Consider the following 352292-nt stretch of genomic DNA (forward strand, 5'->3'; position numbering starts at 1 on the left):
AGTAGGAGACGATGCAAAACCAAGGCAACCAGACGTTACGTCGCAGTGCGCTGCGAACAGGCGTCGCAGGCGCAATCACCCTCGCGATCGGATTGGGCGCGAGCCCGGCCTTCGCGAAGGAGCTTCCCGCAGGCTTCGTGATCAACAAGGAAAACTACGACAGCATCAAGAACGACACCTTCGAGAACAAGACCATCGCCAGCATGGTCCCGGAGAAGCTCGAGTGGATGATCAAGAACTACAACACGACCATCAAGCTCGCGAACTCGAAGAAGATCGAGATGGATCCGAAGTACGTTGAATGGTCGAAGAAGAACATCAACAACGTCAAGTTCAACCCGGCTGACCGTACGGTGTCGGGATGGGAAGCCGGCATGCTGTTCCCGCCGGAAACCATCAAGATGGACGACCCGCATGCCGGCGACAAGGTGATCTGGAACCTGCGTGCCGCCACCTACGGCGCCACGATGGACCTGCGCGACATCGCCTGGGCCTTCCTGGATGCGAAGAAGGGTTACGAGCGGGTGCAGGCCTTCCAGTCGCGTCGTTACTACATGGAAGGGCGTCTTGACGGCGGCCCGGTCACCGTGGGCAAGGGCGACATTTCGCAGAAGACCTACTTCGTGGCGACCTACCCGCAGGACATCCGCGGTCTGGGCCTGTTCTCGGTTCGCTACAACCAGGCTGACTCGAAGGTGCCGGATGACTCCTACGCCTACCTGAAGTCGGTGCGTCGCGTGCGTCGCCTGTCGGGCGGCGCGTGGATGGACCCGATCGGTGGTACCGACCAGCTGTATGACGACTGGGACATCTGGGATGCCGCCCCGACCAAGTATGTGTCGAACAAGCTGATCGAGAAGCGCTGGGTGCTGGCCATCGCACACAGCCCGGAAATCAGCGTGGACGTGAAGCAGCCCTACACCGAGCCGGCCAAGCGCTTCCCGCGCATCGGCATCGACATTCCGCCGCACTTCAACCCGGCGCCGGACATCGGCTGGGAGCCGCGTGAAGTCTATGTCGTTGAAGGCATCCCGCCCCCGGAACACCCCTACAGCAAGAAGGTGGTGTACATGGAAGTCGATTTCCCGCGCCCGTATCTGGGCTACGCGGAAGACCGCAAGGGCGAGTTCTGGAAGATGTTCATCTTCCAGAACCGGCCTGACATCGGCGATGACGGCTACAAGGCGGTCATGCCCGTGATCGGACACATCATCGACGTCAAGCGTGGTCATGCCACCAACTGGTCGTCGAACATGAAGTCCAATCCGGCCGGCGTCAAGGAAACCGACGTGTCGCTCAACGTGCTGGAAGAAGTCGCAACCGGCAAGTAAGTTCTTTTGCAAGTATTGCTGGTACCTCCTCCCGGCATGTTCGCCCGCCCCCGCATTCAGCGGGGTCGGGCTTTTTTCTCATGTCCGGCGGAGATCAAGACGTGAGCAGGAACCCACGTTTGCGTGATTTCACGGTCACAAGGTTCAACAATGAAGGTATTCACGCCCTCTGATTACGAATGGAAGGGTACCCGGCTTGCCCTGTTCATCGAACGTCATGGATATGGAACGCTGGATCAATTGCAGGAAGATGCAGAACGCGATCCCGCCACGTTCTGGGATCGGGTGTTGCAGGACATCGGGCTGGAATGGCTGGTCCCGTATCGGCAGACGCTCGATCTGTCGGGTGGAATCATGTGGCCGGACTGGTTCGTCGGCGGCCGACTGGATCTGGTCGACAATCTCGTCGGCAAGCATGCGAGGCGACGCAGCGAAAAGATCGCGATCCGTTGGGAAGGTGATGCGGGAGAATGCCGCAGCCTGAGTTACGGTGATCTTGCCGATGAAGTGGCCCGTGTTGCGTCCGGACTGCTTGCCATCGGCATGCGCGCGGGCGACCGCCTTGCAATCTACCTTCCTATGATTCCGGAAGCTGCAGTGGTCATGCTTGCTGCAGCCAGCATAGGGGTCGTGTCGGTCCCGCTTTTTTCAGGCCTTTCGTCCGATGCCGTAGCCAGATGTCTGGTGGATGCGGGGGCTACGGCGCTGATCTGTGCGAACAGCCATGACCGGCGCGGCCAGCCGGTACGCATGCTCTCCGATGCGTTGAGCGCTGCGTCTCAATGCACGTCGATCCGCCATGTCATCGTGGTGGAACGGAAGTCGTCGCCCGCCGCACTTCGATGCGACCAGGAGGCCCTCGACTTTGACGTACTTGGCTACGAAACACTGAAGTCGCTCCCGCCCCACGCTGCGGGTGCGCAGAGCTTTCCACCTGATCAGACCCTGCTGCTGATCTACACCTCGGGCACGGCAGGACAACCGCGGGCTGTCATTCATACCCACGCCGGATTTCCGGTCAAGGCAGCGCAGGATCTCGCGATGGCGTTTGATCTGAAGGCCGACGACACCCTGATGTGGGTGACCGACATGGGCTGGCTGATGGGGCCGTGGATGGTGTTCGGCGGCCTGATGCTGGGCAGCACCATCGTGTTGTGCGAAGCGCCCCCTGACCATCCCGATCCCGGTCGGCTTTGGCGCGTCGTCAAGGCTCACGGTGTGACGCACCTTGGTTTTTCGCCCAGTCTCGTGCGCAGTCTCATGGGCAGTCACGACGCGGTACCTCCGCCCGGCATGCTCGATACGCTGAAGGTATTCGGTTCGACCGGCGAGGCATGGAATGAAACGCCCTGGCTGTGGTTGTTCGAAACCGTCGGTAAGCGCAGGCGGCCCATCATCAACTATTCAGGCGGGACGGAAGTCGGCGGCGGAATACTGACCTGCTTCCCGGGCTTGCCCCAGGTGGCATGCGGGTTCAATGGCCCGGTGCCCGGCATGGCGGCAGACATTGTCGATGCCGCGGGGCGGCCGGTCCGCGGGAGTGTCGGCGAACTGATTGTTCGACAGCCATGGCCCGGCATGGCGCGCGGTTTCTGGAAGGACTGTGCGCGCTACGAGGAAACCTATTGGTCGCGCCTCCCGGATGCCTGGCTGCATGGCGATTGGGCCAGCATGGACAGCGATGGCTACTGGTTCGTGCATGGTCGCAGCGATGACACGATCCGCGTGGCCGGCAAGCGACTCGGCCCGATCGAGTTCGAATCGGCGCTCGTGTCGCACCCGCTGGTCGCCGAAGCGGTTGCGGTGGGCGTTCCCGACGCCGTGAAGGGGGAAGCCGTTGTGTGCTTCGTCCGCCTGCATGACGCGCGTACCGATTCCGATACGGGCTGGAGTGTATGGGAGTCCGAACTGTCCGATCACGTGGCACGTTTGCTGGGAAAACCTTTTCGTCCGGCACGTATACATGTCCTCGGACAGATTCCGAAAATGCGCAACGGCAAGGTGCTGCGCAGGGTGCTTCGCAGTGCCTACATCGGGCGACCCATCGGCGACCTTTCCTGCATGGAAGATCCACGGTCCATTGACGAAGTGCTCAGCCTGCGCAACGTGTGGGCTTGACTGTCCGAATTTGGTGCGTCCTAATATCGAACACATGGAAGCATCGTGCGACACCGTCGTCGATGCGCGGGAAATCCACTTTGTGACCTCGATTTTCGATGCGGGGCCTCGAACGTGCGCCGGGATGTTGCGGAAAGCAGCACCGAGCGGCGCATTTCCCGTGACATGGTTTGGCGCAACCCTTTCAGGAGCGTGAATTGAAGTCAGCCCAGGATCCTATTGTCATCGTTGCGGCTCGCCGCACCCCACTGGGCGGCTTCCTGGGTGAATTGTCGTCCCTCACCGCCCCGCAACTGGGTTCGATCGCGCTTGCTGCTGCGGTGCAGCAGGCGGGCATCGATGCGGCAGACATCGACGAGGCCTACATGGGCTGCGTACTGCCAGCGGGTCTGGGACAGGCGCCGGCCCGGCAGGCGGCCTTGGGTGCCGGTCTCCCGTATTCGTGCGCTTGCACGACGGTCAGCAAGGTGTGCGGATCAGGCATGAAGGCGGTGATGCTCGCACATGATTCGATCGTCGCCGGCTCCGCAGGCATCGTTGCTGCGGGCGGCATGGAATCGATGAGCAATGCGCCCTACCTGCTCGCGCGTGCGCGCGGCGGCTACAGGCTCGGTCATGATCGGGTCATCGACCACATGTTCTTCGACGGGCTTGAGGACGCATACAACGACCGTGGTTCGTTGATGGGTGTCTTCGCCGAACAATGTGCCGAAGAATACGGTTTCTCCCGAGCGGACCAGGATGCGTGGGCGCTGCGCTCGCTGACGCGTTCGCGCGACGCTACCGCAACCGGCGCCTTCGACTGGGAAATCGCGCCGGTCTCGGTTGCCGGCAAAGGGCGCGGCGCTTCGCCGACCGTCATCTCGCGCGATGAGCAGCCGCAGTCGGCCAAGCCGGAAAAGATTCCTGCACTCAAGCCTGCGTTCAAAGCGGATGGAACTGTCACGGCCGCGAATTCGAGTTCGATCTCGGATGGTGCTGCCGTCGTGCTGATGATGCGCGCCTCGCGTGCGGCGGCCCTCGGTCTGACACCGCTTGCCCGTATCGTCGCCCACGCGTCCTACGCGGGTGAACCGCGCCGTTTCCCGATGGCTCCCGCGTTTTCGATCCGGAGTGCGGTCGAACGCAGTGGCTGGAAGATGGCGGATGTCGATCTTTTTGAAATCAACGAAGCATTTGCAGTGGTGACCCTCGCCGCGATCCGTGACCTCGGTCTGGATGCGGATCAGGTGAACCCCCACGGTGGTGCCTGCGCGATGGGGCACCCGATCGGCGCAACCGGAGCGCGCCTGATCGTGACCCTGCTTGGTGCACTGCGCCGTGCAGGCGGCCGTCGCGGTGTGGCAAGCTTGTGCATCGGTGGCGGTGAAGCCACGGCAGTGGCGCTTGAGTTGTGGCAGGAGTAAGCTTCACGTAAGTTTCGGATACACCAGCGATTTATCGCCCGCCACGGCGCGCGTATGGATCGCTTCAGTACTTCCGGCGAAATCGCTTTCGTCGGCGCAGCACGTTTAAATTCAGCCCGCGAGACGGTGTACCTCGAAGTACATCGCTACGCGGGTCCTGGAGGAGTCGGACCCGGTGCTTCGCAACGCAATGTTGTGGCGTACAGGGCATCCGTCTGCCTCCGTGCAAAAAAGGAGGTGGCCATGGATGTAAGGGACGACGATCAAAGCCAGATGTTTTCCCGCCCCGAGCGTGACCGGGACGTCATGAAACACTGGGAGCGTGTGCTCAACGGCGAGGAGTGCAGCTCCGATGCGCTGCGCCGGCTGATCGACGATTCCTGGCGCCGTTGTCTGAATGCGCATGTTGATCCCAGCAAGTACCAGGCGCCGCCCCCCCTGAGCGAAAATTCGCTCTATTCCCTGCAGCAGAAGCACGGTGATCTGCTCAGCGCCAGCACGCCTGTCATGGCGATGGCGCGTGATTTTCTGGCCGAAACAGGCACCATCATGGTGCTTACGGACCACAGCGGTACCATTCTCAGCCTCGAAGGCGACCATGCGACGCGTGAAGAAGGCGAAAGCATGAACATGACGCCCGGCGCAAGCTGGAGCGAAACAGCCTGTGGCACCAACGCAATCGGCACGGCAATCGCCGTGCGTCATCCGGTTCAGATCCACTCAGCCGAGCATTACTGCGCTGGCATCAAGCGCTGGACCTGCTCGTCGACCGTCATTCTTGATCCTTACGACAGTTCAGTGCTTGGCGCGATCGACGTGTCCGGACTGCACCAGACCTACAACCGTCACAGCCTCGCGCTGGTGGTGGCGACAGCCAGCAAGATCGAGGGACGTCTGGCCAAGCATGAAATGGGTATCCGTTTCCGTCTGCTTGAGCGCTGCATGCACCGACTGACGCATTCCAGTGGCGACGGTGTGGTGGTTTTCGATCGCCGCGGCAATCCGGTCAAGACCAACGAACGGGCCGAAGAAGCACTCAATCAACTCGCAGTGGGTCGTATCGGCTCGCGCAGGCTGGATATCGCTTCGATCTCGCTCGGCCATGCCACCGATGACGGCCTGCCTGCCGGACTGCAAGGGTGGATCGCCCCGGAATGGCTGGAACCCGTCTTCGACAACGGCCAGCGCATCGGTACCTTGCTGACCATTCCGATCTTCCGACCTCGAGCAGCGCACAGCAGCGCAGCGACGCTGGTGGCGGAAAGCGCGGCACAGGAACCGAGCAAACTTGACTGTGTTGTGGGCAAGGATCCGGCGCTGGTCGAATCGGTGGAGCGCGCACGTCAGCTGTCCAAATCAAATGTGCCGGTGCTGCTGCTCGGCGAAACCTGGGTCGGCAAGGAAGTCTTTGCCAAAGGTATTCACGATTGCGGCAGCGCGAAGTCGGCGCCGTTCGTCGTCGTCAATTGCGGTGGCCTGTCGCGCGAGTTGCTGGCGACTGAGCTGTTCGGCTATGCGGAAGGGTCTTTCACCGGTGCACGACGCGGCGGCATGATGGGCAAGATCGAAGCGGCAAACGGCGGCACGCTGTTTCTGGACGAATTGGGTGAAATGCCGCTCGACATGCAGCCGCACCTGCTGCGCGTGCTCGAAGAGGGCGAAATCTACCGGCTCGGCGAGAATGCGCCGCGCAAGGTCAAGTTCCGGCTCATCACCGCGACCAACCGCGACCTGCGCAAGGAAGTGACGGATGGGCGATTCCGCATGGATCTTTATTACCGCGTCGCCGTGACCAGCATCCGCATCCCGCCGCTGCGCGACCGTCTGAGCGACATCCCGGTGCTGTCGCGTGCGCTGCTCGAAAAGCTCGCGCTGCATCATGGTGTGCCGGCACCGCAACTCAGTGCGGCAGACCTCGGTGACCTGTCGTCCTACTCGTGGCCTGGCAATGTGCGTGAATTGCGCAATGTGCTGGAGTCCATGCTGCTGACCGGCGAACGCCCGCGCGCGATCATCCACACCGATGAACCGCAGGCTCGCGGCATTCGCCCGTTCGACATGCCGATGCACGGCGGAGATCAGCAGATGTTCGGCATCGGCGAAGTGCGTGATAGCCGGCGTCTTGAAGAGGCCGAGCGCGAAGCCATTTTGAGCGCGATCGACGGCAGTCATGGAAACATGGCGCTGGCCGCGCGCTCGCTCGGCATTGCCAAGAGCACGCTTTATCTGAAACTGAAGAAGTTCGGGCTGGATGCGCTGGTTGAACGTGCCCGCGAGGTTCACGCCAAAGGCCATTGATTCAACGAATTAAAAAAGGAGGCCGGCGTCCGTCGGCCTCCTTTTTTTTGCCCCGAAGTTTTTACATCACCTTGACTGCGCGGCCGATGTAAAGGATCGGACCGGTCGGACGATCGATCGGCGAGCCCTTTTCCGGCTCCAGCGTGATTTCGAACAGCTGGTTGTTTTCCAGTGGTGGCAGCTTGTCCAGTCTCACATCCAGCGTGCGGCCCGGCTGAACCAGCCCGAGCGAAACCGGGCCCGTCCACTTGTCTGCCTTGGTCCAGAACTGGAAAGCCTTGGCTGGAGGCACTTCGCCGCTGCCCAGCGGGATGAGTTTGAGCGACTGTTCGGTGCTTGCCTGGATCACCCAGCCCGGTGCCTTGTCGTCGGGCGCCACCAGCACGACCATGTAGCGCGGCGTGTCATCGCGTGGCGCACCGGCCAGGCCAGCAACCGCCAGTATCGTTGCGGCGGCAAATCCCGTTGCCGCAAGGGAGCGCCAGAAGGCCAGGTTGTCCCACAGACGGCTCCACGCCGAAGCCTCGACGGCAGGCTTCGTGCGCGCCACCGGTGCGATGCTGCGTTCGATGCGCGACCACAGCGCCGGGGGCAGTGCCTCCGGTTCGACCATGGCAGCCAGCGGAAGCAGGCGTTCCTCCCAATAGGCCACCGCGCGGGCGAGGGCGGGGTCGGTCGTCATCTGCCGGCTCACCTGCGCACGTTCATCATCATCCAGCACGCCGAGTACATAGAGGCCGGCGAGTTCATTGTTGTCCATGGGCTCATTCATGCCAGACACTCCTTCAGTGCCTGCAGACCGCGGCGTATCCAGGCCTTGACCGTACCCAGCGGCGTCTTCATCCGACTTGCGATTTCCGTATGCGTGCAACCGTCCAGATAAGCGAGCAGGATGCTTGAACGCTTTGCGTCATCAAGTTTTCCGAGACAGTCGTACAGCTGCCCGGATTCGGACGACAGCAACACCTGTTCGTATGGATCCGCGGCACTTGAGCCCGATTCATCTGCAAATACGGCCTCCTGCGTGGCCTCTACCGACACTTCTCGTGCATGGTTCCGGATGTGATTCAACGCGCCGTGGCGAACGATGCTGTAGATCCAGCCACGCGCTGAACCGCGGCTGGCGTCGAAGCTCGCGGCCTTTTCCCAGATCCGAACGAAGGCGTCGTGCAGGACATCCTCGGCAACGTCGCGCCGTCGCACGATGCGCAGTGCGACACCGAGCAGCCGGCCACCCTCCAGCTGGTATATGCGATGCAAGGCGCCGCGCTCGCCCTTTACGCATGCAGCGAGGGCGGCTTCGAAATCAAAGTCGTCCGTCAGTGAGCTCATCAAGTCATCCGGAGGAAGGGGCGAACCCGCCGAAGTATGTCAGCAAGCTCGCCGATCGTGCCAGGGTCCGTGCTTATTTGATTCGTGCGTCACCTTGCCCTTGGGCAACCCGCGGGACGGGCAGCCCGCGCACCACATGGCCGCGTTGTACCGCCTCGCCTGACGGCCAGTCAGGCGGCGTCGGTGCGCCTTGCCCTGCGACGCGCCGGCTGCACGCGTGATGTACGAGTCAAATGAGAACGCACCCTGGCGTCTGGTTTGTCTGTCTGTTACCCGAATCCGGGCAGGATGGATGCAGCACGATGGGTGTTCGCGCTGACATGTGTCACGTGAAATGTTGCAATGCGAAAAAGCACTTGCAAACATACGCGAGCGTCTGTAAAGTCCGCCCTCAGTGCAGAGCGGCCGATTTCCGATCGGCTTCCGGGTGATTCCGGTGCGTGCACAGCAAGTTATCGTCCCTGGCCTGTCTTTTTCTCCCGCCTGTTTGGTCATGCGTGGTTGATCGGTTAGTGCCGATAGATCGTCGGGATTTCGCCCGACCAACCCGCTCCCTCCGTTCTGCCCCGTGCAGCGCGGACGGTGGCCATCGTGTGGAAAAAAACTCATGGAATTCTCAGAACTCGGTCTCAACGAAAACCTTCTTGGCGCAATCGTCGAGGCCGGCTACCCCAATCCCACGGACGTTCAGCAGAAGGCAGTGCCTGCTGCGCTGGCCGGCCGTGACCTGATGGTGTCGTCGCAAACCGGCTCGGGCAAGACCGCCGCATTCATGTGGCCGGCGCTGAACCGCCTGATGCAGGAGTCTTCGGTCAAGGCGCGCGGTCCCCGCGTGCTGGTGCTGACCCCGACCCGCGAACTGGCGATCCAGGTGACCGAAGCCTGCCGCAAGTACGGCAAGGGCATGCGCTACGCCAAGGCAGTCAGCGTGGTAGGCGGTACATCCTATGTCATGCAGAACAAGCTGCTGGCCCAGCCGTACGAGGTGCTGGTCGCCACGCCCGGCCGCCTGATCGACCAGATGGACAGCGGCCGCATTGATTTCGGCCGCCTCGAAATGCTGGTGCTCGACGAAGCCGACCGCATGCTCGACATGGGTTTCATCGAAGATATCGAAGCGATCGTCGAGCGCCTGCCGCAGAATCGCCAGACGCTGCTGTTCTCGGCCACCTTCGAACCGCGTGTCTGCCGTCTGGCCGAGCGCCTGACGCGCGATGCACAGCGTATCGAAATCGTCGCCACCGCAGCACAGCACGAAAAGATCGAACAGCGCCTGCTGTTCGCCGACGGCATGGGCCACAAGCAGCGTCTGCTCGACCACCTGCTGCGCGGTGAAGACGTCGAACAGGCCATCGTGTTTACCGCGACCAAGCGCGATGCAGACCAGATCGCCGAAACGCTGGGCGAAAACGGTTTCCTCGCTGCTGCGCTGCATGGCGACATGCATCAGGGCGAACGCAACCGCACACTGGGTCATCTTCGTCGCGGTGCGCTGCGCGTACTGGTGGCGACCGATGTCGCTGCGCGCGGCATCGACGTGGCCGGTATCAGCCACGTGATCAATTTCGACCTGCCGAAGTCGGCGGAAGACTATGTGCACCGTATCGGCCGCACGGGTCGTGCCGGCCGCAGCGGCATCGCGGTCAGCCTGGCGTCCGGCGACGACGTGCGCCGCGTCAAGACGATCGAACGCTTCATCCGCCACGTGATCCCGGTGCACACCATTCCGGGCCTGGAGCCGCGCGTACAACCGCGCAGCACCGCACCGCGCAGTGCTCGTCCGGGCAGCTCGGCACGTCCGGGCGGCTGGGGTGCAAAGCCGGGTGGCGCACCGCGCCGCGAAGGCGGTTACCGTGGTGGCGCAGGTGGTGGCCGCACAGACCGGGCACGCCGCCCGGACTGATCGCTGAAGCAGCCTGGCGCGGGCGAAGGGGCATCGGGGAACCGGTGCCCCTTCGCTTTTTCATTTATTGCCGCGCAGGTGTAAAGTTCGCACCTTTTTCCGGGCGGCATGGGCTGCCGGAGGACCTTGACAATGAGTGCTTCTGAAGCGGCGCGAGCGCCCCAGGTTGGCGTGGTGATGGGGTCGAATTCCGACTGGGACACACTGCGTGCCGCAACGGCGTTGCTCGAGCAGTTCGGCGTGCCGTTCGAGGCGCGTGTCGTGTCGGCGCACCGCACGCCGGACCTGCTGTTCACCTATGCCGAGCAGGCGCGCGCGCGCGGCCTGCGCGCCATCATCGCCGGGGCCGGCGGCGCCGCGCATCTGCCGGGCATGCTGGCGGCGAAGACCACTGTGCCTGTACTGGGGGTGCCGGTGCAATCGAAGGCACTCAACGGCATGGATTCGCTGCTGTCGATCGTACAGATGCCGAAAGGCGTTCCGGTCGCCACCTTCGCCATCGGCGAAGCGGGCGCGGCCAATGCGGCGCTGTTTGCGATTGCCTTGCTGGCGGGCGAAGATGCAGCGCTTGCCCGGGCACTCGATGCATTCCGCGCGCGGCAGACCCAGACCGTGCTCGACATGAAGCTTGACGGCTGAGCACGCGTTTCGGTGCTGCAGGCAGGCATCGGCAACCTGTCTTGCGGACGTCGTATGGGTTCTCGTTGTGCAGGTTCTTGTATTCGTTGAATTTCATTCCACTTCGGGCAATGCACCGCCAGGTATGGGCGATGCCGGTACGAAGCGCTTTCATCGGAGTCGCAACACATGATTCTTCCTCCCGCGACACTGGGCATGCTGGGAGGCGGTCAGCTTGGCCGCTTCTTCGTACTGGCCGCTCATGAGATGGGTTATCGGGTGATCGTGCTCGATCCGGACCGGAACAGTCCAGCCGGGCGGGCGGCCGATGAACACCTGTGTGCCGCCTACGACGACGCGGATGCGCTGGAGCGACTGGCGCAAGGCTGTGCGGCGGTGACCACCGAATTCGAGAACGTGCCGGCAGACACGCTGGACCATCTCGCCAAATTCATCCCGACCCGTCCTAACGCCGAGTGCGTGGCTGTGGCGCAGAATCGCATCGCCGAAAAAACTTTCCTGTCGGATCGCGGTTTCGCGGTCGGGCCGTTCGCCGCGGTCACCAGCGCTGTGCAGATCGAGTCGGTCGATCCGGCGCTGTTCCCGGCGGTGCTGAAGGTGGCGCGCTTCGGTTACGACGGCAAGGGGCAGGCGCGGGTGGCCAACGTGGCGGAAGCCAAGGCTGCGTTCGAAAGTTTCCGCGGCGAAGCCTGCGTGCTGGAAAAGATGCTGACGCTCGACATGGAAGTGTCCTGCGTGCTGGCCCGCGATTCGGCCGGCCGAGTCGAACCTTTTCCGATCGCCGAGAACAGCCATCGCAACGGCATCCTGGACGTGAGCATCGCGCCGGCGCGCATCAGCGGCGCGCTGGCCGCCGAAGCGACTGAAATGGCGATCGGCATTGCCGCCGAACTGGGTTACGTCGGGGTACTCGGCGTCGAATTCTTCATTTCGGAAGGCCGGCTGCTGGTCAACGAAATGGCACCGCGACCGCACAACAGCGGTCACTACACGATCGATGCGTGCGTCACCAGCCAGTTCGAGCAGCAGGTGCGCATCCTGTGCGGCCTGCCGCTGGGCGACGCGCGACAGCATTCGCGTGCGGTGATGGTCAATCTCCTGGGTGACCTGTGGTACGAGCGTGATCCGCACCATGCGCACGAGCCTGGATGGTCGCGCCTGCTGCGCGTCCCCGGATTGAAGCTGCATCTGTATCGCAAGCACCACGCGCGCCATGGTCGCAAGATGGGGCACTTCACGGTGCTCGGCGAGTCCGGCGAGCCCGTCATCGATCTGGCGATGAACGCACGTTCAGCGCTCGGCATCGAGGATTGAGCCGCGTGGTGGCGGGCAATGCGGATATCGACGCGGCGGCCCGATCGCTGCGGGCCGGCGAGCTCGTCGCGTTTCCGACCGAAACCGTATATGGCCTGGGCGCCGATGCACTGAACCCCGATGCCGTGCGCCGGATCTTCTCCGCGAAGGGCCGGCCGGCGGATCATCCGCTGATCGTCCACCTGCCGGAGACTGCCCTGATGGTCGCCTGGGCGCGCGACATCCCGCGCGAAGCGATCGCGCTGGCAAACGCGTTCTGGCCCGGGCCGCTGACGCTGATCCTGAAACGCGACGCCGATGTACCGGAAGAAGTCACCGGCGGGCAGGACACGGTCGGTCTGAGGGTTCCGGCGCATCCCGTCGCGCTGCAGTTGTTGCGCGCCTTCGGAAGCGGCGTGGCTGCGCCGTCGGCGAATCGCTACGGCCGCATCAGTCCGACCACCGCCGCGCATGTCCGCGATGAATTCGGCGACGCGATCACCGTGCTGGACGGTGGCGCCTGCGAAATCGGCATCGAATCGACCATTCTCGATCTGTCGGGTGAGGTGCCGCGCATCCTGCGTCCGGGGGCGATATCGGCGGCACAGATCGAAGCAGTGATCGGTCGCCCGCTTGCGGACACGGCCGGGCAGGGCGCACCGCGCGCATCAGGCACGCTGGCCGCGCATTACGCTCCGCGCACGCCAATGAAGAAAGTCGCCGGCGAACGCCTGCGCGATTTCCTGAACGCCTTTCGCCACAGCGGGCGCCGCTGTGCAGTGATTGCCCATTCCCAGCCGCCGATGGCAGATTGTCCGCACCACTGGAGCATGCTGCCGGTTGACCCGGCGGGCTACGCGCGCGGCCTGTACGCCGCCCTGCGTGAAGCCGATGCCAGCGGTGGTGCGATGATCGTGATCGAGGCGACGCCGGAGGCCGGCCCCTGGTCGGCGGTGAACGATCGGCTCAAGCGCGCGCTGGCCGGGGCGGGCATCACGCCACTCTGAACGACGTCAGTTCCCAGACGATCCAGTCTTCGCGAAAGTAGGGCATGCGGGCGCGCATCTTCTGCAGGTACTGCCCGCGCCATTCGCGCTTCACCCAGCGTTTCACCTCCGGCGCGTACCACAGGTTTTCGACCCGCTCGGAGTGGCTGCGGAAGAAATCCGGGTGCTCGAACTTGATCAGTCGACGCACGTTCAGCGCCTCGAACGTGCCTGCCGGCACCGTGACCGACTCGGTGCGCAGGGCGTCGATCTGCACATGCCAGCGCCTGGCGCGCGACTTCGGGTCATGCACCACCATCGACTGCCAGCTTTCGCGTGCGCCCGGCTCGAGCAGCGCGGGCAGCAGCGGCAGCGGCGGGTTGTACAGGTTGTCGTAGTCGTACACCGAATCGCGCGTAACGACCCACGGCGCGTCGTATTCCTCGCGCTGGTCGTGGCGCAGGCCGCTCAGCGGCTTGCCCTCGACTTCAAGCCGCAGCACCGGCGAAGCCCCGGCCTCTGCAATGTAGCGAATCTGCGCCTGGCGCTCGCGGTTGTAACCGTTGAGCTCGTCGTAAGCCCATTCATCACCCGTCGCGATCGCCGATGCATCGTGATCGCCAACCCTCGAATACAGCCCGGCCGTCGCGCAGCCTGACAGCAAGGCCGGTACCGACCCCGCCGCCAGCAGTGCGATGCCGTTGCGCATGAAAAGCCTGCGTTCCTGCCCGCGTGTTTCGTCCGATTCCATCGTTTGCTCCGTCACTTGATTCCATGCAGCAGTGCGACCGATTTCTGCGTCGCACGTTCCTTCACAAGCCGCCTGAGGCGCACTATACTGCGCGCTCGTTGGGGGGGTAGCTCAGCTGGGAGAGCGTCGCGTTCGCAATGCGAAGGTCGGGAGTTCGATCCTCCTCCTCTCCACCAATATAAAAAAAGCCAAACACCTGTTTGGCTTTTTTAGTTTGCGCACCTGGCAATCGCTGTCACATGGCCAGTCCGGCTGGTTGCCTACTTTCTTCGGTCGGCGTTTTTTTGAGGCCTGCCCGGGGAAAATCAATCCCGAGTAATCTGTCAACCCTGCCGCGCATGCTCATGTCAATGTATCCTTCAGCCCGTTTCGTTGTCGCGTGACACGGAATCGACAACGTTCTTAGGCTGTTTTCACATGATCCGAACTGATGCGACATTTCCCGGACGCCATCCTCGATAGAAAGATCCGTTTTGCGCTGTTGGGTTGCGGCCGCATTGCACAGAACCATTTTTCGGCGATTGCGCAGCATGCAGACGACGCCGAACTGGTTGGTGTGTGCGACGTCGACGCAAGGGCGCTTGATGCGGCAGCGGCGCTTACAGGCGCCAAACCCTACGCGAGCCTGCGCGATATGCTCGCCGATGCGTCCGCCGACGTCTTCGTCCTGACCACCCCGAGTGGCTTGCATGCACAAGAGACGATAGAGATCGCGGCTGCGTCACGTCATGTGATGACCGAAAAGCCCATGGCCACTCGCTGGCAGGACGGTTTGCGTATGGTGAAGGCGTGCGATGACGCGAACGTGCGGTTGTTCGTGGTCAAGCAGAACCGTCGAAACGCCACGATTCAGTTGTTGAAGCGGGCAATCGATCAAGGCAGGTTCGGGCGCATCTACATGGTCAATCTGAACGTTTTCTGGACGCGTCCCCAAGCCTATTACGACAGCGCCGCGTGGAGGGGAACGTGGGAGTTCGACGGCGGCGCCTTCATGAATCAGGCGAGCCACTACGTCGATCTGCTCGACTGGTTGATCGGCCCGATCGAAAGCGTCCAGGCCTACACGGCCACATTGGCCCGGAACATCGAGGTCGAAGATACCGGTGTGATCAGCGTCCGCTGGCGCTCGGGCGCCCTTGGATCGATGAATGTGACGATGTTGACCTATCCCAAGAATCTCGAAGGCAGCATCACCATCATCGGCGAAAAGGGTACCGTTCGACTGGGTGGCGTCGCGGTGAATGAAATCCAGCACTGGGCGTTTTCCGAGCCGCATGAGGATGACCTCAAGGTCGAGCAGGCCAGCTACGAGACGACGTCGGTATACGGCTTCGGTCACCCGCTCTACTACGAGAATGTTATCAAGGTGTTGCGTGGCGAAGCGGCACCGGAAACGGATGGCCGGGAAGGTCTGAAGTCACTGGAGACATTGATTGCGGCCTATATGTCCGCGCGCGACGGCAAGCGCGTGGCACTTCCGCTCGATTGCTGACATGACACTGACTGTTCACCCGACCGCCATTGTCGACGACGGGGCACAGATCGGCAGTGGCAGCCGGATTTGGCATTGGGCCCACGTCTGCGCCGGCGCACGGATCGGAACCGGCTGTTCGCTCGGTCAGAATGTGTTCGTCGGTAACGACGTCATCATCGGAAACAACGTCAAGATCCAGAACAACGTATCCGTCTACGACGCGGTGCGCCTGGAAGATGACGTGTTCTGCGGCCCGAGCATGGTGTTCACCAACGTATACAACCCACGCTCCGCGATCACGCGCAAGGACCAGTACCGGCCGACTCTGGTTCGCCGTGGTGCCACGCTCGGTGCCAACTGCACGATAGTCTGCGGAAGCACGATCGGTGAGCATGCCTTCATCGGCGCCGGTGCCGTCGTGAAGTCCGATGTGCCACCGTACGCAATGATGGTCGGCGTACCGGCCAGACGTCGCGGCTGGATGTGCCGATGTGGCATTCAGTTGCGCGGAAAGGGCGCCATCGCGTGTGCGTGCGGGGCTCGCTACATGATTGACGATACGACTTGCACTCCTCAATGACGACGAAAATAGAGTTCATCGATCTCAAGGCGCAGTACGCGGACCTCAAGCAGGCCATCGACCAGAGGATCCAGCGGGTACTCGATCACGGGCAGTACATCATGGGCCCCGAGGTACGCGAACTCGAGGAACGTCTCGAGGCTTTCACGTCGGCCCGCCATTGCATCACCGTTTCATCAGGTACCGAAGCGCTGTTGATCGCCTTGATGGCGCTCGGCGTCGGTCCCGGGGACGAAGTCATCACGACCCCGTTTACCTTCGTGTCGACCGCCGAGGTGATCGCCCTGGTCGGCGCCACACCGGTGTTCGTCGATGTCGAGCCCGATACCTGCAACATCGACGCCGACCGGCTGGAGTCAGCCATCACGTCGCGCACGCGAGCCATCATCCCGGTATCGCTGTACGGGCAGGTTGCAGACATGGACGACATCAACGAGGTTGCGTCGCGCCATGGCGGTATCCCCGTCATTGAAGATGCAGCGCAATCCTTCGGTGCAACCTACAGGAATCGCTCGACTTGCAACCTGTCGACCATAGGCTGCACGAGTTTTTTCCCGAGCAAGCCGCTGGGTTGCTACGGAGACGGCGGTGCGATCTTCACCGACGATGATGCCCTCGCCAGAGCAATGCGCGAGATACGGGTTCATGGGCAGGAGCGGCGCTATTACCACACACGTGTCGGTGTCGGCGGACGGATGGATACGTTGCAGTGCGCAGTGGTGCTGGCAAAACTCGATAACTTCAGCCACGAAATCGAACAACGCATCCTGGCCGGTCGGCGCTATGCCGATCTGCTCTCCCCGCTGGCTGCCGTCACGCAGCTTGCAGTGCGCCCGGACAGGACCTGTGTGTGGGGTCAGTACACGGTTCAGGTCGAGAACCGCGAATCGGTGCTGGAAAAGCTGAAGGCGTCAGGCGTACCGACGGCCGTCCACTACCCTGTGCCGCTGCATCGGCAGCCGGCCTATGCTGCGAGCTGTCGTATCGCGGGTGACCTGTCGAATGCAGAAGCGGTTGCCCGGCGCGTGCTCAGCCTGCCGATGCATCCCTATATCGAGGTGGCAACGCAGAAGACCATCGTCAATGCGCTCGCCGAGGCAGTTGAATGAAGATCGTCACGGTCGTGGGCGCGCGGCCGCAGTTCATCAAGGCTGCCGCCGTGTCAAGGGTGATTCGCAACCAGTACGCATCGGCAGTCGAGGAAGTGCTTGTCCATACCGGGCAGCACTTCGATCACAACATGTCGCGCGTCTTCTTCGACGAACTGGACATCCCTCCACCGGCGTACAACCTCGGCATCGCGGGCGGCTCGCATGGTTTGATGACCGGACGCATGCTTGAAGCGATCGAGCAGGTGCTCGAACGGGAGAAGCCTGACTGGCTTCTCGTCTATGGCGATACGAATTCGACGCTGGCCGGTGCCCTGGCTGCCGCCAAGATGCACATCCCCGTTGCCCCGTTGAAGCGGGTCTGCGCTCCTTCAACATGCGCATGCCGGAGGAGGTCAACCGCATCCTCACCGACCGGGTGTCCGCACTGCTGTTCTGTCCGACCCGCGCTGCCGTGCATAACCTGGTGGCCGAAGGCATCACGTATGGCATCCACAAGGTCGGTGACGTCATGTACGACGTGGCGCTGCATTTTGCGGATCGTGCGAAACGTCAGGGCACGATGCTGGAGAGGCTCGGACTGAAGGCAGGCGCCTATGCGCTGGCGACCTGTCATCGCGCGGAAAACACGGACGATCCGGCGTGTCTCGCGGAGATACTGTCTGCACTCAGCGAGATTGCCGCGGACCTTCCGGTCGTGCTGCCGCTTCATCCGCGCACCCGCAGACTCATCGCCGATCACGGCCTGTCGCGGCACCTCGAGGCTCTGATCGTGACCGAGCCACTTGCTTTCCTCGACATGGTTGTACTCGAAAAAGATGCCCGCCTGATTCTTACCGACTCCGGCGGAGTCCAGAAGGAAGCGTTCTTCTATGGTGTGCCGTGCCTGACCATGCGGAACGAAACCGAATGGGTCGAAACGGTGGATTCCGGCTGGAACACGCTCGTGGGTGCCGATCATGCCCGTATCGTTGCAGCCTACCGCGCGCCTGTCACGGCGAAAGTGCGATCCGCGCCTTACGGCGATGGCCGGGCGAGCGAGGCCATCCTCAGCGTGATGCTGGAGCACCCCGTTGTTTGAAGCCTCGCGCTTCTCGTCGATAATCCAGCCCGGGCGCCAGAGTGGGTCACGCTGTCGCTGTTGAGCGAACATCGGTCCGGGTCAGACGAAGCGTACTCGACAACCCCGGCCCTCTGCCGCAGCGCATGGCACCCGTGCCGCTTGATTCCGCACCGACTCATCAGCTTTAAGGAAATGCAATGAAAGTCTTCGTAACCGGCGGTCTGGGTCAGATCGGCTCACACGTGATCGAAATGCTGCTCGAACGCGGTGATCGCGTGGTGGCCATCGATAATCTTGCGACGGGTCGTCGCGAACATCTGGCCGATCATCCGAATCTGACCGTCATCATTGACTCCATTGCCAACAAACCGCTGGTCGATGAGCTGATTTCGGATCTGAAGCCCGATGCCATCGTTCACACCGCAGCGTCCTACAAGGATCCTGACGACTGGTACAACGACACGCTGACCAACTGCGTGGGCGGCGCCAATATGGTCGATGCGGCGCGCAAGTTCGATGTGAAGCGCTTTGTCTATTTCCAGACTGCGCTGTGCTACGGACTGAAGCCGCTTCAGCAACCGATCCGGCTTGACCACCCACGCCTGCCCGGTAGCAGCAGCTACTCGATCACGAAAACGACCAACGAGTTCTATCTCGAGCTGTCCGGCGTCGATTACGTGACCTTCCGACTCGCCAACGTGGTGGGGCCGCGTAACGTTGCCGGACCGCTGCCGATCTTCTATCAGCGCCTGAAGGACGGCAAACAGTGTTTCGTCACCGAAGCGCGCCGAGACTTCGTGTTCGTGAAGGATCTGGCGCGTGTCGTACTGAAGGCGTGCGATGGCGTCGGCCATGGCGCTTACCACTTCTCGTCAGGCAGCGACATCGCGATTCAGGAACTGTACGACGCCGTGGTCAAGGCGATGGATGTGCCAGGCAAGCCGAAGGCTGAGGTCAAGGCATTGGGGCCGGACGATGTTTTCTCCATCCTGCTCGACCCGTCACGCACGTTCGAAGATTTCGGTGACCTCGAATTCACACCGCTGCAGGACACTGTCTCGGCTGCCATCGACTATTACAGGCAGCACGGCACGCTGGGTGAATACACCCATCTCCGCCTGCAGGACCGCAAGTGAGGGCCGCCGCGTGCGCATCCTGATCACGGGCGGTGCGGGCTGCCTCGGCTCGAACCTGATCGAACACTGGCTGCCCCGGGGGCACGAGATTTTCGTGATCGACAACTTCGCGACCGGCAAGCGAGAAGTCGTTCCCGAAGTTGCGGGGCTCACCGTACGGGAAGGTTCGATCACCGATCGTGAGCTGGTCAGCGAGTGTTTCGCTGCCTTCAGGCCCGAGGTCGTCATTCACGCTGCAGCGGCCTACAAGGACCCGGACGACTGGGTGGAGGACGCGAACACCAACGTGACGGGCAGTGCCATCGTGGCGCAGATGGCCAGGGCGCATGGGGTGACGCGCCTGATCAACTTTCAGACCGCGCTTTGTTACGGCAGGCCGCTGACGTTGCCGATACCGGCGTCGCACCCGACGGCGCCCTTCACCAGTTACGGCATCACCAAGACGGCGGGCGAGCAGTTCATGCTGCTGTCGGGCGTTCCGACGCTGTCGCTGCGCATCGCGAACGTGACCGGTCCGCGACTGGCCATCGGCCCGATCCCGACCTTCTACAAGCGCCTGAAAGCGGGTCAGAAGTGCTTCTGCTCCGATACGTCACGCGATTTTCTGGACATGGCCGACTTTCTGGCCTTCTGCGACAGGGCCATCGAGACGGACGCGCCGACAGGCGTGTTCAACGTTTCCAGCGGCGAGGCGCATTCCATCAAGGAGATCTTCGATCTGGTATCCGCCTACCTGGGCCTTGGCACGATGGAAGTACCGGTCGTGCCGCCGGCAGCGGACGATGTCCCGGTGGTCGCGCTCGATGCGTCCGAAACGTTGGCGGCCTTCGGATGGCAGGCGCAGACCGGATTCGAGAATACGATCCGGCGACAACTCGAGTGGTATGACAAGCACGGCGTAACAGATGTCTTCTCGCATCTGAAGGCGCCGCCGGTGCGTTGATCCAGGTACGGAAGAATGACTGAACAGAGTTTTTCGGGCACTACGGTGCTGGTTGTCGGTGGGGCCGGCTTTGTCGGCAGCAATCTGGTGCACCAGATACTCAAGCAGGATCCGCGTGAAATCATCGTGGTGGACAATCTTCTGTCATCCGATGTGGCGAACATTCCGGCCGATGACAGGGTGCGCTTCGTTTTCGGTTCGATTACCGATGACCGGATACTTTCCGCCATTCCGGAACAGCTCGACTACGCGTTCCACCTCGCGTGCTATCACGGCAATCAGTCATCAATCGCCGATCCGCTTGCGGATCACGACAACAACACGCTGACGTCGCTGAAGCTGTTCGAACGGCTGAAGGCACTCGGGCAGCTGAAGAAGGTCGTGTACGCCGCTGCGGCCTGTGCAGTGGCCGAGAAAACCTACGATACGCCGACTGCCACGACCGAGGACCAGCCGGTCACGCTGTATCACGACAGCCCTTACTCGATATCCAAGATCATTGGCGAGCTGTATGGCAACTACTACTTTCAGCAGCATCGCCTGCCGTTCGTGAAGGCGCGATTTTCGAACGTGTACGGGCCGCGCGAGATTCTGGGTGCCGGGCAGTGGAGAGGTACCGTACACACGGTGTGGCGCAACGTGACGCCGACCTTCGTCTGGCGTGCGCTCCACGGCGAAGCGCTGCCGCTGGACAACGGCGGCAATGCCAGTCGCGATTTCATATTCGTGGAGGACATGGCGCGCGGCCTGATGGCCTGTGCGCTGAACGGTACTGCAGGCGAGGTATACAACCTGGCGACCGGTCGTGAAACGACCATCCTCGAACTGGCAACGCTGATCAACGAATACACGGGCAACGCGACCCCACTCGACCTGCGGCCCGCGCGCGATTGGGACCGCTCCGGCAAGCGCTTTGCGTCCACGGAGAAAGCGGAGCGCGTGCTGGGCTTCCGCGCCCAGGTGGATATCAGTGAAGGGCTCCGGCGCACCGTTGATTGGACCCGCGCCAATACGGAGCTGATCCGGCGCAACATCGCGAAGCACGAAAAGTTGATGTCGCAGGCGGGCAAATAGGGATGCAGATAGCAGGGCACCGTTTTCTCGTCGTCGGTGGCGCCGGTTTCATCGGCTCTCATGTCGTGGATGGACTGCTTGCGGCTGGCGCGGCGCATGTCCGCATTTACGACAACTTCTCGCGGGGCACGCGCGACAACTTGTCGCAGGCATTGGGAGACGCCCGCTGCGAAATCTTCGCGGCGGGCGGCGATATCCTGCACCGGGACACGCTCGGCAAGGCGATGGAGGGCATGGACGGCGCCTTCCATCTCGCAGCACTCTGGCTGCTGCAGTGCCACGACTATCCGCGCTCCGCATTCGAGGTGAACGTCGCCGGCACGATGAACGTCATCGAGACGGCTATCGCCAGCGGCATTAGGCGGCTGGTGTTTTCCTCGTCCGCGTCGGTGTACGGGGATGCAGTCGCCGAACCGATGGAGGAGGATCACCCCTTCAACTGCCAGGATCTTTACGGTGCGAGCAAGGCGTGCGGCGAAATGCTGCTGCGCGCGCTGTACAACCGCGAGCATCAGAACGGCGGCGATTTCGAGTATGTCGGTCTGCGCTACATGAATGTGTACGGTGCGCGTCAGGATGCCCGGGGAGACTATGTCGGTGTAGTGACGCGCATGCTCAACGCCCTCGATGCAGGTACGCAGCCCGTCATTCACGGCGATGGCACCCAGGCGTACGACTTCGTCGATGTGAGTGATTGCGCGCGCGCCAACATACTTGCCATGCAGGCATCGTCAGCGAACAGGCACTACAACGTCGGTACCGGCATCAAGACGACCGTGGCCGAACTGGCGGAGCGGCTCCGACTGCTGCATCCCAGCGGGACAGCGGCACGCTTCGAGCCCAGCAGCCGTCCGTTCGTGCGCAACCGGGTGGGGGCGACGAGCCTGGCAGCGGCCGACCTGGGCTTCCATGCCACCGTGCCCCTGGATTCCGGGCTGCGTGATTTCATCCACTGGCGTGCAGCGCAGTCGAAGGGCGGGCATCCATGAACGCCCATCTCGGCGTTTTCCGTTCGTTGCGCGTGCTGAGCGGCTACCGGCATCGCGTACTCGAAGGCGTCATGCACGACATCCGCCAACGCTACATCGGATCGGTGTTCGGATCGCTCTGGGCCGTGCTGTTCCCATTGCTTCAGTTGAGCATCTATGCCGGTCTATACACCTTCATCTTCAAGGTGCGCCCGTCAGGCCTGACCGAGTTGGGCTATGTCGTCCTCGTGTTTTCCGGCCTGGTTCCGCTGATGGCGTTCAACGAAGCGCTGACCGCTGCAACGTCCTCACTGTCGGCGAACAAGAATCTGCTTCTCAACACGGTCTTTCCTGCCGAGCTCATCCCCCTCCGGGCCGCCATCGCAGCGCAGGCCACCAGTCTGATCGGCCTGCTGATCACGCTGGTCGCCGGCTTTGTTCTGGGTCGCACGAGCTGGCAAGCCATCCTGCTCGTACCCGTTTTCTGGGTCTTGCTGCTGATGTTCGCGATGGGCATTGGCTGGATGTTCTCGTTGCTGTCCCTCGTCGCCCGGGACGTTCAGCATGGGCTCGGGCTCGTCGTCATGCTGCTGTTCGTGTTGAGTCCCTTCGCCTACACGCCCGAAATGGTGCCAGCAGCGCTGAAGCCAGTCATTTACATGAACCCGCTCTCTTACTTCGTACTGAGCTTCCAGCAACTCATCTGCTACGGCACGTGGCCTGACCCGTTGGTCGCCGCGGGCGCCGTCTTCCTGTCGCTCGGCAGTTTCTTCACCGGTTTCATGGTCTTCCAGCGGGCCAAACACGTGTTTTTCGACTATGCCTAACCCGCTTGCCATCCGGTTCCACAGCGTATCGAAGATCTACCGGCTGCACGGCAGCCAGAGCGACCAATTGATCGATGTGCTCGGCCTCAAGCGCTTCGGATTCCGGACGCGAACCCCTGCGCGCGAGTTCGCTGCACTCAGCGATATCTCCCTTGAAGTCCCGCGTGGTCACCGGATCGGCATCGTCGGGCGCAATGGCGCCGGAAAGACGACGCTGCTCAAGCTCATCTGCGGCAATTTCGCTGCCACCCAGGGTGAGGTCGAGGTGAACGGCACCGTGCAGGCACTGATGAATATCGGGCTCGGCTTTCACCCCGAATACACCGGCCGGGAGAATGTCCAGGCTTCGTTGCAGTACAACGGACTGGAGCGGGAAGAATATCGTGAGGCCATGAATGGCATCATCGAGTTCTGCGAACTCGGGGATTTTCTCGATCAGCCCTTCAAGACCTATTCTCTGGGCATGCAGGCGCGCCTGATGTTTGCCGCGGCAACAGCCATTCGGCCGGATATCCTGATCGTTGATGAAGTGCTGGGCGCAGGCGATGCCTATTTCGTTGCGAAGTCGAAATCGCGCGTCGAGAAACTGGTGAATTCCGGCTGCACGATGCTGCTTGTGTCCCACTCGATGCAGCAGGTGCTCGAACTGTGCGACGAAGCACTGTGGCTGGATCAAGGGCGAATACGCCTTCAAGGTCCGGCCTTTGAGGTTGTGAAGGCCTATGAGGCTTATCTGCACGGTCCCATCGGAAAGCTCACAACGGCGTCGACCGAGGCGGCGGCCGCATCCGCGTCCCACGCTCCCGGGACGCGGAAGGGGGATCTATCGGAAAAGGGAATTTCAGGAAGTCCGCCGACCGGTGCCGCAGTCACGGCGCCGTCCCGCGCGAGCCTCATTGACCGATCAGCCACATTCACATTGCAGGAACCGGTCTTCCTCCCGCATGCAACGGTGCCCTCGCTGCCGGCACCCGCGGACGATGCAGGTTTCAATTTCGTTGCGCCGGGCGGAATTTCGCGCTGGGCAGGTTCACTGCCCGACGAACTCGAGTTTTCCGGATTCACGATCGTCGACGCGTCGGGTGAAACCAATGTGCTGCGGTCACTGCAGCCGGCGAAACTGCTCATCAGCGTGAAGGCGATCCGTACCGGGAAGTATTCCTGTCGCTACAGCGTGAATATCAGCAATCACATGGGGCAGACCGTCACGAGCGTGAAAAGTCCGAAAGATGATTTCGAACTCGAGGCGGGTGCCATCCGGCGCATCGAGATTCTTTTCAATCCTTTGCAGATCGGCCCGGGGGAATACACTGTCGGAATGGTTGTTCTGCAATACGACGCGATCGAATTGCTGAATAATGCAGGTCGATATGACCTTTTGAGTCGGAGTTTTCAGTTCAGGGTTGAAAATCCGTCCTCCTGGGCTACCTTGCAAGGTGAATTTTTCCATTCTGCAGAGTGGCGTTTCGATTCGGGTTTATTTGAATGATTATCTGTCCAAACTGCTCGAGTAGCCGGCTTGATTTGGATAGCGGCCGCTGCGGGGACTGTGGCTGGCAGCGTCTCGTCGAAGGCGGGCTGAGCAATTACCTGACCGATCAGGATCGAAGCAGCGACCTTTCGGAGAAATACGTCGGGAACTACGAGCGGCTGGCGATAAAGAATCTTGAAGCCAGCAATATTGATAGACGATTCCTGAAGAATCAGGCGAAGAACGTCGCGTCGTATGTTGGCGATGTTACAGGTGCGGTTGTCTGTGATCTTGGCATCGGGCAAGGATTTCTGTGCGACGAATTGCTTCGGAAAAATCCTGAAAGAGTAGTTGCTGTCGATGTTTCCAGATCCTATCTGTCCCGATTTGTAGGGCATAGTCGCGTTGATCCATTTCTCGCGAATGCCGAATTTCTTCCGTTCAGGAACGAATTCGATGTTCTGGTGAGCACTGATGTCATGGAGCACGTGATCAATGTGGGATCATTTCTTTTCTGCGTGAATCGTGCCTTGAAGGCGGACGGAATTGCAGCGATCCGCGTTCCCTATCGCGAAGCGCTGCTGAATTACTCCCCGCATGCGGGATACGGGCATCTGTTCGGTCATCTCCGAAGTTTCAACGAGGATATCCTGAAGACCTATCTCGAGCAGGCCGGTTTTCGCATCAAGTCCATGCATCTCGACGGCTACAGCCCGGGTACGCCTCAGCCCTATCTCTACAGTACAGACAGGCGAAAGGCGATTTACCATCGATTGTTCAAGGTGATGAACAGGTATCTGGAGCATCCGGCCGACGCCACATTGTGGAATTCGCGCCTGGCGCGGCTCGTGATGCGTCCCGCGGAAATCGTTGTAGTGGCTAGAAAGATTACTGATCTTGTCGAGCGTTGATTTGATGAACGAATGCCGGGAAAACCGATTGGAGCAAGCCCTTCTGGAGTTGGGTGAGGGCTGCCCGGTGCCCAGACCGATCTTCATTCTTGCAGCGCCGCGAACCGGAAGTACGTTTTTCTACCAGACGCTGGTTCGCGTTTTCGCTTTGCCGTACATCAGCAATCTGACCAACGAATTTTATGCGCACACGCCCATTCTGGGGCTTTCGATGCAACACGGGGTCAAGATCCGGATAGACGAACACAGCCACTACGGAAAAACGAACGGGCTGTTCCAGCCCTCGGAGGGGTCCGGACCGATGACCTTCTGGTTCGGAGGCGAACAGCCATCGCAGTCGAAGTCGTCGCGGATTGTCGGTGGGCGCGAGGCGCATTTCATCCGGACCCTCGCGGCGTGCGAGACTTTGTACGACGGCGCACCACTGGTTATCAAGAACGCCTGGAATTGTTTCAGGGTGGCCTATCTCGCGACGGCGCTTCCCGGTGCCCGCTTCATATGGATCCGGCGCGATATCCGTGAAGCTGCGGGTTCAGACCTTGAGGCCAGGTACCTCACGAAGGGCGATCCAAAGGCATGGAATTCGGCGACACCCGCCAACGTGGAAGCCCTCAGGAGGTTGCCGCCGGCCCATCAGGTTGTCGAAAATCAATATGAATTCAACAGGGCAGTCGAGACAGACTTGGCGTCCCATGCGGCCGGTCGATACCTCGATGTGTGGTACGAAGACTTTGTCTGCGATCCGCAGCGCGAACTTGAGCGATTGGCACTCTTCATCCAGCGCGAGTCGTTGGACCACGTACCGGAGCGGAGAGACGCGACCCGTCGCGCTCGCGCGTTGAGTACCGAAGAGTCCGGCACGATATCGAATTATGTATCCATGAATTACGGAAGATTCGGGACCGATTGCCACGAGCAGGGGGATCCATGCAGCTCGTGACCAAAGAAGCGGTCGAAGAGTATCTGGCCACGGATATCACGCTACATCGAATGGCTCGCTTTTCGATGGCGACCGATGAGGGCCTTACCTGCCAGCGGTGGCTCAGGGACAGCGCAGCAAAGCGCTTTGTCTTCGAACAGCTCTATGGCGAATTCTTCGAAGGTCCTGATTGCTGCGACATCCTCGACGTCGGCGGCGGCCTGACGGCGTTCACCCGTATTCTGGCCGCGCGTCATCGCTACCATCTGGTGGATGTCCTCGCGCATGATCAGATCGAAACTGCACGTCTCATCGAAACTGCCGTCGGTCGCAGTTTCATTCATGCCGGGGACTGGCATGATTTAAATGCGGAAGTCTATGAGAAGATCGTTGCCAACGACATATTTCCTAATGTCGATCAACGGCTGGATGTTTTTCTTGAAAAGTTTCTTCCCCGCTGTACGAGCTTGAAGCTTTCGCTTACCTGGTACCGCAACCCTCGATACTACAAGACCAAGCGGGTCGATGGCGATGAGGTCTTTTACATGCTGGCATGGAATCACGAGCAACTTGCCGGGTTGCTTGAAAAATATGCCTCGAAAATAGTCGGCTACGAGCCGGGGATTCTTTTTACGACTCAGAAATCGTTGTACGAAAATGGGCGCAACGTCTGCATTGTCGAATTCGTCGGGGAGCGAACCGATGCGCGGTGAAGCACCAGGAAGTCCGGTTCGAATCACGTTTTTCGGTGATTCTATATTTGTCGGGCAGGGGGTCTCCATCTACCGGGGCTGGGTCACGAGGATCGCCCAGCATCTCGATGATTTCGGGCGTGAAAAGAACATAAGCTTTCTGGTTACCAATGCATCCGTGAATGGACGTACCACCCGTCAGGCGCTTGAGGACATGCCATATGGCGTTCAGTCAAGCGGGGTAGATATCCTCATCGTTCAGTTCGGTCTGAATGACTGCAATTATTGGTTGAGTGATCGGGGGCTTCCACGCGTCAGTCTGGGGGCCTACAAGGAAAATCTGAGGGAAATCGTAAGCCGAGGACAAAGATTCGGTGCATTCAGAATTCTCCTGAACAACAACCACCCGACATCACGTGACATCGAGTTGCTGCCGAATGTAGGGATGACTTACGAGGACAGCAATCGACGCTATTGCAAGGCAGTCGCGGAACTTGCCGAAGAACTTGGTGAGCAGGTGTCTTTCCAGGACGTGAACAGGCACTTCCTGCAGAGAATTTCGGAATCGGGTGACTCGCTGGATCGCTATCTTCTTCCGGACCGACTTCATCTCAGTGTGGACGGACATGAGGCTTACTACCAGTTCATGCTGCCAGCGGTCATGAAGGCGGTGCAGGATTTTCTTGCCGCTCCATCGCGTTGACAGACTGATGGTTTCTGAAATTTTCCGGCAGGCGCCGAAGTTACCCGCCGAGCGCTTCCACAATCTCTCCGACGTGGCAGGAGAGGGGGCGGTCCTTCGTCGGCAGCTCAAGATATTGTTTCTCGCTGATGACCGGCATGTTGCAAACGTCGTCATCGACCATATTCAGGGATTCATCGAATTTTCGCATCATCGATATACCGTCATGAATCCCATACACGATCCAGCGCCGGCTGCAGACTGGCTGGATCGCTTCGATGTCGTCTTGATTCATTATTCTATTTATATCCTCGGGGATTATTTTCTGCCTGAAGCGTGGCGCGCACTGATCGAAAAATATGATGGGCTAAAAGCGCAGATAATTCAGGATGAGCATCGATCCATCAATGCCATGAGTACCCGTATGGCTGCATTCGGTGTATCCGTGGTTTTTTCGTCGCTTGAGCCTGACACGGCAAGGTCTGTCTACAAAAGTCCATTGCTGATTGGAACTTCGTTCTTCAGTTGCCTCCCTGGTTATGTCGCAAAAAACTTTTTCGAGTTTTCGCCACCCCCTATTGCTAATCGCCCACTGCACATTGTTTACCGTGGCCGTACCCTACCCGCTTTTCTGGGGCGGTTCGCACAGGAAAAGTTTCGGATCGGAGAGCAAATGAAGCGGGTGGCCGAGAAACACGACCTGGAGGTCGATATCTCTTCCGAGGAGGAAGTTCGGATATACGGAGAGGCATGGCCACTATTTCTGATGAGCGGACGCGCAACGCTCGGAGTGGAGGGCGGCGCATCGATATTTGATTTCGACGGTTCGATAACACAATCGGTCGAACGTTATGTACGCGAGTTCCCGGATGCCGATTTCGAACAGGTATGGCACGCTCTGCTCCAACGGCATGAAGGTAACGTAGTGCACCGGACGCTGACGCCGAAGCTGTTCGAGGCAATTGCCGCCAAAACAGCGCTTATCCTGTATCCCGGCAGATATCGCGATATTTTGGAGCCGGGAAGACATTACATCGAGCTTGCGCGCGACGGATCGAACACTCAGGAGGTGGTTCGGATGCTTCACGATTCCCCGCTTCTTCAGTCGCTGGTGAATCGCGCGCATGAGGAAGTGTTGAATCGAAAAGACCTGGCAAAGAAATTCTACGTCGAACGGATCGATCTGGTTCTTGCTGGACGCGCAGTTTCGCGGCTTCGTCGCCGGTTGTCTAGAATATTTGCCAAAACTGGGCTTGTATCATGATTGATTCTGAAATCTCAAAGAGCAACAGCGAGTTCTGGAACGAGCTGTGTGGGTCGCACCTTGCCAAGGTTCTGGGTATTGTCGATTCGAGTATCCAGTCGTTGAAGAAGTTCGATGATTGGTATTTTGATTTCTATCCGTATCTGTTTGATTACATCCCGTTCGAGGACTTGCGGGGCATGGATGTTCTCGAGGTCGGTCTCGGATATGGCACGGTTGCGCAACGTCTTGCTGAATCGGGCTGCAGATACACCGGCCTTGATATCGCAGCGGGCCCTGTGCATATGGTGAATCATCGACTGCTTCAGAATTCTCTGCCCGGCAAGGCGGTTCAGGGAAGCATTCTGGACCCGGTATTCGAAGAGCAGTCTTTTGACGCCATCGTTGCAATAGGGTGTCTGCACCACACGGGCGATCTCACACTTGCGATCCAGCGTTGCTTCAAGATGCTGAGGCCGAAAGGCCGTTTGATTTTCATGGTCTATTCGGCCTACTCCTATCGTCGGTGGCGATTGACGCCGAAGGGAACAGTCAGCTACTTCGGCCGTGAGCTTTTCGGGTATCGAGGTGTGGTAGGTCACAGCAGGGACAAAGACAGAGCGGCCTATGACGCAAGCGCGGGAGGCGCAGGGGCGCCGCATACCGACTGGATTTCAAAAAAATCTTTGCGTTCGCTGTGTTCCGAATTTTCCGGTTTCAGCGCCAATTACGAGAATATTGACCAGGAGCCGCCGTTTACGGCCTCGCCGCGGGTTGCGCTGTTGAAGACACGATGGCCCAGGTTGATGGGCCTTGATCTCTATGCAGTTGCTGTCAAATAGTCATAGCCTGGGCAATGGTTGACGTGCTTAATGTTCTTTACCTGTACAACTCGAGCCAGACGTACACCAATACGGTGTATGAGCACATCGCCAGCTTCGGAAAGTATTCACGACACCGGTCATTTTATTGTCATCAGGATACCCATACGGACTTTGAAGTTGACCTTTCGAGGTTTGATGCGGTCGGAATCCACTTTTCGATAAGGTTGCCGTACGATCAGTTCTCTCCGTCTACCATTCGTGCACTGCAGAATTTTCGTGGCCTTAAATTCCTGTTCATACAGGATGAATATGATCACACGAAACGGGCTTGGTACTGGATCAATGGGTTAGGGATTCAACTTGTCTTCACGGTCGTTCCAGACGAGGGTATCGAGAAGGTCTATCCATCCAGTGAATTCCGGGCAACCCGATTCATCAATACGCTCACCGGTTACGTTCCGGATGAACTGAAGTTTTCCGATCTTGTTTCGGCGCCCTCCTGCCGCAGTCTGATGGTCGGCTATCGTGGTCGTCCGCTCCCCATCCGCTATGGTCGTCTCGGGGTTGAAAAAGTGGAGATTGGAATGATTGTCAAATCATTCTGCGACGCGACAGGTGTTCGCAATGACATCGCCTGGACGGAAGAGTCGAGAATTTACGGCTCAGGATGGTACGAATTCATGGTTTCGTGCCGTGCCATGCTGGGTTCCGAAAGCGGGAGCAACGTATTTGACTGGGATGGATCGCTGGTCAAGCGTATTGCCGATTACCGGAGAGAGCATCCGGAGGTCCCAGATTCAACGGTCTATTCCAATTTCATCGAACCGGAGGAGATCGAAGGCATAATGAATCAGATCTCGCCACGTGTATTTGAAGCGATTGCAGCGAGAACCGTGCTTGTGCTGTTTGAAGGCCGTTATTCGGATGTTGTCATGCCCGGCATTCATTTCATACCGCTCAAGAAGGATGGCAGCAATCTGTCCGAGGTCATCGAGTCTCTCAAGGACGGAGATTATGTTGATTCAATGGCCGACAGGGCGTACAAGGATGTCATCGAGTCGGGAAAGTATTCCTACGCATCGTTTGTCGGTCGCGTCGATGCTGAAATTTCCGAGTCCTTTCGACTGGTTGATGCTGCATCGCCTGTTTTTCCGGACGCCGGGTGGCTGGTAACGGGACTCGGTGCGGTCACGACTTCACCGATCCGCGCCGCGCCGCCGCGACCGTCGCCGGACACGATCATTCGCACTGTTGCGGGTTCTACGGGGCCAACCGATCTGTTGAGGCGTTTTTCAGTGTACACGTGGTGGAAGCTGCCGGAACCTGCACGGGGGGTCTTGCGGCCCGCAGTGAAGTGGCTTCGTGGACGAAAGTGAATTCATATGTGTGGAATCTTCGGTTTTGTTTCAAACGGCCCGCGCGAATCGTTGAAATCCTCCGGTGAGCTTGATATCGGTCTGGAGCGAATCAAGCATCGCGGGCCGGACGGAACCGGGAAGTGGATTTCCGGAAACGGGCAAGTCGGTCTCGGTCATGTTCGGCTTTCAATCATAGATATTGAAACCGGTGCGCAGCCGATGCATAGCGACGATGGTCGATACACCATCATCTACAACGGTGAAATCTACAACTACATCGAACTGAAGCGGGAATTGGGTGGCGCCGGTTTTCGTACGAATTCCGATACCGAAGTGGTGCTGCGCGCCTTCCAGCGTTGGGGCCCCGAATTCGTTACACGCCTGCGCGGCATGTTTGCGATTGCGATCTGGGACAACACTGAACAGAAGCTGTTTCTGGCGCGCGACCGGTTCGGCATCAAGCCGCTTTATTGGACGCAAACGTCATCCGGTCTGTATTTCGCGTCAGAAGTCAAGGCACTGCTGCCATTTCTCGACCGGCGCCAGGTCAGCGCAGCGGCCCTGTCGGATTACTTCACGTTCCAGTTCTGCCTGGGCGAAAAGAGCCTGATGGATGGCGTATGGCAGATGCCGGCGGCTCACACGGCGACGCTGTCGCCCGGGCAACGGCTCAAGCCGGTAAGGTACTGGGAAGTTCACTACGACCTTGATTATGACCACACGGAAAAGTGGTTTTCGGAGCGTCTTGTCGAGTATCTGAACGATTCGGTAAAGGTACACCTGCGCGCCGACGTCGAGGTCGGCAGTTACGTCAGCGGCGGTGTCGATTCGAGTCTGCTGGCTGCAATCGCGCGCGACGAGCGGTCGACCGGCCCGTTCAAGGCGTTCAACGGACGTTTTACCGAAGGTGCGGATTTCGACGAATCGGCTTATGCCCGTGCGCTGACCGACGAACACGACATGCAGCTTCATGTCGTCGACATCAGCGAACAGGATTTCGTCGACCATATCGCCAAGGTGATATGGCACCTCGACCAGCCGACGGCCGGCCCCGGCTCGTTTCCGCAGTACATGGTTTCGCGGGAAGTCGGGCAGCACATCAAGGTGGTGCTGGGCGGGCAGGGCGGTGACGAGATATTCGGCGGCTACGCGCGTTACCTGGTCGCCTATTTCGAACAGTGCATCAAGGGTGCCATCGAAGGTTCGCTGAACAACGGCAGTTTCGTCGTGACCTATGAGTCCATCATTCCGAACCTGGAAACGCTGCGCCAGTACAAGCCGATGCTGCGGGAGTTCTGGGCCAGCGGACTGTTCGGCGAGCGCGATGAACGCTACTGGCGCCTGGTGAATCGCGCCAATACATTCGGCAGCATTCTTGCCCCGGATGTGATCGACCGGGTGGCGACGTTCGAGGAATTCAAGAGCATCTTCTGGGGCAGCAATGTAGGCAAGGAATCGTATTTCGATTCCATGACCCACTTCGATTTCAAGACCTTGCTCCCGGCTCTGCTGCAGGTCGAGGACCGCATGAGCATGGCCCATGGTGTCGAGGCGCGCGTGCCTTTTCTGGATCACCCTCTGGTCGAATTCGCGGCGACGATTCCAGCCAACATCAAGTTCCAGAATGGCGAGCTCAAGCGTTTGCTCAAGCTGGTGTTCGGCGAGCGACTGCCGGCGGCCATCCGCGACCGCAAGGACAAGATGGGTTTTCCGGTGCCGCTCAACCTGTGGCTCAGACGCGGCGGCGCGGCGCGCGACATGATCGGCGACATTCTGGGCTCGCCGAAGGCCCGTTCCCGCGCCTATCTGGGCAACGGCCTGTCCGTCGATACTTTGCTCGACTCGCAAAGTCCGTACGGCCGCAATCTGTGGGCGCTGCTGAGTCTCGAGTTGTGGCACCGACAGTTCGTGGATTGATCCGGTGAGGAAAAACGTTCTTTTCTGTTATTCCCGCTTACCGTCCTTCACCAATGCAGTCCGGGATTACGTCGATGCCTTCGGCGCCTGTTCGGCGCAGCGAATCCATTACTACGACATGGATTCGGGGCCGATAGAGTTCGAGCTCGACAAGTTCGACTGCATCATCTTCAACTACTGTTTCTGGGCACGGTGTCTTGCCGTCACGAGCGATTTCACCCGTCGGGTCGCAGCGTTTCATGGCCTCAAGATCGCCATTTTCCAGGATGAATACGATTATTTTCTGTGGCACAGGCAAACCGTCATTGCACTCGGTGTGCAGACGATTGTCACCTGCGTGCCGGAAGCCCATTGGCGCGACGTTTTCCAGGGAGCCGAGTTCGACGGCGTCGAGTTCATTCACGCGCTGACCGGCTATGTGACCGATGATCTGAGCAGCCTGCCGCCCGGGAAATCGCTGGAGGCAAGGGCGTATTCGATCGGCTATCGCGGGCGTCCCGTTCCGTTTGCATACGGACGACTGACGCAGGAGAAAGTGCTGATCGGCGAGCGAATGAAGGCGTTCTGCGAACAGTACGGGGTGGCAGCGAACATCGAAGTGACCGAAGAGGCGCGGATCTACGGTGCCGCCTGGCCTGCGTTCATCGGCAATTGCCGTGCCGTGCTTGGCACCGAAAGCGGCTCGAACGTATTCGATTTCGATGGTTCGGTGAAGCCGGCGATCGAGGCCTACGTTGCAACGCATCCCGATGCCGACTTCGAGACGGTCCATGCGCTGTTCCTCAAGGAACTCGATGGAAAGATCCGGATGAATCAGGTGTCACCCCGAATCTTCGAGGCCATCGCGATGAGAACCGGTCTGGTGCTTTTCGAAGGCGGGTATTCAGGCGTCGTCCAGCCGTGGGAGCACTACATCCCGCTGAAGAAGGATTTCAGCAACGTTGGCGACGTGCTGCGCGCGGTGTCAGATGATGCGTTGCTCGGTGCCATGACGGAACGCGCCTACAACGACATCATCGCGTCCGGGAAATACCATTTCAGGACCTTCATCCGTCAGATCGATGCGCACATCGACGCGAAGGTGCCGCTGGCGCAGGGATGGCTGCCCTGTTTCGAACTGGTCGGCTGGCGAGCTTCGGAGGACGAATCCATGACGCCGCTCCCGACACTGGGTACGCATCGCCCGACCTCGCAGCCGCTCCGTCACACGGATGCAGTGAAGGATCCGTTCGCCGGATTCCACTGGAACGCAGGCGCATTTCACCGCGCACTGATGAAGCGATACGAGGCGCTGCTGTATTCAGGCACGGGGCAGGCGATCAAACGCGCGATCGCAAAGAACCCCGTCATCTATACATGGTCCCGTCGGGTCGTCCGCATCCTCACGGGGCGTGGGTGACATGCGGCCGCTTGTATCGGTCATCGTGGTGCTCGATGCCGATGAACAGACCGCTGCAGGCCGAATCGCGGATGCGAAGTCGCAGGACTGGACTGACCTCGAAGTCATCGTGGCCGCGACGGATGACCGGATGCAGGGCGCTCCGGGTGTGACTGTCACGGCCGGCAATCGGGCGGCTGCAATCAATGCAGGCGTTGCGGCCAGCCGCGGTGAGTACATCAGCCTGCATTTGCCGGGCGCGCACTATGCGCCAGACAAGGTGTCACGGCAGGTCCGCTTCATGGAAGCGTTCGAGTTGCAGCAGGCGGTGATTTTCTGCAATCACGCGCTGCGTGGGGGCGGCAGTCGGGCGGATTCCGAAGTCGTTCTGCGCGGCGTCGACCCGTCGGACATGTTTCGAGCCCTCTATTGCGGGCTCCCGCTGCAGTTCTGCGGTGCGCTGTTCCCGAGACGGGCTTTCGCCGATTGGGGGCCGCTGGACACGACGGCGCCGCAGGCCGCGCTGCACGGCTTCGTCCTGCAACTGAGTCGTCGCATGCCGTTCGTCGGCATGGCGGACACGCTGCTCCGGGTTGACGCCGCCTCGCCGGGCGGACAGGCACGGCGCGAACTCCGACGCCTCTACGCTCGAGTGCTGCCTGCGGTGCTGGACGACCTGCCCGGGGGGGCGCGGCATATCGCCCGCCTTGCGTGCCTGGGAGAGGCCATGTCGGCGCGTCTGTCGGACGGGCTGCCGATGGCCGCGCTGGACGTGTTGCGCCGGGCATTCGACGATGGATGCCGGTGGCTGTTCGAGCCGGCATCGCTGCGGGCATTGTTCGGACCTTCGATGCGTCTTGCGTTCCGGCGGCTGCCCGCACGCGTCAAGGCATCGTTGCGCAGGGCGGCGCGGCCGCGGAATGCGGTGGCGCACGGACGACTCGATTTTCAGTCCATCTACCGCGACAATGGATTCGGAGCCAACGAGTCCCGCTCAGGCGCAGGCTCGACGCGATTTCAGACGCGTATCATCCGGCGCGAATTGCCGATGCTGCTGCAAGAACTTGGCGCGCGGAGTCTGCTGGATATCCCCTGCGGAGATTTCCACTGGATGAGCGAGGTCGCACTGACGGGCATCGAGTACACCGGCGCCGATGTCGTGCAGGACATGGTCGACGCCAACCGGCGCCGGTATGGCGCTACCGGACGCACGTTCGTGCGGGTCGACCTTGTTGCCGGGCCACTGCCGCCGAGCGATGTCGTCTTTTGCCGCGACTGCCTCGTGCATCTTCCATTCGAAGACGCCCTGTCGGCGATCGCTACGATCTGCGACAGCCCGTGCGAATGGCTGCTCATGACCACCTTCACGCGAGGCGATCCGAACCGGGAACTCGATGACGAGGGCTGGCGGCCGCTCAACTTGACCCTGCCGCCGTTCAATTTTCCGCCGCCGGAACGCATGATCGTGGAGAAATGCACCGAAGCGGGCGGCCGCGCGGGCGACAAGATTCTCGGGCTGTGGCGGATCGCCGATCTGCCGCGCCCGGTGCGGCCATGAGGGGCTGTCGATAGTGCGCATCTTCGTGCTCCCGTCCTGGTGCCCGACGCAGGATGCTCCGTCGAGCGGTTCGTTCTTCTTCGAGCAGGCACATCTGCTGGCTGCGGCACGGCCTGACTGGTCGGTCGCCATCTGCGCGTTCGATCTTGCCGCTTCGCGCATTCCGTGGCGTCCATGGCAACTCCCGAAGTTTCTCCTGGGCGCGCAGCGCCGCCCCCGACTCGCGCACACGATTGCGGGCTCGGGCCTGCACGAGTACACGGTGGGTGCGCCTTTCCTGCCAGGGTTTGGCGCGGAACGAAGGTGGGAGGTGAATGCCGCGGCGCTGGCGAGGCACGTACGGCCCGCCTTGACTGACTTCATTCGCCGTGGGGGCACACCGCAGCTCATCCACGCGCACGCGGTCTATCCCGCGGGGGCAGCGGCGATTGAACTCGGCCGCGAATCCGGAATTCCGGTGGCGCTGACCGAGCACCTGGGGCCGTTTCCACCCGCCACGCTGTGTCGGCAGGACGGGCAGCCGATGCGGTTGGTGGCACGCACGTATGCAGGCGCCAAGGGCCACAGTGCGGTCAGTCGATCGCTGGCCGACCGTATCGTCGGACTTGGCCTGGCCAGCGATGTACAGGTCATCCCCAACTTTCTACCGGACGACTATGGCGCCGACGCTGCAGGAACGCGCGCGCAGAGCGACACGTTCTCCTTGCTGAGCGTCGGTGGCCCCAGTCGCGAAAAGGGAACCGACGTGCTGCTGCGCGCGCTTGCGCTTTGCGGGCCAGACGTGGTGCTGCGCCTGGTGGGCGACGGACCGGAACGTCCGCGTCTGCAGCAGCTTGCGGCTGATCTGGACATCGCGGATCGCGTCCGCTGGCTCGGTCTGCTGCCTCGAAGCAGCATGGCCGGGGTCTATCGTGACTGTGACGCGTTTGTGCTGCCGAGCCGGGCCGAAACCTTCGGTGTTGCCTTCATCGAAGCGCTGGCGTGCGGCAAGCCGCTCATTGCCACGCGCTGCGGCGGGCCGGAAGACATCGTGCGAGCCGGCAATGGCCTGCTGGTGCCAATCGACGATGTCGACGCGCTTGCGGTCGCGCTGAAGCGCATGCGTCATGAATCCATGAACTACCCGCCGGAACAGCTCAGGCAGGATTTCCGGGCCCGGTTTTCGGCTTCGGCAGTGGTGAATGACATCGAGAAGTGGTATTCACGCATCTTGCGCAATGATCCGCGCGGAGACGGTCAGGCAAATTGAATTCCATCCAGCCCGGCGTCGTGATGCTTACGCCCGACCGCCAGATTGACAGACGAATACTTCTTGAAGCGGACACCCTGGAGGCGGCCGGCTGGCGCGTGACGATCATCGGCATGCCGCTGGATGCGGATGCCGTCGACGATCCCCGCGTCGTTCGCGTGGGTACGACGGCCGGTGCGGTGTCGCGGGAGAACCGTGTGGCGGACGCTTATCGCCTGATACGGCGGCACCTGCCGATGAATGGCCGTCTGATGCGCCTGATGAAACGGCTCGCCTGGCGCTACGTGGTGGATCAGGAATCGTTCTACATGCGGCTGTTTCTGGATACCGCGTCAGCGTATCCGGCCGATGTGTACGTTGCGCACGATCTGCCCATGCTGCCGGTCGCGAGCCACCTGGCAGGGCGATCGGGCGCACGCGTCGTCTACGACAGCCATGAGCTGTATTGCGAACAGGAGTTTTCTGCGACAGAGCGGCAGCGCTGGTCGCAAATCGAGTCCAGGTACATTCATGGCTGCCATGCGGTGATCACCGTCAACCCTTCGATCGCGGCCGAGATCGAAAAGCGTTACGGGCTTTCGGATGTGCACGTGATCTACAACGCCGAACGCACGTCGACTGCGCCACCCCGCTCCCGCTACTTCCACGAAGTGTTTGCGCTCGAGCCGGGCAGGAAGGTGCTGCTGCTGCAGGGCGGGCTGTCCGCCGGACGCAACCTCGAGCATCTGGTCGAGGCGATGGCGCAGGTCGGCAACCAGGATGTGGTGCTGGTCCTGCTGGGCGATGGCGCGCTGCGTGACACGCTGAGCGCCCTGGCACGGTCCGCGGGTTCGGGTGCCCGGGTGCGCTTCCACCCGGCTGTTGCACAGCATGAACTGCTGGCGCTGACGGCCGCCGCGGATGCTGGCGTCATTCCCTACCAGGCGACCTGTCTGAACAACTACTACTGCACGCCCAACAAGCTGTTCGAATTCATCGCGGCAGGTACGCCTGTGCTGTCGAGTGATTTGCCCGAAATCACGCGCATCGTGCGTGGCAATGACATCGGACTGGTCGGGCGAATGGACAGTCCCGCGCATATCGCGGCCCTGATCGACGAATTTTTCGCCCCCACCGGGCGTCAGGTCGAATGGAAACAGAACGTGGCAAGTGCAAGAACGCGCATCTGCTGGGAAGAAGAGGAAGAGAAGCTGGTCAGCATCTACGAGGCCCTCAAATGAAGGTCGCCGTTGTTTACCAGTACTTTCAGGGGCATGGCGCACCGGGGCATTCCCTGATCTACGAACTGACGCAGCATCTGGCTGAGCGCGGCCATGAGGTGACCGTGATTTCCGGCGAGACCGGATACATGAAGCGCGATACGCCGACCCTTCCGTGGTATCGGAGGATGGTGCGCAAGGAGCGCGACGGCCAGGTGACCGTCGTGCGCACCTTCACCTATTCGGAGCTCCATCGCAGCTTCTTCGGACGTCTGATGAGCTTCCTGTCGTTCTCCCTTTCCTGCCCGGCAGGATTGCTGTCGATCGACAAGCCGGATGTCGTGCTCGCATCGTCACCGCCGATCTTTCCCATGTTCTCGACCTGGCTTGTCTGCAAGCTCCGCGGCATTCCGTTCGTGCTTGAAGTGAGGGACCTCTGGCCCGCATCCGCAGTTCAGATGGGCATCCTGAAGAACAGGCAGTTGATCGGGGTGATGTCGTGGATGGAACGGCTGCTGTACAACCAGTCGTCCAGAATCATCGCGTTGACCGAAGGCATCCGGGACGATATCTGTGCGCGCGGCTGGCCGGAACGCAAGGTGGAACTGGTTACCTGCGGCGTTGACGTCGACCGGCTCTATCCGGATGAGGCCGGTGCGGCGTTCGTGCGCGAGAGGCATGGCTGGCAAGGCCGGCGCATCATGCTGTATTTCGGCGCACTGGGAGAGGCCAACAACATCCCGGTGATTCTCAGGACTGCGCAGCGCATGCGTGACAGGCATGATGTTCTGTTCGTGCTGATCGGCGACGGCATGAAGCGCCAGGCGACCGAAAGGGAGGTGTCTTCGCTGGCGCTCGCCAACGTCGTGATGCTGCCGCCCGTGCCCAAGGATGATGCCCGGATGTACATCAGTGCAGCGGATGCATGCCTCGTCACGTTGCGCGACATCCCGCTGTTCGACGGCGCCATCCCGACCAAGCTGATCGATTACATGGCGTGTGGAAAGCCGGTGCTGTGCGGCGTGCGTGGCGAGGCGCAGCGCATCGTCGAAGATGCCGCCGCCGGCTTGATTTTCGAGCCGGATGATGATGAGCACCTTGCCGGGCTCGTTGCGGGAATCCTGGACGACGGGAGCGCCGCTGCCCGCATGGGCAGGGATGGCCTGGCGTATGTCAGGAGCCGTTTCCCTGCGTCGAGAATGCGCACCCAGATGGAAGTCGCGCTGATCGACGTCGTGCAGGGCCGATCCGCTGAACATCCTCCGGAAGACAGGTCATCTTGAGTTCCGGAACCATCCGGCGTGTCGCCATCGTCGGCTCGGCGAGCCAGATCGGGCGGGCGTTGCTGCCGTGCCTCGAAGCGGCTGCCATCGAAGCGGTCCTGATCGGACGTCGGGCCGTTCCCGAGGCGCCCATGCCTGTTCATCGGTTCGATGACGCTCATCGGACCTTTGAACCGTCGCTTTCGAAGGTCGATGCCGTGATTTCGCTGGCACCCCTCCCGGTCATTGGCCGTGTGCTTGATATGGCGGAAGCGCTTGGTGCCAGAAGGGTCATTGCCTTCGGCTCGACCGGCAGATTCTCGAAGGTCGACTCGAGCTCGGACATCGAGCGAGATTTCGTGGCGCAGCAGACACAGGCCGAGCATCTGTTCGCCACTCGCAGCCAAAGCGCCGGCATCGCATGGACGCTGTTTCGCCCGACGATGATCTATGGTGCGGACCTCGATCTGAATGTGGCCTTCATTCGTGCGGTCGTCCGACAGGCGGGTTTTTTCCCGCTTCTGCGGGGCGCGCGTGGTTTGCGACAGCCGGTCCACATCGGCGATCTCGCCAACGCATGCGTTGCTGCGCTGGCGTCGGAGCGAAGCCTGAATCGGGCCTACGATCTCGGTGGCGGCGAGGTACTGGCCTTTCCCGAACTGGTCAGACGGATATTCGAGTCCGAGCGCAAACGTCCCGTGCTCGTGCCGGTGCCACGGTTCGCGTACACCGTGATCGTTGCATTGGCGAGCAGGCTCCCTCGATACCGGTTCATCCGTCCGCAGATGGTCGACCGCATGTGCGACGACCTGATCGCCGACAACACTGACGCGGCAAGGGATTTCGGTTATCGACCGCGGCGCTTCGAGCCCGGTGCCGCAGTCGGCAAGGAGCGGTGATCGATCCGGTCCGCACGCCGGGCCGCATGGCATGCGTCGCATCGCCTCAACAGCAAATACTTCGCGCACGGGAAGCACATGATGAACAGCAACAGGAATGTGGTGTGGCAAGGCGGACAGGTCCGCCGGAGCGAACGCGAAGACATGTTTTCCCAGTCTGCGATGACGCTCTGGCTGACCGGGCTGAGCGCGGCCGGAAAGTCGACGCTGGCTTTCGCGCTGGAACGCCATCTGATTGATCAGGGGCGCGCATGCTATGTGCTCGACGGCGACAATGTTAGGCATGGACTGAACCGCAATCTCGGCTTCAGTGAGGTCGACCGCAGCGAGAACATCCGGCGCGTTGCCGAGGTGGCGCGGCTGATGAACGATGCCGGCCTGATCGTCGTTTCGGCGCTGATTTCCCCCACCATTGCCGACCGCAACATGGCGCGCGGCATCATCGGCGTGCGCGATTTCCGCGAGGTTTTCGTCAGCACGCCACTGGTCGTGTGCGAATCACGGGATCCGAAAGGCCTATACGGCAGGGCGCGGAGCGGCGAACTGGCGCATTTCACGGGGGTGTCGGCGCCTTACGAGCCGCCGGAATCGCCCGACCTGGTCATCGATACGGCCGCCGTCGAACTGGACACCGCGGTCAAGTTGATGGCGGCGCTGATCAAGACGTGATGCTCGCCGCGCCCGGCTGACCCACGAAGCGCGAGGCGCTGTAAAATCCCGCTCCTCCTGTGTCCGCCCGCATCGTCGGGTCGGCGCGCAACCCTGCTTCCCGGTTTTCATCACGATGACTACATTGACCCACCTGCAACGGCTGGAAGCCGAAAGCATCCACATCATGCGTGAGGTGGTGGCCGAGGCTGAAAACCCGGTCATGCTCTACTCGGTCGGCAAGGACAGCGCGGTCATGCTGCACCTGGCCGCCAAGGCCTTCTACCCGTCAGTGCCGCCGTTTCCGCTTCTCCATGTGGATACCACGTGGAAATTCAAGGCGATGTACGAATTCCGCGATGCGATGGCACGCAAGCTGGGCATGGACCTGCTCGTGCATATCAATCCTGATGCCAAGTCGCGCAACATCAACCCGTTCGATCATGGTTCGGCGCTGCACACCGACCTGTGGAAGACCGAAGGCCTGAAGCAGGCGCTCGACAAGTACAAGTTCGATGCCGCCTTCGGCGGCGCGCGGCGCGACGAAGAAAAGTCGCGCGCCAAGGAACGCATCTTTTCCTTCCGCACCGCGCAGCACCGCTGGGACCCGAAGAGCCAGCGCCCGGAACTGTGGAAGCTGTACAACGCCCGCAAGCACCCCGGCGAGTCGATCCGCGTGTTCCCGATCTCGAACTGGACCGAACTCGACATCTGGCAATACATCCACCTGGAAAACATTCCCATCGTGCCGCTGTATTTCGCTGCCGAACGCCCGGTGGTCGAGCGCGACGGCACGCTGATCATGGTCGACGACGACCGCATGCCGCTGCGCCCGGGCGAGGTGCCGCAGATGAAGAGCGTGCGCTTCCGGACGCTGGGCTGCTACCCGCTGACCGGCGCGGTCGAATCGACCGCTGCCACGCTGACCGACATCATCCAGGAAATGCTGCTGACGACGACCTCGGAGCGGCAGGGCCGCGTGATCGACCACGATTCGACCGGTTCGATGGAAAAGAAGAAGCAGGAAGGGTATTTCTGATGGCACACGTTTCCGACCTGATCGCCGAAGACATCGGTGCCTACCTCAAGCAGCACGAGCACAAGAGCCTGCTGCGTTTCATCACCTGCGGCAGCGTGGACGATGGCAAGAGCACGCTGATCGGCCGCCTGCTGTACGAATCGAAGATGCTGTTCGAAGACCAGCTGGCCGCGCTGGAAGCCGACTCGAAGAAGGTCGGCACGCAGGGCGGCGATCTCGACTTCGCGCTGCTCGTCGATGGTCTTTCGGCCGAGCGCGAACAGGGCATCACGATCGACGTGGCGTATCGCTTCTTCTCGACCGACCGGCGCAAATTCATCGTCGCCGACACGCCGGGCCATGAGCAATACACGCGAAACATGGTGACCGGTGCGTCGACGGCCGATCTGGCGATCATTCTGGTCGATGCCCGTCACGGCGTGCAGACGCAGACGCGCCGCCACAGCTTCCTGGTGTCGCTGATCGGCATCAAGCGCGTGGTGGTCGCGATCAACAAGATGGATCTGGTCGGTTTCTCGCAGGACGTGTATGACCGCATCGAGCGTGACTACCGTGCTTTCGCGGCGCAGATCGGCCTGAACGACATCCTGTGCATTCCGATGTCGGCGCTGCGCGGAGACAACGTCACCGACAAGAGCGACCGCACGCCCTGGTATGCGGGCCCGACGCTGATGGAGCATCTCGAAACGGTGCCGATCGATGACGACCAGACGAGCGGCCCGTTCCGTCTGCCCGTGCAGTGGGTCAATCGACCCAATCTCGACTTCCGCGGCTTCTCCGGCCTGATCGCTTCGGGCAGGGTGCGCCCCGGTGACCGCATCCGCGTGCAGCCTTCCGGCCGCGACAGCACGGTCGAGCGCATCGTCGTGTCGGGCGGCGATCTGCCGGAAGCAGTGGCCGGTCAGTCGGTCACGCTGACGCTGACCGACGAGATCGACTGCAGCCGCGGCGACGTCATCGTCACCGCGTCACAACCGTCCGGCGCCGGCGACAGCTTCGACGCCACGCTGGTGTGGATGAGCGACGAAGCGCTCGCCACCGGTCGCAGCTATCTGATGAAGAGCGGCACGCGCACCGTCGGCGCCACGATCAACGCGATCGAATACCGCGTCAATGTGAACACGATGGAGCGCGGCGAAGCGGCAGCCCTGGCGCTGAATGAAATCGGCCGCGTCGCGCTCGTGACCGATCGACTGATCGCGTTCGACCCGTATGAAGCGGTGCGTGACACCGGCAGCTTCATCCTGATCGACCGCCTGAGCAACAACACGGTTGGCGCAGGCCTTTTGCACGGTGCGCGCAGCAAGCCGCGTGATCTTGGTTGGACGCAGCTCGACACCGGCCGCGCCGCACGGGCCGCGCTCAAGCAGCAGTCGCCGCTGCTGCTGTGGGCCGGCGAAGGCATCGACGCGACGCGGCTGGAGCAGAAGCTGATGTCGCTCGGCCGCCATACGCTGACCGTACCTGCAGCCACCGCCGACCTGCTGCGCGTCGCCGGGCTGTTGCTCGACGCCGGCCTGATCGTCGTCATCGATGCCGAATCGGCACAGCCGCCCAGTCTGGGCGCGGTGATCGCGGCGGGCGATCACATCCAACTGACGGTCGCCTTCGGTGCATCGCAGGCATCGCTGGACGAAACCGGCAGCGTGCTGGCGGTACCCGATGGGGTCGCCGAAGAGCAGGTCGAGCAGATCGTCGAAACGCTGCGCAGGGCAGGGCGGCTGGGCTGACCGGCTTCCTGCCGCGGACGTGCGCGGCAGGAAGTCTTTCAGGGCAGACGAAAACCCCTGGAAGCATCCTTCCGGGGGGCTTGCCGTGCTTTGTTCCCCGCACCCTGCATCCGGTCTTTCCGCGTCCGGATGCGGCGGGGCAAATTCTCGATTCCACACCGCTGCCAGCGCTTCAATCACCGGATTGCCTGATGACCACCCCTTCGACACCTGACGCCCCGGGCACCGAACCCCGTCTGACCTCGCTGTCGCATGGCGGGGGCTGCGGCTGCAAGATCGCGCCCGGCGTGCTGTCGGACATCCTGCGCGGCATGCCCGCGATGCCGTTGCCGCCCCAGCTCATGGTGGGCATCGAAACGTCGGACGACGCGGCGGTGTACCGTCTGAACGCCGAGCAGGCGCTGGTGGCCACCACCGATTTCTTCATGCCGATCGTCGACGATCCTTACGACTTCGGGCGCATCGCGGCGACCAATGCGCTGAGCGACGTCTATGCCATGGGCGGGCGGCCCATCATGGCACTGGCGCTGGTCGGCATGCCGATCAACGTGCTGTCGGTTGCCACCATCGGCCGCATTCTCGAAGGCGGCGCCAGCGTGTGCCGCGATGCCGGCATTCCGGTGGCGGGCGGTCACACGATCGACTCGGTCGAAGCGATCTACGGTCTGGTCGCCATGGGGCTGGTGCATCCGGAGCAAGTGCGTCGCAACGCCGACGCGCGGCCGGGCGATCTGCTGGTGCTCGGCAAGCCGCTTGGTGTCGGCATTCTTTCGGCGGCGCTGAAGAAGGGCGTACTTGATGACGCCGGATACGCCCGCATGATCGCCACGACAACACAATTGAATACGCCCGGGCCTGATCTTGCCGCCCTGCCGGGCGTGCATGCGATGACCGACGTGACCGGGTTCGGGCTCGCCGGCCATGCGCTCGAACTGGCGCGCGGTGCCGGCTGCGACCTGCACATCGACTGGGCGCAGGTGCCGCTGCTCGACGGCGTACGCGCGCTGGCGGTCGCAGGCTGCGTCACCGGCGCTTCGGGTCGCAACTGGGGGGGCTACGGCAGCGAAGTGTTGCTGCCGGACGGCTTCGCCGCCGAAGACCGAGCCCTGCTGACCGATCCGCAGACCAGCGGCGGCCTGCTCGTGACGTGCGAACCGTCCAGCCTGGAGGCCGTTTGCGCCGTGTTCGACCGCCATGGTTTTGCCGCGCCGGCGGTCATCGGCGAGGTTGGCAGCAAGCGCGATGGACCGCGACTGCGCGTGCGTCAGCGCTGACCGGCGGGCGCGCCGCCAGGCGCGCGCGCATGCTATTTTTCGAGCGGCATGTTTTCGCAGCGGCAGGGCATGCGCGTCTTGGCCCGGATGGTGAAACTGGTAGACACAAGGGACTTAAAATCCCTCGACGCAAGTCATGCGGGTTCGATTCCCGCTCCGGGCACCATGGATTGCGCAGGAGCGGCCGCATCACCGTGTGCCGCCTGATGCAGCGATAATCGCATTCCTTCCAGCGTCACTTCCCCGCATGTCCGTCCCGTCGTCCGACTCACCCCGCTTGCTGCTTGCGCCGATGGAAGGCTTGCTCGACGCACGCCTGCGTGCGGTCGTCACGCAGGCGACGCACTACGACTGGTGCGTGACCGAATTCGTCCGTGTCACCAATATGCTGCTGCCGGCACGCGTCTACACGCGCGTTGCGCCCGAACTGCTCGCACAGTCGGTAACGGCCGGCGGGGTTCCGCTGCGCGTTCAGTTGCTTGGCTCGGATCCGGCCTGCCTCGCCGACAACGCCGACCTGCTGGCGCAGCTGCATCCGGCGGGCATCGATCTGAATTTCGGCTGCCCCGCGCCGACGGTGAACCGTCATCGCGGCGGCGCGGTGCTGCTCGACGAGCCGGAACTGCTGTACGACATCGTGCAGACGGTGAGCCGCGCGCTGGCCGGCCGTGTGCCCTTCACCGCCAAGATGCGGCTCGGCGTGAAGGACACCGCGCGCGCCATCGAGGCGGCGCAGGCCCTGGCCGACGGCGGCGCGCAGATGATCGTCGTGCATGCCCGCACCAAGGCCGACGGTTACCGCCCGCCGGCGCACTGGCCGTGGATCGCGCGCATTGCCGAATCGGTGAAGGTGCCGGTAATCGCCAATGGCGAAATCTGGACGGTGGCGGATTACCTGCGCTGCCGGGCGGAAAGCGGTCTGGGTGACGTGATGCTCGGCCGCGGCGCGGTGGCCGACCCGCTGCTGGCCGAACGCATCCGGCGGCACCTTCGGGGTGAGGCAGCGACCGCACCGGCGCAGGACTGGCTGCATCTCGCGCCACTGCTTGCGGAATACTGGCGGCGCGTGCTCGGCCACGTCGAAGCGCGACACGCAGCCGGTCGGCTCAAGCAATGGTTGAACCTGCTGCGGCGCACCTACCCGAAGGCTGAGGGGCTCTACCAGCAACTGCGGCCGGTGCGCGCCAATGATGACATCGAGCGCATCCTGCTTGCCGCCGTGGCGCCGGTGCAGGCGCTCGCCGCGTGAGCTTCATCCGGCGCAGCGGCGTTGCCTATTCAGGCTTGCCCAGCCTGTCGACCATATTCATCAGCGTACGGATCTGCGGGGCATCGCGCGTGGCATAGCCGTGCAGATCGGTCGGCGTGGTATAGCCCCACCAGTCCCAGCAGCCCATCGGATTGCCGACGCTGTCCCAGCTGCCGCGTTCCAGCGGCTTGATCGCGCCGACGCGCGGAAACAGCAGCACCAGGCGCAGCGGTCCGGCCCAGCGCGTGTAGCCCCCACCTTCGCTGAAGGCCTGGAACGCTTCGTCCGTCATGCCCTGCTGGCAGCCATGCAGCGCGACATGAATGCCGCACTTTTCGTCCCGGCAACGCTCGGGCACGAAGACATGCGCCGATTCGGCCAGACCCAGCATGCGCATCGCAGCGTCCGGATCGGCCATGCCAGGTGTGACCGGCACATGGTCGGCCTGACGCAGCGCGTACCACTGGCCGGCGCCATCGTCGGCCCGGGCGCGCGGCTTCTTGTACAGGCTGCGCAGCATGAAGCCGGCAGCATCGAAATCGCAGCCGCTGACGAAATCCTCGTCGCTGACGTCGCACGCGCCCTGCGCAGGATCGTTCGTCGGCAGGGTATGCGGCGTGGCGCGCGGCTCTCCGCGCACGATCAGACCGTTGAAATGCAGGAAGAAGGTGTGCTGCGCCGCCGATGCCTTGGCGCCGACCACGCGGTCTTCGCTGCCGCGGTATTCCCAGATGCGTTGACCGGCCATGTTGGAGACTGGGTCGATGCGGTCGCGCTGCGCCAGTTTCTTCGTGTCGGCAATCAGGTCCTGCACTTCGATGTCGCGCTCGCCCGAACTGAACAGCGACAGCCCGAACATCGGTCCGAACAGTTCGCGCAACCAGGTGCGCCCCAGCGTCAGGCAGTCATTGGTCGCCTTGGTGACGAACCCCTGCGCACACAGATAGGGCGGCCCGGACACGATGCCGATGCCGCGCACCCGCGACGAATGCGCCACGCCCATCTGCACCGCCATGGCGGCACCGGACGACAGGCCGGATACGGTGAAATGCCGGTGATCGAGGTTCAGCGGTGGCGGTGAATCCAGTGCCGGAGCGGCCGACGCGCTGGCGAGCAGGACGACTGCGAGGAATGTGCGGCGGATGAAGCAGAAGGTGGGCATGGTGGAATCTGAACGGATCGGAAGTTCAAGTATGCGCAAGCTGTTGTTGCGTCGCAACAACCCTGTGTGATCCGCACCCGGGGGCAGGCGTGCGGCGCGGCACGCAATCGTCAGGTGGCTGCATCCGGAGCGGCGACTGTCAGGCCCCAGCCGGGCCGCGCAGCGATGCCGAGGCATTCGATGTCCAGCACGCCACCGGCGCCGAACATCAGCGACGGTTGCACCGGGTCGGTTTCGAGCAGGTGTGTGCCGACTGCGCCTTCCTGTGCCAGCAATCGAGCCCCGGCGTGATCGGCGATGGTGAGTGCAGCGCGCGTCAGCAGGCTCGTTTCGCCCACGTGGGCGCCGACGATCAGCAATACTCCGCGGGACCGCGCAGCCTCGACCAGGGCCAGCGAGCGGATCAGACCGCCCATCTTGGACACCCGGACATTGACGATCCAGCGTGCCGGCGCGTCGGCCAGCCGGTCGAGCTGATCGGTGCGGAGCAGGCTCTCGTCGAGGATGATGCGCGTGTCGAGCCGTTCGGCCAGGACGTCCAGCGCGTCGATGTCGCCTGCAGCCAGCGGTTCTTCGAGTGCCGCGAAGCGCATGCCGAGCGCGGTGATGAAATCCGCCGCGCGGGCGGGGTCACGCCACAGGTTGTTCGCGTCGGCACGCACCCGGTGTGGCGCGATGCCTGCAGCGGTCAGCGCCTCGATCTTCTGCCGGTCGCGCGCTGCATCCCCGGACAGCTTGATCTTGAAGTCGCGGAACCCATGCTGGACGTAACGTGCGAGCTGCGCGGCGAAACGGCCGGGTTCGGCGTCGCCGAGCACCGCGCTGTATTGGAAGCGGCCGGACAGCGGCGGCAGTCCGAGCAGGCGTTCGACCGGGCAGTCCTGCTGCTGCGCGAACAGATCCAGCAGCGCCAGTTCGACCGCCGCCCAGGCCGCCGGGTGGCGATCGATGAGCGCGTGGTTTCGCTCGACCCAGTCACGCAGCGATGCGGGATCGTGAATGTCCGACCGCCATGCGTCGACGTGCGCCGAAACGAAAGCCTGCGCGCCGGGCAGGCTTTCGCCGGTGACGTACTCGCGCGGGCAGCCTTCGCCGTGGCCGATGAAGCCGCCGCCGCATGCGCTCACCCACAGGCTCTGCATGGAGGAGCGCTCGGCCGACGCGTGCCGGAAGGCTTCGCGGAACGGCAGATCGAGCGGACGTGCGGTCAGGGCGTCGAGCGGCATGGCGTCAATCCGTTCGCCGGTGCGGCCGGAAGTCGAATCGCATGTCTCGTGCATAGTTCAGCGCGACCACCTTGAACTGCCCCTCGCGCTGGCCGCGTCGCACGCAGTCGTCCTTGTAGGCCTCACCGGTACCCGAAGCAAGCCAATTGGCCTCGAGTGCGCCGAGCCGCCCGCTTTCGCGCTTGGCGCGGTATTCGATGTTCAGCTCGCACAGCTGCGCGTCGACCGCCTGCCCGAAAGTCTGTGCATCAAGCGCCGGCAACGGATCAGGCTCTGCATACAGACGATAGGCACTGCGTGTTTCGTCGGCCAGCATCATCACGAAGCGGGCCGGCGGGCCGTGCTGTGCCAGTACCTGCCGCACCGCGTCGAGCACCTGCGCTTCGTACAGCTTCTCGCCGGTGATGCTGGTGACGCCTTTGCCTTTCTGGACGAAACGCAACAGGGGTGTGCGGTGCAGGAAGCCGGTCACCCTGACCACATCGTTGATGAAGTAGCGGTAGAGCCCGGACGGCGTGGTGACGATCACGTAGTACTCGTGACCCTTCTGCAGACCGTCGATCGTCAGGAACTCCGGCTGGCCGGTGTCCCAGCGCCGGCGTTCGACGAACTCGAAGAAGTGCGTGTCCAGCGTCGGCAGACCACTGCCGCGATTCCGGCCGAGCGTGATCGTGCCGCGGAATTCGCTCGACATGTAACCCAGTTCGAACAGACGGGTATCCGGCGCGAGTTCGGCGCGCAAGGCGTCGGCTGCAACACCTGCGCTGGCGCAGGTCCAGGTCACCACGAGCTTCAGGTCCGGCCACAGATCGGCCAGCTTCGGCTGCGTCTCGCACGTATCGAGCTTCGCCAGGACATCCGCCCGTGCCGGGTCGGCTTCCAACCGGCCGGCCAGCGCCGCACGCACGTCTCCGGTCAGGGCGTCCGACAGGAAGAAGCCACCCTGACGCACATCGCTGACCAGCTGGCCTGAATGTGCGCGGTAGAGCCGCGCGAGCTGCAGCAAGGTGCTCGGATTCGCCGTGCCCAGATAGCTGACGTCGCGCCGTACGATGGCCAGTCGAAGGATGGTGAGGTACTTGACCCGGCTGTCGGGAATCGCCATGACCTCCGGCGGTACGACGAAGCGGTCACGCACGAGTCCGGGTGAGTTGAGCGCGACGATGCCCGACGCCGATCCGAAAGGTTTGCCGTTGGCCAGCAGCCCTTCATGGATGGGGCTGTAGATGACGAGCAGCGTGCCGTCGAATGCGTGCGGGCATACGCCATGCTGGAACGCTACCGCGGTCCGCTGAAGCTGCCCCAGTTCGGCCAGATGGGCGGCGGTCACCGGCACGTGCTTGGGCTGTCCGGTGGTGCCACTGGTGCATACGTAGCCTGCGGGTGGCGCCACGGTCAGCGCGGCCTCGCCGTGTGCGATCTCGGCCTCGATGTAGGGTCGCAGCGTTTCGTAGTCCTGCACGCTCACCGTGCGGGCATAGGCCGTGTAAACATCGAGCGCGGCAAAGCCATGCTGCCGGCCGAATGCGGAATCGCGGTTGTCGCGCAGGATGCGTGCGAGTACCGCGTCCTGCGCGCGCATCGGGTCGCGTGTCATCTGTGCCAGCCTTCGCCGCGCCCGCCACCGAATCCAGCGCAGGCCGAGGTGCAGCAGCTGCCGCCTGACCGGCTGCCGCGACGGGTGGCGGACGTGCCGGAACGGCGCTGCGATCTGAGCCAGAAAGCCCTGAGGATAGTGCCGGTCCGGAATGCCCAGCTCGCCGACCTCGCGTCCGGGCGGCAGATACCAGGTGCCGAACAGTACGTCCCACACGGCCGTCGTGCTGCCGAAATTGCAGGCCGCGACTTTCGGGTCTCGCGCGTGGTGCCAGCGATGGGTTTCCGCGCTGCCCACCAGGTAGTTCAACCACCCGTAGCGCAGCGCCAGGTTGCTGTGCTGGAAGAAGCCATTGACCGAGTACACCAGGGCATAACCTGCCAGCACCTCGGGTGCCACGCCGAGCAGCAGGAAGGGCGCAGTATCGAGCGAGAAGTGCAGCGCCTTTTCCAGCGGGTGAAAGCGGCCGACGTTCAGCAGATACAGGATGTCCGGCGAATGGTGTACCTCGTGCAGCCGCCACAGCGCCGGGAAGTGATGGCAGGCCCGATGCAGCCAGTAACGCATCAGGTCCACCGCCAGCACCATGATCAGAACCTGCAGCGGCAGCGGCCAGTCATGCGGCCACGGCCCGTCCGGACCGGCGTCATGTCTGATATCGGCCAGCGCGAATACCACAGCCGCCGCCAGCAGCGACGGCCAGACGACCTGTACAGTGGCCATGAAGGCGGCATCGGTACGCAGGTCTGCAGCATGCGGCTTCCAGTCGGCGCGGGCGAAGCATCGCTGCTCGAGCAACAGGATGGCGACCCCGGTCAGTACGATGGGCAGATGACTGGCCAAAGTGAGGGGTGCGCCGACTGACAGCAGGATGGAAAACAACAGCGCAGCACCGGTCAGACCGGCGGGATAAAGGCCATGGCTCAGTGCGGTGTTCATCGGAAGGGCGTTGCAGGCGACGCGTGATGGGCGAGTGCGAGCACAAAGGAGGCGAGCACAAGATGGAAGATGGCGGGGATCCAGCTGCTGAACCAGGCGGGCGCCGCGGGTATCAGCAAACCGACACCGATGCGCGCGATGGACCCTGCCAGATAGATGCGGCCGGCCAGCGTCGCGCGATGGCAAGTTTCGTCAGACCAGACCAATCTGCCGCGGCCGGCCAGCCAGTTGCCCCGACACATCAGCAGCAGGATCAGAAGCTGGCTGAACAGCAGTAGCGGATAAGGCAGATTGCTGCCCTGAAACGCAGTGACGTCCGGCAGGCTGTCGATCGGCGCCCAGTACTGCAAGAACTGGGCGAACACCCGCAGGGCGAACAGGGCAGTCAGCCCCCAGAGGAGGCCTGTCGATGCGGGAGTTGTGCGCGCGTGCGTTGTGGCCATTTTGTGTGATCCACTCGTACTGTCCTCGCCGGCTCGTCTCCGGCTCCGACGGTATAGCGGCTTGTACTGCACGAAGCAAGATGGACAGATGGCCTATCCATCTGTCTCACACGGGAGGTCGTTGAGCACGGTTGGCAATGCGCTGCAATGGCATGAACAGCCTTTGGCGCACTCATCCAAACTTCTGAATTTTGGAAGTAAGACGTAGATATGTTCGTCTTGATGGAAGTTTGGAGGGCGCTTAGCATCACTGGCAATCGGTCACCGAAGTGACGACGGTTATCCGCGCCACCGGCTTCCGGACATACAAGGAGAGTTACACCATGAAACGCATCGTGCTTTTTCTCGCCACCAACATGGCCATCGTGCTGGTCCTGTCCATCACCATGCGCTTGCTGGGCGTCGAACCCTACCTGAACGAGAACGGGCTCAACCTCGGTTCGCTGCTCATCTTCGCCGCGGTGATGGGCTTCGGCGGCTCGCTGATTTCGCTCGCCATTTCGAAGTGGACGGCCAAAAAATCGATGGGCGTACGGGTCATCGAAACGCCCGCCAATTCGACCGAGTTCTGGCTCTACGAAACCGTGCGCAAGTATTCGGAAGAAGCCGGCATCAAGATGCCGGAGGTCGGCATCTACGATTCGCCGGATGTAAACGCCTTCGCCACCGGCATGAGCAAGAACAGTTCGCTGATCGCCGTATCGACCGGCCTTCTGCAGCAGATGACGCGCGCAGAAGCCGAAGCGGTGCTCGGTCACGAGGTCGCGCACGCCGCCAATGGCGACATGGTTACGCTGGCGTTGATCCAGGGTGTGGTGAACACTTTCGTGATGTTCCTGTCGCGCGTCATCGGCCACACGGTCGACCGGGTCGTGTTCAAGAATGAAGACGGTCACGGTCCCGCCTTCTTCGTCACGATGATCGTGGCCGAACTGATCCTCGGTGTCCTCGCGTCCATCATCGTCATGTGGTTTTCGCGTCGCCGTGAATTCCGTGCAGACACCGGTGGCGCACAGTTGGCGGGTCGCAAGAACATGATTGCTGCGCTGGAGCGTCTGAATGCGATGCACCCGCAGCCGCTGCCCGACAAGATGGCCGCCTTCGGCATCGCCGGTGGCGGTGCGATGGGTCTCAAGCGCCTGTTCATGACGCACCCGCCGCTGGAAGAACGCATCGCTGCGCTGAAGGCCGCGCAGTGAGTGCGTCGGCAGTGCAGTCGATTAACCGAAACGGAGTGACGACATGAAGCCCGAAGAACAGAGCGCCCTGCTGGCCGTCGTATTGCACGCGGCGCTCGCCGACGGCAACAAGCATGACCGCGAACGCGACGAAATACGCCGTATCGCCGAATCCGTTTCGGGGGAGGCGGGCGGCGCCGATCTGGGCCGCGTCTATCAGGATGTGCTGCTCCGGCGGGTGTCGCTGGATGCGTGCATCGCCGCGCTGACCGACGCAGGCCAGCGCCAGCTCGCCTATGAAATGGCGGTGTGCGTCTGCGACGCCGATGGCCGGCAGAGCGAAGCCGAACAACGTTTCCTCGGCGACCTGAAGACGCGTCTGCGGCTCGACGCCGAGCAGACGGCCGCTTTCGATGCCCAAGCCGAAGCCATCCTGGCCTCCAGTGAGGGCGCGGTGCCGTTGTCGGTCGGTGGAGCGCAGCGCCCCGTCGCGGCGGTACCCGCTGCCGCGACGGCCACGGTGTTCCAGTCGTCGCTCCCGGAAGCCGAGCTTGACAAGTCCATCCTCAACCATTCGCTGATCAATGGTGCACTTGAGCTGCTGCCGCAGTCGTGGGCGTCGATGGCCATCATTCCGCTGCAGGTCAAGATGGTCTACGGCATCGGCAAGGCGCACGGCGTGACGCTGGACCAGGGCCACATCCGGGAGTTCATTGCCGCGGCCGGCGTCGGGCTGACGTCGCAATACCTCGAACAGTTCGGTCGCAAGCTGCTTGGCGGCCTGCTGGGCAAGGCGGCCGGCAAGACTTTCGGCAAGCTGGGCGGCGCGGCGACCGGCATGGCGTTCTCGTTCGCCACCACCTATGCGCTCGGCCAGCTGGCGAAACGCTATTACGCCGGCGGTCGCGTGATGAATGCCGCGATGTTGCGCGACACCTTCCAGAACCTGCTCACGCCAGCGAAGCAGATGCAGGCGCAGTACCTGCCGCAGATCCGCCAGCAGGCCGAAACGCTGGACATGGGTCGGGTGATGGCGATGGTCCGAGGCAACTGACACAGTGCCTGTGTGACGGACCCGGGATGACGCAAAGATGAAAAGTACGGCTTTCCGCGCGCGTCTGCCTTCGACAAGAGTCGACGCCGGAACGGCGACCTGGAGGACCGTATCGATTCCAGCGGATCTGCCTTGGCGCCGCGCCATCCGGCATCGCTGAAGCTTCAGTGTTGCACGTTCAGGCCGATATCATGATCACGAATTGAATTCCGGACCATGATCAGGGGGGCCTGCACAGTCATGAAGGCGGATCGAACCTCCCGAGGCGTGCTGGCGTGAGCCTGCGCACGCGCATATTGCTGCTGGCGCTGGCGGCATCCGTGCTGCCGGTGCTTGCCATGCTCTGGCTGCTGCTGGAAAACCGCAGCGCCACGGTCGCGCAGGCGCGCGAGCAACTCATCGCGCGCACCGACATCATTGCGAACGAACTCGACGACCGGATCGCCGGCACGGCCCAGCTGTTGTTCGGGCTCGGGCGTGTGTCCGTCGTCGGCAGTGATGACAAGGCTGCCTGCTCCGCCTTCCTGGCCGACGTGCTGAAGGAACATCCGCAGTACACGGGCATCCTGACCATCCTGCCGGACGGCCGGCTGCACTGCGATTCACTGCGCAGCGGTCGTACGCTTCAGCTCAATGATCGTGGCTATTTCCGCCAGGCGCTGACCTCGGACGGACCGGTGGTGGAACCGGTGATCGGGCGGCTGACCGGCAAGGGCGTGTTGCAGATCGCCTATCCGGTGCGCGCGGCCGACGGCACGCTGCGTTTCATCCTCCTGGCGTCGCTCGATATGGACAACTACGGCCGTGCGGTGGCGAATGCACTGCCCTATGCGCGCATGCATTTCCAGGTGTGGAACCATGACGGCTCCATCGTCATGGATTTCCCCGGGGCACAGCAGGCTGCGATGGATATCGGACCCGCGCAGCGGCGATTCATGCTGGCAACCAATCCCCGACGTACCGAAACCCTGGATCCAGGACCAAACGCCCGCATCTGGGCACGTAGCGCGCTGCCGCGTACGCCCGCAGCAGACCTGCATCTGGCGTTGAGTGTGCCCGAAGCCGATCTGAACGAACGGATAGACGGGCAGTTCCGGCGAGCACTCGGCGCACTTGTTGCGCTGGCAGCGCTCATGTTTGCCAGCGCAGCCCTGCTGGGCGAGTTTGCGGTGCGACGGCAGGCCATGCGGCTGATGCAGGCCATTTCGCGCGTGGATGCCGGCGATTACAGCTCACCGGGCGATGCGCATTATCCGCGTGGCGAACTGGGCGAGGTCATGCAGGCGCTTGACCGCATGGCGTGTTCTCTGGATCAGCAGCGTCAGCAGATTGCCCGCAACAACGAGGCGCTGGAGCGGCAGGCATGCATCGATGCGCTGACCGGCTTGGCCAATCGCCACATGCTGACTGACCGGCTCGGCCATGCACTGGCCGAGGCGCGGCGGGTCAATCGCGTAGCAGGCGTGCTGATGCTGGACCTCGACCGATTCAAGACCGTGAACGACAGCCTCGGCCATAGCCAGGGTGACCTGCTGCTGCAGGAGGTCGCGGGTCGTCTCAGCCGATGCGTGCGCGAGGGCGATACCGTGGCGCGGCTGGGCGGCGACGAGTTTGTCGTCGTGCTCGCCGACATGGCCGATGCGGACCATATCGTGCCGGTTGCGCGGAAGATTCTGTGCGCACTGGCGGCGCCGGTCGAGGTCGGTCTGCAGGTCTTGTCGGTCACGACCAGTCTTGGCATCGCTGTATTTCCGCGTGACGGTGCCACCGCCGATGCGTTGCTGCAGCACGCCGACACTGCGATGTACCGCGCCAAGGATCAGGGCGGGAACGCCATGGCCTTCTTCACGCCGGAAATGATGCAGGCCATGGTCGAACGTCTGCAGGTTGAAGCCGGCCTGCGTCGCGCGCTTGATCAGGGCGAACTGCGCCTGCACTTCCAGCCCATCATTGACGCGCGCAGCGGCGAGGTTACGTCAGCCGAAGCGCTGGTCCGGTGGCAGGATCCACAGCGCGGACTGGTGTCGCCGATTCAATTCATCCCGATCGCGGAGGAAACCGGGCTTATCGTACCGATCGGTGAGTGGGTGCTGCGTGAGGCCTGCCGTCAGGTGCAGATCTGGCGGACACTCGGGCTGGGCGACATCCCGGTGGCCGTCAATCTGTCGGCACGTCAGTTCAGCGTGCCCTCGCTCGATGAATCGGTCGCGCAGGCCCTGGCGGACAGCCAGTGTCCGGCGTCGCTTCTGCATCTTGAAATCACCGAAAGCTCGATCATGGAGCACGTCGATCAGGCGCTCGAATCCCTGCACCGTCTTGCTGCGCTGGGCGTGCACCTGACCATTGACGACTTTGGCACCGGCTACTCGTCACTCAGCAAGCTCAAGCAGTTTCCGGTGCGTACGCTCAAGATCGACCGCAGTTTCATCCACGACATCGAAGTCGATGCCAGTGACGATGTGCTGGTCGATGCCATCCTCGCACTCGCCCAGAAGCTCGGCTTGCGCACGGTGGCTGAAGGCGTCGAGACCCTGGCTCAGGTCGCCTTCCTCGAAAAACGAGGTTGCGATGCCTACCAGGGGTTTCTGTTCTCGCGCCCCTGCGATGCGACTGCATTCATACGGGTGGTGCGCGAACGCAATGGCACCGCGACCGCGGAGCCGATGCAGGCCGCAGAAGTGGTGCTTGGATAGGAGGTCGCGGGCTCGAAAGGCTCCGATCCAGCGCTGACGCGCGCGAGCGCCGGATCTCGTTGGATGAGCGGGTACCGGCCGGTCAGGCGCCAGCGAGCACGCCGGCTCAGTGCAGAAGCTTTCAACCAGCCATTAAAACGAAAAACCCACTGACGAATCAGTGGGTTATCGTTCGATTGGTGGAGGCGGCGGGAATCGAACCCGCGTCCGCAAGCCCTACACAGACAGTTCTACATACTTAGCCTGGCCATTTGATCTAACCCGTCACCCGCCGACCCGGCAGGCTGATGAAAGGCGATCCGCTTGATTTTCGTGATGCACCACGCGGCGGAGTGCATCCTTACTTTAGCTGTTAATGGCGCTGCTACCGGTTGCCCGGCCCGACCCGCTAATCAGTCGGTGCAGCGTCCGGCCTTAAGCGGCCAGAGCGTAAGATTCGTCGTTGGCGACTATCTAATTTTCGGTTGGATTTACGAGGTACTCCGACCCTCGGTATGCCCTGCGCTGCTTCGCGACCCACGTCGAGACCAGGTCGCCCCCTCAGCAACCATATGGTACCACCCGACGGTGATTACAAGAGGGTGAGCAGTTCGAGCGGGTGGTGGATGATGTGGTCGGCACCCCAGTCGCGGAAGTGCGTGCCGGTACCGAGGTAGCCGAAGGCCGCCGTGACGGTGCGCATGCCTGCGGCGCGCCCGGCCTCGATATCGCGTAGGTCATCACCGACGTAGATGCAGCGCGCCGGGTCGACCGCCATCTCTTCGGCCGCCAGCTTCAGGCCTGCAGGGTCCGGTTTCGGCACGGCAACGCTGTCGCCGCTGATGATGCTGGACGCGCGTTCTTGCAGGCCAAGTTCGCGCATCAGGGGCAGTGTGAAGCGAGCCGCCTTGTTCGTGACCACGCCCCACGGAAGGCTGGCGAGTTCGAGTCGCGTCAGCACTTCACCCATTCCCTCGAACAAGCGGGTCTGCACGCACAGTGCCGTTTCGTAGATCGTCAGGAACCGACTTGCGAGGGCGGCATATCGCTCGTCGTCCGGGGTGATCCCGAATCCGGCGCCGATCAGGCCGCGCGCGCCGGCCGAAGTGTGAGGCCGCAACACTTCGGGTGGCAGTTCAGGCAGGCCGGATTCGCTGCGCAACCGGTTCAGCGCGCCGCCGAGGTCGGGCGCGGTGTCGGCCAGTGTGCCGTCCAGGTCGAACAGCACACCACGCGTACGCAATTCATTCATCGCGCACGCATCGCATCAGGTAATTGACTGAGGTGTCGCGGCCGAGCGAATAGACCTGGGTCAGGGGGTTGTAGCTCATTCCCATCATTTCGGCCTCGCGCAGGCCCGCTGCCCGCGCGTCCTGTGCAAGTTCGGACGGCTTGATGAACTTTTCGTATTCGTGCGTACCGCGCGGCAGGAGGCGCAGAACGTATTCCGCACCGACGATGGCAAACAGCCAGGACTTCGGATTGCGGTTCAGCGTCGAGAAGAACACCGTGCCGCCCGGGCGCACCAGTGTGGCGCATGCGCGTATCGTGCTCGCCGGATCAGGTACGTGTTCCAGCATTTCCATGCAGGTGACCACGTCGTACCGGCCGGCACTTTCGCGTGCGTGGTCTTCCGCCGACTGGAGCACGTAGCGCACGTTGCGGCCGCTTTCCAGCAGGTGAAGACGTGCGACCGACAGCGCCTTTTCGCTGAGATCGATGCCGGTCACGTCCGCGCCGCGCGCGGCCATGCTCTCCGACAGGATGCCACCGCCGCAACCCACGTCGAGCACGCGTTTGCCGGCTATGCCGATACAGCGGTCTATCCAGTCGAGGCGCAGCGGGTTGATTTCATGCAGCGGGCGAAACTCGGATTCCGGGTCCCACCAGCGATGCGCAAGCTCGGAAAATTTCTCCAGCTCGAGCGGATCGGCGTTCTGTTGAGTAGTCATGTGGGTATGGACAGGGCGAGATGTGCATCGGTTGCAGACGATGGTATACGCAGCCTCTGGAAAAGTCGGACGAAAAAAAGCCCTGCACGAGTGCAGGGCTTTTCAGATCAAGGAACCCGATTACTTCTGGGTGCCGATGATTTCAATATCCACGCGACGGTCAGGCTGGAGGCAATTCACCAGCTTCTTGTTGCGGAAGTTCTCTGCACCCATCTTCATGCAGGCATCGCCCGTGACCGGCTGCGATTCGCCCTTGCCTTCCGTGTATACACGGTTGGCTTCGACGCCCTTGCTGACGATGTAGTCCTTGACCGCAGCTGCGCGCTTCTCGGACAGCGTCTGGTTGTACTTTTCCTTGCCGATGCGGTCAGCGTGGCCAACAGCGATGATCACTTCGAGGTCGATTGAACCGAGCTTGCTGACCACGTCGTCGATCTTGTCCTTGCCTTCTTGGCGCAGCACAGCCTTGTCGAAATCGAACAGGGCATCAGCCGACAGGGTGATCTTCTGTGCGGCGGGCTTCGGTGCCGCAGCCGGTGCCGGTGCGGGCTCAGCCTTCGGTGCCGGTGCGGCTACCGGAGCGGGCGGCTCGCAGACATCCTTCGGCAGAAGGTCCTTGTCGCAGGCGCAGCCGACGGCGGGCACTGACGCGGCGTAGGCTGGGGTCCAGAATCCGGTTCTCCAGCAGAGGCCGGTTGCGCTGCGGACGACAACGCCGCGGCTGTCGATCACATACGGGACGTGGGCCTGAATCTTCGGATCGACCTTGATGTCTTCAGCCGCGAATGCATTCGAAGCAAAGCCGGCGGATGCGGCGAGCAGAGCGATGAGCAGCGGTTTTTGCGTCAGTTGTTTTAGCATGATCCCCTCGTATGAGACTTGAATCGGTTGTAAATCGGACCCTTCGTGGATTCGCAAGATTCCGGCGGAAACGCTCCCAAAGCCTTTGCTGAAACCACGATTACCAGCGATATCCGCCAGAACGGCAGCGGCAAGCCGTTATTTGATCACCTTATTTTGCCACAGCCGCCCGCGCGCCTTCAATTCGTTGTTGTGCGGGTGCAACAGAATGCCACGGCTGACGCGGGCTTGTCCTGCGACCCATACTTCGCTGACATGTTCCCGCCCTGCGGCATAGACGATGTGCGACAGCGGCGCGTAACGGGGGCATGTTTCCAGTGCGTCGAACGCCACCGCGCAGAGGTCAGCCGATTTGCCCGGGCGGATGGACCCGATGAGGTGATCGAGGCCGAGCGCGCGCGCGCCCCCCAGTGTTGCCATTTGCAACAACTGAACGGCGGGCAACGCCGCCGCGTCACCGGTCGTCAGCTTGGCAAGAAGCCCCGCCTGGCGCATCTCCTGGAACAGGTCGAGTCGGTTGTTGCTGGCGGCGCCATCGCTGCCCAGGCTGAGATTGACGCCGGCGGACACCAGCGCGGCCGCGGGCGCTGCGCCGCTTGCGAGTTTCATGTTGGAGGTGGGGCAGTGCGTCACGCTTGAACCTTCGCGGGCCAACAGCGCGATTTCGTCGCCATTCAGATGCACCGCGTGCACTGCGATCAGTGCGGGGCCGATCAGCCCGAGTCGGCGCAGACGTTCAAGTGGCCGTACCCCGTGTTGGGCAACGCTCTGCTCGATTTCACTCTGTGTTTCGTGCACATGGATGTGGACGGGGAGATCAAGTTGCTCGGCGAGTGTGCGGATGCGCTCGAATGTGGCGTCGCAAACCGTATAGGGCGCGTGGGGCGACAGCGTGAAGTGAATCAGCGGATGGGATTTGTAGTGATCCCTCACTGCGAGCCCCCGGCTGATGTACTGATCGGCGTCGCTGGCCCAGGCGCTGGGAAACTCGATGACCACGATGCCCAGCACGGCGCGCATGCCCAGATCGATCGCCGCTTCGGCGGCGGCATCCGGGAAGAAATACATGTCGTTGAAGCAGGTGACGCCGCCGCGCAGCATTTCAGCGCAGGCCAGGGAGGTTCCGTCGCGGACGAAGTCGTGGCTCACGTGTTCCTGCTCCGCCGGCCATATGCGCTCGCTCAGCCAGCGCATCAGCGGCAGGTCGTCCGCATACCCTCGCAGCAGATTCATCGCGGCGTGGCTGTGGGCATTGACCAGGCCCGGAATCAATACATGGTCGTCCAGCGTCCGCAGTTCACCCGGTACGTAGCGCTGGCGTGCTTCTTCGGCCGGAAGGACATCAACGATGCGGCCGTTGCTGACCGCAACGGCGTGATGTTCGAGCACCACCCCGGCCGGTTCGACCGGGATGATCCAGCGGGCTTCGATCAACAGGTCGATTGCAATGGGCGCTTGCGCTGTCTGCATGGGTGTCGGGCGGCGGGGAGGTCGGTGCGATTCGACGAAGTCTAGTCTGTCCGGGTGACGTGCGGCGGCCCCGGGGCGAGTGCAAGCGCATGTTAAACTTGCGGTTTGGCTGCACAAACCGCCCGCACAGACAGCTCGCCGTCTGACTGGTTTCATACAACGACAGCCGCAGTCCGCCTCCCGCCCTCAGATGACCATTTCTTTTGCCAAGGAAACGCTGCCCATTTCGCTCGAAGACGAAATGCGGCATTCCTACCTCGATTACGCGATGAGCGTGATCGTCGGCCGCGCGCTGCCCGATGTGCGCGACGGTCTCAAGCCGGTGCATCGCCGGGTGCTGTTCGCGATGCACGAGGCGAACATCCAGTGGAACCGGCCCTATGTGAAGTGCGCCCGCGTTGTGGGCGACGTCATGGGTAAGTACCACCCGCACGGCGATTCGGCGATATACGACACCTTGGTGCGCATGGCGCAGGACTTCTCGTTGCGCTACACGCTGATCGACGGCCAGGGCAATTTCGGATCGGTAGACGGCGACAACGCGGCGGCCATGCGCTACACCGAGTGCCGTCTGGACAAGATTGCCGCTGAACTGCTGGCCGACATCGACAAGGAAACCGTCGATTTCGGACCGAACTACGACGGCAAGGAGCAGGAGCCGCTGGTGCTGCCCAGCCGCATTCCTAACCTGCTGATCAACGGCAGTGCGGGCATCGCGGTCGGCATGGCGACCAACATTCCGCCGCACAATCTGGGCGAAGTGCTCGACGCCTGCCAGTTGCTGCTTAAGGAGCCGGATACCACGATCGAACAGCTCATCGACATCGTGCAGGCCCCCGATTTTCCGACCAGCGGATTCATCTACGGTCTGACCGGCGTGCGCGAGGGCTACCTGACCGGCCGCGGCCGCGTCGTCATGCGCGCCCGCACGCACTTCGAGGACATCGACCGCGGCAGTCGCCAGGCCATCATCGTCGACGAGTTGCCGTACCAGGTTAACAAGAAGACCCTGCTTGAGCGCATCGCCGAGCTGGTTAACGAAAAGCGGATCGAGGGTATTTCCGACATCCGCGACGAGTCGGACAAGTCCGGCATGCGCGTCGTGGTCGAACTCAAGCGCAACGAAGTGCCTGAAGTCATTCTGAACAACCTGTACAAGCTCACGCAGCTGCAGGACACCTTCGGCATGAACATGGTGGCGCTGGTCGATGGCCGCCCACGTTTGCTGAACCTGCGCGAAATGCTGGACTGCTTCCTGTCGCACCGGCGCGAAGTGATCACCCGTCGCACCGTGTTCGAGCTGCGCAAGGCGCGTGAACGCGGCCACGTACTCGAAGGTCTGGCGGTGGCGCTGTCGAACATCGACGAAATCATTGCGCTCATCAAGGCCTCGGCGTCGCGCGCCGAAGCGCAGGTCGCGCTGATGTCGCGCCCGTGGAAGTCGCCGCTGGTCGATGAAATGCTGGCCCGTGCCGGCGCCGAAGCCTTCCGACCGGACGGCCTCGATGCCGCATTCGGTTCGTTCGCCGACGGTTACCGCATGTCGGATGCGCAGGCCAAGGCCATTCTCGACATGCAATTGGCGCGCCTGACCGGCCTGGAGCAGGAAAAGATCATGTCCGAGTACAAGGAGGTGATCGCACAGATCATCGACCTGCTCGACATCCTGGCCCGCCCGGAACGCATCAACTGGATCATTTCCGACGAACTGCGCCAGATCCGCGACCAGTTCGCCGACGGTCGCCGCTCGGAAATCGTCACGCATACCCAGGATCTGGGCATCGAGGATCTGATCGCTCAGCAGGACATGGTCGTGACGCTGTCGCACGGCGGCTACTTCAAGCGCCAGCCATTGGCCGACTACCGTTCGCAGCGCCGCGGCGGTCGTGGCAAGCAGGCGGCGGCGGTGAAGGAAGACGACTTCGTCGATCAGCTGTTCATCGCCAACACGCACGACTACATCCTGTGCTTCTCCAGCCGCGGTCGCGTCTACTGGCTCAAGGTGTACGAAGCGCCGGAAGGATCGCGCAACTCGCGTGGCAAGCCCATCGTGAATCTGTTCCCGCTGATGGAGGGCGAGAAGATCACGGCCGTGCTGCCGGTCCGGGAATTCGACGAGAACCACTACATCTTCATGGCCACCGGCCGCGGCACGGTCAAGAAGACGCCGTTGTCGGACTTCGGCAATCCGCGCAAGGCCGGCATCATCGCCGTTGATCTGGACGAAGGCGACGTGTTGATTGGCGTCGCGATCACCGACGGAACTGACGACATCATGCTGTTCTCTGACGCCGGCAAGGCGGTGCGATTCGCCGAGGCTGACGTGCGTCCGATGGGCCGAACGGCGCGCGGCGTTCGCGGCATGATGATCGAAGGCGGCCAGAGCGTGATCTGCATGCTGGTGTCCAAGAACGATGAACTGAGTGTGCTGACCGCAACCGAGAACGGTTACGGCAAGCGCACCCGGGTGACCGAGTATCCGAAGCATGGTCGCGGCACCAAGGGCGTCATGGCGATCGCGTCAAGCGAGCGCAATGGCGCGGTGGTCGGTGCCGTTCTGGTCGATACCCGGGATGAAATCATGCTGATCTCAACCGGCGGCGTACTGATCCGCACGCGAGTGGAAGACATCCGGGAGATGGGCCGTTCGACCCAGGGCGTCACGCTGATCAACCTCGATGGTGGCACCCGCCTCGCGGGCGTCGAAAAGGTGATCGAAAGCGACAGCGAAGCCGACGTCGATTCCGACGCCGAGTCAGAGTCTGCCGGTGAAGCTGATGCCGGGGGCGAGGACGCGGAATAGTTCTGACATGGGCGAGCGCGCGTACAACTTCGGGGCTGGGCCGGCGATGATGCCGGATCCGGTGATCGAGCGGATTGCGCGCGAGTGGCAGGATTTTGATGGGGGTGGATACTCGGCGCTCGAATTGGGGCACCGCAGCGAACCGTTCGCCGACATTCTCGCCCGCGCCAAAGCGGACCTGCGCGAACTGCTCGCGATCCCCGATTCCCACCACGTGCTGTTCCTGCACGGCGGTGCCACGCCCCATTTCGCGATGGTGCCGCTGAATCTTGCGCGTGAGGGGCAGAGCGCGGATTACATCCACACCGGTTACTGGTCTGACAAGGCGATGGCAGAAGCCGCACCCCTGGTGAATGTACGCATCGCCGCCAGCGCGGCCGCAAGCGAATTCGATCGTGTACCGGAGGAGGCGAACTGGCAACTGGATCCGCAGGCCGCCTATGTACACATCTGCGCCAATGAAACGATAGGTGGCGTCGAATTTGCCGACTACCCTGACACCGGCAGCGTACCGCTGGTGGCGGACATGTCCTCCAACATCCTGTCACGGCCGATCGACGTGTCGCGCTTTGGACTGATCTACGCCGGCGCGCAGAAGAACATCGGCCCCGCCGGGCTGGCAATCGTGATCGTCCGCGACGACCTGCTGCGCCGTGCCCGCGCTGCGGTGCCGTCGGTGATGAACTACGCGCGCCACGTCGAGTGGGATTCGATGTACAACACACCCGCAGCGTTCATGATCTGGGTTGCCGGTCTGGTATTCGAACACGTGAAGAAGGCCGGTGGCGTCGCGGCGATGCAGCGTGAGAACGCGGCCAAGTCGACGCTCATCTACAACGTTCTCGATGGCTCGAAGCTGTACACGAACCGTATCCAGCCCGGGTCGCGCTCGCGCATGAACATACCGTTCTTCCTCCGCGAGCCCCGGCTGGAAACACGCTTTCTCGATGGCGCTCGCCGGCGCGGGTTGATAAACCTGAAGGGACATCGCGCAGTGGGCGGTGTGCGCGCCTCGCTCTACAACGCGATGCCGCTCGACGGTGCGCGGGCACTGGCCGACTACATGACTGAATTTGAACGCAGGTACGGTTGAACGATGGCATCCGATCCGACTCCCCCGACATCCACTTCCGAGCTGGAGGAATTGCTGAAGCTGCGCGATGCGATCGACGACATCGATCAGCGCGTGCTGCAGCTCATTTCCGAACGGGCGCGCGTTGCGCACCGCATCGGCGAGATCAAGCAGGGCAATATCTATCGCCCGGAACGCGAAGCTCAGGTGCTGCGCCGGCTCGAAGAGAACAATCCGGGTCCGCTGCCCGGCCACGCGGTCAAGACGGTGTTCCGCGAAATCATGTCGCACTGTCTTGCGCTTGAGCAGCCGCTGACGGTTGCCTTTCTCGGCCCGGCCGGTACCTTTTCCGAAAGTGCTGCACGTCGGCATTTCGGCACGGCGCCGGCGCTTTTGCCGCTGGCCACGATTGACGACGTGTTCCGTGCCGTGGAAGCGGGCAACGCGGCATATGGCGTCGTGCCGGTCGAAAATTCGACCGAGGGTGCAGTCGGTCGAACGCTGGACATGCTGCTCAGCACGACGCAGATGGTGTGCGGAGAAGTCATGTTGCGCGTCGAACAGAATCTGATGAGTCGCGACACGCCGTTGAAGCAGGTGCGCTGCGTCTATTCCCATTCGCAGTCGCTCGCGCAGTGTCATGAATGGCTCAACCGCAACTTGCCGGGCGTGCCGACAGTGGCGGTGGCCAGCAACGCCGAGGCGGCGCGTCGTGCAGCCGAGGAAGAACGTGCTGCGGCGATTGCCGGTGAGGCGGCGGCGCGTGCCTACGACCTGCATATCCTTGCCGCCAACATCGAGGATGATCCGGCGAACACGACCCGTTTCCTGGTGTTGGGCGAGCACGACGCAGGTCCCTCAGGCCGCGACAAGACCTCGCTCATCTTCACCGTCCAGAACCGTTCGGGTTCAGTGGTGCGTCTTCTGCAGCCACTGGCTGACGAGGGCGTCAGCATGACGAAGTTGCAGTCGCGACCGGTACGCGGTTTCGGCAGCGGGGGCTGGCAATATGTTTTCTATGTCGATATCGAAGGCCATCTGAGTGAGCCGGCCGTCAGCAAGGCGGTTACCCGCATCCGCGGCGAAGCAGGATCGCTAAAGGTGCTCGGTTCCTATCCGGTTTCGGTGAGCAATTCATGAGTGTGTTCGACCGCGCAGCGGCGCATATCCGTTCGATTTCCCCGTATCAGCCGGGCAAGCCGATTTCCGAACTGGCCCGCGAAATGGGACTGCAAGAGTCTTCCATCGTCAAACTGGCATCCAACGAGAATCCGCTGGGCATGAGCCCGCATGCGCGTGCAGCCGCGCTGGCGGCGATCGACGAGGTGCCGCGCTACCCCGACGGCAACGGCTTCGAACTGAAGCAGGCCGTGATGCGTCATCACGGCATCAACATCGATCAGATCGTGCTTGGCAACGGCTCGAACGACGTGCTCGAAATGGTGGCGCGCGCGCTTCTGGGGCCGGGTCGCAGTGCCGTGTATTCGAAGCATGCCTTCGCCGTCTATCCGTTGGCTACGCTCGCCGCGGGCGCGTGCGGCATCGAGGTGCCTGCACGCAATTTCGGCTGCGATCTCGACGCCATGCGTGCGGCCATCCGCGACGATACGCGTGTCGTATTCATCGCCAATCCGAACAACCCGACCGGCACCTTTGTTGATGCTGCCGCACTCGAACGTTTTGTCGCTTCAGTGCCGGCAGATGTTCTGGTTGTGCTCGACGAGGCTTACAGCGAGTATCTGCCGGAGCAGCTTGCCTACGACAGCGCACGCTGGCTGGCGCGCTACCCCAACCTGCTGGTGTCGCGCACTTTTTCCAAGGCATACGGCCTGGGTGGTCTGCGTGTCGGTTACGGCATCGGTCAGCCGCCCGTGATCGATCTGCTCAATCGCGTGCGGCAGCCGTTCAACGTGTCGAATGTGGGGCTCTCCGCAGCAGCGGCCGCACTTGCGGATCAGGACTTCGTGCGTGCATCGGCTGCAGCCAACGCAGCGGGGCTGCGCCAGATGGAAGCGTTCTTCGACGCCCAGGGCATCGAGTACATTCGCTCCTACGCCAATTTCATTGCGTTCCGCGCGGGCGATTCGGCCACCGTCAACCGCCGATTGCTCGAGCAGGGAGTCATCGTGCGTCCGATCGCCGGCTACGCGATGCCGGAATGGCTGCGTGTATCGATCGGTCTCGAGTCGGAGAACGCACGCTTCATCGATGCCCTGACAAGGGCGCGGACGTGACCGGCGCCATGATGAAGCCTCTGGTCGGACGCCTGCTGGTCTGCGGTGTCGGTCTGATCGGCGGCTCGTTTGCTGCGGCATTGAAGCAGGCGAAGCAGGTCGGTGAGGTTGTCGGCATCGGACGCACTGCGGACAGCATGCAGGACGCGCTGTCGCTCGGCCTCGTCGATCGAATCGAGACAGACTGGCGAACCGCCCTGCCGGGCGTCGACCTGGTGTTGCTCGCGATGCCGGTGGGCCAGATGGATGTCGTGATGTCGAACCTGATGCCGCATCTGTCGCTCGACACGGTGGTCACGGACGCCGGCAGCACCAAGGCCGATGTCGTTGCGGTGGCGCGCGCCCGGTTCGGTTCCCGGATCGGACAGTTCGTGCCGGGCCATCCGATCGCCGGCGCCGAAAAGAGCGGCCCGCAGGCGGCGCGCGCCGAGTTGTACGACAAGCGCCGGGTGGTATTGACGCCGCTGGTCGAGAACGACGATGCCGCGATCGATCTGGTCCGCAAGGCCTGGCAGGTGTGCGGTGCCCGTGTATCGACCACATCGCCCGAACATCACGACCGCTGGCTGGCGTCGGTCAGTCACCTGCCGCATCTGCTGTCGTTCGCGCTGGTGTCCGAACTGGCTGCGCGGTCGAACGCTGACGAGATATTCAGCCTCGCCGGCGGCGGCTTTCGCGACTTCACCCGCATCGCGGCCAGCCACCCCGAAATGTGGCGCGACATTTTCTTTGCCAATCGTGACGCGTTGCTTGCCGAACTGACGGCGTACGAAGAAGAGCTCGCGCGGTATCGCTTGCTGATCGAGCAGGGCGACGCCACCGGCATCGAAAAGCTGCTCGGCATCGCCCGAGAGGCCCGCGTTGCGTGGGCGCAGCGCCAGAGTTGATCCGACAGCCGGCCCCACCTTCATTGCACGGTGCCGGCGGCACCTTCCAGCCATCATGAAAACAGAATTTCTCGATCTTCCTGCCGCCGCCAACGCCCGCGGCACGCTGCGCCTGCCGGGTTCGAAAAGCATTTCGAACCGCGTGCTGCTGCTGGCCGCACTCGCGCAGGGCGATACCTTGCTGCACGACCTGCTGTCTTCCGACGACGTCGACCGCATGCTCGACGCGCTGCGCAGCCTGGCCGTGGATTGGCAGCACGCGGGCGGTAATGATTATCGCGTTCGCGGCACTGCTGGCCGATTCACGATCTGCGAGGCTGACTTGTTCCTCGGCAATGCGGGCACGGCCTTTCGACCGCTGACCGCGGTGCTGGCGCTCATGGGTGGCGAGTACCGCCTGCATGGCGTCCCGCGCATGCATGAACGGCCTATCGGTGATCTGGTGGATGCGCTGCGTCAGGTTGGTGCGCAGATCGAGTACGAGGGCCAGACCGGCTTTCCGCCGCTGCGCATCCATCCGGCCCGGTTACGGGAGGTGGCCGCAGTCAGTGTGCGGGGTGATGTGTCGAGCCAGTTCCTGACCGGGTTGCTGATGGCGCTGCCGCTCACCGGGCGCGCCATGCGCATCGACATCGATGGCGAACTGATTTCCAAACCTTATGTAGACATCACGCTGGCCCTGATGCGTCAATTCGGTGTCGACGCCCGGCGCGATGGCTGGTCATCCATCCGCCTGCCTGCTGCCGCGAAGTATGTGTCGCCCGGCGAGTGCTTCGTCGAGGGCGATGCATCTTCGGCCTCCTACTTCCTCGCAGCTGGCGCGATCGGCGGTGGTCCGGTGCGCGTGGAAGGCGTGGGGCACGATTCGGTTCAGGGCGACGTGGCGTTCGCGCAGGCGCTCGAACAGCTGGGCGCGGTCATCCGCATGGGGCCGAACTGGATGGAGGCGTCCGCTCCGGCCAGCGGGCGGCTGCGTGCCTTCGATCTTGACCTGAACCACATTCCCGATGCGGCGATGACGCTGGCCATCTGCGCGCTGTTTGCCGACGGTCCGAGCCGGCTGCGCAACATCGCCAGCTGGCGGGTCAAGGAGACCGACCGCATTGCCGCGATGGCGATCGAACTGCGCAAGGTCGGTGCCACGGTGGAGGAGGGCGCCGATTATCTTGCGATCACCCCGCCCAAGGCCTTCATCGCCGGTGCATCGATCGACACCTACGACGATCACCGCATGGCCATGTGCTTCTCGCTGGCTACGCTGGGCGGTGTGCCGCTGCGCATCATGGACCCCGGCTGCGTCGCCAAGACTTTTCCCGACTACTTCACTCGCTGGGCGGAGGTGGCGCGATGAGCGGCGACATTCGGGCGCCTGTGATTGCAATAGACGGGCCGTCCGCGTCCGGCAAGGGGACGGTCGCCGCGCGCGTCGCGGCGGCGCTGGGCTTCCACCTGCTCGACAGCGGCGCGCTCTATCGGCTCACCGCCCTGGCTGCGCTGCGGCGCGGCGCGTCTCTGGACGACGGAGAAACGCTGGAAGCCATTGCTAGCGCGCTCGATGTGCGCTTTGCAGACAAGGCGACCTGGCTTGCCGGTGAAGAGGTGTCGGACGCGATGCGCAGCGAGGACGCGTCGGTCGGTGCGTCGAAAGTTGCGGTACATCAGGGCGTACGGCAGGCCCTGCTTGAGCGACAGCGTGCGTTCCGCCGACTTCCTGGACTGGTGGCGGACGGTCGCGACATGGCCTCCGTGGTGTTCCCCGATGCCGCGCTCAAGGTGTTCCTCACCGCCAGCGTCGAGGTCAGAGCGCAGAGGCGGTATAAGCAGTTGATCGAAAAAGGTGTTTCTGCTAATCTCGAGAGTCTTTCTCAGGATTTGCGTGAACGCGACGAACGGGATAGCAAACGAGCCAATGCGCCGCTGGTGCGCGTAGCCGGTGCGATTCCGCTAGATACGAGTTCGATGTCCGCAGATGCCGCCGTCAGGATGGTTCTTGATGCGTGGGAGCAAGTGAAAGCAGGGCAGCCGGTGCATCGAACCGATTCCTGATGCGCCGTTGTCCGGCAAGTGCAGCCTGCGAATGTTCGCAGGGTGTTGTGTTCACCCCTAACCCGTTGCCGCGCAAGCGGCTTTTTGCCAATGTCCCAAGTTGCCCAGTCGTCCGAATCCATGGATTCCATGGAAAGTTTTGCAGCGTTGTTCGAGGAAAGCCTCCAGCGCCAGGAAATGCGCGCCGGTGAGGTCATTACCGCCGAAGTGATGCGCGTCGACAACAATTTCGTTGTCGTGAATGCCGGCCTGAAGTCGGAAAGCTATATCGCGATCGAAGAATTCCGCACGGATCGTGGCGAGCTCACGGTTGCGCCGGGCGATTACGTCAGCGTCGCAATCGAAATGCTCGAAGACGGTTACGGTGAAACCCGGCTGTCGCGCGACAAGGCAAAACGCATCGCTGCGTGGAACGAACTCGAAAAGGCGCTCGGCGACGGCACCATCGTCAAGGGTCTGGTGTCGGGCAAGGTCAAGGGCGGCCTGACCGTCATGACCAACGGCATCCGCGCTTTCCTGCCGGGCTCACTGGTCGATCTGCGTCCGGTCAAGGACACCGCGCCGTACGAGAACAAGGAATTCGAATTCAAGGTCATCAAGCTCGACCGCAAGCGCAACAACGTGGTCGTCTCGCGTCGTGCGGTGCTCGAACTGACTGCAGGCGAAGAGCGCGAAAAGCTGCTCGAGAACCTGAAGGAAGGCACGATCGTCAAGGGTATCGTCAAGAACATCACCGATTACGGTGCATTCGTCGACCTCGGTGGCATCGACGGGCTGCTGCACATCACCGATCTGGCGTGGCGCCGCGTGCGTCACCCGTCGGAAGTGCTCGCGGTCGGTGATGAAGTCGAAGCGAAGGTGCTCAAGTTCGATGCCGAGAAGAACCGCGTGTCGCTGGGCCTCAAGCAGCTGGGCGAAGACCCGTGGGTGGGCATTTCGCGCCGCTACCCGCAAGGCACCCGCCTGTTCGGCAAGGTGACCAACCTGACCGACTACGGCGCATTCGTCGAGATCGAACAGGGCATCGAAGGCCTGGTTCACGTGTCCGAGATGGACTGGACCAACAAGAACATCCACCCGACCAAGGTTGTCCAGCTGGGCGACGAAGTCGAAGTGATGATTCTCGAGATCGACGAAGACCGCCGCCGGATTTCGCTGGGCATGAAGCAATGCCAGGCAAACCCGTGGGAAGATTTCTCGATGAACCACAAGAAGGGCGACAAGGTCCGAGGCCAGATCAAGTCGATTACCGACTTCGGCGTGTTCATTGGTCTCACCGGCGCCATCGACGGTCTGGTGCATCTGTCCGACCTGTCATGGTCGCTGACCGGCGAAGAAGCTGTTCGCAACTACAAGAAGGGCGACGAAGTCGAGGCCATCGTGCTGTCGATCGATGTCGAACGCGAGCGTATTTCGCTCGGCGTCAAGCAGATGGATGGGGATCCCTTCACCAACTTCATCGCCACCCACGACAAGAACAGCGTCGTGCGCGGAAACGTGAAGTCGGTCGATGCCAAGGGCGCGGTGATCGCGCTGAACGACGACGTTGAAGGTTATCTGCGCGCCTCGGAAGCTTCGCGTGATCGCGTTGATGACCTGACCACCGTGCTGAACGTCGGCGACGAGATCGAAACGATGATCGTCAATCTCGACCGCAAGACCCGTTCGATCACGCTGTCTGTGCGTGCGAAGGATCAGGCGGACCAGAACGACGCGATCCAGAAGATCCAGTCCGAAGGTTCGTCGGCCAGCAGCGGCACCACCAATCTGGGTGCATTGCTCAAGGCGAAGCTGAAGAACCCCTCCTGATCGCAGCTTGCGATTGAGGCTTGGTGACAGCGCCGCCTGCGGGCGGCGTTGTCTTGTCATCATCCGGTTCCTTGCACCTGCTCAATCGATCTGTCATGACAAAATCCGAACTGATCACCCGGCTGGCTACGCGCTTCCCGCAACTGGTGGCGAAGGATGCCGACTACGCAGTCAAGATGATTCTCGATGAAATGACGGCCGCACTGGCGCGTGGCGACCGCATTGAAATTCGTGGTTTCGGCAGTTTTTCGCTGAATCACCGGCCGCCGCGCGTAGGCCGCAACCCGAAGTCCGGCGAAAAGGTTCTGGTGCCCGAGAAACGCGTGCCGCATTTCAAGGCGGGCAAGGAACTGCGCGAGCGAGTCGATCAGGCACTGGCTGCCGCAACGCCCGTATCCTGATTTCACCCGCCCATGGCCATCCTCACCTGGCTGTTGCGCATTGTCGTGTTCCTGCTGCTGCTGGGCCTCGCTGCGCGCAACAGCGATCCGGTCACTGTGCGCTGGTTCTTCGGTCACGAGTGGCGCATCGAACTGTCGGTCCTGCTGCTCGCATTGTTCGTGCTGGGTGTGCTGCTGGGTGCGTTTGCAGGCTGGACGCATGCGCGCAAGCAGTCTGGCCCGACTCCAACTTCGGCTGACTGAGTCGGCCACCCACTGAACATGGACATCGAACTTTGGTGGTTGCTCGCGCTGCCGCTCTTCTTCGGGCTTGGCTGGCTGGCTGCGCGCATCGATATTCGCCATCTGGTCAGCGAATCCAGAGCGCTGCCGCGCTCCTACTTCGCCGGCCTGAACTTCCTGCTGAATGAACAGCCGGATCGCGCCATCGAGTCCTTCATCGAGGCGACCCGCAGTGATCCGCAAACCACCGAACTGCAGTTCGCGCTCGGTAATCTGTTCCGTCGCCGCGGCGAGACTGACCGTGCCATCCAGATTCATCAGGCGTTGGTGAAGCGAGAGGACATCAAGTCGGAGTTGCGCCTGAATGCCCGGCTGGAACTGGGTCAGGACTATCTGAAGGCCGGTCTGCTCGATCGCGCCGAAGAGGTTTTCGTGGGTTTGCGCAATACGCCGCTCGATATGGCAGCCCTGCATCACCTGCTCGACATTTACCAGCAGGAGAAAGAGTGGGCGAAGGCGATCGAGATCGCACGCGCCTTGCCGCCGGGCGAATCACACCGTGCGCAGAAGGACATTGCCCAGTTCCTGTGCGAGCTCGCCACCCATGCACTTGCGCAGTCGCGTTACAGCGACGCCCGGCCGCTGCTCGAGGACGCGCTGGCCACGCATCGCAAATGTGTGCGTGCGCTGGTATTGATGGGAGACCTGCACGCCGCCGAGCAGCAGTGGGAACTTGCGATCGAGCAGTGGCAGCGGGTCGAACAGCAGAATCCGGTCTACCTCGCACTGGTTGCCGGCCGTCTGGCCGACGCCTACCGCAAACTCGGTCGCGAACGTCAGGGCATCACGTTGCTGAAGAGCTATCTGGAACGCCACACTTCGCTCGATCTGCTCGACGTGGTGTTCAAGGAAGAGCTCGACACGGAAGGGCCGGCCGGTGCGCTCGCGCTGGTGCGCGACGAATTGCGCCGCAACCCGACGCTGCTCGGCCTCGACAAGCTGCTTGAAGCACAGATGCAGACGCTGCCGCCGGAGTCGCGCACCGATTCCGATCTGATGAAGGGCATCATCCATGCGCACACGCGTCGCGTGGCGCGTTACCGTTGCGATACCTGCGGCTTCAAGGCGCGCCAATTCCACTGGCGTTGTCCGGCCTGTGGCGGCTGGGAAACCTATCCGCCCAAACGCACCGAAGAATTCGACCTCACGCCCTGATCGATGAGCTTGCCGACATCCAATTTGTCGTTGCCCGACACCTCGCGCGCGCGCATCCTCGTCGCAGGCGATGTGATGCTGGACCGCTACTGGTTCGGCGACGTGCAGCGAATTTCGCCAGAAGCACCGGTGCCGGTGGTAAAGATCGACCGGGTGGAGGAGCGGCCGGGCGGTGCGGCCAACGTCGCGCGCAACTGTGTCGCACTGGGCGCACACGTCAGCCTGTTGTCGGTGGTGGGTGCCGACGACGCAGGCTGCACGCTGCGCGAACAGATGAAGTCGGCGCACATCGATGCGAGTCTGCACGAAGACGCTGCCTTGTCGACCACGATCAAGCTGCGCGTGATCGGCCGCCAGCAGCAACTGTTGCGCATCGATTTCGAGAACATGCCCACGCACGAAGTGTTGCGCGCCAAGCTTGATGAGTTTGCTCGCCGGGTGAGCGACGCAGATCTGGTGATCCTGTCCGATTACGGCAAGGGCGCGCTGTCGAACATCCGCGACATGATGGATATCGCCCGAACCGCCGGTAAACCCGTGCTGGTCGATCCCAAGGGTGACGACTATTCGCGCTACGCCGGCGCCACGCTGCTGAAGCCGAATCGAAACGAGTTGCGTGAGGTCGTCGGACGCTGGACGGACGACGACGATCTGGCGCGCCGCGCACACGCGCTGCGTGACGAACTGAATCTTGGCGCGCTGCTGCTGACCCGCTCGGATGCCGGCATGAGCTTGTACGACGGCAGCGGAGTCATCCACGAACCGGCACTCGCACGCGAGGTGTATGACGTGAGTGGCGCAGGCGACACGGTGATTGCCACGATGGCCGTCATGCTCGCGGCGGGCAGTTCGATGATCGATGCGATGCGGCTGGCGAATCGCGCGGCGGGCATCGTCGTTGCGAAGCTCGGCACTGCGGTATGCTCGCTGGACGAACTGGCGGCCGATCTGCGTCACACCTGATCCGACGGTCGCGCGACGTCCGTCTTTCGTCTGCCTGTGGAGTTTGCGCCATGCGTCGCCTGACCTGTTGTCTGCTTCTCTGCCTCGCCGCCCCCTGGGCGCTGGCCACGCTCGATCTGAATGTCGCCACCGAAGCTGAACTCGATGCATTGCCCGGCGTCGGCCCGAGTCGCGCCCAGGCCATCATCGAGCACCGTTCGAAGAATGGCCCGTTCGCCTCGGTGGAAGATCTGCGCAATGTGAAGGGCATCGGCGACAAGACATTCGCCGAACTCAAGCCGCTGCTCACCGTCGGGGCCGGGGGCGGTGCAGCGCGGTCCGAAGCGACCGCGAGCCCGCCCTCTGCCGAACCGGCCTCCGATGGCTTCCCTTGGTGGATTGTCGGGGTGCTCGTGCTCGTCGCAGTGATCGGCGTCGTGGTGATGCGCCGCCGCGCTTCACCTTCAGTGGTTCAGACGCCTGCTGCAGCACCGCTACCGGAGGCGCAGGCGCCCGCTGCAACGCAGGTGCGATCCGCCGGATCGCCACCGCCGCGTCCGGCGGGCGGTACAGCGGGCACCCCGCATGCACCGCCGACGCGCCCGGCAGGCGCACCACCGAGACCCGCCGGCAGTCCTCCCGCCCAGCCGTCGGCCGATCCAGCGGCCGCGACGTCCGCTGCTCCGCCGAGGCCGGCAGGCGCGCCCCCCAAACCGGCCGGCTCACGCTGAATCCGCCCTACAGACTTCAAGGCAGCCATGCACTACAAGACACTCGAAGATTTCGTCGGCAACACACCGCTGGTTCGGCTGCAGCGTATTCCGGGTGCTGACAATGCCCGCCGCGGCAACGTCATCCTCGGCAAGCTTGAGGGAAACAATCCGGCTGGTTCGGTCAAGGACAGACCGGCGCTGTCGATGATCCGCCGCGCCGAAGAGCGCGGCGACATCAAGCCAGGTGACACGCTGATCGAGGCGACCAGCGGCAACACCGGCATCGCGCTGGCCATGGTGGCGGCGATGCGCGGCTACAAGATGATTCTGGTGATGCCAGAAAACCAGAGCATCGAACGTCGGCAGAGCATGGCCGCCTACGGTGCCGAACTGGTGCTGACCAGCAAGGCAGGCAGCATGGAACTGGCGCGCGATGTGGCGGAGAAGTTGCGTGACGAAGGTCGCGGCATCATCCTCGACCAGTTCGCCAATCCGGACAATCCGCGCGCCCACATCGAAGGGACGGGCCCGGAGATCTGGCGCGACACAGACGGTCGCGTCACTCATTTCGTCAGCTCGATGGGCACCACCGGTACCATCATGGGTACCTCGACCTTTCTCAAGGCGAAGAATCCGGACATCCAGATCGTTGGTTGTCAGCCGGAGGAAGGTGCGCAGATTCCGGGAATCCGCAAGTGGCCGCAAGCCTATCTGCCGAAGATCTACGACGGCGCGCGCGTCGACCGGCTGGAGTACGTCAGCCAGGCTGCCGCGGAAGACATGACCCGCCGCCTGGCGGCGGAAGAGGGGATTTGCGCAGGGATCAGTTCCGGCGGTGCACTTGTGGTCGCCTTGCGGATTGCGGCCGAAGTAGAGAATGCGACCATCGTCACCATTGTCTGCGACCGTGGTGACCGCTATCTGTCTACGGGTGTATTTCCCTCCTGAACGACTGTTGCGCCCGCTGCGCCGCTGCGCGGCAGCGCTGATTCTGCTCGGTGCCCATTCATCGCTGCAGGCGGCCATCGAACTGCGCTTCGAGTCGCTGTCGGCGGCTGCAGTCGAATTGATCGATGTGCGCATTGCTGCAGCCGGACTGGGTGGCGGCCGCGCACGCATCACTGCTTCACGCGCGCTTGTGGCCGGGCGCACGCTGCAGCATGTCAAACTCGAATGCGGCGACTTCGCGGTGCTGCCTGAAATGCATTGCAGAGGAGGGCGACTGAGCGCCGAAGGTTACGGTCCTTGGCCGGTCGAGTTCAGCCTTCGCGGACCTCAACGCGCGCTGCGCGCAGACGTCCGCCTGAGCGCCGAAGTCACGGCAACGGTGAGCGGCGACCTCGCTGGCAGTTTGCCGCAACTGCGGCTGGTGGCGTCCGGCGTGCCGCTTGCATTCCTGCTCGGCGACCTTCCGGCGTTGAAACCTTATCTGCCAGCCGGTACGGCTGATGTTGACGCCACATTGGTGCTGAAGGGCGCCGAACGGTCACCCCGATTGCGTGCCGCGCTCGCTCTACGCGACGGACGTTTCGCCTCGGCAGATGGTTTGCGTGCAGCGGAATCGCTTTCGGCGGTCATGGATATCGACGTGCAGCGCGACGGCCCGGATTGGCGCGGCACGCTCGTAACCGACTGGCGCGGCGGCGAATTGCTGTGGGACAGCGTCTATCTGACTGGAGGCGGCAGCGTTCTGTCGGCGGATTTCAGATTGTCGGCGTCAGCGCTGGATCTTACGTCGCTCGCGCTTGATCTTGCCGGTATAGGGCGTCTGACCGGCGACGCCACACTGGATCGCGCAAGTGCCGCGCTGCACGCGGCGCGCGTGCAGGGCGCCGAACTCGACCTGAAACTGCTTAACGAACGCTTCGTCCAGCCCCTGTTTGCCGCGCGGGGCTGGCCGCCATTCGTCATGCAGGGGTACGCAGATGTGGCCGCCCGGCTTGATCCTGCCGGGTTGCACAGTGCGAAACTGATCGTACGCGGTGGCCACGTGAGTGACGCAGCCGGGCGGTATTCGCTGCAGCAACTGGACGCAGACCTGCCGTGGCAGCGTCAAGGTGCGACACGCATGCACATCACCGCGGCCGAAGGGCGATTCGGCCGCGTGCCTGTCGGCCGCTTCGCGCTCGACGCCGACGTGGCACCCGATCATGTGGCTGTTCAGCCGGTGCGTATCCCGCTGCTCGACGCCGGCCTTCAGCTGAATCTGCTGCGCTTCGAGCGCGTGGACGGCCGGTGGACCGGTGACCTGTCGGCCGACCTTGAACCACTGTCGATGCCGGAGCTGACGCAGGCACTCGGCTGGCCGCGCATGGCCGGAAGTGTCGGCGCCAGCGTGCCGCACGTGCGCTGGCGCGATGGCGTGCTGTCACTGGACGGCCAACTGATGATCCAGGTGTTCGGCGGTTACATCGCCGCGAGCGGTCTGCAGGTGATCGAGCCCTTCGGCACGACACCGCGTGTACTTTCCGACCTGCAGATGCGTTACGTCGATCTGGACGCGCTGACCGAAACCTTCAAGTTCGGTCGCATCACCGGTCGGCTCGACGGTGATGTCACCGGGCTGGAATTGTCGCGCTGGGCGCCACTGGCGTTCGATGCGCGCGTGCGTTCGAGTGAGGGTGACTATCCGCGGTCGATCAGCCAGCGCGCTGTGGATAGCATCACTGCGCTGGGGGGCTCGGGTGCCACTGCGGCGATCCAGCGTACATTCCTGGGTGTGTTCGAACGCTTCGGATATCGGCGCATCGGGGTGTCGTGCCGTTTGCGCAATGGTGTGTGCGAGATGGATGGGCTGAGCAACCGGAACGGCGGATTCGTGCTGATCGAGGGGGGCGGTGTGCCGGCGCTCAGCGTGGTTGGCTACAATCGACGCGTCGACTGGCAGGTGTTGCTGGAACGGCTGGCGCGCGTGACCGAAACGAAACCGGTGCTTCAATGAGGTGGACATGAACAGGTCGCATACATACAAGGCGCTCACACGACGATCACCGTCGCGCAGGTCGATGGCCATCGTACTGGCGGCCTCTGCTCTGCTCGGGGGCTGCGTCACCATCAACATCTACTTTCCCGCCGCTGCGGCGGAAAAGGCCGCCGATCGCATCATCGACGAAGTCTGGCAGCTGAAGAACGGCAGCCAGACGCCGTCGATTCCGGAAGGAAAGCAACCATGAAGACAGTGCACCGTATCGTTCTGCTGTGCGTGATGTACGCGGGCGCAGTCTGGTCCCAGGGTAATCTGGAAATCAACACACCTGCGATCAGCCAGCTGCGCGACGCGATGCAGGCACGCCACGCGCAGCTTGCACCGCACTATGCATCCGGCGCGCTGGGTCTCACCGCCGATGGCCGGGTCGCGTTGCGCGATGCCAATGCGGTGCCGCTGGCACAACGCCAGGCAGTGCAGGGGCTGGTGGCGCAGGAAAATGGCGATCGCGATGCGCTGTATCGCGAAATCGCGCGCGCCAACGGTCATCCCGAATGGGAGGCGGATATCCGCTCCACCTTCGCGCAACGCTGGATCGGGCGTGCCCAGAGTGGCTGGTATGTCCAGTCCGGCGGGCAGTGGTCGCGCAAGTAACTTCAATCCTCACAGGACAGACATGGCCGCCGTACTCGTATTCGACATCGAAAGCATTCCGGACATCGCCGGTATACGCCGGCTGCATCAGCTGCCGGACGAGCTGTCCGACTCGGAAGTGGCCGAGTTCGCCTTTCAGCAACGCAGGGCCAGCGTCGGCCACGACTTCCTGCCGCTGCATCTGCAGCGCGTCGTCGTCATCTCGTGCGCATTGCGCGATGCGCGCTCGTTGAAGGTGTGGTCGCTGGCCGAGCCGGAAAACGGCGAAGGCCAGATCATCCAGCGCTTCTACGAAGGCATCGAGCGGCTGACGCCGCAGATCGTGTCCTGGAACGGCGCAGGCTTCGATCTTCCGGTGCTGCACTACCGCGGTCTGATCCACGGCGTCACTGCGCCGCGCTACTGGGAAATGGGCGAGGGCGATGGCCCGGACGCCCGGGAATTCAAGTGGAACAACTACATCAGTCGCTACCACTCGCGTCATCTGGACCTGATGGATCTGCTGGCGCTTTATCAGGGCCGCGGTAATGCGCCGCTGGATGAACTGGCCAAGCTGATCGGTTTCCCGGGCAAGCTGGGCATGGACGGCTCGGCCGTGTGGGGGGCGTGGCAGCGCGGCGAGATTGCGCAGATCCGTGATTACTGTGAAACCGATGTGCTCAACACCTTCCTCGTGTTCCAGCGCTTCCAGTTGATGCGCGGCGTGCTCGACCGCGCGCAGTACGATGCCGAAATCGGTTTCGTGCGCGAATGGCTGGCCACGCAGCCGGGTGCGCATTGGAAGGAGTATCTGGCCGCCTGGCAGGCACCGTAAAACAGCGTGCGAAATTTGTCTTGAGTCGCGCCGGATTCAGGCTATACTTGCGCGCTCTTTTAGGCGCGTAGCTCAGCTGGTTAGAGCACCACCTTGACATGGTGGGGGTCGTTGGTTCGAGTCCAATCGCGCCTACCAACACACGCTGCAGGTTTTGAAAGGTTGCGTTATGACACCGCGAACGCGTTTCACTCCGGTACCTATCGCTGTCTGAGGCCTGCAGATCAAGACGCACGGAACGATGATGTCGTTCAAGCGTGTGCAAATTGAAAAGTGCGGCTCAGGCCGCACTTTTTTTTCGTCCCGAGTTTTCGTTACACCCCCGTTACCGTTTTCCGGAGCAACGCCAATGGTCAATATCACCCTGCCGGATGGTTCGGTCCGCAGCTACGAGGCTGCAGTCACCGTACGCGACGTTGCGGCATCCATAGGCGCCGGTCTGGCCAAGGCGGCGCTCGCCGGTCGTGTCGATGGCAAGCTGGTGGACACCTCTTTCGTGATCGAAGGTGACGCGCAGCTGGCCATCGTCACCGACCGCGATGCCGACGGGCTGGACATGATCCGCCATTCGACCGCCCATCTGCTCGCATATGCAGTCAAGGAGCTGTTTCCGGATGCCCAGGTGACCATCGGCCCGGTGATCGACAACGGCTTCTATTACGATTTTTCCTACAAGCGCCCGTTTACGCCGGAAGATCTGGCGGCGATCGAGCAGCGCATGACCGAGCTGTCGAAGAAGGACATTCCCGTGTCGCGCGAGGTATGGCAGCGCGACAAGGCGGTCGATTTCTTCAAGTCGATCGGCGAGCACTACAAGGCGGAAATCATCGCGTCGATTCCGGCCGATCAGGATGTGTCGCTGTATCGCGAGGGCGCATTCATCGATCTGTGCCGGGGCCCGCACGTGCCGTCGACCGGCAAACTCAAGGTGTTCAAGCTGATGAAGGTGGCCGGGGCCTACTGGCGCGGCGATGCGAAGAACGAAATGCTGCAGCGCATTTACGGCACGGCCTGGGCGAAGAAGGACGAGCAGGACGCCTATCTGCACATGCTCGAAGAGGCGGAGAAGCGCGACCACCGGAGACTGGGCAAGCAGCTCGACCTGTTTCACATGCAGGAGGAGGCGCCCGGCATGGTGTTCTGGCACCCGAAGGGCTGGGTCGTATGGCAGCAGATCGAGCAGTACATGCGTCAGGTGCTCGATGACGCAGGCTATCGCGAGGTGAAGACGCCGCTGATGATGGACCGTGTACTTTGGGAGAAGTCCGGCCACTGGGAAAACTACCGCGAGAACATGTTCACCACCGAGTCGGAAAAGCGCGACTACGCAGTGAAGCCGATGAATTGCCCGGGCCACGTGCAGATTTTCAATGCGGCGCTGCATTCCTACCGCGATCTCCCGCTGCGTCTGGCTGAGTTCGGCTCATGCCATCGCAACGAGCCATCCGGTGCCCTGCATGGCTTGATGCGGGTACGCGGTTTCGTGCAGGACGATGCGCACATCTTCTGCACCGAAGCGCAGATCACTTCGGAAGTCACGGCCTTCAACGAATTGCTGCTGCGCGTCTATCGCGATTTCGGCTTCCATGATCTGGCAGTGAAGCTTTCCCTCCGACCGGCCAAGCGCGCGGGCTCCGATGACGTGTGGGATCGCGCCGAAGCCGGTTTGCGCGATGCTCTGGCCGCGTCCGGCATGCAGTGGGAAGAGCTGCCGGGAGAGGGCGCCTTCTACGGCCCGAAGATCGAATACCACATCAAGGACGCAATCGGCCGGTCGTGGCAATGCGGCACGCTCCAGCTCGACTTCGTGCTGCCAGAGCGCCTGGACGCCGAATACGTCGCCGAGGACAACGGCCGTTACCGACCCGTGATGTTGCATCGGGCAGTACTCGGTTCGCTTGAACGCTTCATCGGCATCCTGATTGAAAACCATGCCGGCAACTTTCCGCTGTGGCTGGCGCCGGTCCAGGTCGTCGTGATGGGCATCACGGAGGCGCAGGCGGATTACGCCCAGGAAGTCACGAATGCTTTGCGCGCTGCGGGTCTGCGCGTCGAATGCGATTTGCGCGGGGAGAAAATTAACTATAAAATCCGCGAACATAGTCTGCAGAAGCTGCCTTACCAAGTCGTCGTGGGCGACAAAGAAAAGGCGGCAAAAATGGTGGCCGTGCGTGCCCGGGGAAATACGGATCTCGGGCAGATGACCCTGAGCGATTTCATGCAGCGTCTCGCTGAAGAAATCGCCACGCGGGGAATCGATCGCACGGCCTGATTTTTTTCGCCTCGGGAGTAAGAGCATCAGTCAGCAAAAATCGCAGCGCCTCAATTCGGAGATCAACGCCCCGGAAATACGTCTTGTTGGCGAAGAGGGTGAGCAACTCGGTATCATGTCGGCCCGTCAGGCATTGACGATGGCAGAAGAAGCCGGTGTGGATCTGGTCGAGATTGCGCCGCTCGCCAAGCCGCCGGTCTGTCGTCTGATGGACTTCGGCAAGTTCAAGTACCAGGAAGCGAAGCGCGCTGCCGAGGCGAAATCGAAGCAGAAGCAGATACAGATCAAGGAAGTGAAGTTCCGTCCGGGAACGGATGAAGGCGATTACCAGATCAAGTTGCGCAACCTGTCGCGTTTCCTTCAGGACGGCGACAAGGCGAAGGTCACGCTTCGGTTTCGCGGCCGGGAAATGGCGCACCAGGAGTTCGGCATCCGCCTGCTGGAACGTGTGAAGGCCGATCTTGAAGCGCTTGCGGTGGTTGAGCAGTTTCCGAAGCTTGAAGGACGTCAGTTGATCATGGTGCTGGCACCGAGCAAGAAGAAGGTCTGATTCACTCAGCCTGAAGAAGAATCTGCCGGACCTGAAGTCCGGCGATGCGTGAGGTTTTGCCTCGCGTCGCCGCGGTTGAAGAATCGCGGCACAACAAGTGTTCACGGGTATGAAAGTGCTGCGAAAGGTTCGCGGTCACCTGTGAAGATGACATAAATGGAGTTTTGTCATGCCCAAGATGAAGACCAAGAAGGGCGCTGCAAAGCGCTTCAAGGTCAGGGCGAGCGGCAGCATCAAGCGTTCGCAGGCGTTCAAGCGCCACATCCTGACGAAGAAAACCACCAAGTCGAAGCGTCAGCTTCGCGGTATGACGGCGGTGCATGCGACGGACGACGCACGCGTTCGCAACATGCTTCCCTACGCATAAGGAGCCCACGAGATGCCCAGAGTCAAACGTGGTGTAACGGCACGCGCCCGTCACAAGAAGGTACTGGATCAGGCCAAGGGTTACCGCGGTCGTCGCCATAGCGTCTATCGCATCGCCAAGGAAGCGGTGATGAAGGCAGGCCAGTACGCCTACCGTGACCGCCGCCAAAGGAAGCGTCAGTTCCGCGCGCTGTGGATCGTGCGTATCAACGCCGCTGCACGCGAAGTGGGTCTGACCTACTCGAAGCTGATCAACGGCCTGAACAAGGCGTCGATCCAGGTCGATCGCAAGGTGCTTGCCGATCTCGCCGTATTCGATAAGGCTGCGTTCGCCGCCATCGCGAATCAGGCCAAGGCCCAGCTCGGCTAAGCGTGTTGCACGCAGAAAAAGGAGGCCTGGCCTCCTTTTTTTGTCCCCATATTGTTCGGATTCAAGTCGATGAGTGATCTGGAAGCGCTTGTTTCACAAGCGGAAATCGATTTTTCTGCAGCGGCGGACGCCGTGGCGCTGGAACAGGTCAAGGCGCGTTTTCTCGGCAAGTCCGGCAGCCTGACCGAATTGCTCAAAGGCCTCGGCAAGCTCGATCCCGACGCTCGCAAGATCGCTGGTGCGGAGATCAACACCGCCAAGCAGCGGGTCGAGGCAGCCCTTGAAGCGCGTCGTGAGGCATTGCGCAACGCCGCACTCGAAGCCCGCCTGGCGGAAGAGTCACTCGACGTGACCTTGCCCGGGCGTGGTCATGCGAAGGGTGGTCTGCATCCGGTGACCCGCACCCTCGAACGGATCGAAGCCCTGTTCCGCGGCATCGGTTTCGACGTGGCGGATGGCCCGGAGATCGAAACCGACTTCCATAATTTCACTGCGCTGAACACGCCGGAAAACCATCCTGCGCGTTCGATGCATGACACCTTCTACCTGGAGGGGGCGAGTGACGTGATGCTGCGCACCCATACCAGCCCGATCCAGGTGCGTTACATGCAGGCGCACGTGGCGCGTCATGCAGGCGCGGCAACGATGCCGGAGATCCGCATCATTGCGCCCGGTCGCGTCTATCGCGTCGATTCCGATGCCACCCACTCGCCGATGTTCCACCAGGTCGAAGGCCTGTGGGTCGGCGAGTCGGTCAGCTTTGCCGATCTGAAGGGCGTGGTGAGCGATTTCCTGCACCGGTTCTTCGAAGCCGATCGGCTCGACGTGCGTTTCCGGCCTTCGTTCTTCCCATTCACCGAGCCGTCAGCGGAAATCGACGTCGCATTTCCGAGCGGACCGCTGGCCGGTCGCTGGCTGGAAATCGCCGGCTGCGGCATGGTGCATCCGAATGTGCTGCGCCATTGCGGCATCGATGCCGAGCGTCATACCGGCTTTGCGTTCGGTTTCGGGCCCGACCGCCTGACCATGCTGCGTTATGGCATCAATGACCTGCGCCTGTTCTATGACGGCGATGTGCGTTTTCTGAGCCAGTTCCGCTGAGGTTTTTGCCCGATGAAATTTTCAGAAACATGGTTGCGCGAGTTCGTTGACCCGGCCATCGATACGCAGACGCTGTCGCACCTGTTGACCATGGCGGGTCTCGAAGTCGAGGAACTTGATCCGGTGGCAGCCGCCTTTCGCGGTGTTGTCGTGGCGGAAGTACTGTCCGTTGCACCGCATCCGGATGCCGACCGCCTGCGTGTTTGCAGCGTGAATGCGGGCGGCGAGCCGCTGCAGATCGTGTGCGGTGCGCCCAACGTTGCCGCCGGCATGAAGGTGCCGTGCGCCACGGTGGGGGCCAGTCTGCCGGGTATCGACATCAAGCGGGCGAAACTGCGCGGCGTCGAAAGCAATGGCATGCTGTGTTCTGCACGCGAACTCGGGCTGTCGGAAGATCACGGCGGTCTGCTCGCGCTGCCCGTCGATGCGCCGGTGGGGACCGACATCCGTCATTACCTCGAGCTTGATGACAACGCTTTCGTCATCAAGCTCACACCGAACCGCGCAGACTGTTTCGGCATGCTGGGCATCGCGCGCGAAGTATCGGCGCTCACCGGTGCGCCGTTATGCGTGCCGGAGATCGTCGCCGCGCCCGTCACGCTGACTGAGGTGCTGCCGGTCAGTATCGAGGCAGCAGATCTGTGCGGCCGTTTCTCGGGTCGCATCATCCGTGGCGTGAACGCCCGCGCGGCCACGCCGGAGTGGATGAAGCGCCGGCTGGAGCGCGCCGGCATGCGTTCGATCTCCGTACTGGTCGACATCTCCAATTACGTCATGCTCGAGTTGAACCGACCGAATCACGTGTTCGATCTCGATCGCGTGAAGGGTGGCCTGACCGTACGCTGGGCGCGCGAGGGCGAGCAACTCGTGTTGCTGAACGAGCAGACCATCACGCTGGCACCGGACTGCGGCGTCATCGCCGACGAGACCGGCGTCGAGAGCTTCGCCGGTATCATGGGCGGCGCATCGACTGCGTGCTCGCTCGATACGCGCAATGTCTATGTCGAGGCCGCGTTCTGGCAACCTGATGCCATTCAAGGGCGCGCCCGCCGCTATGCGTTCTCCAGCGAGGCTGCTCACCGCTTTGAGCGTGGTGTGGATTTTGCCGATACCGTGGCCGGTGTCGAACGCGTCACACAGCTCATTCTCGAATTGTGCGGCGGCGAAGCCGGCCCGATGGATGACCGCATCACCGCGCTGCCGTCGCGCGAGCCGGTACGCCTGCGGCCGGCGCGTGTGGCGCGTGTGCTCGGCCTGCCATTTGGTGACGACGCCATCGAAGCCTGTCTTCAGCGCATGGCGCTGCCCTTTGCGCGCGATGGCAGTGATTTCATCGTGCAGCCACCGACCTGGCGCTTCGATCTGCGTATCGAGGAAGATCTGATTGAGGAACTGGCTCGTCTGCACGGCTACGACAACATCCCGACCCATCCGCCGGTCGGCCGACTGGCCATGCCGGAACTGTCAGAAGGGCGTCGAAGCGCATCGAATGTGCGTCACCTGCTGGCTGATCGTGACTATCAGGAAGTGATCAACTTCGCATTCGTCGAGCGGCGCTGGGAACAGGATTTCGCCGGCAACGACACGCCGGTTGTGCTGGCCAACCCGATCGCGAGCCAGATGTCGGTCATGCGTTCGACGCTGATCGGTGGTCTGGTCGACAACGTAGTGACCAACCGTCGCCGTCAACTCGATCGCGTGCGGGTGTTTGAAATCGGCCGCTGCTTCGCACATGATGCGCAGGCGGTGCCGGTCCCGGGTTTCGCTCAGACGCTGCGCATCGCCGGGCTCGCGTGGGGGGCTGCGCAAGCGGAGCAGTGGGGCGCCGTGGCGCGTCCCACCGATTTCTTCGATGTGAAGGGCGATGTCGAAGCGCTGGTGCTGCCGTATCAGGCAGTATTTGCGTCGACGCGACATGTTGCGCTGCATCCAGGGCGTGCGGCGTCGATCAGCCTGAACGGACACGTGATCGGATTCATCGGAGAGCTGCATCCGGAACTGGTGCAGCGCTACGAATTGGCGAGTGCGCCGCTGGTGTTCGAATGCGATCTTGAACCGCTGCTCGGCAGCGCAGTGCCGTCGTACCAGACCGTGTCCAGGCAGCCTGCCGTACGTCGCGATCTGGCGCTGCTGCTGCCGCGTTCGACACCGCTTTCGCAGGTGCTTGAAGGGCTTCGCAGCGCCTCGCCGGCCATCGTGCAGGACATCGCCCTGTTCGACGTGTATCAGGGTAAAGGCATATCAGATAACGAAAAAAGCTTTGCTTTCCGTATAGTTATGCAAGATACTCAACGTACTTTGGCGGACGCTGAAGTCGATGCGACCGTTGATCAACTGGTGATGTATGCACAGCGTGAGTTCGGTGCAAAGCTGCGCGCCTGAGGCGGCAGGGCGACAGGGTTACGAGGAAGCCGCATGACCACACTGACCAAAGCCGAACTGGCGGAAATGCTGTTCGAACAGGTAGGGCTGAACAAACGCGAGGCGAAGGATATGGTCGAAGCATTCTTCGACGAGATCCGTGACGCGCTCGAAAGCGGCGACGGCGTCAAGCTGTCGGGCTTCGGCAACTTCCAGTTGCGCGACAAGCCGCAGCGCCCGGGGCGCAACCCCAAAACCGGCGAGGAAATTCCGATCACCGCACGGCGGGTTGTTACTTTTCACGCGAGCCAGAAGCTGAAGGCGGCCGTCGAGGGCATCGATTACGATGGAAACGACGAGTAAGGAGCCGCTGGTTCTGCCAGCGATTCCCGCCAAGCGTTACTTCACGATCGGCGAGGTGAGCGAACTGTGCGGCGTCAAGCCGCATGTGTTGCGCTACTGGGAACAGGAATTCACCCAGCTCAAGCCGGTGAAGCGACGTGGCAACCGGCGTTATTACCAGCACCACGAAGTGCTTCTGGTGCGCCGCATTCGTCAGCTGCTCTATGAAGAAGGCTTCACCATCAGCGGTGCGCGCAACCGCCTCGATGATTCCGATCCTCGTTCGGGGGCTGCATCGAGTGCAGCGGGCAACGACGTCGACGTGGCCGAGTTGCGGGCTTCCCTGCAGGCGATACTCGACCTGCTCGAGTGACGCCCGGTTGCCGATTTTTGCGGGGGTGCCGGTTCAAGTCCGTCAGCCCCTGATATAATTTTCAGCTGAGTCGGGGCGTAGCGCAGCCTGGTAGCGCACTTGCATGGGGTGCAAGGGGTCGCGAGTTCGAATCCCGCCGCCCCGACCAATTCTTGTTGCTTCAATCTGTTGTGGCCGGTTCGTTCCAGCATCGTGCCGCGACATTCGCCTTCCGTTTCCCATGCGCATTCTGTTGTCCAACGACGACGGTTACTTTGCTCCCGGCCTCGAGGCGCTCGCACGGGCTCTCGGCGAGGTTGGAGACGTCACCGTCGTGGCGCCCGAGGCTGACCGCAGTGGCGCCAGCAATTCCCTGACACTTGATCGTCCATTGATCTTGCGTCGCGCGCGCAACGGTTTTCATTATGTCAATGGCACGCCGACAGACTGCGTCCATCTTGCGGTGACGGGCATGCTCGACCACCTGCCCGACATTGTCGTGTCGGGCATCAATGACGGCGCCAACATGGGCGATGACACGATCTATTCGGGCACCGTTGCCGCTGCGACTGAAGGTTTCCTGCTCGGCGTACCGGCGATCGCCATGTCGATGACGCGCAAGGGCAGCGCGCATTACGACACTGCTGCCCGCATTGCCTGCGATCTGGTGCGTCGGCTGACCGATCGGCCTTTTGCCACGCCGGTGTTGCTCAACGTCAATGTGCCCGATCTGTCGTTCGACGCGCTGAAAGGCGTACAGGTGACGCGGCTTGGCCGGCGACACAAGGCGGAGCCTGTCGTGCGCACCACCAATCCGCGCAATGAGACCGTGTACTGGGTCGGCGCTGCCGGCGCGGCTCAGGACGCCGGCGAAGGCACCGATTTCCATGCCACGGCAAATGGATTCGCGTCGATCACGCCGCTGCAGATCGACCTGACCCACATGGCCCAGATGGGGCAGGTGCGCGACTGGCTGGGCGCATGACGGCAGCGGACGCAAGTCTGAGCCTGACGCGTGCGCGCGCCCGGATGGTTGAACGGCTGCGTGTTTCAGGCATACGCGATGAAGGCGTGCTTGCTGCGATGCAGTCCATTCCGCGTCATCAGTTCGTCGAAGAAGCACTCGGTACGCGGGCCTATGAGGACACTGCGCTGCCACTCGGCTTCCAGCAGACCATTTCGCAGCCCTTTGTTGTCGCTCGCATGATTGAACTTCTCCGCGCTGGCGGACGTCCTCTCGGCAAGACGCTTGAAGTCGGAGCTGGGTGCGGGTATCAGGCCGCCGTGTTGTCGAAGCTTGCCAGTGATGTATATGCCATCGAGCGCATTGCGCCGCTGCTGGAACGTGCCAAGCGCAACCTGCGTCCGATGCGGCTGCCCAACGTTCGCCTGAAACACGCCGACGGCATGATCGGCCTGGCTGCCGAGGCGCCGTTCGATACAATCATTGTGGCGGCCGCGGCGGCGTCGGTGCCCAAGGCCTTGCTGGATCAGCTGGCCGAGGGCGGGCGACTCGTGATTCCCGTCGGTACCGCCGACCAGTCATTGAGATTGATTGAAAGACAGCCTCAGCGCTATGTCGAAACGAAACTGGACGCGGTGCGCTTCGTGCCGCTGTTGCCGGGGGTTGAATGAATAGATCGTTCTTCGCGGTGCCAGTGTTGTGCCTGCTGCTTGCGTCATGCGCAGGGACACGGCCGGCGCCGGTTGAAGTCCGTCCGCCGGTTGGCACCCCGCCCACTGCGGTACCGGCCACGCCGCCCGCCGCTGCCGCTGTACCGCGTTCTGGCGTTCACATCGTCGCCAAGGGCGATACGCTGTTCAGCATCGCGCTCGAACATGGTCAGGACTGGCGAGATCTGGTGATCTGGAATCGACTCGAGAACCCCAATCTGATCAAGCTCGGGCAGGAGCTGCGTGTTGCCGCACCTGAGGGGGGCATGGAGACCCGCCCGATCGCAGCACCCGGCGTCGAATCGCGGCCGCTCGACACGCCCGCCCCAAGCGCGCCGGCAGTGACCGAGCCGCCTCCCTCGGCAGTGGACGCCATGCTCAAGCGCGAGCCGCGAGGCGGGGTTGAACCCTATTCCGAAGCGACACTCGACCGCATCCGTTCGGCCGGAATCACGCCTCAGCCGTCGGGGGCAGCCGTCGCGGCCGTCACGCCCGCGCCGCCAGCGGCAACGGCCGGTGCCGCAGGGACCGGCGCACCGGCCATCGTGACACCGCCGGACGCCGTGCGTACGGAAGATGGCGTCGAGTGGAGCTGGCCGGCGAGCGGCCGCATCATCGGGCGCTTCGGCGACGGCAGCAATAAGGGCGTCGATGTTGCAGGTCGAACTGGCGATCCGGTTCTGGCGGCGGCCGGCGGTCGCGTGGTGTACGCGGGCGATGCGATGCGTGGTTATGGCAAACTGGTCATCGTCAAGCACGACAACACGTTTTTGTCCGCTTACGCGCACAACAGCAAGATACTGGTTCAGGAACGCGACACGGTAAAGCGCGGTCAGCGTATCGCCGAGCTGGGCGACAGCGACACCGAAGCCGGCAAGCCCCGTCTGCACTTTGAGATACGGCGTCAGGGCAAGCCCGTCGATCCGATGAAGTATCTGCCACCGAGATAATCCATGTCCGATCTTTCGCAACCCGAAGACGCCGAACCGGCTGAGCCCGTCGACGACGATGCCGTCGCGGGCGAGCTCGATGGCGTGGAGGTCGCGGCCGAACCGGTCGAAGCGCCCGAGGCCGAATTCCTCGGCGACGCCACGCAGCTCTACCTCAACGAGATCGGTGCCAATCCGCTGCTGACGCCGGAGGAGGAACTGGCGTTGTCACGGCGCGTGCGACAGGGCGATTTCGAGGCGCGCCAGACCATGATCGAGCGCAACCTGCGACTCGTCGTGAACATCGCCAAGCACTATCTGAATCGCGGCATGCCGCTGCTTGACCTCGTTGAAGAAGGCAATCTCGGCTTGATCCACGCGCTGGAAAAGTTCGATCCGGAACGTGGTTTCCGTTTTTCCACCTACGCCACGTGGTGGATACGGCAGAACATCGAGCGCGCGATCATGAACCAGTCGCGCACGATCCGGCTGCCGGTCCATGTGGTGAAGGAATTGAATCAGGTGCTGCGCGCCATGCGCAATCTGGAGGCACGCAGCGGTGGCGAGTGCTGTGCGGAAGACATCGCAACCCTGCTTGCCAAGCCGGTCGAGGACGTGCGGCACATTCTGTCGTTGAACGAGCACACCGCCTCGCTCGACGCGCCGCTCGACATCGACCCGTCGCTGTCGATCGGCGAGTCCCTTGCCGACGACAATCAGGAAGGGCCGGAAGAGCAGATACAGAATGCCGAGATCGGCTGCCTGGTCCAGGCTTGGATCGCCCAGCTGAACGACAAGCAGCGTACCGTCATCGAGTTCCGCTACGGCATCAACAACCGCGAAATCGCCACGCTTGAAGAGTTGGCCGACCAGCTCAGCCTGACGCGCGAACGCGTGCGCCAGATCCAGCTCGAGGCACTCGCCCAGCTGCGCAAGATCCTGCGGAGGGCGGGTGTGTCGCGCGACGTGCTGCTGTAAGCGTCGTTGGGGGGCCGTCTGCGTCGGCTTTTGCCAAGTCGGCCAGTCCAGCAGGCGCAGCGCACTGCGCTGCGAAACCCCGGAGCTCGGGAGGCCGGCTTTGCACAGCCGGCCCGTTCAGCAGGCGCAGCGCAATGCGCTGCGAAACCCCTGCTTCACCCCATTGCCAGTTGGGCTACGGTTTCGAGTCCGTACTCGAACATGCGCTGCATCGCTGGTGCGATGAAGGACAGTGACAGCATCAGCATCACGAAGCCGGCGATCAGCGTCACCGGAAAGCCGATGGCGAACAGGTTGAGCGCCGGTGCGGCGCGCGTGAGCACGGCCAGTGCGATGTTCACCACCAGCAGCGCCGCGATCAGCGGCAGCGCCAGCATCAGGCCGGCGGAAAACACCGTGCTGCCCCAGCGCGCGATGGCCAGCCAGCCATTGGCCGGGAAAAGGTCGGCACCGACCGGCCACCACTCGAAGCTGTTGCCCAGCACAGCCAGCAGCATCAGATGGCCATTGATCGACAGGAAGATCAGTGTCGCCATAAGACCGAGGAATTCCGCGATTATCGGTGACTGCGACGCATTGTCCGGGTCGTAGAACATCGCAAAGCCCAGACCCATCTGCAGGCCGATCAGCTCACCGGCCAGATCAACCGCCGCGAACACGATGCGTATCGTGAAGCCGAGCGCGATGCCGATCAGCATCTGCTGCACCAGTGCCATCGTACCGGGCCATGTTCCGACACTGAGCCCGGACGGCGGAAGCGTGGGAACGATGGCGAAGGTGATCAGCAGGCCGAGCGCGAGCCGGGCGCGCATCACGAAGGCGCGGTTGCTGAAAACTGGCGCCGCGGCGATCAGTCCCATCACCCGCGCCAGCGGAAACAGGAAACTCGCCATCCACAGGTCGAGCTGGGCGGCGGTGACCGAAATCATTCAGGACTAGCCGAGCAGCGACGGGATCGACGAATACAGCCGGCGCATGTAGTCCGTCATGATGGTGATCATCCACGGACCACCGATCACCAGCACGGCGAACACCGCGATCAGCTTGGGGATGAACGAAAGCGTCATTTCGTTCACCTGGGTGGCAGCCTGGAAGATGCTGACGATGAGGCCGGTGATCAAAGCCGCGCCCAGCATGGGTGCGGACACGAGTAGCAGGGTTTCGACGGCGTGACGGCCGATGTCAACAACGGTGGTGGGCGTCATGGTGCGCAGTCCTTCATATCTGGCCGAAACTGGAAACGAGGGTGCCGAGGATGAGGTTCCAGCCATCCACCAGCACAAACAGCATGAGCTTGAACGGCAGCGACACGATGACCGGCGACATCATCATCATGCCCATGGACATCAGCACCGACGCGACCACCATGTCGATGATGATGAAGGGAATGAAAATGATGAAGCCGATCTGGAAAGCCGTCTTCAACTCTGATGTGACGTAGGCGGGCACGACGACGCGCATCGGCAACTGCTCCGAACTGGCGACCTTGGGTGTGTTCGACAGACGCATGAACAGCTCGATGTCCGGCTCGCGCACCTGCTTCAGCATGAAGGTTTTCAGCGGTTTGGCGCCCGCGTCCAGCGCCTGTTCGAAGCCGATGCGGTTCTCGCTCAGCGGCAGGTAGGCCTCGGCGTAGATCTTCTCGCCGACCGGCGCCATGATGAAAAAGCTCAGGAACAGCGCCAGACCGATCAGCACCTGATTGGGCGGACTGGTCTGCGTGCCCATGGCCTGACGCAGCAGCGACAGCACGATGATGATGCGGGTGAAGCTGGTCATCATCAGCATGACCGCCGGCAGGAAGGACAGGCTGGTCAGCAGCAGCAGGGTCTGGATGGACAGTGACCAGTTGGTGCCGCCGCCGGCGGCCGGCGTGCTGGTCAGTGCGGGCAGGGCCTGTGCCCACGTATCCGGGGCCGTGACGGCGCCCAGTGCGGCAAGCCCCAGTGCCGGAAGCAGGCGTCGCGTCATGACCGACCCGCTTTCAGTTTCGCCAGCAAGGCGCCGAAGTCTGCCGCGACCGGCTTTGCATCGGTGCCTGCCGTACTGATCTCTCCGCGCGGCAGCGTCGCGATGCCGGTGACCGAGCCGGGCGCCACGCCGACCACCAGCCAGTGTTCGCCGATTTCGAGCAGGACCACGCGTTCGCGCGATCCCACCGCGATGCCGCCGACGGTGCGGATTGGAGCGCTGCCGGTCAGGCGACCGCCGGACAGACGGCGCAGCAGCCACAGCACGGCGAACAGTGTCGCCAGTACGACACCGAGCGCGCCGACCATCTGCATGACCGCGCCGGCGCCGCTCGCGGGTGCTGCAGGTGCCACGGGCTCCGCAGCCTGCAGCAAGCCGGCGGAAACGAGCAGCATGAGTGAAAGCCATGTTTTCATGCGCCAAGGCTAGCGCCCGGCAGTACAGGTTCAGCGCGGGAATAGATCGGTTTTAAGGCGGCAATTTCTGCCGCTCGACATCGGGCGCCGTGCGCCGCCGGGAATGGTCATGCGCGGCGGGAACGAGGCATTGAACGTATCGCCTGCGCCGATGCCCAAACAGGTGCGATTCACTGGATGAAGATGTGTCGATCGCGATTTCCACGGATGCAGGACATTGCACCGTACCCACCTGGTATCACACCCTTCCATGACGTCACATCCATCCGGCCCGGATCGTCCCGTGCTCGCCCCGCAGACCTTCAGACGTGCGCTTGAAAAGAGCCACGAAGCAAAGGCAAAAGTCGAAGTGTGTGCCGACGAGCTCACCTCGGCCAACGATGCCGTGAAGGCAAAGATTGCGAAGGGCGTAACGTCTCTGCCCGTGCATGAAGCCCTGGCAGACAGCGAGGGGGTTGAAGTCAAGGTGCAGGAAGTCGCGGGCGACCTGCACGAAGTGACCGATACGCTGGCTCAGGGCATCGATGATCTGAAAGAGGTTGAATCTGCGCTGAAGCGCTCCCGAAAAGCGTTGCTTGAATCGGAGGCCGCTCTGGCGAGGTCACAGCGGGGAGAGCAGAAGGCGAAGTTCGACGGCATGCATGACCCGCGGACCGGCTTGCCCAATCGAACGCTGTTCGATGACCGGCTTGCGCAAGCCATTTCGCTCGCCGAGCGCCATGGCTGGACGCTGGCCGTCATGTTCCTCGATCTGGACCGCTTCAAGGCGATCAACGATACGCATGGGCATGCCACTGGCGACCGTGTGCTGGAAGAGATTGCGCGCCGGCTGAACGGACACTGTCGCGACGAAGACACGGTATGCCGCAACGGAGGGGACGAGTTCCTCTATCTGCTGATGAACCCACAGGGCCGGGAAAACATCGAGCGTGTGGCCAGTATGGTGCTGGGGAACCTGGGTGCCCCGATCGACATGGATGGCCTGCAGCTCGTCATCACGCCCAGCATCGGCATTTCGCTTTATCCGGAGCATGGCGAGACCGTGGATCGACTGATCGAGCGTGCCGATGTCGCCATGTATCAGGCAAAGCGGGCAGCAAGCGGTTTTGCGATCTTCGACGGCGATAACCCGGGGTAGATCTCGCGCGACGGGAGTACCCACGCGGCGCGCCGTTGAGCGAGGGGGCCCTGCGCTGACCCGTGGGCGCTGAAACGGCTGCGCAGATCATCGCTTGCCGAGCGCTTCCTCGATGCGCTTGTCCGTCTTGTACTGGCTCAGTGCATAGACGGCCCACAGCGCAGCCGGTATCCATCCGATCAGCGTCAGCTGCAGAATCAGGCAAATCACCCCGGCGATCGGGCGACCGATGGTGAAGAAGACCATGAAGGGCAGGAAGATGGCGAGCAGCAGTCGCATGACGGCTCCGTGAAGGGAAGGGATGACCAAAGATACCATCCGCTGCGCGACCCGCGAATCGCCGTCGCGTCAGCCTTGGGTACTTGCCGTGACGGCGGACACCGACAAAAAAAAGAGAGCGACGCCGCGGCGTCGCTCTCTTTTTTTTGTCGGTCAGCCCGACTGCTTCCTGATGGCCGGCCCGATCGGGCCAGCCATCAGCGTTTCAGTTTCTTCATCCGCTCTGCCGGCGTGATGATATCGGTCAGGCGAATACCGAACTTTTCATTCACCACCACCACTTCGCCCTGCGCAATCAGCGTGCCGTTGACCAGCACGTCCATCGGTTCGCCGGCCATGCCGTCGAGCTCGACCACCGAACCGTGGCCCAGTTGCAGCAGATTGCGGATGGAAATCTTGGTGCGGCCCAGTTCGACTGTCAGCTGCACAGGGATGTCGAGAATCATTTCGAAGTCGCGCAACCCTTCGGATGACTTGTTCGCCGCATCACCGAACTGCTGGAAGATGTTGGCGGGCTGGACATCCTTCGCCGCGTCCCCGTCGAGTGCGGCAAGCGCATCGTCAGCCGTGGTCTGCTCGGACATTGCAGCGGCCCAGTCGTCCTCGCTGACCTGCTCTTCCGCTTCAGCCAGATCACTCATGATGGTTCCTCACCCTTTTTCTTGCCCTGCACGTTCAGGGCGTGTTCGATCAATTCTTCCTCGCCGGCCATGAAACGCTCGATCTTCAGCGCATAACGGCCGCCCTGTATGCCGTACTTGCATTCCAGAACCGGAATGCCATCGACCTCGGCTTGCACGGTGTCTGAAATGGTTATCGGAATGATGTCGCCAACCTTTAGGTTGTTCAGGCCGCCCAGGGTCAGCGAGCCGCCCCCCAGCTGGACGTTCAGTTCCACCGCGGCATCCTGCACCTGACGGGTCAGCAGGTTGATCCACCGGTTGTCCGAACTGACGCTGTCGCTCTGCATCGATGAATTCAGCGTGTCACGCAGCGGCTCGACCATCGAATACGGCAGGCAGATGTGCATTTCCGCCGACACGCCCCCGAGTTCCAGCGTGAAGGTCGCTGCCACGACGATTTCCGACGGCGTGGCGATGTTGGCGAACTGCGAATTCATTTCCGAGCGCACGTACTCGAAATTGATCTTGAACACCGGTTCCCACGACCGTTCGTACTCGGCGAAGAACACTTCCAGCAAGCCCTGGATGATGCGTTGTTCGGTCGGCGTGAAGTCACGTCCCTCGACCCGGGTGTGGAATCGCCCGTCACCGCCAAACATGTTGTCGATGACCAGAAAGACGAGGTTCGGATCGAACACCACCAGCCCGGTGCCGCGCAGCGGCTTGACCTGGACCAGATTCAGATTGGTCGGTACGACCAGGTTGCGGATGAATTCGGAATACTTCTGCAGCCGGATCGGTCCGAGCGAAATTTCGGCGCTGCGCTGCATGAAATTGAACAGTCCGATGCGCAGATAGCGCGCAAACCGCTCGTGTATCAGTTCCAGCGTGGGCATGCGCCCGCGCACGATTCTTTCCTGGGTGCCGAGGTTGTACGGGCGTACACCGCTCGTATCTTCGGCTTCGGCCACTTCGTCGGCCTCGCCGGTGACGCCCTTGAGCAGGGCATCCACCTCTTCCTGGGAAAGAAAATCGGACATCGCGTTTCCTCGTGACGACCGGATCTGGCCTACTGGACGATGAAGGACGTGAACAGCACGGCCTCCACGGGTCCGACAGGCTCTTCCGGCTCACCCTTCTTGTTGGTCGGTACTTCGCCAACGATGGCGTTGATCGAGTTCCTGATTTCGCCGGCCAGTGCTTCCCGACCTTCGGTCGTGCCCAGCTCGGACGCCTTCTTGCCCGACAGCAGCATCAGCACATGGTGGCGGATTTCCGGCATGTACGCCTTCAGGTTGTCTGCGGCGGGCTGTTCTTCCACCTTGACCGAGGCCTTGACCTGCAGGTATTGATCCACCTGCGTTTCCGGCGCCAGATTGACCGTAAAGGGGTCGAGTTCGACGAACACCGGCGGCAGGCCCTTGGCTTCCGCTTCCTTCTTTTTCTTCAGCTTGGCCTTCTTGGCGGCGAGCGCCTTGGCGTCCGGGTCTTCGTCGCTCATTTCATCGGCGTGCTCGTCCTCGCCTTCTTCGGCGTGACTGCCAGCCATCATGAACATCGCGGCGGCGCCGCCCACGACGACCAGCAGCACGACGGCGAGGATGATGAAGAGCATCTTCTTGCTCTTCTTGGGTGCGTCTGCGGCGACGTCGTCTGCGGTGGCGGCTTTGGCCATGGTGTGCGCTCCTGTATGGATCGGGATTGTCGGCGGGTACTGATGCCTTTCAATGATCGAATAACGGCCGAATGTCCCGTTTTTTTAGCGCCGATGTTCGCGGCGCCATCAGGAGCGCGTGTTCACACCGCTCTATATCGCTACGCGAACAGGTCGACGAGGCCGCTGCCACGCCGCGCCGCCGGTGCGATCAGCAACTCGGCATCGCCGTTGCCGTCACGCCCGCGCTCACCGCGCTGGCCGCCCTGGCCCTGATCGCCGGAGCGTTGCTCGCCGCTGACGTTGGTGTCGCCGAGCGAAATGCCCCCCTCGGCCAGCATTTCACGCAGTCGCGGCATGGCCTGCTCCAGCGCTTCCCGCACCTGCGGGCTCGCAGACACGAACTGCGCCGTGCTCAGATCGCCGCCGATCTGCAGCGAAATCTCGATCCGGCCAAGATGGGGCGGCGTCAGGATCAGTTCCGCGCGACTGTTGCCGTTCTCGGCCAGCCAGGTCACCTGGTGTCCGATGTCGTCCGCCCAGCCCGGATGCGTGATCGGCGTGGCAACGGCCATTTCGGTGGCGGGTTTCTGTGCCGCGTTCAGGTGGGCGCGGAAGTCGCCCTGCGGGAGCTGCTGTGTCGCGGACTGTCCGGCGTCCATCCGGGTGTCAGCATTCAGCAACGCATCCGGCAGATTCTTGCCGTTCGAGTCGCCGGTGCCGTCCGTCGCCGCGGCAATCGCTGCCGCCGGCAAGTCCCCCGATGCCTCGCGGCCCGCTTTCCTGCCGCCTTGCCCGGTCAGATCGAGATCAAGGTCGGACTGTTCGACCGCCGCACCGGTGCCACCCGCAAGCCGTTCGATGACCGGCAGGACTGCCGGTGCGAGCAGGCCGGCCGGCAGCAGTTCGGTGGCGACACGACCGGGGTCGGCGCTGAGTGCATCCAGCAGAACGACCTTCTCGTCGTCCGGCTTGGCGCTGCCGTCATCGAGCAGCTTGGCCAGCAAGGCGGCACGCGGATCTTCGGGTGCGTTCTTGAGGGAGTCCTGCAACAGGTTGGCGAATGCCGTCGCCGCGTCTTCGGGCGATGCATCGGCGCCAATGCCGCGCGCTTCGCCCACCGGGCCGCTTGAAGCGAGCGGCGTGGCGGACGAGGGCAGGCTGAGCTTGATGTCTGACATGGGAAGTCCTCCGTTGATGGAGGGGTATAAGCAGCTAGCGTGCCAGCTTCCGGGCCGTGCGAACGTGCAGTGTCAGTCGTCCGCAACCAGGCGACCCGAACGGTCGTCGGCCACCCGCTGTTCGGCCTTGGCTTCGCGCTTGACCAGCGTGGCCTGATGGCGGTCGGACAGGGTTTCAAAGGCTTTCACGCGGGTGCGGGTGTCCAGCCACTCGCGCTGACCGGCCTGGGCGCGGTCGCGCGACTGTTCGACCCGCTGCTGCTGGTGGCCGATCGCGTCGTCGATGCGCGCGAGGAAAGCAGAGTAATTGCTCCATTGGCCCGGTGTCATGCCGTTGCGTGCAGCGGCCATGAACTGGTCCTGATACTCCTTGCGGTAGTCCTCGAGCATCGTGAGCTTGCGCGACTGGTCGTGCTCGCTGGCGATCAGTGCTGCCAGCGCACGCGCCGACTCGTCCATGCGTGTCTGGCTCAGGTCGAGAATGGTCTGCAGACGGAAAGGTTCAGCCATGATTCAAAGGTCGCTCTTTTGTTCTGGCGCGCCGCGTGCCGTCTGTCACGGCCGCGGCATGTGTCACTGATTTTTGCAATCAGGGGTTCAGACCGAAAATCTGGTGCAGCTTCATCACGGCGTCCTCAAATCCTTCTCGTTCGTCCATCGCCTGCTGCAAGAAGGCTTCCAGCGTCGGAAACATGTTCACCGCAAGATCGAGCTGAGGGTCCGCGCCCGGGGAGTAGGCACCGACCGAAATCAGGTCGCGCGCACGCTGGTAGCGCGACCACAACCCCTTGAAGCGGCGCACCAGATCGAAATGGCTCGGCTTGACGAGCCCGTGCATGGCGCGCGACACCGACTGTTCGATGTCGATGGCCGGATAGTGGCCGGCATCGGCCAACTGGCGGGTCAGCACGAAGTGACCGTCCAGGATCGCGCGCGCCGAGTCGGCGATCGGGTCCTGCTGGTCGTCGCCTTCGGCCAGCACGGTGTAGAAGGCGGTGATCGAGCCACCGCCCTCCGGCCCGTTGCCGGCGCGCTCCACCAGCTGCGGCAGGCGGGCGAACACGCTGGGTGGATAGCCGCGGGTGACCGGCGGCTCGCCGATTGCAAGCGCGATCTCGCGCTGTGCCATGGCATAGCGGGTCAGCGAATCCATGATGAGCAGCACGTGCCGGCCCTGATCGCGGAACCATTCGGCCACCGTGGTCGCATAGGCGGCGCCCTGCAGCCGCATCAGCGGGCTGGTATCGGCCGGCGCGGCGACCACCACCGATCGCTTCAGTCCGGCGGCGCCGAGGATCTGCTCGATGAATTCCTTCACTTCGCGTCCCCGTTCGCCGATCAGCCCGACCACGACCACCTCGGCCGACGTAAAGCGCGCCATCATGCCCAGCAGCACCGACTTGCCGACGCCGGACCCAGCGAACAGGCCGATGCGCTGGCCGCGGCCGACGGTCAGCAGCGAATTGATCGAGCGGATGCCGGTGTCCATCGTCCGGCGTATCGGTTCGCGCAGCAGCGGATTCACCGCGCGGCTGGCCACCGAACGGGAATGTCGCGTGATGACCGGCCCGAGACCATCGAGCGGCCGGCCCGCGCCATCGACCACGCGCCCGAGCAGCGCGTCGCCGACCGGCAGGTGCTTGGCGCGGTCGGATGCGCGCCGGCGCGGCTCCAGCCGTTCCGTCGGGGTAGGGCGCTGTGGCACCGCTTCGAGCGGAATCACCTGGGCGCCGGGCGCGAGGCCGACCACGTCGTCGGTCGGCATCATGAAAAGCTTGTCGCCGTTGAAACCGACCACCTCGGCTTCGCAGCTGTTGCCGCCCGGTACCATGATGCGGCAGCCGGAACCCAGCGGCAGCTTCAGGCCCGCAGCTTCCATCACCAGGCCGTTGATGCGGGTCAGCCGCCCAGCGTGCAGATACGGATTGACCCGCCCGGCCAGCGTGCCGCAGTCGGTCATGAAACCCGACCACTTCGCAACGTGCGGGTTCGAAATGACCGGTGCGCCTGCCTGCGCCGCTGCGCTGTCGGGTGAGTCGTCGAGCAGTGACGCGTCGGCCGGGGTATCCAGGGTGTCAGTCATGTTCTATCCAGTCCGCGTCGTCGATCAGCGCCTCGACGATGCGCGTCCAGCGCGTGGCCAGCGTGGCGTCGATGTGGCTGCCGCCGGCTTCGATCTTGCAGCCGCCGCGCGCAATGGTGGTGTCTTCGAATATGCGATGGCCGGCGTGTGCCAGCTGGTCACCGGCGTGAGAGCGCACGAGTGAGGCGTCGTCCGGGTTCAGATAAACCGCCGTATGCTGGTGCGGCAGCTGGTTGATCGCTTCGCGTACGACCCCGACGATCACTTCCGGTTTGACCGCGATTGCCTGCCGCACCACCTGGCGGGCGATTTCCACGCCGAGGTGGAGTACGCCCTGCGCCACTTCGGTGTCGAGCGACGCCAGTGCCTCTTCGAGCTGCTCGATCACGCTGTGCAGGCGCATGGCTTCCATTCGCACGCGCGCGGTACCCTCTTCATACCCCGCCGCGTAGCCCTCGCGATGTGCGTCGGCCTGCAGCTTCTCGAGTTCGTCGGCCGTGGGGAGCTTGAAGGCGGGTTGCGTCTCGCTGTCTGCCTGCGAGCCAGTGTTCGCTGGTATTGCAGAAGCAGGCGCTGCCGATTCGCGCCCCGGCGATCCGCCGAAGGTATCGTCGATGCCCGGAGGCTGCGCCATACCCTGGTCGAATACTTCCATCTTCCAGTGGGTGAAGGCGAGTGCGCCGTCCGATGTCATCGATTGCTCCCGTGCATGTCGTCGGGGCGGGACCGGATCACAGCATTTCCTCGCCGCCCTTGCCGCCCATGACGATCTGGCCCTCTTCTGCCAGACGACGCGCGATCTTCAGGATTTCCTTCTGTTCGCCCTCGACCTCGGACAGCTTGACCGGACCGCGGCCCTCCAGGTCCTCGCGCAGCGATTCGGCGGCGCGCGACGACATGTTCTTGAAAATCTTCTCGCGCAACTCGGGCGAGGCGCCCTTCAGCGCCAGCACCAGCTGGTCGCCGCTGACCTCGCGCAGCAGGGTCTGGATGCCGCGGTCGTCGATGTCGAGCAGGTTTTCGAACACGAACATTTCGTCGACGATCTTCTGCGCCAGGTCCGCGTCGTATTCCTTGACCGCATCGAGGATGGCTGATTCATTCGCGCTGCCGACGAAACCGAGGATTTCGGCGGTCGCCTTGATGCCGCCGAGCGCGGTCTTCTTCATCTTGGCCGAGCCCGCCAGCACGCGCGACATCGCGTCGTTCAGCTCCTTCAGTGCCACCGGCTGCACGCCGTCCAGCGTGGCGATGCGCAGGATGACATCGTTGCGCAACCGTTCCGCGAACAGTTTCAGCACTTCGGCGGCCTGGTCGAATTCCAGGTGGGTCAGGATGGTGGCGATGATCTGCGGGTGTTCGTTCTTGATCAGGTTGGCGATGGTGGCGGCGTCCAGCCATTTCAGGCCTTCGATGCCGGCGGTGTCCGAGTCGTTCAGGATGCGCGACAGCAGGTGGCCGGCGCGTTCCTCGCCGAGCGCCTTGGTCAGCATGTTGCGTATCAGGGTTTCGTCGGCCGACACGCGGCTGCCGGCCGACGTGGCTTCGTCGAACAGGTCGAGCACTTCGGTCACCCGTTCGCGGGGCACATTGCGCAGCCCGGCCATCGCGGTGCCGATCTTCTGCACCTCGCGCGGCCCGAGATGCTTGAGCACCTCGGCTGCGGCGTCCTCGCCCAGCGTCACCAGAAGCAGGGCGCTGCGTTCGATTCCGACATCATTCATCGCCATTCACCCAGTGCTTGATCACTTCCGCGATCGCCTTCGGATCATTCTTCGCCATCGTGCGGGCCGCTTCGAGCTTGGTTTCGAACTCCAGTGCCGCGCGCGCCTCCGGTGACAGTTCAAGCTGCGCTGCGGCGGCGCCGGGCAGGGAAACCGGCTGCCCATCTGCATCCAGCGTGACGTCGCGCACGTCGTCCTCGTCGCGCTCGACCGGTGCCGTCAGCGTGCGCACCAGTGGCTTGAGCACACCGAACAGCAGGTAGGCGGCAACGCCGGCGACCAGCAGGTACTTCAGCAGGTCGCCTGCCATGCCTGTCAGTTCCGGGTCCTTCCAGATCGGCGTGTCGAGCACTTCCTGCTGCACTTCGGTGAAGGGGGCCGATGCCACGTTCAGCGTGTCGCCGCGCGCTTCATTGAAGCCCATCGCCTCACGCGTCAGGTCGTTGATGCGCTTGAGTTCGTCGTCGGTCAGCGCCACCGGCGTGACATTGCCCTTGTCGTCGGTCTTCACTTTCTGCGCCACCAGCACCGCCACCGAAAGCCGGCGGATCTGGCCGGTCGGCTGGCGCACGTGCTGCACCGTCTTGTCCAGCTCGAAATTGGTCGTCGAATCCTTGCGCGTGTTGATCGGCACCATCGGCGGGGTGCCGGGGGCGCCCTCGGCCGCCGGCGTTCCCGGTGCCGGCGGGGTGGTGATCGGTGCGGTGGCTGGGGTCGGCGGCTGATTGGTCAGCGCGCCCGGCACGCCACCGGCGGCCGGCTGGTTGCTGACCGATTCGCTCATCTGCTGGCTGCGGATCGCGGCGTCCGGCGTCGGGTTCGGCTTGTACGTTTCGGCCGTCTGTTCGGTCTGGCTGAAATCGATGTCGGCGGCGGTCTGCACGCGGTAGTTGCCGCGCCCCATCAACGGTTCCAGCATGGCTTCGATGCGCCGGATGGTCGATGCCTCGATCTCGTTGACATATTTGAGCTGGGTCGGGTTGAGCGCCGCGCCGTCCTTCATGTCGCGGTTGCCAGACAGCAGATTGCCGTTCTGGTCGAGCACCGACACGTTTTCGGTGGCCAGCTGCGGCACGCTCGATGCCACGAGGTGCACGATGCCGCCGACCTGTTCCGGGCTCAGCGTGCGGCCGCCGAGCAGACCGAGCACCACCGAGGCCGACGGCTTCTGGTCATCGCGCAGAAAGGCACTCTGCTTCGGAATGGCCAGATGCACGCGGGCGTTGTCCACTGCGGCCAGCGTGCCGATGGTCTGCGCCAGCTCGCCTTCCAGCGCACGTTGATAGGTCACCTGCTCGGAAAACTGCGACTGCCCCATCTTCTGCTTTTCCATCAGCTCGAAGCCGATGGAGCCGCCGCGCGGCAGGCCCTGGGCGGCCAGCTTCAGCCGCGCGTCGTGTACAAACTGCGAGGGCACCAGGATGGCGTGACCGCCTTCGGAAAACTTGTACGGTACGTTCTGCTGCTGCAGCATCGCGACGATGGCGCCGCCGTCCTTGTCGTTGATGTTCGAAAACAGCACTTCGTAATTGGGGCTGTTGCTCCACAGCGTGAGGCCGACCAGCAACGCGATCGCCATCGCCAGACCGCCGGCCAGTCCCATCTTCTTCTGCATCGGCAGGGCGGCCAGCCGCTGCTGCGCAAGCGCAAGCGGGTTGGTCCCCGCGGCAGGGGCGGTGTTCGGATCAAGTACGGCGTTTGCAGCGGCCATGTTTCGTCTCGCGCAGGTGACGGATGAGGGGTCTGCAGTACGGCAGACCTTGCAGGATGAGACGGATTGTCGGCGTGCCTCGCGCGAGCCGTTCCGCGGATAAGGCGGGTTTTTGGCCGGCTGATCCGCCCGAAAACGTGGCCTGCGCCTTGCTACGCTGGCACGGTCGATCAATTCCTGCGCCTGCCGGCGCTCCGTACATGGCCGAACCCGCTGCTGCCACTGCTGCCGTCACCGCCGCCTCGGCTGCGGACACGCCGCGCATTGCGCCGGACGAAGCCGCACGCCTGGCCGAAGCTTTCCGCCTGTTCAATGCCGCGTCGGCGGAGCTGTCGGAAGCCTACGGCACGCTGGAACGTCAGGTCGCCAGCCTGACCGAAGAGCTGGCCGCAGCCAATGGCGAGTTGCGTCGCCAGTATGAACAGAAGGCGCGTCTGACCGACCGGCTGACCACCTTGCTGAATCAGCTGCCGGCGGGTGTCGTCGTGGTCGATGGTGCCGGCGAAATCGAACAGTCCAACCCGGTGGCTTTCGACATGGTGGGCGCGCGGGCCGGGCAGCCATGGTCGTCGAGCGCCTGCCGGCTGGTACAGGCCGACGCTCCCGCCGAATGGGACTGCACCGACAGCGAGGGCGCGCATCGCCGGCTGTCGGTCAGCGAAGCGCCGCTGACCGGCGAGAACGCACGCATCGTGCTGCTGCACGACATGACGCGCCAGCACGCACTCAAGATTGCCGCCGCCCGCAACGAACGTCTGGCCGCGATGGGCGAAATGGCCGCGTCGCTGGCGCATCAGCTGCGCACGCCGTTGGCCGCGGCCACGCTGTACGTCGGTACGCTGATCGGCCGCGAACTGCCGCCTGCCGACATGCGTTCGATCGCGTCGCGCGCGCAGGACAGGCTGCGCCATCTCGAGCGGTTGATCCGCGACACGTTGATGTTCGCGCGTGGCGAGGTGCTCGGCCGCGAGGCGATAGACGTCGCCGGCCTGCTAGAAGAACTGCGCCACACGGTCGAGCCGGTGGCGCGCGCGGCCGGTGTCGAACTGATGGTCGATGACGCATCGGCAGCAGGCACGGTGTCGGGCGATCGCAAGGCGATTGCCAGCGCGCTGGTCAGCCTGCTCGAGAACGCGGTGCAAGCCTGTTCTGCGGGGGGTGAAGTCGGCCTGTCGGTCGGCATCGACGGCAACCGCCTCGGTTTCGCTGTGCGAGACACCGGGCGCGGCATAGCACCGGAGATTCAGGAAAGATTGTTCGAACCCTTCTTCACCACCCGTGATGAAGGAACCGGACTCGGGCTGGCGATTGCACGCGGTGTGGCGCGCGTGCACGGCGGCGACATCGAATGTGTGTCCGCGCCCGGCGCGGGCAGTCAATTTACGCTGCGCCTGCCCATCACGGCAGGCAGCGGTGCCCCGGAAGACGTGCTGGAGAAGCTGCAATGAGTGAAAAGCTGAACATCCTGGTGGTCGAGGACGAACCGAATCTGCGCGATGCGCTGTGTCTGGCCATCGAATGCGCCGGCCACCGCGTGATCGGTGCGGCCGACGGCCCGCAGGCGTTGCGCATGATCGAGCGCAATACCGGCGAGCACGCGCTGAATCTGGTCATCACCGACCTGAAGATGCAGCCGATGGACGGGCTGACGCTGCTGCGCGAAATCCGCGCCCGCGAAGCCGCGCTGCCAGTGCTGCTGATGACGGCCTTCGGCGACGTCGAAAAGGCGGTCGCCGCAATGCGCGCCGGCGCCTGCGATTTCCTGCTCAAGCCGTTCGAGCCGGATGTGCTTCTCGCCCACATCGATCGCTATGCCGCACCGGTGGTGACGCCGGCCGACATGGTCGCCGAGGACGCACGCACCCGGCAGGTGCTCGGTCTCGCGGCGCGGGTCGCCCGCTCCGAAGCCACCGTGCTGCTGACCGGCGAATCCGGCACCGGCAAGGAGGTGTTTGCGCGCTACATCCACCAGCAGTCGGCGCGCGCCGCCATGCCGTTCATCGCGATCAACTGCGCGGCCATCCCGGACAACCTGCTCGAAGCGACACTGTTCGGCTACGAAAAGGGCGCGTTCACCGGTGCAGCCGCCGCGCAGGCCGGCAAGTTCGAACAGGCCAATGGCGGCACGCTGCTGCTGGACGAAATTTCCGAAATGCCGCTGGCGCTGCAGGCCAAGATGCTGCGCGTGCTGCAGGAGCGCGAGGTGGAGCGGGTCGGCGGCAAGAAGCCGATTCCGCTCGACATCCGCGTGCTGGCCACCAGCAACCGCGACATGGAAGCCGAGGCGCGCGCCGGCCGCTTCCGCGAAGATCTGTATTACCGCCTGAACGTGTTCCCGATCGGCATCCCGTCGCTGCGCGACCGCCCGGGCGACATCGTGCCGCTGGCCCGCCACTTTCTCGCCGGCTGCGCGAAGGCGCAGGGTCGCGTGCTGAGGCTCGGCAATTCGGCGGCGGCAATCCTTGCCGGTCACGACTGGCCCGGCAATGTGCGCGAACTGGAAAACACCGTGCAGCGTGCCGCCATCATGGCACCCGACGACCTGATCGAAGCCGAGCACATCATTCTGGGTGGCCAGCGCGGCCTGTCGCGCCCGGTCGCTGTTCCGGCACCTGTGGCCGAGCCGGTCATGCCGACGCCCGCGGCCAACGATGCACCGCCCAGTGCCACGCCTGACGCGCCGTTGAAGGTGAGGTCGGTGCGCGACATGGAACGCGACCTGATCCTCGAAACGCTCGCGGCGGTGGGAGGCTCGCGCAAGAAGGCGATCGAGAAACTGGGTATTTCCGAACGCACGCTGCGGTATAAACTGGCGCGCTACAAGGCAGACGGGTTGCTGCGGGAAGGTTGAACGGCGCCACGCAGCGCGTTGGCCCGGGATTTGCTAAAGAATCAGCAACCGGGTCAAAACCCCTGAACGGGCAGTCCGCAGGCGGCATTTTTTGCCGCCGGTCGGCGATGCGTCGGACAGCAATGCCGTACGGCAACGGAGAAATGACATGAACACCAGCCTGAACCAGATGATCACCGAACTGCGCTCTACCGCGCAGGTCGCCGCTGGCAAGCCTGCCGCTCAGGCGGGCGCTGATTCGGGGGCTGACTTCGGTGATGCGCTGAAGAATGCGATCGAGCAGGTCAATGCGGCTCAGGCGCAAGCGAGGCAGATGTCGGAAGGTTTCATCACTGGCACTTCCGAATCCAATCTGCAGGACGTGATGATCGCGTCGCAGAAGGCCAGCCTGTCCTTCCAGCAGATGGTGCAGGTGAGGAACAAGCTGGTGAATGCCTACCAGGACATCATGAACATGCCGGTCTGACCGCTCGGACCGCTCGGGAAAACCGGCCGTCGGCCGGTTTTTTTTTGCCTGTCAGCGGCGGCGCAGTGCCAGCAGTGCGAGCAGGCCGCCGGCGAGCAGCACGGCCGGGGCGGGTTCCGGCACGGCGCTGACATAGGCCTGACGGTAGTCGAAGCCGGAATCGCCGGATGCGGAGTAGGTACTGATGGGCGTGCCTTCGGCGGTTGTCAGTGACACGATGCCGCCCCAGCCTATTGTGTTGCCCAGGTTGGAGAAGGCAGCGAACTGACCGGACGAGGGCTCGTAGGGGGTGCTGCCCAGGCTGACCGAAGCCGAGGCATTGCCGCCCAGGCTGAACGGAAGCACCGTACCCAGTATCACCGGCACCGTGATGTCGAGGTTGCCGAACCGGCCGTCACCCAGCAGGCGCGGGTCGCTGCCCGGGGTCGAGTCATTCAGCAGGCTGCGAAAGGTGGACGACGAGCCGAGCGTGGCGGTGAAGCTCCAGTACGACGAGGCGTTCCAGCCACCATTCCAGCTGTTGCTGCCTTCGATGCCGAGGTCACCCGATACGCTGACGCGGTAAGTGAGCAGCGCGGCTGTACCGGCGGCGAGGCCGGGTGCGCTGATGATCAGTGTGTCGCTGAAGCTGGCGTGGGCGGTGGAACTGGCCGCCACAGCGAGATTCAGGTTGTAGTCCGGATTGTTCAGGCGCACGTTCGCATCGGCCACGACGTGAATGCCACCGGGTTCGGCCCGCGCCGTGCTCTGCGCGCCGCCTTCGATCACCCTGTTGCCGCTGCTGCTGAGCACCGCGCTGGAAGCCGCCGAACCACCGGGGGTGGCAGCCCCGTGGTTGGTCTGTTCGTTCGGCCCGTTGGCAAAGCTCGATAGCGATGAAGCTGTGGTGCCCGTCGAGTAGTAGGCGGCGTGGGCGCCTGCGCTGCCCAGTGCGCAGACGATCAGTGCGCAGCCAAGGCGGCGCGTGCGCGCCTGCAGAAACGGGACGTTGAACATGGACCAGCCTTTCCGGAAAGGGAGGGACGACTGCTGTCATTCAAGCACCGAAGTGCATCAAAAGCATCGGACTAGGCGAAACGACTGAGTCACCGCGTCGATCCCGAGACGCGCTCGGGCACCGATCGCCATCGGCCAGGTCCGGCACGTCGAGTTACGGTTGACAATGATTCTCATTTAACGGATTCTTCGATCGTCTGCGGTGACGGCTTCCGAATGACATGGAAGTCGTCACCGCGGCACCTGCAAGCCAGGCGTCGACACCCCGTCCGTCACCCAGCAAGTCCTTCGCCAGCCACCGCCCGAACCGTACGGGCGCGCAAGCCGTCCGTTCCGCTGTTCGCGTCCGACCTGCCAGCCGCGACCGTATCGGTCCGCCAGCCTCCGTCTGCACACCCGTCATGTCGCAAAGCCGTGTCCTTCAGTGCGACCGGGTGCAGAAAACTTTCAAGAGCCAAGAGGTGACACGATGACCATCCGCACACATGCCCCGCATGCCGCCGCTGCCCTGATGCTGGGCGCACTGCTGACCGCTACGCCCGCGCACGCGGTGACGATAGACGTGACCGAAGACGTGATGACCTCTTCCTTCTTCCAGGGCGCGAATGCCGTGCGCGGCTATGCGGGCGACAACCGACCCGTGTTCCGCGTATCGACGGGAAATCCTTTCGGCACGATCGGCGCAGAAACCATCTATCTCGCGTTCGATTACGACTTCTCGTCCTTCATCGGACCGGTCAGCGCGCTGCTCACGGTGCAGTCGACGAGCGGCGGATTCGGTGCCGACGCCAGCGCCGACACCCCCTTCACCGTGTCGGCGCACGGTGTGGCCGCCAATCCGCTCACGGCCATCAGCGATGACACGAATCCCGCGGGCAGCCTGAGCTGGCTGCACTTCTACAACCAGAGCATCCTGCCGGCCGACGCCGCGGCGCGCCGTGTCGTGACCGGGCCGGGCGCCGTCACCTTCGATGTGTCGGCGCTGGTGGGGAGCTGGATCAGCGGCGGCAATGCGGTGCAGGTGATCGCTCTGACCGGCCTCAACGACACCTCGGGCAACGAATTCCTGCATGGCTTCCTGAACAACACCGAAGCGCCCGGTTCGGTCTTCCTGACGGTTTCGGCGGTGCCCGAACCCGAAACCCACGCGATGTTGCTCGCCGGTCTAGGCCTGCTGAGCCTGGCGCGTCGCCGCCAGCGCGCTGCCGGGGAAACGCGGTGAGCGGCACGATCCTTCCGTTGCGTCAGCTGGTCGGCGCACTGACCCTCGCCGGACTGTTCGTCGCAGCGCCCGCATGGGCCGGCCACTACCCGATGTACGCCAGCTGGGCCCAGCCCGACGGACCCGGCAGCGATCTCACGCTGACCTACAGCTTCAGCAATCTGTTCGACGGAGGGCTGCGCGATGCCGCCGGCGTGGCGCTGCCGATGTCGGTGCTGCGCAGCGCCTTCGAGCAGGCGCTGTCCGATTATGCGGCGGTGCTGCCCATCCATTTTGTCGAGCAGACTGATGGCGGGCCGAAGCCGGAAACCGGCGAATACGACCCGGCCGGTCTGGCCGACATCCGGGTCGGTCTGGTCGCGCACATCAGCGACGCGAATGCCTACGCCTACTTCCCGTTTTCGCCTGCCAGCGGTCTGGCAGGCGACATCGTGTTCAATGGCGGACGCTTCGGCGCCGGCTGGACGCCGCTGTGGTTCTATGCGGTGGCTCAGCACGAACTCGGACATTCGCTCGGCATGGGGCACTACGACAGTGGCGATGCGCCAGCGGCTGCGCCGGCACAGCTTTCTGTCTACGAAGGCCCGGTGTTCGCGCTCGACAGCGAAATGGTCAGTGCGCTGCAGGGTGTCTATGGCAGCGGTACCGGTTCGGTCACGCCGCTGTCGGCGGTGCCCGAACCGCACGCCTGGGCCACGCTGCTGGGCGGCCTGGGCCTGGTCGCCGCGCGGGCTCGCCGCACCGCACGCACGGGTGGCTGCGGGGAGACCGGCCATGCGTGATCGCACAGCGAGGTCATGGCGACGCGCGGCACCGAGGCCGCTGCTCGCATGGCTGCTGATCGCTTCCTCGTCGCCGGTGTCCGCACTCGAGATCGAGTTCGACTACACCTACGACACGCGCGGCTTCTTCACCGACCTGGCGAGCGGTGCGCCGCGCATCGATCGCCGCGCCTTGCTTGATCTGGCTGCGTCCCATTACAGCGGCTTCACGGATACGCTGAGCGCGATCGCGCCGGCTGAGGGCGACCAGTGGTCGGTGTCCTTCATGCACCCGAGTCTGGGCGGGCCCGGCGTGACGCTGAACAACGTCGTCATCGAAGCCGACACGTTGCGCATCTATGTCGGCGGCTCGCCGTCGGCGCCGGGCGTGCTGGGCTTCGCCGGTACCGGCGTCAACCTGCAGGCCACCGGCAGTGCCGCCTTTGTCGGCGCCGTCATGACGCGTGGCCAGCTCGACACCACCGGTCCGGATGCCAGCGACTACGCCACGTGGGGCGGTTACATCTGGTTCAACGCCAGCAATGACTGGTACTTCGGCGCGGACGCCGGAGGGCTGTCGTCCGGCCGCCCGGATTTCCTCACCACGGCCACGCACGAAATCGGTCATGTCCTCGGTTTCGGCGAAGCCGATTCGTGGCGGGCGCAGATCGATGCCACCACCGGTCTGTTCACCGGCGCCGCGTCGGTGGCGGCCTACGGAGGCGGCGTGCCGGTCGACCGCTACGGCAGTCACTGGGCGGAAGGTACGCACAGCGTGCGCGATGGCCAGTTGCAGGAAACGATGATGGATCCAAGCACGCCCTTCGGCGAACGCCAGTTGCCCACCGCACTCGACTATGCCGGCTTCGCCGACATGGGCTGGCAGGTGTCGGCAGTGCCGGAGCCTGCCAGTGCGTTGATGCTGCTGGCCGGCCTGGCCCTGATCGGTCTGTGGACGAGACGCGCCGGCGTTATCCGTCGCGACGCGTGATGAATCTGGATCCGGTCGAAATCAAGGCCTTCGTGCCGGCCACCGACTTTGAACTGTCGCGCCGGTTCTACCTTGCGCTCGGTTTTGAAGTTTCGTGGACGGATGACCGCCTCGCATACGTTCGCCACGGCCACGTGAGCTTCCTGCTGCAGGCGTTCGACGCGCCGGCGTTTGCCCGGCAGTTCCAGATGCATCTGCTGGTTGCCGACGTCAACGACTGGCACGCACATGTCGTATCGGCCGATATTGCCCGCCGCTTCGGCGTGTTGGTCGGCAGGCCGGAAGACCGGCCGTGGGGCATGCGGGATTTCGTGTTGTTCGATCCTGCCGGCGTGCTGTGGCGCATCGCCGAGAACCTTCCGCAAGCGGGCTGACAGGCGCGCCTGTCACTTGTCGCCGTCGGGGCCTACACTCGAGGCGGGAGGACGACAACGATGAAAATCAGATTTCTGGGCGCTGCCGGTACGGTGACCGGCTCGCGCTATCTGCTGACGCACGAGGAGCACTCACTGCTCGTGGACTGTGGCTTGTTCCAGGGCGTGAAGAACATCCGCAGTCGCAACTGGAAGCCATTTCCGGTCGATGCGGCCGGGCTGTCGGCAGTCGTGCTGACGCATGCCCATCTCGACCACTCCGGCTACCTGCCGCGGCTGATGCGCGAAGGTTTCGACGGACCGGTGTGGGCGACGCCAGCCACGCGGGAACTGGTGGACATCCTGCTTGAGGACAGTGCTCATCTGCAGGAAGAAGACGCGCGTCACGCCAACAAGTACGGCTACAGCAAGCACCATCCGGCCGAGCCGCTGTACACGGCGGATGACGCGCGCCACGCAATGAAGCATCTGCGCAGCACGGGCTTCGGCGAACCGTTTGCGATCGGCCCGTATCGCGTCACCTTCCAGCGCGCCGGGCACATCCTCGGCGCGGCCAGCGTCTGCATCGAATGTGCCGGGCAGCGCATCACCTTCAGCGGCGATCTCGGGCGTCCGGACGATCCGGTGATGCACGCACCCGAGCCGCTGCCCGACACCGACTGGCTGGTGGTCGAGTCGACCTATGGCGACCGCCTGCATCCTGAACATGACCCGTTTGCCACGCTGGCCAACATCGTCAGCCGCACCGCGGCGCGCGGCGGTACCGTGCTGCTGCCGTCGTTCGCGGTCGGGCGCGCCCAGACCCTGATGCATCTGCTGGCGACGTTGATGGACGAGCGACGCATTCCGGCGTTGCCGGTCTTCCTCGACAGCCCGATGGCGATCGACGTGACCGGCGTGTTTCGCAGTTACCGGCACGAGCACCGGCTCAGTCAGGACGCGTGCGACCGCATGCGTGACGCGGTGACCTTCACCCGCACGCCAGAAGAGTCGGAAGCGCTGTCCGGCAACCGGTATCCCAAAGTGATTATCGCCGGGGCCGGCATGCTCAACGGTGGCCGCATCCTGCATCACCTGCTGGCGTTTGGCGCCGACCCGCGCAACACGGTCGTGATCGCCGGTTACCAGGCCGAAGGTACGCGCGGCGACGCGCTGCTCAAGGGCTCGCGCAGCCTGCGCATCTTCGGCCGCGATGCGCCGATCGCTTGCGAAGTGGCCAAGGTGGACGGCCTGTCGGCGCACGCCGACTACCGCGAGATTCTTGACTGGCTGCGCCCGGTCGGGCGGGCGCCGCGCCGTGTATTCGTGACGCACGGCGAAGCAAGCGCGGCGGACAGCCTGCGCCAGAAGCTGGAACACGACTTGGGGTGGTCTGCCGTGGTGCCCGAGCAGGATGAAACCTATGTACTCGATTGACGACCGGGCTGTGGGTGTCCGGACCCGGTGGCCGGTGGCGTGACGCTGCCGCGCCTGTGCCGTGCCGGGGCGGTGATCGGCGCGCTGTGGCTTGCCTGCGGGGTGCCCGTGCATGCGACCGAGGATGCGCCGACGCTGCCGGTCGCAGCGATTGTCTTGGCTTCCACTGCGCCCGAGCCCGTGGCGGATCCCGGCGCGGTCTGCCCGCCGACTGATGGCTGCCCGGCCTGTCCACCGGCGCCGCCGCCGCAGATCGTCTGCGCCCAGCCGCCCGATCTGCCTGCCGATTCACCGCCGGAAGAGCGTGTCTGGGCCCGATGGGGCAAGGATGCAACCAGCGCGCTGCTCGGCATTCTGTTCGGTACGCTGCTTTCACTCTACGCGACGGTGGTGTTCGACCGCTACAGGCGATTCCGCGAAACGCTGATCGACATCGCCCAGGCACGCCTGCATAACGATGCCTACCCGACGGCCGTCACCGGACTGCAACCGGTGCGCGACGCCGCGGTCGCCTACGCCCAATTGCTCGAGCGCAAGCAATGGACGCTCGATGCCGACGGCCATCTGGACGCGGCTGCCGAAGTCGGAAGGCTCACCGCGTTTGCGGGGCTGTCCGCGCTGTGCATCGAAAACCTGCTGCACGGCACCACCCGCGGACTGACGCCGGATGCCTACCTTGCGGCCTTCCAGAGCGAATACAACCGGATCAACGGCCAGCACTTCGTGCAGTTCGAACAGCGTCTTTCGCCGGATCGGGGCGCCTTGCTGCGACCCTGGCCGCGCCCGCCGGCACCGCTGGCGCGCAAGGTCGTTCCGGTTGATTTTTTCGACCTGCTGCTCGGCTGATCCGGACCGGCGCCACCCGTCGTCGAGCACGGACAAAAAAAAGGCTTCGCACCCTGCGGTGCGAAGCCCTTGAAATTCGCGCGAACCGAAGCCCGCGCGAGGTGCAGCGTGCTCAGGCCTTGCGCATGCGGCGGCGCGCCATCATGCCGATCAGACCGAGACCCGACAGCAGCATGCCCCAGGTTTCGGGTTCCGGCACCGGCGCCATGAAGGAGGCCGATGTGAAGCCGCGCAGGTTGGCGTTCAATGCGCCGTTGAAGGTCGCCAGACCGGTTCCCAGGTCGATCGAGTAAAGACCGCTGTCACCGTTGTCCAGCGTCAATGCCGCCCAGCCCATGCCGCCGGCGTCGATTTCGAAACCGTTGGCGCCGATCACGTTGCCCGAAATGCCGAGTGACCCGACGGTCATGATGGTCGGGGCGTTGAAAGCGGTGGGCGCGACGTGCAGCGTATCGGTCGTGGTGTTCAGGTAGTACAGCGCAGTCGATGCCGGGCCACTCATCGCCGAGGCGTCCGAGTTGGTGTAGGCCACGGCGCTGAAGCCGGAGGGAATGACGCTGGCGGCGTTGCCGACGACACCCGTATTGACGTTGATCGCCAGGTTCTGACCGACGTTGCTGACGTAACGCAGCGACGCCGCACCGGCGAAATCGGCCACGGGATTGAAGTCGATGCCATAGGACAGCGACGGGTTGACCAGCGGGGTGTCGAGCGCCGCCATGAAGGTGGCCATGCCGCTCGACACGTCAAGCGTGTAGATGCGGTTCAGGCTGCTGACGCCATACACCATGTTGTTGCTTGGGCGCAGATCGATGCCGAGGATACGTTCGCCGGCGCCCAGACCGGTGATCGAGGTGAACGTGGCAGCCGAGGTATTGCTGCTGCTGATCATGCCGATCTCGTTGCCGGTCGTGAGACCGATGAAATCTGCTGCACTGGCCGGGGTTGCAAAGGCGAATGCGAGGGTGGATGCCGCTGCCAACAGTGTTTTTTCGTACATGTCTGACCTCTCCGAAGAAAATGGTTGGGGAAATGGACGGGACCGCAACTCGAAAGCGCGTCGTCATTCCCACTACTCGGCAGAGGCTCAAACGGATGCAGGTGTCACCGAACTTTCATGCTTCGAGGCGCGAAAATTCCGGGTGGACAAAAAAGTTACTTTAAATCATAGGGTTCGTTCTTTTCGGGAAGCTCAGATCCGCGGCGGCGGTTCGTTGATCAGCGCCCAGAAGATGCCCAGATTGGTGACGGTGCGCGAAAACTGGTCGAAATCGACCGGTTTGACGACGTAGGCGTTGATGCCCAGGTCGTAACAGCGGCGCAGGTCAGGATCTTCGCGCGACGAGGTCATGATGACCACCGGCAGGGTACGCAGGCCGTCGTCACGGCGCATTTCGACCAGCATGTCGATGCCGCCCATGCGCGGCATGTTCAGGTCCAGCAGCATGAACAGCGGTTGATCGCCCTCGCGCGCGGCGAAGCGGCCGCGCCTGTACAGGTAGTCCAGCCCCTCGACGCCGTCACGCACGATGACGATATCGTTGGCAAGCTTGAGTTCGCCCAGGCTGAGCAGCATCAGTTCGACATCGTTGTCGTTGTCCTCGACAACCAGAATGTCACGCAAGTGCAGGGACATCTCTTACTCCTGTGAAGGGGGCTGCCGGACCTTCGGCAGCAGTTCGGGCCAGCCGCGGCAGGGCGACGAAGAAACTGGCGCCTGCGCCGGTTTCGCCGGTGGCCCATACGCGGCCGCCGTGACGCTCCACGATGCGCTTCACGTTCGCCAGCCCGATACCGGTGCCTTCGAATTCGCTCGAATGGTGCAGGCGCTGGAACACGCCGAACAGCTTGCCCGAATACTGCATGTCGAATCCGGCACCGTTGTCGCGGACCCGGAAGACAAGGTTGTCGCCGGTGTCTTCGATGCAATCGACTTCGATGACGGCCGGAGCGCGGTCGCGCGAATACTTCACTGCATTGGCCATCAGGTTGTAGAACACTTGGTAGAGCAGTTTCGGATCGGCCTGCACGTCGGGCAGCGCGCCGACCTTCAACTCGACGACACGACTGTCCATGTCAGGGGCAAGTTCTTCCACCACCTCGGCGATCAGCGTGTTCATGTCGCAGCGCTCCCGGCGCATTTCGGTGCGGCTGGCGCGCGAGAACGCGAGCAGGCCTTCGACGATATTGCTCAGGTGATGGACTGACGCCCGGATGCGCTCGATGTAGCGCTGAGCCGGGTGGTCGGTCGGTGCCGGATGCTTGTCGGCCAGCGCGCGCGCGAACCCTTCGATGTGCCGCAGCGGGCCGCGCACGTCGTGCGAAATGGCGTACGACAGCGCTTCGAGTTCCTCGATCTGCTGCTTCATCTGGCTGTTGAGCGCGCGCAGCTCGGTTTCGTATTGCTTGCGGCGTGCGATTTCCGCCTTCAGTTCGGTGTTGGCCTGGCTGAGCGACGCGGGGCTGGGCAGCGAAAGCGCGACCGGAATCAGTCGCCACAGCATGATGGCGGTCGCGATCGACACGCCCGCCGTCATCAGGCGTAGCCAGCCGTCAAGCCAGAAATCCGGATGCCACAGGGTCCACACATCCATGACGTGGGTGATGCCGCAGGCCATGATGAAGACGCCGAACATCACGAAGATCGGGCCGAAACTCAGATCGGTGCGGCGGCGCACGAAGGTCCACAAGGTCACTGGAATCGTGAAGTAGGCGACGGCGATCAGCACGTTGGCCACGACGTGCAGCAGCACCAGATCTTTCTGCCAAGAGAAGCAGTAGCCGTGGGGCAACAATGTCTGCAGTTCGTTCACCATGTTCATTGCCCCTCGGTCTCGATCGTGAATGGCACTGCTGTTCGCACCATCGTAAGACCTTAGCGCGCTTATTGGTTGCCGTCAGCAACCGAACGATCTGCAGCAAGGCGCGAATGCAGTGTCGAGTCGTGGCTACTCGACGCTGCGCGCACTCGTACGTTCCTGCTCGATGCGCAGGATGTAACGCTGGATCAATGCATCGGCGGTGGCCGGCAGGCCGATGAACTGGCAACCGGCGCGCAGCTCGCTGCCGCCGCGCTCGGTGACGCGGAACATGTTGCGCACCTGCAGCGTGGCCGTGATCGTGCCGAGTTCCGGCAGCATGATCTGGCATTGGTCGATCAGGCTGTCGACCGAAAGGTTCAGGCTGCTCGGTGGCGCCACCACGGCCAGACCGCCGCCCGAAATGTCCACGATGTTTGCCTCCGTCATGCGTCCGTTGCCATCGCCGGTCGGAATCAGGCAGCGCAGGCGGGGATTCGGCGGCACGATCAGCCGGTAATAGTCGCGTCGCTGCAGGCGCAGCATGCGCGTCGGCAGCGGAATCTCCATTGCCTGACCGCCTTCGTATTCGACGCTGCGGCAGCGCGGCACCATGAACTGCACCTTCACTTTTTCCAGCGAAGTGAGGCAGACCAGCGGTGATGACTTGAGCGCCTTTTCGAGCTGCTTCTCGTCACGCGGCACATCGAGTACCACCGTGCCGCGCGCCTCGTCGATGTCGAGCACGGCGCTCAGGAAGGGCTCGCTCGAGCGACCGGCGTAGACCGAAATATTGGCTTTCTGGTCCTTGATGGCGCGCAGGTAGAACACGATGTCGGTCGTGCCGTCGAGCACGTAGCGGGCGAAGTCGTCGGCTTCAAGCAGATCGAACCGGATGTCCTCGGTCATGGAATGCGTCCTGTCGGTGGGCCGCGCCTGCTTGCGCAGGCGGCGACGGTGCGTTGGAGTGTAGGGTCAGGCGGGCACCCTGATGGTCGATGGCGGAGCGGCGTTCAGCCCCTTTTCGACACGATAGATCCACGCCAGCAGTTCGGCTACGGCGACGTACAACTCAGGCGGGATGCGTTGGTCGAGATCGAGCCCCATCAGCAGCGCGACCATTTCGCGCGATTCATGCACGAAAACGCCGGCTTCCCGTGCGCGCCGGATGATTTCGTCGGCCACGAGTCCGCGGCCCTTCGCCACGACGCGCGGCGCGGCATCGCCGGCACCGTAAGCCATGGCAACCGCCTGGGCGCGGGCCGACTGCGTCATGCGATCACCTGCGTGCCGGAAGCATCGCCCATGCCTTCATCAAGCGTGTCGGCGGAGGGATTGTCGGCCACCGGTGGTGCATCGCCAAAGGTCACCTGACCCAGGCGCAGACCGGCGTCGCTCAGACGTTGCTGCAGTTCCAGCAGGGCGCCGCCCATGCGCAGCCGCGCGTCCGGATCACTGGAAAAATTGAGGGCGATGCCGTGGTCGCGCCACAGCGTCAGTGATGTTTCGATTTCGCCCAGGCCGGGCAGCACCAGACGCAGGCGCGATGTCCAGGGCACATCGGCGTCCGCCTCGGCAGGGGCTTCGGCGGCGTGTCCGTCCGCGCGCGGGTCGTCGATCTCGATCTTCATCATCTGCCCCGGCCAGGCCAGGCCCTCCCAGGCGAGCGAGTGTTGCGAAAGACCGAGCAGCTGGTTGTGCACCAGCGGCCGCAGTTCGGAAGGCGTTGCGGAATCGGCGCGGGCGACCTCGGCCCGTTCCGGAGCCGGTGCGTCATTCATCTGTGCGAACTCCGCGCCCGGCCGGGCGAGCGTTGCGCTATCGGTGCGCTGCGCGGCGGCGGGTGTGGCGCGGGTTTGCGGATCGAAGGCGCGCTGTGGCTCGCGTTCGGTGGATTCGATCGTGCGTTCGCCGCTGACCCACTGGGCCTGATGCGATTCGTAGAACAGACCGCTCTGGCCGATCGCGCTCGCCAGCCGGCCGGCGATCAGGGGTGTTGCAGCGGCGTCGGTCACATTGGCACTGGCGCGCAGCATGGCCGGATCGATCAGCGCCTGCCCGGCCGACAGGCGTGCCGGTGGCGGTGCGGGGCGGTCGAGCAGGGCCGTTATGGCGCGCGCCGGCTCACTGATGCTGACGTCGCCTGATTCGCCCGCCGCGGGCTCCGGGACCAGCGTGGCAATGAGTGTCTGCGCACTGCGCGCGACGTGGGTGAGGGTGACCGTGCTGCCTTCGCGTGCGCCCTGCGGCAACTGCAGCGTGACCATCTGACCGGCCACCTGGGCACGTGCGCGCCCGTCCTGCAGGTTCTGGATGATTTGTGCGGTGTATCGCTCACCCGGTTGGAATTCAGGCAGCTGTTCGCCGATCGGGCTGACCGGACCGGCGACCTGCACCGAGCCGCGGGCCAGTTCCGCAAGACGTTGCGAGATGCCCGGCAGCAGGTTGTTCATGCGTTCAGCCGTTTTCGGCCCGGCCCGCCGGCAGCTTGCCGAGGAACACCTTGACCTGTGCCATCCACGGTTCGACGTGGCGGCGCACTTCGGCATCGTGGGCGAGTATCTGTTTCATCAGCGCGACCTTGCGGGCGCGCTCGGAAGGCGAAGTCACTTCCTCGTCATTGTCGGCGATGCGCTGGCGCAGTGCGGACACGTCGAGTTCGAGGGTGACCAGACGGTCCCAGTCGTTGGCGCGCGCGGCATCCACCATGTGACTGGAGATCTGGTGCATGTCTTCGAGCAGGGGCAGTGAGTTCATGTCGTCGGGCCGTCTTGCAGGAGGTACCGGTTAGTCGATGAGCGTACAGGCGGGCAGGGGTTCGGAGGCGCACAGGTAAGCGGTTTTTACCGTGCAATTTCCGCTTTTGCCTACATGGGCGCGCCTTGAGACAGCTTCTGCCTGATTTCTTCCCAGGCATCCTTCAATTCGCCCAGCAGGTGACTGACTTCTTCCAGCGCGGCGCGGTCGTTATGGGCATTGGCATGCAGCAGACGCGCGCACATGTAGTCGTACAGCGCGTACAGTCGTTGCGCCAGTTCGCCGCCGGCGTCCAGATCCAGGCTCACCTTCAGGCCGTTGCCGATGATGTCGATGGCACGCGAAATCGACAGGCCCTTGCCGGCGGTTTCACCCATTTCCATCTGGTGGCTGGCGGTGGATACCGACATCAGCGCACCGTCGAACAGCATCAGGATGAGCAGATGCGGATCCGCACCGGCCACCCGGGTTTCCATGCCGACCTGTGCGTAAGCCATGTGCGGATTCGAAAGCGATGCAAACATGAAAGTCCCTTTTTCCCGGTCGTGGTGACTGCATCAGCTCGACGACATCGTCGGCAGATTGGCCAGTTGTTGCGTCAGATAGTTGCTCGTGGCGGTCATGTTGCTGATCAGCGAATCGAGCGCACTGAACTGCTTGCGGTAGCGCGCCTCGATCGTCAGCAGGCGGTCAGACATCGCTTCACTGCGCTTCTGGAACGCCTTTGCAGCCGCGGTCAGCCCTTCGGTGCGGCTGGAAATCAGACCGCCGGCGTCGATCATGTCGTCCATCAGGCTGGTCAGCCGGCTGCCCATGCCCTTCACGTCGTCGAAGCCGCGGAACAGTTTTTCCACGTTTCCGTTGTCGAGCGCGGCCGTGAGCTTGGTCGAATCGATCGCCAGCTTGCCGTCCTTCTCCACCGATACGCCGATGGCCGACAGATTCAGGCCGGGGGCGATCGAGGTACCGACGAGGGCACTCAGGCGGTTGCGCAGCGCAAGCATCGTGCTTTCGCCATTCAGTGTGGCGGCCTTGTCGGTTTCGGTGTTGTAGCTGGTCTGCGTCTTGATGACGCCGAGTGCATCGTTGTAGGCCTTGACGAGACGCTCGACGCCGCTGCGGGCGACGCTCGTGTCATTGGTGACGGAGACCACGGTCGGGGCGCCGACGTTGGTCTTCTTCAGACTCAGCGTCACGCCCTCGATCGCGTCGGTCAGCGTGTTCGTGCTCGATGTGATGGCGATGCCATTGACCGTCAGCGTGGCGTCGGACGCCGGAATCATCTGCGACAGGCGCGAAGTGCCGCCGGTCGATGCGTCGTAGATCATGCGCGACAGTCCTGCGTCGTCGGTGTTGTTGCCGTCGTCGTCGGTGGCGGTGATCTTCACCGTGTTTTCGGTTCCGCCATCGACCGAGCGCAGCACCAGGCGATGGCCGGTGCCGTCATTCACGAGCGAGGCGGTGACGCCCGCATCGGCGTCGTTGATGGCGTCGCGCACGTCGGCCAGCGTCATCGCATCGGTGCCGATGGTGATGTTGACGGCGGTCTTGTCCGGGTTGGCGGTGAATGCGCCGGCGTTGTACTTGCCCAGTTGTATGGTCAGCGTGCCGCTGCCGACGCTGGCCGCGGTGCCGGCGAACTGGCCGGACGCCACCACCTGCGATTCGGCGAGCGTGTTCACCTCAAGCGTGTAGTTGCCGGCAACTGCCGTTTGCGTGCCGGCAACTGTTGCCACGTCGGCATTGCCGATGGCTGCCTTGCGGGCGGTAAAAGTTGCCGCATTCGACAATGCGGTGGCAGCCGACTGGATGGATGACAGCGCACCCTTGATGGAACCATAGGCCGAGATCTTCGCCTGTACGCCGGCTTCCTTCTGTGCGAGCAGCGTCAGCGGACGTTGCTCCAGCGACATCAACTGCGATACGAGGCCTGAAACGTCAAGGCCGGAGCCGATTCCTGCGGAAGAGATTGCCATGGTGACGGGCCCCTCAGGCCTTGCGCTCGATCAGACCGCTCTGGCCCTTGCCGAGCGCGCGCGCAATCGCGATCAGTTCCTCTGAGGGGATCTGACGCAGGATTTCCTTGGTGCTTGAATCGATGAGTCTCACGATTGTCTTCCCTGTTTCCTTGTCAATCGTGAAGAGCAAATTCTGGTCCACCGGCTGAATCTGGCGACGGATTTCATCCACCGTCTGTTCGATCTGTTCGGTTGTGAGCGGGGTGTTCTGCGCGGGTTGTTCACGAACACTGGCGGGCACCACGACATTCACTCCGGTGCTCTGCGTGAGGGCCGGAGTGAGCGGTGGCGAGGTACTCGGGACTGGCTGGATCGCCATGACGATTTCCCCTTGCAGTTAGCGGGGCACGGCGAACCGTGCCCCGTTTCTTTCAGTTGCCGGTGCTTAGCCGCGGAGCAGGCTGAGCACGTTCTGCGGCAGCGAGTTGGCTTGCGCCAGCATCGCGGTACCGGCCTGCTGCAGGATCTGCGCGCGGGTCAGGTTGGCGGTTTCCATCGCGAAGTCTGCATCCTGGATGCGGCTGCGGGCTGCGCTGACGTTTTCCGACGTGGTCTGCAGGTTGCTGATCGTGTTCTGCACGCGATTCTGGATGGCACCCAGCGAAGCGCGTTGCGTGTTGATCGACTGCAGGGCGGCGTCGATGACGTCGATCGCTGCGTTGGCACCGGTTTGCGTACCGACGCTGATCGAAGCAACCGACGACAGCGCGCTGGCGTTTGCGGTGGTGGCGGTGAAAAGACCACCGGCCGAGGCGCTCGTGACCGAGAAGGCATCCGACGACGAGAACTTCAGCGTGCCGCCGACCGTCGAGGAGTCCGTCGCTGCAGTGGCACCCGTCAGGACGACTGCTGCACCGGCCGTTGCGCTGGTGAAGGCATTGCGACCCTGCAGGCTGATATCGCCGGCGCCGGCGAAGTCGGTGAGCGAAATGTCTGCGCCGCTTTCCGACTTCAGCGTGACCGAACCGCCGCTGACCGTGGCGGTGATGCCGGTCGTGGCAGCGTAATTGTTGATGGCGTTCGACAGCGAGCTCAGATCAGCCGTGTTGCCGATGGTGGCCGACACGGCGACGCCGGTCGTGTTCTCGCCGAACAGCGTGAAGGTGTAGGTGCCGGTGGCGGTCAGGCCGCTCAGCGTGGCTTCGGTCGCAGCCGATGCGCTCACGCCGGTGGTGGCGCTTTGTGCATTGACGGCCGAGGCAACAGCCTTGGCGGTGTCAGCCAGATTGACGGTCACGGCTGCCGTGCCGAGCGAACCGGTCACGGTCAGGTCTTCTGCTGCCACAACCGTGTTGGCAACACGGGCGCCGGCGCCGGCTGCCAGGGCAGTCGCGTTGTTCAGCGTGCCGTTGGCGCTCACGGTGTTGGCACCGATATTGGTGGCCTTGGTGTTGTTCAGGCTGATGCCGATCGACTGGTTGGCATTTGCGCCGACCTGGAAGTACTGACCGGAGAACGAACCGTCGAGCAGATTCTTGCCGTTGAACTGCGTCGTCGAGGCAACGCGGTTGATTTCCTGTTGCAGCTGCGACACTTCCTGCTGCAGGGCCTGACGGTCGCTGGCGCTGTTCGAGTCATTGGCGGCCTGAACCGACAATTCACGCATGCGCTGCAGACCTTCGGTGATCGAACCCATTGCGCCTTCAGCCGTCTGCGTCAGCGAGATCGCATCGTTGGCGTTGCGGACAGCCTGGTTCAGACCGCGCACCTGGGAGGTCATGCGTTCCGAGATGGCGAGGCCGGCGGCGTCGTCCTTCGCGCTGTTGATGCGCAGGCCGGAAGACAGGCGCTGCAGCGAAGTGGCGAGCGAGCTTTGCGAAGAGTTCAGGTTGCGTTGTGCGGTGAGCGACGGCACGTTGGTGTTGATGATTTGCGGCATTTTGTTTCTCCTGTCACGAAGTAGTGTGTAGTTACGGCGCTCCGGGCTGCATGGCCCGCTGTTGATGTCGCCGATGATTCAAGTAACGGAGTTGTCGCTGCAAACTTTAGCGGGGCACCTCAATGAAAGCCTTTGTCGTCTTGGCTTTCAGGCAGCCGTCGATGTGAAATGGCTTGCCCTTGCGGCATGTACGGGCGTTCACGCTCACGTAAGGTTGCCGCAGCATTCGCTTTTGCCTGCAAGGTCGGCCCGTTTTGTGCTCCCGACATCGCTCCGGACCTGTTCTGGACTGTTACTGAATGTCAGCGGAGCGGGTTTTGCGTGGCGGCTGACGGGGCCGCCCACGCACCTCGGTGATGCCCAACAACCTGAGGTCGATCACCTCTCACGTCCGCATGGAAAGCGCTGATGCCCGCGATGTCCGGTCAGCTGATGACCGGGTGAGTGAAGACTGCGCACCACAAGGTGTGCCCGGAACCGATGGCGCTTCGCGCATGGCTTCACGCCGGGCGTGCTTGCCTCCGGATCAGGAAGGGCCGCCAGAACCGGAAGCCCGGCGCAGATCACGATTGAATGTTGTGGGCAACGGGGAACAGACGACGGGCGCGGCGACTGCCGGCCCCGGGTCACGCGGCGATCGGTTGCTCGGGTGCGATGACCACGCGATTCTTGCCGGTGGCCTTGGCCTGATACATGGCCACGTCGGCGCGTTCGATCGCCGATGTTTGCGGTTCTTCATGGCCGACCACGGTGACGCCGGCGCTGAAGGTAATCAGCAGCTTGTCGTTGTTGGCCAGGAAATAGCGTTTGGTGAGTTCGCGCTGCAGGCGTTGCAGCACGATGACCGAATCCTCGACCGAGGTCTCGGGCAACAATATGACGAACTCCTCGCCGCCATAGCGCGACAGGGTGTCGTGCGGGCGCAGGCAGTCGCGTACGGTGCCGACCAGATGCAGCAGAGCCTCGTCGCCGGTGTTGTGGCCATACGTGTCGTTCAGACGCTTGAAGTTGTCGATGTCCAGCACCGCGAGGCACAGCATCGAACCGCGCCGTGCGGCGCGCGACACTTCCTTGGCGTACGACTCTTCCAGCCCCTTGCGGTTGAGTGCGCCGGTCAGCGGGTCGTGCCGCATCTTCTCGCTGGTCTGTTCCAGTTCGACCTGCAGGCGTTCGATTTCGGCTTCCGCCGCACGCACGCGGTCGCGCATGTTGTCGACCTCGGCACGCGACTTTTCGGTCGTGGCGCGCATCGAATGCGTGGCGGCGATCACCTCTGCAATGACACCCTGCAGCGAGCCGATGTCGTCGGCGGCAGCGATCGTTTCCGCGTAGCCTTCCATTTTTTCGCTGAAGCCCGACGTGGCATCGGTGAAACTGCCGAGCTGCTCGACGAAGCCGGCGAGCATCAGCTTGATCTGGTGCTTGGCATCGTCGATGTTGCCGCGCAGCGAGCCCTGACGCTCGATCACCTCGCGCAGCCGGCGTTCCACTTCGTCCAGTTCCCGCGCGCTGAGCGGGTGATCGCACAACGCGCGCAACGAATCGATCTGACCGCGCATCCAGCGGTCGTCCAGCACCAGTTCGCCGATATTCTTCAGCAGCAGATCAAGCAGTGACAGCAGACCTGCACGGATTTCAGCCTGATCGTCGACCACCCAGTTCAGGCGATACACGAGATTGCGCAGCTTCGAGGCCAGATCATCGACGCCGCTCATGTCGCGTACATCTCGCAGCGCCTGGCCCAGCGCCAGGGCTTCTTCGCGCAGTTCGGGCGCCGAAATCAGCAGGCTGCCCACCACGCCTTCGAGCGTGCTGGCAAACAGGTCGCGCAGGGCGGCATCGCTGTTGTCCAGCGCGGGAACGATCTTGTGGGTGCCCTGGCCCTGAAGCTGGGCAGCGGGCGCATCGCTGCCATCGCTGGCTTCCCAGGTGTCGGCCAGCTTGCTCAGTCGCGCGTAGAGGGCGTCGAGTTCGCCACTGGACGAATCCAGCACCTGCTGGATGGCCGCCTGCTTCTGTGCATAGGTGATCGAGTCGTGCTGGCGTTCGAACTGCTTGAACAGGTCCTTGAGCAGCGCCGTCCATTTGCGCTGAGGTGCCGCCTGTGCGCGCAGCAATCCGACCAGGGATCCGCTGATCGCTGACCAGCTGCGGCTGACGACAGCGCTTTCGAGCCGCTCGACAAATTCGATCTGCGATTGATTGAGGCGGGGCAGGGTGCTGCAGACCAGCTTCAGTGCCCGTTCCGGGAACAGGTCATCGGCCTTGGTGCCGGCAATTTCGTGATACAGCGACCGGTAATTCTCCGGCGTGGGCTGGAGCTGACGCATGGCGAGACGTCGCAAGGCTTCACGGGCGATTTCGAGCGGCTGCATGGCGTCAGACATTTCAGTGGCAATTGACAGTCCGTAACGAATGCTTACAACGGCACGCGGACGACGGGCTTTAGGGCGGAACCGCAAGTTATTGCACACTCCGCAGCGACGTGCGGGCGGACAGCAGACCTCAGTCGGTGAGCCCGTGCTTGAGGCCGTAGTGCGTCAGTTCGGCGTTGTTCTTCATGCGCATCTTTTCCAGCAGCCGTGCGCGATAGACGCTGACCGTCTTGACGCTGAGGCTCAGCTCTTCGCCGATCTGCGTCAGCGTCTTGCCGGAGGCAATCATCACCAGCGTCTGGTACTCGCGGTCGGACAGTTTTTCGTGCGGCGGCCGCTCGTCGTCGTCGGTGATCGCATTGGCCAGTTCCATCGCCAGCGTGGGCGAGACGTACTTCTTGCCGCTGGCGACCTGGCGGATCGCGGTGACCAGCTGTTCGGGCGCGCTCTGCTTGGTCAGATAGCCGGAGGCGCCGGCTTTAAGCGCGCGGATCGCGTACTGGTCCTCCGGGTGCATCGACAGCACCAGCACCGGCAGGCGCGGAAATTCCTTGCGCACCAGCTTCAGCGTGTCGATACCGTTGCGGTCAGGCATCGAAACATCCATCAGCACGAGGTCGAAGCTGCCGTCGCGCAACTTGTGCATCGCCTCGACACCGTTCTCCGCCTCGCCGGTGACCAGCAGGTCAGGACTGTCGGACAGGATCTGGCGCAGCCCGGAGCGCACGATGGCGTGATCGTCTGCAATAAGTATACGGATGCTGCTCATCGGGAGAACTCCAGTACGGTGCGGCGGCAGGCCGGCACCCTCAGCAGCAGGCGGGTACCGCCATGTTCCCGGCTGCTCGCTTCAAAACGTCCGTTCAGGTGCACCACGCGCTCGCGGATGCCGCGCAGGCCGAATGATTTCGGCTTGTTCAGGTCTTCCGGCGCCAGACCGCGGCCATCGTCGCCCACCTCGAGCACGATGTCGTCGTCCTCCTGGGTCAGGCGTACTTCCACGGTGTGCGCGCCGGCGTGCTTGGACACATTGGTCAGCGCCTCCTGGAACACCCGGAACAGCGCGATGGCGGTTTCCTCGTCCGGATCGATGTCGTGATCGATGCACAGCAACTCGCATTTCAGGCCGGTACGGGCGGAGAAATCTTCCGCATGGCTCTCGACGGCCGGCGCCAGGCCGAATTCCTTCAGGATGCCAGGGCGCAGCTCGCGTGCGATGCGCCCGACCGTGGTGATCGCGTCATCCACCAGCTTGCCCATGCTGACCGAGCGCGCCTTGATCGCGTCCGGATCGGCTGCAGTCTTGTTCGCCAGCAGCGACACTTCGAACTTCAGCGCCACCAGCAGGCCGCCCAGTTCATCGTGGATGTCCCGCGCAATGCGTTCGCGTTCCTCTTCCTTGGCGATCTGCAGGTGCGACGACAGCTCGGCCAACTGGCCGCGCGACTGGCGCAGTTCGCGTTCGGTCAGCTTGCTCTGCGTGATGTTGGAAACGATGCCTTCCCAGATCAGCACGCCGGACGCGAGCACGCGCGGTGACGAGCGCAGGTTCACCCACTTGATGTCCTCGTCGGGCAGGCGGATGCGGCCGTCCCAATTCACCGTGGCATGGGTGTGCGCCGACAGATGCATCGCGCGGTCGAGTTCCGGCATGTCGTCCGGCAGGATCATGTCCAGGAAGCGGCGCGGTGCAGCCACCAGCTCACCGGCCTTGAAACCGAGCAGCGCCAGGCAGCCTTCGCTGACGAACAGGAAGCGCCAGCCGCCGTCTTCATGCCGCAGCAGCTGGAACACCATGCCGGGAATGTTGGCCGCCAGCGCGCGAAAGCGGGCCTCACTGTCGCGTACGGCGTCGAGCGCGCTGTGCCGCTCGGCCCGGTTGCGCGCCTCGCGCATTTCGCGTTCGACCGCCGGAATCAGCCGGTCGAGCTTGCCCTTGCTGAGATAGTCATGCGCGCCGGCGCGCATCGCCGACACTGCAATATCTTCCTCGATGACACCCGAAACGATGATGAAGGGCAGGTCGAGCTCCAGTTTCTGCAGGATGGACAGCGCCGCCATCGCCGAAAAGCGCGGCATGTTGTGGTCGGACAGCACCAGATCCCAGGTGCGCGACGACAGCGCCTCGCGCAGCGACCGCTCGTCTTCCACCCGCTGCGACCACACCTGGTAGCCGGCTGCCCGGAAGCGGTGCAGCAGCAGCAGCGCGTCGTCCTCGGAATCCTCGATCAGCAGCACATTCAGCGGACGAGCCGTCGAATGCGCGGCATCGGTCCCGGTCAGGCGATTTGCGGAAGGGCCCGGAACGGGCACCGGCGTGACGGTATCGGGCATCGGGCGGGGGTCTCCTTCCGCGGCAAACGGTTGCACCGCGCTGATATGCGGAGACATGTTCATGATGATTTGAGTTTAATCCATGCCGGATGCGATGAGTCACCGATGCGCGCGCCATGCCCGGCGCACAGCAGATATAATCCGCCGCGCGCCGCTTTAGCTCAGTTGGTAGAGCAACCGCCTTGTAAGCGGTAGGTCGTCAGTTCGATTCCGACAAGCGGCACCAATGAATCCGGTCGTAAAAGCCAACTCCCGTGAGTTGGCTTTTTCTTTTCAGGGCGTCGTGCAGCGGTCGCAGTTGGAACCGGATGGCTGCGGCTTGCGCTGCGGACCGGCAAAAAAAAGCCCGCACAGGGCGGGCTTGCGGAAGGAGAGGGCCGGACTGCCCGAAGGCCGTCGCGACAACTGAACACTAATCGATGCGCCGCCGTGCGGCTGTTCCCAGTTGCAAGCAGGTGTTGCGGTGGCGCCTGCGTGGCCCGTCGGCCCGCCTTCCGTCCGGGAGATCGGCGCAGCTCAGCGCGGCTGTTCCGGTCCGCGTGCGATCAGCATGTCGGCGACGGTCCGGACCGATGGCCAGTCCTTCATTGCCTCGATGGCCTGGCCGAATCCGGCGGCGGCGGATTGCTGCAGGGACTTCTCGGCCATTTCCAGCAGGCTGGCGGAGTATTCCTTCATCGCGCGGTTATGCAGGGTGACGAACTCGTCGTACAGCGCGGCCGGCGCGTCGACGGCGGGCGTTGCGCCGGCATTCGCCGCCGGGGCCATGCCCTGCAGCAGCGAAAACACGAAACGGCCGAGCGCGCGCTGGGCGTCGGCAGACTCGGGCTCGCCGAAGAACGCCGGGTCGAACCTGATGGCGGGCGCTGTCTCATCGGTGCCACGGCGGCATTCGATGCGGCCATCGGCGTCGAGGCGCAGCGTCAGTTCATCCCTGTTGTCGGACAGGCTCATGGGGGACCTCCTTCAGGCGTGGCGCGCGTCGGGTACGATGCGGCCGTCATCGGCCGTCGTGAAGGCGCGCAGATCGTGGTCGTCGGCTTCCAGCCAGCAAGCGCGGTCGCGCCAGTCGGCGATCACCCAGCGGTCGCAGGCGACGGCATCCACCTCGAGCGCGTGATGGGCCGGCCGGTGCGTGTGGCCGTGGATCAGCAGCGTGCATTCATGGTGGCGCAGCACGGCGGCGATGGCGTCGCCATTGGCATCCATCAATTGTTCGGTCTTGCCGGCGACGGCCTGCTGGCTGCGCTGGCGCAGGTCTGCGGCGATCGCGTGGCGCTCGGCGAGCGGGCGGGCCAGAAAGGCGGCTTGCCAATCGGCCTGGCGCACCATGCGGCGGAACTGCTGATACGGCAGGTCGTCGGTGCACAGCGTGTCGCCATGCATCAGCAGCGCCTGCCGACCGGCGATGTCGCACAGCAGCCAGTCGCCATGCAGCGTGGCGCCGGTGGCGGCGGTGAATCCGGCGCTGAGCAGGAAGTCGCGGTTGCCGGGGAGGACATGGATCTCGGTGCCGGCGTCGCTCAGCGCACGCAATGCGGCGATGATCGGGCGGTGTTCAGGCAGATCGGCGTCTTCGTCGCCGACCCACACCTCGAAAATGTCACCCAGCAGGAACAGACGCCGGGCGCCGCGCGCGCGGCCTTCGAGCAGGTGCAGGAAGGCCGCGTTGAGGTCTGGCGTGGCGGACGACAGGTGGAGATCGGAAGCAAACAGGTCCATGCGTCGTCGCGCCAGCGCGCTCAGGCCACTTCGGCGCGTTCGATCAGCACGTCCTCGACCGGCACGTCCTGGTGGAAGCCCGAACGACCGGTACGCACGGCCTTGATCTTTTCGACCACGTCCATGCCGTCGCTGATCCGGCCGAACACGCAGTAGCCCCAGCCGTCCTGTGCCTGGTCCTTGTCGAGAAAGAGGTTGTTGCCGACATTGATGAAGAACTGCGCGCTGGCCGAATGCGGGTCCGACGTGCGCGCCATGGCGACGGTGCCGACCGTGTTCGAAAGCCCGTTCGCCGACTCGTTCTTGATCGGCGCCTGGGTGTCCTTCTGCTTCATGCCGGGTTCGAAACCGCCGCCCTGGATCATGAAGTTGCCGATCACGCGGTGGAAAATGGTGTTGTTGTAATGACCGGCCTCGACGTAGGCGAGGAAGTTGGCGACCGTCTGCGGTGCCTTTTCAGCGTCGAGTTCGAGCGTGATGACGCCGTGGTTGGTGTGCAGCTTGACCATGTGAATCTCCGTAAGCGGGGCCGCGCGGGGCGGCCGTGGGTTGGGGCGAGGGGACGCGCGTCGTGCCGACTGCGCGCCGGGAATCAGGGCTGTGCTTCGATGACCCGGACGGACTGGATGACCACCGGCGTCAGCGGTACGTTCTGGTGCGGGCCGTTGTCGCCGGTACGGACGTTCGCGATGCCATTGACCACTTCCATGCCCTTGATCACCTTGGCGAAGGCGGCGTAGCCGAAGCCGTCGCGTGACGGATAGTCGAGCGTACGGTTGTCGACCAGGTTGATGAAGAACTGGGCAGTGGCCGAGTGCGGATCATTGGTGCGCGCCATTGACAGATAGCCCGGCGCATTGCGCACGCCCTTGCTCATGGCTTTCTCCGCTTCATTGCGGATCGGCGCGCCGACCGTCTTCTGATTCATCTGGGCGTCAAAACCGCCGCCCTGGATCATGAAACCGTTGATCACGCGGTGAAAGATCAGGCCGTCGTAGAAGCCGGATTTGGCGTACTGCAGGAAATTTGCAACCGTGGCGGGTGCGGCCTCCGGGAGGAGTTCGATCAGGATCGGACCCTGACTGGTCTTGAGTTCGACCTGCGGATTGGCGGCGACGGCGGCCAGCGGGATCAGGCTGGCGAGCAGCGCGAGCAGAAACTTCTTCATGAGGATGACTCCGGGTTGGGTGAGCGGGAATTCATGCGGGCATGCAAACGGACAGGGCAGCCAAACAGACCGATGTCGGGCGGCCAGGTTCAGCCTTCGCCTTCGAACACGATGCGCCAGCGGCCGTTTTCCCGCTGCCAGTACTGCTGCTTGATCATGCGGTTCGACAGCGTGTCACTGCGGTAGTCCTGTTCGAAGGTGACGACGACGAGGTCTTCGCGGCCGGGGTTGCGGAAGGTGCTCAATTTGTCGACGCCGACCTTGATCCATTTCTTGCCGGCATTGACGGCGCGCTTCTGTGCTGCAAATGCGGCCAGGTCCTTCGTGCCCGCGCTGAACCGCGCCGAATAGTGCGACAGGAAGCGCTCGACGTCACGGCTTTCCCAATCGGTACGCCACTGTTCGTGCGCCCTGTTGAATTCGCTGCGCTCGGAATGCCAGTCGTCGAGCGTGAGCCATTCCACCGAGTCGCTGATGATGACCGGCACCGACGCGCCCTGCAGGTGGTTGTTCAACGCGAGGAAATCGGAATTGGCCAGTACGACGCAGCCGTCGGACGCGCGCGGCGGGCGCGAGAAGGTGTCCGATGGGGTGCCATGGAGCCAGATGCCGTGGCCCTTGCGACCTTGCTTGCGGTCCCACGCGTTCGGGTAATTGATCGGCAGCGCACCGGCACCATAGAAATCGGTCAGCCGTTCAGGCGGCAGGAAACCGGTGACCTGATAGACACCCAGCGGCGTCTTCTTGTCGCCTTCGCGCATCTTTTCGATACCCAGACGGCCATGCGACACGTAGTAGTCGGCAACGAAGCGCGGCTGACCATCGACGTTCTCGTACAGATAGAGCCTCGAGCGGCGTGTGTCGACCACCACCGCATGGCGTTGCGACGCCTGCAGCTGCAGCAGGTAGCGCGGCACGCGATCGACCGGCGGCTTGTCGCGATAGGCGCGGATGCGCGCCACGGCTTCATCGCGCAGGTCGGCCAGCCGGTCTTCCGGGGCGTTTGGCGCATTGCCTATCGTGGTCAGCGCGCTCGACCGGGCCAGCAGCAGGTCGCCCCGAATCAGGTGGCCGAGCCGGAAGTTGGGCCAGATATGCAGCAGCGCATCGACCTGTTCGAGCGCCAGCCCCAGCTTGTTGCGCTCGATCTGGCGGAACACCTGTTCGAGCATGGGTTCCGGGCCGCTGTCGGAATAGCGCACAGCGTCACCTGACTGACCCGAGCCGATGGCAAGCGGGACGATCAGCGACGACAGGCAGAGCGCGTTGCGCAGGACGCGCGCGACGGCGCGTCCGGAAAAGTACCGCATCGCCGTCATCCGCCGACGCGCTCCCGCTGGATCAGCCAGCGGCCGTCGCGGCTGACCAGCACGAGCGTCTTGGTGGTGGCGCTCTTCAGGCCCACGGCCTTGTAGTGCTGGCGGAAGGTTGCCTTGACGCGATCGGCGCCGTCACGGGCGACCTGCAGGTTCTCGACCCGTACCTCGATGGCACCCGGTTTGTCGATGCGCGCCCGGCGTTCGGCTTCCCACGCCTTGCGCGATTTCTTGCCCGGGATCTCGAAAGTGCTGTCGTACTGTGCGAGGTAGGTGCTCACGTCCTTGCGTGCCCAGGCTGCGGCCCAGTCCTCGACCATGCGTGTGATGTCTGCCACTGGCAGGCTTGCGCTTCCGGCTTCCGGCTCGACCGGGGTCGCAGCAACCGGCGCCGCAGCAACCGGGGCCGGCAGGGCCGCCGGTGCGGCCGGTTTTGCAGCTTCGGGCGCCTTCGGCGAAACCGACGCAACCGGCGGCGTGACCGCTGTGACGGTCGCGGGCGGGGTGGCTGCCAGCGTACTGGTGGAGGTCGGCTTGCCACCGCCGCGCGGCGCATTGCCGACCATTTCGCGGATCAGGTTCAGCTTGCTCTGCGCACCGACGTTCGAAGAATCGAGCTGAAGCGCCCGGTCGTAGGCCTGGGTGGCCATGCGCGCGTAGATGTCGCCCAGATTCTCGTGCGCCACGGCGTAGCTCGGGTGGGTGCGGATGGCCATTTCGAGTGCCGTCTTGGCCTTGTCGAACTGCTTCTGCTGGGCGTAGAGCACGGCCAGGTTGTTGTAGGGCTCGGGCAATTCCGGGTAGTCCTCGGTCAGCTTCTGGAATACCGAAGTCGCTTCCGGAATGCGCCCCAGTTCGGTCAGGATCAGCCCCTTGAAGAAACGGCCCTGCGGATCGCGCGGCACTTTTGCGAGAAACAGGTCGATCTGTTCAAGCGCCTGCTGTGGTTGCTTCTGTCGCAGCAGCTTTTCGGCTTCCTGAACGCTGGTGGCGAAGGCCGGCTGAAGCGATACGCCGAGCATGATCAGGAGGGCGGCAAGACGCGGGACGAGCGGCAGACGAAAACGTGTCGAAGAGGCCATGTGTTAGACTTTTTGGCGTGAAACCGTCGTTTGACAGACCCGAATCTTATCAAGAAGGCGTGCCGACGTCCTGTTGTTGCGCCTGAATTCCGAACCGACCTGCCTGCCGGGCCGGCGCGTACCGCAAGCACCCTCCGTTTGGCCCACACCAATGCTCAAGATCTATAACACCATAGGCCGCGAAAAGCAGGCATTCCTTCCGATCGACCCGGGTCGCGTGCGCATGTACGTGTGCGGCATGACGGTTTATGACTACTGTCATCTGGGTCATGCCCGGGTGATGGTGGTGTTCGACATGGTGGCCCGCTGGCTGCGCGCCTCGGACTATGCAGTGACCTATGTCCGCAACATCACCGACATCGACGACAAGATCATCAAGCGGGCGGGCGAAAACGGCGAATCGATGCGCGCGCTGACCGACCGCTTCATCGCGGCGATGCACGAGGACGCCGATGCGCTCGGCGTGCTGCGTCCCGATCACGAGCCGCGTGCGACCGAGTTCGTGCCGCAGATGCAGTCGTTGATCGAGCGGCTGCAGGACAAGGGACTGGCGTATCGCGCGGCGAGCGGCGACGTGCATTACAGCGTGCGCAAGTTCGATGGGTACGGAAAGCTCTCTGGCAAGTCGCTGGACGAATTGCGCGCAGGCGAGCGCGTGGACGTCAGCGATGGCAAGCAGGACCCGCTCGACTTCGTGCTGTGGAAACACGCCAAGCCGGCGGAACCGGCCGACGCAAAATGGGCGTCGCCCTGGGGTGACGGCCGGCCGGGCTGGCACATCGAATGCTCCGCGATGAGCTCGCAACTTCTGGGCGATCATTTCGACATCCATGGCGGCGGCGCCGACCTGCAGTTTCCGCACCACGAGAACGAGATTGCCCAGAGCGAGGGCGCACACGGCCATACCTTCGTCAATTACTGGATGCACAACGGTTTCGTGCGCGTCGACGACGAAAAGATGTCGAAATCGCTGGGCAATTTCTTCACCATCCGCGAAGTGTTGAAGCAGTACGACCCGGAAGTGGTGCGCTTCTTCATCCTGCGCGCGCATTACCGCAGTCCGCTCAATTACTCCGACGCCCACCTCGACGATGCCCGCGGCGCACTGAGCCGCCTGTATACGACGCTGAAGAACGTGCCGCCGGCGGATGTCCGGCCGGACTGGACCACACCGGCCGGACAGCGGCTGCGGGCCGCGATGGATGACGACTTCAATACGCCGGAGGCGATGGCGGTGCTGTTCGAACTGTCGAACGACGCCAATCGCAGCGGCGACCCGGCCGTTTCGGGCGAACTGCGTGCGCTGGCCGGCGTCCTCGGTCTGCTGGAACGATCTGCGGAAGATTTCCTCCAAGGACGTGCGCAGGCAGGCGGGCTGGACGATGCGCAGATCGGTGCGCTCATCGAACAGCGTATTGCGGCCAAGAAGGCGCGCGATTTTGCGACCGCCGACCGCGTACGGGACGAATTGAAGCAACAAGGCGTCATACTGGAAGACTCTGCCGCCGGCACCACCTGGCGGCGGTCCTAGCGGACTTTCACCGGGGGTAGGGTGCGCGCGATCACGATCAAGTCTGCCTGGCACGGCCACAGCGATTGCCAGAAATGCGGCGTGCGCCGCAGCGCACTGTTTGCCGATCTGGTCGAGTCCGATTTCGCGCTTCTGCACGACCAGATCGACGACTTCGATTACCCGTCCGGCGCGGTCATCTATCACGCTGGCGCGCACGGCGACTGGCTGTTCACGGTGCGCAGCGGTGCGGTCAAGCTGGTGCGCTACGGCGCGGACGGCACCCAGCGCATCCTGCGCATCCTGGGCCGAGGCGACGTGTTTGGCCTCGAGGCGCTGGTCAGCCCGGCCTACGATCACACCTCGATTGCGCTGTCACCGGTCGCGTTGTGCCGCATCCCGCGTGTGCTGGTCGAGCGGCTGAACCGGGATACGCCGCGTCTGCAGAAACCCCTGCTCGAACACTGGCATGCCGCGCTGGCCGAGGCCGACGCATGGCTGGCCGAACTGACGGCAGGTCATGCCGACGTGAAAACCCGGGTCGCGCGCCTGCTGCTCCGGCTCGTCGATGACATCGAGCCGGGCCGGGCGATCCGTCTGAGTCTGGAGGACATCGGCGCCATTCTGGGCGTGGCGCCGGAATCCGCGAGCCGCGCGCTCGGCATCATGCGCCGCAGCAATCTGCTGGCCGATGCGCCCGACTCCCGTTACCACTGGCTGATCGATCGGGCCGGACTGAAAGCGCTCGTCGCGCCGCCCGTCGAGTACTGACCCGCGCCGCGGCGCCCTCCGCCACGCGCCCGCAGGCGCGCAAAGAATCGCGCCATTCGTGATTCTTATAGCAGACATAAGATGCGGTTATCTATAAAGTGCGACCTCCGAAAGGAAGGCGCAGGCCACCCCGCCTGTGTCAGTACCTGTCCGATGCATGGGCCCACCCGGCCTGATGCGGGTTTCGTTCAAACGGTTGAACCGGACGGTACGTGGCAGCTGCCGCGTCCCGCCCAGTGTGGTTTATGGAGAGCGTCGCATGAAAGTCGTCTTGTCGCCCGAGCAGATCCGCTCCGGCGAAATACCCGTTCCGGCATGGGTCAAGAGCCGCAAGCTGGTCACATGGGTCGCCGAAGTGGCGGCGCTCACCCAACCCGACGCCATCTTCTGGTGCGACGGTTCGGAAGAAGAATACGACCGTCTGTGTGCCGACATGGTCGCATCGGGCACGATGAAGCGCCTCGATCCGGTCAAGCGCCCGAATTCCTATCTCGCACTGTCCGACCCGTCCGACGTCGCGCGCGTCGAAGACCGCACCTACATCTGCTCGGCGCGTGAGGAAGATGCCGGCCCGACCAACAACTGGATGGCGCCGGCGCAGATGCGTGAAACGCTGACCGGCCTGTTCCGCGGCTGCATGCGCGGGCGCACGATGTACGTCGTGCCGTTCTCGATGGGCCCGCTCGGTTCGCACATTTCGCAGATCGGCATCGAACTGTCCGATTCGCCGTATGTGGCGGTCAACATGCGCATCATGACCCGCATGGGCCGCGCGGTGTACGACGTGCTGGGCAGCGACGGCGACTTCGTGCCCTGCGTGCACACGGTGGGCAAGCCGCTGGCGGCGGGTGAGAAGGATGTGCCGTGGCCGTGCAACGCCACCAAATACATCGTTCATTACCCTGAAACGCGGGAAATCTGGAGTTTCGGCTCGGGTTACGGCGGCAACGCATTGCTCGGCAAGAAGTGCTTTGCACTGCGCATTGCTTCGACCATGGGCCGCGACCAGGGCTGGCTGGCCGAACACATGCTCATCCTCGGCGTGGAAAACCCGCAGGGTGAAAAGCATTACGTCGCGGCGGCTTTTCCGTCTGCCTGCGGCAAGACCAATTTCGCGATGCTGATTCCGCCCAAGGGCTTCGAGGGCTGGAAAGTCACCACCATCGGCGACGACATCGCATGGATCAAGCCGGGCAAGGACGGTCGTCTGTACGCGATCAACCCGGAAGCCGGCTACTTCGGTGTGGCGCCGGGCACCAATCAGAACACCAACGCCAACTGCATGGCGTCGCTCGCGTCCGACACCATCTTCACCAATGTCGCGCTGACCGATGACGGCGACGTGTGGTGGGAAGGCATGACCAAGGAGCCGCCGGCGCACCTGATCGACTGGCAGGGCCGTGACTGGACACCCGCCATCGCGAAGGAAACCGGTGCCAAGGCGGCGCATCCGAACGCGCGCTTCACCGTCGCGGCGACGCAGAACCCGGTCATCGACCCGGCCTGGGACAACCCGGCCGGCGTGCCGATCTCGGCCTTCATCTTCGGTGGCCGCCGTTCGACCACGGTGCCGCTGGTGACCGAGGCACGCAACTGGGTCGAGGGCGTCTACATGGCGGCCACGATGGGCTCGGAAACCACCGCTGCGGCGGCTGGCCAGCAGGGTGTGGTGCGGCGCGACCCGTTCGCCATGTTGCCGTTCTGCGGCTACAACATGAGCGACTACTTCAGTCACTGGCTCAAGCTCGGTCAGAGCATCGAAGCCAGCGGACAGACGCTGCCGCACATTTTCTGCGTGAACTGGTTCCGTACCGACGAGAACGGCAAGTTCGTGTGGCCGGGCTTCGGAGAGAACATGCGGGTGCTGAAGTGGATGCTCGACCGCGTGGCGGGCCAGGCGAACGGCATCGAGCACCTGTTCGGCACCACGCCGCGCTATGACGACCTGAGCTGGACGGGTGTCGATTTCAGCCGCGAACTGTTCGAGCGCATCACGTCGATCGACCATGCGGCCTGGCAACTCGAGATCGAGCTGCACAACGAGCTGTTTTCGCGCCTGCAGAATCGCCTGCCGCCGGCCCTGTCGGCGGTCAAGGCGCGGATCGAGAAGAACCTGGTCGCCTGATCGAAGGCGCACCGCTGAATCAAAACGCCCGCATCATGCGGGCGTTTTGATTTCCGGCCTGCCGAAACGGCAGCGCCGGGGTTCAGCCGGCGAAGAAGTTCTTCATCTTGTCCATCCACGACTTGGCGCGCGGGCTGTGGCTCGCTTCGTCGCTCAGGTTGATGTCGTCGAATTCCTTCAGCAGTTCCTTCTGGCGCGCCGTCAGATTGACCGGCGTTTCGACCACCACGTGGCACATCAGGTCGCCCGGGGTACTGCTGCGCACGCCCTTGATGCCCTTGCCGCGCAGGCGGAATACCTTGCCGGACTGTGTTTCCGATGGAATCTTGATCTTGGCTGCGCCCTCCAGCGTCGGAATCTCGATTTCGCCGCCCAGTGCCGCGGTGGCGAAGCCGATCGGCATTTCGCAGTGCAGGTCGTCGCCCTCGCGCTGGAACACGCTGTGCGGCTTGATGTGGATCTGCACGTACAGGTCGCCGGCCGGGCCGCCGCCCTGACCATGCTCGCCTTCGCCGGCCAGCCGGATGCGGTCGCCCTCGTCGATGCCGGACGGAATCTTCACCTGCAGCGTCTTGCTCGACTTCACGCGGCCGGCGCCATGGCAGGTGCCGCACGGGTCCTTCACCATCTTGCCGGTGCCATGGCATTTCGGGCAGGTCTGCTGGATCGAGAAGAAACCCTGCTGCATGCGCACTTGCCCCGCGCCATTGCAGGTCGTGCAGGTGACCGGCTTGGTGCCCGGCTTCGCACCGGTGCCGTCGCAGGTGCCGCACTCGTCCATGGTCGGAATGCGGATGCGCGTGTCGGTGCCGCGGGCCGCTTCCTCGAGCGTGATTTCGAGGTTGTAGCGCAGATCGGCGCCGCGATAGACGCCGCTGCGACCGCCACCCGCCCGGCCGCGTCCGGCTGCATTGCCGAAGATTTCCCCGAAAATGTCGCCGAAGGCATCGCCGAAACCCGGGCCTGCGCCACCGCCGCTGCCGCCCATGTTGGGGTCGACGCCGGCGTGGCCGTACTGGTCATAGGCCGCGCGTTTCTGCCCGTCCGACAGGATTTCGTAAGCCTCCTTGGCTTCCTTGAACTTGTCTTCCGCTTCCTTGCTGTCCGGATTGCGGTCCGGGTGGTACTTCATCGCCAGCTTGCGGTAGGACTTCTTGATCTCGTCGTCGGATGCATCCCGATTGACGCCGAGGATGTCGTAAAAATCGCGTTTTGCCATTCGTTATCACCACAGATACGCCAAGGCACAGAGGAGCAGGGTGCGACCCTGCGTCTCTGTGCCCCGGCGGTCAGGTCGCCATCGGCAACCGGAAGACGCGCAGCTTACTTCTTGTCGTTCACTTCGGTGTACTCGGCATCGACCACGTCGCCGTCGTCCTTGCCCGAGCCGCTCGGTGCGGCACCGGCTTCACCGGCAGCGGCCTGCTGCTGGGCGTACATCGCTTCGCCCAGCTTCTGCGCTGCGGTCGACAATGCGGCGCTCTTGGCTTCGATCGCTTCCTTGTCGCCCGAACGGATGGCCTCTTCGGTCTCCTTGATCGCGGCTTCGATCGCATCCTTTTCGCCGGCATCCACCTTGTCGCCGTGCTCGGTCAGCGCCTTGCGCGTCGAATGCACCAGTGCATCGGCCTGGTTGCGCGTATCGGCCAGCTCGCGTGCCCGACGGTCGTCTTCGGCATGCAGCTCGGCGTCCTTCACCATCTTCTGGATTTCGTCTTCCGACAGACCGGAATTCGCCTTGATGGTGATCTTGTTTTCCTTGCCGGTCGCCTTGTCCTTCGCGCCGACGTGCAGGATGCCGTTGGCGTCGATGTCGAAGGTCACCTCGATCTGCGGCAGACCGCGCGGTGCCGGGGCGATGCCTTCGAGGTTGAATTCGCCGAGCGACTTGTTGCCGCTGGCCATTTCGCGCTCGCCCTGATAGACCTTGATGGTGACCGCCGGCTGGTTGTCGTCGGCGGTCGAGAAGGTCTGCGAGAACTTGGTTGGCACCGTCGTGTTCTTCTGGATCATCTTGGTCATGACGCCGCCCAGCGTTTCGATGCCCAGCGACAGCGGGGTCACGTCGAGCAGCAGCACGTCCTTCACGTCGCCCTGCAGCACGCCGCCCTGGATCGAGGCACCGACTGCGACGGCTTCGTCCGGGTTCACGTCCTTGCGCGGCTCCTTGCCGAAGAATTCGCGCACCTTTTCCTGCACCTTGGGCATGCGGGTCATGCCGCCGACCAGGATGACGTCGTCGATGTCGCTCACCTTGACGCCCGAATCCTTGATCGCGATGCGGCAGGGCTCGATCGAACGCTCGATCAGCTCTTCCACCAGCGACTCGAACTTGGCACGCGTGATCTTGATCGCAAGATGCTTCGGCCCGGTCGAATCGGCGGTGATGTAGGGCAGATTGATTTCGGTCTGCGCACCCGACGACAGTTCAATCTTGGCCTTTTCGGCGGCTTCCTTCAGGCGCTGCAGCGCGAGGATGTCCTTCTTCAGGTCGACGCCCTGGTCCTTCTTGAACTCGTCGATCACGTAATCGATGATGCGCTGGTCGAAATCTTCGCCGCCGAGGAAGGTGTCGCCGTTGGTGGCCAGCACCTCGAACTGGTGTTCGCCATCGACATCGGCGATTTCGATGATGGACACGTCGAACGTGCCGCCGCCCAGGTCATACACGGCGATCTTCGAATCACCCGGCTTCTTGTCCATGCCGAAGGCGAGCGCAGCCGCGGTCGGCTCATTGATGATGCGCTTGACGTCCAGGCCGGCGATGCGGCCGGCGTCCTTGGTGGCCTGACGCTGGCTGTCATTGAAGTAGGCCGGCACCGTGATGACGGCTTCAGTCACTTCTTCGCCGAGGTAGTCCTCAGCGGTCTTCTTCATCTTGCGCAGCACTTCGGCCGATACCTGCGGCGGCGCGATCTTCTTGCCGCGCACTTCCACCCAGGCGTCGCCGTTCTCGGCCTTGGAAATCTTGTAGGGCATCAGCGCGATGTCCTTCTGCACTTCCTTCTCTTCGAAGCGGCGGCCGATCAGGCGCTTGACGGCAAACAGCGTGTTGGCGGCATTGGTGACCGCCTGGCGCTTGGCCGAGGCGCCGACCAGGATTTCGCCGTCGTCGGTGTAGGCGACGATGGACGGCGTGGTGCGCGCGCCTTCCGAATTCTCGATCACCTTGGGCTTGCCGCCTTCCATGACGGACACGCAGCTGTTGGTGGTGCCCAGATCGATGCCGATGATTTTTCCCATGTTCGGGGTCCTCTATATATAAATGTGTATGTCGGGAGCGAAACGACCGCTTGGCCTCAGATGTGGGCGCATTCGCCCACATTTCAAGGGGTCTTTCAGCTGGCTGCCCTGGAAACGATCACGAGGGCAGGGCGCAGCACGCGTTCATGCAGCAGATAACCTTTCTGCAATACCTGAACCACGTGATTCGGCTCGCCCGGCGCCTCGATCTGGCTGATGGCCTGATGGCGGTGCGGGTCGAACTTCTCGCCCAGCGGATCGGTTTCCTCGATGCCGGCGCCGCTGAATGCCTGCTGCAGCTGCTTGAGCGTCAGTTCGACACCAGAGCGGAGCGTGGCCACGTCGGACGACCGGTCGGCGAGCGCCGCTTCCAGGCTGTCCTTGACCGGCACCATGGCGTTGGCGAATTTCTCGGCGCCGAACTTGCCCGCCTTCAGCACATCCTCGGCGGCGCGGCGGCGCATGTTTTCGGTTTCGGCCTTGGCGCGCAGCAGGGCGTCCTGCAATTCGGCCACCTTGAGTTCTGCAGCGGCGAGCGCCGGATCGGCGGTGGCTGCCTGGGTGTCGCCGGTCGCTGCGGCATCGGCCGGCAGCTCGTTCGGCAGTTCTTGCGGGGTCTGATCGGTCATGCAGCGATTTCCTCTGGCTTTCGGACCCGATTCACTTGGGGCCGTAGCCGGTCGATTTCAAGCCCTGCCGACCGCCATGGTTTCCGCCCTGGCGTCTGCCGGCAGAAAATCGCGGACCGCGCACCGGTTCAGGCCGGCGCCGGCAAGTGCTTTTGTTCGTTTACGGCCGATGCCCTATCATTGCGGCTGTTCATGACGCCTCCATCGCACTTCAAGCATGCTTGATCGCATCGGCAAATACAGGGTTATCCGGGAAATCGGCAAGGGCGCGACCGCCACCGTATATCTATGCAAGGCCGATGACATCGAAGAGCTGGTTGCCGTGAAGCTGGTCGATTTCGGCGACAAGAACCGCGATCAGGGCAAATGGTCGCGCCGCATGCGCAAGCTGTTCCTGACCGAGGCGGCGATCGCCGCCAAGCTCAACCATCCGAACATCATCCGCATCTTCGACGCCCAGGTGGAAGAGGGGCGCGCCTATCTGGTGATGGAGTACATCGAGGGCGAAGCGCTCGATCACTACTGCGAATTCAACAAGATGCTGCCGCTGCCACGCGCCGTCAGCATCGTGTTCAAGTGCTGCATGGCACTCGACTACGCGTTCAAGCAGGGTGTCGTTCACCGCGACATCAAGCCGGCCAACATCCTGATCGGCGCCAACGACCTCGTGAAGGTGACCGATTTCGGGCTGGCGCTGAATGTCGCGAAGGAAAACGACAAGGATTCGACCTTCATCATGGGCGTGGGCTCGCCGGCTTACATGAGCCCGGAGCAGGTAAAGGGCTATCCGCTGAACCAGAAAACCGATCTGTATTCGCTCGGCGTGGTGCTGTTCCACCTGCTGACAGGCCGGCTGCCCTTCCGCGCCAAGCATCCAGCCCAGCTCATCTACAAGATCATCCATGCCGATCCGCCGTCCGCGTCGCAGCTGAATCCGGAGGTGCCGGAAGGCATGGACCGTGTGATCCGCAAGGCGCTCGAAAAGGATCTGTACTCGCGCTACAAGAACGGTGCCGAGTTCGCGAAGGATCTGTCGTCGGTGCGCTTCAAGCTGCTCGACGACAGCTATGTGCCGCCGGATACCACGCGGTTCACCATCCTGCGCAAGATGGCCTTCTTCACCGAATTCGACGATGTCGAGGTATGGGAGGTGCTGCGCTTCTCCGGCTGGCGCCAGTTTGCAGAGAACGCGGTGATGATGCGCGAAGGCGATACGGACAACCGCTTCGGCCTCATCGTGTCGGGACAGGCCCAGGTCAGCGTCGGCGGTCGACTGCTGGCCGAACTGGGTGTGGGCGACGTGGTCGGCGAGATGGGCTATCTGGATCCCAAGCATGTCAGCCGGTCGGCCACGGTGATCGCCACCACCCAGATCACCTTCCTCGAAATCAACCCCTCGGCCCTGACGCTCGCGTCCGAAGAGTGTCTAGAACACTTCCGCGGCCAGCTGATCAGCACCATCGTGCAGCGTCTGGTGCGTGCCAACGCGGCGCTCGCCGCCCAGGGCGAGGAAGTCATGCTGCCGACAGAGTCCGGTTTCTGCGTGGCTGGCGTCGGGCTCGATCTCGAACTGGCACCCGATCCGCCGCTGCGTCGCTGAACGATGTTGCTTCGCGGCCCGGACCGACTTCACGTCCCGTCTGTTTCATCGTGAAACGCAGCCGCTCAGGCCGCTAAAGTTTCGATCCTGCAGGCCGAAACTCTCCTCACATGCACCCGGCCAACCCGGTGCTGATCGGAAGGAGACCGACCTTGAGCCGCAATTCAGTTTATGGCATCAGCCGCGTGGATAACGAAGCCAGCCGGACGCACGGCTGGCTGGTGACCATCCAGCGACGCGGCGTGATACACCGCAAGCACTTCAGCGATGGCGTGTTTGGCGGCAAGCAGAAGGCGTTCACTGCCGCCAAACAGTTCCGCGACGACATCATTGCGAAGTTTCCGCCGTTTTCGCTGCGCGAGTATTCGAGCATCGTCAAGAAGAACAACCGCTCCGGCGTTGTCGGGGTGTGCCGCTACTGTGCGTCGGAAACGCGCGACATGCCGGAAGAGAAGCAGCGCTGGTTCTGGGTGGCGTCATGGCCACTGCCGTCGGGCCGGCGCAAGCGGGTGAAGTTCTCGGTCAACAAGTATGGCGAGGAAGGCGCGTTCAAGATGGCACTGAAGGCGCGCAAGGATGCGCTGAAGAAGCTCGACGGCCAGTTCGACCCCGGTGCATCGCGCCGCGGTCGCCCGCGCCGTGCCAAGAATGATGAAACACCGGTGGCCGAAGCACGCGCTGCGTGAGATTCGGTCAGCGCATGAAAAAGGCGACCTACGGGTCGCCTTTTTCTTTGTCGCGAGACGGGCGTCGCGCCGCTATTTCGGCGCCCCGAAGGCCTTCGCACGTTCGGCCTGCAGCACCAGCTGATCGGCCACCGGGCTCGCCTCGTCCCACCAGTGACCCAGCTCGCGTCGCACGATGCGGCCCAGGGCGTCGATCCAGTCGGGTCGCTCGTTCAGGCAGGCGATGTACTGGAAGGTCTTGCCGCCCTTGCCGATGAAGGCGTCGCGGTTTTCCACCGCGATCTCCTCCAGCGTTTCCAGGCAGTCGGCGACGAAACCCGGGCAGATCACGTCCACGCTCTGCAGGCCTTCCGCGGCGAGCTTTTCAAGCGTCGGCTGGGTGTAGGGTTCGAGCCAGCGCGCCTTGCCGAAGCGCGACTGGAAGGTGACCAGGTACTGATCCTTCGCCAGCCCGAGTGCCTCGGCCAGCAGGCGGCCGGTCTTGTGGCACTCGCAGTGGTAGGGGTCGCCCTGTTCCAGATGGAAATGCGGCACGCCGTGGAAGGACATGACCAGCTTGTCCGAGCGGCCATTCTTCGCCCAGTGTTCACGCACGCTGGCCGCGAGCGCGCCAATGTAGCCGGCGTCTGCCGCGAAGGCACGCAGATAGCGCAATTCCGGCAGGTTGCGCCAGCGCAGCAGGGTCTGCGCCAGTTCGTCGATCATCGAGCCGGTCGTGCTCGACGCCGCCTGCGGGTACATCGGCAGCATCAGGATGCGCGTGCAGCCGTCCATCTTCATCTGCTGCAGCACGTCACCGATGGCCGGGCTGCCGTAGCGCATGGCAAATCGCACATCGATGTCGGGCTGACCTTCGGCAATCATCCAGCCGCGCAGCAGCTTGGCCTGGCGTTCGGTATGCACGCGCAGCGGCGACCCTTCATCGGTCCACACCGAGGCGTACTTTTCGGCGGACTGTTTCGGGCGCACGTTCAGGATGATGACATTCAGGATGAACCACCACACGGCCTTCGGAATTTCGACCACGCGGTCGTCCGACAGGAACTGCTTGAGGTAGCGCCGCAGCGACGGGGCGTCCGGCTTGTCCGGTGTGCCGAGGTTCACCAGCAACACGCCGGTGCGCGCGGGCTGGCCATGGGTGTAGGACGGTTCGGCGTTGAATCGTGACATGGGCTCGTTGGGTTTGCGGTGCGCGCATCCATGGCGCGCCCGGTTCGGGTGGTTCGGGTCAGGTCTGGCTGAGCGCGCTCGAAAGCAGCTTGGCGGTGACGTCGACAATCGGAATGACGCGCTCGTACGCCATGCGGGTCGGGCCGATCACGCCGACGCTGCCGACCACCTGCCCCTGAATTTCGTAAGGCGCGGTGACCACGCTGCATTCATCCAGCGGTGCCAGGCCGGATTCGCCGCCGATGAACAGCTGCACGCCTTCGGCCTGCTGCGACAGATCGAGCAGGCTCGCCAGTTGGGTGCGCTGGTCGAACAGCGAAAAAAGCTCGCGCAGACGCGACATGTTCGACGCCAGATCATCCACCGCCAGCAGGTTGCGCTCGCCGGAAATGACGTACTGGCCCTTGTCGCCGGAAAATGCCTCGTTGCCTGCCTGCAGCGCAGCCGCCATCAGCGACGTCAGATCTCCATGCAGCTTCTTCAGTTCCGCCTGCAGCCGGCCGCGGATTTCCTCGAAATCGAACCCGACATAGTTCTGGTTCAGGAAATTGGCTGCGCTGACCAGTTCCGCCGGCGAGAAATTGCGCTCCGTCAGCAGGATGCGGTTCTGCACCTCGCCCTGATCGGTCACGATGATGAGCAGGATGCGCTTGTCGGACAGGCTGAGGAATTCGATCTGGCGGATGCGCACCATCTGGCGCCGCGGCGCCACCACGATGCCGGCGAAATGGGTCAGCTGCGACAGCAATTGCGACGCCTGACCGACCAGCACGCGCGGGTCCGCCGGGCGCAGTTCGCCTTTCAGTTCGCTGATCTGGCCCGGCTCCAGAGGCTGAACCGACAGCAGGCTGTCGACGAAGAACCGGTAGCCGCGCGGCGTCGGAACGCGTCCGGCCGAGGTGTGCGGGCTGGTGATGAATCCCAGCTCCTCCAGATCCGACATCACGTTGCGTATCGTGGCGGGCGACAGGTCCAGCCCCGAATACTTCGAGAGCGTGCGGGAACCGACCGGCTGACCGTCGGCGATGTAGCGTTTGACCAGGGTTTTGAGCAGCAGTCTGGAGCGGTCTTCGAGCATGACTTCGCGGTTTGGGTACGCTTCCGGCTTCAGATTCTAGAACAGCGCCACGGGTGCGACGGTGTCAGGGCCGGATATTGACACACGCCGGCCCGCTCTCGACGGCTTCACGGTCGATCGCAGGCTTTGTGGTTTAATTCGTCGATGGATAAAACCCCACCGTCGTTCGGCTGCGTCGCCCTGATTGGCAAGTACCAGAGCGCGGAAGTGGGCGAATCGATGCGCACGCTCGCGCACTGGCTGCGCGATTCCGGTCGCGAGGTCCTGATCGAGCAGGATTCGGCGGATGCCTTGTCCGGCAACGATTTCGAGACGGCGATTTTTGACGAGATCGGCCGCCGCGCCGGACTGGCGGTGGTGATCGGCGGAGATGGTTCGTTGATCAGCGCGGCCCGCAAGCTGGCGCCGCATGATGTACCGCTGGTCGGCGTCAACCAGGGACGACTGGGTTTTCTGACCGATGTCGCCCGTTCCAACATGCTGTCGGCGATGGACGCCCTGATGGCCGGGCAATTCACCCGCGAGCGCCGCGCGCTGTTGCAGGCGGGCGTACTGCGCGACGGTGAATCGGTTTTTTCGGCGCTGGCGCTGAATGATGTCGTGTTGTCCAAGGGTGACCTGGGTCGCATGATCGAATTCGAAGTCCGGGTGGACGACGAATTCGTATACAGCCAGCGGTCCGACGGGCTGATCGTTTCCACGCCGACCGGCTCCACGGCGTATTCGCTGTCGGCCAACGGTCCCATCGTGCATCCGTCGCTCGGCAGCATGCTGATCGTCCCGCTGTGTCCGCATGCCTTGTCGTCGCGCCCGATTGCGCTGAGCGACAGTTCGGTACTCGATGTCCGGCTGTTCCTGCGGCATGACGCGCGTGCCCATTTCGACGGCCAGGAACATGTGAATCTGCAGGGCGGCGACTGCCTGCGCATCGAGCGCTCGCCTTACTGCGTGACGCTGATGCATCCGCCCGGCTACAGCTACTTCGCCATGCTGCGCGAAAAGCTCCGCTGGAGCGAGGCGCCGAAAGAGGCCTGAGCCATCTCCGTTCTGCCCGATCTTCATCATCGATCCGACTCCTGACCGCGCTGCATGCTCGAACGCCTTTTCATCCGCGATTTCATCCTTGTTGACCAGCTCGAACTCGACTTTTCGGCCGGCTTCGGCGCCCTGACCGGCGAAACCGGCGCCGGCAAGTCGATCCTCGTGGATGCGCTCGGCCTGCTGCTCGGCGCGCGCGCCGACGCGTCGGTCGTACGACTCGGGCGGGAGCGTGCAGAGCTGTCGGCCGAGTTCATGCTGGCGCCGGACAGTCCGGCGCGCGACTGGCTGGCTGCGCAGGATTTCGAATGCGACGGTGACCGGGTCATCGTGCGACGGGTGATCGACAGCGGCAGCCGATCGCGTGCATGGATAGGCGGTGTGCCGGCCGGCATCGCGCAGCTGCGCGAACTGGGCGGGCTGCTGGTCGATATCCACGGCCAGCATGCGCACCAGGCCCTGATGCGCGAATCGGCGCAGCGCGAGCTGTTCGACCAGCACGCCGGCCTGCACGCCCAGGTCACCGAGGTCACGAAGCTGTATCGGGAATGGCAGGCGCGCGAACAAGCGCTGCTGCGCGCCGTGCAGGACAGTGACGCGGCCGTGCGCGAGCGCGAACGCCTGCAGTGGCGGGTCGAGGAGCTCACCGCACTGGCGTTCGAACCCGCCGCCTGGGCAGCGCTGCAGCAGGAACACAGCCGGCTTGCCCATGTCACGCAACTGCTCGAAGGCAGCGCCGAGGCGCTCGCGTTGCTGGAGGACGGCGAGGTGGCGCTGGATGCGCAGCTCGCCCACATCGCTGCCGTGCTCGGCCGCCTGCAGGGGTTCGATACGGCGCTGGGCGAATGCTGCAGCCTGATCGATTCGGCGTCGGCCCAGGTCGGCGAAGCCGCGCGCGCGCTGCGCGCCTATGCACATCGACTCGATGCGGACCCGGCTGCGCTGGCGCGTGCCGACGATCGCATTGCCGCCGTGCTCGGCGCTTCCCGCAAGTATCGCTGCGAGCCGGACGACCTGCCGGCGCTTCTGGCCGACGGCCAGTCGCAACTCGACCAGCTGACCGCCGACGCGGATCCGGCACGTCTCGAGCAGGCGCGCGACGCAGCGCGCACCGCCTGTGTGCAGGCGGCGACACGACTGTCAGCGGCGCGCAAGCCGGTGGCTGAGCGCCTGTCGGCCGAGGTGACCGCAGCCATGGCCGAACTGGCGATGCAGGGGGGGCGTTTCGACGTTGCACTTCATCCGCTGGCCGAACCCTCAGCCACCGGACTGGAAGAGATCGAGTTCCGTGTGTCTGCCAATCCCGGGCAACCCCTGGCACCGCTGGCGAAAGTCGCGTCGGGCGGAGAACTGTCGCGCATCGGACTGGCGATACAGGTGATCGCCAGTGCACGCAGCGGGACGCCGACGCTGGTTTTCGACGAAGTGGACGTCGGCATCGGCGGCCGAGTGGCCGAAGTGGTGGGGCGTCAGCTGGCGCGGCTGGGCAAGGCGCGCCAGGTGCTGTGCGTCACCCATCTGCCCCAGGTCGCCGCACGCGCCGACTGGCAATGGTCAATCGCCAAGCGCAGCCTGGCGGGGCAGACGGTCAGCGCGGTGAACGCGCTTGATGACGCGGCAAGGATCGAGGAGATCGCACGCATGCTGGGCGGCGAGGTCATCACCGACACCACGCGGGCACACGCGAAGGAAATGCTGGGCGAGCGCCCGGCGAACTGATCAACCCGGTTCGGATCGGCCGGGTTCGCGCTGCGGTTTCTTCTTGTTCGGGCAGGCTTCGGTCGTGCAATTGGCGAAAATCGTCAGTGCGTGGTCGTGCACTGCGAAGCCGTGATCCTTGGCGACCTTGATCTGGCGGCGCTCGATTTCCGCATCGTAGAACTCTTCCACCTTGCCGCACTGGATGCAGACGAGGTGATCGTGGTGGTGTCCTTCGTTCAGCTCGAACATCGCCTTGCCGGATTCGAAGAAGTGGCGTTCCAGCAGACCGGCATGCTCGAACTGGGTCAGCACCCGGTAAACGGTGGCCAGGCCGATGTCCATGTCTTCCTGCAGAAGCGCCTTGTAGACGTCTTCCGCGCTCATGTGACGCACATCCGCGCGCTGGAACAGCTCGAGGATCTTCAGTCGCGGCAGGGTGGCTTTAAGGCCGATGTTCTTCAGGTTGTGCGAGTTTGCGCTCATGGGCAAGGCTGACGGCAATATCAAGGTCGCTATAATATAGACTTTCGTCTCCCGCCCGGCGTCGTGCCGTGAGCGGATCGACCTGCCCGAAGCCCTAACCGAGTCCCGTCCAGCGATGTCCTTCGCCCCCGTGGTAGTTGTCCGCTACGCTCTTGCCGCTCTGATTCCGGTGCTCGCGGGATGCACCAATGTGCCTTCGGCGCTCGACGTGACCAATCGTCTGAACCCGTTCCGCATCGATATCCGCCAGGGCAACCTGGTGACCCAGGAAATGGCTTTCCAGCTCAAGCCCGGCATGTCGCGCGACCAGGTGCGTTTCGTGCTCGGTTCGCCGATGCTGGCCGACGTGTTCCATCCGGACCGCTGGGACTACCTGTATTACTTCAAGCCGGGCAACAAGCCGGAAGACACCCAGCAGCGCCGCCTGATCGTCTATTTCGAGAATGACAAGCTGGTCAGTCTCGGTGGCGACGTGGTGGGCGCGGAAGAAGCCGAGCTGAACCAGCCCGAGGCGCCGCGTACCCGTACGATAGATCTGGGCGAGGTCATCGCGCCGAAGTGACCCGACGCGAGGTCATCGCGGCTCATTCACGTTTGAAAGGATTCCATGTCACCGATGCGCATAGCGATCGCCGGGGCGTCCGGCCGCATGGGCCGCATGCTGATCGAAGCCACATCGCGCGACGAAGGCGCCCGGCTGGTCGCTGCCCTTGACCGCCCTGATGCGCCCGCCATCGGCGAAGACGCAGCCGCCTTCCTGGGCAGCCCGGCCGGCGTGCCGATCAGCAGCGATGTCGATGCCGCGCTGGCCGGTGCCGACTTCCTGATCGACTTCACCCGTCCGGAAGCCACGCTGGCCCACCTTGAAGCCTGCCGGCGCCACAACGTGAAGATGATCATCGGCACGACCGGCTTCAGCGAAGCGCAGCGTGCCCGGTTGCTCGAGGCATCGCGCGAGATCGCCATCGTGTTTGCGCCGAACATGGCGGTCGGCGTGAATGCCGTGTTCCGGCTGCTTGATGTCGCCGCGCGCATCCTGAACAGCGGCTACGATGTGGAAGTGATCGAGGCGCATCACCGCATGAAGGTCGATGCGCCGTCCGGTACTGCGCTGCGCATGGGCGAAGTGGTGGCCGACGCGCTCGGTCGCTCGCTCGCCGACTGTGCCATCTACGGACGCGAAGGACACACCGGCGAGCGGCAGGACACGACCATCGGTTTTTCCACGATACGTGGCGGCGACATCGTCGGTGACCACACGGTGCTGTTCGCCGGCCTTGGCGAGCGCATCGAAATCACCCACAAGTCGGCCAGCCGCATGCCTTATGCGCTGGGCAGCCTGCGCGCCGCACGCTGGCTGGTCAGTCGTGAAAGCGGTCTGTACGACATGCAGGACGTGCTGGGCCTGCGCTGAGTGGTGGGCAGTGCGCCGCCTGTGCGCCGGTTCTTCAGCCCGCCGATGTACGGCCGTTAATTCGACAGGTCCCATACGCCCCCGGATTTCCATGCATCCAGCGCTGTCCTCCCTGTTGCTGCAGCACCTCGGCCTGCCATCGATCGATGAAGCCGATCTTGCGCGATGGCTCGCGGGCAGGCCGTCAGCCGCCGCGCTGGCCGAGTCGCTGCAGCGCATCGACCAGTTGCTCGAGGCCGGCGACACGACCGATGCTTCGCGCCACCGCTGGCAATGGGTGCCGTCGAGTTCGCGCTTCGAGGTGTCGGCCGAGTTCAAGGGGGTGCTGGGTTACGGCCCGACCGATCTGCCGGATCTGCTTCCGGTGTGGCGCGACATCGTGCATGTCGACGACGCTGCCGCCTTCGACCAGTGGCTCGAAGACAGACTGGCCAGCATGGCAGACGACGCCTCGATGGACTGCCGGGTCCGCCATGCCGATGGCCGTACGGTCTGGGTCAGGCTGGAAGCCGGTTCAACCGAGCGCGACGAACGCGGCCGCGTCATCCGGGTAGCGGGTCATCTTGGTCAGCTCGATGCACGCCGGCAGGCTGAAATCGAACTGCTGCTGGCCAAGGAAAAGGCGGAAGCGGCCAGCCGGGCCAAGAGCGACTTCCTGGCCAACATGAGCCACGAAATCCGTACCCCGATGAACGGCATCATGGGTATGTCCGAACTGATGCTCGACACCTCGCTCGACAGCGAACAGCTCGAATACGTGCGTGCCATCAAGACGTCGGCCGACGCGCTGCTGGTCATCATCAACGACATTCTCGACTTTTCGAAAATCGAGGCCGGAAAGCTCGCCATCGAACAGGTCGAGCATTCAGTCGAGGAGGTGGTCGGCGACGCGGCACGCGGCCTTGCCATCGCGGCGCAACACAAGGGGCTGGAGTTGTACTGCCGCCTGTCGCCCGATCTGCCGGTGCGCATGCTCGGCGACCCGGGTCGATTGCGGCAGATTCTGGTGAATCTGATCGGCAATGCCGTCAAATTCACCGCGCGCGGTGAAATCGAGATCGGCTGCGAGACAACCGGTACGCCGGTCGGCAACGGTAGCGAGGTCGAACTGCATCTTTGGGTGCGCGACACCGGGATCGGCATCGACGCCGCAAAGCAGGCCGTCGTGTTCGAAGCGTTCGCGCAGGCCGACACTTCGACCACCCGGCGCTTCGGCGGTACCGGGCTCGGGCTCGCCATCTGCAACCGTCTCGTGTCCCTGATGGGCGGCCGTCTTTGGCTGGACAGCGTGCCGGGGCAGGGATCAACGTTTCACTTCACGCTCCGTGGTGCGGTGATCGAACAGGCCACGCTGCCCGCGCATTTCCGCCGCTTTGTCGGTCGCCATGTGCTGCTGATCGAAGATCACCTGCCGTCACGCGGTGTCGTGGCCGCCATGCTGGGCGACATGGGCGCCTCGGCGCTGGCAGTCAGTTCGGTCCAGGCGGCGCGCCAGGCGCTCAAGCAGGCGCACGAAGCAGGGCGCCCGTTCGACATCCTGCTGGTCGATCGCACCTTGCCGGATGCCGATGCCTTCGATTTCATCTCTGCCTTCTGCGAAGGTCCGAACCGGCTCAACCGCGTCGTGATGATGTTCAGCGGCTCCAATCAGGCGGCCGACAACGCGCATGCCCGCTCGCTGGGTGTGCGTGGCCGTCTGCACAAGCCGTTTTCGGCCAACGAACTGGCCGGCGCGCTGGCCGAGGCGCTCGCCACCCAGCCGGACGACGCGGCACCTGAAATGGATGACTTCGCTTTCGCCATCGGAGACCTCGATATCGAGCGCTCGCTGGCGCACGAAGGCATCGGCAATGCGCGCAAGCGGCGCGTGCTGCTGGCGGAAGACAATCCGGTCAACCAGCTGGTGGCCGTGCGGACGCTGGAACGCGCGGGCTATGTCGTGACGGTCGCGTCGAATGGTCAGGAAGCGCTGGATCTGCTCGAGCGCGACCATTTCGAGGTCGTGCTGATGGACGTACAGATGCCGGTCATGGGCGGCATCGAGGCGACGCGCGCGATCCGTGCGCGCGAGCAGCGACGCTCCTGGGTGGTCGATACCGACAACGTTCAGCACATGCCCATCATCGCGATGACCGCCAATGCGATGAAGGGTGACCGCGAGTTGTGCCTCGAAGAAGGCATGGACGACTACATCAGCAAGCCGGTCAAGGCGGACGAACTTCTGGCGACGCTGGAACGCGTGCTGTCGCGCAGCGAGCCCGACGGCACGCCGGTCGGTACGGACGTCAACGGTGTGCCGATCGAAACGGAGCGGGCCGAACTGCCGGTGATCGACATCGCGCACACGCTGGAAACACTTGAAGGTGACCGCGCCATGGCCTTGCGCGTGATCGATGTGTTCCTCGGTGAACTGCCGGGGCTGCGCAGCGGCCTCAATGTCTGCATCCAGCTGAAGGACTGCGCCGGAACTGCGCGCATCTGCCACCGGCTGCGCGGTTCCCTGTCGGTATTCGGTGCCGCGCGGGCCGAAGCCGCCGTTTCGAAACTCGAGGAAGACGCCCGCGTGAGTGATCTGGCGGCACTTGCCGGCCAGCATGAGCGGGTGGATGTCCATCTCGCCCGGCTGTCCGACGCGCTGCTCGACGCGCGCGATGCGGTGATGGCGCCCGTCGCCTGAGGTTCCTCCTCACCTGATTGCTGCGTCACGTTGCCCAAGGGCGACCCGCGGCGCGCGCGTCACGTGGCCGCATTGCACCGCCTGACTTGACGGCCGGACAGGCACCCTCGGTGCGCCTTGCCCGGCGACGCGCCGGCTGCACGCGTGATGCACGAATCAAAGAGAACAGACCCTGGCGCTCGACGCCCGTGAAATTGCGCGGCGCACCAGCGGCAAGGTATAATTCGGAAATCAGCGGGAGCGCCCAAACCGGCGTCTCCCGCTTCGCATATGTGGCGCTTGCTTGCGCCGCCGTCCCCCGAACAGATTTCAGGAGTTTTTACGTGTCCGCCCATGCGCCCGCGCTGCTCGCACTCGCCGATGGATCTGTCTTTCACGGCAAAAGCATCGGAGCGGAAACGTTCACCACGGGCGAGGTGGTGTTCAACACCGCGATGACCGGCTATCAGGAAATCCTGACCGACCCGAGCTACACCCGCCAGATCGTCACGCTGACCTATCCGCACATCGGCAACACCGGCATCAACCACGAAGACGTCGAAGCCGGCCGCGTATTTGCCGCCGGCCTGGTCATCCGTGACCTGCCGTTGCGTTCGTCGAACTTCCGCAGTCACCAGACACTGGACGCCTATCTGCGGGAGCAGGGCATTCCCGGCATCGCCAACATCGACACCCGCAAGCTGACCCGTGTGCTGCGCGAAAAGGGCGCTCAGAGCGGCTGCCTGATGGCCGGCAGGGTCGATGTCGCCGAGGCACTGGCCCAGGCGCGCGCCTTTGCCGGCCTGTCCGGCATGGATCTGGCCAAAGTCGTCAGCGCAACCGAACCCTACGACTGGACCGAGGGCGAATGGCAACTCGGCCAGGGCTTCGTCAAGCCGGCCGCCACGCCGCGGCACGTCGTGGCCTACGACTTCGGCGTCAAGCGCAACATCCTGCGCATGCTCGCCAGCCGGGGCTGCCGCCTGACCGTCGTGCCGGCGCAGACGCCGGCCGAAAAGGTGCTGGCGATGAAGCCGGACGGCGTGTTCCTGTCCAACGGCCCGGGCGATCCGGAGCCCTGCGATTACGCGGTATCCGCGATCCGGACCTTCCTTGATCGCAGGATCCCGACCTTCGGCATCTGCCTCGGCCACCAGCTGATGGGCCTCGCTGCAGGCGCGAAGACCCTGAAGATGAAGTTCGGCCACCACGGTGCCAATCATCCGGTGAAGGACATCGACTCTGGTCGCGTGCTGATCACCAGCCAAAATCACGGTTTCGCGGTCGATCCGGCGACGCTTCCGGCCAATGTGCGCGTGACCCACGTGTCGCTGTTCGACGGCAGCCTGCAGGGCATGGCATGGACCGATCGTCCGGCCTTCTGCTTCCAGGGCCATCCGGAAGCCAGCCCGGGACCGCACGACGTCGCCTACCTTTTCGACCGATTCGTGAAAATGATGGAACAAGGCGCCGCCTGACCGACGAAAGTGCGTGTCGCGGGCCGCACTGCGCAACCGCGCCCTCTTGTACCTTGCAACGTGTACCTTGTAGCTGACCATGCCAAAACGTACTGACATCCAGTCCATCCTGATCATCGGCGCCGGCCCCATCGTCATCGGCCAGGCCTGTGAATTCGACTACTCGGGCGCCCAGGCCTGCAAGGCCCTGCGCGAAGAGGGTTACCGCGTGGTGCTGGTCAACAGCAATCCGGCGACCATCATGACCGACCCGGGCATGGCGGATGTGACCTACATCGAGCCGATCACCTGGCAGATGGTCGAGAAGATCATCGAAAAGGAGCGCCCGGACGCGCTGCTGCCGACCATGGGCGGTCAGACCGCGTTGAATTGCGCCCTTGATCTGGCCCGTCACGGCGTGCTCGACAAGTACAAGGTCGAACTGATCGGGGCCAAGCAGGAGGCGATCGACAAGGCCGAGGACCGCGAGAAGTTCAAGCGCGCGATGACGAAGATCGGTCTGGGTTCAGCCCGCTCGGGCATCGCACACTCGCTGGAAGAAGCCCTGCAGGTGCAGGCCAGCATCGGCTTTCCGGCCATCATCCGCCCGTCCTTCACGATGGGCGGCAGCGGCGGCGGCATCGCCTACAACCACGAAGAATTCGTCGAGATCTGCAAGCGCGGCCTCGAAGCGTCACCGACCAGCGAACTGCTGATCGAAGAGTCGCTGCTCGGCTGGAAGGAATTCGAGATGGAAGTCGTGCGCGACAGCGCCGACAACTGCATCATCGTGTGCTCGATCGAAAACCTCGATCCGATGGGCGTGCACACCGGTGATTCGATCACCGTGGCGCCGGCGCAGACGCTGACCGACCGCGAATACCAGATCATGCGCGACGCCTCGATCGCCGTGCTGCGCGAGATCGGCGTCGATACCGGCGGATCGAACGTGCAGTTTTCGATCAATCCGGAAGATGGCCGGATGATCGTCATCGAAATGAACCCGCGCGTGTCGCGCTCGTCGGCCCTGGCGTCGAAGGCGACCGGTTTTCCGATCGCCAAGATTGCCGCCAAGCTGGCGGTGGGCTTCACGCTGGATGAGCTGCAGAACGACATCACCGGCGGTGCGACCCCGGCGTCCTTCGAGCCGTCGATCGACTATGTGGTCACCAAGATTCCTCGCTTCGCGTTCGAGAAGTTCCCGCAGGCCAATGACCGCCTGACCACGCAGATGAAGTCGGTCGGCGAAGTCATGGCCATGGGTCGCAGCTTCCAGGAGTCGATGCAGAAGGCGCTGCGCGGCCTGGAAGTCGGCGTCTACGGTTTCGACGAAATCGAAACCGACCATGACGAGATGGAACGGGAACTGGCGCTGCCCGGCCCGAACCGCATCTGGTATGTCGGCCAGGCCTTCCGCAACGGCATGAGCCTGGACGCGGTGCATCAGCTGACCAAGATCGACCCGTGGTTCCTCGCCCAGATCGAAGACATCATCCTGACCGAGCGCGCCTTTTTCGGCCGCAGCCTCAAAAGCGTCGATGCGGCGACGATGCGTGACCTCAAGCGCAAGGGTTTTGCCGACCGCCGTCTGGCCCGGTTGTTCCAGTGCGACGAAACCGCGCTGCGCCTGCATCGCCAGACGCTGGGCGTGCGCCCTGTATACAAGCGGGTGGATACCTGCGCGGCGGAGTTCGCGACCGATACCGCATACATGTATTCGACCTATGAAGAGGAATGCGAAGCCAATCCGACGTCGGCGCGCAAGATCATGGTGCTGGGCGGAGGCCCGAACCGCATCGGCCAGGGCATCGAATTCGACTACTGCTGCGTGCACGCGGCGCTCGCACTGCGCGAGGACGGATTCGAAACCATCATGGTCAATTGCAATCCGGAAACCGTATCGACCGACTACGACACCTCCGATCGACTCTACTTCGAGCCGCTGACGCTGGAAGACGTGCTGGAAATCGTCGCGATCGAAAAGCCGGTCGGCGTCATCGTGCAGTTCGGCGGCCAGACGCCGCTCAAGCTGGCGCGTGACCTCGAAGCCAACGGCGTGCCCATCATCGGCACCAGCCCGGACATGATCGATGCCGCGGAAGACCGCGAACGCTTCCAGAAGCTGCTGCATGAACTGGGGCTCAGGCAGCCGCCAAACCGAACGGCGCGCGCTGAGGATCAGGCCGTGCGCCTGGCGGCGGAAATCGGTTACCCGCTGGTGGTCCGTCCGAGTTACGTGCTGGGCGGCCGGGCGATGGAAATCGTGCACCAGCAGTCCGACCTCGAACGCTACATGCGCGAGGCGGTCAAGGTGAGCAACGACTCGCCGGTGCTGCTCGACCGTTTCCTGAACGATGCGACCGAAGTCGACGTCGATGCCTTTTCCGACGGTACCCAGGTCATCATCGGCGGCATCATGGAGCACATCGAACAGGCGGGCGTGCATTCGGGCGACTCCGCCTGTTCGCTGCCGCCGTTCTCGCTCACGCCGGAACTGTGCGACGAACTGCGCCGCCAGACCGAGCTGATGGCACGCGGCCTCAACGTGGTCGGCCTGATGAACGTGCAGTTCGCCATTCAGCGCGACGCGTCGGGCGATACCGTCTATGTGCTGGAAGTGAATCCGCGTGCCTCGCGCACCGTGCCCTTCGTTTCAAAGGCCTGCGGCCTGCCGCTCGCCAAGATCGCCGCGCGCTGCATGGCGGGTCGTTCGCTGGCGGATCAGGGCGTGACGCGTGAAGTCGTGCCGCCTTACTTCTCGGTCAAGGAAGCGGTGTTCCCCTTCGTCAAGTTTCCGGGCGTTGACACCATCCTGGGTCCGGAAATGAAATCGACCGGTGAAGTGATGGGGGTGGGTCGCACCTTCGGCGAAGCCTTTGTGAAAAGTCAGCTGGCGGCGGGCGTCAAGCTGCCGCGCAGCGGCAAGGCCTTCATTTCGGTGCGCCCGGCCGACAAGCCCAAGGCGGTCGATGTGGCGCGCGAACTGCACGAACTCGGCTTCACGCTGGTGGCCACGCGCGGCACGGCAACGGCCATCGCCGCCGCGGGTCTGCCGGTGACGGCGGTGAACAAAGTCAATGAAGGCCGGCCGCACATCGTCGACATGATCAAGAACGATGAGATCACCTTCATCGTGAATACCGTGGATGAAAAACGAAGTGCAATCAACGACTCGCGTTCCATCCGTACCAGTGCGCTGGCCAGCCGGGTGACCCTGTTCACGACGGTTGAAGGGGCGCGTGCCGCATGTGCCGGCATGCGCATTTCCGAACTCGAAACTTACGCGCTGCAGGCCCTGCATGCGCAGATGGACTGACATGAGCGTACCTCTTACCGTGGCCGGTGCCGAAAAGCTGAAGCAGGAGCTGCATCGCCTGAAAACCGTCGATCGTCCGGGCGTGATCGCGGCGATTGCCGAAGCGCGCTCGCATGGCGATCTGTCGGAGAACGCCGAGTACGACGCGGCGAAGGAGCGCCAGGGCTTCGTCGAGGGGCGCATCCAGGAAATCGAAGGCAAACTGGCCAACGCGCTGGTCATCGATCCGAAGACGCTCGACGCGGAAGGTCGTGTGGTGTTTGGCGCAACCGTCGATCTGGAGGATGTCGAGGCCGGCAAGCCGGTCAGCTACCAGATCGTCGGAGACGATGAGGCAGACCTGAAGGCGGGCATGATTTCGGTGAATTCGCCGATCGCCCGTGCGCTGATCGGCAAGTACGCGGGCGACATGGCCGAGGTGCAGGCACCGGGCGGTGTGCGCGAGTACGAAATCGTGGATGTGCGCTACGTCTGAAAAACCGCCGTCGCGGCCCGCTGCTTACCGGCCACGCGCCTTGAACGTACTGGCGGGTTTGGCATTGCGTGCCACACCGCGTCGGCCGGCGACCGGCTTGGCCGGTTTGCTGCGCGTCGGCACCGGTTTGCCGGCCGAGGGCTTGTCGCCCGCATTGGCGCGCGTCTTGCGCACCGGCGCCGCAGGCGGTGCCGCCACGACGTGCAATTCAGGATTCGGGCGGTACAGCACGAGAATGTTCCCGATGCGCTGGATCGGCGCCGCGCCGAGCGCCTCGCAGGCCGCTGTCAGCCAGGCGTCACGTTGTTCGCGCTCGGCATCGAACACCCTGACCTTGATCAGTTCGTGCGAATTCAACGCGAGCTCGATTTCCTTCAGCACGGCGTCCGTCAGCCCGTTCTGGGCAATCATCACGACCGGTTTGAGCGGATGGGCGCTTGCGCGAAGGGCGCGGCGTTCGTCAGGCGAAAGGGTCAACATGTGCTTAATCCGTAAAGGCGCGCAAGTCTAAGTCATGGCAAAGAACAAAACCAGCCGCCAGTGGGTGCACGACCACATCAACGACCCCTACGTCAAGCAGGCGCAGGCGCAGGGCTACCGCTCGCGCGCCGCGTTCAAGTTGCTGCAGATCGACGAACGCGACCGACTGCTCGGCCCCGGCAAGGTGGTGATCGACCTGGGCAGCACGCCCGGCGGCTGGTCGCAGGTGGCCGCCAAGAAGGCGTTGCCGGGCGGTCGTGTCATCGCGCTCGACCTGCTGCCGATGGAGCCTGTGGCCGGTGTTCATTTCATCCAGGGCGACTTTCGCGAAGACGAAACGCTTGCCCAGCTGGTGTCGGCGCTGGACGGTCGGCCGGTCGGGCTTGTATTGTCGGACATGGCCCCCAATCTGACCGGAATCGCGTTGACTGACCAGGCGCGTTCGATTCACCTGCTTGAACTGGCGCTCGAGTTTTCACGCGAATACCTGAAGGGCGGCGGCGACATGCTGGTCAAGGTGTTCCAGGGCACCGGCTTTGACGCGCTGCGGCGCGACATGGAACAGCTTTTCGACACCGTATCCGTGCGAAAACCCGACAGTTCGCGCGACCGCAGTGCAGAGGTGTATCTTCTGTGTCGCGGCAGGCGCGGCGAGCCGTCCGTCTGAAAAGTACTGCCCCGGACCCGGAACATAAGGCGCCTCGTCTGGTCTGTCTGTTGCTGCATTGATCCGGCCGGTTTCCCGGCCATCGAGATACTGAGGAACTGCCTTGAACAACATGTTCAAAAATCTAGCAATCTGGCTCGTGATCGGCATCGTGCTGATGACGGTTTTCAACCAGTTCAACCAGCGCCAGGCGGCACAGGGCACGGTCGAGTACTCCGAGTTCCTTGACGAGGTCAAGGCCGGGCGCATCGCGAAGGTTGAAATCCAGGGCCGGACGCTGAATGCCGCGACCGTCGACGGCAAGCGCATCACCTCCTATGCGCCGCCACAGGACATCTGGCTGGTCAGCGATCTGCTGAAGAGCAACGTCAAGGTGGTCGCGAAGCCCGAAGAAGAGCAGAGCTTCCTGATGAGCATCTTCGTATCGTGGTTCCCGATGCTGCTGCTGATCGGCGTCTGGATCTTCTTCATGCGTCAGATGCAGGGTGGCGGCCGTGGCGGCGCGTTCTCGTTCGGCAAGTCAAAGGCTCGGCTGCTCGATGAATCGACCAATACCATCACGTTCGTCGATGTCGCGGGCTGCGACGAGGCGAAGGAGGAAGTTGTCGAACTGGTCGAATTCCTGCGTGATCCGTCGAAATTCCAGAAACTGGGTGGCCGCATTCCTAAGGGTGTGCTACTGGTCGGTTCGCCCGGCACCGGCAAGACGCTGCTCGCGAAGGCGATCGCCGGCGAAGCGAAGGTGCCGTTCTTCTCGATATCCGGTTCCGACTTCGTCGAAATGTTCGTCGGCGTAGGTGCGGCACGTGTTCGCGACATGTTCGAACAGGCCAAGAAGCAGGCGCCCTGCATCATCTTCATCGACGAAATCGACGCGGTCGGTCGCCAGCGTGGTGCCGGCATGGGCGGCGGCAACGACGAACGCGAACAGACCCTGAACCAGCTTCTGGTCGAGATGGACGGCTTCGAAGGTCAGACCGGCATCATCGTGATCGCTGCGACCAACCGTCCGGACGTGCTCGATCCCGCACTGCTGCGCCCGGGCCGCTTCGACCGTCAGGTCGTGGTACCGCTGCCGGATATCCGCGGTCGCGAACAGATTCTCGCGGTGCATATGCGCAAGGTGCCGCTGGCGCCTGACGTGAAGGCGGAGATCATCGCCCGCGGTACGCCCGGATTCTCCGGTGCCGATCTGGCCAATCTGGTCAATGAGGCGGCCCTGTTCGCTGCGCGCGGCAACAAGCGCGTGGTCGACATGGAAGACTTCGAGCGCGCCAAGGACAAGATCATCATGGGCGCGGAGCGCCGCACCATGGTCATGGACGAGGAAGAAAAGCGGAACACCGCCTATCACGAGTCGGGTCACGCAGTCGTCGGCATGCTGTTGCCCAAGTGCGACCCGGTGCACAAGGTGACGATCATTCCGCGTGGCCGTGCGCTGGGCGTGACCATGTCGCTGCCGGAAAAGGATCGCTACAGCTACGACAAGGAATACTGCCTGCAGCTCATTTCGATGATGCTGTCAGGGCGCATCGCAGAAGAAATCTTCATGCACCAGATGACCAACGGTGCGGCGAACGACTTCCAGCGTGCGACCGATCTGGCCCGCAGGATGGTGACGCAGTGGGGCATGTCGGATCTGATGGGCGCCATGGTGTACGGCGAGGAGGAAGGCGAAGTGTTCCTCGGCCGTTCGATGGCCACCCACCGCAACATGTCGGAAACGACCATGCAGCGGGTTGATGCGGAAATCCGCCGCATCATCGATGACCGCTACGCCGAAGCCCGCCGCTTGCTCGAGGAGAACCGCGACAAGGTCGAGGCGATGACCCAGGCGCTGCTCGATTTCGAAACCATCGATGCCGATCAGATCGACGACGTGATGAACAGCCGGCCGGTTCGCCCGCCCAAGCCGACGTCGCGTCCGCCGAAGCCTTCGGCCGACAGCAATACGCCGGGTGCCGCCCCGAGCGCGGCTGCGCCAGCCTGATCAAGGCAGGATGCTGGAACCCCGACCGGAGGCTGATGCCTCCGGTTTTCTTTTGTGAGCGCCATGAACCCACCTTCCGCCGCCTCAGGCTTTCACTGCGGTGACTACCGCCTTCCGCTCGACCGCCCCTTGATCATGGGCATCATCAACGCCACACCGGATTCCTTCTCGGGCGATGGTGTGGCCTTCGACCTCGAGCGCGCGGTTGCGCAGGCCGAGCAGTTCATCGCCGATGGGGCGGACATGCTCGACATCGGCGGCGAATCGACCCGTCCGGGATCCGATCCCGTATCGCTGGATGAAGAATTACGCCGTGTCGTTCCGGTCATCGAAGCGCTCGCCGGACTGGGCGTGCCTTTGTCGATCGACACCTGGAAACCGGAGGTGATGCGGGCTGCACTGGCTGCGGGCGCGTCTCTCGTCAATGACATCAACGGCCTGCGCGCACCCGGGGCGCTGGAGGTCGTCGCAGCGACCGATGCCGGCGTGTGCATCATGCACATGCAAGGCACACCACAAACCATGCAGGTTTCGCCCAGTTATGCCGATGTATGCCGTGAAGTGACTGATTTCCTTCTGCAAAGCGCCCGGCAGGCGCAGGATGCGGGCGTTGATCGGTCACGGATCATGCTCGATCCGGGTTTCGGGTTCGGCAAGACCTCGGCGCACAATCTGGCGTTGCTCCAGGGACTGACCGAACTTTCCCGATGCGGTTACCCGTTGCTGGTCGGTCTATCGCGCAAGTCGGTGCTCGGGCGGCTGACCGGACGTCCGGTGACCGACCGGACGGCGGCGAGTGTCGCGGCGGCGCTGGCCTCGGTCGCGCGCGGCGCGTGGATGGTACGCGTACACGATGTGGCGGCGACGCGCGATGCGCTGGCCGTCTGGCAGGTCGCAGGGGTTTTCCCCGACCGCCCTTGAGGAGACGAAGAAGATGTCGAGACGTTATTTCGGTACCGATGGGGTGCGTGGCCGTGTCGGCCAGGCGCCGATTACCCCCGATTTCGTGATGCGGCTGGGTTATGCCGCCGGACGCGTGCTGGTGGCGACCGAACATCTGCCGGCCGGCGAACACCCGGCGGTGCTCATCGGCAAGGACACGCGGGTGTCGGGCTACATGCTCGAAGCCGCGCTGGAAGCCGGTTTTGCGGCTGCGGGCGTCGATACCGTGCTGGCCAAGGTGGTGCCGACGCCGGCCGTTGCCTATCTGACGCGCGCGTTGCGCCTGCAGGCGGGCGTCGTGATCAGCGCGTCGCACAACCCGTTCGAAGATAACGGGATCAAGTTCTTCTCCGCACGCGGCACCAAGTTGCCGGATGAGGTGGAACTGCAGATCGAGTCACTGCTCGACGAGCCGATGGGCTGCATGGAGTCGTCGCGACTGGGCAAGGCGCGCCGCATCGAGGATGCGCCGGGTCGCTACATCGAATTCTGCAAGAGCACCTTCCCGACCGAACTCGATCTTCGCGGACTGAAGATTGCGCTCGACTGCGCGCATGGCGCTGCCTATTCGATCGCCCCCAAGGTCTTCCACGAACTGGGTGCCGAGGTCGTGTGCGTCGGCTGCAGCCCGAACGGCATGAACATCAATGACGGTGTGGGTGCCACGGTGCCGTCATCGCTGTCGGAGGCGGTACGCACCCATGGTGCGGACATCGGCATCGCACTCGACGGCGACGCCGACCGCCTGATGATGTGCGATGGATCCGGTCGCATTTACGATGGCGATGAGCTGTTGTACGTGATCGCCGGCCAGCGGCTGCGGGAAGGCCGGCTGAACGGCGTCGTCGGTACCCTGATGACCAATCTGGCGCTCGAACACGCATTGAACGAGATGGGCGTGGGCCTGGCGCGCGCCAAGGTCGGCGATCGCTACGTTCTGGAAACCCTGCACAGGCAGGGCTGGCGCCTGGGTGGCGAGAATTCGGGTCACATCATAGACCTCGATCGGCATACGACAGGTGACGGCATCGTCGCGGCACTGCAGGTGCTCGCGGCGCTGCGCTCGCAGGACATGGGTCTTGATCAGGCCTGCTCCGGGTTGAAGCTCTATCCGCAGAAGCTCGTCAATGTGAAGCTGCGCCCGGGATTCGACTGGTCCAAGGCGCCCATCATCGATCAGACGCGCATCGAGGTCGAAGGTGAGCTGGCCCAGCGTGGCCGGGTGCTGCTGCGTCCGTCGGGCACCGAGCCCTTGTTGCGCGTCATGGTCGAAGGGCAGGATGCGGCGGAAGTCGGTCGGCTCGCGACGCGACTGGCCGAAGTCGTGAAGTCCGCGATGGCTGCCTGACCGCACGGCAGTCTTCGTCCGGCCATGCCGCCTCCGCGCTCGCGGGGCGGCATTTTCTTTTGCTGCACCGCTTTTGTGCAAGCGGCCTGTCGCGTGTAGATTTCCGCCCTTCAAGTCAGGGAGGACACGACCATGCGTTTCGACACGCTCGCCATCCACGCAGGGTATTCGCCGGATCCGACCACCAAGGCGGTGGCGGTGCCGATCTATCAGACCACCAGCTACGCCTTCGACGACACCCAGCACGGGGCCGACCTGTTCGACCTCAAGGTCAAGGGCAATATCTACACCCGCATCATGAACCCGACCAGCGACGTGCTGGAACAGCGCGTCGCCGCGCTCGAAGGCGGCATCGGGGCGCTGGCGCTGGCGTCCGGCCAAGCGGCGATCACCTACGCGATCATGACCATCGCCGAGGCGGGCGACAACATCGTCGCCACGTCGGCGCTGTACGGCGGTACCTACAATCTGTTCGCGCACACGCTGCCGCAGTACGGCATCGAGGTGCGCTTCGTCGATGCAGCCGATCCGGCCTCGGCGGCAGCGAAGATCGACGCGCGCACGAAGGCGGTGTTCTGCGAATCGATCGGCAATCCGCTCGGCAACGTGGTCGACTTCGCGGCCTTCGCCGACGTGGCGCACCGCGCCGGCGTGCCGCTGATCGTCGACAACACCGTGCCTTCGCCCTGGCTGACACGGCCGATCGAGCACGGCGCCGACATCGTCGTGCATTCACTGACCAAGTACATGGGCGGCCACGGCACCAGCATCGGCGGCATCATCGTCGACGGCGGCCGTTTCCCGTGGACCGAGCACAAGGCGCGCTTTCGCCGGCTGAACGAGCCGGAAGTGAGCTATCACGGCGTGATCTACACCGAGGCGCTGGGGCCGGCGGCCTACATCGGCCGGGCACGCACGGTGCCGCTGCGCAACATGGGCGCAGCGATCTCGCCATTCAACAGTTTTCTGATCCTGCAGGGACTCGAAACACTGGGGCTGCGCATGGACCGCCACTGCGAGAACGCGACTGCGGTCGCCCGATATCTCCAGTCGCATCCCAAGGTCGAGTGGGTCAATTACGCGGGGCTGCCTGAGCATTCGAGCCACGGCCTGATACAACGCTACTTCGGCGGCAAGGCGTCCGGGCTGCTCACCTTCGGCGTCAAGGGCGGTCGAGAGGCCGGGGCGCGCTTCCAGGACGCGCTCAAGTTGGTCACCCGGCTGGTCAATATCGGCGACGCCAAGTCGCTGGCCTGCCATCCGGCCTCGACCACCCACCGCCAGCTGTCGCCGGACGAACTGAAGCGGGCAGGCGTGTCGGAAGACATGGTGCGGCTGTCGATCGGCATCGAGCACATCGACGATATCGTGGATGATCTGGAACAGGCGCTGCAGGCCGTTTGACGACGCCCGGATGGGTGGTTCGATCAATTGTTACACCTTCACATGGCTGTAACAAAGTCTTCATAGACTGCGCAGGTCGCATCGAAATCGATGACACCTCACGGAGACTACTGATGAACGTACGCAAGATCGCCACCCTGACCGCCGCCCTTGGCGCCCTGTTTGCATCCGGCTCGGCTCTCGCTCAGGCGCTGATCAAGATCGACGGTTCCAGCACCGTATTTCCGGTGACCGAAGCGGTTGCCGAAGAATTCATGAAGCTGAAGAAGGGCAAGGTGCAGGTGACCGTGGGGATTTCCGGCACCGGCGGCGGCTTCAAGAAGTTCTGCCGCGGCGAGACCGCGATCCAGGACGCTTCGCGTCCCATCCTCGAGAAGGAAATGGCGGACTGCAAGGCAGCCGGCATCAAGTACATCGAACTGCCGGTTGCCTTCGACGCGCTGACCGTCGTGATGAACCCGAAGAACACCTTCCTGAAGCAGGCGACGGTCGAAGAGCTGAAGAAGATGTGGGAGCCGTCCGCCCAGGGCAAGATCACCAAGTGGAACCAGGTCAACCCGGCGTGGCCGGATGCGCCGATGAAGCTGTTCGGCGCGGGTGCCGACTCGGGCACCTTCGACTACTTCACCGAAGCCATCGTCGGCAAGTCGAAATCCAGCCGCGGCGACTTCACCGCCTCGGAAGACGACAACGTGCTGGTGCAGGGCGTGTCGCGCGACGTGAATGCGATCGGCTACTTTGGCTACGCCTACTACGCGGAAAACCAGGACAAGCTGAAGGCGGTCCCCATCGTCAATCCGAAGACCGGCAAGCCGGTTCTGCCGTCGCTCGAAGCGGTGATCGCCGGTGATTACCAGCCGTTGTCGCGCCCGATCTTCATCTACGTGAATGCGGCCGAAATCAGCCGTCCGGAGATCAAGGAGTTCGTCGAGTTTTACCTCAACGAAAGCGAAGAGCTGGTGAAGGAAGTGAAGTATGTGCCGCTGACCAAGGCCGACTACAAACACGCGCTCGACAACTTCACCAAGAAGCGCACGGGCACCGCTTTCGGCGGAGTGGCCGAAGTGGGCGTAACGGTGTCGGAACTGCTCAAGCGCGATCCGAAGGAATAAAGCAGGCGCAGAGATGCCCCGGGCGCAAGTCCGGGGCTTTTTGCTGTCCAGTCGCCGCAACTGCCCGCGGCCGATAGAATGAGCGCCCCAAATGTCCGCCAACGCCCCGCCCATGTCAGCACCTTTGTCGAGTGCGCCCGATACGGTCAGCGACCGCCTGCGCAAGCGCGCATCCCGTCACATCAAGGAAAGGCTGATCGAATTCGTCCTGTTCGCGGCCGCGTCGGTGTCAGTGATCACGACGATCGCCATCGTCTATGTGCTCGTCAGCGAATCGCTGATGCTGTTCGAACACGTCTCGCTGTGGGACTTCCTGACCGACACGCAATGGACCCCGCTGTTCGACGATGCCCACTACGGCATCATGGTGCTGCTGTCGGGCACGCTCACCAGCTCTTTTGTCGCCCTGGCGGTGGCTTTGCCGCTGGGTACCATCATCGCGATCTACCTGTCTGAATTCGCGTCATTCCGGACGCGCGAAATCGCCAAGCCTTTCCTCGAACTGCTCGGCGGCGTTCCGACCATCGTCTATGGCTACTTCGCACTGACCGTGGTGACGCCGATACTGCAGATATTCTTCCCGGAACTTCCCGGCTTCAGTCTGCTGTCGGCTGGTCTGGTCATGGGCATCATGATCATTCCCTACGTCAGTTCGCTGTCGGAAGACGCGATGCGCGCGGTACCGATGAGCCTGCGCGAAGGTTCGTATGCCATGGGCGCCACGCGTCTGCAGACTGCGCTGCGCACCGTGGTGCCGGCGGCGACGTCCGGCATCGCTTCGGCCTACATCCTCGGCATTTCGCGCGCGGTTGGCGAAACGATGATTCTTGCCGTCGCGGCCGGCATGCAGCCGAATCTCACTCTGAATCCGACCGAACCGGGCGCGACCATCACGTCCTACATCGTGCAGGTGGCGCTGGGTGACCTGCCGCACGGCTCGATCGGCTACCAGACGATCTTTGCCGCTGGCCTGATGCTGATGCTGCTGACCCTGTGTTTCAACCTGCTTGGCTACTACCTGCGCAAGCGCTTCCGTGAGGTGTACTGAGCGATGAATCAACAGGATATCCAGGCCATCCGGGCCATCATCACGCGCCACAAGCGCTGGGACATGCTGTTCGGGCTGCTGGGCTTGCTCGCACTGATGGTCGGCGTGCTCACTTTCACCGCGCTGTTTGCGGACATGGCGATGAAAGGGTGGGAACGCCTCGACTACGATTTCATGACGAACTTCCCGTCGCGCCGTGCGGGCAGCGCCGGCATCCTGTCGGCGTGGGTCGGCACCATCCTGGTCATGCTCGTGACCGCGATGTCTGCCGTGCCGCTGGGCGTCGCCGCCGGCATCTATCTGGAAGAGTACGCGCCGAAGAACTGGGTGACCGACATCATCGAAATCAACGTGACCAACCTCGCCGGCGTGCCGTCCATCGTGTATGGCCTGCTGGCGCTCGGCTTGTTCGTGTACAAGTTCGGTTTCGGTCAGAGCGTGCTTTCGGCCGGCCTGACATTGGGCTTGCTGATTCTGCCTGTCGTCATTGTGGCAACCCGCGAATCGATCCGTGCCATTCCGCAGATGGTGCGTGAAGGCTCGTATGCCTGCGGTGCGACGACCTGGCAAACGGTGAAGGATCACATCCTGCCGTATTCGAGCGCCGGCATACTGACCGGCATCATCATCGGCATGGCCCGAGCGATCGGTGAAACGGCGCCCATCATCACGATCGGCGCGCTGACCTTCATCGCGTTCCTGCCGCCTGCGCCGATTGGTGACGTCGCGCCCTTCATCAATTTCGACTGGCTGTTCGCACCCTTCACGGTGATGCCGATCCAGATGTTCAACTGGACATCCCGTCCCGAGGCCGCCTTCCAGGTCAACGCTGCCGCCGCCGGCTTCGTGCTCGTGCTGATGACGCTGGCGATGAACGGTACTGCAATCTGGCTGCGCTACCGTCTGCGCCGCAACATCAAGTGGTAAGTGGCTCTGCCCCCTGCATTCTGAGAGATCCGACATGAACACCGTGACCGACGCGAACATTGCCACCAAGGCCGAGGTGCAGAACCTCGATTTCCACTATGGCGCCTTTCATGCCCTCAAGGGCATCAACATGCCGGTGCATGAAAAGAAGGTGACGGCGCTGATCGGCCCGTCGGGTTGCGGCAAGTCGACGCTGCTGCGCTGCTTCAACCGCATGCACGACCTGTATCCCGGCAACCGCTACGACGGCAAGATCCTGCTGCACCCGGACAACACCAATCTGCTGGACAAGGAAGTCGATCCGATCGAGGTGCGCATGCGCATCAGCATGGTGTTCCAGAAGCCGAATCCGTTTCCCAAGTCCATCTACGAGAATGTTGCCTACGGCCTGCGTGTGCGCGGCGAAAAGCGCCGTTCGGTGATCGACGAGCGCGTCGAGGAAGCGCTGCGCGGCGCGGCACTGTGGGAAGAGGTCAAGAACCGCCTGAACGAGCTGGGCGCCAATCTGTCCGGCGGGCAGCAGCAGCGGCTCTGCATCGCGCGCGCACTGGCGACCGATCCGGAAATCATCCTGTTCGATGAGCCCACATCGGCGCTGGATCCGATCGCCACCGCGAGCATCGAGGAACTGGTGACCGAACTGAAGGACAAGGTGACCATCCTCATCGTGACCCACAACATGCAGCAGGCGGCGCGCGTCAGCGACTACACCGCCTACATGTTCATGGGCGAACTGATGGAATTCGGCCTGACCGACCAGATATTCATCAAGCCGCAGCGCAAGGAAACCGAAGACTACATCACCGGTCGATTCGGCTGACCTGCAGCCGTCCGACGTGCGAACCCCGGATTTTTGCGCGGCCATGCGCTAGAATCCGGGGTTTTGCTTTTGGCAGGTGACTGTGGCGGCGATGCGAACACTGGTCGTAGGCAACTGGAAGATGCATGGCTCGAAGGCGGTCAACACCGAGCTGCTCGAGGCCTTGCGCGATGCGCCGGCCCCGGGATTCCCGGTGGCGGTCTGCGTGCCGTTTCCCTATCTGCATCAGGCCGCTGAGCTGCTTTCGGGGTCTTCTGTCGGCTGGGGTGCCCAGAACCTGAGCGAGCACGTGAAATCCGGTGCCTACACAGGCGAAGTGTCGGGCGCGATGCTGGCGGATTTCGACTGTCGATACGTGCTTGTGGGCCATTCCGAACGGCGCGCACTGTACGGTGAGAGCGATGCGCTGGTCGCAGTCAAGACAGAAGCCGCGCTGGCATCCGGTCTGGCTCCGATCCTGTGTGTCGGCGAAACGCTGGACGAGCGCGAACGTGGCGTGACCGAATCCGTGGTCGAGCGGCAGCTGACGGCGGTCCATCAGCGGATCGGAAGCGAGGCCCTGGCGCGCTGCGTGATTGCCTATGAACCCGTATGGGCCATCGGTACCGGCGTGACGGCCACGCCGGCGCAGGCGCAGGCGGTGCACGCCTTCATTCGTGCGCACCTTGGTGCGCTGTGCGATGCAGCGGTAGCGGCGCGCACATCGATTCTTTATGGCGGCAGTGTCAAGCCGCAAAACGCAGCCGAACTTTTCAGCCAGCCTGACATTGACGGCGGTCTTATTGGCGGCGCGGCGCTGGTGGCGGGGGATTTCCTCGCCATCGTTGCAGCTGCTGCTGCATCCTGAGGTGATTTGATGGGCATCGTTTTTTCAGTAGTACTTTCGATCCACGTTCTGGTCGGAATTGCCGTGATCGTTCTTGTGCTGTTGCAGCATGGCAAGGGCGCAGACATGGGGGCCGCGTTCGGCGGTGGCGCATCGGGCAGCCTGTTCGGCTCGTCCGGTTCGGCCAACTTCCTCAGTCGTGCCACCGGCGCGCTGGCGGCCGTCTTCTTCTGCACCAGTCTCGCACTGAGCTACATCGCGACCAATCAGCCGCGCTCCGGCGCCAGTTCGGTCATCGACGCGGCCAAGAGTGTTACGGTGCCTGCCGTGCCGGCTGCGCCTCAGGCCCCGGAAGCGCAGAATCCCGATTCGAAGGCTGGCGATATCCCCAAGTAGGTTTCGGCTGATGTGAAACGCGCTATACTCCGCGCGTTTCACGCTGCAGTGCAACGTGATGCAGGGTCCATCCGGCCCTGTGTCGATGCCGGCCCCGGACTACTCACCGTGTCGCCGGAACAGTTTTTACGCATGAACAACCCGTCATGTTGATCGAATATTTCCCGGTCCTGCTGTTCATCCTGATCGGTGTCGCCTTCGGTTTCGTGCCGATGCTCGCCGGCAAGCTCGTCGGACCCAGTCGTCCCGACCCCGAAAAGCTATCCCCCTACGAATGTGGCTTCGAGGCGTTCGAAGATACGCGGATGAAGTTTGACGTCCGCTATTACCTCGTGGCCATCCTGTTCATCCTGTTCGACCTTGAAATCGCCTTCCTCTTCCCGTGGGCCATCGTGCTCGAAGAGATCGGCATGTTTGGTTTCGTGGCGATGATGATCTTCCTCGGCATCCTCGTTGTGGGGTTTGTCTACGAATGGAAGAAGGGCGCACTAGACTGGGAATGAACATGCTGGCTGTTCCCCCGGTACTTGCAGTTTTTTCGACGGATTGAGCGATGAGCATTGAAGGTGTACTGCAGGAAGGCTTCGTCACGACGCAGCTGGACAAGCTGATCAACTGGACGCGCACGGGTTCGCTGTGGCCGATGACCTTCGGTCTGGCCTGTTGTGCCGTCGAGATGATGCAGGCCGGTGCGTCGCGTTATGACCTTGATCGCTTCGGCATCGTGTTTCGTCCCAGTCCGCGCCAGTCCGATCTGATGATCGTTGCCGGCACGCTGTGCAACAAGATGGCGCCGGCGTTGCGCCGTGTGTACGACCAGATGCCCGAGCCGCGCTGGGTACTGTCGATGGGGTCATGCGCCAACGGCGGCGGTTACTACCATTACTCCTATTCCGTGGTGCGCGGCTGTGATCGCATCGTGCCGGTGGATGTCTATGTGCCGGGCTGTCCTCCGACAGCCGAGGCGTTGATTTACGGTCTGGTGCAACTGCAGAACAAGATTCGTCGCACCAGCACGATCGCGCGTTGAACATCATGAGCTCTCGGCTTGAATCCCTGCGCGAGACATTGCTCGCGCAGTTTGGCGAACGCCTCCGGACAACGACGTCCGCGCTCGGTGAACTGACACTCGAAGTCGGTTCCGTCGACTATCACGACATGGCGCTCGCGTTGCGCGACCACGCGGACGTGCCGTTCGAACAACTGATCGACCTGTGCGGCATCGACTACTCGACGCATGCGACACGCTCTTCGGGTGCGCGCTACGCGGTGGTGTGCCACCTGATGTCGGTTGCGTCCAACCTGCGTCTTCGTCTGCGCGTGCTGATCCAGGACGACGATTTCCCGGTCATCGCGTCGGTGAACGACGTCTGGCCCGCCGCCAACTGGTTCGAGCGTGAGGCGTTCGACCTGTTCGGCATCATGTTCACCGGCCACGGCGACCTGCGCCGCCTGCTGACCGACTACGGATTCGTCGGCCATCCGTTCCGCAAGGATTTCCCGATTTCCGGTCACGTCGAAATGCGCTACGACCCGGACCAGAAGCGCGTCATCTATCAGCCGGTCAGCATCGCACCGCGCGAAGTCACGCCGCGCGTCGTGCGCGAAGAGCATTACGGGGACGTCGGTCATGGCTGAAATCCGCAACTACACGATGAACTTCGGGCCACAGCATCCGGCGGCCCACGGTGTGCTGCGTCTGGTGCTTGAGCTCGATGGCGAAGTCGTCCAGCGCGCCGATCCGCACATCGGCTTGTTGCATCGCGGTACCGAAAAGCTGGCCGAGACACGCACCTGGATCCAGAGCGTGCCGTACATGGACCGGCTCGACTACGTGTCGATGATGTGCAACGAGCACGCCTACTGCATGGCGATCGAGAAGCTGCTGCAGCTCGAGGTGCCGGAACGTGCGCAGTACATCCGCGTCATGTTCGACGAAATCACGCGCATCCTGAACCACCTGCTTTGGCTGGGCGCGCATGCGCTCGACGTCGGTGCGATGACGGTTTTCCTGTATGCGTTCCGCGAGCGCGAAGACCTGATGGACGCCTACGAGGCCGTGTCCGGCGCGCGTCTGCATGCGGCGTACTACCGTCCGGGCGGCGTCTATCGCGATCTGCCCGATTCGATGCCGCAATACGAGCTGAACAAGTTCAAGAATGCCGACGCGATCAAGCGGCTGAACGAGAACCGCAGCGGTTCGATGCTCGATTTCCTGCAGGATTTCACCGATCGCTTCCCGCGCTACGTCGATGAGTACGAAACGCTGCTGACCGACAACCGAATCTGGAAGCAGCGCCTGGTCGACATTGGCATCGTGACGCCTGAACGCGCCAAGGCGCTCGGCTTCACCGGCCCGATGCTGCGCGGATCGGGCATTGCCTGGGATCTGCGCAAGAAGCAGCCGTATGAAGTGTATGACCGCATGGATTTCGATATCCCGATCGGCACCAATGGCGACAGCTACGACCGCTATCTGGTGCGCATCGAGGAAATGCGCCAGTCCAATCGCATCATCCGTCAGTGCATCGACTGGCTGCGCGTCAATCCCGGCCCGGTCATCACTGACAATCACAAGGTGGCGCCGCCGTCGCGCGAAGCGATGAAGGGCAATATGGAAGAGCTGATCCACCACTTCAAGTTGTTCACCGAAGGCATCCATGTGCCGGAAGGCGAGTGCTACGCGGCGGTGGAGCACCCGAAGGGCGAGTTCGGCATCTATGCGGTGTCCGACGGTGCGAACAAGCCCTACCGGCTGAAGATTCGCGCCCCCGGCTTCGCGCATCTCGCAGCGATGGATGAAATGTCGCGCGGCCACATGATTTCCGACGTGGTCGCCATCATCGGCACGATGGATATCGTGTTCGGCGAGATTGACCGGTAAGAGATCGATGAGTGATCGATGAGCATGGACAGAATGACTTTCACGCTGACTGAAGCGTCGTGCGCGGCGATCGACCGCGAAGTCGCGAAGTATCCCGAAGGCCAGGCCATTTCGGCCGTCATGGCCGGCCTGCGCATTGCGCAGGAACAGAACGGCTGGCTGTCGCCGGACGCGATCGAAGCGGTGGCGCAGCACCTGCGCATTCCGCCGATGGCGGCGATGGAAGTGGCGACCTTCTACAACATGTACGACGTGAAGCCGGTCGGCCGCTGGAAGGTCACCGTCTGCACCAATCTGCCCTGTGCGCTGTCCGGTGGCGAGCAGGCGGCCGAGTACGTGATGGAAAAGCTCGGCATCGGGTTCAACGAGACGACGCCTGATGGCCGTTTCACGCTGAAGGAAGGCGAGTGCATGGGCGTCTGTGGTGACGCGCCGGCCATCATCGTCAACAACACGCGCCTGTGCAGCTGGATGACCCGCGAACGCATCGACGCCCTGCTGGACGAACTCAAATGAATGCCGCGACCGAACTGCCCGTGATCCTGCTTGCAGGGCTGGATGGCGACCGGACCTGGGGTCTGGCCGACTACGTGAAGCGCGGCGGTTACGCCGCCCTGCGCAAGATCCTCGAAACCGGCATGACGCAGGAACAGGTCATCGCCGAGGTGAAGAAGTCCGACCTGCGCGGCCGCGGCGGTGCGGGTTTTCCGACCGGCCTGAAGTGGAGCTTCATGCCGCGCCAGTTCCCGATGGACAAGTACGTCGTGTGCAATTCCGACGAAGGCGAACCGGGCACGTTCAAGGACCGAGACCTGCTGCGCTACAACCCGCACATGGTCATCGAGGGCATGATCATCGCCGGTTACGCGATGGGCTGCAGCCGCGGCTACAACTACATCCACGGCGAAGTGTGGACCTTGTACACCCGCTTCGAGGAGGCGCTGGCCGAAGCGCGTGCCGCAGGTTTCCTTGGCAAGGACATCATGGGCAAGGGCTTCGATTTCGAGTTGTTCGCGCACCACGGATGGGGCGCCTACATCTGCGGCGAAGAAACCGCATTGCTCGAATCGATCGAAGGCAAGAAGGGCCAGCCGCGCTTCAAGCCGCCGTTCCCGGCCAGTCACGGCCTGTACGGCAAGCCGACGACGATCAACAACACCGAAACCTTCGCGGCCATCCCGTGGATCATCGCCAATGGCGGCGAACAGTTCCTCGCGCTGGGCAAGCCGAACAACGGCGGCACCAAGATTTTCTCGGTGTCCGGTCACGTCAATCGTCCGGGCGTGTATGAAATTCCGCTCGGCACGCCGTTTGCCACATTGCTCGACATGTGCGGCGGCATGCGCGGCGGGCGCAAGCTCAAGGCGGTCATTCCGGGCGGCTCGTCGGCACCGGTGCTGCCGGCCGACGTCATGATGGACTGCACGATGGACTACGACGCCATCGCCAAGGCCGGCTCGATGCTGGGTTCAGGCGCGGTCATCGTGATCGACGAAAGCGCCTGCATGGTGAAGTCGCTCGAGCGCCTGTCCTATTTCTATCACGAGGAATCGTGCGGCCAATGCACGCCGTGCCGCGAAGGCACCGGCTGGCTGTACCGCATGGTGCATCGCATCGAGCACGGTCAGGGCCGTCCGGACGACCTCGATGTACTCGACAACGTCGCCACCAACATCGCTGGCCGCACCATCTGCGCCCTGGGCGACGCGGCGGCACTGCCGGTCAAGAGCTTCATCAAGCATTTCCGCTCCGAGTTCGAATATCACATCGAACACAAGCGCTGCCTCGTCCCGGTCGACGTGCAGCGCGAAGGCAGCCGTATCTACGTGGACCACGCAGCATGCTAGAGATCGAAATCGACGGCCAGAAGCTGGAAGTGCCGGACGGCAGCACGGTGATGGACGCCGCCAACCGTCTGGGCGTGCACATCCCGCATTTCTGCTATCACAAGAAGCTGTCCATCGCCGCCAATTGCCGCATGTGCCTGGTGCAGGTCGAGCGCGCGCCCAAGCCGCTGCCGGCGTGTGCCACGCCGGTGACCAACGGCATGAAGGTGCAGACGCATTCGGATCAGGCCATCACCGCGCAGAAGGGCGTGATGGAGTTTCTGCTGATCAACCACCCGCTCGACTGCCCGATCTGCGATCAGGGCGGCGAGTGCCAGTTGCAGGATCTGGCAGTGGGCTACGGCGCGTCGGCGTCGCGCTATCAGGAAGAGAAGCGCGTCGTGTTCAACAAGAACCTCGGTCCGCTGATTTCGACCGACATGACGCGCTGCATCCACTGCACGCGCTGTGTGCGTTTCGGACAGGAAATCGCCGGTGTCATGGAACTGGGCATGGCGAACCGCGGCGAGCATTCGGAAATCATGGCCTTCGTCGGCCACACGGTCGATTCCGAGCTGTCCGGCAACATGATCGACCTGTGCCCGGTCGGCGCGCTGACTTCCAAGCCGTTCCGCTACTCCGCCCGCACCTGGGAACTGTCGCGTCGCAAGACCGTGAGCCCGCACGACAGCCTCGGCACCAATCTGGTGGTGCAGGTCAAGCACGATCAGGTCATGCGCGTGCTGCCGCTGGAGAACGAAGAGGTCAACGAGTGCTGGATTTCCGATCGCGACCGCTTCTCGTATGAAGCGCTGAACGGCGATCAGCGCCTGACGAAGCCGATGATCAAGCAGGATGGTCAGTGGCTGGAAGTCGATTGGCAGACCGCGCTTGAATACGTTGCCAACGGTCTGCGCCGCGTGGCGCGCGACCATGGCGCCGGCAAGATCGGCGTTCTCGCGGCGCCGTATTCGACCACCGAAGAACTGTATCTCGCCGGCCAACTGGCGCGCGGGCTCGGGGGCAACATCGATCACCGCCTGCGCCAGAGTGACTTCTCGCTCGACGGCAAGCTGTCCGGCGCACCGTGGCTGGGCATGAAGATCGCCGACGTGTCGAAGCTCGACGCAGCCCTGGTGGTCGGCAGCTTCCTGCGCAAGGATCACCCGCTGATCGCTCAGCGTCTGCGTCAGGCCGCGCGTCACGGTACCCACGTCAGCGCACTGGGTGTCGATGGCAGCGACTGGTTGATGACGCTGTACGAACGCATCACCGTCGCGCCGTCGGCGATGGCTGCTGAACTGGCCGCGCTGGTGCGCGCCGCAGCGCAGATCCGCAGCGTTGCCGTGCCGGCTGGTGTCGAAGCCGGTCCGGTGACGGATGGTGGGCTGCGCATTGCACAAAGCCTCATTGACGAAGGCGAAGGCGGTCGCGCGATTTTCCTCGGCTCGGTCGTGCAACAGGCGAGCAACGCCGCCGAGTTGCATGCGCTGGCGCAGGCACTGGCCGACATCACCGGCGCACAGTTCGGCTATCTGGTCGAAGCGGCCAACAGTGTCGGCGCGCAGGTGGTGGGCGCGCAATCGGGCCTGAATGCGCACGACATGCTCGCGGCCGGTCTGCACGCCATTGTGCTGCTCAATACCGAACCGGAAGTGGATTCGGCGAATCCGCCCGCCGCACTTGCCGCGCTGCGGGCGGCCGATACGGTGATCGTGATGTCGCCGTTCAAGACCGGCCTGGATTACGCCGACTGCCTGCTGCCGATTTCGCCCTTTACCGAAACCTCCGGTACCTACGTGAGCTGCGAAGGCCGCATCCAGAGTTTCCATGCCGTCGTGCGCCCCAGGGGCGACAGCCGTCCGGCCTGGAAAGTGTTGCGCGTGCTCGGCAGCCTGCTCGAATTGCCAGGCTTCGATTTCGACACGTCGGAAGCCGTGCGTGACAAGGCGCTGTCCGGTGCAAGCGGCTGGCTGCCCGACGCGGCGCTGGGCAATGTGGCGACCGGCGTCAGTCTGGCGAGCACCGCGTCGCCGGACGGGTTGCAGCGCGTGGCCGACTTCCCGATCTACCGCAATGACGCCACGGTGCGTCGCGCGCCCGCACTGGCTGCAGCGCGAGACTCGGCCGCGCCGGTTGCCCGCATGCACAGCGCGACGGCTGCGCAGTTCGGTCTGGTGGCCGGCAAGCGGGTGCGCCTGCGTGGAGCGGCGTCGTCCTGCGAACTGGATCTGGCACTCGATGACACGGTGCCGGCCGATTGTGTCCGCGTGGCGGCCGGCTGGCCGCAGACGGCAACACTGGGCAGCCTGACCGGCACCCTGACAGCGGAGGCGGTGTAATGGATGCGCTGCTGCAACCCGTGCAGGACCTGCTCGGCGCCGCCTGGCTGCCGGTATGGACCGTGGTCAAGATCTTCGCGATCATCCTGCCGCTGCTCGGCTGCGTCGCCTACCTGACGCTGGCCGAGCGCAAGATCATCGGCTGGATGCAGGTGCGCAATGGCCCGAACCGCGTCACCTTCTTCGGCATCAAGTTTCTCGGCGGTCTGGCGCAGCCGATCGCCGACGGCCTGAAGCTGCTGTTCAAGGAAATCGTGCTGCCGTCGGCGTCGAGCAAGATGCTGTTCGTGCTGGCTCCGGTACTCGCCCTTGCGCCTTCGCTGGCCGCCTGGGCGGTGATTCCGTTCAGTGAAGGCATGGTGCTGGCCGACATCAATGCCGGCCTGCTGTACATCATGGCCATCACGTCGATGGGCGTGTACGGCGTCATCATCGCCGGCTGGGCGTCGAATTCGAAGTACGCCTTCCTCGGCAGCCTGCGTTCCGCCGCGCAGATCGTCAGCTACGAAATCGCGATGGGCTTCGCGCTGGTGACCGTACTGATGGTGTCGCAGAGCCTGAATCTGTCCGACATCGTGCGCGGGCAGGGCGAGGGCATGTTCGCCAACATGGGTGTCGGCGTGCTGTCGTGGAACTGGCTGCCGCTGCTGCCGATGTTCGTCGTCTACTTCATTGCCGGCGTGGCGGAAACGAATCGCTCACCCTTCGACGTCGTCGAAGGCGAGTCGGAAATCGTGGCCGGTCACATGATCGAGTACTCGGGCATGGCGTTCGCGCTGTTCTTCCTGGCCGAATACGCGAACATGATCCTGATCGCCTGTCTCACGTCGATCATGTTCCTCGGCGGCTGGCTGTCGCCTGTGGGTTTCCTGCCTGACGGCATCTTCTGGCTTGCCGCCAAGACCTCGTTCTGCCTGTTCTTCTTCCTGTGGCTGCGCGCGACGTTTCCGCGCTATCGCTACGACCAGATCATGCGTCTGGGCTGGAAGGTGTTCATTCCCGTCACCATCGTGTGGCTCGTGTTCATCGGCGGCTGGATGATGTCTCCGCTGTCGATCTGGAAGTGAAGGACGCGTCATGGGATCGATGAAAGACATGTTTGGCGGTCTGATGCTGACCGAACTGCTGAAGGGCATGGCGCTGACCGGCCGTCACCTGTTCGCACGCAAGATCACCATCCAGTTTCCGGAAGAGAAGACGCCGCAGTCGCCGCGTTTCCGCGGCCTGCACGCGCTGCGCCGCTACCCGAACGGTGAAGAGCGCTGCATCGCGTGCAAGCTGTGCGAAGCGGTGTGCCCGGCGCTGGCCATCACGATCGAATCCGATCAGCGCGACGACGGCACGCGTCGGACCACGCGTTACGACATCGATCTGACCAAGTGCATCTTCTGCGGTTTCTGCGAAGAAGCCTGTCCGGTCGACGCCATCGTCGAAACGCGCGTGCTCGAGTACCACGGCGAGAAGCGTGGCGACCTGTACTACACCAAGCAGATGCTGCTCGCGGTCGGTGACCGTTACGAAGGCCAGATCGCCAGCGACAGGGAAGCGGACGCGAAATACCGCTGACGGGTGCCGGTCCGCGCGGTGCGCGGGCGGTGCTTCAGGGAACGGACAAGAACGACATATATAGATGATGGATTTCCATACCGCAGTCTTCTACTTTCTCGCCACGATTCTGGTGTTGGCGTCGCTGCGCGTGATCACCGCGCGCAACCCGGTGCACGCGGCGCTCTATCTCGTGCTGGCCTTCTTCACGGCGGGTGGCGTGTGGATGCTGCTGCGCGCCGAGTTTCTCGCCATCGCGCTGGTGCTGGTCTATGTCGGTGCGGTGATGGTGCTGTTCTTGTTCGTCGTGATGATGCTGGACATCAACATCGAGCGGCTGCGCGAAGGCTTCTGGGCAAATCTGGTGCCCGGTCTGATCGTGGCCGGCCTGATGCTCGCCGAAATGGTGGCCGTGCTCGGTGCGCGCTACTTCTCGGCGGCCGGTGCGCCGGCGCCGGAAGCGCCGGCGGCCGACTACAGCAACACCAAGGAACTGGGCCGGCTCATCTATACCGAGTACGTGTATCCGTTCGAGCTGGCGGCGGTCATCCTGCTGGTGGCCATCATCGCCGCCATCGCGCTGACGATGCGCAAGCGCAAGGACACCAAGTTCCAGGACCCGGCGAAGCAGATTGCGGTGCGCCGCGAGGACCGCATACGCCTGGTGTCGATGCCGGCCGAAAAAGACTGAGACAAGAAGCGCACGACATGACATCACTGCTCTCCCTATCGCTGTCCCACTTCCTGGTGCTGGGCGCGCTGCTGTTCGCGATCAGCGTCGTCGGCATCTTCCTGAACCGGAAGAACCTCATCGTGCTGCTGATGGCGATCGAACTGATGCTGCTGGCGGTGAACATGAATTTCGTCGCCTTTTCGCATTATCTGGGCGACCCGTCCGGCCAGATCTTCGTTTTCTTCATCCTCACCGTAGCCGCCGCGGAATCCGCGATCGGGCTGGCCATCCTTGTGGTGCTGTTCCGCAACCTGAACACCATCCACGTCGATGATCTCGACAGCCTGAAAGGTTGAGCGACATGACCTCGATGCAAAAGCTCTATCTGCTCGTCCCGCTGGCACCGCTGATCGGCGCGATCATCGCCGGCCTGTTCTGCCGTGTCATCCCGCGCTGGGTGGCGCACAGCGTCACCATCCTCGGCGTCGCCGTGTCGCTGGTGGCGTCGTGGGTCATCTTCCAGGACGTGCAGGCGGGCAACAGCTTCAACGGTGCGCTCTACACGTGGGCGACCAGCGGCAGCCTGACGATGGAAATCGGTTTCCAGATCGACAAGCTCACCGTGATGATGATGCTGGTCGTCAATTTCGTGTCGCTGATGGTGCACCTCTACACCATCGGCTACATGGCGGAAGACCCCGGCTACAACCGTTTCTTCTCCTACATTTCGCTGTTCACCTTCTCGATGCTGATGCTCGTCATGAGCAACAACTTCGTGCAGCTGTTCTTCGGCTGGGAAGCGGTCGGTCTGGTGTCCTACCTGCTGATCGGTTTCTGGTTCAAGCGCCCGACCGCGATCTACGCCAACCTGAAGGCCTTCCTGGTGAACCGCGTCGGCGACTTCGGCTTCCTGCTGGGCATCGGCCTGATCGCCGCGTATGCCGGCACGCTCAATTACGCCGAAGTGTTCGCCAAGCGCGAGGAACTGGTCGCCATGACGGTGGCCGGCACGGACTGGCCGCTACTGACCGCGGTCTGCATCTGCCTGTTCATCGGCGCGATGGGCAAGTCGGCCCAGGTTCCGCTGCACGTCTGGCTGCCGGATTCGATGGAAGGCCCGACGCCGATTTCGGCGCTGATCCACGCGGCGACGATGGTGACGGCCGGCATCTTCATGGTGACCCGCATGTCGCCGCTGTTCGAGCTGTCCGAGACCGCACTGTCCTTCGTGCTGGTGATCGGCGCGACGACCGCGCTGTTCATGGGCTTCCTCGGCATCATCCAGAACGACATCAAGCGCGTCGTCGCCTACTCGACGCTGTCGCAGCTCGGCTACATGACGGTGGCGCTCGGCGTGTCGGCCTACTCGGCGGCGGTGTTCCACCTGATGACGCACGCCTTCTTCAAGGCGCTGCTGTTCCTCGGCGCCGGTTCGGTCATCATGGGCATGCACCACGACCAGGACATGCGCAACATGGGCGGCCTGTGGAAATACATGCCGATCACCTGGTTCACGTCGCTGCTCGGTTCGCTCGCGCTGATCGGCGTGCCCTTCCTGTCCGGCTTCTACTCGAAGGATTCGATCATCGAGGCGGTGCATTTCTCGACCATCCCCGGTGCGGGCTATGCCTACTTCTGCGTCGTCGCCGGTGTGTTCGTGACCGCCTTCTATTCGTTCCGGATGTACTTCCGCGTATTCCACGGTCCGGAAAACTTCGGCAAGGCGCATCACGACCCTCACGACGCGCCTGCGCACGACGCGAAGGCGGCGCATGCCGCGCACGATGATCACGCCCATGCGGCTCACGGTGACGATCACGCGGCGCACGACGACGATCACGCCGATGAACACCACGGCCTGGCACCGGGCGAAAAGCCGCACGAGTCCCCCTGGGTGGTGTGGCTGCCGCTGGTGCTGCTGGCGATTCCGTCGGTCGGCATCGGTTTCTGGACGGTGCAGCCCATGCTGTTCGGCGACTGGTTCTCAGGCGTCGTCGAAGTGCTGCCGCAACACGACACGCTGGCCGAACTCGGCCACCACTTCACCACCGCGACCGGCATGGCACTGCACGGCGTGACCGCGCTGCCGTTCTGGCTGGCCCTGGGTGGCGTGGTGCTGGCCTGGGTCATGTACATCGCGATGCCGTCGCTGCCGGGTCGCGTCGCGCCGATCTTCCGCCCGATCAACACGCTGCTCGAAAACAAGTACTACTTCGACAAGTTCAATGAAGTGGTCTTTGCCGGCGGCGCGCGTGCGCTCGGCCGCGGCCTGTGGGCCGCCGGTGATCGCACCGTGATCGACGGCGTGCTGGTCAATGGCTCCGCTTCGGCCGTCGGCGCGTTTGCGCGCATGGCGCGCGGCATCCAGACCGGTTACATCTACCGCTACGCTTTTGCAATGGTGATCGGCGTCTGCCTGTTGCTGCTGTGGAGGCTGGGCTTCAAGTGATGGGGTGCGGGCGGTGCAGCTGCCGCCTGCTGCGTGTGATTCAAGGGAGTGCTTCTGCACAGCCGGCCGGACCGGTCGTTGAGCAAGCCAGACAAATAAAGAAATGACCGATATTCCCCTTCTCAGTCTCGCCATCTGGTTGCCGATTGCCGGCGGTCTGCTGGTGCTGGCCAGCGGCGATGGCCGCAACGTCGCCTTCTCGAAGCTGATCGCGCTGGTGACCGCGGTCTTCGGCTTCCTGATCACGATCCCGCTCTACACCGGCTTCGATCCATCGAGTGCGTCGATGCAGTTCGTCGAACTGATGCCGTGGGTGCGCGACTACAACATCAACTACCACCTCGGCGTCGATGGCATTTCGATGCCTTTCGTCATCCTGAACAGCTTCATCACGCTGTTGGTTATCATGGCGGGCTGGCAGGTGATCGAAACCAAGGTGTCGCAGTACAACGCGGCCTTCCTGATCATGTCGGGACTGCTGAACGGCATCTTCTCGTCGCTCGACGGCATCCTGTTCTACGTCTTCTTCGAATCGTCGCTGATTCCGCTCTATCTGGTGATCGGCATCTGGGGCGGCAAGAACCGCGTCTACGCGGCGTTCAAGTTCTTCCTTTACACGCTGCTCGGCTCGCTGCTGATGCTGATCGCATTGCTCTACCTGTTCCACAAGAGCGGCAGCTTCGCCATCCTCGACTGGCACCGCGAGCCGCTGGCGATGGCGGCGCAGTCACTGATCTTCTGGGCCTTCTTCGCGAGCTTTGCGGTGAAGGTGCCGATGTGGCCGGTGCACACCTGGCTGCCGGACGCCCACGTCGAAGCACCGACCGGCGGTTCGGCGGTGCTGGCGGCGATCGGGCTGAAGCTCGGTGCCTACGGTTTCCTGCGCTTCTCGCTGCCCATCGTGCCGGATGCCGCGACGCACTTCGCGCCCATCGTCATCGGCCTGTCACTGATTGCGGTGATCTATATCGGGCTGGTCGCACTGGCGCAGACCGACATGAAGAAGCTGGTCGCGTATTCGTCGATTTCGCACATGGGTTTCGTCACGCTGGGCTTTTTCATCTTCAATCCGCTCGGTGTCGAAGGCGCGCTGGTGCAGATGATTTCGCACGGCTTCGTGTCGGCTGCGATGTTCCTGTGCATCGGCGTGCTGTACGACCGCATGCACACCCGCAACATCGGTGACTACGGCGGCGTGGTGAACACCATGCCCAAGTTTGCCGCCTTCTTCCTGCTGTTCGCGATGGCCAACGCCGGCCTGCCGGCGACGTCCGGTTTCGTCGGCGAATTCATGGTCGTGCTCGGCGCACTGCAGTTTAACTTCTGGACCGGTTTCGCCGCCGCGACCACGTTGATCCTGGGCGCGGCCTACACGCTGTGGATGTACAAGCGCGTCATCTTTGGCGCGGTCGCCAACAGCCATGTTGCCGAACTGAAAGACATCAACGCCCGCGAAATGCTGATCCTCGGCGTTCTTGCCGCATGCACCCTGGCCATGGGCATCTGGCCGCAACCGGTGACTGAAATCATGCACGCGACCGTGAACCAGCTGCTGGGACACGTTGCCGTTGGCAAGCTCTGACGGACACACAGAATGAACTTCCCACTGCCTGACCTCTATCCCGCATCGGCCGAAATCTTCGTGCTGGTGATGGCCTGCGTCGTGTTGCTCGCCGACCTGTTCAAGTCCGAGCGCCAGAACTGGCTGCCCTACATCCTCACGCTGAGCACGCTGGTCGGTGCGTTCGTCATCCAGGTCGCGACGGCCGGCGCGGACACGACGCTGACCTTCAGCGGCATGTTCGTCGACGATCGTCTGTCCGACGTGCTGAAGAGCTGTCTGTATCTGACGGTGTTCGCTGTCGTCATCTACAGCCGCGGCTACCTCGAAGTGCGCGGCATGGAGCGTGGCGAGTACTACCTGCTCGTGCTGTTCGCCACGCTGGGCATGCAGGTGATGATTTCCGCCAATCACTTCCTGACGCTCTATCTCGGCCTCGAACTGCTGTCGCTCGCGCTGTATGCGCTGGTGGCGCTCGACCGCGACTCGGCGCGATCGACCGAAGCGGCAATGAAGTATTTCGTGCTCGGCGCGCTGGCGTCCGGTCTCCTGCTGTACGGCATGTCGATGGTGTATGGCGCGACCGGCACGCTCGAGATATCGGCCATCGCGCGCAAGCTGTCCGACCCGACCACCAATATGGAAGTGCTGCGCTTCGGCCTCGTGTTCCTGGTCGCCGGCCTCGCGTTCAAGATCGGCGCTGTGCCGTTCCACATGTGGATTCCCGACGTCTATCACGGCGCGCCGACGCCGATCACGCTGCTGATCGGTTCGGCGCCCAAGCTGGCCGGTTTCGCGATGGCGATCCGCCTGCTGGTCGACGGACTGCCGACGCTGGCCGATGAATGGCAGCAGATGCTGATGCTGCTGGCGGTGCTGTCGATCGCGCTCGGCAACATCGTCGCCATCGCACAGACCAATCTGAAGCGCATGCTGGCCTATTCGACCATTTCGCACATGGGCTTCATGCTGCTCGGTCTGGTCAGCGGCGTCATCGAGCTGCGTGCGTCCGGCGACATCCACCTTTCGTACGCCTTCGGCAGCGCGATGTTCTACACCATCGCCTATGTGCTGATGAGCGCCGCCGCCTTCGGCGTGCTGCTGCTGCTGACCCGTGCCGGGGTCGAAGCCGAGGAACTGGACGACCTGAAGGGGCTGAACAAGCGCAGCCCGTGGTTCGCTGCGGTGATGATGATGGTCATGTTCTCGATGGCCGGCATCCCGTTCTTCATCGGCTTCTTCGCCAAGCTGGCCGTGCTGCAGGCGGTCGTCGCAGCGGGTTATCTGTACGTCGCCGTGTTCGCGGTGATGATGTCGCTGATCGGTGCCTATTTCTACCTGCGCGTCGTCAAGCTGATGTACTTCGATGCGCCGCAGGATGAAGCACCCATCGTGGCATCGACCGAAATGCGCGCGCTGCTGTCGGTCAATGCACTCGCGATCGCACTGATCGGGCTGATGCCGCAGTCCTTGCTGTCGCTGTGTGCGTCGGCCCTGGGGCAGACGCTGAAGTAATGAAGGATCCCCTGATCGAAACCACGGTGGACAGTCGGCAGGTGTACGACGGCGTGCTGCTGAAGGTTTATCAGGATCAGGTGGCGCTGCCGGATGGCACGCATGCGGTGCGCGAATACATCCGCCATCCCGGGGCCGTGGTGATCATCGCGGTGCTGCCGGACGGCGACATGCTGTTCGAACGCCAGTTCCGCTACGGTCCGCGACGCACCTTCATCGAATTTCCCGCCGGCAAGATCGATCCGGGCGAGCCGGCTGAAAAGACGGCCGTGCGCGAACTGCGCGAGGAAACCGGGTACGAAGCCGACGAATGGACGCATCTGGGCACGATGCATCCGTGCATCGGCTACTCGGATGAACGGATAGAAATCTTCCTCGCGCGTGGTCTGCGCCATGTCGGCGCCAATCTCGACGCGGGCGAGTTCCTCGAGGTACTTCCACTGTCTCTCGAAGCCGCGATGTCCGCCGTCTGGCGCGGCGAGCTGACGGATGCCAAGACGCTGTCGGCCCTGATCTGGGCACAGCGGGTGTTCCGGCAGGGGTTCTGAGTTCAGAACCCGTCGGCGGGCGTCGGCACGACGCTGCCGACGGCAAGGCGCACCATCATCGCGTCGGCAATGCGCGATATCGGCTGATCCTGACAGTGCGCCAGAAAGGCGCTTGCCGGACCGAGCCCGGGTATTTCCAGGTCGGGCGACACTTCCAGCAGCGGCAGCAGCACGAAGGCACGCAGATGCGCGCGCGGATGCGGCACGTTCAGCGTGTCGGTGCTGATCTGCCGCTCGTCGTACAGCAGCACGTCCAGATCGAGGGTGCGCGGCGCGTTCAGAAATTCGCGCACGCGACCGTGCGTACGTTCGATGGCGAGCAGCGCATCCAGCAGCGCCTGCGGTTCGAGCGTGGTACGTACGCGCGCAATGGCGTTGATGAAGTCGGGCTGGTTGTCGTAGCCGATCGGCGCCGTGCGGTACAGCGACGAGCGGCGCTCCAGCGTGATGCCGGGCGTGGCGGCGATTTCATCGAAGGCGGCCAGCACCTGCGCTTCCGGATCGGCGAGATTGCTGCCCAGACCGATGTGGGCAATGCTGTCGCGGCTCATGGCGTGTTCTTTTCAGGTTCAACGGATCGGCGGACTTTAGCACCGCTGCCTGCAGCCGCCCGGCGGGTTCTCCCGCGGCGACATCAGGCTGCTCCGGTGCCGGGGCGGTGAAGTCATCGTGCGGATCAGCCTGCGACCGAACAGGCGCACCCTGCCGTGCAGGGTCACACACGCGAGCGCATCAGGCGCGCCTTCTCGCGCTCCCAGTCGCGTTCCTTCTCGGTTTCGCGCTTGTCGAACTGCTTCTTGCCCTTGGCCAGTCCGATTTCCAGCTTGATGCGGCCACGGGTGTAGTGCAGATTGAGCGGCACCAGCGTGTAGCCTGCGCGCTCGACCAGCCCAATCAGCTTGCTGATCTGTTCGGCGTGCAGCAACAGCTTGCGGCTGCGCGTCGCGTCCGGATGGATATGGGTCGAGGCGGACAGCAGCGGCGACACATGCATGCCGATCACGAAAACCTCTTCGCCCTTCAGCACGACATAGGCTTCCTTCAACTGCGTGCGGCCGGCGCGGATGGCCTTGACCTCCCAGCCTTCCAGCACCAGTCCGGCCTCGAAGCGTTCTTCGATGAAGTAGTCGTGAAACGCTTTCTTGTTCTCGGCGATGCTCATGTCGGGTAACCGTTGACCGGGGGAATTGCTGCAGTGGCTTGAGTGAGAGGCTGCGCGAGACGTCGCTGCGCAGCTAGAATTGCGATTTTACCTTCTGAAGACATGGCCGAAGTCCGAAAAACCGTGCTCATCGAGCGCAGCGCGGAACAGATGTTCAGGCTGGTCGACGGCGTCGAGCATTACCCCGAGTTCCTGCCCTGGTGCGGTGGCAGCGAAGTCATCGAACGCACCGACACGCTGACGCGCGCGCGTATCGACATCAACTACCACGGCGTGAAGGCGCATTTCGCGACCGCCAACGCCAAGGTGTTCCCGCACAGCATGACCATACGACTCGTCGAAGGTCCGTTCAAGTCGCTCGACGGCACTTGGGCCTTCACGCAACTTGGAGATGTGGCGTGCAAGATCGAATTCAACCTGCGCTACGAATTTTCCAGCCGGCTGATCGAAAAGGTCGTCGGCCCCGTGTTCAGCCACATTGCGAACACCTTCGTCGAAGCGTTCGTGAAACAGGCAGACCGCATCTACGGCAAGGTGACCTGACGTGAGTGCGAGCATCCAGGTCCAGGTTGTCTATGCCTTGCCTGCGCGGCAGGACATCGTGACCATCGAATTGCCCGAAGGGGCCACCGTGGTGCAGGCGGTCGAAGCCTCCGGACTGATGCAGAAGTATCCGGACATCGATCTGGCGCGCAACAAACTGGGGGTGTTCGCCAAGCTGGTCAAGGCCGATCAGGTGCTGCGCGATCGCGACCGGGTCGAAATATACCGCGCCTTGATCGCTGATCCGAAAGAGGTGCGTCGTCAGCGTGCCGCCGAAGGCAAGGTGCTGAAGAAGGGCGGTGGCGAGCGGGGTGGCGAGGCAGAGCCGGCGGCCTGAGCGCCGCCTTCTGCGCGCGGCATGACCTGTACGGCTACCTGCACCACTCCGACACCGACTGCTGCGCCTCGGTTGTTTCGGCCGCCCGCGTCGCGTCGTCGATGAACTCGCGTTCGCCCTGGGCGTTGTAGCGCACGATCCGCTGACCGGATTGCAGTGCCGCCAGCTTGTTGCGCGCCCGCGTACAGTTGGCGTCGGCCTTTTCCTTCTCCGCCTTGTCCTTGGCTGCCTTGGCTTCTTCGGCGGCTGCCGCTTCACGCCGCTGCTGAAAGCTCTGAAGCTTTTCCTGCAGATTGCTGTTGGAGGTGTCGGCCGCGGGCGGTGCGACCTTCACGTCCTTGCGGATGGCTTTTGCGCCGGGCGGCGGGCTGTCCGAAAACACCGGATTGCCGTTTGCGTCCTTGTACTGATAAACCTGCGCGGTCGCGAGCAGCGGCAGACACGTCAGGGCGATGAACGCCAGTCGAAGATGCACGTCAGAAACTCCTGCCCGAAATGAGTGAAGGTACTGCAGCGATCGCCTCCGCGCCTGCTGCAGCCAGCCGCGTCGAGCGGCGTATAATACGTTTTTGACAGATTGGAAAGTAGTCATGCGTGTTATCCAGAAGGCGCTGACCTTCGATGATGTGCTGCTCGTGCCGGCACATTCGAGTGTTCTGCCACGCGATGTAAGCCTCAGTACCCGTATTTCCCGCAACATCCACGTCAATCTCCCCCTGCTGTCCGCCGCGATGGACACCGTCAGCGAAGCGCGTCTTGCGATCGCGCTGGCACAGGAAGGCGGCCTCGGCATCATTCACAAGAACATGACGGCCAAGATGCAGGCCGCTGAAGTGTCGAAGGTGAAACGGTTCGAAGCCGGCGTGCTGAAGGATCCGATCACCATCTCTCCCGACATGACGGTTCGCGAACTGCTCGGGTTGACACGCAGTCACCGGATTTCCGGTTTTCCGGTGCTCGACGGCCCGCGCGTGGTCGGCATCGTGACCAACCGCGACCTGCGTTTCGAAACCAATCTAGATCAGCCGGTCGCGCGCATCATGACGCCGCGCGAGCGGCTCATCTTCGTGCATGAAGGCGCCTCGCTCGACGAAGCGCGCACCCTGATGCACCGCAACCGCCTCGAACGCGTGCTGGTGCTCGGCGAAAACGACACGCTGCGCGGCCTGATCACGGTCAAGGACATGCTGAAGTCGACCGAACACCCTCTGGCGGCGAAAGACCCGCATGGCCGGTTGCGCGTCGGTGCGGCCATCGGCGTCGGCGAAGGCACCGAAGAACGCGCAGCCGCGCTGGCCGAAGCCGGTGTTGACGTGATTGTCGTCGATACCGCGCATGGTCACTCGCAGGGCGTGCTCGACCGTGTGCGCTGGGTCAAGCGCACCTTTCCGCATCTGGACGTGATCGGCGGCAACATCGCCACGGCCGATGCGGCCCGCGCGCTGGTCGACGCGGGTGCCGACGGCGTCAAGGTCGGCATCGGTCCGGGCTCGATCTGCACCACGCGCATCGTCGCCGGTGTCGGCGTGCCGCAGATCACCGCCATCGACAACGTGGCGACCGCGCTGGCCTCGACCGACGTGCCGATGATCGCCGACGGCGGCATCCGCTACTCCGGCGATATTTCCAAGGCCATCGCAGCCGGCGCCAACGCGGTCATGCTGGGCGGCCTGCTGGCCGGCACCGAAGAGGCACCGGGCGAGATCGAGCTGTTCCAGGGCCGCTCGTACAAGTCCTACCGCGGCATGGGTTCGCTGGGCGCCATGCAGCAGGGTGCGGCCGACCGCTACTTCCAGGATCCTGCGTCCAATGCCGACAAGCTGGTGCCCGAAGGCGTCGAAGGCCGCGTGCCCTACAAGGGCCCGGTGGTCAATGTGATCACCCAGCTGATGGGCGGCCTGCGCGCGTCGATGGGTTATTGCGGCTGCTCCACGGTGGACCAGATGCGCAGCACCGCGCAGTTCGTCGAAATCACGTCGGCCGGCATTCGCGAGTCGCATGTGCACGACGTGCAGATCACCAAGGAAGCGCCGAACTACCACGTTGAATGAGATTCAAGCTGCAAGATGAAAGATGCAAGGCGCGCCTTGCAAGCTGAGTCGTGCCATTTCCCGGCGGGTCGCGTGACCTGCCGTCTTTTCTTCAATCTTGTCACTTGAATCTTGCATCTGGTCTGAAATGCACAACAAGATCCTCATCCTCGATTTCGGCTCCCAGGTCACCCAGCTCATCGCGCGCCGCGTGCGCGAGGCGCATGTCTATTGCGAAATCCACCCGGCCGATGTGAGCGACGACTTCGTGCGCGGCTTCGGCGCGCAGGGCGTCATCCTGTCCGGCAGCCACATGTCGGCCTACGAGGAAGAAACCGACCGTGCGCCGCAGGCGGTGTTCGAGTTGGGCGTGCCCGTACTGGGCATCTGCTACGGCATGCAGACCATGGCGCAGCAGCTGGGCGGCAAGGTTGAAGCCGGCACGGTGCGCGAATTCGGCTACGCCGAAGTGCGCGCGCGCGGCCACACGAAGTTGCTCGACGGCATCGAGGATTTCCGCACCGAGCAGGGCCACGGCATGCTCAAGGTGTGGATGAGCCACGGCGACAAGGTGACCGAGCTGCCGCCCGGCTTCAAGCTGATGGCGTCAACCGACAGCTGCCCGATCGCCGGCATGGCCGACGAGGCGCGCCGCTTCTACGGCGTGCAGTTCCACCCTGAAGTGACGCACACCGCGCGCGGCGCCGACATCCTGCGCAAGTTCGTCATCGGCGTCTGCGGCTGCGCTGCCGACTGGATCATGGGCGACTACATCGAAGAGGCGGTTGCGCGCATCCGTGAACAGGTCGGCGACGAGGAGGTCATCCTCGGCCTGTCCGGCGGCGTCGATTCATCGGTTGCGGCGGCGCTGATCCACCGCGCCATCGGCGACCAGCTGACCTGCGTGTTCGTCGATCACGGCCTGCTGCGCCTGAACGAGGGGCAGATGGTGATGGACATGTTCGTCGGCCGGCTGCACGCGCGGGTGATCCACGTCGATGCGTCCGACCAGTTCCTCGGCCACCTGAAGGGCGTCAGCGATCCGGAAGCCAAGCGCAAGATCATCGGCCGCGAATTCGTCGAGGTGTTCAAGGCCGAGGCGGCGAAGCTGAAGGCGGGTGCCGACGGCCACAAGGGCGCCACCTTCCTCGCCCAGGGCACCATCTACCCGGACGTGATCGAATCCGGCGGCGCCAAGAGCAAGAAGGCGACGGTGATCAAGTCGCACCACAACGTCGGCGGACTGCCGGAAAAGCTCGGCCTCAAGCTGCTCGAGCCGCTGCGCGAACTGTTCAAGGACGAAGTGCGCGAACTGGGCGTGGCCCTCGGTCTGCCACGCGACATGGTGTATCGCCATCCTTTCCCCGGTCCGGGCCTGGGTGTGCGCATCCTCGGCGAAATCCACCGCGAATACGCTGACCTGCTGCGCCGCGCTGACGCCATCTTCATCGAAGAACTGCGAAACACCCTCGACCCGGCCAGCGGCAAGAGCTGGTACGACCTCACCAGCCAGGCCTTTGCGGTGTTCCTGCCGGTGAAGTCGGTCGGCGTCATGGGCGACGGCCGCACCTATGAGTGGGTCGTGGCATTGCGCGCCGTGCAGACGCAGGACTTCATGACCGCCCACTGGGCCGAACTGCCGCACAGCCTGCTCGGCCGCACCAGCAATCGCATCATCAACGAAGTGCGCGGCATCAATCGGGTGGTGTACGACATTTCCGGCAAGCCGCCGGCGACGATTGAGTGGGAGTGACGGGTTTCGTGACGGTAAAAGCTGCGGATCGTTGATGTCCCAAGCGGGGGGACGGCTCTCGATGCGCCGCCAAGCGTGCAGAAGGTGGATAGCCTATGACCTGTCGCTTGGAAGCGGTTCGAGCTGACCATGAGGCCCGATCTTCTCTTGGCGACCGTTCAGTTTCGGACGCGCATGAAACTCCTGGCTATCGGTTTTCTAGTGCCCGCAATTTGCTGGGTGGCGGCCGCACTGGCGAGCGAGGTGGCAAGCAGGAGCCTGCCAACGAAGGCCGTCGATCTACTGGCCGAGGTGGTCAGCCGAACGACCGCTCAACTGTGTCAGCTGCCGGGTCGCCATCGAGAAATGCACCTTCTGATCAGCCTTCCGGCTGCGAACTTGGCGCCTTCTGTTGCTTCTTCTCGTTCAGCCAAGCATATCGATGCGAATCTTCGGCCAGCAGAAAGCGCTTCATGGCCTCTTGGCCACCGGAATCCAGCCTCTGGAAGATGCCTCGCAGCTCCGATTCGACACTGTTTTCAGATGCGCCGAGCTTTCGCGCCTTGTCATACCATTCTTTGCCCCGTTCAAACTCGCGTTGCTCCGTATACACAGCCCCAAGCAAAGTGCATGGGCGGTAGTCCCGAGGCATAAGGGCATGTGCTTCCTCACCCATTTGAATGGCTTCGGGCCGTCGTCCCAGATCGCGCATGACCCCACCGCGAGTGGTGAGCAAGGCGGACTTAAGCTTTGAGTGCGTCAGACGACGGCGTGGCAGGCTGTCGATCAGGTCGAGCGCTACCCCCGATTGATCGCATTTTCTGTAGTGCCCGCTGGCGTTGATGACATCCCACGGATCCTGCGTAGTCCGATATTTATCAGCATGAAACGCTGCTTCCAGACGATGGTAAGCCTCGCGAATTTCCTTCGAAAATTTTTCTCTTGCTGTAGTGCTGAGCCAGGCAACTTCTTCCGCTGCTAGGCGGTTGCCGGCATCAATTTGACGGAGCAAGTCCGTCATCCGTGGCGTCTGCGACTTGGCAGCCGGCGACAATCCGTACTTTGTATACAAGGTTTGCGTCTGCATCATCGCCATGTATGCGGGATCGCTCTCGCGTGCGATGCGGGCGGCCTCGACCGCCTCGGACTCGGCCTCGGCGGTACTCGCTACGACGATGTACGCGTCGAAGTTCAGTTGGCCAAACGCGAGTCGATACAGGTACTTGGGCCCGTTTCGCTCCAGGTCGTTGAGTTCATCTTCGGTCAGCGGACGGCCCCGGTAGAGCGCCTCCAGAATGTCGCACATGGGCGGACAGGCTGCAGCCGGAAAGTGGCCCAGGTGGAAGTAAAGAGCGATGTCGTGGGCGGTCGGCGCGGTGTAATCCGGGCTGACCGAACGAGCCCGATATGCGATGTCCGCCAGTTCGGAATTGCGTTCGCGCTGTGCTTTCCATTCCGCCTGGCAAGCCCTTTGCGCCTTGAGGACAGCTTCGGAGGCCTCCCGCTCGCGCTTGTGGCGTAGCTTGCGCTCAGCCTTCCAATCCATAGCAGGGGCTGCATTCCCCGCCCGGTTCATGTTCTTGCGGGTCCGGTAGTGAGCCTCCAGTGCCTGTTGCTCAGATTCCTTCGCCTGACGCGCTGCCTTCGCTGCCTCGTGTCTCACCAGATAGGTGGCATCAAGTCCCGCGATGTAATCCTCATGGGTAATCGCACCGCAGGCTAGTCGATATAGATCGAGAAGCTCCTGCTGCTGCAGAAAATCCAGCGCATGTCTGGAAACCGGTTCCCCCTGATACATTCGGGCAAGGATGTTGCTCAAGCGCGAACCGGGAATGGTTGCGGCGGAAACATGGCTGACGCAGTAGTGATCTGCAATGAACGAAGTCGACATGCCCATGCCAGCACCAGCTCACGTTGATTTGTAGCGCTCAATCATGACGAAAACAGCGGTGGGTGTCAGAGGCTGCTGCCATAGTCTGCCTGCGCGGCAACCGTTACGAGCGCAGGGGGAATTCTGCATACGCTCAACTGGTAAAGGGACGCGTCAGAGTTTCAGCAGCCGACTCATCACCGCCATCGCCGCTATTTCATGCGTGACTCGATTTCCGCGTTCGTGACTGATGAAGCGTTGGCGCATGCGGCGTGATTCACTCCCTCGGCGCCACAGGCGCATGAGGAAGAGCGCGCAACGCGCGCCAAGGCGTCGCCCAGCGAAGTGCGCCAGTCGCTGGCCGCGGAGACGACGACCACTGACCCTGCGCCATCGGTCCGGAGTTCCATGAGGCATCGCTTTTCAGTGCCGCTGCGGCGTCCGTTCACGTCTGACATCTGCACCTCGGCGCGTGGCACCAGTCAGCCAGGGCGACGCAGCGCGAAGCGCGCGCGACATTCGGTCAGCTTGCGCAAGTCAGTGGCTTGCGGATGGCGGGACTTGAAGAGCGCTTGCATCACGGATCTCCAGCGTTCGACATCCACGTGGAATGTGGGTCGCTGGGCGGTTCTGAAAAAGCATTCTTTCATGAATGAGAACATCGGATAAATCTGAACACAGGATCAAGCTTCGGCCCCAGACTTCAAAATTTGATGGTGGTGGCTGGGAAGTGTTGCAGTGCGCGAGCCCTCTGAGCACGTCACCCTTTGGAGAATCACCCTATGCCCAACGCTCGAACCGCCAATGCCGTCCGTCTGGAATTCGCTCCTGGCTGCCTGGTTCAAACCAATCTGTCGGGTGCGGCCTTCACGGGCGACTGGCTCTGGGTGGCGGGCGACGAAGCCTGTGGCCTGGAACGCTTGCGCAGGCTCGAAACCGTGGGTCGCGAAGTCTTGCGCTTCGGTGAGGTGCGCGATTACCCGCTGTCCGATTTGCTGGACTTGCCTGGCACGGCCGACGAGGAGGCCGACTTAGAAGGGATGGCGGTCGCCGATGTCTACCTGTGGGTGGTCGGTTCGCATGGCTTGAAGCGCAAGAACGCCAAACCCGACCGCGACCACGCCGGCAACGCCAGGCGTTTGACAAAGGTGACCCTGGACGGCAACCGTCGCCTGCTGGCCTGTCTGCACATCGAGCCTGACGCCAAGGGCGAGCCTTGCCTGGTTCGACAGGCTCAGGACGGTCGGCGGGCCTTGCGGCTGAAGGGCGATGCGCAAGCGAATCTGCTCACCTGCGCGCTGGCTGACGACCCGCACTTCGGGCCCTACATGGCGATACCGGGCAAGGACAACGGCTTCGACATCGAAGGTCTGGCGGTGGACGGGCGCCGGCTGCTGCTGGGCCTGCGCGGCCCGGTGCTGCGCGGCTGGTCGGCACTGCTCGAGATCGAGGTCGAGGCGCGCGGGGATCAACTACGCTTGGCACCCCTCGATGACAACGGCACGTTGATCCGCAAGCATTTCCTGCAGCTAGAAGGACTGGGCGTGCGCGACCTGCACTTTTCCGGCGACGACCTTTATATCCTGGCCGGCCCTACGATGGTGCTGAACGGCGAGATCCGCGTCTTCAAGTGGCCCGCAGCGCGCGCGCTGCTGGCGGCCAACCGGGAACCGGTACGCTTCGAGGCGGCGCTGACGGCGTCGGTGTCGTTGCCGCACGGGCACGGCACCAACCGTGCCGAGGCGATCTGCCACCTGCCGCCCGCCTTGGCGGGGCGAAGTCGGAGCTGGCTTGTCCTTTACGACGCGCCCGACGCCCATCGCAGAGACGGCGAGTACACCGTCTTCGGTGACCTGCTGCGCCACGACTGAGATCGTCCGGGTCTGCGTCAGCCACCTGGACGAACTGGGCCGTGTTGCGCGGTACCCTGCGTCCGGATTGCTCTTTGATGTCACTCTCTTCTCTTTTGAAGGTCAACGAAAATGGAAAAACTGCTTTCGGGAGTTGGGTCGCTGCTTTACGGCATGCGATTCACCATGCTGTTCTTTTATGTGGGTCTGGTCTCGATCATTCTCGGCATTCTGGGAAAGTTCCTGCTGGAAACGTACAAGCTGATGAGTACCTTGCTGTTTGACGATCTCGAAAAGATCGACCTGATCATCAAGGTGCTTGAACTGGTCGACATGACGATGGTGGCGCAGCTTGTCTGGGTCGTTGCGCTGGCGGGTGTGTCGCTCTTCGTGACCACCGGACACTTCGACAGGAAGGACATGAAGAAGCCCGACTGGCTGGACCATGTCAATACCTACAACCTCAAGTTGAAGCTCGCATTCGCCATCATCTCCATTTCAGGCGTTCATGCGTTGAAAACTTACCTGAGTGGTGACCTGAGTCTGGAAAACATCCAGGTCGTGACGATGGTGGCTGTCGTTCACTTCACCTTCGTACTCTCTGCAATAGGCATCTCGTTTGCCGAGCGGTTGACGCGGGAAAAGGCCTAAAGCGACTGCTCGAAGTGTCGCGTCTCGAACACCCCGCGGCGATTCGTACCGGAATCGACTTCGCGTCGCCGCTCCAGTGCGTCATCAATGCGGCATCGGGCAGCAGCGACACACAGGCAAAGCGCGAGATGGTCGAGGCCGCGCTGCGGGTTGGTGGACGGCGAGGTGACCTGCTGTTCTGTGCAGCCCCACCGGGCTGACCGGCGTGTCGCACTAGGCTGCGACAAGGGCCGTCGCCACCCGCACGGGTGTGGTCGCCGTCGGCGCGGCCAACTCGTGAAAGGGCGCCGCATGAGCGTCGTGCTGCAAGTCTTCAGACACTGACTTCGGCACCGAACAGCCGCGGGTGGTCAATGCCGATCTAAAACGGACACGCTTTTCACCGGTTTGCCAATTTACAACTGATACACATCCATTGCATTTGCACAGTTGGTGATCGCGCCCCGTAGTGAGGGCCGTAGGTCCGAACGCAGGGGCGCGATCACCGTGCGTCGCCCAGTCCTTTGCCGGGCGTGACAGCGTCCGCACGGTGGTCAGCCCCGTGCAGCGCCAACGCCCCTGAGCGCGCCTGTCCCCGCGACAGCCCGTTCACCGGGTCTGGACGTCGCGGACCTGCCCGAGCTGCTCGCCGTGGCCCGAGCACATGGCTGCAAAGACTTCGTAATTTTCGAACTTGGTGTAATGAAAATTATGCTTTTACCGAACGCCTGAAGCCGTCAGAGTCTTGGCATCTCAACCATGCGGGACCGTCATCGTGAAGTTTCAGTTTCGATCCAACGACCGTGAAGGCCAGCAGTGGCAACAGCGTGTGGCCAACAGGCTGTGCCAGGCGCTGGGGCACGTGTGAAGGTCAAACTGGACGACGTCGACATGCATCAGGCGGCGCCGACAAGCCCGGCTGCGTCGAGGTTCTGGTGCAGCAGGGGAGCGGCCCTGTGGCCATCAGCGCGACCGCTCGAACCTGGCGGGACTCGGTCGAGGCCGTGGCGTCCCGGCTGCGGCAAAAGGTCGTGCTTCAAACGCACCGCGCAACGGTCATGGAGCCGCAGACGATGGCCGGGGCGCTGGTCGCCGGCGTCCGCCCGCTGCTGCTGCACGAACAGAGGGCCCGCGCGACGGTCTTTCGGATCCGCGCAAGGCGGGAGACAGTACCCCTTCCTTCAGCAACACTTTTGAGCAACCCGTTCACATCAAAGCCAATCATCATGCGCAGCTACCCCCACAACAGCCCTGAAGCCGCAGCGCGTATCGTCGCGATGGTGCTCATCGCCGACGGTCAAGTGTGCATGTCCGAGTTCGATATCCTGAAGAAGTTGGGTGCCGAGCGCGAACTTGGCTTGGTACCGCAGCTTCTGCCCCACCTCGTCTACACGCTGCGTGAAGAACTTATGCTGGGCGGCTACGCGACGGGATCGCTGCTGGACAACGTCGACGACAGCACTTTGGCATCGTTGATGGCCGAGGTCTCCGACCCGGTGCTGCGCAGGACGGTGCTGCGCCTGTCGCTGGCTGCTGCAAGGGCAGACGGCCACCTCGCCGACGGCGAAGCCAGGGTTGTCGAGGCGGCCCGTCACCATTGGCAGCTGTTCGACGGTGAGGAGCCCGTTGTTGCACCTCGCGCACGCCGGCAGGCGACGCGACCGGAGCCTCCCGGACGCTTCGGGTGCGCGCTTCACACACCACCTTGATCGATGACAGCAACCGTTACGGGGCCTGCGCGTTGCTGCGCGCTGGCTTTCCTCAGCCCCCGTCAGCACGCCGCGGGCACCGCCGCCGTTCTTGTTTGATGAGCACGGCCCAGCCCCAGCACACAAAGGCGTAGGCTCACAGCCCCGGCACGGCGCCGGCGATGGGAAAACCCACCAGCAGGGCTGGACCCCAGGACGTCACCTGCCTCCAAAAGGCAGCGGGCCATGGCCGGCGAAGGCGTCGTCGTAACCTTTTGCTGCACGGCATAGGCGCCCACGTGGGCGGACAGGCCCCAGATCGGCGCCATGGTGAAGGGGGGTTGGTCAGCCCGGTGGCAGAGCGGCTGCCACCACATTGGCCCGCAGCGCCACAGTCGCCAGGATGATGGCTGGTATTTGCTGTGGCAGCGGAAACACGCCGATGCCGACGCCCAACGCTACGCCCCGAGGCCACACTACGCCGGTGCAGCACCCACATGCAGGGGTTTTCACGCAGGTAGTGGCCGCGCGAGACGAAGATTCGCGTTTGTTCCATCGTCTGTGCGGTGGGCAACCAGCGACGAAGCCGTTCCGCGCGACGATGGACAGCATACGAAAGATCTTGCGGGTCACTGGATGATTTGCAAGGTCTGTTCAAGCGAAAAGCCAGCCCGGCAGTCGCTCACTCCCCCATGACAGTCCCAAAAGTATGGCGCCCAGGGTGACGCATAGCGCCAGTCCCGCCATAGCCAGCCCCAGCACAACTGCCACACCATCGCGAAACACCAGCCCCAGCCCGATGAGCATCAGCGCAAGCGCAGGGAGCACGTTGCCGAAGGGGATTGGCAGCACGACGATGAGAGCCATCAGCCCAATGGCGGCGGCGGTCGATGACCGTCTTTCCACCGATGCAAGATGGCTCAGCCGGGCCTTTGCGAAGCGTCCGGCCACGCTGTAGGCAGATGCAAGCATCCCCAGCACCCGCTGCGCCCAGTGGCGTGAGAGCTCAAGTTCGGCCACCCGCTGAGGGAGGCATGAAGACGACTGACCCTGCCACATCGCGGTCGCCAGCGCGACCATCCCGAGGCCGAGCACCGTGCCGACGCCCGGCACGGGCAGCAGACACGGCACCGCCATCAGCAGCAGCCAGGTGCCGTGTGCGGCAGGCCCGTGGGCTTGCGCCAGGGTTTGCATCGACACCCTGTCGGCAGGAAGGGTCGCGGCTGTTTCGCGCAATCGTTGCACGATAGATTCCGTCATGATGCCTCCACGTCAGCACGGCGCCAGCGCGTCTTCCACGGCGGCACCACCGCACGAATGGCTTCGGCGAAAAGGCCGAAGCACTCCGTCAGCGTCGGGTTGCGCGCGCACCGGGTCGCGCAGACGCCGCGTCGCGATTGATGCCCCTCCAAAACGTCGACCTGCAGGGCACGGCGGGGACCGAGCAGATTGTCCTGAGCGCTCATCGACTCACTCACGGCGCACTGGACGCCGCCGGACGGCGGATCATCACCACTACCAGCGTCACCACCGTCAGAGGAATGAAGAAGCCGAGCATGACGCCCGAGAATGCCTGCAGCGCGGCATGCTGCTGCGCGGCGAGGACCAGGTAGGCCGCGTAGGCGACGTAATAGCCGAGGAAGACGCCGCCTTCCCAGCGTGCGATCTCGCGGCCAGTGATGAAGACCGGCAGGCAAGCGAGCGCGACGGTCAGCATGACCCAGATGTCGAAAGCCAGCAGCGATGAAGCCATGGCGAGGCCAAGGTCACCCGACACCAGGCCCGACAGGCCCAGGCAGCCAAGGATATTGAAGGTGTTGCTGCCGACCACGTTGCCCACCGCAATGTCGCGCTCGCCCTTGACGGCCGCAGTGATGCTGGTGGCCACCTCGGGCATGCTGGTTCCGGCGGCGACGATGGTCAGGCCAATGACCAAGTCGCTTACCCCCATCGCCTTGGCGAAGTTCACCGAGGCCTGCACGAGGTACTCGGATCCGAACACCAGCGCCGCGAGGCCGGCACCGATCAGCAGCAACTGTGCGGGCAGCCGGTCGTCCCATGCACCGGCCTCAGCCGGTTTGATTTCATGGGCGTATTCATCCTGGGCGGCCTGCGTTTCACGCCGCGACTGCACAACGAGGAAGACCGTGTAAGACACGAGCAGCACGAAGAGGATGCCACCATCGAAGAATGACAGGCGGCCGTCCAACCCCAGCGCCAGCAGCAGCAGGCTCGCGCCAATCATGATCGGCACTTCCTGACGGATCAGCTGGATGTTGACCACCAGCGGCGCAATCAGCGCGCTGATGCCCAGAATGAACAGTACATTGAAGATATTGCTGCCCACCACGTTGCCGATGGCAATGTCGGTCTTGCCGTCGAGCACGGCACCGACACTCACCGCAACCTCGGGCGCGCTGGTGCCGAAGGCCACGATGGTGAGTCCGACGACGAGCGGACTGATGCCGAACGACAGGGCCAGCTTGGACGCGCCGCGCACGAGCACGTTGGCGCCGATGACCAGCAGCATCAGGCCGCCGAGAAAAACGAGCATGTTCATGATTGAGCACCGTAGCCAAAACAAAATTCGCCCACCTCGGGCTGTAACGTCACATGGCCCGCACAGCGAAAGGCCTGCGCTTCAGTTCCCCGTACAGACCCCGGAGACGTTGCACTCGGCGCAGTCGCACCGCCCGGCGCTGCCCTGACCCGAGCCGTCAGACGCTCCGATCTGCATGGACGCGTGGCGTCGCGCCTGTCGAAGAAAGCCAAACCCATCAAGCAGTCACGGGCGGGCGTGGCTGGGGACCGGAGCCGCCACTCCGTCGGCGCCACATCGCAACGAGCAGGTGAAGGCCCACGCCCAGCAGGACAAGCAGTGCGCTGCCGAGGCTCCAGATCACCCAGGCAGCTACGCTCAGACCATCAGCCAGCGATGGCGTCGCCTGCAACACACCGTGCACGGCTGACGCCACCCCAGAAAGCAGCGACGTCATCGCCTGCACGATGTCCGGCGGCACCCAGGGCGCCAACCAATCCGGCAGATGAAGGCCCTCGACTCCCGATCCAGCGCCCGTCAGCGCGCCGGCACTGGAAACCGCCCATACGGTGGCGGCGTGAAGCGCCCAGACGCCCAGCGACCAAAATGCCAACAGGCAGAACATGACAAACCAGCTGATTGCGTAGAACATAATCAAATTACCCCTATGACTGATCAGGTAGCAGTCTCACGAGAAGCGTAGTTCGAACAAATCAACTTCAGGCGGATATAAACTTCGTTTTTTTCGATGTAAGGCAATCATGCTCAACGGCCGACATCCGCGCGATTTCTGGGTCGTCGCCAAGGAAGGGGCTTCGCAGGTGCAGCCGATCGGCTAGGCGGGACGGTACAGACCATCGGCGGTGATGCTCCGGGGCGTGCAGGAAAATCCGGAAAAGTAGTAAGACGATTCAGGGAGGAGTCCGCCTCAATGCCGACGGCCGGAAACAAGGGCCCGGTTTCCCATCATCCTGCCGAGCAGATCGTGGCTGAGCTCGGGCTGAATGGAATCGGCACTGATGGGGCGTCGGCATGGCTGCCTTCCGATCAAGAAGGGAAGCGTGGGTAACGATGACTGCTTGCCTGGCGCCTTAACGTGTGCCGGATCGCCCGGAGATGCTGCGCCGCCGTCGGCGAACCCATCGCACGCAAGGAAAGGTTAAGCGCACACCAAAATGACGGCACGGGCATACCGTCAGGATGCTTCGAAAGCGCGCGCGAGCGTAGCTTCAAGTGCCGCCTGACCGGCGCACGTTTCTACGTTCATTTCACCTCACAGGAACCCCCATGCCATGTTGAAGGACAAGACCGCCCTCGTCACCGGCTCCACCTCGGGCATCGGCCTGGGCATCGCTCACGGCCTGGCTGCTCAGGGCGCCAACGTGATTCTCCATGGCTTCGGCGATCCGGCCGCGATGGCCCGTCTGAAGGACGAGTTCGCCGAGCGTTATGGCGTCCGGGTCCGCTACGACGGTACGGACATGCGCCGGCCCGAAGCGATCGAGGCCATGATGGCCGGCGCGCTGGCCGAGTTCGGCTGCATCGACCTGCTGATCAACAATGCGGGTGTCCAGCATGTGGCGCCGGTGGACGAGTTTCCGGTCGAACAGTGGGATGCCATTCTCGCGATCAACCTGACGGCCGTCTTCCACACCACGCGGCTTGCGTTGCCCGCCATGAAGCGCCGGGGCTTCGGCCGCATCGTCAACATCGCGTCCGCGCATGCGCTGGTGGCCAGTCCTTACAAGTCGGCCTACGTCGCAGCCAAGCACGGCGTTGCCGGGCTCACCAAGTCGGTGGCGCTCGAAGTGGCCGAGGCGGGCATCACCGTCAATGCGGTCGCCCCGGGCTACGTGCGGACCCCGCTGATCGACGCGCAGATCCCGGACACCGCCAAGGCTCGCGGCATCAGCGTCGAGGCGGTCGTCCGCGACGTGCTGCTGGCGGTACAGCCGACCAAGAAGTTCGTGACGGTCGAGCAGGTCGCTGCGCTGACGTGCTTCCTGTGCAGCGACGATGCCGCCTCGATCACCGGCGCGGTCCTGCCGGTGGATGGCGGCTGGACGGCGCACTGAGCGCCCGGTGCAGGCGCTGAGCCGGTGACGCCGCCGTGCAAAAGCGTCCGCTGTCGATCGACGCGAAATGCAAACCCGGCCGGTGTGCGGCGTCCCGGTTTGGCGCTAACTTATGCGTGAGGCGCGCCGTGACCGTGTGCGCCACGCACCCGCACCCCACAGCGTCATCAGTCCCGCCAGCAGCATCGCCCAGGTGCCCGGCTCCGGGATCGGCGCCGTGACGGCCGGGTTGGTCAGCAGGCCGGCGTCGCCCGACAGCGCATACCCCTGCGGCAGCAGGATGCTCAGCGTGCCGGTATTGAAGCCGTCAACCGCGCCCCACGACTGGCTGTAATCGAGCGGTCCGCTGACCGGAATCAGCGGCTCGGGCGACACCTGGGTGAACAGGTTGGCGATCAGCTGGAAGTTCTGGCCCGGAAGGAGGCTCATCGTCAGTCGCAGTTCGCCTGCCACGTTGTCCATGGCCTGGCTGCCGACCGTATAGCTCGCGCCGTCGAAATCCTCGACCACCTGCACGAAGCCCGGCTCGAAGTAGCGTTTGACCGTGCTGCCGGAGACGTTGACCGCTGTGGCATCGAGCAGATCGGTGCGAAAATCCATCGCCGCGGCGTATTCGACATTGGTGAATGCCACCGTCGAAGAAGGCAGGGCGACGGTCAACGTCGCCCCCAGAAGGTGGAACACATTGCCGCTGTAGGTGTGAAAGGCGCCGTCGAAGTTGAACACGAAGGTCACATCGACCGCTCCGCTGCCCACCTCGCCGACCACCGCCGCGGTGGCCTGCACCTGGCCGAGGGCATTGCCGATCAGGGCGTCCGGTATGCCCGCCACGCCGCGCGAATCGACTTCGCTGAATACGCGGATGACACCGTCGTCGTCGTTGGCCTGGGACTTCGACACGATGGTGACGCCGCCCGCAGACACGAAGGGCGTGCCGTCGAGATTGAGCGACTGCAGTCCGCTTCCGAGCACCGTCTGTACCGTGCCGGGCGCCGTGTCGGGGCCGCGCTGCACCAGCGTTGCGGCAGTGGCGGACAACGGGAGTACGGCCAGCGCGATCAACAGGCCGGTCAGCTGCAGCGATGGACGTCGGGATGCCATTGGACAGCTCCTTTGTTAGAGCGATGCGGGAGGCGAAGCCGGGCTTGGGCACGCCGGCCGGTGTCTGCGTGTGAGGTTGCCCTGCAGCAAAATGTGCGCCAGGTGCGATAGACAACCTTGGTTTTCAATGCTTTGCGTGCGAGGGAATTTGTAATGCCCTCAAGCGGGCGGTCCGCTCTAAAACGTCCCGACACGCTTGCATGCGTCGGCCTCGACCGGCCCGCGGAGGGCTCTGCCATCTGAGGCCTGTCGGGTAACCGTTTCCTGCAAAAATCGAAAACTGACGGCATCCCGGCCGATTTCGGGTTGCGTACCGGCGGCGTCGCGGTGCAAGCTAGGTGACCTGTCAATTCATTACGTGTCACATGAGCGAAACAGGTGCGCCGGACGCGACGAGCATACTGATCGTCGACGACATGCCGGAAAACCTAGACGTGCTGGATGGCCTTCTGCGTGCAGCGGGGTATCGCGTGAAGGCGGCGAACAACGGTCGGTCAGCGCTGCGCCTTGCGCAGGACGCGGATGCGCCGTCATTGATCCTGCTCGACGTCATGATGCCCGGCATGGATGGCTACGCCGTACTCGATGCGCTGCGTGCCGATCCTGCCACGAGCGGCATCCCGGTCATTTTCGTCACGGCGCTTGCAGGCGCTGGCGATGAAGAGGCCGGGCTGGCGCGCGGGGCAGTTGATTACATTACCAAACCGCTGAAGCCGCTGGTCGTGCTGGCGCGTGTGCGCACCCAGCTTCAGGCCAAGATGGCGCGCGACGTGCTGCGTGACCAGAACACCTGGCTGGAGCAGGAGGTCGCGCGGCGGATGGCGGAGAACGACCGCAATCAGGCGGTCAGCATTCGCGCCCTGGCCGAACTGGCTGAAACGCGCGACCAGGAGACCGGCGCGCACATCCTGCGCACGCAGATCTACGTGCGCGTGCTGGCCGAACATCTGGCTGCGCACCCGCGCTTTGCATCCACGCTGACGCCGGCCTACATCGATCTGCTGGCGCGTTCGGCACCGCTGCACGACATCGGCAAGGTGGGTATCCCGGATCACATCCTGCACAAGCGCGGCAAGCTGGATCCGGCCGAATGGACCACGATGAAAACCCACGCCTTTCTTGGCGCTCAGGCGATCGAGCGGGCCGAGCGGGATCGCAGCGGGCCGGGGGATGGCGAGCCGGTCGGTTTCCTTTCGCTGGCCAAGGAGATCGCGCACTGGCATCACGAGCACTGGGACGGAAGCGGCTACCCGGACGCGCTGGCCGGCGACGCGATCCCGGTGTCGGCCCGGCTGATGGCGCTGGCCGACGTGTTCGACGCCCTGAGCACCTGTCGGGTCTACAAGGCGTCCTTCCCGGCCGACCGGGTGAAGCGCGAAATCCTCGCCGGACGCGGCACCCACTTCGATCCGGACGTGGTGGACGCCTTCGTCGCGTGCTACGACCACTTCATCGACATCGCTCAGCGTCATGCCGACGCCCATTGACCACGAGGTGGGGCAGGATCTGGCTGTGGCGCGCCAGCGCGCCAGCCGCGGCGTGCTCAACGTCGTGCTCGGCTATCTGATCATTTCGGGGCTGTGGATACTGCTGTCGGACCAGGCGCTCGAGATGGTCACGCCCGAGGGTCCTGCCCGCACCCGCTTAAGCATCTTCAAGGGATGGTTCTTCGTCACCATCACTGCGGTGGCGCTGTATCTGCTGATGCGGCGCCTGGTCAGCGGAACGATGGATGTACTTGATCGAGAAATGCGTCTGCAGGCCGAGCGCAGGCAGGCCACTTCATTGCTGGATTCCTTCGTCAACAGCTCGTCCGACCCGATGTTCGCCAAGGACACCGACGGGCGCTATCTGCTGTTCAATCCCGAATCCTGCCGTCTGCTGAACACCACCGAAGAGGCCGTGCTCGGCCGCGATGACCGCTCGGTGCATCCGCCGGCCGAAGCGCAGCAGGTGATGGAAAACGACCGCCGGGTGATGCAGCAGAACCAGGTCATCCGCTTCGAGGAAAGGCTGGTCACCGCCGATGGCGAACGTGTCTTCCTCAGCACCAAAGGCCCGATGCACGATCCATCGGGCCGTGTGATCGGGCTGTATGGCGTGGCGCGCGACATCACCGATCGCTTCCGCGCCGAAGCCGCATTGCGCGAGAGCGAGGCGCGCTTCCGCTCGCTGTTCGAACAGTCTCCGGTCGCCTATCAGTCGCTCGACGAGCAGGGCCGTTTTCTGAGCGTCAACCCCGTGCTGTGCGAACTGATCGGCTATGCGCCGGAACAACTGATCGGCCGCCTGTTCGGCGATGTATGGATGCCTGGTGTGCGCGATGACTTCCTGTCGTGCTTCGCCAGCTTCCTGCAGAAAGGGCAGGCGCAACGCGAGATCCGGCTGCAGCACTGCGATGGTCATGAAGTCGTCGTCTGGCTGGTCGGTCGCATCCAGCGGGACCTTGACGGAAAGTTCGTCTGCACGCACTGCATCCTGGCCGACATCACCGAGCGCACGGCGGTGGCCAGTGCCCTGAAGGAGCGGGAAGAACTGCTGCGCGAAATGGGCGAAATGGCGCATATCGGCGCCTGGTCGCTGGACGTGGCAAGTGGTCGCGTCAGTTCGACTGACGAGGTCATGCGCATCCACGACATCGCTCCGGGCGACGAGGCAACGCTGGCGAGCGGGCTGGAACGTTTCGACGGCGAACATCGCCGCCGCCTCGAAGCGGCCATCCGGTCGGCCATCGACGCGGCGCAGCCCTACGATCTGGAACTGGAAATGACCAGCGCGACCGGCCGTCGAAAGTGGGTACGGGCGGTCGGTTCCCCGGTCAGCGACGGCAGCCGGATGGTGCGCCTGCGCGGCACGCTGCAGGACGTGACCGACCGCAAGCGGGCCGAGCAGTCGATCCACATGCTGTCGCAGGCGGTCGAGCAGAATCCTGCCGGCATCGTCATCACCGATGCGTCCGGGCGTGTCACCTATGTGAATGACGCCTACCTGAAACTGTCCGGGCTGGGGCGCAGCACGTTGATCGGATGTGACTTGCGTTCGCTGTACATGCCGTCCGAACAGGATGACGCGCATCCGACCCGCGCCATGCGGCTGGCGCTCGACGAGGGGCGCGCCTGGAAAGGGGAATTCACGGTGCGTCGCACCGATGGACGGGAAGCGCTGGAATACCTGGGCATGACGCCGATCCGTCAGCCGGACGGCCAGATCAGTCACTACGTGACGGTCACCCAGGACATTTCCGAACGCAAGCGCATGGAGGAAGAGCTGCAGCGCCACCGCAACCGGCTCGAAGAACTGGTGCTCAGCCGCACGTCGGAACTGGCGCTCGCAAAGGAGGCCGCCGAGGCGGCCAACCGCTCGAAGAGCCTGTTCTTCGCGAACATGAGCCATGAAATCCGCACGCCGATGAACGCCATCGTCGGGCTGGCCCATCTGCTGTCGCGTTCCGGGCTCGATGCAGTACAGCGCGAGCGGCTGACCAAGATCGAGGATGCGGCCGGCCACCTGCGCCACATCATCGACGACGTACTCGACCTGTCGAAGATCGACGCCGACAAGCTCAAACTCGAAGCGGTGGAATTCCGCATCGATTCGCTGCTCGACCAGATGCGGTCCATGCTGCTCGAACGCGCGCTCGAGCGGGGTCTTTATCTGCACGTCAGCAGTGAAGACGTTCCGTCGCTGCTGGTCGGCGATGTGATCCGCCTGCGTCAGGCCTTGCTCAACTACCTCAGCAATGCCGTGAAGTTCACCGAGCGCGGCGGCATCACCTTGACGGCGCGCCGGGTGGACGAGGGCGCCGAACAGGTCGGCGGCAAGGTGATGATCCGGTTCGAGGTCAGCGATACCGGAGTCGGTGTTGCGCCGGCCGAGCTCGGCCGGCTGTTCAGCACCTTCGAGCAGGCCGACCCTTCGACCACCCGCCGCTACGGCGGTACCGGCCTCGGGCTTGCGATCACGCGCCAGCTGGCCCGACTGATGGGCGGCGACGCCGGTGCGACGAGCGAACCGGGCAAGGGCAGCACCTTCTGGTTCACGGCCCGGCTGGCGCTGCATGATGGCCAGACCACCGCGCGCGCCGCCAGCGAGCGCCCGGACGACGCGGCGGGACGTCTGCGCACCCGGTACGCCGACGCACGCATCCTGCTGGTCGAAGACAACCCCATCAATCGCGAGGTGGCACTCGCCCTTCTGGAAGAGGCGGGCCTCGTTGCCGATATCGCCGAGGATGGCGTCCAGGCTTTGGAGCGCGTTCGCGATACGCGCTACGACCTGGTGCTGATGGACATGCAGATGCCGCGCATGGACGGCGTCGAGGCGACGCGTCGCCTGCGCCGGTTGCCTGGCTGGAGCTCGGTACCCATCCTCGCCATGACCGCCAATGCCTTTGACGAGGACCGGCGCACCTGTGCGGATGCCGGCATGGACGATTTCATTTCCAAGCCGGTCGAACCGGTCGATTTCTACGGCATGTTGCTGCGCTGGCTCGATGCGCGCAGGCCGCGCCTGGCGCCTGCCCCACCCGTCGAATCGGCGGGCGATCCCGATCCGGAGGCGCTGCACGGCCTGCTCGAAAGTCTGCTGCCCCTGCTTGAAGCGGGTGACACGCGCGCCCGCGTGCTGGTGCGGGAGTCGTCGTCGGTGATCGATGCACTGGGCGAGCCCGGAAGGCGCCTGCAGCGCGAGCTGTCCGCGTTCGACTACGACGCCGCGTTGCTGACCGCGAAGAATTTGAGCCAGCGCAATTGGAACTGAGTGGCAAGTTCGGGGAAACGCGGCACACTGTGACCTGTCCAACGTAAAATTTTGTAAGCCATCTTTCTTCACATCGCCAGCGAACTGCCCGATCCGAAATGCGCCTTCGCGTAGTGTCTCGATCCTTCATGCTGCTGGCTGTCTGCCTGGCGCTCACCGCGTGCAGTGATCCCCCGCTGTTGCCGTTGCGGGTCGGCCTCAACCCCTGGCTGGGTTACGACCCGCTCGTTCTGGCGCGCGAGCGCGGTCTGACCGATCCGGCCGCCTTGCGCATCGTCGAACTCGAATCGAGCAGCGAAAGTGCGCGGCAGCTGCGGAACGGGCTGCTCGAAGCGGCCGGCCTGACCTTGGCCGAAGCGATCGAACTGGCGAGTTCGGGCGTTGACATCAAGGTGGTGGCCATCCTCAGCCTGTCGAAAGGCGCCGACGCCGTCGTTGCGCAGCCCGGTTTTGCGACGGCTGCGTCACTGAAAGGCGCACGGATCGGCATGGAGAACAGCGCGTTGGCCGATGTCATGCTGCAGCGCCTGCTCGAAGCAGGTGCGTTGCAGCGTGATGCGCTGGCACTTTCGCGGCTGCCGGTGGTTGAGCACGAGGCCGCGCTGACGCGGGGACGCGTCGATGCGGTCATCACCTTCGAACCGGTCCTGTCCACCCTGGTGGCGGGCGGTTACCGCGTGCTGCTCGACAGTGCCAGCATGCAGGGTGAGGTGGTCGACGTGCTGGTGGTCCGCAGCGAAGCGCTGAGCGCCCGGCCGGCTCAGGTACGTGCCCTGGTGCGTGCCTTCGAGGATGGCCGGCTGGCGCTGCTGGCGCAGCCGGAGGCGGCGGCACGCACGCTGGCCGCCGGCACTGATCTGGACACCGCGTCCTACCTTCATGCACTCGAAAATGTGCGCCTGCTGACGCTGGAAGACAGCACGGTGCTGTTCGATGCGGTGCCCGACGCCCGCGCGCTGGCGCTCGGACAACTGGTGAGCGACCTGAAGGCCAGTCAGCGCATCATGACCGAACCTGACTGGACCAAGCTGTTCGACGGCCGCATTGCGGCGGATGTACTGGCCGCGGAGAAGCGACCATGACCCTGCGTCGGGTGATGCGCCTGCCTGCCCGCACTTTGGTGCCGGCGCTGATCACCGTGGTGGCGCTGATGATGGTCGGCTTCGACCACATGCTGCAGCGGTCCGACTACCGCCAGCGCGTGGAACAGGAACAGAAGCAGTTGCTGGTCGAGCGGCTGGGTATAGAACAGTCGGCGCTCGATGAGCTCATCCTGCATAACAGGCCATTGCAGCTGCGGCGTGCGGTGGCGGAGCTGGCATTGCGCCCGCATCTGACGCACGCCTACCTGACAGCTCCCGGCGGCCGCGTTGTCGCTTCCCTTGCACGTGTCGATATGGGCCTGTCGCTGTCCGATATCCTCGCGGCCGACACCCGTGGTGGTGCGGTGCTGCTTGATGCGCCGCGCGCGCTCGACAACTCGCTGCGTGTCGAGGTGGATGCGTCGCGTGCGGCGCTGATCGGCCTGTTGTCCCTCGAGGCTGGCCACCAGCTGTTGGTGCGTTCGGACCTGACGCAGCCATTCAGCCAGCGACTGCACGCGAGCCGGCTTGAACTGTGGCGGCATGCGGTGCTGATCCTCTGTTGGTCCTTGCTGCTGTCGCTGTTCCTGCACCTGATCTGGTTCCGCCGTGCGGAGCAACTGACCAATGCTGCGCGGGCGCTTGGACAGGGCCGGCTCGACACGCGCGTTGATCTCGGCGGGCGCGATGAACTCGCTGAAATCGGTTCGGCATTCAACGACATGGCGGTGCGCTTGCAGGCGCAGCATGCAGCGTTGCTGGACAGCGAGCGGCAGTTCCGCGCCATGTTCGAGCAGGCGGGCGTGGGGGTGGCACGCATCGACAGCCGCCGCGGCCACTTCATGTCGGTCAACAAGAAATACAGCGAAATCATGGGCTACGACGAAGCGGAGATGCGCGGTCTGGATTTCATGCGCCTCACGCATCCGGAGGATCTGCCTGGCAACCTTGCGCTGCTCGAATCGCTCAAGCGCAGCGATATCCGCGAGTTCTCGCTCGAAAAGCGGGTGTTCCACAAGGACGGCCGCGTCATCTGGGTCGCGCTGAGCGTGTCGCCGCTGTGGGCGCCCGGTACCGAGCCTGACTATCACCTGGCAGTCATCCAGGACATCACGGCGCGGCACGAGGCGGAACAGGCGCTCAAGCTTGAGCGGAACCGCCTGAGCGCCGCGGAGCGCATCGCCGGCCTGGGCAGCTGGGAGTTTCACAGAGCCACCGGCGGAGGCTGGTGGTCGGAACAGATGTACGCGTTCTTCGGTCTCGATCCGGCCGATGGGCTGCCCGAGCCCGAGCGATATTTGAGTCTGCTGCACCCGGACGACCGTGATCTCGTGGGGCGCGTGATGGGTCTGCTCGCAGAGGGCGCGACCGAGGTGCCCGTGTATGTCCATCGCACCTCGCCGGAGATCGGGCCTGTGCGACACCTTCGACCCAGCGTGCAAATGGTGACCGACGATGCGGGCGGTGTGGTCAAGTACGTCGGCACGCTGCTCGACGTCACGTATCAGTTCGAAGCCGAGCACGCCTTGCGCGCGTCAGAGGAGCGGCTGCGCGCCACGCTCGAGCAGGCGCCGAACGTGGCGGTGCAATGGTTCGACGCGCAAGGCCTTGTGCTGTACTGGAACGGCGGGTCCACACGGCTGTATGGCTGGCACCCGGATGAGGCGATCGGGCGCAGCATCGACACCCTGATGCACACGCGGGAAGAGGCCGACGCGTTCCGTGAATCGTTTGCGCAGATCGTGCGCAGCGGACAGTCCATCGGACCGTCCGAGTATCTGGTCAGGCACCGCGACGGTTCACCACGCTGGATCGAAGCGACGCTGTTCAGCATCCCCGGGCTGGACAAGGATCCGATCATGGTCTGCATGGATGTCGACATCACTGCTCGCAGGAACGCCGAGCGTGCGGTCGAGCAGGAGCGCACCCACCTGCGGACCCTGTTTGCCACGCTGCCCGATCTGGTGTGGCTCAAGTCTCCGGAAGGCGTCTACCTGTCGTGCAACCGGCAGTTCGAACGTCTGTGCGGCAGGATGGAAGCCGAACTGCTCGGCCGGACCGATTACGAACTGTTCAGCAAGGAAGAAGCCGACCTCTTCCGCAGTCATGACGAACGCGCGATGCGCACCGGTCACAACAGCGTCAACGAAGAGTGGGTGAACATGCGGGACACCGGTGAGCGGATGCTGCTGCAGACCATCAAGACGCCGATGCGGGACGCGGGTGGCACACTGGTCGGTGTGCTTGGCATCGCACGCGACATCACCGAGTTTCGCGAAACGCAGGACAGCCTGCGCGAGCTCAACCGTGACCTCGAACAGCGCGTCGCCGACCGCACGCAGGCGCTGTCGGATGCGATGAAGGAGCTGGAGTCCTTCTCGTACGCCGTGTCGCATGACCTGAAGGCGCCCTTGCGCGGTATCGACGGCTACAGCAAGATTCTGCTCGAGGACTACGGCGACCGCCTCGACGAACAGGGGCAGCGCTTCCTCGCCAACATCCGGAACGGCACACGCCAGATGCACGCCCTGATCGAGGATCTGCTGGCTTACTCGCGCATGGAGCGGCGTTCGCTTGAAGCGAGCCGGGTCGACCTGAGCGAGGTCATGCGCAATGTGCTGCACCGTCGCTGCGATGAAATCGCGGCGGCGTCGGTACAGATCGTGGGCGAGGTGCCGTCCATCACCGTACGTGCCGATCATCAGGGAGTCGAAATGGTGCTTCGCAACCTGCTGGACAATGCGTTGAAGTTCAGTCGCGATGCCCGTCCCGCCATCGTCACGCTGCAGGCGGCGGTGCGTGACGGGCGCGCCCATCTGAGCATTCGCGACAACGGCATCGGTTTCGACATGAAGTACCACGAGCGGATATTCGAAATCTTTCAGCGGCTGCACCGCAACGAAGACTTCTCGGGCACCGGCGTGGGGCTTGCGCTCGTGCGAAAGGCCATGCAGCGCATGGACGGCCGCGTCTGGGCAGAGAGCGCGCCGGGCGAGGGCGCCACCTTCCATCTGGAGTTTCCGGCATGAATCCCGCCACCCGCCAGCCGTCAGCGGCCCCGCCCATCCTGCTGGTCGAGGACAACCCGGTCGACATCGATCTGACCTGTCGCGCCTTCGCCCGCGACCCGCTGGCCGGACCGGTGCATGTGGCGCGCGACGGCGAAACGGCGCTCGATTTCATGCAGCGCTGGGACAAGGGCGAGCCGCCGCCCGGGCTCATCCTGCTCGACATCAACCTGCCGGGCGTCAACGGCCTCGAGGTACTGCGCCAGTTGAAGCGCCATCCGGTGCATCGCAGCATTCCGGTGGTCATGCTGAGTTCGTCCGCGGAACAGCGTGACCTGCTGGACGCCTATTCGCTGGGCGTCAATTCCTACATCGTCAAGCCGGTGGATTTCGATCGTTTCGTCGAAGCGACGGGCCAGATCGGACGTTACTGGTTCGAACTCAACCAGCCGCCGATCTGATGCGCATTCTTTACGCTGAAGATTCGGAGTTTGACGCGGATCTGACGCAGCGGGCGCTGCGCCGCGGCGGGCTGGACATCGAAATCGTGCCCACGCTGAAGGACGCACGCCAGCGTCTCGCCGACGCTGGGATCGATCTGCTGTTGACCGACCTCAAGCTGCCCGATGGCAGCGGGCTTGAATTGCTGGCTCACGTCAGGGAGCGCGCCATGCCGGTCGCGGTGGTCGTGCTGACCGGGTCGGGCGACGGCAGTTCGGCGATTGCCGCGCTGAAGGCGGGCGCCGACGACTACCTCATCAAATCCGACGCTTACCTCGAACGGCTGCCGTGCGTGATTGATGCGGCCTTGCTGCGGCACCGCTCGATGTCGGCCCGGTGCGACCGGCCGATCCGCGTGTTGTGCACCGAATCAAGCCTTGACGACGTGGAACGGATGCGCGCTCATCTGCTCAGGCATGCGCCGCAGATCCGGCTGGAAAGCACCGGCGGGACCGATGCGGTGATCAAGCGGCTGCAGGCCCGCTCCGAGGTCGACGCGAACTTCGACGTCTTGCTGATCGACGCACTGCCTGACGAAACGACCGGGCTCGATCTGGTGAAGCTGATCCGCAGCGAACGTGAGCTGTCCCTGCCCATCGTCATGCTGGCGGGTCAGGACAGCGAGCAGCTGGCCTCCAGCGCCTTGCATCTGGGTGTCGACGACTATCTGGTCAAGCATCCCGGCTATCTGTTCGAACTGCCTGCCACGCTGGAGAAGGTCCATCGCCGGGCCGAACTGGTGCTCGAAAGCGAACGTCTCAACGCCACCAACCAGCGCATGTCGCAACTGCTCGCGGCCAGTCCGACCATCGTCTACAGCCTGCGCCTGCAGGACGGCGAGTACCAGTCGTCGTGGGTCAGCGAGAACGTGACCCGCATTCTTGGCTATACGGTGGCCGAAGTACTGACGCCCGGCTGGTGGCAGACCGGCTTGCATGCGCAGGACCGCGACACCGCGCTGGCGCGCTCCGAAGGTCTCCTGCTGGACGGGCATCTCAGCCTTGACTACCGTTTCAAGCGGCGTGACGGCAGCGAAATCTGGGTGCGCGACGAACTGCGCCGGGTCGGTCAGAGCGTTGATTCGGGCGCTGAATTCGTGGGCTCGTGGACCGATATCAGCGCCGACAAGCGCGCCGCACTGATCGGCGAGGCGCGTGCCGAAGTGCTTGACCGCATCGTTGCCGCCGAACCGCTGTCCGTCATTCTCGAAGCGATCGCGCTGCGCATGCAGGCGATCGAACCGTCGACGCGCGTGTCGATCCAGCTGTTGCATGAAGTGAGCGGCCGGCTTGTGAACGGCGCCGCGCCTTCGCTGCCCGAGCGCTATCTGCAGGCGATCGAAGGCGTGCTGCCGGGGCCAGGCATGGGCTCGTGCGGTACGTCGGCCTGGGCGGGCGAAACCGTGCTGGTCGAGAATGTGTTCGAGCACCCGGACTGGGCGTCTCATGTCGAGTTGGCGCGCCTGGGCGGCTTCAGTGCCTGCTGGTCCGTGCCCTACAAGGACAAGGACGGGCGCGTGCTCGGCACCTTCGCGCTCTATCACGACACACCCTGTCTGCCGGATGCCGCGCAGCTGGAGCTGATCAACGATTTCAGCCGCATCACCGGCCTGGCCGTGCAGAAAGTGCGCGCAGCCACCGCACTCAGGCAGGCTGGCGCGGTGTTCGAAAGCACGCGCGACGGCATATTCATCACCGATCTCGACGCGCAGATCGTCGCCGTCAATCGCGCATTCACCCACATCAGCGGCTACAGCGAATTCGAAGCCATCGGTCAGACACCGCGCATGCTGCAGTCCGGGCGCCACGACGCGCCGTTCTACCAGGCTATGTGGACGTCTTTGCTGGACAGCGGCAACTGGCAGGGTGAGGTGTGGAACCGGCGCAAGAACGGCGAGCTTTACCAGCAACTGCTCACCATCAGCACGGTGCGCAACGAAGCCGGCGCGCCCAGCCACTATGTTTCGGTCATGACCGACATCAGCCAGCTCAAGCGCTCCGAAGCCAAGCTCGACTACCTGGCGCACCACGATCCGCTGACCGATCTTCCGAATCGCCTGCTGATGCAGTCGCGTATCCAGCATGCGATCGAACGCGCCGCCCGCAGCCGCTGCCATCTCGCGCTGCTGTTCATCGATCTGGACCGCTTCAAGAACGTCAATGACAGTCTGGGTCACCCGGCCGGCGACGAACTGCTGGCCGCCATCGCGAAGCGTTTGCGCAGCCGCCTGCGCGAGGTCGACACACTGGCCCGTCTGGGCGGCGACGAGTTCGTGCTGCTGATCGAGGAAATGTCGGTGCCGGAAGACGCCGCGATCGTCGCGCAGATGCTGATCGACCTGCTGACGGCGCCGTTCAGCCTGAGCCAGGGACGCGAAATCTACATCGGTGCGAGCATCGGCATTTCGGTCTTTCCGGATGACGGCCGCAACGTGACCGAGCTGATCCAGCATTCCGATGTGGCCATGTACCAGGCCAAAGAGGCGGGGCGCGGCGCGTTCCGCTTCTACACCGAAGCCATGAGCCGCGCTGCGCAGGACCGGCTGCATCTGGACACGCGGCTGCGCCGTGCGCTGGAGCGCGGCGAATTCACGCTGCATTTCCAGCCACAGGTCGACATGACCAGCGGCCGGCTGACCGGCGCCGAAGCGCTGGTGCGCTGGATCGATCCGGAAGAGGGCGTCATTTCACCGGCGCGTTTCATTCCGGTGGCGGAGGAAACCGGTCTGATCGTGCCGATCGGTGAGTGGGTATTGCGCGCGGCCTGTGCCCAGGTGCGCGCATGGCGCGACGCCGGCCACGTCCTGACGGTGGCAGTCAACCTGTCGGCGCGCCAGCTGCAGCAGGCCGATCTCGCCCAGCGCGTGGCCGCGTTGATGGCGGAGTTCGGCATCGGCCCGGACTGGCTCGAATTCGAACTGACCGAATCGATGCTGGCCGGCGAACAGGCCGCAACCGAAATGCGGCTGCGCGAGCTCAAGGCGCTCGGCATCGCGCTGTCGATCGATGATTTCGGTACCGGCTACTCGTCGCTGGCCTACCTGAAGCGTTTTCCGATCGACGTGCTGAAGATTGACCAGAGCTTCGTGCGCGACATCCCGCACGACCGCAATGACATGGAAATCGCCGCCACCATCATCGCCATGGCGCACACGCTGAAAATGCGCGTCGTGGCTGAAGGCGTCGAAACCCCCGACCAGCTCGCATTCCTGAAAGAACGCGACTGCGATGCCTGGCAGGGTTATCTGTTCAGCAAGCCGCTGCCCGGCGAAGAATTCGCGATGCGTTTCCTGCAGGGCTGATGGGGCACGGACACCTGTGGGAGCGGCGGCCTCGCCGCGATCGAGCAGCGATGGTCGATGATCAGCGTGCACATCGCGGCGAGGGCGGCGCGGGGGTTTCGGCGAGCACTGCTCGCCGCCCGCAGAGCCGGCTGGCCATGCAAGGCCAGCAGTGGACCGCCGCTCCCACAGATCACTGCGCCTGCTGAATGCTTATCCCGATGTTCTTGTCCTTGAACCGGCACAGGTCGGTGATGTTGCACCGACCGCACAGCGGCTTGCGTGCGGTGCAGGTATAGCGGCCGTGCAGGATGAGCCAGTGGTGGGCGTGGTCCATGAATTCCTTCGGGACCACCTTGAGCAGTGCCTGTTCGACCGCGACGACGTCCTTGCCGGGCGCGAGGCCGATGCGGTTCGAAATGCGGAAGATGTGCGTATCGACCGCCATGGTCGGCTCGCCGAACACGATGTTCAGCACCACGTTGGCCGTCTTGCGGCCGACGCCGGGCAGTGCTTCGAGCGCGGCGCGGTCGTTCGGCACTTCGCCGCCATGCTTCTCCAGAAGCTGGTGCGACAGTGACACGACGTTCTTCGCCTTGGCGCGGAACAGGCCGATGGTCTTGATGATGTCCTCGACCGCGGCGACGCCCAGGCTGACCATGGCTTCCGGCGTCGGCGCCACGGGAAACAGCCGGCGCGTGGCGACATTCACGCCCTTGTCGGTCGCCTGCGCCGACAGCACCACGGCCACCAGCAGCTGAAACGGCGAGCCGTATTCGAGATCGCTTTGCGGATGCGGGTTGGCGGCGCGCCAGCGCTCGAACATCGTCTGGATGTCGGCGCGTGCGAGCTTGCTGACCCGCGCCCCCATCAGGCAGACGCCGTGTCCGCCGGAGCGTGCGGTGCCGCCGGACGGGCGGCCGCGGCGCGCGCGACCCACGCGTTGCGCGCAGCGATCAGCAGTCCGAGCAGGATGAAGGCACCGGGCGGCAGGATGGCGATCAGCAGGCCGGGGTAGTCGTCACCGAGCAGCCTGAATGCCTGCGCGCCCGGAATGATCATGTCGATACCCGAAAACAGCGTGCCCGCGCCGATCAGTTCGCGGGCGCCGCCCAGCAGCGCCAGCACCCACAGCAGGCCGACGCCCATCGCCGCACCATCCCACGCGGCGGCCAGCGGAGAGTTCTTCGCCGCGAAGGCTTCCACCCGCGCCAGCACGATGCAGTTGGTGACGATCAGCGGAATGAAGATGCCCAGCACCAGATAGAGCTCGTGCAGCCAGGCGTTGAATGCGAGGTCCAGGCAGGTGACCAGCGCGGCGATGATGAGGATGAACACCGGGATGCGGATTTCGTAAGGGATCAGCGTGCGCAGCGCCGCCACGGCGCCGCTGGCCAGCGCCATCACCAGCACGGTCGCCAGTGACAGGCTGACCGCATTGACCAGCGTATTGCTGACCGCCAGCAGCGGACACAGGCCGAGCAGTTGCACCAGCGCGGTGTTGTTTTCCCACAGGCCCTTGCGACCGATGTCGCCGTACGCTGTGCGTTCTTCAAGATTCATTGTGAGCAGATCCTGTCTTCACCGCGGATTCTCGCGGAATGGGCAAAAAAAGGCTGATCCGGGTTCCGGCCGTCCGCAGCATTCAGCGTCCCTCATCCGGCGCTTCCGCATCGATCCGCCGCGCGTCCTTCTCCGCCAGTACCTTGCCCGCGTCGGCGCCCACCGGCAAGTCGAACAACGCGTCGCGCACGGGCGCGATCGCCGCCACCGCACGACCGGTGGCGCGCACGACGGCACGTGGCGAAATCGTGGCACCCGTCATGTAGGCGAAGTCGCCACCGTCCTTGCGCACGGCCCAGCTGCCCGCCTGCGCGGTGTCGCGGCCGGCGAACTGGGCGATCCACTTCGGCGTGGCGCGGTCCTTGGCCGGATCGATGTAGTCGCCCAGACCGGGCGTTTCCTTGTGCGCGACCACGCGCACGCCGCCCAGCGTGCCGTCGGCACGCAGCGCGATCAGCAGGCGGATCGCGCCGCTGTAGCCGTCGGGCGCCTGCGCCTCGAACACCAGCGCCACCGGATCTGCGCCGCGTCGCGCGCGATGCAGCGTGACCGGTCCGGCGATGCCCAGCGCCGGCAGCGTCGGCACCTGCACGATGTCGGTCAGCAGTGCATTGTCGTAGTCGCCCTGCGGCAGCACCTGCGCGATCAGCTCGAGCCGGCGCGCTTCGACCGATGCGCGGATCGGCTCGCGCGTGGCTTCGAACGTGAGCGCCATCAGCGCGGTGAAGATGAGCGTGAAGGTGCCGAGCAGAAGGGCCGACCGGGCGGCGGTGCCGGCCGCACTGGCCGGCGGTGTCAGCTCGTTCTGTGGCGTTTCGGCCGGTGCCGGATCGGCAGCCGGTGGCGTCGCCGGGGTGTCGCGCTCCGCGTCGCTCATCGGGCGCCTCCGTCCGGCGGTTCGACCTTGTGGCCGAACACGGGCGGCTGGGTCTTGATGTCGATCAGCGGCACGCAGATGTTCAGCAGCAGCACTGCGAACGCGATGCCGTCCGGGTAGGCGCCGAAGGCGCGGATCAGCCAGGCGATCAGCGCGATGCCCGCCGCGAAGATCAGTTTCCCGCGCGGCGTCGTGGCGCCCGACACCGGATCGGTCGCAATGAAGAAGGCACCCAGCATGGTGCCGCCGGCCAGCAGGTGGAAAGCCGGGCTGGCGTAGTGCGATGGATCGATCAGCCAGGTCACGCCGGACACCAGCGCCATGGCGCCGAGGAAGGCGACCGGAATGTGCCAGGTGATGATGCGCAGCGCGAGCAGCAGCAGGCCCCCTGCGCCCCAGGCCAGTGCGACCCATTCCCAGCCGGCGCCGGCGACGTGACCGAAAGCCGCTGACTGCATCACGGCGGAGACGTCGGCGTTGCCGAGCAGCCCGGTGCGCAGCGCGTCCAGCGGCGTGGCGCCGGTCACCGCGTCGAGTGCGCGCTCCCCACCGAGCACCCAGTGCAGCTGTGTGGCCGGGTCGCCGCCCTGCAGCCCGGGCCACTGCGACATCAGCGCCGGAAAGCTGATGATCAGCACGCAATAGGCCAGCATGGCCGGGTTGAACGGATTCTGGCCGAGGCCCCCATACAGGTGCTTGCCGATGATGATCGCGAACGACGTGCCGATGATGATCATCCACCAGGGCAGCAGCGGCGGCAGGCAGACGGCGATCAGCCAGGCGGTGACCAGGGCGCTGCCGTCGCCCAGTGCGCGCGCCACCGGTCGACGGCGCAGCGACAGCATCGCGGCTTCGCAGGCCAGCGCAGTGGCGCTGGCGAGGGCGATCTGCAGCAGCAGGCCGATGCCGAACAGCCACACCTGCACGGCAATGGCCGGCAGCATGGCGACGAGCACGGTCACCATGACGCGGCGCACGCTGGTGTTCTGGCGGAGATAGGGCGAGTTGTACATCGGAGTCCGTGGTGGTCGGCGGGGCCGTCGGGTGGGGACTGCCCGGGGCAATCGCGGGTCAGCTCATGGGGGGGCTCTTGCGGGGGCTCATGGCCTGGCTCACTCGGCGGGTATGTCGCTCCCGCTCCGTTCCGACGCGCGCTTGCGGCGTTCCTCTGCCGCGTCGATCTGCGCCTGCTGGGCCGGCGTCAGCGCGTCGGTGTTCTTCGCGGCGACCGCCTCCTTCTGTGCCCTGGCGCGCGCCATGGCCGCTTCGATCAGCGCCTTCTTCGGGTCATCGGTGGCCGGTGCGGCGTCGGCGGCCGGGGCTGTGCCGTCGGCCGGCTTGACCGCCGGCTTGGCGGCATTGCGTGCGGCCAGCTTGGCGGCCTTCTCTTCCTTTTCGCGGTCGGCGCGCCAGTTGCGGAATTCGAAACGCTCGCGCGCCGAATCGGCAGCGTCCTTGTCGCGTTCACGCGCCCAGATTTCACTCTTGGCGTAGCGGTAGTAATCGACCAGCGGAATATGCGACGGGCACACGTAGGCGCAGCAGCCGCATTCGATGCAGTCGAACAGCTTGTATTCCTGTGCGCGACCGAAGTTGCGCGCCCGCGAATGCCAGTACAGTTCGAACGGTTGCAGGTCAGCCGGACAGGCGCGTGCGCATTCGCCGCAGCGGATGCACGGCAGTTCCGGCTCGGGCGGTGCAAACAGCGTGGGCGACGACGCGAGCAGGCAATTGGTGGCCTTGACCACCGGCGCATCGATGTTGGGCAGCGGAATGCCCATCATCGGGCCGCCCATGATGAGCTTGTCGGTGTCGGGCTTCAGGCCGACGGCGGCAAACAGATGCGAGATCGGTGTGCCGATGGCGACGTCGAAATTGCGCGGCCGCTCGACGTTGCCAGCCACCGTGACGATGCGCCGGGTCAGGGCTTCGCCGTGCTCCAGCGCACGCCACACGGCCAGCGCGGTGGCGACGTTGAAGCACTGCACGCCGTAATCGGTCGAACGGCTGCCGTGCGGCACCTCGATGCCGGTCAGTACGCGGATCAGCTGCTTGGCGCCGCCGGCCGGGTAGCGCGTCGGCACCACGACGACTTCGAGCGAGGCGTGGCCCAGCGCCTGCGCTGCGGCCTTCAGCGCGGCAGCAGCGTCCGGCTTGTTGTCCTCCAGCGCCACCAGTACCTGTTTCGCTGCCAGCATGCGCTGCATGATCAGCGCGCCGCGCAGGATGTTTTCGGGCTCGGCACGCATCAGCATGTCGTCGCAGGTGATGAAGGGCTCGCACTCGGCTCCGTTGATCACCAGCGTGTCGGTGTGACCGGACTTGCCGGGGTTGAGCTTCAGGTGGCTCGGAAACACCGCACCGCCCAGACCCACCACGCCGGCATCGCGCAGGAAGTCCCGGATTTCGCCCGGCGCGGCGGCGTGCCAGTCGAACGGCTCGCGCTCGATGGCGATGTCCTGCCCGTCCGGCTCGATCACCACGGCCGGTGACGACAGACCCGATGCATGCGGCATCGGCCGTGGCTCGATGGCGACCACGTGGCCCGACGTGGGCGCATGCACCGCGCTCGATACATTGCCGTCGGCCGCACCGATGCGCTGGCCGCGCAGCACCCTGTCGCCAAAGCTCACCAGCGGTCGCGGTGTGCCGCCGATGTGCTGGTGCAGCGGAATGACGAGCTGCGGCGGCAGTGCCAGGCGGGCGATCGGTTCGCGCGTCGACGCCGACTTGTTCGGATCGGGCTTGACGCCGCCGTTGAACGAAAAGAGCTTGTTCAGCATGTCAGGCCGCTTCCTTCGCGGGCAGCGTTGCCGGCTGCACCTTCAGTTCGAACACCGGGTAGCGCCATTTCCAGCTCTCGACCGTTTCGGTCACCGGCACCATGTCGATGCAGTCGGCCGGGCAGGGCGGCACGCACAGTTCGCAGCCGGTGCACAGGTCGGCGACGATGGTGTGCATCTGCTTGGCGGCGCCGACGATGGCGTCCACCGGGCAGGCCTGGATGCACAGCGTACAGCCGATGCAGGTTGCCTCGTCGATGACCGCAACCGACTTCGGTTTTTCGACGCCGTGTTCGGCATTCAGCGGCTTGTATTCCCGGCCCAGCAGATCGGCCAGCTTGCGCACGCCTTCGTCGCCGCCCGGCGGGCACTGGTTGATGTCGGCGTCGCCGCCGGCGATCGCCGTGGCGTAGGGCTTGCAGCCGGGGTAGCCGCACTGGCCGCACTGCGTCTGCGGCAGGATGGCGTCGATCTTGTCGACCAGCGGGTCGCCCTGTGTCTTGAACAGCACCGATGCGGCGCCCAGCGTCGCACCGAGCACCAGCGCCAGACCGGCCATGACGAGCAGCGCCGTGATCACGAATCCAGCCCTGCAAAACCCATGAAGGCGAGGCTCATCAGGCCGGCCGTGATCATGGCGATGGCGTTGCCCCGGAAGGGCGCGGGAATGTCGGCGCCGTCGAGCCGTTCGCGGATGCTGGCGAACAGCACCAGCGCCAGCACGAAACCGGCCGCCGACGCAAAGCCGAACAGCAGAGATTCGAGCAGGTCATGCGCCATCGAGGCGTTGAGCAGCGGCACACCGAGCACGGCGCAGTTGGTCGTGATCAGCGGCAGGTAGATGCCCAGCACCTGGTGCAGCAGCGGGCTGGTCTTCTGGATCACCAGTTCGGTCAGCTGCACGATGGCGGCGATCACCACGATGAAGCTCAGCGTCGACAGATAGCCGAGATCGAAGGGCTTGAGCAGGAAGGTGTCGATCAGGTAGCTGGTGCCGCACGCGAGCGTCAGCACGAACATCGTTGCCAGACCCATGCCCACCGCGGTTTCCAGCTTCTTCGACACGCCCATGAAGGGGCACAGGCCGAGAATGCGCACGAACACCACGTTATTGACCAGCGCGGCACCCAGCAGCAGATAGAGGTAACTCGTCATGACGGGGCGAAGGTTCGCCAGGGGTTTACTGCACGTCGCGGCACACGGTGCGCCGCGAAACCGCTGAATTATCCGTTAGTGCAGCGCAGCACTCAAGCTGCCGGGCCCATCCGTGGCCGGTTATGGCTGCAAAACCCGGTCCCGAACCACTTCAGAGAAAGGTCATCAACCCGACGCTCAGCAGCCCGTAGATCGCGATCACGGTCAGGAAGTAGTTTTCATCTTCCGCCCGCGTGACCTTGCGGCCCATCACGAAAGAGCGCGCATACACCTCGCCCTTCACGAAGGCATACACGGTGTAGATCGCGAGTGCGACGCCGATCAGCTTGAACATGCGTGCCGCCCGCCCTACTTGAGCAGGCCGCTCAGCATGCCGAGGGCGTTCTGCATGGCGTCGCCTTCCGGTACCTGACCATTCGGCGTGATGCCATCGATCACTTGCGGCAGCAGCGCACTCAGCTCGCCCGACACGTCCTGCGACGACAGCCCGAGCTGCTGCGCAATCTGGCCGATCTGTCCGCTGCCGAGCACCGATTGCAGCTGTTCGGGCGAAATCGGCAGGTTCTGTCCGGTGCCGACCCAGGACGACACCAGATCGCCCAGACCCTGGTCCTGAAAGGCGGCGATCAGCCCCTGCAGGCCGCCGGTCTGCGGGTTGTTGATCAGGCCCATCAACAGCTGCAACAGGCCGGAACCCTGTGCGCCACTCTGGCCGGACAGCGCGCCGGCCACCTGACCTGCGATCGAATCGAACAGACCCATGGTGTATCTCCAGAAACAATGTTGAGGATGCGGGTCGCAGTGTAACGCCCTGCGCCCGGACCGCCGACACGGGTGACCGCTCCGGCCGCCTCACCCCATCAGGGCGCCGGCATCGGCCAGCAGGGTGCGCAGCAGCGAGCGGTGGCAGTGCGCCTCGTCGGCGCAGTAGCAGCCAACGGAAAAGTCGGTCCGGTGCGACAGCGCCGCCAGCAGCGCGATCGTGTGCCGCGCGTCCGGTGCGTCCATTTCGGCGCGGTAACGCTTCGCGAACGCCGGCCAGTGCGCGGGCGACGGATCGGCTTTCCACTGCTTGAGCGTGTCCGCGGAGGGTGCCAGCGCCGGAAACCACAGGTCGTACCAGTCGCGCGCAGCGAGCTCGGCCTTCGGCACGCCACGCGGCGGCCGCCGCACGGTGCCCAGCCGCAGCCCTTCGCCGGGCAGGCGCGGGCTGCCGAGTTTCACGATGAACACCGTCATGCCGGATTCATCCATCCCGTCCGAACTGCGGCCTGCGCCGTGCCACGAAGGCCTGGACGGCTTCGGCAAAGTCGGCGCTGGCAGCGCTGCGCCCGAAGGCAGCCGCCTCGGCCGCCAGCTGAGCGGCCAGCGGCTGACCGGCTGGGCCGTCGGCGGCGGCGTTCAGCAGACGCTTGATCTCGGCGTACGCGTGGCGTGGGCCGCGGGTGAGGCGGGTCACTTCATCGGCAAGGGCTGCCTCGAAATCGGCCACCGGCACGACGCGTTCGACCAGACCGAGCGCCTTCGCTTCGTGTGCGTCGAAGCGGCGCGCGCTCCACATCAGCTCGCGCGCGCGTCGTTCGCCCAGCGCGCGGCTCAGGAAGGCGGACTGCCCGCCGGCCCCCGGCTGGGCCAGCGCGATGCCGGCGGTGCTGAACAGCGCGTCGTCGGCGGCCAGGGCGAAGTCGGACGCCAGCATCAGCGACAGGCCATAGCCGACACAGTCGCCGCGCACTGCCGCGATCACCGGCTGGTGCGCCGCGCGCAGCGCAACGATGACCGGATTGACCTGTTCGGCGACCAACGCCTCGAACGACGCCTGGCGCGCTGCCGGTTCGAGCGCCAGACCTTGCGCGAATTCATGCACGTCGCCGCCGGCGCTGAAACTGGCGCCGTCGCCGCGCAGCACGAGCAGTTCGCAGGCCGGGTGGGACAGCACCGCGCCGACTGCCAGCCGCAGCGCGCGCATCATCGCCGCGCTGTAGGCGTTGCGCCGCGCCGGGCGCGACATCGTCACGACGGCAACGCCGCCGTCGAAGTGGGTCAGGATGCGGCCGTCGCTATCGTTATCTGTCTGTGCATTCATGTTCAGCCTCCCTGGGCGGTCTTGATCGAACTGCGTCAGCCGTACCGAAGTCGCCGTTCGTACCGGCGGCCGGCAAACCCGGACGGATGCCCCGACGTTTGCGCATCATTCGTTCTGCGTGGCCGGCGGATTCCGGCCCCGTGCTTGCCCGTCGAGCGTGAATTCGAAGACTGCACCGACGCCGACGTTTCCGCGCGCCCGGATGTCGCCGCCATGGAGGTGGACGATGCGATGCACGATGCTCAGCCCGACGCCCGAGCCGTTGTATTCGCTCGCCAGATGCAGCCGGCGGAAAGGCTCGAACAGATGACGGGCATAAGCCATGTCGAAGCCGGCGCCGTTGTCGGTCACCCGGTACCACTGACGGCCGTCCTCGACGAAGGCGTCAATGGCCACGCGCGGCTCGGCCGCCTTCGCCGAGTACTTGCAGGCGTTGCCGAGCAGGTTCTGCCACACCTGGGCCAGCATCGCTTCGTCGCCGGTGGCGAATGGCAGGTCGCCGATGCGCAGCGTGGTTTGACCGGTCTCGCCCATGTCCTCAAGCAGCGCCCAGGCGCGGGCGGCGCTGGCCGCCATGTCGATGCGCACTGGCTCGATCGGGTACCGCGTGGCGCCGGCGAGACGGGTCAGCGCCTCGATGATGTCGTCCATGCGGCGTGCGACGTTGTCGATGCGCTCGGCATGCCGCAGCACCTTGTCGATGTTGCCGGACTGCAGATCGTCACGCAGCATGCTGGAAAAGCCGCGGATGATGCGCAGCGGCCCGCGCAGGTCGTGCGAAATCGAGGCGGTCAGCGTTTGCAGCTCACTCTCGGTGCCGGCCAGTGCGGTCCGTGTCTGGGCCAGTGTTTCGGCCTGCCGGTGCGCCGATTCGGTCAGCGCGTCGTAGGCGGTACGCAGTGCGTCGCTCTCGCGCAGCAGGTCGGTGACGTCACGGATGATGGAAAACACCGCGCGCGCGCCGTCCGAACCGAATTCCCCGGATGACACCAGACAGGCGCGCAGGGCGCCGTCGGCCCTGCGCAGGCGCACCGGCGTGCTGCTCACTTCGCCGTCGACACGCATCAGCTCGCGCAGGGTGCGCAGTCCATCCGGATCGACCAGGGCCGGCAACGCGTCGATCGGCTGACCGATGAGCGCGTCCGCCTCGGCGCCCGCCAGCCGGCACAGTGCGTCATTGACATCGAGCACGCGGCCGCTGTGATACTCGCTGATCAGCATGGCGTCGGGGTGATGGGTGAATGCTCGGGCCAGCCGATCTTCCGCCCGCTGCAATGCCTGTTCCGCCTCGGCGCGCCGGATGCGTTCGCGCGCGGTCTCGGCCCGGCGGCGACGCAGTCGCAGCGCCAGCCAGCCCAATGCGACCGCCGCTGTCGCGCCGAGCAGCATCAGGTCCATGCGCTGGGTGACCACGCGTGCCTCAAGCGCGCTGCGGTCGGCTGCGTCACGATGGCTGTGCAGCCATTTCATGCGCAGGGCATCGAGCGTGCCGGCGTGTTCGAGTTCGTTCAGCGCACCGTTCAGCACCGCGCGCAGCGCCTCGTTGTCCGGCGCGACCGCAAAGCCGTAGTCCTGCAGCTGAAGCATGAAGTTGCTCGCCACCACCGTGTCGTAGCGGCCGCTGTCCAGCAACTTGTCGCCGTAGGCACGCGGCATCAGCGCAAACACGGCGCTGCCGTTGCGCACGGCCGCGAGCGCGGCGGCGTGGTCCGCAACGTTCAGGAAGCGGTACTGTTCGCCGGCAAGGAAATTCTCCCGGGTTTCGCGCATCGGTTCGCTGTCGGGCACGGCAATGATGCCGCGCGACAGGTCAGCCAGCGATACCGGTGCACGGTCGTCGCGCCGGTGATAGATCGACATGGCCGGTGTGGCATGCGCGATCGCGAACGCTGCCCAGTGCTCGCGACTGCGCGTGCGCGACATCGCGATCAGGTCCAGTTCGCCGGCACGGAAGCCGGCCTCGATGGCGGACCAGTCGTCGAGCCGCGGGACAATGTCGAGCCCGGTGACGCGCGCCAGTTCGGCGATCAGTTCAATCTGGAAACCTTGCGGCCGGCCGTTCTCGTCGATGAATTCGAAGGGCCGGAAGTCGCGGTCGCCGCCGTAGCGCAGGGTGTCGGCGAATGCCGCGCTGCAGGCGCCGAAGCAGAGCATGCCGATGAGCAGCGGGCGCAGTGCGGCACGGTAAATTCCGGTGCTGCGCAGACCGGGAGCCGGCCGGCAGATGGGTATCAAGTGCTTCGGGCGTAACCGGTGCGTCATTGCGTGAATCAAGTGGGCTGCAGCGGCTGCGGACACCTCCCCTGTGTGGCCCGGACACCCTGCAGGGCGCAAGACTACAAGAGATTCATGCAGTGGCGGCATGCTGCGCGCTTGGCATGGAGTCTGCGGCGTGTCCGCGCCTTGCTTTGCGTGCGAACTGTCCCGGACGTTCTGTTGCAGGTGCTGGCAGAGCGTCGGATATGCGACCGATGCGCGCGTCGGACAAACGGTACGCCATCAGGGACCGCGTTTTGCGTCGCCGATCGGCGACCGACGATTCACGACCGGGGAGTCAAGGTGACGATGGGCTATGCGGCTGCAGGAGGCGTCATGTGTTGTCCGCACACCGGGCACCGGCAGGGCGTGCGGGTGCAGGCAGTTCGGTGGGGCAGGGCGTATCAGTCGAGCCCGCCCGGATCGCGGGCGGCTTCTGCAACCCATGACGGATGCAAGGGCCTATGATGAAGGTGACCCCGTGCATTCGTGGCTGGTTGAATGCCGAACGGTCCATCGGCGTCCGGACCGTCCGGAATCGGGCGCATCCGGCGTGCGCCGACGGGCCATTTCGATCGGCAGGAGGGGCCTGTGCCGCCCGCCTGTATGGAACGATTTTCCATGCGACCGGGCGCGGCAAAGCACTGCTCAAGTGATTCCTTCCTGCTGCCGATACTGATGCACGTCCCGTTCGGCACATGAGGACATCGAGGAGACCACACGCAATGCAGGACACCCCCCGCGACATGGCGGCTCGCGAGCAATCGGCCTCTCCCGCGGACACGGTCGCCCTGCGCGCGCTGATCGTCGAAGACAATCCGGTTGACCTGTGCGTACTGCTGGTCCGCCTGAGGGCAGGTGGCTACGACGTCACGTCGGTGTGCGTCGAAACACCGGGCGGGTTGCGCGATGCGCTGGTGCGTGGGGGCTGGGACATTGTCATCAGCGACTACCTGCTGCCGACCTTCAATGGTCTGGACGCACTGAACATCGTCAAGCGCTTCGACCCCGATCTGCCGCTCATCATCGTGTCAGGCGGGATCGGCGAAGACATCGCGGTCGAGGCGATGCGGGCCGGCGCACAGGATTACCTGCTGAAGAAGAACCTGCAGCGCCTGCCGGCCGTCGTCCACCGAGAGCTGAAGAAGGCGGCAGCGCAACGCGAGCAGCTGGCCGCGAATGCGGTGCTGCGCGAGAGCGAACTGCGCCTGCAGAGCATTCTCGCCACGCTGGAAGACATCATCTGGTCGATCGATCTCAGAACGCAGCGACTGGTCTATCTCAACCCGGCTGCAGTCAATATCTACGGCGTACCGGCGGAGGCATTCCTCGACGGCCGCATCGACTGGCTCGACATGGTGCACCCGGACGACCGTGAGCGCATGCGCCATTCACTCAAGGATGTGTCGAAGGTCGGCAGTCTGGCGAGCGAGTATCGCATCGTGCGCCCCGATGGCGAGGTACGCTGGATACACGACCGCGCGCGCGTCGTATGCAACGAATCCGGCACGCGCGTGCGCGTGGACGGCATCGCCCGCGACGTGACCGAGCACAAGTTCAGCGAAGCCAAGCTTTACCAGGCGGCCAATTTCGATGCCCTGACCGGCCTGCCCAACCGCGCCATGCTGAGCGATCGTCTCAATCGTGCGCTGGCCCGCCAGGCGGATGGCAAAACCATTCTGGCCGTGCTGTTCGTCGACATCGACCGTTTCAAGGTGATCAACGACAGCATGGGTCACGACGCCGGCGACGAACTGCTGCGCCAGATCACCGAGCGCCTGTCGCTCGCCTTGCGCGCGAGCGACACGCTGGCCCGTCTGGGCGGCGACGAATTCGTCATCGTGCTGCCCGACCTGCACCGCGCGGCCGACGCCGAAACGGTGTGCCGCAACGTGATGCGCGCCATCGAGCCGCCGGTCGAACTGCTCGGCCATCCCATCTACTGCACCGCCAGCATGGGCGTGGCGCTGTTCCCGTCCGACGGCGAGGACGCAGGCACGCTGCTCAAGCACGCCGACCTCGCGATGTACCGGGCGAAGAAGGAAGGGCGCAACACGCTGCGCTTCTACAGCCCGGAAGAGGGCGGCGCGGCCAACAACCGGCTCGAACTGGAACGCGAACTGCGCGCGGCGCTGGCCAACGATGAATTCGAACTGCACTACCAGCCCAAGGTCGATCTCACGCGCGACGGACGCGTCGCCGGCTTCGAGGCGCTGGTGCGCTGGCGCCACCCGCGCCGCGGCCTGCTGTCGCCGCTGGAATTCATACCGCTGGCCGAAGAGACCGGCCTGATCGTACTGATCGGCACCTGGGTGCTGCGCGAAGCCTGCACCCAGGCATGCATCTGGGTGAAGGAATTCGGCCGGCACCTGCGCATGGCGGTGAACCTGTCCGCCCGCCAGTTCGCCGGCAGTGATCTGGTGGAAACGGTCACCAGCGCGCTGCGCGACAGCGGCCTTGACGCCGGCAACCTGGAAGTGGAAATCACCGAATCGCTGCTCATGCAGGACGCCGGCAAATCGGTGCGCGTGCTGCGCCAGATCAAGGATATGGGCGTGTCGATCGCAGTGGACGACTTCGGCACCGGTTATTCCAGTCTCGCCTACCTGAAGCGCTTTCCGCTGGACGTGATCAAGATCGACCGCTCTTTCGTGCGCGACATTTCCGACGACCCGGACGACGCCGCCATCTGCGCATCCATTCTCGCCATGGCCCACGCGCTGCGCATGGATGTCGTTGCCGAAGGCGTCGAAACGATGCCGCAGCTTGCCTTCCTGCAGGAGCACGGCTGTCAGGTCATGCAGGGCTACCTGTTCAGCCACCCGCTGCCGGCTGCCGACGCGAGCGCGCTGCTCGCCAGTGGGCGACGCCAGCCGCTCAGCGGAAGCGGGATTGCCGTCGTCTGAACGGCGGGTTGTCGGCTATTCGGCCAATAGCGGGTGCGTGATATGTCGCGGTAGGACGCCCTTGCTTGATGCCGACTTCCAGCCGACGTGCCGGTTTCGCAACCTCGCTGCCGAGTTCGCGCCCCTCTTCCTGCACCATCACCCTGGAGCACATTGAGCACATCGAGCACAGTGGAGCACAACGAGCACATTGAGCACCGGTTTCCCTAACCAAGCCATTGAATTTTTGCAGGTAGTGCTGCTTCTTATGTGCGGATTCATGCGATCTCAGTGATCCGTTTGGAGTTGAAACTCTATTCGTTCAAGACTTTCAGATGTCAGCGTAAATGGATCCAGTTGGCGCCATATCATGCGAACTCACTCGTTGCGAAAGCCTGTTCGCACAAGAGATACTTGTTTTGGGACAAGGCTAACTGCGAGGTAACGACATGGCTTCTGTAAGACAAGCAGGCGTCAAGAAACTGAAAATGTCAGAGCGGGCGCAACAACAACTCGAGCTCCATTTCCCTTCATTCGAATCCGTGTGGCTATGGACCCGCAAACAAAACGACGGCTACACGACGCTGCCGCGGACCCTTCCTTATGCCATGCAAGCGATCGATGATCAGTCAAAAGGACAGCCCGCAGGTCATGCATTATTCTGCCTCTGGGCGCGATCCCCGGATCATCCGCTAGTGACTATTGAGAATCCTGCAACCTTTGCGGCAGAGGTAGGATTCAGCGGGGAGCGTGCTGTAGATACATGGCGTCGAAGGATGAAGCGGCTTCAAGAACTAAAGTTCATTTGCGCGAAAAAAGGACCTTCAGGCGACTTTCACTACGTGCTCCTATTGAACCCGAACGTTGCGGTGGAGGCTATGTGGCGAAAAAAGATTGTGCAGACGGACCTATACAGTCGCTTCGTGAACCGCCTTACAGAAGTCGGTGGTTATAGCGACCTAGAAGCCATCCGTGCCGTTTGGGATGCGCCGCCTTCACCCGCCGCTGCGCCACTGGAGAAAGAAGTGTCGGAAAGTGTCCCAGTAACAGGGTCATCTCTTCAGGGGGCATCATGAACATTCGGAGGCCTAGAGAAAATTCCGACAGTGCTTACTGTGCATTCAAGAACGACCAAGCACGAATGTGGGCACTTATTTCTCGCGATCTTCGGTTTGTGCTGATCGCTTTGATTGCGGGTCCGAGTGCCCTGCATTTCATTGCAAACTGGCAGCAATTTTGGCGCTTAACAGGCTGGTGAGAAACACCGCTCCTGTTTCCGGGTGCGGGTTTTGAGGCAGACTTCTACCTCGACTCGTCCTTCTACTTTTCCATATACACCTCCGTCATGCCTCGATTGTGAGGCTACAGGGTGTCTAGAAGGCCCGGGTCGATACATTCACGGGTTTCGCATCAGCCTGTTGGAGAGTATCCGAAGTGTTCGATTTCAGAGCTGATACGCCACCTTCTCCCCCTCGACCTTCACCTTCCCCGTCGCCTGCAGATGCCTGACGATCGCGGCTACCTCAGCCTTGGAAATGCCCTTCGGAAAAAGCGCTGTAACCGTAGTCGTTAGTGTTTTCAGTGTTCTTGGACGTGAGTTGCCGCGCGTTTTCAGGTTGGCGACCACCATCGCGAAGCGGTCGACCTTTTTCGGGGCGGATGCTGCAGTGGGTTTTGGCGGCGTGGGTTTTGCGGATTTTGGCAGGGTCGGCGAGGCGACGACCGGTTTCGGTGCAACGACGATGGGCGTCGGTGCCGTGGGCGCGATCGGCTTCGGTGGCAGATGGCCTGTGTTGTTCGGGCATCGGAAGTGCCCCTTCTGATTCAGTACGACTTCGAACTTCTGCTTGATCGACATGCTGCCAAGTAGGGTATTCACCGTCTTGCAGCACGCAACGCAGTTGTCGTCACCATTGGCGCCGCCCTTTGCAATGGCCAGCAGGTGTTCGATGCTTGCGCTGTCCCGGGGCAGGGGCTGTTTGCAGAAGAAGCACAGGCCACCCTGAACGAACAGCAGGCGGTCGAGCGGTTTGGTCGGCATGGTCGTTGCAGTCTCCAGTCGGTCAACTACCCGGACATGCTAGCCGATCTGCGTGCAGCTATCCGTTGGGCATCGACCGCATTCTGCTCAGGACTGCGGCATGTCCTGACGTACGTATGAGCTGGCGGTTGCGCAGCGCCGATGCTGCTGAGCGTCGCCGCGAAGTTACGTCCATTTCAGATCAATCGTCCGGCGCGACGCGGCGCAGTCGCGCAGATAGAGATTGATCAGGCTCTGGTAGGGAATGCCGGTCTCTGCTGCGAGTGACTTGAAGTACTGGATCGATTCTTCGTCGAGCCGGATCGTGATCTGCTTCTTGAGTTGTGCCGCGTGGGGGTTCTTTGTTGCTTTCGAGAAGTCGTATTCGGGGCGCAAGGTCATGTCCTGTCAGCAAACATCGCTTCGCGGAGCGTTGCGCGTCTGGTCGAAATGATGCGAATGATGCGATCTGCAGTGCGATAGCAATGACACACCACCAGCAGCGTCTGGCCGTGTCCGTAACCCGGCAGAACAAATATGTCTTCGTCTGCCGAGTGATCCGGGTCCGCGATCAATCGCGCGTGCTCGTCAGAGAAGGCGGTTCTTGCCTCTTCTAAGCTGACGCCGTGCTTCCGTAGATTGGCGACCGCTTGTCGCTCGTCCCATTCGAAAACGATCACGACGATGATCCTAGTGTAACTACAGTGTAGTTACAGTTCAAGGACGTGATGGACTGTGTGAGGGCAGCGGTGGCCATCGTCGGATCAGTGCGCAGGGGTGTGGCCGAATATACCAAAGGGATTCTTTGAGCGAGAAATCCGCGCTGCGTTGCCGGTCAGCGCCGAGGCGTGCTGTACACTTCGACCAACCTCCATCCGATCTTCTCTTCGTGCCAGACATTCCCACCACATTCGCCGTCGACGGACCGCTTGCGCGGGCGATCGACGGGTTCACGCCGCGTGCGCAGCAGACGGAAATGGCCGAGCGGGTGGCGGCGGCGATCGAACAGCGCGGGGTGCTGGTGGTCGAGGCGGGCACCGGGACGGGCAAGACCTACGCTTATCTCGTGCCGGCGCTGCTCTCCGGCACCAAGGTGATCGTGTCGACCGGCACCAAGACGCTGCAGGACCAGTTGTTCCAGCGCGACCTGCCGACAGTGCGCGGCGCGCTGGGCGTGCCAGTGACCATTGCGCTGCTGAAGGGGCGCGCCAACTATCTGTGCCACTACCACCTCGAACGGTCCCTGCACGACGGCCGGCTGGGCTCGCGCGAAGAGGCCGGGCATCTGCAGGCCATCGCGCGCTGGGCCAAGGTGACGAACAGTGGCGACAAGGCGCAGTGCACCGAGGTGCCGGAAGAGTCGGGCGCCTGGCAGATGGCCACTTCGACGCGCGACAACTGTCTGGGCCAGGATTGTCCGAACGCGAAGGAATGCTTCGTCACCGCGGCGCGGCGCGAGGCGATGGAGGCGGACGTGGTGGTGGTGAATCACCATCTGTTCTTCGCCGACCTGATGCTGCGTGACGAAGGCGTGGCCGAACTGCTTCCGGCCTGCAATGCGGTGGTGTTCGACGAAGCGCATCAGCTTGCCGAGACCGCCAGCCTGTTCTTCGGCGAGTCGGTATCGACTTCGCAGATGCTGGAGCTGGCGCGCGACACACGCGCCGAGGCCGTCATCAATGCCAAGGACTTCAAGCAGTTACCCGAAGCCGCCGAGCGCATGGCCAAGACGGCGCGCGACCTGCGGCTGGTGTTCCGCGAAGAGAACGTGCGCCTGTCGGCGGCGCAGATCGACGAGCGCGCTGCGTTCGCGCCGGCACTGGCCACCGTGCTGGACGCCTTGCGCGAGCTGGCCGGCGTGCTCGAAACCCAGGCCGGGCGCAGCGAGGGACTGGAAAAGTGCTGGCAGCGCTCGCTCGATCTGGTGGCGCGCATCGAACGCTGGCAGAAGCCTGACCAGCCCGACCGCGTGCGCTGGGCCGAGGTGTATACGCAGGCGCTGGCGCTGAACGCCACGCCGCTGTCGGTGGCCGACATTTTCCGGCGCCAGATGGAAGACAACCCGCGGGCGTGGATTTTCACGTCGGCCACGCTGGCGGTCGGCGGCGACTTCGGCCATTACTGCGGCGAACTGGGCCTGGCCGGCGCCGAGACCGCGCAGTGGGGCAGCCCCTTCAACTACGGCGAACAGGCGCTGCTGTATGCGCCCGAAAACATGCCCGAACCGTCCGCGCCCACCTACGCCGAAGCGGTGGCGCGCACCGCCTGGCCGCTGATCAAGGCCTGCCGCGGTGGCGTGTTCGTGCTGTGCACCTCGCTGCGCGCGATGAAGCGCATCCACGAACTGATCGAGGACAAGCTGTCGGCCTACGATCCTGACCGCCCGCTGCTGATGCAGGGCCAGGCCACGCGCAGCGAGCTGCTCGAGCGGCACCGCGCCGCCGGCAACGCCGTGCTGGTCGCCAGCCAGAGTTTCTGGGAAGGCGTGGATGTGCGTGGCGACGCGCTGCAGCTGGTCATCATCGACAAGCTGCCGTTCGCACCGCCGGACGACCCGGTATTGTCGGCGCGCATCGAACACATGAAGCGCGAAGGCCGCAACGCGTTCATGGATTACCAGCTGCCGCATGCCGTGATCAGCATGAAGCAGGGCGCAGGCCGGCTGATCCGCGACGAGCGCGACCACGGTGTGCTCGTCGTGTGCGACCCGCGCCTGATCGACAAGCACTACGGCAAGACCATCTGGCGCAGCCTGCCGCCGATGCGCCGCACGCGCAGCGAAGACGTGGCGGTGGAGTTTCTCGAGAGCCTGGGCGGCTGAGCCGGGCCGCGAGGGCGCGGCCCGCGGCAGACTCAGTGTGCGTTGAAGTACTGGCGGATCGCCTCGTCGGAGGTGTGGGTGTTCAACTCGCTGACGTTGATCGACAGGCTGCCGGTGGCCCACAGGTAGTGCTTGCGGAACCACGCGTAGAGCTCGTCCGACGCCTTGTCTATCGCGCCCAGGCGGCCCGACTCGATCAGGTATTGCAGCGCGCGGTCCGCCCCGGGGGTGTGCTCGGTCACGGCGCGATGCTTTTCGAGCGGCTGGAAAAGGCGGCCCACATCGAGTGCGGTGACCGATTGCGGGCGCTCGGCCAGACGGCGCTCCAGTCTGTCTATTGCGGCCGTCCACGACGGGCCGAGTTTGAAGCGCCTGCGCAGACTTGCGGTCCAGTTTTGCAGAAGCGCAACATAGGTTTGTTCGGTGGCCTTTTCGCTCATCATGTTGGCGTTATCCTTATGCTCGGTCGCCGGTGACGCGGGCATTCAGCCGACGTCGTCCAGAGCGCTTTTACGGTTGCGCGCCGATCCGGCTTGAGCGGCGAGTGAGCAGGGTGACGCAGCGAAACGAATATTTACCCGCGCGGGGCGCTCCACCCGCGCTGCATCACGGTAGCGGCCCGGTTCATCGTGAATGATCGCTGGACGAGAACCGTATTCAGGTCTGCAGACATGCATCCGGTGCCCCGCTGACAGGGGCCTGTTTTCTTGCACCAATCTACCGGTTACACACCATGGTTTTCGAAGTCTATGGCCGGTTCGAGGTCGAGGTTTGCGAGGAGTCGGGAGCGTGGGTCGCCTACCGGCTCGGTCCCGGCATGCGCCATCGCGACTATGACGTGTCCTTCCCGCGCGGGCTGACGGAAGACCGTCTGGCCGAGGTGCTCACACACAGCTTCCAGGACCTCGCTTCGCCGGGGCTGAACGTGCGGCGCATCCGCTGAAAGCCGTCGCACCGCGCACCTGCCATGTTCGCCTCCCTCGCGCGCATCCCGGACACGCCCGGAACATTCGGCCTGATCTTCTGGGGCGGCGTGTTGCTGGCGCTGCTGATCGCCGTCGGGGTGCTCGCCGTGATCGAGCAGCGCATGTTCAGGGCGCGCGGCAAGGGCGCCAGTGCGTTGTTCGTGCGCCTGTGTTCGCTGCCCATCCTCGCGCTGACCGTGGCCGCCGTGCTGTTCGCCGCGCGCGCGGTGCCGGGCATGGAAGGCCTGGCGGTGTTCTATGTCGCGCTGTTCACGCTGGCGCCACTGCTGTGGTTCGGTCTGCACGGGCTGGCTGGGTGGCTCTCCTCGCCGCGGCTGGGTCGGGGTGAAAGTGCATGGCTGGCGGTCAGCGGCCTGCTGATGCTGTTGCTGCCGGTCGGCATCGTCAGCGCGCTGCAGATACCTTACTTCCATCTGGTGCGCCTGATCGATGGCGCCCGCGTGGCCGCAACCGATCAGCGGCCGCTGCCGCATGACGTGCGGCCGGTGCTGCGTTTCCGGCTCGCCGCCGTCGGCGGCGGCACCGGTGACCTCCTCGTTCAATCGCTGAGTGCGCCAGCGGGTGTGACGGTCGAGCGCGTCGACGCGATGTCGGGTGGTCACTGGGCGGACACCGCGACACAGATGCATCCGTACATGTGCCGCAACGGCGCAGATCTGCATTTCGCATGGCGGCCCGGCACCGCGCTGCCACGGCTCAGGCTGCACTGGCGGGACGCCTCCGGCGCCGCACTGACCGAATTCCAGCCCGCCGATCCGGTCGTGCTGCCGCCGGCCGCGGACTTCCTGCCGCGCTGGCATGGCGGTGGCGTCGATCTGCCGGCGCCCTTGCCGCGCGACATCGTGACCGTCAGCGATCAGGGCGGCGCAGGCGGTTTTTTCCGCGCGCTGCCGGTCAGCCTCGATCACGCCTACGATTGCCTGCTCAGCGGTGACCGCCTGACAGCGGCGTCAGCGGGCGAAGCGGTGAGCGCGCTGCGGATTTCGGTCGACCCCGGCGCGACCGACCGCGGATTGCACGCGCTGTTTGCGAAGCCCGATCCCCGATGAGCGCGCTGTGAGCGCTGCAACATGATCTGCTCGCGGCGGTGATGTACCCTCCGATTCATTCATCCTTTGTGCATCGAACGCGATGAAAACCCTTTACGAAGCGGCCAGCCTCGTCGAAGCCCATCTGCTGAAGGACCTGCTGGCACAGGAAGGCGTGCCGTCGGTGATCCATGGTGAGTTCCTGCAGGGTGGCATGGGCGAACTGCCGGCTGCCGGCCTGGTCCGGCTGGTGGTGGATGATCACCACTATGGCGCGGGGCGTGCGGTCATCGAACGCTGGGAAGCCAGCGCGGTCGGCGACATCGCTGACACTTCGCAGCAGTCGGTGCGTGACGACGCGTCGTCCGACGATGTCACCGCGCCCGCTGGCGAGCAGTCTGGGCACCGGCAGCCCCATCAGCCCCCGCAGCGCCGGCGCGATGGCCGCAACCCCTTCGGCATGTGGATTGCCGTGGCCGTGGTCGCGACGGCATGCTGGCTGTACGCGCGCGCGGTCGAGGCCGTTGAGGTGGTCGAAATCATCGATATCGGCGGTCGCATTGACGGCCGTGCGACGAACGCCGACGCGCTTCCGGTGGTGCCGACCTCTCCCGGGTACGGCGCCGCACAGCGTTTGCGCTGAGTGTCCGTGCCGGCTGTCATCGGTCCGGCGGCACCGCGCGCCGGGCGCCCGGGCAGCCGCATCCTCCTCGCTTCACTGTTTTTTTTTGGCGCCTTGTGGCTGCTCGATCGCCTGTTTCCGCCGCCGCTCCCCGGCCCGGACGACGGTTTCATCGTGCTCGCGCGCGACGGCAGCCCGCTGCGTGCCTGGCCGGGTGCGGATGGCGCATGGCGCTATCCGGTCACGCTGGCCGACGTGTCGCCGCGCTATGTCGAGGCGCTGCTGGGCTATGAAGACCGCTGGTTCCGCTGGCATCCGGGCGTCAATCCGGCTGCGCTGGCGCGCGCTGCGTGGCAGTGGGCGGGCAGCGGTCGCATCGTGTCCGGCGGCTCCACGCTCACCATGCAGGTCGCACGCATCCTCGAACCGGTGCCGCGCACGCCGCGCGGGAAGCTGCGGCAGATGGCGCGTGCGCTGCAACTCGAATGGCGGCTGTCGAAGGACGACATCCTCACGCTGTATCTGAATCACGCGCCGATGGGTGGCATCGTCGAAGGCGCAGAGATGGCCAGTCGCGCCTACCTCGGCAAGCCGTCGCGCGACCTGAGCCATGCCGAAGCGGCGCTGCTCGCCACGCTGCCGCGTGCGCCCAGCCGCCTTCGTCCGGACCGCGCGCCGCAGGCGGCGCAGGTCGCGCGCGATCGCGTGCTGGCGCGGCTGGCCAACTTCGGCATCTGGGCACCCGAGGTGGTGGCCGACGCGCGCATCGAGCCGGTCATCGCGCAGCGCCTGCAGGGCGGCTGGCTGGCACCGCTGGCGGCCGAACGTTTGCGCGGTCAGGTGCGCCGCTCGGACCGACGTGGCCTGACCCGTGTCGCCAGCACGCTGGACCGCGAACTGCAGAGCACGGTCGAGCGCCTGCTGGCCGACCGCGCCTCGGTGCTGCCGCCGAAAGTGTCGATCGCCGCGCTGGTGATGGATGTCGACACACTGGAGGTGCGCGCCTATGCCGGTTCGGCCGATTTCACCGACGCCGGACGCAGCGCCCACGTTGACATGGTGCGCGGCGTTCGCTCGCCCGGTTCCACACTGAAGCCCTTCCTGTATGCGATGGCGCTCGACGATGGCCTCATCCATTCCGAAAGCCTGCTGATCGACGCGCCGCAGGCCTTCGGCGGCTACCAGCCAGGTAATTTCCAGGCCGATTTTTCGGGGCCGGTCAGCGCCGCCGAAGCGCTGCAGCGCTCGCTCAATGTGCCGGCCGTCGACCTGCTGGACCAGATCACGCCGCCGCGCTTTGCTGCGCGGCTTGCCGCGGGCGGCGTCAAGCTGCGCATTGCCACCGGCGAGCAGCCCAATCTGAGCCTCATCCTCGGTGGCGCGGGCGTGACGCTGGAAGAACTTGTCGGTGCCTACCGCGCGCTGGCGGCCGGCGGCCTGGCAGGTACACCGCGGCTCACGCCGGACGCGCCGCGAGCGGAATCGCGCCTGATGAGCGAAGGCGCGGCGTGGATCGTGCGCGACATTCTGGAAGGTGGCGGCCATCCGGACCGCCCGTTCATCGAAGGCGGTGGCAGTGTGCCGCTGGCCTGGAAGACCGGCACCAGCTTCGGCTTTCGCGATGCGTGGGCAGTCGGCGTGTCCGGCCGCCACGCGCTCGGCGTCTGGATGGGCCGGCCGGATGGCACACCCAACCCCGGCTTCTTCGGCGCCAACGCGGCAGCGCCGTTGCTGAAGGACATCGCCGCGGCGCTGCCGCGCGCAGCGCCCGCGCCGCGTGACCGGCCGACGTCGGTGCTGGCGGTCGACATCTGCTGGCCACTCGGCACGGCGAACGCCGATACCCCTGCGCCGCTGTGCCATCGTCGTCGCAGCGCCTGGTCACTCGCCGGCGCCGTGCCGCCGACCCGCCCGGACCGCATCGACCCCAGCAGCCTGCGACAGACCGTGTGGATCGATCCGGCCAGCGGCCTGCGCACCGTGTCGGGCTGCGGCAATGGGCAGGTGCGGGACTTCGCGCGCTGGCCGGTGCTGCTGCAACCCTGGCTTGACGGCTGGCTGCCCGCCGACCAGCGCCTGCCCGACTGGCAACCGGGGTGTGCGCCGGTCGGCACCGCTCCGGCCGCCACGCTGCGCATCGTCGGCCTCACCGATGGCTTGCGGCTGCGCCCCGCGCCACATCAGGGCCATGTGTCGCTTCATCTCGCAGCGCGCGGCGCGCATGGCACGGTGTATTGGCTGCTCGACGGCCGGCGGGTGACGCCGGATGGCGGCGGCAAGCTGCTGCTCGACGACCCCGGAGAACACCGGCTGACCGTGATGGACGGCGAGGGACGCCATCACAGTTTGAGATTCGTGCTCGATCCGGCGGCTGATGGTCGAGTCCTGCGATGAACACACACTCGCCACCAGCGATTGTGACGGGCGACCTTCAGGAGCAGCGGTTTGTGGGAGCGGCGGCCTCGCCGCGATACGCACTCTGCACAACGATGGTCGCTGCACTATCGCGGCGAGGCCGCCGCTCCCACAGGCCGCCGCGCCGTCGGCCAGTGCTGCGAACGAATGTCGCACTAGCGCAAGGCAGCTCGAGTGTTGTTGGGGTGCGCCGCACGGGGAACGAAGACCAAGCCTGTTCCGTTCACGGGAATCCACGATCGGGAAATGCGGTCACGCCGTAGCGATGTGGTTCGTTTGTGCGCTCCGGCGTGAGCCTGCCTTGACATGTCCGGCGGCGATCGCAAGGATGTGGAACGCGCGCGGATCACGCCGGAATCGCGTATCTGCCTGGATTGCCCGTGCCGACCGCACAGAAGATTCAAGCCGCTTGAATTTCACTCAAGCGGCTTTGTTTTTGCAGCAATTTCAATCACCAACCGGAAACGACCATGTCTCAAATCATCGTTGAACACAATCCGTCGGAAGACAAGCTCAAGCAACTGGGCGTATCGAGCTGGGAAATCTGGGAGAAGGAAGTGTCGAAGTTTCCGCTCGATTTCGGCATGACCGAAAGCGCCTATCTGCTGGAGGGCGAAATCCATGTCACGCCGCAGGGCGGTGAAAAGGTGGTGATCAAGGCCGGCGATTTCGTGGTGTTCCCGAAAGGCATGAAGTCGATGTGGGAAGTGGTGAAGCCCTTGCGCAAGCACTACAAGCACAGCTGATCCAGGACTTTGACCCGACAACGGGTTGACCAGAAAAAAGCCCCGGATTTCCGGGGCTTTTTTTGTTGGTCGATGCTGGGGCGGCTGACATCGAGCCGGCTGTCGGCGGGGCCGCCGACCTGACCGCGATGCCCGCCCGGCCGGGCATCAGGGTGCGCGGTACTCGACGCCGTGGCGCTTGAAGATGTCCTTCAGTTCGCCCTTTTCGGCAATGCTGTTCATCGCGGCCTGCAGCGACTGGGCCAGTTTTTCGTTACCTGACTTCACCGCGAGGCCGATGACCCACTGGCGGCGATTGACCAGCGGAAGCGGTACGTCGGCGATGACGTAGCCGCTGGTGCCTGCGAGACCGGCCTCCAGTTCGCTCTGCATGGCCATGACAGCACTGACTTCGCCATTCTTCATCGCGGTCAGTGCTTCGCTGGCCGATTTGTAATTGCCGACGTTGTTGCGGTAGACACCGCCATCGGCGGACAGGAGCACCGTGGCAGGGTAGGTTTCCACTTCGACGCCGATGCGCTGAGTGCGGAAGGCATCCAGCGATTCGAGCTTGTCGAGCTTGTCGACGTTGCGGGCGATGGCAAACTTTTCGCGGTAGTACGGTGCGAAGAACATGGCCTTGTCGTTGCGCGCCGTGTAGGTCGCGTCGATGGGTACATGCAGCATGACGTCGGCCGGGCCGTAGCCGAGCACGGTGCCGCGCCACACCATGTTGCGCAGGTCATCGTCCATGTTTTCGTCGGCCGAGAACCACAGGATTTCGAGCTTCACGCCAAGCCGGTCGGCCAGCAGTTTGGCGAGGTCGACATCGATGCCGCCCGTGCCTACGTCCGAGAACGGGGCGAATTCCTTGTACAGCGCAACCTTGATCTGGCCGCTCTTGATGACTTCGTCGAGGTCGCGGCCTTGCGCCCATGCGCTGCCGGCGAAGCCGCCCAGCCACATGACGGCACACAGCATGAGCGTGGTTAATCTGTTCTTCATTCCTGGTCTCCAGAGGTATTGTGTGTGCGGGGAGGATTTACCGCCAGGCCGCATTTTTGCACGGCAGCCCGAAATCGGTTGCAACAACCGCCATGGCAACCCGAGGTGTCAGCGTACGGTACCGGGTGCGCGGCCGGGCAATCCGGCAAGCACGCGCGTCGACGAACCGGACGCTCAAGAAAAAAACCGGCGCCAGGAGGCGCCGGTTACGGTCGCCCCAATAACGGGGCGCAAGGAGGAGTCTTCAGATCTTCTTGATCAATCCTTCAGCAACTTGAACACCCACATCGAGCCGCCCTGGTTCAGGTAGGACACCTTCTTGGCCACGTCGCCGCCCCACAGCGGGACTGCGCCGCCCCAACCGGCCGTCACGGCGATGTACTGTTCGCCGTCCTGGTCCCAGGTGATCGGGGGGGCGACGATGCCGGTTCCGACCTGGAAGGACCACACTTCCTTGCCGGTCTTGGCATCCGCGGCCTTGAGGTAGCCCTCGGGCGTGCCCCAGAACACCAGGCCGCCACGGGTCACCATCGCGCCCCCCCACAGCGGAGCGTTGTTGCGGACCTCCCACACGATCTTGCCGGTCTTCGGATCGACTGCACGCAGCGCGCCGATGTAGTCGCCGCCGATTTCCTTGGCATCCAGCGTCTTGATCGTGAAGCCGGCACCCAGGTAGGCCGCACCCTTCTTGTAGGTGATCGGCTCGTTCCAGATTTCCATGCCCCATTCATTCGACGGCACGTAGAACAGACCGGTGTCCGGGCTGTAGGCCATCGGCATCTGGTTCTTGCCGCCCAGGAAGGACGGTGTGGCGAACACGACGCTGCCCTTCTTGCCGTCAGCGCCTGCGCTCGGGTCACCCGGGCGGTTCGCCGGGTCATAGATCGGGCGACCGTTCTCGTCCAGGCCCTTGGCCCAGTTCAGCGCCTTGACGAACGGGAAGCCGCGCTCGAACTTGCCGGTGTTGGCGTCCAGCACGTAGAAGAATCCGTTGCGGTCGGCCTTGCCGCCCATGCGCTTGCCACCCATGTCGAAGGTGACGAATTCGTTCACGCCGTCATAGTCCCAGCCGTCGTTCGGCGTGCTCTGGAAGTGCCACTTGATCTCGCCGGTCTTGACGTCGATCGCAACCGTGGAACACGAGTACAGGTTGTCGCCGGGACGCAGGTGGCTGTTCCACGGCGCCGGGTTGCCCGTGCCGAAATAGGCGAGTCCGGTCTTCGCGTCATAGGTGCCGCCCAGCCACGTTGCCGCGCCGCCGACCTTCCACAGGTCGCCCGGCCACGTGGCATTGGTCGTGCCACTGATACCGGCTTCGGTCTTGTTGCCATCGGCGTCGTACTTGTAGCCCATATGACCTTCAATGGTCGGGCGCATCCAGACCATCTTGCCGGTCTTCGGGTCACGTGCTTCGACGCGGCCGATGATGCCGAATTCACCACCCGATACACCGGTCAGCAGCAGACCGCCAGCGATGATGGGCGCCGCCGACGACGAATAGCCGGCTTGGTAGTCGTCGATCTTTTCCTTCCACACGACCTTGCCGGTGGCCTGATCCAGCGCGATGAGCTGGGCGTCGAGCGTGGCGTAGATGATCAGGTTGTCGAAGGCCGCAGCACCGCGGTTGATCACGTCGCAGCAGGGCATGATGCCTTCGGGTAGACGGTGTTCGTAGGTCCACAGGCGCTTGCCGGTCTTGGCATCGAGCGCGAACACACGGGAGTACGAGGCGGTGACGAACATTTTGCCGTCGATGACCAGCGGCTGCGCTTCCTGACCGCGCTGCTTCTCGCCGCCGTACGAATACGACCAGGCGGGCACCAGACGCTTCACATTCTTCGGAGTGATCTGCTTGAGCGGGCTGAAGCGCTGACCCTCGGTGCCCATGCCCCACGAAAGAACGTTACCCGTGGTTTTGGCGTCATTCACGATGTCGGCGTCCGTCACACCGGCATACGCGATGGTGCTGTGCGCGCAGGCGGTGAGGACGAGCGCTGCAAGAGCAGTTCTTTTCATGGATGGTCTCCTCTGATTTGGATCAGTCGTCTGACTGTCGGATTTTTTGTCGCACCGAGCGACGCCCTAGTGTTGCAAAACGCATGCCATTAGTCGGTTTTGCGTCAAAACTACCGTTCGGGCTCCTCGGGCAGGCGATGGTTGCGGCAAGCGTGGCAAGGCCCGGCGAAGGGATGTGCTCCCTGAGCCGCGCGGATAAAGGCCCTGCGGTCAGTGGGTGTTACGTCGGGCGGCGATGCGGCGTGGGTATCGGTGCGAGGCGGGCGGTCCCGTTCGTGCCGGACAATCCCTGGAAACGGTTGCACGAACGGCTGATCCGTCCGGATTTCAACCGATCTTTACAAATCGTTCGTACAAATATCGAACGTCCGCCAGAGGGGGTGTCCCGAATTTGCAGGGGTGTTGCCCCGGGTGGCCGGGGATTCCCTCACCGCCGCCGCGTCAGCGCGTTCGTACTGCGCGCGGCGCGAACGCCATCGCGACGAAGTAGTCGTCGAACCGATTTTGCCTTCGCGTGTTCGTTCGTCTGCCGGGGCCTGGGTGCCCCGGCGGTCAGCGCTTGCCGTTGCCGCCGAGCAATGCCGCGACCTGCCGCTTGCCGCGCCGGGCGCCGGCTGCAGTGCCGTCGGCAGTGGCGGCCGTGCCTTCGCCGGAAGGCAGCGATTCGTACGGCTTGCTGAAGTCGAAACCATCGGCCGCAACCTGGCTGGCCGATGAACGCGGACTGCGCGGCGGACGCGCGGTGTCTCCGGTCGCCGATCGGCCGCGGCGGGCTGCGCCTTCGGGCCGTTCCGGCCGCTCAGCGCTGCTGACGGCGCGTTCCCGCGGGCGCTCGCCACCACGTCCCTCGCGCGGAGTCGATTCGCGCGCTTCGCGCTGTCGGGCGCGGCCCGGGTCGAAGCCTTCCGGCGTCGCCGGCTCGATTTCCTTGCGGATCAATTTTTCGATGTCGGCCACGCGACCGCGCTCTTCCGGCGCCATCAGCGAAATGGCTTCGCCGCTGCGCCCGGCGCGGCCAGTGCGGCCGATCCGGTGTACATAATCTTCCGCGTTGTGCGGCAGCTCGAAATTGATGACGAAGGGCAGGTCCTCGATGTCGAGTCCGCGCGCCGCGACGTCGGTCGCGACCAGTACGCGCACGGCACCGCTCTTGAACGCTTCCAGCGCTTCGGTGCGCTGCTGCTGGCTCTTGTCGCCGTGGATGGCGTCGGCTGCCACACCCTGACGGATCAGGTGCACCGCCAGCCGGCTGGCGCCGAATTTCGTGTTGACGAACACCAGCGCCTGACGCGACACGTAGTCGGGCTGCGTCAGCAGGTGCGTCAGCAGCGCGCGCTTGTCGTCGGTTGCGCAGGCATGCACGCGGTGCGTCACGGTTTCAGCCGTCGCATTGCGGCGCGCCACCTCGATCAGCTGCGGGTCGCGCAACATGGCCTGTGCAAGCTTCTTGATTTCTTCCGAGAAGGTGGCCGAAAACAGAAGGCTCTGCCGCTGGGCCGGCAGCAGCGCGAGGATGCGCTTGATGTCCGGGATGAAACCCATGTCCAGCATGCGGTCGGCTTCGTCGAGCACCAGCATCTGCACCTGGCCGAGCGCAATGCTCTTGCCTTCGACGTGATCCAGCAGGCGACCGGGCGTCGCGACGACGATTTCGCGGCCTTCACGCAACTCCTTCACCTGCGCCTTCATGTCCACGCCGCCGTAGATGCAGACCGAACGCAGCGGCAGGTGCTTCGAATAGGTGCGCACGCTTTCGTGCACCTGCATCGCCAGTTCGCGCGTCGGGCAGACGATCAGTGCGCGTACCGGATGGCGGGCGGGCGATGGCGAACTGCTGGCGTGCGGCGCGAGGCGCTGCAGCAGTGGCAGCGTGAAACTGGCGGTCTTGCCGGTGCCGGTCTGGGCGCCGCCCATGACGTCGCGGCCCGCCAGCACGATGGGAATGGCCTGGGCCTGAATGGGGGTCGGCACGGTATAGCCGGTGTCTGCGACAGCGCGCAGCAATTCGGGGATGAGCCCGAGTTCTTCAAACGACATGTATGCGAAGCTCTTTGTGTAAGGACTTCCGCCTGGCATGCCGGTTCAGGCTGGGGAAATCGGTTCCGGAAAACCCGGCGCGAGGGCGCGCCAACGTGACGTTGGCACGGCTATCGAGCCCGGGGCGCAGGCGCCTGGGCGGGAGAAGTGGGGGATCGGCCGTCAGTCCGGCCGGATCGGAAACTCCGGGCCGCGCCATGACCGGCGAGGCGACTGCACCCGCATTATCGCACAGTGCCGGGTTTCGCCCCGCGTGGTGCGGACTCGAAGTACAGGAACCCGGGTACGACCTCGTGCGGGCTTTCTGTGAGCGACCCCTGTCGGAGCGGCGATCCACTGCCGGCGCTGCATGGCAAGCCGGCTCCGCGGGCGGCGAGCAATCCTCGCCGAAACCCCCGCGCCGCCGTCGCCGCAATGTGCACGCTGATCATCGACCATCGCTGCTCGATCCCGGAAAGGCCGCCGCTCCCACAACAGGAACGCCCCCTCGGCAGGCGCTCCGCTCAGCCGTGCCGGCGCCGGGCGGATGCGGACTTCCCGGGTACGCCCAAGTAACCGGTGACTTCTTCGCGGTCGTGGTAGAGCTGGCGGAAACGCAGTTCGTGCTTCTTGTCGACCGACTCCAGTGCTTCGGCGATCAGGTCGGAACACAGCTGCAGTTCTTCGTAGCGCCGCTTCATCGGCAACTTCAGGTTGAAGATGGCGTGCTGGCAAAGGCCCTGCGCGACCCAGCGCGCCACCAGGGCGGCGACGCGGCGCGGCTGTTCGACCATGTCGCACACCAGCCAGTCCACCGGCTTGCGCGGCACGAAACGGAAGCCATCTTCCTTCTTGTGCCGCACCTGGCCGGTTTCGAGCAATTCGGGCTTCATCGGCCCATTGTCGACTGCGGTGACCTCGAAATGGCGCGACACCAGGTGCCAGGTCCAGCCGCCCGGTGCGGCGCCGAGATCGACGGCGCTCATGCCGGGCTTGATCAGCCGTTCCTGTTCGTCTTCGGTCAGCAGGCTGTGAAACGCTTCAGCCAGTTTGAGCGTCGAGCGCGAAGGCGCTTCGCGCGGCATGCGCAGGCGCGGAATGCCGCCCGGCCACTCGCTGCGCCGGCCGGGCCAGGACAGCGCCACCGTGGCGCGGTCGGCCGCGGTGAAAAAGATGTGCAGCCGCGGTGCCTCGCGGTCGTCGCTGAAGGCTCCGGCCGTTTCGAGCGCTTGACTCATGAAGCCTTCCAGCTTGCGGCTGAGGCCGGACAGCGCCTTCACCTTGTCCGTGTCCGGCGTTTCGATCAGGAAGTCGCTGAAGCCCGGCGCCAGTTCAAGTGCGGCTTCGACCACCGGCGTGACGCGGTCGCGCGGCGTCATGCCTTCAATCGTACGGCCCGCCCACACCAGCTGGCGCGCGAAGGTGAGGTCCTGCCAGCTCAGCTTGCGCATCAGGGCGCTCAAAGCGCGTGCATCGGCAAACGCTTCGACGTAGCCACTGCCGGCTTCCGCCTGCGGTTCGATCATCTGGCCGGCGTCACCGCAGCGGTCCATGATCTCCTGCGCGCATTCGCGTTCGAAGCCGGCGCGGCAATACAGCAGCAGGCCGAGGGGATTTGTTTTCAAGGTGTGTCCGTTCAGGGTGAATCCGTGCCGGGCCGACCGGTCTGTGATACATGTCGCGCTCTTGGGAACGCAATCCGGTCTGCCGCATGAATCTTACGAAAGTTACCGGAATGAAGGATGTCGTCACGAAGGATATCGCGCGCCGACGTCTCGGCCGCTCGACGCTTGAAGTCCCGGCCATCGGGCTGGGCACGATGACCTTCGGTCAGCAGGTCGACGAGCGCACGGCCCACGCCATCATGGACGAAGCCTTCGAGGCCGGCATCGACTTTCTCGACGCGGCCGAAATGTACCCGGTCCCGGCCCGCGCGCAAACCTTCGGCGAAACCGAACGCATCGTCGGCAGCTGGCTGGCGCGTCGCCCGCGCGAGTCGGTCATCGTCGCGACCAAGGTGGCCGGACCGGCACGCGGCATCGAATGGATACGCGGCGGGCCGCTGGCGCTGGATGAAAGCAATATCCGTCAGGCGGTCGAAGGATCGCTCGCGCGACTGGGCACCGACTACATCGACCTGTACCAGATCCACTGGCCGGCGCGCAATGTGCCGATGTTCGGCCAGTATGAATATGACCCGGGCGGCGAGCGCGAGGCGGAATCGCTGCGCAGCCAGCTTGAGGCGCTGGCCCGGCTGATCGAAGAAGGCAAGATCCGCCATATCGGTGTGTCGAACGAAACGCCATGGGGCCTGATGACCTGCCTGCGCCTGGCCGACGAAGGTCTGCCGCGCGTGGTGAGCATCCAGAACGCCTACCACCTGATGAACCGTACCTTCGATGTCGGCCTGTCCGAGGTGTGTACGCGGGAGCAGGTGTCGCTGCTGGCGTACTCGCCACTCGGGTTCGGCCACCTGACCGGCAAGTACGTCGAACGCGCCGACGCGGCAGGTCGAATCAATGAATTTCCGCAGTTCGGCCAGCGCTACTTCAAGGAAAATGTGGCGCCGGCGTCGCGCGCCTACGCCTTGCTGGCGCACGAACACGGACTGACGCCGACCCAGCTGGCGCTCGCGTTCTGCTATCGGCGCCATGCCGTGGCGAGTACCCTGATCGGTGTGACCACGCGCACCCAGTTGCGGGAAAATATCGATGCGTGGACCGTGACGCTGTCGAACGCGCTGAACGAAGCCATCGACGCGCTGCACCTGCGCTACACCAACCCGGCGCCTTGACCGGGCGCCCTGCCATGTTGCACAGAGGAGATTTCCGGATGTTCATCAAGCCGTTAGCCGCGTTGATCGCGGCCAGCGTCATGCTCGCGCCGATGTCGGCGGGCGCCAACACTGCAACCCCCAAGCCGGCGGCCAGCGCGAAGGCAAGCAAACCGGCCGCAAAGGCCAGCGCGAAAGCCAGCAGCAAGGCCGCCGCGCCGAAGGAAGCCGCCGAGATCGAACTGGCGCACGGTTTGGACGACGCCGCCGCACTGGCCCTGCAGGCGCTGGTGGACGACTTCAACGCCGGCGGCAAGGCCAAGCAGAAGATCGTGCTCAGCACACGCAACTGGGAAGACGCAGACGCTGCGGTGCCCACGCTGCCCGCCATGCTGGTGCTCGACGACGGCGCGCGTCAGCGCTTTCTGGACGGCAAGCCGCGCTACACCCCGCTGCATCAGGTGATGACGACCGCGAAGGAGAAATTCACTCACGCAGCCATCCCTGCGCCGATGCCCCCTTACCTGAATGGCGCGAAAGGCCGTCTGAATGCGCTGCCGATCGGCCTCACGACGCCGGTCATGTTCTACAACCGCGACGCCTTCAGCCGGGTCGGGCTTGACCCGAACGTGCCGCCGACCCACTGGTTCTCGTTGCAGGAAGCGCTCGGCACGCTGCGCGATGGCGGCTACGCCTGCCCCTACACCAGTGCTCGCCCGACCCAGATCCATGTTGACAACATCAGCGCCTGGCACAACGAGCCGTTCGCGCGCAAGCAGGGCAAGACCGGCGAAGCGCTTGCCATCAACGGCCTCGTGCAGGTGAAGCATCTGGCCATGATGTCGTCGTGGTACAAGAGCCGCTATCTGCACATTTTCGGACGCGCTGACGAGGCGGTGCCGATGTTCGCCGGCGGCCAGTGTCAGGTGCTGACGGCGCGCTCCTCGGCCTGGCCGCAGATCAAGCGCGACGCCAAGTTCGACGTCGGCGTCGCGGCGCTGCCCTTCCACGAAGACATCCGCAACGCGCCGCGCCATACGCTGGCCGATGGTGCCAGCCTGTGGGTGAGCGCCGGTCGCGGCGCCGAGGAAACGCGCACCATCGCGCGCTTCGTCACCTTCCTGCTCGATCCGGACCGCCAAGCCCAGTGGTCGCTGGCCACCGGCTTCATTCCGCTGAACCGCGCCGGCATGGTGGCCATCAGTCCGGTCGATGCGCCGACCGCGGACAGCGTCGCCCGTGTGGCACTGCGCCAGCTCGCGGGTCGGGCCGGTCAGAAGGACGAACAGACCAGCCACGCCGCCAGCAATCCGCGCGTGCGTGCGGTGCTCGACGAAGAACTGGAAGAATTATGGGCCGACCGCAAGCCGGCCAAGGCCGTGCTCGACACGGCAGTCCTGAGGGCAGGCCCATGTCTGACGTCGATCAACTCGTCCTGCTGATCCGCTCGGCGCGCGAGGACGCAACGGTCGGCGAACCGCTGCGCCGGCTGCTCGCGCTCGACGACGCGGCGCGCGTCAAGGCGATCGAGAAGTGGGTGCGCGAAGGCGTGGCCGCTGGCACGTCGGTAGGAATGCTGAGTGCCATCGCCTGGCTGACCGACGACGACATCGCGCGTCAGGCGCGCGAATTGCTCGATCCGGACTGAAGCGGCCGCTGTGACGCTGCAGCCCTGGCCCTCGCAGTGGCCTTATCCGCTGTGGATCGCCCATCGCGGCGGTGGTTCGGCGGCGCCTGAGAACACGCTCGCCGCGATCCGCACTGGCGCGACAGCCGGCTTCGGCATGGTCGAATTCGACGTCATGCTGAGCCGCGATGACGTGCCGCTGCTGATCCACGACGAAACCCTGGAACGCACGACCGACGGCGTCGGCGAAGTCAGCGCGCACAGCGCCCGCGCGCTGCTGCAACTCGACGCCGGTCGTTGGCACGGTCCGGCGTTTGCCGGCGAGCGCATTCCGACGCTGGATCAGGCGCTCGATTGCCTGCTGGCGCTCGACATCATCGCAAATATCGAAATCAAGCCGGCCACCGGCTTCGAACGCCGCACCGGCGAAGTCGTCGCGCACGCGGTCGCGGCGCGCTGGCCTGCCGGCGTACGGCCGCCGCTGCTGTCCTCGTTCTCGATGGACGCCCTCGAGGCGGCGCGCGAGGCGGTGCCCGATCTTCCGCGCGGCCTGCTGTTCGAACGGCTGCCCGAAGACTGGGCGGCCCGGGTGCGCGCGCACGGTGCGCTGTCGGTGCACTGCGACCAGTCGGCGCTCGATGTTCAGCAACTCCGGGCGGTGCGCGAAGCAGGCTTGCCGCTGCTGTGTTACACCGTGAATGACGCTGCGCGCGCCCGTGAGCTGATTGCTGCGGGTGTGGCCGGTCTGTTTACCGACACGCTCGACCTGCCTCAGCGCTGCGCGACATGATCCAGCGTGGCGTGCAGGGCGGCCCGCCATTGCGCAATCAGTGCGTCGGCTGACGCGCCTGACGGCAGAAACACCCGACCGTCGTCCGCCGCCGTCTGCATCACGATGTCTGCGCCCAGCGCCGCCAGTCTCGCTGCGCCCAGCGCCGTGGTTTCCGCCGCGGGTGCGACACGCACCGGGCAGCCCAGCAGGTCGGCCTGCATCTGCATCAGCAGCGCATTGACCGTGCCGCCCCCGTCGACGCGCAGTTCGCGCAACGGCGCACCGGCATCGGCTTCCATCGCCCGCATCACGTCCAGCGTCTGCAGCGCGATGGCCTCCAGCGCGGCACGGGAGATGTGGGCGCGCGTGGTGCCGCGCGTCAGGCCGTACATCGCGCCGCGCGCCCCGGCCGACCAGTGTGGCGCACCCAGGCCGGTGAAGGCCGGCACGATGGTGACGCCGGCACTGTCCGGCACGCTGGCCGCCAGCGCCTCGATGTCGCCCGACCGGGCGATCAACCCGAGACCATCGCGCAGCCACTGCACCAGCGCCCCGGTGACGAATACGCTGCCTTCGAGTGCGTATTCGATGCGCGCCGACGTCTGCGCGGCACAGGTCGTGAGCAGGCCGTGGTGCGATGCGATGGCCTGATCGCCGGTGTGCATGAGCATGAAACAGCCCGTGCCGTAGGTGTTCTTGGCCAGTCCCGGCGCCGTGCAGCCCTGCCCGTAAAGCGCCGCCTGCTGGTCGCCAGCGATGCCGGTGATCGCCAGCGCACGGCCGAACAGCGCTGCGCCGGTTTCCGCCAGGGCGCCGCTGGACGCCACCACACGGGGCAGCAGCGCGCGAGGAATCCCGAAAAGTTCGAGCAGGCCGTCGTCCCACTGCCCGGTGTGGATGTCCAGCAGCTGGGTGCGGCTGGCGTTGGTCAGGTCGGTCACGTGCGCGCGCCCGCCGGTGAGCTGCCACACCAGCCAGCTGTCCATCGTGCCGCAGGCCAGTTCGCCGCGCCGCGCGCGTGCGCGGGCGCCGGGCAGGTGGTCGAGCAGCCAGGCGATCTTGCTGGCCGAAAAATAGGGGTCGAGCACCAGGCCGGTCCTGGCGCGCACTGCGTCCTCGTGGCCGTCGGCCTTGAGGCGGGCGCAGACCTCCGCCGTGCGTCGGTCCTGCCAGACGATGGCCGGGCCCAGTGGCTCGCCGCTGGCACGCTCCCACAGCATGACTGTTTCGCGCTGATTCGTGATGCCGACCGCTGCAATGTCGGCGGGCGACAGCGCTGCGCGCGTCAGCACCTCGCGCACGCAGTCGACGGTATCCGTCCAGATGCGCCGGGCGTCATGTTCCACCCAGCCGGGCCGCGGGTAATGCTGGGGCAGTTCGCGCTGCGCCATCGCAACGATGCGGCTGTCGGTGTCGAACAGCAGTGCGCGCGAGCTGGTCGTGCCCTGATCGAGTGCGAGAACGTGGCGCATGTCTTCTCCTTGTCCGCCTGTCGCATCCACGGCAGCGCAGTCATCGGGCGCTACGGGCGGAATGCTAGAATCCGCGGCTGTTTCGCGCAGTTTAGCGCCCTCCTGATCCCCCATTGCCGACCATGACCAGCGCCGACATCCGCTCCGCCTTCCTGAATTTCTTCGCGTCCAAGGGCCACCAGATCGTGGCGTCCAGTTCGCTCGTGCCGCACGAAGACCCGACGTTGCTGTTCACCAACGCCGGCATGAACCAGTTCAAGGACGTGTTCCTCGGCTTCGACAAGCGCAGCTACAACCGCGCGACCACGTCGCAGAAATGCGTGCGCGCCGGCGGCAAGCACAACGACCTGGAAAACGTCGGCTATACCGCGCGCCACCACACCTTCTTCGAAATGCTGGGCAACTTCAGCTTCGGCGACTATTTCAAGCAGGACGCCATCGATTACGCGTGGGAACTGCTGACAGGAGTGTTCAAGCTGCCGGCGGACAAGCTGTGGGTCACGGTGTACGCCGAGGACGACGAAGCCTATGCGATCTGGCGCGACAGGATCGGCGTGCCGGTCGGGCGCATCGTGCGCATCGGCGACAACAAGGGCGCGCGCTACGCGTCCGACAACTTCTGGATGATGGGCGACACCGGCCCGTGCGGCCCGTGCACTGAAATCTTCTACGACCACGGCGAAGACATTCCAGGCGGCCCACCGGGGTCCCCCGATGAGGATGGCGACCGCTACATCGAAATCTGGAACAACGTGTTCATGCAGTACAACCGTGACGAAGCCGGCGTGCTGCATCCGCTGCCCAAGCCCAGTGTCGACACCGGCATGGGTCTCGAGCGCATCGCCGCCGTGCTGCAGCATGTGCACAGTAACTACGAAATCGACCTGTTCGTCGCGCTGATCGCCGCCGCCGCACGCGAAACGCACACCGCCGATCTCGACAACCCGTCGTTGAAGGTGCTGGCCGACCACATCCGCGCCTGTTCCTTCCTGATCGCCGACGGCGTCATCCCGGGCAATGAAGGCCGCGGCTACGTGCTGCGCCGGATCATCCGCCGCGCCATCCGTCACGGCTACAAGCTGGGCGCGCGCGCCGCGTTTTTCCACCGCATGGTGCCGGACCTGGTGGCGCAGATGGGCAGCGCCTATGCGGATCTGGCGTCGGCGCAGCAGAAGGTGATGGACGTGCTGCGGCAGGAGGAGGAGCGCTTCTTCGCGACCATCGAAAACGGCATGTCCATCCTCGAATCGGCGCTGAGCGCGCTGCCCGAGGGCACCGCACTGGATGGCGAAACCGCGTTCAAGCTGCATGACACCTATGGCTTCCCGCTCGACCTGACGGCAGACATCTGCCGCGAGCGTTCCGTCACCGTCGATCAGGCCGGCTTCGACGCCGCGATGGCTCGCCAGAAGGACCAGGCGCGCGCCGCCGGCAAGTTCCGCATGGCCACTGCGCTCGAGTACGACGGCGCAGCGACCGCCTTCCGCGGCTATGACAGACTGGATACACAGGGCAGGGTGCTGGCGCTTTACCGCGATGGCGCGCCGGTCGAGTCGCTGCACGAGGGCGAACTGGGCGTCGTGGTGCTCGACGACACGCCGTTCTATGCCGAATCCGGCGGTCAGGTCGGGGACCGCGGCGAACTGCGCGGCGCGCAGGGCATCTTCAAGGTCGAGGACACGCTGAAGATCCAGGCGGCGGTGTTCGGCCATCACGGCGTGGTCGGCACCGGCCGTCTGGCGGTCGGCGACACGGTCAGCGCGCGCGTCGATGTGCGCGCCCGCGCCGCCACCGCGCGCAACCACTCGGTCACCCACCTGATGCACAAGGCGTTGCGCGAGGTGCTGGGCGAGCATGTGGCGCAGAAGGGGTCGCTGGTCGATGCCGACAAGACGCGCTTCGACTTCGTGCATCACGCGCCGATGACCGACGACGAAATCGCCCGCGTCGAGCGCATCGTCAACACGGAAATCCTCGCCAACGCGGCAACGCAGGCGCGTGTGATGTCGATCGAGGACGCGCAGAAGACCGGCGCGATGATGCTGTTCGGCGAAAAGTACGGCGACGAGGTGCGCGTGCTCGACATCGGCTCATCGCGCGAACTGTGCGGTGGCACCCACGTGGCGCGCACCGGCGACATCGGGCTGTTCAAGATCACGGTCGAAGCGGGTGTTGCGGCAGGCGTGCGCCGGGTCGAGGCCATCACCGGCGAAAACGCCGTCGGCTTCGTGCAGGGACAGGACCGGCTGGTCGCACAGGCGGCTGCAGCCTTCAAGGCGCCGCCGGCCGAACTGCCGGCCAAGATTGCGCAGACGCTGGATCACGTGCGGGCGCTGGAAAAGGAACTGGCCCGACTGAAGAGCAAGCTGGCATCGAGCCAGGGCGACGATCTGGCGGCGCAGGCCGTGACCATCGGCAGTGCGAAGGTCCTGGCGGCGGTGATGGAAGGCGCCGATGTGCCGGCGTTGCGCGAAACGCTGGACAAGCTGCGCGACAAGCTCGGTTCGGCTGCCATCGTGCTGGCCGCGGTCAACGACGGAAAGGTGAGTCTGATCGCCGGCGTCACACCGGATCTGACGGTGAAGGTGAAGGCCGGAGAACTGGTCAATTTCGTTGCGGCGCAGGTCGGCGGCAAGGGCGGTGGCAAGCCGGACATGGCGCAGGCCGGCGGCACGCAGCCGGAAAACCTCGCGGCGGCACTGGCCGGTGTCGCGAACTGGGTGGAGGGCAGACTGTGATGAGACGGACGATGTTCATGGCGCTGGCGCTGGCGCTCGTTGCCGGCGGGCTGGTGCAGGCTGGCGAAGGCACGATGATCGAGGCGACCACCGCGGCCGGCGAGAAGGTGCAGTTGATGCCGGACGGCCGCTGGAAGTTCGTCGATCAGGCGAAGCAGGTCGAGGCGAAGAAGATCGCCGACACCTACCCGGAAAACCACCTTCGGCCGGAAGGCGCGCAAGGCGGCTGGTTCGGCACCCGCGTGCTGATGCCCGGCGACAAGGACTACAACCGTGGCACGCTGAATCCGAAGATGCGCTGAATCGGCAGGCCGACGGTCTGCACCGGCCGGCAATCGGTCACAGTGCCAGTTCTGCTTCCGCCGCGTGTTCCGCGCAGTACGCGATGTCGGGCAGGATGGCCGTGCGGTCCAGGCCGCACAGGTCGGTGATGCTGCGGTTCAGGTGTTCGGCAATGTCCTCCGGCTTCACGTCTTCATCTATTTCCATCGAGATCTGGGCGGCGACATTGGTCAGTCGCGCGAGGCGCGTGGCGCTGTCGTGATGCGGCTGGCAGTAGTACTGCATGGCCAGGGCGACGTCATCCGGAAAGTTCCAGCGTGCTGCCAGCTCGGCGCCCACTTCGCAGTGGTTGGTATGCAGCTTCAGGTGTTCCACGGCCGCGCGCTCGCTGACGCTGAGTCCATGGCAATCACGTGCAATCTCTTCAGCGATGCGCGGAAAGGCGATGTGGATCATCAACTGGCCCAGCCGGTGCATCAGACCGGCGACGTAGGCGTTGTCGGCGTTCTCGCCGGCATGGCGCGCCAGCAGTGCATTGGCGCTGGCAGTCATCAGCGCGTGGCGCCAGAAGTCTTTCAGGTCAACACCGGGTACCTTGGGAAACGCACTGCTCACCCCGGCCGATATGACCAGCGTGCGCAGCACGCGCGTACCGACCAGGCGGACCGCATCGTCGATCGAGCCCACCGTGCGGCGGCTGCCGTAAAAGCCTGAATTGGCGATGCGCAGTACGCGCGCGCTGATGACCGGGTCGAGCCGGATGTCGGCGATCAGCGGCTGCAGGTCCGCATCTTCGTGCTTGAGCGTGTCGATCATCTTCTGCACCACCCGCGGAATGACCGGGAGCTGCGCGGTGGCGCTGAAGATGCGTTCCATTGCGTTCATGCAGGCTTCCTTTTTGCGTTCTGGTTACTGGCCGAGCGTTGCCGCCCAGGTCATGGATTCCGAGGTCGCGTTCGTGAAGTCGGTCAGGCCGAGCGCGGGCAGACGGGCCAGCGTGAGCACGAATTCATGCAGCGCGTTGTCCTCCCAGTTGCGCATCAGCGTAAGCAGTGCGCCAAGGTTGCCCGAGCCATCGTTCAGGGCATTCCGGATGGAGTCATCGACCGCCAGCGTCTTCAGGATTTCCTCCATCCGTACACCGAGCAATGCCGGCAGCAGCGAAAGGATGCCGGTCAGAAAGGCGCACTCGGGGTCGCAGTTGCGGCTGTCGCACCTTTCCGCGAGCAGTTCCATGGTGCGTGCGCGGGTGGCCACCATGGCAAGCAGCGGGCCGCCGGCCTGCTCGCTGCCTTGCGGGCAGAACAGCAACAATTGCAGCCAGCGCTGCAGCTGCGTGCGCCCGAGCAGCGTGATGGCTTCGCGCGCGGACGAAATCTGGCGGCCGCCACTGCCGATCGAGTTCGAAACCCGCATCAGGTTCACCAGCAGTGCCGGCTCCTGCTTGATCAGGGGCTCCATTTCCACCGTTTCGGCGTCGCCTATGACCAGACCGAGCAGTCTCAGCAGCGTCGTTTCACTCGATTTCAGCGCGCGCGTGCTCAGCACGCTGGGGCGGGCGAAGAAGTAGCCCTGGAAATAGGCAAAACCGAGTTCGTTGCAGCGCTGGGCCTGCTCGGCGCTGTCGACCTTTTCCGCCAGGAGCTTCGCCTTGTAGGGTTTGAAACTGGCGACGATGGCGGGCAGCGTGTCCTGGTCGATGCCCAGCAGGTCGATCTTGATGAAGGACGCAATCTCGATCAGCGGCCGGAAGTCGTCTTCCAGCCTGAGTACGTCGTCGAGCGCCAGGCGGAAGCCCTTGGCCACCAGATCGCGCGCGCGCTCGATGACCGAGGGCGTCGGCGGAATCGTTTCCAGCAACTCGATGACGATCTTGTCTGGCGGCAGCAACTCGATCGCCTCGGACATCAGCATTTCTTCGCTGACATTGATGAAGCCGAATGCATTGCCGAGCGAGTTCTCCAGTCCCAGCTCGTTGAATACCGTGGTGATCACGCGGGCGGTTGCACTGACGTCGCTGCTGAATTCCGCATGTTCCATCTGGCCGGAGCGGAACAGCAGCTCGTACGCGTACAGGGCGCCACTCCGGTCGAGGATGGGCTGGCGTCCAACGAAGATGGAGGTGGAGGTGGTGTGGTTGTTCGGCATGTACCGGTTTCGGCATGCCGAACTCAAGATTGAGGGTCTTGAGACCTTATTTTGCAGAGCGTACGAACTGTGTCACTGATTGCACCCTGATGGCCGGCCGCGCGGGTCGGCCATCAGGCACGCGCTGGCTCAGAACGGCAGCTTCAGGCCCGGCCGTGCGCGCAACAATACGCCTCGGAAATCGGCCTGGATACGGGCCAGCGCGGTGTCGGTGTCCGCTTCGAAGCGCAGCACGACCACCGGCGTGGTGTTCGAGGCGCGCATCAGACCGAAGCCATCGGCGTACTCGACGCGCAGGCCGTCGATCTTGATGATTTCGCGCGCGCCGTCGAACACCGCCGACTGCTGCATTTCGGCGATCAGCGCATGCGGCTCACCCTCGTTCATCTTGAGATTGAGCTCCGGCGTCGAAATGGCGGTCGGCAGTGCCTTCAGCACGGCGTTGCCGTCCGGCGATGCGGACAGGATTTCCAGCAGTCGGGCGGCCGCGTACAGGCCGTCGTCGAAGCCGAACCAGCGTTCCTTGAAGAACATGTGGCCGCTCATTTCGCCGGCAAGTGCGGCCCCGCTCTGCTTGAGCTTGGCCTTGATCAGCGCGTGACCGGTGTTCCACATGATCGGCTCTCCGCCGTGTTCGCGTATCCACGGCGCCAGAAGGCGCGTGCATTTCACGTCGTAGACGATCTGTGCGCCGGGCTGGCGCGACAGCACGTCGGCGGCGAACAGCATCAGCTGACGATCGGGGTAGATGATCTCGCCGTCGCGCGTGACCACGCCCAGACGGTCGCCGTCGCCGTCGAAGGCGAGGCCGATTTCGGCGTCACCCGCGGCCAGCACGCGGATCAGGTCTTCCAGGTTTTCCGGCTTGGACGGATCCGGATGGTGGTTCGGGAAGTGGCCATCGACCTCGCAGAACAGCGGCGTCACCTGGCAGCCCAGCGCTTCGAACAGCTTCGGGCCGATGTCGCCGGCCACGCCGTTGCCGCAGTCGATGACGATCTTCATCGGCCGCTTGAGCTTTACGTCGGACGTCACGCGGGCGATGTAGGCATCGCGCACGTCGGCATGGCGGGTGGTGCCCACGCCATGCACCAGATCGTTTTCGATGATGCGCCGGCGCAGGTCCTGGATCATGTCGCCGTAAAGCGTCTGGCCGCCGAGCACCATTTTCAGCCCGTTGTAGTCGGGCGGGTTGTGACTGCCGGTCACGCTGACCGCGCTGTCGGTGCCCAGATCGAAGGCGGCGAAGTACGACAGCGGCGTCGGCACGCAGCCGATGTCCAGCACGTCGACACCGGCGGCATTGATGCCGGCGGCCAGTGCGCCCGCCAGTTCGGGCCCCGACAGCCGGCCGTCACGGCCGACGGCGATGGTGCGCTGGCCGCGCTTGACGGCTTCGGAGCCGAGCGCGTGGCCGATGGCGCGAACCGCCTCTGCGGTCAGCGTCTTGTCGACGATGCCGCGGATGTCGTAGGCCTTGAAAATTTCGGGTGCGGGGAAGGACATCTGTTTTCCTTTCTCTGGATTCGGGGGCGGCACGGTGCATCGGGTGCCATGCGGCAGCGCGGCAATTATCCTTCGGCAGGCGCGAGGGTGACGCGTATCAGTGCGCAGTTCAGTGCGCAAACCCTCATCCGCCGGTAATCAGGCGCGCGATGAAGGCGCGCGAGGCGGCCGGACGCAGCGCCGCGCGCTCGCCGTCCATCATGCCGAGGCCGAACACATAGGCGTACAGCAGCAGGCTGCGGCTGGCGGCTTCGTCGGCGCCGTGGCCAGCGGCGACGAACAGTGCGGTGGCGCAGTCCAGACGCACCGCGTCGACGGCGTCGATCACCGACTGCGCCGCAGCATCGTGGCGCGCCCAGTCGCGGATCGCCAGTTCCACGCGCATGCCGCGCTGGTTGCGTGCCAGGCTGTAGGTGTCGATCACGTGGTGAAGTTGCGCGATCTCGTGGCCGGGCGCACATTGCGTGCGCTGCGAGATGTCGTCGATGCGACCGGCCCGCCAGTGCTCGAGCAGGGCGTCGAGCAGCGCGCGCCGGTCCTTGAAGTGCCAGTAGAAGCTGCCCTTGGTCAGCCCGAGCTGGCGCGCGAGGCTTTCGACCTTGACGCCGTCGACGCCGCTGTCCGCCAGGGTCTGGGTGGCTGCGTGCAGCCAGGTGTCGCGGTCTGTCTGCGGCCGCGGCACGAGCGTTTCGGATTCCGGCATGAGGCTATTCCGCATTCGGGTATTGACCATGGATTCAGGCATACGGTAGCGTACGGACCTGGACATACGCATCCGTATGGATGCGGCAGCACCTAGCGGCGCAGGAGGCGCGAACGATGAAAGCACTGGTTCCGGTCAAGCGGGTGATCGATTACAACGTGAAGATCCGCGTGGCGGCCGATGGCAGCGGCGTGGAAACCGCCAATGTGAAGATGTCGATGAATCCGTTCGACGAAATCGCGGTGGAAGAGGCGGTGCGGCTGCGCGAGGCGGGCGTGGTGACCGAAGTCATCGCGGTGTCCTGCGGCATTGCGGCCTGCCAGGACACCTTGCGTGCCGCGATGGCGATCGGCGCCGACCGCGCCATCCTGGTCGGTACCGAGGTTGAACTGCAGCCGCTCGCGGTGGCCAAGCTGCTCGCTGCCGTGGCGAAACGCGAAGCGCCGCAGTTGATCGTCTGCGGCAAGCAGGCGATCGACGACGACGCCAACCAGACCGGTCAGATGCTCGCCGCGCTGCTCGGCTGGGGTCAGGCGACCTTCGCGTCGAAGGTGCAGGTGGCCGACGGTCGCGCCTTGGTGACGCGCGAAATCGACGGCGGGCTGGAGACGGTCAGCGTTGCGCTGCCGGCGATGATCAGCACCGATCTGCGCCTGAACGAGCCGCGCTACGCCAGTCTGCCCAACATCATGAAGGCGAAGAAGAAGCCGCTCGACACGCTGACGCCCGACGAACTGGGCGTGGACGTGACGCCGCGCCTGACGACGCTGCGCGTTGCCGAACCGCCGAAGCGGCAGGCCGGCGTGAAGGTGGCCGACGTCGCCGAACTGGTCGCGAAGCTTCGCAACGAAGCCAAAGTGCTGCGCTGAGGAATCCCTGACATGAACATTCTGGTCATTGCCGAACACGACAACGCCGCGCTGCGCCCGGCGACGCTGAACACGATTGCCGCCGCCGCGAAGATCGGTGACGACATCACCGTGCTGGTCGCCGGCCGGGGCTGCGACGCCGCAGCGAGCGCCGCGTCGGCCGTCGCGGGCGTCACGAAGGTGCTGACGGCCGACGCGCCGCAGTTCGAACACGCACTGGCGGAAGACGTGGCCGCGCTGGTGCTGTCACTGGCTGCCGGCTACACCCACCTGCTGGCACCGGCCAGCAGCTTCGGCAAGAACTTCATGCCGCGCGTCGCCGCGCTGCTCGACATGGCACAGGTGTCGGACATCGTCGCAGTCGAGTCGGCTGACACCTTCGTGCGCCCGATCTACGCCGGCAATGCGCTGGCCACGGTGCAGAGCCGCGACGCGATAAAGATCATCACGGTGCGCGCGACCGCGTTCGACCCGGCGCCGGCCAGCGGAGGCAGCGCGGCGGTCGAAGCCATCCAGCCACCGGCGGCGACCGGGCTGGCGACTTTCGTGTCGCAGGAACTGTCGCAGTCGGCGCGCCCCGAACTCGGCTCGGCACGGGTCGTCGTGTCCGGCGGACGCGGGCTCGGCAGCGGCGAGGCCTACCACAACGTGCTCGAACCGCTGGCCGACAAGCTCGGTGCCGCGCTCGGCGCCAGCCGAGCCGCGGTCGATTCGGGCTATGCGCCGAACGATTACCAGGTCGGTCAGACCGGCAAGATCGTCGCGCCCGATCTCTATATCGCCGTCGGTCTTTCGGGTGCCATCCAGCATCTGGCCGGCATGAAGGAATCGAAGGTGATCGTCGCCATCAACAAGGACGCCGATGCACCGATCTTCCAGGTCGCCGACTACGGCCTGGTCGGCGACCTGTTCGAACTGGTGCCGAAACTGGTCGCGGAACTGGGGTAGTCGGCGCTTGACAGGCGCTGGGAAGTCGCCAGGGTCGCTGTAGCGTCTTTCGCCGCGGCGATCCGCGGCGCAGCATCAACGGGCCGGCAGCGCCCCGGAGGAGTGAGCCATGAGTGAATACATCGCCCCGCTGCGCGACATGCGTTTCGCGCTCGAATTGGCCGGGCTGGCCGAAGTGGTGGCGCTGCCCGGGCTGGAGGATTCGAGTCCCGACGTGGTCGATGCCGTGCTCGACGAGGCCGCGCGCTTCACCTCCGAAGTGCTGTCGCCGCTGAACTGGATCGGCGATCGCGCCGGCGCCACGCTGGGCGCCGATGGCCGCGTGACGCTGCCGGAGGGCTTCAAAGATGCCTACCGGCAGTACGCCGAGAACGGGTGGAACGGCATGGGCTGCGATCCGGCACACGGCGGAGCAGGCATGCCGCATGTGGTGGTCGCGATGATCCAGGAAATGGTGATGGGCGCGAACATGGCATTTTCGCTGTGCCCGTTGCTCACCGCCGGTGCCATCGAAGCGCTGTCGCTGTGTGGTTCGGCTGAACAGAAGCACCTGTATCTGGACAGGATGGTGAGCGGCGAATGGACCGGCACCATGAACCTGACCGAGCCGCAGGCCGGCTCCGACCTCGCCGCCGTGCGCACCCGCGCCGAGCCGCAGGCAGACGGCAGCTACCGTGTGTTCGGCCAGAAGATCTACATCACCTTCGGCGACCACGAACTGGCCGACAACATCGTGCATCTGGTGCTGGCACGCACGCCGGGCGCACCCGAGGGCATGAAGGGTATTTCGCTGTTCATCGTACCCAAGTGCGTTCCCGACGCCGACGGCAAGCCGGGTGCGCGCAACGATGTGCGCTGCGTGTCGCTGGAACACAAGCTGGGCATCCATGCCAGTCCGACCTGTGTCATGGCCTACGGCGACGACGGCGGCGCGGTCGGCTGGCTGTGCGGCGAGGAGAATCGCGGCATCGAGTACATGTTCATCATGATGAATGCCGCGCGCTACGCGGTCGGCCTGCAGGGCATCGCGGTCGCCGAGCGCGCGCTGCAGCGCGCGATGGACTATGCGCGCGAGCGGGTGCAGGGCACCGAAGCGGGCGTGAAGTCGGGCGAGCGCGTCGCCATCATCCGCCACCCGGATGTGCGCCGCATGCTCATGCTGATGAAGTCGCAGGTCGAGGCGATGCGCGCGCTGGCCGCCGTGACGGCGGCATCCCTGGACCGCGCCGAACATGACCCCGACCCGGAGGCGCGTACCCGCGCGCAGGGTTTCGTTGAACTGATGATTCCGCTGGTCAAGGGCTGGAGCACCGAAACGTCCATCGACATCGCATCGCTGGGCATACAGGTGCACGGCGGCATGGGCTATGTCGAGGAAACCGGTGCCGCGCAGTACTTGCGCGACGCGCGCATCACCACGATCTACGAAGGCACGACCGCCATCCAGGCCAACGATCTGGTCGGCCGCAAGATCGCGCGTGACGGCGGTGCTGCCGCCCGCGCGGTGATCTCGGACATGCACGCGCAGTGCGCTGCGCTGGAGGCGACCGGTGATGCGGCGCTGGCCGTGATCGCCGCCGGACTGCGCGACGCGGCGCAGGCACTGGAGCGCGGCGTGGGCTTCGTGGTCGGACATTTCCGCAGCGATGTGCGTGCCGTGCTGGCCGGGGCCGTGCCGCTGCTCGGCTTGTTCGGTCGCGCCGCCGGCGGCTGGCAAATGGCGCGTGCGGCGCTGCTGTCGCACCGTCATCTGGCCGGCGGCAGCGACGACGCAGCCTTCCATCGCGCCAAGATCGCCAGCGCCCGCTTCTACGCCGATCATGTGCTGAGCCAGTGTGCCGGACTGGCGCATGTCGTGTGTCAGGGGGCAGCCGCGACGCTGGACGAGTCGCTGGACTGAACATTCGGCGGTTTTGGCCTCCCTTGTGGGAGTGGCCCCTGTATGGCGGCCCCTGTGGGAGCGGCGTCCCCGCCGCGATCGGCACTCTGCACGGTGATCATCGCGGCACGATCGCGGCGGGGACGCCGCTCCCACAGCGCTCGACCACAGCGCTCGACCACAGCGCTCGACCACAGCGCTCGACCACAGCGCTCGACCACAGCGCTCGACCACAGCGCAGCGGCCTCCGGTTCCCGTCAGTCCGCCGACGTGGTGTCGTCGTCCGGCGCCTTCTGCTTCGCCTTCTCTGCCTTGGCCGCACGGTCGGCGGCCAGCATCCGGGCGCGCGATTCCGGGGTTTCGAGGCTGACGCGGCCGATGGCGCCGTCGCGGTAGTCCTGCAGCAGGGTGAACGACGCCTTTTCGTAATCCGGCGCGCCGCCCTTGATGCGGTAGCCGCGCCGCGCGGCGATGTGCTGGATGACCGACACGCCGTCCATGTCCGGCGTGCAGCCGTAGCGGGCGGTCATCAGTGCCGGGTACTTCGCCTGCAGCAGGTTGCCGAGAAAGGTCGCGACCTCTTCGTCGATGATGGCGTTGCGGCCGATGGCGTGGCTGGCCGCCAGCATGAGGCCGTCGCTTTCATGCTCGATCTTCGGCCACATCAGGCCCGGCGTGTCGTACAGCGTGAGCCGCGGCGTCAGGTGGATGCGCTGGATGCTCTTGGTGATGGCCGGCTCGTCGCCGGTCGCGGCCACGTGCTTCTTCACCAGCGCATTCATCAACGTCGACTTGCCGACGTTCGGGATGCCCATGATGATGAGGCGCAGCGGTTTGAGGTTGTCGTCGCGATGCGGTGCGAGCGACTGCGCAAGCTGTTCGATGCGTTTCGCGTCGCCCGGCTTGCGCGCCGAAATCGATACCGCCTTCGTGTTCGGCTGGGCGTTGAAGTGCTTCAGCCAGGCGGCCGTCGCCTCCGGATCGGCCAGATCGGCCTTGTTCAGCAGCTTCAGGCACGGCCGGTTGCGATGCGTGCGGATGGCGTGGATCAGCGGATTGCTGCTCGCGTCGGGCAGGCGGGCGTCGAGCACCTCGACCACCACGTCGACCGACTTCATCGCGTCGGTCGCGTGCTTGCGCGCGGCGGTCATGTGACCGGGGAACCACTGGATGGACATGTGAGACGGACAGCGGGATAAGGTCGCCATTCTACCGGTCGACCGGCAGCTGGCGCGGCGCTGCACAATCCCTTGTCCCGGCGGCAGGGCGACCGTGATTGAATGACGACGGAAGCGAGGAGACAACGATGCTAGTCCGACTGATCTACGCCAGCCGCGTCCAGCCCGACGTCGGGCCGGGCGATATCGACCAGATCCTGCAGGTTTCGCAGGCGAACAATGTGCGGGACGGCATCACCGGCGCGCTGTGCTACACCGGCAGCGTGTTCCTGCAATGCCTTGAAGGTGGCCGCGATCAGGTGAATGCGGCCTATCACCGCATCGTCGCCGATGCGCGGCACCGCGATCCGCTGCTGCTGGGGCTCAGGGAGATCGCGCAACGCGACTTCACCGACTGGGGCATGGGGTATGTCGGCTATACCGCCGAGAACCGGGCACTGTTCCTGAAGTACTGCCCGCGCCCTGAATTCGATCCCTACACGATGTCGGCCGCGTCGGTCGAGGCGCTGTTTCAGGCGCTCATCGGCGTGGCGCGCTGGAAGTCAGCGCGCTGAGGCGCTCGGGTGCGGCGCACAGGGCCAGTGATGCGCCGAGCCGCGCGGCGCCCGAATCGGCAGCGGCCTGCAGCAGTGCCACGCCGAGGTCGGCGCGTTTCCACGACGGGTCGAGCGCAATGTCGCGCATGAGGTTGAACCGGCCCTGTGCGTCGGGTGTGAACGGGCCGATCAGGGTGCGCACGACGAAGTCGTGCTGCAATGTGCGCCCCGCGTTTTCGCCACCTGAAATCTTCGACCCCAGCATGCGCTCGTACACCGCGACGTAACCCACCGTGTCGCCCGGCAGCGTGGTGCGCGCATCGACCTTCAGCACCTGGCCGCGCAGATCGAGCGACAGCGTCACGTCGGCGGCCGGTGGCCGCGCCTTGCGCGCCAGCGTCGTACGCACCATGTCGGCCGAACGCCAGCCGCGGAAGTCATCGCCCGACAGCCTGACCTGCGGCGTGTAGACCACGCTGCCGCCCTCGGCGCGCGCCAGCCGGCGCTGTCGTGCCGAATGGGCGCCGGACGAGTAAGGGTCACGCCACCCGAGGTAGTCCCAGTAATCGACATGGAAGGCCAGAGGCACGACCTGCTGCGCGTCGGCCGCCTGCTTCAGCGAACGCAGCCAGTCGTCGGCCGGCGGGCAACTGCTGCAGCCCTGCGAGGTGTAGAGCTCGACCACCGGTACCCAGCTGCGGGTGGCCTCGCAGGGTGGGGCGCCCTGCGCGAGCACGAAGGGAGAAAGCGCGGCAGCCAGCAGGCCGGGCAGGACAGGACGCAGCGACATGGACGGTCTCCGGCAGTGAGTATGCGCAGATGACCGGTGTCGGTCCGCTGTCCTTACGGACGTGCGCGTCAGGCGTACTCGACCGATCCGTCCGAACGCGGGTCGGCGGCACCTTCGATGCGGCCGTCGGGGTGGCGCACGATGAGGCCGGCGTGGCCGGCGCTTTCGTCGAATTCGAGCAGCGACTCGACGACATGACCCCGCCGGCGCAGCGCCTCGAACACCTCGGGCGCAAAGCGCGACTCCAGTTTCAGGGTGTCGCTGTCCGAGCCCCAGGTGCGGCCGAGCAGCCAGCGCGGCGCCGCGACGGCGGCGGTCACGTCGTCACCGAACAGCAGGTGGCGCAGCAATACGGCGGCCTGGAACTGCGGCTGTCCGTCGCCACCCATCGAGCCATAGACGACCGTGCGCCCGTCGGTCAGCTGGGCGATCGGCGGGTTGAGCGTGTGGAACGGCTTGCGGCAGGGCTCCAGCGCATTGAGCGCGCCGACCGCCAGCGAAAAGCTGATGCCGCGGTTCTGCCACAGCACGCCGCTATCGCCGGCGATCACGCCACTGCCGAACTCGTGGTAGACGCTCTGGATGAAGCTCACTGCGCGGCCTTCGGCGTCGACCACCCCCATCCACACCGTATCGCCCGGCGCACCGCTGACCCAGCCACCCGCGCGCTGCAGGTCGATGCCGTCAGCCAGCATGTCGAGGCAGTCGTCCGACAGCAGCGACTGCGCGTCCGTGCGCATGCGCGCCGGATCGGTCAGGTGACGGTCGCGGATCACGAAGGCCTGGCGCGTCGCCTCGACCGCGCGATGGATGAATTCGGCGGACTGTCCGTGCAGGCCGTCGAGCCCGAGGCGGTCGAGCTGACCGAGTATCAGCAGCGACAGCAGACCCTGGGTGGGCGGCGGCGTGTTGTACACATGGCCCAGGCTGTGCTCGAGCTTCAACGGCGTGCGCCACTGTGCGCGATGCGTCAGGAAGTCGGACAGGCGCAACGGGCTGCCGGCGGCGCCCAGTGCGGAGGCCATGCGGCGCGCCAGGTCGCCGCGGTAGAAATCTTCGAGTCCGGCGCGCGCCAGCTGGGCAAGCGTGTCGGCCAGACGTGGCTGACACAGCACGTCTCCCGCCTGCGGCACCGTGTTGTTCGGCATGAAGTGCGCGGCGAAGCCGGGCTGGTGGCGCAGTTCGTCCTGCTTCGTGCGCAGGCCGCGCGCCAGGCTGCGCGAAACCGGTGTGCCGCTCCGCGCATGATGTTCGGCATCGCGCAGCAGACGCGACAGCGGCAGGCGCCCACCCGCCTGGGCCGCCGCCTCGAGTGCCAGCTGCCAGCCCGACACCGTGCCGGCCATGGTCAGCGCCGCCAGCGGGCCGCGTGTCGGCAGGCGATCGCGCACGTCGTGATCGGCGTACCAGGTGCGGCTGGCAATGACGGCCGCAGCGCCGCATGCGTCGATCGCGCGCGGCGGCTGGCCCGGTTCGGCGATCAGCCAGAAACCGTCGCCGCCGAGCGCGTTCATGTGCGGATAGACGACGGCGATCGTTGCGGCGGCGGCGATCATCGCTTCGATCGCGTTGCCGCCTTCGCGCAGCACGTCGCGCGCCGATTCGCTGGCCAGGTGGTGAGGGGCGACCGCGATGCCGCGGGCAGTGGGTTTCATCGGAACATCTCCATGAGCGGCCGCGCCGGGCGGGTTCGAGTGCCCCCATATGGTGCATCAAGCCGCCTTCGTTGCGCGGCTTTCAGTGAATTTCCGGGGCAAGGGGCCGCTTGAACACGGTTACAGTCGCGCTGTGCGCGCAGCGGACAGCGGCATGCATCTTGCCTCCCGCAATCATCTTCGACGGCGTACTGCGCCGTATCCGCTTACGGAATGGATCGATGCATCACAAGTATTCGCTGTGGTCTTTGCTGTCAGCCTGGCGCGCCCGACTGCGGCTTGCCTGGTTCGATTTCAGGTATCCGGCCCTGCGCCGGCGCAATCAGGCCTATTTCAAGGTATGGCTCGGCCGTCTCGTGCTGTGGGGTGGCGCCGTCGTGGTGGGCATGCTGGCGGTCGGTTTTGCGCAGTTGTCGGATCTGGCCATCCACCACTTCCGTGGCCTCGCAAGCGACAACCCCTGGTGGCCCTTCCTGCTGACGCCGCTCGGCGGCGCGCTGTGCGTGTGGGCGACGCGGCGCTGGTTTCCAGGTGCCGAAGGCAGCGGCATCCCGCAGACCATCGCCGAAATGTCGCGTCCCGAAGACCGAAGCTGGAAGCCGCTGCTGTCGCTGCGCATCATCATCGGCAAGATCGTCATCGGCACGGCAGCCGTCGGCAGCGGATTTTCGCTCGGCCGGGAAGGCCCGACGGTACAGATCGGCGCATCGATGCTCAACGCACTGCACCGGCTGCTGCCGGGCGGCCTGCACATTCCGCGTACCCACATGCTGGTGGCCGGCGGAGCCGCCGGCATTGCTGCGGCATTCAACACGCCGCTGGCGGGCATCGTGTTCGCCATTGAAACGCTTTCGCGCAATGTCGAGTCGCGCATGAGCGGTCTCATCATCACTGCCATCGTGCTGGCCGGCATCGTGTCGCAGGCCTTTCTCGGCAAGGCGAGCTACTTCGGGCAGATCGCCATCGCCGGTACCGACCGCGAAATGGCGCTTGCCGTGGCCATCACCGCGCTGGTGTGCGGCGTCGCGGGCGGCCTGTTCTCGCGCATGCTCATCATCAGTTCCACGTCGTGGAAGGGACGGATGGCGGATTATCGACGCGACCATCCGATCCGCTTTGCCGCCGCCTGCGGCGTGCTGGTCGCGGCACTCGGCTACGTCACCGGTGGCAGCAGCTTCGGGAGCGGCTATGGGGAAACCCGTGCGCTGCTCGAAGGAGACGCGTCGCTCGAGTGGTACTACGGCCCGGCCAAGTTCCTCGCCACGCTGATCGCCTACCTGTCCGGCCTGCCGGGCGGCATCTTTGCGCCCAGCCTCGCGATCGGTGCCGGCATCGGTCACGATCTCGCGCCGCTGATCGGCCAGCAGGACGCGCCGGGCATGTTGCTTGTGCTGTGCATGGCCGGCTTTCTCGCCGCGGTGACCCAGTCGCCGATCACCTCTTTCATCATCGTGATGGAAATGGTCGACGGCTACTCGGTGGTGATCGGCCTGATGGCGGTGTCGCTGCTGTCATCGGGGGTGTCGCGCATCTTCAGCCAGCCGCTGTATGAAACGGTGGCGCGACACATGGTGGCGCGCAACGGCGGCGCTGGGGGCACCGGCAGACCGGATGCGGGCAATACGCCGGGCGCCGCGCCACCCGGCTAGCGAAGAGGCGATCCGCTCCAAGCCTCGTCCACCGTCGGCCGCACGCTGATCCGTCGCAGCGGTTCAGCGCACCGGGGGTAGTGCGTACTCGAGCGGCCCGAATGCCCGCCAGCCGGCGGGAATCACCGAACACAGCGCGTATCGCTGGCCGTTGGTGACGATGATCAGATGTTCGCGGCTAGCTGTGGCGATTACATCGGCGACATAGTCGTCCGGCGCCACGTTGCGCATGGCTATCGTCGTCTGGGCATCGGGATGGCGCCTGCCACCGTCCGCTGCGGGAAGAACCGGAGTGTTGCGGTCGTGGACCGGGTGCTTGGCAGTGCGTGTGTCTTTGCTGCGACTGGCCTGGCTCATGGTCGCCCCGCTTGGGTTCGGCCTCGGGCAGGTGCCCGGGGAATCCGCACCAGCACGTTCTTGTGCGTGGTTGAGTCAGTAACGGTCGGATAAGCCGCCGTCTGAACCCGCAGCCGCGCCGGTCATGCCGGATCGGCGCGACTTTGACCTTTGGTCACGTAGCGCGCGCGCCGAAGCCGTGACCACACATCGACACGACCCGCCGGTGCGCGGGATCACGACCAGGTGCTGCCGTTTTCAGCGGCCTCATCTGGACAAGATTTAATCTTGCGATAACCCCTGCTTAACATGTGGTCTTTCGCGGCGTGAGACCGTTTCCCTTGTCCCAAACGAGGAGAGACGCGATGCAGAAAATGGGGAAAAGTGTGGCGTTGGCGCTGTTTGCATGGTCGGCGCTGGCCCTGGCAGCACCTGAGGACGACAGGCTGCTGGCGTCGCAATGCCTCGGCTGTCACGCCGCCGATCGCACCGGTCGGGGCGGATTCGACCGACTGACCGGTGAAACCGCTGCCGAAATCGCCGAAGAAATGATCGAGATGCGCGCCAAGTCTGGCACCAGGAACATCATGCACCTCCAGGCACGCGGCTACGACGACGCGCAGATACAGCGCATCGCGCAGTGGTTTGCTGTCAATGCCGGTTCGCCGGTCAGCGGTCGCAGCAGTGATGACGACGAAGACGAGTCCGAGCATCGAGCCAAGGCGAAGTCGGCCAGTGGTCTGCGCGTGTCGCCGACCACGCGTCGTTGAGGGAGAACATGTCCATGCATTTCAATCGCAGAACCTTTCTCAAGGCAGCCTCCGGAGCAACCGCGTTGCCCTTGCTGGGTCATATGCGTCACGCGCGTGCCGCGACCTCGCGGGTCGTGGTGGTTGGCGGTGGTTTCGCCGGCGCGACCGCAGCCAAATATGTTGCGCAGTGGGGCGGCCCTGGTGTGTCGGTCAGTCTGGTCGAGCCCGATGCAACGCACGTGTCGTGCATCCTCAGCAATCTTGTGCTGAATGATCGCGTCAAACACGCGGCGCTGGGTTTCAACCACTCGATGCTGCATCAGCGCTACGGCGTCGAACTGGTGCGCGACCGGGCGGTCGCGGCTGATCCGGTCGCCGGGAAACTCGATCTGGCCAGCGGTTCGACCCTGGCCTTCGATCGCCTCATCGTTGCGCCGGGTATCGGCTTCGACTCGGTACCCGGCCTGGGCACGCCGGCCCTGCAGGCCCTGGTGCCGCACGCCTGGATCGCCGGCAGCCAGACGCTTACGCTGCGCGACCAGCTCATGAAGATGGCGAATGGCGCTACCGTTATCGTGACGATCCCGAAAGCACCGTATCGCTGCCCGCCCGGCCCCTATGAGCGGGCCTGTGTCATCGCGGATTATCTGAAGCGCAAGAAGCCGCGCTCGAAAATCGTCGTGCTTGACGCCAACCCGGTCATCCAGGCGGAGCCTTCGGCATTCCTGAACGCCTTCAATGTGCTGTACGCCGGCCGGCTTGAATATGTGCCGAACGCGGAGGTGGTGCGGGTGAGCTTCGAGGGCAGCCGGCGCGTGGCGTGGGTGCGCAATGGCGCCAGCGAGGTTGCGTACCGCTGCGATGTGCTCAACCACATTCCGCGCAATACCGCGGCACCGCTCGTGCATCAGCTCGGGCTGGCAAATGTCGGTGGGCGCTGGGCCGGCGTCGATCCGCTGTCATTCGAATCGGCGGTCGCCCCCAACATTCACGTCATCGGCGATGCTCAGGGCACGGGGCTGCCGAAGGCCGGCCACATCGCCAACGGTGAAGCCAAGGTGTGCGCTGACGCGGTCGTGCGCCTGCTCAACGGCTGGCCGATCGATGAGCCGGCGAGGTTGTCCAGCCTGGTGCTCAATTCGGCCTGTTACAGTCCCATCACCTACACGACGGCCTCGTGGTTGAACGCGGTGTTCGCCTACGACGCCGGCAGCGGGCTGATGAAGCGCGTCGATGCGTCCTTCGGCGAAGCGGAACGGCACTCGACGAAGAACTTCGAACAGATGTTCAAGTGGGCAGAACGCCTGTTCGACGACACCTTCGCCTGACGTCGCGGCATGACGGCGGATACCCGAGGCCCAGGTGTCCGCTGGGCACCTCTCGCGGTACGCCGGTCAGACCCCGTCCTTCCTGGATTTCCCGGTTTCGACCATGTTCCGTGCGCCCTGGACAAAGGCGTCCGCCTTGTCACCCTCCGGCTTCGTCAGGTCGATGTCCGATGGCGGAATCACCACGCCGCGTTGCGCCGCGGGGCGTGCGTCGATGACATCGAGCCAGCGCTTCAGGTGCGGCAGTTCGTCGATGTTCAGGCCCGACCAGGGATAGGTGCGCACCCACGCCCAGTTCGCGATGTCGGCGATCGAATAGTCGCCGGCCAGGAATTCGTGGTCCTTCAGATGGCCGTCGAGCACGCGGAACAGCCGCATCGACTCGCCCTGATAACGGTCGATAACCGGTTGCAGCTTCTCCGGGAAGTAGCGGAAGAATACGTTGGCCTGACCCATCATCGGGCCGACGCCGCCCATCTGGAACATCAGCCACTGCAGCACGCGCGAGCGGCCCTTCATGTCCGACGGCATCAAGCGGCCGGTTTTTTCCGCCAGATAGATCAGGATCGCGCCGGATTCGAAAACCGCGAAGTCGTCCTCCGCGCGATCGATGATGGCCGGAATGCGGCCGTTCGGATTGATCGCCAGGAACCAGGGTTCCTTCTGGTCGCGCGCCGACAGCGACAGCGCATGCACCGTGTAGGGCAGCGCAAGTTCCTCCAGCGCGATGGAAACCTTGTGACCGTTGGGTGTGGCGGCGGTGTAGAGATCGATCATGATGCTCCCTTCGTTGGAATGGCCGACCTGCGGATGGTCTCTGCGCCGCAGTGTAGCCTCCACGTTGCGGCGGAGCGAATGGACGGATGCGCTTGTGCACCAGACAAAAAAACGCCCCCGGCCGTCTGGCCGGGGGCGTTTTTCGCAACGAAGCCGTGAGGCTTAGTTTGCGGCGAACGGGTGCGTGGCCGAACCCTTCTTGGCAACCACTTCAGCAGCGGTCGGGGTACCGGCAACAGCGCGAGCGATCGATTCCTTGACCGCGCGGTAGTTGAAGTCCTGGATCTTTGCGTCGTCTTCGGCCATCCAGTGGATGAACACGCCGACGCAGATGAACAGGTTGTCGGCTTCGTCAGCCGGGATCGTGCCGTCAGCAACGCTGTCGGCAACGGCCATCGCGACGCCGCGCTGTGCCGGGCCAAACATCTGGACAGCCTGCTTGGCGCCCTTGATGGTGACCTTGTTGAACATGACCGTTGCCGGCTTGCACAGCAGGTTCGGTGCAACGACGGCCAGCAGGGACGTGAAACCATCCTTGTTGTTCACCAGGGCGTTGGCGAAAGCGGCTTCTGCAGCGCTGCCACGCGGGCCCATGATCAGGTCGATGTGAGCGACTTCATTGCCGTCACCAACCAGGGATTCACCAACACACAGACCATTAATCTTCGCCATATCGAATCTCCTCATTACTAGGCAAGTTATAGGGGTTTACCCCCTGTGGTAGCCCGCGTTCCGGGGTACGAAACACAGGATAAAAACTTCGTTGTGGTGCGTTTCTGGTGCCTTTGTGATGCTTTCTTGCTTTTGGTTGCATCCTGGCGCCGTCATGCGCCGGCAATTTCCAGCACGCCGGCGAGGAAGGCGGTCACGACCGTCAGGTCTGCGCTCGTTCCGGGATTGATGCCCGCCGTTTTCAGACGTTCGTCCCATTCCCTCAGCGTGTCTTGCATCATAACCGGATCATCCGCCCGTTCAAACCCGTCCAGCAGGCGTATCGCCGTGTTGCGCACCGATAGCGCCGTTTCCGGACCATGTTTGCGCATGATGTGGGTGTCGGGAATCAATGCGAGACAGAACATGAACACTTTGGCCGCTGCCCATGCTTCACTGCACCATCGATCACGCGCCGCCAGATGGACCGGCAACAGGTGGCGGAGGACCAATTGGTAGCGCCATGCGTACAGCGCGGCGATGCTGTCGCGGTGCGCGGCGATCTGCATGGCCTGCAGCAGCGTGATCCGCGCATCGCCCGCCACGTCGTGATCGTCGCGCCGACCCAGTCCGGCCGGCTGGGCCAGACGGATTGCCGCATACGCGTGTGACGCGTCGGTGACAGTCAGGCCAGACAGCGTGCGCTGCAGCGACGCCGACAGGTCTTCGCCAGACTGGCGGTGCAGTGCAGCATGGGCGATCGGCGCGCAGCCCAGTACGATGCCCAGATTGGTATTGCATCCGACCGCCTGCCAGGTGGCGCGCATGGCCCCTTCGATGCGTTCGCCGACTGTCGCGTCCGCGCGACAGATCGGCCCGGCGGCCGCCTCTGCGCTGGCGAGGAAATCGGCCACCTGCATGCGGTGACCGTCGCCGTGACGGCCGACATTGCCCGGCTTCAGCGCCTCGATGTCGAGCCGGCACGCGTTCAGGAAGGCACTTTCCAGCGCCGTTTGACGCGCGATCCGGCCGGTGTCGGGCGGCCGCGTCATCAACATGCGATCTCGCCCGCTGCCGGGCAGCGGCGCAGCAGATCGTCCGCCAGCGCCTGTGCGATGTTCAGGCTGGTGACGCCCTGCAGACCCTTCCAGGCCGGAATGCTGTTGACTTCAAGTACGGTGAGCCGGCCGTGGTCGTCGCGCAGGATGTCGACGCCGGCGTAGTCCATGCCGGTGGCGCGGGCCGCATCGACCGCCAGCCGGGTCAGCGCTTCGTCGGGCGGAATGGCCTCGCAGCGTCCGCCCTGCGACACATTGTTCAGCCAGCTGCGGCCCTTGCGCAGCATGCCGGCGACCGGCTTGCCGTCGATCACCATGATGCGCCAGTCGCTCCACTCGCCCAGTGCGTCGCGCGAGCGGGCGCTGTAGCGCTGCATGTACCAGACGTGGCCGACGCTTTCTGCGTCGGGCAGCGCATCGCCGGCCGTCAGGCGCACGATGCCTTCGCCCTGCGAGCCGAACAGCGGCTTGACCAGCACGTCGTGTCCGGCAGCGAATTCGCGCATCAGCACGGCGCGCGCCTCGCTTTCGCTCTCGGCCACCCAGGTCGGCGGCGTCGGAATGCCGGCGTGGTGCAGCAGCACGCTGGTCATCGCCTTGTCGACGCTCTTTTCGATGGCGCGCGCGTGGTTGTAGACCGGAATGCCCAGTTCGCCCAGGTAGTGCAGGAAATCCATGCGCAACACCACCTGCTGCAGCGTGCCGCCGGCCACGCCGCGCACGAAAACGGCCTGCGGCAGCTTCTGTTCGAAGCCGGGCATCATCACGCCCGATACGCCGCGCTGCAGGTCGATGTGGCACTCGCCCAGACTGACATAGCGCGCCAGCAGGCCGCGCGTCCGGAAAGCCTCGACCAGGCGCTTGCCGTGCCAGCCCGGCTCGTCGGTCACGATGGCGATGTCGGCCTGCTGCGCACCCATGTCGCCTACTTGCCCTCGCCGAACGAACGGCCGAGCAGTTCGGCATTGATCTGGCCGGCCCGGAAACTCTTGCCGGTGCGCAGATTGCTGACGATGACACGCGCCGGGGCGAACAGCATCGGGTCGATCTTGTAGAAGTCGTACTTCACTTCCTTGAACACCTCGGCGAACGGACGGCCATAGTCGCGCGACGAGGACGACGGCAGTTTCTGCGCCAGATCGGAAGCCGAATCGTCGTCGCTGTCCACATAGAGCTGTGCCACGCCGCCGAACAGAATGGCGTCGTTGGTGCGGCCCATGGCATTCAGGAAGTCGGGCGCCGGCGGTGCGACCGGTGCGCTGGCGGAACCGTCGACCACCTGGGTCAGCGGGAAGCCCAGCGCATGCACCTTGTGCAGCGCGACTTCGAGCACGCGGCCGACCACCTGCACCGTACCGGCCAGGCTGCGCGTCGGCGTCAGGATCAGCGTCACGGCGTCGTCGGCGACCCCGCAGTCGCGGCGGATCTTGGCCAGCACTTCGGCCGGCGGCTGACGATCGACTTCCAGTACCAGCACGGCGTGCTTCGCGTCGTCCTTGTAGCCCAGTTCGGCAAACAACGGCTCCTTGACCGCCAGCGCACGACCGGGGCCTGAACCGAGCGCATGGAACGCGTCCTTGCCTTCGCCGTGCGACAGGCTCCAGCCAGCGTACTGACTGGCCAGGCAGGCGACGACCGGATGGGTCGAATGCACGTTGATGGTCAGTGGCCAGTGCGCATCACGGGTATTGAAAGTTGCGGTGCCCAGACCGCCCATGCAGATTTCGGTGATGCGGCGACCCGCTTCGATGCCGCCGTGGCAGTGGATGCCGGCGTCGATGACGCGGCCGCCGCCGGGCAGGGCATCAACCTTGATGCGCAGCGCGTCGGCGTCGCGTACCAGGCCCTCGACCAGATCCATGACGTATCGGCCCACGCTGGGCTGGGCACCGGTCAGTACCGGTCCGTGTTCTGCAGTGCTCATGCGCTTCTCCTCGGGAATACAAGATCGTTTTTATGGTCTGTTGCAACCGCTCCGGCGGACGGGGCGATCCGGTGCAGCACTTCTTCGTGGCGTTGCTGCAACTGCATGCGAACGCTCTCTTCATCATGGCCCGCCGCGTGAGCGGTGCAGACCGGTGTTGCCTTCGCGACCAGGCTGCCGGCAGCCGGCAGATCGGTGCAGCCGCCGGGCCACCGGACGCCGTCGCCGATGACCAGGTCGTGCGGCGCATAGACCACGCGCAGGCCGCGCAGCGTGCCCGACGGTGACAGCACCACATCGTTCAGTCGCCCGGCACAGGCGGCCACATGGGCTGCGAACAGGCCGCCTTCGACCCGGTTCTCGTACAGCGCGAGGGTTGCGGTCGGCCGCGGGTTGATTTCCAGCAGCACGTGACGGCCGCCCTGCAGCACCAGATCGGCACCGTTCAGTCCGTGCAGTCCGAACGCCTGCACGATGGCGTCGACATCGCGTTCCAGCGCGGCCAGCTGCGCGTCGTCCAGCGGCAGGTCACTCACCGCTTCGCTCCAGGCGTACGGCCCGGCAATCGCCCCTGGAAACTGCCGGCTGACGCCGACGATGCGGCCGCGACGGCCATCGGCCAGGAAAAGCACCGAAGCCGGAACGCCCGCCACGTATTCCTGTGCATGCCAGCCGGGCGGAATCGCCTCGCCAGCCCACGCCGGTCGTACGTGCGCGCCGCCGCAGGCACCGGTCTGTTTCATCAGCCAGCCGTCCGGTGCCCGACCTTCACTGCGCATCGCCGCAAAGCGCACGCCCGCCTGCTGCAGGCCGGCCGCCAGCGTGTCCGGCGCCTTGCAGCGCTGTACGGTCGCCGCAGTGTTGCCGATGCGCGGGACGGATGCGTGGCGCGCGAGGTCCAGCGCGGAAAGCAGATCAGGCCGCCGTTCGAAGCCCGATCCTGCGACGATGCCGTCGCAGTCTCCGGCCAGTCCGGCAATCAGCGCAGGCAAGTCGTCACCGAAGGCACCGTCGCGAAAATCCGCCCTGACGGTACGTCGGGCCAGCGCCCGTGTGTCGGTGTCGGCGAACGGATCGATCACGTCGCAGGTCCAGCCTGCCGCGGCGCATGAGTGCGCCAGCGCGCGTGCGCTGCCCGACACGATGAGCCAGTGCGGCACCGGCGTGCTTTCCAGCCTGGTACGGTCAGGCCACCAGTTCGCGGGCGGTGGCGAAGGCGTCGCGGAAGTCGAGATAGACCGGCTTGTCGGTATTGATCATGCGCTGGAACAATCCGCGCTGGCACAGGTACTTCACGTTGCCGATGGCCAGTGCGCCGATGCCGACCGCCTTGCCCGAACCGGCTTCCAGCGGCTTGCCGTCGTCCATCACGCCCAGACCTTCGACGCCGGCCGGCGGCACCGCGTTGACGTCGGCGGCCACCAGCAGCGAGGTCGCGGACATCAGCTGCGCCTTGCTCAGCACCTGGATGCCGGCCTTCGCCGTACACAGGATGATGTTGGCTTGCGGCATCAGGTTTTCCTTTTGTTCGTTCGATCCGGCCTCGACCGGCAGCACCGACGAGCCGTAGCGCGTATTCACCACCTCGGAGGCGACGCGGGCACGCATGGCGCTCGAGTGGCTGCCCACCAGCACCTTGGCGCCGGCACTCGAAGCCAGTACGGCTGCGGCGGTCCCCACCGGGCCGGTGCCGCCCAGCACCAGCACGGTCTTGCCTTCGAGTTCGGTGTTGTGCGCCTTGCGCAACTGGCGTTCGACACAGGCGACCAGCGCGGCCGCGGTGGTGAAGGCGCCGCTCGGATCGGCGAACACCGACACTTCGAACGGCGGCACCATCGCATTGCGGCAGGCGTCCAGCATGTCGGCCGCCAGACCGATGTCGCGGCCACCGATGAACAGGCCCGTGCGCTTCACGCCATTGGGGCCGCGCGAAAAGATCGCGTCCTGCGTCAGGCCGTAGATCTGGTCGAGGCCGACGCCGGAATAGGGCATCAGAACCTGGTAGCCCGCATCACACGCCATGTTCACGTCGAACGGGCTGATGTTGTTGGTCGGGCTGAACATGTGAAGGATGTAGGGGTTTTCCATGGTCTGTCTCACTCTTTCCGCCCGAAGGCTGCGTACTCTGGTTACGTCGTTGTCAGGTGCGTGCTTGCATGGGCCACAGGTGTGCCCGGTACTTATTCACGGCTGGTCGCGGCAGCAGTTGAAGTCTGTCGCGATGTCCACTGCGCGCCTTCGTTGCGCGCAGCACAAATCATCAGTTCCAGACCGGCCGCATCCGCGTAGCGTTCGCGAACCGCCCGGACCATGGCCTGCGCATCGGCCTCCGATGCGGCCAGCGCGAAGCCGGTCGGCCCCCACGAACTTTGGCCGATGCAGGCTGCGCCCAGTTCCTGCAGGGTCAGCGCGACCTCGCCGACCCGCTTGCTGGTGTAGCGCCCACCCTGTGCCGGCGAGAAGTAATCGCCGACGCAATGCTGCAGTTCGTTGATCGCAGCGCCGAAGAGGTCGATGTCTTCCTCGGCCAGCGCGGGCAGTGCGCGCATCAGCACCAGCCGGCTCAGCCGGTCGGCCACGCCCGCCGCATAGGGCGGCAGCACGCGGAATGCTTCCTTCTCGGCGCTGCCGTGCAGGCCGCGGCACGCGTGATCGAAAATCAGCACCATGCGCCAGGCGGCCGGAAAGCGCATCTGCGCGATGATCGGGGGCGGTGCATCCACGGCGCCGCGACCGCCATCGACGATGAAGCCGCCGCCATCGAAACTGCCGATGCCGATGCCGGAGCGGGCACCGCGGTCGAGCAGGCTGGCGACTTCGCGTGAATCCAGATTGAGACCGTACAGCCGGGCCAGTGCCACGCCGACCGCGAGGGCAAGCTGAGTGCCGGAACCGAGGCCCGAATGCGATGGAATGGCGTCGGTCAGCGTGATGCGTGCTGGCGGCAGGTCGAAGCGCGTGCTCAGGTCATGGGCGTAGCGATGGGCGCGTTCGGCGTCGGCACCGGTCACCTGAAGCGTGTCGGAAGGCTCGATCTCGACCACCGTGCTCAGCCCGTTCAGCGTCAGGCCGACGCTGCCGAAGCGCCGCCCCATGCTGCCGTCGAGGTCGATGAAGCCCAGGTGCAGACGCGCGGGGGCCCGAACGGTCAGGGCGGCGGCGGTTGCGTGTCTGGAGTTCATCGCGTCAATCGTGGTCCGAAGAAGCGTTGATTATCCCAAATTCGCCTGCAGCGCAGGGAAGGCTTGGAGGATGTGGCCCGGCGACGGAGTCCGGTGCTGCCGGGTGACGTCGTTTTCGGATCGTGCTGTATCGCATGTGAAACAGACTGATCTCACGCGTTCGTCGTGACTTCGATGCTGCACTGCGGCACCCGAACGTCAGTCCGCACCCGCTTTTTGCATGTTGTATCGTGGCGAGTGCTGAGTGTGACCCAACTGATGAAACGGATGATTCATGACCCATGAAGCGACTTCGACTGTCGTCACCGAGGTGGCCTGTCCGCTGTGCGGCCACGCCTGTGACGACCTGAGCGTCGATACCGCCGGCGCTGCATTGGCGGTGGTGGCCCATGGCTGCGATCGGGCGGTCAGCGGATTTGCCCGCCTGGGCGCCGGTTCGACGGCCGCGACGCCGCGCATCGCCGGTCGTCCGGCCACGCTGGACGAAGCCTGTGCCGAAGCAGCCCGCCTGCTCGCCGCGTCGGCCCAGCCGATGTTCGGCGGCATGGCGCTCGATGTGGCTGGCGCACGCGGTGCGATGGAACTGGTCGATCGGGCCGGCGGTGTCATCGACCACCTGAACAACGAATTCGGCTGGCGCGCCAGCCGCGTGATCCAGGACGGCGGCGGCATCAACACCACGCTGGCCGAAGTGAAGAATCGCGCCGACCTGATCCTGCTGGTCGGCACCGATGCGGTCAGCGCGCAGCCACGCTTCTTCGAGCGCTGCGTGTGGGTGAAGGAAACAATGTTCGACCTGCAGCCGGCCAGCCGGCGCATTGTCTATCTCGGCGGCGGACTGGATACGCAGCCGGGTCACTCGCCGGACGGGCGTGCGCCCGACGTGTTCGACTTCGAGCCCAGCCGCATGCCCGAAGCGCTGTCGGTGCTCAATGCGCTGGTGGCGCAGCAGCCAGTGGCCGGCAATGCCCCGCTGGGCATTGCGCTGGCGCGCTGGCAGGCACTGGCCGATGCGCTGCTGGGCGCACAGTACAGCGTGGTCGTGTGGACCGGACCGGCATTCGAGCTGTCGCAGCTCGACCTGAATGTGGGCGCCATCGTGTCGCTGGTGCGTCGGCTCAATGTGACCACCCGCTGCAACAGCCTGCCGCTGGCCGGCAACGACGGCGACCTGTCGATGGGCGCCGTGCATACCTGGCAGACCGGCTATCCGATGCGCACCAGTTATGCCAGCGGCGCGCCGAAGTTCGACCCGCTGCACAACGGCATCGACCGCCTGCTCGCGACCGGTGAAGCGGATGCGCTGGTGTGGCTGTCCAGCCTGAACGACCTGCAGTCGCCGCCGGCCACCGGCGTGCCCACCATCGTGATCGCACCGCCGTCACTGAAGCTGGCCGCCGAGCCGCAGGTCTACATTCCGGTCGCGACGCCGGGCGTGCATCACACCGGACATTTCGTGCGTACCGACAAGGTCGTGACACTGCCGCTGCAGGCCTTGCGCCGGAGCGCGCTGCCGGCAGCCGGCGAGGTGGCGGTGGCCATCGCCAACCGCCTGAAGGAGGTGCAGTCGTGAGCGTCATCAAGCTGACCGGCGGCCGGGTGATCGATCCGGCAAATGGCGTCGACGATCAGGTACGCGACCTCTACATCCGCGATGGCCGGCTGATCGCCGCGCCGGACGCGAACGACAGGATCAGCGCCGAGTACAACATTTCCGGCCGCATCGTCATGTCGGGCGCGATCGACATGCACAGCCACATCGGCGGCGGCAAGGTGAACATCGCGCGCGAAATGTTGCCGGAAGACCATCGCGGCGATCCGGTCGAGCGCACCGAACTGACGCGCTCCAGCTGCGGCCACGCCGCGCCGGGCACCCTGGCGGCCGGCTACCGTTATGCCGAAATGGGCTACACCGCGGCGTTCGAACCGGCGCTGCTGCCGGTCAACGCGCGCCAGGCCCACATGGAAATGGGCGACACGCCGATGCTGGACACCGGTGGCTACGCCATGCTCGGCAGCGATGATTTCCTGCTGCGCATGCTGGCGGCGAAGGAAGACCAGCAGGCGATCAACGATTACGTGGCGTGGACCCTGCACGCGACGCAGACGGTCGGCATCAAGGTGGTGAACCCGGGTGCGATTTCCGCCTTCAAGTTCAACCAGCGCAAGCTCGACCTCGACGAGCAGAACGCCTTCTACGGCATCACGCCGCGCGAGATCGTCAAGGTGCTGTCGCGCGCGGTGCATGACCTGGGGGTGGCCAAACCGCTGCACGTGCATGCCAGCAATCTGGGCGTGCCGGGCAATGTGGACACCACGCTGGGCACGATGGACGCGGCGGAAGGCCTGCCGGTCCACCTGACGCACATCCAGTTCCACAGCTACGGCACCGAGGGCGAGCGCAAGTTTTCGAGTGCTGCGGCCCGCATTGCCGAGGCGATCAACCAGAAGAAGAACGTGTCGGCCGACGTCGGGCAGATCCTGTTCGGCCAGACGGTGACCGCCTCCGGCGACAACATGGTGCAGTACCGCAACGCCGGTCACGGCTCGCCGAAGAAGTCGGTCATCATGGACATCGAGTGCGATGCCGGCTGCGGCGTAGTGCCGTTCAAGTACAAGGACCAGAACTTCGTCAATGCGCTGCAGTGGGCCATCGGCCTGGAAATCTTCCTGATGGTCGATGACCCGTGGCGCATTTTCCTGACCACCGACCACCCGAACGGCGCGCCGTTCACGACGTATCCGCACCTGATCAAGCTGCTGATGGACCGCAGCTTCCGCAATGCGATGCTCGACACGATCAACCCGGATGCGCGCGCGATGAGCAACCTGGCGGGTCTCGACCGCGAATATTCGCTGTACGAAATCGCGATCATGACGCGCGCCGGTCCGGCCAAGCTGATCGGCCTCGCCGATCGCGGTCATCTGGCGCCGGGCGCGGCGGCCGACATCGTGGTCTACAAGGAAGATGCCGACCGCGAGCGCATGTTCGAAAAGCCGGAACTGGTGTTCAAGGACGGCGAACTGGTGGTGCGCGACGGCCGCATCGTCAAGGTGGTGCGCGGCGGCACGCATGCCGTGAAGCCCGAATTCGACATCGGCATCGAAAAGAAGATCAAACCCTATTTCGAACGTTTCCATTCGGTGCGCATGAACAATTTCAAGATCAGTGACGATGAACTGTGCGAGTGCGGTGGCGGCTCGAAGCTGATCGCCCATGCCTGCCGGAAGCGGGGTTGAACCGATGATCATCAATGGCGTAGCAATCGACGACACCTTTGCCGAAGCATTCGGCATGCGGGGCATCCGCCTCATCATCACGGCCTACAACGAAACCTGGGCCCTGCATTCAGCCAATGCGCTGACCGGATTCGCGACCTCGGTCATCGCCTGCGGTGCCGAGGCGGGCATCGAACGCATGATGTCGCCGGACGAAACGCCGGACGGCCGTCCGGGCGTATCGGTGCTGCTGTTCGCCGTGTCGAGCAAGGAACTGATCAAGCAGATCGAGCGGCGCGTCGGCCAGTGCGTGCTGACCAGCCCGACCAGTGCCATCTTTGCCGGACTGGACGAAGGTGACCCGGTGCCGCTGGGCAAGACGCTGCGCTACTTCGGCGACGGTTTCCAGACTTCGAAGCAGATCGCCGGCAAGCGCTACTGGCGCATCCCGGTCATGGATGGCGAATTCCTCGTGCAGGACACGGCGCGCATGGTGAAGGCGGTCGGCGGCGGCAATTTCCTGGTGCTCGCAGATACCCAGGTGCAGGCACTCGAAGCATGCGAGGCAGCCATCGTCGACATGCGCAAGCTGCGCGAAATCGTCATGCCCTTCCCGGGTGGCGTCGTGCGGTCCGGCTCCAAGGTGGGCTCCAAGTACAAGGCGCTGTCGGCCTCGACCAATGACGCTTTCTGCCCGACGCTGCGCGGTGCGACCAAGTCCGAGCTGGACGAACGCATCGGTGCGGTGCTCGAAATCGTCATCGACGGCCTGACCGACGCATCGGTCAAGAAGGCGATGGAGGTCGGCATGCGTGCGGTGTGCCGGATCGGTGCCGCCGGCGGCATCCGCCGCCTGTCGGCCGGCAATTACGGCGGCAAGCTCGGTCAGTTCCAGTACCACCTGCGGGAGATCCTGAAATGAGCGCCCTGACATTCACGCTGCGTAGCGCACCGGCCCAGCGCGTCGATGTCGGCATGCTGAATCCTGCTGCACTGGCGGGCCAGGCGGCGTCCGACATCGCAGCCATCGTGTTGAAGGTCGGCAAGCGCGCCGTGCGCGCAGATGATCTGTTCGACATATCCGGCGACGACGCGACCGACATCGTGTTCCGCGGTGACTGCAGCAAGCTCGAACGCATCGGCGCCGGCATGAAATCGGGCCGCGTCACCGTCGACGGCGACGCCGGGCCTTACGTCGGCCAGGGACTGCTCGGCGGCACAATCACGGTCGCCGGTTCGGCCGGGGCCTTCTGCGCGACCGGCATGAAAGGTGGTCGCATCGACATTGCCGGGGACGTTGGCGAATCGGCCGGCGGTGCCATACCGGGTGAGATGAAAGGCATGGCCGGCGGCCTGTTGCTGGTCGGCGGCCACGCCGGTGACCGGCTGGGCGACCGCATGCGGCGCGGCCAGATACTGGTCAGCGGCAATGCCGGTGATTACTGCGGTACCCGCATGATCGCCGGCACGATCGCGGTGGCCGGCACGCTGGGCGCCTATCCGGCGTACGGCATGAAGCGCGGCACGCTGATCCTCAACGCATTGCCGGCGCAGATGCTGCCCACCGTCGTCGATTGCGGCGCGCATCGGCTCGGCTTTCTCAGCCTGCTGTACGCCAGCTGGAAAGGCCTGCCCGGACCGTTCGGTGCGCTCGACGCCGGCGCCTGCACGGTGCGCCGATACATGGGCGACATGGCGGTCAGCGGACGCGGCGAACTGCTCGTCCGCGGCTGATGACGGCGGCGGGCTGGTGGCCTGACTCGGCCTTCGGGCGGGTCAGGCGCAACGCAGCCGGGCGTCTGGTCGTGACCGACGCGCTGCTGCGCGACTGGCTGGCAAGGCCTGAGCTGGCGCTCGTCGAGGACAGTTGCGACGCCGAACGCGCGCTGATGTCCAGCCTGCTCGGCGAGCCGGCGCGCATCGTCTCGCATCGCGAAATCGCATCGATTGCCGATGCGGACGCGCGCGACAACTGGTTCGCCTTCATCGCCTTTCGCGACCGCGTGCTCGCCCGGCCGGACATCGAATCGGCCTGGCTCGAACTGTTCCTCGAGGGCCTGAGCGGCATCGCGCCGTTGTTCGTGCCACAGCTCACGCAGCTCATCCTGCATGGCCTGCTCGAAGACTGCACTGGCAATGACGGTGCGCTGATGTGGCGCGCAGCCGAGCTATTTTTCCGCAGCCAACGCGCAACCCCGCACGGCGGCCGCATCCTGATGGCCGACGCCGAAGTGCTGGGCGACTACGCCGAGTCCGGTGGTTTCGGCAATATCGGCCGCCTGATCCGCCAGGCCGGAGCGATTCCTCGCGCGGTCGACCTCGACGTGCTCGACGCCGGCAGTGCCGCCGAACTGTATGCGCGCGCCGGCCGCCGCGCCGTGTTGCCGCTGAATTTCGGCCAGCCTGCGCTGGCGGCGCTGTGCCGCGTGATGGAGCGCTGGATCGCTCATTTCTACGGCTCCACGGTCCGCATCACGCCGCAGCAGGATATCCGCGACGAACACTGGGCCTGGCACATCGGACTTGACAGCGAAGCGATGGACCTGCTCAACACGCTGTACGAAGGGGGCGAGCTGGCCCCTGATCGCCTGTCGCGCATCGTCGCGCTGTTCCGGCTCGACTTTCTCGATGTCCGCGACATGCGTGCCGAACTGCGACCGGACGGCGCGGCGCGGCCGATCTGGCTTGCGCTGGCCATGGACGAAAATGGTCTGGTACAGATGAAGCCGCAGAATCTGCTGCTCAACCTGCCGCTCACGGGCACACACTGAGACGTATCACCGGGCGCGCCGGCACCCGTTCAGTTTTTCTCCGGTTTTTCAGCCCTTTCTTGATCGCCCTCAAGCGTGTTCGAATTTGCTGAGCGTGCGAATTAAATCGTCGCGTTCGGCGCTTAGCATTGCATTGAACCCGAAGGAACCTTGAAATGCGGCAACAGCAGCAGACAGACACCCCGGTACGGCCGAAAATCTGGCACGCGCTCACCGACGCAGCGACGCTGGATTCGGTCGGCGGCGCACGCGATGCCGGACTGACGACCGACGAAGCGGCGCGCCGACTCGCGGCCGATGGCCCCAACAGCCTGCCCGTGCCCGTGGGGCGCAGTGTTGTGCAACGCCTGCTTGCGCAGTTCGAGAACGTGCTCATCCGCGTACTGATCGCCGCCGCCGTGGTGACCGCGCTGCTCGGGCATCTGCTGGACAGTGCAGTCATCGCTGGCGTCGTGCTCATCAACGCATTGATCGGCTTTCTGCAGGAAGGCAAGGCCGAAGCGGCGCTCGATGCCATACGGAAGATGCTGTCGCCGCGCGCGCAGGTGCTGCGCGGTGGACGCCGGATCGATCTGCCTGCAACGGAACTGGTCCGGGGCGACATCGTGTTTCTCGCGTCAGGCGACCGGGTTCCCGCCGATCTGCGGCTGCTCGACGTGCGCAGCCTGCGCATCGACGAGTCCGCGCTGACCGGCGAGTCGGTGGCGGTCGACAAGAACACCGAGGTCTGTGCGGATGACGCGGCGCTCGGCGATCGAAGGTCGATGGCTTTTTCCGGCACGCTGGTGACCTACGGCCAGGGAACAGGTGTTGCGGTCGAGACCGGCGCAAGCACCCAGATCGGTCACATCAGCACCCTGCTTGCGGGGGTGCAGGCGCTGGAGACCCCGCTGACGCGCAGGATGGCAACCTTCAGCGCCTGGCTGACCTGGACCATCCTCGGGGTGGCCACCCTGGCGTTCGCTTTCGGCATTCTTGTCCATGATTTTTCGATGGCGGACATGTTCCTCGCCGCAGTCGGCCTTGCCGTGGCTGCGATTCCGGAGGGGCTGCCCGCGATCATGACCGTGACGCTGGCCATCGGCGTCCAGCGCATGGCGAAGCGTCACGCGATCATCCGCCGCCTGCCGGCGGTCGAGGCGCTGGGTTCCGTCACGGTCATCTGTTCGGACAAGACGGGCACGCTGACGCGAAATGAAATGACCGTGCAGCGTGTGGTCACGGCGCGCGACACTTTCGGGGTGAGTGGTGCGGGCTACGCGCCGCAAGGCGGGTTTTCTCGCGACGATGGCGAATGCGAACTGGTCGATTGCCCCGAACTGGTCGAGATCGGCCGCATTGCGCTGCTGTGCAATGACGCCGCCCTGAACCCGGATGGGCAAGGCAGATGGGTACTTGCAGGCGATCCGACGGAAGGTGCGCTGATCACGCTGGCGCTCAAGGCCGGCCTCGATGTCCGCCGCGAAGCAGAAATGCTGCCGCGCATCGACACCATTCCATTCGAATCCGAACACCGCTTCATGGCCACTCTGCATCACGATCACCAGGGCCATGCATTCGTGATGCTCAAGGGCGCACCCGAGCGCGTGTTCGAACTGTGCCGCGAACAGCGCGAAGGCGGTGATGCAAAACCGCTTCAGCCCGGCTACTGGCATGCCCGCAGCGAAGCCGTGGCGGGCGAGGGCATGCGCCTGCTCGCGCTGGCGGTCAAGCCGATGCCGGGCTCAGTGGGTGCGCTGACGTTCGCCGACGTTGAATCCGGCGGCTTCACATTGCTTGCGCTGCTCGGGCTCGCCGATCCGCCGCGCGAGGAGGCGGTCGCCGCGGTCGCGCGCTGCCGCGGTGCCGGCATCGCCGTGCGCATGATCACCGGCGATCATGCGGTCACGGCCCGCGCGATCGGCGAACAACTGGGTCTGGGCGACACGGTGCGCGTGCTCGCCGGCCCGCAGATCGAACAGATGGATGATGCGCAGTTGCGCATCGCCGTGGCCGACACCGAAATATTTGCCCGTGCCAGTCCGGAACACAAGCTGCGCATCGTTGAGGCGCTGCAGGCGAATGGCGAAGTGGTGGCGATGACCGGTGACGGCGTCAATGACGCGCCCGCCCTTAAACGTGCCGATGTCGGCGTGGCCATGGGTGACAAAGGCACCGAAGCCGCCAAGGAGGCCGCCGAAATGGTGCTGGCCGACGACAATTTCGCGTCGATTGCCGCGGCGGTGGAAGAGGGCCGCACGGTGTTCGACAATATCCGCAAATCGGTCTTATTCATCCTGCCGACCGGGGGCGGCGAAGCCGGCATCCTGGTCGCGGCCATCCTGCTCGGCCTGACGCTGCCGATCACGCCGGCGCAGATCCTGTGGGTGAACATGGTGACGGCCGTCACGCTGTCGCTCGCGCTGGCGTTCGAAACACCGGAAGCGGACATCATGCACCGCCCGCCGAGAAACCCGGACGAACCGCTGCTGACCGGATTCCTGCTGTGGCGCATCGTGTTCGTGTCGCTGCTGCTGGTGACCGGCGGTATGTTCCTGTTCCTGCGCATTCTCGAAGAGGGCGGCTCGCTGGAACTGGCGCGCACGGTTGTCGTGAACACGCTGGTGTTCGGCGAGATCGTCTATCTGTTCAATGTGCGCCACCTCACCGCAAGTTCGCTGACCTTCGAGGGTGTCACGGGCAACCGCTATGTGCTGCTCGCCATCTTTTTGCTGCTGGTGCTGCAGGGGCTGTTCAACTATCTGCCGGCGGCACAGATGCTGTTCGGCACCGCTCCGCCGCAGATGAATGCCTGGTGGCCGGTCCTGGTGTTCGGCGCACTGCTGATGGTCATCATCGAACTCGAGAAGCTGGCGGTTCGCTCCTGGGCACGCCGCGGGCGGCAGAGCGGCTGAACCATGGTGACGGTCACTCATGAATGCCCGCGGGCCTTCGCCCACACGGTCCGTCTTGCGTACAGCCGACGCAGGTCGGATCCGTCCGCGATCCCGTTCGCCGGATCGACAGTAAGGCAAGGATGCGGGAGACGAACGCTTCATGGTGACTGAAGGGATGCAATCCAGCGTGTTCTCCGAAATGGCGCTGCTGCTCGGGCTGACCACGGCCGCCGGTGCGCTGGCCGTGCGCCTGCGCCAGCCAGTGCTGATCGCCTACATCGTGGTCGGCATATTGGCCGGGCCGGCGGCTTTCGGTTTCGTCCAGGCGCATGACCAGATCGATTTGCTGGCGCAGATCGGCGTGGCGGTGCTGCTGTTCGTGGTCGGGCTCAAGCTGGATCTGTCGCACGTCAGGCGCATCGGTCCCGTTGCGCTGGCAACCGGTCTGGGTCAGCTGTGCTTCACGATACTGTTCGGTTTCATCCTGGTGCTGCTGCTCGGCAGGGGCGCCATGGAAGCGCTTTATGTCGCGGTTGCGCTGACCTTCTCCAGCACCATCATCATCGTCAAGCTGCTGTCCGACAAACGTGAGCTCGATTCGCTGCACGGACGCATCGCGGTCGGCTTCCTGATCGTGCAGGACATCGCCGTCGTGCTGGCCATGATGGCCATGAGTGCGCTGCGCGGTGCCGGCGATGCGGGCGCCACGGAAGTCGTGCTGTCGCTGCTTGCACGGGTGTCGGGTGCCGCGCTGATCATCTTCCTGCTGATGCGCTACATCCTGCCGCCGCTGGTGCGCACCATGGCGCGCTCACAGGAACTGCTGCTGCTGTTCGCGATTGCCTGGGGAACCGGCCTTGCCGCACTGGGCGAGTGGGCCGGTTTCTCGAAAGAGGCCGGCGCCTTCGTGGCTGGTTTCTCGCTGGCATCGACCCCTTACCGCGAAGCCATGAGCGCCCGCCTGACCGGTGTGCGTGACTTCCTGCTGCTGTTCTTCTTCATCGATCTCGGCGCCCGGCTCGATCTGTCGACGCTGGGTGATGAAGTCGCGCCGGCGCTTGTGCTCAGCGCCTTTGTGCTGATCGGCAACCCGCTGATCGTGATGGCCATCATGGGCTACATGGGGTATCGCAAGCGCACCAGCTTTCTGGCCGGACTGACCGTTGCACAGATCAGCGAGTTTTCCATCGTGTTCGTTGCCATGGGCATCACGCTGGGCCACGTCGGCCGCGAGGCGCTCGGGCTGACGACGCTGGTCGGACTCGTCACCATCGCGCTGTCCACCTACATGATCATTCACGCACAGACGCTGTTCGAGAGGCTGTCGCCCTGGCTGTCGATGTTCGAGCGCAAGCATCCGTATCGCGAGGTGACAGTCGAAAGCGCGGTCGAGCGCTCCGGTACGACTGACGTGATGGTGTTCGGGCTCGGGCGCTACGGCAAACGGCTTGCGCTGCAACTTGCCGACGCCGGATTGACCGTACGCGGCATCGATTTCGATCCGGAAGTGGTGCTCGAGCTGCGCGGGCGCGGAGTGCAGGTGGATTTCGGCGATGCCCAGGATCCGCACTTCCTCGACAGCCTGCCGCTCGATACGGTCCAGTGGGCCATCAGTACCCTGCCTGACTTCGAGTCGAACCGGGAGTGGCTGGCGGCGCTGAGGTCGCGCAACTTTCCCGGCGAGGTGGCGATCGTGGCCCGTGATGATGTGCAGGGCGAGCAGCTCAAGCGCGCAGGTGCTCCGATCGTGCTGTACCCGTTCCGCAACGCGGTGGATTACGTTGTGGAACACCTGTCCGATTTGATACGCAAGAAGGAGGAGCGACATGAAGCCAATCCGTAACATTCTCGCGGCAACCGATCTGTCTGCGCCGGCCCGGGAGGCGCTTGCGCGCGCATTTCAGCTCGCTGCGGAAACGGGTGCGCAGCTGACGCTGATGCATGCGGTGAGCAGCGGGGTCATGGCTGCGCTGCATGAACTGCTCGGCACCGGCGCGCCGACGGTCGAACAGCGCATCGTCGATGATGCCTGCAAAACACTGCGTGACCTCGCCGACGAACTGGGGCAGGCGCAAGGAGTATCCGCCGCCGTGCGCGTATTGACCGGTGCGGTCGTGCAGGAAATCGTTGACCAGACCGATCAGCTCGATGCCGATCTGCTGGTGGTGGGCGCGCGCGGTGAGGGTTTCATGCGCCACCTGATGCTGGGCTCAACGGCAGAGCGCATGCTCGGCGTGATGAAGAGGCCGGTGCTGGTGGTACGCCAGCCGCCTCATGCACCCTACCGGCGCGTGCTCGTGCCGATTGATTTCTCGATGGCGTCGGAGCCGTCGCTGCAGGCTGTCCGCGTGCTCGCTCCGCGCGCCGAAATCATTCTGCTGCACGCCTTCGAACTGCCGTTCGAAGGCAAGCTGCGCTACGCAGGCATCGACGATGCGGCAATACATGCGCTGCGGATTGCCGAACGCAGCTCGGCTTTCCAGCAGATCGAAGCACTGCAGGCAAGCGCCGGCATTGCCGACCAGTCGCGCATCATCGTTCGCCATGGTGATGCGTGTTCGCTGATCCGCGAGGTGCAGCAGCAGGAGCGCTGCGATCTGATCGCGCTCGGCAAGCACGGTCGCAACCGCATCAAGGAAATGCTGCTGGGCAGTGTGACCCGACATGTGTTGTCGGAGTCCGACTGCGACGTGCTGGTCGTCGGTGATTCGATCTGTGGGTGAGCGTCAATCGACGCCGGGCGAGGCAGTGGCCCACTGTCGAAAGCGTGCTGCCGTCCTTGCGATCCAGGAAAACGCGCGAACGTCGCGTTCAGATCGGGCCAGGGCAGGTCAGAACCATGCGTTCAGCGTGATGCTGCCAAAACGGCGCCAGTAGCCACTGCCGCCGCCCGGCGATCCGGCCTCGCTGTCGGACATGCCGGCTGCGGCGCGCAGCTGCCAGCCCGGCCCGAGGTCGTAGGCGACCCAGCCTTCGAGAAGATAGTTGCGGCCGGATGCGCCGTTGCCGTCGCCATCGGTTTCGTCGTAGCGACCGAACGCCGCTTTGGCGTAATAGCTCCACGGGCGGACGTCGTCGTAGATCGACATGAAGGCCCGGTACTCGAGATAGCGATCCGGGTTGTAGTAACCGCGATTGGCTCGGTTGACGTCCCACGGCCGGCTGTTTTCGAAGCGGTTGCCCTCGATGCCCAGCCGGATCTGCGGACGTGTCCACAGCGCATAATCGCCGCGCCAGGCAACGCGGTTGCGCTGGTTGTCGTCGTCGAACTCGAGCCGCGCGACGCTGGCGGCGAAGCTCCAGCGCGGCGTCGGCGTATAGGTCGCACCGATCGACACGTCGCGGAAATTCACTTCGTTGCGCAGCGCACTGATGGTGTCGATGATGCCGCTGCCGGTTTCCGCGTCGATGCGCCACAGATCGGCGGGGACGTAGCGCAGGCGCGCACGCCACACCGTGCTCTGCCAGCCGTCGTAATCGCGTCGGCCGAGCGTGAAGCTGGGCCACAGCGTGCCGCGGCTGCCCCGCACCTCGCCCAGACGCAATCCGTAGGTCGCGCTGATTTCGCTGCCGCTGACCGTGCGGCGCGGCGATCGTGTTCCGGTTTCGTAGCCGCTGATCTGTGGCAAACGCACGCCGACCTCGAAAAAATCGGTCGGCGAACGTCGCCAGCCGGCCAGCGCATACGGCGTGACGATGCGCAACCGGTCGGCGTCGTCCGACCAGTCGATGCCGGCCGAAGCGTAGTGCTGTGTATCCCGCCGGATCCGGTAATCGCGCAGCCACAGCGCACCGTCGTCGGCGATGTCGGCCAGCAGTGGCATGGCCTCGTCGGCGTATCCGGCCCAGTACAGTGCGCGCGCTTTCGCGACGTTCAGGCCGGGATCTGCAGACGCATCCAGGCGGTCGAACTCGCTGATCGCGGCGCGATGCCGCCCGGAGAAGTTCTCCGCCTGCGCCAGACCAAGCTGTGCATCGGCGTCGTCCGGATCGGCCTGCAGCAGGGTGGCGTAGATCGCCCGCGCACCGGCCGGGTCGTCCGACCACAGCAGCGCGCGCGCCAGGCCGCGTTGCGCCGTGCGGTCGTCCGGCTGGTCGGCGAGCAGCTTGCGCCACGCCTCGGCCGCACAGGGGTGACGGTCCAGCGCGGCGCAGGCCTGCGCGAGGCCGCGCCAGGTTTCAGGCAAGCCGATTCCTTCGGCGTGCGCTTCCGAGAACAGCGTACGGGCACCCGCGGCATCGCCTGACCACAAGGTCTGCCAGGCCAGCGGCAGCAACCACTCGGTGCGCCGCTCCGGCGCGAGCTGCAGCGCTTGCCGCCAGGCGAGCGCAGACTCTGCGTTGCGGTCGGCATAGCCCAGCACGCGCGCCACCTCAGCGGTGCGTGCGCCATCCGCGCGGTCTACCCGGGCCAGCTGGGCGTAGGTGTCGAGTGCGCCGTTGTAGTCCTGCGCTGCGGTGCGCGAACGTGCCAGGCCGAGCAGGGATTCGATCAGACCGCGCCGGCTGTCGTTGACCGAGGCCGCGTCGGACCAGCCATTCATCCGCTGCTGGAACAGCGCTGCGGCGCGCTCGAAGCGGCCCGCCCAGAGCGACTGCCAGGCGAGTGAAGGGAGGATGTCTGCCTGTCGGGCAGGCGCCACGCGCAGGGCGCGCTCATAGAGGTCGGCGGCGGCCTCGTTGCGGTCGGCAAATCCTTCGACCCGCGCGGCTTCTATCAGTAGATCGGTGTCATCCGGAAACTGCCTCACCAGCCCTTGATAGAGCTCGATCGCCGGTGCGTAGTCTCGTGCGTCGACCAGCTTGCGCGCTTCCTCTCGCTGCGGGTGAGCGGCGAAAGCGGGCTTCGCTGCGGGCAGCGAAAGCATCAGGGTCAGGGCGAGCGTCAGGGCAGGCAGTGCGCGCGTCATGGAGCAGGATGTTGCGGGCAGGTCGTATTACAAAAGTATCAGGCCTCGCGCCCGGTGCGCGGCGTGTTCCACGTGATGGACTGTCGCGCAGGCGCAACAAACAGGTGGTGCAGCGACATGCAGGTGGTGATCGCAAGGAAGGCCCAGTAAACAAGCGGATAGAACACGGCATACGGAAAGTAGCGCCAGATTCCGCGGTCATACCGGTGGTCGATCAGCGTGCCCAGGGCGAGCTGTATCAGGCACAGGGTGGCGATCACCATGCCCCACAGATTGGGCAGCGGGGAAGCGCCGACCGGGGGAAAGCCGATCGCCCACGACGTGATCCACAGGGCGGTCATCGCGACGAATACGATGGCCCAGCAGATCGACAGCACCGATTCGATGAACATCGGCCACATGCGGCGATAACGCCAGTGCAGGATGACGTCGAGATGGCGGCGCAGTACCTGCATCAGGCCGCGTGCCCAGCGCAGCCGCTGCCGGAACAGCGCCCGGAAGTGCGTCGGCACGGTCATCCATACGATGGCGTGGGGCTCGTAGCGGATGTCGTGAAAGTGGCGCTGCAGCTTCCAGGTCAGTTCGATGTCTTCGGTCGGCATGTCGGGCGAAAAGCCGCCGACCGACTGCACGGCGCTCTTGCGGAAGGCGGCCACCACGCCGGACACCGTCACGATGCGGCCCCAGATGCGCTGCGAGCGCCGCAGCAGGCTGACGATGGACGTGAATTCGATCGCCTGCAGCCGGCTCAGGAAGTTGTCGACGTTGCGCACCCGCGGGTTACCGGTGACCGCAGCGACGCGGGCACTCTGGAAGTGCGGAACCAGATGCCACAGGATGTCGGGCTCCGGCTCCGCATCGGCATCCATGATGAGCACGATGTCGCCGCGCAACATCGGCAGCGCGTCGTTCAGCGCCATCGCCTTGCCTTCGTTGATGCGCTTGTCGATCAGGCGTACCCGGCCCGTCTGCACGAAGGGCAGCACCTGGCGCACCGTGCCGTCGCTGGAGCCGTCATTCACAACCACGATTTCGTAGTCCGGATAATCGACGGCGCACACCGCGACCAGCGAGCGCGCGATCACCGCATCTTCGTTGTGCGCCGGAATGAGGATGCTGACGGGGGGTGCGAAACTGCGGTCGGGCGCCGCCGCACCCGGCTCGTCGCGTTCCCAGCGGAATACGAAGAACAGCGACGTGGTGATCCAGACCAGGCTGGAAATGATGGGGTAGGCGGCGAAGAAAAAAAGCGCCACCGCGTACGTCCCGGTGTACTGAAAGCTGATCAGCAGGCCTTCAAGTGCTTGCATGACTGCAGGTCAGCCCTTGCCGAACAGTCGCGACACTCCTGGATCGACGCTGCGCGGCGCGAGACAGCGGTACAGCTTTCGGGAATCGACGACGCCGATGACCGTGATGCGCGCGGTGCGCAGCATGTCCCAGTCGGCCACCACCGGGCGCCCGGCCCAGTCCTTCACGTATTCGGCCTTCGTGTCCGGCAACCGGCGCCGGGGGCCCTTGAGCTTGAAAATCGCCAGATTGTGCAGCACCCAGTACAGCGTCACCGCCGGGCTGATGATGAGTGTGGCAACGATCATCCAGGCCAGTACGCCGTAGTCGGGCAGGTCACGACCGACCAGCAGCCAGGCCCAGCCGAACAGGAACCACCCCGCGACGACGACCACGACATGCATCAGCCGCTGACCCGCGCCGCGCAGGGGCTCACGGCGCATCAGGTACGTTGCCGGGCGGCAACGGCGATCAGACCCAGCCCGCCCAGCAGCATCCACCAGGTCGCAGGTTCGGGTACCGGCAGCGGCTGGGTCAGGCTGAGCAGGTTTTCGGTCGGCACGAGCGTCCAGTCGGTGGCGCCCTCGCGCGACCAGCGAAGGTCGACGACGCCGGCTTCCAGCCGGTTGTAGGCGCCCAGCTGGAAGCGGTACAGGCCGACGTCGAGCAGGATGTCTTGCTCGAAGCCAAGCCGGTCACGCGGGTTCACGCCGTCCTTGACCAGTGAAAGCACCGCGCCGTCTGCGCCGTACAGGTTGAAGAAGAAGCCGTCGTCATACAGTACGCCGAAGTTGTAGAGGCTCTTTTCGGTGATGCGGATGTAGCCGTCGAAGCGTGACAGCCAGTTGGTCTGTGGCTCGCTGAGCGGCAATTCCAGCGTGGTGCCCCATTGCGCGGAGTACATCGCGTTGTAGAGCGTATTGCCAAAATTCACCTGGCTCGCGATGCCGGTCCAGCGTTCGATGACGCCGGACTGGCCCGCCGGCTGGTCGATCAGCGCATGCCAGTCGGCGATGCCCCAGATACCGGTGCCCCATGCAAAGTCGGATATCGGTTGTCCGCTGCCATAGGAGAGCGTGGCTTCATCCCACAGCACGGTGCTGCCCTGCCAGTTGTCATCGATCTTGACGAACAGCGCATCCGAGCCGCCACCCGTGCCATAACTTCCGGGCAGAGCAGGGGCCAGGTCGACGGCGAAGGCGGCGAGCGGTGCCGCCAGGGCCGTCGCCAGCAATGACGAGAGTGATTTTTTCATGACTGTGGTGTCCGGATTGAGCGAAGTCCTGCAGCATCGGACGCGTGCGTTACTGCGCCATGACTGCGTTTGGAACCGATTATGTAATACAACTTAGGTTATGTCTCTGCCGGAAGGCAGGACACCCGTCACAACCGTCGACGTGCAGGCCTGCGGGAATGCCAACTATTGTTACAACGGGCCTTCCGGACCACGTCGGGGCGCTGTGGTCCGCCGCGGCAGCGCATGCTCGAACACAGTGCCGGGCAGTGCACGCTGCGCCTCCGAGCTACGTTCTGCGCCACGGCACTGCTGCCGCTATACTTCGCCGCGATCTGTGCGCGCCCGGCGCACTCCGGCGCCCGTCCGGCCGATGTGCCCGCGCCGATTCACCGTTCAATGTCCAGTGACCGTCACGCCATGACCGCCGAAAAGCCCCTGATCCGTCCGTTGCGGCCCTCGTTTTCCTCCGGGCCGTGCGTGAAGCGTCCAGGCTGGACGCTGGCGGCGCTGGGCGATGCCTTCATCGGACGTTCGCACCGCGCACCGCAGGGCCTGGCCAGGCTCAGGGCGGTCATCGACCTCAGCCGCGAAGTGCTTGGCGTGCCGGATGACTACAGGATTGCCATCGTGCCCGGCTCGGATACCGGCGCGGTCGAAATGGCGTTGTGGTCGCTGCTCGGCGAACGCGACGTTGACTGCCTGGCGTGGGAAACCTTCGGCCAGAGCTGGGTGACGGACGTCGACAGCGTGTTGAAGCTGGCCGGCGCCCGTACGTTTGTCGCACCGTTCGGCAGCCTTCCCGACTTGAACGCCGTCAGCTGGGCGCACGATGTGGTGTTCACGTGGAACGGCACGTCAGGCGGCGTGCGCGTGCCGGATGGTGACTGGATCGCCGACGACCGCAGCGGTCTGTCGATCTGCGACGCCACGTCAGCCGCCTTCGCGATGGAATTGCCCTGGTCGAAACTCGACGTGACCACCTGGTCATGGCAGAAGGTGCTCGGCGGCGAGGCGGCGCACGGCATGATCGTGCTGAGCCCGCGCGCGGTCGAACGGCTCGAACGCCATGCACCTGCATGGCCGGTGCCGAAGCTGTTCCGCATGACCAACAAGGCCGGCCTGATCGAAGACCTGTTTGCGGGCAGCACGATCAATACGCCATCGATGCTGTGTGTCGAGGACCAGATCGATGCGCTGCGCTGGGCGTTGTCCATCGGCGGTCTGCCCGGCCTGATTGCGCGCAGCATGGCCAGCTTCGACGTGCTGGCGCGCTGGATCGATTGCAGTCACTGGGCGGCCTTCCTGGCCGAAGACCCGGCGACCCGCTCGAACACCTCGGTCTGTCTGAAGATTGTTGATCCTTGGTTCACCGAGCAGCCGCCGGCCACGCAGTGGGCGCGGGTGCGCCGCATGTGCGCGTTGCTTGAACAGGAAGAGGCCGCCTTCGACGTTGCGGCCTACCGCGATGCTCCACCGGGCTTCCGCATCTGGTGCGGCGCCACGGTCGACGCTGCCGATGTCGCCGCCCTGACGCCCTGGCTGGACTGGGCCTATGAAACCGTGAAGCAGGAATCCTCCGAATGAACCGCGCCATCCTGTTCGACTGTGACAGCACGCTGTCGACGATAGAAGGCATCGACGTGCTGGCCGAACAGGCCGGTGTGGTCGATCAGGTCGTGCCGCTGACCACCGCGGCGATGGACGGCCGGCTGAAACTCGAAGACGCCTACGCGGCGCGCCTGGACCTGATCCGGCCGGACGCTGCCGCCATCGAGGCGCTCGGCCAGCACTACATCGATACGCGGGTGACGGGTGCGTGCAAGGCGGTCGCCGCACTGCGCGCACTGGGCTGGCAAGTGCATGTGGTCAGTGGCGGCATCCGCCAGGCGGTACTGGCGCTGGCACGCCACCTCGGCGTACCGGACGAGCGTGTGCATGCGGTCGACCTGCAGTTCGACGAAGTCGGTGCTTACGCCGGCTTCGACCGCAGTTCTCCGCTGGCGCGCAGCGGCGGCAAGGCCGAAGTGTGCCGGGCGGTGCTGGGCGAGGTGGACAGCGTCGTCATGGTGGGCGACGGCATCACCGATCTGGAAGCCGGCGACGCCGGTGCGACGGTGATCGGCTTCGGCGGTGTCGTGCGGCGCGACATCGTGGCGCGTCGCGCGCATCACTTCATCGATCGTGCCGACCTGCGGGAAGTCGTGAAGCTGGTCGCCACGCCGGAAGAATTCGACCGCGTCGACCTGCTGCTGCGCTGACCGTCAGCGCGCTGCGCCGGTGCGGCGCAGCGGCCCGAAGCATTGCTTCAGTTCTGGCGCCACGCACACGACGTGCTGGTCGCCTTCCGGGTTGAACTTCACGTACACGGTGTAAAGCTTGTTCGTGTCGTCTTCCTTCGAACCGGCGCAATCCGTGCCGCCGTGGTCCTTCAGGATGGTCGCCTCCAGCTTGTAGAAGCCTGTGTCCGATCCCTTCGGATCGAATACATACGCCATTTCGCTGCGCTCCTCGCCACTCTGCACCGAGCCGCTGCCATCGATGCGGTATTCGTAGGTTTCACTGCACTGCGCCGGATCGGTCCAGCTCCAGGCGCCGGTGAGCTGAGGCACGGGCGAGGCTGCGCGCTCGGCATCGGCCGGGACGGCCTGCGCGGTCTGTGCGGCAAGCAGGCCGAACGACAGCAGGCAGGCGAGCTTCAGGGAAGTTGAGGGCATGATGGACTCCGTTGCGGGACGTGTGGGTGATCGGCTGGACGACGCATTCTGGCAATCGCTGCGTTTTCCGACACGGGCGTCGTGCCCGAGTTCTTCCGGAACGGAACGATTTCGCGCGGCGATGTCGAAATGCCGGGATATCTTCCCAGACATGGCGCTTTACCCGAAACCGGCGCCTACCGAGCCCCGAAGGATGCACACATGGTCGACAGCGCAATCATTGCCCATCTGTTCAGCGTGGCGGCAGCCCTGTCGGGTTACCCGGCGATAGCAGAACCGGATCGACCGCTGCTGCGGCTGATGACGCCCGCGGCGCTGGTCGAGGAAGTGTGCCCGGACGCGCCGTCGGAATGCGAGGAACTGGTCGCGTTGTACGACCGTGAGCGACATCAGGTGCTGATGCGTTCGGACCTCGACCTGCAGGACGCGGCCGACAATTCCTTTCTGGTGCATGAGTTTGTCCATGTGCTCGAAGCGCGCCACAAGGGGGCGGCGTATCAGCAGGACTGCATGGCGACGCTGCGTTCCGAGCGCGAAGCCTACCGCGCGCAGAACCTCTATCTCGACCGCGAAGGGCGTCCGGAGCGGCATGGCGGCATGCTCGCCCACCGCGTGTGTGCGACGGATCAGCCGGGCGGCAGCGGCACCATGAAACTCGAAATGGCGCCCGCCGGCCCGCGCGACGAACAGGCGCTCGAAGCTTTCATGCAGGACCTGAACCGGCGCGACGCGTCACCGGCGCGGCGCCGGTGACGGCTGGCCGGCGGCGTCACAGCAGCACGCGCTCGATGCCGCCGTTGTTGGCCTGGTCGATGTAGCGTTCGGCCCAGTCGGCGCCGAGGAGATGGCGCGCCATTTCGACCACGATGTAGTCGGCCTGCGTGGCGCTGTCGTTGTCGTAACGTGACAGTCCTTGCAGGCAGGACGGACACGACGTCAGCACCTTCACTTCCCCGGTGTAGCCGTCGGCGCGCAGCGCGCCCGCACCTTTGCGCATTTCTTCTTCCTTGCGGAAGCGCACCTGGGTGGAAATGTCCGGCCGGCTGACTGCCAGCGTACCGCTTTCGCCGCAGCAGCGATCGTTCAGCGTCACCTTCGAACCGTCTGCCGTGCCGATCAGCTGATTGACCACCTTGAGCGGCGCGTGCGTTTTCATCGGCGTGTGACAAGGGTCGTGATACATGTAGCGCACGCCTTCTACGCCCTCGAGCTTGATGCCCTTTTCCATCAGGTACTCGTGGATGTCGAGTAGCCGGCAGCCGGGGAAGATCTTGTCGAATTCGTACTTCTGCAGCTGGTCCATGCAGGTGCCGCAGGACACGATGACCGTCTTGATGTCGAGGTAATTCAGCGTGTTGGCCACGCGGTGGAACAGCACGCGGTTCGACGTGCTGATCTGCTGGCCCTTTTCGGCTTCGCCGCCGGCCGTCTGCGGATAGCCGCAGCACAGATAGCCCGGCGGCAGCACGGTCTGCGCGCCGACGTGGTACAGCATCGCCTGCGTCGCCAGCCCGACCTGCGAAAACAGCCGCTCCGAACCGCAGCCGGGGAAGTAGAACACCGCTTCCTGTTCTTCCGACGCGCGCTTCGGATTGCGGATGACCGGCACGATGGCTGCGTCCTCGATGTCGAGCAGCGCGCGCGAGGTGCGTTTCGGCAATTTGCCCGGCATCGGCTTGTTGATGAAGTGGATCACCTGCGCCTTGATCGGCGGCCGGCCGAGCGTCGGCGGCGGGTTCTTCGTCTGCCGGTCGATCAAGCCGAGCGCCTTGCCCACCGTGTGGCCGAGCCGCTGCGCCTTGTAGCCGATGCCCATCATCGCCACGCGCAGTGCCTTGATGGTGGCCGGATCGGTCGCGTTCAGGAAGGCCATCGACGCGGCCGTGCCCGGGTTGAACTTGCGCTTGCCCTGCTTGCGCAAGGCGTTGCGCATCGCGATCGACACGTCGCCGAAGTCGATATCCACCGGACAGGGGTTGGCGCACTTGTGGCACACCGTGCAGTGGTCGGCGACGTCGCTGAATTCGTCGAAGTGGCGCAGCGACACGCCGCGCCGCGTTTGTTCCTCGTACAGGAAGGCCTCGATCAGCAGCGAGGTGGCGAGGATCTTGTTGCGCGGCGAGTACAGCAGGTTGGCGCGCGGCACATGGGTCGAACACACCGGCTTGCACTTGCCGCAGCGCAGGCAGTCCTTGATCGAGGTCGCGATCTGGCCGACGTCGCTCATTTCCATGATCAGCGATTCGGTGCCGAGCAGCGAGAACGACGGCGTGTAGGCGCGCGACAGGTCACCGCCCGGCAGCAGTTTGCCGGCGTTGAAATGCCCATCCGGATCGACGCGCCGCTTGTAGTCGATGAAAGGTGCCAGTTCGTCGTCGGTCAGGAATTCCAGCTTGGTGATGCCGATGCCGTGTTCGCCCGAAATGACGCCGCCGAGCGAACGCGCCAGCGCCATGATGCGGGCGACCGCCGCATTGGCTTCCTGCAGCATGTCGTAGTTGTCGGAATTCACCGGGATGTTGGTGTGCACATTGCCGTCGCCGGCATGCATGTGCAGCGCGACGAACACCCGGCTGCGCAGAACGGCTTTCTGCTCCGCCTCGATGCGTTCCAGGATGGGCCGGTACATCGCACCGTCGAAAATCTCTTCCAGCAGCGGCTTCAGTTCGCGCTTCCACGACACGCGCACCGAGTAGTCCTGCAGCCGGTGGAACAGCGTCGGCGACGCCGCCCGGTTGAGCAGCGGACCGACTTCGACACCGAGCGAAAGAATGATCGCTTCGGCCCGCTCCAGCGGCATGTCGAGGTTGTCGCGCAGCCACTGCCAGCGTCCGCGCACCGCGGCCACCTGCTGCAGCGCCTGTGTGCGGCGGTCGCCGAGCAGCTGGTCGGCGTCGATGTTGGCGTCACCGGCGTGCAACGGCAGCTCGCCGCGCAGCAGTGTCACCAGTGCATCGCAGAAGCGCAGCTTGCTGGCGATCGACAGTTCGATGTTGATGCGTTCGATGCCGTCGCAGTAGTCACCCATGCGCGGCAGCGGAATCACGACGTCTTCGTTGATCTTGAAGGCATTGGTGTGGCGTGCGATGGCGGCGGTGCGCGCGCGGTCGAGCCAGAAGGTCTTGCGCGATTCGGCCGACACCGCGATGAAGCCTTCGGCGCCGCGCTGGTTGCACAGGCGCACGACTTCCGACGCGGCGGCCATCACCGTCGTTTCGTCGTCGCCGACGATGTCGCCGATCAGCACCATCTTCGGCCGGCCGTGGCGGCGCGCCTTGGTGGCGTAACCGACGGCACGCACATAGCGCTCGTCGAGGTGCTCGAGGCCCGCGAGCAGCACGCGCGCATTGCCGGCCTTGGGCAGGGCGTCGAGGTAATCCTTGATTTCGACGATGGCCGGCACCGCCTCGCGCACCTGGCCGAAAAACTCCAGACAGACGGTGCGGGTGACCGGCGGCAGCTTGTGCAGGATCCAGCGCGCGCTGGTGATCAGGCCGTCGCACCCTTCCTTCTGCACGCCGGGCAGGCCGGACAGGAATTTGTCGGTGACGTCCTTGCCCAGCCCTTCCTTGCGAAAGCGCGCGCCCGGCACTTCGAGCGTTTCGGCCTCGCCGCGCGGCGTTCTGCCGTCCGCTTCGAAATGCTGGATGGCGAAGCGCACGCGCGCCGCGTCATGGATCTTGCCGAGGTTGTGGTCGAGCCGGGTCACTTCGAGCGGAAAACCATCGGCATCGACCATGCGCCAGCTCGCGAGGTTGTCGAGCGCGGTACCCCACAGCACGGCCTTCTTGCCGCCCGCATTGGTCGCGATGTTGCCGCCGATGCACGAGGCGTCGGCCGAGGTCGGATCGCAGGCGAATACCAGTCCGGCGTGTTCCGCCGCGTCCATCACGCGCCGCGTGACCACGCCGGCGCCGGTGCGGATGGTGGCGTAGGGCGTTGCCAGACCGGGCAGCACGGTCGATTCGACCGGTCCGATGTCGATCAGCTTTTCGGTGTTGATGACCGCCGACGTCGCGGTCAGCGGCACGGCGCTGCCGGTGTAGCCGGTGCCGCCGCCGCGCGGAATGATGGTCAGCCCGAGTTCGATGCAGCCGCGTACCAGCGGCGCGATCTCGTCTTCGGTATCCGGATACAGCACGACCATCGGGTATTCGACCCGCCAGTCGGTGGCGTCGGTCACGTGCGACACGCGGGCCAGACCGTCAAACGCGATGTTCGCTTCGCGCGTGTGGCGGCCGAGCACCTTGACGATGCGCCGGCGCAGTTCGCGCACGGTGGCAAAATGCGCCGCGAAGGCGTCCACCGCGGTGCGCGCGGCCACCAGCAACTCGCCCACCTTGCGATCGCGTTCCAGCGCTGCCGCATCACCGCTGCGCTGGCGCCGCTGTTCGATTTCGCCCAGTCGATGGTGCATCGCACCGACCAGCGCAGCCTGCCGCTTCGGATTGTCGAGCAGGTCGTCTTCGAGGTAGGGGTTGCGCTGCACGACCCAGATGTCGCCCAGCACTTCGTACAGCATGCGCGCGGAGCGGCCGGTCAGACGTTCGCCACGCAGGCTGGCGAGCGTGTCCCACATGGGCTCGCCGAGCAGCCGGATCACGATTTCGCGATCGGACAGCGAGGTGTAGTTGTACGGAATTTCGCGCAGTCGGGTAGGTTCGCGCGAAGCTTGCAAATCGATGAGCGCGGTAGCGGATTCCATCAACAAGCCGTGTAGAGGTTCGGGGACGCATTATACGTCCGCCGGTTGTGCACTGCGCCAGACTGGAAACGATATGCGCCGATAACCGTCCACCGGCAGTCCGCATTCCCGGTTCGACTGAACTTTCGATCGTCGGCCACTTCACTTCCACTTCAGGATGTCTCTTGGATACCCTCACTCACGCCCTGTCCGGCGCACTGCTTGGACGCCTGATCGCCCGTCCTTCCGATCCCGCAAGGCCGGGACCGAAAACCTGGCAGATGGTCGTCGCCGGCGCTGCGGCCGCGACTTTTCCCGATCTTGATTTCGTGCTTGGCTATGTGTCGGAGTTGACCTATCTGCGCGGCCACCGCGGTGTGACCCACTCCGTTGTGCTGCTGCCACTGTGGGGGCTGCTGATCGCCTGGCTGCTGGCGCGGGTGCCGAAGATGCACGCGCCGGGCATCGACTGGCGTTCCTTTTACACCGTGGTGTGCGCCGGCATCGGCATCCACATCCTCGGCGACCTGATCACGCAGTTCGGCACGATGATTCTTGCCCCCTTCTCCGACCGACGTTTCGGCTGGGGCACCACCTTCATCATCGACCTGCCGCTGACCGGGCTGCTGATCGCCGGTCTGGCCGCGAGCGCGCTGTGGCGGCGCAGCCGCGCACCGGCCGCATTCGGGCTGGTGGCGGTGTGTGCATGGGTCGGTGTCGGCGCAGTCGGAAAGTCGGAAGCCATCGATGCCGCGCGGCGCCATGCCGCGGAGCAGGGCATCGCCGCGGTCGCGATCGACGCGATTCCCCGTCCGGCTTCGCCTTTCAACTGGACGGCGGTGATCGACGACGGCGAGCGCTTCCACATCGCGCACCTCAACACGCGTCGACCGGACATCCTCGAAGCCGGACCGGACGACAACCTCATCCGTCGCCTGTCGTCGCATTACCGGCCGGTGGCGATGGCGCAGTGGCAGGTGCGCGAACGTTTCGGAGAGGGCGGACAAGGCGAACTGCGGGAACAGGTGCGCGCCGTCTGGTCGGCGCCGGACTTCGCCGTCTTCCGCTGGTTCGCAATGTTTCCGGTGCTCGACAGCGTCGGCGGCGCAGCAAGTGGGGCCTGCATCAGCTTTCGCGACCTGCGCTTCGAAACGCCCGGGCGTGACAGCCTGCCATTCCGCTACGGACTGTGCGACAACGGCGCCGGATGGGCGCTGGTCGAGCGGACGATGGCGGGTTGGCGCACGTTGAGTGGTCGCTGAGCGAAAAAAAGCCGGGCCGGCAGTCGATAGACCACCGGCCCGGCAATCATCGCCACCGGGCGATCAGTACTTCAGGGTCATCGTCAGCTGGAAGGCACGCTCGGTGCCGGGCACGGCAAAGCCGCCGTTTTCGTACAGGGCCTCGTAGTAGCGCTTGTTGAACACGTTGAGCACGTTCAGACGAACGTCGTAGCGCCGCTGTTCGTAAGCGAGCATCAGGTCTGCGCGCACGAAACTCGGTGCCTGCGCGATGGCGACCGGGGTGGTGCCGCCCGTGCCGTAGGCGAGACGGTTGCCCTTGGCTTCGAGGCCACCGCCGACACGCCAGGCCGGGGTGATGCGGTAGGTGGTCCACAGATTGCCGGTGTAGCGCGGTGTGTTGCGCGGACGCAGACCCACGATGTTCGGATTGTTCGCCGCGAACACTTCGTCGATTTCCGCCCGCATCAACGCAATGCCGCCGAACACATCCCACTGCGGCGTGATGCGGCCGGCCGCCTCGATCTCGAAACCGTCGGTGTGGCGTTCCTTCGACAGCACGGCGGTGTTCGCCTGCTCGAGGTCCGTGTTGCGTTCGTTGAACTTGGTGGCGCGGTACAGCGCGGTACGCAGCGACAGCGCACCGTCGAGCAGTTCCCACTTGGTGCCCAGTTCCACCGTGCGGCTGCGCTCGGCGTCATAGCGGATGCCGTTGTTCAACTGGTACAGGTCGGCCGTCGGGTTGAACGAGTCGCTCCACGCAAAGTAGTAGGTTTCGACATCGCTGGGCTGGAACAGCAGGCCGCTGCGATAGCTCCACTCGCTGTACTTCAGGTTGAAGGCGGTCGTTGCCAGCGTGGTCGAATTCAGCGAGTGGTAGTCGGCGTCCATCCGGTCATGACGCAGACCGAGCAGCAGCTTCCATTTCGGCATGAATTCGATCTGGTCCTGCGCATAGACGCCGATGGAGTCGCCTTCATAACCCGCCGGGTTGAACCGCACGCGGTTGCCGTAGGCGGCCGGCACCGCCACATCCGGGTCGGGGGTACCGACCGTGGTGTTGGGTGCCGTGACATTGACCGAAGTGTAGGACCAGCGATCCGCCTTTTCGCGCAGCAGTTCGAGACCGAACAGCGCCTCGTGCTTCATGCCGGCCAGCGCGAATTTCGTCGTCAGGTCGCTCTGCACCGTGTACGTGTTTTCCTCGCCGCCGCGTGCCTGACGGCCGCGCGTGATGACGGTGGCGTCATTCACCGTGGCGGTGGTCGTACCGCCCGGCAGGCGCGGCGCCACGCCCCACAGATCGCGCTTGTAGTCGGCATAGCGGGCAACCGTGCGCAGTTCGGTGTCGGACGAGAAGCGGTGCGTCCAGATGCCGGTCGTGATGTTGGTGTCGTTCTGCTCGTAATCGGACGACGTGCCGTAGAAGCGGCTGGCCGATACGTCGAGTGGCGAGCGGGTGACCTGCGAGCGGGTGAGGGTGCCCGGACGGGCGATGAAAGGTACGCCGTAGTCGGGCACGTTCTTCGTCGTGTAGTACAGATGACCGATCGAGAATTCGTCGGCCGTTCCGATGCCCCAGCGCAGCGTCGGCGCGATGCCTTCGCGGTCCGATTCGACGCCATTGCGCGAGCTTTCGGCATCGGTCTTCATCGCGCTGATGCGAAACGCCATGTTTTCACCGAGCACCTTGTTCACGTCCGCGGTGACGCGGCCGTACTCGTAGCTGCCGACGGTGGCCGACACTTCGGCACGGTCGACCAGGCCCGGCTGCTTGCTGACCCGGTTGATGACGCCGCCGGCCTGACCGCGGCCGAACAGCATCGCGGCCGAGCCGCGCAGCACATCGATCTGTTCGACGTGGAACACCTCGCGGTTGTACTGGGCGACGTCGCGGATGCCGTCCAGATACAGGTCGCCGAAGGAATAGAAGCCGCGCAGCATGATGTTGTCGCCGATGCGCCCGCCTTCGCCCGAATTGAAGGTGAGGCCGGCGACATGGCGCAGCGCGTTCTTCATCGTGTCGGAGTTGCTGTCCAGCATGAGCTGTTCGGTCACGGTGGTGATCGCCTGCGGAATGTCCTTGGACAGCTGATTCGTCCTGGCCGAGCGGACGATGCCCGACTGGTATCCGTTGTTCGGCGAATTCGGGCGCTCGCGCGTGTCGCTCACCTGAACTTCAGGCAGTACGGGGGTCGTGCCGGCGGGGGCCGTCTGTTGCGCCTGGGCGACATTGCCGGTCGACAGCGCCATCAGCATGGCGGCCGCCAGCGACAGCGGCTGCTGCGGGGGAGTGCGGGTCATCTGAGTCAGTCCTGGAGTGAAGTTGTCGGGACTGGCTTGCAGAGAGGCTGGCTGGTCCGCGGTCTGTCCGGTGAAAACACCGGCAGCGACGCGAGGCGGACTATAATCGAGAATGATTCTTGTTAAAATTAGCGTTGTAATCATCTGATGCGCGAGCGCAACACTTCCGGCCAGCGTCGGCGGCGCGGCCGCCATCCATTCGGGTCTCCCGTTCGCGCCATTCGTTCGCGGGCGCTCGAAACGCGCCAGAATGGTGCGCTTCGCCGCACACTGTGCAACCTGCGCCTGTCGTGTGCGCCCGGATCCGGATGCTTCGAATGACCCTGCCTGAGAATGAAATGCGCCTGAGCGATGCCGAGACCGGCGTTCCCATGGTGGTGATCGGCCTGGACGATGATGCCGGACTGCCGGATCTGCAGATGCGACTGCGCGAGCTGGGCTTCATGGAGGGGGAACCGGTGTGCGTGCTGCGTCGCGGGCAGCCCGGTGGCGAGCCGCTGGCGGTGCGCATCGGCGCATCGACTTTTGCATTGCGCCGCATCGAAGCCGCCTGCGTGCGCGTCGCCGCCAGGCACGTTGCGTGATGACCGCACTGCCCATCGACAGCAGCCGACTTGCGCCGCCCATGCTGGCGCTGGTGGGGAATCCGAATTGCGGCAAGACGGCGCTGTTCAATCTGCTGACCGGCAGTCACCAGAAGGTGGCCAATTACGCGGGCGTCACGGTCGAGCGCAAGGAAGGCTGGCTGCGTACGCCGGCCGGCAAACGCCTGGCGGTGCTCGATCTGCCCGGCACCTACAGCCTGGCGCCGAATTCACCGGACGAACAGGTGACCTGCGATGTGCTCGCCGGCCGGCTGCCGGGTGAGCGTCGCCCCGATCTGGTGCTGGCGGTGGTCGATGCGACCCAGCTGGCGCGCCAGCTGCGACTGGTGCTGGGCCTGCGACGGCTCGGTCTGCCGCTGGTCGTCGTGCTCAACATGACCGACCTCGCACGGGCGCGCGGTATCGATGTCGATGTCGAGGCGTTGTCGCGCGCACTGGGCGTCCCGGTCGTATCGACCGTCGCGGTGAGAGGCGGCGGCGCCGATGCACTGTTCAGGTTGCTCGATGCGGCGCTGCCTTCGGCGGCGCCCGCAGCCTGCGCCGGCAGCGTGGCGGATGACTACCGCCAGGTGAAGGACATCCTGACAACGCTGGGCCTTGATCGCGTGCCCGCACACGCCTTCACCGACCGCGTCGATCGCGTGCTGCTGCATCCGCTGGCCGGTCCGCTGCTGCTGTTCGCGCTGCTGTTCCTGATCTTCCAGGCCGTGTTCGCGTGGGCCGAAGCGCCGATGGGCTGGATCGAATCGGCCACGGCACTGCTCGGCGACGTCGTCGGCCGTCTGCTGCCGGACGGCCTGCTGCGCAGCCTGCTGGCCGACGGACTGATTGCCGGACTGGGCGGCGTGCTGGTGTTCCTGCCGCAGATCGTCATCCTGTTCTTCTTCATCCTGGTGCTGGAGGAGTCCGGCTACCTGCCGCGTGCCGCCTTCCTGCTCGATCGGCTCATGGGCGGCGTCGGCCTGTCCGGGCGTGCCTTCATTCCGCTGCTGTCGAGCTTTGCCTGCGCCATTCCCGGCATCATGGCCACGCGCACCATCCAGAATCCGCGCGACCGCTGGGTCACCATCATGATTGCGCCGCTGATGACCTGCTCCGCCCGGCTGCCGGTGTATGCGCTGCTGATCGGCGCCTTCATTCCGGCGCGCCGGGTGGCCGGCGGACTCGAACTGCAGGGGCTGGTGCTGTTCGCGCTTTATCTCGCGGGCATCGTGTCGGCGGTGGCGGTGGCCTGGCTGCTCAAGCGGCTGGGCTCGAAAGACCGGCAGCACACGCTGCTGATGGAACTGCCGGACTACCACTGGCCGTCGCTGCGCAACCTGGCGATCGGCCTGTGGCAGCGCGTGCTCATATTCCTGCAGCGGGTCGGCGGCATCATTCTCGCGCTCACCGTGCTGCTGTGGTTTCTGGCAAGCTTTCCGGGCGCGCCGGCGGACTTCGCAGGCGCGCCGATCGAATACAGCTTCGCCGGCCGGCTCGGTCATTTCCTGCTGCCGCTGTTCGAGCCGATCGGTTTCAACTGGCAGATCGCGGTGGCGCTGGTGCCCGGCATGGCGGCGCGTGAAGTCGCCGTCAGTGCGCTCGGCACCGTCTATGCGCTGTCGGCCACGGCCGACGATACCGCGCAGGCGCTGGTGCCGCTGATCGTCGCCGGCTGGAGTCTGCCGACCGCGCTGTCGCTGCTCGCCTGGTATGTGTTCGCGCCGCAGTGCCTGTCGACGCTCGCCACGGTACGGCGCGAAACCGGCGGCTGGAGCGCGCCGCTCCTGATGGCGGGCTATCTGTTCGCGCTGGCGTATGCGGCCTCGTTCGTCACCTACCGCATCGCGCTGGCCTGCTGCACATGATCCTGTCCGTGACCGATCTGCTGGCGCTGGTGATCGTCGGCCTGGCCGGGTGGAAGGTGATGCGCGTCGCCCGGGCGCGGCTGAGTCCGCCTGCCGCGTCGGCAAGCAAGCCGGATGCAGACGCCAGTGATGGAGGCGATGACGGCTGCCATGGCTGCCGTCAGTGTCCCGGGCGCACGTCACGCCGCTGAGCGCGCGTCAGGTGGCCGGCTCGGCCATCAGCAGCGGGCGTGAGGTCTGCGGGTCGATCCAGACGCGGCAATCCAGTCCGAAGGCGTCCGCCAGCGCGGCCGACTGCAGCACTTCGAACGGCGAGCCGTCGGCCCGGATGCGGCCGTCGGCCAGCAATACCAGACGGTCGGCATAACGGGCGGCAAGATTGAGATCGTGAACGATGGCCAGCACACCGGTCATGCGGCTGTGTGCGCGATCGCGCGCGCAGGCCAGCACGCGGTGCTGCCAGGCGATGTCCAGGGCGGCGACCGGTTCATCGAGCAGCAGGAAATGTTCGCCGGGCGTACCGCGCCAGATCTGTGCCAGTGCGCGCGCCAGATGCACGCGCGCCTGCTCGCCGCCGGACAGCGTGCTGCACAGCCGATCGGCCATCGCTTCGCAGCCGGTCAGTGCCATCGCGGCACGCGCGATGGCGCGGTCGTCGGCGCCCGGCCGGCCGCCGTGATGCGGGAAGCGGCCGAGGGCGACCACCTGCTGCGCGGTGTAGTCGAGATCGCTGCGCTGGTGCTGGGCGTGCACCGCGCGCAGCGTGGCCAGCTCGGCTGCGGGAATGTGGCGCAAAGGGCGCCCGTTGCACGACACGGCATCGCTTGCGGCGTCGATGTCGCCGGACAGCGCACGCAGCAGCGTGGTCTTGCCGGCGCCATTCGGGCCGATCAGCGCCAGCATTTCGCCGGGTCGCACGTCGATCGACACGTCGTCGATCAGTCTGCGCTGACCGGCCATGACGGTGAGTTGGCGGGCGCTCAGCATGTCAGTGTTCCTGCGCGGCGCGCCGGCGCAGCAGCAGCATGAAGAAGGGCGCACCGAACAGTGCGGTCAGCACGCCGATCGGCAGTTCGGCCGGACTGACCCAGGTGCGTGCGGCACTGTCGGCCAGCACGACCAGCAGGGCGCCAGCCAGCCCGCTGGCCGGCAGCAGCAGGTGATGCGACGGTCCGGCGAGGCGGCGCGCCAGATGGGGCGCAATCAGCCCGATGAAACCGATGGTGCCGGTCAGTGCGGTGGTGGCGCCGACGGACAGCGCGATCAGCACCACGCAGGCGCGGTTCAGCGTACCGACCGCCACGCCCAGGTGCGCCGCCTGTGCTTCGCCCAATGCCAGCGCATCGAGCGGCCCGGCCTTGCGCAGCAGCAGCGCGAGTGCCACGCCGACCGCGGCGGCGGCGGCGATGACACCCGGCCAGGTGGCGCCGGCCAGGCTGCCCAGCGTCCAGAACGTGAATTGTCTGACCTGGGCGTCGCTGCCCATGAACAGCAGCAAACCGATACCGGACATGGCGAGCGCGTTGATGGCGATGCCCGACAGCAGCATCAGCGTGACCGAACTGCGGCCATTGCGGCGCGAGGCGGCATAGACCAGCGCCGTGGTCAGCGCGGCACCGGCGAAGGCGGTCAGCGGCAGCAGCGCACTGGCGGCCCAGCCTCCCGTGCTCATGGCGCGCTCGCCAAGAATGACGACGGCCGCCGCCGCCAGTGCGGCGCCACTGCTGACGCCGACCAGACCGGGGTCGGCGAGCGGATTGCGCATCAGGCCCTGCATGGCGGCACCGGCGATGCCCATGCCGGCACCGGCGATCACGCCGAGCAGCACGCGCGGCAGACGCAGCGTCCAGATCACCAGATCGGCATCCGAGCCGACCTGCTGCCCGAGCAGTGCGCTGACGACGGTGGCCGCCGGCAGGTCCACCGCACCACTGGCCAGCGCATGGACGACGGCGCCGATCAGCGCGGCCGCCAGCAGCCAGAGCGTCAGGCTGGCGGGCGGGCCGATGCGCGGCAACTCGACACTGCGCAGGTTCATGGCGTGCGCATCCGCTGCGCCAGATCGAGCACCGCGGCCGGAAGACGCGGCCCGAAACCGAGCAGGCGCAGCGCGTCCAGCGTCACCAGCCGGCCGGCGCGCGCGGCGGGCAGGGCGGCCAGACCGGGGCGGGCGAGAAAGGCGGCGCGGCCGCCGGCGGTGGCGATCGCCTCGTCGGTCGTGACGATGATGTCGGGTGCCGCCGCCAGCGCTGCTTCCAGCGTCAGCGGGCGGTAGCCGTTGAAGCGGCCGGCCATGACGTTGACGGCGCCCGCATAGTCGATCATGGCTGAGGCGGCCGTGCCGTCGCCGGCGACCATCGGACTGGCACCGCCATGATCGAGAATGAACAGGGCACGCGGACGTCCCGGCAAGGCAGCGACCTGTTGCCGCGCCGCCGCCCAGTCGGCGTCGAAGCGCTCCGCCAGCGTGCGCCCGGCGTCGTCCAGCGCGAGCGACGCGGCGATGGCGCGGATGGTGCCACCGACCTGATCGGCACGGTGGCCGGCGTCGAGCTGGAGCACGCGCACGCCGGCACCCCGCAACTGGGTCAGCGCGACCGGCGGGCCGGCGTCGGCGGTGGCGATCAGCAGCGTCGGGCGCATCGACAGCACGCCTTCGGCCGCCAGCGCACGCTGGTAGCCGACCCGCGGCAGTGCCTGCGCCGCCTCCGGCCAGGTGCTCGTGGTATCGGTCGCGACCACGCGGGCGCCCGCGCCGAGCGCATAGACGATTTCGGTGACCGCACCGCCGACGGTGACCAGACGCTGTGCGCTGTCGGCCAGCGCCGGGCCGCACAGCGCGGCCAGAACGCTCAGCAGGGCAAGACGCTTCATGCGGCGACGGTGTCGGTCGACGGGCAGACCTGACGCACCAGCGCACGCCAGTCTTCGCGTTCCGGCTTGCCCGGTTTGCGCTCGCCGAAGAACAGCGCAATCGTCTCGCCGCTGGCGTCGAGCAATTCGATCGAGGTGACGATGCCATCCGAGGTCGGCTTGCGCACCAGCCAGGTTTCCGCCACCAGATCGTGCCGCAGGTGCAGGTTGAATCCGGGGTCGAGCACGTTCAGCCAGTTGCCCATGACTTCGATGCGATGCACCGGCCCGGTGTGGATCTGGATCATGCCGGGGTTGCCGACGAAGCACATGATGGACACCGACTGTGCGGCCGCCTGTTCCAGCAGCGGGCGCGACAGGCCGTTGTCCAGCCGTTCCGCATGGCCGTCAGGCGCCAGCTGCATGGCCTGTCTGCGCGACACCTTGTGACGGCGCAGCAGCGGGAAGAAGTCGTGCGTGTCCTGCATGGCCAGCCAGTCGCGACGGAAGGCGTCGGTGTCGATCGCGGCCAGCGGCGTTTCCGCGTCCGGTTCCGTGCTGCGCAGTTCGACGTGTTCGCCGGCCTGCTGATTGTCGGCGGTGTAGGTCACCACCAGTGCGTGCCAGGCGTCGAGTTTCGTGCCGGCGCGCGAGAACACCTTGTGCACGGCGTCGCCGTGGCGGTCGTAGAACTGGAAGCTGAGCGAGGTGCCGCGTGGCGTTTCGTCGGTCACGGCATAACCCTGCGTCCATTGACCGTAAAAGATGCGCAGGTCGATCACGCTGCCCAGCGCCAGTCCGACGTGGGCGTTGCCGGACATCTGTTCGAAGCTGCCGGTCTTTTCATGCACTGCGGCTTCGTTGCGGGTCAGCACCATCACTTCGCCCAGTTCAGGCATGCGCTGGAACAGCGCGTCGAACGGACCGTGCAGACGTATGGCATCGCGGCCGACGCCGCAGGCGATGGCTTCTCCTTCGCTGATGCCCAGTGCCGCCGCGGCGTCGCGGTTGCGCAGGCGCCGTTCGGCTTTCAGGGCGTGGAAGGTGTGGTACAGGCTTTCGGGATCGGTAATGCGGGTCATGGAAGTCTCCGGCTCGAGGTGGGCGGGGCGGCGCGTCAGGCGCGACGGCGGGCGAGGGCGCCAAGCAGGCCGAGGCCAGCCAGCAGCGACAGCCAGGTGGCGGGTTCGGGCACCGGTGCCGCGAGCACGGCCAGCTGGTCGAGGCTCAGGTGGGCGCCCGGGCTGGCGAAGGCGAACTGCAGCGCGAGCGGGTCGGTGACCGTCCAGCGCCACCAGGCTTCTTCCTCGCTGCCACCGAAGCCGCCCAGCGTGGTGCTGAACGACACGACCTTGCTGGCGGCGACGCCATTGAGCGTTGCGATGTCGTTGGCCGTCGTGCCCTGGGTGGCGATGCGCAGCCACACGTCGTAGGTGCCGGCGGCCGGGGCGGTGAGATCGACGATGAAGTTCGCGGCGCCGCCGCTGCTGTACAGATTGCCGCTGCCGGTCAGGAAGGATCCGGCGGCCGGATGGGTCTGGCTCAGCGAGCCGCTGCCGGCGATGTCCGGCGTGGCGTCAAGGCTGGTGCTGTCGAATACATTCCATTCGGCATAGATGTCGGCGCTGGCCCAGGGCGTGGCGGCGCTGGCACCGTTGCCGTCGAAACCGGCGAGCGGGGTATCCCAGACCGCACCGGCGGCGAAAGCGGAAGAAGACAGCACGCACAGCGCGCCGGTCGAGCACAGACGACGGAAAGACATGATGGGCCTCGTTCAGAGCCATGCATCCCTTCCCCGCGAAGGCGACTGCTCAGGTGTTGTTTCTGATGATGTGAGTCCGCGGCCCCGCGCCGCCGGACGGTGCTGCACGAACGGTTCCGGTTCAGCCGGCGGCGAAATCGATCACGTAGCGGTACTGCTTGCCGCAATCGATGATCACTTCCTTCTGCCCGCGCTTGAGCAGGCGCACTTCCACGCTGAGCGACCCGAAGCCGTCATGCCGGATCAGCTCGTCGAGCAGGCCGGCAAGGCGGGATTTCAGGGCGTCCGACGACGAAGCGTTCAGACCTGACGTGGCGTCGTGCATGGTGACCGGAATGTCCGGCGCGGCTGGACCGCGCTGTGTTGAACCGGTTCAAATAATAATGATTCTCAGTTCGGTGTCAAGCGAATCGCGCTGCAGGGGAGGCGGGCTTGAGCTGCTCCCGCGCATTGCGGGGCGTCAGCCTGCCTGCGGACGCAACACGAAGCGGTCGGTCAGCGCGGGCGTGCCGTGCGGCGTGACCGAGGGGTTGAGGACATCGAGCAGATAGGCACCTCGCTCCAACCGCGCAAAAGTCGATGCGTCGATCCAGTATTCGCAGCCGGCGATTTCGCCCAGCTTCACGTCGGTCTCGGAGAGCGCGATCGAGCCGACCGGCCTGCACAGCGGCTGCACGCTTTCGGCCATCGCCCCGTGGCGGAACATCAGCGGACCGTAGCGCGCGGACAACCGGATGATGAGCATGACGGCGTCAATGCTGGCGGTCAGCGAGACAGCTCGAATATGACCGGTACGGTGGAGCGAGCATTCGGGATCGGATGAATGTGGCATGTGCGGATGTCGTGGCGCAACGTGTGGATCATGTGCAATGGTTCGTGTGCGTCGCATTTGCAGGCCGGCGCACACAACGGTTGAATCAGCAAAACCCGCGCCACATCAGGCGATGCGCCGCAGGCTGCGGGCGGCAAAGGAAAACTGCGCAATTCTCCGGATGGCCGTTTGGGCGGGTGTCCAGTAACGGTGCACCGGACTGTCCATGGCTGGAACGTCACCTTGATGAAACGTCGGTGCGCGCGCGGATTCTGTCAGGCTCGCACGGCAGTCGGAATATGAAAAACAGTTCCGGTTTGAGTCGCGAAGCGCCATCGGCACGTTCAGAAGCGCAGCGTCAGCGACAGCTTCGCGCTGCGGCCCGGTGCCTGCACGCCGACCGCGCCGGCGAAGCCGTCCTGCAGGCAGTACACCTCGTCGGTCAGGTTGTCGATGTTGAGACGCAGCAAGGCGTCCGGGGTGACGCGCCAGCTGGCGAACAGGTCGAACACGCGCGCACCGAACTGCGTGCCGATGCGTCCGACGCCTTCGATGAACAGCGCGCCCGGGCGCGAGCACACCGTGGGTTCGGTGCCTGCGCTGGCGCGCCGTTCGCCGATGTCGCGCATGCGCAGACCGGCTTCGAGCCGTCCGTCGAAGCCGCGCACACCGGCACTGGCGCTCAGCGTGTCGCCCGGTACGCCGTAGATCGCGTCATCGGTGCCGGCGACCGGGTTCGTGATGCGGCCGTCGATCTGCGACCAGGCGAGCGTGGCGAAGCTGCGCAGTCCGTCGTAGGACACTTCCAGTTCGGTGCCGGTACGCCGTTCACGACCCGGCTGGGCGACCCGGCCACCCACGTTCGAGATCGATTGCAGCAGATGGCGGGTATGGATGTCGTACCAGGTCGCGCGCGCCTGCCAGCGCCCGTCGGCGGCGCTCGCCGGCTGCGGCGACCAGGCGATGGTCAGTTCGTGGTTGGACGATTCCTGCGGCCGATAGAGCCCGCCGCAGATTTCGTTGTCCGGCGCCAGATCGAGCGACGGGTCGTACGGAAGACCGATACCCGATGGGTCGTACAGCGGATTCGCGTCGTTGACCAGATTGCCGGGGGCAAGCGGATTGCCGGTGGTTTTCGCGCAGCGGCTGGCGAAACCCCCGCGTGCAAAGTACTCATCGACCAGCGGCGGTCGGAAGGCTTCGTTGTAGCGTGCGGTCAGCGACACATCGCTGGCCGGTATGCGCCAGGTCAGCGCCAGTGCCGGCGACACCTTGACGAAGCGCAGGTCGGGCGACTGGCCGGCAGCAATCATGTTGGTGCGTGTCTGGCCTTCGGCGCTCACGTGGTAGCGGTCGATGCGCGCGCCCGGCGTCAGCGTGAAAGCGCCGTAGGTCATCGCGTTCTCGACGATCAGCGCGTCGGACACCTTGTCACCGGGCGGTTGTGCTTCGTTGAAACCGCCGGGATGGTTGTTCGCATTGGTGTTGGCGTTCGACGTCACGCGCACGATGTCGCGGCTGTTGCGGATGCCCTGGTAGCCCACGGTCAGCACGCCGCGCAGCTCACCCAGCGTGTAGCGCAGGTCGTTGAACAGTTCACCGGTCCAGATGGCATAGCGCCAGTCGTCGTCGCAGCGGTCGACCCGGAAGGCGGCCGGCAGCAGTCGCGACGGTGACACGCAGATGCGGCTCTGGCCGATCAGGTGCAGGTCGGCCAGTTCGGTCGTTTCGTAGGCCAGTGTGCCGCGCAGTGCGATCCACGAATCGGGCGGCAGATAGCGCAGCGACAGATTGGTCGTGGTGTCGTCGATGCTGCGCTGGACGATGCCGAAGCCGCCCGAGCCGCTCGCCGTCGCGTCGTACGGCGCGCGTTCGGGCCCGCCGGTGTAGCGCGTCTGGCTCAGTTCGATCACCAGATCGTCGGTGGCGTAGAAGCTCGCCTTGATGAAGCGGCTTTCCGACGACGTGGCGGTCAGGTCGAGGCGATCGCCGTCGGGCAGGCGGAAGTCATCGGAATCGCGCCGGGCGACCGACACGATGAGGTCGAGGTGGGCGTTCGGCCGGCCATAGAGGGTCACCATGCGCAGCCGTTCGCGGCTGTTCCAGTTGTAGCCGTACTTCACCTCGCTGCCGAAGGTCTGGCCCGGCTTCAGGAAATCGGACGCCGATCTGGTGGTGGCCGATACGGTGCCGCCGAGGGCGCCCGACCCGGCGGTGACCGACGGGCCGCGCTCGACCTGCAGCGCCTTCAGCAATTCCGGCTCGAGGAACACACCGCTGCCGAAGCGGTACTTCTCGAAGCCCTTGACCGCGCCGTCGACCTTGAACAGCACGTCCTCGTTGTCGGAGAAACCGCGCAGATTGAATTTCATGCCGCTGGCGCGCGGTCCGCCATCGACCGCCACGCCGGGGATGTCCTTCAGGATGTCGAAAATGGTGCTGGCCTGGCGCCGCTCGATGGCGGCGGCATTGATGACCGTGACCGGGCGGTCCGGCGGCAATTCGATCTCGACCGGGCGCTGCAGCTCGCGTTCGTCGGTCACCTCGACTTCGGGCAGCACGGTCGTGTCGGTGTCGATCGCTTCGCTGACGTCCTGCGCGCCGGGCAGTGGCCCCGGAGGTACAAGCGTTTGGGCGTCCTGCACCGGCGTGACGCGGTCAGGTGTGTGCGTGCCTTGTGCCCCGGCCGCCGAGGCGGCGAGACAGGCGAATGCGCACAGTCCGGCTGCAGGCCAGCGGGCGGAGCGGCGGACAGGACGCCTTGCGACGGTGGAGGGCTGGGGTGTCACGGGAAGTCTGCAACGGATGCGGTGCGCAGCGCGCACCGCAGGGTGGACCGCCGGGCCTGATCGTCCGGCGGCGGGCGGCAATCAGCCCTTGTGGATGCGGCGACGTGCGCTCAGCGTGATCAGCCCGAGGCCGCCCAGCATCAGGGCCCAGGTTTCCGGTTCCGGCACCGGTGCCGCGACCAGCTGGTCCAGCTGGAAGGCTTCGGTCTGCGAGTGGGTGTCGGTGCCGAAGGTGATGCGGAAGCTGTCGACCGGCACGGTGACGCCCAGCGCCCCGAGATTCCACGTGAAGGTGGCGTGGTTCGGGTTGTTCGGGTCGGACGCCACGACCTGACCGGTGAAGAAGTCGGTGTAGCTGAGGTTTTCCGTCTCGACCAGCGACGCGGTCAGGAACTGAGTGCCGTTGTTGTAGCTCAGGCGGGGCTCGTAACCGGTTTCGAATAGCCCGTCGACGCCATTGGCGCCGCGGCTGATGTTGATGTAGCTCTGGAACATGATGCTGGTCAGACCGTCGGCGGCGTCGGCAACCGCCATTTCGAAGGTCGAGCCGGCACCGCTGAACTGGTACAGACCGGCCGACGCCGGGTAGGCGCCACCCGACATCTTGCGGAAGACCGTGTCGCCGGCGCTGCCGTCGACGTTGGCAACCAGGCCCGCGGTCAGTTGTGCGGCCGTGATGCGGCCCGCCGTCAGGTTGTTGAAACCGTCGCTGGCGACCGAATCGGCGGGTGAGGTGAAGGATTCGTGCGCGGTGGCGGCGAGTGCCTGACCGGCGAAGGCAAAGGACAGCAAGGCGGCGGTGGTGAGGGCTGCACTGGGCAGGCGTGACGTGATCATGATTGACCTCTCGAAGCGGGTTGAAGGCGTGGAGCCGGCGCGGTGGCGCGGCCATTGACAGGAGACGCGCCCGCTGGAGGCAGGGCCGTGAAGCGAACCGGCGATGCGGATCGATGAGGCGAACAGCGACATGTCAGCGTCTCCTGAAGATGCGTGACTGGCTGGATCGCGTGAGCGGATCTGGCTGGCAGCCCCGGCCGCGGCGCGGGCGGGGGGAAAGTGAAAAAGCAACAAGGAAAAATGCAACTGCAGGAAGATCAGGGCAGGGCGCCCGATCGACCGTATACCGTCGGGTGGTCAGACGCGCAGGGCGTAGAACTCGACCACTTTCTGTGCTTCGAACGCAAAGGGTGTGGCATCGCCTGGTGGTAGATGGGCGAGGCGCAGGCTCAGCGTCGCGGCATCGAAGGCGATCCATTCGGCGCGTTCGAGCGCCGGTGTCTGCAGCGCATCGACCACGCTCTGGACGGTGCGACCCTTGTCGGTCAGCGTGATGGTGTCGCCGACGCGCAGCCGGATCGACGGAATGTTCACGCGCCGTCCGTTGAGCAGCACATGCTTGTGGCGCACCAGCTGGCGTGCCGCCGGAATCGTCGGCGCCAGACCGCCGCGGAACACGATGTTGTCGATCCGGCGTTCCAGCAGTTCGACCAGTTTTTCGCCGGTCGGCAGCTTCGAACGTTCGGCTTCGCGGAACACGCCGCGCAGCTGGGTTTCGTTCAGACCGTAGTTGTAGCGCAGCTTCTGCTTTTCCATCAGCTGGGCGCCGAATTCCGACTTGCGGCGGTTCGGGCGCGCGCCATGCTGGCCGGGCGGCGAGGTGCGGTTTTCGACGTTCTTTCGGGTCAGACCGGGCAGGTCGGTGCCCAGTGCGCGCAGCACGCGCAGGCGGGGGCCGGTGTAGCGGGACATCTTCGGGGTTCTCCGGATCAGTGAGCGGCGCGCAGGCCCGCATCGCCGACGGCATGCAGGCTCCAGCGGCCGATGAGCGCGTCGCACACCTCACGCATCAGCGGATCGGCGCGCTCGTCCTCGGCCACGACTTCGAGATGGCGGATCACCATCTGCGCAACTTCCGGGCACGGGCGTTCCGCAAACCGGGTCATGACGAACAGCGTGGCAGCCGCCAGCATGTTCGGACTGGCGTCGCCAGTGGCACTGTGTTCGATTGTCATACCTGCATCCTCCAGCGGGTGGGCGTGCGGGGCACGGGGTGGCTGGCGGATGGCTGTCGAAGCAGCGGGCTGGCGCATGTCCTGTTCAGAAGTGAATAGGAATGATTCGCATTCAAACACGGGAGTCAAGGTCTGTCAAGCATCGTCGTGTGTGCGATGGGTGAAGCAGCGTGTCGGGGGTCGAACGTCGACGTGAGACGAAAAAAAACCGCCGGTCAAGGCGGTTTTCTTCAGGCTGATCGCGGCTTACTTCGCACTGGAAGGATCCGTCACGAAGCCGATGCGGGTCAGGCCCAGCCGTGCTGCCTCACTCATGACGTGGGCCACCGAGCGGTAGGGTACGTTCTGGTCGGCACGCAGCTGGATTTCCGCGGTCTTGTCGCGCGCGGCCGCTTCCTGCAGTTTCACCTTCAGCGTTTCCTTGTCGATCTTCTCGCCCGACCAGAACAGCTGTTCGTCGGCGCCGATTGCGATCTGGATGTTCTCCGGCGGCAGTTCGTTTGCGGAGGTCGATTCCTTGGGCAGGTCGACCTTCACTGCATGGGTCAGCAGCGGTGCGGTCACCATGAAGATGATCAGCAGCACCAGCATCACGTCGATCAACGGAATCATGTTGATTTCCGCCATCGGTCCGTCGTCGTCCTGTTCGAAACTTGCGAAGGCCATGTATGTGCTCCCGCTCAGTGCGCCGGACGCGCGGCGTCGCGGCCGTGCTCAACCAGCGAAAGCACGCGGTCGCCGGTGGCTTTCGGGTCATTCGTGCCGACGTCCTTGATGCCGGTGGACAGCATGACGAACACGTCGTGCGCGAAGCTGTTCAGTTCGGCCATCACATTGCGCGTCGAACGTGCGAAGAAGTTGAATGCCAGCGCCGCCGGGATGGCGGTGGCCAGACCGATGGCGGTCATGATCAGCGCCTCGCCGACCGGCCCGGCCACCTTGTCCAGCGTGCCCTGACCGGACATGCCGATCGCCAGCAGCGCGTGATAGATGCCCCATACGGTACCGAGCAGGCCGATGAACGGCGCGCTCGATGCGACCGATGCGAGAAAGGTCTGACCGTACTCCATGCGGCTGCGGTCGCGTTCGATCGAGCGCTTCAGCGCACGGGTCAGGAATTCGTCGGCGCTGCCGGTGGCGATCAGGCCGCGCGCGCCGGCCTTGCCATTGCGCAGTGTCTCGACGGCGCTGAAACCCTCATGCACCAGATGCGAGAACGGATCGGTGACGCCGTTGGACCGCATGTCGCGCGCCACGTCTTCCAGCGACGAGGCGTTCCAGAAGCGATCCATGAACTGGCTGCTGGCGCTGCGCTGGCGCAGCGCAACGATGCCCTTGAGCACGATCAGGAACCAGGTGCCGATCGACGCGAGCGCCATCAGCACGACAATGGTGATTGCGACAGCATCCGCGTTCGACAGGAAGTGCGCAAAACCCAGTGATTCATTCATCAAGACTCTCCATGTGAAGCCAGATTCAAAGCCATAGTGCAAAAAAGGATCGCCGCGCAGTGTACGCCAGCGGTCGCGCCGGTCAAATCATCGCGGCAGTCTGAAGCTGAGCGGGACCACGACGGATTCGGCAACGGCTTCGGTACCGCGTCGTGCCGGCACGAACTTCCATTGCTTCACCGCGTCCAGCGCGGCTTCGTCGAGTCGGGGGAAACCGCTCGACTTTTCGATATCGACTTTCGACGGCGTGCCGTTTGCCTCGACCATCACCCGCAGCATCACCCGCCCTTCTTCGCCGGCACGACGCGACAGCATCGGGTAGGCCGGTTTCGGATTCGACAGATAGGCGGCGTCGAAGCGCGGCGGTTCGACCGGCGGGGGCGCGGCCACCGGTGCTGCCGTGACCGCGGCGGGCGCCGGAGCGGCTGCGGGGACGACGTCGATCGCGACCGGTTCCGGTGGCGCAGGCTCCTGTACCGGGACGCTCTCCGCGCTGGGCGCATCGGCCGCCGCAGTCAGCTTCGGCAGGACGGCTTCCTTGCGTCGGGGCACCGGTTTGGTGACCGGCTTCGGCGGCTCCGGCTCCACCCTGGGCTGTTCGCGCACCGGTTCGATGTCCGCCATCGGCAGCGGTTCGGGCGCAATCAGTGTGGCCAGCATGAGGGTGGCGGGCGCGCTGGGCAGCGGCAGCGGGACATGCATCAGCCAGAACAGCGCAAGGCCATGCAGCAACAGTACCGTGCCGAGTGAAAAGATGCGCGCCGGCGCACCTGCATCAGGCAGACCGGGCCACCGGCCGGGTGGCGTATCCGGGCCGGCCGGAAGGCGGAAGGCGGGCGGCAGGGGCGGCGGCAGGGTTCCTGCGCCGCCTGCGAGCGCTGCGCTGCTCATCGCGACCATACGGGTGACAACCGGCGGACGGGGTACATCGACGGGTGGGCGGGCAACGTCACGGCAGGCAGTGTGGGAAGGGACATCCGTGCGACTTCAACTTCGGTTGAGGGCCATGGTCCGGACGGGAAGGGGATGGCCGGCACCCGATCGCCGGTCCTGCCCCGATCGGCAACTCAGCTGCCGATTTCTCCCATCGCGGCCTGGGTGTAATTCTGCAGTCCCATCTTGTCGATCAGATCAATCTGGGTTTCCAGCCAGTCGATATGTTCTTCGGTATCCGCCAGGATCGAACGGAACAGGTCGCGTGACACGTAGTCGCCGGCTGTTTCGCAACAGGCCACCGCTTCCTTCAACGTCGTATGCGATATGTGCTCGATCTTCAGATCGCAGCCCAGCATTTCAGGCACGTTCTCGCCGATCAGCAGCTTGTGCAGATCCTGCAGGTTGGGCAGACCTTCGAGCATCAGGATGCGTTCGATCAGCGCATCGGCATGCTTCATTTCCTCGATCGACTCGTGGTGCTCATGGTCGCCGAGCTGCTTCAGGCCCCAGCTCTTGTACATTTTCGCGTGCAGGAAATACTGGTTGATCGCCGTCAGTTCATTCACCAGCTGCTTGTTCAGATACTGCAGAACCTTCTTGTCGCCCTTCATGTGCCGTCTCCTGTTCAGGCGGTGTCACTGGCGTGACGCCTGACCGTATTCTAGGCCACACGAACGGTCGTGTTGCACAGCATCAATTTCAGGCGGCGCAGCCGGATGCCAGCGGCGCGTGTGCGACGAGTGCCCGCAGATCAGCCCGGGCCGCGTCGATCACTTCCTTTGCCGCGCGCACACACTTGCCGCAATCCCTGCAGCAGCCGAGCTGTCCGGCCACGTCGCGCACGTTGCGGCAACCGGTGCTGACCGCAGCCTTGATATCCCGATCGGTGACCGGTTCGCACAGACAGATGTACATGGCGACTCTATTTGGTGAGTATCAATTTGCCGTTGCGCGTGAGGCGCAACGAATAAAGCTCGCCACCGTGATTGATGGCGACCTGTTTGCGGCCACCCAGCAACTGCGCCGAATCAAGCGTCGGCGACGGGTTGGATGACGCGGCGGGGGCGTTGGCGGGTGTCTGCGGCAGCGGAGATGCAGGCGTATTCATGTGCCAACAAACAAATAATAATGAGAATGGTTCGTATTAATACAGAACGCTGCGCCGGTGTCAAGCGTTCGCTGCGCTGCCTGTCGGCCGGACCGGCCATCGTTTCCGCACCGTGCACCGATCGCCCGATATCGCCGTGGCGGGCGTGCGATGGCGCAGCGTCGGCCGCGCACCCTACAATCGCCCGATGAATACATCTTCCCGCGACGTAAAGAGCCTGCAAGCGTCGTCCTGCCCGGCACGTCAGCCCGACTTCCTGTTGTCGCAACGTCAGGCTGAAAGAGCGGTCGGCCATGTGCTGTGGCTGAGTGCGATCGCCATGCTGACGGAAATCGTCGCCGGCCATCTGACCGGGTCGATGGCGCTGCTGGCAGACGGCTGGCATATGGCGACGCATGTGGCCGCCATGGGCATCAGTGCGTTCGCCTATATATATATGCGCAGGCATGCCGGGCAGGCGCACTACAGCTTCGGACCGGGCAAGGTGTCCTATCTGGCGGCCTACTCGTCGAGTCTGCTGCTCGCCGGTGTTGCGCTGGCCATGCTGTATGAGGCGGCGCGGCGGCTGCAGGCGCCGCAGGACATCCACTACGATGAAGCGCTGGCCGTCGCGGTGCTCGGGCTGATCGTCAATCTGCTCAGCGCGTGGCTGCTGCACGGTCACGACCATGACCATGCCCATGAGGGCGACGCACACGGACACACGCACGCACACGCCGACCAGAACCTGCGTGCCGCCTATCTGCATGTGGTGGCCGATGCACTGACCTCGGTCGCCGCCATCGTGGCGCTGATCGCCGGCAAGTGGGCCGGCATGGCGTGGCTGGACCCGGTGATGGCGGCGCTCGGCGGCGTGCTCATCCTGCGCTGGGCCTGGCGGCTGGCCGGCGACAGCGCCGGCGTGCTGCTGGACCGTCAGATCGACAGCCATCTGCTGCACGACATCCACGACTGCCTCGCACGGCACGGCGTGCATGCGCTCGATCTGCACCTCTGGCTGCTTGCCCCCGGGCGCCATGCGCTGCTGCTGACGCTCGCCGCCGCGCCGGAACTGGATGCCGATCGTCTGCGCGTTGAACTGGGCGGCATGGCGACACTGGCCCATGTGACACTGGACATTGTGTCGCGGGACATATCTTCTGTTGCGCCGCAACAATCGCTATAATCGCGGGCTTTTCAAAAGGAGCGAGACATGGGTCTGGAACGAGTTCCGTCGGGCAAGGATCTGCCCAACGATTTCAACGTGGTCATCGAAATCCCGATGCATTCGGACCCGGTCAAGTACGAAGTGGACAAGGATTCCGGCGCCGTCTTCGTCGATCGCTTCATGTCGACCGCGATGCACTACCCGTGCAATTACGGCTACATCCCGCACACCATCGCCGGTGACGGCGACCCGGTCGACGTGCTCGTGCTGGCGCAGTTCGCGCTGCCGCCGGGCGTGGTGGTTCGTTGCCGTCCGATCGGCATGCTGAAGATGGTCGACGAAGCCGGCGAAGATGCCAAGCTGCTGGCCGTGCCGGTGGACAAGCTCACGCCCATGTACCGCTCGGTACAGAGCCCGCGTGACCTGCCGCAGATCCTGCTGGACCAGATTTCGCACTTCTTCGAGCACTACAAGGATCTGGAGCCCGGCAAGTTCGTCAAGGTTCAGGGCTGGGGCGACATCGAAGATGCCAAGCGCGAAATCATGTCGGGCGTCGAGGCCTACCAGAAAGCCGCCGACAAGCCGGCGTTCTGACCCGTCCTAACTCTTTGGCGTTCGCTCACGGACTGTCGACATCGATCGCGCCCGGTCCGCGATCTGCTGTCGACAGCGCCTGAGCCGTCTGCCGGTAAGGCGTGCGCTCTTCCAGTTCGTCAATGTGCATCGCCATGCCGGCGCGTTCCCGCTCCAGATAGCGCGCCACCGCGTCGGAAAAATCGGCGTCGCGCAGCCAGTGCGCCGACCAGGTCGTCTCCGGCACGAAACCGCGCGCCATCTTGTGCTCGCCCTGGGCGCCGCCTTCGAACACCTCGAGCTTGCGCTCGATCGCATATTCGATGCCCTGGTGGTAGCAGGCCTCGAAGTGCAGGCAGGGCAGATGTTCGAGTTCGCCCCAGTAACGTCCGTACAGCCGCCTGTCGTCGCGCAGGTTCAGTGCGCAGGCGATGTCGTGCCCGCCTGCAGTGGCCACGACCAGCATCAGCGCGTGCGGCACACGTTCGCGCAGCAGTTCGAAAAATCGAAAGTTCAGATACGGGCGCTGACCGCGTACGCGATAGGTATTGCTGTAGCACTTGAAGAACAGGGCGAGCTCGGCGTCGCGGATGTCCGATCCGTCGATGCGCCGCAGCGTGATGCCTGCATCGGCCACACGGCGCCGCTCCTGACGGATTTTCTTACGCTTGTCGCGCGCCAGCGATGACAGGAAGGTTTCGTAGCTGTCGTAGCCCGCGTTGGTCCAGTGGAACTGCACCGACTGGCGCAGCAGCAGCGACCTGTTCCCGAGCGCATCGAGTGAGTCGGCATCCGGAAACAGCAGGTGGGCGGACGACACGCCGCTGTCACGCGCATGGTCCAGCCAGGCGTCGAGCAGCGCGGTGCGCGCCGCCGTGTCGCGTGCCAGCAGCCGCGGGCCGGGCACCGGCGTGAATGGAATGGCGCTCAGCAGCTTCGGGTAGTAGGGGCGCCCGGTGCGTTCAAGCGCCTCGGCCCATGACCAGTCGAACACGTACTCGCCATAGCTGTGCAGCTTGCGGTAACCGGGCAGCGCGGCGATCAGTCGCCCGCCCTCGTGGATCGAAAGGTGGTCCGGCTGCCAGCCGGATGCTTCGGTGACGCAGCCCGAACTTTCGAAGGCGTCCAGCAGCGCGTGCGACAGCGTGGCGTGGCCGCCGGTCAGCGCGTCCCACTGCGCCGCGTCGAGATCGGCGATCGCGCCGTGGTGCTCGACGCGCAGTTCCGGTCCGCTCACTCAGTCGTACTTGATGTACTTGAAGCGCGGGTCGTCCGGCGTGCCGGCCAGGGCCGAGCCTTCAGCCAGCGCCGGCTGCCACATGACGACCTCTTCAATCTTCTTCGCCAGCTGGAAGTCGCGCTCGGTTACGCCCTTGGCTTCGTGGTTCATCAGCTTGACGATCACGAAGGCGTAGGACACCGCGAGATCCGGGTGGTGGAAGGCCGCTTCGGCCAGATGACCGACCGTGTTCACAACCATCAGCGTGCCCTTCCAGCCGCTGGTCTTGTACTTGCGGCGTATCCAGCCGTCTTCGTAGTACCACTTGGGCAGTTCGCCCTTCAGGCGGGCGTCGATCTCTTCCGGCGTGAAGGCCTCGTTCGGCCCGGCGGTTCTCCATTGCGTCATGTCGGTACTCCTCTGGGTGATGGGTCCAGCCATGAAAAACGCGCTGTCCCGCCCGGCCAGGGCCGGATGAGGCAGCGCGCATCTGCATCGCATGCCGGAGGCGGACTCCGGCGGGCGGTCAGGCCGCGAAGTTCTTCGCCGCGAAGTCCCAATTGGCGAGGCTGGCGAGGAAGGTATCGACGAAGTCCGGACGGCGGTTGCGGTAGTCGATGTAGTAGGCGTGTTCCCAGACGTCGAGCGTCAGCAGCGGCTTGGCGTCGGAATTGAGCGGCGTGCCGGCGCCGCTGGTGTTCACGATGTCCAGCGCGCCATCCGGCTTTCTGACCAGCCACGTCCAGCCGGAGCCGAAGTTGCCGACCGCCGACGCCTTGAACGCCTTCTTGAATTCGTCGAAGCTGCCCCACTTGGCATCGATGGCCGCTGCCAGCGCGCCGGTCGGCGCACCGCCGCCCGCCGGCTTCATGCTGCTCCAGAAGAAACTGTGGTTCCAGACCTGCGCGGAGTTGTTGAACACGCCGCCGGCCGGCGCCTTCTTGACGATGGCTTCCAGATCGAGGTTTTCGAACTCGGTGCCCTTGATCAGGTTGTTCAGGTTGGTGGCGTAGGTCTGGTGATGCTTGCCGTAGTGAAATTCGAGGGTTTCGCGGGAAATGTGCGGGGCCAGAGCGTCGAGCGCGTAAGGCAGCGGGGGCAGCGTGTGTTCCATGGTGTCTCCCAGTCGTGTCGGTTCAAAGTCAGGTATGCGAGTTTAGGGTTGCCCAAGTCCGAGCACAAGGCAAAGCTTGCAGGCAGAACGGCCTCCTCAAGGGCCGGGTCTCGGTTGCAGGGCCTCAGTTGCAAGGCATCAGGTGCCAGGCATCTCGTCGGCTGCAGCCGGTATGTCGACGCGATCGACCGTCACGCCGGCCGCGCCGCGTCCGAACTGCAGTTCAAGCGCCTGTCCGGCCGACAGCATCGTCGCGTCGCGCACGATGCGGCCTTCGCCGTCACGCACGATGGAAAAGCCGCGCGCCAGCACGGCCGCCGGATCGAGCTGCGCCAGTTGGGCCGCATTGAGACCGCTGCGGTGGCGCGCGGTTTCAAGCAGCCAGCGCGCCGAGTTGCGCAGCCGCTCGGTCAGCCGCAGCAGCGCGACCTGACGACGCGCGAGATCGGGGCGTCGATCGTGCAGGCGCTGAGCCAGCGCGTCGGCATGACGGCGCTGCTGCGCCAGGCCGACATCGCGGGCGCGGCGCATGCGCGCGTGCAGCGCGTGCAGCCGCTCGCCCGCCCGCGTCAGCTGTCGTGCCGGCGCATGCAGCCGCGACGACAGGTCGTCCAGCCGCTGGCCGCGCCGCTCGACGCGGGCGCGCATGGCCCGGGCGAGCCGCCGCGCCAGTCCGACCAGCCGTGCAGCCGCCTCGACATGGCCGGCGCTGACCAGTTCGGCAGCGGCGGTCGGCGTGGCGGCACGGACGTCCGCCACGAAGTCGGCAATCGAAAAATCCGTTTCGTGCCCGACCCCGGTCACCACCGGCATCGGGCACGCGGCAATGGCGCGCGCCACCGCCTCGTCATTGAAGGCGGCCAGGTCTTCCGCCGAACCGCCGCCGCGTACCAGCAGCACGGCGTCGCAGCCAAGGCGCCCGGCCCGCGTGACGGCGGCGGCGATCTGCGCCGGCGCCTCTGCGCCCTGCACCAGACAGGGCAGCACGGTCACCTCGATGTGGCGGGCGCGCCGCGCCAGCGTGATCAGCACGTCGCGCAGTGCGGCCCCCGACGGCGAGGTGACCACAGCCAGCCGGGCAGGCAGCACCGGCAGCGGCCGCTTGCGCGCAGCGTCGAACAGGCCTTCCTGCTCCAGCTTTGCCTTCAGTCGCAGAAAGGCGTCGTGCAGGGCACCCGGGCCGGCCGGTCGCATCGCATCGACGGTCAGCTGGAAGTCGCCGCGCGCCTCGTACAGCGACACCTGGGCGCGCACCTCGACGCGCAGGCCAGCGCGCACGTCGAACGGCAGCAGCTGGCTGCGGTTGCGGAACATGACGCAGCGCACCTGAGCCAGCTCGTCCTTCAGCGAAAAGTAGAGGTGCCCCGACGCAGCGCGCGTCACGCCCGACAGCTCGCCGCTGACCCACAGCACCGGAAAGCTGCGCTCCAGCGTCAGGCGGGCGCGTCGCACCAGTTCGGATACCGGCATGCCGGGGCCGCCCGACATCGGTGATTCAGGGAGCATCGTTCACCACGCTGTCATCGAAGCTTAATTTTTGATCGCCGCAAGAAAAACGCCTGTACCAACCGCGATTCGTCGCCGTCATCCGGCCGCTACCCACACGGTTATCCACAAGTTCTGTGGATAACCCCGTCAGGCCGCATGCTGCGGCGCGCAACAACATCGGATCAGGGTTGCCCCGGCCGGTGTCGCAGGCTACAGTTCGCCGCTTGCTGACGAGGGGAGCGCACGTGTTTGACATCATCCAGGCGGCCGGCTGGCCCATCTGGCCGCTGATCGCGGCGTCCATCATTGCCCTGGCGCTGATTTTCGAACGTCTGGCAAGCCTGCGACGCAGCAAGGTGGTGCCGCCGGCGTTGCTCGATTCCGTGCTGGTCGACCTCAAGGGCGGCCAGCCGAATCCCGACATGATACGCCGCGTCGCCGCCCATTCGCCGCTTGGCCGCGTGCTCGCGGCGGGGCTGCGCAATGTGCGCAATCCGCGTGAAATCATGAAGGAAGCGATCGAGGAGGAAGGGCGTTCGGTGGTGCATCACCTGGAGCGCTATCTGACGACGCTGGGAACGATCGCTGCCGCCGCACCGCTGATGGGGCTGTTCGGAACGGTCGTCGGCATGATCGAAATCTTCGGTTCGCAGACGGCGACCGGCAGCAATCCGCAACAGCTTGCCAGCGGCATTTCGATTGCGCTCTACAACACCGGCTTCGGTCTGCTGGTGGCGATTCCCGCATTGATCTTCCATCGCTACTTTCGCGGCCTGGTCGACGATTTCGTGGTCGAGATGGAGCAGCTCGCGATCAAGCTGGTCGAAGTCGTCCACGGCGAGCGTTCGGCAAAGTAGGGCACCCCGATGAATTTCCGACGCGGACGGGCACGCGAAGAGCTGGAAATCAACCTGATTCCGTTGATCGACGTGCTGCTGGTCATCCTCATCTTCCTGATGGTGACCACGACCTACTCGAAAACCGCCGGCCTCGAAATCACGCTGCCCAGTGCACAGGCGCCCGAAGCCGAGCCGGTTGCCCGCGAGATCAACGTGATGATCACCGCACGCGGCGACATCCTGGTCGATCGCCAGCCGGTGCCTGCCGGTGACATCGAGCGGTTGCGCAGCGCGCTGGCGGGCGCTGCGTCGGGCAAGGAAGATCCGGTGGTGATCATTTCGTCCGACCGCGACGCACGGCTGCAGTCGTCGATCGATGTCATGCAGGCCGCACAGAAGGCCGGCATCGCCGGCATTTCCTTCGCCACCCAGTCCGACGCGCCGGCCGGTCGATGAGTGCGGCGCGGGCGCTGCCCGAAGCCTGGCACCGGCGCGGTTGGCTGGCCTGGCTGTTGTGGCCGCTGTCCCTGCTGTACCGCCTGGTCACCGCGCTGCGCCGCGCCGCTTTCCGCTCGGGCATATTGCGCGTCGACCGGCTGCCGGTACCGGTGGTGGTCATCGGCAACATCATCGCCGGCGGCGCCGGCAAGACCCCGCTCACCCTCTATCTGGCGCGTGCCCTGACCGCGCGCGGCCACCGTCCGGTCATCGTGTCGCGCGGTTACGGCGGGACCGTGCAAGGGATGCGCGAGGTCGCGGCGGAGGATGACCCGGCGCTGTGCGGCGACGAAGCCCTGTTGCTGGCGCGTCGCAGCGGCGTGCCGGTATGGGTCGGACGTCGCCGTGCGGAGGTCGCCCGCGCGGCACTCGCGCGTCATCCGCAGTGCGACGTCGTGCTGTGCGACGACGGTCTGCAGCACTACGCGCTGGCGCGCGACATCGAAATCGCGGTGTTCGACCGGCGCGGTGTCATGAACGGATTTCATCTGCCGGCCGGCCCGCTGCGCGAACCGCCATCGCGTCTGGCACAGGTGTTTGCGCAGGTGCTCAATGGCACACCGAATGCGCCGCTGACCGGCCCGCCGCGTTTTTCGATGCATCTGAAGGGTGAGCGCTTCCATCGGCTCGGCCATCCCGGGGACAGCGCAGGTGTCGCCGACCTGCAAGGTCTGCGTCTGCACGCCGTGGCCGGCATCGGCGAGCCGGCGCGCTTCTTCGACCACCTGCGCGCACTCGGACTGGCGTTCGTCGCGCATCCATTTCCCGATCATCACGCGTATTCGGCCCGGGACCTGACGTTTCAGGACTGCGATGCCTTGCTGCTGACCGAGAAGGACGCGGTAAAATGTCACGGATTGTCGGACACCCCTGTGTGGGTATTGCCGGTCGAGGCACACCTCGATCCTGATCTGGCGGGCCGGGTATCCGACCGCCTTGCGGAGCTGAAGCATGGACCCCCGACTACTTGAGATTCTCGTCTGCCCGGTCACCAAGGGACCGCTGGTGCTCGACCGCGCGCGCAACGAGCTGCAGTGCAAGGCAAGCCGCCTGGCCTACCCGATCCGCGATGGCATTCCGGTCATGCTGGAAGACGAGGCGCGCGAAATGTCCGAGGCCGAAGTGGCCGCCTTGCGCGACGCGACGCCGGGTCGCGGTGCAACGTCCATCTGAGGCGCTCAACATGTTCAAGGTGGTGATTCCCGCCCGGTTCGCCTCGACCCGCCTGCCCGGCAAACCGCTGCTCGACATCGGCGGCCTGCCGATGGTCGTGCGTGTCGCGCAGCAGGTGGCGCGCAGCGGCGCCGACGCGCTGGTGGTGGCGACCGATCATGAAGGTATCGCGGCTGCGGTCACCGCGCACGGATTCCAGGCAGTGATGACGCGCAGCGACCATTCGACCGGCACCGATCGCATCGCCGAAGTCGCGGAGCAACTGGGCTGGTCACCCGGTACCGTGGTGGTCAATGTGCAGGGCGACGAGCCGCTGATCGATCCGGACCTGATCCGCGCTGTCGCGCTGGCGCTCGATCAGGATCCGGAATCGTCGATCGCGACCGCCAGCAGCGCCATCACCGCGGCTGCGGACTTCTTCAACCCCGGCGTGGTGAAGGTGGTGTGCGATGCGCAGGGCCGCGCGATGTACTTCTCGCGCGCACCGATCCCGTGGGCGCGAGACGATTTTGCGGTCTCCCGCGACGCGCTGCCGCCCGGTCTGGATGCGCAGCGCCACATCGGCATCTACGCCTACCGGGTGCGCTTCCTGCAGAAGAACGCGCGCCTCGCGCCGGCGGCGGTCGAACAGTGCGAGGCGCTGGAACAACTGCGCGCGCTGTGGCATGGCCACCGCATACGGGTCGTCGGCAATGTCGCCATGCCGCACGCCGGCGTCGATACCGAAGAGGATCTTGCGCGCATGCGGGCGCTGTTCGCGAGCAACGTTGCGTGACGCACTGCGGTTTGACCGCGCCGCGCATTGGCGGTAAGTTCGCGCCCGCTGACACCGGTCTGTAACAAAGCCGGTGCGGCCTGCAGAAGAAGAATCCGGACATCACATCAACCCCGACAACAACACCACATCAGGAGCGGACATGCGCCTCATTCTTCTGGGCCCGCCGGGCGCCGGCAAAGGTACTCAGGCCACCTTCATCAAGGAACGCTTCAGCATTCCGCAGATTTCGACCGGTGACATGCTGCGTGCCGCGGTGAAGGCCGGCACGCCGCTCGGCATCGAAGCCAAGAAGGTGATGGATGCCGGTGGTCTGGTGTCGGACGACCTCATCATCGGGCTGGTCAAGGACCGCCTGCTGGCCGACGACTGCAAGGCCGGCTACATGTTCGACGGTTTCCCGCGCACCATTCCGCAAGCCGATGCGATGAAGCAGGCCAAGGTGGCGATCGACTTCGTGCTGGAGATCCAGGTGCCCGATTCGGACATCATCACCCGCATGAGCGGCCGCCGTGCCCACCTGGCGTCGGGTCGCACCTATCATGTGGTGTTCAACCCGCCCAAGGTCGAAGGCATCGATGACGTGACCGGCGAACCGCTGGTACAGCGCGACGACGACCGCGAAGAAGTGGTGAAGAAGCGGCTCGAGGTGTATCACTCGCAGACCCGTCCGCTGGTCGATTACTACTCCGGCTGGGCGCAGCGCGGCGAGCCGGGCGCACCGCAGTACCGCGCCATCTCGGGCGTCGGTCCGGTCGACGAGGTGATGAAGCGCGCACTCGAGGCACTGCGCTGACACTGATGCCCGCAAACCTGTTCTACGCGCAGTCCGGAGGCGTCACCGCGGTCATCAACGCCACCGCCTGCGGTGTCATCCAGGCGGCACGCGAGCAGGGCGGTCGCATCGGCACCGTGTTTGCCGGACGCAACGGCATCCTCGGCGCACTGCATGAAGACCTGATCGACACGTCGTTCGAAAGCGACGCAGCCATCGCCGCCCTGCGTCACACGCCGGGTGGCGCCTTCGGTTCCTGCCGCTACAAGCTGAAGGGGCTGGACGAAAGCCGCGCCCATTACGAGCGGCTGATCGACGTGTTCCGCGCGCATGACATCCGCTACTTCCTGTACAACGGCGGCAACGACTCCATGGACACCGCATGGAAGGTGTCGCAGATTGCCGAGCGTCTGAACTACCCGCTGGTGTGCGTCGGTGTACCGAAGACGGTCGACAACGATCTGGTCGGCACCGACAACTGCCCCGGCTTCGGTTCGGTGGCGAAATACGTTGCCGTGTCGATGATGGAAGCGGGTCTCGATGTGGCGTCGATGGCGCGTACCTCGACGAAGATATTCGTCATGGAAGTGATGGGCCGGCACGCCGGCTGGATCACCGCGGCTGCCGGACTGGCCGCGCGCAATGCGGGCGATGCGCCGCACCTCCTGCTGTTCCCCGAAATCCCCTTCGATCAAGCCGCCTTCATGGCGCGCGTCGATGCCTGCGTGCGCGAACACCAGTTCTGCGCCATCGCGGTGTCGGAAGGCCTGCGTGGGCCCGACGGCAAGCTGCTGGCCGAATCGGGCACGCGAGACGCGTTCGGTCATGCCCAGCTGGGTGGCGTCGGCCAGCAGGTGGCCGAATTGATCAAGGCGCAACTCGGTCACAAGTATCACTGGGCGCTGCCCGACTACCTGCAGCGCAGCGGCCGCCACATCGCATCGGCGACCGATGCCGCCCAGGCGCATGCGCTGGGTCGCCGCGCAGTCGAACTGGCGCTCGAAGGACGCAATGCCGTGATGCCGGCCATCGTGCGGACCGCCGACAGTCCTTACCAATGGGAGATCGGCGTCGTGCAGCTGGCGGATGTGGCCAACCACGAAAAGATGATCCCGCGAGATTTCATTTCCGACGACGGCTTCGGCATCACCGATGCCTGCCGGAGATACCTGCAGCCGCTGATCGCGGGCGAGGACTATCCGCCCTATGTCGACGGCCTGCCGGCCTATGTGAGTCTGAAGAACGAAAGTGTGGCAGCCGTGCTGCCCGCGTTCGGAGGCTGACACAGACCACGTGCAACCGCTTGTTGCAGTCCGCTCTCCCGCGGGCTGCCGATTTACCAGGGCAGCAGCCGGGGAGGCGGCGCCCGGCGATCCACAAGATCGCTGCAGCTTTCGGATGTCCTGCTTCTGCGGGGTGTCCATCTGGCGCAGTAAAACAAGGGGGGAGGGGTGATGTTGTCGTCCGGTCTGATATTCGCACTCGTGTGTTCCGTGGTCGCCATTGCGTATGGCGCCGTATCCAGCAAGTGGATTCTTGCTCAACCCAGCGGCAATGAGCGCATGCGCGAAATTGCCGATGCCGTGCAGGTGGGCGCCCAGGCCTATCTGAACCGGCAGTACCGAACGATTGCCATCGTCGGCGTCATCCTCACCGTGGTCCTGTGGCTCACGCTCGGCACGTCGACCGCCGCCGGTTTCGTCATCGGCGCGGTGCTGTCGGGGGCGGCCGGCTACATCGGCATGAACGTGTCGGTGCGCGCCAACGTGCGTACGGCGGAAGCCGCGCGCAAGGGCATTTCCGAAGCGTTCGACGTCGCCTTCCGCGGTGGCGCCATCACCGGCATGCTGGTCGTCGGCATGGGCCTGCTGGGGGTGGCAGGCTATTACGCGATCCTGAAAGGCTCCGCCGCGCATGACGCGACGATCGATCAGATCATCCATCCGCTGATCGGCCTGGGCTTCGGTTCGTCGCTCATTTCGATCTTCGCGCGCCTGGGCGGCGGCATCTTCACCAAGGGTGCAGACGTCGGCGCCGACCTGGTGGGCAAGGTCGAAGCCGGCATCCCGGAAGACGACCCGCGCAACCCGGCAGTGATCGCCGACAACGTGGGTGACAACGTCGGTGACTGCGCAGGCATGGCGGCCGACCTGTTCGAAACCTATGCGGTGACGATCGTGGCCACCATGCTGCTCGGCTCGCTGCTGCTCAAGTCCAATGCCGAAGCGGCGGTCATCTACCCGCTGGCGCTGGGCGGCTTTTCGATCATTGCGTCGATCATCGGCTGCATCTTCGTCAAGGCGAAACCGGGTCAGAAGATCATGGGCGCGCTGTACCGCGGCCTGATCGTGGCCGGTGTGCTGGCGACCATCGCCTTCTATCCGCTGACCACCGCGCTGATTCCCGACGACGCGCTGAATGCCGTCATGGGCATCGACGGTGGCGCGCAGATGCGGCTCTACTTCGCGGCACTGGTGGGCCTGGCGCTGACCGGCCTGATGGTGGTGATCACCGAGTACTACACCAGTACCGAGTTCAAGCCGGTGCGCCACATCGCCGAAGCGTCGACCACCGGTCACGGCACCAACATCATCGCCGGCCTCGGCGTGTCGATGAAGTCGTGCGCCTGGCCGGTGCTGTCGGTGTGCGCCGCGATCTGGGCGGCCTACACGCTGGGCGGCCTGTACGGCATCGCGATCGCTGCGACATCCATGCTCAGCATGTCCGGCATCATCGTGGCGCTCGATGCCTACGGTCCGATCACCGACAACGCCGGCGGCATTGCGGAGATGTCCGATCTGCCCGCTTCGGTGCGTGCGGTGACCGATCCGCTGGATGCCGTGGGCAACACGACCAAGGCCGTCACCAAGGGCTATGCCATCGGCTCCGCCGGTCTGGCCGCACTGGTGCTGTTTGCCGACTACACGCACGCGCTCGAAGCGGTCGGTCACAGCGTCACCTTCGATCTGGCCAACCCGGCGGTCATCATCGGCCTGTTCATCGGAGGCCTGATTCCCTACCTGTTCGGCGCCATGGCGATGGAGGCGGTGGGTCGTTCGGCGGGCGCGGTGGTGGTGGAAGTGCGCCGCCAGTTCAAGGAAATCCCCGGCATCATGGAAGGTACGGCCAAGCCGGATTACTCGAAGGCGGTCGACATGCTGACCGCCGCGGCGATCAAGGAAATGATGATCCCGTCGCTGCTGCCGGTGCTGGTGCCGGTCATCGTGGCCTTCGGCATGGCTTTCCTGATGGGGCCGGAAGCCGGCGTGCAGGCGCTCGGCGGCCTCCTGATGGGCACCATCGTGACCGGCCTGTTCGTCGCGATTTCCATGACCACCGGTGGCGGTGCGTGGGACAACGCGAAGAAATACATCGAGGACGGTCACTTCGGCGGCAAGGGTTCCGAAGCGCACAAGGCCGCGGTGACCGGCGACACGGTGGGTGATCCGTACAAGGACACGGCCGGTCCGGCGGTCAATCCGCTGATCAAGATCATCAACATCGTCGCGCTGCTGATCGTGCCGCTGCTGCCGTCGGCCACCGGTTCCGCGGTCAGTGCCGCCGAACCGACTGTAGCGGTGGCTCAGGTACAGCAGGTCGAACAGGCACGCTGAGCATTCAATGAACTGAAAAAGCCGTGCCGGAATTCCGGCACGGCTTTTTTTTTTGTTCGTCGCGCCTTCGCCTGGTCGGAGATTGTCTGCCCTGGATGCTTCTGGCGGCGTGCCGCCGAATTCATCGGCGCCGCCTTCCGCTACGAGAAGGTGTTCCTGCCCTGCTCACGGTTGGTGCGTGGTCGTCGAGTCGATCGCCTGCGGGGCAGGCTCCTACGAAAGGTAAAACCGCACTGTTGTTCGTAGGAGCCTGCCCCGCAGGCGATGGCACAGCCAACTTCGCTCGGATCGCGTCCCGCGTGTCTTTCGCCGCGTTCGGGTCGGTCGCGTCACGTGGGCGGAGGCGCTGGGCGGCCTGCAGTACGTGCTGATCTTCCGCATCCACGGCAAGGACCTTTCCTGCGGCGGCCCAAGTTTTTCCAGGGCGTCGCCCCGCTGGAAAGCTTTGATGAGGCGATGTCGCGCAAGGGCTCCGAAACGGGGAACCGCGGGGGAACCGCGTCGACGACCTGCACCAGCCTCCGAATCGCCAACCACTGTTTCTCCACGGTTAACGTGATGATTTTCGGATGCGTTCAGCGCATCGGCGGCAGACGGCTGGCGCGCACCGCGGCTTCGATCGCCGCACCATTGCGCGGCTCGGCTTCGACCCATTCCTGGGTGACGGCCTGCAGGCGGTCCCATTCCTGATCGTTTTCGTGCTGGATGGCACGCAGGAAGAACGGCTTGTCCGCTTCGGCTGCGGCCCAGAAGGGCGGCGTCGTGGCGGCGACCGGCAACTCGACATCCTGTGCATTGTCCAGCCCGGCCTGCATCCATTCGGTCGGCACCGCGAAATGGCGCTTCATGCCCGGGATGAAAAAGGTCAGCACGCCGACCAGACGGCCTTCGGCGTCGAACAGTGCGCCCCCGGATGCGCCTTGCTGGAACTGGGCGTCGGTTTCGATCACCATGGCGTTGTCCATCTCGTGCAGTGCGGTCACCCGGCCGACGCTCATCGACAGCGACTTGCCGCCGGAAAATCCCATGGCATGCACTTCGTCGCCGATCTTCAGCGTGCGCGACGACGACACCTCGACCGGACGCGCCATCGGCTGGGCAATGCTCAGCAGACACAGGTCGTGCCGCGTGTCGACCGAGCGCGCCTGCGCCGGCACGCCGGTGCTGCCGCGCGCGACGATGACGTTCTGCGCGCGGCCGACGACGTGGCAGTTGGTGATCACATGTTTCGCGTCGAGCTGCACGCCGGTACCGCTGTTGATGCGGCCGTCCGGGGCCGCGGCAAGGATCTTCACCATATGCATCGAGAGCTGTATGTAGCGCTCGGCGCTCGCCTGGGCGCCGGTGGCACACAACAGCATCAACAGCAATCCGGGGATGCGCATGATGATTCTCCTTGCAGCCGTCTGGCATTGGATGAAGCCCGGCGGCGATGAATGGACTAACGGAACATGGGGTGGAACCTTGTGGGTTTTTTTAGCGTGGTGCGGTGCACAACACTAAGCGTAAATCGTGCCAAGCCCTCGTGTCTGTGCGCGAGGGCACTCACGTCCGGGGCCTGTAAACACGGTCTTTATGGCAGAAACGACGTCACAGGGCGCAACGCCGCCGGTTTTGTGCGTTGCCGCATGATTGACGAGCCGGACAAAGGATGACGATCGCCCCGCGGGAGCGTTGAAGTCTGCGACGCCCAACCCTCCGATGTTGCAAATTGCCACTCGGTACGGGCGGGTAAACGGTGCAGCGGACGCTGCACCGTGAGGCAGGGTGCCCCGTTGTGGTGCGGTTGCCGCGTCGGGCCGGATTCAGGCTTCGATCAGTCCGTTGCGCAGCGCAATCAGCGTCAGCTCGGCCTGATTGGACGCGCCGAGCTTCTGCTTCACGTTGTACAGATGGGTGCCGATGGTCGAGGTCGACAGATGCAGGGTTTCCGCGATCTGGTTCACCGACTGGCCGCGCGCGAGATGGATGAATACTTCGAATTCGCGCTCCGACAGCGCCTCGACCGGGTTCTGCGCGCCGGTCACGTCCTGCATCGCCAGCTTCTGTGCGATTTCGGCGTCCAGATACATGCGTCCGGACGCCACCGTGCGCACCGCGTCGATCAGTGCTTCCGGCGCTCCGCGCTTCGACAGGTAGCCGGTGGCGCCGGCCTTGAGCACGCGCTTGGGATGCGCCGTGTCTTCGTGCGCCGACAGCGCCAGGATGCGCACGCCCTTGTCGCGCGCCGTCAGGCGGCGCACCGCTTCGATGCCGCCCATGCCGGGCATCGACAGGTCCATCACCACCACGTCAGGCTTCAGCTCGGCATAGCGCACATAGGCGGTTTCGCCGCTGTCTGCCTCGCCGACCACCTCGATGTCCTCGCACGCGGCCAGCAGCAGCTTGAAGCCCATGCGAACGACCGCATGGTCGTCGACCAGCATCACCTTGATCGGGCCCATCCTGTTGTCTCCCCTGTCTTATTCGAGTGGCAGCCGGGCCACGACCTGCGTGCCGCCGCCGTCACGCGCCGTCACCTCCAGTTCGCCGCCGAGTGCCTGCGCACGTTCGCGCATGCCGCGCACGCCGTGGTGGCCGCGCTTGTGTGCCCAGCCTTCGGCCAGTCCACCCCCGTCATCCTCGACTGTCAGATGCAGGAACTGTTCAGTACACCGCAGCGAAATCATGATTTTCCCTGCATTGGCGTGTTTCAGCGCATTGGTCACGGCTTCCTGCACGATGCGGTAGGCGGCCAGCTTGAACGAGTCGCCCGGCGCGTCCGGCAGATCGGACATCTGCAGTTCGAACTGCATGTGCGGGTGGTGACGCCGCCACTCGGCGACCAGATCGTCCAGCGCGTCTTCCAGCCCGAGATTGTCGAGGGCCAGCGGGCGCAGGCGCGGAATGATGCTGTGCATGACGTCGTACAGGTGATCGGCCGTGTCGACGATGAGCTGTGCCGCCTCGGCGCTGCGCGGGTCGCTCTGCACATCGCGGCGTGCGATCGACAGGCCCATGCTCTTGATCGCCGTGACCGCCTGACCCATTTCGTCGTGCAGCTCGCGTGCGATGTCGCGTCGTTCCTCCTCGATGCGGCTCTGGATGAATTGCGTCAGTTCGCGGTTTTCTTCCAGATGGCTGCGCGCCTCGAGCGCTTCCTGCCGCGCCGTCATGTTGTCTTCGATCGATTGCGCCATGCGGTTGAACGCCTGTGCCATCGAGCCCGCTTCGCGTCCGGGCAGCTCTTCCAGCCGCGTGTGGTAGTCGCCGGCGCGCATCTGCTCCAGCCCGCGAACGATGCGGTTGAACGGCCGCGTCGCGCGCCCGACCAGCCAGAACACCAGTGCATTGCCCAATACCAGCGCGATCGTGCCCGCGATCAGCAGGTGTACGGCTTCGTCCCAGCCGTCGAGAATGGCGCGCGACGCGTCGGCCTCGACCACCAGTTTCGCATCATCGGCCAGCGTGATCTCCTGCCGCGGCTTGCGCGGCAGGATGGCGTTCGAATACCAGTCTGGCGCGTCCCGCCCCGCCTTGTAGGGCGACGGCGGTGACGCATACAGTTCGGCGCCGCTGCCGTCGACCAGGCGGATTTCGGTGGCGCGCACCCGTCCCAGCCGATGCAGGAAGTCGACCAGGGCGGGCGACCCGGTATTGGCATAGACCAGCGTGACGCGCGACAGCAGTTGCGTGGCCACCCTGTTCGCCGCCTCGATTTCTTCACCGACCGCGCGGCGCGTGCCCATCAGCTCCAGCGTCAACATGGTGCTGGTGAAGGTCAGGATGACCAGCGCGATCAGCAGATTCAGCTTCAGGCGCAGGCTCATGCGGACGCTCCGGGCCAGGCCGCGAAGTCGCCATCGCGGGCATGGGCATCGACGGCCGACACCAGCAGCGCCGCGCTGGCCGGATGGAAGGGGTCGTGCCCGGCCCCCTGCGCCCAGGCCAGTTTGCTGCCGTGTGCGGTGCGGTGCGCGCGCCAGGCGTTCTGCGGCCGGCAGACCAGATCGTGGCTGCCGTGCACGATGGCCACCGGCAACCCGTGCAGATGCGCGATGGCATCGAGCACCTTCGCCTCGCCGAGAAAGCAGCGGTGGCCGAGGTAGTGCGCCTGCACGCGGTAGCGCGTGCGCAGCGCCGGCCATTCGTCGTCGGTGGGCGCCGCAGGCTGCGCGGTGTGCGGCCAGCTGCCAAGGGCGTATTCCCAGTTGCGCCAGGCCAGCACAGCGTGATCGACGCGCGCCGCATCGCCCGACGACAGCGCGCGGTCGAGCCACACGACGATGCGGTCGCGCCAGCGCGCCGGCACAGCCTGCATCAGCGCGCCGTGCGCCTCGGGGGCGAGGGCCGCCGCGCCGTGGAAAAACCAGTCGAGATCAGCGCGCCCGGCGAGGAAGATGCCGCGCAGGATGAGCCCGCTGCACGCGGCGCGATGGCGTGCCGCCCAGACGGCAGCAAGCGTCGAGCCCCAGGAACCGCCGAACACCAGCCAGCGGGCTATGCCCAGATGGGCGCGCAGCGCCTCGATGTCGGCCACCAGCGCATCGGTGTGGTTGTGGGCGATGTCGCCGGCCGGCGTGCTGCGGCCGCAGCCACGCTGGTCGAACAGCACGACGCGATCGCGTTCCGGATGGAAGAAGCGGCGCTGGCGCGGCGAGCAGCCCGAACCCGGACCGCCGTGTACATACAGTGCGGGCCCGCCGTCCGGATTGCCGCATTGTTCGTAGTACAGGCGATGGCCATGCCCGACGTCGAGCCAGCCGGTGTCGTACGGTTCAATCGGAGGATGCAGCATGGGCGGCGCGTGGTCGGGCGATTCGGTCGGGCGTCGATGTTAGCCCATGCATGCCTGCACGACACCGGCCATGTGACAATCGCGCCATGGACGACCGCAACCATCGGGTGGAACAGTACGGGCAGGTGTTCACCCGCGACGATGTCGTGGCGCAGATGCTCGCGCTGCGTCGCAATGCCGGGCGGGTGCTCGAGCCTTCAGCCGGCGACGGCGCGTTCTCGTCGCGCCTGCCTGGCTGCACCGCCATCGAGCTCGATCCGTCGGTCGCGCCGGCCGGCGCGCAGGTCATGGATTTCTTCGACTACCCGACCGCCGAGCGCTTCGACACCATCATCGGCAATCCGCCCTATGTGCGGCACCAGGACATCCTGTCGGCCACGCGTGCCCGGCTGACCAGTGAGCTGTTCGACCTGCGCAGCAACCTCTACCTGTTCTTCATCGAGAAATGCGTGCGCCACCTGAATCCGGGCGGCGAACTCATCTTCATCGTGCCGCGCGAATTCACCAAGCTGACCGCGGCCCGTCGGCTCAATGCCTGGCTGTTCGAGCAGGGCAGCATCACCGACTTCATCGAAACCGGCGACGCGCGGGTGTTCGGTGCCTATGTGCCGAACTGCGCGGTATTCCGCTTCGAGAAGGGACGCGCGGACCGCCGCATGCACGACGGCCGGCGCTTTCATTGCGAACAGGGGCAGCTCATGTTCCTGCGCGGCGACTACGGCGTGCCGCTGTCGGCGCTGTTCGACGTGCGCGTGGGCGCCGTGTCCGGTGCCGACGACGTGTTCGTGCATCCTGAAGGCAACATGGAATTCGTCTGTTCCAGCACCGTCGACACCGGCCGCACGCGGCGCGCCTTCTTCGATGTGCGCAACGACTGGCTGGAACAGCATAAGGCGAAGCTGCTGGCGCGCCGCGTGCGGCCGTTCGGCGAGCACAACTGGTGGCGCTGGGGCAGGGTGCATCACCGCTCGGACGCTGCGCGCATCTATGTGAATGGCAAGACGCGCAAGCCGCGTCCGTTCTTCCTGCATGACTGCCCGCATTACGACGGCGCCGTGCTTGCGCTGTTCGCGCGCTCGCCGGCGCTCGACGTCGCGCGGGCCGCAAGCCTGCTCAACGATGCGGTCGACTGGGAAGAACTGGGCTTCGTGTGCGACGGACGCTTCCTGTTCACGCAGCGCAGCCTGCAGACCTGCGTGCTGCCGGACGACTTCCGCGCCTTGCTCTCATGAAAATCCTGAGCCTTCTTTCGTGACCGGCCCGAGGTGACGGGCCGAGCATCGGCGCACTATTCGATCCATGCACAGCGCGTTGCTGTGAAGCGAAGCGAAATCATCGAGGAGACACACATGAACTGGCAAACCCCGAAGGCGACCGACCTGCGTTTTGGCTTTGAAATCACGATGTACATCGCCAACCGCTGAACACAGCGATTGCGAACGAAGAAAGCGGGCATTGCCCGCTTTTTTCTTTGGTGCGCCGCGAATGCCGCATCAGGACATGCGCAGACGCATGTCCCGCCCCCTTCTTCACCGCTTGTGCGCCTCGCGCCACTGCCGCGGTGACAGCCCGGTCTGTGCCTTGAAGGCACGCGACAGCGCGGCTTCTCCTCCATAACCGACCTCATCGGCGATCAGCGCCAGCGTCCGCCCCCGACGCAGTGCCTGCTCGGCCAGGCCGATGCGCCAGCGCTGCAGATAGGCACCCGGCGTGCAGCCCACGGTGTCGCGAAATACGTTGGCAAACACGCTGCGCGACATGCCGGCGCGCCCGGCGAGCGCCTCCAGCGACCAGTCCTGCGCCGGGCTTTCGTGCATCGCCACCAGCGCAAGGCGCAGGCGCGGGTGCGACAGTCCGGCCAGCATGCCCGCGCCGGTCCGGCCCGCTTCCATCAGGTGTCTGAGCACCTGCACCAGCACCACTTCGAACAATCGATCCAGCACCGCCTGACGGCCGCAGTACTGATTTGACGCCTCGTCGAACAGCAGATCCAGCACCGGTTTCGCACCGAGGATGTCGTCCAGCGCCAGGCAGGTGAAGTCCGGCAGCGCCGCGGCGATCGGATTGGCTGCGCCGCCGGAAAAGTGCATCCGCGCGCACGCAAAGTCGGCGCCGCGTGTCGGGTCGGTGACGAAACGGTAGGCAACCGGTCGCGGAAACAGCAGCAGGCTGGGCCGGGTCACGCGCTCGATGCCTGCCGGGTGGTGAATGGCGACATCGCCCGCGCGGATCAGGTGCATGCGGCCGCTGTCACCGGCGTCCAGTTCGGTGAGGCCGCACAGCGCGCCGGTGTTGAACACGCGCGCGCTGACCGAGAAATGCGCCAACAAGGCTTCGAGTCTGTCGGTCATGGTGGGCTTCGATACTCCAGGTGAAGTTTTCAGGACTATACGTTGCGTTTGGTATCGAACTCCAGCGCAAAGTTCGTCCTGCCAACCGGCATTGCCTCATTCACTCAATACACAGGAGTCAGCCATGTCCATCGAAAAAGTCCTCTACACCGCCCAGGCCACTGCCACCGGAGGCCGCGAAGGCCGCGCCGTATCGTCCGACGGCGTGCTCGACCTGCAGTTGTCGACCCCGCGCGAACTGGGCGGCGCCGGCGGTGCCGGCACCAATCCCGAGCAACTGTTCGCCGCCGGCTATTCGGCCTGCTTCCTCGGCGCGCTGAAGTTCGTCGCCGGCCAGAACAAGGTCGCGCTGCCGGCCGACACGCAGATCACCGGCCGCGTCGGCATCGGCGCCATCCCGACCGGCTTCGGCATCGAGGTCGAACTGACCATCGCCGTGCCCGGTGTGCCGCGCGAACAGGTCGAAGCGCTGGTCGCGAAGGCGCACATCGTGTGCCCGTACTCGAACGCCACCCGCGGCAACATCGACGTGACCCTGGTCATCGCCGACTGAACTTCCCGAACAGACATCGTCCCCGACACAACAAGGAAAGGAATCCATCATGAAAGCCATTCGCCAAGCCCTCGCACTGACCGTGCTGGCCGCTGCCCTCGCAGCACCGACCCATGCCGCTGAGTCCGTCAAGGCCGCGACCCGCGCTGCTGCCGTGGTCAAGAAGACCGAAAACTACGTCACCACCCGCGACGGCGTGCAGCTCTATTACAAGGACTGGGGTCCGAAGAACGGCCCGGTCGTCACCTTCAGCCATGGCTGGCCGCTCAGTTCCGACAGCTGGGAATCGCAGATGCTGTTCCTCGCGTCGCAGGGCTACCGGGTGGTCGCCCACGACCGGCGCGGCCACGGTCGGTCCAGCCAGCCGTGGGACGGCAACGACATGGACCACTATGCCGACGATCTGGCCGCCGTCATCAAGGCGCTTGATCTGAAGGACGTGACCCTGGTCGGCTTCTCGACCGGCGGCGGCGAAGTCGCGCGCTACATCGGTCGCCACGGTACGTCGCGTGTGAAGAAGGCGGTGCTGGTCAGTTCGGTGCCGCCGATGATGCTGAAGACCGCCGACAACCCGGGCGGCCTGCCGATCGAGGTGTTCGACGGCATCCGCAAGGGCTCGCAGGCCAACCGCTCGCAGCTCTATCTCGACATCGCATCGGGCCCGTTCTACGGCTACAACCGTCCGGGTGCCACGCCGTCGCAAGGCCTGATCCAGTCCTTCTGGGCGCAGGGCATGCAGGCCGGCCACAAGAACACCTACGACTCGATCGCCGCGTTCTCGGCCACCGATTTCCGCGCCGACCTGAAGAAGTTCGACGTGCCTACGCTGGTGATCCACGGCGACGACGACCAGATCGTGCCCCTCGACCTGTCCGGCAAAGCATCGGCCGCGCTGATCCGCAACGCCGAACTGATCGTCTATCCGGGTGCGCCGCACGGCATCACCGATACGCACAAGGATCGGCTGAATCAGGACCTGCTGGATTTCGTCCGCAAGTAAGGCTGTGCGAAATCCGGTTCCGCGAAGCGGGCCGGGTTTCGTTGTTCAGTGGGGGACTAACTATAGTCGTGACAGATGGGTAAGGCTGGCGGTGACGAAACAAATAAATGGGGTCTGACCCTGAGGTTTCCCCGCATATTCATCGTGGTGCGAGCGCGGCGCGCGCCTGTTGATTCAGCAGGTCAAGCGCACACCATGGTCGCAGCCTCTTCAGATATTCGGGCGCGATATCGAGAATCCTTCGCCCGAGGGTGAGCACAGAGACTTCAGCGTAGCGCCGACTGGTTGTCGCGCTCAAGAACAGTTCGAGCTGAGCAGCACGCGCCGATTCGCCGATCAAGCGCTGCACGAACATCGCTAGATGCGCGATCAACAGCAGCATCTGTAGGCGCGCAGCACTGCGCGAGCGTGCCACCTCCAGCCCCATGCCCACGCGCAGATTCTTCGTGTCGCGAAACGACTGCTCGATGCGCATGCGCTGGGCGTAAAGCGCCACGATGGCCGACGCCGTCAGCTGCTGAAGTCCTGCGCTCGAAGCGAGCAACCAGGGCTCGCGGCCGCTGCGCGCACTCTTCGCACTGCTGCGCCCGACACGTCGTTTGCCGTGCATGGTCAGCCGATGCCGGCCCTTGCCCGGGCGAGCGGCGAGCGTGATGCGCACGCTGACCGGATTGCTGCGGGCGTAGGTCCCCTTACCCAGATCAGCCGCCTCAAGCTTTGCTCGCGCAAACAGATCGCGTGCCGCAATCCAGGCGCCCTGGGCCTGCAGACGCAATAGATTGCGTCCTCGTATCCGCCCGACAAATTCCCAGCCGTGGGCCACGACGAGCTTGAACCACGGCGCGTGGAAGCCGGCATCAGTCATCACGATCAGCTTGCAGCCGGCCGGCACGATCAGTGCGAGCTTTTGCATAAAGGCGCGATGAACCGAAGGATGGCCATACCGTGCCTGCGGATGAATCTCTTCATACAGCGTGATCGAACGCCCTTCGACCACTGCGCTTGCTCGCAGCAGATGCCATCGCTGATCCTGAGTGGCATCGGACCAATCGACCACAACGAGCAGTTGTTGCAGGCCTTCGAGCCACTGGGCGGCCACGCTGCGATATAGCTGATCGCGAGCGTGATGAAACGCCGAATTGCCCAGCAGACGGTCGACGCTCTTGATCCGGTGCTTGAGCGCGGCGGATCCGCTCAGGTGAAGCGCAATGGCTGAAAGGCTACCGGCATGCGCTGAGAGCAAACCCGAAACAGCGCGCAGCAACCATGCTTGACGACGCTGGTGCAAACACTTCAGAAACGGCCCGACAACCCGCTCTACGATTTCGCTCGCATGCATGGCACGCCTCGTTGTTTGTCTCGACAACGAAGAACGTGGCACCAAAGTGCCATGCATGCTCTGTTTTTGCCTGAAGACTACTGTGCAACATATTGAATAACAATATGTATTTGCGGGGAAACCTCAGGGTCTGACCCCAATAATTTTTCTATCTCGTTACGACCCTGAGCGATGCGTCGAGCTATGCGGCCTCGGAGCTGGCGAACCTGTACTTCCAACGCTGGGATGTCGAACCGTACTTTCGCGACATCAAGACCACCAAGGGCATGGACTTGCTGCGCTGTCGTGCTCCGAAAATGGTGGAGAAAGAAATCCTGATGCATTTCATCGCTTACAACGCCATCCGCTTGTTGATGGTTGAGGCGGCTACCGAGCTCGGGCAGGTGCCGCGGAGGTTGAGCTTCAAAGGCAGCATTCAAGCCTTGCGCCAGTGGGAGCCACAGTTCAGCAGAACGCTCTATCCGAGAGAGCAACGGCGATTACTAGGCGCGTTGCGATCTTCGATCGCCTGACATCTTTTACCTCACCGACCGGGACGAAGAGAGCCCCGATGCGTGAAGCGACGGCCAAAAACATTCGAGCTCCTCACGGCACCTCGACATAAGATAATTGAAATCCCACATTGCGGTCGGTATCAGGCAAAAGTGGCTTAACTTAGCGCCATTCTGGTCTGTCTCCTATTCTTTATTCTTCTTATAACGCCGCGTTAAGCTGCAGCCGGTCCGCAGCGGTTAATTTGTACGAATAGCTTCCACGCTGGTCGGCTTGAATGCATAGTTATATCTCACTCCTTAGCAGGCAGAACCATAGATGATTCGTTCGGCGAAGAAGCGGACCAGCGGGACAAACTCTTTGATTACCTCCTCTGATTCTGAAAGAGGAATATGACAATCTTCTCGCTTGTATCTGTCGCTGGAATGAACAATTGCATTCCTAATATGCTTCAATGTCTTCGCCGCGTTTGCTATAGCGTGATCTTTCATAGGATTAACTTGGACGTCTTCACCGAAGACACGCCTACGCTTTGAGTAGATCTTTTCACCGCAACGCGCCTCAAAATCGCTAATAAACTCAATGACATCATGCTCCGGAATGTATCTATCTAAAACATTTCTTAACATCTCTGTCTCGTCATTTCTCAGATCTTGGCCACGAATCAAAGAAATGAGTTTATCTAATGTATTCTTGTCCGCTTTCAGACTCGGATTGTTAATCAGAGAAGCAAGTCTGTCGTGTAACTTCGTCTCGGCGACCCTCAAGAAGTAGAATTCCAAAACATGATAATACGCTAGAAAACTTTGACTCGGAAAGGGAGAGGCTTTGGCCACTTTGTAGAAGCTAACAACGTCTTCGTCGTATCGAGCTCTCGGAATTGAATCATCTCCGGATATCGCATCAGAATGAGGTAGATCAATCTTGCGTCCACGAGGCTTCCACACCGCTAGGCAATCGTGTTGCTCTGCGGCGATTTTGAATAGGCAGCTTCGTATTACATGCAAAGCATTCTCTTGGAACTGCGCAGGAGTTTTTCTACCCTTATGGCTGTATGTTGCGGTAATTGGCGTCCAAAGGAGAGTTGAAATTCTCCTAGCCGCCATTGGAGAATCGAATATTCTACGTTGTATGCGAACTCTAAATAATTCGTCATATTCAGGCGAATCGAGGAAAGCTAACGCAAATGAATGTGAGCATTGGCCAATGTTGACGGAATTCCCAACATTGTCAGTTAGAGTGTATTGCTCGGAAGTGAAGAATGGTGACGGCGCTAACCGAGCAATAAGCACTTCAAACGAATTGTTGTGAATCAATACGCGTTGCGTTGCGTCGAAGCTAAGGCTTCTGGCAGTCTTGTATTTGGTGTAGGACTGCTCCCATTCTGGCTCAGGTCGAATCTTTAGAGGTCTTTTTTCAGAGCCCCGATCGAGCACGATTCCATCTTCCTCCAGCGTGCAATCGATTCCGAGACTAACGAGTCTAGAATGAAGATGTGCGAGAAGGTTCATAGAGAGATCTTACGTCCTAGTTAACCGGCGCCGGAGCGCGAGGCGCGGAGGGTACCGCGGCAGGCCATGACAATTCCGAAGACATGGCCTGCGGTGGCGTCCGCGTTGAACGACCCGTTAGGCTGCGGATCGAAGACATGGCATTTGTATTATTATGAGGAAAACTTTTGGCGCCCAAGCCTAATAAGGTTTTGATGGGTTTTTACAATTTCACCTGCAGTTTCATGAAGCTTGCCTACGACCTCAAAAAAGTGCTTTGGATTTTTCTCCTCCCACTCCGGTGGAACAGTTTGACGTTCTTGATTGTTCGCGGGAAATGTGTTTACTGCGATTTGACCTAGGTAGTCGCCTGTAAGCTTGTACAAGTTGGAGCGAAGGGCCTCCATATCTTGATCAATGAACTCATGCTCTGCATCGCCCCACTCTTGATAAAAATCTTCCAGTTGGTCGAGCTTGGATCTAGGCCAAGAGAAGCCTGCCATGTTCTGCTCATCGATAAAGCTGATGCTGCCCTTTGATGGCAAAGCTTCCTTTAGACTCTCAAAGAGCTTCGAATCCGTCTCACGGATTTTGCTTGCTGCAGGGCTAGTCGCTGTGCGTTCGGGCTTGGTCAGGGTGCCATGATTTTCAAAGATGGTCTTTAATGCAGCAACAAACGTCTTTGCTAAAGCATTTCGAACTGGCGCCTTCTCCTCTGCGTCGCTTGCGATGCTGTATGTGAGCACCCTCTTAGACCTTAGATCAAACGGCAGATCTTCAGGCTTCCCGAACTCCGTGTTCATGGCCATGATGACTCTGTTCCACCCCAGGGACTTCACAGCGTAACCTAGCTCAATCAGAACGTTTGGATTCGGTGTGGGTCTAGCAGCCTTGGAATCAATGATCGAGACGTCACAGACGAATACAGACGCCATGTCAATCTTTGAAAATATTGACTGACTTATGTCCGGAGATCCAGCAAGGCCCGACGTATCTCTATCGATTACGGGTTCGACATCAGTGGATTCGTCCTTGTGTATTTCTTCGATAGCCTTCTCTAAGGCTGCTGAGATGAAATTTCTGTTCGTGTTGGATGGGCAGTCCGATTGCCATGAGTAGAAGATGCGATCGCTCATTGCTTTTCGTCGTGAAGAGTAGGAAAGGCCTAACGTTGGAGTTCACCCACCTGCTACAGCGGGCGGAGCCCGCTGTAGCAGGTGGGCTGCAACGACAGGTTAGGCTGCAATGGCCTTCTGTGCGTGCGGTTTCGCAAGCAAGAACTCCTTTCGCGGCAGCGGTCCAGGCGACGCGATGCGATAGACATGGCCACCTGTTTTTGGATGCGGGTAATGTGTGTAGAGTTCTTCGTGGTACTTGTACAGCTTCTCTTCTGCAGCCCACACACAGTCACCCGGAGCGTATAGCGTTGGCTGGAACTGAGCCTCAACTCGGACTGGTTGGGGCTTTGTGGGGACCACCTTCCGCTTTGTCCAGGCATAGAGATCCTCACCGAGCTTCTTGAAGAAGCTGGACGCAAGAATGCCTACGCCCGCAAGGACAGCGCCCCAGAGAAAGCTAACCCAATCTTGTGGCAGCCACGACATGCCTCAACGGGTCCGGTTGAGCCGATGATTAGGCATCACTGCGCTCACTCCTCCTGTGTGTGACACGGATTTCCTGCAATGTAAGTGCGACCGCAGTAGTTGCAATCCTCGGCGTCCACAGTCGTGTTGCAGCGGAAGCAAAAGGGCTTGGGGTGATAGCCCGATACAAGAAAGCTGTCTCTACAGATAGGGCAATCATTCGTACCTGCGAACTCATCGGGTGTATCGGCTACTTGATCGTTCCAGTCAGGCCATTCTTCATGCATCCACCTTTCGAGGCGGTGCATTGCGATCCAATACAGCTGGTCGCGCTCGTACACGATTCTCTGGATTTCTCTCAAGGTCTCGGCGGGGATGTCTTCCTCGAGCTTCCCCCGCAGCACGCTGTCCACGAAGAAGAGGATGAACTGAAGAGACTCTGCAATGACTACTTCATCTTCTTCCTTCTGATCGTATCGATGGTGCTCTATGCGATTCCGGCGCTTCTGGATGTTCTCAATGACTCCGCGCTGTTGCTTGGGAAGTCCCAGTCCAAGGTTCTCGAGGCGCGACAGCGCCTCTTTGATGCCCACCGTCTGTGAGTCCTCCGTCACCGGCGAGTCGATGTTTCGGTAGATGAGCAGGCGATTCGTTCGGAAGAGCTGCTCCTTAAGAAACAGCTCGACGGCATGGAAGAGAGTGAGGATCGCGTGCTTTCGGCTGGAATAGGTCGGCTCCTTCAGGAAATGCTCGATTGCGAACCTTAACGAGTCGACGGCGTTCTTGTAGATATCGCTCAAGGGTGCTCCTGTGATGCCGAACGCCGTAGGTGAGAGGACGCCGGAGCGGCGTAGCCGCGCAGGGTAACCAAAGCGCAGCTTTGGGCGGTCCGCTCGACCGCAGAGTTGGACACCACCGAAACCGTAAGCGAAGGCAGGTTGTGCATGACGAAGCCGTTGCCCTTCAAAGTTGATTCGATCTGAACCAGGCCAGCGGCGCCCGCAACGGCCTGCCGCCCTTCATGCCCCGAAACATTAGCACAAAGGCATGGCGCAACAAGGGGCTACCTCACGCCTGCGCGGAGTGCGCGGCGGCCACCCCCGCTGACCGCCGCAGTTGCCGACTCGGGCGCTGCATGCGGACTTGGACCGCCTTCTAGAAACATGAAGAATCGGTGACGTTCAACGTTTGAGTTAGGCATCGCCGCCACTTGAGGGTTAAGCGTGAAGACCAGCACCGTAGTTCGGCAAGTTCTTCCGAAAGTTGTATATGAGTTCTATGACGCGGTTAGCAGCGAGCAGATAGTCTTGGGCGGACTCTGGTGTTGGAGCCACTTCAACGTGGGCTACCTTGTTTCGCAGTTCCCTCAGTTGCCGCACTAGCTGCCTGGTTTCATTGGGAAGTATCTCCATTGCGGCCAAGTACACCTTGTGCGTGCTTTCAAGTGGATCAACGACTGTTCCCATCTGTTGGCCCAGCCGAAACAGCTCTCCATCTACCTCGCCCCAGGCTTTGAGAATTGTTCCTGAAGGATCATTGCGCGCGTTGATTAGCCAAGCGACTGTTTCTCGACCGGTGGGCTTTTCGTCGCTCGGCGCCTTTTCCGCGGGTGGCGTGACTGGCGGAGCTGCTTCAGCGGCGTTTGCGAGAACTTGCTTTGCAGCGAGTTCAAACTCCGCTTCAAGTGGCCCAGCTTTTAGCCTCTTTATTGATGGAATCAGGTCGAGAAGCTTCCTTCGGAATGCTAGGCCGAGCACCAGAGCAACGAGCGGCCATGCTAAGGATTCAATGGCCTTGCTTGTAAAGGTTAACCAATCCATGAGGGACGTTCTCCGGTGGTTTCGCGATGCCGCTGCGTGTCCGCATCGAACGACCTGTTAGACGGCAGCAGGCAGTTCATAGTACGCAGCGTCCACCCAGCAGCTTGAGAAGAGGCGTTGCGTCGGCACGATTGGTGCAAGGATAGCCACCGCAAGCAGCATCGCCGCAGAGTGTGCCGTCTGGCGAGGTACGTCTGCTTCCGCAAGCCTCAAACCTTTGGCACGGCAGCCTTGTCTTGCGCCGCACGCAGTTCCCCCGCAAGCTCAATGACCTTCGCGGCATTCTTTAACTGCTCTACGTCAGCTTCCTCGCCACGCAACATTGACTGGACCTCAGTGTGTACCTTGGTCTCTAGGGACTCGACAAGGTAGCAGGCGGCGTCCTCCCCGTGCTCCTTCAGGAACTCGTCAAAATGTGGAAGCAGCGCGACGATCATCTTATGCAGCCTCCCTTCGTCTTCCTTGATGAACTTCCCCGCGCCATGGATTAGTGCCTTGTGTTTGAGCACGGCTGTCATGCAGGTGTACTGATATGCTGAGTACGCAGCCCACACCGGTTCGGTCAGGAATGGCCGCGCCTTGAGTGCACCCTTGAGAATTTCGACGGAGAGTTCTTGGAGCGGGAGGGACTTGAACAGCTCGCGTGCCTTTGGATCGCTTTCGGTGGCCTTTGACGCCGCTGGCCACTTGATCACTTGCATGAAGGACACAGTAACTCGGGCTTTGTTCAGCTCGATGATTGCCTCCGTTAGTTGATCTACCGCTGCGAGTCGTCGTACGTCCAGGGCCTGCCGGCGCGATTGAATTGCACCTAATGTTCCGCTTTGCAAAGCAGCGAGCTGCGCTTCGCTGGTTCTCAACTGCGCGCGCAACTTTTCCAGCTTGGCATCGAACTCGCATTGCACGGACCGCGTCAGCCTCGTGAGAAGGAGGTTCTTCGCAAGCCACATGGCGAGGGCCAGTACGGACGTCGTCGTCAGCGCGGGAAACCAGTCAATCAGTGTCATGTCACCCCTCTACGGGCTATGGGTCGGACGATGCTGGTGCTCTGCACGGCTCTATTCTGCGGTCTAACGACGCTGTAGAAAAACCCCATTTCGGGGCAAGTTGCTGCGTCCGGACATTGCCGGCTTGAACTCATTCTTCA

Annotated in this window: 323 protein-coding genes, 5 tRNA genes, 1 other RNA gene and 1 pseudogene; 191 read left to right on the forward strand and 139 right to left on the reverse strand. The window is 64.2% G+C overall.

Annotated elements, in window-relative coordinates; translation table 11 throughout:
* Positions 1 to 137 precede the first annotated feature (137 nt).
* The 4 genes from ACTIFF_RS08140 to ACTIFF_RS08155 all read left to right on the forward strand — a co-directional run bounded on the left by ACTIFF_RS08140 (position 138) and on the right by ACTIFF_RS08155 (position 7153).
* Positions 138 to 1331, forward strand: a complete 1194-nt coding sequence (locus ACTIFF_RS08140) for a DUF1329 domain-containing protein (RefSeq protein WP_439536380.1) — start codon at positions 138 to 140, stop codon at positions 1329 to 1331.
* Positions 1332 to 1481: 150 nt separating this feature from the next.
* Positions 1482 to 3449 carry an AMP-binding protein gene (locus ACTIFF_RS08145; RefSeq protein ID WP_439536381.1) on the forward strand — a complete coding sequence of 656 codons (1968 nt, stop codon included), beginning with the start codon at positions 1482 to 1484 and terminating at the stop codon, positions 3447 to 3449.
* Between the two features lie 170 nt (positions 3450 to 3619).
* Positions 3620 to 4855 (forward strand): acetyl-CoA C-acyltransferase, encoded by a 1236-nt coding sequence (locus tag ACTIFF_RS08150; RefSeq protein WP_439536382.1) that lies wholly within the window; start codon positions 3620 to 3622, stop codon positions 4853 to 4855.
* A gap of 243 nt (positions 4856 to 5098) precedes the next feature.
* On the forward strand, positions 5099 to 7153 hold the full coding sequence (locus tag ACTIFF_RS08155; protein ID WP_439536383.1) for a sigma-54-dependent Fis family transcriptional regulator: 2055 nt from the start codon (positions 5099 to 5101) through the stop codon (positions 7151 to 7153).
* 61 nt (positions 7154 to 7214) lie between these two features.
* On the opposite strand, the gene ACTIFF_RS08160 is transcribed toward ACTIFF_RS08155, so the two are convergent.
* Together ACTIFF_RS08160 and ACTIFF_RS08165 are read right to left on the reverse strand one after the other, a co-directional pair.
* Positions 7215 to 7925: an anti-sigma factor gene (locus ACTIFF_RS08160; protein ID WP_439536384.1), complete on the reverse strand. Its 711-nt coding sequence runs from the start codon at positions 7923 to 7925 to the stop codon at positions 7215 to 7217.
* Positions 7922 to 8485, reverse strand: a complete 564-nt coding sequence (locus ACTIFF_RS08165; protein ID WP_439536385.1) for a sigma-70 family RNA polymerase sigma factor — start codon at positions 8483 to 8485, stop codon at positions 7922 to 7924. Before ACTIFF_RS08165 ends, ACTIFF_RS08160 begins: the two co-directional genes overlap by 4 nt.
* A gap of 607 nt (positions 8486 to 9092) precedes the next feature.
* Here ACTIFF_RS08165 and ACTIFF_RS08170 point away from each other — a divergent pair.
* The 4 genes from ACTIFF_RS08170 (at position 9093) to ACTIFF_RS08185 (ending at position 13327) form a co-directional block, all read left to right on the forward strand.
* On the forward strand, positions 9093 to 10388 hold the full coding sequence (locus ACTIFF_RS08170) for a DEAD/DEAH box helicase (RefSeq protein WP_439536386.1): 1296 nt from the start codon (positions 9093 to 9095) through the stop codon (positions 10386 to 10388).
* A 132-nt stretch (positions 10389 to 10520) separates the two neighbouring features.
* Positions 10521 to 11027 (forward strand): 5-(carboxyamino)imidazole ribonucleotide mutase, encoded by a 507-nt coding sequence (gene purE, locus ACTIFF_RS08175; RefSeq protein ID WP_439536387.1) that lies wholly within the window; start codon positions 10521 to 10523, stop codon positions 11025 to 11027.
* Positions 11028 to 11195: 168 nt separating this feature from the next.
* A complete protein-coding gene (locus tag ACTIFF_RS08180) occupies positions 11196 to 12341 on the forward strand; it encodes a 5-(carboxyamino)imidazole ribonucleotide synthase (protein ID WP_439536388.1) in 1146 nt (381 codons plus the stop codon).
* A gap of 5 nt (positions 12342 to 12346) precedes the next feature.
* Positions 12347 to 13327 carry an L-threonylcarbamoyladenylate synthase gene (locus tag ACTIFF_RS08185; RefSeq protein WP_439536389.1) on the forward strand — a complete coding sequence of 327 codons (981 nt, stop codon included), beginning with the start codon at positions 12347 to 12349 and terminating at the stop codon, positions 13325 to 13327.
* On the opposite strand, the gene ACTIFF_RS08190 is transcribed toward ACTIFF_RS08185, so the two are convergent.
* Entirely contained in the window at positions 13314 to 14057 is a 744-nt protein-coding gene (locus tag ACTIFF_RS08190) for a DUF3108 domain-containing protein (RefSeq protein ID WP_439536390.1), read from the reverse strand. The two genes, ACTIFF_RS08185 and ACTIFF_RS08190, sit on opposite strands and share 14 nt — an antisense overlap.
* A 100-nt stretch (positions 14058 to 14157) precedes the next feature.
* Between ACTIFF_RS08190 and ACTIFF_RS08195 the strand changes: the two genes are divergently transcribed.
* From ACTIFF_RS08195 to ACTIFF_RS08350, 32 genes and pseudogenes are all read left to right on the forward strand, one after another.
* Positions 14158 to 14233 (forward strand) — tRNA-Ala (locus tag ACTIFF_RS08195).
* Positions 14234 to 14487: 254 nt separating this feature from the next.
* Positions 14488 to 15549, forward strand: a complete 1062-nt coding sequence (locus ACTIFF_RS08200) for a Gfo/Idh/MocA family protein (protein WP_439536391.1) — start codon at positions 14488 to 14490, stop codon at positions 15547 to 15549.
* Position 15550: 1 nt separating this feature from the next.
* Positions 15551 to 16111 (forward strand): acyltransferase, encoded by a 561-nt coding sequence (locus tag ACTIFF_RS08205; protein ID WP_439536392.1) that lies wholly within the window; start codon positions 15551 to 15553, stop codon positions 16109 to 16111.
* On the forward strand, positions 16108 to 17220 hold the full coding sequence (locus ACTIFF_RS08210; protein ID WP_439536393.1) for a DegT/DnrJ/EryC1/StrS family aminotransferase: 1113 nt from the start codon (positions 16108 to 16110) through the stop codon (positions 17218 to 17220). Before ACTIFF_RS08205 ends, ACTIFF_RS08210 begins: the two co-directional genes overlap by 4 nt.
* A gap of 131 nt (positions 17221 to 17351) precedes the next feature.
* Positions 17352 to 17507 (forward strand): annotated as a pseudogene (locus tag ACTIFF_RS08215) (UDP-N-acetylglucosamine 2-epimerase); the annotation flags it as partial.
* A gap of 89 nt (positions 17508 to 17596) precedes the next feature.
* Entirely contained in the window at positions 17597 to 18301 is a 705-nt protein-coding gene (locus ACTIFF_RS08220; protein WP_439536394.1) for a UDP-N-acetyl glucosamine 2-epimerase, read from the forward strand.
* A 179-nt stretch (positions 18302 to 18480) separates the two neighbouring features.
* Positions 18481 to 19419 (forward strand): NAD-dependent epimerase/dehydratase family protein, encoded by a 939-nt coding sequence (locus ACTIFF_RS08225; protein ID WP_439536395.1) that lies wholly within the window; start codon positions 18481 to 18483, stop codon positions 19417 to 19419.
* Positions 19420 to 19429: 10 nt separating this feature from the next.
* Positions 19430 to 20362 (forward strand): NAD-dependent epimerase/dehydratase family protein, encoded by a 933-nt coding sequence (locus ACTIFF_RS08230; RefSeq protein ID WP_439536396.1) that lies wholly within the window; start codon positions 19430 to 19432, stop codon positions 20360 to 20362.
* A gap of 15 nt (positions 20363 to 20377) precedes the next feature.
* Entirely contained in the window at positions 20378 to 21436 is a 1059-nt protein-coding gene (locus ACTIFF_RS08235; protein ID WP_439536397.1) for an NAD-dependent epimerase/dehydratase family protein, read from the forward strand.
* Positions 21358 to 22425 carry an NAD-dependent epimerase/dehydratase family protein gene (locus ACTIFF_RS08240; protein ID WP_439536398.1) on the forward strand — a complete coding sequence of 356 codons (1068 nt, stop codon included), beginning with the start codon at positions 21358 to 21360 and terminating at the stop codon, positions 22423 to 22425. The genes ACTIFF_RS08235 and ACTIFF_RS08240 overlap by 79 nt, the downstream gene beginning before the upstream one ends.
* Entirely contained in the window at positions 22422 to 23231 is an 810-nt protein-coding gene (locus tag ACTIFF_RS08245) for an ABC transporter permease (RefSeq protein WP_439536399.1), read from the forward strand. The genes ACTIFF_RS08240 and ACTIFF_RS08245 overlap by 4 nt, the downstream gene beginning before the upstream one ends.
* Positions 23224 to 24720 (forward strand): ABC transporter ATP-binding protein, encoded by a 1497-nt coding sequence (locus ACTIFF_RS08250; RefSeq protein ID WP_439536400.1) that lies wholly within the window; start codon positions 23224 to 23226, stop codon positions 24718 to 24720. The genes ACTIFF_RS08245 and ACTIFF_RS08250 overlap by 8 nt, the downstream gene beginning before the upstream one ends.
* Positions 24717 to 25613, forward strand: coding sequence for a class I SAM-dependent methyltransferase (locus tag ACTIFF_RS08255; RefSeq protein ID WP_439536401.1), 897 nt, complete (start codon positions 24717 to 24719; stop codon positions 25611 to 25613). Before ACTIFF_RS08250 ends, ACTIFF_RS08255 begins: the two co-directional genes overlap by 4 nt.
* The gene (locus tag ACTIFF_RS08260) at positions 25600 to 26553 is read left to right on the forward strand and encodes a sulfotransferase family protein (protein WP_439536402.1); all 954 of its coding nucleotides are present in this window, start codon (positions 25600 to 25602) and stop codon (positions 26551 to 26553) included. Before ACTIFF_RS08255 ends, ACTIFF_RS08260 begins: the two co-directional genes overlap by 14 nt.
* Complete coding sequence (locus ACTIFF_RS08265) at positions 26541 to 27245, forward strand: class I SAM-dependent methyltransferase (RefSeq protein WP_439536403.1); 705 nt, start codon at positions 26541 to 26543, stop codon at positions 27243 to 27245. Before ACTIFF_RS08260 ends, ACTIFF_RS08265 begins: the two co-directional genes overlap by 13 nt.
* Positions 27235 to 27927, forward strand: coding sequence for an SGNH/GDSL hydrolase family protein (locus ACTIFF_RS08270; RefSeq protein ID WP_439536404.1), 693 nt, complete (start codon positions 27235 to 27237; stop codon positions 27925 to 27927). Before ACTIFF_RS08265 ends, ACTIFF_RS08270 begins: the two co-directional genes overlap by 11 nt.
* 7 nt (positions 27928 to 27934) lie before the next feature.
* Positions 27935 to 29170, forward strand: coding sequence for a hypothetical protein (locus tag ACTIFF_RS08275; RefSeq protein WP_439536405.1), 1236 nt, complete (start codon positions 27935 to 27937; stop codon positions 29168 to 29170).
* The gene (locus tag ACTIFF_RS08280; RefSeq protein WP_439536406.1) at positions 29167 to 29991 is read left to right on the forward strand and encodes a class I SAM-dependent methyltransferase; all 825 of its coding nucleotides are present in this window, start codon (positions 29167 to 29169) and stop codon (positions 29989 to 29991) included. Before ACTIFF_RS08275 ends, ACTIFF_RS08280 begins: the two co-directional genes overlap by 4 nt.
* A 23-nt stretch (positions 29992 to 30014) precedes the next feature.
* Positions 30015 to 31349 carry a hypothetical protein gene (locus ACTIFF_RS08285; RefSeq protein WP_439536407.1) on the forward strand — a complete coding sequence of 445 codons (1335 nt, stop codon included), beginning with the start codon at positions 30015 to 30017 and terminating at the stop codon, positions 31347 to 31349.
* A gap of 6 nt (positions 31350 to 31355) precedes the next feature.
* Complete coding sequence (asnB, locus tag ACTIFF_RS08290; RefSeq protein ID WP_439536408.1) at positions 31356 to 33248, forward strand: asparagine synthase (glutamine-hydrolyzing); 1893 nt, start codon at positions 31356 to 31358, stop codon at positions 33246 to 33248.
* Between the two features lie 118 nt (positions 33249 to 33366).
* Positions 33367 to 34647 (forward strand): hypothetical protein, encoded by a 1281-nt coding sequence (locus tag ACTIFF_RS08295; RefSeq protein ID WP_439536409.1) that lies wholly within the window; start codon positions 33367 to 33369, stop codon positions 34645 to 34647.
* Between the two features lies 1 nt (position 34648).
* The gene (locus ACTIFF_RS08300; protein ID WP_439536410.1) at positions 34649 to 36184 is read left to right on the forward strand and encodes a class I SAM-dependent methyltransferase; all 1536 of its coding nucleotides are present in this window, start codon (positions 34649 to 34651) and stop codon (positions 36182 to 36184) included.
* 13 nt (positions 36185 to 36197) lie between these two features.
* Positions 36198 to 37433, forward strand: coding sequence for a glycosyltransferase (locus tag ACTIFF_RS08305; protein WP_439536411.1), 1236 nt, complete (start codon positions 36198 to 36200; stop codon positions 37431 to 37433).
* A 23-nt stretch (positions 37434 to 37456) separates the two neighbouring features.
* Positions 37457 to 38653, forward strand: coding sequence for a glycosyltransferase family 4 protein (locus ACTIFF_RS08310; RefSeq protein ID WP_439536412.1), 1197 nt, complete (start codon positions 37457 to 37459; stop codon positions 38651 to 38653).
* Complete coding sequence (locus ACTIFF_RS08315; RefSeq protein ID WP_439536413.1) at positions 38650 to 39915, forward strand: glycosyltransferase family 4 protein; 1266 nt, start codon at positions 38650 to 38652, stop codon at positions 39913 to 39915. Before ACTIFF_RS08310 ends, ACTIFF_RS08315 begins: the two co-directional genes overlap by 4 nt.
* Complete coding sequence (locus ACTIFF_RS08320) at positions 39912 to 40793, forward strand: SDR family oxidoreductase (protein WP_439536414.1); 882 nt, start codon at positions 39912 to 39914, stop codon at positions 40791 to 40793. Before ACTIFF_RS08315 ends, ACTIFF_RS08320 begins: the two co-directional genes overlap by 4 nt.
* A gap of 81 nt (positions 40794 to 40874) precedes the next feature.
* Positions 40875 to 41462 carry an adenylyl-sulfate kinase gene (gene cysC, locus ACTIFF_RS08325; RefSeq protein WP_439536415.1) on the forward strand — a complete coding sequence of 196 codons (588 nt, stop codon included), beginning with the start codon at positions 40875 to 40877 and terminating at the stop codon, positions 41460 to 41462.
* A 115-nt stretch (positions 41463 to 41577) separates the two neighbouring features.
* Positions 41578 to 42480 carry a sulfate adenylyltransferase subunit CysD gene (gene cysD, locus ACTIFF_RS08330; RefSeq protein ID WP_069039882.1) on the forward strand — a complete coding sequence of 301 codons (903 nt, stop codon included), beginning with the start codon at positions 41578 to 41580 and terminating at the stop codon, positions 42478 to 42480.
* Positions 42480 to 44210 carry a sulfate adenylyltransferase subunit CysN gene (gene cysN, locus ACTIFF_RS08335; RefSeq protein ID WP_439536416.1) on the forward strand — a complete coding sequence of 577 codons (1731 nt, stop codon included), beginning with the start codon at positions 42480 to 42482 and terminating at the stop codon, positions 44208 to 44210. Before cysD ends, cysN begins: the two co-directional genes overlap by 1 nt.
* A gap of 191 nt (positions 44211 to 44401) precedes the next feature.
* A complete protein-coding gene (selD, locus tag ACTIFF_RS08340; RefSeq protein ID WP_439536417.1) occupies positions 44402 to 45484 on the forward strand; it encodes a selenide, water dikinase SelD in 1083 nt (360 codons plus the stop codon).
* Positions 45485 to 45565: 81 nt separating this feature from the next.
* Positions 45566 to 45650: transfer RNA gene (locus ACTIFF_RS08345), tRNA-Leu, on the forward strand.
* A 126-nt stretch (positions 45651 to 45776) separates the two neighbouring features.
* Positions 45777 to 46733: a tRNA dihydrouridine synthase gene (locus ACTIFF_RS08350; protein ID WP_439536647.1), complete on the forward strand. Its 957-nt coding sequence runs from the start codon at positions 45777 to 45779 to the stop codon at positions 46731 to 46733.
* Positions 46734 to 46758: 25 nt separating this feature from the next.
* On the opposite strand, the gene ACTIFF_RS08355 is transcribed toward ACTIFF_RS08350, so the two are convergent.
* The 4 genes from ACTIFF_RS08355 to ACTIFF_RS08370 all read right to left on the reverse strand — a co-directional run bounded on the left by ACTIFF_RS08355 (position 46759) and on the right by ACTIFF_RS08370 (position 52100).
* Positions 46759 to 47895, reverse strand: a complete 1137-nt coding sequence (locus tag ACTIFF_RS08355; RefSeq protein ID WP_439536418.1) for a hypothetical protein — start codon at positions 47893 to 47895, stop codon at positions 46759 to 46761.
* A 110-nt stretch (positions 47896 to 48005) separates the two neighbouring features.
* Positions 48006 to 49121: an enolase C-terminal domain-like protein gene (locus tag ACTIFF_RS08360; RefSeq protein ID WP_439536419.1), complete on the reverse strand. Its 1116-nt coding sequence runs from the start codon at positions 49119 to 49121 to the stop codon at positions 48006 to 48008.
* 4 nt (positions 49122 to 49125) lie between these two features.
* Positions 49126 to 51657 (reverse strand): GH3 family domain-containing protein, encoded by a 2532-nt coding sequence (locus tag ACTIFF_RS08365; protein WP_439536420.1) that lies wholly within the window; start codon positions 51655 to 51657, stop codon positions 49126 to 49128.
* Positions 51654 to 52100: a hypothetical protein gene (locus ACTIFF_RS08370; protein WP_439536421.1), complete on the reverse strand. Its 447-nt coding sequence runs from the start codon at positions 52098 to 52100 to the stop codon at positions 51654 to 51656. The genes ACTIFF_RS08365 and ACTIFF_RS08370 overlap by 4 nt, the downstream gene beginning before the upstream one ends.
* Before the next feature lie 323 nt (positions 52101 to 52423).
* Here ACTIFF_RS08370 and htpX point away from each other — a divergent pair, with 323 nt between their 5' ends.
* The 3 genes from htpX to ACTIFF_RS08385 all read left to right on the forward strand — a co-directional run bounded on the left by htpX (position 52424) and on the right by ACTIFF_RS08385 (position 57025).
* The gene (gene htpX, locus ACTIFF_RS08375) at positions 52424 to 53299 is read left to right on the forward strand and encodes a protease HtpX (protein ID WP_306478023.1); all 876 of its coding nucleotides are present in this window, start codon (positions 52424 to 52426) and stop codon (positions 53297 to 53299) included.
* Positions 53300 to 53342: 43 nt separating this feature from the next.
* Complete coding sequence (locus ACTIFF_RS08380; protein ID WP_439536422.1) at positions 53343 to 54332, forward strand: YcjF family protein; 990 nt, start codon at positions 53343 to 53345, stop codon at positions 54330 to 54332.
* A gap of 275 nt (positions 54333 to 54607) precedes the next feature.
* The gene (locus ACTIFF_RS08385) at positions 54608 to 57025 is read left to right on the forward strand and encodes a bifunctional diguanylate cyclase/phosphodiesterase (protein WP_439536423.1); all 2418 of its coding nucleotides are present in this window, start codon (positions 54608 to 54610) and stop codon (positions 57023 to 57025) included.
* A 177-nt stretch (positions 57026 to 57202) separates the two neighbouring features.
* Here ACTIFF_RS08385 and ssrA read toward each other — a convergent pair.
* From ssrA to ACTIFF_RS08410, 5 genes are all read right to left on the reverse strand, one after another.
* Positions 57203 to 57565, reverse strand: a transfer-messenger RNA (tmRNA) gene (ssrA, locus tag ACTIFF_RS08390).
* Between the two features lie 31 nt (positions 57566 to 57596).
* Entirely contained in the window at positions 57597 to 58256 is a 660-nt protein-coding gene (locus ACTIFF_RS08395) for an HAD family hydrolase (RefSeq protein ID WP_439536424.1), read from the reverse strand.
* Positions 58249 to 58956, reverse strand: coding sequence for a bifunctional 2-polyprenyl-6-hydroxyphenol methylase/3-demethylubiquinol 3-O-methyltransferase UbiG (gene ubiG, locus ACTIFF_RS08400; RefSeq protein WP_439536425.1), 708 nt, complete (start codon positions 58954 to 58956; stop codon positions 58249 to 58251). Before ubiG ends, ACTIFF_RS08395 begins: the two co-directional genes overlap by 8 nt.
* Positions 58957 to 59076: 120 nt before the next feature.
* The gene (locus tag ACTIFF_RS08405; protein WP_439536648.1) at positions 59077 to 59817 is read right to left on the reverse strand and encodes an OmpA family protein; all 741 of its coding nucleotides are present in this window, start codon (positions 59815 to 59817) and stop codon (positions 59077 to 59079) included.
* A gap of 138 nt (positions 59818 to 59955) precedes the next feature.
* Positions 59956 to 61287 (reverse strand): TRZ/ATZ family hydrolase, encoded by a 1332-nt coding sequence (locus tag ACTIFF_RS08410; protein WP_439536649.1) that lies wholly within the window; start codon positions 61285 to 61287, stop codon positions 59956 to 59958.
* Between the two features lie 190 nt (positions 61288 to 61477).
* Between ACTIFF_RS08410 and gyrA the strand changes: the two genes are divergently transcribed.
* The 32 genes from gyrA to rpoS all read left to right on the forward strand — a co-directional run bounded on the left by gyrA (position 61478) and on the right by rpoS (position 91320).
* The gene (gyrA, locus tag ACTIFF_RS08415; protein ID WP_439536426.1) at positions 61478 to 64090 is read left to right on the forward strand and encodes a DNA gyrase subunit A; all 2613 of its coding nucleotides are present in this window, start codon (positions 61478 to 61480) and stop codon (positions 64088 to 64090) included.
* Between the two features lie 7 nt (positions 64091 to 64097).
* Positions 64098 to 65183 carry a 3-phosphoserine/phosphohydroxythreonine transaminase gene (gene serC, locus ACTIFF_RS08420; RefSeq protein WP_439536427.1) on the forward strand — a complete coding sequence of 362 codons (1086 nt, stop codon included), beginning with the start codon at positions 64098 to 64100 and terminating at the stop codon, positions 65181 to 65183.
* A gap of 3 nt (positions 65184 to 65186) precedes the next feature.
* Positions 65187 to 66302 carry a prephenate dehydratase gene (gene pheA, locus ACTIFF_RS08425; protein ID WP_439536428.1) on the forward strand — a complete coding sequence of 372 codons (1116 nt, stop codon included), beginning with the start codon at positions 65187 to 65189 and terminating at the stop codon, positions 66300 to 66302.
* Positions 66299 to 67396, forward strand: a complete 1098-nt coding sequence (hisC, locus tag ACTIFF_RS08430; protein ID WP_439536429.1) for a histidinol-phosphate transaminase — start codon at positions 66299 to 66301, stop codon at positions 67394 to 67396. Before pheA ends, hisC begins: the two co-directional genes overlap by 4 nt.
* 8 nt (positions 67397 to 67404) lie before the next feature.
* Entirely contained in the window at positions 67405 to 68283 is an 879-nt protein-coding gene (locus ACTIFF_RS08435; protein WP_439536650.1) for a prephenate dehydrogenase, read from the forward strand.
* Between the two features lie 55 nt (positions 68284 to 68338).
* Entirely contained in the window at positions 68339 to 69634 is a 1296-nt protein-coding gene (gene aroA, locus ACTIFF_RS08440; protein ID WP_439536430.1) for a 3-phosphoshikimate 1-carboxyvinyltransferase, read from the forward strand.
* On the forward strand, positions 69631 to 70329 hold the full coding sequence (cmk, locus tag ACTIFF_RS08445; protein ID WP_439536431.1) for a (d)CMP kinase: 699 nt from the start codon (positions 69631 to 69633) through the stop codon (positions 70327 to 70329). Before aroA ends, cmk begins: the two co-directional genes overlap by 4 nt.
* A 90-nt stretch (positions 70330 to 70419) precedes the next feature.
* On the forward strand, positions 70420 to 72138 hold the full coding sequence (rpsA, locus tag ACTIFF_RS08450; RefSeq protein ID WP_223300160.1) for a 30S ribosomal protein S1: 1719 nt from the start codon (positions 70420 to 70422) through the stop codon (positions 72136 to 72138).
* A gap of 95 nt (positions 72139 to 72233) precedes the next feature.
* The gene (locus ACTIFF_RS08455; protein ID WP_069039907.1) at positions 72234 to 72539 is read left to right on the forward strand and encodes an integration host factor subunit beta; all 306 of its coding nucleotides are present in this window, start codon (positions 72234 to 72236) and stop codon (positions 72537 to 72539) included.
* 12 nt (positions 72540 to 72551) lie between these two features.
* Complete coding sequence (locus tag ACTIFF_RS08460) at positions 72552 to 72782, forward strand: LapA family protein (protein ID WP_257080724.1); 231 nt, start codon at positions 72552 to 72554, stop codon at positions 72780 to 72782.
* A gap of 18 nt (positions 72783 to 72800) precedes the next feature.
* The gene (gene lapB / locus ACTIFF_RS08465) at positions 72801 to 73976 is read left to right on the forward strand and encodes a lipopolysaccharide assembly protein LapB (RefSeq protein WP_439536432.1); all 1176 of its coding nucleotides are present in this window, start codon (positions 72801 to 72803) and stop codon (positions 73974 to 73976) included.
* Positions 73977 to 73985: 9 nt separating this feature from the next.
* Positions 73986 to 74939: a D-glycero-beta-D-manno-heptose-7-phosphate kinase gene (rfaE1, locus tag ACTIFF_RS08470; protein WP_439536433.1), complete on the forward strand. Its 954-nt coding sequence runs from the start codon at positions 73986 to 73988 to the stop codon at positions 74937 to 74939.
* 50 nt (positions 74940 to 74989) lie between these two features.
* Positions 74990 to 75649, forward strand: coding sequence for a helix-hairpin-helix domain-containing protein (locus tag ACTIFF_RS08475; RefSeq protein WP_439536434.1), 660 nt, complete (start codon positions 74990 to 74992; stop codon positions 75647 to 75649).
* Between the two features lie 27 nt (positions 75650 to 75676).
* Complete coding sequence (cysM, locus tag ACTIFF_RS08480; protein WP_439536435.1) at positions 75677 to 76579, forward strand: cysteine synthase CysM; 903 nt, start codon at positions 75677 to 75679, stop codon at positions 76577 to 76579.
* Positions 76580 to 76586: 7 nt separating this feature from the next.
* Positions 76587 to 78572 (forward strand): hypothetical protein, encoded by a 1986-nt coding sequence (locus ACTIFF_RS08485; RefSeq protein ID WP_439536436.1) that lies wholly within the window; start codon positions 76587 to 76589, stop codon positions 78570 to 78572.
* Positions 78573 to 78636: 64 nt separating this feature from the next.
* The gene (locus ACTIFF_RS08490; RefSeq protein ID WP_439536437.1) at positions 78637 to 78804 is read left to right on the forward strand and encodes a hypothetical protein; all 168 of its coding nucleotides are present in this window, start codon (positions 78637 to 78639) and stop codon (positions 78802 to 78804) included.
* Complete coding sequence (locus ACTIFF_RS08495; RefSeq protein ID WP_439536438.1) at positions 78801 to 79211, forward strand: YdbL family protein; 411 nt, start codon at positions 78801 to 78803, stop codon at positions 79209 to 79211. The genes ACTIFF_RS08490 and ACTIFF_RS08495 overlap by 4 nt, the downstream gene beginning before the upstream one ends.
* Positions 79212 to 79233: 22 nt before the next feature.
* Positions 79234 to 80025, forward strand: a complete 792-nt coding sequence (locus tag ACTIFF_RS08500) for a 3'-5' exonuclease (protein WP_439536439.1) — start codon at positions 79234 to 79236, stop codon at positions 80023 to 80025.
* Positions 80026 to 80086: 61 nt separating this feature from the next.
* Positions 80087 to 80163: transfer RNA gene (locus ACTIFF_RS08505), tRNA-Val, on the forward strand.
* A gap of 211 nt (positions 80164 to 80374) precedes the next feature.
* Positions 80375 to 82297, forward strand: coding sequence for a threonine--tRNA ligase (gene thrS / locus ACTIFF_RS08510; protein ID WP_439536440.1), 1923 nt, complete (start codon positions 80375 to 80377; stop codon positions 82295 to 82297).
* 25 nt (positions 82298 to 82322) lie between these two features.
* Entirely contained in the window at positions 82323 to 82847 is a 525-nt protein-coding gene (infC, locus tag ACTIFF_RS08515; RefSeq protein ID WP_257095049.1) for a translation initiation factor IF-3, read from the forward strand.
* A 169-nt stretch (positions 82848 to 83016) separates the two neighbouring features.
* The gene (gene rpmI / locus ACTIFF_RS08520) at positions 83017 to 83214 is read left to right on the forward strand and encodes a 50S ribosomal protein L35 (protein ID WP_008062636.1); all 198 of its coding nucleotides are present in this window, start codon (positions 83017 to 83019) and stop codon (positions 83212 to 83214) included.
* 12 nt (positions 83215 to 83226) lie between these two features.
* Positions 83227 to 83583: a 50S ribosomal protein L20 gene (rplT, locus tag ACTIFF_RS08525; RefSeq protein ID WP_257080735.1), complete on the forward strand. Its 357-nt coding sequence runs from the start codon at positions 83227 to 83229 to the stop codon at positions 83581 to 83583.
* Between the two features lie 69 nt (positions 83584 to 83652).
* A complete protein-coding gene (gene pheS, locus ACTIFF_RS08530) occupies positions 83653 to 84684 on the forward strand; it encodes a phenylalanine--tRNA ligase subunit alpha (protein WP_439536441.1) in 1032 nt (343 codons plus the stop codon).
* Between the two features lie 12 nt (positions 84685 to 84696).
* Positions 84697 to 87066, forward strand: coding sequence for a phenylalanine--tRNA ligase subunit beta (gene pheT, locus ACTIFF_RS08535; protein ID WP_439536442.1), 2370 nt, complete (start codon positions 84697 to 84699; stop codon positions 87064 to 87066).
* A gap of 33 nt (positions 87067 to 87099) precedes the next feature.
* Positions 87100 to 87408 (forward strand): integration host factor subunit alpha, encoded by a 309-nt coding sequence (locus tag ACTIFF_RS08540; protein WP_069039919.1) that lies wholly within the window; start codon positions 87100 to 87102, stop codon positions 87406 to 87408.
* Positions 87392 to 87760 (forward strand): MerR family transcriptional regulator, encoded by a 369-nt coding sequence (locus ACTIFF_RS08545; RefSeq protein WP_439536443.1) that lies wholly within the window; start codon positions 87392 to 87394, stop codon positions 87758 to 87760. The genes ACTIFF_RS08540 and ACTIFF_RS08545 overlap by 17 nt, the downstream gene beginning before the upstream one ends.
* A gap of 71 nt (positions 87761 to 87831) precedes the next feature.
* Positions 87832 to 87908, forward strand: a tRNA-Pro gene (locus ACTIFF_RS08550).
* Between the two features lie 72 nt (positions 87909 to 87980).
* On the forward strand, positions 87981 to 88724 hold the full coding sequence (gene surE / locus ACTIFF_RS08555; protein ID WP_069039921.1) for a 5'/3'-nucleotidase SurE: 744 nt from the start codon (positions 87981 to 87983) through the stop codon (positions 88722 to 88724).
* On the forward strand, positions 88721 to 89374 hold the full coding sequence (locus tag ACTIFF_RS08560) for a protein-L-isoaspartate(D-aspartate) O-methyltransferase (protein WP_439536444.1): 654 nt from the start codon (positions 88721 to 88723) through the stop codon (positions 89372 to 89374). The genes surE and ACTIFF_RS08560 overlap by 4 nt, the downstream gene beginning before the upstream one ends.
* Positions 89371 to 90363 (forward strand): peptidoglycan DD-metalloendopeptidase family protein, encoded by a 993-nt coding sequence (locus tag ACTIFF_RS08565; protein WP_439536445.1) that lies wholly within the window; start codon positions 89371 to 89373, stop codon positions 90361 to 90363. The genes ACTIFF_RS08560 and ACTIFF_RS08565 overlap by 4 nt, the downstream gene beginning before the upstream one ends.
* Positions 90364 to 90366: 3 nt before the next feature.
* Positions 90367 to 91320 (forward strand): RNA polymerase sigma factor RpoS, encoded by a 954-nt coding sequence (gene rpoS, locus ACTIFF_RS08570; protein WP_439536446.1) that lies wholly within the window; start codon positions 90367 to 90369, stop codon positions 91318 to 91320.
* Positions 91321 to 91475: 155 nt separating this feature from the next.
* On the opposite strand, the gene fliR is transcribed toward rpoS, so the two are convergent.
* The 4 genes from fliR to fliO are packed head-to-tail and all read right to left on the reverse strand — an operon-like array spanning position 91476 to position 93686.
* The gene (fliR, locus tag ACTIFF_RS08575) at positions 91476 to 92249 is read right to left on the reverse strand and encodes a flagellar biosynthetic protein FliR (RefSeq protein WP_069039925.1); all 774 of its coding nucleotides are present in this window, start codon (positions 92247 to 92249) and stop codon (positions 91476 to 91478) included.
* A 6-nt stretch (positions 92250 to 92255) separates the two neighbouring features.
* On the reverse strand, positions 92256 to 92525 hold the full coding sequence (fliQ, locus tag ACTIFF_RS08580; protein ID WP_069039926.1) for a flagellar biosynthesis protein FliQ: 270 nt from the start codon (positions 92523 to 92525) through the stop codon (positions 92256 to 92258).
* A gap of 13 nt (positions 92526 to 92538) precedes the next feature.
* Entirely contained in the window at positions 92539 to 93291 is a 753-nt protein-coding gene (gene fliP / locus ACTIFF_RS08585; protein ID WP_439536447.1) for a flagellar type III secretion system pore protein FliP, read from the reverse strand.
* Positions 93288 to 93686 carry a flagellar biosynthetic protein FliO gene (fliO, locus tag ACTIFF_RS08590; RefSeq protein ID WP_439536448.1) on the reverse strand — a complete coding sequence of 133 codons (399 nt, stop codon included), beginning with the start codon at positions 93684 to 93686 and terminating at the stop codon, positions 93288 to 93290. The genes fliP and fliO overlap by 4 nt, the downstream gene beginning before the upstream one ends.
* Positions 93687 to 93990: 304 nt before the next feature.
* Here fliO and ACTIFF_RS08595 point away from each other — a divergent pair, with 304 nt between their 5' ends.
* Positions 93991 to 94845 carry a diguanylate cyclase domain-containing protein gene (locus tag ACTIFF_RS08595; RefSeq protein WP_439536449.1) on the forward strand — a complete coding sequence of 285 codons (855 nt, stop codon included), beginning with the start codon at positions 93991 to 93993 and terminating at the stop codon, positions 94843 to 94845.
* An 87-nt stretch (positions 94846 to 94932) separates the two neighbouring features.
* Here the strand turns inward: ACTIFF_RS08595 and ACTIFF_RS08600 are convergent, their stop codons facing one another.
* The 10 genes from ACTIFF_RS08600 to fliF form a co-directional block, all read right to left on the reverse strand.
* Positions 94933 to 95124 (reverse strand): YqaE/Pmp3 family membrane protein, encoded by a 192-nt coding sequence (locus tag ACTIFF_RS08600; protein ID WP_305615755.1) that lies wholly within the window; start codon positions 95122 to 95124, stop codon positions 94933 to 94935.
* Positions 95125 to 95321: 197 nt separating this feature from the next.
* On the reverse strand, positions 95322 to 95765 hold the full coding sequence (gene fliN / locus ACTIFF_RS08605; RefSeq protein ID WP_439536450.1) for a flagellar motor switch protein FliN: 444 nt from the start codon (positions 95763 to 95765) through the stop codon (positions 95322 to 95324).
* Positions 95762 to 96787 (reverse strand): flagellar motor switch protein FliM, encoded by a 1026-nt coding sequence (gene fliM / locus ACTIFF_RS08610; protein WP_439536451.1) that lies wholly within the window; start codon positions 96785 to 96787, stop codon positions 95762 to 95764. Before fliM ends, fliN begins: the two co-directional genes overlap by 4 nt.
* Before the next feature lie 29 nt (positions 96788 to 96816).
* The gene (locus tag ACTIFF_RS08615; RefSeq protein ID WP_439536452.1) at positions 96817 to 97422 is read right to left on the reverse strand and encodes a flagellar basal body-associated FliL family protein; all 606 of its coding nucleotides are present in this window, start codon (positions 97420 to 97422) and stop codon (positions 96817 to 96819) included.
* Between the two features lie 140 nt (positions 97423 to 97562).
* Positions 97563 to 98582, reverse strand: a complete 1020-nt coding sequence (locus tag ACTIFF_RS08620) for a flagellar hook-length control protein FliK (protein WP_439536453.1) — start codon at positions 98580 to 98582, stop codon at positions 97563 to 97565.
* A 72-nt stretch (positions 98583 to 98654) separates the two neighbouring features.
* Positions 98655 to 99092, reverse strand: a complete 438-nt coding sequence (fliJ, locus tag ACTIFF_RS08625; protein ID WP_439536454.1) for a flagellar export protein FliJ — start codon at positions 99090 to 99092, stop codon at positions 98655 to 98657.
* 79 nt (positions 99093 to 99171) lie between these two features.
* Complete coding sequence (gene fliI / locus ACTIFF_RS08630; RefSeq protein WP_257080822.1) at positions 99172 to 100542, reverse strand: flagellar protein export ATPase FliI; 1371 nt, start codon at positions 100540 to 100542, stop codon at positions 99172 to 99174.
* Between the two features lie 115 nt (positions 100543 to 100657).
* Positions 100658 to 101359: a flagellar assembly protein FliH gene (locus ACTIFF_RS08635; protein ID WP_439536455.1), complete on the reverse strand. Its 702-nt coding sequence runs from the start codon at positions 101357 to 101359 to the stop codon at positions 100658 to 100660.
* 37 nt (positions 101360 to 101396) lie between these two features.
* Positions 101397 to 102389 (reverse strand): flagellar motor switch protein FliG, encoded by a 993-nt coding sequence (gene fliG, locus ACTIFF_RS08640; RefSeq protein ID WP_439536456.1) that lies wholly within the window; start codon positions 102387 to 102389, stop codon positions 101397 to 101399.
* On the reverse strand, positions 102382 to 104100 hold the full coding sequence (gene fliF, locus ACTIFF_RS08645; RefSeq protein WP_439536457.1) for a flagellar basal-body MS-ring/collar protein FliF: 1719 nt from the start codon (positions 104098 to 104100) through the stop codon (positions 102382 to 102384). The genes fliG and fliF overlap by 8 nt, the downstream gene beginning before the upstream one ends.
* A gap of 200 nt (positions 104101 to 104300) precedes the next feature.
* On the opposite strand from fliF, the gene ACTIFF_RS08650 reads away from it, so the two are divergent.
* The 3 genes from ACTIFF_RS08650 to fliE all read left to right on the forward strand — a co-directional run bounded on the left by ACTIFF_RS08650 (position 104301) and on the right by fliE (position 107417).
* Positions 104301 to 105548, forward strand: a complete 1248-nt coding sequence (locus ACTIFF_RS08650; protein WP_439536458.1) for a sensor histidine kinase — start codon at positions 104301 to 104303, stop codon at positions 105546 to 105548.
* Positions 105545 to 106951 carry a sigma-54-dependent transcriptional regulator gene (locus ACTIFF_RS08655; protein WP_439536459.1) on the forward strand — a complete coding sequence of 469 codons (1407 nt, stop codon included), beginning with the start codon at positions 105545 to 105547 and terminating at the stop codon, positions 106949 to 106951. The genes ACTIFF_RS08650 and ACTIFF_RS08655 overlap by 4 nt, the downstream gene beginning before the upstream one ends.
* Before the next feature lie 148 nt (positions 106952 to 107099).
* Positions 107100 to 107417 (forward strand): flagellar hook-basal body complex protein FliE, encoded by a 318-nt coding sequence (fliE, locus tag ACTIFF_RS08660; RefSeq protein ID WP_439536460.1) that lies wholly within the window; start codon positions 107100 to 107102, stop codon positions 107415 to 107417.
* A gap of 51 nt (positions 107418 to 107468) precedes the next feature.
* Here fliE and ACTIFF_RS08665 read toward each other — a convergent pair whose 3' ends face one another.
* Positions 107469 to 108413, reverse strand: a complete 945-nt coding sequence (locus tag ACTIFF_RS08665) for a hypothetical protein (RefSeq protein WP_439536461.1) — start codon at positions 108411 to 108413, stop codon at positions 107469 to 107471.
* A 469-nt stretch (positions 108414 to 108882) separates the two neighbouring features.
* Between ACTIFF_RS08665 and ACTIFF_RS08670 the strand changes: the two genes are divergently transcribed.
* The 6 genes from ACTIFF_RS08670 to ACTIFF_RS08695 are packed head-to-tail and all read left to right on the forward strand — an operon-like array spanning position 108883 to position 114023.
* On the forward strand, positions 108883 to 109635 hold the full coding sequence (locus ACTIFF_RS08670; protein WP_439536462.1) for a PEP-CTERM sorting domain-containing protein: 753 nt from the start codon (positions 108883 to 108885) through the stop codon (positions 109633 to 109635).
* Positions 109632 to 110417: a PEP-CTERM sorting domain-containing protein gene (locus tag ACTIFF_RS08675; protein ID WP_439536463.1), complete on the forward strand. Its 786-nt coding sequence runs from the start codon at positions 109632 to 109634 to the stop codon at positions 110415 to 110417. Before ACTIFF_RS08670 ends, ACTIFF_RS08675 begins: the two co-directional genes overlap by 4 nt.
* Positions 110410 to 111387 carry a PEP-CTERM sorting domain-containing protein gene (locus tag ACTIFF_RS08680; protein WP_439536464.1) on the forward strand — a complete coding sequence of 326 codons (978 nt, stop codon included), beginning with the start codon at positions 110410 to 110412 and terminating at the stop codon, positions 111385 to 111387. The genes ACTIFF_RS08675 and ACTIFF_RS08680 overlap by 8 nt, the downstream gene beginning before the upstream one ends.
* A complete protein-coding gene (locus tag ACTIFF_RS08685) occupies positions 111387 to 111761 on the forward strand; it encodes a VOC family protein (protein ID WP_439536465.1) in 375 nt (124 codons plus the stop codon). The genes ACTIFF_RS08680 and ACTIFF_RS08685 overlap by 1 nt, the downstream gene beginning before the upstream one ends.
* Positions 111762 to 111821: 60 nt before the next feature.
* On the forward strand, positions 111822 to 113177 hold the full coding sequence (locus ACTIFF_RS08690) for an MBL fold metallo-hydrolase RNA specificity domain-containing protein (protein WP_439536466.1): 1356 nt from the start codon (positions 111822 to 111824) through the stop codon (positions 113175 to 113177).
* A 39-nt stretch (positions 113178 to 113216) separates the two neighbouring features.
* Positions 113217 to 114023, forward strand: a complete 807-nt coding sequence (locus ACTIFF_RS08695) for a hypothetical protein (RefSeq protein WP_439536467.1) — start codon at positions 113217 to 113219, stop codon at positions 114021 to 114023.
* Between the two features lie 112 nt (positions 114024 to 114135).
* Here the strand turns inward: ACTIFF_RS08695 and ACTIFF_RS08700 are convergent, their stop codons facing one another.
* The 14 genes from ACTIFF_RS08700 to ACTIFF_RS08765 all read right to left on the reverse strand — a co-directional run bounded on the left by ACTIFF_RS08700 (position 114136) and on the right by ACTIFF_RS08765 (position 128184).
* Entirely contained in the window at positions 114136 to 115023 is an 888-nt protein-coding gene (locus ACTIFF_RS08700) for a DUF4394 domain-containing protein (RefSeq protein WP_439536468.1), read from the reverse strand.
* A 192-nt stretch (positions 115024 to 115215) separates the two neighbouring features.
* A complete protein-coding gene (locus ACTIFF_RS08705; protein ID WP_439536469.1) occupies positions 115216 to 115659 on the reverse strand; it encodes a response regulator in 444 nt (147 codons plus the stop codon).
* Positions 115640 to 116845, reverse strand: a complete 1206-nt coding sequence (locus tag ACTIFF_RS08710; RefSeq protein WP_439536470.1) for a sensor histidine kinase — start codon at positions 116843 to 116845, stop codon at positions 115640 to 115642. The genes ACTIFF_RS08705 and ACTIFF_RS08710 overlap by 20 nt, the downstream gene beginning before the upstream one ends.
* 126 nt (positions 116846 to 116971) lie before the next feature.
* Entirely contained in the window at positions 116972 to 117730 is a 759-nt protein-coding gene (locus ACTIFF_RS08715) for a flagellar brake protein (protein ID WP_439536471.1), read from the reverse strand.
* 66 nt (positions 117731 to 117796) lie between these two features.
* Entirely contained in the window at positions 117797 to 118096 is a 300-nt protein-coding gene (locus tag ACTIFF_RS08720) for an EscU/YscU/HrcU family type III secretion system export apparatus switch protein (protein WP_069039949.1), read from the reverse strand.
* Positions 118093 to 119274 carry a flagellar hook-length control protein FliK gene (gene fliK / locus ACTIFF_RS08725; protein ID WP_439536472.1) on the reverse strand — a complete coding sequence of 394 codons (1182 nt, stop codon included), beginning with the start codon at positions 119272 to 119274 and terminating at the stop codon, positions 118093 to 118095. Before fliK ends, ACTIFF_RS08720 begins: the two co-directional genes overlap by 4 nt.
* Before the next feature lie 4 nt (positions 119275 to 119278).
* On the reverse strand, positions 119279 to 119578 hold the full coding sequence (locus tag ACTIFF_RS08730) for a flagellar protein FliT (protein ID WP_305611853.1): 300 nt from the start codon (positions 119576 to 119578) through the stop codon (positions 119279 to 119281).
* A gap of 110 nt (positions 119579 to 119688) precedes the next feature.
* Entirely contained in the window at positions 119689 to 120075 is a 387-nt protein-coding gene (gene fliS, locus ACTIFF_RS08735; protein WP_083224169.1) for a flagellar export chaperone FliS, read from the reverse strand.
* Between the two features lie 60 nt (positions 120076 to 120135).
* Positions 120136 to 121554, reverse strand: a complete 1419-nt coding sequence (gene fliD / locus ACTIFF_RS08740; RefSeq protein WP_439536473.1) for a flagellar filament capping protein FliD — start codon at positions 121552 to 121554, stop codon at positions 120136 to 120138.
* 13 nt (positions 121555 to 121567) lie between these two features.
* Positions 121568 to 121915 carry a flagellar protein FlaG gene (locus ACTIFF_RS08745; RefSeq protein WP_083224071.1) on the reverse strand — a complete coding sequence of 116 codons (348 nt, stop codon included), beginning with the start codon at positions 121913 to 121915 and terminating at the stop codon, positions 121568 to 121570.
* Between the two features lie 66 nt (positions 121916 to 121981).
* Positions 121982 to 123475 carry a flagellin N-terminal helical domain-containing protein gene (locus ACTIFF_RS08750; protein ID WP_439536474.1) on the reverse strand — a complete coding sequence of 498 codons (1494 nt, stop codon included), beginning with the start codon at positions 123473 to 123475 and terminating at the stop codon, positions 121982 to 121984.
* A 626-nt stretch (positions 123476 to 124101) separates the two neighbouring features.
* A complete protein-coding gene (locus tag ACTIFF_RS08755) occupies positions 124102 to 125862 on the reverse strand; it encodes a diguanylate cyclase (protein WP_439536475.1) in 1761 nt (586 codons plus the stop codon).
* 118 nt (positions 125863 to 125980) lie between these two features.
* A complete protein-coding gene (locus ACTIFF_RS08760) occupies positions 125981 to 126619 on the reverse strand; it encodes a response regulator (RefSeq protein ID WP_306476506.1) in 639 nt (212 codons plus the stop codon).
* Positions 126616 to 128184 (reverse strand): ATP-binding protein, encoded by a 1569-nt coding sequence (locus tag ACTIFF_RS08765; protein WP_439536476.1) that lies wholly within the window; start codon positions 128182 to 128184, stop codon positions 126616 to 126618. Before ACTIFF_RS08765 ends, ACTIFF_RS08760 begins: the two co-directional genes overlap by 4 nt.
* 150 nt (positions 128185 to 128334) lie before the next feature.
* Between ACTIFF_RS08765 and ACTIFF_RS08770 the strand changes: the two genes are divergently transcribed.
* Positions 128335 to 128410 (forward strand) — tRNA-Thr (locus tag ACTIFF_RS08770).
* 290 nt (positions 128411 to 128700) lie between these two features.
* Here the strand turns inward: ACTIFF_RS08770 and ACTIFF_RS08775 are convergent.
* The 6 genes from ACTIFF_RS08775 to ACTIFF_RS08800 all read right to left on the reverse strand — a co-directional run bounded on the left by ACTIFF_RS08775 (position 128701) and on the right by ACTIFF_RS08800 (position 133472).
* Complete coding sequence (locus tag ACTIFF_RS08775; protein WP_439536477.1) at positions 128701 to 129138, reverse strand: hypothetical protein; 438 nt, start codon at positions 129136 to 129138, stop codon at positions 128701 to 128703.
* A 12-nt stretch (positions 129139 to 129150) separates the two neighbouring features.
* A complete protein-coding gene (locus ACTIFF_RS08780) occupies positions 129151 to 129906 on the reverse strand; it encodes a UDP-2,3-diacylglucosamine diphosphatase (protein WP_439536478.1) in 756 nt (251 codons plus the stop codon).
* A gap of 20 nt (positions 129907 to 129926) precedes the next feature.
* Positions 129927 to 130415 carry a peptidylprolyl isomerase gene (locus tag ACTIFF_RS08785; RefSeq protein WP_439536479.1) on the reverse strand — a complete coding sequence of 163 codons (489 nt, stop codon included), beginning with the start codon at positions 130413 to 130415 and terminating at the stop codon, positions 129927 to 129929.
* A gap of 83 nt (positions 130416 to 130498) precedes the next feature.
* Positions 130499 to 131074, reverse strand: a complete 576-nt coding sequence (locus ACTIFF_RS08790) for a peptidylprolyl isomerase (RefSeq protein ID WP_439536480.1) — start codon at positions 131072 to 131074, stop codon at positions 130499 to 130501.
* Between the two features lie 89 nt (positions 131075 to 131163).
* Positions 131164 to 132384 carry a L,D-transpeptidase family protein gene (locus ACTIFF_RS08795; RefSeq protein ID WP_439536481.1) on the reverse strand — a complete coding sequence of 407 codons (1221 nt, stop codon included), beginning with the start codon at positions 132382 to 132384 and terminating at the stop codon, positions 131164 to 131166.
* Between the two features lie 5 nt (positions 132385 to 132389).
* Positions 132390 to 133472 (reverse strand): L,D-transpeptidase Cds6 family protein, encoded by a 1083-nt coding sequence (locus ACTIFF_RS08800; RefSeq protein WP_439536482.1) that lies wholly within the window; start codon positions 133470 to 133472, stop codon positions 132390 to 132392.
* Between the two features lie 151 nt (positions 133473 to 133623).
* Between ACTIFF_RS08800 and cysS the strand changes: the two genes are divergently transcribed.
* The 3 genes from cysS (at position 133624) to ACTIFF_RS08815 (ending at position 137878) form a co-directional block, all read left to right on the forward strand.
* Entirely contained in the window at positions 133624 to 135003 is a 1380-nt protein-coding gene (gene cysS / locus ACTIFF_RS08805; RefSeq protein ID WP_439536483.1) for a cysteine--tRNA ligase, read from the forward strand.
* A 21-nt stretch (positions 135004 to 135024) separates the two neighbouring features.
* Positions 135025 to 135753 (forward strand): Crp/Fnr family transcriptional regulator, encoded by a 729-nt coding sequence (locus tag ACTIFF_RS08810; protein ID WP_439536484.1) that lies wholly within the window; start codon positions 135025 to 135027, stop codon positions 135751 to 135753.
* A gap of 259 nt (positions 135754 to 136012) precedes the next feature.
* Positions 136013 to 137878: a phosphoenolpyruvate carboxykinase (GTP) gene (locus tag ACTIFF_RS08815; RefSeq protein WP_439536485.1), complete on the forward strand. Its 1866-nt coding sequence runs from the start codon at positions 136013 to 136015 to the stop codon at positions 137876 to 137878.
* 82 nt (positions 137879 to 137960) lie between these two features.
* Here ACTIFF_RS08815 and dnaJ read toward each other — a convergent pair whose 3' ends face one another.
* From dnaJ to grpE, 3 genes are all read right to left on the reverse strand, one after another.
* On the reverse strand, positions 137961 to 139097 hold the full coding sequence (dnaJ, locus tag ACTIFF_RS08820) for a molecular chaperone DnaJ (protein WP_439536486.1): 1137 nt from the start codon (positions 139095 to 139097) through the stop codon (positions 137961 to 137963).
* A 104-nt stretch (positions 139098 to 139201) separates the two neighbouring features.
* Complete coding sequence (dnaK, locus tag ACTIFF_RS08825) at positions 139202 to 141121, reverse strand: molecular chaperone DnaK (protein ID WP_439536487.1); 1920 nt, start codon at positions 141119 to 141121, stop codon at positions 139202 to 139204.
* Between the two features lie 95 nt (positions 141122 to 141216).
* Positions 141217 to 141750 (reverse strand): nucleotide exchange factor GrpE, encoded by a 534-nt coding sequence (gene grpE / locus ACTIFF_RS08830; RefSeq protein WP_439536488.1) that lies wholly within the window; start codon positions 141748 to 141750, stop codon positions 141217 to 141219.
* Positions 141751 to 141967: 217 nt separating this feature from the next.
* Between grpE and ACTIFF_RS08835 the strand changes: the two genes are divergently transcribed.
* Positions 141968 to 143350, forward strand: coding sequence for a protein kinase domain-containing protein (locus tag ACTIFF_RS08835; protein ID WP_439536489.1), 1383 nt, complete (start codon positions 141968 to 141970; stop codon positions 143348 to 143350).
* A gap of 152 nt (positions 143351 to 143502) precedes the next feature.
* Positions 143503 to 144036 (forward strand): AP2 domain-containing protein, encoded by a 534-nt coding sequence (locus tag ACTIFF_RS08840; protein WP_190295032.1) that lies wholly within the window; start codon positions 143503 to 143505, stop codon positions 144034 to 144036.
* A 72-nt stretch (positions 144037 to 144108) separates the two neighbouring features.
* Here the strand turns inward: ACTIFF_RS08840 and hemH are convergent, their stop codons facing one another.
* Both hemH and hrcA read right to left on the reverse strand, forming a co-directional pair.
* Positions 144109 to 145206, reverse strand: a complete 1098-nt coding sequence (hemH, locus tag ACTIFF_RS08845) for a ferrochelatase (RefSeq protein ID WP_439536490.1) — start codon at positions 145204 to 145206, stop codon at positions 144109 to 144111.
* Positions 145207 to 145264: 58 nt separating this feature from the next.
* Entirely contained in the window at positions 145265 to 146284 is a 1020-nt protein-coding gene (gene hrcA, locus ACTIFF_RS08850; RefSeq protein ID WP_439536491.1) for a heat-inducible transcriptional repressor HrcA, read from the reverse strand.
* A gap of 144 nt (positions 146285 to 146428) precedes the next feature.
* Here hrcA and ACTIFF_RS08855 point away from each other — a divergent pair, with 144 nt between their 5' ends.
* The gene (locus tag ACTIFF_RS08855; RefSeq protein WP_439536492.1) at positions 146429 to 147319 is read left to right on the forward strand and encodes an NAD kinase; all 891 of its coding nucleotides are present in this window, start codon (positions 146429 to 146431) and stop codon (positions 147317 to 147319) included.
* 54 nt (positions 147320 to 147373) lie between these two features.
* Complete coding sequence (gene recN, locus ACTIFF_RS08860; protein WP_439536493.1) at positions 147374 to 149041, forward strand: DNA repair protein RecN; 1668 nt, start codon at positions 147374 to 147376, stop codon at positions 149039 to 149041.
* Here recN and fur read toward each other — a convergent pair whose 3' ends face one another.
* Entirely contained in the window at positions 149042 to 149506 is a 465-nt protein-coding gene (gene fur / locus ACTIFF_RS08865; protein ID WP_069039973.1) for a ferric iron uptake transcriptional regulator, read from the reverse strand.
* A 115-nt stretch (positions 149507 to 149621) separates the two neighbouring features.
* On the opposite strand from fur, the gene ACTIFF_RS08870 reads away from it, so the two are divergent.
* From ACTIFF_RS08870 to greA, 6 genes are all read left to right on the forward strand, one after another.
* Entirely contained in the window at positions 149622 to 150068 is a 447-nt protein-coding gene (locus tag ACTIFF_RS08870; protein WP_306476490.1) for an outer membrane protein assembly factor BamE, read from the forward strand.
* Between the two features lie 54 nt (positions 150069 to 150122).
* The gene (dapB, locus tag ACTIFF_RS08875) at positions 150123 to 150920 is read left to right on the forward strand and encodes a 4-hydroxy-tetrahydrodipicolinate reductase (protein ID WP_439536494.1); all 798 of its coding nucleotides are present in this window, start codon (positions 150123 to 150125) and stop codon (positions 150918 to 150920) included.
* A gap of 91 nt (positions 150921 to 151011) precedes the next feature.
* Entirely contained in the window at positions 151012 to 153597 is a 2586-nt protein-coding gene (locus tag ACTIFF_RS08880; RefSeq protein ID WP_439536495.1) for a response regulator, read from the forward strand.
* 323 nt (positions 153598 to 153920) lie between these two features.
* Entirely contained in the window at positions 153921 to 155054 is a 1134-nt protein-coding gene (gene carA, locus ACTIFF_RS08885) for a glutamine-hydrolyzing carbamoyl-phosphate synthase small subunit (protein ID WP_439536496.1), read from the forward strand.
* A gap of 79 nt (positions 155055 to 155133) precedes the next feature.
* Positions 155134 to 158349 (forward strand): carbamoyl-phosphate synthase large subunit, encoded by a 3216-nt coding sequence (gene carB / locus ACTIFF_RS08890; RefSeq protein WP_439536497.1) that lies wholly within the window; start codon positions 155134 to 155136, stop codon positions 158347 to 158349.
* Between the two features lies 1 nt (position 158350).
* On the forward strand, positions 158351 to 158824 hold the full coding sequence (gene greA / locus ACTIFF_RS08895; RefSeq protein WP_305611801.1) for a transcription elongation factor GreA: 474 nt from the start codon (positions 158351 to 158353) through the stop codon (positions 158822 to 158824).
* 24 nt (positions 158825 to 158848) lie between these two features.
* Here greA and ACTIFF_RS08900 read toward each other — a convergent pair whose 3' ends face one another.
* Complete coding sequence (locus ACTIFF_RS08900) at positions 158849 to 159304, reverse strand: YhbY family RNA-binding protein (protein WP_257080793.1); 456 nt, start codon at positions 159302 to 159304, stop codon at positions 158849 to 158851.
* 34 nt (positions 159305 to 159338) lie between these two features.
* Between ACTIFF_RS08900 and ACTIFF_RS08905 the strand changes: the two genes are divergently transcribed.
* The 26 genes from ACTIFF_RS08905 (at position 159339) to ACTIFF_RS09030 (ending at position 186127) form a co-directional block, all read left to right on the forward strand.
* Positions 159339 to 159971, forward strand: coding sequence for an RlmE family RNA methyltransferase (locus ACTIFF_RS08905; protein WP_439536498.1), 633 nt, complete (start codon positions 159339 to 159341; stop codon positions 159969 to 159971).
* Between the two features lie 103 nt (positions 159972 to 160074).
* Positions 160075 to 161961, forward strand: coding sequence for an ATP-dependent zinc metalloprotease FtsH (gene ftsH / locus ACTIFF_RS08910; protein WP_439536499.1), 1887 nt, complete (start codon positions 160075 to 160077; stop codon positions 161959 to 161961).
* A gap of 135 nt (positions 161962 to 162096) precedes the next feature.
* Positions 162097 to 162882: a dihydropteroate synthase gene (gene folP, locus ACTIFF_RS08915; protein WP_439536500.1), complete on the forward strand. Its 786-nt coding sequence runs from the start codon at positions 162097 to 162099 to the stop codon at positions 162880 to 162882.
* A gap of 13 nt (positions 162883 to 162895) precedes the next feature.
* Entirely contained in the window at positions 162896 to 164251 is a 1356-nt protein-coding gene (glmM, locus tag ACTIFF_RS08920) for a phosphoglucosamine mutase (RefSeq protein WP_439536501.1), read from the forward strand.
* Between the two features lie 132 nt (positions 164252 to 164383).
* The gene (locus ACTIFF_RS08925) at positions 164384 to 165655 is read left to right on the forward strand and encodes an O-acetylhomoserine aminocarboxypropyltransferase/cysteine synthase family protein (protein ID WP_439536502.1); all 1272 of its coding nucleotides are present in this window, start codon (positions 164384 to 164386) and stop codon (positions 165653 to 165655) included.
* A 113-nt stretch (positions 165656 to 165768) separates the two neighbouring features.
* Positions 165769 to 166767 carry a PstS family phosphate ABC transporter substrate-binding protein gene (locus tag ACTIFF_RS08930; protein ID WP_439536503.1) on the forward strand — a complete coding sequence of 333 codons (999 nt, stop codon included), beginning with the start codon at positions 165769 to 165771 and terminating at the stop codon, positions 166765 to 166767.
* A 91-nt stretch (positions 166768 to 166858) separates the two neighbouring features.
* The gene (pstC, locus tag ACTIFF_RS08935; protein WP_439536504.1) at positions 166859 to 167815 is read left to right on the forward strand and encodes a phosphate ABC transporter permease subunit PstC; all 957 of its coding nucleotides are present in this window, start codon (positions 166859 to 166861) and stop codon (positions 167813 to 167815) included.
* 3 nt (positions 167816 to 167818) lie between these two features.
* Positions 167819 to 168742: a phosphate ABC transporter permease PstA gene (gene pstA, locus ACTIFF_RS08940; protein ID WP_439536505.1), complete on the forward strand. Its 924-nt coding sequence runs from the start codon at positions 167819 to 167821 to the stop codon at positions 168740 to 168742.
* A gap of 34 nt (positions 168743 to 168776) precedes the next feature.
* Positions 168777 to 169562, forward strand: coding sequence for a phosphate ABC transporter ATP-binding protein PstB (gene pstB, locus ACTIFF_RS08945; RefSeq protein WP_439536506.1), 786 nt, complete (start codon positions 168777 to 168779; stop codon positions 169560 to 169562).
* Positions 169563 to 169653: 91 nt separating this feature from the next.
* Positions 169654 to 170409 (forward strand): triose-phosphate isomerase, encoded by a 756-nt coding sequence (gene tpiA / locus ACTIFF_RS08950; RefSeq protein ID WP_439536507.1) that lies wholly within the window; start codon positions 169654 to 169656, stop codon positions 170407 to 170409.
* 9 nt (positions 170410 to 170418) lie between these two features.
* Entirely contained in the window at positions 170419 to 170784 is a 366-nt protein-coding gene (secG, locus tag ACTIFF_RS08955; protein WP_439536508.1) for a preprotein translocase subunit SecG, read from the forward strand.
* A gap of 146 nt (positions 170785 to 170930) precedes the next feature.
* A complete protein-coding gene (locus ACTIFF_RS08960) occupies positions 170931 to 171287 on the forward strand; it encodes an NADH-quinone oxidoreductase subunit A (protein ID WP_069039991.1) in 357 nt (118 codons plus the stop codon).
* Positions 171288 to 171337: 50 nt separating this feature from the next.
* On the forward strand, positions 171338 to 171814 hold the full coding sequence (locus tag ACTIFF_RS08965; protein WP_018411439.1) for a NuoB/complex I 20 kDa subunit family protein: 477 nt from the start codon (positions 171338 to 171340) through the stop codon (positions 171812 to 171814).
* A gap of 5 nt (positions 171815 to 171819) precedes the next feature.
* Positions 171820 to 172422: an NADH-quinone oxidoreductase subunit C gene (locus ACTIFF_RS08970; RefSeq protein WP_439536509.1), complete on the forward strand. Its 603-nt coding sequence runs from the start codon at positions 171820 to 171822 to the stop codon at positions 172420 to 172422.
* Complete coding sequence (locus tag ACTIFF_RS08975; protein WP_257080805.1) at positions 172415 to 173668, forward strand: NADH-quinone oxidoreductase subunit D; 1254 nt, start codon at positions 172415 to 172417, stop codon at positions 173666 to 173668. Before ACTIFF_RS08970 ends, ACTIFF_RS08975 begins: the two co-directional genes overlap by 8 nt.
* A gap of 33 nt (positions 173669 to 173701) precedes the next feature.
* The gene (gene nuoE / locus ACTIFF_RS08980) at positions 173702 to 174184 is read left to right on the forward strand and encodes an NADH-quinone oxidoreductase subunit NuoE (protein ID WP_439536651.1); all 483 of its coding nucleotides are present in this window, start codon (positions 173702 to 173704) and stop codon (positions 174182 to 174184) included.
* Positions 174181 to 175515, forward strand: coding sequence for an NADH-quinone oxidoreductase subunit NuoF (nuoF, locus tag ACTIFF_RS08985; protein ID WP_439536510.1), 1335 nt, complete (start codon positions 174181 to 174183; stop codon positions 175513 to 175515). Before nuoE ends, nuoF begins: the two co-directional genes overlap by 4 nt.
* Positions 175509 to 177836 carry an NADH-quinone oxidoreductase subunit NuoG gene (gene nuoG, locus ACTIFF_RS08990; protein WP_439536511.1) on the forward strand — a complete coding sequence of 776 codons (2328 nt, stop codon included), beginning with the start codon at positions 175509 to 175511 and terminating at the stop codon, positions 177834 to 177836. Before nuoF ends, nuoG begins: the two co-directional genes overlap by 7 nt.
* Positions 177836 to 178903 carry an NADH-quinone oxidoreductase subunit NuoH gene (gene nuoH / locus ACTIFF_RS08995; protein WP_439536512.1) on the forward strand — a complete coding sequence of 356 codons (1068 nt, stop codon included), beginning with the start codon at positions 177836 to 177838 and terminating at the stop codon, positions 178901 to 178903. The genes nuoG and nuoH overlap by 1 nt, the downstream gene beginning before the upstream one ends.
* Positions 178904 to 178913: 10 nt before the next feature.
* Entirely contained in the window at positions 178914 to 179402 is a 489-nt protein-coding gene (gene nuoI / locus ACTIFF_RS09000) for an NADH-quinone oxidoreductase subunit NuoI (protein ID WP_439536513.1), read from the forward strand.
* Positions 179403 to 179469: 67 nt separating this feature from the next.
* A complete protein-coding gene (locus ACTIFF_RS09005; RefSeq protein ID WP_069040741.1) occupies positions 179470 to 180072 on the forward strand; it encodes an NADH-quinone oxidoreductase subunit J in 603 nt (200 codons plus the stop codon).
* A gap of 17 nt (positions 180073 to 180089) precedes the next feature.
* Positions 180090 to 180410, forward strand: coding sequence for an NADH-quinone oxidoreductase subunit NuoK (gene nuoK / locus ACTIFF_RS09010; RefSeq protein WP_069039998.1), 321 nt, complete (start codon positions 180090 to 180092; stop codon positions 180408 to 180410).
* Positions 180411 to 180415: 5 nt separating this feature from the next.
* Entirely contained in the window at positions 180416 to 182503 is a 2088-nt protein-coding gene (gene nuoL, locus ACTIFF_RS09015) for an NADH-quinone oxidoreductase subunit L (RefSeq protein WP_439536514.1), read from the forward strand.
* A 103-nt stretch (positions 182504 to 182606) separates the two neighbouring features.
* Positions 182607 to 184085 (forward strand): NADH-quinone oxidoreductase subunit M, encoded by a 1479-nt coding sequence (locus ACTIFF_RS09020; RefSeq protein WP_439536515.1) that lies wholly within the window; start codon positions 182607 to 182609, stop codon positions 184083 to 184085.
* A 12-nt stretch (positions 184086 to 184097) separates the two neighbouring features.
* A complete protein-coding gene (gene nuoN / locus ACTIFF_RS09025; RefSeq protein ID WP_257080812.1) occupies positions 184098 to 185579 on the forward strand; it encodes an NADH-quinone oxidoreductase subunit NuoN in 1482 nt (493 codons plus the stop codon).
* Positions 185579 to 186127 carry an NUDIX domain-containing protein gene (locus tag ACTIFF_RS09030; protein WP_439536516.1) on the forward strand — a complete coding sequence of 183 codons (549 nt, stop codon included), beginning with the start codon at positions 185579 to 185581 and terminating at the stop codon, positions 186125 to 186127. The genes nuoN and ACTIFF_RS09030 overlap by 1 nt, the downstream gene beginning before the upstream one ends.
* A gap of 2 nt (positions 186128 to 186129) precedes the next feature.
* On the opposite strand, the gene folK is transcribed toward ACTIFF_RS09030, so the two are convergent.
* Together folK and smpB are read right to left on the reverse strand one after the other, a co-directional pair.
* The gene (gene folK / locus ACTIFF_RS09035; RefSeq protein ID WP_439536517.1) at positions 186130 to 186678 is read right to left on the reverse strand and encodes a 2-amino-4-hydroxy-6-hydroxymethyldihydropteridine diphosphokinase; all 549 of its coding nucleotides are present in this window, start codon (positions 186676 to 186678) and stop codon (positions 186130 to 186132) included.
* 164 nt (positions 186679 to 186842) lie between these two features.
* Entirely contained in the window at positions 186843 to 187289 is a 447-nt protein-coding gene (gene smpB, locus ACTIFF_RS09040; protein WP_069040003.1) for an SsrA-binding protein SmpB, read from the reverse strand.
* A gap of 102 nt (positions 187290 to 187391) precedes the next feature.
* Here smpB and ACTIFF_RS09045 point away from each other — a divergent pair, with 102 nt between their 5' ends.
* Together ACTIFF_RS09045 and ACTIFF_RS09050 are read left to right on the forward strand one after the other, a co-directional pair.
* Positions 187392 to 187832, forward strand: coding sequence for a type II toxin-antitoxin system RatA family toxin (locus tag ACTIFF_RS09045; RefSeq protein WP_439536518.1), 441 nt, complete (start codon positions 187392 to 187394; stop codon positions 187830 to 187832).
* A gap of 1 nt (position 187833) precedes the next feature.
* Positions 187834 to 188169: an RnfH family protein gene (locus tag ACTIFF_RS09050; RefSeq protein WP_439536519.1), complete on the forward strand. Its 336-nt coding sequence runs from the start codon at positions 187834 to 187836 to the stop codon at positions 188167 to 188169.
* A 34-nt stretch (positions 188170 to 188203) separates the two neighbouring features.
* Here the strand turns inward: ACTIFF_RS09050 and ACTIFF_RS09055 are convergent, their stop codons facing one another.
* Complete coding sequence (locus tag ACTIFF_RS09055; protein ID WP_439536520.1) at positions 188204 to 188644, reverse strand: DUF4124 domain-containing protein; 441 nt, start codon at positions 188642 to 188644, stop codon at positions 188204 to 188206.
* A gap of 115 nt (positions 188645 to 188759) precedes the next feature.
* On the opposite strand from ACTIFF_RS09055, the gene guaB reads away from it, so the two are divergent.
* A complete protein-coding gene (gene guaB / locus ACTIFF_RS09060) occupies positions 188760 to 190220 on the forward strand; it encodes an IMP dehydrogenase (RefSeq protein WP_069040007.1) in 1461 nt (486 codons plus the stop codon).
* A 127-nt stretch (positions 190221 to 190347) separates the two neighbouring features.
* Complete coding sequence (guaA, locus tag ACTIFF_RS09065) at positions 190348 to 191952, forward strand: glutamine-hydrolyzing GMP synthase (RefSeq protein WP_439536521.1); 1605 nt, start codon at positions 190348 to 190350, stop codon at positions 191950 to 191952.
* A 358-nt stretch (positions 191953 to 192310) separates the two neighbouring features.
* Here guaA and ACTIFF_RS09070 read toward each other — a convergent pair whose 3' ends face one another.
* On the reverse strand, positions 192311 to 193828 hold the full coding sequence (locus ACTIFF_RS09070; protein WP_439536522.1) for a hypothetical protein: 1518 nt from the start codon (positions 193826 to 193828) through the stop codon (positions 192311 to 192313).
* A gap of 755 nt (positions 193829 to 194583) precedes the next feature.
* Between ACTIFF_RS09070 and ACTIFF_RS09075 the strand changes: the two genes are divergently transcribed.
* From ACTIFF_RS09075 to ACTIFF_RS09090, 4 genes are all read left to right on the forward strand, one after another.
* Entirely contained in the window at positions 194584 to 195672 is a 1089-nt protein-coding gene (locus ACTIFF_RS09075) for a DUF3616 domain-containing protein (protein WP_439536523.1), read from the forward strand.
* Between the two features lie 111 nt (positions 195673 to 195783).
* Positions 195784 to 196302, forward strand: a complete 519-nt coding sequence (locus tag ACTIFF_RS09080) for a YqhA family protein (RefSeq protein WP_439536524.1) — start codon at positions 195784 to 195786, stop codon at positions 196300 to 196302.
* A gap of 14 nt (positions 196303 to 196316) precedes the next feature.
* Complete coding sequence (locus ACTIFF_RS09085) at positions 196317 to 196502, forward strand: hypothetical protein (protein WP_439536525.1); 186 nt, start codon at positions 196317 to 196319, stop codon at positions 196500 to 196502.
* Between the two features lie 735 nt (positions 196503 to 197237).
* Positions 197238 to 197990: a hypothetical protein gene (locus ACTIFF_RS09090; RefSeq protein ID WP_439536526.1), complete on the forward strand. Its 753-nt coding sequence runs from the start codon at positions 197238 to 197240 to the stop codon at positions 197988 to 197990.
* 633 nt (positions 197991 to 198623) lie between these two features.
* Here the strand turns inward: ACTIFF_RS09090 and ACTIFF_RS09095 are convergent.
* From ACTIFF_RS09095 to ACTIFF_RS09110, 4 genes are all read right to left on the reverse strand, one after another.
* Positions 198624 to 199229 (reverse strand): exopolysaccharide biosynthesis protein, encoded by a 606-nt coding sequence (locus tag ACTIFF_RS09095; RefSeq protein ID WP_439536527.1) that lies wholly within the window; start codon positions 199227 to 199229, stop codon positions 198624 to 198626.
* On the reverse strand, positions 199226 to 199435 hold the full coding sequence (locus ACTIFF_RS09100; protein ID WP_439536528.1) for a hypothetical protein: 210 nt from the start codon (positions 199433 to 199435) through the stop codon (positions 199226 to 199228). The genes ACTIFF_RS09095 and ACTIFF_RS09100 overlap by 4 nt, the downstream gene beginning before the upstream one ends.
* An 8-nt stretch (positions 199436 to 199443) precedes the next feature.
* The gene (locus ACTIFF_RS09105; protein WP_439536529.1) at positions 199444 to 200529 is read right to left on the reverse strand and encodes a calcium/sodium antiporter; all 1086 of its coding nucleotides are present in this window, start codon (positions 200527 to 200529) and stop codon (positions 199444 to 199446) included.
* 217 nt (positions 200530 to 200746) lie between these two features.
* Positions 200747 to 201160, reverse strand: coding sequence for a hypothetical protein (locus ACTIFF_RS09110; RefSeq protein WP_439536530.1), 414 nt, complete (start codon positions 201158 to 201160; stop codon positions 200747 to 200749).
* 640 nt (positions 201161 to 201800) lie between these two features.
* Between ACTIFF_RS09110 and ACTIFF_RS09115 the strand changes: the two genes are divergently transcribed.
* The gene (locus ACTIFF_RS09115) at positions 201801 to 202583 is read left to right on the forward strand and encodes a 3-hydroxybutyrate dehydrogenase (RefSeq protein WP_439536531.1); all 783 of its coding nucleotides are present in this window, start codon (positions 201801 to 201803) and stop codon (positions 202581 to 202583) included.
* Between the two features lie 105 nt (positions 202584 to 202688).
* On the opposite strand, the gene ACTIFF_RS09120 is transcribed toward ACTIFF_RS09115, so the two are convergent.
* Positions 202689 to 203684 carry a PEP-CTERM sorting domain-containing protein gene (locus tag ACTIFF_RS09120; protein WP_439536532.1) on the reverse strand — a complete coding sequence of 332 codons (996 nt, stop codon included), beginning with the start codon at positions 203682 to 203684 and terminating at the stop codon, positions 202689 to 202691.
* A 365-nt stretch (positions 203685 to 204049) separates the two neighbouring features.
* Here ACTIFF_RS09120 and ACTIFF_RS09125 point away from each other — a divergent pair, with 365 nt between their 5' ends.
* The 6 genes from ACTIFF_RS09125 (at position 204050) to ACTIFF_RS09150 (ending at position 216334) form a co-directional block, all read left to right on the forward strand.
* Positions 204050 to 205171: a response regulator gene (locus ACTIFF_RS09125; protein WP_439536533.1), complete on the forward strand. Its 1122-nt coding sequence runs from the start codon at positions 204050 to 204052 to the stop codon at positions 205169 to 205171.
* Entirely contained in the window at positions 205155 to 208442 is a 3288-nt protein-coding gene (locus ACTIFF_RS09130) for a PAS domain S-box protein (RefSeq protein WP_439536534.1), read from the forward strand. The genes ACTIFF_RS09125 and ACTIFF_RS09130 overlap by 17 nt, the downstream gene beginning before the upstream one ends.
* Positions 208443 to 208540: 98 nt before the next feature.
* Complete coding sequence (locus ACTIFF_RS09135) at positions 208541 to 209524, forward strand: ABC transporter substrate-binding protein (RefSeq protein ID WP_439536535.1); 984 nt, start codon at positions 208541 to 208543, stop codon at positions 209522 to 209524.
* The gene (locus ACTIFF_RS09140; protein WP_439536536.1) at positions 209521 to 212553 is read left to right on the forward strand and encodes a PAS domain S-box protein; all 3033 of its coding nucleotides are present in this window, start codon (positions 209521 to 209523) and stop codon (positions 212551 to 212553) included. The genes ACTIFF_RS09135 and ACTIFF_RS09140 overlap by 4 nt, the downstream gene beginning before the upstream one ends.
* Positions 212550 to 212993, forward strand: coding sequence for a response regulator (locus tag ACTIFF_RS09145; RefSeq protein ID WP_439536537.1), 444 nt, complete (start codon positions 212550 to 212552; stop codon positions 212991 to 212993). Before ACTIFF_RS09140 ends, ACTIFF_RS09145 begins: the two co-directional genes overlap by 4 nt.
* Positions 212993 to 216334: an EAL domain-containing protein gene (locus ACTIFF_RS09150; RefSeq protein ID WP_439536538.1), complete on the forward strand. Its 3342-nt coding sequence runs from the start codon at positions 212993 to 212995 to the stop codon at positions 216332 to 216334. Before ACTIFF_RS09145 ends, ACTIFF_RS09150 begins: the two co-directional genes overlap by 1 nt.
* 172 nt (positions 216335 to 216506) lie before the next feature.
* Here ACTIFF_RS09150 and nth read toward each other — a convergent pair whose 3' ends face one another.
* The 12 genes from nth to ACTIFF_RS09210 all read right to left on the reverse strand — a co-directional run bounded on the left by nth (position 216507) and on the right by ACTIFF_RS09210 (position 227039).
* The gene (gene nth / locus ACTIFF_RS09155; RefSeq protein WP_439536539.1) at positions 216507 to 217184 is read right to left on the reverse strand and encodes an endonuclease III; all 678 of its coding nucleotides are present in this window, start codon (positions 217182 to 217184) and stop codon (positions 216507 to 216509) included.
* Positions 217184 to 217876: an electron transport complex subunit RsxE gene (gene rsxE / locus ACTIFF_RS09160; protein ID WP_439536540.1), complete on the reverse strand. Its 693-nt coding sequence runs from the start codon at positions 217874 to 217876 to the stop codon at positions 217184 to 217186. Before rsxE ends, nth begins: the two co-directional genes overlap by 1 nt.
* An 82-nt stretch (positions 217877 to 217958) precedes the next feature.
* Positions 217959 to 218753, reverse strand: coding sequence for an electron transport complex subunit RsxG (rsxG, locus tag ACTIFF_RS09165; protein WP_439536541.1), 795 nt, complete (start codon positions 218751 to 218753; stop codon positions 217959 to 217961).
* A complete protein-coding gene (locus ACTIFF_RS09170) occupies positions 218750 to 219766 on the reverse strand; it encodes an RnfABCDGE type electron transport complex subunit D (protein ID WP_439536542.1) in 1017 nt (338 codons plus the stop codon). Before ACTIFF_RS09170 ends, rsxG begins: the two co-directional genes overlap by 4 nt.
* Positions 219767 to 219865: 99 nt before the next feature.
* Complete coding sequence (rsxC, locus tag ACTIFF_RS09175; protein ID WP_439536543.1) at positions 219866 to 221536, reverse strand: electron transport complex subunit RsxC; 1671 nt, start codon at positions 221534 to 221536, stop codon at positions 219866 to 219868.
* 1 nt (position 221537) lies between these two features.
* Positions 221538 to 222116, reverse strand: coding sequence for an electron transport complex subunit RsxB (rsxB, locus tag ACTIFF_RS09180; RefSeq protein WP_439536544.1), 579 nt, complete (start codon positions 222114 to 222116; stop codon positions 221538 to 221540).
* Positions 222113 to 222691: an electron transport complex subunit RsxA gene (gene rsxA / locus ACTIFF_RS09185; protein WP_069040029.1), complete on the reverse strand. Its 579-nt coding sequence runs from the start codon at positions 222689 to 222691 to the stop codon at positions 222113 to 222115. Before rsxA ends, rsxB begins: the two co-directional genes overlap by 4 nt.
* 151 nt (positions 222692 to 222842) lie before the next feature.
* Positions 222843 to 223025 (reverse strand): hypothetical protein, encoded by a 183-nt coding sequence (locus ACTIFF_RS09190; RefSeq protein WP_069040030.1) that lies wholly within the window; start codon positions 223023 to 223025, stop codon positions 222843 to 222845.
* Positions 223026 to 223039: 14 nt separating this feature from the next.
* Positions 223040 to 223453: a YidB family protein gene (locus ACTIFF_RS09195; protein ID WP_439536545.1), complete on the reverse strand. Its 414-nt coding sequence runs from the start codon at positions 223451 to 223453 to the stop codon at positions 223040 to 223042.
* A gap of 90 nt (positions 223454 to 223543) precedes the next feature.
* Positions 223544 to 223930, reverse strand: a complete 387-nt coding sequence (locus ACTIFF_RS09200) for a DUF488 domain-containing protein (RefSeq protein ID WP_439536546.1) — start codon at positions 223928 to 223930, stop codon at positions 223544 to 223546.
* A 7-nt stretch (positions 223931 to 223937) separates the two neighbouring features.
* Entirely contained in the window at positions 223938 to 224777 is an 840-nt protein-coding gene (locus ACTIFF_RS09205; RefSeq protein WP_439536547.1) for an enoyl-CoA hydratase/isomerase family protein, read from the reverse strand.
* A gap of 105 nt (positions 224778 to 224882) precedes the next feature.
* A complete protein-coding gene (locus tag ACTIFF_RS09210) occupies positions 224883 to 227039 on the reverse strand; it encodes a transporter substrate-binding domain-containing protein (protein WP_439536548.1) in 2157 nt (718 codons plus the stop codon).
* Positions 227040 to 227758: 719 nt separating this feature from the next.
* Between ACTIFF_RS09210 and ACTIFF_RS09215 the strand changes: the two genes are divergently transcribed.
* Positions 227759 to 229939 carry a putative bifunctional diguanylate cyclase/phosphodiesterase gene (locus tag ACTIFF_RS09215; RefSeq protein WP_439536549.1) on the forward strand — a complete coding sequence of 727 codons (2181 nt, stop codon included), beginning with the start codon at positions 227759 to 227761 and terminating at the stop codon, positions 229937 to 229939.
* Positions 229940 to 230367: 428 nt separating this feature from the next.
* Entirely contained in the window at positions 230368 to 230994 is a 627-nt protein-coding gene (locus ACTIFF_RS09220; RefSeq protein WP_439536550.1) for a hypothetical protein, read from the forward strand.
* A 368-nt stretch (positions 230995 to 231362) separates the two neighbouring features.
* Here the strand turns inward: ACTIFF_RS09220 and ACTIFF_RS09225 are convergent, their stop codons facing one another.
* The 3 genes from ACTIFF_RS09225 to ACTIFF_RS09235 all read right to left on the reverse strand — a co-directional run bounded on the left by ACTIFF_RS09225 (position 231363) and on the right by ACTIFF_RS09235 (position 232618).
* On the reverse strand, positions 231363 to 231959 hold the full coding sequence (locus ACTIFF_RS09225) for an HNH endonuclease (RefSeq protein WP_439536551.1): 597 nt from the start codon (positions 231957 to 231959) through the stop codon (positions 231363 to 231365).
* A 165-nt stretch (positions 231960 to 232124) separates the two neighbouring features.
* Positions 232125 to 232340 (reverse strand): BrnA antitoxin family protein, encoded by a 216-nt coding sequence (locus ACTIFF_RS09230; protein WP_439536552.1) that lies wholly within the window; start codon positions 232338 to 232340, stop codon positions 232125 to 232127.
* Positions 232337 to 232618: a BrnT family toxin gene (locus ACTIFF_RS09235; protein ID WP_439536553.1), complete on the reverse strand. Its 282-nt coding sequence runs from the start codon at positions 232616 to 232618 to the stop codon at positions 232337 to 232339. Before ACTIFF_RS09235 ends, ACTIFF_RS09230 begins: the two co-directional genes overlap by 4 nt.
* Before the next feature lie 209 nt (positions 232619 to 232827).
* On the opposite strand from ACTIFF_RS09235, the gene ACTIFF_RS09240 reads away from it, so the two are divergent.
* A complete protein-coding gene (locus ACTIFF_RS09240; RefSeq protein ID WP_439536554.1) occupies positions 232828 to 234759 on the forward strand; it encodes an ATP-dependent DNA helicase in 1932 nt (643 codons plus the stop codon).
* Positions 234760 to 234791: 32 nt separating this feature from the next.
* Here ACTIFF_RS09240 and ACTIFF_RS09245 read toward each other — a convergent pair whose 3' ends face one another.
* Positions 234792 to 235202 carry a hypothetical protein gene (locus tag ACTIFF_RS09245; protein ID WP_439536555.1) on the reverse strand — a complete coding sequence of 137 codons (411 nt, stop codon included), beginning with the start codon at positions 235200 to 235202 and terminating at the stop codon, positions 234792 to 234794.
* A gap of 290 nt (positions 235203 to 235492) precedes the next feature.
* On the opposite strand from ACTIFF_RS09245, the gene ACTIFF_RS09250 reads away from it, so the two are divergent.
* The 5 genes from ACTIFF_RS09250 to ACTIFF_RS09270 all read left to right on the forward strand — a co-directional run bounded on the left by ACTIFF_RS09250 (position 235493) and on the right by ACTIFF_RS09270 (position 240556).
* Positions 235493 to 235702 (forward strand): DUF7661 family protein, encoded by a 210-nt coding sequence (locus ACTIFF_RS09250; RefSeq protein ID WP_439536556.1) that lies wholly within the window; start codon positions 235493 to 235495, stop codon positions 235700 to 235702.
* A gap of 24 nt (positions 235703 to 235726) precedes the next feature.
* The gene (locus tag ACTIFF_RS09255; protein WP_439536557.1) at positions 235727 to 236794 is read left to right on the forward strand and encodes a hypothetical protein; all 1068 of its coding nucleotides are present in this window, start codon (positions 235727 to 235729) and stop codon (positions 236792 to 236794) included.
* 82 nt (positions 236795 to 236876) lie between these two features.
* A complete protein-coding gene (locus ACTIFF_RS09260) occupies positions 236877 to 237416 on the forward strand; it encodes a putative signal transducing protein (RefSeq protein ID WP_439536558.1) in 540 nt (179 codons plus the stop codon).
* Positions 237417 to 237422: 6 nt separating this feature from the next.
* Complete coding sequence (gene pbpC / locus ACTIFF_RS09265) at positions 237423 to 239789, forward strand: penicillin-binding protein 1C (protein WP_439536559.1); 2367 nt, start codon at positions 237423 to 237425, stop codon at positions 239787 to 239789.
* A gap of 491 nt (positions 239790 to 240280) precedes the next feature.
* On the forward strand, positions 240281 to 240556 hold the full coding sequence (locus tag ACTIFF_RS09270; protein ID WP_069040748.1) for a cupin domain-containing protein: 276 nt from the start codon (positions 240281 to 240283) through the stop codon (positions 240554 to 240556).
* Between the two features lie 147 nt (positions 240557 to 240703).
* Here the strand turns inward: ACTIFF_RS09270 and ACTIFF_RS09275 are convergent, their stop codons facing one another.
* From ACTIFF_RS09275 to rlmM, 4 genes are all read right to left on the reverse strand, one after another.
* Positions 240704 to 241540: a substrate-binding periplasmic protein gene (locus ACTIFF_RS09275; protein ID WP_439536560.1), complete on the reverse strand. Its 837-nt coding sequence runs from the start codon at positions 241538 to 241540 to the stop codon at positions 240704 to 240706.
* Between the two features lie 258 nt (positions 241541 to 241798).
* Positions 241799 to 243556, reverse strand: a complete 1758-nt coding sequence (locus ACTIFF_RS09280) for a PQQ-dependent methanol/ethanol family dehydrogenase (RefSeq protein ID WP_439536561.1) — start codon at positions 243554 to 243556, stop codon at positions 241799 to 241801.
* Positions 243557 to 244108: 552 nt separating this feature from the next.
* Positions 244109 to 245593, reverse strand: a complete 1485-nt coding sequence (locus ACTIFF_RS09285) for a DEAD/DEAH box helicase (protein ID WP_439536562.1) — start codon at positions 245591 to 245593, stop codon at positions 244109 to 244111.
* Positions 245594 to 246096: 503 nt separating this feature from the next.
* Positions 246097 to 247197: a 23S rRNA (cytidine(2498)-2'-O)-methyltransferase RlmM gene (gene rlmM / locus ACTIFF_RS09290; protein ID WP_439536563.1), complete on the reverse strand. Its 1101-nt coding sequence runs from the start codon at positions 247195 to 247197 to the stop codon at positions 246097 to 246099.
* A 110-nt stretch (positions 247198 to 247307) separates the two neighbouring features.
* On the opposite strand from rlmM, the gene ACTIFF_RS09295 reads away from it, so the two are divergent.
* The 4 genes from ACTIFF_RS09295 to ugpQ are packed head-to-tail and all read left to right on the forward strand — an operon-like array spanning position 247308 to position 250762.
* Positions 247308 to 248366: an aldo/keto reductase gene (locus tag ACTIFF_RS09295; RefSeq protein WP_439536564.1), complete on the forward strand. Its 1059-nt coding sequence runs from the start codon at positions 247308 to 247310 to the stop codon at positions 248364 to 248366.
* A gap of 14 nt (positions 248367 to 248380) precedes the next feature.
* Positions 248381 to 249787 carry an extracellular solute-binding protein gene (locus ACTIFF_RS09300; RefSeq protein WP_439536565.1) on the forward strand — a complete coding sequence of 469 codons (1407 nt, stop codon included), beginning with the start codon at positions 248381 to 248383 and terminating at the stop codon, positions 249785 to 249787.
* A complete protein-coding gene (locus ACTIFF_RS09305; RefSeq protein ID WP_439536566.1) occupies positions 249757 to 249993 on the forward strand; it encodes a hypothetical protein in 237 nt (78 codons plus the stop codon). Before ACTIFF_RS09300 ends, ACTIFF_RS09305 begins: the two co-directional genes overlap by 31 nt.
* A gap of 10 nt (positions 249994 to 250003) precedes the next feature.
* Positions 250004 to 250762 (forward strand): glycerophosphodiester phosphodiesterase, encoded by a 759-nt coding sequence (gene ugpQ / locus ACTIFF_RS09310; RefSeq protein WP_439536567.1) that lies wholly within the window; start codon positions 250004 to 250006, stop codon positions 250760 to 250762.
* On the opposite strand, the gene glpK is transcribed toward ugpQ, so the two are convergent.
* Positions 250744 to 252216, reverse strand: a complete 1473-nt coding sequence (gene glpK, locus ACTIFF_RS09315) for a glycerol kinase GlpK (RefSeq protein WP_439536568.1) — start codon at positions 252214 to 252216, stop codon at positions 250744 to 250746. The two genes, ugpQ and glpK, sit on opposite strands and share 19 nt — an antisense overlap.
* Before the next feature lie 122 nt (positions 252217 to 252338).
* Here glpK and alaS point away from each other — a divergent pair, with 122 nt between their 5' ends.
* The gene (gene alaS, locus ACTIFF_RS09320; RefSeq protein ID WP_439536569.1) at positions 252339 to 254954 is read left to right on the forward strand and encodes an alanine--tRNA ligase; all 2616 of its coding nucleotides are present in this window, start codon (positions 252339 to 252341) and stop codon (positions 254952 to 254954) included.
* Positions 254954 to 255256: a hypothetical protein gene (locus ACTIFF_RS09325; protein ID WP_439536570.1), complete on the forward strand. Its 303-nt coding sequence runs from the start codon at positions 254954 to 254956 to the stop codon at positions 255254 to 255256. Before alaS ends, ACTIFF_RS09325 begins: the two co-directional genes overlap by 1 nt.
* A 37-nt stretch (positions 255257 to 255293) precedes the next feature.
* Here the strand turns inward: ACTIFF_RS09325 and ACTIFF_RS09330 are convergent, their stop codons facing one another.
* From ACTIFF_RS09330 to ACTIFF_RS09345, 4 genes are all read right to left on the reverse strand, one after another.
* The gene (locus ACTIFF_RS09330) at positions 255294 to 256121 is read right to left on the reverse strand and encodes an HDOD domain-containing protein (RefSeq protein ID WP_439536571.1); all 828 of its coding nucleotides are present in this window, start codon (positions 256119 to 256121) and stop codon (positions 255294 to 255296) included.
* A gap of 24 nt (positions 256122 to 256145) precedes the next feature.
* A complete protein-coding gene (locus ACTIFF_RS09335; RefSeq protein WP_439536572.1) occupies positions 256146 to 257384 on the reverse strand; it encodes an EAL and HDOD domain-containing protein in 1239 nt (412 codons plus the stop codon).
* A gap of 129 nt (positions 257385 to 257513) precedes the next feature.
* Positions 257514 to 258890, reverse strand: a complete 1377-nt coding sequence (locus ACTIFF_RS09340) for a phosphomannomutase/phosphoglucomutase (RefSeq protein WP_439536573.1) — start codon at positions 258888 to 258890, stop codon at positions 257514 to 257516.
* A gap of 124 nt (positions 258891 to 259014) precedes the next feature.
* Entirely contained in the window at positions 259015 to 259593 is a 579-nt protein-coding gene (locus tag ACTIFF_RS09345) for a TetR/AcrR family transcriptional regulator (protein WP_439536574.1), read from the reverse strand.
* A gap of 116 nt (positions 259594 to 259709) precedes the next feature.
* Between ACTIFF_RS09345 and ACTIFF_RS09350 the strand changes: the two genes are divergently transcribed.
* From ACTIFF_RS09350 to ACTIFF_RS09360, 3 genes are all read left to right on the forward strand, one after another.
* Positions 259710 to 260462, forward strand: coding sequence for an electron transfer flavoprotein subunit beta/FixA family protein (locus ACTIFF_RS09350; RefSeq protein ID WP_439536575.1), 753 nt, complete (start codon positions 259710 to 259712; stop codon positions 260460 to 260462).
* 12 nt (positions 260463 to 260474) lie between these two features.
* Complete coding sequence (locus ACTIFF_RS09355) at positions 260475 to 261410, forward strand: electron transfer flavoprotein subunit alpha/FixB family protein (protein WP_439536576.1); 936 nt, start codon at positions 260475 to 260477, stop codon at positions 261408 to 261410.
* Positions 261411 to 261519: 109 nt separating this feature from the next.
* Positions 261520 to 263310 carry an acyl-CoA dehydrogenase gene (locus ACTIFF_RS09360; protein ID WP_439536577.1) on the forward strand — a complete coding sequence of 597 codons (1791 nt, stop codon included), beginning with the start codon at positions 261520 to 261522 and terminating at the stop codon, positions 263308 to 263310.
* Positions 263311 to 263546: 236 nt separating this feature from the next.
* Here ACTIFF_RS09360 and ylqF read toward each other — a convergent pair whose 3' ends face one another.
* Positions 263547 to 264467 carry a ribosome biogenesis GTPase YlqF gene (ylqF, locus tag ACTIFF_RS09365; protein ID WP_439536578.1) on the reverse strand — a complete coding sequence of 307 codons (921 nt, stop codon included), beginning with the start codon at positions 264465 to 264467 and terminating at the stop codon, positions 263547 to 263549.
* A 128-nt stretch (positions 264468 to 264595) separates the two neighbouring features.
* Here ylqF and ACTIFF_RS09370 point away from each other — a divergent pair, with 128 nt between their 5' ends.
* The gene (locus ACTIFF_RS09370; protein ID WP_439536579.1) at positions 264596 to 265021 is read left to right on the forward strand and encodes a BLUF domain-containing protein; all 426 of its coding nucleotides are present in this window, start codon (positions 264596 to 264598) and stop codon (positions 265019 to 265021) included.
* Here ACTIFF_RS09370 and ACTIFF_RS09375 read toward each other — a convergent pair.
* Both ACTIFF_RS09375 and ACTIFF_RS09380 read right to left on the reverse strand, forming a co-directional pair.
* On the reverse strand, positions 264987 to 265793 hold the full coding sequence (locus tag ACTIFF_RS09375; RefSeq protein ID WP_439536580.1) for a DUF1223 domain-containing protein: 807 nt from the start codon (positions 265791 to 265793) through the stop codon (positions 264987 to 264989). The two genes, ACTIFF_RS09370 and ACTIFF_RS09375, sit on opposite strands and share 35 nt — an antisense overlap.
* 68 nt (positions 265794 to 265861) lie before the next feature.
* Positions 265862 to 267448: a gamma-glutamyltransferase family protein gene (locus ACTIFF_RS09380; RefSeq protein ID WP_439536581.1), complete on the reverse strand. Its 1587-nt coding sequence runs from the start codon at positions 267446 to 267448 to the stop codon at positions 265862 to 265864.
* A 221-nt stretch (positions 267449 to 267669) separates the two neighbouring features.
* On the opposite strand from ACTIFF_RS09380, the gene ACTIFF_RS09385 reads away from it, so the two are divergent.
* Complete coding sequence (locus ACTIFF_RS09385) at positions 267670 to 269097, forward strand: chloride channel protein (protein ID WP_439536582.1); 1428 nt, start codon at positions 267670 to 267672, stop codon at positions 269095 to 269097.
* 63 nt (positions 269098 to 269160) lie between these two features.
* On the opposite strand, the gene ACTIFF_RS09390 is transcribed toward ACTIFF_RS09385, so the two are convergent.
* Positions 269161 to 269454 (reverse strand): hypothetical protein, encoded by a 294-nt coding sequence (locus ACTIFF_RS09390; protein WP_439536583.1) that lies wholly within the window; start codon positions 269452 to 269454, stop codon positions 269161 to 269163.
* A 344-nt stretch (positions 269455 to 269798) separates the two neighbouring features.
* Here ACTIFF_RS09390 and ACTIFF_RS09395 point away from each other — a divergent pair, with 344 nt between their 5' ends.
* Positions 269799 to 270203 carry a c-type cytochrome gene (locus tag ACTIFF_RS09395; protein WP_439536584.1) on the forward strand — a complete coding sequence of 135 codons (405 nt, stop codon included), beginning with the start codon at positions 269799 to 269801 and terminating at the stop codon, positions 270201 to 270203.
* An 83-nt stretch (positions 270204 to 270286) separates the two neighbouring features.
* Positions 270287 to 271513 (forward strand): FAD-dependent oxidoreductase, encoded by a 1227-nt coding sequence (locus ACTIFF_RS09400; protein ID WP_439536585.1) that lies wholly within the window; start codon positions 270287 to 270289, stop codon positions 271511 to 271513.
* 66 nt (positions 271514 to 271579) lie between these two features.
* Here the strand turns inward: ACTIFF_RS09400 and ACTIFF_RS09405 are convergent, their stop codons facing one another.
* From ACTIFF_RS09405 to ACTIFF_RS09440, 8 genes are all read right to left on the reverse strand, one after another.
* Positions 271580 to 272290, reverse strand: a complete 711-nt coding sequence (locus ACTIFF_RS09405; RefSeq protein ID WP_439536586.1) for a glutathione S-transferase family protein — start codon at positions 272288 to 272290, stop codon at positions 271580 to 271582.
* A 162-nt stretch (positions 272291 to 272452) separates the two neighbouring features.
* Positions 272453 to 272962, reverse strand: coding sequence for a formaldehyde-activating enzyme (gene fae, locus ACTIFF_RS09410; RefSeq protein WP_257078844.1), 510 nt, complete (start codon positions 272960 to 272962; stop codon positions 272453 to 272455).
* 152 nt (positions 272963 to 273114) lie between these two features.
* Entirely contained in the window at positions 273115 to 273999 is an 885-nt protein-coding gene (locus ACTIFF_RS09415; RefSeq protein WP_439536587.1) for a triphosphoribosyl-dephospho-CoA synthase, read from the reverse strand.
* Positions 273993 to 274919, reverse strand: coding sequence for an ATP-grasp domain-containing protein (locus tag ACTIFF_RS09420; RefSeq protein ID WP_439536588.1), 927 nt, complete (start codon positions 274917 to 274919; stop codon positions 273993 to 273995). Before ACTIFF_RS09420 ends, ACTIFF_RS09415 begins: the two co-directional genes overlap by 7 nt.
* Before the next feature lie 5 nt (positions 274920 to 274924).
* Positions 274925 to 275923, reverse strand: coding sequence for a methenyltetrahydromethanopterin cyclohydrolase (gene mch, locus ACTIFF_RS09425; protein WP_439536589.1), 999 nt, complete (start codon positions 275921 to 275923; stop codon positions 274925 to 274927).
* Positions 275920 to 277083 (reverse strand): ATP-grasp domain-containing protein, encoded by a 1164-nt coding sequence (locus ACTIFF_RS09430; protein WP_439536590.1) that lies wholly within the window; start codon positions 277081 to 277083, stop codon positions 275920 to 275922. The genes mch and ACTIFF_RS09430 overlap by 4 nt, the downstream gene beginning before the upstream one ends.
* 25 nt (positions 277084 to 277108) lie before the next feature.
* Positions 277109 to 278011, reverse strand: a complete 903-nt coding sequence (locus ACTIFF_RS09435) for an NAD(P)-dependent methylenetetrahydromethanopterin dehydrogenase (RefSeq protein ID WP_257078839.1) — start codon at positions 278009 to 278011, stop codon at positions 277109 to 277111.
* Positions 278012 to 278103: 92 nt separating this feature from the next.
* Entirely contained in the window at positions 278104 to 279105 is a 1002-nt protein-coding gene (locus ACTIFF_RS09440) for a beta-ribofuranosylaminobenzene 5'-phosphate synthase family protein (protein ID WP_439536591.1), read from the reverse strand.
* A 274-nt stretch (positions 279106 to 279379) separates the two neighbouring features.
* Here ACTIFF_RS09440 and ACTIFF_RS09445 point away from each other — a divergent pair, with 274 nt between their 5' ends.
* The 8 genes from ACTIFF_RS09445 to ACTIFF_RS09480 all read left to right on the forward strand — a co-directional run bounded on the left by ACTIFF_RS09445 (position 279380) and on the right by ACTIFF_RS09480 (position 290694).
* Positions 279380 to 280678: a formyltransferase gene (locus ACTIFF_RS09445; protein ID WP_439536592.1), complete on the forward strand. Its 1299-nt coding sequence runs from the start codon at positions 279380 to 279382 to the stop codon at positions 280676 to 280678.
* The gene (locus ACTIFF_RS09450; RefSeq protein ID WP_257094919.1) at positions 280675 to 282345 is read left to right on the forward strand and encodes a formylmethanofuran dehydrogenase subunit A; all 1671 of its coding nucleotides are present in this window, start codon (positions 280675 to 280677) and stop codon (positions 282343 to 282345) included. Before ACTIFF_RS09445 ends, ACTIFF_RS09450 begins: the two co-directional genes overlap by 4 nt.
* A gap of 4 nt (positions 282346 to 282349) precedes the next feature.
* Positions 282350 to 283246, forward strand: a complete 897-nt coding sequence (gene fhcD / locus ACTIFF_RS09455; protein ID WP_257078916.1) for a formylmethanofuran--tetrahydromethanopterin N-formyltransferase — start codon at positions 282350 to 282352, stop codon at positions 283244 to 283246.
* Complete coding sequence (locus ACTIFF_RS09460; RefSeq protein ID WP_439536593.1) at positions 283243 to 284058, forward strand: formylmethanofuran dehydrogenase subunit C; 816 nt, start codon at positions 283243 to 283245, stop codon at positions 284056 to 284058. The genes fhcD and ACTIFF_RS09460 overlap by 4 nt, the downstream gene beginning before the upstream one ends.
* Positions 284058 to 285095, forward strand: a complete 1038-nt coding sequence (locus tag ACTIFF_RS09465; RefSeq protein ID WP_439536594.1) for a DUF6352 family protein — start codon at positions 284058 to 284060, stop codon at positions 285093 to 285095. The genes ACTIFF_RS09460 and ACTIFF_RS09465 overlap by 1 nt, the downstream gene beginning before the upstream one ends.
* Before the next feature lie 155 nt (positions 285096 to 285250).
* Positions 285251 to 287989 (forward strand): cation-transporting P-type ATPase, encoded by a 2739-nt coding sequence (locus tag ACTIFF_RS09470; protein WP_439536595.1) that lies wholly within the window; start codon positions 285251 to 285253, stop codon positions 287987 to 287989.
* A gap of 142 nt (positions 287990 to 288131) precedes the next feature.
* The gene (locus ACTIFF_RS09475; RefSeq protein WP_439536596.1) at positions 288132 to 289814 is read left to right on the forward strand and encodes a cation:proton antiporter; all 1683 of its coding nucleotides are present in this window, start codon (positions 288132 to 288134) and stop codon (positions 289812 to 289814) included.
* Positions 289798 to 290694 carry a universal stress protein gene (locus ACTIFF_RS09480; protein WP_439536597.1) on the forward strand — a complete coding sequence of 299 codons (897 nt, stop codon included), beginning with the start codon at positions 289798 to 289800 and terminating at the stop codon, positions 290692 to 290694. The genes ACTIFF_RS09475 and ACTIFF_RS09480 overlap by 17 nt, the downstream gene beginning before the upstream one ends.
* 108 nt (positions 290695 to 290802) lie before the next feature.
* Here the strand turns inward: ACTIFF_RS09480 and ACTIFF_RS09485 are convergent, their stop codons facing one another.
* From ACTIFF_RS09485 to ACTIFF_RS09500, 4 genes are read right to left on the reverse strand one after another with little or no spacing between them, the layout of a single operon-like run.
* Positions 290803 to 292881 (reverse strand): tetratricopeptide repeat protein, encoded by a 2079-nt coding sequence (locus tag ACTIFF_RS09485; RefSeq protein ID WP_439536598.1) that lies wholly within the window; start codon positions 292879 to 292881, stop codon positions 290803 to 290805.
* Between the two features lie 38 nt (positions 292882 to 292919).
* Positions 292920 to 294191, reverse strand: a complete 1272-nt coding sequence (locus tag ACTIFF_RS09490) for a glycosyltransferase (protein WP_439536599.1) — start codon at positions 294189 to 294191, stop codon at positions 292920 to 292922.
* 9 nt (positions 294192 to 294200) lie between these two features.
* The gene (locus ACTIFF_RS09495) at positions 294201 to 294614 is read right to left on the reverse strand and encodes a hypothetical protein (protein WP_439536600.1); all 414 of its coding nucleotides are present in this window, start codon (positions 294612 to 294614) and stop codon (positions 294201 to 294203) included.
* Positions 294614 to 295426, reverse strand: a complete 813-nt coding sequence (locus ACTIFF_RS09500; RefSeq protein ID WP_439536601.1) for a PEPxxWA-CTERM sorting domain-containing protein — start codon at positions 295424 to 295426, stop codon at positions 294614 to 294616. Before ACTIFF_RS09500 ends, ACTIFF_RS09495 begins: the two co-directional genes overlap by 1 nt.
* 399 nt (positions 295427 to 295825) lie before the next feature.
* Here ACTIFF_RS09500 and ACTIFF_RS09505 point away from each other — a divergent pair, with 399 nt between their 5' ends.
* Positions 295826 to 296992, forward strand: coding sequence for a phosphoserine transaminase (locus tag ACTIFF_RS09505; RefSeq protein ID WP_439536602.1), 1167 nt, complete (start codon positions 295826 to 295828; stop codon positions 296990 to 296992).
* The gene (locus tag ACTIFF_RS09510) at positions 296989 to 297666 is read left to right on the forward strand and encodes an HAD-IB family phosphatase (RefSeq protein WP_439536603.1); all 678 of its coding nucleotides are present in this window, start codon (positions 296989 to 296991) and stop codon (positions 297664 to 297666) included. The genes ACTIFF_RS09505 and ACTIFF_RS09510 overlap by 4 nt, the downstream gene beginning before the upstream one ends.
* Positions 297667 to 297669: 3 nt before the next feature.
* Here ACTIFF_RS09510 and ACTIFF_RS09515 read toward each other — a convergent pair whose 3' ends face one another.
* Positions 297670 to 298122: a hypothetical protein gene (locus ACTIFF_RS09515; protein WP_439536604.1), complete on the reverse strand. Its 453-nt coding sequence runs from the start codon at positions 298120 to 298122 to the stop codon at positions 297670 to 297672.
* 201 nt (positions 298123 to 298323) lie between these two features.
* Between ACTIFF_RS09515 and ACTIFF_RS09520 the strand changes: the two genes are divergently transcribed.
* Positions 298324 to 298875 carry a hypothetical protein gene (locus ACTIFF_RS09520; RefSeq protein WP_439536605.1) on the forward strand — a complete coding sequence of 184 codons (552 nt, stop codon included), beginning with the start codon at positions 298324 to 298326 and terminating at the stop codon, positions 298873 to 298875.
* A 16-nt stretch (positions 298876 to 298891) separates the two neighbouring features.
* Here the strand turns inward: ACTIFF_RS09520 and ACTIFF_RS09525 are convergent, their stop codons facing one another.
* Positions 298892 to 302827 (reverse strand): DUF3683 domain-containing protein, encoded by a 3936-nt coding sequence (locus tag ACTIFF_RS09525; protein WP_439536606.1) that lies wholly within the window; start codon positions 302825 to 302827, stop codon positions 298892 to 298894.
* Positions 302828 to 302991: 164 nt separating this feature from the next.
* Between ACTIFF_RS09525 and ACTIFF_RS09530 the strand changes: the two genes are divergently transcribed.
* The gene (locus ACTIFF_RS09530; RefSeq protein WP_439536607.1) at positions 302992 to 304068 is read left to right on the forward strand and encodes a metal-dependent hydrolase; all 1077 of its coding nucleotides are present in this window, start codon (positions 302992 to 302994) and stop codon (positions 304066 to 304068) included.
* Between the two features lie 63 nt (positions 304069 to 304131).
* Here the strand turns inward: ACTIFF_RS09530 and ACTIFF_RS09535 are convergent, their stop codons facing one another.
* Positions 304132 to 306351 (reverse strand): TonB-dependent receptor, encoded by a 2220-nt coding sequence (locus ACTIFF_RS09535; RefSeq protein ID WP_439536608.1) that lies wholly within the window; start codon positions 306349 to 306351, stop codon positions 304132 to 304134.
* Between the two features lie 317 nt (positions 306352 to 306668).
* On the opposite strand from ACTIFF_RS09535, the gene ACTIFF_RS09540 reads away from it, so the two are divergent.
* Genes ACTIFF_RS09540 through ACTIFF_RS09550 form a run of 3 tightly spaced genes read left to right on the forward strand, consistent with a single transcriptional unit; the run spans position 306669 to position 308994 of the window.
* Positions 306669 to 306935 carry a FeoA family protein gene (locus ACTIFF_RS09540; RefSeq protein ID WP_439536609.1) on the forward strand — a complete coding sequence of 89 codons (267 nt, stop codon included), beginning with the start codon at positions 306669 to 306671 and terminating at the stop codon, positions 306933 to 306935.
* Entirely contained in the window at positions 306935 to 308803 is a 1869-nt protein-coding gene (gene feoB, locus ACTIFF_RS09545) for a ferrous iron transporter B (RefSeq protein ID WP_439536610.1), read from the forward strand. Before ACTIFF_RS09540 ends, feoB begins: the two co-directional genes overlap by 1 nt.
* Positions 308800 to 308994 (forward strand): hypothetical protein, encoded by a 195-nt coding sequence (locus ACTIFF_RS09550; RefSeq protein ID WP_439536611.1) that lies wholly within the window; start codon positions 308800 to 308802, stop codon positions 308992 to 308994. Before feoB ends, ACTIFF_RS09550 begins: the two co-directional genes overlap by 4 nt.
* A gap of 7 nt (positions 308995 to 309001) precedes the next feature.
* Here the strand turns inward: ACTIFF_RS09550 and ACTIFF_RS09555 are convergent, their stop codons facing one another.
* The 17 genes from ACTIFF_RS09555 to hemP all read right to left on the reverse strand — a co-directional run bounded on the left by ACTIFF_RS09555 (position 309002) and on the right by hemP (position 322525).
* Positions 309002 to 309790 (reverse strand): heme ABC transporter ATP-binding protein, encoded by a 789-nt coding sequence (locus ACTIFF_RS09555; protein ID WP_439536612.1) that lies wholly within the window; start codon positions 309788 to 309790, stop codon positions 309002 to 309004.
* Between the two features lies 1 nt (position 309791).
* On the reverse strand, positions 309792 to 310841 hold the full coding sequence (locus tag ACTIFF_RS09560) for a FecCD family ABC transporter permease (RefSeq protein ID WP_439536613.1): 1050 nt from the start codon (positions 310839 to 310841) through the stop codon (positions 309792 to 309794).
* A complete protein-coding gene (locus ACTIFF_RS09565; protein WP_439536614.1) occupies positions 310838 to 311677 on the reverse strand; it encodes a heme/hemin ABC transporter substrate-binding protein in 840 nt (279 codons plus the stop codon). Before ACTIFF_RS09565 ends, ACTIFF_RS09560 begins: the two co-directional genes overlap by 4 nt.
* Positions 311674 to 312738 carry a hemin-degrading factor gene (locus ACTIFF_RS09570; protein ID WP_439536615.1) on the reverse strand — a complete coding sequence of 355 codons (1065 nt, stop codon included), beginning with the start codon at positions 312736 to 312738 and terminating at the stop codon, positions 311674 to 311676. Before ACTIFF_RS09570 ends, ACTIFF_RS09565 begins: the two co-directional genes overlap by 4 nt.
* Positions 312739 to 312773: 35 nt before the next feature.
* Positions 312774 to 313418: a PEPxxWA-CTERM sorting domain-containing protein gene (locus ACTIFF_RS09575; protein WP_439536616.1), complete on the reverse strand. Its 645-nt coding sequence runs from the start codon at positions 313416 to 313418 to the stop codon at positions 312774 to 312776.
* A gap of 121 nt (positions 313419 to 313539) precedes the next feature.
* Positions 313540 to 313743, reverse strand: a complete 204-nt coding sequence (locus tag ACTIFF_RS09580; protein ID WP_069040101.1) for a hypothetical protein — start codon at positions 313741 to 313743, stop codon at positions 313540 to 313542.
* Between the two features lie 135 nt (positions 313744 to 313878).
* Complete coding sequence (locus ACTIFF_RS09585; protein WP_439536617.1) at positions 313879 to 314307, reverse strand: DUF779 domain-containing protein; 429 nt, start codon at positions 314305 to 314307, stop codon at positions 313879 to 313881.
* Positions 314308 to 314573: 266 nt separating this feature from the next.
* Positions 314574 to 316874: a TonB-dependent receptor domain-containing protein gene (locus ACTIFF_RS09590; protein ID WP_439536618.1), complete on the reverse strand. Its 2301-nt coding sequence runs from the start codon at positions 316872 to 316874 to the stop codon at positions 314574 to 314576.
* Positions 316875 to 317099: 225 nt separating this feature from the next.
* Complete coding sequence (locus tag ACTIFF_RS09595; RefSeq protein WP_439536619.1) at positions 317100 to 317855, reverse strand: PEPxxWA-CTERM sorting domain-containing protein; 756 nt, start codon at positions 317853 to 317855, stop codon at positions 317100 to 317102.
* 297 nt (positions 317856 to 318152) lie between these two features.
* Positions 318153 to 318767, reverse strand: a complete 615-nt coding sequence (gene rpsD / locus ACTIFF_RS09600) for a 30S ribosomal protein S4 (RefSeq protein WP_439536620.1) — start codon at positions 318765 to 318767, stop codon at positions 318153 to 318155.
* Positions 318768 to 318784: 17 nt separating this feature from the next.
* Positions 318785 to 319030 carry a hypothetical protein gene (locus ACTIFF_RS09605; RefSeq protein ID WP_439536621.1) on the reverse strand — a complete coding sequence of 82 codons (246 nt, stop codon included), beginning with the start codon at positions 319028 to 319030 and terminating at the stop codon, positions 318785 to 318787.
* Between the two features lie 246 nt (positions 319031 to 319276).
* Positions 319277 to 319696, reverse strand: a complete 420-nt coding sequence (locus tag ACTIFF_RS09610) for an ExbD/TolR family protein (RefSeq protein WP_305633441.1) — start codon at positions 319694 to 319696, stop codon at positions 319277 to 319279.
* A 14-nt stretch (positions 319697 to 319710) separates the two neighbouring features.
* Positions 319711 to 320481, reverse strand: a complete 771-nt coding sequence (locus tag ACTIFF_RS09615; protein WP_069040107.1) for a MotA/TolQ/ExbB proton channel family protein — start codon at positions 320479 to 320481, stop codon at positions 319711 to 319713.
* Between the two features lie 87 nt (positions 320482 to 320568).
* Positions 320569 to 321372: an energy transducer TonB gene (locus ACTIFF_RS09620; RefSeq protein WP_439536622.1), complete on the reverse strand. Its 804-nt coding sequence runs from the start codon at positions 321370 to 321372 to the stop codon at positions 320569 to 320571.
* A gap of 176 nt (positions 321373 to 321548) precedes the next feature.
* Complete coding sequence (bfr, locus tag ACTIFF_RS09625) at positions 321549 to 322028, reverse strand: bacterioferritin (protein WP_439536623.1); 480 nt, start codon at positions 322026 to 322028, stop codon at positions 321549 to 321551.
* An 88-nt stretch (positions 322029 to 322116) separates the two neighbouring features.
* Positions 322117 to 322332: a (2Fe-2S)-binding protein gene (locus ACTIFF_RS09630; RefSeq protein WP_069040109.1), complete on the reverse strand. Its 216-nt coding sequence runs from the start codon at positions 322330 to 322332 to the stop codon at positions 322117 to 322119.
* 7 nt (positions 322333 to 322339) lie between these two features.
* Complete coding sequence (hemP, locus tag ACTIFF_RS09635; protein ID WP_439536624.1) at positions 322340 to 322525, reverse strand: hemin uptake protein HemP; 186 nt, start codon at positions 322523 to 322525, stop codon at positions 322340 to 322342.
* A gap of 187 nt (positions 322526 to 322712) precedes the next feature.
* Here hemP and dmeF point away from each other — a divergent pair, with 187 nt between their 5' ends.
* Together dmeF and ppa are read left to right on the forward strand one after the other, a co-directional pair.
* The gene (gene dmeF, locus ACTIFF_RS09640) at positions 322713 to 323690 is read left to right on the forward strand and encodes a CDF family Co(II)/Ni(II) efflux transporter DmeF (RefSeq protein ID WP_439536625.1); all 978 of its coding nucleotides are present in this window, start codon (positions 322713 to 322715) and stop codon (positions 323688 to 323690) included.
* A 27-nt stretch (positions 323691 to 323717) separates the two neighbouring features.
* The gene (gene ppa, locus ACTIFF_RS09645; RefSeq protein ID WP_257094979.1) at positions 323718 to 324266 is read left to right on the forward strand and encodes an inorganic diphosphatase; all 549 of its coding nucleotides are present in this window, start codon (positions 323718 to 323720) and stop codon (positions 324264 to 324266) included.
* A gap of 25 nt (positions 324267 to 324291) precedes the next feature.
* Here the strand turns inward: ppa and ACTIFF_RS09650 are convergent, their stop codons facing one another.
* The 4 genes from ACTIFF_RS09650 to xseA form a co-directional block, all read right to left on the reverse strand.
* Positions 324292 to 325482, reverse strand: a complete 1191-nt coding sequence (locus tag ACTIFF_RS09650) for a GNAT family N-acetyltransferase (protein ID WP_439536626.1) — start codon at positions 325480 to 325482, stop codon at positions 324292 to 324294.
* Positions 325483 to 325872 (reverse strand): 4a-hydroxytetrahydrobiopterin dehydratase, encoded by a 390-nt coding sequence (locus ACTIFF_RS09655; RefSeq protein ID WP_069040114.1) that lies wholly within the window; start codon positions 325870 to 325872, stop codon positions 325483 to 325485.
* 118 nt (positions 325873 to 325990) lie between these two features.
* On the reverse strand, positions 325991 to 326578 hold the full coding sequence (locus ACTIFF_RS09660; RefSeq protein WP_439536627.1) for a superoxide dismutase: 588 nt from the start codon (positions 326576 to 326578) through the stop codon (positions 325991 to 325993).
* Positions 326579 to 326716: 138 nt separating this feature from the next.
* A complete protein-coding gene (gene xseA / locus ACTIFF_RS09665; RefSeq protein ID WP_439536628.1) occupies positions 326717 to 328066 on the reverse strand; it encodes an exodeoxyribonuclease VII large subunit in 1350 nt (449 codons plus the stop codon).
* Positions 328067 to 328311: 245 nt separating this feature from the next.
* Here xseA and ACTIFF_RS09670 point away from each other — a divergent pair, with 245 nt between their 5' ends.
* The 8 genes from ACTIFF_RS09670 to ACTIFF_RS09705 all read left to right on the forward strand — a co-directional run bounded on the left by ACTIFF_RS09670 (position 328312) and on the right by ACTIFF_RS09705 (position 335740).
* Complete coding sequence (locus tag ACTIFF_RS09670) at positions 328312 to 328923, forward strand: MotA/TolQ/ExbB proton channel family protein (RefSeq protein ID WP_439536629.1); 612 nt, start codon at positions 328312 to 328314, stop codon at positions 328921 to 328923.
* Positions 328924 to 328932: 9 nt separating this feature from the next.
* Positions 328933 to 329361, forward strand: coding sequence for an ExbD/TolR family protein (locus tag ACTIFF_RS09675; protein ID WP_257094987.1), 429 nt, complete (start codon positions 328933 to 328935; stop codon positions 329359 to 329361).
* Positions 329358 to 330374: a tetraacyldisaccharide 4'-kinase gene (gene lpxK / locus ACTIFF_RS09680; protein ID WP_439536630.1), complete on the forward strand. Its 1017-nt coding sequence runs from the start codon at positions 329358 to 329360 to the stop codon at positions 330372 to 330374. The genes ACTIFF_RS09675 and lpxK overlap by 4 nt, the downstream gene beginning before the upstream one ends.
* Complete coding sequence (locus ACTIFF_RS09685) at positions 330355 to 330576, forward strand: Trm112 family protein (RefSeq protein ID WP_306476084.1); 222 nt, start codon at positions 330355 to 330357, stop codon at positions 330574 to 330576. The genes lpxK and ACTIFF_RS09685 overlap by 20 nt, the downstream gene beginning before the upstream one ends.
* Positions 330577 to 330586: 10 nt before the next feature.
* The gene (gene kdsB, locus ACTIFF_RS09690) at positions 330587 to 331351 is read left to right on the forward strand and encodes a 3-deoxy-manno-octulosonate cytidylyltransferase (RefSeq protein WP_439536631.1); all 765 of its coding nucleotides are present in this window, start codon (positions 330587 to 330589) and stop codon (positions 331349 to 331351) included.
* A 142-nt stretch (positions 331352 to 331493) separates the two neighbouring features.
* Positions 331494 to 332147 (forward strand): adenylate kinase, encoded by a 654-nt coding sequence (gene adk / locus ACTIFF_RS09695; RefSeq protein ID WP_069040122.1) that lies wholly within the window; start codon positions 331494 to 331496, stop codon positions 332145 to 332147.
* A gap of 5 nt (positions 332148 to 332152) precedes the next feature.
* Positions 332153 to 333409, forward strand: a complete 1257-nt coding sequence (locus ACTIFF_RS09700) for a 6-phosphofructokinase (RefSeq protein ID WP_439536632.1) — start codon at positions 332153 to 332155, stop codon at positions 333407 to 333409.
* A gap of 171 nt (positions 333410 to 333580) precedes the next feature.
* Positions 333581 to 335740 carry a sodium-translocating pyrophosphatase gene (locus ACTIFF_RS09705; RefSeq protein WP_439536633.1) on the forward strand — a complete coding sequence of 720 codons (2160 nt, stop codon included), beginning with the start codon at positions 333581 to 333583 and terminating at the stop codon, positions 335738 to 335740.
* 575 nt (positions 335741 to 336315) lie between these two features.
* Here the strand turns inward: ACTIFF_RS09705 and ACTIFF_RS09710 are convergent.
* From ACTIFF_RS09710 to pip, 4 genes are all read right to left on the reverse strand, one after another.
* Positions 336316 to 337125, reverse strand: a complete 810-nt coding sequence (locus ACTIFF_RS09710; protein WP_439536634.1) for a S1 family peptidase — start codon at positions 337123 to 337125, stop codon at positions 336316 to 336318.
* A 420-nt stretch (positions 337126 to 337545) separates the two neighbouring features.
* Positions 337546 to 338184, reverse strand: a complete 639-nt coding sequence (locus ACTIFF_RS09715) for a response regulator (protein ID WP_257078765.1) — start codon at positions 338182 to 338184, stop codon at positions 337546 to 337548.
* A gap of 18 nt (positions 338185 to 338202) precedes the next feature.
* The gene (locus tag ACTIFF_RS09720) at positions 338203 to 339549 is read right to left on the reverse strand and encodes an ATP-binding protein (protein WP_439536635.1); all 1347 of its coding nucleotides are present in this window, start codon (positions 339547 to 339549) and stop codon (positions 338203 to 338205) included.
* Positions 339546 to 340517, reverse strand: a complete 972-nt coding sequence (pip, locus tag ACTIFF_RS09725; protein ID WP_439536636.1) for a prolyl aminopeptidase — start codon at positions 340515 to 340517, stop codon at positions 339546 to 339548. The genes ACTIFF_RS09720 and pip overlap by 4 nt, the downstream gene beginning before the upstream one ends.
* 86 nt (positions 340518 to 340603) lie before the next feature.
* Between pip and ACTIFF_RS09730 the strand changes: the two genes are divergently transcribed.
* Together ACTIFF_RS09730 and pqqA are read left to right on the forward strand one after the other, a co-directional pair.
* Positions 340604 to 341749 (forward strand): Eco57I restriction-modification methylase domain-containing protein, encoded by a 1146-nt coding sequence (locus tag ACTIFF_RS09730; RefSeq protein ID WP_439536637.1) that lies wholly within the window; start codon positions 340604 to 340606, stop codon positions 341747 to 341749.
* Positions 341750 to 341866: 117 nt separating this feature from the next.
* Positions 341867 to 341941, forward strand: a complete 75-nt coding sequence (gene pqqA / locus ACTIFF_RS09735) for a pyrroloquinoline quinone precursor peptide PqqA (RefSeq protein WP_083224124.1) — start codon at positions 341867 to 341869, stop codon at positions 341939 to 341941.
* A gap of 105 nt (positions 341942 to 342046) precedes the next feature.
* Here the strand turns inward: pqqA and ACTIFF_RS09740 are convergent, their stop codons facing one another.
* Positions 342047 to 342868 carry a cupin domain-containing protein gene (locus ACTIFF_RS09740; RefSeq protein WP_439536638.1) on the reverse strand — a complete coding sequence of 274 codons (822 nt, stop codon included), beginning with the start codon at positions 342866 to 342868 and terminating at the stop codon, positions 342047 to 342049.
* 124 nt (positions 342869 to 342992) lie between these two features.
* On the opposite strand from ACTIFF_RS09740, the gene ACTIFF_RS09745 reads away from it, so the two are divergent.
* A complete protein-coding gene (locus tag ACTIFF_RS09745) occupies positions 342993 to 343421 on the forward strand; it encodes an organic hydroperoxide resistance protein (RefSeq protein ID WP_439536639.1) in 429 nt (142 codons plus the stop codon).
* Positions 343422 to 343470: 49 nt separating this feature from the next.
* The gene (locus ACTIFF_RS09750) at positions 343471 to 344421 is read left to right on the forward strand and encodes an alpha/beta fold hydrolase (protein WP_439536640.1); all 951 of its coding nucleotides are present in this window, start codon (positions 343471 to 343473) and stop codon (positions 344419 to 344421) included.
* 139 nt (positions 344422 to 344560) lie between these two features.
* Here the strand turns inward: ACTIFF_RS09750 and ACTIFF_RS09755 are convergent, their stop codons facing one another.
* On the reverse strand, positions 344561 to 345760 hold the full coding sequence (locus ACTIFF_RS09755; protein WP_439536641.1) for an IS4 family transposase: 1200 nt from the start codon (positions 345758 to 345760) through the stop codon (positions 344561 to 344563).
* A gap of 164 nt (positions 345761 to 345924) precedes the next feature.
* Here ACTIFF_RS09755 and ACTIFF_RS09760 point away from each other — a divergent pair, with 164 nt between their 5' ends.
* Complete coding sequence (locus tag ACTIFF_RS09760; protein ID WP_439536652.1) at positions 345925 to 346272, forward strand: transposase; 348 nt, start codon at positions 345925 to 345927, stop codon at positions 346270 to 346272.
* A gap of 279 nt (positions 346273 to 346551) precedes the next feature.
* Here ACTIFF_RS09760 and ACTIFF_RS09765 read toward each other — a convergent pair whose 3' ends face one another.
* The 5 genes from ACTIFF_RS09765 to ACTIFF_RS09785 all read right to left on the reverse strand — a co-directional run bounded on the left by ACTIFF_RS09765 (position 346552) and on the right by ACTIFF_RS09785 (position 352152).
* Entirely contained in the window at positions 346552 to 347763 is a 1212-nt protein-coding gene (locus ACTIFF_RS09765) for a hypothetical protein (RefSeq protein WP_439536642.1), read from the reverse strand.
* 152 nt (positions 347764 to 347915) lie between these two features.
* Positions 347916 to 348878, reverse strand: coding sequence for a hypothetical protein (locus tag ACTIFF_RS09770; RefSeq protein ID WP_439536643.1), 963 nt, complete (start codon positions 348876 to 348878; stop codon positions 347916 to 347918).
* Positions 348879 to 349390: 512 nt separating this feature from the next.
* The gene (locus tag ACTIFF_RS09775) at positions 349391 to 350125 is read right to left on the reverse strand and encodes a hypothetical protein (protein WP_439536644.1); all 735 of its coding nucleotides are present in this window, start codon (positions 350123 to 350125) and stop codon (positions 349391 to 349393) included.
* Between the two features lie 417 nt (positions 350126 to 350542).
* On the reverse strand, positions 350543 to 351145 hold the full coding sequence (locus tag ACTIFF_RS09780; protein WP_439536645.1) for a hypothetical protein: 603 nt from the start codon (positions 351143 to 351145) through the stop codon (positions 350543 to 350545).
* Between the two features lie 209 nt (positions 351146 to 351354).
* Complete coding sequence (locus ACTIFF_RS09785) at positions 351355 to 352152, reverse strand: hypothetical protein (protein WP_439536646.1); 798 nt, start codon at positions 352150 to 352152, stop codon at positions 351355 to 351357.
* Positions 352153 to 352292 lie beyond the last annotated feature (140 nt).

It is taken from the genome of Methyloversatilis sp. (assembly GCF_051861465.1).
Lineage (GTDB): Bacteria > Pseudomonadota > Gammaproteobacteria > Burkholderiales > Rhodocyclaceae > Methyloversatilis.

Bases quoted from the DNA above. Each gene is read 5' to 3' on its own strand.
- ACTIFF_RS08720 (WP_069039949.1), bottom strand. From the start codon at position 118,096: ATGACGCAGTCGGCCCGCGCCCAGGCGGTTGCCATGGCTTACGGTGCC.
- ACTIFF_RS08370 (WP_439536421.1), bottom strand. From the start codon at position 52,100: ATGGCCACAACGCACGCGCGCACAACTCCCGCATCGACAGGCCTCCTC.
- ACTIFF_RS08705 (WP_439536469.1), bottom strand. From the start codon at position 115,659: ATGTCCCTGCACTTGCGTGACATTCTGGTTGTCGAGGACAACGACAAC.
- ACTIFF_RS09245 (WP_439536555.1), bottom strand. From the start codon at position 235,202: ATGATGAGCGAAAAGGCCACCGAACAAACCTATGTTGCGCTTCTGCAA.
- ACTIFF_RS08670 (WP_439536462.1), top strand. From the start codon at position 108,883: ATGACCATCCGCACACATGCCCCGCATGCCGCCGCTGCCCTGATGCTG.
- ACTIFF_RS08455 (WP_069039907.1), top strand. From the start codon at position 72,234: ATGACAAAATCCGAACTGATCACCCGGCTGGCTACGCGCTTCCCGCAA.
- rpsD (WP_439536620.1), bottom strand. From the start codon at position 318,767: ATGTCCCGCTACACCGGCCCCCGCCTGCGCGTGCTGCGCGCACTGGGC.
- ACTIFF_RS09655 (WP_069040114.1), bottom strand. From the start codon at position 325,872: ATGACGCAATGGAGAACCGCCGGGCCGAACGAGGCCTTCACGCCGGAA.
- aroA (WP_439536430.1), top strand. From the start codon at position 68,339: ATGAAAACAGAATTTCTCGATCTTCCTGCCGCCGCCAACGCCCGCGGC.
- cysD (WP_069039882.1), top strand. From the start codon at position 41,578: ATGACTACATTGACCCACCTGCAACGGCTGGAAGCCGAAAGCATCCAC.
- fliR (WP_069039925.1), bottom strand. From the start codon at position 92,249: ATGATTTCGGTCACCGCCGCCCAGCTCGACCTGTGGATGGCGAGTTTC.
- ACTIFF_RS08460 (WP_257080724.1), top strand. From the start codon at position 72,552: ATGGCCATCCTCACCTGGCTGTTGCGCATTGTCGTGTTCCTGCTGCTG.
- ACTIFF_RS09685 (WP_306476084.1), top strand. From the start codon at position 330,355: ATGGACCCCCGACTACTTGAGATTCTCGTCTGCCCGGTCACCAAGGGA.
- ACTIFF_RS09485 (WP_439536598.1), bottom strand. From the start codon at position 292,881: ATGACGCGCGCACTGCCTGCCCTGACGCTCGCCCTGACCCTGATGCTT.
- pheT (WP_439536442.1), top strand. From the start codon at position 84,697: ATGAAATTTTCAGAAACATGGTTGCGCGAGTTCGTTGACCCGGCCATC.
- ACTIFF_RS08190 (WP_439536390.1), bottom strand. From the start codon at position 14,057: ATGGAATCGGACGAAACACGCGGGCAGGAACGCAGGCTTTTCATGCGC.
- ACTIFF_RS08775 (WP_439536477.1), bottom strand. From the start codon at position 129,138: ATGAGCCTGTCCGACAACAGGGATGAACTGACGCTGCGCCTCGACGCC.
- ACTIFF_RS09100 (WP_439536528.1), bottom strand. From the start codon at position 199,435: ATGAGCGCTCAGGACAATCTGCTCGGTCCCCGCCGTGCCCTGCAGGTC.
- purE (WP_439536387.1), top strand. From the start codon at position 10,521: ATGAGTGCTTCTGAAGCGGCGCGAGCGCCCCAGGTTGGCGTGGTGATG.
- hemH (WP_439536490.1), bottom strand. From the start codon at position 145,206: ATGTCACGATTCAACGCCGAACCGTCCTACACCCATGGCCAGCCCGCG.
- ACTIFF_RS09510 (WP_439536603.1), top strand. From the start codon at position 296,989: ATGAACCGCGCCATCCTGTTCGACTGTGACAGCACGCTGTCGACGATA.
- ACTIFF_RS08245 (WP_439536399.1), top strand. From the start codon at position 22,422: ATGAACGCCCATCTCGGCGTTTTCCGTTCGTTGCGCGTGCTGAGCGGC.
- rplT (WP_257080735.1), top strand. From the start codon at position 83,227: ATGCCCAGAGTCAAACGTGGTGTAACGGCACGCGCCCGTCACAAGAAG.
- nuoG (WP_439536511.1), top strand. From the start codon at position 175,509: ATGCTAGAGATCGAAATCGACGGCCAGAAGCTGGAAGTGCCGGACGGC.
- ACTIFF_RS09300 (WP_439536565.1), top strand. From the start codon at position 248,381: ATGTTGCACAGAGGAGATTTCCGGATGTTCATCAAGCCGTTAGCCGCG.
- ACTIFF_RS09020 (WP_439536515.1), top strand. From the start codon at position 182,607: ATGACCGATATTCCCCTTCTCAGTCTCGCCATCTGGTTGCCGATTGCC.
- ACTIFF_RS08380 (WP_439536422.1), top strand. From the start codon at position 53,343: ATGAAGCCCGAAGAACAGAGCGCCCTGCTGGCCGTCGTATTGCACGCG.
- glpK (WP_439536568.1), bottom strand. From the start codon at position 252,216: ATGCGCCACGTTCTCGCACTCGATCAGGGCACGACCAGCTCGCGCGCA.
- hrcA (WP_439536491.1), bottom strand. From the start codon at position 146,284: ATGCTCGAAGACCGCTCCAGACTGCTGCTCAAAACCCTGGTCAAACGC.
- ACTIFF_RS08235 (WP_439536397.1), top strand. From the start codon at position 20,378: ATGACTGAACAGAGTTTTTCGGGCACTACGGTGCTGGTTGTCGGTGGG.
- ACTIFF_RS09105 (WP_439536529.1), bottom strand. From the start codon at position 200,529: ATGAACATGCTCGTTTTTCTCGGCGGCCTGATGCTGCTGGTCATCGGC.
- ACTIFF_RS09400 (WP_439536585.1), top strand. From the start codon at position 270,287: ATGCGTCACGCGCGTGCCGCGACCTCGCGGGTCGTGGTGGTTGGCGGT.
- ubiG (WP_439536425.1), bottom strand. From the start codon at position 58,956: ATGACTACTCAACAGAACGCCGATCCGCTCGAGCTGGAGAAATTTTCC.
- ACTIFF_RS09390 (WP_439536583.1), bottom strand. From the start codon at position 269,454: ATGAGCCAGGCCAGTCGCAGCAAAGACACACGCACTGCCAAGCACCCG.
- ACTIFF_RS08665 (WP_439536461.1), bottom strand. From the start codon at position 108,413: ATGTTCAACGTCCCGTTTCTGCAGGCGCGCACGCGCCGCCTTGGCTGC.
- ACTIFF_RS08600 (WP_305615755.1), bottom strand. From the start codon at position 95,124: ATGCGACTGCTGCTCGCCATCTTCCTGCCCTTCATGGTCTTCTTCACC.
- ACTIFF_RS09270 (WP_069040748.1), top strand. From the start codon at position 240,281: ATGTCTCAAATCATCGTTGAACACAATCCGTCGGAAGACAAGCTCAAG.
- alaS (WP_439536569.1), top strand. From the start codon at position 252,339: ATGACCAGCGCCGACATCCGCTCCGCCTTCCTGAATTTCTTCGCGTCC.
- ACTIFF_RS08760 (WP_306476506.1), bottom strand. From the start codon at position 126,619: ATGAGCAGCATCCGTATACTTATTGCAGACGATCACGCCATCGTGCGC.
- gyrA (WP_439536426.1), top strand. From the start codon at position 61,478: ATGACCATTTCTTTTGCCAAGGAAACGCTGCCCATTTCGCTCGAAGAC.
- ACTIFF_RS09705 (WP_439536633.1), top strand. From the start codon at position 333,581: ATGTTGTCGTCCGGTCTGATATTCGCACTCGTGTGTTCCGTGGTCGCC.
- ACTIFF_RS09505 (WP_439536602.1), top strand. From the start codon at position 295,826: ATGACCGCCGAAAAGCCCCTGATCCGTCCGTTGCGGCCCTCGTTTTCC.
- ACTIFF_RS09435 (WP_257078839.1), bottom strand. From the start codon at position 278,011: ATGGAAAACCCCTACATCCTTCACATGTTCAGCCCGACCAACAACATC.
- ACTIFF_RS08275 (WP_439536405.1), top strand. From the start codon at position 27,935: ATGGTTTCTGAAATTTTCCGGCAGGCGCCGAAGTTACCCGCCGAGCGC.
- ACTIFF_RS09610 (WP_305633441.1), bottom strand. From the start codon at position 319,696: ATGGCCTTCGCAAGTTTCGAACAGGACGACGACGGACCGATGGCGGAA.
- ACTIFF_RS09355 (WP_439536576.1), top strand. From the start codon at position 260,475: ATGAACATTCTGGTCATTGCCGAACACGACAACGCCGCGCTGCGCCCG.
- fliI (WP_257080822.1), bottom strand. From the start codon at position 100,542: ATGACCGACTGCGGCACGCTGGCCGGGCGGGTCAATCCGTATCTGCAC.
- ACTIFF_RS08315 (WP_439536413.1), top strand. From the start codon at position 38,650: ATGAAGGTCGCCGTTGTTTACCAGTACTTTCAGGGGCATGGCGCACCG.
- fliF (WP_439536457.1), bottom strand. From the start codon at position 104,100: ATGGCCGCTGCAAACGCCGTACTTGATCCGAACACCGCCCCTGCCGCG.
- ACTIFF_RS08960 (WP_069039991.1), top strand. From the start codon at position 170,931: ATGTTGATCGAATATTTCCCGGTCCTGCTGTTCATCCTGATCGGTGTC.
- ACTIFF_RS09465 (WP_439536594.1), top strand. From the start codon at position 284,058: ATGACGGCGGCGGGCTGGTGGCCTGACTCGGCCTTCGGGCGGGTCAGG.
- ACTIFF_RS09720 (WP_439536635.1), bottom strand. From the start codon at position 339,549: ATGAGCCTGCGCCTGAAGCTGAATCTGCTGATCGCGCTGGTCATCCTG.
- nuoN (WP_257080812.1), top strand. From the start codon at position 184,098: ATGAACTTCCCACTGCCTGACCTCTATCCCGCATCGGCCGAAATCTTC.
- glmM (WP_439536501.1), top strand. From the start codon at position 162,896: ATGTCGAGACGTTATTTCGGTACCGATGGGGTGCGTGGCCGTGTCGGC.
- ACTIFF_RS08685 (WP_439536465.1), top strand. From the start codon at position 111,387: ATGAATCTGGATCCGGTCGAAATCAAGGCCTTCGTGCCGGCCACCGAC.
- ACTIFF_RS09260 (WP_439536558.1), top strand. From the start codon at position 236,877: ATGAAAACCCTTTACGAAGCGGCCAGCCTCGTCGAAGCCCATCTGCTG.
- ACTIFF_RS08690 (WP_439536466.1), top strand. From the start codon at position 111,822: ATGAAAATCAGATTTCTGGGCGCTGCCGGTACGGTGACCGGCTCGCGC.
- folP (WP_439536500.1), top strand. From the start codon at position 162,097: ATGGGCATCATCAACGCCACACCGGATTCCTTCTCGGGCGATGGTGTG.
- ACTIFF_RS08715 (WP_439536471.1), bottom strand. From the start codon at position 117,730: ATGACCGAGGACATCCGGTTCGATCTGCTTGAAGCCGACGACTTCGCC.
- ACTIFF_RS09740 (WP_439536638.1), bottom strand. From the start codon at position 342,868: ATGACCGACAGACTCGAAGCCTTGTTGGCGCATTTCTCGGTCAGCGCG.
- htpX (WP_306478023.1), top strand. From the start codon at position 52,424: ATGAAACGCATCGTGCTTTTTCTCGCCACCAACATGGCCATCGTGCTG.
- ACTIFF_RS09120 (WP_439536532.1), bottom strand. From the start codon at position 203,684: ATGGCATCCCGACGTCCATCGCTGCAGCTGACCGGCCTGTTGATCGCG.
- ACTIFF_RS08655 (WP_439536459.1), top strand. From the start codon at position 105,545: ATGAGTGAAAAGCTGAACATCCTGGTGGTCGAGGACGAACCGAATCTG.
- ACTIFF_RS09295 (WP_439536564.1), top strand. From the start codon at position 247,308: ATGAAGGATGTCGTCACGAAGGATATCGCGCGCCGACGTCTCGGCCGC.
- ACTIFF_RS08765 (WP_439536476.1), bottom strand. From the start codon at position 128,184: ATGCCCGATACCGTCACGCCGGTGCCCGTTCCGGGCCCTTCCGCAAAT.
- pip (WP_439536636.1), bottom strand. From the start codon at position 340,517: ATGCTGCATCCTCCGATTGAACCGTACGACACCGGCTGGCTCGACGTC.
- dapB (WP_439536494.1), top strand. From the start codon at position 150,123: ATGCGCATAGCGATCGCCGGGGCGTCCGGCCGCATGGGCCGCATGCTG.
- ACTIFF_RS08200 (WP_439536391.1), top strand. From the start codon at position 14,488: ATGCGACATTTCCCGGACGCCATCCTCGATAGAAAGATCCGTTTTGCG.
- ACTIFF_RS09210 (WP_439536548.1), bottom strand. From the start codon at position 227,039: ATGACGCACCGGTTACGCCCGAAGCACTTGATACCCATCTGCCGGCCG.
- ACTIFF_RS08745 (WP_083224071.1), bottom strand. From the start codon at position 121,915: ATGGCGATCCAGCCAGTCCCGAGTACCTCGCCACCGCTCACTCCGGCC.
- ACTIFF_RS09275 (WP_439536560.1), bottom strand. From the start codon at position 241,540: ATGAAGAACAGATTAACCACGCTCATGCTGTGTGCCGTCATGTGGCTG.
- fliJ (WP_439536454.1), bottom strand. From the start codon at position 99,092: ATGGCTGAACCTTTCCGTCTGCAGACCATTCTCGACCTGAGCCAGACA.
- cysN (WP_439536416.1), top strand. From the start codon at position 42,480: ATGGCACACGTTTCCGACCTGATCGCCGAAGACATCGGTGCCTACCTC.
- ACTIFF_RS09360 (WP_439536577.1), top strand. From the start codon at position 261,520: ATGAGTGAATACATCGCCCCGCTGCGCGACATGCGTTTCGCGCTCGAA.
- ACTIFF_RS09135 (WP_439536535.1), top strand. From the start codon at position 208,541: ATGCGCCTTCGCGTAGTGTCTCGATCCTTCATGCTGCTGGCTGTCTGC.
- ACTIFF_RS09525 (WP_439536606.1), bottom strand. From the start codon at position 302,827: ATGGAATCCGCTACCGCGCTCATCGATTTGCAAGCTTCGCGCGAACCT.
- nuoI (WP_439536513.1), top strand. From the start codon at position 178,914: ATGGGATCGATGAAAGACATGTTTGGCGGTCTGATGCTGACCGAACTG.
- ACTIFF_RS08780 (WP_439536478.1), bottom strand. From the start codon at position 129,906: ATGGACCTGTTTGCTTCCGATCTCCACCTGTCGTCCGCCACGCCAGAC.
- ACTIFF_RS08475 (WP_439536434.1), top strand. From the start codon at position 74,990: ATGCGTCGCCTGACCTGTTGTCTGCTTCTCTGCCTCGCCGCCCCCTGG.
- rpsA (WP_223300160.1), top strand. From the start codon at position 70,420: ATGTCCCAAGTTGCCCAGTCGTCCGAATCCATGGATTCCATGGAAAGT.
- ACTIFF_RS09755 (WP_439536641.1), bottom strand. From the start codon at position 345,760: ATGCATGCGAGCGAAATCGTAGAGCGGGTTGTCGGGCCGTTTCTGAAG.
- ACTIFF_RS09715 (WP_257078765.1), bottom strand. From the start codon at position 338,184: ATGGGCCCGATCAAGGTGATGCTGGTCGACGACCATGCGGTCGTTCGC.
- ACTIFF_RS08405 (WP_439536648.1), bottom strand. From the start codon at position 59,817: ATGCTAAAACAACTGACGCAAAAACCGCTGCTCATCGCTCTGCTCGCC.
- ACTIFF_RS09765 (WP_439536642.1), bottom strand. From the start codon at position 347,763: ATGAACCTTCTCGCACATCTTCATTCTAGACTCGTTAGTCTCGGAATC.
- ACTIFF_RS09420 (WP_439536588.1), bottom strand. From the start codon at position 274,919: ATGGGTGCGCAGCAGGCCGACATCGCCATCGTGACCGACGAGCCGGGC.
- ppa (WP_257094979.1), top strand. From the start codon at position 323,718: ATGGGTCTGGAACGAGTTCCGTCGGGCAAGGATCTGCCCAACGATTTC.
- ACTIFF_RS09515 (WP_439536604.1), bottom strand. From the start codon at position 298,122: ATGCCCTCAACTTCCCTGAAGCTCGCCTGCCTGCTGTCGTTCGGCCTG.
- fae (WP_257078844.1), bottom strand. From the start codon at position 272,962: ATGGCGAAGATTAATGGTCTGTGTGTTGGTGAATCCCTGGTTGGTGAC.
- ACTIFF_RS08615 (WP_439536452.1), bottom strand. From the start codon at position 97,422: ATGGCCAAAGCCGCCACCGCAGACGACGTCGCCGCAGACGCACCCAAG.
- ACTIFF_RS08490 (WP_439536437.1), top strand. From the start codon at position 78,637: ATGGCCATCGTACTGGCGGCCTCTGCTCTGCTCGGGGGCTGCGTCACC.
- ACTIFF_RS09335 (WP_439536572.1), bottom strand. From the start codon at position 257,384: ATGCCGAACAACCACACCACCTCCACCTCCATCTTCGTTGGACGCCAG.
- ACTIFF_RS08870 (WP_306476490.1), top strand. From the start codon at position 149,622: ATGTCCTTCGCCCCCGTGGTAGTTGTCCGCTACGCTCTTGCCGCTCTG.
- ACTIFF_RS09220 (WP_439536550.1), top strand. From the start codon at position 230,368: ATGGCTTCTGTAAGACAAGCAGGCGTCAAGAAACTGAAAATGTCAGAG.
- ACTIFF_RS09770 (WP_439536643.1), bottom strand. From the start codon at position 348,878: ATGAGCGATCGCATCTTCTACTCATGGCAATCGGACTGCCCATCCAAC.
- ACTIFF_RS09070 (WP_439536522.1), bottom strand. From the start codon at position 193,828: ATGGGCATGTCGACTTCGTTCATTGCAGATCACTACTGCGTCAGCCAT.
- ACTIFF_RS09520 (WP_439536605.1), top strand. From the start codon at position 298,324: ATGGTCGACAGCGCAATCATTGCCCATCTGTTCAGCGTGGCGGCAGCC.
- ACTIFF_RS09095 (WP_439536527.1), bottom strand. From the start codon at position 199,229: ATGACGGAATCTATCGTGCAACGATTGCGCGAAACAGCCGCGACCCTT.
- ACTIFF_RS09125 (WP_439536533.1), top strand. From the start codon at position 204,050: ATGAGCGAAACAGGTGCGCCGGACGCGACGAGCATACTGATCGTCGAC.
- ACTIFF_RS08295 (WP_439536409.1), top strand. From the start codon at position 33,367: ATGGATTCGGGGCCGATAGAGTTCGAGCTCGACAAGTTCGACTGCATC.
- cmk (WP_439536431.1), top strand. From the start codon at position 69,631: ATGAGCGGCGACATTCGGGCGCCTGTGATTGCAATAGACGGGCCGTCC.
- fliE (WP_439536460.1), top strand. From the start codon at position 107,100: ATGAACACCAGCCTGAACCAGATGATCACCGAACTGCGCTCTACCGCG.
- fliS (WP_083224169.1), bottom strand. From the start codon at position 120,075: ATGGCTTACGCACAGGTCGGCATGGAAACCCGGGTGGCCGGTGCGGAT.
- ACTIFF_RS09285 (WP_439536562.1), bottom strand. From the start codon at position 245,593: ATGTCGTTTGAAGAACTCGGGCTCATCCCCGAATTGCTGCGCGCTGTC.
- ACTIFF_RS08495 (WP_439536438.1), top strand. From the start codon at position 78,801: ATGAAGACAGTGCACCGTATCGTTCTGCTGTGCGTGATGTACGCGGGC.
- ACTIFF_RS09200 (WP_439536546.1), bottom strand. From the start codon at position 223,930: ATGACGGTGTTCATCGTGAAACTCGGCAGCCCGCGCCTGCCCGGCGAA.
- selD (WP_439536417.1), top strand. From the start codon at position 44,402: ATGACCACCCCTTCGACACCTGACGCCCCGGGCACCGAACCCCGTCTG.
- ACTIFF_RS09140 (WP_439536536.1), top strand. From the start codon at position 209,521: ATGACCCTGCGTCGGGTGATGCGCCTGCCTGCCCGCACTTTGGTGCCG.
- carB (WP_439536497.1), top strand. From the start codon at position 155,134: ATGCCAAAACGTACTGACATCCAGTCCATCCTGATCATCGGCGCCGGC.
- ACTIFF_RS09490 (WP_439536599.1), bottom strand. From the start codon at position 294,191: ATGCAAGCACTTGAAGGCCTGCTGATCAGCTTTCAGTACACCGGGACG.
- ACTIFF_RS09470 (WP_439536595.1), top strand. From the start codon at position 285,251: ATGCGGCAACAGCAGCAGACAGACACCCCGGTACGGCCGAAAATCTGG.
- ACTIFF_RS09475 (WP_439536596.1), top strand. From the start codon at position 288,132: ATGGTGACTGAAGGGATGCAATCCAGCGTGTTCTCCGAAATGGCGCTG.
- ACTIFF_RS08300 (WP_439536410.1), top strand. From the start codon at position 34,649: ATGCGGCCGCTTGTATCGGTCATCGTGGTGCTCGATGCCGATGAACAG.
- ACTIFF_RS09550 (WP_439536611.1), top strand. From the start codon at position 308,800: ATGATCCTGTCCGTGACCGATCTGCTGGCGCTGGTGATCGTCGGCCTG.
- nuoE (WP_439536651.1), top strand. From the start codon at position 173,702: ATGACTTTCACGCTGACTGAAGCGTCGTGCGCGGCGATCGACCGCGAA.
- ACTIFF_RS08900 (WP_257080793.1), bottom strand. From the start codon at position 159,304: ATGTTGACCCTTTCGCCTGACGAACGCCGCGCCCTTCGCGCAAGCGCC.
- ACTIFF_RS08755 (WP_439536475.1), bottom strand. From the start codon at position 125,862: ATGTCTGACGCCATGCAGCCGCTCGAAATCGCCCGTGAAGCCTTGCGA.
- ACTIFF_RS09110 (WP_439536530.1), bottom strand. From the start codon at position 201,160: ATGTTCTACGCAATCAGCTGGTTTGTCATGTTCTGCCTGTTGGCATTT.
- ACTIFF_RS09445 (WP_439536592.1), top strand. From the start codon at position 279,380: ATGACCCATGAAGCGACTTCGACTGTCGTCACCGAGGTGGCCTGTCCG.
- ACTIFF_RS08435 (WP_439536650.1), top strand. From the start codon at position 67,405: ATGATGAAGCCTCTGGTCGGACGCCTGCTGGTCTGCGGTGTCGGTCTG.
- smpB (WP_069040003.1), bottom strand. From the start codon at position 187,289: ATGAGCATCGCCGAGAACAAGAAAGCGTTTCACGACTACTTCATCGAA.
- ACTIFF_RS08545 (WP_439536443.1), top strand. From the start codon at position 87,392: ATGGAAACGACGAGTAAGGAGCCGCTGGTTCTGCCAGCGATTCCCGCC.
- ACTIFF_RS08855 (WP_439536492.1), top strand. From the start codon at position 146,429: ATGGATAAAACCCCACCGTCGTTCGGCTGCGTCGCCCTGATTGGCAAG.
- asnB (WP_439536408.1), top strand. From the start codon at position 31,356: ATGTGTGGAATCTTCGGTTTTGTTTCAAACGGCCCGCGCGAATCGTTG.
- ACTIFF_RS09305 (WP_439536566.1), top strand. From the start codon at position 249,757: ATGTCTGACGTCGATCAACTCGTCCTGCTGATCCGCTCGGCGCGCGAG.
- dnaK (WP_439536487.1), bottom strand. From the start codon at position 141,121: ATGGGAAAAATCATCGGCATCGATCTGGGCACCACCAACAGCTGCGTG.
- ACTIFF_RS09150 (WP_439536538.1), top strand. From the start codon at position 212,993: ATGCGCATTCTTTACGCTGAAGATTCGGAGTTTGACGCGGATCTGACG.
- ACTIFF_RS08355 (WP_439536418.1), bottom strand. From the start codon at position 47,895: ATGCCCACCTTCTGCTTCATCCGCCGCACATTCCTCGCAGTCGTCCTG.
- ACTIFF_RS09330 (WP_439536571.1), bottom strand. From the start codon at position 256,121: ATGAACGCAATGGAACGCATCTTCAGCGCCACCGCGCAGCTCCCGGTC.
- ACTIFF_RS09190 (WP_069040030.1), bottom strand. From the start codon at position 223,025: ATGTTCAAGCTGATCGGCGTCGCACTCGCGATCTACACCGTGTATGCC.
- ACTIFF_RS09130 (WP_439536534.1), top strand. From the start codon at position 205,155: ATGCCGACGCCCATTGACCACGAGGTGGGGCAGGATCTGGCTGTGGCG.
- ACTIFF_RS09630 (WP_069040109.1), bottom strand. From the start codon at position 322,332: ATGTACATCTGTCTGTGCGAACCGGTCACCGATCGGGATATCAAGGCT.
- ACTIFF_RS09605 (WP_439536621.1), bottom strand. From the start codon at position 319,030: ATGACAATCGAACACAGTGCCACTGGCGACGCCAGTCCGAACATGCTG.
- ACTIFF_RS08620 (WP_439536453.1), bottom strand. From the start codon at position 98,582: ATGTCAGACATCAAGCTCAGCCTGCCCTCGTCCGCCACGCCGCTCGCT.
- ACTIFF_RS08145 (WP_439536381.1), top strand. From the start codon at position 1,482: ATGAAGGTATTCACGCCCTCTGATTACGAATGGAAGGGTACCCGGCTT.
- ACTIFF_RS09350 (WP_439536575.1), top strand. From the start codon at position 259,710: ATGAAAGCACTGGTTCCGGTCAAGCGGGTGATCGATTACAACGTGAAG.
- ACTIFF_RS09195 (WP_439536545.1), bottom strand. From the start codon at position 223,453: ATGGGTCTGTTCGATTCGATCGCAGGTCAGGTGGCCGGCGCGCTGTCC.
- lapB (WP_439536432.1), top strand. From the start codon at position 72,801: ATGGACATCGAACTTTGGTGGTTGCTCGCGCTGCCGCTCTTCTTCGGG.
- ACTIFF_RS09005 (WP_069040741.1), top strand. From the start codon at position 179,470: ATGGATTTCCATACCGCAGTCTTCTACTTTCTCGCCACGATTCTGGTG.
- ACTIFF_RS09750 (WP_439536640.1), top strand. From the start codon at position 343,471: ATGAAAGCCATTCGCCAAGCCCTCGCACTGACCGTGCTGGCCGCTGCC.
- ACTIFF_RS09535 (WP_439536608.1), bottom strand. From the start codon at position 306,351: ATGACCCGCACTCCCCCGCAGCAGCCGCTGTCGCTGGCGGCCGCCATG.
- dmeF (WP_439536625.1), top strand. From the start codon at position 322,713: ATGAATACATCTTCCCGCGACGTAAAGAGCCTGCAAGCGTCGTCCTGC.
- lpxK (WP_439536630.1), top strand. From the start codon at position 329,358: ATGAGTGCGGCGCGGGCGCTGCCCGAAGCCTGGCACCGGCGCGGTTGG.
- grpE (WP_439536488.1), bottom strand. From the start codon at position 141,750: ATGACCGATCAGACCCCGCAAGAACTGCCGAACGAGCTGCCGGCCGAT.
- ACTIFF_RS09440 (WP_439536591.1), bottom strand. From the start codon at position 279,105: ATGAACTCCAGACACGCAACCGCCGCCGCCCTGACCGTTCGGGCCCCC.
- ACTIFF_RS08205 (WP_439536392.1), top strand. From the start codon at position 15,551: ATGACACTGACTGTTCACCCGACCGCCATTGTCGACGACGGGGCACAG.
- ACTIFF_RS09250 (WP_439536556.1), top strand. From the start codon at position 235,493: ATGGTTTTCGAAGTCTATGGCCGGTTCGAGGTCGAGGTTTGCGAGGAG.
- ACTIFF_RS08730 (WP_305611853.1), bottom strand. From the start codon at position 119,578: ATGAACTCACTGCCCCTGCTCGAAGACATGCACCAGATCTCCAGTCAC.
- ACTIFF_RS08650 (WP_439536458.1), top strand. From the start codon at position 104,301: ATGGCCGAACCCGCTGCTGCCACTGCTGCCGTCACCGCCGCCTCGGCT.
- ACTIFF_RS09345 (WP_439536574.1), bottom strand. From the start codon at position 259,593: ATGCCGGAATCCGAAACGCTCGTGCCGCGGCCGCAGACAGACCGCGAC.
- ACTIFF_RS09620 (WP_439536622.1), bottom strand. From the start codon at position 321,372: ATGAGCAGCGCAGCGCTCGCAGGCGGCGCAGGAACCCTGCCGCCGCCC.
- ACTIFF_RS08210 (WP_439536393.1), top strand. From the start codon at position 16,108: ATGACGACGAAAATAGAGTTCATCGATCTCAAGGCGCAGTACGCGGAC.
- ACTIFF_RS09145 (WP_439536537.1), top strand. From the start codon at position 212,550: ATGAATCCCGCCACCCGCCAGCCGTCAGCGGCCCCGCCCATCCTGCTG.
- ACTIFF_RS08800 (WP_439536482.1), bottom strand. From the start codon at position 133,472: ATGGCCTCTTCGACACGTTTTCGTCTGCCGCTCGTCCCGCGTCTTGCC.
- fhcD (WP_257078916.1), top strand. From the start codon at position 282,350: ATGATCATCAATGGCGTAGCAATCGACGACACCTTTGCCGAAGCATTC.
- rsxE (WP_439536540.1), bottom strand. From the start codon at position 217,876: ATGAATCTTGAAGAACGCACAGCGTACGGCGACATCGGTCGCAAGGGC.
- tpiA (WP_439536507.1), top strand. From the start codon at position 169,654: ATGCGAACACTGGTCGTAGGCAACTGGAAGATGCATGGCTCGAAGGCG.
- ACTIFF_RS09745 (WP_439536639.1), top strand. From the start codon at position 342,993: ATGTCCATCGAAAAAGTCCTCTACACCGCCCAGGCCACTGCCACCGGA.
- ACTIFF_RS09495 (WP_439536600.1), bottom strand. From the start codon at position 294,614: ATGCGCCGTGAGCCCCTGCGCGGCGCGGGTCAGCGGCTGATGCATGTC.
- ACTIFF_RS08680 (WP_439536464.1), top strand. From the start codon at position 110,410: ATGCGTGATCGCACAGCGAGGTCATGGCGACGCGCGGCACCGAGGCCG.
- recN (WP_439536493.1), top strand. From the start codon at position 147,374: ATGCTCGAACGCCTTTTCATCCGCGATTTCATCCTTGTTGACCAGCTC.
- serC (WP_439536427.1), top strand. From the start codon at position 64,098: ATGGGCGAGCGCGCGTACAACTTCGGGGCTGGGCCGGCGATGATGCCG.
- ACTIFF_RS09340 (WP_439536573.1), bottom strand. From the start codon at position 258,890: ATGTCCTTCCCCGCACCCGAAATTTTCAAGGCCTACGACATCCGCGGC.
- surE (WP_069039921.1), top strand. From the start codon at position 87,981: ATGCGCATTCTGTTGTCCAACGACGACGGTTACTTTGCTCCCGGCCTC.
- ACTIFF_RS08360 (WP_439536419.1), bottom strand. From the start codon at position 49,121: ATGCCGCTCGACGCCCTGACCGCACGTCCGCTCGATCTGCCGTTCCGC.
- ACTIFF_RS08160 (WP_439536384.1), bottom strand. From the start codon at position 7,925: ATGAATGAGCCCATGGACAACAATGAACTCGCCGGCCTCTATGTACTC.
- ACTIFF_RS08815 (WP_439536485.1), top strand. From the start codon at position 136,013: ATGAAAGTCGTCTTGTCGCCCGAGCAGATCCGCTCCGGCGAAATACCC.
- rsxA (WP_069040029.1), bottom strand. From the start codon at position 222,691: ATGACGAGTTACCTCTATCTGCTGCTGGGTGCCGCGCTGGTCAATAAC.
- feoB (WP_439536610.1), top strand. From the start codon at position 306,935: ATGACCGCACTGCCCATCGACAGCAGCCGACTTGCGCCGCCCATGCTG.
- rsxC (WP_439536543.1), bottom strand. From the start codon at position 221,536: ATGCTGAACAAGCTCTTTTCGTTCAACGGCGGCGTCAAGCCCGATCCG.
- ACTIFF_RS08710 (WP_439536470.1), bottom strand. From the start codon at position 116,845: ATGAACATGGTGAACGAACTGCAGACATTGTTGCCCCACGGCTACTGC.
- guaA (WP_439536521.1), top strand. From the start codon at position 190,348: ATGCACAACAAGATCCTCATCCTCGATTTCGGCTCCCAGGTCACCCAG.
- ACTIFF_RS08500 (WP_439536439.1), top strand. From the start codon at position 79,234: ATGGCCGCCGTACTCGTATTCGACATCGAAAGCATTCCGGACATCGCC.
- ACTIFF_RS08750 (WP_439536474.1), bottom strand. From the start codon at position 123,475: ATGCCGCAAATCATCAACACCAACGTGCCGTCGCTCACCGCACAACGC.
- ACTIFF_RS09585 (WP_439536617.1), bottom strand. From the start codon at position 314,307: ATGCGACGCACACGAACCATTGCACATGATCCACACGTTGCGCCACGA.
- ACTIFF_RS08280 (WP_439536406.1), top strand. From the start codon at position 29,167: ATGATTGATTCTGAAATCTCAAAGAGCAACAGCGAGTTCTGGAACGAG.
- ACTIFF_RS08180 (WP_439536388.1), top strand. From the start codon at position 11,196: ATGATTCTTCCTCCCGCGACACTGGGCATGCTGGGAGGCGGTCAGCTT.
- cysM (WP_439536435.1), top strand. From the start codon at position 75,677: ATGCACTACAAGACACTCGAAGATTTCGTCGGCAACACACCGCTGGTT.
- pheS (WP_439536441.1), top strand. From the start codon at position 83,653: ATGAGTGATCTGGAAGCGCTTGTTTCACAAGCGGAAATCGATTTTTCT.
- fliG (WP_439536456.1), bottom strand. From the start codon at position 102,389: ATGAATGATGTCGGAATCGAACGCAGCGCCCTGCTTCTGGTGACGCTG.
- ACTIFF_RS09395 (WP_439536584.1), top strand. From the start codon at position 269,799: ATGCAGAAAATGGGGAAAAGTGTGGCGTTGGCGCTGTTTGCATGGTCG.
- ACTIFF_RS09215 (WP_439536549.1), top strand. From the start codon at position 227,759: ATGCAGGACACCCCCCGCGACATGGCGGCTCGCGAGCAATCGGCCTCT.
- cysC (WP_439536415.1), top strand. From the start codon at position 40,875: ATGAACAGCAACAGGAATGTGGTGTGGCAAGGCGGACAGGTCCGCCGG.
- thrS (WP_439536440.1), top strand. From the start codon at position 80,375: ATGGTCAATATCACCCTGCCGGATGGTTCGGTCCGCAGCTACGAGGCT.
- ACTIFF_RS09405 (WP_439536586.1), bottom strand. From the start codon at position 272,290: ATGATCGATCTCTACACCGCCGCCACACCCAACGGTCACAAGGTTTCC.
- greA (WP_305611801.1), top strand. From the start codon at position 158,351: ATGAGCGTACCTCTTACCGTGGCCGGTGCCGAAAAGCTGAAGCAGGAG.
- hisC (WP_439536429.1), top strand. From the start codon at position 66,299: ATGAGTGTGTTCGACCGCGCAGCGGCGCATATCCGTTCGATTTCCCCG.
- ACTIFF_RS09570 (WP_439536615.1), bottom strand. From the start codon at position 312,738: ATGACCCGCATTACCGATCCCGAAAGCCTGTACCACACCTTCCACGCC.
- kdsB (WP_439536631.1), top strand. From the start codon at position 330,587: ATGTTCAAGGTGGTGATTCCCGCCCGGTTCGCCTCGACCCGCCTGCCC.
- xseA (WP_439536628.1), bottom strand. From the start codon at position 328,066: ATGTCGGGCGGCCCCGGCATGCCGGTATCCGAACTGGTGCGACGCGCC.
- ACTIFF_RS08270 (WP_439536404.1), top strand. From the start codon at position 27,235: ATGCGCGGTGAAGCACCAGGAAGTCCGGTTCGAATCACGTTTTTCGGT.
- ACTIFF_RS08835 (WP_439536489.1), top strand. From the start codon at position 141,968: ATGCTTGATCGCATCGGCAAATACAGGGTTATCCGGGAAATCGGCAAG.
- ACTIFF_RS08170 (WP_439536386.1), top strand. From the start codon at position 9,093: ATGGAATTCTCAGAACTCGGTCTCAACGAAAACCTTCTTGGCGCAATC.
- ACTIFF_RS08700 (WP_439536468.1), bottom strand. From the start codon at position 115,023: ATGTACGAAAAAACACTGTTGGCAGCGGCATCCACCCTCGCATTCGCC.
- ACTIFF_RS09675 (WP_257094987.1), top strand. From the start codon at position 328,933: ATGAATTTCCGACGCGGACGGGCACGCGAAGAGCTGGAAATCAACCTG.
- ACTIFF_RS08635 (WP_439536455.1), bottom strand. From the start codon at position 101,359: ATGACATCGGACGGCGCACTCGCCTTCACCCACTGGAAGATGGAAGTA.
- fliD (WP_439536473.1), bottom strand. From the start codon at position 121,554: ATGGCAATCTCTTCCGCAGGAATCGGCTCCGGCCTTGACGTTTCAGGC.
- fliK (WP_439536472.1), bottom strand. From the start codon at position 119,274: ATGAACAACCTGCTGCCGGGCATCTCGCAACGTCTTGCGGAACTGGCC.
- ACTIFF_RS08565 (WP_439536445.1), top strand. From the start codon at position 89,371: ATGAATAGATCGTTCTTCGCGGTGCCAGTGTTGTGCCTGCTGCTTGCG.
- ACTIFF_RS09385 (WP_439536582.1), top strand. From the start codon at position 267,670: ATGCATCACAAGTATTCGCTGTGGTCTTTGCTGTCAGCCTGGCGCGCC.
- ACTIFF_RS08310 (WP_439536412.1), top strand. From the start codon at position 37,457: ATGCTTACGCCCGACCGCCAGATTGACAGACGAATACTTCTTGAAGCG.
- ACTIFF_RS09565 (WP_439536614.1), bottom strand. From the start codon at position 311,677: ATGAAGCGTCTTGCCCTGCTGAGCGTTCTGGCCGCGCTGTGCGGCCCG.
- adk (WP_069040122.1), top strand. From the start codon at position 331,494: ATGCGCCTCATTCTTCTGGGCCCGCCGGGCGCCGGCAAAGGTACTCAG.
- ACTIFF_RS08785 (WP_439536479.1), bottom strand. From the start codon at position 130,415: ATGGTCAAGCTGCACACCAACCACGGCGTCATCACGCTCGAACTCGAC.
- ACTIFF_RS08255 (WP_439536401.1), top strand. From the start codon at position 24,717: ATGATTATCTGTCCAAACTGCTCGAGTAGCCGGCTTGATTTGGATAGC.
- mch (WP_439536589.1), bottom strand. From the start codon at position 275,923: ATGAGCACTGCAGAACACGGACCGGTACTGACCGGTGCCCAGCCCAGC.
- fur (WP_069039973.1), bottom strand. From the start codon at position 149,506: ATGAGCGCAAACTCGCACAACCTGAAGAACATCGGCCTTAAAGCCACC.
- ACTIFF_RS09555 (WP_439536612.1), bottom strand. From the start codon at position 309,790: ATGCTGAGCGCCCGCCAACTCACCGTCATGGCCGGTCAGCGCAGACTG.
- ACTIFF_RS09595 (WP_439536619.1), bottom strand. From the start codon at position 317,855: ATGATCACGTCACGCCTGCCCAGTGCAGCCCTCACCACCGCCGCCTTG.
- ACTIFF_RS09575 (WP_439536616.1), bottom strand. From the start codon at position 313,418: ATGTCTTTCCGTCGTCTGTGCTCGACCGGCGCGCTGTGCGTGCTGTCT.
- ACTIFF_RS08220 (WP_439536394.1), top strand. From the start codon at position 17,597: ATGCGCATGCCGGAGGAGGTCAACCGCATCCTCACCGACCGGGTGTCC.
- ACTIFF_RS08880 (WP_439536495.1), top strand. From the start codon at position 151,012: ATGCATCCAGCGCTGTCCTCCCTGTTGCTGCAGCACCTCGGCCTGCCA.
- ACTIFF_RS08365 (WP_439536420.1), bottom strand. From the start codon at position 51,657: ATGAACACCGCACTGAGCCATGGCCTTTATCCCGCCGGTCTGACCGGT.
- ACTIFF_RS09325 (WP_439536570.1), top strand. From the start codon at position 254,954: ATGAGACGGACGATGTTCATGGCGCTGGCGCTGGCGCTCGTTGCCGGC.
- secG (WP_439536508.1), top strand. From the start codon at position 170,419: ATGGGCATCGTTTTTTCAGTAGTACTTTCGATCCACGTTCTGGTCGGA.
- fliP (WP_439536447.1), bottom strand. From the start codon at position 93,291: ATGACGCGACGCCTGCTTCCGGCACTGGGGCTTGCCGCACTGGGCGCC.
- ACTIFF_RS08165 (WP_439536385.1), bottom strand. From the start codon at position 8,485: ATGAGCTCACTGACGGACGACTTTGATTTCGAAGCCGCCCTCGCTGCA.
- pstB (WP_439536506.1), top strand. From the start codon at position 168,777: ATGAACACCGTGACCGACGCGAACATTGCCACCAAGGCCGAGGTGCAG.
- ACTIFF_RS08905 (WP_439536498.1), top strand. From the start codon at position 159,339: ATGGCAAAGAACAAAACCAGCCGCCAGTGGGTGCACGACCACATCAAC.
- ACTIFF_RS08975 (WP_257080805.1), top strand. From the start codon at position 172,415: ATGGCTGAAATCCGCAACTACACGATGAACTTCGGGCCACAGCATCCG.
- ACTIFF_RS09080 (WP_439536524.1), top strand. From the start codon at position 195,784: ATGGAAAAACTGCTTTCGGGAGTTGGGTCGCTGCTTTACGGCATGCGA.
- ACTIFF_RS08410 (WP_439536649.1), bottom strand. From the start codon at position 61,287: ATGCAGACAGCGCAAGCGCCCATTGCAATCGACCTGTTGATCGAAGCC.
- rsxG (WP_439536541.1), bottom strand. From the start codon at position 218,753: ATGAGCGACGCGGAGCGCGACACCCCGGCGACGCCACCGGCTGCCGAT.
- ACTIFF_RS08925 (WP_439536502.1), top strand. From the start codon at position 164,384: ATGCGTTTCGACACGCTCGCCATCCACGCAGGGTATTCGCCGGATCCG.
- rpmI (WP_008062636.1), top strand. From the start codon at position 83,017: ATGCCCAAGATGAAGACCAAGAAGGGCGCTGCAAAGCGCTTCAAGGTC.
- ACTIFF_RS08540 (WP_069039919.1), top strand. From the start codon at position 87,100: ATGACCACACTGACCAAAGCCGAACTGGCGGAAATGCTGTTCGAACAG.
- dnaJ (WP_439536486.1), bottom strand. From the start codon at position 139,097: ATGGCAAAACGCGATTTTTACGACATCCTCGGCGTCAATCGGGATGCA.
- ACTIFF_RS08930 (WP_439536503.1), top strand. From the start codon at position 165,769: ATGAACGTACGCAAGATCGCCACCCTGACCGCCGCCCTTGGCGCCCTG.
- ACTIFF_RS08225 (WP_439536395.1), top strand. From the start codon at position 18,481: ATGAAAGTCTTCGTAACCGGCGGTCTGGGTCAGATCGGCTCACACGTG.
- ACTIFF_RS09580 (WP_069040101.1), bottom strand. From the start codon at position 313,743: ATGCACGACGCCACGTCAGGTCTGAACGCTTCGTCGTCGGACGCCCTG.
- ACTIFF_RS09560 (WP_439536613.1), bottom strand. From the start codon at position 310,841: ATGAACCTGCGCAGTGTCGAGTTGCCGCGCATCGGCCCGCCCGCCAGC.
- ACTIFF_RS09225 (WP_439536551.1), bottom strand. From the start codon at position 231,959: ATGCCGACCAAACCGCTCGACCGCCTGCTGTTCGTTCAGGGTGGCCTG.
- ACTIFF_RS09170 (WP_439536542.1), bottom strand. From the start codon at position 219,766: ATGTACAACTCGCCCTATCTCCGCCAGAACACCAGCGTGCGCCGCGTC.
- ACTIFF_RS09075 (WP_439536523.1), top strand. From the start codon at position 194,584: ATGCCCAACGCTCGAACCGCCAATGCCGTCCGTCTGGAATTCGCTCCT.
- nth (WP_439536539.1), bottom strand. From the start codon at position 217,184: ATGGGGGCGCGGGTCAGCAAGCTCGCACGCGCCGACATCCAGACGATG.
- ACTIFF_RS08395 (WP_439536424.1), bottom strand. From the start codon at position 58,256: ATGAATGAATTGCGTACGCGTGGTGTGCTGTTCGACCTGGACGGCACA.
- fliN (WP_439536450.1), bottom strand. From the start codon at position 95,765: ATGAGTGATCTGGCTGAAGCGGAAGAGCAGGTCAGCGAGGACGACTGG.
- ACTIFF_RS09730 (WP_439536637.1), top strand. From the start codon at position 340,604: ATGGACGACCGCAACCATCGGGTGGAACAGTACGGGCAGGTGTTCACC.
- rpoS (WP_439536446.1), top strand. From the start codon at position 90,367: ATGTCCGATCTTTCGCAACCCGAAGACGCCGAACCGGCTGAGCCCGTC.
- ACTIFF_RS09480 (WP_439536597.1), top strand. From the start codon at position 289,798: ATGAAGCCAATCCGTAACATTCTCGCGGCAACCGATCTGTCTGCGCCG.
- ACTIFF_RS09710 (WP_439536634.1), bottom strand. From the start codon at position 337,125: ATGCGCATCCCCGGATTGCTGTTGATGCTGTTGTGTGCCACCGGCGCC.
- nuoH (WP_439536512.1), top strand. From the start codon at position 177,836: ATGGATGCGCTGCTGCAACCCGTGCAGGACCTGCTCGGCGCCGCCTGG.
- ACTIFF_RS09375 (WP_439536580.1), bottom strand. From the start codon at position 265,793: ATGTCGCTGCGTCCTGTCCTGCCCGGCCTGCTGGCTGCCGCGCTTTCT.
- ACTIFF_RS08265 (WP_439536403.1), top strand. From the start codon at position 26,541: ATGCAGCTCGTGACCAAAGAAGCGGTCGAAGAGTATCTGGCCACGGAT.
- pheA (WP_439536428.1), top strand. From the start codon at position 65,187: ATGGCATCCGATCCGACTCCCCCGACATCCACTTCCGAGCTGGAGGAA.
- pstC (WP_439536504.1), top strand. From the start codon at position 166,859: ATGTCCGCCAACGCCCCGCCCATGTCAGCACCTTTGTCGAGTGCGCCC.
- fliM (WP_439536451.1), bottom strand. From the start codon at position 96,787: ATGTCCGATTTTCTTTCCCAGGAAGAGGTGGATGCCCTGCTCAAGGGC.
- ylqF (WP_439536578.1), bottom strand. From the start codon at position 264,467: ATGTCCATCCAGTGGTTCCCCGGTCACATGACCGCCGCGCGCAAGCAC.
- nuoL (WP_439536514.1), top strand. From the start codon at position 180,416: ATGACCTCGATGCAAAAGCTCTATCTGCTCGTCCCGCTGGCACCGCTG.
- ACTIFF_RS09660 (WP_439536627.1), bottom strand. From the start codon at position 326,578: ATGGAACACACGCTGCCCCCGCTGCCTTACGCGCTCGACGCTCTGGCC.
- ACTIFF_RS09370 (WP_439536579.1), top strand. From the start codon at position 264,596: ATGCTAGTCCGACTGATCTACGCCAGCCGCGTCCAGCCCGACGTCGGG.
- bfr (WP_439536623.1), bottom strand. From the start codon at position 322,028: ATGAAGGGCGACAAGAAGGTTCTGCAGTATCTGAACAAGCAGCTGGTG.
- ACTIFF_RS08790 (WP_439536480.1), bottom strand. From the start codon at position 131,074: ATGAAGAAGTTTCTGCTCGCGCTGCTCGCCAGCCTGATCCCGCTGGCC.
- ACTIFF_RS09280 (WP_439536561.1), bottom strand. From the start codon at position 243,556: ATGAAAAGAACTGCTCTTGCAGCGCTCGTCCTCACCGCCTGCGCGCAC.
- ACTIFF_RS08965 (WP_018411439.1), top strand. From the start codon at position 171,338: ATGAGCATTGAAGGTGTACTGCAGGAAGGCTTCGTCACGACGCAGCTG.
- folK (WP_439536517.1), bottom strand. From the start codon at position 186,678: ATGAGCCGCGACAGCATTGCCCACATCGGTCTGGGCAGCAATCTCGCC.
- ACTIFF_RS09115 (WP_439536531.1), top strand. From the start codon at position 201,801: ATGTTGAAGGACAAGACCGCCCTCGTCACCGGCTCCACCTCGGGCATC.
- nuoF (WP_439536510.1), top strand. From the start codon at position 174,181: ATGAATGCCGCGACCGAACTGCCCGTGATCCTGCTTGCAGGGCTGGAT.
- hemP (WP_439536624.1), bottom strand. From the start codon at position 322,525: ATGAATACGCCTGCATCTCCGCTGCCGCAGACACCCGCCAACGCCCCC.
- ACTIFF_RS08250 (WP_439536400.1), top strand. From the start codon at position 23,224: ATGCCTAACCCGCTTGCCATCCGGTTCCACAGCGTATCGAAGATCTAC.
- cysS (WP_439536483.1), top strand. From the start codon at position 133,624: ATGCTCAAGATCTATAACACCATAGGCCGCGAAAAGCAGGCATTCCTT.
- nuoK (WP_069039998.1), top strand. From the start codon at position 180,090: ATGACATCACTGCTCTCCCTATCGCTGTCCCACTTCCTGGTGCTGGGC.
- ACTIFF_RS09415 (WP_439536587.1), bottom strand. From the start codon at position 273,999: ATGTTGATGACGCGGCCGCCCGACACCGGCCGGATCGCGCGTCAAACG.
- ACTIFF_RS09785 (WP_439536646.1), bottom strand. From the start codon at position 352,152: ATGACACTGATTGACTGGTTTCCCGCGCTGACGACGACGTCCGTACTG.
- ACTIFF_RS09615 (WP_069040107.1), bottom strand. From the start codon at position 320,481: ATGAATGAATCACTGGGTTTTGCGCACTTCCTGTCGAACGCGGATGCT.
- ACTIFF_RS09205 (WP_439536547.1), bottom strand. From the start codon at position 224,777: ATGAATGCACAGACAGATAACGATAGCGACGGCCGCATCCTGACCCAC.
- ACTIFF_RS09230 (WP_439536552.1), bottom strand. From the start codon at position 232,340: ATGACCTTGCGCCCCGAATACGACTTCTCGAAAGCAACAAAGAACCCC.
- ACTIFF_RS09780 (WP_439536645.1), bottom strand. From the start codon at position 351,145: ATGGATTGGTTAACCTTTACAAGCAAGGCCATTGAATCCTTAGCATGG.
- pstA (WP_439536505.1), top strand. From the start codon at position 167,819: ATGAATCAACAGGATATCCAGGCCATCCGGGCCATCATCACGCGCCAC.
- ACTIFF_RS08970 (WP_439536509.1), top strand. From the start codon at position 171,820: ATGAGCTCTCGGCTTGAATCCCTGCGCGAGACATTGCTCGCGCAGTTT.
- ACTIFF_RS09500 (WP_439536601.1), bottom strand. From the start codon at position 295,426: ATGAAAAAATCACTCTCGTCATTGCTGGCGACGGCCCTGGCGGCACCG.
- ACTIFF_RS09380 (WP_439536581.1), bottom strand. From the start codon at position 267,448: ATGAAACCCACTGCCCGCGGCATCGCGGTCGCCCCTCACCACCTGGCC.
- ACTIFF_RS09460 (WP_439536593.1), top strand. From the start codon at position 283,243: ATGAGCGCCCTGACATTCACGCTGCGTAGCGCACCGGCCCAGCGCGTC.
- ACTIFF_RS08795 (WP_439536481.1), bottom strand. From the start codon at position 132,384: ATGCGGTACTTTTCCGGACGCGCCGTCGCGCGCGTCCTGCGCAACGCG.
- guaB (WP_069040007.1), top strand. From the start codon at position 188,760: ATGCGTGTTATCCAGAAGGCGCTGACCTTCGATGATGTGCTGCTCGTG.
- ACTIFF_RS09540 (WP_439536609.1), top strand. From the start codon at position 306,669: ATGACCCTGCCTGAGAATGAAATGCGCCTGAGCGATGCCGAGACCGGC.
- ACTIFF_RS09255 (WP_439536557.1), top strand. From the start codon at position 235,727: ATGTTCGCCTCCCTCGCGCGCATCCCGGACACGCCCGGAACATTCGGC.
- fliQ (WP_069039926.1), bottom strand. From the start codon at position 92,525: ATGACGCCCACCACCGTTGTTGACATCGGCCGTCACGCCGTCGAAACC.
- fliO (WP_439536448.1), bottom strand. From the start codon at position 93,686: ATGCTGCTCGTTTCCGCCGGCTTGCTGCAGGCTGCGGAGCCCGTGGCA.
- ACTIFF_RS09045 (WP_439536518.1), top strand. From the start codon at position 187,392: ATGGCCGAAGTCCGAAAAACCGTGCTCATCGAGCGCAGCGCGGAACAG.
- ACTIFF_RS08155 (WP_439536383.1), top strand. From the start codon at position 5,099: ATGGATGTAAGGGACGACGATCAAAGCCAGATGTTTTCCCGCCCCGAG.
- ACTIFF_RS09700 (WP_439536632.1), top strand. From the start codon at position 332,153: ATGCCCGCAAACCTGTTCTACGCGCAGTCCGGAGGCGTCACCGCGGTC.
- ACTIFF_RS09030 (WP_439536516.1), top strand. From the start codon at position 185,579: ATGAAGGATCCCCTGATCGAAACCACGGTGGACAGTCGGCAGGTGTAC.
- ACTIFF_RS08350 (WP_439536647.1), top strand. From the start codon at position 45,777: ATGGAAGGCTTGCTCGACGCACGCCTGCGTGCGGTCGTCACGCAGGCG.
- ACTIFF_RS08560 (WP_439536444.1), top strand. From the start codon at position 88,721: ATGACGGCAGCGGACGCAAGTCTGAGCCTGACGCGTGCGCGCGCCCGG.